The organism is Psychrobacter okhotskensis (assembly GCF_965638355.1).
GTDB classification, from domain to species: domain Bacteria; phylum Pseudomonadota; class Gammaproteobacteria; order Pseudomonadales; family Moraxellaceae; genus Psychrobacter; species Psychrobacter okhotskensis.
The window spans coordinates 692,057-1,153,429 of the sequence record NZ_OZ281822.1 but is presented as its reverse complement, the minus strand read 5'-3'; the positions used below and the strand labels follow the sequence as shown (position 1 = coordinate 1,153,429).

411 protein-coding genes, 10 tRNA genes, 3 rRNA genes, 1 other RNA gene and 7 pseudogenes (2 of these 432 only partly in view) are annotated in these 461,373 nt (G+C 42.9%); 176 read left to right on the top strand and 256 right to left on the bottom strand.

The genetic code is table 11. The features are described 5' to 3' along the window. A protein-coding gene (gene lipA, locus ACSUPM_RS05005; RefSeq protein ID WP_201566617.1) for a lipoyl synthase crosses the window boundary here: on the top strand, positions 1–751 show its 3' portion. It extends 293 nt beyond the left edge of the window; only the last 751 of its 1,044 coding nucleotides appear in the window; its start codon lies off the left edge, out of view; its stop codon occupies positions 749–751. Between the two features lie 127 nt (positions 752–878). Here the strand turns inward: lipA and ACSUPM_RS05000 are convergent, their stop codons facing one another. From ACSUPM_RS05000 to ACSUPM_RS04990, 3 genes are read right to left on the bottom strand one after another with little or no spacing between them, the layout of a single operon-like run. Then, positions 879–2,936, bottom strand: a complete 2,058-nt coding sequence (locus ACSUPM_RS05000; RefSeq protein WP_374190018.1) for a TRAP transporter permease — start codon at positions 2,934–2,936, stop codon at positions 879–881. A gap of 10 nt (positions 2,937–2,946) precedes the next feature. Then, the gene (locus ACSUPM_RS04995) at positions 2,947–3,504 is read right to left on the bottom strand and encodes a DUF1850 domain-containing protein (protein ID WP_025650976.1); all 558 of its coding nucleotides are present in this window, start codon (positions 3,502–3,504) and stop codon (positions 2,947–2,949) included. A 6-nt stretch (positions 3,505–3,510) separates the two neighbouring features. After that, positions 3,511–4,530, bottom strand: coding sequence for a TAXI family TRAP transporter solute-binding subunit (locus tag ACSUPM_RS04990; protein ID WP_025650975.1), 1,020 nt, complete (start codon positions 4,528–4,530; stop codon positions 3,511–3,513). A gap of 825 nt (positions 4,531–5,355) precedes the next feature. Here ACSUPM_RS04990 and ACSUPM_RS04985 point away from each other — a divergent pair. Together ACSUPM_RS04985 and mtnP are read left to right on the top strand one after the other, a co-directional pair. Further along, complete coding sequence (locus ACSUPM_RS04985; protein ID WP_025650974.1) at positions 5,356–5,829, top strand: GFA family protein; 474 nt, start codon at positions 5,356–5,358, stop codon at positions 5,827–5,829. An 83-nt stretch (positions 5,830–5,912) separates the two neighbouring features. Continuing rightward, a complete protein-coding gene (gene mtnP / locus ACSUPM_RS04980) occupies positions 5,913–6,806 on the top strand; it encodes an S-methyl-5'-thioadenosine phosphorylase (RefSeq protein ID WP_101211504.1) in 894 nt (297 codons plus the stop codon). A 114-nt stretch (positions 6,807–6,920) separates the two neighbouring features. On the opposite strand, the gene ACSUPM_RS04975 is transcribed toward mtnP, so the two are convergent. The 7 genes from ACSUPM_RS04975 to ACSUPM_RS04945 form a co-directional block, all read right to left on the bottom strand. Continuing rightward, positions 6,921–7,559, bottom strand: a complete 639-nt coding sequence (locus tag ACSUPM_RS04975) for a TIGR04282 family arsenosugar biosynthesis glycosyltransferase (RefSeq protein ID WP_201566619.1) — start codon at positions 7,557–7,559, stop codon at positions 6,921–6,923. Between the two features lie 15 nt (positions 7,560–7,574). Then, positions 7,575–8,294 (bottom strand): TIGR04283 family arsenosugar biosynthesis glycosyltransferase, encoded by a 720-nt coding sequence (locus tag ACSUPM_RS04970; protein WP_025650972.1) that lies wholly within the window; start codon positions 8,292–8,294, stop codon positions 7,575–7,577. A gap of 34 nt (positions 8,295–8,328) precedes the next feature. After that, positions 8,329–9,174, bottom strand: coding sequence for a DUF547 domain-containing protein (locus ACSUPM_RS04965; RefSeq protein WP_201566621.1), 846 nt, complete (start codon positions 9,172–9,174; stop codon positions 8,329–8,331). A gap of 12 nt (positions 9,175–9,186) precedes the next feature. Further along, the gene (gene arsS, locus ACSUPM_RS04960; protein WP_201566623.1) at positions 9,187–10,185 is read right to left on the bottom strand and encodes an arsenosugar biosynthesis radical SAM (seleno)protein ArsS; all 999 of its coding nucleotides are present in this window, start codon (positions 10,183–10,185) and stop codon (positions 9,187–9,189) included. Positions 10,186–10,509: 324 nt separating this feature from the next. Continuing rightward, the gene (locus ACSUPM_RS04955) at positions 10,510–10,683 is read right to left on the bottom strand and encodes a hypothetical protein (RefSeq protein ID WP_201566625.1); all 174 of its coding nucleotides are present in this window, start codon (positions 10,681–10,683) and stop codon (positions 10,510–10,512) included. 42 nt (positions 10,684–10,725) lie between these two features. Next, the gene (locus tag ACSUPM_RS04950) at positions 10,726–11,427 is read right to left on the bottom strand and encodes an IS1 family transposase (protein WP_201578331.1); all 702 of its coding nucleotides are present in this window, start codon (positions 11,425–11,427) and stop codon (positions 10,726–10,728) included. 49 nt (positions 11,428–11,476) lie between these two features. Next, entirely contained in the window at positions 11,477–12,499 is a 1,023-nt protein-coding gene (locus ACSUPM_RS04945; protein ID WP_201567820.1) for an FAD-dependent oxidoreductase, read from the bottom strand. Between the two features lie 352 nt (positions 12,500–12,851). On the opposite strand from ACSUPM_RS04945, the gene ACSUPM_RS04940 reads away from it, so the two are divergent. The 6 genes from ACSUPM_RS04940 to ACSUPM_RS04915 all read left to right on the top strand — a co-directional run bounded on the left by ACSUPM_RS04940 (position 12,852) and on the right by ACSUPM_RS04915 (position 18,694). Then, positions 12,852–13,793, top strand: coding sequence for an alpha/beta fold hydrolase (locus tag ACSUPM_RS04940; RefSeq protein ID WP_173240148.1), 942 nt, complete (start codon positions 12,852–12,854; stop codon positions 13,791–13,793). A gap of 161 nt (positions 13,794–13,954) precedes the next feature. Further along, positions 13,955–14,776, top strand: coding sequence for a 2,3,4,5-tetrahydropyridine-2,6-dicarboxylate N-succinyltransferase (gene dapD, locus ACSUPM_RS04935; RefSeq protein ID WP_025650967.1), 822 nt, complete (start codon positions 13,955–13,957; stop codon positions 14,774–14,776). 246 nt (positions 14,777–15,022) lie between these two features. Continuing rightward, positions 15,023–15,754: a 7-carboxy-7-deazaguanine synthase QueE gene (gene queE / locus ACSUPM_RS04930; protein ID WP_025650966.1), complete on the top strand. Its 732-nt coding sequence runs from the start codon at positions 15,023–15,025 to the stop codon at positions 15,752–15,754. 70 nt (positions 15,755–15,824) lie between these two features. Further along, a complete protein-coding gene (locus ACSUPM_RS04925) occupies positions 15,825–17,009 on the top strand; it encodes a multidrug resistance efflux transporter family protein (RefSeq protein ID WP_436880255.1) in 1,185 nt (394 codons plus the stop codon). 15 nt (positions 17,010–17,024) lie between these two features. Continuing rightward, entirely contained in the window at positions 17,025–17,660 is a 636-nt protein-coding gene (locus ACSUPM_RS04920) for a trimeric intracellular cation channel family protein (RefSeq protein ID WP_101211494.1), read from the top strand. A 368-nt stretch (positions 17,661–18,028) separates the two neighbouring features. Further along, positions 18,029–18,694 carry a trimeric intracellular cation channel family protein gene (locus ACSUPM_RS04915; protein ID WP_025650963.1) on the top strand — a complete coding sequence of 222 codons (666 nt, stop codon included), beginning with the start codon at positions 18,029–18,031 and terminating at the stop codon, positions 18,692–18,694. Between the two features lie 255 nt (positions 18,695–18,949). On the opposite strand, the gene recJ is transcribed toward ACSUPM_RS04915, so the two are convergent. Further along, positions 18,950–20,773: a single-stranded-DNA-specific exonuclease RecJ gene (gene recJ, locus ACSUPM_RS04910; RefSeq protein WP_436880254.1), complete on the bottom strand. Its 1,824-nt coding sequence runs from the start codon at positions 20,771–20,773 to the stop codon at positions 18,950–18,952. A 320-nt stretch (positions 20,774–21,093) separates the two neighbouring features. Between recJ and ACSUPM_RS04905 the strand changes: the two genes are divergently transcribed. Next, positions 21,094–21,609 carry a hypothetical protein gene (locus tag ACSUPM_RS04905; RefSeq protein ID WP_025650961.1) on the top strand — a complete coding sequence of 172 codons (516 nt, stop codon included), beginning with the start codon at positions 21,094–21,096 and terminating at the stop codon, positions 21,607–21,609. Positions 21,610–21,739: 130 nt separating this feature from the next. Here ACSUPM_RS04905 and ACSUPM_RS04900 read toward each other — a convergent pair whose 3' ends face one another. Continuing rightward, the gene (locus ACSUPM_RS04900; RefSeq protein ID WP_436880253.1) at positions 21,740–22,744 is read right to left on the bottom strand and encodes a hypothetical protein; all 1,005 of its coding nucleotides are present in this window, start codon (positions 22,742–22,744) and stop codon (positions 21,740–21,742) included. Positions 22,745–23,078: 334 nt separating this feature from the next. On the opposite strand from ACSUPM_RS04900, the gene ACSUPM_RS04895 reads away from it, so the two are divergent. Then, a complete protein-coding gene (locus tag ACSUPM_RS04895) occupies positions 23,079–23,468 on the top strand; it encodes a hypothetical protein (protein WP_025652103.1) in 390 nt (129 codons plus the stop codon). 224 nt (positions 23,469–23,692) lie between these two features. Beyond that, entirely contained in the window at positions 23,693–25,351 is a 1,659-nt protein-coding gene (locus tag ACSUPM_RS04890; protein WP_025652102.1) for an alkaline phosphatase D family protein, read from the top strand. A gap of 146 nt (positions 25,352–25,497) precedes the next feature. On the opposite strand, the gene ACSUPM_RS04885 is transcribed toward ACSUPM_RS04890, so the two are convergent. The 4 genes from ACSUPM_RS04885 to uvrB form a co-directional block, all read right to left on the bottom strand. Next, positions 25,498–25,875, bottom strand: coding sequence for a hypothetical protein (locus tag ACSUPM_RS04885; RefSeq protein WP_025652101.1), 378 nt, complete (start codon positions 25,873–25,875; stop codon positions 25,498–25,500). A 277-nt stretch (positions 25,876–26,152) separates the two neighbouring features. Beyond that, entirely contained in the window at positions 26,153–27,205 is a 1,053-nt protein-coding gene (locus ACSUPM_RS04880) for a pyridoxal phosphate-dependent aminotransferase (protein WP_173240142.1), read from the bottom strand. Positions 27,206–27,387: 182 nt separating this feature from the next. After that, entirely contained in the window at positions 27,388–28,440 is a 1,053-nt protein-coding gene (locus ACSUPM_RS04875) for a pyridoxal phosphate-dependent aminotransferase (RefSeq protein ID WP_025652099.1), read from the bottom strand. Positions 28,441–28,679: 239 nt separating this feature from the next. Further along, the gene (gene uvrB, locus ACSUPM_RS04870) at positions 28,680–30,791 is read right to left on the bottom strand and encodes an excinuclease ABC subunit UvrB (RefSeq protein ID WP_101211489.1); all 2,112 of its coding nucleotides are present in this window, start codon (positions 30,789–30,791) and stop codon (positions 28,680–28,682) included. A 513-nt stretch (positions 30,792–31,304) separates the two neighbouring features. Between uvrB and dps the strand changes: the two genes are divergently transcribed. Beyond that, the gene (gene dps, locus ACSUPM_RS04865; protein ID WP_025652096.1) at positions 31,305–31,787 is read left to right on the top strand and encodes a DNA starvation/stationary phase protection protein Dps; all 483 of its coding nucleotides are present in this window, start codon (positions 31,305–31,307) and stop codon (positions 31,785–31,787) included. Positions 31,788–31,929: 142 nt separating this feature from the next. On the opposite strand, the gene ACSUPM_RS04860 is transcribed toward dps, so the two are convergent. From ACSUPM_RS04860 to ACSUPM_RS04850, 3 genes are all read right to left on the bottom strand, one after another. Then, on the bottom strand, positions 31,930–32,619 hold the full coding sequence (locus tag ACSUPM_RS04860) for a DUF2059 domain-containing protein (protein ID WP_025652095.1): 690 nt from the start codon (positions 32,617–32,619) through the stop codon (positions 31,930–31,932). A gap of 11 nt (positions 32,620–32,630) precedes the next feature. Next, on the bottom strand, positions 32,631–33,755 hold the full coding sequence (locus ACSUPM_RS04855) for a cation diffusion facilitator family transporter (protein ID WP_025652094.1): 1,125 nt from the start codon (positions 33,753–33,755) through the stop codon (positions 32,631–32,633). Positions 33,756–33,986: 231 nt separating this feature from the next. Then, the gene (locus tag ACSUPM_RS04850) at positions 33,987–34,532 is read right to left on the bottom strand and encodes an acyl-CoA thioesterase (RefSeq protein WP_025652093.1); all 546 of its coding nucleotides are present in this window, start codon (positions 34,530–34,532) and stop codon (positions 33,987–33,989) included. A 353-nt stretch (positions 34,533–34,885) separates the two neighbouring features. On the opposite strand from ACSUPM_RS04850, the gene ampC reads away from it, so the two are divergent. After that, a complete protein-coding gene (gene ampC / locus ACSUPM_RS04845) occupies positions 34,886–36,061 on the top strand; it encodes a class C beta-lactamase (RefSeq protein WP_025652092.1) in 1,176 nt (391 codons plus the stop codon). Between the two features lie 159 nt (positions 36,062–36,220). On the opposite strand, the gene truC is transcribed toward ampC, so the two are convergent. The 6 genes from truC to ACSUPM_RS04815 all read right to left on the bottom strand — a co-directional run bounded on the left by truC (position 36,221) and on the right by ACSUPM_RS04815 (position 42,922). Then, entirely contained in the window at positions 36,221–37,021 is an 801-nt protein-coding gene (truC, locus tag ACSUPM_RS04840; RefSeq protein ID WP_436880252.1) for a tRNA pseudouridine(65) synthase TruC, read from the bottom strand. 135 nt (positions 37,022–37,156) lie between these two features. Then, positions 37,157–37,567 (bottom strand): DUF2177 family protein, encoded by a 411-nt coding sequence (locus ACSUPM_RS04835; protein ID WP_350642577.1) that lies wholly within the window; start codon positions 37,565–37,567, stop codon positions 37,157–37,159. 76 nt (positions 37,568–37,643) lie between these two features. Beyond that, positions 37,644–39,038: a class I SAM-dependent methyltransferase gene (locus ACSUPM_RS04830; RefSeq protein WP_436880251.1), complete on the bottom strand. Its 1,395-nt coding sequence runs from the start codon at positions 39,036–39,038 to the stop codon at positions 37,644–37,646. A 132-nt stretch (positions 39,039–39,170) separates the two neighbouring features. After that, the gene (locus ACSUPM_RS04825; RefSeq protein WP_436880250.1) at positions 39,171–40,229 is read right to left on the bottom strand and encodes a DUF1365 domain-containing protein; all 1,059 of its coding nucleotides are present in this window, start codon (positions 40,227–40,229) and stop codon (positions 39,171–39,173) included. 16 nt (positions 40,230–40,245) lie between these two features. Beyond that, positions 40,246–42,027 carry an NAD(P)/FAD-dependent oxidoreductase gene (locus ACSUPM_RS04820; RefSeq protein WP_025652087.1) on the bottom strand — a complete coding sequence of 594 codons (1,782 nt, stop codon included), beginning with the start codon at positions 42,025–42,027 and terminating at the stop codon, positions 40,246–40,248. Positions 42,028–42,184: 157 nt separating this feature from the next. After that, positions 42,185–42,922 (bottom strand): SDR family NAD(P)-dependent oxidoreductase, encoded by a 738-nt coding sequence (locus ACSUPM_RS04815; RefSeq protein ID WP_025652086.1) that lies wholly within the window; start codon positions 42,920–42,922, stop codon positions 42,185–42,187. Between the two features lie 520 nt (positions 42,923–43,442). Between ACSUPM_RS04815 and ACSUPM_RS04810 the strand changes: the two genes are divergently transcribed. Together ACSUPM_RS04810 and ACSUPM_RS04805 are read left to right on the top strand one after the other, a co-directional pair. After that, positions 43,443–44,645: a pyridoxal phosphate-dependent aminotransferase gene (locus ACSUPM_RS04810; RefSeq protein ID WP_010200026.1), complete on the top strand. Its 1,203-nt coding sequence runs from the start codon at positions 43,443–43,445 to the stop codon at positions 44,643–44,645. A gap of 289 nt (positions 44,646–44,934) precedes the next feature. Then, a tRNA-Asn gene (locus tag ACSUPM_RS04805) sits at positions 44,935–45,010 on the top strand. Positions 45,011–45,403: 393 nt separating this feature from the next. Here the strand turns inward: ACSUPM_RS04805 and icmH are convergent. The 4 genes from icmH to ACSUPM_RS04785 all read right to left on the bottom strand — a co-directional run bounded on the left by icmH (position 45,404) and on the right by ACSUPM_RS04785 (position 49,416). Continuing rightward, the gene (gene icmH, locus ACSUPM_RS04800) at positions 45,404–46,216 is read right to left on the bottom strand and encodes a type IVB secretion system protein IcmH/DotU (RefSeq protein WP_025652084.1); all 813 of its coding nucleotides are present in this window, start codon (positions 46,214–46,216) and stop codon (positions 45,404–45,406) included. A 145-nt stretch (positions 46,217–46,361) separates the two neighbouring features. Continuing rightward, positions 46,362–47,708 carry a type VI secretion system baseplate subunit TssK gene (gene tssK, locus ACSUPM_RS04795; protein ID WP_025652083.1) on the bottom strand — a complete coding sequence of 449 codons (1,347 nt, stop codon included), beginning with the start codon at positions 47,706–47,708 and terminating at the stop codon, positions 46,362–46,364. Positions 47,709–47,717: 9 nt separating this feature from the next. Further along, complete coding sequence (locus ACSUPM_RS04790; protein ID WP_201617370.1) at positions 47,718–48,416, bottom strand: hypothetical protein; 699 nt, start codon at positions 48,414–48,416, stop codon at positions 47,718–47,720. Between the two features lie 43 nt (positions 48,417–48,459). After that, positions 48,460–49,416 (bottom strand): M15 family metallopeptidase, encoded by a 957-nt coding sequence (locus ACSUPM_RS04785; RefSeq protein WP_227674862.1) that lies wholly within the window; start codon positions 49,414–49,416, stop codon positions 48,460–48,462. A 451-nt stretch (positions 49,417–49,867) separates the two neighbouring features. Here ACSUPM_RS04785 and ACSUPM_RS04780 point away from each other — a divergent pair, with 451 nt between their 5' ends. From ACSUPM_RS04780 to ACSUPM_RS04740, 9 genes are all read left to right on the top strand, one after another. Then, positions 49,868–51,454 carry a hypothetical protein gene (locus ACSUPM_RS04780; RefSeq protein WP_436880249.1) on the top strand — a complete coding sequence of 529 codons (1,587 nt, stop codon included), beginning with the start codon at positions 49,868–49,870 and terminating at the stop codon, positions 51,452–51,454. A gap of 106 nt (positions 51,455–51,560) precedes the next feature. Beyond that, positions 51,561–55,622, top strand: a complete 4,062-nt coding sequence (gene tssM, locus ACSUPM_RS04775; protein WP_436880248.1) for a type VI secretion system membrane subunit TssM — start codon at positions 51,561–51,563, stop codon at positions 55,620–55,622. Further along, positions 55,619–56,608 (top strand): type VI secretion system-associated protein TagF, encoded by a 990-nt coding sequence (gene tagF / locus ACSUPM_RS04770; protein ID WP_025652078.1) that lies wholly within the window; start codon positions 55,619–55,621, stop codon positions 56,606–56,608. Before tssM ends, tagF begins: the two co-directional genes overlap by 4 nt. A gap of 65 nt (positions 56,609–56,673) precedes the next feature. Continuing rightward, positions 56,674–57,507 (top strand): OmpA family protein, encoded by an 834-nt coding sequence (locus tag ACSUPM_RS04765; RefSeq protein WP_025652077.1) that lies wholly within the window; start codon positions 56,674–56,676, stop codon positions 57,505–57,507. A 78-nt stretch (positions 57,508–57,585) separates the two neighbouring features. Further along, positions 57,586–60,276, top strand: a complete 2,691-nt coding sequence (locus ACSUPM_RS04760) for a DUF2345 domain-containing protein (protein WP_025652076.1) — start codon at positions 57,586–57,588, stop codon at positions 60,274–60,276. Further along, positions 60,276–61,091 (top strand): hypothetical protein, encoded by an 816-nt coding sequence (locus tag ACSUPM_RS04755; RefSeq protein WP_025652075.1) that lies wholly within the window; start codon positions 60,276–60,278, stop codon positions 61,089–61,091. The genes ACSUPM_RS04760 and ACSUPM_RS04755 overlap by 1 nt, the downstream gene beginning before the upstream one ends. 67 nt (positions 61,092–61,158) lie before the next feature. Then, positions 61,159–61,743: a hypothetical protein gene (locus ACSUPM_RS04750; protein ID WP_156915640.1), complete on the top strand. Its 585-nt coding sequence runs from the start codon at positions 61,159–61,161 to the stop codon at positions 61,741–61,743. Positions 61,744–61,775: 32 nt separating this feature from the next. Further along, entirely contained in the window at positions 61,776–63,050 is a 1,275-nt protein-coding gene (locus tag ACSUPM_RS04745) for a DUF2345 domain-containing protein (protein WP_198015435.1), read from the top strand. A gap of 21 nt (positions 63,051–63,071) precedes the next feature. Further along, complete coding sequence (locus tag ACSUPM_RS04740) at positions 63,072–63,866, top strand: hypothetical protein (RefSeq protein ID WP_350588510.1); 795 nt, start codon at positions 63,072–63,074, stop codon at positions 63,864–63,866. Here the strand turns inward: ACSUPM_RS04740 and ACSUPM_RS04735 are convergent. Next, positions 63,867–65,032, bottom strand: a protein-coding gene (locus tag ACSUPM_RS04735; protein WP_156915624.1) for an IS3 family transposase whose coding sequence is annotated in 2 segments (ribosomal slippage) — positions 63,867–64,774 and positions 64,774–65,032 — 1,167 coding nt in all. Because the reading frame shifts where the segments join, the coding sequence is not laid out codon by codon here. It lies immediately after the preceding gene. Between the two features lie 138 nt (positions 65,033–65,170). On the opposite strand from ACSUPM_RS04735, the gene ACSUPM_RS04730 reads away from it, so the two are divergent. The 3 genes from ACSUPM_RS04730 to ACSUPM_RS04720 are packed head-to-tail and all read left to right on the top strand — an operon-like array spanning position 65,171 to position 67,692. Beyond that, positions 65,171–65,536, top strand: coding sequence for a DUF7079 family protein (locus tag ACSUPM_RS04730; protein WP_025652071.1), 366 nt, complete (start codon positions 65,171–65,173; stop codon positions 65,534–65,536). A 34-nt stretch (positions 65,537–65,570) separates the two neighbouring features. Next, positions 65,571–66,770, top strand: coding sequence for a hypothetical protein (locus ACSUPM_RS04725; protein WP_156915641.1), 1,200 nt, complete (start codon positions 65,571–65,573; stop codon positions 66,768–66,770). 28 nt (positions 66,771–66,798) lie between these two features. Beyond that, positions 66,799–67,692 (top strand): DUF2345 domain-containing protein, encoded by an 894-nt coding sequence (locus ACSUPM_RS04720; protein WP_436880247.1) that lies wholly within the window; start codon positions 66,799–66,801, stop codon positions 67,690–67,692. Between the two features lie 43 nt (positions 67,693–67,735). Here the strand turns inward: ACSUPM_RS04720 and ACSUPM_RS04715 are convergent. After that, a protein-coding gene (locus ACSUPM_RS04715) for an IS3 family transposase (protein WP_156915624.1) occupies positions 67,736–68,901 on the bottom strand; the annotation gives its coding sequence in 2 pieces (ribosomal slippage) (positions 67,736–68,643 and positions 68,643–68,901; 1,167 coding nt in all). An 11-nt stretch (positions 68,902–68,912) separates the two neighbouring features. Between ACSUPM_RS04715 and ACSUPM_RS04710 the strand changes: the two genes are divergently transcribed. From ACSUPM_RS04710 to ACSUPM_RS04665, 10 genes are all read left to right on the top strand, one after another. After that, complete coding sequence (locus ACSUPM_RS04710) at positions 68,913–69,179, top strand: hypothetical protein (RefSeq protein ID WP_436880246.1); 267 nt, start codon at positions 68,913–68,915, stop codon at positions 69,177–69,179. Between the two features lie 5 nt (positions 69,180–69,184). Further along, on the top strand, positions 69,185–69,700 hold the full coding sequence (locus ACSUPM_RS04705) for a hypothetical protein (RefSeq protein ID WP_025652068.1): 516 nt from the start codon (positions 69,185–69,187) through the stop codon (positions 69,698–69,700). Next, positions 69,697–70,221: a hypothetical protein gene (locus ACSUPM_RS04700; RefSeq protein ID WP_025652067.1), complete on the top strand. Its 525-nt coding sequence runs from the start codon at positions 69,697–69,699 to the stop codon at positions 70,219–70,221. Before ACSUPM_RS04705 ends, ACSUPM_RS04700 begins: the two co-directional genes overlap by 4 nt. 115 nt (positions 70,222–70,336) lie before the next feature. Next, on the top strand, positions 70,337–70,861 hold the full coding sequence (locus ACSUPM_RS04695) for a hypothetical protein (RefSeq protein ID WP_025652066.1): 525 nt from the start codon (positions 70,337–70,339) through the stop codon (positions 70,859–70,861). A gap of 150 nt (positions 70,862–71,011) precedes the next feature. Further along, positions 71,012–72,121: a hypothetical protein gene (locus ACSUPM_RS04690; RefSeq protein WP_201576482.1), complete on the top strand. Its 1,110-nt coding sequence runs from the start codon at positions 71,012–71,014 to the stop codon at positions 72,119–72,121. A gap of 275 nt (positions 72,122–72,396) precedes the next feature. Beyond that, the gene (locus ACSUPM_RS04685; RefSeq protein ID WP_025652863.1) at positions 72,397–73,095 is read left to right on the top strand and encodes a DUF2345 domain-containing protein; all 699 of its coding nucleotides are present in this window, start codon (positions 72,397–72,399) and stop codon (positions 73,093–73,095) included. Continuing rightward, positions 73,088–73,630, top strand: a complete 543-nt coding sequence (locus ACSUPM_RS04680) for a hypothetical protein (RefSeq protein ID WP_025652862.1) — start codon at positions 73,088–73,090, stop codon at positions 73,628–73,630. The genes ACSUPM_RS04685 and ACSUPM_RS04680 overlap by 8 nt, the downstream gene beginning before the upstream one ends. A gap of 62 nt (positions 73,631–73,692) precedes the next feature. Further along, positions 73,693–74,858 (top strand): IS3 family transposase gene (locus ACSUPM_RS04675; protein WP_101210724.1). Its coding sequence is split into 2 segments (ribosomal slippage): positions 73,693–73,951 and positions 73,951–74,858, totalling 1,167 coding nucleotides; the frame shifts between segments, so codons are not numbered across the junction. Between the two features lie 311 nt (positions 74,859–75,169). Beyond that, positions 75,170–75,814 (top strand): hypothetical protein, encoded by a 645-nt coding sequence (locus ACSUPM_RS04670; RefSeq protein WP_025652858.1) that lies wholly within the window; start codon positions 75,170–75,172, stop codon positions 75,812–75,814. 31 nt (positions 75,815–75,845) lie between these two features. Further along, positions 75,846–76,478 carry a hypothetical protein gene (locus ACSUPM_RS04665; RefSeq protein ID WP_436880245.1) on the top strand — a complete coding sequence of 211 codons (633 nt, stop codon included), beginning with the start codon at positions 75,846–75,848 and terminating at the stop codon, positions 76,476–76,478. Here ACSUPM_RS04665 and ACSUPM_RS04660 read toward each other — a convergent pair. Further along, a protein-coding gene (locus tag ACSUPM_RS04660; RefSeq protein WP_156915624.1) for an IS3 family transposase occupies positions 76,479–77,644 on the bottom strand; the annotation gives its coding sequence in 2 pieces (ribosomal slippage) (positions 76,479–77,386 and positions 77,386–77,644; 1,167 coding nt in all). It lies immediately after the preceding gene. A gap of 275 nt (positions 77,645–77,919) precedes the next feature. Between ACSUPM_RS04660 and ACSUPM_RS04655 the strand changes: the two genes are divergently transcribed. The 3 genes from ACSUPM_RS04655 to ACSUPM_RS04645 are packed head-to-tail and all read left to right on the top strand — an operon-like array spanning position 77,920 to position 80,922. After that, a complete protein-coding gene (locus ACSUPM_RS04655; RefSeq protein ID WP_025652856.1) occupies positions 77,920–78,873 on the top strand; it encodes a DUF2345 domain-containing protein in 954 nt (317 codons plus the stop codon). Continuing rightward, positions 78,870–80,186, top strand: coding sequence for a polymorphic toxin type 15 domain-containing protein (locus ACSUPM_RS04650; protein WP_025652855.1), 1,317 nt, complete (start codon positions 78,870–78,872; stop codon positions 80,184–80,186). Before ACSUPM_RS04655 ends, ACSUPM_RS04650 begins: the two co-directional genes overlap by 4 nt. Before the next feature lie 22 nt (positions 80,187–80,208). Then, a complete protein-coding gene (locus tag ACSUPM_RS04645; RefSeq protein ID WP_436880244.1) occupies positions 80,209–80,922 on the top strand; it encodes a GAD-like domain-containing protein in 714 nt (237 codons plus the stop codon). Between the two features lie 145 nt (positions 80,923–81,067). Here ACSUPM_RS04645 and ACSUPM_RS04640 read toward each other — a convergent pair. Beyond that, positions 81,068–81,196, bottom strand: a pseudogene (locus tag ACSUPM_RS04640) (IS3-like element ISPar1 family transposase); the annotation flags it as partial. A gap of 65 nt (positions 81,197–81,261) precedes the next feature. Here ACSUPM_RS04640 and ACSUPM_RS04635 point away from each other — a divergent pair. Next, a protein-coding gene (locus ACSUPM_RS04635) for an IS3 family transposase (RefSeq protein ID WP_156915624.1) occupies positions 81,262–82,427 on the top strand; the annotation gives its coding sequence in 2 pieces (ribosomal slippage) (positions 81,262–81,520 and positions 81,520–82,427; 1,167 coding nt in all). A gap of 43 nt (positions 82,428–82,470) precedes the next feature. Here the strand turns inward: ACSUPM_RS04635 and ACSUPM_RS04630 are convergent. Then, positions 82,471–83,583 (bottom strand): annotated as a pseudogene (locus ACSUPM_RS04630) (IS3 family transposase). Positions 83,584–83,894: 311 nt separating this feature from the next. Continuing rightward, positions 83,895–84,503, bottom strand: coding sequence for a DedA family protein (locus ACSUPM_RS04625; RefSeq protein WP_025652851.1), 609 nt, complete (start codon positions 84,501–84,503; stop codon positions 83,895–83,897). 245 nt (positions 84,504–84,748) lie between these two features. Between ACSUPM_RS04625 and ACSUPM_RS04620 the strand changes: the two genes are divergently transcribed. Continuing rightward, positions 84,749–86,317 (top strand): phosphatase PAP2 family protein, encoded by a 1,569-nt coding sequence (locus tag ACSUPM_RS04620; protein ID WP_350588258.1) that lies wholly within the window; start codon positions 84,749–84,751, stop codon positions 86,315–86,317. Between the two features lie 159 nt (positions 86,318–86,476). Here the strand turns inward: ACSUPM_RS04620 and ACSUPM_RS04615 are convergent. From ACSUPM_RS04615 to msrB, 4 genes are all read right to left on the bottom strand, one after another. After that, a tRNA-Asp gene (locus tag ACSUPM_RS04615) sits at positions 86,477–86,553 on the bottom strand. 52 nt (positions 86,554–86,605) lie between these two features. Beyond that, a tRNA-Val gene (locus tag ACSUPM_RS04610) sits at positions 86,606–86,681 on the bottom strand. Positions 86,682–87,075: 394 nt separating this feature from the next. Then, positions 87,076–87,558: a glutathione peroxidase gene (locus tag ACSUPM_RS04605; RefSeq protein WP_025652847.1), complete on the bottom strand. Its 483-nt coding sequence runs from the start codon at positions 87,556–87,558 to the stop codon at positions 87,076–87,078. A gap of 154 nt (positions 87,559–87,712) precedes the next feature. Then, the gene (msrB, locus tag ACSUPM_RS04600) at positions 87,713–88,138 is read right to left on the bottom strand and encodes a peptide-methionine (R)-S-oxide reductase MsrB (RefSeq protein WP_025652846.1); all 426 of its coding nucleotides are present in this window, start codon (positions 88,136–88,138) and stop codon (positions 87,713–87,715) included. A 622-nt stretch (positions 88,139–88,760) separates the two neighbouring features. Here msrB and ACSUPM_RS04595 point away from each other — a divergent pair. Then, entirely contained in the window at positions 88,761–90,380 is a 1,620-nt protein-coding gene (locus ACSUPM_RS04595; RefSeq protein ID WP_350588257.1) for an aminotransferase class I/II-fold pyridoxal phosphate-dependent enzyme, read from the top strand. 119 nt (positions 90,381–90,499) lie between these two features. On the opposite strand, the gene ACSUPM_RS04590 is transcribed toward ACSUPM_RS04595, so the two are convergent. Beyond that, on the bottom strand, positions 90,500–92,107 hold the full coding sequence (locus tag ACSUPM_RS04590) for an inorganic phosphate transporter (RefSeq protein WP_025652844.1): 1,608 nt from the start codon (positions 92,105–92,107) through the stop codon (positions 90,500–90,502). 564 nt (positions 92,108–92,671) lie between these two features. Beyond that, the gene (locus ACSUPM_RS04585; RefSeq protein ID WP_201567550.1) at positions 92,672–94,357 is read right to left on the bottom strand and encodes an ATPase; all 1,686 of its coding nucleotides are present in this window, start codon (positions 94,355–94,357) and stop codon (positions 92,672–92,674) included. A gap of 262 nt (positions 94,358–94,619) precedes the next feature. Between ACSUPM_RS04585 and ACSUPM_RS04580 the strand changes: the two genes are divergently transcribed. The 3 genes from ACSUPM_RS04580 to ACSUPM_RS04570 all read left to right on the top strand — a co-directional run bounded on the left by ACSUPM_RS04580 (position 94,620) and on the right by ACSUPM_RS04570 (position 97,429). Then, positions 94,620–95,333, top strand: a complete 714-nt coding sequence (locus tag ACSUPM_RS04580; protein WP_025652842.1) for an FFLEELY motif protein — start codon at positions 94,620–94,622, stop codon at positions 95,331–95,333. A 107-nt stretch (positions 95,334–95,440) separates the two neighbouring features. Then, a complete protein-coding gene (gene ubiE / locus ACSUPM_RS04575) occupies positions 95,441–96,592 on the top strand; it encodes a bifunctional demethylmenaquinone methyltransferase/2-methoxy-6-polyprenyl-1,4-benzoquinol methylase UbiE (RefSeq protein ID WP_201567548.1) in 1,152 nt (383 codons plus the stop codon). A gap of 141 nt (positions 96,593–96,733) precedes the next feature. Then, entirely contained in the window at positions 96,734–97,429 is a 696-nt protein-coding gene (locus ACSUPM_RS04570; protein WP_025652840.1) for a ubiquinone biosynthesis accessory factor UbiJ, read from the top strand. 26 nt (positions 97,430–97,455) lie between these two features. Here ACSUPM_RS04570 and ACSUPM_RS04565 read toward each other — a convergent pair whose 3' ends face one another. Further along, positions 97,456–98,379 carry a WG repeat-containing protein gene (locus tag ACSUPM_RS04565; RefSeq protein ID WP_025652839.1) on the bottom strand — a complete coding sequence of 308 codons (924 nt, stop codon included), beginning with the start codon at positions 98,377–98,379 and terminating at the stop codon, positions 97,456–97,458. Between the two features lie 157 nt (positions 98,380–98,536). On the opposite strand from ACSUPM_RS04565, the gene ACSUPM_RS04560 reads away from it, so the two are divergent. Then, the gene (locus ACSUPM_RS04560) at positions 98,537–100,195 is read left to right on the top strand and encodes an ABC1 kinase family protein (protein WP_025652838.1); all 1,659 of its coding nucleotides are present in this window, start codon (positions 98,537–98,539) and stop codon (positions 100,193–100,195) included. Between the two features lie 87 nt (positions 100,196–100,282). On the opposite strand, the gene ruvB is transcribed toward ACSUPM_RS04560, so the two are convergent. From ruvB to ACSUPM_RS04535, 5 genes are all read right to left on the bottom strand, one after another. Further along, positions 100,283–101,263, bottom strand: coding sequence for a Holliday junction branch migration DNA helicase RuvB (gene ruvB / locus ACSUPM_RS04555; protein ID WP_025652836.1), 981 nt, complete (start codon positions 101,261–101,263; stop codon positions 100,283–100,285). Between the two features lie 189 nt (positions 101,264–101,452). Next, positions 101,453–102,073 (bottom strand): Holliday junction branch migration protein RuvA, encoded by a 621-nt coding sequence (ruvA, locus tag ACSUPM_RS04550; RefSeq protein WP_025652835.1) that lies wholly within the window; start codon positions 102,071–102,073, stop codon positions 101,453–101,455. A 103-nt stretch (positions 102,074–102,176) separates the two neighbouring features. After that, positions 102,177–103,211 carry a class II fructose-bisphosphate aldolase gene (gene fba / locus ACSUPM_RS04545; RefSeq protein WP_025652834.1) on the bottom strand — a complete coding sequence of 345 codons (1,035 nt, stop codon included), beginning with the start codon at positions 103,209–103,211 and terminating at the stop codon, positions 102,177–102,179. A gap of 370 nt (positions 103,212–103,581) precedes the next feature. Further along, positions 103,582–103,968 (bottom strand): hypothetical protein, encoded by a 387-nt coding sequence (locus tag ACSUPM_RS04540; protein ID WP_025652833.1) that lies wholly within the window; start codon positions 103,966–103,968, stop codon positions 103,582–103,584. 293 nt (positions 103,969–104,261) lie between these two features. After that, positions 104,262–105,464, bottom strand: a complete 1,203-nt coding sequence (locus ACSUPM_RS04535) for a phosphoglycerate kinase (protein WP_025652832.1) — start codon at positions 105,462–105,464, stop codon at positions 104,262–104,264. 497 nt (positions 105,465–105,961) lie between these two features. On the opposite strand from ACSUPM_RS04535, the gene ACSUPM_RS04530 reads away from it, so the two are divergent. Then, a complete protein-coding gene (locus tag ACSUPM_RS04530; RefSeq protein WP_025652831.1) occupies positions 105,962–106,291 on the top strand; it encodes a TraR/DksA family transcriptional regulator in 330 nt (109 codons plus the stop codon). A 274-nt stretch (positions 106,292–106,565) separates the two neighbouring features. Here ACSUPM_RS04530 and ACSUPM_RS04525 read toward each other — a convergent pair whose 3' ends face one another. Further along, entirely contained in the window at positions 106,566–107,234 is a 669-nt protein-coding gene (locus ACSUPM_RS04525) for a thiamine phosphate synthase (protein ID WP_025652830.1), read from the bottom strand. A gap of 91 nt (positions 107,235–107,325) precedes the next feature. Beyond that, positions 107,326–108,420, bottom strand: coding sequence for a serine hydrolase (locus ACSUPM_RS04520; protein WP_025652829.1), 1,095 nt, complete (start codon positions 108,418–108,420; stop codon positions 107,326–107,328). 400 nt (positions 108,421–108,820) lie between these two features. Between ACSUPM_RS04520 and ACSUPM_RS04515 the strand changes: the two genes are divergently transcribed. The 3 genes from ACSUPM_RS04515 to ACSUPM_RS04505 are packed head-to-tail and all read left to right on the top strand — an operon-like array spanning position 108,821 to position 113,008. Then, complete coding sequence (locus tag ACSUPM_RS04515) at positions 108,821–109,456, top strand: response regulator (RefSeq protein ID WP_025652828.1); 636 nt, start codon at positions 108,821–108,823, stop codon at positions 109,454–109,456. Positions 109,457–109,489: 33 nt separating this feature from the next. Beyond that, positions 109,490–111,292 (top strand): sensor histidine kinase, encoded by a 1,803-nt coding sequence (locus tag ACSUPM_RS04510; RefSeq protein ID WP_025652827.1) that lies wholly within the window; start codon positions 109,490–109,492, stop codon positions 111,290–111,292. A gap of 3 nt (positions 111,293–111,295) precedes the next feature. Next, positions 111,296–113,008 carry a sigma-54-dependent transcriptional regulator gene (locus ACSUPM_RS04505; protein ID WP_025652826.1) on the top strand — a complete coding sequence of 571 codons (1,713 nt, stop codon included), beginning with the start codon at positions 111,296–111,298 and terminating at the stop codon, positions 113,006–113,008. Positions 113,009–113,195: 187 nt separating this feature from the next. Here ACSUPM_RS04505 and ACSUPM_RS04500 read toward each other — a convergent pair whose 3' ends face one another. After that, complete coding sequence (locus tag ACSUPM_RS04500; RefSeq protein WP_025652825.1) at positions 113,196–114,692, bottom strand: S41 family peptidase; 1,497 nt, start codon at positions 114,690–114,692, stop codon at positions 113,196–113,198. Between the two features lie 259 nt (positions 114,693–114,951). Beyond that, the gene (gpmI, locus tag ACSUPM_RS04495; RefSeq protein WP_025652824.1) at positions 114,952–116,607 is read right to left on the bottom strand and encodes a 2,3-bisphosphoglycerate-independent phosphoglycerate mutase; all 1,656 of its coding nucleotides are present in this window, start codon (positions 116,605–116,607) and stop codon (positions 114,952–114,954) included. A gap of 249 nt (positions 116,608–116,856) precedes the next feature. Here gpmI and ssrS point away from each other — a divergent pair. Next, positions 116,857–117,052, top strand: a non-coding RNA gene (gene ssrS, locus ACSUPM_RS04490) — 6S RNA. A 140-nt stretch (positions 117,053–117,192) separates the two neighbouring features. On the opposite strand, the gene ACSUPM_RS04485 is transcribed toward ssrS, so the two are convergent. Next, complete coding sequence (locus tag ACSUPM_RS04485) at positions 117,193–117,816, bottom strand: FxsA family protein (protein WP_025652823.1); 624 nt, start codon at positions 117,814–117,816, stop codon at positions 117,193–117,195. Positions 117,817–117,969: 153 nt separating this feature from the next. On the opposite strand from ACSUPM_RS04485, the gene ruvC reads away from it, so the two are divergent. Next, positions 117,970–118,554, top strand: a complete 585-nt coding sequence (gene ruvC / locus ACSUPM_RS04480) for a crossover junction endodeoxyribonuclease RuvC (RefSeq protein WP_010199263.1) — start codon at positions 117,970–117,972, stop codon at positions 118,552–118,554. Between the two features lie 137 nt (positions 118,555–118,691). On the opposite strand, the gene ACSUPM_RS04475 is transcribed toward ruvC, so the two are convergent. The 5 genes from ACSUPM_RS04475 to ACSUPM_RS04455 form a co-directional block, all read right to left on the bottom strand. After that, complete coding sequence (locus ACSUPM_RS04475; RefSeq protein ID WP_436880243.1) at positions 118,692–119,627, bottom strand: META domain-containing protein; 936 nt, start codon at positions 119,625–119,627, stop codon at positions 118,692–118,694. Between the two features lie 432 nt (positions 119,628–120,059). Next, positions 120,060–120,722, bottom strand: coding sequence for a glutathione S-transferase family protein (locus ACSUPM_RS04470; RefSeq protein ID WP_201566860.1), 663 nt, complete (start codon positions 120,720–120,722; stop codon positions 120,060–120,062). Positions 120,723–120,950: 228 nt separating this feature from the next. Continuing rightward, a complete protein-coding gene (locus ACSUPM_RS04465) occupies positions 120,951–121,589 on the bottom strand; it encodes a peroxiredoxin (protein ID WP_201566862.1) in 639 nt (212 codons plus the stop codon). A gap of 245 nt (positions 121,590–121,834) precedes the next feature. Continuing rightward, on the bottom strand, positions 121,835–122,647 hold the full coding sequence (locus ACSUPM_RS04460; RefSeq protein ID WP_173239851.1) for a phospholipase D family protein: 813 nt from the start codon (positions 122,645–122,647) through the stop codon (positions 121,835–121,837). Between the two features lie 250 nt (positions 122,648–122,897). Further along, complete coding sequence (locus ACSUPM_RS04455) at positions 122,898–124,637, bottom strand: glutamine--tRNA ligase/YqeY domain fusion protein (protein WP_201566864.1); 1,740 nt, start codon at positions 124,635–124,637, stop codon at positions 122,898–122,900. A 366-nt stretch (positions 124,638–125,003) separates the two neighbouring features. Between ACSUPM_RS04455 and ACSUPM_RS04450 the strand changes: the two genes are divergently transcribed. Next, complete coding sequence (locus tag ACSUPM_RS04450) at positions 125,004–125,519, top strand: peptidylprolyl isomerase (RefSeq protein ID WP_025652817.1); 516 nt, start codon at positions 125,004–125,006, stop codon at positions 125,517–125,519. A gap of 168 nt (positions 125,520–125,687) precedes the next feature. Next, complete coding sequence (locus tag ACSUPM_RS04445; protein ID WP_201566866.1) at positions 125,688–126,548, top strand: UDP-2,3-diacylglucosamine diphosphatase; 861 nt, start codon at positions 125,688–125,690, stop codon at positions 126,546–126,548. A gap of 122 nt (positions 126,549–126,670) precedes the next feature. Here the strand turns inward: ACSUPM_RS04445 and orn are convergent, their stop codons facing one another. Further along, positions 126,671–127,258, bottom strand: a complete 588-nt coding sequence (gene orn / locus ACSUPM_RS04440) for an oligoribonuclease (RefSeq protein WP_025652815.1) — start codon at positions 127,256–127,258, stop codon at positions 126,671–126,673. Between the two features lie 246 nt (positions 127,259–127,504). Here orn and rsgA point away from each other — a divergent pair, with 246 nt between their 5' ends. The 4 genes from rsgA (at position 127,505) to secB (ending at position 130,500) form a co-directional block, all read left to right on the top strand. Then, positions 127,505–128,608, top strand: a complete 1,104-nt coding sequence (rsgA, locus tag ACSUPM_RS04435) for a ribosome small subunit-dependent GTPase A (protein WP_025652814.1) — start codon at positions 127,505–127,507, stop codon at positions 128,606–128,608. A 157-nt stretch (positions 128,609–128,765) separates the two neighbouring features. Then, positions 128,766–129,221 carry a rhodanese-like domain-containing protein gene (locus tag ACSUPM_RS04430; protein WP_025652813.1) on the top strand — a complete coding sequence of 152 codons (456 nt, stop codon included), beginning with the start codon at positions 128,766–128,768 and terminating at the stop codon, positions 129,219–129,221. 309 nt (positions 129,222–129,530) lie between these two features. Continuing rightward, entirely contained in the window at positions 129,531–129,794 is a 264-nt protein-coding gene (gene grxC / locus ACSUPM_RS04425; protein ID WP_025652812.1) for a glutaredoxin 3, read from the top strand. 253 nt (positions 129,795–130,047) lie between these two features. Next, complete coding sequence (gene secB, locus ACSUPM_RS04420) at positions 130,048–130,500, top strand: protein-export chaperone SecB (RefSeq protein WP_025652811.1); 453 nt, start codon at positions 130,048–130,050, stop codon at positions 130,498–130,500. A gap of 102 nt (positions 130,501–130,602) precedes the next feature. On the opposite strand, the gene ACSUPM_RS04415 is transcribed toward secB, so the two are convergent. The 7 genes from ACSUPM_RS04415 to ACSUPM_RS04385 form a co-directional block, all read right to left on the bottom strand. Continuing rightward, positions 130,603–131,136: an alpha-ketoglutarate-dependent dioxygenase AlkB gene (locus ACSUPM_RS04415; RefSeq protein WP_025652810.1), complete on the bottom strand. Its 534-nt coding sequence runs from the start codon at positions 131,134–131,136 to the stop codon at positions 130,603–130,605. A gap of 173 nt (positions 131,137–131,309) precedes the next feature. Continuing rightward, positions 131,310–131,966 carry an adenylate kinase gene (gene adk / locus ACSUPM_RS04410; protein WP_025652809.1) on the bottom strand — a complete coding sequence of 219 codons (657 nt, stop codon included), beginning with the start codon at positions 131,964–131,966 and terminating at the stop codon, positions 131,310–131,312. A gap of 216 nt (positions 131,967–132,182) precedes the next feature. Further along, positions 132,183–133,463 (bottom strand): c-type cytochrome biogenesis protein CcmI, encoded by a 1,281-nt coding sequence (gene ccmI / locus ACSUPM_RS04405; protein ID WP_025652808.1) that lies wholly within the window; start codon positions 133,461–133,463, stop codon positions 132,183–132,185. Continuing rightward, positions 133,460–133,963 (bottom strand): cytochrome c-type biogenesis protein, encoded by a 504-nt coding sequence (locus ACSUPM_RS04400; protein WP_374190022.1) that lies wholly within the window; start codon positions 133,961–133,963, stop codon positions 133,460–133,462. Before ACSUPM_RS04400 ends, ccmI begins: the two co-directional genes overlap by 4 nt. A gap of 140 nt (positions 133,964–134,103) precedes the next feature. After that, positions 134,104–134,742, bottom strand: coding sequence for a DsbE family thiol:disulfide interchange protein (locus ACSUPM_RS04395; RefSeq protein WP_025652806.1), 639 nt, complete (start codon positions 134,740–134,742; stop codon positions 134,104–134,106). Between the two features lies 1 nt (position 134,743). Next, positions 134,744–136,774, bottom strand: a complete 2,031-nt coding sequence (locus tag ACSUPM_RS04390) for a heme lyase CcmF/NrfE family subunit (protein WP_025652805.1) — start codon at positions 136,772–136,774, stop codon at positions 134,744–134,746. Between the two features lie 257 nt (positions 136,775–137,031). Further along, positions 137,032–138,366, bottom strand: coding sequence for a membrane protein (locus ACSUPM_RS04385; protein ID WP_025652804.1), 1,335 nt, complete (start codon positions 138,364–138,366; stop codon positions 137,032–137,034). Between the two features lie 697 nt (positions 138,367–139,063). Here ACSUPM_RS04385 and mrdA point away from each other — a divergent pair. From mrdA to scpB, 8 genes are all read left to right on the top strand, one after another. Beyond that, on the top strand, positions 139,064–141,043 hold the full coding sequence (mrdA, locus tag ACSUPM_RS04380) for a penicillin-binding protein 2 (protein ID WP_025652803.1): 1,980 nt from the start codon (positions 139,064–139,066) through the stop codon (positions 141,041–141,043). Between the two features lie 28 nt (positions 141,044–141,071). After that, the gene (rsmD, locus tag ACSUPM_RS04375; protein WP_025652802.1) at positions 141,072–141,749 is read left to right on the top strand and encodes a 16S rRNA (guanine(966)-N(2))-methyltransferase RsmD; all 678 of its coding nucleotides are present in this window, start codon (positions 141,072–141,074) and stop codon (positions 141,747–141,749) included. A 211-nt stretch (positions 141,750–141,960) separates the two neighbouring features. Beyond that, positions 141,961–142,389, top strand: coding sequence for a 50S ribosomal protein L13 (gene rplM / locus ACSUPM_RS04370; RefSeq protein WP_010199223.1), 429 nt, complete (start codon positions 141,961–141,963; stop codon positions 142,387–142,389). Between the two features lie 10 nt (positions 142,390–142,399). Next, positions 142,400–142,786 carry a 30S ribosomal protein S9 gene (gene rpsI, locus ACSUPM_RS04365; protein ID WP_025652801.1) on the top strand — a complete coding sequence of 129 codons (387 nt, stop codon included), beginning with the start codon at positions 142,400–142,402 and terminating at the stop codon, positions 142,784–142,786. A 293-nt stretch (positions 142,787–143,079) separates the two neighbouring features. Further along, complete coding sequence (locus ACSUPM_RS04360; protein WP_037026150.1) at positions 143,080–144,177, top strand: LpxL/LpxP family acyltransferase; 1,098 nt, start codon at positions 143,080–143,082, stop codon at positions 144,175–144,177. A 163-nt stretch (positions 144,178–144,340) separates the two neighbouring features. Then, positions 144,341–145,441, top strand: a complete 1,101-nt coding sequence (gene trpS / locus ACSUPM_RS04355) for a tryptophan--tRNA ligase (protein WP_025652799.1) — start codon at positions 144,341–144,343, stop codon at positions 145,439–145,441. Positions 145,442–145,473: 32 nt separating this feature from the next. Then, positions 145,474–146,334, top strand: a complete 861-nt coding sequence (locus ACSUPM_RS04350) for a segregation and condensation protein A (protein ID WP_025652798.1) — start codon at positions 145,474–145,476, stop codon at positions 146,332–146,334. A gap of 25 nt (positions 146,335–146,359) precedes the next feature. After that, positions 146,360–146,905 carry an SMC-Scp complex subunit ScpB gene (gene scpB / locus ACSUPM_RS04345; protein ID WP_025652797.1) on the top strand — a complete coding sequence of 182 codons (546 nt, stop codon included), beginning with the start codon at positions 146,360–146,362 and terminating at the stop codon, positions 146,903–146,905. A gap of 159 nt (positions 146,906–147,064) precedes the next feature. Here the strand turns inward: scpB and lolA are convergent, their stop codons facing one another. From lolA to rplU, 3 genes are all read right to left on the bottom strand, one after another. Further along, complete coding sequence (gene lolA / locus ACSUPM_RS04340; protein WP_436880241.1) at positions 147,065–147,754, bottom strand: outer membrane lipoprotein chaperone LolA; 690 nt, start codon at positions 147,752–147,754, stop codon at positions 147,065–147,067. Between the two features lie 373 nt (positions 147,755–148,127). Then, a complete protein-coding gene (gene rpmA, locus ACSUPM_RS04335; RefSeq protein WP_010199200.1) occupies positions 148,128–148,385 on the bottom strand; it encodes a 50S ribosomal protein L27 in 258 nt (85 codons plus the stop codon). A 91-nt stretch (positions 148,386–148,476) separates the two neighbouring features. Continuing rightward, entirely contained in the window at positions 148,477–148,788 is a 312-nt protein-coding gene (gene rplU, locus ACSUPM_RS04330) for a 50S ribosomal protein L21 (RefSeq protein ID WP_025652795.1), read from the bottom strand. A 596-nt stretch (positions 148,789–149,384) separates the two neighbouring features. Between rplU and ACSUPM_RS04325 the strand changes: the two genes are divergently transcribed. The 5 genes from ACSUPM_RS04325 to hemB all read left to right on the top strand — a co-directional run bounded on the left by ACSUPM_RS04325 (position 149,385) and on the right by hemB (position 158,849). Next, positions 149,385–150,410, top strand: a complete 1,026-nt coding sequence (locus ACSUPM_RS04325; RefSeq protein ID WP_101206360.1) for a polyprenyl synthetase family protein — start codon at positions 149,385–149,387, stop codon at positions 150,408–150,410. Positions 150,411–151,055: 645 nt separating this feature from the next. Then, positions 151,056–152,462, top strand: a complete 1,407-nt coding sequence (locus tag ACSUPM_RS04320) for an efflux RND transporter periplasmic adaptor subunit (RefSeq protein ID WP_101211213.1) — start codon at positions 151,056–151,058, stop codon at positions 152,460–152,462. A 35-nt stretch (positions 152,463–152,497) separates the two neighbouring features. Continuing rightward, entirely contained in the window at positions 152,498–155,737 is a 3,240-nt protein-coding gene (locus tag ACSUPM_RS04315) for an efflux RND transporter permease subunit (RefSeq protein WP_436880240.1), read from the top strand. Next, the gene (locus tag ACSUPM_RS04310; protein ID WP_101211215.1) at positions 155,734–157,590 is read left to right on the top strand and encodes an efflux transporter outer membrane subunit; all 1,857 of its coding nucleotides are present in this window, start codon (positions 155,734–155,736) and stop codon (positions 157,588–157,590) included. The genes ACSUPM_RS04315 and ACSUPM_RS04310 overlap by 4 nt, the downstream gene beginning before the upstream one ends. Before the next feature lie 251 nt (positions 157,591–157,841). Next, positions 157,842–158,849, top strand: a complete 1,008-nt coding sequence (gene hemB, locus ACSUPM_RS04305; protein ID WP_025651763.1) for a porphobilinogen synthase — start codon at positions 157,842–157,844, stop codon at positions 158,847–158,849. 291 nt (positions 158,850–159,140) lie between these two features. Here hemB and ACSUPM_RS04300 read toward each other — a convergent pair whose 3' ends face one another. The 3 genes from ACSUPM_RS04300 to ACSUPM_RS04290 form a co-directional block, all read right to left on the bottom strand. Next, positions 159,141–160,121, bottom strand: coding sequence for a glutathione S-transferase family protein (locus ACSUPM_RS04300; protein ID WP_025651764.1), 981 nt, complete (start codon positions 160,119–160,121; stop codon positions 159,141–159,143). A gap of 260 nt (positions 160,122–160,381) precedes the next feature. Then, positions 160,382–161,275 carry an SMP-30/gluconolactonase/LRE family protein gene (locus tag ACSUPM_RS04295; protein WP_025651765.1) on the bottom strand — a complete coding sequence of 298 codons (894 nt, stop codon included), beginning with the start codon at positions 161,273–161,275 and terminating at the stop codon, positions 160,382–160,384. A 125-nt stretch (positions 161,276–161,400) separates the two neighbouring features. After that, positions 161,401–162,603 carry an iron-containing alcohol dehydrogenase gene (locus ACSUPM_RS04290; protein ID WP_436880239.1) on the bottom strand — a complete coding sequence of 401 codons (1,203 nt, stop codon included), beginning with the start codon at positions 162,601–162,603 and terminating at the stop codon, positions 161,401–161,403. A 344-nt stretch (positions 162,604–162,947) separates the two neighbouring features. On the opposite strand from ACSUPM_RS04290, the gene ACSUPM_RS04285 reads away from it, so the two are divergent. Together ACSUPM_RS04285 and ACSUPM_RS04280 are read left to right on the top strand one after the other, a co-directional pair. After that, positions 162,948–163,024 (top strand) — tRNA-Val (locus ACSUPM_RS04285). Between the two features lie 225 nt (positions 163,025–163,249). Next, positions 163,250–164,464 (top strand): IS256 family transposase, encoded by a 1,215-nt coding sequence (locus tag ACSUPM_RS04280; protein WP_436880238.1) that lies wholly within the window; start codon positions 163,250–163,252, stop codon positions 164,462–164,464. 177 nt (positions 164,465–164,641) lie between these two features. Here ACSUPM_RS04280 and ACSUPM_RS04275 read toward each other — a convergent pair whose 3' ends face one another. The 4 genes and pseudogenes from ACSUPM_RS04275 to ACSUPM_RS04260 all read right to left on the bottom strand — a co-directional run. Next, positions 164,642–165,763 (bottom strand): Fic family protein, encoded by a 1,122-nt coding sequence (locus ACSUPM_RS04275; protein ID WP_436880237.1) that lies wholly within the window; start codon positions 165,761–165,763, stop codon positions 164,642–164,644. A gap of 536 nt (positions 165,764–166,299) precedes the next feature. Beyond that, positions 166,300–166,614 (bottom strand): putative quinol monooxygenase, encoded by a 315-nt coding sequence (locus tag ACSUPM_RS04270; protein WP_173240488.1) that lies wholly within the window; start codon positions 166,612–166,614, stop codon positions 166,300–166,302. A gap of 146 nt (positions 166,615–166,760) precedes the next feature. Next, a pseudogene (locus tag ACSUPM_RS04265) lies at positions 166,761–166,880 on the bottom strand (metal-sensing transcriptional repressor); the annotation flags it as partial. A gap of 417 nt (positions 166,881–167,297) precedes the next feature. Then, positions 167,298–167,432 (bottom strand): annotated as a pseudogene (locus ACSUPM_RS04260) (IS1 family transposase); the annotation flags it as partial. Positions 167,433–167,530: 98 nt separating this feature from the next. Here ACSUPM_RS04260 and ACSUPM_RS04255 point away from each other — a divergent pair. The 3 genes and pseudogenes from ACSUPM_RS04255 to ACSUPM_RS04245 all read left to right on the top strand — a co-directional run bounded on the left by ACSUPM_RS04255 (position 167,531) and on the right by ACSUPM_RS04245 (position 171,549). After that, positions 167,531–169,344, top strand: a pseudogene (locus ACSUPM_RS04255) (monovalent cation:proton antiporter-2 (CPA2) family protein). 203 nt (positions 169,345–169,547) lie between these two features. Next, positions 169,548–170,543 (top strand): zinc-dependent alcohol dehydrogenase family protein, encoded by a 996-nt coding sequence (locus ACSUPM_RS04250; RefSeq protein ID WP_201584252.1) that lies wholly within the window; start codon positions 169,548–169,550, stop codon positions 170,541–170,543. Then, positions 170,533–171,549: a zinc-dependent alcohol dehydrogenase family protein gene (locus ACSUPM_RS04245; RefSeq protein ID WP_436880236.1), complete on the top strand. Its 1,017-nt coding sequence runs from the start codon at positions 170,533–170,535 to the stop codon at positions 171,547–171,549. The genes ACSUPM_RS04250 and ACSUPM_RS04245 overlap by 11 nt, the downstream gene beginning before the upstream one ends. 14 nt (positions 171,550–171,563) lie before the next feature. Here ACSUPM_RS04245 and ACSUPM_RS04240 read toward each other — a convergent pair whose 3' ends face one another. Next, complete coding sequence (locus ACSUPM_RS04240; protein WP_058024914.1) at positions 171,564–172,463, bottom strand: LysR family transcriptional regulator; 900 nt, start codon at positions 172,461–172,463, stop codon at positions 171,564–171,566. Between the two features lie 134 nt (positions 172,464–172,597). Between ACSUPM_RS04240 and ACSUPM_RS04235 the strand changes: the two genes are divergently transcribed. The 6 genes and pseudogenes from ACSUPM_RS04235 (at position 172,598) to ACSUPM_RS04210 (ending at position 175,988) form a co-directional block, all read left to right on the top strand. Beyond that, a complete protein-coding gene (locus ACSUPM_RS04235; RefSeq protein ID WP_436880235.1) occupies positions 172,598–173,338 on the top strand; it encodes an SDR family oxidoreductase in 741 nt (246 codons plus the stop codon). 339 nt (positions 173,339–173,677) lie between these two features. Next, the gene (locus tag ACSUPM_RS04230) at positions 173,678–174,676 is read left to right on the top strand and encodes a zinc-binding alcohol dehydrogenase family protein (RefSeq protein WP_201567802.1); all 999 of its coding nucleotides are present in this window, start codon (positions 173,678–173,680) and stop codon (positions 174,674–174,676) included. 20 nt (positions 174,677–174,696) lie between these two features. After that, positions 174,697–174,981, top strand: coding sequence for a putative quinol monooxygenase (locus tag ACSUPM_RS04225; protein ID WP_201578418.1), 285 nt, complete (start codon positions 174,697–174,699; stop codon positions 174,979–174,981). Further along, positions 174,980–175,147, top strand: a pseudogene (locus ACSUPM_RS04220) (IS256 family transposase); the annotation flags it as partial. The gene ACSUPM_RS04225 and the pseudogene ACSUPM_RS04220, both read left to right, overlap by 2 nt. A gap of 52 nt (positions 175,148–175,199) precedes the next feature. Further along, positions 175,200–175,547 (top strand): transposase, encoded by a 348-nt coding sequence (locus tag ACSUPM_RS04215; RefSeq protein ID WP_198015425.1) that lies wholly within the window; start codon positions 175,200–175,202, stop codon positions 175,545–175,547. Between the two features lie 33 nt (positions 175,548–175,580). Next, positions 175,581–175,988: an integrase core domain-containing protein gene (locus ACSUPM_RS04210; protein ID WP_156915653.1), complete on the top strand. Its 408-nt coding sequence runs from the start codon at positions 175,581–175,583 to the stop codon at positions 175,986–175,988. Positions 175,989–175,995: 7 nt separating this feature from the next. Here the strand turns inward: ACSUPM_RS04210 and ACSUPM_RS04205 are convergent, their stop codons facing one another. Then, positions 175,996–176,880 carry a LysR family transcriptional regulator gene (locus ACSUPM_RS04205; RefSeq protein ID WP_025651575.1) on the bottom strand — a complete coding sequence of 295 codons (885 nt, stop codon included), beginning with the start codon at positions 176,878–176,880 and terminating at the stop codon, positions 175,996–175,998. Between the two features lie 99 nt (positions 176,881–176,979). On the opposite strand from ACSUPM_RS04205, the gene ACSUPM_RS04200 reads away from it, so the two are divergent. Together ACSUPM_RS04200 and ACSUPM_RS04195 are read left to right on the top strand one after the other, a co-directional pair. Then, on the top strand, positions 176,980–177,735 hold the full coding sequence (locus ACSUPM_RS04200) for an SDR family oxidoreductase (RefSeq protein ID WP_025651574.1): 756 nt from the start codon (positions 176,980–176,982) through the stop codon (positions 177,733–177,735). Positions 177,736–177,819: 84 nt separating this feature from the next. Beyond that, a complete protein-coding gene (locus ACSUPM_RS04195; protein ID WP_227502384.1) occupies positions 177,820–178,875 on the top strand; it encodes an SDR family oxidoreductase in 1,056 nt (351 codons plus the stop codon). A 421-nt stretch (positions 178,876–179,296) separates the two neighbouring features. Here ACSUPM_RS04195 and ACSUPM_RS04190 read toward each other — a convergent pair whose 3' ends face one another. Beyond that, entirely contained in the window at positions 179,297–180,916 is a 1,620-nt protein-coding gene (locus tag ACSUPM_RS04190) for a potassium/proton antiporter (protein WP_025651572.1), read from the bottom strand. Between the two features lie 172 nt (positions 180,917–181,088). Here ACSUPM_RS04190 and ACSUPM_RS04185 point away from each other — a divergent pair, with 172 nt between their 5' ends. Next, positions 181,089–181,448, top strand: coding sequence for a hypothetical protein (locus ACSUPM_RS04185; RefSeq protein ID WP_025651571.1), 360 nt, complete (start codon positions 181,089–181,091; stop codon positions 181,446–181,448). A gap of 746 nt (positions 181,449–182,194) precedes the next feature. Here ACSUPM_RS04185 and ACSUPM_RS04180 read toward each other — a convergent pair. Beyond that, positions 182,195–182,653, bottom strand: a complete 459-nt coding sequence (locus ACSUPM_RS04180; protein ID WP_025651570.1) for a DIP1984 family protein — start codon at positions 182,651–182,653, stop codon at positions 182,195–182,197. Positions 182,654–182,680: 27 nt separating this feature from the next. Here ACSUPM_RS04180 and ACSUPM_RS04175 point away from each other — a divergent pair. Next, positions 182,681–182,864, top strand: a pseudogene (locus ACSUPM_RS04175) (DDE-type integrase/transposase/recombinase); the annotation flags it as partial. Positions 182,865–183,325: 461 nt separating this feature from the next. On the opposite strand, the gene ACSUPM_RS04170 reads toward ACSUPM_RS04175, so the two are convergent. Then, on the bottom strand, positions 183,326–183,766 hold the full coding sequence (locus ACSUPM_RS04170; protein WP_179798966.1) for a hypothetical protein: 441 nt from the start codon (positions 183,764–183,766) through the stop codon (positions 183,326–183,328). A 270-nt stretch (positions 183,767–184,036) separates the two neighbouring features. On the opposite strand from ACSUPM_RS04170, the gene ACSUPM_RS04165 reads away from it, so the two are divergent. Together ACSUPM_RS04165 and ACSUPM_RS04160 are read left to right on the top strand one after the other, a co-directional pair. Continuing rightward, positions 184,037–184,456, top strand: a complete 420-nt coding sequence (locus tag ACSUPM_RS04165) for a hypothetical protein (protein WP_025651567.1) — start codon at positions 184,037–184,039, stop codon at positions 184,454–184,456. A 480-nt stretch (positions 184,457–184,936) separates the two neighbouring features. Beyond that, complete coding sequence (locus ACSUPM_RS04160) at positions 184,937–186,517, top strand: Fic family protein (RefSeq protein ID WP_025650901.1); 1,581 nt, start codon at positions 184,937–184,939, stop codon at positions 186,515–186,517. A gap of 184 nt (positions 186,518–186,701) precedes the next feature. On the opposite strand, the gene ACSUPM_RS04155 is transcribed toward ACSUPM_RS04160, so the two are convergent. From ACSUPM_RS04155 to ACSUPM_RS04145, 3 genes are all read right to left on the bottom strand, one after another. Next, the gene (locus ACSUPM_RS04155; protein ID WP_436880234.1) at positions 186,702–187,235 is read right to left on the bottom strand and encodes a hypothetical protein; all 534 of its coding nucleotides are present in this window, start codon (positions 187,233–187,235) and stop codon (positions 186,702–186,704) included. A gap of 15 nt (positions 187,236–187,250) precedes the next feature. Further along, positions 187,251–187,385, bottom strand: a complete 135-nt coding sequence (locus ACSUPM_RS04150; protein WP_264298306.1) for a hypothetical protein — start codon at positions 187,383–187,385, stop codon at positions 187,251–187,253. A 93-nt stretch (positions 187,386–187,478) separates the two neighbouring features. Next, a complete protein-coding gene (locus ACSUPM_RS04145; protein WP_201617511.1) occupies positions 187,479–187,922 on the bottom strand; it encodes a hypothetical protein in 444 nt (147 codons plus the stop codon). Between the two features lie 148 nt (positions 187,923–188,070). Between ACSUPM_RS04145 and ACSUPM_RS04140 the strand changes: the two genes are divergently transcribed. Continuing rightward, positions 188,071–188,283 carry a transposase gene (locus tag ACSUPM_RS04140; protein WP_025650899.1) on the top strand — a complete coding sequence of 71 codons (213 nt, stop codon included), beginning with the start codon at positions 188,071–188,073 and terminating at the stop codon, positions 188,281–188,283. 154 nt (positions 188,284–188,437) lie between these two features. Here the strand turns inward: ACSUPM_RS04140 and ACSUPM_RS04135 are convergent, their stop codons facing one another. Continuing rightward, positions 188,438–189,328 carry a LysR substrate-binding domain-containing protein gene (locus ACSUPM_RS04135; protein ID WP_025650898.1) on the bottom strand — a complete coding sequence of 297 codons (891 nt, stop codon included), beginning with the start codon at positions 189,326–189,328 and terminating at the stop codon, positions 188,438–188,440. Between the two features lie 147 nt (positions 189,329–189,475). On the opposite strand from ACSUPM_RS04135, the gene ACSUPM_RS04130 reads away from it, so the two are divergent. Further along, positions 189,476–190,339, top strand: coding sequence for a DMT family transporter (locus ACSUPM_RS04130; protein ID WP_201617512.1), 864 nt, complete (start codon positions 189,476–189,478; stop codon positions 190,337–190,339). A gap of 253 nt (positions 190,340–190,592) precedes the next feature. Here the strand turns inward: ACSUPM_RS04130 and ACSUPM_RS04125 are convergent, their stop codons facing one another. From ACSUPM_RS04125 to ACSUPM_RS04105, 5 genes are all read right to left on the bottom strand, one after another. Next, positions 190,593–191,183 carry a recombinase family protein gene (locus ACSUPM_RS04125; RefSeq protein ID WP_144296423.1) on the bottom strand — a complete coding sequence of 197 codons (591 nt, stop codon included), beginning with the start codon at positions 191,181–191,183 and terminating at the stop codon, positions 190,593–190,595. Positions 191,184–191,727: 544 nt separating this feature from the next. Beyond that, positions 191,728–192,891, bottom strand: a complete 1,164-nt coding sequence (locus ACSUPM_RS04120; protein WP_025645663.1) for a zinc-dependent alcohol dehydrogenase — start codon at positions 192,889–192,891, stop codon at positions 191,728–191,730. A 329-nt stretch (positions 192,892–193,220) separates the two neighbouring features. After that, entirely contained in the window at positions 193,221–193,391 is a 171-nt protein-coding gene (locus ACSUPM_RS04115) for a hypothetical protein (protein ID WP_084212258.1), read from the bottom strand. A gap of 43 nt (positions 193,392–193,434) precedes the next feature. Then, positions 193,435–194,208 carry an IS3 family transposase gene (locus tag ACSUPM_RS04110; protein ID WP_436880233.1) on the bottom strand — a complete coding sequence of 258 codons (774 nt, stop codon included), beginning with the start codon at positions 194,206–194,208 and terminating at the stop codon, positions 193,435–193,437. Further along, positions 194,156–194,530, bottom strand: a complete 375-nt coding sequence (locus ACSUPM_RS04105) for a transposase (protein WP_025650489.1) — start codon at positions 194,528–194,530, stop codon at positions 194,156–194,158. The genes ACSUPM_RS04110 and ACSUPM_RS04105 overlap by 53 nt, the downstream gene beginning before the upstream one ends. Positions 194,531–194,890: 360 nt before the next feature. Here ACSUPM_RS04105 and ACSUPM_RS04100 point away from each other — a divergent pair, with 360 nt between their 5' ends. The 6 genes from ACSUPM_RS04100 to ACSUPM_RS04075 all read left to right on the top strand — a co-directional run bounded on the left by ACSUPM_RS04100 (position 194,891) and on the right by ACSUPM_RS04075 (position 201,976). Beyond that, positions 194,891–196,591, top strand: a complete 1,701-nt coding sequence (locus ACSUPM_RS04100) for a phosphoethanolamine transferase (protein WP_350588359.1) — start codon at positions 194,891–194,893, stop codon at positions 196,589–196,591. A gap of 44 nt (positions 196,592–196,635) precedes the next feature. Then, the gene (locus tag ACSUPM_RS04095) at positions 196,636–197,322 is read left to right on the top strand and encodes a response regulator transcription factor (protein ID WP_025653172.1); all 687 of its coding nucleotides are present in this window, start codon (positions 196,636–196,638) and stop codon (positions 197,320–197,322) included. 46 nt (positions 197,323–197,368) lie between these two features. Then, complete coding sequence (locus tag ACSUPM_RS04090) at positions 197,369–198,715, top strand: sensor histidine kinase (protein WP_352287798.1); 1,347 nt, start codon at positions 197,369–197,371, stop codon at positions 198,713–198,715. A gap of 861 nt (positions 198,716–199,576) precedes the next feature. Further along, positions 199,577–200,050 carry a diacylglycerol kinase gene (locus ACSUPM_RS04085; protein ID WP_173239454.1) on the top strand — a complete coding sequence of 158 codons (474 nt, stop codon included), beginning with the start codon at positions 199,577–199,579 and terminating at the stop codon, positions 200,048–200,050. 76 nt (positions 200,051–200,126) lie between these two features. Further along, entirely contained in the window at positions 200,127–200,894 is a 768-nt protein-coding gene (locus ACSUPM_RS04080) for a PAP2 family lipid A phosphatase (RefSeq protein WP_350588361.1), read from the top strand. A gap of 281 nt (positions 200,895–201,175) precedes the next feature. After that, a complete protein-coding gene (locus ACSUPM_RS04075; RefSeq protein ID WP_436880232.1) occupies positions 201,176–201,976 on the top strand; it encodes a COG4705 family protein in 801 nt (266 codons plus the stop codon). Positions 201,977–202,031: 55 nt separating this feature from the next. Here the strand turns inward: ACSUPM_RS04075 and ACSUPM_RS04070 are convergent, their stop codons facing one another. From ACSUPM_RS04070 to ACSUPM_RS04060, 3 genes are all read right to left on the bottom strand, one after another. Next, on the bottom strand, positions 202,032–203,042 hold the full coding sequence (locus ACSUPM_RS04070) for a sterol desaturase family protein (RefSeq protein ID WP_436880231.1): 1,011 nt from the start codon (positions 203,040–203,042) through the stop codon (positions 202,032–202,034). A gap of 474 nt (positions 203,043–203,516) precedes the next feature. Continuing rightward, positions 203,517–205,079, bottom strand: coding sequence for an ATP-binding protein (locus ACSUPM_RS04065; RefSeq protein ID WP_436880230.1), 1,563 nt, complete (start codon positions 205,077–205,079; stop codon positions 203,517–203,519). A 13-nt stretch (positions 205,080–205,092) separates the two neighbouring features. Next, positions 205,093–205,824, bottom strand: a complete 732-nt coding sequence (locus tag ACSUPM_RS04060; RefSeq protein ID WP_101210826.1) for a heavy metal response regulator transcription factor — start codon at positions 205,822–205,824, stop codon at positions 205,093–205,095. A 300-nt stretch (positions 205,825–206,124) separates the two neighbouring features. Between ACSUPM_RS04060 and ACSUPM_RS04055 the strand changes: the two genes are divergently transcribed. The 18 genes from ACSUPM_RS04055 (at position 206,125) to ACSUPM_RS03970 (ending at position 221,767) form a co-directional block, all read left to right on the top strand. Further along, positions 206,125–206,451: a hypothetical protein gene (locus ACSUPM_RS04055; RefSeq protein ID WP_025653165.1), complete on the top strand. Its 327-nt coding sequence runs from the start codon at positions 206,125–206,127 to the stop codon at positions 206,449–206,451. 139 nt (positions 206,452–206,590) lie between these two features. Next, the gene (locus ACSUPM_RS04050; protein ID WP_025653164.1) at positions 206,591–206,857 is read left to right on the top strand and encodes a hypothetical protein; all 267 of its coding nucleotides are present in this window, start codon (positions 206,591–206,593) and stop codon (positions 206,855–206,857) included. A 176-nt stretch (positions 206,858–207,033) separates the two neighbouring features. Next, positions 207,034–207,309: a hypothetical protein gene (locus tag ACSUPM_RS04045; RefSeq protein WP_025653163.1), complete on the top strand. Its 276-nt coding sequence runs from the start codon at positions 207,034–207,036 to the stop codon at positions 207,307–207,309. Between the two features lie 108 nt (positions 207,310–207,417). Further along, positions 207,418–208,038 carry a c-type cytochrome gene (locus ACSUPM_RS04040; RefSeq protein WP_025653162.1) on the top strand — a complete coding sequence of 207 codons (621 nt, stop codon included), beginning with the start codon at positions 207,418–207,420 and terminating at the stop codon, positions 208,036–208,038. 130 nt (positions 208,039–208,168) lie between these two features. Then, entirely contained in the window at positions 208,169–208,837 is a 669-nt protein-coding gene (locus ACSUPM_RS04035; protein ID WP_025653161.1) for a DUF411 domain-containing protein, read from the top strand. 108 nt (positions 208,838–208,945) lie between these two features. Then, entirely contained in the window at positions 208,946–210,649 is a 1,704-nt protein-coding gene (locus ACSUPM_RS04030) for a copper resistance system multicopper oxidase (RefSeq protein ID WP_101210825.1), read from the top strand. A 25-nt stretch (positions 210,650–210,674) separates the two neighbouring features. Further along, positions 210,675–211,709, top strand: coding sequence for a copper resistance protein B (locus tag ACSUPM_RS04025; RefSeq protein WP_201577592.1), 1,035 nt, complete (start codon positions 210,675–210,677; stop codon positions 211,707–211,709). Positions 211,710–211,789: 80 nt separating this feature from the next. Next, a complete protein-coding gene (locus ACSUPM_RS04020) occupies positions 211,790–212,254 on the top strand; it encodes a DUF305 domain-containing protein (RefSeq protein ID WP_227687631.1) in 465 nt (154 codons plus the stop codon). 135 nt (positions 212,255–212,389) lie between these two features. After that, positions 212,390–213,733, top strand: coding sequence for an APC family permease (locus ACSUPM_RS04015; protein WP_037026091.1), 1,344 nt, complete (start codon positions 212,390–212,392; stop codon positions 213,731–213,733). A gap of 129 nt (positions 213,734–213,862) precedes the next feature. Further along, positions 213,863–214,516 (top strand): methyltransferase family protein, encoded by a 654-nt coding sequence (locus ACSUPM_RS04010; RefSeq protein WP_025653156.1) that lies wholly within the window; start codon positions 213,863–213,865, stop codon positions 214,514–214,516. A gap of 115 nt (positions 214,517–214,631) precedes the next feature. After that, on the top strand, positions 214,632–214,910 hold the full coding sequence (locus ACSUPM_RS04005) for a DUF5676 family membrane protein (protein WP_227687630.1): 279 nt from the start codon (positions 214,632–214,634) through the stop codon (positions 214,908–214,910). A 98-nt stretch (positions 214,911–215,008) separates the two neighbouring features. Beyond that, positions 215,009–215,164: a hypothetical protein gene (locus ACSUPM_RS04000; RefSeq protein WP_156770962.1), complete on the top strand. Its 156-nt coding sequence runs from the start codon at positions 215,009–215,011 to the stop codon at positions 215,162–215,164. A 137-nt stretch (positions 215,165–215,301) separates the two neighbouring features. Continuing rightward, positions 215,302–217,920, top strand: coding sequence for a copper-transporting P-type ATPase (locus tag ACSUPM_RS03995; protein ID WP_436880229.1), 2,619 nt, complete (start codon positions 215,302–215,304; stop codon positions 217,918–217,920). Between the two features lie 78 nt (positions 217,921–217,998). Beyond that, complete coding sequence (tatA, locus tag ACSUPM_RS03990; RefSeq protein ID WP_025653153.1) at positions 217,999–218,280, top strand: Sec-independent protein translocase subunit TatA; 282 nt, start codon at positions 217,999–218,001, stop codon at positions 218,278–218,280. A gap of 56 nt (positions 218,281–218,336) precedes the next feature. Continuing rightward, positions 218,337–218,723, top strand: a complete 387-nt coding sequence (gene tatB / locus ACSUPM_RS03985) for a Sec-independent protein translocase protein TatB (RefSeq protein ID WP_025653152.1) — start codon at positions 218,337–218,339, stop codon at positions 218,721–218,723. Continuing rightward, on the top strand, positions 218,720–219,577 hold the full coding sequence (gene tatC, locus ACSUPM_RS03980; protein ID WP_350588372.1) for a twin-arginine translocase subunit TatC: 858 nt from the start codon (positions 218,720–218,722) through the stop codon (positions 219,575–219,577). The genes tatB and tatC overlap by 4 nt, the downstream gene beginning before the upstream one ends. A 294-nt stretch (positions 219,578–219,871) precedes the next feature. Beyond that, complete coding sequence (locus ACSUPM_RS03975) at positions 219,872–220,948, top strand: hypothetical protein (protein ID WP_436880228.1); 1,077 nt, start codon at positions 219,872–219,874, stop codon at positions 220,946–220,948. A 396-nt stretch (positions 220,949–221,344) separates the two neighbouring features. After that, a complete protein-coding gene (locus tag ACSUPM_RS03970) occupies positions 221,345–221,767 on the top strand; it encodes an ion channel (protein ID WP_436880227.1) in 423 nt (140 codons plus the stop codon). Positions 221,768–221,878: 111 nt separating this feature from the next. Here the strand turns inward: ACSUPM_RS03970 and ACSUPM_RS03965 are convergent, their stop codons facing one another. Continuing rightward, positions 221,879–222,376, bottom strand: a complete 498-nt coding sequence (locus ACSUPM_RS03965; protein WP_436880226.1) for a hypothetical protein — start codon at positions 222,374–222,376, stop codon at positions 221,879–221,881. A gap of 244 nt (positions 222,377–222,620) precedes the next feature. Here ACSUPM_RS03965 and ACSUPM_RS03960 point away from each other — a divergent pair, with 244 nt between their 5' ends. Beyond that, positions 222,621–223,013: a DUF6122 family protein gene (locus ACSUPM_RS03960; RefSeq protein ID WP_436880225.1), complete on the top strand. Its 393-nt coding sequence runs from the start codon at positions 222,621–222,623 to the stop codon at positions 223,011–223,013. 454 nt (positions 223,014–223,467) lie between these two features. Here the strand turns inward: ACSUPM_RS03960 and ACSUPM_RS03955 are convergent, their stop codons facing one another. Continuing rightward, a complete protein-coding gene (locus ACSUPM_RS03955; protein ID WP_350588378.1) occupies positions 223,468–223,881 on the bottom strand; it encodes a PaaI family thioesterase in 414 nt (137 codons plus the stop codon). A gap of 357 nt (positions 223,882–224,238) precedes the next feature. Here ACSUPM_RS03955 and ACSUPM_RS03950 point away from each other — a divergent pair, with 357 nt between their 5' ends. The 5 genes from ACSUPM_RS03950 (at position 224,239) to ACSUPM_RS03930 (ending at position 230,873) form a co-directional block, all read left to right on the top strand. Continuing rightward, positions 224,239–224,433 carry a hypothetical protein gene (locus ACSUPM_RS03950; RefSeq protein WP_201582219.1) on the top strand — a complete coding sequence of 65 codons (195 nt, stop codon included), beginning with the start codon at positions 224,239–224,241 and terminating at the stop codon, positions 224,431–224,433. Next, entirely contained in the window at positions 224,433–225,368 is a 936-nt protein-coding gene (locus tag ACSUPM_RS03945) for a siderophore-interacting protein (RefSeq protein WP_352287820.1), read from the top strand. The genes ACSUPM_RS03950 and ACSUPM_RS03945 overlap by 1 nt, the downstream gene beginning before the upstream one ends. 305 nt (positions 225,369–225,673) lie before the next feature. Continuing rightward, the gene (locus ACSUPM_RS03940; protein WP_436880224.1) at positions 225,674–227,974 is read left to right on the top strand and encodes a TonB-dependent receptor; all 2,301 of its coding nucleotides are present in this window, start codon (positions 225,674–225,676) and stop codon (positions 227,972–227,974) included. A gap of 174 nt (positions 227,975–228,148) precedes the next feature. After that, positions 228,149–229,111, top strand: coding sequence for an IS30 family transposase (locus ACSUPM_RS03935; RefSeq protein ID WP_201582222.1), 963 nt, complete (start codon positions 228,149–228,151; stop codon positions 229,109–229,111). A 49-nt stretch (positions 229,112–229,160) separates the two neighbouring features. Next, positions 229,161–230,873 (top strand): multidrug ABC transporter permease/ATP-binding protein, encoded by a 1,713-nt coding sequence (locus ACSUPM_RS03930; protein WP_201575426.1) that lies wholly within the window; start codon positions 229,161–229,163, stop codon positions 230,871–230,873. A 223-nt stretch (positions 230,874–231,096) separates the two neighbouring features. Here ACSUPM_RS03930 and ACSUPM_RS03925 read toward each other — a convergent pair whose 3' ends face one another. Further along, on the bottom strand, positions 231,097–232,614 hold the full coding sequence (locus tag ACSUPM_RS03925) for a PepSY-associated TM helix domain-containing protein (RefSeq protein ID WP_436880223.1): 1,518 nt from the start codon (positions 232,612–232,614) through the stop codon (positions 231,097–231,099). Between the two features lie 379 nt (positions 232,615–232,993). Between ACSUPM_RS03925 and ACSUPM_RS03920 the strand changes: the two genes are divergently transcribed. Then, positions 232,994–235,201, top strand: a complete 2,208-nt coding sequence (locus ACSUPM_RS03920; RefSeq protein ID WP_025653140.1) for a TonB-dependent siderophore receptor — start codon at positions 232,994–232,996, stop codon at positions 235,199–235,201. Positions 235,202–235,306: 105 nt separating this feature from the next. Continuing rightward, entirely contained in the window at positions 235,307–236,050 is a 744-nt protein-coding gene (locus tag ACSUPM_RS03915; RefSeq protein WP_025653139.1) for a siderophore-interacting protein, read from the top strand. A 56-nt stretch (positions 236,051–236,106) separates the two neighbouring features. On the opposite strand, the gene ACSUPM_RS03910 is transcribed toward ACSUPM_RS03915, so the two are convergent. The 26 genes from ACSUPM_RS03910 to ACSUPM_RS03785 form a co-directional block, all read right to left on the bottom strand. Further along, positions 236,107–237,732, bottom strand: coding sequence for a long-chain-fatty-acid--CoA ligase (locus ACSUPM_RS03910; RefSeq protein WP_201575430.1), 1,626 nt, complete (start codon positions 237,730–237,732; stop codon positions 236,107–236,109). Between the two features lie 547 nt (positions 237,733–238,279). Continuing rightward, entirely contained in the window at positions 238,280–239,722 is a 1,443-nt protein-coding gene (locus tag ACSUPM_RS03905; protein WP_436880222.1) for a capsule assembly Wzi family protein, read from the bottom strand. 129 nt (positions 239,723–239,851) lie between these two features. After that, on the bottom strand, positions 239,852–241,048 hold the full coding sequence (locus tag ACSUPM_RS03900) for a DegT/DnrJ/EryC1/StrS family aminotransferase (protein ID WP_436880221.1): 1,197 nt from the start codon (positions 241,046–241,048) through the stop codon (positions 239,852–239,854). A gap of 31 nt (positions 241,049–241,079) precedes the next feature. Beyond that, positions 241,080–241,505, bottom strand: a complete 426-nt coding sequence (locus ACSUPM_RS03895; RefSeq protein ID WP_436880220.1) for a MaoC family dehydratase — start codon at positions 241,503–241,505, stop codon at positions 241,080–241,082. Positions 241,506–241,524: 19 nt separating this feature from the next. Then, positions 241,525–242,058 (bottom strand): acyltransferase, encoded by a 534-nt coding sequence (locus ACSUPM_RS03890; protein WP_436880219.1) that lies wholly within the window; start codon positions 242,056–242,058, stop codon positions 241,525–241,527. After that, positions 242,048–242,650 (bottom strand): sugar transferase, encoded by a 603-nt coding sequence (locus ACSUPM_RS03885; RefSeq protein WP_436880218.1) that lies wholly within the window; start codon positions 242,648–242,650, stop codon positions 242,048–242,050. The genes ACSUPM_RS03890 and ACSUPM_RS03885 overlap by 11 nt, the downstream gene beginning before the upstream one ends. Further along, a complete protein-coding gene (locus ACSUPM_RS03880; RefSeq protein WP_436880217.1) occupies positions 242,643–243,371 on the bottom strand; it encodes a hypothetical protein in 729 nt (242 codons plus the stop codon). The genes ACSUPM_RS03885 and ACSUPM_RS03880 overlap by 8 nt, the downstream gene beginning before the upstream one ends. Then, positions 243,368–244,150, bottom strand: coding sequence for a TauD/TfdA family dioxygenase (locus ACSUPM_RS03875; RefSeq protein ID WP_436880216.1), 783 nt, complete (start codon positions 244,148–244,150; stop codon positions 243,368–243,370). The genes ACSUPM_RS03880 and ACSUPM_RS03875 overlap by 4 nt, the downstream gene beginning before the upstream one ends. Before the next feature lie 389 nt (positions 244,151–244,539). After that, on the bottom strand, positions 244,540–245,661 hold the full coding sequence (locus tag ACSUPM_RS03870) for a glycosyltransferase (RefSeq protein ID WP_436880215.1): 1,122 nt from the start codon (positions 245,659–245,661) through the stop codon (positions 244,540–244,542). Then, the gene (locus ACSUPM_RS03865) at positions 245,658–246,554 is read right to left on the bottom strand and encodes a glycosyltransferase family 2 protein (protein WP_436880214.1); all 897 of its coding nucleotides are present in this window, start codon (positions 246,552–246,554) and stop codon (positions 245,658–245,660) included. Before ACSUPM_RS03865 ends, ACSUPM_RS03870 begins: the two co-directional genes overlap by 4 nt. Beyond that, on the bottom strand, positions 246,554–247,594 hold the full coding sequence (locus ACSUPM_RS03860; protein ID WP_436880213.1) for an EpsG family protein: 1,041 nt from the start codon (positions 247,592–247,594) through the stop codon (positions 246,554–246,556). Before ACSUPM_RS03860 ends, ACSUPM_RS03865 begins: the two co-directional genes overlap by 1 nt. Positions 247,595–247,631: 37 nt before the next feature. Then, positions 247,632–248,726 carry a glycosyltransferase family 1 protein gene (locus ACSUPM_RS03855; protein WP_436880212.1) on the bottom strand — a complete coding sequence of 365 codons (1,095 nt, stop codon included), beginning with the start codon at positions 248,724–248,726 and terminating at the stop codon, positions 247,632–247,634. Then, on the bottom strand, positions 248,726–250,489 hold the full coding sequence (locus ACSUPM_RS03850; RefSeq protein ID WP_436880211.1) for a hypothetical protein: 1,764 nt from the start codon (positions 250,487–250,489) through the stop codon (positions 248,726–248,728). The genes ACSUPM_RS03855 and ACSUPM_RS03850 overlap by 1 nt, the downstream gene beginning before the upstream one ends. A gap of 51 nt (positions 250,490–250,540) precedes the next feature. Next, positions 250,541–251,530: a glycosyltransferase family 2 protein gene (locus tag ACSUPM_RS03845; protein WP_436880210.1), complete on the bottom strand. Its 990-nt coding sequence runs from the start codon at positions 251,528–251,530 to the stop codon at positions 250,541–250,543. Continuing rightward, a complete protein-coding gene (locus ACSUPM_RS03840; protein ID WP_436880209.1) occupies positions 251,527–252,666 on the bottom strand; it encodes a polysaccharide pyruvyl transferase family protein in 1,140 nt (379 codons plus the stop codon). Before ACSUPM_RS03840 ends, ACSUPM_RS03845 begins: the two co-directional genes overlap by 4 nt. Continuing rightward, positions 252,663–253,835, bottom strand: a complete 1,173-nt coding sequence (locus tag ACSUPM_RS03835; RefSeq protein ID WP_436880208.1) for a glycoside hydrolase family 88 protein — start codon at positions 253,833–253,835, stop codon at positions 252,663–252,665. Before ACSUPM_RS03835 ends, ACSUPM_RS03840 begins: the two co-directional genes overlap by 4 nt. 305 nt (positions 253,836–254,140) lie before the next feature. Next, positions 254,141–255,160, bottom strand: coding sequence for a glycosyltransferase family 2 protein (locus ACSUPM_RS03830; protein ID WP_436880207.1), 1,020 nt, complete (start codon positions 255,158–255,160; stop codon positions 254,141–254,143). 128 nt (positions 255,161–255,288) lie between these two features. Then, positions 255,289–256,101 (bottom strand): glycosyltransferase family 25 protein, encoded by an 813-nt coding sequence (locus ACSUPM_RS03825; RefSeq protein WP_436880206.1) that lies wholly within the window; start codon positions 256,099–256,101, stop codon positions 255,289–255,291. A gap of 1 nt (position 256,102) precedes the next feature. Continuing rightward, a complete protein-coding gene (locus ACSUPM_RS03820; protein ID WP_436880205.1) occupies positions 256,103–257,044 on the bottom strand; it encodes a polysaccharide pyruvyl transferase family protein in 942 nt (313 codons plus the stop codon). A 96-nt stretch (positions 257,045–257,140) separates the two neighbouring features. Next, a complete protein-coding gene (locus ACSUPM_RS03815; protein WP_436880204.1) occupies positions 257,141–258,940 on the bottom strand; it encodes an ABC transporter ATP-binding protein in 1,800 nt (599 codons plus the stop codon). Positions 258,941–258,950: 10 nt separating this feature from the next. Then, positions 258,951–259,982 carry an NAD-dependent epimerase/dehydratase family protein gene (locus ACSUPM_RS03810; RefSeq protein WP_436880314.1) on the bottom strand — a complete coding sequence of 344 codons (1,032 nt, stop codon included), beginning with the start codon at positions 259,980–259,982 and terminating at the stop codon, positions 258,951–258,953. A gap of 36 nt (positions 259,983–260,018) precedes the next feature. Continuing rightward, positions 260,019–261,296, bottom strand: a complete 1,278-nt coding sequence (gene tviB, locus ACSUPM_RS03805) for a Vi polysaccharide biosynthesis UDP-N-acetylglucosamine C-6 dehydrogenase TviB (protein WP_436880203.1) — start codon at positions 261,294–261,296, stop codon at positions 260,019–260,021. Between the two features lie 8 nt (positions 261,297–261,304). Beyond that, a complete protein-coding gene (locus ACSUPM_RS03800; protein ID WP_436880202.1) occupies positions 261,305–263,302 on the bottom strand; it encodes a polysaccharide biosynthesis protein in 1,998 nt (665 codons plus the stop codon). 50 nt (positions 263,303–263,352) lie between these two features. Next, on the bottom strand, positions 263,353–265,626 hold the full coding sequence (locus tag ACSUPM_RS03795) for a GNVR domain-containing protein (protein WP_436880313.1): 2,274 nt from the start codon (positions 265,624–265,626) through the stop codon (positions 263,353–263,355). A gap of 59 nt (positions 265,627–265,685) precedes the next feature. Beyond that, positions 265,686–266,117 carry a low molecular weight protein-tyrosine-phosphatase gene (locus tag ACSUPM_RS03790; protein ID WP_101211555.1) on the bottom strand — a complete coding sequence of 144 codons (432 nt, stop codon included), beginning with the start codon at positions 266,115–266,117 and terminating at the stop codon, positions 265,686–265,688. A gap of 26 nt (positions 266,118–266,143) precedes the next feature. Then, positions 266,144–267,244 (bottom strand): polysaccharide biosynthesis/export family protein, encoded by a 1,101-nt coding sequence (locus tag ACSUPM_RS03785; protein WP_436880201.1) that lies wholly within the window; start codon positions 267,242–267,244, stop codon positions 266,144–266,146. Between the two features lie 324 nt (positions 267,245–267,568). Between ACSUPM_RS03785 and rluB the strand changes: the two genes are divergently transcribed. Continuing rightward, positions 267,569–268,501: a 23S rRNA pseudouridine(2605) synthase RluB gene (gene rluB / locus ACSUPM_RS03780; protein WP_352287876.1), complete on the top strand. Its 933-nt coding sequence runs from the start codon at positions 267,569–267,571 to the stop codon at positions 268,499–268,501. 121 nt (positions 268,502–268,622) lie between these two features. On the opposite strand, the gene ACSUPM_RS03775 is transcribed toward rluB, so the two are convergent. The 3 genes from ACSUPM_RS03775 to ACSUPM_RS03765 form a co-directional block, all read right to left on the bottom strand. Further along, positions 268,623–269,222, bottom strand: a complete 600-nt coding sequence (locus ACSUPM_RS03775; protein ID WP_436880200.1) for a hypothetical protein — start codon at positions 269,220–269,222, stop codon at positions 268,623–268,625. Between the two features lie 44 nt (positions 269,223–269,266). Beyond that, positions 269,267–269,983, bottom strand: a complete 717-nt coding sequence (locus ACSUPM_RS03770; RefSeq protein ID WP_436880199.1) for a hypothetical protein — start codon at positions 269,981–269,983, stop codon at positions 269,267–269,269. A 172-nt stretch (positions 269,984–270,155) separates the two neighbouring features. Next, positions 270,156–270,896 carry a hypothetical protein gene (locus ACSUPM_RS03765; protein WP_436880312.1) on the bottom strand — a complete coding sequence of 247 codons (741 nt, stop codon included), beginning with the start codon at positions 270,894–270,896 and terminating at the stop codon, positions 270,156–270,158. A 552-nt stretch (positions 270,897–271,448) separates the two neighbouring features. Here ACSUPM_RS03765 and ACSUPM_RS03760 point away from each other — a divergent pair. After that, positions 271,449–272,051 (top strand): LysE/ArgO family amino acid transporter, encoded by a 603-nt coding sequence (locus ACSUPM_RS03760; protein WP_173239417.1) that lies wholly within the window; start codon positions 271,449–271,451, stop codon positions 272,049–272,051. Between the two features lie 158 nt (positions 272,052–272,209). Here the strand turns inward: ACSUPM_RS03760 and ACSUPM_RS03755 are convergent, their stop codons facing one another. The 4 genes from ACSUPM_RS03755 to ACSUPM_RS03740 all read right to left on the bottom strand — a co-directional run bounded on the left by ACSUPM_RS03755 (position 272,210) and on the right by ACSUPM_RS03740 (position 277,101). Further along, positions 272,210–273,592: an NAD(P)/FAD-dependent oxidoreductase gene (locus ACSUPM_RS03755; RefSeq protein WP_352287886.1), complete on the bottom strand. Its 1,383-nt coding sequence runs from the start codon at positions 273,590–273,592 to the stop codon at positions 272,210–272,212. Positions 273,593–274,059: 467 nt separating this feature from the next. Beyond that, on the bottom strand, positions 274,060–274,701 hold the full coding sequence (locus ACSUPM_RS03750; RefSeq protein ID WP_025653130.1) for a MarC family protein: 642 nt from the start codon (positions 274,699–274,701) through the stop codon (positions 274,060–274,062). A 267-nt stretch (positions 274,702–274,968) separates the two neighbouring features. Next, on the bottom strand, positions 274,969–275,829 hold the full coding sequence (gene nadC / locus ACSUPM_RS03745) for a carboxylating nicotinate-nucleotide diphosphorylase (protein ID WP_101211549.1): 861 nt from the start codon (positions 275,827–275,829) through the stop codon (positions 274,969–274,971). Between the two features lie 168 nt (positions 275,830–275,997). Further along, positions 275,998–277,101, bottom strand: coding sequence for an NUDIX hydrolase (locus ACSUPM_RS03740; RefSeq protein WP_201555375.1), 1,104 nt, complete (start codon positions 277,099–277,101; stop codon positions 275,998–276,000). Positions 277,102–277,610: 509 nt separating this feature from the next. Between ACSUPM_RS03740 and nadA the strand changes: the two genes are divergently transcribed. The 3 genes from nadA (at position 277,611) to ACSUPM_RS03725 (ending at position 280,963) form a co-directional block, all read left to right on the top strand. Beyond that, complete coding sequence (nadA, locus tag ACSUPM_RS03735; RefSeq protein ID WP_436880198.1) at positions 277,611–278,750, top strand: quinolinate synthase NadA; 1,140 nt, start codon at positions 277,611–277,613, stop codon at positions 278,748–278,750. Position 278,751: 1 nt separating this feature from the next. Then, on the top strand, positions 278,752–280,668 hold the full coding sequence (gene nadB / locus ACSUPM_RS03730; protein WP_436880197.1) for an L-aspartate oxidase: 1,917 nt from the start codon (positions 278,752–278,754) through the stop codon (positions 280,666–280,668). Positions 280,669–280,744: 76 nt separating this feature from the next. Beyond that, on the top strand, positions 280,745–280,963 hold the full coding sequence (locus ACSUPM_RS03725; RefSeq protein ID WP_436880196.1) for a hypothetical protein: 219 nt from the start codon (positions 280,745–280,747) through the stop codon (positions 280,961–280,963). Positions 280,964–281,296: 333 nt separating this feature from the next. Here the strand turns inward: ACSUPM_RS03725 and ACSUPM_RS03720 are convergent, their stop codons facing one another. Next, positions 281,297–282,040, bottom strand: a complete 744-nt coding sequence (locus ACSUPM_RS03720) for a TorF family putative porin (RefSeq protein WP_436880195.1) — start codon at positions 282,038–282,040, stop codon at positions 281,297–281,299. A 605-nt stretch (positions 282,041–282,645) separates the two neighbouring features. Between ACSUPM_RS03720 and ACSUPM_RS03715 the strand changes: the two genes are divergently transcribed. After that, positions 282,646–283,557, top strand: a complete 912-nt coding sequence (locus ACSUPM_RS03715; protein ID WP_436880194.1) for a lysine exporter LysO family protein — start codon at positions 282,646–282,648, stop codon at positions 283,555–283,557. A gap of 103 nt (positions 283,558–283,660) precedes the next feature. Here ACSUPM_RS03715 and ACSUPM_RS03710 read toward each other — a convergent pair whose 3' ends face one another. From ACSUPM_RS03710 to ACSUPM_RS03675, 8 genes are all read right to left on the bottom strand, one after another. Continuing rightward, entirely contained in the window at positions 283,661–284,608 is a 948-nt protein-coding gene (locus ACSUPM_RS03710; RefSeq protein ID WP_436880307.1) for an IS256 family transposase, variant Zn-binding type, read from the bottom strand. Beyond that, positions 284,524–285,345 carry an OmpA family protein gene (locus ACSUPM_RS03705; protein WP_436880193.1) on the bottom strand — a complete coding sequence of 274 codons (822 nt, stop codon included), beginning with the start codon at positions 285,343–285,345 and terminating at the stop codon, positions 284,524–284,526. The genes ACSUPM_RS03710 and ACSUPM_RS03705 overlap by 85 nt, the downstream gene beginning before the upstream one ends. Before the next feature lie 58 nt (positions 285,346–285,403). Continuing rightward, the gene (locus ACSUPM_RS03700; protein ID WP_436880192.1) at positions 285,404–286,600 is read right to left on the bottom strand and encodes a hypothetical protein; all 1,197 of its coding nucleotides are present in this window, start codon (positions 286,598–286,600) and stop codon (positions 285,404–285,406) included. 58 nt (positions 286,601–286,658) lie between these two features. Then, positions 286,659–287,318: an OmpA family protein gene (locus ACSUPM_RS03695; protein WP_201566359.1), complete on the bottom strand. Its 660-nt coding sequence runs from the start codon at positions 287,316–287,318 to the stop codon at positions 286,659–286,661. A gap of 12 nt (positions 287,319–287,330) precedes the next feature. Then, complete coding sequence (locus ACSUPM_RS03690; protein WP_227692044.1) at positions 287,331–287,987, bottom strand: OmpA family protein; 657 nt, start codon at positions 287,985–287,987, stop codon at positions 287,331–287,333. A gap of 17 nt (positions 287,988–288,004) precedes the next feature. After that, positions 288,005–288,703 carry an OmpA family protein gene (locus tag ACSUPM_RS03685; RefSeq protein WP_201616773.1) on the bottom strand — a complete coding sequence of 233 codons (699 nt, stop codon included), beginning with the start codon at positions 288,701–288,703 and terminating at the stop codon, positions 288,005–288,007. Positions 288,704–288,741: 38 nt separating this feature from the next. After that, positions 288,742–290,010, bottom strand: coding sequence for an FAD-dependent monooxygenase (locus ACSUPM_RS03680; RefSeq protein WP_436880191.1), 1,269 nt, complete (start codon positions 290,008–290,010; stop codon positions 288,742–288,744). Positions 290,011–290,089: 79 nt separating this feature from the next. After that, entirely contained in the window at positions 290,090–291,400 is a 1,311-nt protein-coding gene (locus ACSUPM_RS03675) for an FAD-dependent monooxygenase (RefSeq protein ID WP_407074185.1), read from the bottom strand. Positions 291,401–292,070: 670 nt separating this feature from the next. Here ACSUPM_RS03675 and ACSUPM_RS03670 point away from each other — a divergent pair. After that, entirely contained in the window at positions 292,071–293,159 is a 1,089-nt protein-coding gene (locus ACSUPM_RS03670) for a PhoH family protein (protein ID WP_101211534.1), read from the top strand. A gap of 144 nt (positions 293,160–293,303) precedes the next feature. Beyond that, positions 293,304–293,900 carry an rRNA maturation RNase YbeY gene (ybeY, locus tag ACSUPM_RS03665; protein ID WP_025653111.1) on the top strand — a complete coding sequence of 199 codons (597 nt, stop codon included), beginning with the start codon at positions 293,304–293,306 and terminating at the stop codon, positions 293,898–293,900. A 93-nt stretch (positions 293,901–293,993) separates the two neighbouring features. Here the strand turns inward: ybeY and ACSUPM_RS03660 are convergent, their stop codons facing one another. Further along, positions 293,994–294,869: a mechanosensitive ion channel family protein gene (locus tag ACSUPM_RS03660; protein ID WP_025653110.1), complete on the bottom strand. Its 876-nt coding sequence runs from the start codon at positions 294,867–294,869 to the stop codon at positions 293,994–293,996. A 161-nt stretch (positions 294,870–295,030) separates the two neighbouring features. Beyond that, a complete protein-coding gene (locus ACSUPM_RS03655) occupies positions 295,031–295,918 on the bottom strand; it encodes an energy transducer TonB (RefSeq protein ID WP_201566356.1) in 888 nt (295 codons plus the stop codon). Between the two features lie 766 nt (positions 295,919–296,684). Between ACSUPM_RS03655 and ACSUPM_RS03650 the strand changes: the two genes are divergently transcribed. Further along, a complete protein-coding gene (locus ACSUPM_RS03650; RefSeq protein WP_201566355.1) occupies positions 296,685–297,482 on the top strand; it encodes a hypothetical protein in 798 nt (265 codons plus the stop codon). A 185-nt stretch (positions 297,483–297,667) separates the two neighbouring features. Here the strand turns inward: ACSUPM_RS03650 and ACSUPM_RS03645 are convergent, their stop codons facing one another. The 14 genes from ACSUPM_RS03645 to ndhC all read right to left on the bottom strand — a co-directional run bounded on the left by ACSUPM_RS03645 (position 297,668) and on the right by ndhC (position 315,272). Continuing rightward, positions 297,668–298,498 carry a ferredoxin--NADP reductase gene (locus ACSUPM_RS03645; RefSeq protein ID WP_025653106.1) on the bottom strand — a complete coding sequence of 277 codons (831 nt, stop codon included), beginning with the start codon at positions 298,496–298,498 and terminating at the stop codon, positions 297,668–297,670. 171 nt (positions 298,499–298,669) lie between these two features. Continuing rightward, positions 298,670–300,148, bottom strand: coding sequence for an NADH-quinone oxidoreductase subunit NuoN (nuoN, locus tag ACSUPM_RS03640; protein ID WP_025653105.1), 1,479 nt, complete (start codon positions 300,146–300,148; stop codon positions 298,670–298,672). Between the two features lie 3 nt (positions 300,149–300,151). Continuing rightward, the gene (nuoM, locus tag ACSUPM_RS03635; protein WP_025653104.1) at positions 300,152–301,780 is read right to left on the bottom strand and encodes an NADH-quinone oxidoreductase subunit M; all 1,629 of its coding nucleotides are present in this window, start codon (positions 301,778–301,780) and stop codon (positions 300,152–300,154) included. 1 nt (position 301,781) lies between these two features. Beyond that, the gene (nuoL, locus tag ACSUPM_RS03630) at positions 301,782–303,656 is read right to left on the bottom strand and encodes an NADH-quinone oxidoreductase subunit L (protein ID WP_201616771.1); all 1,875 of its coding nucleotides are present in this window, start codon (positions 303,654–303,656) and stop codon (positions 301,782–301,784) included. A gap of 4 nt (positions 303,657–303,660) precedes the next feature. Then, the gene (nuoK, locus tag ACSUPM_RS03625) at positions 303,661–303,969 is read right to left on the bottom strand and encodes an NADH-quinone oxidoreductase subunit NuoK (protein WP_025653102.1); all 309 of its coding nucleotides are present in this window, start codon (positions 303,967–303,969) and stop codon (positions 303,661–303,663) included. Between the two features lie 98 nt (positions 303,970–304,067). After that, positions 304,068–304,799, bottom strand: a complete 732-nt coding sequence (gene nuoJ / locus ACSUPM_RS03620; protein ID WP_101211531.1) for an NADH-quinone oxidoreductase subunit J — start codon at positions 304,797–304,799, stop codon at positions 304,068–304,070. Continuing rightward, a complete protein-coding gene (nuoI, locus tag ACSUPM_RS03615) occupies positions 304,796–305,311 on the bottom strand; it encodes an NADH-quinone oxidoreductase subunit NuoI (protein WP_436880311.1) in 516 nt (171 codons plus the stop codon). Before nuoI ends, nuoJ begins: the two co-directional genes overlap by 4 nt. 238 nt (positions 305,312–305,549) lie before the next feature. Then, on the bottom strand, positions 305,550–306,536 hold the full coding sequence (gene nuoH, locus ACSUPM_RS03610) for an NADH-quinone oxidoreductase subunit NuoH (protein ID WP_037026128.1): 987 nt from the start codon (positions 306,534–306,536) through the stop codon (positions 305,550–305,552). Between the two features lie 52 nt (positions 306,537–306,588). Next, positions 306,589–309,666 (bottom strand): NADH-quinone oxidoreductase subunit NuoG, encoded by a 3,078-nt coding sequence (gene nuoG / locus ACSUPM_RS03605; RefSeq protein WP_352287924.1) that lies wholly within the window; start codon positions 309,664–309,666, stop codon positions 306,589–306,591. Between the two features lie 10 nt (positions 309,667–309,676). Continuing rightward, positions 309,677–311,101, bottom strand: a complete 1,425-nt coding sequence (nuoF, locus tag ACSUPM_RS03600) for an NADH-quinone oxidoreductase subunit NuoF (RefSeq protein ID WP_352287927.1) — start codon at positions 311,099–311,101, stop codon at positions 309,677–309,679. Next, positions 311,098–311,607, bottom strand: a complete 510-nt coding sequence (gene nuoE, locus ACSUPM_RS03595) for an NADH-quinone oxidoreductase subunit NuoE (protein WP_173239392.1) — start codon at positions 311,605–311,607, stop codon at positions 311,098–311,100. The genes nuoF and nuoE overlap by 4 nt, the downstream gene beginning before the upstream one ends. 183 nt (positions 311,608–311,790) lie before the next feature. Continuing rightward, positions 311,791–313,566 (bottom strand): NADH-quinone oxidoreductase subunit C/D, encoded by a 1,776-nt coding sequence (gene nuoC, locus ACSUPM_RS03590; RefSeq protein WP_436880190.1) that lies wholly within the window; start codon positions 313,564–313,566, stop codon positions 311,791–311,793. Between the two features lie 198 nt (positions 313,567–313,764). Continuing rightward, positions 313,765–314,433, bottom strand: coding sequence for a NuoB/complex I 20 kDa subunit family protein (locus ACSUPM_RS03585; protein WP_025653094.1), 669 nt, complete (start codon positions 314,431–314,433; stop codon positions 313,765–313,767). A 215-nt stretch (positions 314,434–314,648) separates the two neighbouring features. Beyond that, positions 314,649–315,272 carry an NADH-quinone oxidoreductase subunit A gene (gene ndhC, locus ACSUPM_RS03580; protein WP_025653093.1) on the bottom strand — a complete coding sequence of 208 codons (624 nt, stop codon included), beginning with the start codon at positions 315,270–315,272 and terminating at the stop codon, positions 314,649–314,651. An 848-nt stretch (positions 315,273–316,120) separates the two neighbouring features. Here ndhC and ACSUPM_RS03575 point away from each other — a divergent pair. From ACSUPM_RS03575 to argB, 5 genes are all read left to right on the top strand, one after another. Next, positions 316,121–318,154, top strand: coding sequence for a UvrD-helicase domain-containing protein (locus ACSUPM_RS03575; RefSeq protein WP_025653092.1), 2,034 nt, complete (start codon positions 316,121–316,123; stop codon positions 318,152–318,154). Positions 318,155–318,281: 127 nt separating this feature from the next. Beyond that, positions 318,282–319,685: a magnesium transporter gene (gene mgtE, locus ACSUPM_RS03570; protein WP_201576928.1), complete on the top strand. Its 1,404-nt coding sequence runs from the start codon at positions 318,282–318,284 to the stop codon at positions 319,683–319,685. A gap of 166 nt (positions 319,686–319,851) precedes the next feature. Next, on the top strand, positions 319,852–320,316 hold the full coding sequence (gene dut, locus ACSUPM_RS03565; RefSeq protein ID WP_436880189.1) for a dUTP diphosphatase: 465 nt from the start codon (positions 319,852–319,854) through the stop codon (positions 320,314–320,316). A 123-nt stretch (positions 320,317–320,439) separates the two neighbouring features. After that, positions 320,440–322,308, top strand: coding sequence for a phosphomannomutase (locus ACSUPM_RS03560; protein ID WP_436880188.1), 1,869 nt, complete (start codon positions 320,440–320,442; stop codon positions 322,306–322,308). A gap of 36 nt (positions 322,309–322,344) precedes the next feature. Further along, positions 322,345–323,256: an acetylglutamate kinase gene (argB, locus tag ACSUPM_RS03555; RefSeq protein ID WP_025653087.1), complete on the top strand. Its 912-nt coding sequence runs from the start codon at positions 322,345–322,347 to the stop codon at positions 323,254–323,256. 86 nt (positions 323,257–323,342) lie between these two features. Here argB and ACSUPM_RS03550 read toward each other — a convergent pair whose 3' ends face one another. Together ACSUPM_RS03550 and ACSUPM_RS03545 are read right to left on the bottom strand one after the other, a co-directional pair. Further along, positions 323,343–323,714: an arsenate reductase gene (locus ACSUPM_RS03550; protein WP_201582260.1), complete on the bottom strand. Its 372-nt coding sequence runs from the start codon at positions 323,712–323,714 to the stop codon at positions 323,343–323,345. A 36-nt stretch (positions 323,715–323,750) separates the two neighbouring features. Then, positions 323,751–324,368 carry a hypothetical protein gene (locus ACSUPM_RS03545; RefSeq protein WP_201616763.1) on the bottom strand — a complete coding sequence of 206 codons (618 nt, stop codon included), beginning with the start codon at positions 324,366–324,368 and terminating at the stop codon, positions 323,751–323,753. A gap of 143 nt (positions 324,369–324,511) precedes the next feature. On the opposite strand from ACSUPM_RS03545, the gene leuS reads away from it, so the two are divergent. The 7 genes from leuS (at position 324,512) to ACSUPM_RS03510 (ending at position 333,708) form a co-directional block, all read left to right on the top strand. Continuing rightward, the gene (gene leuS, locus ACSUPM_RS03540) at positions 324,512–327,199 is read left to right on the top strand and encodes a leucine--tRNA ligase (protein ID WP_201575503.1); all 2,688 of its coding nucleotides are present in this window, start codon (positions 324,512–324,514) and stop codon (positions 327,197–327,199) included. A 122-nt stretch (positions 327,200–327,321) separates the two neighbouring features. Then, positions 327,322–327,984 carry a hypothetical protein gene (locus tag ACSUPM_RS03535; protein ID WP_025653082.1) on the top strand — a complete coding sequence of 221 codons (663 nt, stop codon included), beginning with the start codon at positions 327,322–327,324 and terminating at the stop codon, positions 327,982–327,984. 58 nt (positions 327,985–328,042) lie between these two features. After that, positions 328,043–329,116: a DNA polymerase III subunit delta gene (gene holA, locus ACSUPM_RS03530; RefSeq protein WP_025653081.1), complete on the top strand. Its 1,074-nt coding sequence runs from the start codon at positions 328,043–328,045 to the stop codon at positions 329,114–329,116. A 266-nt stretch (positions 329,117–329,382) separates the two neighbouring features. Then, a complete protein-coding gene (locus ACSUPM_RS03525) occupies positions 329,383–330,708 on the top strand; it encodes an efflux RND transporter periplasmic adaptor subunit (RefSeq protein WP_436880187.1) in 1,326 nt (441 codons plus the stop codon). Between the two features lie 117 nt (positions 330,709–330,825). Beyond that, a complete protein-coding gene (locus tag ACSUPM_RS03520) occupies positions 330,826–332,820 on the top strand; it encodes a MacB family efflux pump subunit (RefSeq protein WP_436880186.1) in 1,995 nt (664 codons plus the stop codon). Positions 332,821–333,400: 580 nt separating this feature from the next. Beyond that, a tRNA-Lys gene (locus ACSUPM_RS03515) sits at positions 333,401–333,476 on the top strand. Between the two features lie 156 nt (positions 333,477–333,632). After that, positions 333,633–333,708, top strand: a tRNA-Lys gene (locus ACSUPM_RS03510). A 240-nt stretch (positions 333,709–333,948) separates the two neighbouring features. Here the strand turns inward: ACSUPM_RS03510 and ACSUPM_RS03505 are convergent. Together ACSUPM_RS03505 and ACSUPM_RS03500 are read right to left on the bottom strand one after the other, a co-directional pair. Further along, positions 333,949–334,716, bottom strand: a complete 768-nt coding sequence (locus tag ACSUPM_RS03505) for an MBL fold metallo-hydrolase (RefSeq protein WP_025653078.1) — start codon at positions 334,714–334,716, stop codon at positions 333,949–333,951. A 374-nt stretch (positions 334,717–335,090) separates the two neighbouring features. Next, positions 335,091–337,178, bottom strand: a complete 2,088-nt coding sequence (locus ACSUPM_RS03500) for a catalase (protein ID WP_201582266.1) — start codon at positions 337,176–337,178, stop codon at positions 335,091–335,093. Positions 337,179–337,617: 439 nt separating this feature from the next. Here ACSUPM_RS03500 and ACSUPM_RS03495 point away from each other — a divergent pair, with 439 nt between their 5' ends. Then, a complete protein-coding gene (locus tag ACSUPM_RS03495) occupies positions 337,618–338,412 on the top strand; it encodes a dienelactone hydrolase family protein (protein ID WP_436880185.1) in 795 nt (264 codons plus the stop codon). Positions 338,413–338,509: 97 nt separating this feature from the next. Here ACSUPM_RS03495 and ACSUPM_RS03490 read toward each other — a convergent pair whose 3' ends face one another. The 3 genes from ACSUPM_RS03490 to ACSUPM_RS03480 all read right to left on the bottom strand — a co-directional run bounded on the left by ACSUPM_RS03490 (position 338,510) and on the right by ACSUPM_RS03480 (position 340,199). After that, positions 338,510–339,190: a DUF938 domain-containing protein gene (locus tag ACSUPM_RS03490; RefSeq protein WP_436880184.1), complete on the bottom strand. Its 681-nt coding sequence runs from the start codon at positions 339,188–339,190 to the stop codon at positions 338,510–338,512. A gap of 33 nt (positions 339,191–339,223) precedes the next feature. Further along, positions 339,224–339,688 (bottom strand): flavodoxin family protein, encoded by a 465-nt coding sequence (locus tag ACSUPM_RS03485; RefSeq protein ID WP_436880183.1) that lies wholly within the window; start codon positions 339,686–339,688, stop codon positions 339,224–339,226. Positions 339,689–339,782: 94 nt separating this feature from the next. Then, positions 339,783–340,199 carry an OsmC family protein gene (locus tag ACSUPM_RS03480; protein ID WP_173239378.1) on the bottom strand — a complete coding sequence of 139 codons (417 nt, stop codon included), beginning with the start codon at positions 340,197–340,199 and terminating at the stop codon, positions 339,783–339,785. A 237-nt stretch (positions 340,200–340,436) separates the two neighbouring features. On the opposite strand from ACSUPM_RS03480, the gene ACSUPM_RS03475 reads away from it, so the two are divergent. Together ACSUPM_RS03475 and ACSUPM_RS03470 are read left to right on the top strand one after the other, a co-directional pair. After that, a complete protein-coding gene (locus ACSUPM_RS03475; protein ID WP_436880182.1) occupies positions 340,437–340,886 on the top strand; it encodes a hypothetical protein in 450 nt (149 codons plus the stop codon). Then, on the top strand, positions 340,871–342,187 hold the full coding sequence (locus ACSUPM_RS03470; protein ID WP_436880181.1) for a hypothetical protein: 1,317 nt from the start codon (positions 340,871–340,873) through the stop codon (positions 342,185–342,187). Before ACSUPM_RS03475 ends, ACSUPM_RS03470 begins: the two co-directional genes overlap by 16 nt. 181 nt (positions 342,188–342,368) lie before the next feature. On the opposite strand, the gene rrf is transcribed toward ACSUPM_RS03470, so the two are convergent. The 7 genes from rrf to ACSUPM_RS03435 all read right to left on the bottom strand — a co-directional run bounded on the left by rrf (position 342,369) and on the right by ACSUPM_RS03435 (position 350,322). Further along, a 5S ribosomal RNA gene (gene rrf / locus ACSUPM_RS03465) occupies positions 342,369–342,482 on the bottom strand. Positions 342,483–342,664: 182 nt separating this feature from the next. After that, a 23S ribosomal RNA gene (locus tag ACSUPM_RS03460) occupies positions 342,665–345,526 on the bottom strand. Between the two features lie 356 nt (positions 345,527–345,882). Beyond that, positions 345,883–345,958 (bottom strand) — tRNA-Ala (locus tag ACSUPM_RS03455). A gap of 96 nt (positions 345,959–346,054) precedes the next feature. After that, positions 346,055–346,131: transfer RNA gene (locus tag ACSUPM_RS03450), tRNA-Ile, on the bottom strand. A gap of 92 nt (positions 346,132–346,223) precedes the next feature. Further along, positions 346,224–347,762, bottom strand: a 16S ribosomal RNA gene (locus ACSUPM_RS03445). Together the 16S, 23S and 5S rRNA genes with 2 tRNA genes alongside form the textbook arrangement of a ribosomal RNA operon. 714 nt (positions 347,763–348,476) lie before the next feature. Continuing rightward, entirely contained in the window at positions 348,477–349,388 is a 912-nt protein-coding gene (pssA, locus tag ACSUPM_RS03440) for a CDP-diacylglycerol--serine O-phosphatidyltransferase (RefSeq protein WP_025652240.1), read from the bottom strand. Between the two features lie 58 nt (positions 349,389–349,446). Next, entirely contained in the window at positions 349,447–350,322 is an 876-nt protein-coding gene (locus tag ACSUPM_RS03435; RefSeq protein WP_025652239.1) for a 23S rRNA (adenine(2030)-N(6))-methyltransferase RlmJ, read from the bottom strand. A 129-nt stretch (positions 350,323–350,451) separates the two neighbouring features. On the opposite strand from ACSUPM_RS03435, the gene ACSUPM_RS03430 reads away from it, so the two are divergent. The 3 genes from ACSUPM_RS03430 to ACSUPM_RS03420 all read left to right on the top strand — a co-directional run bounded on the left by ACSUPM_RS03430 (position 350,452) and on the right by ACSUPM_RS03420 (position 354,974). Beyond that, a complete protein-coding gene (locus ACSUPM_RS03430) occupies positions 350,452–351,207 on the top strand; it encodes a 2OG-Fe(II) oxygenase (protein ID WP_436880180.1) in 756 nt (251 codons plus the stop codon). Positions 351,208–351,307: 100 nt separating this feature from the next. Beyond that, entirely contained in the window at positions 351,308–352,510 is a 1,203-nt protein-coding gene (gene dapE / locus ACSUPM_RS03425; protein WP_436880179.1) for a succinyl-diaminopimelate desuccinylase, read from the top strand. A 277-nt stretch (positions 352,511–352,787) separates the two neighbouring features. Further along, positions 352,788–354,974 carry a TonB-dependent receptor family protein gene (locus ACSUPM_RS03420; RefSeq protein WP_436880178.1) on the top strand — a complete coding sequence of 729 codons (2,187 nt, stop codon included), beginning with the start codon at positions 352,788–352,790 and terminating at the stop codon, positions 354,972–354,974. Between the two features lie 210 nt (positions 354,975–355,184). Here ACSUPM_RS03420 and ACSUPM_RS03415 read toward each other — a convergent pair whose 3' ends face one another. The 6 genes from ACSUPM_RS03415 to ACSUPM_RS03390 all read right to left on the bottom strand — a co-directional run bounded on the left by ACSUPM_RS03415 (position 355,185) and on the right by ACSUPM_RS03390 (position 359,837). Next, positions 355,185–355,667, bottom strand: coding sequence for a GyrI-like domain-containing protein (locus ACSUPM_RS03415; protein WP_436880177.1), 483 nt, complete (start codon positions 355,665–355,667; stop codon positions 355,185–355,187). 107 nt (positions 355,668–355,774) lie between these two features. Further along, positions 355,775–355,984 carry a Fe-S cluster assembly protein IscX gene (iscX, locus tag ACSUPM_RS03410; protein ID WP_010196865.1) on the bottom strand — a complete coding sequence of 70 codons (210 nt, stop codon included), beginning with the start codon at positions 355,982–355,984 and terminating at the stop codon, positions 355,775–355,777. A gap of 108 nt (positions 355,985–356,092) precedes the next feature. Next, on the bottom strand, positions 356,093–356,656 hold the full coding sequence (locus ACSUPM_RS03405) for an acyl-CoA thioesterase (protein ID WP_436880176.1): 564 nt from the start codon (positions 356,654–356,656) through the stop codon (positions 356,093–356,095). Positions 356,657–356,830: 174 nt separating this feature from the next. After that, positions 356,831–358,210, bottom strand: a complete 1,380-nt coding sequence (locus ACSUPM_RS03400; protein WP_025652232.1) for an NAD(P)(+) transhydrogenase (Re/Si-specific) subunit beta — start codon at positions 358,208–358,210, stop codon at positions 356,831–356,833. A 14-nt stretch (positions 358,211–358,224) separates the two neighbouring features. Next, positions 358,225–358,605 (bottom strand): proton-translocating transhydrogenase family protein, encoded by a 381-nt coding sequence (locus ACSUPM_RS03395; RefSeq protein ID WP_025652231.1) that lies wholly within the window; start codon positions 358,603–358,605, stop codon positions 358,225–358,227. A gap of 74 nt (positions 358,606–358,679) precedes the next feature. Continuing rightward, positions 358,680–359,837: an NAD(P) transhydrogenase subunit alpha gene (locus ACSUPM_RS03390; RefSeq protein ID WP_101212072.1), complete on the bottom strand. Its 1,158-nt coding sequence runs from the start codon at positions 359,835–359,837 to the stop codon at positions 358,680–358,682. A gap of 493 nt (positions 359,838–360,330) precedes the next feature. On the opposite strand from ACSUPM_RS03390, the gene yaaA reads away from it, so the two are divergent. Further along, positions 360,331–361,143: a peroxide stress protein YaaA gene (yaaA, locus tag ACSUPM_RS03385; RefSeq protein ID WP_201582276.1), complete on the top strand. Its 813-nt coding sequence runs from the start codon at positions 360,331–360,333 to the stop codon at positions 361,141–361,143. A 204-nt stretch (positions 361,144–361,347) separates the two neighbouring features. Here yaaA and groL read toward each other — a convergent pair whose 3' ends face one another. Beyond that, positions 361,348–362,994, bottom strand: a complete 1,647-nt coding sequence (gene groL, locus ACSUPM_RS03380) for a chaperonin GroEL (protein WP_436880175.1) — start codon at positions 362,992–362,994, stop codon at positions 361,348–361,350. A gap of 110 nt (positions 362,995–363,104) precedes the next feature. Then, positions 363,105–363,398, bottom strand: a complete 294-nt coding sequence (locus ACSUPM_RS03375) for a co-chaperone GroES (protein WP_025652227.1) — start codon at positions 363,396–363,398, stop codon at positions 363,105–363,107. 527 nt (positions 363,399–363,925) lie between these two features. On the opposite strand from ACSUPM_RS03375, the gene ACSUPM_RS03370 reads away from it, so the two are divergent. After that, entirely contained in the window at positions 363,926–364,696 is a 771-nt protein-coding gene (locus tag ACSUPM_RS03370; protein WP_101212075.1) for a DUF3108 domain-containing protein, read from the top strand. Positions 364,697–364,800: 104 nt separating this feature from the next. Here ACSUPM_RS03370 and ACSUPM_RS03365 read toward each other — a convergent pair whose 3' ends face one another. From ACSUPM_RS03365 to wrbA, 3 genes are read right to left on the bottom strand one after another with little or no spacing between them, the layout of a single operon-like run. Then, entirely contained in the window at positions 364,801–365,127 is a 327-nt protein-coding gene (locus ACSUPM_RS03365) for a hypothetical protein (RefSeq protein ID WP_436880174.1), read from the bottom strand. After that, on the bottom strand, positions 365,061–365,531 hold the full coding sequence (locus ACSUPM_RS03360) for a hypothetical protein (RefSeq protein WP_436880173.1): 471 nt from the start codon (positions 365,529–365,531) through the stop codon (positions 365,061–365,063). The genes ACSUPM_RS03365 and ACSUPM_RS03360 overlap by 67 nt, the downstream gene beginning before the upstream one ends. Before the next feature lie 39 nt (positions 365,532–365,570). Continuing rightward, the gene (gene wrbA / locus ACSUPM_RS03355; RefSeq protein ID WP_101212077.1) at positions 365,571–366,188 is read right to left on the bottom strand and encodes an NAD(P)H:quinone oxidoreductase; all 618 of its coding nucleotides are present in this window, start codon (positions 366,186–366,188) and stop codon (positions 365,571–365,573) included. Between the two features lie 328 nt (positions 366,189–366,516). Between wrbA and ACSUPM_RS03350 the strand changes: the two genes are divergently transcribed. The 3 genes from ACSUPM_RS03350 to ACSUPM_RS03340 all read left to right on the top strand — a co-directional run bounded on the left by ACSUPM_RS03350 (position 366,517) and on the right by ACSUPM_RS03340 (position 371,202). Further along, positions 366,517–368,070 carry a YihY/virulence factor BrkB family protein gene (locus ACSUPM_RS03350; protein WP_201582278.1) on the top strand — a complete coding sequence of 518 codons (1,554 nt, stop codon included), beginning with the start codon at positions 366,517–366,519 and terminating at the stop codon, positions 368,068–368,070. Between the two features lie 117 nt (positions 368,071–368,187). Next, complete coding sequence (locus ACSUPM_RS03345) at positions 368,188–369,810, top strand: DUF2254 domain-containing protein (RefSeq protein ID WP_101212079.1); 1,623 nt, start codon at positions 368,188–368,190, stop codon at positions 369,808–369,810. A gap of 117 nt (positions 369,811–369,927) precedes the next feature. Continuing rightward, positions 369,928–371,202 (top strand): cation:proton antiporter, encoded by a 1,275-nt coding sequence (locus ACSUPM_RS03340; protein ID WP_025652221.1) that lies wholly within the window; start codon positions 369,928–369,930, stop codon positions 371,200–371,202. A gap of 216 nt (positions 371,203–371,418) precedes the next feature. Here ACSUPM_RS03340 and ACSUPM_RS03335 read toward each other — a convergent pair whose 3' ends face one another. Genes ACSUPM_RS03335 through ACSUPM_RS03325 form a run of 3 tightly spaced genes read right to left on the bottom strand, consistent with a single transcriptional unit; the run spans position 371,419 to position 374,304 of the window. Next, positions 371,419–371,967 (bottom strand): DUF2127 domain-containing protein, encoded by a 549-nt coding sequence (locus ACSUPM_RS03335; protein ID WP_101212081.1) that lies wholly within the window; start codon positions 371,965–371,967, stop codon positions 371,419–371,421. Continuing rightward, positions 371,960–373,171, bottom strand: coding sequence for a dihydroorotase (locus ACSUPM_RS03330; protein ID WP_025652218.1), 1,212 nt, complete (start codon positions 373,169–373,171; stop codon positions 371,960–371,962). Before ACSUPM_RS03330 ends, ACSUPM_RS03335 begins: the two co-directional genes overlap by 8 nt. A 59-nt stretch (positions 373,172–373,230) precedes the next feature. Further along, on the bottom strand, positions 373,231–374,304 hold the full coding sequence (locus ACSUPM_RS03325; protein WP_025652217.1) for an aspartate carbamoyltransferase catalytic subunit: 1,074 nt from the start codon (positions 374,302–374,304) through the stop codon (positions 373,231–373,233). A gap of 390 nt (positions 374,305–374,694) precedes the next feature. On the opposite strand from ACSUPM_RS03325, the gene ACSUPM_RS03320 reads away from it, so the two are divergent. Beyond that, positions 374,695–375,678, top strand: coding sequence for a class 1 fructose-bisphosphatase (locus ACSUPM_RS03320; RefSeq protein ID WP_025652216.1), 984 nt, complete (start codon positions 374,695–374,697; stop codon positions 375,676–375,678). Between the two features lie 99 nt (positions 375,679–375,777). Continuing rightward, entirely contained in the window at positions 375,778–376,572 is a 795-nt protein-coding gene (locus tag ACSUPM_RS03315; protein WP_037025324.1) for a TrmH family RNA methyltransferase, read from the top strand. 151 nt (positions 376,573–376,723) lie between these two features. On the opposite strand, the gene ACSUPM_RS03310 is transcribed toward ACSUPM_RS03315, so the two are convergent. The 9 genes from ACSUPM_RS03310 to ACSUPM_RS03270 form a co-directional block, all read right to left on the bottom strand. Then, entirely contained in the window at positions 376,724–377,536 is an 813-nt protein-coding gene (locus tag ACSUPM_RS03310) for a 2OG-Fe(II) oxygenase (RefSeq protein WP_201576889.1), read from the bottom strand. Between the two features lie 344 nt (positions 377,537–377,880). Next, on the bottom strand, positions 377,881–378,813 hold the full coding sequence (locus tag ACSUPM_RS03305; RefSeq protein WP_173240536.1) for an electron transfer flavoprotein subunit alpha/FixB family protein: 933 nt from the start codon (positions 378,811–378,813) through the stop codon (positions 377,881–377,883). A gap of 132 nt (positions 378,814–378,945) precedes the next feature. After that, positions 378,946–379,695 carry an electron transfer flavoprotein subunit beta/FixA family protein gene (locus ACSUPM_RS03300; protein ID WP_010196801.1) on the bottom strand — a complete coding sequence of 250 codons (750 nt, stop codon included), beginning with the start codon at positions 379,693–379,695 and terminating at the stop codon, positions 378,946–378,948. Between the two features lie 450 nt (positions 379,696–380,145). Beyond that, positions 380,146–380,706, bottom strand: coding sequence for a DUF421 domain-containing protein (locus ACSUPM_RS03295; RefSeq protein ID WP_025652211.1), 561 nt, complete (start codon positions 380,704–380,706; stop codon positions 380,146–380,148). Between the two features lie 263 nt (positions 380,707–380,969). Further along, on the bottom strand, positions 380,970–381,182 hold the full coding sequence (locus ACSUPM_RS03290) for a cold-shock protein (RefSeq protein ID WP_010196799.1): 213 nt from the start codon (positions 381,180–381,182) through the stop codon (positions 380,970–380,972). 355 nt (positions 381,183–381,537) lie between these two features. Beyond that, on the bottom strand, positions 381,538–381,963 hold the full coding sequence (locus tag ACSUPM_RS03285) for a hypothetical protein (RefSeq protein WP_025652209.1): 426 nt from the start codon (positions 381,961–381,963) through the stop codon (positions 381,538–381,540). 238 nt (positions 381,964–382,201) lie between these two features. After that, entirely contained in the window at positions 382,202–383,218 is a 1,017-nt protein-coding gene (gene ilvC, locus ACSUPM_RS03280; protein ID WP_010196778.1) for a ketol-acid reductoisomerase, read from the bottom strand. A 164-nt stretch (positions 383,219–383,382) separates the two neighbouring features. After that, a complete protein-coding gene (gene ilvN, locus ACSUPM_RS03275; protein WP_025652207.1) occupies positions 383,383–383,880 on the bottom strand; it encodes an acetolactate synthase small subunit in 498 nt (165 codons plus the stop codon). After that, positions 383,880–385,592, bottom strand: a complete 1,713-nt coding sequence (locus ACSUPM_RS03270; protein WP_201567774.1) for an acetolactate synthase 3 large subunit — start codon at positions 385,590–385,592, stop codon at positions 383,880–383,882. The genes ilvN and ACSUPM_RS03270 overlap by 1 nt, the downstream gene beginning before the upstream one ends. A gap of 977 nt (positions 385,593–386,569) precedes the next feature. Here ACSUPM_RS03270 and ACSUPM_RS03265 point away from each other — a divergent pair. Further along, on the top strand, positions 386,570–387,073 hold the full coding sequence (locus ACSUPM_RS03265) for a DUF4124 domain-containing protein (protein WP_025652205.1): 504 nt from the start codon (positions 386,570–386,572) through the stop codon (positions 387,071–387,073). Between the two features lie 29 nt (positions 387,074–387,102). On the opposite strand, the gene ACSUPM_RS03260 is transcribed toward ACSUPM_RS03265, so the two are convergent. Next, the gene (locus ACSUPM_RS03260; protein WP_436880172.1) at positions 387,103–388,893 is read right to left on the bottom strand and encodes an NAD(P)H-hydrate dehydratase; all 1,791 of its coding nucleotides are present in this window, start codon (positions 388,891–388,893) and stop codon (positions 387,103–387,105) included. A gap of 190 nt (positions 388,894–389,083) precedes the next feature. Here ACSUPM_RS03260 and queG point away from each other — a divergent pair, with 190 nt between their 5' ends. Then, positions 389,084–390,310, top strand: a complete 1,227-nt coding sequence (gene queG / locus ACSUPM_RS03255; RefSeq protein ID WP_436880171.1) for a tRNA epoxyqueuosine(34) reductase QueG — start codon at positions 389,084–389,086, stop codon at positions 390,308–390,310. A 145-nt stretch (positions 390,311–390,455) separates the two neighbouring features. Here the strand turns inward: queG and lysM are convergent, their stop codons facing one another. From lysM to ACSUPM_RS03225, 6 genes are all read right to left on the bottom strand, one after another. Further along, positions 390,456–390,965: a peptidoglycan-binding protein LysM gene (gene lysM / locus ACSUPM_RS03250; RefSeq protein WP_025652202.1), complete on the bottom strand. Its 510-nt coding sequence runs from the start codon at positions 390,963–390,965 to the stop codon at positions 390,456–390,458. Between the two features lie 268 nt (positions 390,966–391,233). Next, complete coding sequence (gene acpP, locus ACSUPM_RS03245; RefSeq protein ID WP_021813394.1) at positions 391,234–391,470, bottom strand: acyl carrier protein; 237 nt, start codon at positions 391,468–391,470, stop codon at positions 391,234–391,236. 272 nt (positions 391,471–391,742) lie between these two features. Then, positions 391,743–392,477: a 3-oxoacyl-ACP reductase FabG gene (gene fabG / locus ACSUPM_RS03240; protein WP_240990841.1), complete on the bottom strand. Its 735-nt coding sequence runs from the start codon at positions 392,475–392,477 to the stop codon at positions 391,743–391,745. Further along, entirely contained in the window at positions 392,468–393,436 is a 969-nt protein-coding gene (fabD, locus tag ACSUPM_RS03235; RefSeq protein WP_025652199.1) for an ACP S-malonyltransferase, read from the bottom strand. The genes fabG and fabD overlap by 10 nt, the downstream gene beginning before the upstream one ends. A 423-nt stretch (positions 393,437–393,859) precedes the next feature. Beyond that, complete coding sequence (rpmF, locus tag ACSUPM_RS03230; protein ID WP_010196743.1) at positions 393,860–394,042, bottom strand: 50S ribosomal protein L32; 183 nt, start codon at positions 394,040–394,042, stop codon at positions 393,860–393,862. Positions 394,043–394,360: 318 nt separating this feature from the next. Then, positions 394,361–394,954 (bottom strand): YceD family protein, encoded by a 594-nt coding sequence (locus ACSUPM_RS03225; RefSeq protein ID WP_025652198.1) that lies wholly within the window; start codon positions 394,952–394,954, stop codon positions 394,361–394,363. 382 nt (positions 394,955–395,336) lie between these two features. Here ACSUPM_RS03225 and ACSUPM_RS03220 point away from each other — a divergent pair, with 382 nt between their 5' ends. Together ACSUPM_RS03220 and ACSUPM_RS03215 are read left to right on the top strand one after the other, a co-directional pair. Beyond that, positions 395,337–396,071 carry an elongation factor P hydroxylase gene (locus ACSUPM_RS03220; protein ID WP_201566329.1) on the top strand — a complete coding sequence of 245 codons (735 nt, stop codon included), beginning with the start codon at positions 395,337–395,339 and terminating at the stop codon, positions 396,069–396,071. Positions 396,072–396,324: 253 nt separating this feature from the next. Then, positions 396,325–396,945, top strand: a complete 621-nt coding sequence (locus ACSUPM_RS03215; RefSeq protein ID WP_025652196.1) for an L-threonylcarbamoyladenylate synthase — start codon at positions 396,325–396,327, stop codon at positions 396,943–396,945. Between the two features lie 90 nt (positions 396,946–397,035). Here ACSUPM_RS03215 and rplQ read toward each other — a convergent pair whose 3' ends face one another. The 33 genes from rplQ to ACSUPM_RS03050 all read right to left on the bottom strand — a co-directional run bounded on the left by rplQ (position 397,036) and on the right by ACSUPM_RS03050 (position 417,056). Then, positions 397,036–397,395 (bottom strand): 50S ribosomal protein L17, encoded by a 360-nt coding sequence (rplQ, locus tag ACSUPM_RS03210; RefSeq protein WP_025652195.1) that lies wholly within the window; start codon positions 397,393–397,395, stop codon positions 397,036–397,038. A 19-nt stretch (positions 397,396–397,414) separates the two neighbouring features. Next, positions 397,415–398,422 (bottom strand): DNA-directed RNA polymerase subunit alpha, encoded by a 1,008-nt coding sequence (locus ACSUPM_RS03205; RefSeq protein ID WP_201566328.1) that lies wholly within the window; start codon positions 398,420–398,422, stop codon positions 397,415–397,417. An 81-nt stretch (positions 398,423–398,503) separates the two neighbouring features. Next, the gene (rpsD, locus tag ACSUPM_RS03200) at positions 398,504–399,145 is read right to left on the bottom strand and encodes a 30S ribosomal protein S4 (RefSeq protein ID WP_010196731.1); all 642 of its coding nucleotides are present in this window, start codon (positions 399,143–399,145) and stop codon (positions 398,504–398,506) included. A gap of 48 nt (positions 399,146–399,193) precedes the next feature. Next, a complete protein-coding gene (gene rpsK / locus ACSUPM_RS03195; protein ID WP_010196728.1) occupies positions 399,194–399,583 on the bottom strand; it encodes a 30S ribosomal protein S11 in 390 nt (129 codons plus the stop codon). A gap of 20 nt (positions 399,584–399,603) precedes the next feature. After that, positions 399,604–399,960: a 30S ribosomal protein S13 gene (rpsM, locus tag ACSUPM_RS03190; protein WP_021813384.1), complete on the bottom strand. Its 357-nt coding sequence runs from the start codon at positions 399,958–399,960 to the stop codon at positions 399,604–399,606. Positions 399,961–400,214: 254 nt separating this feature from the next. After that, entirely contained in the window at positions 400,215–400,331 is a 117-nt protein-coding gene (gene rpmJ, locus ACSUPM_RS03185; protein ID WP_010196721.1) for a 50S ribosomal protein L36, read from the bottom strand. Between the two features lie 32 nt (positions 400,332–400,363). Beyond that, positions 400,364–401,695: a preprotein translocase subunit SecY gene (secY, locus tag ACSUPM_RS03180; RefSeq protein ID WP_198015437.1), complete on the bottom strand. Its 1,332-nt coding sequence runs from the start codon at positions 401,693–401,695 to the stop codon at positions 400,364–400,366. A gap of 19 nt (positions 401,696–401,714) precedes the next feature. Continuing rightward, positions 401,715–402,155 carry a 50S ribosomal protein L15 gene (gene rplO / locus ACSUPM_RS03175; protein WP_010196716.1) on the bottom strand — a complete coding sequence of 147 codons (441 nt, stop codon included), beginning with the start codon at positions 402,153–402,155 and terminating at the stop codon, positions 401,715–401,717. Further along, positions 402,155–402,334, bottom strand: a complete 180-nt coding sequence (gene rpmD / locus ACSUPM_RS03170; RefSeq protein ID WP_025652192.1) for a 50S ribosomal protein L30 — start codon at positions 402,332–402,334, stop codon at positions 402,155–402,157. Before rpmD ends, rplO begins: the two co-directional genes overlap by 1 nt. Before the next feature lie 20 nt (positions 402,335–402,354). Then, the gene (rpsE, locus tag ACSUPM_RS03165) at positions 402,355–402,870 is read right to left on the bottom strand and encodes a 30S ribosomal protein S5 (RefSeq protein WP_010196711.1); all 516 of its coding nucleotides are present in this window, start codon (positions 402,868–402,870) and stop codon (positions 402,355–402,357) included. Positions 402,871–402,872: 2 nt separating this feature from the next. Next, on the bottom strand, positions 402,873–403,223 hold the full coding sequence (rplR, locus tag ACSUPM_RS03160; RefSeq protein ID WP_025652191.1) for a 50S ribosomal protein L18: 351 nt from the start codon (positions 403,221–403,223) through the stop codon (positions 402,873–402,875). A gap of 11 nt (positions 403,224–403,234) precedes the next feature. Continuing rightward, a complete protein-coding gene (gene rplF, locus ACSUPM_RS03155; protein ID WP_025652190.1) occupies positions 403,235–403,768 on the bottom strand; it encodes a 50S ribosomal protein L6 in 534 nt (177 codons plus the stop codon). Between the two features lie 175 nt (positions 403,769–403,943). Next, on the bottom strand, positions 403,944–404,342 hold the full coding sequence (gene rpsH, locus ACSUPM_RS03150; RefSeq protein ID WP_010196706.1) for a 30S ribosomal protein S8: 399 nt from the start codon (positions 404,340–404,342) through the stop codon (positions 403,944–403,946). An 11-nt stretch (positions 404,343–404,353) separates the two neighbouring features. Continuing rightward, positions 404,354–404,659, bottom strand: a complete 306-nt coding sequence (gene rpsN / locus ACSUPM_RS03145; RefSeq protein WP_010196705.1) for a 30S ribosomal protein S14 — start codon at positions 404,657–404,659, stop codon at positions 404,354–404,356. A 12-nt stretch (positions 404,660–404,671) separates the two neighbouring features. Continuing rightward, positions 404,672–405,208 carry a 50S ribosomal protein L5 gene (rplE, locus tag ACSUPM_RS03140; protein WP_025652189.1) on the bottom strand — a complete coding sequence of 179 codons (537 nt, stop codon included), beginning with the start codon at positions 405,206–405,208 and terminating at the stop codon, positions 404,672–404,674. Between the two features lie 21 nt (positions 405,209–405,229). Continuing rightward, the gene (gene rplX, locus ACSUPM_RS03135) at positions 405,230–405,547 is read right to left on the bottom strand and encodes a 50S ribosomal protein L24 (protein WP_010196703.1); all 318 of its coding nucleotides are present in this window, start codon (positions 405,545–405,547) and stop codon (positions 405,230–405,232) included. A gap of 8 nt (positions 405,548–405,555) precedes the next feature. After that, positions 405,556–405,924, bottom strand: coding sequence for a 50S ribosomal protein L14 (gene rplN / locus ACSUPM_RS03130; protein WP_010196702.1), 369 nt, complete (start codon positions 405,922–405,924; stop codon positions 405,556–405,558). A 181-nt stretch (positions 405,925–406,105) separates the two neighbouring features. Next, entirely contained in the window at positions 406,106–406,378 is a 273-nt protein-coding gene (gene rpsQ, locus ACSUPM_RS03125; protein WP_010196699.1) for a 30S ribosomal protein S17, read from the bottom strand. Then, positions 406,375–406,572 (bottom strand): 50S ribosomal protein L29, encoded by a 198-nt coding sequence (gene rpmC, locus ACSUPM_RS03120; RefSeq protein ID WP_010196696.1) that lies wholly within the window; start codon positions 406,570–406,572, stop codon positions 406,375–406,377. The genes rpsQ and rpmC overlap by 4 nt, the downstream gene beginning before the upstream one ends. Next, entirely contained in the window at positions 406,572–406,985 is a 414-nt protein-coding gene (gene rplP / locus ACSUPM_RS03115) for a 50S ribosomal protein L16 (RefSeq protein ID WP_010196693.1), read from the bottom strand. Before rplP ends, rpmC begins: the two co-directional genes overlap by 1 nt. A gap of 3 nt (positions 406,986–406,988) precedes the next feature. Beyond that, the gene (rpsC, locus tag ACSUPM_RS03110) at positions 406,989–407,717 is read right to left on the bottom strand and encodes a 30S ribosomal protein S3 (protein WP_010196691.1); all 729 of its coding nucleotides are present in this window, start codon (positions 407,715–407,717) and stop codon (positions 406,989–406,991) included. Between the two features lie 3 nt (positions 407,718–407,720). Then, positions 407,721–408,050, bottom strand: coding sequence for a 50S ribosomal protein L22 (rplV, locus tag ACSUPM_RS03105; RefSeq protein ID WP_010196689.1), 330 nt, complete (start codon positions 408,048–408,050; stop codon positions 407,721–407,723). A 10-nt stretch (positions 408,051–408,060) separates the two neighbouring features. Further along, entirely contained in the window at positions 408,061–408,336 is a 276-nt protein-coding gene (rpsS, locus tag ACSUPM_RS03100) for a 30S ribosomal protein S19 (protein ID WP_021813372.1), read from the bottom strand. A gap of 12 nt (positions 408,337–408,348) precedes the next feature. Further along, the gene (rplB, locus tag ACSUPM_RS03095) at positions 408,349–409,176 is read right to left on the bottom strand and encodes a 50S ribosomal protein L2 (protein ID WP_025652187.1); all 828 of its coding nucleotides are present in this window, start codon (positions 409,174–409,176) and stop codon (positions 408,349–408,351) included. 11 nt (positions 409,177–409,187) lie between these two features. Next, the gene (gene rplW, locus ACSUPM_RS03090; RefSeq protein WP_025652186.1) at positions 409,188–409,538 is read right to left on the bottom strand and encodes a 50S ribosomal protein L23; all 351 of its coding nucleotides are present in this window, start codon (positions 409,536–409,538) and stop codon (positions 409,188–409,190) included. Next, positions 409,535–410,137, bottom strand: coding sequence for a 50S ribosomal protein L4 (rplD, locus tag ACSUPM_RS03085; protein WP_025652185.1), 603 nt, complete (start codon positions 410,135–410,137; stop codon positions 409,535–409,537). Before rplD ends, rplW begins: the two co-directional genes overlap by 4 nt. Before the next feature lie 14 nt (positions 410,138–410,151). Next, on the bottom strand, positions 410,152–410,790 hold the full coding sequence (gene rplC, locus ACSUPM_RS03080) for a 50S ribosomal protein L3 (protein WP_025652184.1): 639 nt from the start codon (positions 410,788–410,790) through the stop codon (positions 410,152–410,154). Positions 410,791–410,839: 49 nt separating this feature from the next. Next, the gene (rpsJ, locus tag ACSUPM_RS03075) at positions 410,840–411,151 is read right to left on the bottom strand and encodes a 30S ribosomal protein S10 (protein WP_010196670.1); all 312 of its coding nucleotides are present in this window, start codon (positions 411,149–411,151) and stop codon (positions 410,840–410,842) included. A 407-nt stretch (positions 411,152–411,558) separates the two neighbouring features. Then, complete coding sequence (locus tag ACSUPM_RS03070) at positions 411,559–413,169, bottom strand: Rne/Rng family ribonuclease (RefSeq protein ID WP_101212092.1); 1,611 nt, start codon at positions 413,167–413,169, stop codon at positions 411,559–411,561. A gap of 171 nt (positions 413,170–413,340) precedes the next feature. Continuing rightward, positions 413,341–414,015, bottom strand: coding sequence for a Maf family protein (locus tag ACSUPM_RS03065; RefSeq protein ID WP_025652182.1), 675 nt, complete (start codon positions 414,013–414,015; stop codon positions 413,341–413,343). Between the two features lie 238 nt (positions 414,016–414,253). Beyond that, positions 414,254–414,739, bottom strand: a complete 486-nt coding sequence (gene mreD / locus ACSUPM_RS03060) for a rod shape-determining protein MreD (protein ID WP_101212093.1) — start codon at positions 414,737–414,739, stop codon at positions 414,254–414,256. 141 nt (positions 414,740–414,880) lie between these two features. Continuing rightward, complete coding sequence (mreC, locus tag ACSUPM_RS03055) at positions 414,881–415,747, bottom strand: rod shape-determining protein MreC (RefSeq protein WP_025652180.1); 867 nt, start codon at positions 415,745–415,747, stop codon at positions 414,881–414,883. Between the two features lie 271 nt (positions 415,748–416,018). Continuing rightward, the gene (locus ACSUPM_RS03050; RefSeq protein ID WP_025652179.1) at positions 416,019–417,056 is read right to left on the bottom strand and encodes a rod shape-determining protein; all 1,038 of its coding nucleotides are present in this window, start codon (positions 417,054–417,056) and stop codon (positions 416,019–416,021) included. 831 nt (positions 417,057–417,887) lie between these two features. Between ACSUPM_RS03050 and gatC the strand changes: the two genes are divergently transcribed. The 7 genes from gatC (at position 417,888) to ACSUPM_RS03015 (ending at position 424,023) form a co-directional block, all read left to right on the top strand. Next, the gene (gatC, locus tag ACSUPM_RS03045; protein ID WP_025652178.1) at positions 417,888–418,202 is read left to right on the top strand and encodes an Asp-tRNA(Asn)/Glu-tRNA(Gln) amidotransferase subunit GatC; all 315 of its coding nucleotides are present in this window, start codon (positions 417,888–417,890) and stop codon (positions 418,200–418,202) included. Positions 418,203–418,272: 70 nt separating this feature from the next. Beyond that, complete coding sequence (gatA, locus tag ACSUPM_RS03040; protein WP_201607038.1) at positions 418,273–419,769, top strand: Asp-tRNA(Asn)/Glu-tRNA(Gln) amidotransferase subunit GatA; 1,497 nt, start codon at positions 418,273–418,275, stop codon at positions 419,767–419,769. Beyond that, positions 419,769–421,298 (top strand): Asp-tRNA(Asn)/Glu-tRNA(Gln) amidotransferase subunit GatB, encoded by a 1,530-nt coding sequence (gene gatB / locus ACSUPM_RS03035; RefSeq protein WP_201607036.1) that lies wholly within the window; start codon positions 419,769–419,771, stop codon positions 421,296–421,298. The genes gatA and gatB overlap by 1 nt, the downstream gene beginning before the upstream one ends. 114 nt (positions 421,299–421,412) lie before the next feature. Further along, a tRNA-Pro gene (locus ACSUPM_RS03030) sits at positions 421,413–421,489 on the top strand. Between the two features lie 163 nt (positions 421,490–421,652). Beyond that, positions 421,653–421,787 (top strand): DUF4102 domain-containing protein, encoded by a 135-nt coding sequence (locus ACSUPM_RS03025; RefSeq protein ID WP_201575517.1) that lies wholly within the window; start codon positions 421,653–421,655, stop codon positions 421,785–421,787. Positions 421,788–422,047: 260 nt separating this feature from the next. Next, complete coding sequence (locus tag ACSUPM_RS03020; protein WP_201575519.1) at positions 422,048–422,374, top strand: hypothetical protein; 327 nt, start codon at positions 422,048–422,050, stop codon at positions 422,372–422,374. A 698-nt stretch (positions 422,375–423,072) separates the two neighbouring features. After that, the gene (locus ACSUPM_RS03015) at positions 423,073–424,023 is read left to right on the top strand and encodes a DUF1853 family protein (protein ID WP_436880170.1); all 951 of its coding nucleotides are present in this window, start codon (positions 423,073–423,075) and stop codon (positions 424,021–424,023) included. 176 nt (positions 424,024–424,199) lie between these two features. On the opposite strand, the gene ACSUPM_RS03010 is transcribed toward ACSUPM_RS03015, so the two are convergent. The 8 genes from ACSUPM_RS03010 to ACSUPM_RS02975 form a co-directional block, all read right to left on the bottom strand. Next, positions 424,200–424,730, bottom strand: a complete 531-nt coding sequence (locus ACSUPM_RS03010) for a DUF2726 domain-containing protein (RefSeq protein ID WP_025652173.1) — start codon at positions 424,728–424,730, stop codon at positions 424,200–424,202. Positions 424,731–425,032: 302 nt separating this feature from the next. After that, on the bottom strand, positions 425,033–426,244 hold the full coding sequence (locus ACSUPM_RS03005) for an SPOR and LysM peptidoglycan-binding domain-containing protein (protein ID WP_436880169.1): 1,212 nt from the start codon (positions 426,242–426,244) through the stop codon (positions 425,033–425,035). Positions 426,245–426,658: 414 nt separating this feature from the next. Continuing rightward, entirely contained in the window at positions 426,659–428,014 is a 1,356-nt protein-coding gene (gene folC / locus ACSUPM_RS03000) for a bifunctional tetrahydrofolate synthase/dihydrofolate synthase (protein ID WP_436880168.1), read from the bottom strand. Between the two features lie 182 nt (positions 428,015–428,196). Then, the gene (gene accD, locus ACSUPM_RS02995) at positions 428,197–429,159 is read right to left on the bottom strand and encodes an acetyl-CoA carboxylase, carboxyltransferase subunit beta (protein WP_025652170.1); all 963 of its coding nucleotides are present in this window, start codon (positions 429,157–429,159) and stop codon (positions 428,197–428,199) included. A gap of 609 nt (positions 429,160–429,768) precedes the next feature. After that, positions 429,769–430,593: a tryptophan synthase subunit alpha gene (trpA, locus tag ACSUPM_RS02990; protein ID WP_201617452.1), complete on the bottom strand. Its 825-nt coding sequence runs from the start codon at positions 430,591–430,593 to the stop codon at positions 429,769–429,771. 53 nt (positions 430,594–430,646) lie between these two features. Continuing rightward, on the bottom strand, positions 430,647–431,399 hold the full coding sequence (locus ACSUPM_RS02985; protein WP_350587729.1) for a hypothetical protein: 753 nt from the start codon (positions 431,397–431,399) through the stop codon (positions 430,647–430,649). A 122-nt stretch (positions 431,400–431,521) separates the two neighbouring features. Beyond that, positions 431,522–432,724 (bottom strand): tryptophan synthase subunit beta, encoded by a 1,203-nt coding sequence (gene trpB, locus ACSUPM_RS02980; protein ID WP_436880310.1) that lies wholly within the window; start codon positions 432,722–432,724, stop codon positions 431,522–431,524. Positions 432,725–432,916: 192 nt separating this feature from the next. Continuing rightward, complete coding sequence (locus tag ACSUPM_RS02975; RefSeq protein WP_436880167.1) at positions 432,917–433,588, bottom strand: phosphoribosylanthranilate isomerase; 672 nt, start codon at positions 433,586–433,588, stop codon at positions 432,917–432,919. A gap of 173 nt (positions 433,589–433,761) precedes the next feature. Here ACSUPM_RS02975 and ACSUPM_RS02970 point away from each other — a divergent pair, with 173 nt between their 5' ends. Next, a complete protein-coding gene (locus tag ACSUPM_RS02970) occupies positions 433,762–435,396 on the top strand; it encodes a cryptochrome/photolyase family protein (protein ID WP_436880166.1) in 1,635 nt (544 codons plus the stop codon). 67 nt (positions 435,397–435,463) lie between these two features. Here ACSUPM_RS02970 and ACSUPM_RS02965 read toward each other — a convergent pair whose 3' ends face one another. Both ACSUPM_RS02965 and ACSUPM_RS02960 read right to left on the bottom strand, forming a co-directional pair. Beyond that, on the bottom strand, positions 435,464–435,718 hold the full coding sequence (locus tag ACSUPM_RS02965; protein WP_025652163.1) for a hypothetical protein: 255 nt from the start codon (positions 435,716–435,718) through the stop codon (positions 435,464–435,466). 221 nt (positions 435,719–435,939) lie between these two features. Continuing rightward, positions 435,940–436,689, bottom strand: coding sequence for a DUF4230 domain-containing protein (locus ACSUPM_RS02960; protein WP_201566315.1), 750 nt, complete (start codon positions 436,687–436,689; stop codon positions 435,940–435,942). A gap of 673 nt (positions 436,690–437,362) precedes the next feature. Here ACSUPM_RS02960 and ACSUPM_RS02955 point away from each other — a divergent pair. Continuing rightward, complete coding sequence (locus ACSUPM_RS02955; RefSeq protein ID WP_101211300.1) at positions 437,363–439,081, top strand: proline--tRNA ligase; 1,719 nt, start codon at positions 437,363–437,365, stop codon at positions 439,079–439,081. An 85-nt stretch (positions 439,082–439,166) separates the two neighbouring features. Here ACSUPM_RS02955 and ACSUPM_RS02950 read toward each other — a convergent pair whose 3' ends face one another. From ACSUPM_RS02950 to ACSUPM_RS02910, 9 genes are all read right to left on the bottom strand, one after another. Beyond that, the gene (locus ACSUPM_RS02950; RefSeq protein ID WP_201566314.1) at positions 439,167–439,568 is read right to left on the bottom strand and encodes a lysozyme inhibitor LprI family protein; all 402 of its coding nucleotides are present in this window, start codon (positions 439,566–439,568) and stop codon (positions 439,167–439,169) included. 84 nt (positions 439,569–439,652) lie between these two features. After that, a complete protein-coding gene (gene queF, locus ACSUPM_RS02945; protein ID WP_201575543.1) occupies positions 439,653–440,528 on the bottom strand; it encodes an NADPH-dependent 7-cyano-7-deazaguanine reductase QueF in 876 nt (291 codons plus the stop codon). Positions 440,529–440,591: 63 nt separating this feature from the next. Next, complete coding sequence (locus ACSUPM_RS02940; RefSeq protein WP_350587732.1) at positions 440,592–441,437, bottom strand: hypothetical protein; 846 nt, start codon at positions 441,435–441,437, stop codon at positions 440,592–440,594. A gap of 27 nt (positions 441,438–441,464) precedes the next feature. Continuing rightward, on the bottom strand, positions 441,465–441,758 hold the full coding sequence (locus ACSUPM_RS02935; protein WP_201582303.1) for a hypothetical protein: 294 nt from the start codon (positions 441,756–441,758) through the stop codon (positions 441,465–441,467). Beyond that, positions 441,743–441,886 carry a hypothetical protein gene (locus ACSUPM_RS02930; protein WP_156915615.1) on the bottom strand — a complete coding sequence of 48 codons (144 nt, stop codon included), beginning with the start codon at positions 441,884–441,886 and terminating at the stop codon, positions 441,743–441,745. The genes ACSUPM_RS02935 and ACSUPM_RS02930 overlap by 16 nt, the downstream gene beginning before the upstream one ends. After that, on the bottom strand, positions 441,887–442,738 hold the full coding sequence (locus tag ACSUPM_RS02925; protein WP_101211296.1) for a hypothetical protein: 852 nt from the start codon (positions 442,736–442,738) through the stop codon (positions 441,887–441,889). 80 nt (positions 442,739–442,818) lie between these two features. Next, positions 442,819–443,592 carry an ABC transporter permease gene (locus tag ACSUPM_RS02920; RefSeq protein WP_025652155.1) on the bottom strand — a complete coding sequence of 258 codons (774 nt, stop codon included), beginning with the start codon at positions 443,590–443,592 and terminating at the stop codon, positions 442,819–442,821. A gap of 32 nt (positions 443,593–443,624) precedes the next feature. Then, positions 443,625–444,587, bottom strand: a complete 963-nt coding sequence (locus ACSUPM_RS02915) for an ABC transporter ATP-binding protein (RefSeq protein ID WP_025652154.1) — start codon at positions 444,585–444,587, stop codon at positions 443,625–443,627. 251 nt (positions 444,588–444,838) lie between these two features. Then, positions 444,839–445,504: a c-type cytochrome gene (locus tag ACSUPM_RS02910; protein WP_227687539.1), complete on the bottom strand. Its 666-nt coding sequence runs from the start codon at positions 445,502–445,504 to the stop codon at positions 444,839–444,841. 381 nt (positions 445,505–445,885) lie between these two features. Here ACSUPM_RS02910 and ACSUPM_RS02905 point away from each other — a divergent pair. Then, positions 445,886–445,962: transfer RNA gene (locus tag ACSUPM_RS02905), tRNA-Arg, on the top strand. A gap of 260 nt (positions 445,963–446,222) precedes the next feature. On the opposite strand, the gene ACSUPM_RS02900 is transcribed toward ACSUPM_RS02905, so the two are convergent. Then, positions 446,223–446,591 carry a hypothetical protein gene (locus tag ACSUPM_RS02900; RefSeq protein ID WP_025652151.1) on the bottom strand — a complete coding sequence of 123 codons (369 nt, stop codon included), beginning with the start codon at positions 446,589–446,591 and terminating at the stop codon, positions 446,223–446,225. 35 nt (positions 446,592–446,626) lie between these two features. On the opposite strand from ACSUPM_RS02900, the gene ACSUPM_RS02895 reads away from it, so the two are divergent. Further along, positions 446,627–447,427 carry an NAD-dependent deacylase gene (locus tag ACSUPM_RS02895; RefSeq protein ID WP_350587733.1) on the top strand — a complete coding sequence of 267 codons (801 nt, stop codon included), beginning with the start codon at positions 446,627–446,629 and terminating at the stop codon, positions 447,425–447,427. Between the two features lie 97 nt (positions 447,428–447,524). Here the strand turns inward: ACSUPM_RS02895 and ACSUPM_RS02890 are convergent, their stop codons facing one another. The 4 genes from ACSUPM_RS02890 to ACSUPM_RS02875 form a co-directional block, all read right to left on the bottom strand. Then, entirely contained in the window at positions 447,525–448,523 is a 999-nt protein-coding gene (locus tag ACSUPM_RS02890) for an adenosine deaminase (protein ID WP_350587734.1), read from the bottom strand. Between the two features lie 173 nt (positions 448,524–448,696). Further along, positions 448,697–449,221, bottom strand: a complete 525-nt coding sequence (locus tag ACSUPM_RS02885) for a TPM domain-containing protein (protein WP_201582312.1) — start codon at positions 449,219–449,221, stop codon at positions 448,697–448,699. A 73-nt stretch (positions 449,222–449,294) separates the two neighbouring features. Beyond that, on the bottom strand, positions 449,295–450,488 hold the full coding sequence (locus ACSUPM_RS02880) for a TPM domain-containing protein (protein WP_350587736.1): 1,194 nt from the start codon (positions 450,486–450,488) through the stop codon (positions 449,295–449,297). A gap of 230 nt (positions 450,489–450,718) precedes the next feature. Next, complete coding sequence (locus ACSUPM_RS02875; protein ID WP_173240193.1) at positions 450,719–451,351, bottom strand: LemA family protein; 633 nt, start codon at positions 451,349–451,351, stop codon at positions 450,719–450,721. Between the two features lie 966 nt (positions 451,352–452,317). Between ACSUPM_RS02875 and ACSUPM_RS02870 the strand changes: the two genes are divergently transcribed. Further along, complete coding sequence (locus tag ACSUPM_RS02870) at positions 452,318–453,886, top strand: alanine/glycine:cation symporter family protein (protein ID WP_436880165.1); 1,569 nt, start codon at positions 452,318–452,320, stop codon at positions 453,884–453,886. 411 nt (positions 453,887–454,297) lie between these two features. On the opposite strand, the gene ACSUPM_RS02865 is transcribed toward ACSUPM_RS02870, so the two are convergent. Next, positions 454,298–454,912, bottom strand: a complete 615-nt coding sequence (locus tag ACSUPM_RS02865; protein ID WP_201632560.1) for a fasciclin domain-containing protein — start codon at positions 454,910–454,912, stop codon at positions 454,298–454,300. 464 nt (positions 454,913–455,376) lie between these two features. After that, positions 455,377–455,931, bottom strand: coding sequence for a fasciclin domain-containing protein (locus ACSUPM_RS02860; protein ID WP_201575551.1), 555 nt, complete (start codon positions 455,929–455,931; stop codon positions 455,377–455,379). 583 nt (positions 455,932–456,514) lie between these two features. Here ACSUPM_RS02860 and metH point away from each other — a divergent pair. Then, complete coding sequence (gene metH, locus ACSUPM_RS02855; RefSeq protein WP_436880164.1) at positions 456,515–460,312, top strand: methionine synthase; 3,798 nt, start codon at positions 456,515–456,517, stop codon at positions 460,310–460,312. 202 nt (positions 460,313–460,514) lie between these two features. Continuing rightward, positions 460,515–461,373, top strand: the 5' portion of a protein-coding gene (locus ACSUPM_RS02850) for a bile acid:sodium symporter family protein (protein ID WP_436880163.1). Its footprint extends 71 nt past the window's final position; the window shows 859 of its 930 coding nt (coding positions 1–859); the start codon lies at positions 460,515–460,517; its stop codon lies off the right edge, out of view.

Here is a 461,373-nt window from a genome sequence, read left to right as displayed (position 1 = left end):
TATGGGTGATATCTGTACCCGTCGCTGCCCGTTCTGTGACGTCGGCCATGGTCGTCCGAATGAGCTAGATGCAGATGAGCCGCGCCACACTGCCGAGACCATTTTAGGCTTGCAGCTTAAATATGCAGTAATCACCTCTGTGGATCGTGACGATTTAAAAGATGGCGGCGCGGCGCATTTCGTTGAAGTACTCAATGAGTCAAGAGCGCTTAGCCCGAATTGCCTCATTGAAATATTGGTGCCAGATTTCCGTGGGCGTATGGAAGTGGCTTTAGACCTACTGACAGAAACCCCACCAGATGTCTTTAACCACAACATTGAAACGGTTCCGCGTCTGTACAAAGCCTTCCGCCCAGGCTCTGACTATCAACATTCATTAGATTTGCTCAAGCTCTATAAAGAGCGTCGCCCTGATATCGCGACCAAGTGCGGTTTTATGGTTGGCCTTGGTGAGACGGAAGAAGAAATCTATGCACTGCTTGATGATCTAAAAGCACATAACGTCGATATGATTACGGTTGGCCAGTATCTACAACCTAGTAAAAACCACGCGCCAGTTGATCGTTATGTCCATCCAGACGAGTTCCAGCGTTATATGGACTACGGCAAAAAGATTGGTTTCTTTAACATTTGGGCAGGCCCGATGGTACGCTCAAGCTACTTTGCCGATCGTCAATACTATGGTGAAGATTGCCCAGCGCCTATCCGTAGCAAAAAAGCCTTAGAAGCCGAAGGCAAACTTGGTTGTTAAATGTCAGGCTTTAATGAGCTAAAGCTTAAACATTAAGCTAAGCATGTAAAAAGGGTGAATAACAATTTATGTTATTCACCCTTTTTTTTGACTTTAATGAACCTGTAAAGCCTCCAAACCCAACGCTTTACACGGTTAAAGTTGGCGTTGGCTTGCCAGCTGTTTTTATATTGAATATAGCAATACTAAGGACAATGACGCCGCCTAATAATCCCGTGGTAATCTCAGGATAAATCAGTAATAAAGCGCCAATAGCCAATATAATACGCGTCACCGAATTCATAGTACCTTTAAAATACCCCTCCAGCGCCGAGCTTAAGGCAATAACACCCGTGATCGAAGTGACTACGACCGTGATGATAGCGATAATAGGCGGCAATGGGAAATCTTTCGCTGTGACTGCCAGACCCGTAGGATCTATCATCAACATCGTCGGATTATAAATAAACATAAACGGCACGATAAATCCGGCAAGTGCCAGTTTGAGCGACAAAAACCCTGTTTTCATCGGATCACCGCCGGATATGCCTGCACCGGCAAAAGCAGCCAAACACACAGGCGGCGTAATATTGGCAAAAATACCAAAGTAAAAGACGAACATATGCGCTGACAAAATCGGAATATCAAACCCTGCTAAAGCTGGTGCTGCCATCGTTGCCGTAATGATATAAGCAGGAATAGACGGTAGTCCCATGCCCAATACCATCGAGGCAAGCATCGTTAAAATCAGCGTGAAAAATAGCGACCCTGCACCAAGTGTGACAATTGATGAGGTCATCACCGTTCCAAAGCTGGTCAAACTCACAACTCCGATGATGATACCGACGACCGCACAGGCAGCCATCACGGCGAGCGACTGACGAGCACCATCTTCTAGCGCACCCAAAATATCAGAAAAACCCATTCTGGTCTCTTTGCGCAGCATACTAACCACGACGGTAAAACCAATGGTATATGCCGCTGCATAGCCGACGGGCACGTTTTTGATTAATAAGAAGACCAAAAAGACAATCGGTAGCAGCATATGACCGCGTGCTTTTAAGACTTCTTTGACTGCTGGTAAGTTTTCTTTGGCAATGCCTTTTAAGTCACGACGACCAGCGCGAAAATGCACCTGCGCGATAACGCCAAGATAATATAATATCGCTGGTAATAATGCCGCTAGCGCAATCGTACTGTACGGTAACCCTGTCGTCTCTGCCATGATAAAGGCACTGGCACCCATAATCGGTGGCAATATCTGCCCACCCACAGAAGCGCTCGCCTCTACTGCACCAGCAAAGTCTTTATGATAGCCAACCTTTTTCATCAACGGAATGGTAAAGGCACCAGTGCTGACCACGTTCGATAAAGCAGAGCCATTAATACTACCCATAAAGCCACTGGAGATGACCGCCACTTTTGCCGGACCTCCTTTTTTATGACCTGCAATGGCCAATGCCAAATCATTAAATAGCTGTCCCATTCCAGAACGTGCTAAAAATGCACCAAAAAGAATGAATAAGAAGATAAAAGTGACCGATGCACCAATCGCAACAGAATATAAACCTTCGGTTTTTAGAAATAATTGACCAAAAATATCACCCATGTCATAAGGACGAGTCAGTAGCCGGTCTGGCATAAAATCCAAATGACTGACAAATGGATAGGCCAAAAATATCGATGCTAATATAGGCAAAATCCAACCAGTGATACGCCGACTGCCTTCAAGTACACAGATAACGGTGATAATAGAAAATATCACATCAACCTGATTGGCCATGCCACCACGCGAGGTCACAATGTCTTGGTACTCGTATATGAGATAGGCCATCCCAGATAAGGACAGCGCAAACCAAATCCAGTCATACCAAGCCACCCGCTGTCGGCTGCTTTTTTTACTGGCTGGAAAAATAAGAAATATTAAAGCAAATCCAACACCAACATGCACAGAGCGTTGTAACAGCGCAGGCATGGGATTAAAAGTGATATACAAATGAAAAAGAGAATAAAAAATGCAAATTGCAGCGATAAAATACTTCACTGGTCCTTGAGTGATATGGCGCGTGATGGACTCTCGGTCGTACTTTTCTAATATGGCTTTATTATGGGCTTGCGCCTCAAGCTCAGCGTCGACATTAGTCTCAACGTCAGGATGAGAATGTATAGGCGAGTCGCTATCGTTATTGATATGGTTATCTGACATCGTTGTCAAATTATCGTGATCCGTCACTTGGGAGTTCATGACACAAGTCCTTGTTAAATCTATCAATGAAACCATACGCTGTCGGCATGATCGTTACTTCAGAATAGTCTGGCACCCAGCGGTGAATGCGTATCCGATAGTTACCATAGTCAATCTCACCTTTGGTAAGCCGTGAGACCACCCAATTAAGCTTGGGCAGTTTCTCATTGATTTGATAACCCAGATAGCCAGGTTTTTGTATGGGAGCAAGCGCCTCAGTAGAGGGTGTACCTGCGCCAAAAGCTTCAAAATAAGTGGTGGTCAGCAGCAGTTCAGCGTCTTCTGTACTGCTGCCGTCTATACGCTGATACTGTTCTTCCCACCATTGTTTTTCTACAGAATGTATCCAGCGCAATTGAAAGTCAGGCTCGACGAAATAGCAAACCTTGTCATTAGCACCGTCAACACCTGCGACGCGAACTTCCACCACAGGCTGACGGACAAAGAGATGCCACAGCATAAAAAAAACCAGCGCAGCAATGAGCACTGCGCCAGCTATTAACCATAATGTCTTATTTTTAGTAACCATAACTGCTTATTTAGCGGCTTGTTCATCATAGTATTTTTTGGCGCCAGGATGGATAGGTGCAACCATGCCTTCACGAGCCGTCTCTAAGCTAATATCATTGGCCGCTTGGTGTGCTGTTTTTAGGCCGTCTAAATTATCAAATAACGCTTTGGTCAACTTGTAACCATCTGCTTCAGACAACTCAGAGCTTACCAATAGAGCATTCATAATCGCTGCGGTTGGAATCGCGGCGTCATTGCCATAAGTGCCAGCAGGAATCTCAAAGGTTTTAAAGTAAGGCTTACTTGCAATGATTTCTTTTAGCTTGTCTTGATTAATGGTGATTAACTGTAAGTCCAAGCCCTGCTCTAGCTCCATCAATGAAGAGTTCGGTAGACCACTACTAAAGAAAGCTGCTTCAATTTTACCCGCTTTCATGCCATCCGCCGCTTCAGAAAAACCCAAATAATCGACAGTGATATCATCGTACGTGATACCGAAACCTTCTAATAACGTTCGAGCATTGACTTCTGTGCCAGAGCCTTGATCGCCCACAGCGATACGCTTACCACGTAAGTCTTCAATATTTTTGATGCCAGATTTTTTGGTGGTGACGATTTGCACCACATTAGGGTACAAGACCGCAATTTGTTGGATGTTGGTAATTGGCTTATCAAAGTTGTTTTTGCCTTCGACCGCGTCGGTGACCACATCACTGAGCGCCAATACCATGTCGACTTTACCTTGGGTCAATAGATTGACGTTTTCGACTGAAGCGCCGGTGGTTTGCGTCTTTGAGTTCACCCCAAAGGTTTTGACATAGACTTCTGATAATGAAGTACCAATGATGTTGTAAGGGCCAGATGCTCCGCCAGTAGCGATGGTAAGAAACTTGGTATCCAGCTTGTCGGCGGCAGTGTCAGTAGCAGCGCTATCTGTTGCCGTACTGTCAGTATTTTCTGAACTTGGTGATGAGCATGCGGTTAGGCCTAAAGTGGCGCTTAGCATCGCTGATAAAAATAACGGAGATTTTAGAGAGTTGAACATTGCATTCATCCTTGAAATAATCGATTTAATACCTCTAACGGCATCACTATATAAATATTAATGCGTTACAGACCTGTAATAGTATAGCAATTCCCACCATAAATAAACCAAAGCCTTTTATGTCTCAAAACCTTGTAGATAAAGCAACTTGAGTTAAAAATAGCGATTCGGAGTATTGATATTTGTTTAGTAAAGTTCTGCTATGCGAAACAAAGTTTCATTATTCAAGCTATTTAAACAAAAATTAAGCACAGTGTAAACCTTTATCATCGTCTTAATAGCATCAAGGTTATTTATTACGGAGTCAAAAAATGCTTACCAAGAATGAATAGGGCGTGTCTTCAGTTCACTCGATAGTCATCTAAATGGGTTAAAAATGGCTAAATCTTGCCAAACATCGTCAAATAGCTAGTTAGTATCCCGATATTGTCTGCATTATTTTGCTTGTTTGACGGCAATTTATCTCATTTTTACTACCATTTTTGAAATGAAGACACGCTTTAAACTATATTTCTGCATTTATTTTGTGTCTGTAATAGATAGTCTCTTAGGATTAACTGTACCTTAGAAAAACATTCTAAATAACTGAAAATCAACGAATAATAATACTACCCTTATCGAAAGCGGCTACACTAGCAAGCTAGGATATGGTCAATACCATATAAGTTATATACGCTGTCAGGCTCGATTAATCTACTATTGCGAGTACTTTCACTCGTCTTAATAGTCTCCAAGTTATATAGAACTGACTATCGTGCTATATTTTGAAACCATAGTTTAGAATCGAAAATAATGATATCTCTCTTATAAAAAAAGGATTGACCGATGAGCACCGAATTTACGCCGCAAGAAGGCTCTTGCGCTTGTTATAGCAACACTTATACGATTAACCATACTCCGATAGCTCGCTTTATTTGTCACTGCACTATCTGTCAGGACTATACGGGTAAGGCTTATAACGATGTCACGGTTTTGTTTAAGTCAGATCTCAGCGAAATGGACATCAATAAAACGCGTTTTCGTCGTTGGAAAATGCCACCGAATATCAGCCGTGGACTGTGTAAGCGCTGTCATAAGCCCAGTATAGAGATGGCTGTGGGCGGTGCTCTGGTCTTCATTCCTACCGATAACTATCCTAATGCAGCCGCTCTACCTGAACCGACGATGCATCTGTTTTACAATCGCCGTGTTAAAGATGTGGATGATAATCTGCCTAAATATAACGGTGTTGTGCAAAGTCAGACAATGGCGGTTAAGGAGCTGGCTCAAGGAATGTATAAGAGAGTCACTAAGCGCTAGCAGTATCCGTTCAAAAGACTAGTTATCTTCCTTATTAAGTTTTTTTAGTTAAATACCTATTGTCAAACATCTGGAAACGTCCTATGACTTTAAAAGAAGAAGACACTGTAAAACACTCTGCTGACATCGCTATCATTGGCGGTAGCGGTCTGTATCAAATGGCAGACTTGACTAACCAGCGTAGCGTCAGCATCTCAACACCTTATGGCAAGCCGTCCGATGATATTATCTTAGGGGAATTGAATGGTGTGACCGTTGCTTTTTTGACCCGTCATGGTCAAGGGCATAAATTTACACCTTCTAAAGTACCTTATCGCGCCAATATTTATGCGCTAAAAACTCTAGGCGTGCGCTATATCATTTCAGTATCAGCGGTGGGTTCATTGCAAGAAGAGCTTAAACCGTTAGACATGGTCGTCCCTGATCAAATGATCGACATGACTAAACATCGTGCCAGCACATTTTTTGGTAAAGGTGCAGTTGCGCATGTCTCGATGGCGGATCCTTTATGCCCGAAAGTCGCTGATATTCTGAATCGCGCTTACACTCAAGCGAATATCAATGAAGGGCAATGTCATGCACAAGCGACTTATGTGTGTATCGAAGGCCCGCAATTCTCGACTCGTGCAGAGTCACACTGGTATCGCCAAATGAACGCTGACATCATCGGCATGACAAATATGCCAGAAGCCAAGCTGGCGCGGGAAGCTAGCATCGCTTACGCGACTTTAGCTTTGGTCACAGATTTTGATAGCTGGCATCCTACTGAAGAAGACGTCAGCGCCGATTATGCGATTCAAAACCTCATGAAAAATGCCGATAATGCTCAATCAGTCATTAAAGAAGCGGTTGCTTTGTTAGCCGTTGAACAACCTAAATCAATTGCTCATCATGCGCTTGCTCAAGCGTTAGTGACGCCTGTTGAATCCATGAGTATTGAGGTTAAAACTAAACTTGCAGCGCTGTTGCCCGAGTAAAATTAAAGGTAATATCAAAAATAATATAAAAAGTAGTATTAATTCTATTCGCATAAAAAAGCCATCAAACTGTTTGATGGCTTTTTTGGTTTAAGCAAGAGAAGGAAAAATAAGTCAAAAATTAGCAATTTCGTCACCATCAAGCCAGCCTTTAGGCAAATACTGCAAATCTTCAGGCTCATCAATATCAGGCAAAGAGTCTAAAAAGGCCAATGACCAGTTTAATTCTGCCAAGCGCTGTTGAGTAATCTTTGCTACGCTCGGCGTGCTCCATTGGATATCATTAAATAAACGAGCAGCAACTTGTTTAAAGCCAAACAGCACATAACCGCCATCAAAGGCAGGAATCATGACGCTATCCTTTGTAATTAACTGCTGTGCGGCCTGTTGGATTTTAATAGAGATGAGACTAGGGCAATCTGTTCCTATCAAAATCACTTGCTTAAAACGTGCTAATGCTTGTTGACTAGCCTTAAACATACGTGTGCCCAAATCGCCATCTATTTGCTTTGACCATGTCAATGAATTAGGCAGATTTAGTGTTTGCCAACACGGATCACTTGGCGCTGGACTGACACACAGCTCAACGTTAAGGCCAGTAGCCACAGCTTGCTCGATACTGTGTAGAAGTAATTGCCGTGCCATTTTTGCTGCACCGTCAATGCCAAGCGCAGGCTGCAAACGGGTCTTTGCCATGCCCTGTGCAGGGAATTTTGCAAAAAGAATAATGCAGGTTTTTTGATTTTGAGTCATATTGAAATTTTTCTATTATTTATAATAACGCGCGTTAATGTTATCAGCCGACACGCCACGCCAATAATCAAAACGTAGCTGCCACATTAAGACAATCGTCCGCCATGTGCCATACTGCTGCCAACGTCTTGCCGATGTGATGACTTTATTTTTCAGACAAGCAGGTTTAGCAATACCTTTTAGTTGCTTGCATAATTCAACATCTTCCATCAACGCTTGATTAGGATAGCCGCCCATTTGCGCAAATAAAGATTGACTGATAAAAATAGCTTGGTCGCCTGTAGCGATATGAGTTAAACGTGAGCGCCAATTAATCATGGCACTGACCACCCAAAGCATCGGCTGACGACTATTTAGCTGCACATCAAAACGTCCCCAGTTTGCTAGTGTCATCGCCCTAGAAATACTATCGATAGCGTCAATTGGCAACCGCGTATCGGCATGTAAAAATAGCAAAACATCGCCAGTGGCTAATGCTGCACCCGCATTCATTTGCCGCGCACGCCCTGCTTTGGACGTAATAACTTGCCAATCAATTTTACACTCACTGCCAAGCACTAACTCATTAATAAAACTTCGAACGATGCCAATAGAATCATCGTTTGAGCCCCCATCGACCAAGATAACTTGCTGTGGCATTGGCTTTAGACTGTTAATATTGGCAAACAAATGAGGCAAATTATTCGCCTCATTTATTACTGGAATAATAATAGAAACCGTAGCTATAGCGGTCATAATTGGCAGTGCTCGCTGTTATGTTTTATCAGTATTATTTCTTATTCAGATTCCAATTATAGCTAGTATAGTCGATCTTAGTTTTGCCACTTTTTAAATCAGCGCTTTGCGATTTATTAAGCCCTAAAGATGAGCTATAACGAGCTAAGAATCCTTCCAAATCTTTGGTACCGCGCCAATTCGACTCAAAGTCTTCTTTATACCATTTAAAAATGGGAGAAACCTCAAGCGTGCCGCCTTTAAGACGGTTACGACTACTATCTGCGAGGAATTTACTTGTGACTTGCTCTAATTGCTTATCCAGTTTGCTACCGGTAAAAGCATCATTTAATAGCGCAGGACAGCCGATGCTAGCACAATTCACCGCAAAGTGAATGCGCGGTTCATTATAGCGTTTAGAGCCACGGATTAGATTGTGCTCGATGTCATCAAGTGAACGCTTTTTGCCTAATAGCGTGACAAAATCTTGTTTCCATGGCGAGCCAAATATCCCACCGATATCTTTGATCGATTTGAGATTCGGATACTTAGTCAGTATCAACTCTACCGTGCCAGCATTGTAGACGTTAATCAAAAATGCCAACTGCTCATCTTTGCTCCAACCATTGAACTCTGATTGACTGACTTTGCTAGTTGCTGCCATGTAGCTATCAAGCTTGCTTTGATCCGCTTTCATACCGTTATAATTAACGACCGAGGCTTTACCACCATTGGTCATAGTGACATTTTTACTCAGCAAGCTATCCCAAGTACTATGATTAAAATCAGCATAACTTGCCATACTAGCCAATAGCACAGAAGTAGCTACTGCTGTCTTAATCAGTAAACGCTTGCTTGAAAAACTACCTGTACTCTTACTTATGTTATTAAAGATGTTCATAATTAACTCCGTTTAGATCGAGGATGTTTTTGCTATTGTCTGCCCTGCTGTCTCTTCTTCCAGCGCGCCACCGCAGCTACTTCCCTGTCCTGCTGTACAGCCATAGCAGTGATCTGCAATCGCAATATCATCGCCAGTAGGATTTTGCGTTAATAAATCGCTCAGATGCCGACGGGACTTGTTGGGTACTGGAATCTCTAACTGCTGGTTAAAGTCACAATCAAATAACTCTCCCAGCCAATTGACACTGATCGTCGAGCGGCACATGACTTCGGCTAAATTGCCAGCCACGTAATTGGCCTTAAGCAAGTCCATATAGGGATGGAATTGGTTTTTGGCCAATAGCACCGCACCAAAGCGCTGAATCGGCATATTGGTCAAAGCAAATAACTGATGAAATTCGATATCGAAATGTTCTTTTAGCTCACGTTTATAGTCCGCCTCTAGCTGTTGCTGATTGGGCGGTAGCGTGGCGCCTTGCGGGTTATAAACGAGGTTCAGCGTTAAGTTTGAGCCAGCTTTGCCATAACCTAAGGCATTGAGCTTATGCAGTCCCAATATACTGTCGTCAAACGCACCCTTGCCGCGCTGCTTATCGACGTTTTCTAATGAATAACAAGGCATTGATGCCACCACGTCGACTTCATTGTCTGCCAAAAACTGCGCCATATCCTCATAGCCTTCTGCCATCAGAATTGTTAAATTACAGCGATCAATCACTTTGACACCCAAAGCGCGCGCGGCGGTAACCAGATACTTAAAGTCTTCATGCATCTCAGGCGCGCCACCGGTTAAATCAAGCGTATCCATATCTTGTACTTTTAGTACGTCCAGTATCAGCTCGACCAGCTCACGCGACATCATCTCCGTACGATAAGGACTGGCTGCCACGTGGCAATGTACGCAGGACATATTGCACAAATAGCCCATGTTCACTTGTAGCGTAGTTAACTCACGACGTTTGATGGCTGGAAAGTCAGTAAATTCGAGTAGTTCAATGGTAGATTTCATAAAATTATAGAATCCGTGTTGTGATATTTACTCAACTGCTTAGGGTCTGTTTACTATTCTTCTAATCGATTTGCAGTTAAGATCAAGTTTATCTAATCAATGATACCCTATTATGTCACTAGCATTTTTAATCATTGTGTATTCAATAAATATATTCAATCTTTATAAGCTATCGAAAATATGTTGAGAGAATAGCTCGCAGTATTAGTGCCAGTCATAGTTGAATTCAAATTATTACGATACAAGGAAGCTGGGTGTAAGCGATACATGAGCACGCTTAGCGAGGATAACGGTGTGGCGGATTTATATGGATTTGACTATAGCTTAATTTGCATTGACGAAACGCTTATCAATATAGCGTTTAAGATACCAAACCCAGCGACCTTGCAAACTCACACTGCCCCAACTGGCAATGGCATACTTATCGCCACAAGATAATAAATACAAAGTGCGATTTTTGGGCTGATAGCTTTGTAAGGGTTTATTTTGATCTACCATAAAAGTTAATAAATTGGTGGTGTTCTAAAAAGTATGCTGGCATTAGACGTAGCCATAATTGACATAAAAGAACACCAAATCAAACACCTTAAAGTGATTATCAAGCTTCTTAGAGAAACAACAGGTTTTTCTAACCGCCCGACGCAATCGGTGTCTAAGACGGCAGTTATTACCTTCAATGCCTACCGTATGAGATTTGCCAACTCGTTTGTGATCAAGTTTAAAGGCGGTTATAAAACTGTCCCAGTTATCCATGCTAATCGAGTCATAGCTGACTGTAAGCTGCTTAAGACGCGCTCTTAACTTCTTAGCCGTTTTTAAGTCACGTCTGCCCCAAACATAAGCAACAATCTCATTGGTAGCACGGTCATAAGCATAAATAAGCCAAACTTTACGCTTTTTGCGATACACGTAAGTCCAGAATTCATCAACCTCTAAGCGTTCATAGTAGCGCTTCTTAGGCGCGATCTTATAAACAGATGAGCCTATGGTACTAAGCACTTTTCCAATACTGACTGAGGCCATAACCGCTATGTCTCTAACACCGCAACCATGAACCGTCATTAGCCGTATTTTATCTTCTATTTGGGAGTGACAACCTTGGTAGGTTAAAGCATGATCACCAATGAATTGACGTTTGCAGTCCTTACACTGGTAGTTTTGCTTACCATAGCTTTTTATGCCATTTTTCTTTAAACTGGGACTGTGACAGTCGGGGCAGCTGATATCTATTTGTGTCTTCATAACCTTAAATATATCATCTTGCTTTGGCTGTCACCCTCCTTTTATCTCCTCAGCATACTTTCTGACACACCACCAATAAATTATCTGCTGCGACTGCACCGCCATGTACGGCATGAACCCCTGAGTGCGCGACATCTTTATCCACGCGCGTTGCCACATCACCGACGGCGAATACATTATTATGAGAGACACTTTGCTGCAGCGCATTTACTGCGATAAAGCCGTTGTCAACTGTGGCAATATCCGTACTGGCTGTCCACGCTGCACCAGTCACGCCAGTGGCAGCGATAACCGCATCCATTAAAAAGGATTGCTGCAATGACGCTCTCTCAGTAATCAATGTCCCATTCTGATAGGCGATGGCGCGCTCGTAGATAACTTCAATACTCAGACGATTAAGCTGCTTGATAACACGATGTCTAAACTTTTGATTAAAACCAGCCAATAGCACATCACCGCAGATTAAAAACACTTGATGATTCGGGTGAATATGCTGCAAGGCGACTTGGGCAGCCATAACCAGCTCGATTGCCGCTGCGCCAGCCCCGATAATAGCCAATTGATAATGTGCTGAGCGCTGAGCGGTAGCAAGCACTTGCGACCACTGATTCACAAAGCTATGTAACGGACGAATCGCAATGACACTATTAGTGTCAGCATTATTAGTGTCAGCATTATTAGTGTCAGCATTATTTAACCAGTGCATATCCGTATCCGCGCCAGTGTTTAACGACACTACCTCATAGCTATGATCATAGTCGTCAGCGGTCATGACTCGCTGTGATTTGGCGTCTATCTTTACGATTGGCTGCTGAATGAAATGCACGCCAGCCTGCTTGCATTGTGCCGCAATATCTATACGGATATCATCTAGTATATAGTGCCCCGCCATCCAGCCAGGCAACATACCTGAATAGATCGACTGCGGTTGCTCGCTGATTAATGTGATATCCGCATTTATTAGAGGCGTCCCACGGAGTCGACGCAACAGACCAATATGCGCATGACCAGCACCTACCAAGAGCAACTTTTTTAAGGGCATTATTTTTATAGGTATATTTTTTATGGGCATTTTATCGCTCAATGTTTTTGATACTTTTAAATAGTTTTGACTGGTTTACTAGGGTGTACCAACGCTGGAAACTTAGGAAAGATAAAAACGCTATCGAAATTAAAACATAAGTTAAAAGCATTTAAAGCAAGACTATTGTACGATAACGACGCCGCAGTAAATAATATTGACCTGATAAGGCTTTATGATTAAATTGATGGTAGCAATCATTCATCCCAATTATAAAACCTGACTGGCTGCTTAATTTGTAAATAAGTCATATTGACCATGCATTTAGCACCCATCGCTCAATGCTTAAAAAATTTAGAAACAGTCTGTTTTCATTCTCTAACCATGCAAGGATTCTACGCTTATGAGTACCTCTGACCAGATCACCTCTTCTGACAATACCCACTATCTGAATCATACATTTTTTGAGCCGCGTGATAGTGATAAAAAAATTAAGGCCACTTTACTAATCGTCCACGGCATGTCAGAACACAGCGGTCGCTATGCGGACTTTGCTCAGTTTTTGGCTGATAATGGTATTGCAGTAGCAACCTACGATCAGCTCGGTCATGGTCAAACGGTAAAAACAAAGGCTGATTTGGGATTTTTTGGCAGTGAGCATCCAGTGCAGTCTTTATTACAAGACGTCATCGTTATGGCTGATAGCCTAAAATCGCGTCATCCTCATGTGCCGCACTTTGTTATGGGTCACTCTATGGGCTCGTTTATCGTCCGTAATGTACTCAAACATCACGCACAAGACTTTGCTGGGGCCATCTTAATGGGCACTGCAGACGCCAACCCATTGACCAAAGTACTATTACCTATTAATAAACTATTGGCCAAAGCGGCACCAAAAAAACCAAATACTGTATTTGCTAAAGTAATGAACAAAGTACTGAATAGCAAACTTGATAACCGTATTTCTGACTCGCAGTTTGCGTGGATCAGTGAAAATCCCGCCAATATCGCCGCTTATGAAGCCGATCCACTCACCGGTTTTGACTTTACTAACAATGGTTTTATGACGCTATTCACCTTGATGACAACAGGTCTCCATAAAGGCTGGGCTGCGACGATTGCAAAAGACTTTCCCCTGTTCTTTGTCAGTGGCAAAAGTGATCCCATCGGTGATATGGGCAGCGGCATTCGCAACATTGTCAGTCGCCTAAAGAAACAAAACTTCAATAATGTGGAAGTAAAGCTCTACCCAAACATGCGCCATGAGCCCCTTCACGAGCAGGCGAACAAGGTGGTGTATCACGATATCTTAGAATGGATAGAACGCAATAGCTCATCGTTCTAAATGGCATTACTTATTATCAATACAGACCTTTGCGCCCAACTTATTTGCTAAAAGTCGTCAAATTAGCGACAATGTGGCAGGCAATATTTTTAGTCGATTTTTGACGCTATCTTTAACTATAAGATTTATTTACTTTTCATTCATCTTAGGAATTTTTATCCATGTCATTACAACAAACCATCGAACAAGCCTTTGAAAACCGCAACGAATACAGCCCATCTACTATGCCACAAGATGTGCGTGATGCTATCGAGCAAGTGCTTGAGCAGTTAGATAACGGTACACTGCGAGTTGCAGAAAAAAAGGATGGCGAGTGGGTCGTCAATCAGTGGGCAAAAAAAGCCGTCTTACTATCGTTCCGCTTAAACGATAATTACGTGCAAGCCGCTGGTGAGCACATACAGTTTTATGACAAGGTGCCAACTAAGTTTGCCAACTGGACCGAAGCACAGTTCAAAGAAGCTGGCGTACGCGTAGTGCCACCAGCCGTGGCCCGTAAAGGCTCATACATCGCAGCCGGTGCGGTATTGATGCCGTCGTATGTTAATATTGGCGCGTATGTCGATCAAGGCGCGATGGTAGATACGTGGGCGACCGTAGGTTCATGTGCTCAAATCGGCAAAAACGTGCATCTGTCAGGTGGTGTTGGTATCGGCGGTGTATTAGAGCCATTACAAGCCAATCCAACGATTATTGAGGACAACTGCTTTATCGGTGCGCGTTCTGAAATCGTTGAAGGCGTTATTGTTGAAGAAGGCTCAGTCATCTCGATGGGTGTATTTATCGGTCAGTCAACGCGTATTTATGATCGCGAAACGGGCGAGATTCATCGTGGCCGTGTACCAGCAGGCTCAGTTGTCGTACCAGGTAGCCTACCATCAGAAGATGGCACACACAGCTTATATGCTGCTATCATCGTCAAAAAAGTCGATGCACAAACCCGTGCTAAAACATCAGTAAATGAGTTATTACGTTTAGCCTAAATATGTACAGCGTATAATCATTTAGCACGTACAATCATTTAGCACGTACAATCATTGTTTTACATAAAGATGCTGGAGTCATCCTCCAGCATCTTTTTTGCAGCTTAATATAGGCTGTTGCGTTATAATCCATTTTTTTGGTTTGGCTTTATCCAAACGCAAAACTCCCATACCAGAACCTGCCTTTTTATTACGATTGATAAATGCTTAATCTCATTATCAATCTTTAACTGTATTTGACATATTATGAGTGAATCACTATTACGCACCGCCGCCATTCCTGTCACTGATCCTGAAGCAGGTCTACGTTTGACAGAAATCTTTTATTCTTTGCAAGGTGAAGCACTGACCTCAGGCTTGCCGACGATATTCGTACGCTTGACCGGCTGCCCGCTGCGCTGTGTTTATTGTGATACCGAATATGCCTTTACGGGCGGCGAACGTCAGTCGCTAGAAGCCATTATAGAGACCATCAAAAGCTATCCTTGCAAGCGTATTTGTCTGACGGGTGGCGAACCATTAGCACAGCCGAATGCCATTGAACTGATGAAGCGCTTACTGAGTGATGATTATGAAATCTCGCTTGAAACTGCAGGCGCGCTCACGGTAGAAAACGTACCGCCAGCAGTCAGTAAAGTGATGGATCTCAAAACGCCAAGCTCAGGCGAAGTCGATAAAAACCTATGGTCAAATCTGGACTATCTGACTCAGCATGATCAGCTTAAGTTCGTCATCATGAACCATGCCGATTATGAGTGGGCAAAAGCCATGTTGATCGAGCATAAGCTAAATGAATTGGTCAGCACCGTTTGGTTTTCTCCGATGTTTAATGTCGCAGACGATATTGACGAAGAGGCCAGCCCCGATGTGCCAGTATTGGCGCGCGAGTTGGCTGAATGGATATTGGCCGATGCCCTGCCCGTGCGCTTTCAATTACAACTGCACAAAATCATCTGGGCAGATGCCAAAGGCAAATAGAAAAGCGCATAAAAAAGCAGGTAAAAACCGCTAAACGAACTGACATATAGCCGACGGTAAGGATTCAGGGATGGTCAAACTCATTTTACTCGGCTTGTTGGCGGGTGCGTTCTTTAGTTCCACTTTTATTTTAAACGAGCTGATGAGTGATGCAGGTGGTCACTGGTTTTGGTCAGCCAGTCTCCGCTATGTCTTTATGTGGCTGATTATCACCGCTATTATCGTTATGCAGCATGGTTTTAGTCGTATCAAAGAATTGGCGATTATCTTTCGTCAGCATTGGCGCTTTTGGTGTATCACTGGCAGTATTGGTTTTGGTATCTTTTACACGGGCATCTGTTATGCCGGTGATCATGTCGCCGGTTGGGTGGTGGCGGCGACATTTATGTTTACCGTGGTGACTAGCCTCCTCGTCCTACTGGCATTTGGGCAACGCTTTGACAAAAAATTCATTTTTTACGCCATACTGGTATTCATCGGAGTGATACTGGTCAATGTCAGCGAAGGTCTGCGCGCTGCTGCGCTCGGAGGTATAAATGCCACCCCAATGGCAGAGATGCTACTGTATGGTGCGCTGCCTGCACTGATAGCCGCTTTTAGCTATCCAATCGGCAATCAGTTGGTCTGGCAGGTGTCTCACAACGCTCGCAAGCATAGCGCTGCGCAGCGCAAGGTCAGAGAAAACAGCCTTCTGCAAAGTACTATTGACACTCATAACCAACCACTCGTCACAGAAGCCTACGCTTTACCTGTCGATAGCACTCACTCAGCGGATGCTGATAGTTCTAGTATCAAAACCGACACTGATATTGACCCTGAAAAGCTAAAAGCCAAAACGGCGGCTGAAACGCACTCACCCTTACAAACCTTGATTGCTCGTATCCCCGCTATCGAAACGGTGCTGCTGCAAAATGCCTTTAATAAAGTATGGCTAATGACTCTAGGTAGTTTGCCATTTTGGCTGGTTTTAGGCATTATAGTGCGTCCTGAGTTACCCGAAAGCACACAGCTGTTCAATACTTTGCTCGTGGCTCTGTTAGCAGGGGTAGCAGCAACCAGTATTTTTTTATATGCGCGCGAACAAGCCGTCACCTCCAGTGAAGTGGCGGGCGTTGATTCTACCCAAGCCAGCGAGGTGATATTTGCCTTGATTGGCGGTATATTATTACTCAATAACGAGATACCTTCGGCACTGGGGTTGGTAGGTATTGGATTGATTATGTTGGGATTGGTACTATTTGCCAAAGATGGATGAGACCAAAATAACGCTATGATGAATAATTTTATTTTTCCTGATATTCTGCTGTATTTGCTCGATATGGTTGGCGTGATTGCTTGTGCTATCGCCGGTACTTTGCTCGCTCAGCATAAAGGCTTTGATATTGCTGGCTGTATCTTAGTTTCAATGGTCAATGCCATTGGCGGTGGTACGCTACGTGATATGGCGCTAGATCGCCATCCGCTATTTTGGATGTCCGATCTCAACTATGTGATTGTCATCACTATCACCTCCCTTGTCCTGCAAATCTTTTTTCATCTCTATCATAAGATTGATAACGCCCTCAAACTCTTCGATGCCATTGGGCTAGCAGCCTTTAGCGTCATTGGTTTTAAGATAGCATTGACCCAAGGTATGTCACCAGTGATTGCCATTATGATGGGCGTTTGGACAGCCATTATTGGCGGTATGCTGCGTGATATTATTTGTAATGAGATACCGTTGGTGCTGCAGCGCGAGATTTATATCTCTGCCAGTATCGCAGGCTCGGTCACTTATCTGCTGCTTGACAGTTTGGGCATGGATGCTGGATTGAATGAATTTGTGATGCTAGGCGTTATCTTTGCGGTGCGTATGTTAGCGCTGCGCTTTGATTGGCATCTTCCTTCTATTCGCTTGGTTAAATAAGACCAGTTTATAGGGTTTAAAAAGTAAGCGCTGTTGTATTGGGGTCTGTTGAACATTCAAATGTGGCACTGGCAGTGGCTATTTTTTAGACAATACGCAGTGAAATTTTTGACGCCTAGTCATTCTAGGTTAGATAATTTCGCCATGTATTGGCAAAAAATAGCCCTGCCCTGAAAGGCTGATACTAAAATCACCCCAAACGTTGTTGTAAACCTAGCTAAGGTCTCGACATTATCGTCGGTTTACGCCTGATTTGATAAAAGGTTTGGGACGATTTTAGCAATCAGCAGTCCTAATATTTGAATGTTCAACAGACCCTGATTTACAATGATTATATAATTATCATAAAAACTTACTGAGACTCGCTCATGTTGACTATCGCATTGGATCCTACGGAACTGATCACGACGTTCGACCCGCGTTCTTTGCTCTACTTGTTTGACATGATTGGCATTGTGGCCTGTAGTATTTCAGGGACGATACTGGCAAAACATAAAAAGTTCGACGTCTTTGGCTGTTTATTGGTGTCGATCGTCACTGCTATCGGCGGCGGCACCGTCCGTGATGTGATTTTGGATCGTCATCCGCTGTTTTGGATGGTAGATATGAGCTATCTGACCGTCATTACCTTCTGCTCATTAGCAACGCAAATATTTTTTCATCCCAACTCAAGGCGCGTTGATAAGTTCCTCAAGCTCTCCGATACCATCGGTCTGTCTGCCTTTACCCTAATTGGTATCAAGGTTGCTGATAGCATGGGCACCAATGTACCCGTGGCATTATTACTTGGGGTGATTACGATTATTGTCGGCGGTATCATCCGCGATATGATCTGCAACGAGATTCCGCTGGTATTGCAGCAAGAGATTTATATCACGGCGGCTTTGACGGGCGGCATTCTCTACTTTGCCCTGCACAACCTAGGCGTGACTGATTGGGTTGCTGACATCTCTGCCATGATGACGATTTTTACGATAAGAATGCTCGCCATTCGCTACGATTGGCAATTTCCTGCTCTTGAATGGAAATACTAAACCCTAGGGTGTGTCTTCAATTCATTCGATAGTCATCTAAATGGGCTAAAAATGGCCAAATATCGTCGAATAGCTTGTTAATATCCCGATATTATCTACGCTATTTTTCTTGCTTGACGGCAATTTATCTCATTTTTATCGCCATTTCTGAAATGAAGACACGCCCTAGAATGCAAATATTAAAAAAGCGTCAACTTTAAACTCAGTTGACGCCTTATTATTGTCTGTTCGTGGTCTTATAATAAAGCAATATGCTTATTCACTGACCACAGCTAAATCCCTTACCATCAGCTGTAAGCTTTGTTTGCCGTTCCACTCGTTGATGTCTAGCTGAAACAATACGTGCACTTTTTCGGCACGATAATCCCATACCTCGCTATCGAAGTTAAAATAAATCGCTTCAATCGGATACTGCACATCAGGATAACGCAGTGATAATTTGAGGTGCTTGTCCTTTAGTATCTTAAAGCTCAATACTTCGAACACCCCATCAAATATCGGCGGTGCAAAGCCATGACCCCAAATACTGGCATTGGCCAAATGCTCAGCAAACCATAAGCTAAAGTCGCCTGCTTGCAAGGGACCATCGGTGAATTTTTGCTCGGCAAAAACCTCATCCTCCATCTCTGCCATAACAGCATCGAAAGCTGTCACGAAGGCGTCAAAGTTGCGACGCTTCAAGGTTAGCCCAGCAGCCATCGCATGACCACCGAAATGGCTGATTAGATCAGCATAGCGTTCAGCAACTTGCTCAATCGCATCACGAATATGCACGCCAGCGATAGACCGCGCCGAACCTTTAATGGCATCGTCGTCACCTGTACGCTCTGTATCTGCTGGTGCAAAAACGATACTGGGCAAATAATGACTTTCTTTCAAACGTCCAGCGACGATACCGATAACGCCTTGATGCCAGTCATCTTGATATAAAACAATGCTGCGGGTTTGATTATTCACAGTCTCTTTATCAGTTTTAGACTGAATAAGGATTTCATCGCTCTCGTCAGTAGCAGTATTCTCATCGTTTTCATTTGCAACAGTAGCTAATGCTTGCACAATATTATCTGCTTGCGCGCGCATCTCGCCTTCTACGTGACGACGGGTACGGTTTAGCTGCTCAAGCTCTTGCGCCAAGCGCTGCGCCGTACTCCAGTCTTCGGTCAATAAACACTCGATACCAATGCGCATATTGTCCATACGTCCGGCAGCATTGATACGAGGTCCTAACACAAAACCAAAATCTTGCGCCTGCATTTTTTTGGGATCACGGCCCGCTTGCTCAAGCAATGCCAAGATACCCAGACAGCAGCGCCCTTGGCGGATAGCCGTCAGTCCATGATGCACCAAGATGCGATTGTTCTTATCAAGCACTCCAACGTCCGCAATCGTTCCGAGCGCCACCAAATCCAAATATTGGCTGACTTGCACGGTAGATTTATTGGCTTCACGGCGCAGCTTGGCTAAACGTCCGAGCACATAAAAAGCCACACCGACCCCTACGAGCGCTTTACTAGTAAAACTGCAATCGAGTTGATTGGGATTGACCACCGCTTCTGCAGGTGGTGTCTCTTTGGTCGTCAGATGATGATCCGTAATGATGACAGTGATGCCGTCGGCCTGCGCACGCGCCACGCCTTCATGACTTGAGATACCATTATCTACTGTGACGATCAACTCTGGCTGATACGTCTTAATGCCTAATTCGACAATTTCTGGCGTCAAACCATAGCCGTACTTAAAGCGATCAGGTACTAAAAAATCGACGACTGCACCCATTTTCGTGAGTGCACGCATCATCAGCGCGGTACTGGTCGCGCCATCACAATCAAAATCACCAACGATTAGGATACGCTGACCCCTATCAATAGCGACATCTAATAGCCGCACCGCCTCAGTGACACCGTGCAACATCTCAGCGGGCAGAAGACCAGAAAGCCCAGTCTCAAGCTCATCAGGCTGGGTAATACCGCGAGCGGCATACAAGCGAGCGAGCGTTAATGATTGGGCGGCAAGTGGTTGCAACGCGGTGGGCAGCTCGTCAGTGCGAGTGCTGGTATAACGGGGGGTTAAATTTAGCATGGTGCTATTCTACTGGCTTTGGCAGAGGGTCACAATGATAAAATTTAGCGGCTTGGTTTATCATTTTTTATTGCATTACATTGCAATAAATCATACTCTACTGCCTGCATAAACCAAGTTATCCATGCTTACCTGTCTAGCGCACATAACTGCGCATTTACAAAAACGGTGCATAGTGACCGTATTTTTCTGCATTTTGCTACAAAGCAATGATTGTATGCCGCTTATAAATCCATAAAATAGTAACCAACTGAGAGACTTGTTATCTATTGAGACTTTTAATCTGATTTTTTTATTTTAACTATTTATAAGGATGCGTTATGAAAACCACACCACTGGCTGAAAAACTACCAAATACCATCGATCCTAGCTTAGACTTGGAAAAAGTAAAGAAAGACTGCCAAAAGCTGGTCAAAAAACGTGCCAAATATTCTGCTGGTGTCGCCATCGTTCCTGTACCCTTCTTTGATGTCGCTGTGGATGCAGGCATGCTTACTCAGCTATTGCCAGAAATCAGTGAACGCTTTGGTTTGATTGAAGGCCGTCAATCAGCAGTTGATCTAGAGTCGCGCGCGATTCACTGGGGCGCGCTGAAAGATCGTACTGTCGATTTTGCAGGCTTAATGGCGACACGCGGTATCGTCAAAAAGACGGTACAAGGTTTCGGTGGTCGTATCGCTGCCAAGCAAGTGACGAAGTTCATCCCGCTGGGTGGTCAAATGGTTGCAGCCACCATGGGCTATATGATTTTCAAAAAAATCGCCAATGACCATATCAATGAGTGCTACAAGCTTGCAAAAGACATTCAGCAAAAGCAACACGGTAAGAATGTCTAACGCTATTAAACAATAGAAAATAGCTTTATAAAATAAACCCGCTAAGACTTATTGCCTTAGCGGGTTTTTTGTATTTGTTGATACTGTTATAAATGCATTCGGTATTTTTTCACTTTAAACGACGATATCCCTAATCTTGTTCCGCTATGTTGATTATCACACTGGCATTCTCAAAACCGCGCTCGATATGTACCTGCCCCGACCAATTGTCTGACAAGCTCATTACCTCGCCAAATACAATTTGCGATTGTTGATCCATTTTTAATAATTCTCTAAGTGGCTTATGCTGAGACGTCACTGGAATCAAGGTTTGCAAAATATCTGCTAAAACTGGCAAGTTGTGTCCTGCACTCGGCTGAATGCTAAAGCGCACACTTTTGGTATCGCAGCCACCCAGTTCGGCGGACACTTGCATATTATTTATATGCAGTTTTTCTTCGACCAGCTGGGTATAGTCATGAATATCAATGGTAGCAATGCGCTTCACACTAGGTGCATTGGCAAATATCCGCTTATCCGTTTCTTCTGACAATTGGCAGTTGTCCCGATAATACGTGCTTATTGGAACGCCTTTTATCCAATTAATATCGAAACTTATCGTTGGCTCTATCAGCTCACCATTGTCATAAGCCTCAGGATGTGAGCGATAGTTAGGCACAGCTGCATAATGTATGCGATTGCCCTTCACCTCGTACTCGACGATATGTTCACTAAACGGCGCGTACAGTAGCACTTCATGTTCGTTAATAACGCGATTACTCTTATCTAAGAGCAGATAATGCACCGCACTATTGGTCGTCACACTGCCACCCAAAGGCCCAGAAGATTCAATCTCTAATACGATGTCCTTAATTCCATCACGATTAAAATCTTGCGTCATCAAAGGCAATAAACGCAGACTATAATCCATACTTTGCTCAGTGCCATCAGCATCGTCATACTTATCGGAGCAATCATACTCAAGGTCAAGACTTGCCTTAGTTGCCTTATTTACCTCAGGATTTGGTTGTGGGGACGAGCAATGCTGCTCTACTAAGTCCACAATCAATGAATCCGGCAATACCACATCAGCGGCATGAGTAAACGAGACCGCACTTATAGAGAGCATATATAATACAGATAGGCGTAATAACATAGGATTACCCGTAGCAGCCAATTATTGTCAATCATACCCAAAACTTCAGGACAAGATATAGTAATGAACGGTTATTTAAAAATAAAACCTATCCAGATTAGCTATTTAAACCATTTATTATTTTAAAGAATTGGTGAATATTTATAAAAACCACGCAAGTCAGAGGTAAGGTGAGGTTTAAGATAATGGTTGATGGTGTCATTGATAAGTTTTGCTGATAATATACGACCTGCTTGGACAAAACACGTTTCGCCTAGCGATTATCCCTTGCTACCAATGTCAGTTTTATCAAACAGACACTTTAAAATCAATCAAGACCTTAAAGGACTAACCCATGAAAAAAATCTTAATTTCAACGGCTATGCTTGCTACCTTCGCTCTAGCGGGTTGCACGGCGACTGACGGCATGAATACCAATACCGGTAATGCGATTGGTACAGCAAATAATATCGGTATGAACGTATTTAAAGCAGCAGTTGATAATCAGTGCCGTAGTCAGATCGAAAAACAAAGTGCCTGGCGCATTGCCAGTGTAGCCATGACTGAAACACAAGAAGAAGCGATAAAAAGCAATGTCTGTGGCTGTGTCAGTGAGCAAGCACCGCAGCAAGTGACCCTTGTTGAATTGGGTAATGCAGCGATAGACACCCAATACCGCACACAGTTGGTGACCAGAGTCGTCGCCAAATCTCTACAAACCTGTTATGCAAATTTCACCAAATAAATTAAAACGCTTTGTATTTTTGGAGCTAACATAAGCTGGGTTATCGATTGCTTAACTCAGCTTATCTATATAGATTATTAAAATATAGCCAGCCTTATATAAATCGGATAAATTGTCAAAATCAGTCGACTATTAGCAGTACTTTTAGCTGAATTGCTGTTATCCTAGTTATTTTAAGCTGACTTTAAATGGTCATTACTTTTAACAGATATCAAGGATGATAGATGAAAAGACGTGCGTTTATAAAACTAGGTAGTCAAGTAACGGTGGCGGGTACTTTGTTGACCCAGCTAAGTGCTTGCTCATCAGACGATGACTCCACCAATTCGAATACCTTGGATAAGGTAGACGACTTGGGCTATCAAGGCGCATCACCCTTTGTACATGGCATCGCCAGCGGTGACCCTTTACAAGATAGAGTAATACTCTGGACGCGCATCACCAATGACGGTAGCATCAATGCTACCAGTATTCCTGTCAGCTATACGGTGGCTACCGATCCTGAGCTAAAAAACATCGTCACTCAAGGCCGAGCGTTGGCTACTTCAGAGTCTGATTTTACCGTCAAAGTCGATGCCAAGTCCCTAAAATCCGACACCACCTACTATTATATTTTTGAAGCCTTAGGCTACCTCTCTCCTACTGGTCGCACACGCACTATTCCACAGCCAGACTTGCCTGCGAGCGCAATAGACCGCGTGCGCTTGGCAGTGGTATCCTGCTCCAATTATGGCTTTGGCTACTTTAATGGCTATGCAGATATCGCTAAGCAAGCAGATATATCAGCTGTCCTGCATTTGGGTGATTATATTTACGAGTATCCAGAGGGCTTTTATCGTGACCAGTCACTGATCGAAGAGCGTCCGATAGAGCCCAAAAACGAAATTATTAGCTTAGAAGATTATCGTCGTCGCTATGCCTGCTATCGTACTGATATTGACTTGCAAGAATGCCACCGTCAACACCCCTTTATCGCCGTTTGGGACGATCATGAGATTGCAGACAACTCATGGAAAGGTGGTGCTGGATTCCATACTGAAAGCAAAGGCAGCTATATAGAACGTAAAATGTCAGCGGTTCGCGCCTATCACGAGTGGATGCCCATTCGTGACGATAGCAGCAATGAACTGGATAGCCAGCTGAGGATTTATCGACGCTTTGAGTTTGGTAAGTTGTTTGATCTAAATATGCTAGACACGCGTATATTTGGTCGAGAAAAGCTCGATGCGAAAGCCAGCAATGAGCCTGAACGTCAACTGTTGGGACTTGAGCAAGAAAACTGGCTCTATCTAAATATGAAAGAAGGCAAACGCCGCAATGCGACATGGCAGATACTGGGACAACAAGTCATTCTAGCGCCCTTTAGAGGCACTTTTGCGACCAACTCTGGCGATATCTGGAATGGCTATGCGAGCGCACGTACTCGCTTGCTCGACTTTATCGAAGACAATCGTATCGACAATACCGTCGTATTAACTGGCGATTATCACGCCTCTTTTGCCTTTGATATATGCAAAGATCCGTTTGATGCAAGCCGTTATAATCCAACGACAGGCGAGGGCTCAATAGCGGTAGAGTTCGTCTGTCCGGCGCTGACCTCGTTACCTTTCCCTGAGACAGCAGGCATTGAGCTAAATCCACATCAGAAGTTCAACAATCAGACCGATCGTGGTTATATGCTACTCGATATCACTGAAGAGGCTTGTCAGTGTGAATGGTACTATACCGACACGCTGACTGAGCGTGATGACGGTACGCGCTTTGCCAAAGGGCTGTATACCCAGACGAAGACCAATCATTTGGTTGAGGGCAGTCAATCTCGTCCTATCGCCAATGTCGCGGCTTTAGCTGCTGTAAATAAAGCCTTCGGAGTGAAAATATAAGTATCGTTAAGTACTACAGATATTTAAAGCGTTAAAGTAATGTTCGTTGAGAATACAAAATAATAAAAAGGGTGCGTTATAAATAACGCACCCTTTTTGTTGCTGAGTCTTTGTATCGTTCACTCCTCTCAGCGTATTAGCTTGGCTTAGAACTTGTTTTTATCAACTGGACTCTGTGACAGCGCTGCTGTAAAGGGCAGTATTTTGCTGCGACTAAAATACTTAGAAGAGCCATCGATAATCTTGTCTACTTCTTTGATCAAATCATTAATAACGTCATCATAAACACCATGATATAGCTCAGTTTCGAATGCCGTAAAGGGGTGCTTACGTGATGCCGAGCTAACCTCTGTCACTCCTTGCTTACTATAAAAAATATCGACTCGACCATCACTGTTGAGTACACAATTTAATAATCCGCCCTCTAGCTCCATCTCTACTCGCTCAGGCATAAAAATATAATCGTCTACATTGATGAGTTTTTTTTCTACTTCTCTTTTAAAAAATGATTTGATATCAAACATGGATATATCCCTGACCTTAAAATTATAATATACGTTAGCACGCCTGATTTTATTGCCACTGTCCAGCATGTAATCTGCTGCTTGTTCGTTCGTGCTTTATGAGTCAATACTATAAGATGACGTGATATTTTTTAAGACCGGATATGTAAAACTGCGTTTGATGTTGGTAAAAATGAAATATTAGCTCTGGCTCCTCTATCCTATTGCAATAAAAAAGGGAGGCTGTACGTTAGGCAACTCCCCTTTTCTAATTATGAAACTATTCTATCTGGCTTAATCACACCCAACCCTTTTGACGAAACGACTTTAGTACTTTAATGAAGACAGCCATCTCATCAGGCGTGCCAAGCGTTAGCCGACTGAAACCCTCAATCGGTGGGAACTCGCGACCGACCACAATGCCATACTCGCGCATTCTGTCCATATAAATCTTCACCTCACCGTTGACCTCATGAAAAATAAAGTTAGCTTGTGAGGGCAGATAGCTCAGCCCCAACTCATCTAAAGTCGCTTCAACCATCTGCCGTGATTGATTGGTATTGTGCAAACTGCGGGCTAAAAAACCCTCATCGTCGAGGGTTGCTAGCACGGCAACGGCACCTGAAAGGTTGGTATTATCGATAGAAGTAAAGGCCTCGATAGCCGCAATCATAGATGGATTGGCAATGGCATAACCGACGCGCATGCCAGCCAGAGCACATAACTTCGAAAAGGTACGAACGACAATTAGATTGGCTGTTAGCTGCTGCTTTACCCACTCGACGCCACTCTCAAAGCTTTGGTCGTTGACGTACTCTGAGTAGGCTTCGTCTAATAAGAAATAGTGGTTTGCAGGAGCGTTTGCTACCCAATGTTTAAAAGGCGCGGTTGAGGTAATGGTGGCAGTTGGATTGTTAGGGTTGCAAAGATAAAACAGGCTGATGCCATCAAAATCGTCGGCAGCTTTTTGCAAACCTTGAAAGTCAAAATCGTAGCTTTCGGGCTTCAACGGTACTTTGATGACGGGCACGTCAAGCGAGCTGGCATACAACTCAGCGTAAGCAAAAGTAGGATCAGGCACAATCACTTGGAAGCGCTTGCCGGTCTTAAATGCAAGATTTAATAGCATCTGCACCACGGTTCGGATGTTTTCGCTAGAGCCGTTGCCAAGTGACACTTCGCTTTCGATCACGCCATTTATCTTGGCAATTCGACTAATAAGCGCAGCGCGTTGATCATCTGGATAACGAAAACCGATGCGCAAAGAGTCGAGGATAGCTTGTTTGGCAGAGTCTGCCATGCCCAGTGAGTTTTCGTTAGAGTTCAGCTCTAATAATTGCTTGGTAAGCACTATAGTAATACGCCTAATTTATATCAACACCAAAATTACGATGTGCAGTATCAAACTTACTGCTCTACTATTTTGCATTGGTATGTCAGATGAATGGTAAGCTTTATACCGATAAGTATTAATATGGTAAGGCGCATTCAATGTGAATACAAGTGCCCTACGCGCATCTTGCACGCCATGCATTAGACCCAGCCTTTTTCACGGAACAGCTTTAATACTTTAATAAATGCTGCCATCTCATCAGGCGTGCCAAGCGTTAGGCGGTTGAATCCGGTAACAGGGGGAAATTCACGCCCAACCTTTATGCCATTGTCTCGCATTCTATCGATGTATGTTTTTAAGTCACCCTTTATTTCATGAAAAATAAAATTGGTCTGTGAGGGTAAATAACGCAATCCCAGATCGTCTAACACGGTCTCAATCATCCGGCGCGATTGATTGGTATTGCGCAAGCTGAGTGCTAAAAATTCTGCATCATTTAACGTCGTAATGGCGGCGACCGCACCCGACAAGTTGGTATTGTCCATAGACATAAAGGCTTCGACAGTCTCAATAGCTTGCGGGTTAGAAACCGCGTAGCCCACTCGCATACCAGCTAAAGCACATAACTTTGAAAAAGTATGGATAACAATAAGATTGTCTGATAGCCCTTGTTTCACCCACTCAATCCCACTCTCAAAGCTTGGGTCTGACACATACTCCAAGTAAGCTTGATCTAATAAAAAGTAATGGTTATCTGGTGCATTACTTACCCAGGTTTTAAGCCTTGAAGTTGATGTAATGATGCCAGTTGGATTATTTGGATTGCAAATATAGAGCAGACTAATACCATCAAAATCGTCAGCTACTTTTTGTAATTCATCAAAATCATAATCATAGTTTTCAGTGGTTAACGGTATCTTGACCACAGGCACGCCAATGGAATTTGCATACATCTCTGCACAATCAAACGTTGGCACAGGAATCACCATTTGAAACTGCTTGCCCTCTTTTAGTGCTTTGTTTTGCAGCATCTGTAAGGTCGCTCGAATATTTTCAGTCGAGCCATTGCCTAAGGAGATTTGGTCTTTTGCCACACCATGGATGGTGGAAATTTTGCTAATGAGCGCCGCGCGTGGATTATCTGGATAACGAAAGCCCTCACCTAAAGACTCTATAATGGCTTGTTTGGCAGAATCTGCCATACCTAGTGAGTTTTCATTCGCATTTAATTCTAAGAATTTATTATTTTTCATGATGGATTATGTGCCTTAACGTCCGTTGTTATAAGTTCATATTGCTCATTGATATCATATTAAGTGGCATTTGGTATAAACACAAGTTTTGATATAACCAATTATTAGTTATAATTATATCGAAAAAAAATCGAGTTTGTTTTGCTGATAAGAAAACCATAAAAAAGGTGAGCTGCACCGTTGGCAACTCACCTTTTTATTAGATACAAACTGATATTAACGACAGTTCAAATAACCTATTAGATCAAATGCGCTTTTAACTCTAGCACTTTATCACGCGTTTTCGCGGCATCCTCAAATTTCAAGTCACGTGACATTTGCTTCATGAGCTTCTCAAGACGGTTGATTTCTTTCGCCAGCAAATCAGGACTGCGTAAAATGCTGATATCGACATCAGGCAGATTGCTCTTGATAGGAATCACTTGATTGTCATTGGCATTCTGATCGTCACCCGTATCGATTTTATCGGTGATACTGCGACGTGCCCCTTTTGGCGTAATGTTATGCTCAAGGTTAAATGCTACCTGTTTTTCACGGCGACGGTCGGTCTCGTCTATCGCCTTTTGCATACTGTTGGTAATGCGATCAGCATAAAGGATAGCCTTACCATTGATGTGACGCGCAGCACGACCAATGGTCTGAATCAAGGCACGCTCAGAACGCAAGAAGCCTTCTTTGTCCGCATCAAATATTGCGACCAATGACACTTCTGGCATATCTAAACCTTCACGCAATAGGTTAATACCGACCAGTACATCATGCACGCCAGTCCGCAACTCATGAATGATTTGCATACGCTCGACAGTATCAATATCCGAATGCAGATAAGCAACTTTGACGTCGTATTCTTTTAGATAACTGGTCAAATCTTCTGACATGCGCTTGGTCAAGGTAGTTATCAGCACGCGCTCATCTTTTTCTCGACGCTTAGTAATCTCTGATAACACATCATCGACCTGCGTCAATACAGGGCGAATCTCAATCTCAGGATCAATCAAACCCGTTGGACGGACGACTTGTTCAACGACTTGCTCGCTGTGTTCAAGCTCATACAATGCAGGCGTAGCACTGACATAAATAGTCTTAGGCTTGATACGCTCCCACTCTTCAAACTTCATCGGGCGGTTGTTCATCGCGCTTGGCAGACGGAAACCATAATTGACCAAGTTTTCTTTACGTGATCTATCGCCTTTATACATTGCACCGATTTGCGAAACGGTGACGTGCGATTCATCAAGGAACAGCAGTGCGTCTTCTGGAATATAGTCAAACAACGTCGGCGGCGCTTCCCCTGATGGACGACCAGAGAGATGCTGCGAATAGTTTTCGATACCGTTGCAATAGCCGAGCTGTTGAATCATCTCAAGATCATACTGGGTACGCTCTTTGAGACGCTGTGCTTCAATCAGCTTGTTATTTTCACGGAAATATTCTAAACGTGGCTCAAGCTCAGCGCGAATGGTATGACTGGCAGCTTCTAACTTGTTGCGCGGCGTCACATAATGCGATTTTGGATAGATAGTAATACGTGGCACGCTACGTACCGTCTTACCCGTCAAGGGATCAAACCACGTGATTTTCTCCACTTCATTGTCAAATAAATGCACACGTACCGCCAGCTGCTCAGACTCAGCAGGATAAATATCTAGCAGCTCGCCACGCAAGCGATACGTACCACGGCCAAAGTCTAACTCATTGCGCGTATATTGCATTTCAACGAGGCGTTTAATGGTAGCAGTACGATCGATTTTGTCACCGACGACGACGTGCAGCAGCATTTTTAGATAACTTTCTGGATCACCCAAACCATAAATGCACGATACTGAGGCGACGATAATCGCATCACGGCGCTCTAGGAGTGCTCGTGTCGCTGACAGGCGCATCTGATCGATGTGATCGTTAATGGCACTGTCTTTTTCAATGAAAGTATCACTGGCAGCGACATAAGCTTCCGGTTGGTAATAATCATAATAGCTGACAAAGTACTCAACGGCATTGTTGGGGAAAAATGACTTGAACTCACCATATAACTGCGCGGCAAGCGTCTTGTTATGTGCCATGATAATGGTTGGGCGCTGCGTCTCAGAGATGACCTTGGCCATGGTATAGGTCTTGCCAGAACCCGTCACCCCCAGCAGTAACTGCTCATCCATACCAGAATTGATACCCTTGACCAGCTTTTCAATCGCTTGCGGTTGATCCCCTGCTGGCTCAAACTCTGTGACCATCTCAAAAGCACGACTTGATATTTGCGTCCCAGACGCATTAACACCACTAATTTCAGCTTCGCCTTGGAGCTGAGTGGCCAATTGGTTTAACTGACGCGATGAGCGCGGTTCGGGCATACGCATAATGGCTTTCTTCTTCTTTAGGTTTATAACAATATGGGGTCTGACGAGCAGTTTTTAAAGGACAATCGTGAGTCTAGTCATTAGGCTAGGCTCGTATAGCCCGTCATAGAACAGCGCTGATAGAGATAGAATTTATGATGAGAAAAATTGCAAATTGTCATAAAAACCGCACACAGACTCTGATAAATTTACAAAGCTTTTCATGGTTAACAAAGTCATTACACGACCACCTAACAAAGCCTAACGCTTGAGGCTACCAACAGTGCCATGAGCTGCTATTATCGTTTATGAAATAACTCGTTAAGAACAAGCACTGTTGAAAATAAGTACAGCCCATAGACAAACTTTATTTATAGCAATCTGTCTTTTTTAACAATATGTCTTTTATAGTAATTGGACTATGGTTACTTTGAATCAACCAATCTAAACAGATGAATTAAACGGTGCTTGGATACCTTTCTAACAAAAAGAAAAGTAAACCCAATAAAATAAATCTAAATAATGGAGTAAAATATGAGAGAACGTTACGCAAGTGGAATAGACGACGCAACCGCAAAAAAAATGATCGACTTATTGAATGCTAATTTAGCAAATCTCATTGATTTGAGTATGGACAGTAAGCAATGTCACTGGAATCTTCAAGGTACTGGCTTTATCGGCGTGCATCAGCTACTTGATGATACCTATAGCCGCTTGACTGAAGCTTATGATACGGTCGCTGAACGTATTGTTATCCTAGGCGGTAAGGCCAATGGTATCTCTAAGCGTGTGGTTGAAGACTCTATCTTAGAGACTTACCCTACTGATATCAGCGAAGTTGATCAGCATGTACGTGAGCTGACCAATCGTTATAAAACCATTGCAGCATCATTACGTGAAGGCATCGATACTGCAGGTGATGCAGGCGATGAAGATACTGCCGATCTACTAACAGAAGTTAGCCGTACTGTTGATAAAGATGCATGGTTCATTGGCGCTAATGCACCAAAAAAATAAATATTTTATAGTGTTGATTAATCTCAATACCGATTAGTCGAATCGCTATAGATAAAGTAAAAAAGAAAAGGTCACTCCATTGGGTGACCTTTTTTTATGCGTGACAAAATTAAGATTGGCGCTAAAATAGCTAAACTATCAATTAAAATACACCTTTGATAATCTCTTGCATTTGCGGTAATAACTCACCCAATTGCGCTTCTGTCTCACTGGTATCATCAGGCAAAGATTGCTTTAAAAAGGCTGCTGTAATTTGTGGCTGTTTAGCCAAGATACTTTGACCAATTACTGTGTCATAAAAGCCAATTTGAGCATCAACTTCCACTTGCGTATAGTAATTTTTTGCTGCGTTAATATACGCTTGGGTCAACGTCTGCTTGTCAGTGGCGTTGCCTATACCATTGGTCATTATCTTGGCATATTGACCCAATACACTTTGAATTTGCTCTTGTAGCTCACGTTGGCGTTTGTTCAGTTTGCCATTGTCTCTTTGTTGAGTGCGCGTCTGTTGCGTATTAATAGCATCGATAGCCGCTTGTTGCCCGTTAACGATAGATTCTATTTGCTCATCAATATGCATCACTTGCATCAACTTAACAATAGACGTATCTGTTGGGAAGATATCATTATTCATGAAAGCGGTATTGTTAATAGAATCGCTATTGGCACTTACTATCTGCTGTTGAGCAGGCTCATTGTGAATAACTAACTCAGCGTTGGCCTGAGTCAGACTGACTACTGTAGTAATCATCATAACCGCCACACTTAATGAACGAACCATGATGGAACAGCCGACTTTACTTTCTACAATAGATTGCAGACTTAGTTTCATATTACTTCTCATTATGAGGCAACTTTATCGTTACTTTTGGGCAAACTGAGCACCTCAGCATTAGGCACTGACAATGTCAAAATGGCTTCTTGGAATAAGGGATCGGCACGGAACTGGCTTTCAATGTCTTCAAATTTTTGCGCGATTTCTTTTTCTTTTTGATTACCAGCGATATCTACTGCCGCCACCATAAATATTTTTTTTGGCCCTACCCACTCTAGATGCAAGTAAGACACACTATCAATATCTGGATGATTGAGCAGCTCGCTCAACGCATAGGAATGCATCCTATCGGATACTTTATAGCCGACCAAAAAGTCGCGGTTACGGCTGATTAAAAAGATAGCAACCACACCCAATAATAGGCCGACGACGATAGAACCTAGCGCATCCCAAAAGGGCTGTCCGGTATAAGCATGCATACCCATCGCAGCCGCAGCGACAAGCAAGCCAATCACAGCCGCTAAATCTTCAAAAAACACACCGCGCAAAGTGGGGTTAGACGTATCGACCACATAGCCGATGGCGCTGACATTGATCGCTTCACCATGCTTTTTGCTTTGCAAGTAAGCCTGTCCTAACGAAAAGCCTTCGAGTACAAAAGCTACTGCTAATATAATAAACCCAATCGTATAGTCGGTCTCACTCTCAGCCGCGTTCCACTCGGTAATACCGGTATAAATGGAGACAATAGAGCCTGCCATAAAAACACCAAAAGCGGCAATCATCGACCAGACATACGACTCTTTACCGTAGCCAAGCGGATGGCTTTTATCAGCAGGTTTGATGGCCTTTTTTTCGGCGACAATTAATAAAGTCCCATTACCTGCATCTGCCCAAGAATGCGCAGACTCTGCGATCATAGAGGCAGAACCCGTCATAAAGGCGGCTATGGTTTTGGCAATCGCAATGATGAGGTTGGCCCCAACAGCAATCAATACCGTCGTCAATGAGGCAGAATGTTGCTCATCTTTATCGGCTGCTGGCTTAGACACATCATCGAAGCCAGAACGAGAACTACCATCAGAATGGGTCTTATTAATGAGCGTACCAGTACCGCGAGCACGATTATGATGCGGTGCTGGCTGATCAGTAGTAGGACTATGTGAATTGGTTTTTGATGGCTTCAAACTCATAATAGTCTCAGTAAAATAGCGAATGGGTAACCATTGTCTCTATCCTAGTTTTTGCTTACAGTAAATGCTGTTCTAGTAAATACTTATGAAGCAACCGCAATGGCTAGCATAAAAGATAGCGCAGTCTTAGATAAACTATCAGTAACTTTTTAGTGAATCGCTGTTTACTTTAGATGACCAACACTATCTTAGCTCTTAATTTACAACCCTTGGCTAAGCGTTCTATTTGGCTTAATCTTCACGACTACTTGACAGCTCACCAATCATATCTTCTATATCACAGCTAGGACGGTGTGAGCTTTGCATACGTAGATTTTTACGCTCTAAGCCTGCATCAAAACGACACTGCTGCATCACATTTTTGATATCAAGCGGTGGCGCTGGCGTTGGCTTGCCATTGTCATCAATGGCGACCATCGTAAAGTAGCAGCTATTGGTATGACGAACCGTGCGCGCCCGTACATCTTCTGCTTCGACACGTATGCCTACTTCCATCGACGTTCTACCCACGTAGTTGACGCTCGCAGCAAAGGTCACTAGCTCACCCACATAGATTGGCTCACGAAACATCACTTGATCAACTGATAGGGTCACCACATAGTTACCGCTATAGCGACTGGCACAGGCATAAGCGACCTGATCGAGCATTTTGAGCAAATCACCACCATGGACATTGCCGATGAAATTTGCCATATCAGGGGTCATTAGCACCGTCATATATAGCTCATGATTTAAAGGGGCTTTTTTGGCAGTTGAGGTAGTATTGTACTGGGGCATAACATTCCTTACGGTTTTCTAAAATTTATTGGTCTTAAGTGACCAAACGGGTTTTGAGCACATGCCTTAAGTATTTTTTTATAAAGATAACGATTCTCACAATCTATTATAATAGGTTGCATTATAGCAGTCTATTTTGAGTGTTTTATAAATAGGATTTAGGGATGCAAATAGCTGGTTATATTGGTGAGTACTTCAGAGGAATCAATCCATTGTACTGGACAGCTCTATATTGTCAGAGGTTAAGTATCATGAAATAATACTCCTAAAATTAAAGTAAGAGTTGTTCCCATAATCATTGAAGCATCAAACGATCGTTAATAAATCTATCAGAATAAACGAGCAACTCTATAATGAAACAGCACTTTCAAACCCTTTTAAATCAAGTGGGACTTACCGCTTTAGTGACAGCATCATTACTATCTGGAACCGTACAAGCAGCAGATAATAATGGCCAACTAAAGAGCGCCGTTGATCAACAAGCTAAATTACTAATGAATGAGCATAATATTTCAGGAATGGCTTTTGGCGTTATTATCGATGGTAAATCACATTTATATTATTATGGTTTGGCTGATAAGAAAGCCAAAATACCTGTCTCAGAAAACACTGTTTTTGAGCTAGGCTCAATCAGTAAGACGTTTGCTGCTACCTTAGCCAGTTATTCAGAATTAAATGACACACTTAAATTAGAAGATACGGCTGATAAATATATTCCCTACCTAAAAAACAGCACCATTGGCAATACTAAGCTTATAAACCTAGCCACCTATTCCGCTGGTGGTCTACCGCTACAAGTACCTGATGAGGTTAAAAATAATAAAGAGTTGCTCCGTTATTATAAATCTTGGCAGCCAGTCTTTCCGGTCAACTCAAAGCGTTTATATTCCAATGCCAGTATCGGTCTGTTTGGCTATATATCGGCATTGAGCATGGACGCTGATTACACACAATTGATGGAAGAAAAAATACTACCGTCACTCAATATGCCCAACACCTTTATCAATGTGCCTAGTGACAAAATGGCGGATTATGCATTTGGTTATAACGCTGCTGGCGATGCTATCCGAGTCAATGCTGGCATGTTAGACGCTGAAGCCTATGGCATTAAATCCACCATTAAAGATATGACGCATTTTATGGCTGCTAATATGGGTCTTGTGCCGTTGGATAAAGATATTCAGCAAGCGTTAGACAATAATAGAAAGGGTTACTATCAGGCGAGCACTTTTACACAAGGGTTAGGATGGGAGATGTACCCTTATCCTACTCAGCTAGATACCTTACTCGAAGGTAACTCAATGGATGTGGTGCTAAAGCCTCAAGCCATTAAAATAGACAACCATCCAACGCCTATTTTAAACAATGTCTGGGTCAACAAAACAGGCGCTACTAATGGGTTTGGTGGCTATATCGCTTATATTCCTGCCGAAAAATCAGGCATTATCATTCTGGCAAATAAAAATTATCCCAATGCAGATAGGGTCAAAGCAGCGTATATGATTTTAGAGAATGCAATAACTCATTGAGCATGAGCCACCAGCTAAGTACGCTGATATTGTATCAACAGCTTGACCTATTAGCACATATAGACCGGATATCAAGCTTCAAGTCCTCACTCAGGATTTAAGCCTTCATCTGTAGTGACTGTATTTCAACTACTTTGATATGACCTTCTAAGACAGAACCTAAACTTTATCCTGCTTAATATATAGCGCATTTACCCAAGAGAACTCTTCCAAGACGTTCATCCATTGATCGTCTAGTCCTGCTTTTAGCAACAATGGCTCACCGGTGACTGGATGGCTAAACGCTAAAGTTTGGGCATGCAGCAGCATGCGCTCGCAGCCATATTGAGTACGAAAAAATCTGTTGTGCCGTCCGTCGCCGTGGCTAGTATCACCCACTATGTGATGAAATAAATGTCTCATGTGTCGACGCAGCTGATGCTTGCGACCAGTCTCAGGGGTTAAGCGCACTAGGCTGTAGCGGCTCGTATCATGCTTTTTTGATACCGCAAATGGCAGCTCAATTTGAGCCAAACTCTGCCAGTGGGTCACCGCATCTTGAGCGGGTTTGTCCAAATTGGCAAATTTATCGGCAATGGCGTCGGGCTTAAAACTCAACGCATAATCAACAGTACCCTGCTCTGGCATAAAACCGCGCACCACGGCTAAGTATTGCTTAGAAACCTTATGCGCAGTAAAAGCCTCGGTAAGGCTGCGCGCGACGCTTGGGCTCTTGGCAAACAACAATACGCCTGATGTCGGCTTATCTAACCGATGCACCGGAAATACATGGCAACCTACTGCATCACGAGTGAGTTGCATGGCAAAGCGGGTCTCGCCTTTGTCCAGCCAACTGCGATGTACGAGTAAACCCGCCTCTTTATTAATCGCCACCAAAAACTCATCTTCATAGATAATCTCTATTAGATTAGCGGTTTGATTGACGGTGCTACCTTCGATATCTATGTTTTCGATGCTCATACTTTAGTTACTATTATTTTAAATAATGTAATTATATATCTACTGTCTTTTATATATACCCTTTTTATTTTATTGCCCTTGTAGTGACATAATAAATTCGGACTGTGTTTCAGAGAAATAGGCGGTATATGCTGGTTAGCTCAACCAATGAAAACGGTACGCCAGCCAAGCGACGATCGCACTCACTGAGCCAGTTAAAATTCCGCCCCACGCAAAATCTACTAACGCGGTATCTAAGGTAAAGCCTTTATACAAAGCTAAGTTAGTAAAGTCATAAGTTCCGTATGCCATAAGCCCTATCAGAGCACCCAATAAGAAAATATGCCCAACCGAGGCCTGTGCTTTGATTTGCGGATACAGAACCAATATACAGAGTGCCAATATATAAAACATATAAAACACGCCAGCCGCCATCATATTTGGCTCATCGGCTAATAGATGACCGATACGTGACTCATAAAAAGCCCCTTTCATGGTCGTAAGCCAAACAGCATCAACACCCAAAAATATGACAACAGCAGCCAGATAGATAAACACGTAACCCATAATAATATCCTTTTATAAGGGTCGCTCAGTATTAGGCGTTTTTGCACCAATACGCAACCTTATCTCAAATAATGCGTTAAGCGGATACCTTGTCTGCCGCTGGTAAATCAGAAAAATGTAGCGTGTCGATGTTATTTGGTTTGACCGCTGTTACTTGTACCACACCGATGGTACGCTCCAAAAAGCCGCCTTCACAGTAGCAGAAATAAAACTCCCACAAGCGAATAAAGGCTTCATCATAACCGAGTGCTTTGATTTCATTGCGCTGCGCCATAAAAGCTGTGCGCCAATCGCGTAATGTATAGGCATAATCAAAGCCATAATCATGCAACTGTTTGATGACCATATCGGTCTGCTCAGTAAACTGGGTATTGAGCTCTTGGTTTGAGAGCAGACAGCCACCAGGGAAAATATGGGTCTGGATAAAGTCGACCGAATCGATATAGTCTTGATAGTTCTGATCATTAAAGGTAATCGCTTGCAGCACCATCAACCCTGTTGGCTTAAGCAAGCTATTACACTTGGCAAAAAACGTCGGCAAGAATTCATGTCCGACCGCTTCAATCATCTCAATACTGACCAGCTTGTCATACTGCCCAGTCAGCTCACGATAATCCTGCTTGAGAAGAGTGATTTTATCAGACAGTCCGGCAGCTTCGACCCGCTGCTGTGCCTCGTTATACTGCGCATCTGAGATGGTCGTTGTCGTTATATGACAGCCGTAATGCTTGGCGGCATAAATAGCAAAGCCGCCCCAGCCAGTACCGATTTCAATGACATGATCGTCAGCGCTCAGTTGTAGACGCTGACAGATAAGCGCTAGCTTATGCTGCTGGGCATCGCTCAGTGTCGTATCAGGCAACTGATATACTGCCGATGAGTACATCATGGTATCGTCCAAAAACCGCTCATACATATCATTGCCCAAATCATAATGCGCTAAGATATTGGATTTTGAGCCAGATTTATCATTACTACGCAGTCGGTGCTTGGCTTTTTCAAAAGTTTTGCTGACCGCAGCGAAGCGGTTTTCTAACTGGTTAAGCACGGCTAAGTTGCGCGCTGCCAGTCGAACCAAGCCTGTCAGATCATCCGTATCCCACTCGCCATTGATATAACTATCTGCTAGGGCAATCGAACCACCAAATAACAATTGGCGATAGACGGCACTGTCATGAATCATCAATGTGACGTTTAAGGGATGGCGACCCACTGCTGAGCTGCTCATCTCCTCAGATGCCTTGGTACCAAAGCTCTGGGTCTTAGGCGCTTGCTCATCGAATGCTTCGATCAATGTGAGGCTGCCAAACTGCACATGCTCCAACGCGCGAAAGATCAACTTTCGTGCCAAATTATTAATACGGTCATTGACTGGTCGCAATACGGTGCTGTCATTGACGGTTTTATTGATACGTGCGGTAAATCTTCCTAATGTCGAAGCTGGATTTCTATTGGTCGGTCGTGCTGACATCGTCTACTTATCCTTATCTAAAGGCCTTATGTTTGGACATTAGGCTCTTGAAGTCGCGTGGCTTAATTCTGAAACTTGATTTCAATTCTGTACTGAGTTTTACATTTATACCGAATGTTAACTTTGCACTGGCTAAATGATGTCTTTTTTATTAGCCGCTTGCTGCTGTTTGCTATCGGCTAGCTTTTCATCATAATTAATATAAGGCACTTTTTTAATCGCATAAAGCTTAAACGCATGCCAATAAATACGCGTTAGCGAGGTCATATTCATCAGCGGATTTTTGCGTAAGCTATCGCGAACCGTTGCCTCGGTCATCGGCACCCCAGACACCTTGATACCAGTCTTTAGCACCTCTCCCCGCTCGTCGCTAATATCGATGGCAATACGCACTTGTAAGCAGTTATCTGGCTGTTTTTTAACTTTAACCTGCCAGCGATAGAGCTGGTCGATAGGATTAAATGGTGAGACATGAAAGTCTTTATCATGGCAGAATTCGGTGTCCGTCCCATCTAATAAAAATACGTAATAGTGACGTTTATTCCACGGCGTATTAGAGACCTCAGCCAGTAAATGCGTTGGCTGTTGCTGCTCATCAAAACCCAGATAAAAATTCACGGGGCTAAAATATATACCAGCATTGCGGCAGACAACCAAGCCCAGCATGTCACCACTTGGCGCGCTACCAGCATGGGTCATAAAAGCCTGACGCAGTCTTTGCTCAAGTTTTTGATAGCTACTGACGTTAGCTAATTTATTGTTGGCTACTCTATTATTAGCTTCTTCACCGTTTTTAGCATTTATATCAAGCGATTTTCTGGCATCATTTGGATTATTACTTTCACTTAGGCTATTTGGCTCTTGCGACCTTAATCTTTGTGATATGCCTTGTAAATAATCATCAGGATAAAACTGCTGTAATGCCTTTTTTCCTGTGGAAAATAGTGGCAGCCCTTTTAGGCGCTGACGTTTGCCATAGCCTGCTGTATCGACTTCAGGGAGCGCCTGCCCTGCTGCTAACGCGCTAATATTGACACCCCAATAGCGATACGGGTACACAAACTTATGCACATTTGGCAGTAGCCGACTGTGCCACGTATTCCCATGAAATAACTGGTGCGGCAAGCTGTCAGAGGTACAAGGTAACTCATGAGTTGACATTGCGTGAGACGGATGCACTGGGGTCATCATAATGCTCTCTTTTATTTCACTCATTACTATGCTGCTTGGTACTATGTTGCTCGGCTTTACGCCGACCAAATAAGCCACGTTTTTTCTTTTGCGGCGAGTCAGTAGCGGCAGACTGTAAACGGTGAACGTAATCAACCAATTCTTGATTGGTCGTTGCCGTCACTACCTGACGCTTTGTCAGTGTGCGCGACTGTTTATCGGCTTTTACTGGCAAGTCTTTATAACGAAACGGCGTGTGTGCGCTATCACTATCCGGCAAGTGACTTGGGTCGACTTCGTCTTTTATGTCAATATCATACCCAAGCGCTTGGCAAACTCTTAGACCACTGCGTACACCATCTTCATGAAAGCCATTGAACCAATACGCACCGCAAAAATGCGTATGCAAACCACTGCCAGAGATGCGTGACCATTGTGTCTGCGCCTCAATCATCGCCTTGTCGAAGATAGGATGGCTATAGTCAATACGCTTAATAACTTGTCTGTCATCAATACCTTTATCAACGGTTGCTGGATTGAGGGTGACCAAATAATTATGCTTTTTGGTCAGCCGCTGCAAGATATTCATATGATAAGTCAGTACTGGCTTTGAGGCAGCCTGCTTGCCAGCATCAATCACGTCATTTTTTAAAGCATCCTTTGCATCTGTCTCATTACCAATAAGATAGTTCCAGCTTGCCCATGCTAGAGGCTTGTTGGGCAACACCTGAGTATCAGTATGCAGGACAGCGGTATTTTTGCTAAAGCGGAAATGACTCAACACCTCAGCTTCATCGGTACTGGCATCTGCTAGAATCTTGAGCGCGGTATCTGCATGACAAGCAAAGATAACGTCATCAAACACAAGGTGTTCAACCTTATCATCAGTGCGGCTCTTATCTTGAATGGTCAACGTCACCTTGTCGCCATCATCAGCACCCATACGAGTAACAGACTGCACCGGGCAATTTACCCTTACCTGGCCGCCTGCCTTGACAAAGCGTGGCAGCAATTTATTGACATATTGTTTAGAGCCGCCTTTGATGGTGAACCATTGCGGACGATTGACTACATCGAGCAGTCCATGATTATCAAAAAACTGGGCAAAAAATACCAATGGGAAATCTTGTACGTCATCCAGACTGGCTGACCAAATAGCAGACACCATAGGCAGCAGATAATTATCGGTAAATAGCGACCCATAGCGTTTTTGCGCTAGATAATCGCCCAATGTTTGCGCAGTAAAACCGCTGACATCTTGCCCCTGTGCACGCGCCGCATCATAATCTTGGCGCAGCTGCTTGATATGCTTATTAAACTGTAGGATATCTTTGATAAATTGCCAAAACTTAGGATTGAGGACATTCTTGCGCTGCGATAATAAGGTATTGAGCGTGTGACCGTTATACTCAAAATGACGCGCGATATTTTTTACTGAAAAGCTCATATCCGTTGCTTGAAACGGCACTTGTAACTCATGGAGTAAGCGAAAAAAGTTGGGATAGGTACGCTCATTAAAGACAATAAAACCGGTGTCTATTGCGCTGTTTTCTACTTTACTGCTCTTTGCTTTTTTGCCATCTTGTAGCGCCACATCAATGGTATTTACATGCCCGCCAATATAATCACTGGCTTCAAATATCGTCACCTCATGCTCTGCGACCAAATAATGAGCACAAGTCAGTCCTGAGACCCCCGATCCGATGATAGCGATACGCTTTTTCGCGGGCGCATTAGCTGAATCTTTAAAGGCGTTGGGCTGTTTTTTATTGGTTGACACTGTATTCGTACTGGCACGCTTACGACGGTTAAACAGCATAAAAGCATTCCTTTCTATATTTTTGTTTTTGCTATTATTTGGACGAGCGATATTTTATAAACACAAGGGCATTTCATTCATTTAATCGTTAGAGCATATCCTCTATCCAACTGAAACTCATCTCAAAGGGCTAACAATGAAGACATGCCCTAGGCTGTTATTTTTTACTCAGCTTACTACCCACTTGTTGCCAGACCAAATCTGGCAATGTACCCAGCACTTTTAATGGCAAGGTGAGTTTTTTAGGGAATTCGATAACATCATGGCCACTGGCAATACCATCGCGTATCGCTTGGCTTGCCTGTTTTGGTGTTTGGATAAATGGCATGGGAAAATCATTTTGTTTGGTCATCGGCGTTTCGACAAAGCCGGGAACGACTAAGCTCACCGAGATATCCTGCGGAGCAAGACTAATCTGTAAGGTTTTCATAAGATAATGGATAGCGGCTTTTGAGCTACCATAGGCTTCGGCACGAGCAAAAGGCACGTAAGCAGAGGCTGAGCCGATACCGACCAAGCGACCTTTTGAAGCAATCAGCTTTGGCAACACCCCTTCGATGGCGTGCGATAACGTGCCCATATTGACTGACATGACTTTCATAAACACACTACTGTCAAAGTTTGGCATGTCTAAATACTCACACATGCCAGCACCGCAAATGGCCACATCAATCTGGCTAACCTTATCAAAGGCGGCAATGACTTTTTCTCGATCCATAAGATCCAAATCAATCGTCTCTGCCCCTAATGCTTTCAGCTCAGCCAGTGCTTCATCATCTCGTCCAACGGCATAGACATGATGACCGTCTAGCAGATAGTCTTTGGCCAGTTGCTTGCCAATACCTGAGGTCGCGCCAGTGATAAGTATGTGTTGTTTTTCGGGAGCGTTTGTCATCGTTAATATCCTTGTTAACCATTTTTATCATATAGAAATTGTGACGGGTATAAAGCACTTATAATTCGTTTTTTGTTTTTATTGAGAGTGAGTATTAGTAACATTTACATTAACTAAGTACATCACTTATTTATCAAATCTAAATAATTATAGTATAAGGCTGCGGCGCTATTGTTGTGACTTCGCAATCAATGACGTACAAGTCATGCTAGCAATATGACATATATTTGATCAAATAAAGGCTAAAACCCTCTGCAAAAGCGTCATTTTCTGTTACTGCCTCTATGAGACAGCGTAATAGCAGCATGCTACAATGCCAAAACTGGCAAGCTTTATACTGAGCGCTAACGACTTATTATTCAGTAATAGCCATGTATTATTCGGCGATGCCTGATATGAATAATAAAATGATGCTAAAAAACGCTTAAACTACCTTATAACGTGTCCTGATAATGCTTAAAACGTTATATAATTACCAGCAGATTTTCACCAACCCACTCCCATACGAAAAGGAGCTCTCATGAGCGAATTGCAATTGTCTGACCGTGTCAACAACATCAAACCATCCCCTACCTTAGCAATCACCAATAAAGCCAAAGAGCTAAAAGCCTCAGGCAAAGATATCATTGGTCTAGGTGCTGGCGAACCTGATTTTGATACGCCAGAACATGTCAAAAAAGCAGCAATCGATGCCATCAATGACGGCTTCACCAAGTACACTGCTGTCGATGGCACCCCAGAGCTCAAAAAAGCCATCATTGAGAAATTCAAGCGTGATAACGACATCAGCTATGAGCCAAATGAAATCTTGGTATCGGTCGGTGGTAAGCAATCCTTCTTTAACCTTGCCCAAGCTTTTATCAATCCTGGTGATGAAGTCATCATTCCAGCACCGTACTGGGTCAGCTATCCTGACATGGTCATCATCGCAGAAGGCGTGCCAGTCATTGTTAAATGCCCAGCTGAGCAGGACTTCAAAATTACTCCAGAGCAATTAGAAGCTGCCATCACTGACAAAACCAAAATGCTGGTATTGAACAGTCCTTCTAACCCAACGGGCATGATTTATACGCTAGATGAGCTAAAAGCTATCGCTGAAGTGCTGAAAAAGCACCCACAAGTCTATGTGGCCTCTGACGACATGTACGAGCACATTCGCTGGACGGGTGATAAGTTCTACAATATCTTGAATGCTGCGCCTGAGCTTAAAGACCGCGCTATCATCCTAAATGGCGTATCAAAAGCCTATGCGATGACCGGCTGGCGTATCGGCTATGCTGGTGGCCCTGCTAAATTAATTGGTGCGATGAAGAAAGTACAATCGCAATCAACCTCATGCCCGACCTCTATCAGTCAAGTCGCTGCCGAAGCTGCTATCAGTGGTGACCAAAGCGTACTAGAGCCTATGGTCGCGGCATTTGAAAAGCGTTGTGATTTGGTCGTTGACGGTCTAAACGCCATTAAAGGCATCACATGTCTACGTCCTGATGGCGCATTTTATGTCTATCCTGATATCAAACCGCTCATCAAAGCCGCTGGTCTATCGTCATGTACTGAGTTTTCAGCATGGTTGTTAGAGAAAGTTGGCGTTGCGGTCGTTCCTGGCGATGCCTTCGGTCTGGGCGGTTATATGCGTATCTCTTACGCCACTGATGAAGCGACACTAAAAGATGCGTTATCACGTATCGAAAAAGCGGTTGCTGATTTAGACGTTGCTGAATAACGATTATATTTAATCTACTATAAACAGTAATAAGCATTAGAAATATGTAAATAAAAAAGACGCCCACATATCCTTTATGTGAGCGTCTTTTTTATTGTGGTTTTAACAACTACCGATAATGAAAAACGTCTTAAAAACCGTCATCATCCTATTAAAAACCATTAATGTTGTTAATTATGCAAAAAAAGCTTGACGTATTTTTTATCTTTGCTAGAATACGCCCCACTTAGCAAGAACTCGTTAGAGACTTTCTAAGCTCGTTGTAAGCCATGAAACACTTACAGCTTATTCTCCAATAGCTCAGTTGGTAGAGCAACGGACTGTTAATCCGTGTGTCCCTGGTTCGAGCCCAGGTTGGAGAGCCATATTTTAGTAGTAAATTTTTTGAGTCATCTTTGATTCGATTATGGCATTTGCCAAGACCCTCATCACTTTGATGGGGGTTTTTTTATGGGTGCTATTTATTGCTTTATGTTTTAGATATTACTGAAAATATTTTACTACCGACTCATGAAAACGACCGTCAGTACTTATAGTCAGTCCAATATTAAAAAGATACAGCTGGACTGGGATGAATTTTTTGCAGCCTCTGTCGGCATAGGCACAGCAAGCCAGAAAAATTCATCCCAGTTCCGCGTTATTAAACAACGTATCCATTTATTTAATATTAACTATAACTAACGGCCGTATTTTAAATTATTATCGGTAACTATCTCTCGGTAAATATAAGGTAAATATCTCTCGGTAAATACAAGCAGTTACGGTAAGAAAATTGAAATATGCGCTTGCTCTTTATTTTCTTGGATGACGTTATCATAAGCTGAGAGTTGATGATCCGTGAAGCTATTGGTCAGATACCACATAGTTGTAAATATCGCCGTCAATAGCACTGCCATTACGGCAACGATGATCCATAGCGGTGTCTCACTGGTCAGTGTGTGCTTAATCTGATCAGGAATCGCCCAAAATGGCGAAAACTCGTTTTTATTACCACGCAAATGCTCAATCTCATCACCCAAACGCGAGATAAGATAGCGTATCTTTTCTGGCGCCTCTAAACGATACTTTCCTTGAAAGCCAAGCAACATCGCATAATGATAGACTTCTAACGCTGGCAGACGCCTCTCCCCTTGTTCGCGCAGACCATCTAAGCGCTCAAAGAACTCATTGCCAGCGATTTGCGAGCCAAACAAATCTAACTGTAAAGGGTTTAGCTCCCAAGCATCCTTTAACGTTTGAAACTCTGGCTCTTGCGACGTCATGATTGTCTCATCAATCAGCGCACAATAAGCGTACTTGGCTTCGTGAATATCTTCTGACAAAAAGCCCTTTTTACGAGCGTTCATTTCGAACTTATCTAAAAACTCGTATATTTTTTGACGGAACTTACGCGGTTCGGTACTAAAATAATGATTACGCAATAAGAAAACCAAGTAAAAGCCGTCATACATGATATCAACCAGCGACTGGCTGCTGATGCGTCTATCAAGGCCATTCGCTGATACTTTTGATGCCACCTCGCCTGAATCTAGCAATGAAGGCGCAGAACCCGTTGAATTGTTTGCTGACATGATCGTTCCTAATACTAATTATTTGAAATACAACTGAATAAAAGGGTTTGGTTAAAGATTATCCATAAGCAAAAATTGAGTGAGATATTTTAGATATAAACATCAATTTCTCATAAACCCTTATTCATAACATTTCTCAGAAAAACTACTGCACGATGGCCATCAGCTCTATTTTTAAGTCATCAAAGCCGTTCGGTACATAAATACAGATAGACTCAGACTTAATCATCTCATCATACAGCTCACCGACCGGTTCGATAGTGAAGTAGCTAAAGCCTGGTCTTACCGGTATCGCACTAGGTACTTGGGTGACATGCGAGACTGGTGACCCCGGTAGTGCTGATAGTACCCGCTTCTCTACCGCGTCTGGCGTTGCCACTTTAAAGCGTCTTGGCACGATATCAATGAGCTCATGCATCGGTAGCGATGAGCTAACCGACAGATACAGCTGTGAGCTGCGAGTAATCTTGTCACTGCTCAGCTCCCCTGTGTAGTAAGACGGTTTATTTTGACGCAAAGGAATAGAGATAAAGTTGCTAGCAATCACCGTATTGAGCAGTTCGCGAATGATCAAAATGATACTGATAAAAGACTCATTGGCATTGTTATGCTGATAAGAGGGCAAATCACCTACTTTATATAATGAGCTAAAGGTCGCCAATTGACTGGCAACATTCAATAGCGCCTCATAAAGCCGTTCTGGATGTAGCTTGGCATTATTGTATAAATGGCTGAGCTGAGAGTATGCGGTATTTAGCGTATGCAAAAGCCAAAAAGACGCAATGTCTGATGAGCGAAACTCTAGCAAATCATTGTTAGATTGACGATGATGGTCATAGAGAGAGGTGGACTTGGTATTAATCATCGTCATCAAGCGATAGACTTGGTTGACCAATGCAGGATTACTGGTGATATGGACGCTAGGCACAATATAATCCTCGTCCACTTGGTAGACACCTTGGGTGGTACGCAGCAACTTAGCAACTAGCAAAGAGACGGTATCTTGACTGGGCGCTTGAGCAGAATGGCTCAGCTGCAAGCTTGGTGACAGTTGAATAACATCGATCATCGCTTCGGCAGCTTGACTGTACAGATCTTGTGCCTCGACCGTATTTCTCACATAGCGTGCTGGGTTATCGCTTTGCTCTGTCTGTATATTGCTACCGCCACTATGAACAATCTCAAGGCTCAAAAACACGAATATCTCATCGTCGTTACGGTGAGTATCAAGCGTGATTGGCTTTGGCAGCGCATCGGTACGTGGCGCTTGATAGATAGTACCGTCTGGTAGCACACCGTAGATGCTTTGGAAGCTTAATAAATTGCTCTCTAGTAATTGTTTATCAATTTGCACGTCTGCTATGCCATAAGCATAAGGGTGCATCAGTGTCATACTTAGTGCACGTTGCGAGTTATGATAGCTGTCTTGAATCTGAAAATGCTGGGGTCTTAAAAACAGTCCCTCTCCCCATAATACTCTATGTTTACTCAAGGCTATCTCCTACAAGCAGCTAACCAGCGGTTGCTGATAATATTTAAGTTTGGTGGTAAAGTCAGGCACTAACTCTGGATTGACGCCTTCTTTGATATTGATATCACAAGCGCCGATATTTAAAACCAGCGCTCGGTCAAAATCGATACTATCAAGTGGTATCAATACCTGCGAGCGTTTCTGCGTATGTCTCAGTCCAACTTTGATGGCAATAAACTGTGCATCCTGTGGAATACTTAGCTTAAGACTGGTGGCACGATTGGGAATGACGCTAACTTCTTTAGCAGCCCGCTCCTCTACCTCAGCGAATTGATTCTCTTCTTCTAAAAATCCAATATAAGCCGTACTCGCGGTGCCTTGTTTGGCACGTCCAGCATTGGCATTAGCCGCAGGCAGGATTTGCAGAGTAATACTTTGACGTTTTAGCTGTTCTTGCAAGGCTTTTTGCTCGTCATTCATTGACTCAAGCCGCTGTTGCTGTTGCTCTAGTTGCGCTTTTAGGTTTTGTAAATCTTCATTCATTGCCGTGCTTTTATGGCTAATAACGTCTTTCATGCTATCGATGACGGAGGCTTCGTTATTGGTGTCTGACTTGCCAGCCAGTACAGACGCATTACTATCAGACTTACTAGCGCCACTGAGGCTACATCCTGATAGCGTGGTCGTTAATACCCAACCAAGAGCCACTGCCGCTATAGATAATTTCATACATTTGTCCATATTATTTCTGTATTTTGCTTTGTTATTGTCGTTATTGACTGGTCAAAATCTCTGCCATTTGCGGGCGACCAAGCACGCCTTTTTTGCGCAGCTCAACATGGCCCAAATCCATCATACGCCAGTCGCCGCCCCACACTAGTCCAGCCGATTTTGCTACTTTACCATATAACTGGTAGCCCTGCATCGCCCATGGATCCTTTTCAGTAATCACAATTTTACCATTTCTAATAAAGGCGCTATCGCCTGCTAGACCAAACTGATGATAGCTCTTATAAGATCCTGCCTTGGTGACATTTGGGCCTTTTTTGAGCAAGCGTGCTTGCCTTCCCGGACTACGATAGCCCTCTAGCAGCACCATGTCATAACCATATTGATCACTCATAACCTTATAGACAGTCAACAGCCGTTGGACAAACTCAGAGTTCATCTTATTCCAATTACGGTCAGCATTTCTGATGTTAATGTGCCCATTGCTGATATGCGATGCCAAAATATCACCCGAGTAGCCCGTACTGTGGTCTTGGGTATTTAAATCAGACAGGTCAGGTTCAGGGAGCATTAAAGGCCTTTGTACTGGTGACGCGTCCGTCGCCACCTCCGGCCAATAGCCCTCGTCGGTTTGCGTGGCTTGATAGCTGGCAATCTCTGCTTCTAGCTCAGCGAAAAGCTCAGCAGGCGGCGCAGGCGGTGGTCGCAATCGCTCCCCGACCAGTAATTGACTGATTTGCGAGTTGGCAGTATTCAACGAGTCATCTTGAGCATGATAAACCTCAAGAGAGTTATGCATAATCAGAAAATAACACCCCACTGTCGTCGTGAGAATGGCTAAAACAGATAAAGCAGGAACAATAGGAATGCTGTTAGGCGAGATACGTGGCAGAACTGGTAGCTTGAGCGTGGGGCGTTGAAGTTTGATCACCGAGACGCCTTGCCAAACAGTGCTCACCTTATCAAACAGTCGCTCATACAGCTGACGATCAAAAAGCATGATAATCACTGTAATGGAGACAAGCGTAAAAAGGATAACGACCAAATAAATCATAAGGAAAACAATGGCACAGTGAGGCATAAAGAAAAATAGCGGGCAAAGTATTGGAAAATACTAATGTTCAGCCATCAGCATGTCGTAGCTGGCTATTATATAGACAGATGAGATATTTTTTTATAAAAAACCCAACTTAATTGTATTTTTTATTAACTGGCTATATTGACTAATGATATAGCATGGCGATGAGCAAAAATCGAGAAGAAAAACTATTTTATACTAATTAACCAAGCAAAGTAATGATACATGGTAGCGAGAAATCTTCAAATACCATAAACTACCTCTAATAAAATTATGTAGATAAGGGGTATGGCAAGTGGGCGTAAAAAAGCTAATAACTTACGGGCGCTATGCTCTTGCACTTTTTTTAGTCATTTATCTGTTATTGGTTTGGATGTACTTTAAAGATAATACGCTGCAACTTACCTCTGCAAGACTGCTGCTATGGTTTGTGATTATTCCAATAATTTTGTTTGGCTTTATCGTGTTTATTAGATGGCGACAAAAAAAATCAGAAGCAGAAGAACTAGCGCCAGCTCAGAAAATAAGCAAAAAAATAAAGGCGCCACCTATCGATTCTTATCAATTGTTTATAAATAGTAGTATCTGTCTACCCGAAGGGATTGATTGGCCTGAAATCATAGACAATGATAACGATCTCACGGTATTGAGTGAAGCGCTATCAGACTTTGACGGCTTACCAATATTAACCAAGCCGATTGAGGGTGTCATCACCGAACGAGCAGCGCTCTACGCTTACGATAATGAGCTAGATAACGAGACATATCCTGAAGACGCGGCTGAAAGCCTAAATGAGCTAACCTTGCGTCTATGGGCATTGATTGATAATCAACTTACCGCAAGTGATGATGCACTAAGTGTACTGGCTCAGCATTTTGAGCGCATTATGCAACAAAATATCCATGAGCCAAACTCAGCGCTGAATATCCATCCAGAATGGCAGCAACACTACATCGCGAGCACACCAGAAGACTCCTCTGCAGAGGATAGCCTTCCCGTTATCTCATTGTCTACGCTGTCTGTTTATTTGTCTATTCCTGAGCTGGCTGATGCTAATTATCTGGTTGAAAGGCTAAAACAGCAATTGGCAACCTATGGTATTCCCGAGCAGCTACTCACTATTCAAACCATCATCGCTGATAAAAATCCTCGTCATACAGACTCTTTTCATAATAGCCATGACGGTGCTGATAGCGAGACCTATCAGCCGCTGCAATTTATTCACGGGCAACTTATTGCTCTGACCAAAGCTGCGACCCCCGAGATTTGTCTTTTTATCACCGTCGACTCACAGATTAATGAGCAATGGCTTGAAGCAAACTTATACGTAGACAACGCCTCCAATCTCTTGCCTACCGAAGCCGGTATATTGCTGATTTTCTATAACAAAGCCGCCAAAGACCTTCTCGATCTAGATCACAAGGTACGTTTTTCCATGACTGAAATTGGCGAGGCGCTACCCAATGATGCCAGTAGTATGGCCGCTGAGGTGCCGCAGCAGGCTTATAGCAATACTCGCCAGCATTATTTAGCAAATTTGAAAACGATAAAACAGCTGTTACTAGATAATTCATTTGCTCTATTAGATCGCCATGACGACAAAACCAAGGCAGAAGAAAAAAAGTCAGCGCAGGCCATTGACAATAAAACAACAATGACAGATACGTTAAGCGAAAATAGCATCACCCTCTTGTCAGACATTAATCCATCAACACAACCTTACGACTTATCCCTACTTATGACATTTATCGATGAATTTATAGCGCAAGGGGCGCTAGTAAATGACCACCATTTAGGGCATTATATGCCTCTGAACTCATGGTTACAGCCTTTTTTATGTCTCGCACTGTTGGTCAGCGCTGCCAAAGAACAGCCACAGGAGTCTGACATTAAACTCCTTATTACCCAACATAAGCACCGCTGTATGTTGTGGCTTGCAGAGTCCAACCAAACACTTTAGCCACTTTTAGTTCAGTTAATATTGCTCGTTTTATCGCTTATATCAGTCATTGTTTATGATGAAATGATGACTCTCTATTATTTCAAGATCACATTAGGTAGCAGGCATGTTCTCAAGGTTTTTTCATCTCATCTACAATCCAAGAGTGTTATTGGTCTTAGCTATCATAGTCGCTCTGGTCTTACTCTATGATTATGTCGCGCTACAAACCTTCTTCGTCATTATCGGTGTCTCCATAACCTGTCTGCTACTAGCGTGGTTTGGCTACTACTGGTGGAAAAAGCGTAAAAAGGCGGCCGCTGAGCTCGCAGATTTAGTAGAAGACAATAACGATGAAGGCGCTAATAGTGCCAATAGTAGTGCTGCTAAAGACGAGAATGCACAAGAAGTACAGGCCTTACGTCAGCAAATGCAAGACGCTATTAAGACCATTCGCAAGTCTAAAATTGGCGATCAAACTGGCAAAGCTGCACTGTACGAGTTGCCATGGTATATGGTCATTGGTAACCCAGCAGCGGGTAAAAGCTCGGCGGTACTTCACTCTGGGCTAAAATTCCCGTTTATGGAAAAAACCAACAAGCTGTCGGTACAAGGTGTCGGCGGTACTCGTAACTGTGATTGGTTTTTTTCTACTGAAGGCATCCTACTCGATACCGCAGGACGCTACTCTGCCTACGAAGATGACCGCTCAGAATGGCTGTCGTTTTTAAACCTATTGAAGAAGAACCGCCCCAAAGCGCCTATCAACGGTATTATTATCGCCGTTAGTATCGCTGAGCTTACCAAAAATGACCCCAGTTACGCGCTGGACTTGGCTAAAAACCTGCGTAGCCGTGTGCAAGACTTAACAGAGCAATTAGAAGTTTATGCCCCCGTTTATGTGGTATTCACAAAAATGGATTTGGTGTCAGGTTTCCGTGACTTTTTTCATGATTACGAGCAAGAAGAGCGCGGGCAAGTATGGGGCGCGACGATTCCCTATCCCGAAGACCCTGATAGCATCAATATCAGCGATGTGTTTGAAGAGCATTTTGGCGTGCTGGTTAACGGTCTAAAAGATCTTAGCACCACTAAGTTGTCTCTGCGTCACCAACGTACGGTATCTCCGAGTCTGATGACTTTTCCCATGGAGTTCCAATCATTACGGCCGATGATTAGAACGCTGATGCACGCCTTATTCGAAGACAACCCTTTTCAGTTTAAGCCCATACTACGTGGATTTTACTTCACCAGTGCCTTACAAGAAGGGCAAGTCAGCAGTCAAATGACCTTACAAATGGTGCAAAATTACGACTTGCAACCACCTGCAGTGCCTTTAAGTGCTCAGCAAGAAGCCGCCGACAAGCCTTACTTCTTGCATGATTTATTTTCTAAAGTCATCTTAAAAGACAAGCATTTGGTCAAACAACATAAAAACCGCAACAAGCGTAGCCATCGCGCGCTGGCCACCCTCGCCTCTGTGGTGGTGCTATGTACAGCGGTTGGTTTATGGACTTGGTCTTATGCCAATAACAAGCAATTGACTGAACGTGTAGAAGCTGACTTGCAGCAAGTCGCACTAATGCAAAAAAATGCTAATGGTGATTTGCAGTCACAACTTGAGTCACTCACTATCCTGCAAAGTCGAATAGAGCAACTCGAAGGCTACGACGAGAATCGTCCGTTGTCGCTGAGCTTTGGGTTATATCAAGGAGATAAGCTCAAAGAAAAACTGCTATCTGAATATTATAATGGTGTAGGCATTATCGTGTTAGCGCCTACCAAACAAAACATTGAAAGGTTTTTGACCGACGTCAATACGAATGCGGCAGACCTGAAAGTGCAGGAGGCAGAAACGTCAGCAGCTGAATCCGAAACCGTGAGCAACGACGCTTATATACAATCTGACCCTACCGACGTAGAGGATGCTTATAATGCGCTGAAAGCTTATCTGATGCTGGGCAATCATGAGCACTTAGAAACCAGCCATTTGAGCGATCAAATGACACGTTTTTGGCGCACTTGGCTTGAGTCCAACCGTGCTGATATGCCGCGTGACAAGATGATTCGTCAGGCTGAGCGCATCTTAAGCTTTACGCTTGCTCATGTCGACGACCCCGCCTTTCCATTGATTCAAAATGACTTGGGACTGGTGGATAAAACCCGTACGACGTTGTCTAAAGCCAGTAAAGGCCAACCTGCCCGTGAGCGTGTCTATTCTGAGATTAAAATGCGCTCCTCTGCTCGCTTTCCATCGGTGACTGTCGCACAAATTACCCAAGACAGTGCCAATGAAGTACTGCTAGGCAGTTATGTGATCTCCGGCACCTTTACCAAGCAAGCATGGGAATCGTTCGTGAGTGATGAGATTGATAGAGCTGCTACCAATAGAGTGGTTGCCGACGATTGGGTACTTGCGACCAGTAGCAAAGATGATTTGACGCTGACAGGCAGCCCTGAACAAATACGTCAATATCTGGTCAATCGCTACAAACAAGAGTACATCATTGAGTGGAAGCGCTTTTTATCACAGGTCTACATCCGTGATAGTAAAGGCTTCGACGATCATGCGCTCTTATTAAATCAGCTGTCTAACGCCACCGAATCACCGCTAAAAACACTATTTGAGACGGTAGATCGTCAGACCCAGTGGGACAATAAAGCCGCAAACCAACCCGCAGCGAATGGCTCCAACTCTCGGCGCTCATTTGTCAATTGGTTCAAGCAAACGATCCTGCGTCAAAGCCCAGCTGAGCTTCGTCAAGCAGAAGCGGCGATGAATAATGGCAGTAATAACAGTACTAATGAAGCGGCAGCCGTCCCTGCCAGCACCGGCATGGTAGCGCAGGAGTTCTCCTCAATACACAACCTAGTCACCCCAAGAGAAGACAATCAAGACTTATCGCTATTGGATAACTATTTGGCAAGCTTAGGAGATATTAGAACGCGGTTCAATAACATAGCCCGTAGCGATGATATCGGTCCTGATGCCTTGTTATTTGCTTCGCAAACGCTCAGCACTGAAGGTTCAGAGATGACCAAGTCCTTGCAGATCTTAGATGAGCAAATACTTAGCCAAGCCAACTCTGAAATAAAACAGCTGGTACGTCCATTGCTAAGCGAGCCGCTAACTCGCTCATTTACGATGCTCCTCACCCCGACTAAGGCTGAGATTAATAAAGTCTGGCAAGCACAAGTATACAAGCCCTTTTTGGATAACTTGGGCAATAAATATCCATTTACCGCCAATGCTAACTTGGAGGCAACCCCTGCTGAGATTGGACAGTTCTTTGGGGAAGATGGCTATGTCGCCAAGTTTGTTAACGAAACCTTATCGCCTTTTATCATCCGCCGAGGCGATCAAATCTCAAGTAAAATTTGGAATGGTGCAGGCTTAGGTCTGAATCCTAAGTTCGTCGCTGATTTTGGCAGATATTTTGTCAACTATACTGGTGGCAATGCTGGAAGCGCGTCAGGCGCGAGTGGTGGCAGTGCCACTGCCAATCAAACCACATTCCAAATCATGCCTTTACCGGTAAGCGGTTTGACCGAATATACGATCGTCGTTGATGGACAGCAGCTGCGTTATCGTATGGGTACGCAAGCATGGACGACGTTTGTATGGCCAAATCCAAGTAGCCAACCAGGAGCCAGCATCAGAGCCAAAAACTACGATGGCAGGGATTACACCATATTTGAGGAAGCTGGTAGCTTTGGCGTTGAAAGGCTGATTAATAGCGCCCGCCGCACTGAGCTTGGCGACAATATCTTTGAGATGGCATGGTCAGGTGATGGCATCACTATTCCGGTACGTTTTAGAATCATCAGTGGTAGCAGTAGCACAGCCAGTCAAGGGCGCTCTAACAACCCCTTTACTGGTATGAAACTCCCTAACGAGGTGATTGCCCTTGGGGTCACACGTACGGCAAGACCTGTTACGGATAATAGCGCAGCGGCTAATAGCAATAATGCTCGTGAATCAACCGGTCAAAATACTGAGCAAACGAGTACAGCCCCTCCAGTAGCAGGCGTGTTGAACTTGGCTCCTAGTACAGACGCCAATACAGATGCTAATACCAGTGCTACCACGAGTAACGTTCAGAACACCGAGGACAATAGTGGCAATGGCGCACAAACTGCCTCGTCTCCAACTACGGCTACCTCTGAACCGCGGGAGCCAACGCCATGACTCCTGAATCACTACCCCTAGTTTATTTTGGCAAATTACCAGCTCGTGGAGACTTTATCAGGGCGCGCGCTCATATCGCTGAGACCAATGCAATTGATCAATGGGTCAGTCAAGCCTTGGCGATATCAGAAAACTTATTCAGTGACGCGAGTGACTCGTTGATAGACAGCCCACCGACGAACAACATTGCTTTTTTGAACTTTAGTCACGTAGATACGGTATCTAACGAGATTATTACCGGCGTCCTGCTTCCTAGTCATGACAGTAGCCATAGAAACTATCCGCTTATCGGTTTTGGTGTGCTTCATCTCGATAAACCAAAAAGCTGGATGAACTACCTGCCCGTTAAGTCATTAACGCTGTGGAATGAGACTTATGAAGTCCTAAGCGTGGCTAAATCTAAAACCGATAGCGCTGAGGTTATGGCGGGTCTGAACGACGGTCAGCTTACCGTCAATAAAAACGCCAGTACCCACTATTACGATTTTATCAATACCACCACATTGCACGACATCGCGATATTGATGAACATCAGTAAATCACAACTGATACAACAAATCATAGCCACAGGCTTGTTATTCTTACCGACTTATAGCAAAGGCTTTAGCGGTCTGAATAAAGCCATATATTGGACCCTGACCTCTGACAGAGAAAATGCCATACATATGGCGACTTTTTGGCATGATCTTATTAGCGGTTTTTATCAGCCACACCAGCTCTATCTGAATACGTATCTGTACCGAGTTTCAAACTGCTACCGCCTGCTATTGAGCTTTACCAAGCCGGACGGTTGCATGCTTAGCCAGCTGGCAAGTAGTGAGGACAGTCATCCCGATGATTGGGTAATCATTGCTCATAGTGACTGGACACAAAGCTATATCGATGAAGATATCGGCTTAACTCGGTTTAACAAAATATTGTTGCAAGATGACCTTTATCTGTACGATACTAGACAACTGTTTAAAAAAACCTTCTTGGCACAGTAGCTATTCGATAATTGGTCGTTAACAAGCATGCTCTCAATAACAGTAAGATTAGAAAAGGTATTTTTATGCTAGCCCAAGTCTCAACCACAATACCTAAATTAACACGTCGTAAAAAAAGCCTATTATTCGCTGCTGTTACTTTGTCTATGAGTGCTGCGGTGTTTGCGGCTCATAATGATGCTCATATTAATAATAGCCCTGAAGATGTGCCTGTGGTCATTAAAGGTGTCGTAGCTACCAGCTCGGATAAGCAGCAACTCCTTGAAAAGCTAAAGGCGCAATACCCTAACAAGCCCGTCAGAGATGAGATCGAAGTGCGTTCTAACATTAGCATACCGACCAACTGGCAACAGGTAGCGACCGCTATTATCGATAGTGATATCTCCAATATCCGTCAGGGTCGTATTGATATTCATGGGACTACCATTAGCTTGCATGGCAAGGTGAGCAGCATTGAGCAAAAGCAAGCCATCCAAAACCGGATACACACGCGCCTCACCGATCTTTACCAATTAGAAAATCAATTGGTCGTCGTAGAAGGTGAGCAGCGACTTATCGATGACACCTTGGGCAACCGTATTGTCGAGTTTGAATCCGGCAGCGCGAAGTTGACCTCAATGGGACTGGGTATTCTAGACGATATGGCTGGCGTCCTGCAGCGTGTTGGCGATAAGCCAGTGACCATCATTGGACATACTGATAATGTGGGCAACCCAAGCGCCAATCTGGTCTTATCTAACAAGCGTGCCGAAGCAGTTAAGCAATACCTCATCGGTCGTAACATTGATGCGGCCCGTCTAAGTACCGCTGGTAAAGGTGACGCTGATCCTATCGCGAGTAATGACAATGAAGAAGGACGCACTCGTAACCGCCGGATCGAATTCAATCTTGGTGAATAACGCTGCTATATACGTTGATCATGGCAGCTAAGCACTGATGCTTATGATGCCGTCTCTGACACAAGAGGGACTACCCCTATGTTACGCTTGACCAACACCGTGCTTCCGATGCACCCTGATAGGCTGTATGCGATTGAAAGCAATAGCCAAGCCCCTTACGCCAGTGCTCGACAAGATATGGCGGCTCACCGAGCGTGGCTACAGAAACTGACTCATGCTCATGAGGAAGCACACATCATCGCTCAGCTGAACCCGAACGGCTGTCACCAGCAAGAGCAGCACGGTATTGATACCTATCTATTACACGTCTATATCCATGAGCGCCATCATCCCCCTTTCACACCGTTGACGGCTTTAATCGGTAGTGCATTAACCTTGAGCTTTGATACGCCGAGCGGATTGACCTATCGTCATCTCTATATCACAGCCATTCGTCAATTGGATCATGATGGCAGTTATGGCTATTACCGTCTGCTGGCACAGCCGATTACCTATCGCTTGCATCAGCATCTACACAGTCAAATAGACACCAATTTATCTGTTCTCACTATGGTCTCAGAGCGCCTCAGCACACTAGATGTGGACGTGGTCGATGACAGCAGCAACGGTGAAAATGATACGAACTGGATACCCGCTCGTATGACTCAGTGGCAAATGAGTCACTGGTCACATATTTGTGAGCGCCTCGCGCGTCAAGGGCTGACGGCTTATCTGCGCCATGAGCAAACAGACGATCACAGCCTGCCAAAGCTCATTATCACCTCCGCCCATCCCAGCGATAGCGATGGCGTCAGCCTAAATATTGGCGCATTACGCTATCAACAAATATTACACGACCGTGTCCATGCGCCTGTCTTGGCCATCAGTGAGCAGGTCATCACCCAACCAAACTCAGTAACGATGCAGCGCTTCAATGCAGCAAATGTCGCACACCCAACCCAGTCAGCCGATATTGCGACGAGCAATAATGGGGATAAAGAAAACAATCAAACGAGTAGTCATTCACTCACTTTAGACAGCCCAGCCGCCTTTGCACCAGTAACCGATACTGAAACTATAGATGAGGCAAGCATAGTCGCTCACAGCCATCAAAGCAGATATAGCGTCTATCACGCCCTCGCCCATGCCACGGATTTGAATGTTGCTGATACTTTTATGCTTGTCGATCACAGTGCGCTCAATCAACACTACCGTGCTACCCATATCGTTCATTTGGCACGCAATAGTCTGGCACATGTGACTGGACTCACCATAAGCCGCCGCCATCATCAGCGCCATGCCTCCTCTTTGGAAGCTGGCATTCACTTAACCCAGCTGAGCCTCATTACCGCTGATACCCCGTGGGTCGGTCCTCTATACAGCAGACAGGCTCTACCGCCGATGACAGGCATTACAGACAGTCAAAGCGATACAGACAGTCGCAACCATATGACCCCGACCAAAAGCTACTTACTGGATAGTCCAGCCCAACCTATCAATCGCCTTGAAGCACAAGCTGGCGCTAACTATGGCACACACTTCACCCATCGAGCGGACGACCAAACTCTCCTGCAGTCTATCGGTGATAGCGAGCATCTAATCAATACTGGCAGTCTATTGTCGTCTACGCGCCCAAGCCTATTTGCCACGGATAATGAACAAGCGGTCGAAAGTGGTTATCGCAACACGGGTAACGGTTTATCGGAATGGATCACTGATCACCGTACAGAAAAAGCGTACTCTCAGCTAAAAGTAGACAGTGCTGGGATATCTGCCAGTCTAAAAATGGGGGTCATCAATCCATCAGACACCGCCAAACGCGAAGGCATCAATGCGACTACTAACGCTCAAATCAATATAAAATCAGGCGAAGCCCTCGTCCTTTCCACTCAACCGCAAACTCATACGCAATCTGGACAGCATAACTACCAGCAGCACACCCCGACTCTGACTCAAACTGGTCTTGGAGGTCAGCACTTAACTGAGCGGTTAACGCAACTGGCAACAGGGCTTGGACGTCATGTCAATGACCACAAAGCGATTAAAACCCAACTTGAAACTATCGCAGAAGAACAGCAAACCAAAACCCATCAAACGATGCCCTACACGCTAATCGATAGCGCAGCATACAGTGCTTATGCCAGTGACGATACGCTGATTCACAGAAGTATGGGTGAGATGATAACCACCACTCAGCAAGACATGAATATCAGTAGTGGCGATAGTCATAACCAAGTCAGTAGCGAGTCTCTAAATATCATAGCCGATGGTCAATTTAGCATGACCAATGCCAAAGAGAATATTACCCTCTCCGCCCATACGGGTAAGCTTGAAGCCACGGCTAAGCAAGATGTGAATATTGCCTCCTCGACTAAAGAGGTTGAGATAGTAGCGACGAATAAAATTACGCTGACGGCTGGTGGTGCGAGTATCACTTTAGATGGTGGTGATATTACGATTACGGCAAAGCAGTTTACGGAGAAGGCTGGTAAGCATAGTAGGGCTGGAGGCGGTGTAGATGGGTTGGGATTGGCAGGGTTGCCTAACATTATTCCTGATAAAAAGACGTTGATGGATGGGGTTTATAACTTAGCGTATCAGTTTGTTGATGATGATGAGGAACCTTATGCTAATACGCCTTACACCGCTATTAATAAAGTAACAGGAGAAGAGTTTAAAGGTAATACAGATAAAGACGGTTGGTCAGAAAGGTTTCAATCTAATAGTGAAGACGATATTGAGGTGGTTTTGAAACTTGATTGGCAGAGTGATAATGAAAGGAGTAAGTAATGTCTTCATCTACAGGTACTACAAAATCTACACCCAATAATAATAAAAAAGTAAAAATTTCTCCTCCTATCGAGTTATTTTTACTATTTTGGGTTGATGAATGGGATAGTGGAACAAAAATGTTTTCTGAGTCAGCACAAACGAGACTAAAAAATATTAAAAAATCAAGCTGGTACAAGTCTAGTATTCATAAGGTTCACTGTCCTCCAATACAAGCCTTACAAGAAATACAAGTCATAATAAATAATTATATAAAAAAATACGGAGGCAAAAGTAAAGTTAGAACTAGAGAAGTAAGTATATTTTCTCATTCTGGAACTGATGGGCCTATCACTTATGATACACCTAACGACCCTCCGCTTAATGACAAAAAAAAGCAAATGCATATAGATGGCTGGTCAAGTATAGATTTTAACTGGGCTACATACAAAGGTGTAACTACAACTAGATGTGTTTTCTTTGGATGTAGATCTGCCTTAAAAACTAATTCTTTTGCTAAAAGAATTTCAGCATTACCGAACTATTCTACTGTTGAAGTTATAGGTCAAAGCACATCATCCTTCCCTTCTGTATTTCCTGATTACCGAGTAACGACAGGCGCTCGAAGTATTCCTATATTTGGAGGAGCAGGCTGGGATATTGCCAATACCTACATGGTAGGTAGCTTAGGCGGCAAGGGTCTTGATTCTATAACTTGGCAGGGAGTAGAAAAACCCAATCTTAAAGATTTTCCAAAAGCGGAAGTTATGAGGTTCTATAAAAATAACACTATTACTAATAATTCTCATCAAGGTATATTCAATGATCATAGGTAAGAAATACTATTGCATACCTTTTATTGTAATTATTCTATTATTAACTATATATTTAGTGAGTAAAGTTATGTCTATTAACGCAGAAAAAAACCTTTATATAGATATAGATGTCGACAAACATTTACAGGATAATATTGTGGTAAATATTGAGTTATTAAGGAATAGTCATGAATATAGTGAGTATGTTGAAACTAAGCTAATTAGTATTCATAATCAAGAAAAATACAGTAACTCGACGAGAAAAATTGATCTTGATAACTCCTTCGTTTATGAACTATTCGTCAACTATAAAAACAGAAAATTTTTTAGTATAAGTAAAGATCAAATATATGATCATTACAATACAGATGTAAAGAATAAATTCAAAATACTAGAAATAGACAATCAAATCTATCTGCTAGATTACGGTTTATATAAAAAAAATGAAAACTATGGTACTACTTTCGATACTTATCTGTTAGAAGAAAAAAAAATATCAGAATTACCTGATTCTAGAAAATTCACTTATTCTTCAGACCATGACCGATTTATAATTCAGCCGATGGATATGGACTCAATAAATTACTTTTCAAAACTTTCATATCCTGAATTGGAAGAATTTAAATTTATTCTTAGTGATCAAAAAAAGATTGAAGAGCTGAAAGCGCAGTAAAGTATATTAATAGACTGCACTAACAAATGATGGTGAGCACTCATAGAGCCGATGATCAAACGCTAGTTCAGTCTATTGGCGATGGTGAGCATTTGATTAATACGGGTAGTCTGCTATCGAATACCCGTCCTAGTCTGTTTACCACTGAGAACGAACAAGCGATAGAGAGTGGTTATCGCAATACCGACAATGGCTTATCAGAGTGGGTCACTGATCATCGTAGCGCGCAAGCGTACTCGCAGCTCAAGGTCGAAGACGGACAAGTGGGCGCAACGTTTAAGATGGGGGTTATTAATCCATCGGACACTGCTAAACGCGAAGGTATTAGCGCTACCACCAACGCGCAAATCAATATAAAATCAGGCGAAGCGCTCGTTCTCTCCACCCAAGCACAAACCCACGCTCAATCTGGACAGCATAACTATCAACAGCATACCCCGACGCTGACGCAAACAGCATTGGGTGGTCAACACTTAGCTGAGCGACTCACGCAATTGGCAACGGGACTAGGCAGAAACGTCAAAGACCATGCCAATATTAAAACTCAGTTAGAGAGTATCGCCAAGGAACAAGACACTAAAACCCATCAGCAAACACCTTACACGCTAATCGACAGCGCAGCAGACACAAGTTATGTCAGTGACGATATACTGATTCATAGAACTATGGGTGAGATGATTAATACCACTCAGCAAGATATGATGATCAGTAGTGGCGATAGTCATCATCAAGTCAGTAGCGAGTCTCTAAATATCATAGCCGATGGTCAATTTAGTATGACCAATGCCAAAGAGAACATCACCCTTTCTGCCCATACGGGGAAACTTGAAGCGACCGCTAAGCAAGATATCAACATCGCCTCCTCGACCAAAGAGGTTGAGATAGTCGCAACGAACAAGATCACGCTGACGGCTGGTGGTGCGAGTATTGTCTTAGAAGGCGCTAATATCACTATCGCCGCTAAGCAGTTTACGGAGAAAGCTGGGAAGCATAGTAAGGCTGGAGGCGGTATGGATGGGTTAGGATTGGCGGGGTTACCACAACATATCGTTAAACTAAAAAATTCAGTACTACGAAAACCAGATTGGGTTGCTTTTGAAGAAAATACTCTTGATTTAGCTGGAATGAAATGTCGCTTGACTCTAACCAATGGAGATTCTATAGATTCAATATTTGACGAAAACAGTTATGTAGAGTTTAAAGATATATACGGCGAAGAAGTAAGAATATTTGAAATTTTATTTGATGAAAAGACTAAATCTAAAAATAGCTTAGTTGACGATATATTAAAATTAATGTCCGAGTAATATTAAATAAAGGAGGTTTCTATGAGCGGTTACACAGGAGTTAGTGATTATAACTCTGCCACTAGAGCTTGGAAAGATAGAGTTTATCTTGAAGAACAAGCTAAAATTAATAATATAAATTATGTTGATGGGACGGAAGTCCTTAACCATTCTATCAAAGGATTTGAAGGTGCAGCCTCTAAATTCGCTAAAGATTTCATAAAAGATGCAAATGCTAGAATTAACTATACTAAAAAAATAAAAGAGATTTCTAATGAGACTTTAAAGGCAGTAGATAGTGGAAAGATTACTGTTGTAGAAGGTTTAGAGTACAGTAGTAAAATGCGTAACGTAATTATGGAAGAAACAAGAAGTATAACATCAGTACAAAGTCAGGCTGGGGCAATTAAAATGAAGAAAGTTGGAGTTAGTACAGAAGATCTAATGGATAAGTATTCAGAAAAACTTTTTTCCAAAAAATTTAATAAACTAAGTCCAATAGAAAAACAAAAAGTACAATACCATATTATAGAGGCTTCTGGTAGGAACCGTAAAAGTGTAACAATAAAAGTAAAACGTTTAAAGGTATTAGGTAAGGTTCTTTGGGTAGTTACTGCTGCCTTAGCAATCTATTATATTGCTACAGCAGAAAATAAAGTTAAAGAGTCATTTGTTCAAGGTGGCACTATTGGTGGTGGCCTAGCTGGAGGTACGCTTGCAGGAATGGGAGCATCAATAATCTGTGGGCCTGGTGCTCCTATATGTTTCGTTGCCGTAATACTAGTTGGTAGTGACCCCTGCCGTCAAATCCGTACAGTTAAACTTGGGAGATTTTAGTTACGCAGCCTGACGATAATAGTCAAACCACACCTGTCTTGGCGATTTATAGCCTAAACCCTTTTGAATTCTCGTTTGGTTGTAGTACAACTCGATATATCTAATGATATCGGTAATGGCGGCAAATCTGGTCTTATAGTCCTGATGATATATTAACTCATTCTTTAATACGCCCCAGAAGCTCTCTATAGGTGCGTTATCAAAGCAGTTACCTTTAGCGCTCATTGAGCCTGTAAGCTGATGCTGCTTGATGATCTTATGGTAGGCATGACTACAGTACTGACTGCCTCTATCAGAGTGAACGACTAGCCCTTTACTGGGTCGTTTGTTCTTAATCGCTATGTTGAGTGCACGGCATACTAAATCTGCGGTCATACGCTTGTTAATAGCGTAACCGACAAGCTCTTTAGTGTATAAGTCTTTAACGCCTGCTAAATACAGCCAACCCTCAAGTGTCCAAATATAGGTGATGTCACTGACCCACGCTTGGTTAGGGCGACTGGCATCAAACTTCTGATCCAGTACGTTTGGATAGATCAGCTTGTTGTGATTGGAGTCGGTAGTGACTTTAAAGCGCTTGTGGCGACGGCATTTGATGCCATGTTCCTCTTTAATGCTTCTAACCATGTATAGGCTAATGTCATGGCCTTGCTCGGTGAGCGTTGCATGCAAACGTTCATAACCATAACGTTCTTTACTTTCACTGTGAGCGGCTTTAACGAGTAGCTCGCAATGGTTGCGATGTATCTGCTGCTCGCTGATATCGCGACTCAGCCAGTCGTAGTAACTTGAATGCTTAATCTTTAGCACACGGCACATAGTGGTGATGCTAAAGAAGTGCTGGTTATCTTTGATAAAGGCGTACCTGACTAGCTGTGCTTTGCAAAGTACGCCGTCGCCTTTTTTAATATCTCTCGTTCCTCTTCGGCTACTTTAAGCTGTCGTTTGAGGCGCTTGTTCTCTTCAATCACGGCTATGAGCTGTGGATCGTACTGCTCTGTTCCTACAAGCTTGCCTTGGTTGGCTTTGTTATGCCAATTAGATAAGGTCTGCATGGCGATGCCAAGCTGCTTTGCGGTCGCTGAGATATTGCCATTATTGTTTGCTATCTTCTTAACGGCTTCTGCTTTAAATTCTGTGCTGTAAGTTCTGATTTTCTTGGTCATGGTAAACTCCTGTGAATACGCTTAGTTTACCAAGTTTAGTTGTACGGTTTCTTCAGCATAGCTCAGTAGTGTGTTAGGAGGACTAATAGGTTCGGAAGTAGGTGAAGCTCTATATGAAGAGGCGGAGGAGTTTACTACATGGAAGGTATTGTGAAAAAAAGAGAATTATGGTCAGCATTATCTGAATTATTTGTTGATAATGAAATAAATTACGATGCTATTGCGAAGAAAGTTCAAAGTTATTCTTTAGATACAATTGAATATTCATTGTTTTATGAAGTAGCCCCTATTTGTTCACTAAATTTTTCAAGCGTTATACCTGCTGTGTGGTCTTTTTTTGAGATTGACACTATTGCACCATTAATTGAACAACATATCTCAAGATATAATAATGAAAAATTATATAAATTAAAAGCTGACTTTTTAGTAAAGTATTATAAGTTTCACTATAAATCAGAATGGTTGGAATTACAAAAAGAGATTATTTTTTTGAAAAACAATTGAAATACTTAGAGGTTAACCAATAACAGGGATGGTTATGTTTAAATATAAACTTCTAAAAGTAACCTTAATATTAGCATCACTATCTTTTTCAACTACTGCCTGCCAAGCAGAAAAAGAGAGCACTATGCCTGATAAACCTTTAGAAATTTCATTAAACATGACAGCTAAAGAGTTATACGATGCCAACCCTGAGTATAAAGCGTTTCAAGAAGGAGACGCTCAACCTATGGGAGCCACTTTCCAAGGTTACGACTTTCCAAGATATAAAGAGCCTACTGTCATTATCAAATATCCTAATGGTGAATTTGCTATCGATGGTGTTATGTCAGTCTTAGCTTATGAGGATAATAAACAAGAAAGTTATAAACTCTCTAAAATCAATCTTAGTTTTTTATTCAACCATAAAGTAAGCGGTATATCAGATAAAGATGCTTATAAAAAAATGATATCTTTCTTTAAAGAGCTACAGAATAAAGGTTGGACACATGCTAAAACTTTAAGTGAACCTCGTTTAAGCCCCAAAGATAGCTTTACATTTGCTACTAAAGAAGATGGATATGCCTTCAGTCTTAACTATACTTATCCATTAAGTTTTGAACAGTGGTTGCAGCTCGATGATCTACAAACATGGCAACTGCGACATGGTACAGATGTATTTATGAATATTAGAATGAATAGACAAACAGATTCATCCACAGGTAAGCGTCATTACCTGATTAGTTTAGAGGTTTTCAATGAAGTAGAGCTACTACTACAAATCGTTCCGAATGATTATGATGAGCCTTTGACTAAAGAATACAGTAAGCTTTATGACAAACTACCTGAAGCTAGACTCTTTATTGAAACTGAAGCTATTAAAATGGGATTAAAGATTCAGCAGAACCAACCTGACTATACCCTACCACTCGTACTTAAAGAGACAGGTATCGATACCAGCAAATCTGTATCAATTGACCCTTATAAAATTACCTACGAGGATTTTATTAAGCGTCAAGAGGCGGGCGAAGACATGACGCCGTACTATGAAAATAAAACCAAACCCAATAAACCTGAAATTACTAGTCAAGCTCGAGGCCGTTGCCTAGCTGGTCAGCCCTGCCCTAAGTCAGGCTACTGGTTCACGCAAGCAAAATCTGACAGTCGTGCTTACTTTAAGCAAGGCGACATCATGCCAGACTATCCAAACAATAACTGGGGTGAGGTGATTTGGCAATTTGACGCTGAAAAAGGGTAATTAATATATTATTTTATTCAAGCCACCCTTGGGTGGCTTTTTATATTTATTAATCTCTACTCAACCGCAAACTCACGCACAGTCTGGACAACATAACTATCAACAGCACACCCCGACTCTCACCCAAACTGGTCTTGGCGGTCAGCATCTAGCAGAACGTTTAACACAGTTGGCAACGGGCTTGGGTAGATCGGTTAATGATCACAGTGTCATCAAAACACAGTTAGAGAATATCAGCAACGAGCAGCAAACCAAAACCCATCAAACAACGCCCTACACCCTTATCGATAGCGCAGCAGATAGTAGTTACGTCAGTGAAGACCTGCTGATCCAACGGTCGATGGGTGAGATGATCAGCACTACCCAGCAAGATATGAGTATCAGTAGTGGCGATAGTCATCAACAAGTCAGTAGCGAGTCTCTAAATATCATAGCAGATGGTCAGTTTAGTATGACCAATGCCAAAGACAATATCATGCTGTCTGCGCACACGGGTAAGCTTGAAGCGACCGCTAAGCAAGATGTCAACATTGCCTCCTCGACCAAAGAGGTTGAGGTCGTAGCCACCAATAAGATTACGCTGACGGCTGGTGGTGCCAGGATCACGCTTGATGGTGCTGACATTACGATTGCAGCGAAACAGTTTACGGAGAAAGGTGGCAAGCACAGTAAGGCTGGAGGTGGAAATGATGGGCTTGGGTTGGCGGGGTTGCCTAGTTTGATAGCTGGTGCGATGTATAAAGCAAAGTTCAAATTTGCAGACGATGATGACATTGCTTATGCCAATACTCCTTATATTGCTATTAATGAGGATACGCAAGAGACCTTTGAAGGTATAACTGATGCTGAGGGAAGTACAGAGAATTTCTATAGTTCTGACTCCAATAAGATTAAAGTGCATCTAAGAAATGAAGACCCTTGACCCCTGCCGTCAAATCCGTACAGTTAAACTTGGGAGATTTTAGTTACGCAGCCTGACGATAATAGTCAAACCACACCTGTCTTGGCGATTTATAGCCTAAACCCTTTTGAATTCTCGTTTGGTTGTAGTACAACTCGATATATCTAATGATATCGGTAATGGCGGCAAATCTGGTCTTATAGTCCTGATGATATATTAACTCATTCTTTAATACGCCCCAGAAGCTCTCTATAGGTGCGTTATCAAAGCAGTTACCTTTAGCGCTCATTGAGCCTGTAAGCTGATGCTGCTTGATGATCTTATGGTAGGCATGACTACAGTACTGACTGCCTCTATCAGAGTGAACGACTAGCCCTTTACTGGGTCGTTTGTTCTTAATCGCTATGTTGAGTGCACGGCATACTAAATCTGCGGTCATACGCTTGTTAATAGCGTAACCGACAAGCTCTTTAGTGTATAAGTCTTTAACGCCTGCTAAATACAGCCAACCCTCAAGTGTCCAAATATAGGTGATGTCACTGACCCACGCTTGGTTAGGGCGACTGGCATCAAACTTCTGATCCAGTACGTTTGGATAGATCAGCTTGTTGTGATTGGAGTCGGTAGTGACTTTAAAGCGCTTGTGGCGACGGCATTTGATGCCATGTTCCTCTTTAATGCTTCTAACCATGTATAGGCTAATGTCATGGCCTTGCTCGGTGAGCGTTGCATGCAAACGTTCATAACCATAACGTTCTTTACTTTCACTGTGAGCGGCTTTAACGAGTAGCTCGCAATGGTTGCGATGTATCTGCTGCTCGCTGATATCGCGACTCAGCCAGTCGTAGTAACTTGAATGCTTAATCTTTAGCACACGGCACATAGTGGTGATGCTAAAGAAGTGCTGGTTATCTTTGATAAAGGCGTACCTGACTAGCTGTGCTTTGCAAAGTACGCCGTCGCCTTTTTTAATATCTCTCGTTCCTCTTCGGCTACTTTAAGCTGTCGTTTGAGGCGCTTGTTCTCTTCAATCACGGCTATGAGCTGTGGATCGTACTGCTCTGTTCCTACAAGCTTGCCTTGGTTGGCTTTGTTATGCCAATTAGATAAGGTCTGCATGGCGATGCCAAGCTGCTTTGCGGTCGCTGAGATATTGCCATTATTGTTTGCTATCTTCTTAACGGCTTCTGCTTTAAATTCTGTGCTGTAAGTTCTGATTTTCTTGGTCATGGTAAACTCCTGTGAATACGCTTAGTTTACCAAGTTTAGTTGTACGGTTTCTTCAGCATAGCTCACCTTGGGGATCTATTGAACTTTATAAAGTTAAATTTAAGTTTACTGATGATGATGGTAACCCGTATAGTCATGTTCATTATCGTGCAGTATCTGAGGTAAAAGAGTTAATTTATTTTGGAACTACTAATGCTGAGGGTGAAACTGCAAACCTTGTATCATCAATTGAAGAAAACTTTAATGTTCATCTTTATCTATCAACGATTGGAGATTAGTAGTTATGCAGATTATGCGTAAAGAGTCGAGTGGCAAAACAACTGCTGACGGCAATAATATAGATGTAAAAATAACCAGAAGAAACTCAAACTTAAAGGTTTGTCCTATTATTAATAATTTAGTGTTTAGTGACATAAGTTTGAGGTGGCTTGAAAGTATAGACTCACGTATAGAATCAGCTAGCTGGTTAAGTAAAATTTTACCTGCCGCATTTGCAGGACTCTTATTTACAAAAAGACCTGCTGGCGGGAGGACATCATCTGGAATACCAATTAACTCAATTTGGGGTATATCGGCAAAAGCAGAGTTAGAAGCAGCCATAAAACCTGCCCCTCGAAAAATAGACGGAGCTAACTGGGTATTATTTGCAGAAGCAATGGGTAGTGTTGATCAAATAAAAAGGAACATGGTTGAAAAGGATGCTTATCGGGCTATTTTAGAATTAGAATCTGATGGCTATTCTAAACACAATAATGAAATAAAATTCTTTAAAGCTATTGCTGAAGGATGTATGCCATGAAATATATTAAATTATCATTAATATGGAGTATGACATTGTTATGCATCTCGTGTTCACAGTTCATAGGTGCTAGTGAACATTCTTTAGCTCTAGATAGAGCAGTTCAAACTATGAATGATGCAGTAGATTTGTGTGAAGAAGATAAAAACTCTATTAAAGATCCTGAACTAGATGATTTAAAAGCTATGAGCAAATTTTCTGAAAATACTATCAATGCTTATATAATATATCGTAGTAATATAAATGACCAAATTTGTCTGATACAAAATGGTGCTACACCCAGAGAATACATTTTGGCTGTAGCTTTAGATAGTAATATAGATTATTTTACTCGCAGGGAAGCCGAACACTTATTTAAAACTCTAATGCCTTATGACTTTATAGGTAATGTTAATTATATTAACAACCTACCTGAAGAAGAAAGAAATAAACTTCATCAAATAGACTACTTAAACAGTAGTTTTGATTTGTTGGTTACAACAAGGGCATTGCGAGCATATAAAGAGAATATTTCAAAGTAATTTTGTTATTCAAAGTTTTAACTTCTGCAAGCTATTCAAAGTTGTATCTCAATTTCAGCATAAAAGATCATTACAAAAAATTATTATTTCAAGCTATTGAAGATGGATGTATACCATGAAAAAAACTATATTCTTTTCATTAATATTAATTATATTTTCAGTACCAGCTTGTGCTAAAACAGAGAAAAAATTAGAAGATGAAATTACTCTAGAATCAGCAATAGAACAGTACGAGAGCACTATAGATCTATGCACTGCTGAAGAAAAAAGCAGAACTTTACCTGATGAAAGTACTTTAGAGAAGATAAGTGAAATTGACATAAAAAAAGTTCAAGATTACATATTATATCGTTCAGATATCAACTATAAGATCTGTATGCTTAAAAATGGTGCAGCTCCACTTGAATATTTTGTAGCTTTATCAACAGATAAGGCAAAAAGCTCCGCAGTACGAAAGAGAGCACGTTTAATTTCTGAAGAAATAGTCAGCAGTCATATAATAGACAAAGTAAATAACATTTCAAGTTTAACATCAGAAGAAATGTTACAACTAAAGTCAATCAGTTATTTAAACACAAGCTTTGATGCGGTTAAAACATATGATACTTTACAATCTTATAACAGCCAAAAAATCGATTGACTTAATGATAAAAATTAGAATAGTAAGAAGCAGTGCACTTTGATGTTTGATCTGAATGAGTAGATAGATATGTTGAAGCGATTAAGGTTCATTACTTCTTTTTTTATCATATTAATAGCTACTTCTTGCCAAGCTAAAACAAAGGTTGTTATGCCTGATAAACCTTTAGAAATTTCATTAAACATGACTGCTAAAGATTTATACGGTGCTAACCCTGAGTATAAAGCTTTCCAAGAAGCAGACGCTCAGCCTATGGGGGTTACTTTTCAAGGTTATGATTTTCCAAGATATAAAGAACCTACTGTCATTATTAAATATCCTAATGGTGAGTTAAGTATTGACGGTGTTATGTCAGTCTTGGCTTATGACGATAACAAACAAGCAAATTACAAACTCTCGAAAGTCAATCTTGGCTTTTTATTCAACCATAAAGTAAGCGGTATATCAGACGAAGATGCCTATCAGAAAATGATGGCTTTCTTTAAAGAACTGCAAGGTAAGGGTTGGACTTATGCTAAAAGTTTAAGTGAGCCTCGTTTAAGCCCTAAAGACAGCTTTATATTTGCCACAAAAGAAGGTGGAAGTGACTTTAATCTTGATTACACCTACCCTTTGAACTTTGAGCAATGGATGCAGCTCAGTGATTTACAAATATGGCAACTGCGACATGGTACAGATGTATTTATGAATATTAGAATAAATAGGCAAAGTGACCCTGAAACAGGCAACCGTCATTACCTGATTAGCTTAGATATTTTCGATGAGTTAGAGTTAATAAGACAAATAATCCCTAATAACTATGATGAATCTTTGACCAAAGAATATAGTAAGCTTTATGGCGGATTACCTGAAGCTAGACTTTTTTTCGAGACTAAAGCCATTAAAATGGGATTGAAGATTCAGCAAAATCAACCTGACTATACGCTACCACTCGTACTTAAAGAGACAGGTATCGACACCAGTAAATTTATCTCTATTGACCCTTACAAAATAACTTATGAAGAGTTTATTAAGCTTCAAGAGGCTGGAGAAGACATGACGCCCTATTATGAAAATAAAACCAAGCCTAATAAACCCGAAATCACCAGTCAAGCGAAAGGCCGCTGCCTAGCTGGTCAGCCCTGCCCTAAATCAGGCTACTGGTTCACGCAAGCAAAATCTGACAGTCGTGCTTACTTTAAGCAAGGCGACATCATGCCAGATTATCCTAATAACCAATGGGGTCAGGTTATTTGGCAGTTTGAGGGTGAAAAAGGTTAGTTTGTTATTATTTTACTTAAGCCACCTTCGGGTGGTTTTTTATATTTACTACTCTCCACTCAGCCGCAAACCCACGCACCCACGCACAATCTGGACAGCATAACTATCAGCAGCATACACCGACTCTGACTCAAACTGCTCTTGGTGGTCAGCACTTAACTGAACGTTTAACGCAACTGGCAACAGGTCTTGGACATAACGTCAAAGATCATAACGCGATTAAGACGCAACTTGAGACTATCGCAGAAGAACAACAAACCAATACCCATCAAACAATGCCATTCGCGCTGATAGATAGCGCAGCTGACATAAGCTATGTGAGCGACGATACCATTATTCATAGAACTATGGGCGAGATGATTAGCACTACTCAGCAAGATATGAGTATTAGTAGTGGCGATAGTCATCATCAAGTCAGTAGCGAATCACTCAATATCATAGCCGATGGTCAGTTTAGTATGACCAATGCCAAAGAAAATATCACCCTATCCGCCCATACAGGGAAACTGGAAGCAACCGCCAAGCAAGATGTGAACATCGCCTCCTCCACCAAAGAGGTTGAGATAGTAGCGACGAATAAAATTACGCTGACGGCTGGTGGTGCCAGGATCACGCTTGATGGTGCTGACATTACGATTGCAGCGAAACAGTTTACGGAGAAAGCTGGGAAGCACAGTAAGGCTGGAGGTGGAAGGGATGGGTTGGGATTGGCGGGGTTGCCTAGCATAATTCCTGATAAAAAGACGCTGATGGATGGTGTTTATAATTTGGTACAGCAGTTTGTAGATGAAGACAATGTACCTTATGCTAATATGCCTTATAGAGCTATTAATAAAACAACTGGCGAAACGTTTGAGGGTACTACCGATGAAAAGGGTTGGACTGAACGTTTTCAGTCTAATAGTGAAGAGGAGATTAATATTCATATAGACCTCAATTGGCAGGATGACTATGGGAGTGAAGCTAATGAGTAAATATAATAAAAATACTCTTAATCGTACTCTACCTATGATTTCTAACAACCAAGTTCAAGTAATTTCGAATCAGTATTACTTAGTAGTTGGTTTTGAAGTCAATCATATAGCTACTGCTTTTCGTAATAATACTCAAAATCTCAATGTTGATTATGGGCATGCATTCTTTTTCACAGTGAAAAATGGAAAGATCATAACAGTATATAGTTTTGGTCCAAAGGGTGCCGCAACACCAACAAAGCGAGAGTTAGCAGCAGGAATTGATGAGTTTAGTGGAAGACGTCCCGCTACTATAAACTACCCCATTACTGAAGTTTCAAGACTCTACAAATTTAGAATAAGCAAAAAACAGTTAATAGCAATTAAAAAGCAAGCTGACCAATTTAAGAAGAAGGTTATATCAGGTGAAGAAAAATATACAGCATATATGAATGATACTTGTGCAGAAGCGGCAAAAGATGTTTTAGACGACGCAAACATTGATACGCCTAGTGGTAAGGGTTATATTACTACACCTAGTGGAACAGCTAACTGAGCTATGCTGAAGAAACCGTACAATTAAACTTGGTAAACTAACGACTCAAAGAGGAGTTTACCATGGTCAAGAAAGTAAGAACCTACAGCGATGAATTTAAAGCCGAAGCTATTAAGAAGATAGCAGACAATAAGGGTAATATTTCAGCGACTGCAAAGCAGCTTGGCATAGCCATGCAAACGCTATCTAACTGGCAAAACAAAGCCACTCAAGGCAAGCTTGCAGGGACTGAGCAATATGACCCACAGCTAATGGCCGTGCTAGAAGAGAATAAGCGCCTCAAGCGACAGCTGAAAGTTGCCGAAGAGGAGCGCGAAATTCTAAAAAAGGCGACGGCGTACTTCGCCAAACACAGCTAGTAAAGTACGCCTTTGTTAAAGACAACCAGCAACTCTTTCGCATCAGTAGCATGTGCCGTGTACTACATATTAGACCCTCAAGTTACTACGACTGGCTGGGTCGTGACATCAGCGCTCAGCAGATACATCGTAACCAGTCTGAGCTACTAATCAAAGCGGCACACAGTGAAACAAAGGAGCGCTACGGCTTTGAGCGTCTGCATGCGCATCTAAATGAGCAAGGATATGATATCAGCCCATACATGGTCAGAAGCATCAAGGAAGAACACGGTATCAAATGCCGTCGTCATAAGCGTTTTAAAGTTACTACCGACTCAAACCACAACAAGCTGGTCTATGACAACGTGCTCGATCAGCAGTTTGACGTCAACCGCCCTAACGAAGCATGGGTCAGTGATATCACCTATATCTGGACAACCGAGGGGTGGCTGTACTTAGCAGGCGTTAAAGACTTGTATACCAAAGAGCTGGTTGGCTATGCCATCAACAAACGTATGACCGCTGACTTAGTTTGCAAAGCATTGAACATGGCAATTAAGAATAAGAGACCAAGCAAGGGACTAATTGTTCACTCTGACAGAGGCAGTCAGTATTGTAGCCATGCGTATCATAAGATTATTAAACAGCATCAGTTTATAGGCTCAATGAGTGGCAAAGGTAATTGTTATGACAACGCACCCATAGAGAGCTTCTGGGGTGTATTAAAGAATGAGCTGGTATATCATCAGGACTATAAGACCAGATTTGCCGCTATTACCGATATCATTAGATATATCGAGTTGTACTACAACCAAACGAGAATTCAAAAGGGTTTAGGCTATAAATCGCCAAGACAGGTGTGGTTTGACTATTATCGTCAAGCGGCGTAACTAAAATCTCCCAAGTTTAACTGTACGGATTTGACGGCAGGGGTCAAACTTCTTATTTGAACCTTCATATATCGATGGACGGAAAGTACCTTTTACAGGAGCAATGTTTGTAAACCCGTATTCTTGGTATGATCAGTTTAGAACAAAATATGGTCAACCGTTTTTATACAAACACAATGGAGTTGATTTGTTTGATCCTATATATCTTGAAGACAAGTGGAAACCCATGGAAGGTACTACCGTACCTAGCGCTATTGCCAAACATTCTTATCATTCTAATCTGTGAAGATAATAAATAGTGAGAATTTAAAATGATCAAGGTCGCTCTAGTTATTTCAGCTCTTTTCTTATTCGTAAGTTGTGAAACTTCGGAAAACACGCAAATTGGAGACTCTGTGATGCAAGGTGGACTATCACTAAACAACGCACTAATAAAAGCAAATGACACACAATCAATCGCTCATTCTAATGGTAAAAACATGACAGAAATAACAAAGGCTGCTATTAGATTGACTGCCAATGAAACAGATCTAGTTTCAGAATCAAATGTTCTTGGTATCTATAAACCTTTTTATCCCAAAGCCGACAAATGGATCAGATACAGTTTTGAAACAGTAGATATTCATACTACTGTATTTACTTATCTAAATGATAGCAAAGCCAGAAATATTTATATCAAAAATGCTGACAATCAATTCATTACACCTGAATTTCAATTAGATTTAAAAGACCTTAATATCACTTATTTAGATTATCACTCAAGAAAGTCTGAAACTAATACTGATTTATACGATGCCGATTTTGCCTATAGATCAAATGATCATGAAGATATACTAGTCGGATTTCGAGCTATTGATTTAACAGAGAGTGCAATAAGTAAATACGATAAATTTGAGTCTTTACCAAAGAATATTACTTCTATCAGAGTTTATTCTTCACTAGAAAATGAAAAATAATTAAAATGATGAAATGAGAGATAAGAATATTATGTCAATGAAAATTAACGACTTACTACTACTTAGTAGTATTGTTCTTTTAACGTCATGCCGTTATGACTCAAATTTAGCTGAACCTAAAAAAGTTTCATTAATAGACTATATCGACAAATCTGATTTAGAGAAATATGGTTTTTCAGCTAATGATATTGAGAACTTCGATACTAAAATCAAGGATAATGGTGTATTTGCAAACGACTATAAGAGCTATGAGGTTAATGGATTTACAATCTTATCAAGTACTGAAAATACTGAACATATATTCATACTAAAAAATAATAAGTTTATTGCTACTTTTGATGACCAATCAAGAAGCTTATACTCTACACAAACTAATATTCCTACACGATTAGATGCTATTGTTACTTATATACCTGAAATTCCTTCTTTGAGCTATAGCACTAATAAACTAAACCATTACGACCTTAATCTGGATGGTATTGATATTATTAGTGAGATCATACCGAGTGATGATAAAGGATTAGATTATTTCTCTGCAGAGCTTTTAGGTGCACCAAATCTTAATATCGTTGAAGCAAGTATAAATGGTAAAGAGTGCAAAGCCTTAGCAGGCTCTTTTGACCCCTGCCGTCAAATCCGTACAGTTAAACTTGGGAGATTTTAGTTACGCAGCCTGACGATAATAGTCAAACCACACCTGTCTTGGCGATTTATAGCCTAAACCCTTTTGAATTCTCGTTTGGTTGTAGTACAACTCGATATATCTAATGATATCGGTAATGGCGGCAAATCTGGTCTTATAGTCCTGATGATATATTAACTCATTCTTTAATACGCCCCAGAAGCTCTCTATAGGTGCGTTATCAAAGCAGTTACCTTTAGCGCTCATTGAGCCTGTAAGCTGATGCTGCTTGATGATCTTATGGTAGGCATGACTACAGTACTGACTGCCTCTATCAGAGTGAACGACTAGCCCTTTACTGGGTCGTTTGTTCTTAATCGCTATGTTGAGTGCACGGCATACTAAATCTGCGGTCATACGCTTGTTAATAGCGTAACCGACAAGCTCTTTAGTGTATAAGTCTTTAACGCCTGCTAAATACAGCCAACCCTCAAGTGTCCAAATATAGGTGATGTCACTGACCCACGCTTGGTTAGGGCGACTGGCATCAAACTTCTGATCCAGTACGTTTGGATAGATCAGCTTGTTGTGATTGGAGTCGGTAGTGACTTTAAAGCGCTTGTGGCGACGGCATTTGATGCCATGTTCCTCTTTAATGCTTCTAACCATGTATAGGCTAATGTCATGGCCTTGCTCGGTGAGCGTTGCATGCAAACGTTCATAACCATAACGTTCTTTACTTTCACTGTGAGCGGCTTTAACGAGTAGCTCGCAATGGTTGCGATGTATCTGCTGCTCGCTGATATCGCGACTCAGCCAGTCGTAGTAACTTGAATGCTTAATCTTTAGCACACGGCACATAGTGGTGATGCTAAAGAAGTGCTGGTTATCTTTGATAAAGGCGTACCTGACTAGCTGTGCTTTGCAAAGTACGCCGTCGCCTTTTTTAATATCTCTCGTTCCTCTTCGGCTACTTTAAGCTGTCGTTTGAGGCGCTTGTTCTCTTCAATCACGGCTATGAGCTGTGGATCGTACTGCTCTGTTCCTACAAGCTTGCCTTGGTTGGCTTTGTTATGCCAATTAGATAAGGTCTGCATGGCGATGCCAAGCTGCTTTGCGGTCGCTGAGATATTGCCATTATTGTTTGCTATCTTCTTAACGGCTTCTGCTTTAAATTCTGTGCTGTAAGTTCTGATTTTCTTGGTCATGGTAAACTCCTGTGAATACGCTTAGTTTACCAAGTTTAGTTGTACGGTTTCTTCAGCATAGCTCACTTTTGCCTGTTGTCTTTCATCTCAGGAAAGTTATGATGCATATAAATTCAGCTATCAAGATGGTTGGATTAGTCTTCCCACTAATAAAAAATTAAATACAATATGCAATGCTGAGGATTTCGAAACTTCTAAACATGAACTTAAAAACAAGCTTTTCTTAAAATGACAAGTACGAAATTTACCAATTCTTATTAATGATCTAAAAGTTCTTGCTCACTAGTAATAGTCACATCAACATCAAATATGCCAACACCCTCGTCCTCTCCACCCAGCCGCAAACCCACCTCCAAGCACAGCAACATAACTATCAGCACCATACCCCTACTCTGACCCAAACGGCATTGGGTGGTCAGCACTTGACTGAGCGGTTAACGCAACTTGCCTCTGGGCTTGGACGGTCAGTTAATGATCATGCCAACATTAAAACTCAGTTAGAGAGTATCGCCAAGGAACAAGACACTAAAACCCATCAGCAAACACCTTACACGCTAATCGACAGCGCAGCAGACACAAGTTATGTCAGTGACGATATACTGATTCACAGAAGTATGGGTGAGATAATTAGTACTACGCAAACGGACATGATGATTAGTAGTGGCGATAGTCATCATCAAGTCAGTAGCGAATCACTCAATATCATAGCCGATGGTCAGTTTAGTATGACCAATGCCAAAGAAAATATCACCCTATCCGCCCATACAGGGAAACTGGAAGCAACCGCCAAGCAAGATGTGAACATCGCCTCCTCCACCAAAGAGGTAGAAGTCGTGGCAACCAATAAAGTGACGATAACGGCAGGCGGTGCGAGTATTACTTTGGATGGTAGCAATATCACTATCGCCGCCAAAGAGGTGACGGAAAAAGCAGGTAAGCACAGTAAGGCTGGGGGCGGAGTTGATGGTCAATTTGTATCAGGCTTACCTTCTAATATCTTGGACGAACCACCAACCTTTATCGAGCTTAATTATCTACACGATGATGAGACTCCAGTAAGCAGTGCGCCCTACCGTGTCGAGTTCGCAGATGGCTCTGTCAGAGAAGGCATTTTAGATAAAAATGGCTTTGCTCGTTTAGAAGGTGTGCCTAAGGGTCAAGCTCATGTTTATTATGGTGAAGACCCTGCTGACTTCAAGCCTGATATAGATATGGAGGATGGTATATGAGTAGTAATGGCTTTGGCGGCGGCGCACTAGGGATTAGTAACATAGGGAAGGATTACACTCCTCAAAAATATAAAAAAGCCAAACAAGAAAAACCCACAGGCTGGTTTGAAGCATTAAAAGAAGAGACAGGTTCGTTTCTAGCAGGTGAAAACACCTCGTCTTGGGCACTATTTGCTGAAATTGTGATCGGTGCAGTTCCTATTGCAGGACAGCTTATTGATGCGCGAGACATCATCAAGGCAGTCATGAGCCTTAAAGATAAACCCTCCGATATTACATTATGGTTCTTACTCATAGCAGCATTAATAGGGCTGATACCAGTCTTTGGTGATGCAGTTAAAAGTGCTATTAAAGCTATCAAGATTGGCGGTAAAAACCCTGCTGATCTATTTGCCTTTATCAGAAAATTTGGTAAAGGTAATGCAGAGCAAGCTTTAAAAAAAGCGTTAGATGTCAGTAAACTAAAAGGCTTACTTAACAGTATCTTGACCCCTAAGTTTCTCAATAGTTTAAGTAAGTCTAATAAGCAAAAGTTAATTCAAATTCAAAAAGACTTTGATCGTTTCGCTCAGCAAATTATTAATGAGATAAATGGCTGGTCGAAAATGACACCGGCTACAGCGAGTGTTAATCATGCAGGCGTTGGTAAAGCTGCTGGCACAAAACCCAGCACAGCCTTAGCTTCAACCAACAGGAACGCTTCTGGTGAAACGGTTAATCATAATAGTAGTATCACGTCGAGACCTGCTAGAAAAGGAGTTATGAAGCAGCATAAGCCGAAGTGCTTTAAGCCAAGCAAAGACTTAAAAAGCAGATTTTCTAAAGACAGTAAAGCAAATGCAAAATTTGAGAAAGACTATTATAAACAACTTAAAGGTCAACAAGATGGCATCAATAATTTAACTGTAGATGAGTATCTAGCTGGCCGCGCCTCCTACAATAAAAACCAGCGTAAAGGAACAGGAAGTGAGCAGACTAAAGCTAGAAATAAATACGAAAACGATATTTCTGAATCATTACAGAGAAGCTATCGCAAGCAAGGCAAGACGGCTTCTGAAGCTAAAATAGCGAACAAACGCACTCCTGAAATAATGAAAGACCTGAATGCTCTACATGATCCTGATATGATTGCAGGTGGTAAAGATAAAATTAATCGACTGGGTCGTGCTGATGTGAATAAGTCCATAGGTGGACAATGGTCTAATAAAGTTGAAGCAAATAGTAGAGTTGCACAGATGGATAAAGCCGCTAAAGAAGCTTTAAAACAAGGCGGGCAAACCAAAATGAACGTTGAACTAAATAGATGTAAATAAAATATGACTAAAGGACATTTAAATGAGTACATTTATTATAGATGAAGACTTTGATCTTTTCATGGAAGACTTTGGACAACCTGATTGGCAGCAGCCAGTTGCACAAGCTATTTTTAATCGTTATCGTGGTAGATTGCCTGATAAACTACTATTCTATTGGGAGCGTTTAGGGTTTTGTCGCTTTAAAAAAGGCTTATTTTGGATAGTTAATCCAGCTGACTACGAAGAAGATCTGACTACATGGCTCGGCGATGAGGTTATGAGGCAAGATAACTATTATGTGATCGCTCGAAGTGGCTTTGGCGAATTATACGTTTGGGGTGAAAAATCAGGATTCACATTTGAAATCACTCCTACTCTAGGTTGGATATACCAAAAGAAAGGTAATGCAAAAGAAATAGCGTATGGAAAATCCAATCAAGAATTAGCTATGTTTTTTGGGTTTAAACAGATTAAATATACAGATATGGAAGACAATAACGGTAAACCCCTATTCAAGCGTTGTGTGAAAAAGTTTGGTGCGCTCGACTATGACGAGATGTTTGGCTTCGTTCCTGCCCTTGCCATAAGTGACAATGCGTCTATCAAAAATGTCGATAAAATGAATATCTTTGTGCATCTTAGTCTCTTACCTGACTTGATTGAAATCCAATACATCGACTTTAAGAAATTAGGACAAATGGCATTCGGTGTTGAAGATTCATCAAATCCACCTGATTTAGATGACTTAGTATAATTAATTATTTAAGCCACCTTCGGGTGGTTTTTTATTAGCGATCAGCTGATTGGCTCCACTACTTTCATCCTCAAACAGGTATGAGAGGAATTGACGATATGACCCCTGCCGTCAAATCCGTACAGTTAAACTTGGGAGATTTGAATCAAGCAGCTTTACGATAATAGTCAAACCACACCTGTCTTGGCGACTTATAGCCTAAACTCTTTTGAATCCTCGCTTGGTTGTAGTACAGCTCGATATAGCCGATGATATCATTGATTGCTACAAACCTTGAGCTATGCTGAAGAAACCGTACAACTAAACTTGGTAAACTAAGCGTATTCACAGGAGTTTACCATGACCAAGAAAATCAGAACTTACAGCACAGAATTTAAAGCAGAAGCCGTTAAGAAGATAGCAAACAATAATGGCAATATCTCAGCGACCGCAAAGCAGCTTGGCATCGCCATGCAGACCTTATCTAATTGGCATAACAAAGCCAACCAAGGCAAGCTTGTAGGAACAGAGCAGTACGATCCACAGCTCATAGCCGTGATTGAAGAGAACAAGCGCCTCAAACGACAGCTTAAAGTAGCCGAAGAGGAACGAGAGATATTAAAAAAGGCGACGGCGTACTTTGCAAAGCACAGCTAGTCAGGTACGCCTTTATCAAAGATAACCAGCACTTCTTTAGCATCACCACTATGTGCCGTGTGCTAAAGATTAAGCATTCAAGTTACTACGACTGGCTGAGTCGCGATATCAGCGAGCAGCAGATACATCGCAACCATTGCGAGCTACTCGTTAAAGCCGCTCACAGTGAAAGTAAAGAACGTTATGGTTATGAACGTTTGCATGCAACGCTCACCGAGCAAGGCCATGACATTAGCCTATACATGGTTAGAAGCATTAAAGAGGAACATGGCATCAAATGCCGTCGCCACAAGCGCTTTAAAGTCACTACCGACTCCAATCACAACAAGCTGATCTATCCAAACGTACTGGATCAGAAGTTTGATGCCAGTCGCCCTAACCAAGCGTGGGTCAGTGACATCACCTATATTTGGACACTTGAGGGTTGGCTGTATTTAGCAGGCGTTAAAGACTTATACACTAAAGAGCTTGTCGGTTACGCTATTAACAAGCGTATGACCGCAGATTTAGTATGCCGTGCACTCAACATAGCGATTAAGAACAAACGACCCAGTAAAGGGCTAGTCGTTCACTCTGATAGAGGCAGTCAGTACTGTAGTCATGCCTACCATAAGATCATCAAGCAGCATCAGCTTACAGGCTCAATGAGCGCTAAAGGTAACTGCTTTGATAACGCACCTATAGAGAGCTTCTGGGGCGTATTAAAGAATGAGTTAATATATCATCAGGACTATAAGACCAGATTTGCCGCCATTACCGATATCATTAGATATATCGAGTTGTACTACAACCAAACGAGAATTCAAAAGGGTTTAGGCTATAAATCGCCAAGACAGGTGTGGTTTGACTATTATCGTCAGGCTGCGTAACTAAAATCTCCCAAGTTTAACTGTACGGATTTGACGGCAGGGGTCACCTTGTTTTATAGTCTTGGTGATACACTAGCTCATTCTTTAATGTGCCCCAAAAGCTTTCTATGGGTGCGTTGTCGAAACAATTGCCTTTACCACTCATTGAGCCTTTGAAATTATGCTACTTGATGATTTTGTGATAGGCATGACTACAATACTGGCTGCCTCTGTTAGAGTGCACAATCAATCCTTGGCTTGGACGTTTATTTTTGATTGCCATATTGAGTGCACGACATACTAAATCTGCGGTCATTCGCTTATTGATAGCATACCCGACCAGCTCTTTGGTGTATAAATCTTTGACTCCAGCTAAATACAACCAACCCTCATTGGTCCAGATATAAGTAATATCACTGACCCACGATTCATTAGGATGCTTAGCATCAAATTGCTGATTTAGTATGTTTGGATAGACAAGCTTGTTATGGTTGGAATCAGTGGTGATTTTAAAGCGTTTGTGACGACGGCATTTGATTTCATGTTCTTCTTTAATGCTTCTGACCATATATAGGCTAATATCGTGCCCTTGCTCTATCAGCTTTGCGTGCAGTCGATCAGCACCATAACATGCTTTTGTTTCACTATGTGCCGCTCTGACAAGTAGCTCAGACTGGTTACGGTGTATCTGTTGCTCACTGATATCACGACTCAGCCAGTCATAATAGTAGCTAGAATGCTTAACCTTTAGTACACGACACATAGTAGTGATACTAAAGAAGAGATCGTTGTTTTTGATAAAGGCCTACTTCACTAACTGTCACTGCGGGCATAGCCCTACGTCTTGCGTCACTAAAACAGTCTACTAGACTGTTTCTTAAAGTTCCTCATTGGCAAAGTACGCCGTCGCCTTTTTTAATATCTCTCGTTCCTCTTCGGCTACTTTAAGCTGTCGTTTGAGCTGCTTTATTTCCTGAAGAGCCGTCATAAGATCAGGATCATATTGTTCTGTGCCGATAAGCTTGCCTTGATTGGCTTTATTATGCCAATTAGATAAGGTCTGCATGGCGATGCCAAGCTGCTTTGCGGTCGCTGAGATATTGCCATTATTGTCTGCTATCTTCTTGACGGCCTCGGCTTTAAATTCGTCACTGTAGCTTCTTATTTTCTTGGTCATGATAAACTCCGATTAATACGCTTAGTTTACCAAGTTTAGGTGTACGGTTTTTTCAGCATAGCTCACATGATGCTATTGAGCTTTGACCATATAATAAAAATAGCGGCTACTAGAGCGTGTCCTCAATCTGAAAATGGTGATAAAAATAAGATAAATGGTAGCCAAACAAGGAAAATAGTGCAGATAATATCGAGATATTGACTAGCTATTTGACGTAGTTTGGCAAGAGTTAGCTATTTTTAGCCCATTTAGTCGCTTTTGTTCAGGTTGAGGACACGCCCTAAATATGTCTCGAATAAAACGGACATCATTTACGGTTGCCGACGGCGCTTAATAAGCCAACCGATAATAATTACAACGATCAGTATGCCAAACCCTTTAGAGTAAGGGGCTAATATCCCTTCGACGACCTCATAGTTCTGTCCGAGATAATATCCCGCCAACGTCAACGCCGCTGTCCATATACTCGAGCCTAAAGCCGTCAATGCTAAAAAAGGCAGCAGCGGCATATTGTTCATGCCAGCAGGGATAGAAATGAGCGAACGAACGCCAGGCACCATACGGCCAAAGAACACGGCTGTTTTACCATGTTTATCGAACCACTCATTTGCAGAGGCAACGTCATCAGGTTTAACGAGCACGTATTTACCATATTTTTCGGTAACCGCGATCAAACGTTCTTTATCGAATATACGACCTAAATAATATAACGGTAACGCACCAAGTGAAGCACCTAACGTGCCAGCAAGGATGACTAAGATTAAATTTAAATCACCTCTCGACGCGGCGAAACCAGCTGCTGGCATAATGACTTCAGAAGGGATAGGTGGAAAAACGTTTTCGGCAAACATGGCAAATACAATACCAAAGTAGCCAAACTTTGCCATAATACTGAGTACCCATTCGCTGATTTGATTCATAATTATTACTTTCCTTCATTACCATCGTGACGGTCGTATTTTTTCAATTTTTGAGCACATCTAACCATGAAAATATCCAAACATTGCGATTAGTCTAAACCTACTTTGTGTCAAAATCTGCTGTTTTATGCTATTTATAGCACTTGCATTATGGCAATGATTAGACAAACCCTATGACCAGTAATTCACCTCTTTCCATGATATCTAGATGGATCTCCTTAGCCTGCGCTTTTGGCGTCTTTGCTATGCTGTACTCTTTGACTAATCTCTATGCGCAAGCGCTGTTTTATGATATCCAATTTTCTGAATTAAGTAGCATTAACTCTGTATGGCCTAAGAAAGTTTATAACCTCGCCACACCGATTGATGTAGCGATTCCTTTTATCCCACCGATGATTGTGCCTTATAGCTGGTCAATCATGCTGTTTTGTGCCGGCTTTTTTATGGTAAAAACACCAGCACAACTTTCCTTATTAACAGGAAAATTAATCTTAGCCACGCTTTTCGCCTGTTTTATCTTTTATATATTCCCCGCCAAATTTACTTTTGAGCGCCCTACTGTATTAGGCTGGGCGCATTATGGCTATCAGTTTTTGCATATAACCGACAAACCTTTTAACCAGTTTCCTTCCCTGCATGTGGCATATGCTGTATTACTGGGGACGTCTTTATGGCAACTTTCAAAATCCGCTCTATATCGCCTAGCACTTTGTTGTATCTGTAGTCTCATCATCGTCTCCACCGTCCTGACTTATCAACATCATCTTTTAGATATTGCCGGTGGCTTATTACTGGCGGCGCTTGTACTGATCATGATCAATAAGCTGCGTAATAATTTAGTTTTAAAGTATTTAGTGGTGGCGATATCAGGATTTTTAATTCTATCGATAGCAGGATTCATGCTCAATAGAAGCGTTGCCTCTGGCACTTTTGCAGGGTTGTATTCTGTAGTCGCCACGTACTGGGCGTTAAGTTTTTTGGGTTTGGCATGGGCGTATCAACACCCCAACCAAACTCGTGATAAACGTTGGTTTGCAAAGGATAAGCAAGGGCGCTTACGACTGTCTACTTGGTTGATATTTGCGCCATTATTATTGGGCTACCGACTGATGTGGTATGTCGGACAACGCTATCAATTCACTCAACATAAACAGTCAAATTCTGGCTTATTGAGTCATACTGATATGGGCTCGAACTATAAAATAGCGGACTCTATATATGCGATCGCTACGCCAAAATTATTTGGCTTGTCGCAAATGAATAATAGACACTATTTGTATTTTTCAAAATTTTCGACAATTATTGTGATTGACTCCGCTGTTGAAACCAATAGCCATAATTTGAGCTTAAAAAAAGCGCTAAATACTCAGGCGGAAGTACACAAATTAGACGTTAATAATAACAGCTCATCACTCTGCAATACTTACCTATCATTTACCGCTATTAAAATTAAATATCTTTATTTTCCACTGTTGGATTTACAGTCTTTAAGAGAGGTTGCTGCTCAGGATTTTATTCATCTGTTTAAACAGATAGATACCTTAGCAAACGATGCCTTAGCAAACATTGGTATAGCGACTAATATCACGCATAAACAGCTGCCTGACAATATGGTACTGATTAACTTCCAATGCGTGATGGGATTATCCCGTAGCGTCGCCCTGCACGCTTTGTATCTGATATATCAAGGACAGTTGACTGCTGATAATTACGTCACTTGGATCAACGAGCAATATCCAAAAGCGCACCTCAATGACTATTACCTGCCCAAGTTACTCGTTAATAAGATAGAAATTTTCGCTAAAAAGAATTGAACCATTATTTTAAAATAGTGATCAATACGTCCTCGTTAATAATAGCTATGCCGTTTTGCGTCTAAACCAGATACTTACATCAGAATTCAGACACAAAAAAACCTCAAACAATCTAATGTTTGAGGTTGAAACTTTTGTATTAAAACTAAGTTTTAAATATGGCGCAGCGGACGGGACTCGAACCCGCGACCCCCGGCGTGACAGGCCGGTATTCTAACCAACTGAACTACCGCTGCTTAGGTCGTTTTTAGCATCTTCTCTTATTACAGAGACACTCGCTAAAAAGAGTGGTGGGTGATGACGGATTCGAACCGCCGACATTCTGCGTGTAAGGCAGACGCTCTACCAACTGAGCTAATCACCCTGAGCGAGGATATAACGAAGCACTGCTTCGTCCGAGCGCAAGAGAATTTACATTGTCGTAAATTCTAAAAACTCAGCACCTACATAAAGTAGGTATTTATCCGCAAGAGAAAATTCTTTAAATAGAATTTTCTAAAGCTTTGATTAACTAAAGTAGTCACTCTCTAGTTAATACTGAAATATCTTGACGATAATTTCAACAACATAGAACTTAATTAAAGCCCCTTGCTGTGGGTGTGTATTATATAGATTTACACCTGCCTGTCAAATATTATTTGCCTTTTTATTCGCTATTTTTTAACGATTTTATAAGCATAATGACAATCCCATGTTTTTATTGGCTTTATATTTAACGATAAAGCCAATATTCTTTTATTTTATTAAGAAATAACGGATTATTTGGCCAAAGCTTTTTCAATATCAGCGGTCATGGCTTCAGGTTTGGTCGTTGGCGCATAACGATCGATCACCTGACCATCACTACCAACTAAGAACTTGGTGAAATTCCACTTAATACCGTCTGTCAGTAAGCCGCCTTTTTGTTCTTTAAGCCAATCAAAAATAGGATGAGCATCTTTGCCGTTGACGTCGACCTTTGCCATCATTGGAAAGCTTACGCCGTAATTCTTTTGACAAAACGCCCCGATCTCTTCATTACTACCAGGGTCTTGGCTACCGAATTGATTGCAAGGGAAGCCCACAACGACCAAACCTTTATCTTTATATTGTTCATGTAGCGCCTCTAACCCCTCAAACTGCGGGGTAAAGCCGCATTTGCTCGCAGTATTGACAATCAATAACACCTTGTCTTGATAGTCAGAAAAGGCTTGCGGGCTGCCGTCCATACGCTCTGCAGTAAAGTCGTAAACAGTACTCATCATCTATCCTTAAATTGATTGATTTTTTTGATATTTTTGGGTGCGCCTGCCTTTTTAATAATATTAATATACAGCGCCAATAATTAAAAAGGAAGCAACACGTGCTTCCTTTTTATACCTTTAGAGAAAAATAATCTAATGGTTATATCTGAAACTACTTTTCAGATTTGTCTAAATCAATAGAGACTGAATTGATGCAATAGCGCATACCTGTCGTCTCACTTGGCCCATCTGGGAATACGTGGCCCAAATGTGCACCGCAGTTGCTACAGGTGACTTCTGTTCGAGTCATGCCCAGCGAATTATCCACATGCTCTTCGATAGCACTGTTATCGATGCCTTGGTCAAAACTCGGCCAACCGCAACTGGCATCAAACTTACTAGCAGAATCGAATAAGCTGGCGCCGCAACCTTTACAGCGGTAAACACCGTCATCAGTTGCATCATTATAAACGCCAGTAAATGGACGCTCTGTACCCTTTTCACGCATTACATGATATTCATCAGCACTAAGGCGCTCTTTCCAATCTGCTTCGGTCAGTTGGCTGATTTCTTCTTTGCTAAGTTGATTGTCTTGCATGATTGATCCTTACTTGAGTATGTATAGTCAGTCTTATATAAATCGGCTACGGTTAAAGCTCGCTTAGTCTACTATTTGTCGTAGTTCTACTTGTCTGCTTTGTAGCCAAATCACCTTAAGCTGATTGTATTATATAATCGATTACTAGGGATTTATCATCACCTTATTAGGATAACGATAGCCTTTATCTGCTGCTAGTCAGCATGATATTCAAGGGGTATATGATGACAAGCTTGATAGAGATGAGTAATAATTATCTATCGCATCATAGACCTTGTATAGCGTCACAGACAATGATGCTGTAATCAGCCACTTTAATCACATCGGTAGCAGCTGTCTATTTTTACCAACGTTATACACAATTATTTTATTAAAATTTTACTGGTAAATTTATGCTAACGCCCATGAGTAGTGAGGATGGAGCATTATCAAACGATTAGTGCAAGTTATTCTTGCATTCGTGTATTAAAAAATACTTGCATCAGCCTACCTTATGCAATAATATCTTGCATTAGCACTGGATTAAGTGGTTTTGGATTAAGTAGAAGTTCATTCGATAACACTAAATTTAACCAACTTCTTACTTTTACTCTTTATGACAAATCGATTAATAAAGGCTTAGATGATTATGGCTGATGATAAGAGCAAAGGCACACAAGCCGAACGGTTGGTACAGCTACGCCGCGACAAGGGACTCACTGCTGAGCAATTGTCACAAGCTATGACAGCAGCGGGTGCAAAGGTCAGTCGCGGTGCTATCTCGAACTGGGAGCGTGGTACCAACGGTATTGTGTCGTCTAAGCTACCAACATTGGCACGAATACTGGGCTGCAGCGAAGGGTATCTGTTGCGCGGTGAGTTGCCTCATGAGACAGCCACTGAGGCAGACTCACCTAATCGTGTTCACACCAAGGACGAGAGGCTTGATGTTCGTGACAATGTCCAAACTGATACAACAACCCCTAATGCCCGTAAAAACTCACAAAACAACCCTATGAGTGGTCACTCTATGAATCCAATAAAAAAATCCGATAAATTGCAAAACGTCTGTTATGACATTCGTGGTCCCCTACTACAAACAGCCAATAAAATGGAAGCCGAAGGCAAGCGTATACTAAAGCTAAACGTCGGTAATCCAGCGCCTTTTGGTCTGGAAGCACCGCATGAGATTTTGCGCGATGTGGCCATGAATTTGCCAGACGCGACAGGGTATTCCGACTCGCAAGGGATTTTTTCTGCTCGTAAAGCTGTCTTGCAGTACTATCAAGCAAAGGGATTACTATCAGCAGTCGATGTTCGTGATGTCTATTTGGGCAATGGGGTCTCTGAGCTGATTGTGATGACTATGCAGGCGTTAATGAACGACGGTGATGAAGTGCTTATCCCGATGCCAGACTACCCGCTTTGGACAGCGGCGGCGAACTTGGCTGGTGGCACAGCGGTACATTATCGCTGTAATGAAGAAGATAACTGGCACCCTGACATTGAAGACATTAAGTCTAAGATTACGAGCAAGACCAAGGGCATTGTGGTTATTAATCCCAATAACCCAACGGGTTCACTTTATAGTGATGACCTGCTGAAACAAATTATCCAAGTCGCTAAAGAGCATGACTTAATCATCATGGCCGACGAGATTTACGACCGTATTCTTTATGATGATATGGTACACACCCCAGTAAGCACCCTGACGGACGAGGTGCTGGTCTTATCATATAATGGCTTATCAAAATCGCACCGTATCGCAGGATTTCGTGCTGGCTGGATGATGGTTTCTGGTAAAAAACACCACGCGGCAGACTTCATCGAAGGGTTAGACATGCTGGCGTCTATGCGCCTATGCTCTAATGTCCAAGGGCAGTATGCGATTCAGACAGCGATGGGCGGCTATCAGAGTATGAAAGATCTGACCTCAAAAAAAGGCCGTCTCTATAAGCAGCGCGAAATGGCGGTGTCACGACTTAATGCGATTAAAGGCATCTCTTGCACTATGCCGCAAGGCGCGTTCTATTGCTTTCCTAAAATGGATCCTGAGATTTATCCTATCAAAGATGATATGGAGTTTATGATGGACTTATTGGTTGAAGAAAATGTCTTAATGGTTCAAGGTACTGGCTTTAACTGGGACACCCCCGATCATTTCCGTCTGGTATTTTTGCCTAATTTGCACGACTTAGAAGATGCCATGGATCGCTTAGATCGCTTCTTTGCCAAAAAACGTAAGCAATTTGGTACGGATTAAAGAGTCAATAACTATTAGAAAGATTAGAAAGGTACAAAAAAACGCTTATCGGCATGATGTCGATAAGCGTTTTTTTGTTGTTACTTTATGAGTAAAATCTAAGCTATGACGTTTCTATTTTAGAAAACGTACATCAAAATGACAAAGCTCAAGGCTGACATTGAAGCAGCGGCTGGTAAGGTGATAATCCATGCCAAACCAATGGGCTTCATTAATGCCCAATTGGTGTCTCTATTCACGACACCGATGCCAAGTACTGCCCCAACTAAGGTATGCGTACTAGAAACTGGTAGCCCCATGGTTGACGCACCCATAACGACAGCAGCAGCAGCCAGTTCAGCTGAAAAACCAGAAGCAGGATGCATTTTTGCCAAATTGGTACCGACGGTTTGAATAACTTCTTTACCGATAAACCAGAGGCCAACAATAAGCGCCACACCAAAGGTCAACATTACCGCAGGTGGTACTGCCGCTTCGGTAGCAATACTATTGGTGCGGATAACATCCATAATGGCCGCAAAAGGACCGACGGCGTTGGCAATATCGTTTGAGCCATGACTAAAGGCAAAGGCCGATGCCGTAAAGACTTGCATCCAGCTAAACATAATAAACGTTGCCTTGGTCAAATCCTCTTTATGCTTACCACGGATACTCTTGGTATATATATAGGTCGCAAGCCACACCAGCGCCGCTATCATACCCATGATTAAGAAGCCTTGCAGCGTCGTCATGCCATTATTGACATTCTTTAGACCCTTAAAGATGACCAAAGAGGCCATGACTGCCCCGCCTGCAGCAGCAATGATAGGTACCCATTGTTTCAAAGCTTTTAGGGTATCAAGGTTGCTGCGCTCGTTCTCAATTTCATAAAGCTGTTTGTAATAGTCAGTCTCTAAATCTTCAACGTCACAATCATCATCTTTATAGATTTCTTGATCACGCAACATCGCTGAGGTATAAGCCAGTTGTTCCGACTCTGAGAGCGCCTCTAAAAACTCTTTATGATTTTGTTTTAAGGTTTTCTTATTGCCTTTCAAAGTCGCGATGTGCGCCTCTGTTTTATCATTATACTCAATGATATTTTTCTTAATCTGTCCGTATAAAAGGTAGGAGAAAACGCCGCCTAGTAGCGGTGATATTACCCAAGAGATCGCAATCGTTCCAATCGTTCCCCAATTCACGGTTGATAATGCCATTTCGGTACCACCTAACGTGATACCCAATACAATGGAGCTACCAACAACACCGCCGATAATGGCGTGAGTGGTCGAAACGGGTAACCCTTTTTTGGTGGCAAACAACAGCCAAAATGCGGCAGCGATAAGCGCTGACAGCATGACATAGATGAACTGGTTAGGCGTTACTGAAAGACCATCCAGATCGACAATGCCGCTGCGAATGGTATCGGTGACTTCACCACCTGCCAGCACAGCTCCAGACACTTCAAATATCGCTGCGATACCCAGCGCTTGTGGAATGGTCAACGTCCCCGCACCCACCGAGGTACCAAAGGAGTTGGCGACATCGTTACCACCAATATTGAATGCCATAAAGACACCAAAAGCGGTAGCTACGATAAATAGCGTCGTCTGCTGACGCATGGTGTAATCTAGACCCCACCACAAAAAGTAGGCGGTCATCGCAATCAGTAAAATGCCAAAAAATAGATTTATTCTCATAGAGCCAACTGATTTGGCTGGCTCAGTAGAACTGTTGGTAATACCCATACGTTGATACGCCCTGCGTAAGGTGATTGAAATTATCTGCGGTTATTAACATTGCGACGCCAATAATGATACCGTTTCCAGTATGCAAAACTTAAGAGCGTATGCGCAATGTGCTGGTCAAATTACAGCTTCGATCTACTGCCCTAGCGCACGTATTTACCTTAACCCTTAGCTATCATTAATTTAGCTATCATTAATACAGGGCGTCAGTACCATGCAATATCAAGGACCATAGATACATCATTCAACATGTCACAAAGCCGCAAGTGATAATGCCAAATCATTTGATTAAAGCATCTTGCGGCTTATAGCTTCCATTGTAATCGACTTCATCAAAATATTTAAAATATTTATATTAAATAAAACGAATGCTTTGTCCACACATCTCATTTAGTAGAAGGCAGAAATCATTACGTGCCTATTATATTAAATCTAGGCACATAATGCATGATGATATTGCAAGATTTGTAACTGCCAGTGTGCGAACCTGCTAACCTCTTTATTTAGTTATATATTATTAGGCATTTGAGAAATAACCAACCTTACTATGGCTGGTTATAACCGTTAACTGTCTGAGAGCGCGAACAGCTGTTTAATAGCGTGATCTAACACATCCAAACGCGCCTGACGCTTCTCATTGGTGGCGATGACGCACCAAGGTGCATACGCTGTGTCGGTATGTGCCAGCATATCAGCCGCAGATTGCACATAATCTGACCACTTATCGCGATTACGCCAATCATCATCGGTTAATTTAAACTGCTTATGCGGCGTCTCTTCACGCGCTTCAAAACGCTTAAGCTGTTCTTTTTTATCAATAGCCAACCAGTATTTGATGACCAACGTCCCTGCGGTGGCCAAGTCCGCCTCGAAGCGATTAATTTCATCATATGCACGCTGCCATTCATCATCTGTGGCAAATCCTTCAATACGCTCAACCAAGACGCGACCATACCAAGTACGATCAAAGATGGCGATACGACTAATACGATCCGTTTGCTCGTTTGGCAGTTTGGTCCAAAATCGCCATAGATAAGGGTGTTGTAACTCATACAGCATTGGCGCGCCGATATTATAAATTTGATACTCGCGTGGGTCGAGGGGTGCCACCAATCTTTTGATCGCCCCGCCTTTACCAGCAGCGTCCATCCCTTCAAAGGCGAAAACGATATGCCGACCTTTGCGCGCACGTAGCAACTCAGCAAGACGTGCTTGTTTTTCTGCCAACGCATCACGGTAGTCAGACTTATCGATATCGGCATCATCGATGTCTTCTAAAAATTTAGGGATTTTTACAGGTTTAAATTTCGCTGATTTAATTGCTTGCTGAGCTTGCTTGTCAGTCTCTGAGGTTGTTGCCGTATTTATTTTGCTGCTTACTAGCGCGGTTTGCATCGCTTGTAGTACTTCATGACAGAAGCGATCGGCGGCATCTGACTTATCATCACCATCAATAATGATCCAATCATCTTGCTGGCGGAGCAGTGTCGCGGCTACCTCATTAAACTGCGCAACTATCTCTGTACTATTCCAATCAATTTGATACAAAAACTGCGGGTCGGCTTCAGCGTCATTTAATCGCTCTTGTAACGTTTCGATATTGACATGGAACCAACATTTAAGCAGTCGGGTTTGATTGGCGGCTAAATCTTGTTCGAACGCTTGCAGCTTAATAAGTTGCTGCTGTAGATACGCTTGCCATTGCGCAATCGGTAACGCCTTTTCATTGTCAGATTTGTCATTGTCAGACTTGGCACCTTCTGGTTTTTGATTTTTCGATGGTTTATCATCATGGTCTGATGTTGCCATACGCATAACGTTATAGAGCAAATCGGCATACCAATTACCAAAATAAACCATCACATCGCCATGACGCGGCAGCGCTTTGGTATGTGCTTGCCAAATCGGCTGATACGCTAAGGGACAATCACCGATGGTTGCCTCAACCTTGAGTAGCCGAGGATCTACCCACTGGCGCAATTGCTTAACAGCAGTGCCTTTGCCTGCCTGCTCCATACCATTGACCAACACCAAAAGCCCTGTTGGTTTGTTGAGGGTTGGCGGCGTCTGTTGCCGCGTTGCTCGTAGGGCATATTGAGCGGTGACCAGTGCCAACCGTAGTGCATCTTTATCCATAGAAAACTGATTCAGTGGATTAGGGGTTAAGCGCTCCTCTATCACTTGCTCACTAAATTGGGCACTGACCGCTTGTGCTGCGTTGGGTTCAGTCGTATTGTCATTTTTGCTCATAATGGTCATCGTCCTATGATTGAAAGCACATCTGCTTAATCATAGCATTTGACCAATTCGGTAAATAACGCTGCTATGTAACAGTTTGACATTTGTATTCTGCTTTATTTTCTTTTAAGGTGAACACAATCTTGAGAGCATGCTTTAATAGGATCATAAAATAATAAAAAAAGGCTCAAAATAGGCATCAAAACTCAGCATAACTTTGACCACTTCATTCTCAACCTACACATAATTTTTACCTTTATATAGGATTTTTACTATGTCTGCCTTAACCGATTTACAACAGCACCTCACACATTTTTGGGCGCTACCACATCATCAAGATGCTGAATTAAACACCAAACTCAATGAAGTGCAAGTATGGCAACAAGCGCGACTCCAACGTACGCATAGTGAACTATTCGAACAGCCAAAAAACCAACTGATGGCAGACTATTTTCTGACGCAACTATACGGCGGTGATGAGTTTAAGTTATTGGCCAAGCAGTTAGAGCGGATTTTGCCAAAAGCCAAAAAGCTTGAACGCCTTGCAAAAGAATCAGCTTTAGAAGCTGGCAGTATGGGTATCCAAGCAGCAATTCTAGCGATTGAGCTAGATTTACATTTGGCTCAGTGGCTACTTGCCCAAGACTTACCAATTACCGAAGACAATATGCTAGCCGCCTATCGTACTGTCGATGAAGCGAATAAGCGCCGCATTCAGATTACCAATCTTAAGGATGTTTGCTACCGCACTGACAAGCATTTGAACTCATTTATGCTCAAACAAGCGTTCGCGTTAGCAAAAGGCACCGCCTATCGCTACAACTTTCAACCACTGTATGACTTTATCGATACCGGTTTTAAAGCCATGAAACCCCTTAAAAGCGTAAGCAGCTTTATCGAACCGTTTTGTGAACGTGAGCTTGAAATTATTGACGAAGTTCATGATACGGATAATGGCAATAAGCCCTTGGCGTTTGGTGTATCATAGGGCTAATTAGAGACTCAGTTAACTGGTGAAATTCGTTAACAGAAACAATATATAATCGAAAAAGTATCTCAAAAAATAATCATAAAAGTGAATAACAGGATAATGCTATGACCGATAATACCAATGATAACACTACTCCCTCTGACCAAAAGCCAGCGCTCAACACCACGATTAATGGTCAGCTGCAAGATAAATTGGTCAGAGACAGCATCACTCACAGTCAAAACATCACCGCTCAAGTAAAAGCACGTCAAAGTCCTGTGCCTAATGCAACGACTGATACGAGTATTGATGCTAGCGTCAAAAAAAGTAAAAGTAATGACTTTACGCAAGTGCAAAACTTACCAACCGGAACCCCACAAGGTCAACAAACGACTATGCCAAACCATACCACCAACGCTAATAATACGTTGAATGACAGCGCAAGCAACACTTCAGCGCAAGCACAAACTGCCAAACAAACACTTTTTAACCAGCGTGATGACATCAATAATCCGCATACGCCTGATACTGATGGTAATGAGCAAACGCATTTTGGTTATAAAACGGTCAATAAAGCAGAAAAGCAAGCGCGCGTTGCTGATGTCTTTACCTCAGTCGCCAAAAAATACGACATTATGAATGACTTAATGTCATTTGGTATTCATCGCTTATGGAAACGTTATGCGATTAGCTTGTCAGGCGTACGTGCGGGTCAGCATGTACTCGATATCGCTGGTGGTACGGGTGATTTGGCCAAAGTATTTAGTCGTGAAGTCGGTCGCAACGGTAAAGTCGTGTTATCTGATATCAATGCTGCGATGTTAGAAGTTGGTCGTGAGCGCTTGATTAATGCTGGCTGCAATAACGTCGATTTTGTCTTAGCAAACGCTGAAACATTAGCGCCATTTGACGATAATAGCTTTGATCTGCTAACTATCAGCTTTGGTCTGCGTAATGTCACGGACAAAGATGCTGCTCTAAAATCTATGTACCGCGTGCTAAAGCCAGGCGGTCGTTTATTGATTTTGGAATTCTCAAAACCTGTGTTTGAGCCATTATCAAAAGCCTATGATTTATACTCATTTACGGCTTTGCCGATTATGGGCAAGCTGATTGCCAATGATGCTGAGAGCTATCAATACTTGGCTGAATCTATTCGTATGCACCCTGATCAGCAGACGCTAAAGCAAATGATGCAGCAAGCAGGCTTTGAGAATTGTGATTATCATAACTTGACGGCTGGTATCGTTGCGGTCCATCGCGGCTTTAAAGCATAGTTTTAAAAGCTGCTTATACAAACAAGCTTCTTCATAATGTAAAAACGTCTGTCATTAGGCAGGCGTTTAATCCTAGTCATAACAGCCAATATTGAAATATGCGCCAGGCTTATGGCGCTCAACCAAACATGCGAGAGCCTTATGCTGACTGTTCTACTTTTGGCAGGTGCCGAAAAGCTGATTAACCTTGCCATTGCGAGTGATGAGATTACCAAATCAGGATTGGCACCGCTTGCTGGCAAAGTATTGCGACTGAATATAGCAATGCCTGAAATTCGTTTGGATATTCTATTCACCCATGAGCGTTTGCGTTTTGAGCCGGTGACGACGGACAGCGTGTTTGAGCCGAGCGGCCGTATGAACGAGCGCCAACAAGCCAGTATGGAGCGCGCCCGGATCGGTCATAGTCGTCCAGACTGTACCATTACCGTAGACAATCCAGCGCAATTGCTCAATCTGATGCGCGGCACTGAGGGCAACTTGCCAATCGCTGGTGACTATAAAGTGCTGATGCAGCTAAAGCAGTTGGTCGCAGGCTTTGACCCAGATGTGGCAGGACAGCTTGAGCCATTTATCGGTAAGCCAATGGCCAGTCAGTTGCATCTACTCATATCCCAACTCAAAGGCAGCTGGCGTCATAGTGCCAAACGTGCTTTTAATGATGTCAGCGATTGGGCCAATGATGTGGCGGGCAATAGTGTGCCTGATCCAGTTGAAGCGGCAGAAGTCAACGACCTTAAACAGCAGCTTTTAAAGCTGCGGGCTGATGTCGAACGTGAAGAGGCCAAACTTGCTGCCATTAGAATAGAGCAGGAAAAGCTTAAGGGCAACGAGTAGTCTTTTATTATTTTATAACGAATTTACTATTTATTGTCTTTTTCTATAATCTTGCCCATTTTATCAATTATAAATTTTTGTTCATTTACAGTAACCGTAGCTAATCCATTTTTGAAGTCGGTGGCATAATCATACTTAAAAGGTATTATTATGTCGTCCAACTTATTAATATAACCCCATTTATCATCTATACTTGCTCTCGCTAAGCTCTCTGAAAATCTGAAAGCATATTGATATTTCGGAGAGATTACAACGTCTCCTTTTGTATCAACAAACCCAAACTTGTTGTTGGTTAATAAAGCGACATAACCTTCTTGAAAATCACCTAGTCCTTCAAATTTTATGGGGATTACTACTTTGCCTACTCTATCAATAAAGCCCCACTTATCATTCAGCTTGACTGACCCAAAGCCTTCTGAGAACTTATCTGTTTGGTCATAAGTAAAAGGGATTACTATATTATTCATTGAATCAATATACCCCATTTTCTTACCCTTTTTCGCCCCAGCTAATCTTTCTGAAAAAGGAGCGATATAATCATACTCAAAGGGAACAACAATCTCTCCCAAATTATTGATTATACCGGCTTTCCCTTTAAAATAAATGGATGCAAACCCTTCTGAAAAAAGAGTAATACGATCATACTTAAATGGGACAACGACTTCTCCTAAAGTATTGATTACACCAACTCTTCCTTTCAAATAGACAGAGGCTAGGCCTTCTGAAAATCTATGTCCATCATCGTAAATAAGCGGGATCGCTACCTCTCCCTTTTCATCTACAAATCCAACTTTTTGCGTTTTATCATCCATAACTATGGCACGCCCGGAATATAGACAATCTGTAGTCTCAAAAATCTCTTTTTCAGGTGAATCACACTCAAACGCAAAAGCAGCGTGATTAATGAAAATCACTGTCAAGAGTGGCAACCATAGTTTATTTATTTTCACTTTAAATCCTTATAGAAATTTTTGACAGACCCAATCTGCCCTAAATGAATAATATAAGGCTCAGCCATTCTTAAAATATCTTTACCATGATAGTATTACCTCTAAAATTTATCTAGTTTGATCATATCTTTTAAATTTACTTAGAGTAATTTTGCCCATGCTATTATCCCATCGCGCCCGTTTACTTGAGCTTTGGCGTATCGCCGCAATATATCGCATTGATACGCACTTTTCTATTGAAGAGGCGCCACAGCTGCAACCTTTAGCACGTTTAATTCGCTTGCATCCAGCCGCTTGGGGTAAAAAGCATCAGCCAAACGCGATTAAATATGCGCTTGAGGACATGGGTACGCTGTTTTTAAAATTAGGCCAACTACTGTCAACACGTCGTGATTTGGTGCTGCCTGAGATCATCGCTCAACTGGTTCAGCTACAAGACAAGGTTAAACCATTTAACTCTGATGTGGCCATTACCCAAATCCAAGACCCTAAGCATGGTCTTGGGCAGTCTATTGGCACATTGTTCGCACGCTTTGATGTCAAACCGCTAGCGGCTGCTTCTATCGCCCAAGTACACACTGCCGCCCTGCATGATGGTCGTGAAGTCGTCATAAAGGTGGTTCGTCCCGATATCCGCACCACGATTATTTCTGACTTTGAGCTACTACGTGAATTGGCAAGCTGGGCATCCGCTCGTATTGAAGCGGCGCGTGCCGTACATATCATCGATATTGTTGAGGATTATCGTCAAGTCATGCTTAACGAGCTAGACTTGACGTTAGAGGCAGATAATACCACCCAAATGCGCAATAACTTCTTGGGTTCAGCATTAATGTATGTGCCTGAAGTTTATGATGCTGCCAAAAATGTGATGGTGATGGAGCGTATTCAAGGCGTCCCTATCTCGCAAGTTGAGGTGTTTGATAAGCTTGGTTATGACCGAGCAGCATTGGCAAAGAAAGGCTTAACGATATTTTTTACCCAAGTATTTCGCGATAACTTTTTTCATGCCGATATGCATCCGGGTAATGTCTTTGTAGAAACGCCGCCAGTCAAAACACTCACTGCAGATATGGCAGCGGTGGATTTGGGTCATGAGCCACGCTATATTGGTCTTGATTGCGCCATAATGGGTACGCTATCAAAAGACGATCAGCTTATCGTCGCGCGTATGCTGTTGGCGGTAATGAATAACAACTTTACGGCGATGGTTGATATCGTCAGCCGTGCTGGTTGGATACCGCCCAATACCGATAAGCATGCTTTAATGCGCGATATGAAACGTACTGTCGGCCCGATGCTGCAAAAATCTATTAATGATATCGACTTTGCTGGTGTGTTAATGCAGATTTTAGATATCGCCCGTCGCCACCATATGAGTATTCCGCCGCAATTAATGCTGCTACTTAAAACCTTGGTGCATGTCGAAGGACTTGGTCGTGATTTATATCCTGACCTTGATATCTGGTCGCTCGCCAAGCCCATTTTAAGTAGCTGGATTAAAGAGCAGCTCGATCCGATGCGTAACTTGCAACACTTACGCCAGCAGTTGCCAGAGATTTTATTATCAACGACTGATATTCCTAAGCTACTAGATCAAGGTCTACAAAGCCTTGCCTCACAAGGGTCGCGCCAAGACAGTCAGCTGCGAGAAATACAGCAGATACGCGCTGACATGCTTAATGATCGTCGCCGTGATTGGCTAGCGCTGTCAGGTTTTGCCGTGTTTATTGCCATCGCTACACAAGTCGGTTGGTTTGCGCCTATCTTTTATTTATTGGCTATGATTGTCGTTATTTGGCGGGTTCTAGCTTAAGCATATTTTTGAGCTTTATATCCTTCATAAAAAATGCGCCTACTTTTAATGATTTAAATTAAAAGTAGGCGCATTTTGTTTTCATTATTAAAGCATTTGATCAATCGCCATCTGCGTTAATACCCGACCACGCGCCGTACGTAATACATAACCTTGCTGAATGAGGTATGGCTCAATCACATCCTCGAGCGTACCGCGATCCTCAGCCATAGCCGCTGCGACTGCTTCAACGCCAGCTGGACCACCATCAAAACGCTCGTGTAATATCTCAATATAACGTCTGTCCAGATGGTCAAGACCACGTCTATCAACGGCCAGCATATCGAGTGCACTACCCGCAATCGCACCATTGATACTACCGTCGCCTCTCACTTCAGCATAATCACGCACACGGCGCAGTAAACGATTGGCAATCCTTGGCGTCCCACGTGCACGGCGCGCGATCTCTACCGCCCCGTCTTCACTCATCGGTACACGCATCAAGCGGGCGGCACGACTCACAATCGTCGTCAAGTCAGCTATATTGTAAAACTCTAAGCGCTGCACAATCCCAAAACGATCACGCAATGGCGACGTCAGCAGACCTGCTCGGGTGGTTGCCGCAACTAGAGTAAAGGGCGGCAAATCAAGCTTGATAGAACGCGCCGCCGGCCCTTCGCCAATCATAATATCTAGCTGAAAATCTTCCATCGCTGGATACAGTATCTCTTCAATGACCGAACTCAAACGATGGATTTCATCGATAAATAGGACATCACCTTCTTCTAAATTGGTCAGCATCGCTGCCAAATCACCTGGACGCTCAAGCACTGGCCCTGAGGTAGAACGCAGATTACCACCCATCTCACGAGCAATAATATTGGCAAGCGTGGTTTTACCCAAACCTGGTGGACCAAAAATCAGTGTATGATCCAATGGCTCACCACGACCACGTGCCGCACCAATAAAAACTTCCATCTGCTCACGCACCACCGGCTGACCAATGTATTCAGCCAATAATGCCGGTCGAATATTGGAGTCAGGCGCATCACCTGCCCCCTCGAATGGATTAATCAAACGATCTTGCATCATATGTTTTATCATTATATTAAAAAATTAGGTATAAATAGCATAACCAAACGCTACGCATAAGTCATGCAAAACATCTTAAAGCAGCCACTAAATAAAGCACAGCCTAAAACAAAAATAAGCGACAATGAATGTCGCTTATCTATTTAAGAGTTATTTATAGTTAATAATAGTAGTGAGCTAAATGAATTAAAAGCCTGACAACTGTTGCAACGTGGCTTTTAGCAAACCTTGGGTATCGGCAAAGGTATCGCCATTACTTTTAGCAGCTTTAATCGCTTGCTGAGCTTCTCTTTCTTTATAGCCAAGACTGATCAAAGCGCCTTCAACCTCAGCGATGATGTTGCCCTCGTGAGACACCTCAGCAGGTTGCATAGCAAACTCTAAATGACCGCTATCGACTTCAATATTTTTCAGCTTATCTTTTAGCTCAATCAATAGGCGCTGTGCTGTCTTTTTACCAATACCCGGGATACGGGTTAATGCCGTCTCTGACTCTTGCTCGACGTGCATTTTTAGCTCAGCAGCTGACATTGCCGATAGCATGGCTAATGCCATTTTTGCGCCAACGCCATTTATTTTAATCAATTGACGAAAGACATCGCGCTCTTTACGATCGATAAAACCATAAAGCAGCTGCGCATCTTCACGCACATGAAAATGCGTCCAAATGCTCGCCTGCTCGTTGAGACGCAACTGGCAAAATGACGGTAGCGGTAGCTCAATATCATAGCCGACACCAGAGGTGGTCATGACACAGGCAGTCGGTGCCATCAAATACTGCACTTGTCCGCTAATCAATCCAATCATAACCCACTACCTCTTATAAGAATTATCATAAAATTCAGCCAGCTGCAGAACGAAATATCTCAATAATCATTTATTCGATAAGTACTTTTTAACGTCAAATCTACTAATAAAAATCGACCATACCTTCAAGACTAATAGGGCGAATCTTATGTGCTTGACCAGCAGAACCAAAAGCTTCAAAACGATTGGTACAGATATCTGACATCGCAACCATAGACGCTTTAAAGTATTTACGGGGATCAAATTCGCTTGGGTTTTCTACTAAGAATTTACGGATTGCACCTGTTGATGCCAAACGTAAATCGGTATCGATATTGACTTTACGGACACCATGCTTAATCGCTTCAACGATTTGCTCAACCGGTACACCATAAGTCTCACCAATATCACCGCCATTTTCATTGATGACTTTAAGCCACTCTTGCGGCACTGACGACGAACCATGCATGACCAAATGGGTGTTAGGGATACGGGCATGAATCTCTTTTACGCGCTCAATGGATAAGATATCGCCCGTCGGTGGACGCGTGAATTTATACGCACCGTGACTGGTACCAATGGCAATGGCTAGCGCATCAACGTTGGTGTCTTTAACGAACTGCTCAGCTTCATCAGCACTAGTCAATAGCTGCTCGTGATCTAATATACCTTCTGCTCCAGAGCCGTCTTCTTCGCCTGCCATACCGGTCTCAAGGCTACCTAAGCAACCAATTTCGCCTTCTACCGACACGCCACATGCGTGTGCCATCTTGACGACTTCGCGAGTCACGCTGGCATTATAATCATAGTCCATTGGCGTTTTGCCATCTTCACCGAGCGAGCCGTCCATCATCACTGATGAGAAGCCAAGCTGAATTGAGCGCTGGCAAATAGCAGGTGACATACCATGATCCTGATGCATCACTACTGGGATATGTGGCCACTCTTCGATAGCTGCGATAATCAAATGACGTAAAAACGCCGACCCTGCATAACTACGTGCTCCAGCACTGGCTTGGACGATGACAGGTGAGTCACAGGCGTCGGCCGCCATCATAATTGCACGCATCTGCTCTAAGTTGTTGACGTTAAAAGCAGGAACACCATAGTTGTGTTCAGCGGCATGATCTAGAAGTTGACGTAACGATATTAAGGCCATAAAACGCTCTCTGATTAGATTTTAAAATAAATACTTGTAACTATGTGGTGATTACAAGTGTTCTATCCTCGCTGCAAGGTCGTTAAATCGACAAGCAGCACTATAGAACGGGTGGGAAAAAATGCAGGATTTTGATTAGCAATTAGCACGCGCCGATTATAGCAAATTTTGATCGTGCTTCGTAGCGGTTGCACGACTATTTATTGAGATGACAGGTTTGGGTTCACGAATTATTCACGGTATTGGATGTTTAAATTTATTAATCGATACAACGCAAAAAGCCTTGGCGATTACCAAAGCTTTCTAAATATTTTGAGGGCTTATATAGCAACTGGTATTTATAACCAATGCTTAAAATCAAAACTACTAATTAGTACTGTTGTTCTGCTTCTACGGCATTTTCACTGGCTTTATCTTCAACAGCAGCTGCACCATCAGCAACCGCGCCAGCAGTAGCGGATACGGCTTCATTTGCGCCTACCACAACCGCTTCACCAGTATTTGCTAGTGCATCAGTAGCAGCGGCACCAGCATTATCAGCGCCTTCGGCGACTTCAGCACCAGCATTTTGTGCAGCAGCTTCAGCTTCAGCAGCAGCGGCTTCTGTTTCGGCAGCGGCAGCGTCAGTGTTAGCAGCAGCGTCATCACCCGCTGACTCAGCAGCAGCTTCAGTTTTGTCTTGCGTTTCTTGGCTACATGCAGTGATTGCAAAAGTACCAGCAAGTACGCTAGCAAGTAATAAATGGCGTTTTAACATAATAAACCTCTCGTAAATAAAGCATGTCAAATACATGATTTGCGCTATTTTATAGAGTGCAAATTAGACATGCAATAATAATTTTCAGTATAGAAACAAATAATTACTACTTAATAATAATCCGTGCCTGTTCGTACTTAGTGCTTTCATACTAGCAAGTTAAACAAGAATGATAAGACAAATACCACAGTCACCCTATTATTTTTATAGCCTAACTTTTTATAGAGTAACTTAGATGCTCATCATAGGTTGTACATCTAATGTTACTCAATTGCTGAAGTATCGTTAAGCAGTTATGCTCTAATTTGTAATGCAGCAACGGCAGGTAATACCTTGCCTTCTACGAACTCTAAGAAGGCACCACCACCCGTTGACATATAGCTCACGCCATCGGCTACTTGATATTTATCGATAGCAGCTAAAGTATCACCACCGCCAGCGATTGAAAAACCTTGACTATTTTTGACTGCATCTGCCACTATTTGCGTCCCATGACCGAAAGCATCCACCTCAAAAACCCCCACTGGACCATTCCACAAAATGGTCTTTGCATTAGTAATAGCCTCAGCCAATTGCTTGGCGCTTTCTGGAGCGATATCTAATATCATATCATTGTCGCCAATCGCATCAACTGACTTGATGGTAGCAGTGGCTTGTTGTAATGAGCCAGTAAAGTCAGCAAAATCGATCTCATTTTTATCAGCGACAACAACATACTCAGGCAATAAAATCTCAGTTTTAGTCATAATGTCACGAGCGGTATCGAGCAAATCTGCTTCATATAAAGACGCACCAACACTATGACCTTGTGCTGCTAAGAAAGTATTGGCAATACCGCCACCAACGATAATTTGGGCGCACACTTCTGCCAAGCTGTGTAGTACTTCTAGCTTGGTAGATACTTTTGAGCCACCAACAATGGCTAGCATCGGTTGCGCTGGCGTTTCAAGCGCTAAGCTCAAGGCATCAAGCTCAGCGGCCAATAATGGTCCTGCACAGACTGTCTTGTCGGCTTGATGCATCGCTTGGGTCACACCCTCCGTTGACGCTTGTGCACGGTGAGCAGTACCAAAAGCATCCATCACAAACACATCGCACAAATCTGCATAAGTGTGCGCCAAATCGGCATCGTTTTTCTTCTCGCCTTTATTAAAGCGCACGTTTTCTAGTAGTACCACTTCACCTGCTTTGATTGAAACACCCTGAGTCAGATAGTCGGTGTTTAAACTAACGGGCGCGGCCAATTTGTCGCTTAAATAGTCAGCAACAGGTGCTAGAGAGTAGATCGATTCAAAACTTCCTTCGGTTGGCCGACCGAGATGTGAGCAGACAATCACCGCCGCGCCTTTTTCTAACGCCATTTTAATCGTAGGTAAACTTGCTTGCAAGCGAGCTGCACTCGTAACCTTGCCGTCTTTAATAGGCACATTGAGATCCTCTCGAATCAATACAACCTTCTCTTTTAAATCAAGCTCACTCATACGCAAAAAATTCATTACCTGCTCCTATGCATCAGTCTGTCTGTTAATCAATCGTTTTATGGCTTTATTCAATGGTTTTTCATTCAATGATTTTTCGAAAAGGGGTATGACCAGCCATTTCTTATAATCGTATCTCTTCTATCGGCTGGCTTTGCTCATGTTAGTTTATAAAATAGGTCTGACAATCTTCAAAAGCGGTGTATTCTACCAGTTTTCTAACGATTGCTCACAAGGAACTGCCATAAATTTTGGCGACTGTAGCGACATAAAAACTGTGAAAACCTAAAGATTGCGATAGTGCTTACCTTAACTGGATACTGCGGCAGCCATATCGCGCGCTTGCTACCTGAAGTTCGTTTTAAGTACTTTAAAAGTCAGTAACATTTCGTGGTGGTACTTAATAGTCAGGCTGTTTATGATAGAAAGACGCTTTATAATAAAGTGCCTATTTATAACAATTTTATAATAATTGCGCTCGACAATAACAATAACAATAACCTCAGGAGAATAAAATGACTATTGATGTCAATAATGCCAAGCAAAACTTGTTAAAGCTTAAAAAAGAATATGAAACAAGGATTGATAAAATAGAAGATCATATCCAAAACCCACAAGATGACCTTAACGAGCATTGGGAAGATCAAGCCATCTCCTATCGTCAGAACGATATGCGCCAAAGTCTGAGAGATGAAGCGCGCCAAAATTTAGTCTATGTCGAAAATGCCTTGAGCCGTATCGAAAATGGCACTTATGGTGAGTGTGAGGTATGTGGCAAACTGATTGAAGAGCAACGCTTGGAAGCACTGCCCTACGCTACTTTATGTATGGATCATGCCAAATAACGTCTTTTTTTAGCGATATTCCTAGGGCGTGTCCTCAATTCAACCGATAGCAATCTAAATGGGCTAAAAATGGTTAAATCTTGCCAAACATCGTCAAATAGCTAGGTAATATCTCGATATTATCTGCACTATTTTCCTTGTTTGACTGCAATTTACCTCATTTTTATCACCATTTTTAAAATGAGGACACGCCCTAGCTTAAAAGCTAATGAACAATGAAACTATTTAAGAAACCTTTAAGCACTCACTCGGTAATTATACCCACCACCTGTTACTAAGCAGGCGCACTCCAGACGTTGAGCGCCTGCTGCCACTGTTGACAACGCTCAGCTATTTTATGCTCTGGCAAATCCATAATATCCCCTACTACTGCCACATAAGCAATCGGCAAACCTGCCAGCTCAACGATATTTTCTGCAGTCAAGCCGCCTATGACGCATAGTGCAATACCCTGCTGACATCCATCGACCAGCTGCTGACGCGAAATAACGTCTGCCTTAGGTTTGGTCGTAGAGGCAAATACTGCACCCATTGCAGCATAACTGGCGCCAGCAGCGTGCGCTCCTTTTACCAGCTCTACATTGCCATGACAGGTGCGACCAATAATTTGATCTGCTAATAGATCTTGCTTGGCATCTTTAATTTCACCATCTTCTTGCCCTAAGTGAACCCCAACGCCAAGCTTGGCAGCCAGCTTGATATCATCATTGATGACGACTGGCACATTGTATGCTTTAGCCAACTCAGCTATCTGTCTAGCCTCTTCGTATAAATGTGCGTCACCATCAGGCAATGACAGGACTTGCTTACGACGAATTTGTAACAGCCCGATAAACCCTGTCGCTAATGCTGCTTTTAATTTGCGATACAGCAGCGCAAACTCATCATCATTGGTCAATAAGTATAGCTTTGGTGCTGGTGTGATAATCGATGCTTGAGTCATATAATTTTCCTAGGACACGTCCTAAATTCAACACAATAAAAAGGCCGTTACATTACATAACAGCCTCTTTATACCCACTAAACCAATCCGCTTACACTGTACGGCGAGTCGCCAAACTGTTTAGGATATTTTTGGCATCACCCCAACGCGTCGCTGAGCTGTTTGCGCCCAAAATGACAATAATAGCAGGACGGTTATTCACACGGGTTTCCATTACCACACAACGACCTGCCTCATTAATAAAGCCGGTTTTTGAGATACCAATTGGATAATCGCCTGAACGGACTAGAGAGCTGGTATTGTTGGCTTTATAAGTACGGTTACCATTTGAGTAATTGGCCACGTAAAAGTCATAACTCTTAGTCGTAGAGAAGCGACGGATTACATCATAGTTACCAGCAGCACGTACCATTTTTACCAAGTCATTTGACGAAGCCACATTACGTTTATCGAGACCCGTTGGATCACCAAAATAAGCCGTCGTCATGCCAAGCTCTTGCGCTTTACGGTTCATCGCTCGTATAAAGGCATCATAGCCGCCTGGATAGTTACGCGAGAGACTTTTGGCAGCAGGGTTTTCTGATTTCATCAATGCCATTAATAGCATTTCAGCACGATTCAAACGATCGCCAGATTTAAGGTTTGAGCTGGCGCGTTTTGGACCGACGAAATCTTCAGGATCTAGGGTAATCTCTTCACGCATATCAAGACCAGCATCTAACACCACCATCGCCGTCATTAGCTTGGTGATACTCGCCATAGGGCGGGCGACGTCGGCATTTTTTTCGTAAATAGATTCACCAGTTTCGGCATCGATCACCGCCACACTGCGCGAGTCAGTGCTAATCGGAATCATACTGCTGCTGCCAAAGCTACCGCGATAAGTGGTGTTATAGCTATTGGCGTTATTATAGCTGTTGTTGCTGCTACCGAAACTACTGGTCTTACTGTTCGTAATATTGGTCGTGCCATAGCCATTATCGACTTTTTTAATGGTCGAATCATTAGACTTATACATGATATTACGTGCTTCAGACAAGCTATCAGCACCGCCCCAACTCATACGAGCACTAGAGCCAGTATCAGCGCTACCATTAATCGTAAGTGCAGCTTGCGCAATACTGCCCAGACTCAATGAAATCATAGCAACAACTAGCTGCTGTTTGGTTAATGGTAAGAGCTTCATTCTTCCCCCTGCTGTCGCGCTGCTATTCAATAGATAATCAGTTACAGACTAACTAATAGCAACAACGTACGTAGCGTTTGTGGTTATGTTTGTAGGTACTCACATAGAGTTTTTGTATTTTTAGTGTATCATGGTTTGCATTTAAGTTTAATCTACTAAATCAATTAGATGAGTATTTTTTAACCTGCTTGAAATTTTGCTACATTTAAATTAGATTCTAGCAATATTAATTAACACTAGAGCAATATATGATGATAGTAGAGGATAGAAATAATTGCTCTGCCAATCCTATTATAAAATAATAAAAATCTCGATTGTTCTTACAGATATACAGATTGCTTCAGATGGTTTAACGTTCACCATGCAACCTTCATTTTGATAGACAGCAAAGAGTACAACTATGATACGAGTATTAGTAGTAGATGATCATGATTTAGTGCGGATGGGTATTAGCCGTATGCTAGCAGACAGTGCTGATATCGAGGTCGTTGGTGAAGCTGACAGCGGTGATATGGCGATTAAACTGGCCAAACAGCTGCACCCCGATGTAATTTTGCTCGACGTTAATATGCCCAATATCGGCGGGCTTGAAGCAACTAAGCGCTTAATTCAGCTGGATTTGGGCATCAAGATTTTGGCCGTTAGTAGTATGTCGGCGCAACCATATCCATCTATGTTGATTAAAGCGGGCGTCAATGGTTACATCACTAAAGGCACACCGCTTGATGAGATGATACGCGCGGTCAAAAAAATATATCAAGGCGGGCGTTATTTTAGCCAAGATGTCGCCGAACAGTTGGCTGACGTTCTATTATCAGATAATGCCAACTCACCTTTTGACTTGTTGAGTGACCGCGAAAAACAAGTGGCGATGATGGTGGTTAATTGCCAAAGTCCTCAGCAAATTGCCGACCAGTTGTTTGTGAGTGTCAAAACCATCAATACCTATCGCTATCGCATTTATGAAAAAGTCGGCGTTGATAGTGATGTGAAGTTGACCCATCTCGCTATTCGTCATGGTCTCATTCAACCGTAGACCCCTTAATACTCTTTTTATTACGGCCAATTTATGAAATTTGCGCTCAGAGCCGTTTCTGTCATTACCCATTATCTTCAGCAAGATGAAACGCTGCCGCTACCGCAGTTACGTCGATTGGGACTGATCTATAGCAGTTATCGATTTATCGTTAGCCTGTTTTTTATGCTGATGGTGTATGTGACGGTCAAAGCTGATAATGGCTTATTACTGCCAAGTCTATTGCAGCAAACGGCGCTGAGTTTTTATGTCATTATTAGTCTGATTTTGCTTGGCTTATTTTATGTAGTCACCAAGCATTTACGGCGTCAGCTGGGTTTTGGACTGGTATTAGACGTCATTATTTTGAGCCTTTTGCTGTATACCAATGGCGCTCCTGATTTACAGCTCACCATGCTTTATATGGTCGTTGTTGCCGCCAGCTTCATGCTACTGCATGGCTCGCAAGCGCTCATCATTACCTTACTCGCCATTATTTTTGTTATTTACCAGCAGTTTTTTTATGCCATTGCCAATAGCATGAGCTTGGAAAATTTGGGCGATGCCTTGCTGATGTCAGCAAGCTTTTTGGCAGTAGGAATTTTGAGCTGGTCTATTTCCCAGCGCTTGGTACAAGTCGAACAAGTCGCCGCGCATCATGCCAAAGAGGTCGAACGACTGAATGTAATCAATCAAGAAGTCATCACCCAAATGGTCAATGGGGTCATAGTGATTGATAGACAGCAGATTGTATTGGCAAACCTAGCCGCCCATCAGCTACTCAGTATCCCCAATCCTCCGCTGGCGTCTCTGATTGATACGCCTAGTCATTTAAGTTATGAGCAAAACAACCTCGAAGCCGCCCTTCTTGCTGACTTTCAGCAGCAGCTCAGAGAACAGCATCTGCAACTTCTTGATGCTTGTTTATCGGTCGCTGAAGGGCAATCACGTAGCTTTGTTTATGAATTGCCTGCCGTCGCAAATGCCTCTGTCGTCGGCAAGCTACGCGTACAGATTATCCCGCTAAAAGATAACAGCAAGCTTATCCTGCTAGAAGACTTGCGCCGTGAGCAAGCCAGCGCTCAACAGTTAAAGCTTGCCTCGCTTGGGCAACTGACTGCCAGTATCGCTCATGAAATCAGAAACCCGCTCGCCGCTATTTCACAGGCCAGTCAGCTACTGATGGAAGATGTCGAAGAAGGTGAGAAGAAGGCCGCCGATCATAATAACAATACTATCAGCTCTACTCTTGAGCCCTTAGTAGCGCCGACAGCTGCTACCGACAGCGATATAACAGGCAATCACGAGCTTTATAAAATGATCTTTGCGCAAACCAAACGCGTCAACCGTATTATTGAAGACATCTTAAAACTGTCGCGCCAACAGACCGCTAATCAGCAATCGATTCTACTGGCTGAGTGGTTGCCGGTGTTTTTGGACAATTATTTTCGAGATCATGACGTGTTTTTGCGTGTCCATAGTCAATCCACTATCTCATTCGATACGCACCAGTTAGAACAAGTATTAATTAATTTAATCAACAACGGTCTACGTCACAGTAGCTACGCTCACCCTCATGCTTTTGTGGAAATCGAAATTTATTGTGCCGATAACGATGTTATAATCGATATTTTAGATGGTGGTATGGGCGTTAATGCCAGTGATTTACAGCATTTATTCAATCCGTTTTTCACTACTGACAAAGCCGGAACAGGTTTGGGATTGTATTTATCGCAGGCGTTCTGTGAAGCCAATCAGGCTCGTTTACTCTATATTCCTGAACTCCAAAAAACCTGCTTTCGCTTGATTGCCCCTGCTATCGATGTCGATAATGATGCCGATAATAAAATGAGATGAAGTATGACAGTAACCGCGCTAGTCGTTGATGATGAAGTGGATTTGTGCCGCTTGATGCAAATCACCTTAACCAAGATGGGGATCAAAAGCGATGTGGCTTATACCTTATCGCAGGCACGCGCCTACTGGCAGCAAAACAACTATGACTTTTGTTTGACCGATCTCAAATTACCGGATGGCTCAGGACTAGAGTTGGTCAAGGACATCAGCAATAACTCTAGTACACCAATAGCCGTGATTACTGCCCATGGTAGTATGGATTTGGCTATAGAAGCGTTGAAGTTAGGGGCTTTTGATTTCGTCAATAAACCGCTTGAGCTGCCACGCTTACGCCAGTTGGTCGAAAATGCGCTCAAGGTCATTCACCAAAATAACGAAGCAGAAACCACACCTGAATGCTCACCCGAGCAGCAAATGTTGGATAGCCGTTTGATCGGTGACTCTGCTGTCATGCACCCACTCAAAAACACTATTTTAAAATTGGCACGCTCACAAGCGCCAGTATTTTTATCGGGAGCTTCGGGCACAGGCAAAGAAGTGGTTGCCAAACTGATCCATGATTTAAGCCCACGTCGAGATGGCAGTTTTGTACCCGTAAACTGCGGTGCGATTCCTTCAGAGCTCATGGAGTCAGAGTTTTTTGGTCATAAAAAAGGCAGCTTTACCGGAGCCGTTGCTGATAAGCAAGGCCTGTTCCAACAAGCAAATGGTGGCACGTTATTTTTAGATGAAGTGGCAGATTTGCCCTTAGCAATGCAAGTCAAACTACTACGCGCCATCCAAGAAAAAACCGTGCGCGCCATCGGTGATACCAAAGAAGTACCCGTCGATATCCGTATCTTATCTGCGACCCATAAAGACTTGAACCAACTGGTACAAGATGGACTGTTTCGGCAAGACTTGTACTACCGTATCAATGTGATTGAACTAAAGCTGCCCACGCTTAATGCGCGCCGTGATGATATTCCCGTCTTAGCCAAGCATTTTTTGGCAATGATCGCAGAAGAATGGCAATTAGACACCCCGCCCTCATTGACAGCGGCCGCTTGCGAGCGCTTGCAGCACCATGATTTCGCTGGTAATGTCCGTGAGCTACGCAATTTACTTGAGCGCGCTGTGACATTGGCAGAAACCTGCACCATTGACGTCAGCCATTTGGGTCTAGCGGAACTTGATACTCATCAAGAGATTCATACTCAGCAAAGTCAAAATACCAATGCAGTTGATAATACAACGCCAACATCTAACCATAAATCAGCTGACCAGCCAACAATGACATCTGTCAGCAGTAAAGAAGAAGTCAGCCAAGCCTCAACAGCGCATAGTGCTGAGCAAACAAAGACCAATCTACATCCTTATCGCACCATTACTCAGCATTATCCCTCAACCATTCAGCGTTCGAGGGCTAATAACGCAGAACCTAATCGTAGTGTCGCCAATTCTACAGAGCAGCAATTAACGAGCAATCACGCGGCGCTTGATGAACAAGACAGTTTGCAAAATGGCTTAAAGGAAGTTAAAGACGGTTTTGAAGGTCAGTTACCTGCCAAAGGGCTAGAGCATTACCTGCAAGAACAAGAGAAAAATCTGATTATTACTGCTCTTAAGCAGACAGGCTGGAACAAGACGCAAGCCGCAGAACTGTTAGGAACGACGTTTCGCTCTTTACGCTATCGTATGAAAAAGCTCGATATTGATGAAGATCAGTCCGATTAACTTTTGCAGATAATAAGCAGCTTTGAGCGTAACGATATGATGGTCAACAAGTAATATCAAACGTCAAAAATACGATTGGCCGTGTCAAAATCGCTTAGCATGCAATGCATAGTACTTGCACCCTTTCCCTTTGCTGCTGTAATTTTTTTGAGTGGTATCAATTATATTTAGAGCTATCGTTAGCTACTTATTTTTTATTTGTCCGATCTTCGAGCGTATTATCCTCTACAGCTGAATTTCTCACAAAGCGAATACCCGACGCCAGTGCTTGTGCCCTGAGTAAATCCAGAGCCTGCTGCTCCCAAGTATTCTCATTGCCTAATAAAGCGACATCAGGCTCGACCCCGATACCGTCTATCTTATTGCCTGCCGCCGTCACATAATTGGCCACGGTTAGCTTAACAGCCTGCTCGTCATTCAAAGGTATCACCGACTGTACCGAACCTTTGCCATAGCTCACCTCACCAACAATAGTGGCGCGTTTTTGTGCTTGTAAGCTGCTTGCTAATACTTCTGCAGCGGAGGCAGAATAGCGGTTTTGTAACACCACTACGGGCAATGGCTTGAGTATCGCAGCGCCTTGTGTCGATAAAACCCGAGAATCATCTTGGCGACCTCTCACTTGTACCACATCGGTGTCCACCATAAATAAGCTGGCCACACTCACCGCAGAGGTTAGAACACCACCCGGATTATCACGCATGTCTAATAAAATGCCAGAGACCGGAGACTCTAGGCTAATGAGACCTTGCAGCAACTTTTCACGACTGTTGTTCTGAAAAGCAGGCAGTTTAATCACCGCCAGACCGTCTACAAAACGTGTCTCAATCACTTGCGGATGATTATTGTTACGCTGTAACGTCGTAGTATGCTTACGGCGACCCGCTTTAGACGTGACAATATCCACTTGTGTGCCTGCAATGCCGGTCAAAAGCTGCTCGACATCATTGCTTTGTCTGTCGTCATCCAGCTTAAACTCATCAACCTGATGCAAGTAATCACCGACTGCTATGCCTTTTTTATCTGCGGGTGAGTCATTAAGCACCTCGGTGACCACCCAATAGCCAGCCTTTGGTCGATACATCACTTTGATGCCGACGTCGCCGACATCCCCTTCGGTAAAAGCGCGCAGGTTTTCGTAGGCCTCAGCATCCAAAAATTCAGCGTGGCTGTCTAGTTTGGTCAACATACCACTCATCGCATTGTTAAATAACTCTTCGTCATTGACGGTATCCACATATTCACGGCGTACCAAATCTACGACCGCCACAAACGTCTTTAAAGTCTCAGGAGAGATGGCATTCAGTGACACTTGTTCCACTTCAGCGGGGATATCCGTGTTGATATCGTCTGCTTCATCAGTCAAAGCGCTTTCATCTGCAACGCTATCTATTGCATCATCAGACGCGTCAGCAGCATCTAACATATCGGCAATATCAGACAAATCATCTGCATCATTTTCTACCGATAACTCATCAGCATTGAGACTGATAAGCTGCAGACTGGCCGTCGGGCTGCTCTCGTCATCTATAGCAGCCTGTGCTTGCATGCCAGCGATATTCAACCCTATGAAACTGGCTATGAGTACGGGTTTCAAGACGGTCGACGTTATCAATGCGGTCATCATTGATGATTTTTTTAGTCGTTCAGACGCTGATGAGCGCTTAAGGCAGATAGAATGCATAAAAAACTCACCTAAATAAAAAGAAAATATGCAACGTTATTATATGGCAATTGATGAATAATATCTTGTAATGTAGCATTAAGAAGGCAGCGAAGATTAGAGCAAATAGATTAAAAATCTATCCTAAAAAAGGGAAGGATCGTAGATACCCTTCCCCTTTCCTTCCTTGCTCTTTATCCTTTTTCTTCATGCACTAACCGCTTCATCTGCCCTGATAACATCATAGTAGTTAACAGACGAAAAGCTCAGAAGGACTGAATCACGATACTGGAATCAATAGGTTTTCACCCGTCATTTCTTCTGGCGCAGTGATATTCATCAATGACAAGATGGTCGGTGCGATATCGCTAAGCTTACCGCCACTACGTACTTGTACTTTTTGCTCACCAATATAAATCAGAGGCACATGCTCGGTGGTATGTTGGGTATGCACCTGCCCACTTTCGTAGTCTTGCATTTGCTCAACATTGCCATGGTCAGCGGTAATGAGCATATCGCCGCCAGCTGCTCGTACTGCTGACTCAATACGGCCAACACAGACATCTAACGCCTCTACCGCTTGCACGGCTGCTTCAAAGATACCGGTATGCCCTACCATATCACCATTGGCATAATTGACAATCAATACATCATATTTGCCCGACTCAATTGCTGCTACCAACTTATCGGTCACTTCAGGAGCGCTCATTTCTGGCTGCAAGTCATAAGTGGCGACATCTGGCGACGGCACAAGAATACGTGTCTCGCCTTTATACTCTGCTTCGCGACCACCACTAAAGAAAAACGTCACGTGCGCGTATTTTTCAGTTTCGGCTATGCGCAGTTGCGTTTTACCTTGCTCTTGCAAATATTCACCCAGCGTATTGGTCAGAGAGGTTGGGTAATAAGCAATACTGGTCTTCGGGCTATCAGCTAAAATGTCTGAGTACTTGGTCAACATGACAAACGCCGCCAACTTTGGTTGCTTATGACGGGCAAAACCTGAAAACTCATGATCTGGCAGCACAAACGCTTGCGCTAGCTCACGGGCGCGGTCAGCACGGAAATTCATAAAGATAAGTGCATCATTATCATCGACAGTATAAGGCGTGTCGCCGCTCTCGATCACGGTAGTCGGATTGATAAACTCATCAGTTTCGCGGGCTTTGTAGGCAGCTTGGACAGCACCATCAGCACGGGTAGATAGACGATCAGCTTTACCTTCCGTAATAAGCTCATAGGCCTTCTGTACTCGATCCCAGCGATTGTCACGATCCATCGCATAGTAGCGACCGATGATACTGGCAATCTGTACGCGACCTTCATAATGGGCATTGAGCTTGTTCAAATACTCACGCAGACGATTGATATACTTATCAGCAGACTTAGGCGGCGTATCACGACCATCTAAAAAACAATGGACAAACACGTTTTTGGCACCGTGTACCAACGCCGAATGACACATTCCTTCGATATGGTCTTGATGCGAATGCACGCCACCATCAGACAGTAAGCCCATGATATGCACATTGCCGCCAAGCTCGTTCGCCGCTTTTACGGCATCGACCAAGGCTTCGTTTTTATAGAACTCGCGATTGGCAAGCTCACTTGAGATACGCGTTGAGTCTTGATATAGCACACGACCAGCACCTAGGTTCATATGTCCCACTTCAGAGTTACCAAACTGACCATCTGGCAAACCAACATCTTCACCTGACGCCGAAATCAATCCATGCGGATATTTCTGATAGATCTTATCTAGATTCGGCATATTAGCCGCAGCAATGGCGTTATCCTTGTCTTCTTCACGATGACCAAAGCCGTCCAATATCATTAAGACATGCGGTGTTTTTTTATGCTGTGCGCTTTCTTGCTTGCTATCAAGCTGCGCCTGATTGTCGTCAATAGATTCAGATTGTTGCTGGGTACTGGTCATAGATTACCGCTCCTCAAGTGAATGAACGCCTATACTGCTATATTAGGATGTCGAAAGTTGTCTATATTAGCATACATCTTGAAATTGCTGAAAAACTGCGCGTTTATCCTGCTGTTTCAACGCTTTCAAGCCTTTTCTTCTATTAGTTATTGTATAAAATACCGCTGCTATGATTGCTGCGCATTTCTAAAGAGACGTATAAATCTGTAAACCGCGCTTGCAATCAGCTATGCCATTGGTTAAGATAAATCTATTCTGAAGTGTTGGCTAGTAGATGTTTATTCCCTGAGCCGATAATGCTTTACCAGGATGTGGTACCTATTGCTTCATTGTGTATGCCTGCACCGCTTGCGGTGTATCAGGAAACCTGCAGAGGCAATGACGCATCCGCCCTGAACTTCACGGTTCATGGGTCACCATCTTACGGCGGCACTTCGGTTGTTATATTCGGTTAGTTGTCTCTCTATTTATATTCACTAGGTTTATTAATACCTATAAGTTTGTAAAAAGCTGATAACAACCACCAAAAAGCCCCTCTCGTCACTGACGTAAGGGGCTTTTTTATGTTCGATTTTTCACTAACTTTTATTCATCATTAGCAGATTTGGTAATCTTTTTGACATCTTTAGGTATATTTTTTGCCGTGCCGTCAACAGTTGTATGCTGCTTGAACACATCCCCAAACGGATTTTGTTGTTGTTGACCGAATGGGTTTTGACCATTAATACCGCCACCAGCGCCACCAAATGGATTTTGTCCACCCATACCACCTGCACCACCGAACGGGTTTTGACCGCCGCCCATCTGTTTGGCCATCATCTCCATCATTTTTTGTTGGTTGTTCATGACGTAATTATTAGCAAAGTCTTTGAGCTTCTTTTGCACCGGCGGTAGTACCACCAATAACGCGAGCAAATCACTAAGCACACCTGGAATAAGTAGCAAAATGCCAGCCGCTGCCATGGCCACACTTTTAAGCATGGTTGATTCTTGTGGACGCATCGCTGGGTTCATCATGCCGCCCGCTTTCATTTGCTGAGCCATCGGATTTAGCGCTGCCATACCTTTACGAATAAAGGTGATACCGATGACAGCGGCGATAATGAACCACATGAATACCCACCAACCGCTCATAAACTGAGCAATTAAATACCACAGTAGCATCTCGATAATAAACCAAACGATGGCAATACCAACTATCTGACCCATAAAGTGTCGTCCTATAAAATAAAAACCAATAAATTGAGCGCCATGCAAATTAAGATGGCTAACATATGATGTATATGGGGATTGATTGCTATACTATCAAACTTAAGGCCTATTTTTAAGCCATTAAACAAAATGAAAGCAAGACGGAAGACTATGGCAATTATTATCGGGATTGACCCAGGCTCACGTATGACGGGTTATGGTATCGTGCAACAAACGGGCGATAAGCTGACGTATATTGATGCGGGTACTATTCGTACGGATACCAAAGAGATGCCTGAACGCCTAAAGCGTATTTTTAATGGCTTGACGCGTATTACTCAGCATCATTTAAAATATGCAGAAGAGCCTATCTATACGGCAATTGAACAAGTATTCATGGCAGAAAACCCAGACTCTGCGCTGAAACTTGGGCAAGCAAGAGGCGCAGCCATCGCCGCGATGGTGGCACTGGATTTGGAAGTATCAGAGTATACCGCACGCCAGATTAAACAGGCGGTTTGCGGTTATGGTGCCGCAGCCAAAGAACAAGTACAGGAGATGGTCTGCCGCATACTGTCTTTAGATGTCGTGCCACAACAAGATGCCGCTGATGGTCTTGCCTGCGCCATTTGTCATGCGCACTCAAGCCATTCAATGAACAAATTGCTCCTAAATAGCGCCATGCGTGGACGCGGGGCCTCTAAGAAAAAAGGACGCTGGCGTTTAACCGAAGAAGACTTAGGTAACTTACGATAAGATAAGAAGCCAAAATATAATAAAATAAAGAAAATCTCCATAAAAAAACACGCGATCAAATGATGCGTGTTTTTGGTTTAAACCAATGCTGTTAATAGTTTTTGAAAACCAGCATCTAAATAAAGCTGTTGACCAACTTACTCTACCACAGAACTTTCAATCACCGCATCCAATACATAGGCGTACGCTTCGGTTGACTCATTATCAGGATTTTCGATGTCATTGACTTGATAGCGTTGTAGGCGTAGTACTTCTTCGTGCATGCCGTCGTGCTGGTAGCCATCAATATCACCGTTGAATGCCGTCCACTCACCTTCGCTGGTTTTCAGGCCTTGATCATCATAAGTGACAGGCTTGACTTGCAGGCACATACTCGAATCACCATCGCCACAAGCCACTTTTTCACTATTCACGGCCCAAAATACGGTCTTGCCTTTACCACTGTACTTTGCTTGTGCCGTAAGCCTACCCGTCCAAACCAAAGTCATCGAATCATTGGTCACTTGCGTCAATAGTGGAGGCTCACCTGCAGACACAGACAGCTCACTATTACCTTGCATCAACGTATTCAACAGATTTTCTGCACTATCAAGATCGCCACAAGACATCTTGGTACTCATACTGTCTTCGGTCGTCAGTGTCTGGGCTTGTAACTCGTAGCCAGCACTCATCGTATTGCAACCAACGCTATAACTTAAGGTGTTTTGACCTTGATGTTGATTGAATAATAGCGTCACCTGGTCGTTAATATTCATTAGTGGTGCTAATGCTTGAGCGCTCGCATCCTTGGCAGTCAAGAGTGTCCAACGATAGCGAGCGAGGTTGGCAATCATTTGTTGTTCTGGGCTAAGTTCGGCGACCTTAGACGCGTCTACTGTCTCGTCAATATCAGACTCATTAATATCAGCGCCATTCTCAATCTCCGCTGCACTACCGATGACCTCTGCACTTTGCGTAGTGTCTGACGCCTCATTTTCGGCAGGTGGCGCGTTCTTCTGACACGCTCCCAATGTCAGGATTACTGCCAATACACTGGGCAATAACAGTAATTTTGTGGTGGGTTGTGTCTTCATACCTACCATATTACATCCCTCTTACTAAGCTTATAGTCAATCTTATATAAATTGGATACGCTGTCCGCCTTGCTTAGCCTACTAGCTGTAGTACTTTGGCTCGCTTTCCTTGTCTCCAAACTATATATTGATCGACTATATCTAATATCTACTTTTACTGTATTAACTTATAAAGATTTTTATCTTTATTTATATCGATAAAACTAATAGCAGCAATCCGGTACAATTTAACTACTATAACCTCGATCCTATTGTCTTATGTAATGAAACGTTTCGTTTTATTAATTGTTTTTTAAGTCCGCCTTCTAAATGGACATAGTAAGTCCAAAAAAAATAGGGATAATCAACAGATTTTGTTAACCATCCCTATTTGGACGTTCAGTACACAGCACAAAATATTTAGGGCTTTAGCAGATAAGGATTAAATGTTCTCTATTCATTAGCTTCCGTAGGCTTCGCTTTTGCCATTTTTTTAATGCTAAAGCGCTCATGCATTCTCGCATAAAACTGCGCAAGGTTTTCGCCATGGGCAGTAGGATCTACTTTTAATGCTTTGCCAAAGTCCAAGCCTAGATATAGCACGATATCTGCAAAGCTCAGTTGATCCCCGATCAAATAGTCATGACCTTCTAGGCTGGTTTCAAAGTATGCCAAAGCTTTGACCGCACGAGCGATGGATGGTGCTACAAATTCAGGGACTTGCTCAACACGTTGTGCCTTTGATGGATGGCTGTGTTGAAAGGCCAACATCAAGTTATAAAGCACTTCAAACTCCGCAATACGGCGCATCGAACAGACTTGTGCACGCTGAACCACATCATTGCCCATCACTGAGCGCTCACCATAAACGCGGTCAAGGTATTCACAAACCGCCTGCGAATCATTGAGCACTGTGCCATCATCTAGGGTTAAAACTGGCACTGTCTGCATGGGATTTATCTTAGTAAAAGCCTCTGACATCTGTTCCTTGGCAGCAAAATCAATGTCGACCACATCGATATCATCCATATCATCGACATCGATACCTTTTGAGGCAAGTAATATAAGGGCTTTTCGAGGGTTGGGTGCAGTACGAGTTATATATAGTTTTTTCATGGTAAATTCCTTTTAAGTATTATTTCCGAAAAGAACGATAACGGTAAATTTTTATGACTATCGTTGTATCATCAAAGCGCAGAAGCTTGTTATTGCTCGCTTAGCACAGTGACTATTGGTTTTTATCATAGCAAAACCTTGTCGCTGCTTGTGATATGAATGGTAAAAAACCCCATAACAGTAAGTTATAGGGTTTTTATTTTTTAAGCAATTGCAAAAACGCTCACTTTATTTATTAGGTGCTGGCGTGGTGCGCAAATAAGGCTTAATTTCTGTATGACCTTTAGGATAATTGGCTGCGATGTCTTCATTCTTTACGCTTGGTGGAATGATAACATCATCGCCGTCCTTCCAATCGACCGGCGTAGCGACGTTATATTTATCAGACAACTGCATGGCGTCAATGACTCGTACAATCTCGTCAAAGTTACGGCCACAGCTGGCTGGATAGGTTAAGGTCAAGCGTACCTTTTTGTTAGGGTCGATGATAAAGACACTTCTAACCGTCGCTGTATTATCCGCATTGGGGTGAATCATGTCATAAAGATTGGCTACTGTGCGATCAGAGTCTGCAATGATAGGAAAGTTGACAGCAGTTCCTTGAGTCTCTTCAATATCGCTAACCCAGCCTTTGTGATCTTCTAAGCCATCAACTGATAAAGCGATCGCCTTTACATTGCGCTTTTGAAACTCGCCGCCTAATGCCGCAGTACGACCAAGCTCAGTGGTACATACTGGCGTATAGTCTGCAGGATGCGAAAAGAAAACGACCCAGCTGTCGCCTGCCCAATCGTAAAAATTGATATCGCCTTCTGTGGTTGTGGCGTCAAAATTCGGTGCGCTGTCACCTAAACGTAAATGTGCCATGCTTAATTCCTTAACTATCGTTAGTGATGAGCGCTAGTATCTAAAAGCTAATATTAAAAGGTTAGCATCTAAAGAAGGTCATGCGCTCTATTATTATCATTGACGTGTAGCGCTATAAAAATAACGGAGTACCCGTCAGGAAATCCTATTTCATCTTAACAAACTGGTTATGAATGTCTTGTGACGGATTGTAATGCGCTTATGCCATTTAGGTCTAAACGCATAAGCTCCGATGAAACCTGCATCTATACCACCATCCCAGAGTCCCATAAACAAAACTCGCCAAATTTACCACGTTTGCTGGTACCACCAGCCGCACGGCCAGTATCCGTCAATACCAACTCGCCTTCTTGCTCTATTAGATAGCCTGCGGCAAGGAGCTTATCGTTTAACTCTTGCGTCTTAAAGCCCAACTCTTTCGCCAGCTTCGCCGTCGTCAGCTTAGAATAATTAGGCGTTGCCGCTTCTGTAGCGTTACTGGCAACTGAGTCTGTGCTTACCTTGCCAGCACTAGATAGCATACTGGACGTATTTCTCGACCCATTCTTAGAATCTTTATTAGCGCCATTATTAGAGCCGTTGTTAAGGGCGCTCTTGTTATCGCTATCATGTACTTTTTCAAGGGACATGCGCACTTCATCACTGATACGAATAATGCGCTGCGCTTCCTCATAAGTATCAGCATATAATTTGGCATCTTCATTACGATAAATAAGCACCCCCATCTCATTATTATTCACTTGGCTAAACTCATAGAGATTGAGGCTGGTAATGATGCATTCATTTTCATTAAGGTAGCATTTGGCATGCAAGTTTTTGCAAAAGCTAGTACGAATAAAGGTCAGGTTTTTTAGCCAATTAATCTCTTCTGGATGTAAATCATTTTTGCCATAGACAATACGGATATCGATTTTGAGACGATTACGGTCTTCTAACAGCTCTTTAATACGCTCATTTAACTTTAAGTAGGGGCTAATAATAATCAATCTGTCAGACGCATTTTTAATCAATTCTTCTAGATGATACGTCGTCCCGCTGCTATTTAAAAATTTTGCCATGATTGCACCCTCACACCTTACGATTAAAATTTACACTTATACCATTCACAAAAACTTGAGTAGTAAGGAAAACGCATGCCAGTACTACATTTATTAGACTAAGCAAGTTTGACAAAACTAATCGTATTTTTTGGGTTTGGTATTATCCACAAAAAAGCCCATCCCTAGCGTACTAGAAATGGGCCAGCTTGCAAACTACTTTTGTTTAGTATTGTCTCAAATAAACGCTAGTAGCGCTAATCGCAATAAATTAAGCCGGTTTATAGCTGTCACGTAAGCTGACGATTTGATTAAAGACAGGCTGGTCACTGCTGTGCTCTTCGCTATCAGAGATAAAATAGCCTTCACGCTCAAACTGAAAGCGTGTGCCAGCATCCGCATTGACCAATGATGGCTCAACCACGGCATTTAGCTTGGTCAACGAGTTAGGATTCAATGCTTGATGCACGTCAGCGACGCTACTCGGATCTTCGACACTGAATAGCTGCTCGTATAAGCGCACGGTGGCTGGAACCCCTTGGCTGGCCGATACCCAATGAATCACACCTTTGACCTTACGACCTTCAGGGTTATTGCCTAGCGTTGCCGGATCAATCGTTGCTTTTAGCTCAACGACATTGCCTGCATCATCTAGCACATGCTCAGTCACAGCCAAGACATAGGTATTACGCAGACGGATTTCTGGTTTTTCCGGTGATAGACGCTTATAACCTGCTGGCGGCTCAATCTCGTAGTCGCCTTGATCGATATAAAGCGTCTCGGTAAACGGAATCTCACGCTCACCCATATCAACATTAGGATGGTTTGGCTGCGTCAGCCATAAGGTTTGCGTCTCAGCGTCAAAACGCGCATTGACGCTATCTGCTTTGAGCGTTTCCCACTGACTGACCGCATCGCTAAAGTTGGTTATCGTCACTTTTAATGGCTTAAGCACCGCCATACCGCGTGCTGTCGTATTGTCTAATGACTGACGAATACTAAACTCTAGCAGACGCATATCGGTCACACCATCCGCTTTGGAGATACCAACGCGATCACAGAAATCACGCAAGCCCTCAGGCGTATAGCCACGGCGACGCATACCAGCGACGGTCGGCATACGCGGATCATCCCAGCCATCGACGATACCTTCATCGACCAATTGCTTGAGCTTACGTTTACTGGTCAACGTATGGTCGACATTGAGGCGTGAGAACTCATACTGATGCGGTGGTTGCTCGAAGCCGATTTTATTGACGATCCAATCATAAAACGGACGATGATCTTCAAACTCTAGCGTACATAACGAATGGGTAATGCCTTCTAGCGCATCTGACAACGGATGGGCAAAATCATACATAGGATAGATGCACCATTTATCACCGGTCTGATGATGTTCTTGATGCATCACACGATAGATAATGGGGTCGCGCATGTTCATATTGGCATCAGACATGTCAATTTTGGCACGCAATACCGCTTTGCCGTCTTCGAACTTACCGTGTTTCATGTCTTCGAACAACTTTAAGTTGTCTGCGACACTGGCATCACGCTGTGGTGACGGTTTGCCGGCTTCATTAAATGAGCCACGATTATCGCGGATTTGCTCTGGAGTTTGTAAGTCGACATACGCATCACCCTGCTCAATCAATTGTACCGCCCACGCATACAACTGGTCAAAGTAGCTAGAAGCATGTAGCGCCTCGCCTGCCCAGTCAAAGCCCAACCACTGCACATCGTTTTTGATATTGTCGATGTAATCTTGTTTTTCTGCGGTTGGATTGGTGTCGTCGTAGCGCAAATGACAGATGCCACCAAACTCTTTAGCGACGCCAAAGTTTAGACAGATAGATTTAACGTGACCCAAGTGCAAGTAGCCGTTTGGCTCAGGCGGAAAACGGGTTACAATCTGCTGGTATTTTTGCGCATTGACATCGTCACGAATGATATTACGAATAAAGTCGTTTTTTTGTTCATCTTTCTGTACATTGTTGTTTGAGTGCTCACTCATCGGGCATTGCTCCTAACGCAAATTGTCCATTCATGCCGCGTGCCATCACGCCCCATGAAAAATTAAACCAAGCTGTTAAGACTAACCAATAAAATCAAATAGTTAGCATTAAGGTATTAAAAATAAATGGTCAAAAACTCAGTTATTAAAATTGGGGTGTCAAAATTAACGTATTGACACTGGCGTTCAAAAACCATTAAAAAGGGAAAGTTGCGTTATTCTATCAGCTTTTGCAAATGCATTAACAGCCTGATACATGACAGACGACAAAAAAGCCGTTAGACTAACGCTAACTTTTAACCACCAACTTTTTATCCACCACTTAACAGCGTCATTTTAGGCGCTGCAATCAAAAAGGATTATCCCATGGTAGACATGCCACCAGTAGTAGAACTTGACACCAGTATGGGTGCGATCGTTATCGAACTCAACGAAGAAAAAGCACCAAAAACGGTAGAGAACTTTTTAAACTATGTAAAGTCTGGTCATTATGACGGCACGATTTTTCATCGCATTATTGATGGCTTTATGATTCAAGGCGGCGGAATGGACGCCGAAATGAATGAAAAAGCAACCAACGCACCCGTTGAAAACGAAGCGGACAATGGTCTAAAAAACGACAAAGGTACGATTGCGATGGCGCGTACGCAAGATCCGCATTCAGCAACCAGCCAGTTTTTCGTTAACGTAAAAGACAACGATTTCCTAAACCACTCTGGCAAAAACATGCAAGGTTGGGGCTATACCGTATTTGGTAAAGTAACCAGTGGTATGGACGTCATCGAAAAAATGCGCGGCGTACCAACGGGTCGTTTCGGCATGCATGCTGACGTACCAAAAGAGCCAGTCATTATCAATTCAGCGACTATTGTCTCTGAATAAGTTGTTTCTGAATAAGCAACTTGAATGAGTACATTTTTAATAATCTATAGTGAAACAAATATGAATCTAGTACAAGGAAGACAAGCGAAAATTGTACGACTAGTACAGTAAGCGAGTCTGACGCCATAATAGGTTTATATTTGGTTTACTACATTAGGATAAGGATAAATGCAAAGTTTTGACCACCTAATTACCACCCGCCCTCATAGCGTGCGGCAAGTATTGATTAGCGATTTGCATTTATCACCGGAAGAGCCTGCCTTAGTGCAGGCTTTTTTGGCGCTGCTCGATGATTGCCTTGCTCTGCCTGCGTTAAAACGTTTGTTTATCTTAGGCGATTGGTTTGAGGTTTGGCTGGGTGATGATGTTTATTTGTCCTTATCAGAAGATGAGCGTCAAACCCATTGGCTCACACCATTAATTGTCAAATTAAAAAAACTACGGATCGCAGGTTGCGAGATTTTAGTCATGCATGGTAATCGTGATTTTTTATTGGGTCAGCCGTTTTGTAATTTATTTGGCGGTGAGCTGATTAACGAGCCTTATCTTTTAACGGTTGGGCAACAAAGTTACCGATTAGAGCATGGCGACGCGCTATGTACTGATGATAAGAAATATCAGTTTTTTCGCAAAGTGATGCGTAACCCGTTAATCCAGTGGTATTTGCTGAATAAACCGCTAAAAAAACGCTTGGCTATCGCCGAGAACATGCGTAAAAAAAGTCAAAAAAATAACGCCAATAAAGCGGCGCGTATTATGGACGTTAATGAAAAATCAGTGGCACTAGCAGTTAATAATCATGATGCGCTATTACACGGACATACTCATCGTCCAGATATTCATCAGACGGCTAATGACAAAATCCGTTACGTTCTTGGTGATTGGCGCTTGCTCGACGAAGACAAACGTCAACCCAAAGTCGTGGTGGTCGTTGGCGCAATTACGACAGAAGGTGAAGATTCAGCAAGCAACCATTCTAAAGGTAACAATACTGAATTTGGCTTGTTTGAATTTAAATATTCAGTGTAGAGTTCGCCTCATTAAGTACCTTTCATTTAAAAGAAAAAGGGTCTGTTGCATAAGTAACAGACCCTTTTTTATAGCTTTTCACATTTCACATTCTGCGAACCGTTATTCTGCTCACCATTATCCTAAGGCATGAGTTTAAAGAAATGCTGACGATAATGTTTTAGCTCACGGATAGAATCGCGAATATCGTCTAAGGCTAAATGACTGCCACCTTTTTCAAAATTTCTGAGAATATCAGGACGCCAGCGAAAGCACAGCTCTTTAATCGATGAGACATCCAGGTTGCGATAGTGGAAAAATCGCTCAAGCTCTGGCATTTGACGCGCCATAAAGCGGCGATCTTGGCAGATTGAGTTACCACACATGGGCGACTTACCACTATCGACCCATTTATTAAGGAACTTAATGGTTTCAGCTTCTGCTTCTGCCAAGGTCACGGTACTACGGCGTACACGGTCAACCAAGCCTGATTGGCCATGTTGCTTGGTATTCCAGTCATCCATTTTATTTAACACTTGATCCGATACCTTGATCGCAAACACAGGCCCTTCGGCAAGGACATTGAGATCCTCATCCGTCACCACGGTAGCAATCTCGATGATTTCATCGTTGATGGTATCAAGTCCGGTCATTTCTAGGTCAATCCATACCAACCCTTTTTTACCTTGATTTTTGATTTTGATTTTATTGGGATGGTCGCCGGTAGTCATAAAATATCCTATGGTCAATAAAGTTTGAGACAGTTTTGCAGCTGAGACAATTTTGTAGCAATGTTACTTAAATAAATCATCAATAGCTGGCAATGTGCAAATGACATGGCGATGCGCCTATTAGCTCGTAACGCCTAAAAAAACTCAAACATTACAAAACCACTGTCTGGCGCAAGCGCTTTAGGCTGTATGTTAGCAAATTTTCACGCTACACTTAGCAATATTTTTTTAATAGGTCACACTCCCATGGCATTAATCCGGCAACGCAAGCTGACTAAACAACAGATTCGTCGCATCGACAAACAACAGCTGGACAGTCAAGACAGCATCGATGACAGTTTGATGGATGGCGTGGTCATGGCGCATTATGGTAAGCAATTAGAAGTACAAGTGACCAGCTTGCCCGCTGTCATTCCAGTGCAGCCGGAGGTTGCGCCTGACGACCCTGAGCCGTTTTGGCAGGAGCTGGGGCTAGGCGATATTTGGCGTTGTCACGTACGTACCAACTTGCCGATGTTGGCCGCTGGTGACCAAGTACGCTGGAACGCCGACCCTAACACTGGCTTTGGACGTATCGAATCCGTCAAACCGCGCACCTCGCTGGTTTCGCGTCCTGACCGTTATCATAAGCTCAAACCCGTCGCTGCCAATGTCGATATTCTCGCCATTGTATTTGCGCCGCTACCTGCTGCTGCACCGACCCTCATTGATCGCTATTTGGTCGTTTGTCATCATGCGGGTGTAAGACCTCTACTCGTCCTTAATAAAGCTGATTTACTGGCGCAAGAAAACGGCGTCGATACTAGTGAATTATTGGCGCAATATGCGGCGCTTGGTTATGAAAGTGTATTGACCTCTGTTGACTGCCCAGAAAATATTGCTGATAGCGATGAGCAAGAAGGGTTAGATGAGCTAAAGCGCTACATCGATAAAAAATTGGTGATTTTTGCGGGTCAGTCTGGTGTCGGTAAAAGCAGCTTAATCAATGCGCTATTACCAGCCTCTGGGCAAATCGTCAATATCATCTCGGAGAACTCAAAGCTTGGTCAACATACCACCACTACGAGCCGCTTGTTACCCTTCCAGCCCGAAGATTTAACCCAAGGCGGAATCGTTGATACCCCAGGTATTCGCGAATATGGCATTTGGCATTTGACGCCAGATGATATCATTTCAGGCTTTGTGGAGCTTGCGCCACTGGCAGGTGATTGCCAGTTCCGTGATTGTCGGCACACTCACAACAGCAAAGGCTGCGCGTTATGGCAAGCGGTCGCTGATGGCGTGGTATTACAGCGCCGCGTTGAGAACTTGGTCACGTTAAGAGAAGAAGCGGACACTAAGCCTTATTAAGCATTGTCTTACTCATACATTGTCTTATTAAGCGCTGAACCCTAGGTTGAGCATCACACGTTTACTATAGATGGCCTTATCGGTATAATAGCGCCTTGTTCGCAATCGTTAGGCTGTCTTCTCAGCTTAATAGAACACTTATTTTTGGAGGTATGTTTTGGATCGTGCGCTAGAATTTGTGGGCAACCACCCGTTTTTATTTGGCATATTGGCCGTACTTGCCGTACTGTTCTTTGCCATCGAAAACAAACGTAGCGGTAAGAAAATATCGCCCAATAGCCTTGGGATGATGGTGAACTCGCAAAACGCGCAGCTTATCGATATTCGCGCCAAAAAGAAGTTTGAGACCGGTTATATCCAAGGCAGCCGCAACATACCTTTTACTGACCTCAAAGACCGCATCGAAGAGATTCGTGCAATTGAGCAGCCAGTCATCATCATTTGCGATATGGGCGTGCAAGCAGGCGCAGCCATCCAAATGATTGGCAAAGACAGTGTTTACCGCTTAGAAGGCGGTGTGGGCGGTTGGCAAAGTGCTGGCATGCCATTGGTCGGTGTAAAAGATGCCAAGTCTAAAAATAAAGGCAAGGCAAAACCGAGCTTGCATAAGTAGTTTGCATAACTTGCTTAAAATTACTGAATTAAATAGCTTGTTTAGCCTACGCGCTCGTTCTCACTGCTAGTAGCGCAAAATTCGAAAAAAGACACTTCTTTATTGGGTGTCTTTTTTTGTGTGGCATTTATGCTACTGTCACAGCTTTTGGACTGGATTGGCTTGAATTTATCCTACCCATCCCCACTTTATAATGAGCATACGCAATTACATTTGCCATTTACTCGTTGGTGACGGATTATAATATTTTTTATAACATGAGTGTTTATAATAAAACTGTCGCCAAAAACCAATAAATAAGGATTTACCATGACTGTATCTGTTAAAGTTTATACCACCCCTATCTGCCCTTACTGCTCAAACGCCAAACAACTACTAAAATCTAAAGGCGTTGATTACGAAGAAGTCGGCATGCATGACATCAGCAGCGAAGAACGCCAAGCGCTAATGAAAAAAACCAATAACTACCGCACTGTGCCACAGATTTTCGTCGGTGACACTTTCGTCGGTGGGTTTGATGAGCTGAATCAAATGAATCAACAGGGCAAACTTGACGAGCTATTAGCAGGTTAATCTGCTAACTTTGCTGACGGTCTCTCTTTACCTGTGCTATCTTTACGTTGGTGAAAACCACCTGTGTCAGAATCGCAGGTGCAAATACCGCATGTATAACGTGCATAAAGAGAGACAATGGCAAATAAAAAATATTGGTAAAAAACATCGAGATCATATCGAAATAACTTCAAAATAACTTCGAAACATAGTCTCGATTTATATTACAATTATTGTTTGCCCACTCATTTGATTAACTTTTAGAGGAATTATCATGGCTGAAGAACAAGCACAACCACAATTGGCACTAGAGCGCATCTATGTCAAAGACATGTCACTTGAAGTACCAGGCGCAGGCGTATTCACCAAAGAGTGGAACCCTGAGCTTGATATCAATCTATCAAGCAATGCTGAAAAGCTAGACGACGATCATTATCAAGTGATTTTGACCGTTAGCGTTACTGCAAAAAATGCAGAAGAAGCGGCATTTATCGCTGAGGTGCATCAAGCGGGTATTTTCTTGCTAAAAGACATTCCAGAAGATCAAATCGGTCAAATCCTAGGTGCTTATTGCCCGAACGTTTTGTTCCCGTATGCTCGTGAAGTCATCAGTGACATCGTTACCCGTGGTAGCTTCCCACAGTTATTGCTAGCGCCTGTTAACTTTGATCAAGCCTATGCGCAAAGCCAACAGCAAGCGCAAATCGATGCTGAAGGTAACGCATAAGTTTTAGCTTGATGACGTATTGATATAGCAGTATCTAAAAGTCGTTTACTTATAATGAGTAAGCGGCTTTTTTATGTTTAAGATATAATTAGTTTTTAGTCATCACTTTATTAATTTTCTAAAGGTAAGACTGATTCTGCCGGACTGAGTGTCACTTTTAGGAATCGAGTGTAACCACTCTTTTTGAATACTATCATTCATATATATTAACGTTCCATTCGTAAGATGAAAAGACTCCGTAATATTTTCAAAATATTTGTGCTTAAAGAGCATATCTCGAGCCACCCCCAACGACAAAATAGCGACACCTGTTCCATCAGCTAACTGACTCGTATCGTCTGAATGAAAGCCCATCTTGCTACTACCATCTAGGTAATAATTTACTAAGCAATTATTCGGTAAATAACCAACTACCCCTGCTATGATCAAAGCTATCTCTTGAATAATCTTTGGCATTTTTTTCTCATCATAACTCATTCCTGAATAATGATAAGAAAGACCAAAGCTTTCTGTATACCTAGAAGTCATTTGCTTATTCCAAATTACGGTCTCTTTTAATATTAAAAAGACTTCAGATGCAAAGGATGGCTTTATGAGATCAGGATGAAATATGATATTTAGTGTTGGTTTATCCATGTCACATCTGTTCCATTAACAATAGCTTGACGATTTATATTTAACTATACACTGGTTATTTTATCTCGCGCTACGCAAATATTGACTAAAAGCTATGACTTTCAAATAAAAAAACCCCGACTATTCAAAGTCGAGGTCTCTTTTATATAAATAGACTACATATCGAGGATATTTTAGCCTTTTAGCGCAGACAAAATCTGCTGCTTCACATCATCAATGCCTTGAGTACCATCAAACTTATCATACTTAGGCGCATCAGCGCCTTTGCTGGCTTTGTCTTGATAGAAACCAACGAGCGCTGATGTCTGCTCATGATACGTCGCTAAGCGATCACGAATGGTCGACTCTTTGTCATCTTCACGCTGGATAAGCGCTTCGCCAGTCACGTCGTCGATACCCTCGACCTTTGGTGGATTGTGATCGACATGATAGACGCGACCTGAGCCTGGATGTTGGCGGCGACCAGATAGGCGCTTGACGATTTCGTCATCAGGGACACTGATTTCGATCACATGATCAATCGCGACGTCTGCATCAGCAAGCGCTTGCGCCTGTGGAATCGTACGCGGGAAACCGTCAAAAATACAACCATTGACACAATCAGGCTTAGCGATACGTTCTTTCACTAGGTTAATGATGAGATCGTCAGAAACCAAACCACCAGCATTCATAATGTCTTTGGCTTGTTTGCCAAGCTCACTACCTTCTTTGATTGCTGCACGCAGCATATCACCCGTTGAGATCTGCGGAATATCATATTCTTTAGAGATAAACTGGGCTTGGGTACCTTTACCGGCGCCTGGTGGACCTAGCAAAATAATACGCATCATTACACGATTCTCCTTAATAATTGGGATTTTGGGACAAATAAAACTCAGGGATTGGTTGATTGCAAAGCTACCTTACCTTGTGGCTTTACAAAGCTCAAGTATTTTCAGTATTACAGCGATAAGTTGCCATGACTTAGCTGTTCAAATAATGCTATTGCGCGCTGCTCGGATGGGCAACAGCGCTGGTATCAAAAGTAAAAAACATAGAAATAAAGATTAAGGAACCTGTTGATTAATGTCGACATTGACCTGATTTTGCTCAGCGCTAATCACCACAGGATTACCTGATAAATCGCCGGACTCGGCGACTGCATTACCGCTGTGACTAATACGGGCAATGACGGCCAGCTGTACCTTGTCCGCACGGGCAGATTTTAGTGTCCGTGTCGGCATCATGGCATCGAGATCGCTTAGACTGATATTAACCTCACCTTGCTTAATCACGCTAATTGGCAAACGCTTAGCAGCAAACGGCGGACCACCTTTGACATCGCGTATCGCTACAAACAAGACATCATCGGCTTTGACCAACGGTAACAAGCTAGTATTGATGGTTATTGTAACGTCAATACCTTCAGACGCTTGTTGTTGCTGAGCGCTCACATTGGCACTCAGCTCATCCAAGCTGGCCAGCGCTTGCGTATGATCCCCTGGCTTTGCTGAAATGCTAGCGCGCAGACGCGTAATCCAGCCTTGTGCTTGATCAAAGTTACTACTGCGTGCCTCACCCATTGCCATGAGCATTTGCGCGCCTTCATGCTGTGGATTTTTGGCCAGCACTCCTTCTAGAACGCGGCGGCTATTAGCATCTAATTGCCCTTTATTAGCAAAAAAGCTAATCTGCGCATAGGTCGTCGCAATCTCTTCATTATCGGGCGCTAAGCGATAGGCACGCGACAAAGCCTCTAGTGCAGAATCTGTCGCTTCTAGTGATAAGAACAGCTCGGACAAGCGCATCCAGCGATTATAATCATCAGCATGGCGATAGACGTTGGTCTGCATAGCGCTAATCAACTGTTGACCATCTTCGATGGCCCAAGCTGGCGGCTGGTCAATCCTACCTGCCAATAAATCATCAGCAACTTGACCGACTTTATCCTCGGCCGCCCACAGCTCAAATACAGGCGTGCGATCACCGACCATCAGATACGCCATCGCTGCCAACACTGGCACCCAGACTACAATGATTAACCGGCTTTTGATACCGGGCGCAATCATCGGCGTCACTACGCGCTGCGCATCTAAAAGCTGACGTTCAAGCTCAAGCTTTTGGGATTGATAATGACTATCATCAATCGTGCCAGCATCCTTATCAGTTTTTAGCTCTGCTAGACGAGCGCGAAAGACAGCGATATTAATATCGAGTAGCTGATTGTCCACGGGCTTATCTGTTGCGCGTGAGGCTCTTAACCACGGCATTATGGTGATAAAACCAAGAACTAAAGCGATAAGTAAGCTTAGGGCAATAAATAAGCCAACAGTAGAAAATAGGTTCATTTTTTGTCCTCGATGCTGGTGATGTCATGATCTGTTCTGTTGACGCTATCTTTGCTATCAGCACGTGATAACAGGCGATCAAGTTCAGCTTGTTCTGCTACCGTCAATGCAGCAGCGCCATTATTTACCGTCACGCCGCTTTGACCACTAGCAACACGCTGATGGCGCTTGCTTCGCCAAAACCAACCAACTATTAAAAGCACGAGTAATAATGGTGGAAAAAACCATAGTATCCACGTTGAGGGACGGACAGGCGGTTTATAACTGATGAAGTCGCCATAACGCTCCTGCATATAACTGCGAATCTCGGTATCACTCCGACCATCTTTGACCATATTGTAGGTTTTTTGCTTTAAATCTTGGGCAATAGGCGCATCAGAACCTGCAAGGTTTTGATTTTGGCATTTTGGACAACGAAACTCTTCAATGAGACCTCGATACTGAGCTTCTTGTTGTATAGAGTCAAAGTCGTAAACATCGATGGCGGCATAAGCGCTCATACTTATGCCCATGTTTATAGTTATACCAAGGCTTATACTTAGCAAACACGCAAATATGAAGCTAGCCAATGCTGTGGTCAGAGTTTTCATGTGCTTTGTCGGCATAGTCATTGTCTTCATAGTCATTATAGGCATCGTTATCATTTGCACGCCTCCTTGACCTGATTGGGGTCGGGACTGACATTGCGTTTATTGGCTTCGTTGAGTACCATGAGACAAGGCGTGATACGACTTTGCCAATTACTCTCATTAATCTCACCGATAATATGCTGACGAATAACCCCTTCACCATCGACCACGAAAGTCTCAGGTGCTCCCGTCAAACCTAAATCTAACGCAAACTGACCCGACAAATCCTGAATAGACATCGAGAAGGGATCGCCGCCGCGGTTAAGATATCCTAGCGCATCCCCGATGTCATCTTTGTAATTGACGCCAACCAAATTGACGCCGCGCTCTTCTAACTGCATTAAAAAAGGATGCTCGATAATACAAGTGGGACACCAAGAGCCCCAAATATTCATCAAAAACGGCCGATCAGGCAGATTGTCGTTGGTCATAATACGACTGGTATCTGACAATAACGGCAGCTCAAATGCAGGCACCGGACGCTCAAGAGCAGTATTGGTGACGATTTCAGTCGGCTGGCCCAAACGCATATAGAGCATAACCACAAAGCCTGCAAAAACGATGAGCGGAATCAGAAACCATATCTTTAGCTGCTTTTTATTGATGGTCTTATTAGCATTTTGGTTAGAGGTGTTGTTTGACGTACTCATACTAATTGTCCCCCATCTTTACTGCCGGTGCTTCCACATCTGCTACAGTCACAAAGCCTGCTGAATCCATCGCATTTTGGCTGACAGTCTTAGGCTTTTTGATGCGATAACGCTTGTCTAGCATACTTAGCAATCCACCTAGAGCCATGATAATAGCACCAAGCCATATCCAACGAATCAACGGCTTCACATAGATACGTACCGCCCATTGGTTGCTGTCTTCAGCAATTGGTTCGCCAAGTGCGACATAGACATCACGCATGAGACTGGCATCAATTGCCGCCTCAGTCATCGGCATCATACTCACCACGTAAGTACGCTTTTCAGGATACAAGGTAGTCACTGCGCGACCGTCTTTGGTCACCTCCACTTCCGCTTGCATACCATCGAAGTTACTGCCTCTGACTTCATGAAAATCCTTTACAGTAAAGTCATAACCTTGCACATGCACGCTATCATTTTCGCCCAATGCCACATCACGCTCGATGCTTAGGCTACTAGTGAAGGCGATGCCGATAACCGCTATCAACACACCAATATGTGCCGTTTGCTGACCCCAGTAGCTCAAACGCAATTGACCCAAGCCTTTAAAAAAGCTCGGTGCATTTTTGGTTTTGTCTTTAAAGTCGACGACCATCCAGAACAATACCCAAAAACTAACGGCCAAAGTGACACCAATATTGAGCATAGAAGACGGGTGGACAAAGTAAGCAATAATCGCTGCCAATACTAAGCTGCTAACAGCTATGACCATACCAACGCCAAGTAATGGGCGCTTGTCTTTTTTCCAGCGGATATTAGAGCCCATACCCATCGCAATCAATAACAACCACGTTAAGGGGACAAATAGCGCATTAAAGTAAGGAGGGCCTACCGATACTTGACCCAAATTAAAGGAATCAGCAATGATAGGATATAGCGTACCCAGCAAGACCACTAAGGTAGCAATCAGAATAATGACGTTATTGATGACTAAGAATGACTCACGCGAGATAAGCTGGTACTGACTCTCGACCGTCAAACGCCAACCGCGCACTGCGAACATCAACAGGCCGCCACCAATAATAACCCCTAAGATAGCTAAGATGACTAAGCCACGAGTTGGATCAGCGGCGAACGAATGCACCGAAGTGATAACGCCAGAGCGTACTAGGAACGTGCCAAGTAAGCTCAGCGCAAAGGCAAAAATCGCCAGCATAATCGTCCATGCCTTAAAGACACCACGCTTTTCAGTCACTGCCAACGAATGTAGTAATGCCAAACCGGCAAGCCATGGCATCAGTGACGCGTTCTCTACTGGATCCCAAAACCACCAACCGCCCCAGCCAAGCTCGTAATAGGCCCACCAAGAACCCAGCGCGATACCAATGGTTAAGAAACCCCAAGCAGCGAGTGCCCATGGACGCGACCAACGCGTCCAAACGGCATCCAAGCGCCCTTCCCATAATGCTGCCATACAAAACGCAAACGGCACGACCATGCCCACATAGCCCATATATAGCATCGGCGGATGAATAATCAGACCGAAATCTTGTAGAACAGGGTTCAGATCCGCGCCATCGACAGGCAGGTTTGGCAAAGTACGATCAAACGGCGACGAGGTAAAGATTAACATCGCCAGCATCATCATCTGTACGCCAGCCAATATCACCAATACCCGCGCACGCATCGACAGCGGCAGACCACGGCTAAAATATGACACCAAGGCACACCAAGTGGCCATGATGGTCATCCATAACAATAACGAACCTTCATGCCCGCCCCACGTTGCTGATAGCTTATAGTACCAAGGCAACAAGGTATTAGAATGCTGGGTGACGTAGACCAAGCTAAAGTCATTGTAATAAAAGCCGGCCATCAAAGCGCCAAATGAGGTAATCATGGCAGCAAACTGTGCCCATGCCAAACTTGGTGCCAAACGCTGCCAAGCAACGTGATCACGCATGATGCCAATAGTTGGCAACACCACTTGCAAAATCGCCAATATAAAGGCGGCCAGCAAGGCAAAATAACCCAATTCTGTGATTAACATATGGTCTAACCTTGTTTACCTTGGATACTATCTAAGAGTCGCCGATGGCATTTATTAGCCACTGGCGAACGCTATATAGTCCTTAATGCGGTCATAGTTTACGGTTACAAACAGAGGTTTTAATCGCTATAGAAGCCCATAAAACCCGCTACTATTATCGTGATGTACTAATACGATTTATTAATACAAAGAAGCTGTCTTACACTGGTTGTGCTTTTATTAAGTCTGTAAAAAAAGTTACTTACTGCCCTACTGCCCTACTGCATCGCTGGGAAAAACACCAACACCAGATGCAACCAACCTGCCAAAAACCCAGTCAGTCCACCCAAGACGATAAGCGTCATCTCATCTTCCCGAAACGCCGGACGTAATAAGTTCTGAAACTCATTTGGCGATAATGCGCGAATACGATCTCGGAACAGCCCAAATATCTTACTGGCACGGCTTTCATTCAACTCAGGATCACGTAGTGGCACCATGGTCGCGACGATGGATTTATCAATAATAGTATTTTTTAACTGCCCATACTCACGGCGACCCAGCCCTACTCTTAACGTCGTACTAATGACCGGCGATTCTAACACCTTATATAAGTGCGACTTCATGAGCTCACGCGTTTGTGCAGCACGGTCACCATACATCATCTCATTCATGATGTTCTCAAGCGTCACCAAATCTTTTACCACAATCTCAGCGAAAACCTCAGAGACTTCTTCTTGACGCTTCATAAAGCCGCCCTGAAAACGATACTGGCCAATATGCGGCAGCTGCGGCCTAATGAACGGGAAGCGACTTTGTAGCGCAAAAAACTTCACATACGGTATAAAGTGCGGCTCTATTGGATTAAACACCATCCAAATGGCGATCCAGTTGGTGAGAAACCCCCAAATAGCGGCAAAGAAAGGTACGGTCCAATGCTGCGGCACCACCAAAAAAATGAACATTTGCACAATACCGAAAACCAATCCAATCAGCGCACTGATATGCCAAATAAAGTTAATCTCTTTTTGGCCTACCTTCAAAAACATATCGACCATTAAGCGCCGATCGTTTTCCATGGTATTAACAATCATTTTACGCATATCGACCAAGTCTTCGACATGATAAGTCAAATCCGTCACCAGCGACTGCATGATACTGGGCAACTCTTTGTGTGCTTGGGCGTAGACGCGACGCTTTAAGGCATAGGGCAAGTTGCCCCAGAGGGCTGGCGAATGGTCGAGCATAATCTCATCAATCAGTGGCTCAAGGTTTTTATCCACGGTATCAGTGATAAAAACTGCCATTTGATCCGGCTCCATCGCCTTAAAAAACTCATCAAGCGAACCGAGCTTAGAGAGCGTTTGATCTACAATTACCCCAGATATCTTGCCCGCTTTTCGCGGCACGATACCTTGCCAGCCGATACCCGGTAGGCCAAAAAACGGAAAGTTCGGAATACGAATACCCCAAAACTTAACAGGATAAAACAGCATTTTGAGCGCCATCCACACGTGTATCCAAGTGACGAATGCCGTCACGGGTGGGATGGTTAGCATGGCAAAAAACTCTGGGTGCTCAGCTATCGTTTGCCACAATGAAGTTGCGTCCATGACTTTGGTTGTCCCTGACATGATGATTGTCGTTGCTAATAAAATATGCTTAGCAAATTAAGAACGCTCAAAAGACGTTCCCCCAAAATAACTACTAATAACCAACCGGTTCAAGACCCTGTTAATTCGTTCAAGGTACCTTTAATTGGTTTAAAATATTTTTAATTGATTTAATATTTTTGAATATAAGACAGATAAGTGCAAGTCCTATCAATGCAAGTAATACTCTATAATAGCCTGCGCGACTCTGACAGCGCGTCAATGCTATATAGAATTGACGATATAAAATAAATCGCCTGATTTTAGCATACTTGCTATTCATTAGCACACGTCGACCCTAGCCAAGTTGTGACTAGAGATGACAAGTTCTGTTGCCTCACTGGTATTGTGAAAGTAATCGTAAAAGAATCATCCTCATAATCGTAAATATCTCAAACCCATTTATCTCAATCACTCATGATGCCAACGATAAAATAAATCGCAGAGTACTGCGCCCTCGCATTTGTTCTGTTATAATTTGTGATTAATTTGCAGCGAAATTCAACACACCAGTCATTGCAAGTTAATGATTGCGCATAGCACTGTATCTGATTGAAATCATTAATCTTATCCTTTATATTCATCGCGCTTAGACTGACTATCCCACCGTTTTATCCCGCTTCTGATGTTTCGCCGACCGCCTGAGTACTGATTTTATATGAATAAACCGCTAGCTTCCGACACCGAACAGGTCAACCGTATTTTTGCGCACCGGATCATTATCTTTGGGCTACTAATATTTTTGGGTCTGAGTGGTTTGCTACTACGCTATGGTTATTTGCAAGTCTATGCTCATGATAAATATACGACACAGGCAGACAACAATCGCATTAAGCTGATATCTGCACCGCCAAGCCGTGGTTATATTTATGATCGTAATGGGGTGATACTGGCGGACAATCAGCCTGTATTTACGGCGATGCTCAGCCCTGATGAGGTCGAAAACCCAGAACGTACCTTAAATTTGCTCGCGCCCATCTTTGAGCTTACCGATAAAGACATCACGGATATTTTGGCACGTCTGAGCAAAAGTAAAAACGATCCAGTGACCATTAAAATCGATTTAACCGAAGCACAATTGGCGCAGTTCAGCGAGCGCAAGCCTTTCTTTCGCGGTGTTACTATCCAGAGCAAGTTGACACGCTCATACCCTTACGACGAGCTGTTCGCCCACGTCATTGGTTACGTCGGCCGTATCAACGACAAAGAAAGCAAGCGCATTGACAAAGATCGCTATGCGGGCACGGATCTCATTGGCAAAATCGGTATTGAAGATTTTTATGAAGATATTTTACTTGGACAACCGGGCTACCAATCGGTAGAGACAGACGCTCACGGCAATATTATTCGCCAACTAGACACCAAACCGCCGATTGCAGGTAATGATATTACCCTGAGCTTAGATTACGGTTTACAAACCGTCGCTCAGCAGCAGCTCGATGGTCGTCGCGGCGCTATTGTGGCGATAGACCCGCAAAACGGTGACGTACTGGCCTTTGTCAGTAATCCAAGCTATGACCCCAACCCTTTTATCTCTGGCATCTCGTTTAGAGACTATGGCTCACTACGGGACGATCTGGATCAGCCACTATATAATCGGGCATTACAGGGCACTTACCCGCCCGGCTCTACTATCAAGCCTTTTGAAGGTTTGGGCGGGATTCATTACGGTCTGCGTGATTGGGACACCACTATTTATGATCCTGGTTATTTCAGTCTGCCCGGAGATACCCACCGTTTTCGCGATTGGAAACGTGGTGGTCACGGCACAGTCGATCTCAAAAAGTCTATCGTGATGTCGGTTGATACCTACTATTATAAGCTGGCCTATGAGATGGGCATTCAGCGTCTGCATGATTGGATGGTACGTTTTGGCTTTGGCGAGGAGACTGGCATTGACCTGCCCAATGAAAAGTCAGGCATTATGCCATCGCCAAAATGGAAAAAAGACACGTACGATAAAGGCTGGCTACCGGGTGAGACGATCTCAGTCAGCATCGGTCAAGGGTATTTCTTAGCCACGCCGCTACAGATCGCCAATGCGACAGCGATGACTGCCAACAAGGGCTATCACATTACCCCGCATCTGCTGAAAAGCAGCGATGGGGCAGCAGAGGTCAAGGTCATCACCAAACCCGATGGCAAAATCGACTATAACGGCAAACCCTCTGATTGGCTACGCATGCATGATGCGATGGAAAGTGTGGTGAAAGGTGGCACGGGACGTGGTATCTATACGCCGCGCTATCGTATCGCGGGTAAGACTGGTACGGCACAGGTAAAATCCATCGCTCAAGGCAAACGTTATGATAAGTCTGCGATAGACAAGCGCCACTGGGATCATGCGTGGTTCAACGGTTTTGCGCCAGTAGAAGACCCACAAATCGCCCTTGCCGTGTTGGTCGAAAACGGTGGCGGCGGTAGTGCCGTGGCAGCACCTATTGGTCGCGCGCTATTTGACTATTGGGTATTACAACGCAAAAATGATCCTATCTTGCCACCAACAGCTGACCAACTAAAAGTCATCAAACGTCAAAAAGCCTTTGAAAAAGTCATGCGTGATGCCCTGCGCGACAAAGAAGCAGCGTTAGCAGAGCAGGCAGCCGCGCAAGCAGCACCCACGACAGCGAGCGAATAAAGACCCATAAAGAATAAGAACGGTGACCATGAAAAAATTAGCAACATCGCATAGCACTAAGCGTAAAACGTCTCATCAAGCAAAATCGTCGGCTGCCGGTCAGGTACGTATTATCGGTGGACAGTTTAAACGGCGCAGCGTCAGCTTCATCGATGCCGAAGGTTTACGTCCGACCCCTGATCGCCTGCGGGAGACCCTATTTAATTGGTTACTTGCTGATATTCATGGTGCATACGTGCTCGACAGCTGTGCCGGTAGTGGCGTCTTAGGCTTTGAGGCACTGTCTCGTGGTGCGGCACACTGCACCTTTATCGAGATGAATCGAGCACAAAGCGACATGCTGCAGCAAAGCGCTGAGCAGTTGCGCCTCGACGCTGATACCTATCAGATTATCAATGGCACCGCAGAGCAAGTATTGATGCAAAGTCACCTTGTCTCGCGCCCTTTTGATATTGTCTTTATCGATCCGCCCTATGCTGAAGATTTGTGGCAGCCGATTTTAACGACGCTTATCAGCCAGTCGCTCATTAGCCCCACGACCCTTATTTATTTAGAGGCCGATAAAGACTTAGCAGCACAATTGAATCAGCTAGCGAATATATTCAATGAAACATCAATGATACAAGCGCCAATCAGCTTTGATTGCCTCAAACAAACCAAAGTGGGACAAGTTGTCGCTGGACTTTATCAGCTATCATCGTCATAATTGTTTGGTTAATAAAAACGATTAACAAACGTTACAAATGTTTAGAACCGCTAAAAAACTGGCCAACGCTGCAGTTTAATGTATATAAGGCGAAAATAAACCCCAATGCAGCTTGCAAGCGTAGGCGCTACTGCTTATAATGTGCAGTCTGTTTTTTGAGAGCCCCGTTCCCAGCTAAACTCTCAACGAATTCTAATTTTAAGGTTTTATCATGAAAACACTTAGTGCAAAACCAGCTGAAGTGACCCATGACTGGTATGTCGTAGATGCTGACGGCAAAACCCTTGGTCGCTTAGCCACTCAAATCGCTACTCGCTTACGTGGCAAGCATAAGCCGTCTTTTACGCCGCACGTTGACACTGGTGACTTTATTGTTGTCATCAATGCTGACAAAATCACGGTAACGGGTAAAAAAGCGCAAGATAAAAAATACTATCGTCACAGTGGCTATCCAGGTGGTATCAAAGAAACCAACTTCAGTAAACTGCTTGCACATAAGCCTGAAGATGTTCTACACAAAGCGGTTAAGGGTATGCTTCCAAAAGGTCCTCTTGGCTATGCGATGATCAAGAAGCTGAAACTATATGCGGGTACTGAACATCCACATGAAGCACAGCAACCTAAAGCACTAGACATCTAAGGATACACTTATGGAACGCAATTACGGAACTGGTCGCCGCAAAACTTCTACTGCTCGTGTCTTTTTAGCTAAAGGTACTGGTAGCATTGTTGTTAACGGCAAGCCACTTGATGAATATTTCAGCCGCGAAACCTCACGCATGGTTGTTCGTCAGCCTCTAGAATTACTTGACTCACCTACTGCTTATGATCTTTTCATTACGGTTAAAGGCGGCGGTATCAGTGGTCAAGCGGGCGCTATTCGCCACGGCATCACGCGTGCATTGATCGAGCTTGACGAAGCCAACAAACCTGCTCTAAAAGCAGCTGGTTTTGTGACTCGTGATTCACGTCAAGTTGAACGTAAGAAATTGGGCCTACGTAAAGCACGTAAACGTCCACAATTCTCGAAACGTTAATCAAAACTACTTCTTTGCTTTTTGTGGTTATCGTCTTTTTCTCAGAGTCGATTTAACCGTATTAAGCAAAAGAATAGATTTGCAAAACCCCATAAGCTGGTCACAGCTTATGGGGTTTTTTTATGCCCACTCATCTCTTTATTGACAAGCGATGTATGGCGTAAGCGGTTGCGTTGCACACCGCTCTTATTGCCGCACTTTGCGAAAATGTTGCTTGCAAAGCGCCTAACGCTACCCCATCATATTACCTATCTATTTATGATACGCCGTTATTTATAGCGCAGAAGGATATTATGAAAGCGCCCGAACAATACGATCCAAGCAAGTCATCAAAGACCGATATGCCAGCGCCAACTGCCGCGCAGCATGGGAAAGCAGCGAAGTCACCCGCTATTCCTATCGGCACGCCAACGATTACTCAAACCCATAAACGTACGGCACAAGCAGATAAAAAGCCTTTTCAATGGCAGTTTTTATTGCCTAAATATTGGGCGATTTGGCTACTACTGGTTATTTTTCTACCGATGATTTATCTGCCACTACGTTGGCAGTTTTGGCTTGGGCGTAAAGTAGGTATTTTAACCTATAAAGTAGCAGGATCGCGGCGACGTGATACGCTGATTAACTTAAGGCTGGCCTTTCCAGAGAAGCCAGAAGTCGAACGTGAGCTGATGGCTAAGCAAGTCTTTGTCAACCAAGGTATTGGTGTGTTCGAAACCTTATGTGCATGGTTCCGACCAAATGTCTTTACCCGCACCGTTTCTATCTCTGGATTACAGCATCTCGTTAATGCCCAAAACGAAGGTCGTCCAGTCATTCTACTAGGCGCTCACTATACCATGCTCGATTTGGGCGGCTTACTTTGTGCACAATTTTTCCCTGTAGACTGTATGTATCGCACGCAGAATAATCCATTACTTGATTGGTTTATTTATAATGGCCGCACCAATATATTCGGTACACAGATTTCTAGTCGAGACATGCGCAGTTTGGTCAACTCTATCAAAGCCGGACATGTTATCTGGTACTCTCCTGACCAAGATTATGGTCTTAAGCAAGGAGTAATGGCACCATTTTTTGGTGTGCCAGCAGCGACTATCACCGCTTCAAGACGCATGGCAAAGCTAGGTAGCAAAGACAAGCCACCTGCGGTCATGGCATTGCATACCTATCGGCAGACGCCTGATAATCTGCCGAGTGGCAAACGCCCGCATTATCATTTAACCATTACCCCAGCATTAGATCATTATCCCAGTAACGACGAGGTTGGTGATGCTAGCCGTGTCAATGAAATCTTAGAAGGGTTGATTCGTATTGATCCGACTCAGTGGATGTGGTTCCATCGCCGCTTCAAAAATGGGCCTGATGGTCGGACTGGTATTTATAAGTAGACTCCTATTCTTAAGAAAATTGCTGGGAAAATTTGCTATACTTTGCAGCTAATATTTTATCTTGTCATCAATACATAAATAACCACATAAATAGCGTTTCAATAACCACGCAATTATAATAATTCGATAAATAAAACCTTTATAAATAAATAACGGATTTTCCATGAATAATAACCGCACTTCTGATAATCAAACTTCTGACAGCCAAATCTCTGATAACTCGACACAAGCCAAACGCATTTTAACTGGCATTACCACTTCAGGCATTCCACACTTAGGCAACTATGTAGGCGCCATTCGCCCAGCGATTCAATCTATTCAGAACAGTAATGATGAAGCTTTTTTCTTTTTAGCCGATTATCATGGCATTATTAAATGCCATGACCCTGCTATTATTCATGAGTCTACTAAAGCGATTGCTGCAACTTGGATTGCCTGCGGTCTTGACCCTGAGCGTGTGACCTTTTATCGTCAATCAGATGTTCCCGAAATACCAGAATTGGCTTGGGTTTTAAATTGTTCATGTGCCAAGGGTTTAATGAATCGTGCTCATGCTTACAAAGCATCGGTAGATGCCAACATGAATAAAGAAGATGTTGATCCCGACCAAGGTATCACGATGGGTCTGTTTGGCTATCCGGTATTAATGGCTGCGGATATCTTAATGTTTAATGCTACTCACGTACCAGTAGGACGTGATCAAATTCAACATATTGAAATGGCGCGTGATATTGCGGGTACTTTTAATCATAAATATAAGCCGCTATTTACGCTACCCTCTGCGGTGGTCGATGATGAGATGCCGCTATTGACGGGTCTTGATGGACGTAAGATGAGTAAGAGCTATGGCAATACTATTCCGCTATTTGGTGAGCTAAATCCACAAGTTAGCGCTGAAAAGCAGATGCATAAAGCGATCATGAAAATTGTGACCAACTCACAATTGCCAGAAGAGCCAAAAGATCCTGACGATTCTGCTATTTTTGAGATTTATAAAGCCTTTGCCACACCTGCAGAAATTGCTGATATGCGTACGCAATTCGCTGCAGGTATAGGTTGGGGTGATGCCAAGCAAGCGCTGTTTGATAAAATCAACGATGAAATTGCGCCATTCCGCGCACGCTATGAAGAACTGATGGCTAATCCAAAAGAGTTGGAGGAAATCTTGCAAATGGGCGCTGCTAAAGCCCGTCGTCACAGCCAAAAACAGTTGGATAAAACGCGCCGTGCGATTGGTATCCGTCCGCTTGCTAAACTTAAATAAATTATCATTGATTACGATACTAGACTACCGACATGCAGAGTGAACGATTAATTGAGTCTAGCGTAGAAATTCATGATATGTCACTGCGTATCTATCAAACGCCAGTGCAGCATCTGCCAGAAGATCTCTATGTGCCGCCGCAAGCATTTGCCATTTGGCTCGAGCAATTTGCTGGGCCCTTAGATTTTTTGTTATATTTAGTCAAAAAAAATAACGTTGATCTGACCCAAATGCCAATATTGCCCATCACTGAGCAGTATTTGGCTTATATTAGTGAGTTGGACACCGAGCATTTTGAATTGGCCGGTGACTATCTTCTAATGGCGTCGACATTAATTGCAATCAAAACGGAGCTTTTGTTACCAAAGCCAGAAACCCCTACCGATGAGCGCGATCCAAAGGCTGAACTGATTGAGCGCCTTGAGGAATACGCCCAAATCAAAGCCGCCAGTCAGCGTTTGGACAGTCTTGTGCGTCTTGAACGCGATGTGTTTTTGGCGATGGCTAGTATGCCCAGTCAAGATATTATGAATGCCGAGCTGCCCAATTACTCGCCAAATCTGTTGATTGATAGCTTATTTAAAATGCAGTTACAGCCCGACTATCAGATGCATACCATTAAAGTCGATGCCGTTCCTCTTGCTGACCGTATCGCCAGTATTAGCCGTCAATTAAGTATGAATGGCGCGCGCTCGTTTTATGGGCTATTAGATAAAACTCAAGGCAAGATAGGTGTGGTGGTTAGCTTCGTTGCCGTGCTCGAGCTGATGAAACGCCAGCTAGTTGGTGTTATAAACGCTGATTTAGAGAGTCACCCTAACGATACTGCTACTGGTAATGAATCTGCTGAAGACAGCCACCTAGGGTCATTAACGTTACAATGGTTGGCTTAATGGTTTTTAATAGAGAATATGTAAAATGACAGATACGCAGCATCTACATTTAGCAGAGATGAGCAAACATATTGAAGTGCTGCTGCATGCATCCGAAGCACCACTCACCGCTCATGATTTAAAGAAGCACTTGTCTGTGTCTAGCAAAGATCTCAAACAAGCTTTGGCATTATTACAGCAGCGCTTGGATACGGGTGTACTAAGCTTGCATGAGACGGCCAGTGGTTATCGCCTACAAATTGCGGATAGCTACAGTGGCTTGATTCAGCGTGTATTCCCGCAGCGTCAAGAGCGCCTTAGCCAAGCCTTACTTGAGACACTGAGTGTGATTGCTTATAAGCAGCCAGTGACCCGCAGTGACATCGAGCACGTGCGCGGTGTCACGCTATCGAGCAATATATTGCGTCAGCTGTTCGATAAAGGCTGGATTGAAGAGAAGGGTTATAAGGAAACCTTGGGTCGACCAGCATTGCTACATACCACGCCACAATTCTTAGATGCCTTTGGATTGAATCATTTAGATGAGTTACCACCGATGCCAGATATGGCAGCCATTAAAGCGCTCTCTTAGCCTCAAAGTACGCTCTTAAACAGCTTGCAATAAGAACTGTATACTATTTTTAAGACCATAAAAAAGGACAAACTTAATAAGCTTGTCCTTTTTTTGAATCAAATTTTTAAACCAGTTTTTCTAAATCACTACAGTTAGATTAACAGTACTGATTATTAATTATTGGTTAATAATATCAACGCCCTTTGGCGGGGTAAATTTAAACTGGCTGCTGCTGATGCTTGGGTTCAGTTTGATGCCACTAAACTTGATAGAGGTCGTTTGACCTAAGGTATCATTTAGCACCATCATGACTGGCTTACCACCACTAAAGCTCATTGATAAACTCTTAAAGCTGGCACTATCCGACTTTGGATAAAGCACATAGTAGTTTTTATTATCATACGGCTGGGTGATTTTAAAGTTTTTATCGATTTTGCTTGGATCACCTGATAATAAGAGTGCTGGGGTATTACCCACTTGGCTATCGACGTTTTGCTTAGTCGCTTGCTCTAAATCTTTGTCATAAACCCACATCGAGCTGCCATTAGCAATGATTAGCTGCTGTGAAGGTGACTTTGTCTCCCAGCGAAAGTTGTTTGGACGCTGCACACTCATAGAGCCAGAAAACGTGCCACTATTAGCGCCTTTGGTTGTTTGACTAAAATTGGCTGTCATACTCTTGGTATTGGCTAACAGTGTATTTAAACGCTTAGCAGCCGTCAAGTTATCCGCAGGGGCAGCCGTCGCTGATTGTGTGAGTGCCATCATCGGCGCTGCGACACCAAGTGAGGTCATCAACACACCTGCTAAAGCACCGCTCCTCATTTTTTGTTTTAGGCTCGTGGTTTGTTTATTTAGTAAAGTCATTATTAATCCTCTCTCAAAATGCGTAATCGCTAAAAAATAAATGTTGTTATTAAAATTTTTGTTTTCAATACTGTTTAATAGCCTAGATAAAACCAGCCTTATTAAGCAATGCGCACAGTGTGCCAGTTTTTTCATTACGCGCCTAGTCATGATTTGCAATCATTACTACGCCTGCCATACGCGCTTGTAACCAACTCTGTTACACACTATATCAAGATATTTATATAAAACCTTATAGGGTCGATTGGTTCACAAGCTTAGACTTGCTCTGGCTTACAGACATAAAAAATCCTCTACTACCAAACGGTAATAGAGGATTTTTTAGTCATCAGATTGTTTTACTCAAAAAGAATAAAACAACCTAGATGGGCAATTATGCGCTTTCAACCATAACATAACGACGGTTGAATTTACCTTTGGTCGCAAACTTTACCACACCGTCATTCAGTGCAAATAAAGTATGGTCACGACCCATGCCAACGCCTTCGCCTGCGTGGAATTCTGTACCACGTTGACGAACGATGATGTTACCGGCAACGATGGCTTGACCGCCAAAGATTTTTACGCCGAGCATTTTTGGGTTTGAATCACGACCGTTACGGCTTGAACCGGCAGCTTTTTTATGTGCCATGAGAAAATCTCCTTGTTAATGTGACTTATCGCTAATGCGACAACTCTTAAGCATTTAGTGCGCTATTTAGCAGTAATTGCTAAGTGGATAATTAGGCATTAATCGCTTTGATTTTTAACAAGGTGTACCATTGGCGGTGACCTTGCTCTTTGTGATAATGCTTACGACGGTTGTGCTTGATGATACGGATTTTTTCGCCGCGACCATGTTCAACCACTTCTACTTCTACGCTAGCACCTTCAACGATAGGCTGACCGATTTTGACAGTTTCACCGTCAACAACCATCAACACATCTTCAAATTTGATTGTTTCGCCTTTTTCTGCTTTTAGTAATTCAACTTTTAAAAGCTCATCGACGACTACACGGTGCTGTTTACCACCAGTTTTGATTACTGCGTACATTGTCTGACTCCGTTTAACCCGTGTGCCGTGGATGATATTATACCAACGCTTTTACGACGAACACGACAGGGAAAAATTAAAGGCAAGATTTTACGGCTTTTTGCTCATAAAAGCAAGCCGCGCCTCTTGTTTTTGTAAGGTGGTTACACTAAACCAGCGCTAATACTACTACATCTATTAATATAGAGGGAATGGCAGTGTGACTGATGGTTAAGTCGATCGAATCTGCCACTCAAGCAAAATGCTTACTAATAGTAATAAATACTGACTTACATCTAACAGCGGCCATTATAACGCATATAATCAGTTGCTTACAGTCTTTTATCAATCGCTTTTGCTTAAGCAGCCATTGTTGATAATGCCCCATAAAACTATTTATAATTCTTTTTTGTTTTTATCATTTTTATTTGGTATTTAATAGAGAGATACAGGCAGTTTTAGAGTCGATACTCTGCGTCATGTCTTACTTTATTCAACAATTGAGACGCCTAGCTATGCTATTATAAGCCAGACAATAACCCTAGGTAGGTAGCTATCCTAGCTATAGATTAGGGCTATTACCCACCCTTTTATTTTCATTAATATGACTATTTATTATGACCAGTACCCTTTTAGATAACATCTCTCCTACTTCTCAATCTACGCTGACCTATGCTGATATCCAAAATATCGTGGCGGATGATTTTGAAATTATGGACAAGCAAGTATTCGGTAGTCTGAACTCAAAAGTCCAATTGGTGATGAGCGTCTCACAGCATGTGATTAATGCAGGTGGTAAGCGGATGCGCCCGTTGATTACCTTGTTATGTGCGCGCATGCTCAATGATGCACCATCACAGCAGGCCATGCATTTGGCAGCCATTACTGAGATGCTGCATACGGCAACTTTAGTGCATGACGATGTGATTGATGAGTCAGGGCAGCGCCGTGGTAAGCCAACGGCGAATGCCACTTGGGACAATGCCACAGCAGTACTGGTCGGTGACTATCTGATTGCCCGCGCCTTTAACTTGTTGGTTGGTTTTCAAAGCTTGCCACTACTGCAGGTATTCTCAGACGGGACTTGTGATATTGCCGAAGGTGAAGTATTGCAGCTGCAACATCAGCATAACCCTGCCGCGACTGAAACCGATTATCTCAATATTATCGATGGCAAAACCTCTCGTCTGTTTATGATGGCGACCCAAGGCGCAGCTATCTTGCAAGACAAAACAGAATATATGACCGCGCTGGGCGATTTTGGTCAGCACTTCGGTAATGCCTTCCAGATTATCGACGATGTACTCGATTACAGCGGTGATAGTGAGCTAATGGGTAAAAACTTGGGTGATGATTTAGCCGAAGGCAAACCGACCCTACCGACTATTAAAGCGCTTGAATTATTAAAAGACAGTGATAAAGCAGGCTATGAGCAATTACGTGTCGCTGTACAAACGGGCAAAACACCCAATGCAGAGCAGCTTATCGAATTGGTACGCACCTCTGGCTCATTAGACTATTGTAAGCTGCGCGCTTTGGAAGAAACGAAGCTGGCACAACAAGCGCTAAGTACCTTGCCTGACAATCGTTATCGCCAAGGGCTGCACCAATTAACAGAGCTTGCCAGCGCACGTTTATTATAGTCTGACTGCTAACATTTACGCTGTGCCCATATCTGTGTCTATAAAAGTCGTCTTCGATACAGGTTTTGGCTCATTTATTTAATGGTCACATTTAACGGTTGCTAAAATAAAGGTTTTGGTTGCACATGGGATTTTTGAGGTCAAACAGGTAGGAATAACCGTCTCATATGACTTTTATAACAAAAGTTAACATTTTTTGTCATCGAAGCCTCTAGATGACTTTTTTGGTTATTCGTTGGTGTGTCGCTTGTAACCACGGCACTTAGCGCAAGATTCACAACTAAAGTCGCTGTTTTTTTTGGCAAACCCTATTCTAAAGTACTTGACTATGGGGTAACCCCATTAGTTTATAATAACTGATTAAATTTACTAATCAACTTTATGGTTTGCCTACATCTATGACGCTAAAAATCTTGCCTCATTATTGCGCATACAACCTTAGCGACCGAATATTTTGGTCATAATCCGCTACTAAAATTGGTGCTATTAAAACTGATTTTATTAACAATGCGATGAGCAAAATATGCCGAGGCACATAGCCTCAAGACTACCCATATATTTACTCTTTAAAGAATTTAATACGTTAAGATTTATTTATAAACTTTTTATACTGTCATTATTTATTTTATATTGCCGAGGACATTGATGAAGCACTCTTATCTTGCGCTTGTAATAGCATCTGTACTATCTGGAGCTGTACTGGTTGGCTGTGACAAAAACGAGGACGCCGCTGGCGCTGATGCCGCTGCACAGCAGCAGATGCCGCCTGCCGTCGTCAACGTCCAAACTGTCACTTTCGATACGGTACCTCAAGTACAAACATTTTCTGGACGTACAGCGGCTTATCAAACCGCTGACGTTCGTCCACAGGTCAACGGCGTCATTGACGAAGTACTGTTCCGTGAGGGCGGTAATGTCAAAAAAGACCAACCGATGTATCGTATCAATACGGACAACTACGCTACCTCTATTACTAGTGGAGAAGCAGCGGTCGCTCAAGCACAAGCCAATTATCAGACAGCACTGGCTAATAATGCCAATGCCAAAGCTGAATTGGGCAGTCGCCAAGCGTCATTAGCTCAAGCGGTTAATGACTTCCAGCGCCTACAAGGGCTTGTGGAGATTGATGCTATCTCGAAGCAACAATACGATCAAGCACAAACGCAAGTCCGTACTGCACAAGCTGCATTAGACAGTGCACGGGCGACTGTCGGTCAAACGCAAGCAGGTATCGAAAGCGCAAAAGCGGGCATTCAAACCGCGAAAGCAGGTTTAGAGTCCAGTACCCTTGATCTGAACCGTACCATCGTACGGGCACCAATCTCAGGGCGCACAGAGCGCTCAAATGTGACGGCTGGTACTTTGGTTAGTGCCAGTCAAGCCAATCCGTTGGTGACTATCTCGCGCTTAGATCCTATCTATGTCGACATCAGTCAGTCTTCGTCTGAGCTGTTGAAATTGCGCCAGCAAATATCGGAAGGCAAAGCGCAGCCCGGTATGAACTCGGTTGAATTGGTACTAGAGGATGGCTCGGTCTATCCGGTACGCGGTAAGCTTGCACTATCTGAAGCAAAAGTGGATGAGTCAACTGGCGCGGTTACCTTACGTGCCATCTTCCCAAACAGCAACAACATCTTGCTGCCAGGTATGTATGTGACTGCCCGCTTGACCCAAAGTGTCATTACCAATGCGGCATTAGTCCCGCAAAGCGCAGTGACACGTACATCTAAGAGTGAGACGCAAGTCTATATCGTCGATGAAAACAACAAAATCCAAGTACGTCCAGTTACTATTAATGGTACTTACAACGGACAGTGGGTTGTCACTGACGGTCTAAAAGCAGGTGATAAAGTGGTGGTGATTGGCGGCTCAAAAGTCAAACCTGAACAAGAGGTAGTCGCTAAGCCACTCGAAAACGCCAATCCAGCACCATCTGCAAAAGGACAAGGCACGCCAAACGCCAAAACGCCTCAGCAAGCTGCAAAAACGGTGGATAAGCCAGCTGGTAACGAAACTTCTGCTAAGAAACCTACAGAAACCGCTGCTAACTAATTCCATTCAAAGATAGGAAGACTTAGGGATATACTATGTCACGTTTTTTTATTAATCGCCCTATTTTTGCATGGGTTATGGCTATTTTGGTCATGCTCATCGGGGTGATATCGGTTATTAATCTACCGATCGAACAGTATCCACGTATTGCACCGCCGACTATTTCGGTCAGTGCAAGCTATCCTGGTGCTAACGCACAAACCGTCGAAAACTCAGTCGTACAGATCATTGAGCAACGTATGAAAGGCCTCGATGGTCTGATGTATATGTCGTCATCGAGCTCGTCAAATGGTAGCGCTTCAGTGACGCTTACCTTTGAAAACGGCACAGATCCTGACACAGCTCAAGTACAAGTACAGAACAAACTGCAAGCAGCGATGAGCTCCTTGCCTGAGTCTGTTCAGCGTCAAGGTGTCAACGTCAATAAATCGTCTAGCAGCTTTTTGATGGTGCAAGCATTTATTTCTGAAGATGGCACCATGGATCGGGCAGATATTGCCGATTATATTAACTCTAATGTCGTCGATTCGATCAGTCGTGTAGAGGGTGTGGGTGAAGTTCAAGTCTTTGGCTCTACCTATGCGATGCGTGTATGGCTTGACCCTTCACGCCTACGTAGCTATAACATGGTGCCTTCTGATGTGGTCAATGCGATACGAGCGCAGAACGCGCAAGTATCTGCCGGTCAGTTAGGTCAAGCACCTGCTGATACTGACCAACAGGTTATCAATGCTACGGTCACGGTGCAAAGCTATCTTCAAACGCCTGAAGAATTCCGAAACATTCTACTAAAAACAGATACCTCAGGCGCACAAGTGCGCTTAGGCGATGTGGCAGATGTCGAGATTGGCAGTGAAAACTATAGCGTTGTGTCTTTATACAATGGTCAAGAAGCAGCCGGTTTAGGTATTTCACTTGCTGGTGGCGCAAACGCCCTTGAGACTCGTGAAGCCGTCGGCGCACGTATGGCTGAGCTGGAGCAAAACTTCCCAATTGGTCTAGCCTCAGTCGTTCCGTATGACACCACACCCTTTGTACGCTTGTCTATCGAACAAGTCGTTATGACCCTCATTGAAGCGATTGTGTTGGTATTTATCGTTATGTTCATTTTCTTACAGAACTGGCGTGCCACCATTATCCCGACCCTTGCTGTCCCTGTCGTACTCTTGGGTACCTTTGCAGTGTTGTATATTGCAGGCTTTAGTATCAACGTATTGACCATGTTTGCTATGGTACTCTCCATCGGTCTACTGGTCGATGATGCGATTGTCGTGGTAGAGAACGTTGAGCGTATCTTGGAGGAAGACCCCGATATCTCCATCAAAGACGCGACCACTCAATCGATGGGGGAAATCAGTAAGATCGTTATTGGTATCGCCCTGATTTTATCAGCGGTATTCGTACCGATGGCGTTCTTTGGTGGCTCAACAGGTGTGATTTATCGCCAGTTCTCTATCACCTTGATCACGAGCATGGTGCTATCAGCCATGGTCGCGCTTATTTTTACGCCTGCGCTATGTGTTACTTTACTCAAACGCGGTAAGAGCCATGAAAAGGGCAAGGACGAAAAGCAAAAAGGCTTCTTTGGCTGGTTTAACCGCTCGTTCTTTAAGCTTAGTCGTTCATACGAGGGCTTTGTTGGTAAAAGCATTCGTTTCAAATGGCTATATTTGATTGGTTATGCGGCCATTATCGGCGTCATGGTGGTGGTATTCTTACGTATTCCCGGCTCGTTTTTACCAGAAGAAGATCAGGGTATTATGTTTACCTTGGTTCAGCTTCCTGCCGGTTCGACATTAGATGAAACGCAAGAAGTGCTCGATAAAGTTAGAAACTATTACGACACTCAAGAAACCGATAACATTGCCTCTGTCTTTACCATTGCAGGCTTCAGCTTTGCTGGTCAAGGCCAAAACATGGGACTCGCATTCGTTCGCTTGTCAGATTGGGACAAGCGTTCCGGTGATGAAAATACGGCCCAAGCCGTTGCTGGTCGGGCAATGGGTTATTTCTTTACTCAGATAAATGAAGCACAAGTATTTGCCATTGTACCACCAGCCATTACTGAGCTTGGTAATGCCAGTGGTTTTGATTTAATGATTCAAGATAATGGTAACCTTGGTCACGATGGCCTACTTGAAGCACGTAATATGCTCTTAGGTATGGCAGGACAGAATGATCAAGTCGCTGGTGTACGTCCAAACGGTCAAGAAGACTCACCGCAGCTCAAGGTCAATATCAACCAAGAGCAAGCAGCCGCTTATGGCTTGTCGCTAGGTAATATCAATAGCGTCATCTCGACTGCATGGGGCTCAAGCTACGTCAACGACTTTATCGATCGTGGCCGTATCAAACGTGTCTATGTACAAGGTGAAGCCAGCAGCCGTACCAACCCTGATGACATTGGTAAGTGGTATGTACGAAACGAGACGAATGATATGATTTCATTTGATGCCTTTTCGACCAGTGAATGGCAGTCAGGCTCACCGCGTCTGACCCGCTATAACAGCTTACCATCAATGAATATCCAAGGTAGTGCAGCCCCAGGTTTGAGTACTGGTGAAGCCATGAGCTCAATGGAAGCCATGATAGACAAATTACCTGAAGGCATCAGTTACGAGTGGACGGGTATGTCATTGGAAGAGCAAAAATCAGGTGCCCAGGCGCCGATGCTTTACGCGCTTTCAATCTTAGTCGTATTCTTGTGCTTGGCGGCACTATATGAGAGCTGGTCTATCCCCTTCTCTGTCCTATTGGTTATTCCACTTGGGGTATTGGGTGCGGTGATATTTACGTGGTTACGAGGCTTCGCCAACGATATCTACTTGCAAGTAGGTCTACTGACGGTGGTTGGTCTATCGGCTAAAAACGCCATCTTGATTATCGAGTTTGCTAAAGACCATCAAGAGGAAGGCTATAGTCTAAAAGATGCGGTCATGACGGCGGCACGCCAACGTCTGCGTCCAATTATCATGACCTCACTTGCCTTTGGTCTGGGTGTTGTGCCATTATTCTTGGCGACTGGTCCAGGTTCAGGCAGTCAAAATGCTATTGGTACCAGTGTGGTTGGCGGTGTCGTAACGGCAACCTTGTTAGGCATCTTCTTTATCCCGATGTTCTACATTTGGGTACGCAGTGCGTTCCCGTACAAATATGCCAACAACAAGCCAAATGATAAAGGCGATGGCGGCGATGACAATGGTACGCCTGGTCCGCAGAACCCAACTCCCTCTGAGAGTTATCAGCCTGCAAGCTTTGGAGATAATACACAATGAGTTCACAACCTTTTACTACTAACTCAGCAGCGGTAGTCACAACTACTGCTCATGTGCGCCCAATGTCAGGCGAACAGGCAGCGCTGGTTGCTAGATTTGCGAGCCCAACTATTGCACGAGTGCGCAGAAATAGTGTTCGCTTAATCAGCTTAACGGCTTTAGCGATGAGCATGGCGGCTTGTAATACCATTCCAAAAGCCGATAGCCGTCCTGTACTTGCCGAGCCTAACATCCCTATCGAACAAAGCTACGGTGCCTTTGATAAGGAAACGGCCAGTAACGCAGCCCAGCCTAGTATTGCGGGACAACGCTGGCAGAACTTCTATAGTGATGAGCGCCTAAAAGGGCTAATTGCATTAGGATTAGAGAACAATAAAGACTTTGAGAGCGCACGCCTAGCTATCGAAAAAGCACGAGCGCAATATCAAATCACCGATATTAACGATCTGCCGACCATCAATGGTAGTGGTGGTTACACGCGCCAAGCACAGAACAGAACGGACAAAAACCCCAATAGTAGTTATAACGTCAACCTAGGGTTGGCCAATTATGAGCTGGATTTTTGGGGTAAGATTGCTAGTCTAAAAGACCAAGCTTTGCAAAATTTCTTGGCGACCACCGCAGCCAAAGATTCGACGCAGATCAGTCTGATCAGTAACATTGCCCAAAGCTATGCCAATCTAAGCTATAGCTTAGCGCAGCTTAAGTTGGCAGAAGCCACGGTTGAGAGTCGTGAACGATCGTTATTCATTGCGACCAAACGGTTTGAGGCAGGGATTGATCCTAGACTGCCTTCGTTGCAAGCCAGTGCTTCTTTAGAGAATGCTAAACTTGCCGTATTGCGGGCGCAGAGCAGTATCTTGACCTCGCGTAATGCCCTGCAATATTTGATTGGTGCTCCGATTCCTAACGAGCTGATTCCAACGCCTGCCGTTAGCAATATCACTAGCCAGAAAATCTTTAATGCTGGCCTACCAAGTGAGTTGTTGCGCTATCGTCCTGACGTCCTGCAAGCGGAATACAACCTAAAAGCCGCTGGTGCCAATATAGAAGTGGCACGTGCCTCTTACTTCCCCTCTATTAGCCTAGCGAGTAGTATTGGTGTCAGTAGCGGTAGCTTAGATGACTTATTCAAGAGCGGCGCTGTCGGCTGGTCATTCGGCCCAAGTATTAGTGTCCCAATCTTTGATGCAGGTCGTTTAGATGCAGAATATGATGTGGCCAGAATTGAACGTGAGCAAACGCTTGCCAACTATGAAGGCTCTATTCAAACGGCATTCCGTGAAGTCTCGGATGTACTAGCGACACGCGCCACCTTGGGTGAGCAGCTAGAAGCACAGTATCGTCTACAAGATAACTTTGAGCAGACTTATCAAATTGCCGATGCACGCTTTAAAGCCGGTATCTCAAACTATCTAGATGTACTCGATGCCCAGCGTTCGCTATTCTCGACCCAACAAGGAATTTTGGATCTAGAACTACAAAAACTCGTCAGCCAAATTGAGTTATACCAAGCGCTCGGTGGCGGTGCCAACCTTGATGTGCCAACGGTGATTCCTGTGCCGCAACACACCAACTTGGTGCAAGCGGTCAATTTCCCTGCGTATAGCAACAAAACCAAAGCAGCCAACGCGATTGATGCAGCTAGCTCTGCACGAGTGGCTTCTGTGCAAGAAGCTCAAGCGATTAAGCAGTCACAACCATCAGAAATCACTACCTTTAACCCCACGGCTGTCGTTGATGTCAATAACGATGGCAAAACAGACGCGGCAGTGGGTGTGATTACTGAGGAGACGACTTTTAAAGAAGCTGGCGTTGAACAAGTTCCTGTGACTCAGATTAATGAGCCTTAGGCTATTCTGAAACCTTTGTTTGATGACGTTGCTTACGCATTACGTTGACAGTCGATAAATACAATCAGCCCTGCCGACTTGGTAGGGCTTTTTGCTTTCGCCAGCTGTCTTTGGTTATAGTAGTGGCACGATATGAGCAGCAAATATAGTCAGTGAAAAGTAATATCAATACATCACGCACTATATAACAAAATCTATTTTTAGTGATTTACAACAATAATGAGTAAAACAACCATAAGTAAGGAATGATTATGAGCTATACCTTTAACCGCCAATACCCTGCCACTCGCTTGCGCCGCTTGCGTTATAACGATAATGTGCGAGCGATGATTCGCGAAGTAGAGTTACATCCCAAGCATTTTATTGCCCCTGTGTTTGTACTAGAAGGCAACAACCAGCGCGAGACGATCGCCAGTATGCCGGGTGTCGAACGCTTGTCAATTGATTTGCTAATTGATTATGCCAAAGAGCTGTTAGCAGAAGGGGTCACGACCCTTGATATCTTCCCTGTCATTGATAACGCCTTAAAAACACCTGATGGCAAATCAGCCTATGATGAAAATGGCCTCGCTGCGCGCGCAGTAACAGCCATCAAAGATGCATTGCCAGAAATGGTGGTGATGACCGATGTGGCCTTAGACCCTTACACCTCACACGGTCAAGATGGTCTGCTCGATGACAGCGGCTATGTCATGAACGATTCGACCATCGAAGTATTGGTCAAGCAAGCGCTTGTCCACGCTCGTGCTGGCGCTGATATTATCTCACCCAGCGATATGATGGATGGCCGTATCAAAGTCATGCGTGAGGCGCTTGAGTCAGAAGGCTTTGTCAATACAGCCATCATGGCTTACTCAGCCAAATACGCCTCCGCCTATTACGGCCCGTTCCGTGATGCCGTTGGTAGTGCTGGCAACTTAAAAGGTGGTCATAAAAAGCAATATCAAATGGACTTCGGCAATCGCGCTGAAGCTTTACATGAAGTCGCCATGGACATCAATGAAGGCGCTGATATGGTGATGATTAAACCCGGTCAGCCGTATTTAGACCTTATTCGTGAAGTCAAAGATACCTTTGGTGTACCGACATTTGCTTATCAGGTCTCTGGCGAATATGCCATGCACATGGCCGCCATTCAAAATGGCTGGTTAAGTGATGATGTTATCCTAGAATCTCTGATTGGCTTCCGCCGTGCTGGTGCTGATGGTATCTTGACTTATTTTGCGCTAGAGGCAGCACGCCAGCTAAACAACGCTTAAGCGCTGTTAGGTACCATTATGTAGGCTTAGACATTTTTAGCTCAAGCTCAAGCTCAAGCTCAAGCTCAAGCTCAAGCTCAAGCTCAAGAAAAATGATAAGCCGATTCAATGCCTTTCAACACAAAATCGCCCCAGCTGGCTTAAGTCAGCTGGGGCGATTTTTTTATGACCTTTCCGTAGCGGGTAAATGGCTTTTGCTCACGTTACTTGCTACTTAACGCAACAGTCAGCTATAGGCAAAATATCCTAAAAACGCGACAGTATTGCTGATATATCTGTATTACTTTTCAGTCACGATAGATGCTCACGATTGTGTGGTGTATTAAAATTAATAATAGGACCCACTGGTACGATACCAGTCGGGTTAATATTGGCATGACTGGTGTAATAATGCTGCTTAATATGCGTCATATTGACCGTTTCAGCAATACCTGGTACTTGGTATAAATCACGCAGATAGCCCCAGAGATTTGGGTAATCAACGATGCGGTGCAGATTACATTTGAAATGCCCAACATACACGGCATCAAAACGTATCAAAGTCGTGAACAAGCGCCAGTCCGCCTCGGTTATCGTACTTCCTACCAAATAACGTTGATTTGCCAAACGCGCCTCTAAGGTATCTAGCGCAGCAAACAGCTCAGTCACCGCTTCTTCATAAGCCTCTTGCGTGCTTGCAAATCCTGATTTGTAGACACCATTATTAACGGTAGAATAAACAAAGGCATTAATCTCATCAATCTCTGCTAATAATTCTGACGGTAGAAAATTACCTGCTAGTGCGCCAACCTCATCGAAGGCTGAATTGAGCATACGAATGATTTCAGACGATTCATTGCTAACGATCGTTTTGGTTTTTTTATCCCATAATATTGGCACTGTCACGCGCCCGGTGTAGTCGGACTTTGCCGCGACATAGATCTCATAAGCATGGGTTGCATTGTTCAATGGATCGGCAATCACGCCCTCACCCTCAGCAAACGTCCAGCCCTCCTCACCCATAAACGGATGAACGACAGACAGTGAAATCATGTCTTCTAAACCTTTGAGCTTGCGATAAATCGTGGTGCGATGCGCCCATGGGCAAGCCAAAGAGACATAGAGATGGTAACGATCAGGCTCAGCTTCAAAGCCACCTACAGCAGATGGACCTGCACGACCATCTGCCGTTATCCAATTCCTAAATCTAGCATCTTCGCGCTGAAAGCGACCACCGCTAGCTTTGGTGTCATACCATTGATCTTGCCATTGACCATCGACTAACAAGCCCATATCAAACTCCTAATTACCTGTATTTTTATGACTATGCTCATTTAAAAACTATCCCAATAACTACCGCTTATACCGACTTCATTATGGGATAAACATTTTTAACGTAAATCAGTCTATTCATAGTAAAGCATCACTCCTATTGAGGCACAACAAAAAATGATGCAAGTTATATTGCATCACTCTAGTCTGTTTTAATTTTAGTAGTTCTGACAGCAAAAAGCTGTTGTAGCATAGTACATGCGCCAACAGCTCAGCAGATATTAGGCTGCACCAACCGCTACTTTAGTCATCCAAATCTCTCCCTCACGCGCTTGAGTACGTTTATGCTCTTCAAAATCTGGTGCCACACATAAGAACAAGGTCTTGCCATCTACGCCGCCCAATTCACAAGCGAACGTACCTACATTAAAGGGTGATAAATCAATGGTCTCTACGATTTTGTTATCTTTGACTCGCACTGCTTGCTGACCCAAGCAGTCTGATATCCATACCGCTCCTTCAGCATCGATACACGCGCCATCTGGAGCAACCACTGAAGCCTGCGCATAATCACCGAAGTTAGGTCCGGTAGCAAGGGGGCCAAATACCGCCCAGTCTTTGCGCTCGCCAAGGGTACCATCGTCTTGAATAGCAAAGGCGGACACTCTATTACCGAAAGATTCGTTGATGATTAAGGTGCGTTTATCCGGCGTTCTGACCGTGCCATTAGGAAAGTATAATTCATCTGCGACGACTTTTAGCGTGCTATCGATATCAATCATAATCAGACAAGCAGTATCCATATCGCCGCCGTTCATCAAGTTAAAACCAAAGTTGCCCACATAACAGCGACCGTGGTCATCGACGTACATATCGTTGCAATAGCCTTTGGCAATACTAGATAAGTCTGCGTACTCTTCTAGACTGCCATCTTCTTTAATTTTCATGACTTTTTTGTCTTTCATAGACACCACCAACAAGGTATCATTTGGTAGCCAGCCCAAGCCAGAGGGTTGATTGGGTACTTCGGCAATGGTCGTTACCGTGCCATCCAAATCTATTGAGTATACGCACTTGGTATAAAAATCTGATATCCAAAGCTTACCATCCCGCCATCGTGGGGCCTCGGTATAGGTAAAACCTGTGGCTAGCGTAGTGAATTCACGTTGACTCATAAAGAGTACTCCTTGTGGTTGATGAGGCTAATAAGGTAAGCGGCCTTGCTTACTCAAAGGTCTAACTGATCAAAAGTGTCATTAATCAAAGGTATATCGGTTTAAGGGTTGAAATAGATAAGAAGCTATAGGACACTCTGGTACATCTGCCGTACCTCTTCTATGCTCATATCACGCGGGTTTGTAGCGATCAGCCGAGCAATTTTTTCTACCACTTCGGTCGCCATCGGCAATAAATCAGCTTCCGTCACTCCCACTTCACTTAGCCTCGTAGGCAAGCCACTTTTGTTTAAATAGCCTTCTATCTCATCGACGAACGCATGCGCCGCTGCTTGCTCATCTGCGAACTGACGCTGCGGCATAATGACACTGGCAAGCTCAGCATAATGGCGACTTGCGGCCTCGATATTAAAACGAAAGACTGGCCCCATCACTAAGGCATTAGAATGACCATGGGGCACATGAAACTTGGCACCCAACGGATAAGATAAGCCATGCACCGCTGCGACCGACGCATTGACAAAGGCCATGCCCGCTAAGGTTGAGCCTAACAACATGTTTTCCCGCGCTGTTATATCGTTGCCGTCCTCTAGCACCGTCATAAAGTTTTGCGTTAAAAGCTGTAGACCTTTGACTGCGAGGGCATCAGATATGGGGTTTTTCTTGGTACGGCTGGTATAGGCTTCGATACAATGCACCATCGCATCCAATGCTGGGGCAGCCGTTACATGTCTTGGCATGCCCAAGGTAAGCGCAGCATCGAGCAGTGCTATATCAGGCAACAATTTAGAAGAATAAATGGCTTTTTTGTCGCCTTTATCACCAGTCAACACCGAGACAAAGGTCATCTCTGAGCCAGTACCTGCCGTGGTCGGAATAGCAATAAGGGGCAATCGAGTGCCTGTTGCTTGCTCGTTACCCACCATGTCATCTAACGACTGGGTCGAATGAATAGCGAGCGCAACGATTTTTGCAGTATCCATCGAGCTGCCACCCCCAAGCCCTATCACCACAGTTGCGTCCGACTCTTTGCCAATTTTGGCGGCTTGCCGAACAACTTCGTAAGGAGGGTCTGCCTGCACACCATCAAATACAGTGACTTGAAAACCTGCTTGCTCTAATGACGCACAAGCTTGCTTGGCATAGCCGAACTGGACGATGCCAGGGTCTGTCACCAATAGTGCCATCGGTAGATTGCCATTCATACTTGCGGCATCGTCAGTTAAGTTATCACCCAATAATGATTTTGCTAACTGACCGAGCTCACTCGTTAATCCGCCTGACTTACAAACGATTTTCGGAGTGGTTAAAAACGTTAAATCTACCATTGAACATTCCTTGTTCTATTACGAAATTTTATGCAGTCATTAAAATAAGTACGGCGCATATCACCACAGTCTATCGGCTGTGGTTGTACAACAAAAACCTCAAAAATAGAGCGCTTCAGTGCAACGCATAGAAAATACTGCTGAGTTGATAATGCCACATATCATAGGAAATGACTGCTTATTTTGTGCTCATTTACTCAATAAAACTGGCTAATATCATTCAAATAAAGCTATATTGGACTAAGTCACGACAGACAATAGCTCGCTATTAAAATAATAACTTAACATTGTTATAAAAAAGGCTTGCAAAGTCTGTAAAACTTGCTAAAATGCTCAACCTAAATAGGCGTATAGCTCAGTTGGTTAGAGCGCTACCTTGACATGGTAGAGGTCAGCAGTTCGAGTCTGCTTATGCCTACCAAATATTTAGAAAGCCCCAATCTCACGATTGGGGCTTTTTTTGTCTGTAATATATGGGCTGTAGGGGAAAATTCTTGCTTACATCGACTCGTAATCATGATTATTTAATCAGCTTTAAATCATTTGAAAAAGCGACGGTGACCAAATGGTGACCAAAACGTGACCGACCCGGGAGTTTCCCAAACTTTGTGTAACTGCTTATAATCCAATAACAGGAGAATAAGCAATGACTACTCAATCTGACATTAAAAAACTAGCCGAGCAAATGGCTGGTAGCATGAAAAGCTTTGATGACATCAAAGACTTCCAAAAGCAGCTCATGCAATCCTTTATTGATACTGCCTTAGAGGCTGAGATGGAAGACCATCTCGGCTACCCCAAGCATGAAAAGGCAGACAAGCCCAATAAGCGCAACGGGCACACTAAAAAGACCGTCCGCAGTGATAGCGGCGCGCTTGAGATCTCCACCCCAAGAGACCGTGATGGTGACTTTGAACCTGCGTTAGTGCGTAAGCATCAAACCCGTATCAGTGGCCTTGATGATAAAATAATCATGTTTTATGCCAAGGGTCAAACCACCACTGAAATTGTCGAAACCATCAAAGACATCTACGACGTTGATATATCAAGCTCTCTTGTCTCAAGAGTCACCGATAACATATTAGAGGACATCACCGCTTGGCAGAACAGGCCATTGAATAGTGTTTATCCTATCGTCTATTTGGACTGCATCGTCGTGAAGATACGTCAAGACAAGCAGATCATCAACAAGGCTATCTATCTGGCGCTAGGCGTGGGGCTTAACGGTAAAAAAGAGCTGCTTGGTATGTGGTTATCAGAGAATGAGGGCGCTAAGTTCTGGCTAGGGGTTCTCACTGAACTACAAAACCGCGGGGTGCAAGACATCTTAATCGCTTGTGTCGACGGCTTAAAGGGCTTCCCTGATGCCATCAATACGGTTTATCCCAACGCTCAGGTTCAGCTGTGTATCGTGCATATGGTGCGTTACTCCATGAAGTTTGTACCATGGACGGATAAAAAGGCCGTAGCGGCTGATTTAAAAGCCATCTACGGCGCTGATACGCTTGAGATGGCAGAGGCTAACCTTGAACACTTTGATGAGACTTGGGGCACAGAGTACCCGCACGTGGTCAAGTCTTGGCGCAATAACTGGGAGGGCTTAACGGTGTTCTTTAATTACCCTAAAGACATCAGAAAAGCCATCTATACCACCAATGCTATTGAGTCATTGAACAGTGTGATTCGGACGGCAGTGAATAAGCGTAAGGTGTTCCCCTCTGATCAGGCAGCATTTAAAGTGGTCTATTTAGCAACTCAGCAGGCATCCAAAAAGTGGTCTATGCCCATTCGTAACTGGACGTCTGCTTTAAATCGCTTTATGATAATGTTTGATGATCGTATTAGTAAGCATTTAATCTAAATGGCAGTTACACAGAATTTGGGATGGTCTCTTACTTATAGCACTATATTTTCTCAAAATTTGACGCTAATTGGATAGTAGTTCATAAGTATCTTCTAACCTCTATATAAGCATAATTTGTGCTAGCACATTAAATTGCAACACGGTACAAAAGTGCTCTAAAGCTCATACTTTTTATTATAAAACCAACTCATAACTCGTACTGCGCCCTGATGCTACAGATTTTTGCATCATATCCTTCTCTATTAAATCATTAATATCTCTTAGTGCCGTGTCTATAGAACACTTAGTCATGGTCGCCCATTTTTTAGTGGTGAGTTTGCCATAAAAATCAGTCAGCAAAATATTTAACATCTTCACTTGCCTATCATTTAAAGCATGCTGTCGATGCATCTGCCAAAAGCCTGCCTTATTGACAATTTTATCCGTGGTTTCTTGAGCTATAATGAGGGATTGCTCTAGCGTTTGCAAAAACCACACCAGCCAATCCGTGATATCTTTATCACCTTTTTGCGTACGTTCTAGTATTTTGTAATAGTCGTTGCGCTGTTTAAGAATTTGCGCTGACATACTATAAAAGCGTTGGGCACTGTTATCGCTTTTTGCCAGCATTCGTTCTGTGAGTGCTCGTGTTAGTCGTCCGTTTCCATCATCAAATGGATGCAGAGTCACAAACCATAAATGAGCAACACCTGCTTTTATGACCAAATCTATATCGTCTTGCTTATTTGACGAAGTATTAAACCATAATAAAAATTTGTCTAGCTCATCTGGCAACCTATCTGCACTGGGGGCAACAAAATGAACCTGCTCACGACCATACCCACCAGACACTACTTGCATTGGTCCTTTACTATCATCACGGATACTGCCTGTTTCAATGCGATAAAGCCCACTATATCCATCTGGAAATAATGCTCGATGCCATCCGAGTAGATCATCTAATAATAACGGCTGTTGATAATGATAGGTAGCACTTAGCATCATCTCTACCACTGCATCGATCTCACGAGTATTGGTTGGCATACTGGCATTATTCAGCCCTAAATGCCGCGCAACTGAAGAACGAACCTGCTCATCATTTAGTGTCTCACCTTCTATCTCAGAAGTTTTGATAATCTCTAAGGTCACCGCATCTAATTGTGCCTCAACATTCAGATCGAACCCTAGTGTTAGCAGCTTTCCTAGTAAATGGCCTTGTAATATCCGCACACGACTAACAAGTGGCAATAGCTTTTTGTCCGACCATTGCCATTCAGTCCAATTTGAGTGCTCATGAATATAAGTAGTATGCTTCATACGTTCCCCAGAGATATGCAGAGATTAGAACAGCAATCTCCTTATATTATGCAGAGAATAAGCAGTAGAAACAATACGTAGAAATTCAAAAACGACAATAGCAGACGTAATAAGAATAGATTCTCAACGAACAAACATAGTTTTTTTGTTCTGAGAAGGGCTTGAGTAGAGGTAAAAACACTATAAAAATACAGTGCCCAAATACGAGTTAGATTTTCTTGCATTATAACTTACATTGTGATTATTCAATTTTATAATATTTATAGGCTAATAATATCAACGTGTGTAAGATATTGTCAGGATATATACTTTGGTTGACCTACCTTGACATGGTAGAGGTTAGATATATTGGTTCAATATAAAGCATGTACATAGGTGCATTCGTTTATTTACCCTGTTTTGGATCTTGACACATGTAAATGATGAGATTAAGCCATTAAATAAAGTAGCCCAACTTGAATAAAAAGCCTCTGACAAACCTCACAGGGTTGAAGTGCTGCCTTTCATTCAAAATTTCAGGCAGCACCCTCATACATTTAAGCGTCGGTATGAGCTGGTAGTTTACTAGCCAAAACATCTACTTTTTCAATAGACGGTGGCTCTGAAAATAGCTCATCGGCCTGATCCATCAAAGCAGCTGCAACCTTGCCAGATAAATGTGCTTGGCGACCCGCCTCATCAGGAAATGCATCAAAAATACCAAATGTTGTAGGTCCAAGACGTAGGCCAAACCACGCAACTGTCGCAGGTTCTTCCATTACAATAGGTAAACCGCCTTTAAGGAAAGCTTCCACTTCATCTTCTTTACCCGGTTTAGCTTCAAGACGGACATATAAAGCTGTTTTAAGCATGACTAAAACTCCATAATTATTAGAATGAAAACTGATTCTGACATTTCTAATGTATGCATGTCAGACAGTTTTGTCGTATAAAAGTTAAAAAAAATTTCCCATAGCTGAGCCAAAATCTGGGTTTTTATTTTGACATAATGCTATGGTTGCAGAATTGCACCACATTCCACATTGTCTTCTAACGCTTTTTCAATCGCTTGCGTCTGACCTTTGATCTTTCTGACACGTAGAAGAATCTTTTTTTTGACTTCAACCTGATTAGGCATCAGACCTCCTTATTTCTAGCATTAATACTATAGTGCCCCTAGTAAAAAAAAAGCAATATTTTTTATAAACCTTAAAAATTTAGGTCGTGTTTCAAAAAGTATGCTGAGATTAAATGAAGTCACTATTGGCTCTGCAACTGGATGCCATAATTAACTTTCCGAATCTTTACAATAACTTATAAAATTAAACTTCTGACATACTCCCCCCCCACTTTCGACTAACTCTTTACGAAACATGTTTCTCAGGGATTTTAAAAGCAAAACCTCACGGATTTAGGCATGCTTTCTGCTTCACAGAGCGACCTTTACTGCATCTTTCCTCCACAGACAAAGTGGTATGTCCTACCGCTAGAATATTGCGAGAAGCATTAATATCCGTATTCTTGCTAAAGCCACACTCAATACTGAACTAACACATCTAATTCGATGCCTTATTTTGCAATTATTTCCCTCAACACCTATAGTGAAAAACTTACCAATACTTTGCTAACAGTCTTTAAATGCAGTGATAAAATTATCCCATTGATTACTTGAAATTCGGGTATAGTGAATAACTGTTTCAACTAACTACAAACCTGTTGCACTTGTGTTTTGAATCTACTTTCTATACTTGAAGTGTCAACAGACTCTATACAAAATCCGAGAAATATATCAGTGCAGAAGCCACATCTATCAACCTTCTATCCCCTGTCATACTGCTCACAGCGGCAGTGATTTCAGTCCCCTTAATCAAGCGCCTAGGATTAAGCTCGGTATTGGGATATTTAATCGCAGGATTAATTATTGGTCCATTTGGACTAGCGTTTTTCTACGATTCTGCGTCTATTCTGCATATTGCTGAGCTTGGTATTGTGATGTATCTGTTTGTGATTGGACTAGAAATGCGTCCATCGTATTTATGGAGTTTAAGAAAAGAAATTTTTGGATTAGGCACATTACAGATTAGTGCCTGTTCATTGGGGTTAATGGCGGTAGGCTTGGTCTATGGCTATTCTTGGCAAGTGAGTTTTGTATGTGCTGCAGGCTTTGTACTCACCTCGACTGCAATTGTGATGCAACTTTTGGGAGATCGTGGAGACATTGCTCAACCACGAGGACAAAAAATTGTCTCGATCCTGCTGTTTGAAGATTTATTGATTGTCCCTTTATTGGCAATTGTCGCTTTTATCGCACCGAATCATGTTGTTGAAAGTACTTCTGCGCGTTTGCAGAGCATTGGGATTGGTTTAATATCAATTGCAGGTTTAATCGCTGCAGGCTATTGGTTGCTTAACCCTTTATTTCGCTTATTAGCCGCAGCCAAAGCCCGTGAAGTCATGACTGCAGCAGCACTCTTAGTGGTACTCGGCGCAGCATTACTGATGCAAGTCAGTGGCTTATCGATGGCAATGGGGGCATTCCTTGCAGGGGTATTACTCTCCGAATCCACTTTTCGCCATGAGATTGAAGCAGATATTGAACCGTTTCGTGGCATATTGCTCGGATTATTTTTTCTAGCCGTCGGCATGTCATTAGACCTTGACGTCATAAAAAATAACTGGATGTTAATTTTAAGTGCTGTACTTGTGCTGATGTTTGTCAAAGCATCCATCATTTATCTGATTGCACGCCTGACCAAAAGTTCACACTCTGAAGCACTCGATCGCGCATTACTAATGGCTCAAGGGGGGGGGAGTTTGCTTTTGTACTCTTTGCTGCCGCCATGAGTGCTCAAATCATTAGTGCTGATGAAAGCTCAAACCTGACTGCGATTGTAGTCTTGTCGATGATTTTGACCCCCATCATAGGCATTCTGTTTAAACGTTTTACCCAAACTACAGAACAAACTTCTTTAGAAAATATCCGTATTGCTGAAGGACTTTCTGGAAAAGTCCTGATGATTGGTTTCGGTCGTTTTGGACAAGTCTCAAGTCAATTATTGCTTGCTCGAGGTATTGATGTGTCCATCATTGATAATGATATCGACATGATTCAAAACGCTGAAAGATTTGGATTTAAAATTTATTATGGCGATGGTTCTCGTTTAGATATTTTACATGCCTCTGGAGCAGATACGGCTGAAGCAATTGTTGTTTGCGTAGACCACAAAGAAACGACGAATAAAATTGTAGAGTTGGTGCAACATGAATTTCCTATGGCCAAGTTACTGGTTCGCTCTTATGACCGTGAGCATGCGCTGCATTTAGCAAAACAAAATGTGGATTACATGATACGCGAAACCTTCGAGTCGGCAATGCTATTTGGCGGTGCAATTTTAGAAGAACTGGGTGTTGACCAGAGTGATGTTGAAGACATTAGCCAAGAAATCCGAGAACTAGACAAAGAACGTTTTGGAACTGAAACTGCAGCAGATGATGTCTATGCTGGTATCGGCTTGCAATATACAGGACCGCGTCCGACTGCACCTTTAATTACACCAAAGCACACAGGGCAAATTCTGAATGAAGATGGCACTCAACAATAATTTCACGTATTAAACCCAAATAAAAAAGAGGTCTGTGTAGATCTCTTTTTCGGTAAGCATCTGCTGAACCCCACCTCTTTAGTGAGCGGATGATATTTATTATTCATTATTTAGGAATTATTAAATCCTATAAATATCATTTATTGGATTAATTTATTTTGGTACTGTGCATATCATCCCTCAGTTAAGAATAAGGAACAACTATGAATAAGATGATGAATGCGCTTATCCTAGAAAATTTTGGTGATCATGAATTTAAACGTGTAGAACTCCCTATACCTCAACCAGAGGCTGGGCAAGTTCTAGTACGTATTCATGCTAGTGGTGTAAACCCTATTGATTATAAAATTCGTCTTGGTGAAGCAACATATGCTATGCCAGAGCTTCCTGCCGTGTTGGGAACGGATATGGCTGGGGTTGTAACTGCTGTTGGTGAAGGTGTCACCCACTTCAACGTCGGAGATGAAGTTTACGGTCTGATTGGTGGCGTCCGTGGTCTTCAAGGATCTTTAGCAGAATATGTTGTAGCAGATGCTGATCTGATCGCATTAAAGCCACGGAATATCTCTATGCGCGAGGCAGCAGTACTACCATTGACGTTCCTCACCGCTTGGGAAGGTTTAGTGGATAATGCGAAGGTCCAACCAGGGCAAACTGTACTGGTTCAAGGTGGTGCTGGTGGCGTTGGTTATATGGTGGTTCAGCTTGCAAAAGCACTTGATGCAAATGTTTGGGCGACTGCTCGTACAGCTGATCAATCACTGATTTCAGAACTCGGTGCAACACCTCTCGATTACACAACAGCATCTTCCGATGACATTATTGCTGCAAGCCCTGAGGGTCAAGGTTTTAACATTGTTTACGACACTGTGGGTGGTCCAGTACTCGAAGCTTCACTTTCCATGACGACTCACTATGGCCACATCACCAGCTGTGCTGCATTTGGCAATCATAATTTAGCGAATTCATCTCTACGGTGTGCCACACTGTCTGGCGTATTCGTCCTAATGCCGACGTTAACAGGCAATCGCCGTTCTCATCATGGTGATGTCCTTAAGACCGCGACTCGTCTCGTTGAGGAAGGTAAACTGCGTGCTATTGTTGATCCTCGTCATTTTACTCTAGACCAAGCGATTGAGGCTCATGATGCTGTTCAAGATCGCTCTGCTAATATTAAGGTAGTTATCGATGTCATTTAACGCACTTCAGGCCAAGACTTGGCGCTTCAATTGTATTGGAGATACAGATGTTCTGACATTAGAAACACTTCCTGTTGCTTTACCAGCCGCAGGAGAAGTTCTAATACAGATGAAAACGATCGGACTCAACCGGGCCGATGTAATGTTTCGGCGTGGCACTTATATTCAAAAGGCAGTATTCCCTTCTCGTCTGGGATATGAGGGAGCAGGCATAGTTCTTGCGATAGGTGAAGGTGTACGCCAATTTTCTCCAGGAGATGCAGTATCGATTCTTCCGACTGACAATCTAGCCAAATATGGGACATATGCGGACAAGCTTCTGATTCCAGAAACTTTTTTAGTTCACAAACCCGATAATTTAAGCTGGGAAGAAGCTTCTTCAATCTGGATGCAGTATTTGACGGCTTGGGGTGGTGTAATCCATGCTGGTGGATTATCGAAAGGAAAAACGATCTTGATCACAGCAGCTTCAAGTAGCGTAGGACTAGCTGCGATACAGATAGCTGAAGCAGCGGGTGCTAAGGTCATTGCAAGTACACAGACGATAGAGAAAAAGCAACGTTTACTGGATCTTGGTGTTAAAGATGTTATAGCCAGTGAAGATGAACCAGATTTGTATGAGGCGCTTGTTTTACGTTTAGGTGGAGAACATCTTGATGTCGCCTTTGATGCTGTAGGAGGGCCACATATTGAACAGATTGCAAAAGCGATGTCTGTGGGAGGAACTATGGTTATGCATGGTGCGCTTAGCCCGGAGAATACACCATTTCCCCTTAAAATTGCATTACGCAAGAGCTTAACCATGCGAGGTTTTTTGTTCCTTGAGGTTCTCCATGACCCTGTTCTAAGGGAGCAAGCCAGACGATTTATTCTTAGCAGTATAGGTGCAGGATATCTTCGTCCAGTGATCGACTGTTGCTTTAACTTTGAGGACATGCATGACGCTCAGCGCTATCTTGAATCAAATCAGCAAATAGGAAAAATTGTAGTTACTCTAAATACATGATGGTCTTATCTAATTCAGGTTTCTATATGGCCCAGCACTTCCACTAAGTAATCAAACAATGCTCGGATTCGCAAAGGTGTCGGGCCCCGCTGTGGACGATATAAATACAGGCGCCAAACGGGAGAGGTTTCCTCATGAAGTATCTGAATGAGCTTACCACTCCTAAGCCACGGCAAAACTAGAAATCCAGGCATGTGTCCGAATCCAACTCCAGCGAGAATAGCTTGAAATTCAGCTTCTAGATCATCTGTAATAAAACGGGGCTTTGATGGCGTAAAGCTTCGACTTTCGGTGAATGTCCATGGCCAGTAACGCCCTGTTTTATGATCGACTAGTGCTGTTAGAGGGTATTTATCAAGGTCAATAATTTTTTTGGGCATTCCAACCTTATCAATTAACTCTGGCGTACCCACAGAATAAAATTTCACTTTAGCCAATTCCCTTGCCACATATCGATTGTCCGGCAAAAATCCAAATCTGATCCCGATATCTATCCGCTCATCGATCACATCCGAGTGTGAATCTGTTAGCACACAATCCACGACAATATCTGGATAACGTGTGGCAAATTCTGCTAGTGCAGGTACTACCACTTTACGCCCTAACACAGACGACACAGTAATACGGACAGTCCCACGCATTTCATCTCGTTTTTCCTTGGTGTCTTTTACAAGCAAAGCATCGATCGATTCCACCGCAAGACGTGCTTGCTTTGCCAGACGCTCACCATCAGCGGTAATTTTAATTTGTCGAGTACTCCTGTAAAACAAAATCTCTCCGCGCTGCTCTTCTAGCTCTTTTATTGCCCGTGTCACTACCTGTGGGGAAATACCCAGTTGAGTTGCTGCCTCTTTAAAATTTCGAGACTCTGCTGCGACACAAAAGATACGCATCATTTCCAATTTGTTCTGCATGTCCAATCCTGTGTTATAGTAATTATTCCGTAAATAGGAATTCTGAAAGATAATATTATTCATTTATTATACCTAGCAAGGCTGTAATACTTAACCCTCAAATATGATTGACAGATAGGTTGAAGGTTACTTGTATGAATAATATAGAAAATAAAGTTATTGTTATCACTGGTGCAAGTAGTGGTTTAGGTGAAGCTACTGCTCGCTTACTTGCTAAAAAAGGTGCAAAGGTTGTAATTGGTGCTAGACGTACTGAAAAATTAGAGGCTATTGTTCACGACATTCGTGCTGAAGGTGGTCAAGCTGAATTTATTGGTACGGATATAACCAAACCACATGAAGTGCAAGCACTTATTGAAAAGGCATTAAGCGCATTTGGTCAAATCGATGTATTGGTAAACAATGCTGGATTAATGTCTATTGCACCATTAAGTGAGCTAAAAGTTGATGAATGGGATCGTATGATCGACATTAATATTAAAGGTGTTCTTTATGGTATAGCAGCTACCCTACCTGTTTTCCAAAAACAAAACTTTGGACACTTTATTAATCTCTCATCTGTTGCAGGGGTAAAAGTATTTAGTCCAGGAGGTACTGTTTATAGCGGTACTAAGTTTGCTGTAAGAGCCATCTCTGAAGGCCTTCGTCATGAAGTTGGGGAAACAATTAGAACGACTACTATTGAGCCTGGTGCAATTGAGTCAGAACTAAAATTCGGTTCTTCTCATAAAGAAAGTTCAGAGTTTGTTACTGATTTCTACAAACAAGCCATACCAGCTGACTCAGTCGCTCGAGCAATTGCTTATGCAATTGAACAGCCTGCGGATGTAGATATTAATGAAATTGTTTTGCGCCCAACGAGCCAAGAGTTTTAATTATTGAATAACATAAAATGGGAGCACTTCGCTCCCATTTTTACTAGGGCGTGTTGAACATTCAAATGTGGCACTGGCGGCGGCTATTTTACAGGCAATACGCAGTGAAATTTTCGAAGCCTAGTCATTCTAGGATAGACAATTTCGCCATGTATTGGCAAAAAAGAGCCCCGCCCCAAAGGGCTGATGCTAAAATCACCCCAAACGGTGTTGTAAACCTAGCTAAGGCCTCGACATTATCGTCGGTTTACGCCTAGTTTGGTGCGATTTTATCTATCAGCAGTCCTAATATTTGAATGTTCAACACGCCCTATATTTTTTAAAGTTGAGGACAAATCTATGAAAGCCGTATCGTATGTTATAAATAACCATGATGATTTTAAAAATTCATTGGTAGATATTGAAAAAGCGAAGCCTACGCTTAAGGAGCGTGATGTACTGGTAAAAGTTCAGGCAATCTCTGTGAATCCAGTTGATACCAAAGTGAGAAAAAATTTGTCTGAAGCAAATAATCGTATTTTAGGTTGGGATGCCGTTGGGGAAATTATTGAAATTGGCTCAAAAGTTACCTCGTTTAAAGTAGGAGATTCTGTTTGGTATGCTGGCGATTTAACCCGAGATGGTAGTAATGCTGAGTATCAAGCAGTCGATGAACGAATTATCAGTCTTAAACCAATTACAGTATCTAATGCAGAAGCAGCAGCATTGCCATTAACTGCAATAACGGCATGGGAAATGCTGTTTGATCGGTTTCAAATTTCAGAAACAGAAGTTGGCAGTATTTTAATTATTGGTGGTGCAGGTGGTGTAGGATCAATCGCTATCCAACTCCTAAAAGCAAAAACAAATCTGACCGTTATAGCAACAGCGTCACGTGAAGAAACGAAATCTTGGGTGGAATCACTTGGTGCCGACCATGTTATTGATCATAGCAAAGATTTAAATGCACAAATCGAGACACTAGGCATTGCAAAACCAAAATACGTATTCTCTACAAATCATACAGACACCTATATCGAGCAGATAGTTTCTCTGATTGCACCACAAGGCAAGCTTGGATTGATCGATGATCCACAAACCTTTGATATTATGCCGTTTAAGACTAAATCTATTTCTATCCATTGGGAGTTGATGTTCACCCGTTCAATGTATGAAACCGATGATATTGAAAAGCAAGGTGATCTGTTGCAACAGGTTGCCCAATTAGTTGACCAGCAAAAAATTAGAAGTACCCTCAACCAAAATCTAGGCAAAATTAACGCTTCAAACTTGGAGAAGGCGCATAAGTTACTTGAATCAGGCAAGTCAAAAGGCAAAATTGTACTAGAAAACTTCTAAAACAAATTCAAGGTGAAATAATGACTATTTCAATAATTGCGAACTTTAAGGCAAAATCAGATCAAAAAGAGACGTTAGAAACGCTTTTAAAAAGTGTAATAGAGCCTACGCTTCAAGAAGAAGGGTGCTTGAAATATGAGCTTTATATTAGCGAAAATGACTCGAGTAGATATTTCTTCTTAGAAGAATGGCGTAGCAGGGAGGATTTAGATATCCATATGGCCACTGATTATATTCAAAGTTTATTTGGTAATATCCAATCACTCATTGAATCAAGTGATATTGTAGAAATCAAAAAAATATAGCTGTATTCGGACAGCGGTGAATAAGCGTAAAGTATTCCCCTCTGATCAAGCTGCATTTAAAGTGGTGTATTTAGCCACCCAGCAGGCATCTTCGAGGTGGTCGATGCCGAGTCAACACTGGACGTCTGCTTTGAGTCGCTTTATGATTATGTTTGTAGTGGCATAATTAAGTCGGACCATGTTTAAGAGGTTATACTACCCCGAAGAGAATAATTAGTATGACTACCAAACGCCAAAAATACACCCGAGAATTCAAGTTAGAAGCCATTAGCTTAGTCGTTGAGCACAAACGCAAAGTTGCTGAGGTTTCCCAGTCGCTAGGCATTGGTACTTCCACCTTAGACAATAGGTTGACGCGCTACCTAGCGTCTAAGTTTATGAAAGGCATGGGACTAATGAGCTGTCAGCTCAAGACGCATAAATACCAGCAAGCTGATCAAGAACACAAAGCCCATGACAATCTCTTAGATCGCAACTTTAGCCCAGAAGCGCCTAATCAAGTGTGGACAGGTGATGTAACCTATGTCCGTATCAAAGGTGGCTTTAGTTATCTAGCCGTTGTTTGAGATTTGTATGCCCAGCGTGTGGTCGGCTTTTCTATGCCAGACTCACCTGACAGTGCTCTGCCCGCTAAAGCGCTGCAGATAGCGTATCAAACCAGACTTAAACCTAGTGGCGTCCTGTTTCATTCCGATCAAGGTACCCATTACACCAGCAAGAAGTTTGCTGATTCAGTCGCTGGTTGTGACGGTATGATACAAAGTATGAGCCGTCGTGGTAATTGTTGGGACAATGCCCCAACTGAAAGGTTCCTCAGGAGTTTTAAAACGGAGTGGATGCCAAAGAGCGGTTACGAGGATATGGATGCAGCATCGGCCGCCATTATTGATTATATCTGGGGCTACTATCAAACCGTGAGACCGCACCGTTTCAATGATTATTTATCACCAGCAGAAAAAGAGAGACGTTACTTTAACCAAAATCTCTTATCAGCTGTCCTAAATTAGTTGACCACTAAACTTTTAGCCTGTCAACGATAAAATCTATCATCGCCAGTACTCGGTTTGGCGATGGGCGATGTCCGGGGTAGACCGCATAGAGATTGATCAGCTGATGTGTAAAAGAAGTAAGCACACACTCTAAACGTCCTGCTTTAAGGTCTTCCTCAATGTCGAATTCACCTTTTACAACCACACCTGCACCATTAATAGCCCATTGGCGTAGTACACCTCCATCATTGGCCAATCTGTTGCCGGATATTTTAACTGCAAATGATTTTCCTTGTTCGATAAAGTGCCATTCCGATTGCGAAGCGTTGGGACGAGCTAAAACCAGACAGTTATGCTGTAAGAGCTCTCTAGGATGCGTGGGCTTCCCGTTGTTTGCCCAATAAATCGGGGCTGCACATACGTAGCGCTTTTGACTCATTAATCGGCGTGCTTTGAACTCTGAATCGACCAGAGGTCCGGTTCGAATGGCGAAATCAAAGCGTTCACCGATCAGATCCACGACACCATCCGATAGATGAAGATCCACTTTTATTTGTGGGTGTAACTCTAGAAATTCATCAATGATCAATGGTAATCGAGTACGACCAAAATCATTGGTTGCTGTAAAACGAATGGTTCCTCGTAGTGGTCCATTTTGATTAACATGATCAAGCGCTTCTTTTATTTTTCCGAGTATGGAGCGGCAGTGATGCAGAAACTGCTCTCCCTCCGGTGTAAAGTACATGCGCCGAGTAGTACGCATAATCAGTGTTACGCCTACGTACTGCTCTAATTTTTGTAATGCTTGCGTGACTGCTGAGGGAGCGATGTTCCTTTGTCTGGCTACTCCAGCCATGGAGCCGATATCGTGAATATCCACATATATCTGCATTAAGTCAAGTCTGTCCATTATTCAATATTCCTGAATAAATTATTCTTTATATGGTTAATTATTAGTTGATTTAAATATTGTATCATAAAGACCAATTAACGATTTAGGCAGAATAAAATGACAACACCACTGATACAGAGCAATGATGGTCAAGGCTCACTGAAAGGCAGAAAAATTTTTATTGTTGGTGCAGGCTCAGGAATGGGGGCGTCGCTTGCAACGATGGCGGTCGCTCGTGGCGCCAAAGTGGCCTTAGCTGGGCGAAAGCAAGATAAGTTGGATAAGGTTGCAGCAGAACTGGGTGACAGTGTATTAGGTACTTATGCGCTAGATATTAGTGATGCGAAGCAAGTTGATGTAGCACTTGCAGAGCAGGCGCCATACGATCATATTGTATCGACCGCTGCTGATCTGGTGTTTAAGCCATTTTTAGAGTTGTCGGATATGGAGATTCAAAGTATGGTTGCCAGCAAGCTTTACGGTCCGATCAACTTAGCGCGTAGCGCTGATAAGCACCTGACAAATTCAGGCTCTGTGTTATTTTATTCAGGCCTTGCCGCTTATCGACAAGGAGTAGGCTCGTCTATTGTTGGTGTTGTAAACATCGCATTAGAAAGCCTTGTGGCTAATTTAGCCATTGAAATGAAACCAAAACGTTTTAATGTTATTTCTCCCGGAGTCGTCGATAGCGCAACTTGGGATATGCTCAATGATGAAGATAAAGCTGCTCTCTTTAATGATGTCGCTCAATCGCTTCCTGTTGGACGAGTTGGTCAAACGAAAGACCTCTCTCACGCAGCATTGGCTATTCTTGAAAATGGCTTTATTAATGGCACCGTGGTCAATGTTGACGGCGGTGGTCGTATCGCCTAACCTGTAAGACAATTAATTTTTGATACCAGCCACTGCTAGTGGCTGGTTTCTATCAAAAAAGTTGACGTTACCTAAGGAGATATAATGCAACCTCATATGCTTGTCGTAGGTGGTTCAGGTGTGACCGGAAACGGGGCTGTTGTCGCATTACAAGATGCTGAGTGGAAGGTAACAACTCTTTCAAGAGCGATTGAGCCTCCCCATGAGACAGCACATTTATCTGCTGATTTACTTAATAGAGCTTCACTACAGAAGCATTCAGACAGTCTGGCCCATGTGACTCATATTTTTTATGCAGCAATCAAACCCTCCGATGATGCAAAGACAGAAGCGGAAGAAAATAGCTTGATGTTTAAGAATATCATCGAAAGTGTGATAGCCGCTGGGGCGGATTTGAAGCGGGTGATATTCCTGCAAGGGGGCAAGGTTTATGGTGCTCATCTTGGTGTGTATAAAACGCCAGCTCGAGAGGATGATAGCCGTCATTATCCACCAAACCTATATTTTGAACACGAAGACTATGCTCGCACGTTAGAGAGTAAAGGTATCAGGTGGACCGCTTTGCGACCGGATATCATGATTGGTCATTCGCTTGGTTCTGCTATGAATATGGGGAACTTGATTGGTCTCTATGGTACGTTGTGTAAACACTTTGGCGTTGCTATGCAATTTCCGGGTTCTGCAGCGGCTTATAGTGTATTGATCAACTTTACGACTGCGAGTTTATTGGGTGAGGCGGTCGTGTGGGCGGCCGACAACGAAAAGGATGGTGCTTATAACGTTACCAACGGTGATGTATGTCGCTGGAAGTATCTCTGGCCAAAAGTGGCGGAATGGTTCGGACTGGATGTCGGCGAGCCACAGCCAATTAATCTTCAGCAACGTTTGAATCAGGCGTCAGATTCCGAATGGAAGAATATTGCAACTCGATATGACTTGCGAGAGCCTGATATTAATCGTATTGCTCAAGGCAGTTTTGGTGACTTCCTTTTTCATGTCGAAACCGATGGGATATTTGATGTGACGAAAGCTCGTCAGGCTGGATTCAATGAAATGAGTTTGCGTACAGATAATGAAATCATTGAGCATTTAGACAATATGGTAAAAGATGGATTAATTCCCAATCCCCAAACTATGTAATGATTGTTTTTCTCAAATTTTTTTGAAAGTCATCATTAGATTAAAAAAGTTGCTGGGTATCAAGAAGCTGGTGTCGTCACGGACGAGACGTTTAATAACAAGCTGAATGAGATTATCAGTACGCTTTAAGCTTTGATGTAACTGAAAGAGATGAATAAAAAAACACTCAACTTGGTTGGGTGTTTTTTGTTAAATAAATCTCTAGACAATAAGTAAAGGTTAGTACTCTGCTTCACTAACTATTGTGCTATCTTTAGAGTTGTTGCCAAATAACTAAAAGTAGTTTGTTAAAAGGAATTTGAAAGTGGCCGAAAACTCTAAAAAAGAGCAGAAACCACCCTCGATGTTAGAAATGAGTGAAATGCTTGATAGGGTTCGGAGTCAAATGTACCCGTTATCTTACTGTAGTGGTCAAATATTTTTAGACAGTACTTAAGAGGTTTTTGTTGAAATAAAGTCTCTCTTTCTCGCTCGGTGTTAAATACTCATTAAAGCTGTGTGGTCTTACACTTTGATAATAGCCCCAAATATAATCATTTACTGCCTGCTGAGCCTCATCAATATTGTCATAGCCGTTTTTTGGCATCCACTCTGTCTTAAAGCTTCTAAAGAACCTCTCTGTAGGTGCATTGTCCCAACAGTTGCCTCGTCGGCTCATACTATGCGACATACCATTGCACTTGGCTACGCATTTAGCATACTCTTCACTGGTATAATGACCACCTTGATCTGAATGAAACAGCACGCCTTTAGGCTCAAGTCTTATGTGATATGCCATTTTTAGTGCAGATGTGGTCAGCTGGGTATTCGGGCTATCTGACACCCACACTTCATGCTCTTCTTTTGGGCCCTTATTGTTAGGAATACGCACCTTAAACAGATTGGCCATAAAAGGAATGGTCGTCCCTTGTAACACCAACGATAAGACCACCACCCCAAAAGCGATATCAAACAGCATAAAGGCATTGTCCACCCCTGCAATCACTGGCAACATGGCAAGGGTAATGGGCACCGCACCACGTAAGCCGACCCAAGAGATAAAGCCGATCTCTCTATTTTTAAATTTAAACGGTAAAACACTGGTATAGACTGCAATAGGACGAGCCACTAAAATCATAAAGGCAGCAATGGCCACTGAATAAGGCCAAACTTCAAGAACGTTCGATGGCGTGACCAATAGGCCCAATACCACAAATAACACCGCTTGCGACAACCACGCAAAGCTGTCCATCACGCGCATGACATGCTCAGTTGAGCGTACCTTATGGTTGCCAATCATAATACCAGCGATAAAGACCGCGAGAAACCCACTACCGCCCAGTAAGTTAGTGGCAGAAAACACTGCTAAACCCGCCGACATTATTAAAATGGCATACATACCTTCTGCCAAGTGTATTTTGGGTAATAATCGAGATAGGAAATAGCCAAAGAACAAGCCCATTCCTAAACCAAAACTAAGCTGTTGTAATAGTAGGCCTAAGAAGCCTAGCGCTGTCTGTCCGGCAGGATCAACATTTAAAGCAATCAATCCTGTGACTAATAAAATCGCTAACGGGTCGTTGGCGCCCGACTCTAATTCAAGCGTGGCTTGGACACGATCATTTAATTTAACACCGCCATTACGCAGCAGTGAAAACACCGCTGCCGCATCAGTAGAACCAACGATTGCCGCTAGCAATAGCCCAAAGCGCCAATCGACATCCAGCAGCCATGTGACGAATACACCCAGTATCATGACTGTCGCAAGTACGCCCCAAGTAGCCAGTGTGATGGCTGGTTTTAAGCCAACTCGGAATGATTTAACAGAGGTGCGCAACCCGCCATCTAACAAAATACAGGCTAAGGCTGCTTGCCCGACAAAATTGGCTATTGCATATTGAGAAAACTCAATACCCAAGATACCTTCTTCACCAGCGAGCATCCCGACGACTAAAAACAATAGCAAAAGTGGAACACCCAAACGTGCTGATAAAGTGCTCGCCATAATACTGGCAAAAATTAACACTGCTCCTACGAGATACACGATATTTAAGGTATCCATCTTTTATTAAGCCCTATTTTATAATACTAAGCTGAACTAACCAGAACGGGAGTAACATTTACCCATTGCTTTCAACGGTTAATTATTGTTTTAACATGCTCCTTAAGAATAACTGAGCTATGCTTGTATGTTAGTAAATATCTTATTCTATTATTGCTAAACGAGTCATATTATGAAAAAAGAGACACTTACAGGACTATCTATTATTACATTTGCAGCATTTTATATTTGGATTCAAAATGGCAGTAACCCATTTGATGAAAAAAGAAATACTGAACTCGAACAAGCTCAAAAAACATCAAAGATTGCATTGCTAACGAAGTGCCAGAAAGCAGTACAGCCCATGCTTAAAGGCTTTAAGTCTATGGACATTAAACGAAAAAACACAGACTACAGACGATTAAATAATGGTAACTTTGAAGTCATAACACATTACTACGCTGAAGATAGTTTGGATGCGGCTCCGCTCATTATCGTCGACTGCTTATTCGATAAAGATGGCAGTTTATTAGAAACAGCGCAGGTTAAATAACTTCCAGTATAGCTATGGAGCTGTAGTAGATAAGACTTTAAATAACACACCTTTTTCTCAAACTTTTAAGCTGCTCATGCTGCTGGCCATTTGCTCAGCCAGTTTTTTAATGTCAGATTGAGTAGTCATTGCTTATTCTCCTGCTATTGGATTATAAGCAGTTACACAGTTTTTAGGAAAAGCTTCTCAATCTGGCATTAAATTACTGATTCATTTCGGGTATACCCGAGTGGAAACAGCTATATCACCCTTTAAGCCCATTGATAGACCGTTTAAAATAGACTAATGCAGTAAAACCACTTCAAGCGTACTATTATTACGCCTATAATCTATTGTAAGTATGCCTATGATAAACCGATTTCACTGGTTCGGTACCCTAGTGAGGACTTGAATGGAGTCGTGGATTAGAGAGGTTTAACACGGGGTGTTGAGTTTGGTAAATGCGTAGTACTCGTAGATGACGCTCTTGATAATCGGCGTATCAAGAGGCATTAAACGTAAAGTTGAAACCGACTGTCAGTATCTGGTAGTAAGGTCTAAGTAGTACCTTGTGAGCTGTGACGTGTTCGGGGCATAAGTAGTAAAAAAAGCGTCTACCCGCAACGCATGACAAACACTACAGTATGTTTTCAACCCCCTGTTGTGTAGGTAAGGGGTCTGACACTCGCCCAATCGGTTCCAATAGGTGGTTCTATTCATTTATGACTATAAGAATAGAAAATTATAAATTTAGTAGTCTACAAATCTTATTCAACAAGGTTAATTTGCCAGTTATTTGCTTGAATGACAATATTAATTTTGCGTAGTTTCATCGCCAGGTCATCGGCTTGCTTTTGTAACCCAGCTACTGAGACCATAATATTCCATTTAATTTCACGATGACTATAACGATCTGCCTCAGTGTCGGTCGCTTCAATTGCTTCAATTAATAGTTTGTGGCGCATCTCCAACGCCTCGCGTTCAACCAATAGCGTCAGCATTGATTGATCTTTATCCGTCTTAGCAACTGCATTGGTACGGTGAATACGTTCAATCAAAGTAGATAGCTCAGTAATGACTTGACTAGCCTCAATCATTAGATGACTTGGATCTTCATTTGGCGTATCGCCTTCTTGAACTTTAGCATTACTACGAATACGTCCTTTAATTTGAGCAAGTTTTTTTTGCATATCGCTACGAATAAGTAGGGCTTCTGCGAGTTTCATTTTTAGCTCCTTTTAACACCTTATTAGTATACTGCGTTTATTATAGATGTGTTTGTCCGTAGTATTGTTGGCTGGAAGGTGTCTAATCGTATGAACATCGATATGATGATGGCAGCGTTAAATCAAGCCATTGCAGACAGAAACAACCCAAAAGACGTTATTCATCGTAGTGATAGAGGCGTTCAGTATTTATCTATTCGTTATACTGATCAGATGGCTGATTCTGGCGTTATTACCTTTGTTGGAACGCGGGTAATTCATATGATAATGCATAGTACGATTGGTTATGTATCACCTTTTGAGTTTGAAAAGCAATATTATGATAGTCTTAATGAGTCAGGCAAAGTTGCCTGACTCAAATAAAACGCTCTCCGATATAGTCGGGGCGGTTCAGATAGCCAACTGGTTTAATATTATTCCGGTATATATGGGGTTAAAAAACGCACTAAGGCAGTGATTATTAAGAGTATTAGAAGAAGGAGTTGATATTTTATAAATCGTTCTGGGATAAATAAACACAGCACAGATACTATAAAAATTCCTATAATTTCAATCAAATTAGATAGACTTTGAGAGCCAAATCCTAGCCCAGTTAATACGACCCACAAAAATGATGGTAAGAATACTAGGCTAAATTTTTTCAATGGTTTATTCATAGGTTAGGCTTATCTGCTATGTGGGCGCAATTTCTATTGCACCGGCAACGGCACAACCCTGATATACTTTGCCTGCGTAAGTTAATATTGCAGTAAATTCATTTTGATAGCCATTGTCATCGATACAAAGGTTATTTTTTATATTCACAACAATAGGCTGTCCATTGACAGTACTCGCGTATTCGACACCTTCAGTATTGACAGAACCAGAACCCACCACGGTAACTGTTGCTGTCGTTGGCTTTAAGAAATTCGCCTCTATACTTAGCTCATTTCCTTCAATCACTATTCGCCAAATTTTCCCTTTGTTTCCAAAAGCAGTAAATGCCCCTGACGCTACCGGCGCTTCTATTGTAGGCTGCTTACTCAGATCCGTGGTGTCGGCACGATGGTTACTACAAGCCACTAGAGCTAAGCTGCCCGTTAAGCACATTGTCGTTAGAAGCAAAGAACGCATAATTTTTCCTTTAATATAATAAGAGAACACTACTATTTAGCAGTGTTCTCTTTGTTTACGTGATGAAATTCAGGTTTTTACTACCATAGGTAGGTTTGCGGTAGAACTAGAAGCTAGGGCATTAATTAATACTATCCATTACGGGCAGCCTTATTCAGTAACTTACCAACGCACTCTCTATATTAGTAATACTAATATAACATATCTATAAAATTTAATAGCGTGAAGTAAGTTAAAATCGGTATTTTTTACTGCTCGGGGATTTAAAATATGAAAAACTTAACGGCTGCTATTCTAATTGCGCTTCCTGTTCTAATGGTAAGTCCTACAGTAATGGCCGCATCTTCAGATGCAGTGGCTAAAACTGTTGATGTTCAATTTAAAAAAGGCGCTAGTTCAGCTAACTATTATGGGAAATTAAAGGGTAGTAAGTACGATTCCTATACATTTTATGCCAAAAAGAACCAAAAGCTTTCTGTTAAAACAACGGCAGGGAATGTGGATTCTTATTTATTTAATAAGAATTTATCAGATTCTGTCAATGTAGGAGAATATTCCTCTGAACTAGATAACCAAGGTTATTACAAGCTTCCATATTCAGGTAAATATGAATTGCGTATTCTTCAGCCACGTTCTCAAGCTTCTAAAGGAAAAACACCTCCATATTGGCTAGAACTATCTATTCTATAGGTATATAAGCTTAATAATGGAGAGCATCCTAAATTTTGTGTAAGTATTTAATCTAAACGTCAGTTACACAGAATCTGGGATGGTCTCAATTATGGATGATAAAAAATTTCTCTTACAATCATTATGGATAATCGGTCTAATTCTGTTATTAGCAATCCTTCTTTCGATTAGGTTTGCCAAAATGTTGTAATGCTTATAATTGCTGTATTTTTTTGATAAGTATTGATGTGGGGGATTACCGCATTATTTACAGAAATGGGTACTCTATTACTACGTAGCTATGTTAAGAACGGTGTATTTACCTCATTCAATTTGAACTCATTATATCCACTCAATACGCCTTTTGATCTTTATTTACAGGTATCACAACGTCATATAAAAATCGATTTAATGCAGTAAGGCTTGATAATAACCATTATCTTGCATTCATAATCGCTTTTCTGCAAAATGGCTTATCTATAATCGCTTGAGCCACTCATAATGAATACCCCTATCTCAGATCCTATTGGCGCAGCATGGCTTATCCGTTATGCCAGCATCGAGCTGGTTTCCCCTTTATATGTCAGCAGCAGTATCGGTGGACGCAGACAAACCTATAAAGACGGTGACGTCATTCATAACACTTATCAGGAAACCGCGCGTCCACTGGACACAATCATTGCGCACTTACAGTTTCACATGCGTCATGAAGTACTGAGTTTAGAGTTACTGACTCGTTTGTTTAAGCAGATAGGGGCAAATGACGTGCAAGCATGGGTAAACGCTGAGCCGACAGGCAGCTATGCCCGTAGAATGGCTTTCTTATATGAATGGCTTATGGATAAGCGTTTAGAGGTACCGAGTAATATAGGCGGTAACTATGTGGATGCTTTGGATACCAAGAAATTGGTTACTTCAAGTCCTTCGCAGGTTATCAAGAACGCCCGCTGGCGTATCAATGACAACCTAGCAGGAACCCGTCATTTCTGTCCGATGCTGGTGAAAACAGAGGCTTTTACACAAGCAGCTGCACTCGATATTGCCATGATGGTTGACAAACTTAACGATGAATTTGGGCAAGACTTACTGATGCGCGCCTCCGTATGGATGACATTACGAGAGAGTAAAGCCAGTTTTACTATAGAAGGTGAAGGGAAAGAGTTAAAACGTATTGAACGTTTCGCCGATGTAATGGCAAGGCGTACCGGCAAGGGCGATATCCCGCTTGATCCTGAATCACTAGCAGAGCTGCAACAAGAGATACTCGGCAGCAAAACGGTTATCCAGCAGTATGGTGTCCGTCAATCACCAGTTTTTGTGTCGCATACTCAGGTCAATGGCTTTAAAGAGATTGTGCACTATATCGCGCCACCTGCTGATGACATTGCTGAAAAGCTCAAAGGGTTACAGGCATTTATGGAAAAGACCGAGGGACAATCGGCACTGATACGTAGTGCGGTTGCTTCCTTTGCTTTTGTGTATATTCATCCGCTGGCTGATGGCAATGGCCGAGTACATCGCTTCTTAATTAACGATGTACTCAGACGCGACCAGGTCATTCATGAGCCGATTATCCTACCTATATCGCAAGCCATCGCTGAGCATCCCTCAGACCGTCATGCGTATGATAAAATTTTAGACCGTGTATCCGTGCCACTTATGGAGCAAATCCGTGATCATTACAGCTTTGATAAAAAGGCAGTTACCTACCCTGATGGTATTCGCTCAAACTTAAATTTTGAAAACACTCACCTCATTCAACCTGCATGGCGCTTTATGGATCTAACGCCTCACGTTCAGTACTTATCAGGACTCATTGCTCACGTTATTGAAAAAGAGATGCATAACGAGTCACAGTACCTAAGAAAGCATGACTATGCACGATTGGCGATAAAAGAGATTGTTGAGATGCCCAACAGCTATGCCGATAGAATCATTCGCAGTATGCTACAAAATAAAGGCACTAAGAGTAATAAGCTACTTAAGGACTATCCTTTTTTAGCAAATGAGGCAGTTTGGGATGACATTTTCTCTATCGTTGTAGAGACCTTTAAAGATGAAGCAAATGGTTTGAATAGTTAGAACAAATCCTGCTATACGCAGGAAAATCTGCCTTGATAATCAAGCTCAAGCTAGTATTAGTATCATCGTTGCGATAATGATTGGTTTATAAAAGATTCGGCTAAAATACTGCAACCTGAAACGTAATCAATATTTTTCTTACTTAAACAGAATATATCAGAGGAACTCTAATAACAGACCATTTTTATTTGACAAGGTTATTACAGATCCTCAAAATAATTTTGAGTATTTGAGTATTTGAGTATTTGAGTATTTGAGTATTTGAGTATTTGAGTATTTGAGTATTTGAGTATTTGAGTATTTGAGTATTTGAGTATTTGAGTATTTGAGTATTTGAGTATTTGAGTATTTGAGTATTTGAGTATCGACCCATTTTTATAGCTACAACAGCTATCAGTTGACGAAAACACTTAGCCGTAGCTTGCATTTCAGTATAGCTATGTCCAGATTTTAGGAGGTTAGCGATAATCTTACGTTTCTCGGAATCTTTCATACGTCCTGAATACTTATCTTCTGTATTAGCACGAGCAATACCTTGCATCTGACGGTTACGCCGATCTTCATAGTCCTTTCTAATAGCAGCGAGCATATCAAGTAACATTGAATTGATGGCTTGCAACACGCTACTCATAAATTCAGTGCTATTCTCAGATTGAAGCGCCATATGTGAGGTCGGCAGCTCTTTTGATACGACTGCCAACTTTTTCTCTGATAGCATTCTTTTGAGAGTAACCTAATCAGCTTGTTTCAAACGTGCTAAGCGGTCAAACTGCTCAACCAAAATCACATCGCCTTCGTGGGTTTGAAAAATGAGATAGTGTATCGCCAAGATAGGTGTAGTTTGATTTTTACTGTCAGGCTGCGTCACTAAAATCCGCGAAGTTTGTTACTACGGATTTGATAGTAGAGATCAGATGGATTGACCATCAGTTCGTCATACACAAAGAGTTGTGCCACAAGTCTACAACCCTCCATTATTATTTTCAGAGTGAAGACTTACCTGAGAGCTACCTTCTTGATGCTCATCTTTATTCTCTTTAAGGTTGGTCCGGCTCTCGTTATTTTGTTTTGTTCTAATACCATTCAATTCAAGGGTCGCTGCAAAAGCATGCTTATCAGGCATACTAATATGGTTTTCATTTTCTAATGGCCTATCTCTTTCAGATAAATGAGCAACTGATAACAGTTGATCGTTTTTTTTCTGGTCTTTAGTATTGAAAGTATCTACTAGAAGATATAAAGAGACTGGAATTAAAAAAATTGCTATTATTATTCTTTTGGTGAGCGCCTTGTTAGGACGAGACTTCCATTTATACAGTGGTGCCAATAACATGAGTACGCAAATAATGGCTAGTAAAAAATTAAAGAAGGAGTCTGCGATGGAATTAAATACATTAGCAATCATAATCTAATCCTTATGCATTACTTAACTTTTTTATTTGTATTGTTTCTAGGTTTAGTCTAAAAGTCAGTTCTAAAGTGGGCTGATAGATAACATATAGTTAAGTCTTTATAACGTTATTCCAAAGCTTGGTCACAAATGTGTCATCGTCATGGATAATGCCAGATTTCATAAGAACAAACGTATCAAAAAGCTATTAAACCGACACGGTCACCGTATACTCTGGCTACCGCCTTACAGTCCTGATCTAAATCCTATTGAACACAAATGGGCTGAGGTAAAAAAGCTCAGGCAGGGCTGGGGTGAGAATGATCTAAATCATTTATTCAGCAATGTCTGCTGTTACAACTTTAAGTTGGATTGACTATATCTTATTTAAGATCAGATAAAATAAATGACTATTTATTGAGGATATGAGTCTTTATGAATTGTTGATCGGGATTTTCTAAATCATCATTTTAAACCCCTATAACAAATCATAATTTGATCTTTTGATAACAAATAAGGTAAAGATTTTTTTAATTACATTGGGATTTCAGCCATTCGCTTAATTTAATAATATCATCCTGATTATTCTTTAATTCCTTGCAAACGAAGTAAAATTGGTCCCCTGTTAGAAATTCGTGCATTGGAATTCTAACGATATTTTGTTTATAAGCGTCATCCTGCATCATATAATTATTGGTAAGAGTAATGCCCAGATTGTACCTTGCGGCTTCTATCGCTAGTAGTACATGACTAAAATGATTTATCTTTATATCGCTTGGCAATTCAAATCCGCCTGCCTTACACCACCGCAGCCAATCCTCTGCTGTATTCACGCTTGTATCTGCATATCTCACAGACAATATTGGATGCCGCCACAATGCGTCAGGAAGGGGTTTATCTCTTATTTTCTCCCAAAGCTTTTGACCACACACAGGATATAAAGTTTCAGTAAATAAAAACTTACTGATGAAAGCATGTGGAGGAGGATCGACGGTGATATAACAATCGGCCCTTTGCTCATTATAATCAGAGGGATGATTAACCATATCTAAAGTGAGTTCTATTTCTGGATACTGTCTATAGAAGTCTTCTAGTCGAGGAATCAACCAATTCACTGCGACTGAACTGTACAGAGCTAAGCGTATATGCCCAGGTTTTCCATGTTTAATAATCTGACTACTATCTGAAAGTAGACCCAATGCGCCACTCACATCTGTGAAATAACGCTCACCAACCTCTGTCAACGAAAAGGTCCGGCCTTGCCTGTAAAACATTGCTTCCCCAAGATACTCTTCAAGGATGCGTATTTGGTGACTCACGGCACTTTGTGTCACATTGAGGCTCTCTGCTGCTTTTGAAAAGCTGTTAAGCCGTGCAACGGACTCGAAGCACTGTATTGCACGCAGCGGTGGTAAATCCATTATTACCTCAGGTAATACTAAATATGTTTTATATCATTATACATCATACCGTTACTTGAATATACTGCCTGACAGATCGTTAAATCAGCATGAACCCATTGGGGCTTTAACAGTTTCTGAATTTAGAGTAGGGCGAGGAGGCTAAGAATGCCAAAGATGAGTGTTGCATTTGCCATGACGCTATTGGTACTAGGAAATATCATTGCGGTCTTCTCAGACGCCTTGATAAAGGCCTTGCCCTCTGAGACGGCGGTATATCAATTTATCCTGTTTCGTCAATGCACAGCGGTTTTAATGCTGTTGCCATTTTGCTTAATTAATAAAAAGAACAAGTTATTCAGTAATATAAAATGGCACTTTGTTCGTAGTCACGTGTGGTTGTTAGGTGTGATATTCATGGTACTGTCTCTTCAAGCACTGCCTCTCGCGACTGCGAACGCCATTTTTTATGCCGCCCCTTTATTTGTATTACCACTAGGTTTTTTATTTTATAAAGACAGATTAACCTTTCCAATTATAGCGGTATCTATGTTAGGTTTTGCTGGTATCCTCGTTATCGTACAACCAAAACAGATTAATTCAGGGGCAGTTTTTGCGCTTATAGTAGCGGTAACCATGGCGATAAACAATCTCTTAGTTCGTAAACTTCCACAAAATCATTCTGTCTATCAAACGCTACTTTTGACTAATTTATTAGGAATCCCGTTCGCGCTTGGGTTGGCTATTTGGGAGGGACAGCCATTTGACTGGCACTCATTGATTACGGCCGCCAGTTCAAATGTATTTATTTTGATTTATGCGGGTATATGCGTACAGGTGTACCGACACATTGAAGCGTACAAAGTCTCTAGTGCGGAATACTCAGGTTTACTAGGAGCGGTGGTGGTCGGAATCATATGGTTTAACGAAGTACCAAATATGACTTTGTTAATAGGTTCTGCGCTGATTATCCTACCTTTGATATGGCTTGCTACTCTTGAATCTATGAGGTTTAGACAAAAAACTGGGTAGGATAATAGCTTTTAAAACCTAATCAAGCTGATGTGCCATAAATAATAAGAAATAATAAAAGTTATGAATAAGACTAAAATGTTATTTAACGTTTACATCGGTTCATGCTTGACGAAACTGTAGATTACTTGTTAAGCACTATAATAAGTCGGTTGCATGATTAAAAACTTCCAAGTTGGTTCTTATGTATCTAATAGTATCGTGTCTATAAAAAAGACAAACTGTTATTTAAAATACCTCAACTATTCAGCTGTTAGCCCTGCTTTAACACCCGATAAACCGTAGCCACCCCAACACCAACCGCCTTAGCAATCTCCTCTTTCGTCATATTGTTTTGACTGGCCAACTCTCTAATACGATTATGTTTCACTGTATTGGCTTTCTTACCTGTGGGCTTATAACCACTATTCGCTAACCCCTGCTTAATACGCTCTCTACGCTTATCGTTATCAAGCTTTGCCATCGTTGCTAACAAGTCGATCAGCATATGGTTAATCACTGCTAGGATCTCACCTGTCATGCCCTTACTTACCGTATGTGTGGTTGGTAGATCGGCCACCACCAATCGCAAGCCTTTGTCTTTGATGCGCTGCTTTAGAATTGCAAAATCATCTTGAGATAGCCTGCTTAATCTGTCCACGCTTTCAACCAGCAGAATATCGCCTTGATCAGCGTCCTTTAATAGCTTAGCTAATACTGGCCTATCGAGCTTTGTACCACTGAAATGCTCAACGTACTCAACATGGTTATCGTTATAGCTTTGGCTAAAGCTAATCAAGTCAGACAAGGCTCTCTTAGCGTCTTGATCCTTAGTGCTGGCTCTCACATAAATACGAACGGTCATAACGCCACCTATATTATTTAGACTTAATAACCAATGTTCATTGATAATAATAAGATATTACTATCATTTAACATTAATAACAAGCCTAATGATAGATATATTATCGTTTAGAGGTTTTATTTTTTAGGTATAGTGCAATGGGAAGATAGAACTAAGACAATTAAAGAGCTGATTAAAGAACTCCAAAGTTTTGGGGATCAAAACTTGATTGTTATGATAACTAATGATGAAGGTGAAACATTTAACTCGGTAAAGTTGGTTAGCAAAGGGTTTGTAGCTAATAAAGATGATCCTGATAAATATAAGAAAGTTTATTGTGCTTTACACTTCTAAGCTTTAAGACCATCTAAGACAGTTAGTTAGTTTTTTAATCCCTAAACCCATAAAAATCGGTTGGGGGGTGATTTTTTGCCGTGTGCAGAGAAAAGTAAGTCAAAGATTTTTTTACTAGCTGCTTTAGCGATAACCCTTATTTAAGATAATCTCGTTAAAGCAGCTATGACCTAACCTTTAAATGTTAAAAGTAAAGGGTAAATTTGAAAAATTAAGGAGTTAAAATGACTTTACGACATTCTTCTTCACGCTTTTCGAAAATTTCATAACCTTTAGCAGCGTCAGACAAATTCATACGGTGAGTAATAATAGCTTCAGGTGATAAATCACCATTTTCAATATACTCTAATAATTGTGGTAAATACTTGTGTACATGGGTTTGGCCCATTTTGAAAGTAAGCCCTTTATCAAAAGCGTCACCAAATAAGAAACCATGAATGGGTCCTGCATACACACCAGGAACACTAACGACCCCGCCACGACGCACAGCTGCAATACATTGACGTAAAGCTGCACCACTTGACCCTTCAATTTTCAAATTGGTCATTATTGTTTCTAGCATACTGCCTTTGGCTTCAAAGCCAATCGCATCAATAACGCCGTCAACGCCGCGATGTCCTTTGGTCTGTTCAATGATGAATTCAGCAGCATCTACCTTATCGAAATTAACCGGAATAGCCCCGTACGTATCTTTGGCATACTGCAAACGGTAGTCATTATGATCTACCACGAAGATCTGCTCAGCGCCTAACATTTTAGCACAAGCTGCTGATAACAACCCCACAGGACCCGCACCATAAATAGCTACGGTTGAACCTTTAGTAATATTGGCATTAGTCACGGCCTGCCAAGCAGTTGGTAAAATATCTGATAAAAATAAAACCTTCTCATCTGACAGTGAGCCATTTACTTTGAACGGATTAAAATTACCTTTAGGAACCCGTACAAATTCTGCTTGTCCACCAGGAATCCCACCATATAAATGGCTAAAACCAAATAAAGCAGCCGGTGGCGGAATTATTTTTTTATTAATAGCAGCGCCTGGGCCTGTATTTGTAGTCTCACAAGCGGACATTAGGTCATGCTGACAGAAAAAGCAGTTACCACATGCAATAACAAAAGGAATAACAACTCTATCGCCTTTTTTAACAGCAGTGACTTCAGAGCCTACTTCTTCAACCACACCCATAAACTCATGACCGAAGATATCGCCTTCCTCGGTTGCAGGCATTTTGCCACGATATAAGTGTAAATCTGAGCCACAAATTGCAGTTGCAGTCACACGTAAAATAACATCATCTTTTTCTTGCAGTTTAGGTTCTGGGACATTGTCCACTCGCACATCTTTAGCACCGTGGTAAGTTAAAGCACGCATAATTTATCCAATTAAGTAAAGCTTGCAAAATCGCGATAAACCAATAATCTGTGATAATACAAGATGAAAGTTATTAGAAACAGTGGTTTATGTTATCTAAGTTAAGTATTACTCAATTATATTAGCACCTTGAAAAAAAGATTTATAATCAACGTGTGTTAAAAAGGTTGCGTGTTGTAAGTAAAAAATTGTAGTGGTCAACTAATTTAGGACACTAATAAAATTCAAACCTACATTGCCATTCCTTATAACCCTGAGTCGAGAACGGATAATAATTATAAGCGTTGGGGCAACTTTTATGACCGCCAAGATCTGTTTATAGTGGTCAACTAATTTAGGACACCTTCTAAGAGGTTTTTATTAAAGTAACGTTTTTCTGTTTCTACTGGTGTTAAATAATTGTTGAAACTATGCGGTCTCACGGTTTGATAGTAGCCCCAGATATAATCACTAATGGCGCTCGATGCTTCAGCGATATCCTCATAACCGCCCTTTGGCATCCACTCGGTTTTAAAGCTCCTAAAGAAGCGTTCAGTTGGCGCGTTATCCCATGAGCGAGGATTGGCAAAGCACTGCTTTGCCCGAGTGCAAGGCGGAGGGCTGTGCCCGTAGTGGGTTTCCTTTGCGGCTCATACTCTGCTTCATATCCTTACAGTCAGCTATCGCGTCAGCGAACTCTTTACTGGTGTAATGCGTGCCTTGGTCAGAGTGGAACAGCACACCGCTTGGTTTAAGGCGAGTCTGATACGCCATCTTTAGCGCTGATGCGGTCAAGGTGCTATTAGGTGAATCGGATACGCTAAAGCCAACCACACGGCGAGCAAACAAGTCTAAAACAACCGCTAAGTAGCACCAGCCACCTTTGATACGGATGTAGGTCACATCGCCTGTCCAGACTTGATTAGGCGCATCTGGGTTAAAGTTTCGGTCTAAAAGGTTGTCATAGGTTATATGCGCCTCGTCAGCGTGTTTGTATTTGTGGGTCTTGAGCTGGCAGCTGACTAAACCCATTCGCTCCATAAGCTTAGTCGCTAAGTAACGCATTAGCTTAATGCCATACTCGTTAGCTAAAATGGCAACTATAGTCCGAGCCCCTGCTGATTGCTTTGAGTCGTTGAATATTTGGCGTATTAAAGACTGGAGTTTGACTCGCTCAACATCAATAGGCTTAGTCTTAATACCATAGTAGTAACTACTTCTAACCACATCAAACAAGTCACACAGCTTCTTCTTACTTAATCTTTTGTCCTGCTCTGCCAGCTTTTTAATCAACGATAGACGTTGAGGTTGTCCGATGCCAGCAGAGCTGAAGCCCACTCGAGCATAGCTCTCCCCTTGCGTCGGGGCGAAGCAGTGCTTCGCTTAATCCCTCCTCATTTAGAATGTCTTTCTCTATCTTAAGCTGTCTGACTTCTCGCTCAAGCTCTTGTATGCGACGCTGATCATCAGTTAATGCTAGACCTTTAGTTGGACGAACGCCTTGCTGCTCTTTTTTATACTTGCGTACCCAGTTGTCTAAGGTTGAGATGCCGATGCCTAAAGACTCGGCTACTTCTGCAACTTTGCGATTGTGATCAACCACTAAGCTAATGGCTTCTAATTTGAATTCTCGGGTATATTCTCTACGTTTGGTAGTCATACTGTATTCCTTCTTTGGGGTAGTATAACCTCTTATAAGCTGTCCAATTTTATTATGCCACTACAGTCTGTTGAACATTCAAATATTAGGACTGCGCATTGTCTAAAAAATAGCCACTGCCAGTGCCACATTTGAATGTTCAACAGACCCTAAGCAAACTGTGAATACTTAGAGTTAATACTATCGATAGAATTGCCTAAATCAGAAATGTAACCAACACTACTATCTCATTGTTCAGTCTAATGAATCCTGATACCCACTCAAACTATCCCTTAATCCAACTGTCTTAACGTCTTCTTAACAGAGCACTTGTTATCGTAAGGAATTGCATTCCTTATCATTCTGTTGAGAAGCCCCACTATGTCAACCTCTCAAGCACTTAGCACCGATATTACCGAAGCCAGTACTAAAAAAAGCTATCTACGCAATCTCTTTAATCGTGAGATCAATCTCAGTTATTTGATTATCATCGTGGCTCTTTATATAGTCGCTACTGCGAATTTTGGTTTTTTTACACAAGTGCTAAGTATCTATCCTGTTAGCACTAATATTGGTTTTATCATTTCGATCATAGCCTTGTTGTTAGGCTTGATGTGGCTGATCTTTCAGTTGTTGTGCTATCGACCCATTGCAAAGCCAGTGCTCATCGCTATGGTATTGATAGCGGCTGTATGTGGTTATTTTACAGACGCTTACGGTACGATATTTGATCGTAGTATGCTGATCAACAGTATGCAGACCGATCGAGCAGAAGCGATGGAGCTGATGTCGCTAAGTTTTTTTATTCGGGTATTTCTGCTAGGTGTTGTACCCGCTGTTCTTATTGCAAAGATTCGTATCAAACGAGTGCCTTTACGTCGAGCATTATTGCAAAGGAGCGCGACTTTAATCTTGTCTGTCGCTTTAATAGCCGTCGCTCTACTACCTTTTGGGGATCAATACGCGACCTTTTTTCGCCAACATAAAATGGTTCGTAGCTACGCCAATCCCATTACTCCTATTTACTCTGTCATCAAATTGGGTACCGATTACGTCGATGAATTACGTCGTCCTGACACCTTGATAGCACATGCGACAGATGCCAAACGTCTCACTGCTACTGCGGGAACTAACGCTGCAAAACCTAAACTCATGGTCTTTGTCGTCGGTGAAACCGTTCGCGCCGATCACATTGGTCTTAATGGCTATAAGCGCGATACGATGCCTCTTTTAGCTAACCAGCCAGACATTTATAGCTTCAAAAATGCCACCTCTTGCGGCACTTCTACCGCTTATTCTGTACCTTGTATGTTCAGTTATGCCAATCGAGAAAACTATAATGATAATAATTCGGACTACAACGAGAACGTATTAGATACGCTATACAAGCAAGGCGTCAATGTTGTGTGGCGAGACAATAATTCGAGCTCTAAAGGGGTGGCTGATAGAGTGACCTTTGAAAATTACAGGACAGCTGATATCAATCCAAATTGTGATGTTGAGTGTCGTGACATTGGTATGTTAAATGGTTTTGATACTTTAGTTAAGTCAGATACAAGGGTAAAATCGGACGTACCAGCTAAAGACACGCTTATTTTATTGCATCAAATGGGCAACCATGGTCCTGCGTACTACAAACGTTATCCTAAAGAATTTGAAGTGTATCAGCCAGTATGTATGACTAACGAGCTGTCCAAGTGCGATGATCAGTCCGTCATCAACGGTTATGACAATGCCATTCGTTATACTGATTACTTTTTAAATAACGTTATTGATACGCTAAAAACTTATGAGCAGGATTATGATGTGACGATGGTATATATCAGCGATCATGGAGAAAGCTTGGGTGAAAATAACATCTACTTGCATGGTTTACCCTATGCCATAGCGCCCGATGCTCAAAAGCAGGTACCCGTCATTATCTGGTCGCCTACTAGCAACAATATTGATAAAAGCAGCCTTGCTAGTATGATTGATCAGCCGGTATCACACGATTTTATTACCCCGACTTTACTTAATTTTTTCGGTATTACGACTGACGAAGTAGCAGCAGCACCGACATTTTTTAAGTCTGTCTATTAAGATTTTAGCGCTAAGCACTGCTGACATTTATGCATGAGATAACTATGTACAAAATACTTATTATTGAAGACAACCCAGATATCGTGGCCAATATTTATGCTTTTTTTGAGCCTAAAGGCTTTGCATTAGACAATGCGCATAACGGCATTAGTGGCTTAACACTGGCTTCGAACAATCGCTACGACGTTATCTTATTGGATGTCATGCTACCGGGTATGGATGGTACAAAACTGTGCAAAAAACTCAGAGAAGACTTCCACAACAAAACCCCTGTATTGATGCTAACTGCTCGCGATACGATTTTGGATAAAGTTGCAGGCTTCGATAGTGGCGCTGATGATTATCTGGTCAAGCCTTTCTCACTCATTGAGCTAGAATCTCGCATCAAAGCGCTTATACGTCGCCATCAAGACGACCATTTTCATCACAGTATCAATATCGGCAAATTGTCCTTGAATACAGAGGAACACACGATTACCCGAGAAGGCAAAGCGTTAAAACTGACACCAACAGGGTTTAAAATATTAGAAGCTTTGATGAATGCGTCGCCCCGAGTCGTCAGTAAAAGCGAATTGGAGGAAAAGGTATGGGGTGAGGATATTCCTAGTAGCGATGCACTGCGTACCCATATGCACAGTGTGCGTGCCCAAGTCGATAAGCCGTTTGCTGACATTATGATAGTGACGGTGCCTGGTGTTGGTTATCAGATTATTGACCCAGATAAAGTGTAAAATCTGTTTACTACCTTTACTACCTTTGCCACTACGAAGTGATGCTATGTTCAGAATTGACTCTATCGTTAACAAGTTTCGAATATCATACTTTTTATTTGCCGTACTACTGTGCGCGACTTTCGTCAGCATTTTTGTGTATGCAGAGACGAGGATGGAGAAAGAGCTGGTAAAGGCACGCCTGCTACAGCAGCTAGAGCTGAGTCAAGAAAAAGAAGGCGAGCTGGCTGTCTATGTGGCAGATCCAGGTATCAAAATTTACCGCTATGATACTGCGCCTGAAGATTTGAAAACTATGGCCGATGATAAAGTGCAAGAAACCTCTGTCACGGTTAACACTAAAACAGGTACGACCAGAACCAACCTGCACTTCTTTGCTTATCAGCAAAATAAACAGAAATTTATTTTGACTTACTTAGAAGACAGAGAAATGGTATTGGCAAACTACCCTGTTTTAGCCATCTTTGAACATTTAGAAGACATCTTTGCCAATGCCTTGAGAGTGGCTGTTATTTTAAGCTTGCTGATTGCCATCATATTCTCTCAGCTATCCTCAAAGCAGATTACTAAGCCGCTACTAGATCTAAAACAAGCGGTAGAAAACGATCACCAAAATTTAACCGAATTGACTCATTTGCCGTCGGAGGTTGACGTCTTAGCACGAGCGATTGATCAGAAAAATCATAAGTTAGAGCAGTACCTCAAACGTGAGCAGCTATTTACCGGCGATGTAAGCCACGAATTGCGCACGCCTTTAACGATTATTATGGGTGCGTCAGAAGTACTGGCCTCCCAATTAGCAAGCGATCACTATTTGAGTGAATTTACTGAGCGCATTAGTACGACTGCTAAAGAAACCTCCGAGATTATCAGCGCGTTGTTGCTACTCTCGCGCGCCCCTGAAAAACTGGACGCACCGCAAACCTCTATTAATACGATTGTATTAAGTGAGATGAAGCGCTTAAAGTATCTGCTGCGTTATAAAACGGTGACTTATACCGTAGTCGCTGAACAAGAGTATTCTGCTAATGTGCGCCCTGAACTGTTAAAAATGGCGCTGGGTAATCTGATTAAGAATGCCTTTCAATACACAGATGATGGTGAAGTCAAAGTCACTATTGATGCAGAAAAAATAACGGTCACCGATACAGGCCTAGGCATTCCCGAGTCTATGATGCCGTTGCTGTATGAGAGATTTGAGCGTTTAGATCAGCAGAATGATAGCACTCCATTATCTACAGATTTGCTGGCTGACGATTATGCGAGCTATAAAGTTGAGGGTACAGGACTGGGTCTTAGCATCGTGCAGCGCATCATGACGCATATGGGCTGGCAACTGACCCATCAAGCCAATACCACAGGCGGCAGTACCTTTAGTATTTATTATAAATAACGATGACAGTGGCATAATTTTCATTAAAAAATGAGTGTACCCATAATGGCACTTACCTTAAATGTCCTCTTCAACCTTGATAGAAAGCAACGGCTGATACCATCATAAAACTAGAAAATTTTGAATTTCAGATTATTATTACCCCGCTAAAATAATGCTTAGTAATCTAGAGCGTGTCTTCAATTCACTCGATAGTCATCTAAATGGGCTAAAAATGGCTAAATCTTGCCAAACATCGTCAAATAGCTTGTTAATATCCCGATATTATCTACGCTATTTTTCTTGTTTGACGGCAATTTATCTCATTTTTATCGCCATCTTTGAAATGAAGACACGCCCTAATTAAAAGTATTTTATCTTAACGCTTTCTTAACAGCGCTAAGCACATACTGATACCCAAGTGCTAACCAGTGCCCTCCTACACTGGGATCATCACAACAATAATTATATCGGTGATTGCACTTTTATTATATTTTCGCTTTTATTGTATTTTCACTTCAACCTCAATAAGCAGCAGTAGCTGATACCACAGCAAAATCAGGTATCAACTACTGCTTTTTAGTATGTGCAATCTACAGGCAAAATATCCTAAAGACGCGACGGTATTGCTGATGTATGGGTCATACTTTAAGCGAGGGTAACGCTGCTACTCTTTTGTAGTATAGTTGATTCAATTTAAAAGTAGTACAAGGCAACCGAGTGTAGATGTATATTTAATACTTCAAGCGAGGTTAACGCAGTAATACTTTTATAGTGGAATGACTATAGATGGGCGATGCCTTAACGCTTTCTTAACGTGCCTTGTCATATACTTAAGATTCTGCCAGCCACTCTAATCTAAATGACCAGTAAGCAACTAATATGAATAACCTCAAACCTATTACTCTCGATCATGATGCCGCACATCCTGATTATAAAAATCAGCCAGTATCTGGTGATTTTCTTGTAGTAGATAGCTTTGCGAGTAATGCTAAAGGTAAAACAGGTTTGGCGCGTATTTTAAAAGCCACAGGATATTCTATAGATGGTTTTAAAGCGGCTTATCAGTTTGAAGCAGCGTTTAGGCAAGTTTTTTGGCTCAATCTCGTATTATTCATAGCCATTATATTTATGCCTTTTAATATCGGTATAAAAATGATGCTGGTGGTTGCTTCCTTTTTATCCCTCATTGTTGAGTTGATTAATACAGGTATTGAAGCCAGTGTCGATCATACCTCAACCGAGCAACATCCCTTAGCAAAAATAGCCAAAGATGTCGGCTCTGCTGCCCAGTTTTTAGCGTTATTACTGCTGTTTGTGTTGTGGACAATGGCCTTAATAAACCTGTTATTTTGAATAAAACATCAGTTTTATAGCTTAAGCGTTTGCAACTTAATAAACGACAACTTAATAAATTGAGTAAGGCGCCTCAATGACTCTAAAAAATAACCTGACCGATTGGATGTGGCTGAAGCTCCTTTGCTTGACCATTATTGCCGCTCTAACCTTTGAGCACAGCCAGTTTGATATTCGTATTAGTGAGCTTTTCTATACCAACGGTCAATGGCTCCTCCAAAAAGGTGCTCAGCCTTACGCTTTTATCTTTTATGATGGACCTAAAGCGCTATTAATCTTCTCAGCTATCTACTTAATCACGATTTTAATTATCAAATACAGACAACCTTCGAGCACTACTTCTACCATCCATTATGGCAAGCTCGACAGATTTATTATTCCTTTATCGGTTCGTGAAATAAGTTATCTGCTGACTATTCTTATCGTCGTACCTTCTAGCATTGCACTCTTAAAAGGAGTCACCCATGTCAGTTGTCCCAATCATTTGACACTGTTTGGTGGCGAGCTTCCTTATCTAAATATTTGGCAAAATATAGTCGCGAATACGCCTGCCAAGTGCTTCCCAGCCGCTCACGCTAGCGCAGGATTTTCTTTGTATGGTTTAGCATTCTTACCCACTTTGCATAAGTACCGCTATAGAATATTTGAAATAGTGACTGTCTTAGGCTGGACAATGGGGATGTATAAAATGCTGTTTGGCGATCATTTTTTTAGCCACACATTGGTATCAATGCTGCTTTCACTAACAATTACCTGTGCGCTTGCCAGCGTATTTTTTAAACGAACGGCCCGTCTCAAAGCTCACAACCTTACTTTAAGCAGCACAGTTGATTCAGTCAAATAGCTATTATAGTCATTCCACTATAAAAGTATTACAGCGTTAACCTCGCTTGAAGTATCACATATACATCTACACTTGGTTGCCTTGTACTACTTTTACATTGAATCGACTATAGCACAAACTCGCTCAAGCCTTCTGCCCTATAATTTATAGGGTTTTTTTGTCAAAAAATTTCAATGAATTTAGAAGGCCCTATCTTGACACTTTCTTAACACCTCTATTGATAATTTAGTCATGTCAACAATATGACATTAAATTTGCTTATCGACAGAGTGAATCCACACATGAATACAACCTTAAATACTCAATACCCATCCACCGCTGCAGATAATGATTCCCTATTAAATGCTTTGTCCAAAGTTCCAGAGGTTACCCTGCTTTTTTGGATAATCAAAGTGGCTGCTACGACACTTGGTGAGACGGCAGGCGACGCCTTATCCATGTCGCTCAACCTAGGCTACATCGTCAGTACTGGTATATTCGCTGTGCTATTTGGCATAGCGGTTGCCACTCAAATTAAAGCCAATTCGTTTAATAAATGGTTGTATTGGACGACGATTATTGCGACAACGACATTAGGCACAACGATAGCAGATTACGTGACGAGATCACTAGGAATTGGCTACGCTGGCAGCTCAGCGTTACTGGTAGCGCTACTTGGGGTATGTTTAGTCATATGGCAAAAAACGATGGGCAGCATTGCCATCGATAGTATTAGCAAGCCCAAAGCAGAGGTGTTTTACTGGACGACCATTATGTTTTCGCAGACGCTTGGTACAGCACTTGGTGACTGGGTCGCAGATACCAAAGGCATGGGCTATACAACGAGTGCCATCATCTTTGGCTCTTTATTAGCACTTATTGCTGTGATGCATTTCGGTACGAAAATATCAAAAACGCTGCTATTTTGGAGTGCTTTCGTTTTAACTCGGCCTTTAGGAGCTGTACTAGGTGACTTTTTAGACAAGCCTATCGATCATGGTGGTCTGGCATTGAGTCGCTTTGGCGCTTCGGCAGCGCTGTTAGGATTTATCATTGTCTGTTTATTAATCTTTAAACAACGGGCTAGTACAAAGGCTCATTGATATAAAGAAACCTACCTGAAAATGTGAGATGCCAGTAGATACTGCATGCTTATAGTCAAGGAATTTTAGAATCGCTACAAGGCGACCGACCGCAGATAGTACACTGAGTACCTCTAGAGCGGGTAACACCGTAGCGGTTTAAAAGTGCTCTGACTATATTATGAATCAGGCCGTATCGTGCTTTCAAATGAGTGCTTATACTTTGAGGCTTACTAGCACCTAACGATGTTGCTGTCTTTTTGTTCTTTTGTGCCTGCAACTCACCTTGCTCTATTTCTAACGGCGTTAAGCCCTGCTTTTTCGCTTTTAAATACCGTAAATAGGCAGGGATATGCGTTTTACCTAAATATTTATCCAAATAAGGTAAAAAGCCAGCATAGTTGCCTTTGAATTTGGCATGATGAAAGTCGTGATAGATAGGCCCTTGATACATAGGCAACAAATGCACAGGATTCCAAGGAATATCATAACCAATGTGTCCATCCGCCCCTTCGACCTGACGTAGAATGACCCACATCCAAACCACATAGATATGCGCGCCTAGCAAGATAGGCCCAACCAAGGTGAGCATCGCGGTCAATGAATACTCAATCCAGTGCATGTAATTGCCATTGATACCGCAGGTATTACGAATACGATGATGGACGCTATGAATATGCCGCAACAACCATTTATTCTCATGCATATAGTGATGCATCCAGTAGTATAAAAAATCATCAAGTAGCACAAAAAATATCAATTGCGCGATGATAATATACCAAACAGGCAGTGTGCCTTTGTGGACGCCAGTCAACTGCAATAGTGGCCAACTAACCACTAATAACGCCGCCAAAATGAGGTTGTTGACCACGATACGACCAATCGAAGGCAACAGGAATTTCTTCATCTCGAACGGTTTTTGTTGAATCTTGTATTTGCGCAAAGACAGCGGATCTAACCAAGCCACCACCGTCCATGGAATGGCTACCACCAAAAAAGCTGCCATACTAATGGCAAGAGTCGCCATAGGAAATTGCCAAAACCAAAGGTTGTTGTAAAACCCTTGCCAATACGAAAACACATCCATATGTCACCTATTGTCTTAAAGTAGCCGAGCTGTTGCTCACTATCAATTGCTGTACTGTTTTAATAGCTATAGTCAAAATATCCTAAAAACGCGACGCTATTGCTGATATCAGTTTTTTGTCGCCTCTGTCTGCGCAGGCACAGCAAGCAAGAAAAATGGATATCAGCAGTGCCTGATGGTTCAATATTACTTTTCACTGACTATACACTGTTTTAATAGTAGCAGTGGTCAAGCAAGACACCCTAAACCGAGAATGGCTAATAAGTATGTTACCTTAAAACACGATAACATTTGTTGATTATATAAGCGGTCATTTAGGCTGTTGCTAAGCTTATCAGCGCCGACTAAAACGATTTTTTGACTGGTAAAACCCTCAACACGTCAAGCCTCTAACGTGTTTTTAAGACAGCGTTTCACTTCCATCACTTCCATTGCTGCGATTTTAAACATCAATCTCGTTTTTTAGAATAACCATCAGGCAAGCAACAGTTCTACCGCAATCTCAAAAGTATACTCATCTCTGATGGTGATACTCACCCTACCTTTATGAGCATTGGCGATAGCCTGCACTATAGACAACCCTAAACCTGTCCCTGAATGCTGGCTGCTGCTTTTGTCGTGACGATAGAATCTCTCAAATAATTTATCGGCATCACTTTGACTTAACGGTTTTTCTAAGTGATTCGTCAAGGTGATTTTTAACCAAGATTGCTTTGAGATTTGATTATGGTTCTTTGCCATATTGAGAGTGTCAGCTGTATAAAAAGCATCAGCCGTATTAAGAGCAAGAGTATCGGAGGCAGCACTCAAGGGAACGCTGGTGGCTGATATAGCGATAACACTGTCACTGGCCGCATAATAAATGGCATTTGACATGAGATTGGCAAACAGCCGTTGCAATAAGCCTTCATCCCCTAATACCGTTTTAAAATCTCCTGATTTCGAAAAAGTTATGTCACGATCTTCGGCAATCATTTCATAGTAGTCTGTGAGCTTGGTGATTAAGTTTTCGGTATCTACTCGACTCACTTGCGAGTCACTCAGCCCTTTTTGGGTTTTTGCCAGTAGCAACATATTATTGATCATGGCTGATAACTGCTCAAGCGTATCGTGCTGATGATGCAATTGCTCAATGTATTCCTCATCCTTTCGCGGCTTATTTAACATCACTTGCGTCTGCGTACTGAGCGTCGCTATTGGTGTGCGTAGCTCATGAGCGATATTATCTGAAAACCGTGATAATGACTCAAAATTACTTTCGAGTTTGACCATCATTGAGTTATAAGACTCCGCTAGCGGCCTTAGCTCCAATGGCATATCACTCACGATGACGCGCTCGTCCAACTTTTCAGGATTGATGCTTTTCATCTTTTGAATGATGGTTGCTAAAGGCGCAAAGCCCCAATAGACGCTCAATGCCGCTATGGAAACCAGCAGTAAGGTAATCGCAAATAAAATCATACTCAGCTGGCGATTAAACTGTAATAAATACTGATGATGTACGTCGATCGGCAAGGCGATAAGTGCGAGCATGCTACTGTCTTCAATAATCATAACTCGATAGCGTCTGCCATTGATACTCATGACAAACTGTTGCTCGTCATTATCTTGCTGCAATGACCATAAGTTAAAATCTGCACTGAGCTCATTGGTAAAGCTGTCAGGGATACTCGATAGCGGGCGTCCTTCTTTGTCAGCAATGACGGTCTTTAAATCATAATCTAGCTGAGAAGAATGTAGATGACTGGCATTTTCTGTTGCTGTTGTAGAAGGTGCATTTGAAGAGGATGAATTTGAAGAAGATGGCGAGCTTAGCAAGCTTTGAGACGTTTTCAGATTATCAGAATCAGTGGCTCGCTTACGTAAATTAAACGCCGCGTGGGTAATGATCTCCGCGTCCATTTGCTCAAAATGCCCTTTAACAGAGTGCTGTACCCAGATGTAGATAATGACTTGTGAGACGACCACGAATATCGTGAGTAAAAACACCGTACGCCATAAAAGCGGTAAGCGGCGGTTATCAAATTTATATCTCATGTTACTTGGCTTCTTACTTAGCGGCAGAATGTTGCGCTTCAATACTATGGTGCGCAGTGGTATCGCTATCGACCGCATCCAATCGGTAGCCCATGCCCCGTACAGTGTGTATCAACTTTATAGTGTAGCTATCATCTATTTTTATTCGCAGACGTCTTATCGCTACATCGATCACATTGGTATCATTATCGAAGTTCATGTCCCACACTTGCGAGGCGATGACCGAACGTGGCAGCACTTCCCCTCTGCGCTCCAGCATGAATTGTAATAAGGAAAATTCTTTCGCAGTCAGTTTAATAGGAGTACCTCCTCTATGCACAGTGCGCTTGGCAATGTCCATCTTAAGGTCTGCTATTTGCATGAGCGTACTTTTATAATCCGATTGATTGGCGCGTCTTAATAAGCTTTTTATGCGAACGATTAATTCTGCAAAAGCAAAAGGCTTGGTCAGATAATCATCACCACCAATCTCAATCCCTTTTATTTTGTCACTTAGATCATCTTTCGCCGTTAGAAACAGTACGGGCGTATGCTTGCCTGCAGCTCGGTAATTACGTACCAGCTCAAAGCCACTGACGTCAGGCAGCATGACATCCATGAGTATCACACTAAATTCTTCAGTCATTAAGGCATGATAGCCATCCAAGCCTGTCAGGTGATGGTCAACAATAAACCCCGCTTCCGTTAGCCCTTTCTTTATATACTCTCCAAGTTTTTTCTCATCTTCTATCAATAGCACTTTCATAGTTTTTCCACCTAATGTCATTATAGTTATCAATAAAGTCTATCAAGCCCTTTGTCATAAACGATTGCTTTGGATAAAAGTATATTCTGACGCCTAATATTAAGAGAAGAAAGATGACAAAGTTGTATTGTTTATGACAAACATGTCATGTCTCAGTCATCAAGCTGTCAGTCACCATTTAGTATTATAAATCAACGCTACATAGAAGCTCTTCTATAATACAGATAGATTCTATAAATTCAGCGGTTATTTTAATTAGACATTCTATTACTCATCTACTCATCTTTAAAAGGACTTCACATGAAAAATTATAGTTCACTCAAAAAAGCGGTACTACTATCAGCATCGATGCTTATCGGTGTAACAGCGGCTAATGCGCATACGACCAATCTAAGCACTTCAATTATCGATAGCTGCGATAACGTTACCAAGTTTGCTAAAAACCTAGATCACAATAATGCAAATGTATCGGATGCTGAAATGAAAAGCTATATCGATGCTAGAGTTGCTTGTGAAGTTCAGCATCAAGATCAGCACTTGCAGTCTGAAAAGGATTTCGTGAACAAATATGGTCGCGATCGCGATAGAAGCCCTCAAGTCATACTAAAGGATTCTATTAAGAATTAAAATCTAGAAACGTTAAGATGACAATATTGTAATCTTATTGTCATCTACCAGTCAGAAAGAATAAGGTATCATCTAAACCAATTTAACAGTCTTGACATTAAACAGACTCAGGCGTTAATAAAATAAATAGGAATTAATTATGTCATTATCTAAATCAATCGCTGCCACTGCTGTAGCTCTAATCCTTTCAACCTCAGCTATGGCGCATTCTCCAGAGATGCATGCGAAAAAAGATAGTATGAGTTGTGAAAAGATGGAGAAAAACATGCAAATGATGGAAAAAATGCAAAAAATGGATCATAGCAAGATGGACATGAACGACCCTGCCATGAAAGCTATGATGGCGAATATGGGCAAAATGAAGCAAATGCATGAAAAGAATTGCGCTACCAAGGACCAAGGATAATAACTCTGATAGTCACAGCGCTTCTAAGTAAATCTAGCTTCGATAAATGACGAGTCAAGTTCAACCACAAGCTTTGTTGGGCTTGACCTCATTAAATACTAAACTAATTTTAACAGCAGTAGACTTTAAACAGATTCAGGCGTTAACAACTTTCAATAAATAAATAGGAATTAATTATGTTGCAATTTAAATTACTGTCTAAATCAATCGCTGCCACTGCTGTAGCTCTAATCGTTTCAACTTCAGCTATGGCGCATTCTCCAGAGATGCATGCACAAAAAGATAACATGAACTGTGAAAAGATGGAAAAAAACATGAAAATGATGGAAAAAATGGATCATAGCAAAATGAATATGGATGATCCTGCCATGAAGTCAATGATGGCGAACGTAGGTAAAATGAAGCAAATGTACCAAAAGCATTGTGTCACTAGTGACAATGATTCTAAGTAAATCTGACAGCGCTAGATAAAGAGTCAGGGTCAACTATTAAAACTCGTAGACCCTGACTCTATCAAATACTAAACTAATTTTAACAGCAATAGACTTTAGGACAGACATATGAAATTTTTATGGGGTGCGCTTTTTACCGTGTTTGTGGCAATCGTTGGGGTCTTTGCAGTTGTTAGCAGTGGTATTGTGAATATCGGTGCAGATCAAGGGCATACCCCACTGGTTTATAATTTTTTAGAGACGGCTCGCACGCGCTCTATAGCAAATGCTAGTAAAGATATTGTAGTGCCAGATCTAAAACAAGTGGATATGATCAGCTCTGGTGGTGCAGACTACAAAGATATGTGTGCAGGTTGTCACTTGGCTCCTGATGTAGAAAAAACAGATCTAAGCGAGTATCTGTATCCGCGTCCGCCTAATTTTACTAAGGCTGAAGTTGTCGCGCGTTATGATAATAAAGCGGGGGCACAACAGAACTTTTGGGCGATCAAACACGGTATCATGGCCTCTGGTATGCCAGCATGGGGCGCAACCCATGATGACGATAGAATGTGGGCGATGGTGGCTTTTATTAGAACGCTACCTGAACTAAATGCCGACCAATATACAATGCTCACCACAAGATTTAATAGCGATATGATGGACATGGATATGAATGATATGGACATGGAGATGATGGACGCAGATATGATGGATATGTCGGGTGAAGGTGCTGAGATGCAGCATTAATTGTTGAATAAAAAACGCAGTGCTAGGTAGTACTGCTTTTTAGGCTTTAAAGCTTGCTCGTATTACTTCATTTAGTGGTCGGGCGTGATTTTCTAAAATACTCAATAATCAAACGCTCAGGAGTGGTTTTATGGGACGCTATACTAATATATTCACTAGTGGACATAACCGGGTATCAGGTCGTGTCCTTTTATTGTTAACGGCATCCTCACTATCGTTAACACTAGCTGCTTGCAGCCAAGCTAATACTAGCGCCTCTGATTCAGAGACAGCACAACCAAAAGAGGCTGTTGTTGCTACGCAAACAGCACAAGAAGCTGAAGTTGCTACGCAAGAAGTAGAAAAAGCTGAAGTTGCACCGATTATGACCCCCGTAACCACTCAGTCCACGTTACTCAAAAATGTCTCAGCAACGGTTTATAAAGATCCAAACTGTGGCTGTTGTAAAGACTGGGTAAGCTATGCAAAAGATAATGGTCTAAGTGCAACCACGCAGCACCCTAAAGACTTGTCCTTATTTAAAGATCGTTACGGCGTACCAAAGGAAATGCGCGCTTGTCATACCACAGTGACAACCGATGGCTATGTGTTTGAAGGTCACGTTCCTGCCAAATATATGGCACAGTTCTTAGAAAACCCACCGGTACAAGCGATTGGACTTGCCGTACCCGGTATGCCAGTGGGTAGCCCTGGCATGAAATATCAGGATAAATTCATGCCGTATAAAGTCATGCAATTGAACAAAGATGGCAGCACAGAAATATATGCTACTATTGAGTCTCCAGCTCAGCAACTGTAAATTTAGTTTTACTTAAATAGTGTTTTAGTTAACTTACTGGTAAGTTATTGATGTATTATTAAAATACAGGCTTAAATACCATCTCGTAAAATAAATTAGGTCAACATTATGAATAATAAGAACATGTTTAACCGCAGGCGTTTCTTGACAGGGTCATCCACCTTGCTTGGAGCGTCAATGCTATCCACGCTGCCATCCATTGCTAATAGTGCGCTAAGCAAAGGTCAGCAAAACGTTGTCGTCAATAGTGATAAAGCCGATCATGTCGTCCCTATCTTGACGGGTAATGAGTTTGACCTTTACGTCAGCGAAAAGATGATTACGGTTAATGGTAAGTCAAGTATGGCGACGCTCATTAATGACTCATTGCCAGCGCCGACGCTTAAGATGCAAGAAGGCGATACGGTCATCATCCGTGTCCATAATCAACTGAATGAGTCGACCTCTATTCATTGGCACGGCTTGCTCGTTCCGTTCGAGATGGACGGCGTGCCTGGCATCAGCTTCGATGGTATTCCTGCCAATAGTACGTTTACTTATAAATTCAAACTCAAGCAATCGGGTACTTATTGGTATCACTCGCACACGGGCTTTCAAGAACAGACCGGTATGCGCGGTGCTATCGTCGTTGAGGCTAAAGGACGAGAACGTCACCCTATCGCAGAAGACCATGTCATTTTACTTAGTGATTGGACGCACCGTGATCCGCATAATTTATTGAAACTACTAAAGCAGCGTTCTGACTTTGATAACTATCATCTGCCAGACTTCAAAAAGCTGTTGTCCGATATTGCCGCCACAGATATGAAAACTGCTTTTGATAAGCGTAAAATGTGGAACAAGATGCGCATGATGCCGACAGACTTTACGGATCTGTCTGGTGAAAACACCTTTACCTACCTTATGAATGGCAAAACGACAGCCGCTAATTGGTCGCAACTGGTCAAAGCTGGACAGCCGGTCAAACTACGCTTCATTAATGGCTCGGCACAGACGATATTTGATGTGCGTATACCGGGTCTCAAAATGACCATCGTCTCAACGGATGGTAATGATGTCGCGCCTGTCGATGTTGATGATTTTCGTATTGGTGTTGCCGAGACTTATGATGTCATCGTTACGCCTACCAAAGATGCGCATACGATATTTGCTCAAAACATAGATCGTTCAGGTTTTGTTGCCACTACGCTTGCTACCAAAAAAGGGGCTCGTGCTGCGATACCAGCGATGGATAAAATCGAGTGGCTCACCATGGCAGATATGATGGGAGCTATGGGTGCGAATGGCTATGACGCCAAGCACGCCAAAACAGAATATGACTTTAAGTCCGATATGCGCGTAGATAGTCCGCGTACGAATATCGATGATCCAGGCATTAACCTGCGTAAGATTAATAGAAAAGTTTTGACTTATAGTCAATTGAACTCTGTCGGCGATGAAATAATGGCTGAACAGCGCAAACCTACCAGAGAGATTGAAATACATTTAACGGGTGCTATGGAACGCTATATTTGGGCCATGGATGGTGTTATGTTCAAGGACGCACCGCCAGTCAATATCAAGCCAAACGAGCGAGTGCGTATTACCTTAGTCAATGACACTATGATGAACCATCCTATGCACTTACATGGTATGTGGAGTGATGTGCGTGCGCCTAATGGTGATTTTCAGGTACGCAAGCATACCTTTGTGATGCAACCGGCACAGAAAATTAGCTTTGATGTGACAGGAGAGGCTGGTCGATGGGCATGGCATTGCCATCTGCTCTATCACATGGAAGCCGGTATGTTTAGAGAAGTTGCTGTTGTTTAATAAACCTTTGAATATGAGCCTTATTATGAAAAAATATAAAGTAGGTCTATCGTTTATTGGCATGTCATCTTTGCTACTACTAATGTCACCTTTAGCAAACGCTGCTGAGATGTCGAATATGGATCACAGTAGCATGGACATGTCCGGAATGGATATGTCAGGTATGGACATGTCGGGTGATATGTCAGGTATGGACATGTCGGGTGATATGTCAGAGATGGATCATAGCAAAATGGACATGTCGAATATGGATCACAGTGGTATGGATATGTCAGGCGATATGTCGGGCATGGACATGGCAGGTATGGATCATGGAAGTATGAGTATGGATACGGCTAGTATGCAAGGTGGCGATGCTCCAGCCGATGCTCGTAGTTCAGATTACTCTAATGGTGTTACCTATGGACAATATGATAAGCCGGTAATGATGGGTAGTGCACCATTATGGGGCGTGTCAGTAGAAACCTTAGGCTATCAGTTTGAGGACGATCAAATCGATTTTGAAGCTGAAGGATGGTATGGCACTGATAGCAATCGTGTCACTCTACGCAGTGAGGGTAGTGCCCAAACTGAAGGTGATAAAGAAATCGATAGTCTGACCTCGCTCGCTTACTGGAAGCCTCTCGGTATCTATTGGAACGGAGAAGCAGGTGTCGCTTATAATACTGAAAACGATAAGTCCGCAATCATGGCTGGCATTGTCGGTACAGCGCCGTACTTTGTTGAGACTGACGCTAGAGCCTACGTATATACTGATGGACAAGTCCAGCTTGATCTTGGTACAGCGTACGAGTGGCGCTTAGCTCAGCGTTGGATTGTCAGACCAGAAGTGCAGTTGACTGCTTTCAGTAAAGATGATACTGACAACGGTATTACTAAAGGTTTTAATGAGCTTGAAACTGAAGTTCGGTTAGCTTATGAAACCCTAAGTCGTCAATTATCACCCTACGTTGGTTTTAGTTATGCATCAGCCTTAGGGGATGCACGAGATCTACGACGTCAACAAAACCAAGCGGTTGATTCTAGTAGTGTGACCGCTGGTCTGATGTTTTGGTTTTAAAGATAGATTGCTTTTGAGACTGTAGATGGTAAGTGTATAAAATGGCTATTAGGATACTTTTATTTTTATAAGGAATAAATATGAATAATAATCAGCATCAGATGAATCCATATATAAAGTTTACGTTGATGATTTTAACCTCTACCGTCGTGATGTTTATCATGATGTATTTTAATACGTATCAATGGGATCATATCTACTTTAGTGAGACCCGTGCTTACATGGCGTTGTATATGGGTGCGATAATGGCCATTATTATGCTGGCATTTATGACCAATATGTATAAAAAAACCAAGATAAACTTGATGGTCTATGGGGTTAGTGTGGTGTTATTTGCCTTTGGTCTATGGGGTGTGCGCTCGCAGCAAACTGTCGACCAAGTAGATTGGATGCAAGCCATGATTCCGCATCACTCTATTGCTATTTTGACCAGTGAGCGTGCCGATATAGAAGACCCACGGGTAAGAGAGTTGGCGGATGGCATTATCGAAGCACAAAAGCGTGAAATCGCTGAGATGCAGCAACTTATTGATGATTTAGAATGATAATAATAAGTAAGTTCTTTTTTAAAGACTATTTATTAAGTCGTGACTTTTAATTCTAATTATACCTACTCCTTACTTCAAAAATAACCTGTAAAACTGAAGTTCTACGAAGAAATAGATTAAGGTCGAATAAGTATGAAGCAAGATAGAACGACTCGCTATCAGAAGGATAGTTTGACATTATCAGGAACAGTTATGCTAGGTACCGGTGTCATGATCGGCGCTGGTATTTTTGCTCTGACTGGTCAAATGGCTCAGATGACAGGTTCGCTTTTCCCCTTGGCGTTTTTAGCCGCTGCAATCGTTGTTTCTTTTAGTGCCTATTCCTATATCAAAATCTCTAATGCCTACCCATCAGCTGGTGGTGTCGCGATGTACCTACACCAAGCGTACGGAGATCGTTTACCGACTGGCTTTAATGCCCTGCTGATGTATTTCTCCATGGTTATAGCGCAGAGCTTTTTGGCTCGGACGTTCGGGTCATATACCATGCAGTTATTTGGTGGCGATGACAGCGGTCGCATGGTATCCGTTCTTGGCGCAGCGCTTATTCTTGCTGCATTTTTGATTAATTTGCTTAGCAATCGTTGGATCCAAGGGGTCGCATCGGTTATCGGTATTATAAAAATTGTTGGGATTCTCATCTTCGGGCTGGTTGGTGTCTGGCTGGCTGATAGCTTTGCAATTGATTCTTCTACATTAGGTGACACTAATACTGTTGGTAACTTTCTTGGCGCAACGGCGCTAGGCATACTGGCCTTTAAAGGCTTTACCACGATCGCCAACAGTGGCTCGGAGGTAAAAGACCCTCATCGTAACGTCGGCCGTGCCATTATAATTTCAATCGCAATCTGCGTAGTAATTTACACCCTAGTCGGTTTCGCGGTGTCTAGTAATCTATCTCTTGCTGAAATTATTGAAACCAAAGATTACTCTTTGGCTGCCGCCGCACGCCCAGCACTTGGCGACTATGGTCTATGGTTCACAGTAGCAATCGCAATGGTAGCTACCGCTGGTGGTCTCCTTGCTAGTATCTTTGCAGTCTCTCGTATGCTCGCTATGCTAACCGAAATGAAGCTGGTACCCCACCGTCATTTGGGGATGCCAGGCAGCGTTCAAAAACACACACTGGTCTATACCGTGGTGTTGGGTTTGGCTTTCACAACGTTATTTGATCTTTCACGAATTGCAGCGCTTGGCATTGTTTTCTATCTGATCATGGATATCGCTATCCACTGGGGTGTTCTAAGATACCTCCGTCAAGACATAAAAGCGGTGATGTGGGTACCTGTAGTGGCCATACTTCTTGATATCTTAGTCCTCGGTGGTTTTATCTGGATCAAACTACACTCAGATCCATTCGTGCTTGGCGTAGCAGTCGTTACTATCGTAGTGATTGCTGTGGCTGAGCAGGTTTATCTCAAGTCGTCAGCGAGGAGAAAGGCTATCGAAAAAGATGCACTTACACACCAACATTGACAATAACATTAAAGGATTTATAAAAAACTGTTTGGTTTAAAATTGCGTAGATTTAAGCGTCTACTTACTATCTTCAACAAGTGATTTCATGCAATACGATATTCATAAAGAGAACGGGGAAAGTAAGCCATGAATGAGTCATTTAATCACGCTGGAACTTGGGGTCTCGCACTAATTGTTATTGTGCTCATTTCTTGGTTCTTTTACCGTTATTTCGCACCAAAGAACTGGCGTGAATGGGCGGGTGCTGGTGTAGTTCAGGCTTTCATCATTGCACTTTACGCAGAAATGTATGGCTTTCCGCTCACTATATATTTATTAGTACGGTTTTTTGGTTTAGACAGCCAATATATCAGCGCCAGCTTATGGTCGACCCTTGTTGGTTTAGGTGAGACAGGCATGATGATCTCAATGCTACTCGGCTATGCTATTGCATTTTTAGGAGTCGGACTTTTTGCTCAAGGTTGGCGTCAAGTCCATAAAGCACGGGGTGAGAACCGCTTGATGACGGAGGGGCTTTATGCCTACGTGCGTCATCCTCAGTACACGGGGTTGTTTATTGCGCTGTTCGGGGAAGGCGTAGTGCATTGGCCAACACTATTCTCAATCGTTCTGTTTCCAATTATTGTACTAGTTTATACATGGCTCGCTCGACGTGAGGAACAACAGATGCTCAAAACATTTGGAGAAGATTACCTTGCCTATAAACGGCAAGTGCCAATGTTTATTCCTCGTTGGGGTAGATGGCGTCAACTCGCTGCCGCCTCACGAATCAAGAAGTAATATTAGTACAGCATAAAGCTTTTACTCACACTGCTTTCTTAGGCTTAAAACGGACAGATGGACGGTTGATGGGTTTAAGCTTGAACGACATCATGTAATAACAAGAAGTATTAAGATGGCTAAATCAAACTTAACAACAAGTACTTTGAGGATTGCTCCTGTTGGCAACAGTGTATCGCTGTTTCTACTCATTAGTTACCTGTTATGCATAGGCTTTGGCTTACTCGCACCCGAACAGATAGCGATGCACGAAGCTTGGGCACCTCTACTACCTGGCTTTGAGTGGTTAACATGGACAGGTTTTCTAATTGGGTTTGTCGAATCGTATCTTTACGGTTGGTATTTCGCCATCTTGTTCGTGCCACTATATCGTTGGTTCGCCAAAGTGCGCTAAAGATATTGATATATTAACAGTCAGTAAACCTCTTCGGTTCGAGTAAAAATTAATTGAAGAGTTGGAGTGATCACAGTTTAGACTGAGGAGAAATCATAATGAATGGGTCAATGCATGGCATGATGAACGGCTCAATGATGTATGGCATGGGCTGGGTTATGATGCTTATCTGTTTGTTATTCACCCTACTATTTTTCGCAGTACTAGTACTAACAATCATGGCACTGCTCAAGTATTTGCGTGATAAAAACTAAATTCCAATTAAAAAGTATAAAAAATAATTTTAGAGACTTTTAGATTAATAATTAGATGAATAGCAATCGAGGATTGATGATAGTGCTTTAAGAGTTGTATTTATTATCAATATTTATTGTCTTCAAGGAGTGAGTTTATGAAACATATTGCCGATGAAAAATCTATCAAAGGTGGTCAGTACGATAAAGTACCAGAAAATTATAGTGGTACGGTTTACACCTGTCCTATGCATCCAGAAGTAAGAGATGTCGAAAAAAGTGACTGCCCAATATGCGGGATGTTTCTTAAGCCTGAAGACGAGGTTGCTGAATCCGACAACAATAAAGATAGTCATGCGCATTGTCATGGAGCGGATGCTAATAATAGTAATGAGGCAAAACCTATCGAAGACGGCAAGTACGACAAAGTACCAGAAAATTATAGCGGAACCGTTTATATCTGCCCGATGCATCCTGAGGTTAGGGATACTGAAAAGAGCGATTGTCCGATATGCGGCATGTTCCTTAAACCTGAAGACGAGGTTGTTGATGAAGACAGTCATGCAAGTTGTCATGGTCATGGAGCGGATACTACTAACAGCACTGATGTAAAATCTATCAAAGGCGGTAAATACGACAAAGTTCCTGCTGATTATGATGGCACGGTCTACACTTGCCCTATGCACCCTGAAGTTAGAGATATTGAGAATAGCGGCTGTCCAATATGCGGCATGGCACTTGAGCCAGAAACGATCACCATTGGTGAAGAGGATACCTCAGAGCTTGACGATATGACTCGTCGCTTTTGGATCTGTACGGTACTCACTATACCGCTATTGATATATGTTATGAGCGGTATGTTTGGAGTTGACTTTAGTCAGTATGGTATACCTTCACAGGTTTTACAGTGGGCTGAGTTAGTGCTTGCGACCCCTGTAGTGCTTTGGGGCGCCGCCCCGTTTTTTGTGCGCGGTTGGCAGTCAATAAAAAGCCGCAATCTCAATATGTTTACTTTGATTGCGATAGGCGTAGGCGCGGCTTTTGGTTTCAGTCTGGTAGCAACCTTTCTGCCCGGTATTTTTCCAGACAGCTTTAGAGATGCTAACGGACAAGTCGGTGTCTACTATGAAGCAGCAGCTGTCATTGTAACCTTGGTATTACTGGGTCAAGTATTAGAGCTCAAAGCTAGAAGTCAAACTTCAGGTGCGATTCGAGCGTTACTTGAGCTAGCACCACCAACCGCAAGACGTGTGGAAGAAAATGGTGAAGAGATCGAAGTCTCGCTTGATGAGGTCGTCACTGGCGATAAGCTACGGGTTAAACCAGGTGAGAAGTTACCCGTAGATGGTACAGTGATCGACGGTAATAGTAATGTCGATGAATCAATGGTAACGGGTGAACCAATCCCTGTATCAAAAGTAGCAGGAGATACCGTGACTGGTGGTACGGTAAACGGCACCGGAACGCTATTGGTCGAAGCGGTCAATGTTGGAGCAGATTCGGTATTATCTAAAATTGTACAAATGGTTGCTGAAGCCCAGCGTAGCCGCGCACCTATACAGAAATTGGTAGATAAGGTGGCTGGGTGGTTCGTACCGATTGTGCTTATCTCCTCCGTCATTACCTTTATTGTCTGGGCGATATTCGGCCCTGAGCCCGCTATGGCCTATGCTTTGGTTAACGCGATTGCGGTACTGATTATTGCCTGTCCTTGCGCCCTTGGTTTGGCAACGCCGATGTCCATTATGGTTGGTACTGGCAAAGGCGCGCAAAACGGTGTGCTTATCAAGAACGCTGAAGCGTTAGAGAGTATGGAAAAAGTCGATACCATTGTCGTCGATAAGACCGGAACACTGACCGCAGGTAAGCCTGAGCTTACCGCAATTGATGCGCAGGTAGGTCAAGATGAAGACGAGTTTTTAGCCTTAGTAGCCGCAGTAGAAAGTGCAAGCGAGCATCCTTTAGCAGAAGCTATCGTGAGAGCGGCTCAAGAAAGATCACTCATTATTCCTAAAGCTACTGACTTTAATTCGACTACTGGCGAAGGCGTACAAGCCGTGGTCGATGGTAAGAAAGTCGCTATTGGTAACTCTAAGCTTATGGAAAGCCTAAATAGTTTTGATAGTGAGCTGTCCACCAAAGCTGATGTTCGTAGAAAAGACGGTGAAACGGTCATGTTTGTGGCTATAGATGGTAAAGCTGCTGGTATTATTTCAGTTGCTGACCCTATTAAACCAAGCACCAAAGAGGCTATCTCATTGCTTCATGGCGCGGGACTAAAAGTTGTCATGCTAACCGGTGACAACGAAAAAACTGCACAGGCAGTCGCTAATAAATTAGGTATTGATGAAGTTCATGCGGATGTCTCACCAGAGGATAAAAACCGTATCGTTAAAGAGATGCAAGACAGCGGTAAACTGGTAGCGATGGCGGGTGATGGGATCAACGACGCGCCTGCACTAGCACAAGCTAATGTTGGTATCGCTATGGGAACGGGTACCGATGTGGCGATGGAGAGTGCGGGTATTACCCTGCTAAAAGGTGATTTAATGGGCATTGCTAAAGCTTATAAGCTTAGCCACGCCACCATGCGCAATATCAGACAGAACCTGTTCTTTGCTTTTATCTACAATGCACTTGGTGTTCCTATTGCCGCAGGTGTGCTCTATCCCATATTTGGGCTTCTGCTCAGTCCAATGATAGCAGCGGCAGCTATGAGCTTGTCATCATTCTCGGTGATTGTTAACGCGCTTAGACTACGTCGGTTGGACTTGTAATGTGAATGTTAGGAGAAAATTGTCAAAACGTAATACCCAATACGGGTTTTATTAGAATTTAAAAATAAGGATATCGTTATGGGTAGTTTCTCTATTACACATTGGCTGATTTTGTTAGTAGTCGTAGTCGTTGTATTTGGTACTGCCAAGCTTAAAAACGCAGGTAAAGATTTAGGCGGTGCGGTAAAGGGTTTTAAAGAAGCGGTCAAAGATGAAGAAACCGAACACGCGCGTAAGAATCGGATGCTTGATCATGAAAAGAGTACGCCAACTTCAGATATCGACTTAAATACGCGTGTAGGTAATCAGGCTGATGATGTGGAAATCAGCCCTACCACTGAGGATAAGCATAAAGTGTAAAAAGTGTCATTAGCTGACGATACTCACTCGCCTATTAACTATTACATTTGACTGTTATGTTTGATATCGGATTTTCCGAGTTACTCTTATTCGGCATCATTGCCTTGATCGTATTGGGTCCAGAAAAACTGCCACAGGCTGCACGTACCGCTGGGCAATGGTATGCCAAATTGCGTCGTATGATATCCACCCTACAATCTGAAATAGAGTCTGAGCTTGATCTGACTGAAACACGAAAACAAATGCAAGATGAGCTAGCAAACATCCGTCAGACTGAGACAGATATGAAGCGTGAGCTGGCAAAGATGCGTGGTAATATACAAAAATTTGAAGACTCACAGAATCAACACTCAGATGAGCCACATCAGCCAGTCGCTCTTGATGAGCAAGATCATCAGCCCAATAGCGCCTCCTCCTTAACCAAACAGGAGGCAGATAAATGAATCTATTTAAACGACAAAAAAGCCGACAACAAAAGATAGCGGATACAGAACTTGAGGCGACAATAAACACGGCTGATAGTCATAAGTCTGATGATGTGCTGAGTGCACTTGGTGACATGCCTATTACGGCACACTTGATAGAGTTACGCGCCCATTTAATCAAGATATGCGTAGCAGTTTTAATTATATTTTTAGCGCTGGTAGGGTTTTCACGTGAGCTCTATACTCTTTTATCAGATCCTTTGGTTGCTCAGTTGCCTGCTAATTCGACTATGATTGCGACCGATATCACCTCGAACTTTATGGCACCTATTCGTTTGACAATTTTTGTCGCTGCATTTTTAGCGATGCCTTATATTTTGTATCAAATTTGGTCATTCGTTGCGTCTGGTCTTTATAAAAAAGAGAAAAAAATAGCCATTCCAGTATTACTGTCTTCAATATTTCTATTTTATACGGGTGTTGCCTTTGCCTACTTTATTGTACTCAAAAGCGTATTGAAGTTTTTTATCCTATTTGCGCCACAAAATGTCATACCTATGACCGATATTGATAGTTATTTGAGCTTCGCTCTCAAGTTATTTATGGTATTTGGCCTCACCTTTGAGATTCCAGTAGTTACTTTGTTATTGATATTAGTTGGGATCGTTTCTACTCAGAGTCTTGAGGATAAGCGTCGTTATATCATAGTCGGTTGTTTTGGGGTTGCAGCAGTAGTGACACCACCCGACGGGGTATCTATGCTATTGCTGGCAATTCCAATGTGGCTATTATTTGAGCTGGGTTTGTTTTTAGCAAAAGTATTGATTAAAGAGGAACCAAGTATTGATTTAACCTCAAAAAATGAAACATAAAAAAGTTACTAACCTCAAACGCCTCTGTTTTTACTATTCACTAAATATGTCAATGTGAGCACTCTACTTAGCGATGGAATTTAAATGGAAGAAATAATCGATAACAACAAAAATGACAGTCTTGCAAATCGACTTAACAAAGAATGTTACTGCATTACCCTCGATCGTAAAGCCCTCAATACAAGCCTTCACGATCAATTGGTAGAGACTAGAAACAATCCAATAGGAGCGAACGAGCTTAATAAGCTTTTTTCAGCAACACCAGTGTTCGTTCCCAAAACAGAGATAGAGGCGATGGAACGAATCGTCAGGGCTATCGAGTCAGCTGCCGAACTGCCATTGTATCAAGAGCAAGTGCTGTCGTGGGCACCAGAAATAGCTGCTTTCGACCCAGGTCCAATAGGGGCTCTCATGGGTTATGACTTTCACTTGGGTAGCGATGGACCTCAGCTCATCGAGGTCAATACCAATGCCGGCGGCGCATTTCTGAATGTGTTGCTCGCTCGCGCACAAAAACGCTGTTGCAACCCCTCAGAGCAAAGCGCTGCAACCAATCAAATGCTAGATAGGTTCGAGGAAGCCGTATTTGATATGTTCAAACAGGAATGGCAGCGACAATCCACTGTTGCTATGCCCAATCGGATAGCTATTGTAGATAATAATCCCAAGAGTCAGTTCATGTTCTTAGAGTTCCAATTGGCCTGTCAGCTGCTCCAAGCTAAAGGGATTGATACTGTAATACTAGACCCCTCTGAACTCGATTATGTCGACGGTGCGCTGATGGCCCATGGACAGAAAATCGATATGGTCTACAATCGGTTGGTCGACTTTACGTTTGAGAAGCCTGACCATGCGCTGCTTAAGCGTGCGTATCTAGAAGGCGCTGTGGTGGTAACGCCTAACCCTCATGTACATGCTATGTTGGCCAATAAGCGCAACCTGACCTTACTATCTGATTCGCAAACACTGCGCGCTTGGGGGCTGAATGAGACTGCAGTGGGATATCTCGAAAGGTCTATACCAAAGACTCGGATAGTTTCAAGAGACGATGCAGCAGAGTTGTGGCGTACTCGACGAGACTTATTTTTTAAGCCAGTTTCTGGTTATGGAAGCAAAGGCGTCTATCGCGGCAGTAAGCTGACTCGACGCGTCTTCGAAAACATATTGGATGAAGATTACATTGCACAAACTTTTGTGCCTGCAACAGAGCGCTCGATGAAAGTTGATGATACCGTCACAACAAGAAAGATAGACATACGTCTTTATACGTATGGAGGACAGCTGTTACTACCTGCTGCCCGTATTTATCAAGGCCAAGCGACTAACTTCCGCACGGCAGGGGGTGGATTCGCGCCTGTCTTTCAGGTGTGATTATTTGGGTTTGGCTTTTTAAGTAACTTTGAGCAACATTTACTATATGAATTGTTCTGTATGCTAATGTAACAATCAAAACATCATGCTGAACTGGGAAAATGATGATCCAAACCGTTATTTATTACTTCTTGCATTGAAATAATTACTATAGCCGATTATCCCATCCTAGAATGAGTTAACACATTTAGGACGGGACAGATACTAAATAAAGGGATACGTTATCTTATGACGCGAAACGGACATAAATTTTTCTGACTTATTGTGCTTACGTTGTACTTACGCCGAGAGAAAGAAAAAACTACTGTTGATAGTTAGAGCGTGATAATCTGTGCTGTTCCTTCGACTATAACATAGCTTCCTTGAAGAGGGTGAAAAGTGGTTCTGGCAATTATAATGGCAGCGATTTTGATTGCTGTCTGTACAGCAATACATTACGGCGTATTAAAATTTTCGTCACAGTTTGTGACGCCGTCGCGTCATCCGGGACACTGCCTTGAGGTCACAGTTGCTTCAATCGTACTGGCTCATATCCTTGAGGCACTGCTTTATGCGGCTGGGTTCTGGGTTGCTGTGCATAACTTTCAGGTTGGCGACCTGGTCTCGTCCTCACCCAACGGCAGTGCCCCCCTTAACTTTATGGACTACTTTTACTTCTCGCTAGTTAACTACACAACGCTTGGGCGAGGTGACCTCATGCCTGACGGTCATCTTCGATTTATGACGGCGATGGAGGCCTTTCATGGTTTCCTATTGATTACAGTGTCCGGAACCTTTGTGTTTCAGATCATGAGTGGTAAAAAACCCCTTTCAAATTAGCCAAGCGCCCTCTCAACAATATATTGCGCAGGGTTTCATACATTATGCAGGACATGGATGTTGACTACTCCAGAAGAGCTTTGAGAGAATGTGGTTGTCGCTTTACTCGATCTACTCGCGTTCGGTACCCTTCGAAACCAGCCACCCAAGAAACATCCATTTGACAGCGTAAATCAACCCTATCGGAATGATGACCCACTGAGCTAGCGGCAACGCACCTGTACCAAGTAGCGGAATTCTAGGCATAAGATCACTATAGTTCCACCTCTGACCGGTTCCAGTCGCCCAATACTCAAAGATTATGGTCACAATCAGGCCAACGGCAAAGTACATTAATAAAGTCGATAGACGCCATGGCTTTGTGATCCAGAACCAGTCTCTTGTAAACAGTGCCGCAAGCGCGTAAGCACTAAAAGCAATATTAGCATCACCGACAGTTGCCCGTGTACAAAGCTCGATTACCTGCCAATGGCTCGCATCAGGCATGTCAGCAAAGAAGGGGACTTGTGCCATTTCCCAAAAAAAATGTAGAAAGAAGCTTACCCCCCAAATCATTAAAGTAAGCACAGCTGACGCTACTACTCGATGCGATTGGCTTACTAAAATCATAATACCTCCAAAAATATCCATAGCAATAAATACAGCTCTATGCTCAATTGACTGTCGTTACCAGACCGAGATACTATTTATTAGTGTCTCCCAATGCTAAATTAGCATGTTACTTGATGCGCATATTTATCACAGTTAGGTGACTAATTCCCATATATTAGACGATGGGTTCGCGCATTTTTTCAGGTGTGATTGTCCTTTGCCACCAGCGCACTGTTTAAAACATTATCTTGAATTGGAAAAAATGATGATTCAGACCATTATCCATTATTTTCTACATTTTGGCATGCCGCTGATTATCGCTTATCTATTTTTTCGTGACGACTATAAGCGCGTCTACCTCATACTACTGGCAACCATGCTAGTAGATGTAGATCATCTGCTAGCCACGCCTATTTTCTCGCCCAATCGTTGTAGTATTAACTTCCATCCGTTGCATACTTATTATGCGATGGCAGTATATGTGGCTATGCTATTTTTACCTAAGCCTTATAAAATCATTGGTTTAGGATTATTATTACATATGCTAACCGATTTAAATGATTGCGTGATGACCTATCTTAATTGTCCGCAGTGCTTGATTGAGGCGCCTGCCCGTGAGTTGGTAGCAAGGTTTGTCAGAGCTTCTAAGTTTTAAAGCTACTAAGTCTTGAAGCTACTTTAGACTGTGTTGTTTAACTCCTTTCTTATGAATCAGTCTCCTTAGAAGTTTGCGGAGAAGGCATACATACCTCGCTATTCAAACCTTAATTTTCTAGCACTCATCTCAAAAATTTAACTATTCTGATGTAAATGGCTACATTATAGCGGTCTGCTATAAGTAACTTATAAGAGCTGTCCTGTCTGGCATCAATGCAGCGGTCGTCGGTTTACTACTAGCAGCGCTTTATCAGCCTGTATGGACAAGCGCTGTTCTTGAAGCTATAAAATATAGAGACTGTTTAGCATTCACAAATAGGCGGGGCTGATGCGGACTCAGTTACCGCTAGCATGCTCAATAGTATTGAGCCAAACATCCTTTGTGTTAAGTAAATGACTTTGTTTTAAGTAAATGACCTTGTCTTAAGCGAATAACCTTGTCTTAAAATCGTCTATCTAGATTTTGGTGGTACAGAATAAGTGCCAACCACGTGAGCCACCAAGTCGCTAGAGCCTTCTGAATAAAGAGAAACCTCGCCTACGATTAGTGTGCGCCCTACTTTCATCAACGTGCAGTCGGCGATGATACGGGCTTCTGCTGAGGGTTTGCGCAAAAAGTTGATGGTCAGGTTCGTTGTCACTGTCAACGGTACAATACCAATTTTTCCCAGTATCGCCACATAGATGGCGACATCAGCAATACTCATTAACACTGGCCCCGAGACTGTGCCACCAGGTCGCAGCTCATTGATACCTATTTCATGCGACAAGGTCGAACCCTTATCATCTACTGCCTCAACCCTACATTTGGTTTGTGGAAACTCTGCCGTCATAAAGGCGACGATTTCTTCTTTGCTTGCAGACATACCTATCCCTCGGTTTTGATTATTTTCACTGTCGACACCAGCCCTTTGCTTGAGTAAGCGCTGTCATAAACAGTGATAGCATAACTGATATTATCAGCCGCATCTATAGTCATTCCACTATAAAAGTATTACAGCGTTAACCTCGCTTGAAGTATCACATATACATCTACACTCGGTTGCCTTGTACTACTTCTAAATTGAATCGACTATATGCCAACTCCTTTCATTTATGAGCCACTTTCACTGACAATCAATCGATAAACAGGATTATTAGCGTAATATATATGTTAATGATTATCATTAACATATATAATGTCGTTCAACGATTATTTGAATTTTTGGCTTGGATGACATGTTATGGCTCAACCACTTGCTCAGTACGATATTGATAAAACACCGTTAGACATGGCTGACAAAGACCAGTTTATAAATCATGTCAATGAAGAGCATCAAGATGAACTCGCTATGTTTATCAATGCCTTTACTAGCACGACAGTGAGTGAGCATGATATCGCCTCGATAAAAGAGCTATATACGGATGTGGGATATTAATGGATGTCACAACCACCAATCATAACAACGGTGCTTTAGCAAATACCACTACTCTCAGCAGTCAATATTTTATCAATTTTACGGCGCCGATTAGTGAGTCGATGACGCTACAAGAGCAATATATAACGCTATTGCAAACCTCTGCCAATAAGCTTGGTAAGCGTACGATCAAGCTTCAAGAGCAGCACTTTACTATCCTCAACAGCTACTACGCCAGCCCCAACATGTATCGACTGCTGGTAACCGCACCTGATAGTACGCCACTCACTCATCCGGGCTACGCGTATCTGTTTGAGCTAGATGCGGACGGTCTATCTGCTACAAAACACCAGTCAAAAGATAGCAACAAACCTTTGCAGCGCTACTATACCTTGCGAAAAGCATGGCGAGATTCGAGCAGCTCGTCTGTCCAAGCGTGGATAGACGTTTATACTCATGGCGACACGGCAGGAGGCAATTGGGCACGCGCACTTAACTGTGGCAGTCAAATCAAAACAGTACGTGAATATCCAGAGAAAATAGAGCATCTCAGCACTGGTCAGTGCTTACTTATCTGTGATGAAACCTCCTTGCCTACGGTGGCCAATCTATTGGAAAACTGGCAGAATCCATTGCCGCCCCTCGTCATTGCCATCACTAATGATCCAGACGATATCCGTTATCTACATACCCTAACGCTCAGTAATCCACTACGCCATGAGGCGCATTTTTTGCAAGATAATGTGTGCCAGCTGATTAATACCCCAATAACTGATATTACTGAGCAAATAGTGGCATTATTAAATACACAATTTGCGCGACTGCCTATCAAAATTGAAAAAGTATGGGGTGCTCTGGAAGCAGCGGATATCAAATCATTACGACAGCAATTAAAATCAACACTGGGTCTATCACGCCAAGACATGGTTATCAAAGTCTATTGGCGTGCGCAGTAATCATTATCTTTTTTATAAGTAGCATGTTTCTATAAAAAGCGCCTTTTTACGAATGGCAGATGTTTAATTATGAACAGAAGGCATCTAGCCACTTGTCAACTATTTGTGATGGCTCATAAATTTAGCAATCAATCATCATTGAAACTAAAGTAATATTTTTTATCAACTTTTGCCAGCTAGCTATACTGCTTGGCAAAAATTCCACTTAACACGATAAAAATATATTGAGATTTAATCCAGTAATACATTGTAATGAAAATGATTATCATTATAATAAGCATTTAACCTATATGCTGGAAATATTCATGCAACTGTCTCGCTTATATTCTGCTTTATTTCGCCCTAATCTCTTGAGTATCTCTCGCCATCCATTTTCACTAAAATCACTGTGCTCATCTTGTCTGTCCACATCGGTAATATTACTGGGTGCGAGTCAAGCTGCGTGGGCACAAACAGAGGCAAGTACTGATGCCCAAGCAGATACCCAGGCAGATACCCCAAGTGTGGTACTCGATACGATTGTCGTGACCAGTAGCGCCGATGCGTCAGCCGATGGCTTACCAGGTGCCTATGAAGGGGGTCAAGTAGCGACAGGAAGCCGCGTCGGAATCTTGGGCAATCAAGACATCATGGATACGCCGTTCTCCACTACCTCATATACCAATGAATATATCAGCAATCAACAAGCGCAAAGTGTGGGCGACTTGCTCAAAAAAGACCCGACTGTTCGTGTCGCCAGAGGCTTTGGCAACTTTCAAGAAGCCTACTTTATGCGCGGCTTTATCACAACCTCTGATGACACCATGTATAACGGTCTATACGGCATATTACCAAGACAGTATATCGCTACTGAATTATTCGAGCGTGTTGAGGTTCAGCGCGGGGCATCCACCATGCTCAATGGCGCAGCACCCAGTGGTGGTAACGCCGGTGGTACGATTAACCTGCTGCCCAAACGAGCTGGCAATGACCCGCTACGTAAGGTGACACTCGGTTATGGTCAGGGCGATCAAGGCAAAGTTGCCGTAGACGTCAGTGATCGCTTTGGTACTAATGATGCGTTTGGCATGCGCTTTAATGCCGCTTATCAAGATGGCGACAGCGCGATTGATGATGAATCTTCAACACTGGGTCTGGCAGCGTTAGGATTAGATTATAGAGGCGATCAGTATCGACTATCAGCAGATTTGGGCTGGCAAGACAATAAGCTTAAAGAGACCCGTCCTAGTGTCACACTTGCTGGTGTTTCTAGAGTACCAAAAGCACCAGACGGCTCAAAGAATTGGGCGCAGCCTTGGACGTATTCAGATGAAGAAGATGTCTTTGGTACCATTCGAGGAGAATATGATTTTACTGATAATATTACCGCTTATGGTGCTTACGGTGTGCGAAGTGGTGAGGAAGAAAACTCACTGGCCAATCTAACCGTCAACAATGTTGATGGTGCAGGTACGTTTTATCGCTTTGATAATTCTAGAAAAGATTTGGTACAAAGTGCTGAGCTCGGTCTGCGTGGTAAATGGCAAACAGGTGAAGTGGCTCATAATTGGGTACTAGCAGCGGATCTCTATGACCAAGAAGAAAAAGGCGCGTTCGCCTATGATTTTGGTAATCAACCCGCGACCAATTTATATCGCCCTACCGACTACGCTGAGGTCCCTTTTACAAGCACAGCAATCTTCGGTGGTAACTTAGACGATCCAAAACTAACCAACGAGAAGCAATTCCAAAGCTTTGCGCTAGCCGATACCATATCACTGTTCGATGACAAACTAAAAACCACTTTAGGCGTGCGTCATCAGAATTTAAAAACCACCAGCTATGATCCTAACACTCAGGCTAAAACGGCTGATTACGATAAAAGCGAGTGGACACCAAGCGTTGGAATTGTCTATCAACCAAGCATGGACTGGTCTGTTTATAGTAACTATATCGAAAGCCTAGCGCCAGGTGCAAGGGCACCTCTGACTAATAATGGTGGTGCTGTCACCAATGGCGGTCAAAATTTAGACCCTTATGTGAGTGAGCAAACTGAGGTTGGCGTTAAGTATGACAATGGTTTGATTGGCAGTAGTTTAGCAATATTCCGCACTGATGAGCCACGTGCTTATGTCAATGACTCAAACACCTTTACCGCTGCTGGAGAAAATCGCCATCAAGGGGTAGAATTGACTGTATTTGGTAGCCCGAGCGAAAACATGCGCTTCAATGCTGGTGTTACTTACTTAAATGCTGAGCAAAAAAACACGGGCGATGTGACGTTCGACGGCAACCGAGTCATCGGACTGCCCACGCTACAAAGCAACGTCAACCTAGAATATGATTTAGCAGCAGTTGAAGGATTGACGGTGACCGGTGATATCATTCACACAGGCGCACGTTATGCCGATGCCGCCAATAGCTTAAAAGTCGACGGTTATACCACGCTAGATCTAGGTGCTCGCTACAAAACCATGCTTGCTGGACAAGACGTGACGCTAAAAGGCGTGGTTACTAACGTGACAGGAGAGGACTATTGGCAATCAGTGGGTGGTTATGCGGGTGCTGGGTATTTAAATGCCAGTGAGCCTACTGCCCTAAAAGTATCAGCGACTTTCGACTTTTAAGACCTGCCCATTAAACCATGTTTATAAGACTTAGATAAAAGGGATTAGGCACAACCTACTCCCTTTTATACTACCTAGATTCAAATAAGAAGTGCAACGTTTTAAAAGAATGAGTTGAAGAGTAAGATGTGCCGTGTTGCATTTCAAACTTCAACTCCTACATATCAGAACGTTATGAAACACTATACACATCTTACCCAAGAGCAAAGATATCAAATATCAGCGCTATTGCAAGCTAAAAAAGGCATGAGTGAAATAGCTAGAATTATTGGCTGTCATAAATCAACGGTGAGTCGAGAGATAAGGCGAAACATGGGACAAAGGGGTTATCGCCCCAAACAAGCCCATCGATTGGCAAACGCGCGCAAAGTTGTGAATAGCTCACAGATCAGCCGCTTTGGCTGGTGCTATATTGATCATCTACTCAGCAAGCACTACTCACCTGAGCAAATCACAGGGCGACTGAGAATGCTGGGTTGGCAAGAGGTCCCAAGCCATGAATCGATATATCAACACATCTATACTGACAAAAAGGCAGGGGGTAACTTACATAGCGCCCTTAGATGTCAAAAGCGCTATAGGAAACGCCGTCTGCAAGGTTATGATAGGCGCGGAAAGATAGCGAACCGCTGTGATATCACTGAGCGTCCCAGTATCATTGAAGCGCGCAGTCGTATGGGCGATTATGAAGGGGATACGGTGGTTGGTCGTGGACATCAAGGTGTGCTTGTCACTCTAGTGGATAGAACAACTCGAGAGACTAAGATCAAAGCGCTACCCAATCGCAAGGCAGTAGCCGTCACACAAGCTTGTATTGGCATGCTAAAAGGTGAACAGGCGTTAAGTATCACCTTTGATAACGGTAAAGAGTTTGCTGATCATGAAACGATGGCAACAGCGTTGAAGGCTGATATTTACTTTGCTCAGCCTTATCATTCTTGGGAGCGTGGAACGAATGAGAATACCAATGGGTTAATTCGTCAGTTTCTACCGAAGTCAATGCGTCTGGATAACCTATGCATGCACTTAGTTCAGTCGATTGAAGACAGTTTAAATAATCGACCTAGAAAGGTGCTAGGGTTTAGAACACCTCTTGAGGTAAAATCTAGCTTCGGGTGCGTTGCACTTCAATGTTGAATCCAAGCTATCAAAAATACGCAAAAAACCATTTTATTATTGAGCCATTATGTCCTCTCGCACCACCGTTTCTTTATACCATATGATTTGGGCACACTATCGTCTGCCCTTTCTTAAAGTTATCTTTCTTAATTTGGTTAATGCGGCTGTCAGTGTGGGCATCATCGCTTTCATCAATCACACCTTCATCAGTCAGCCTGTTTTTAATACCTTATCGTGGGCAAGTTTGGGTCAATTCTCAGCCTTGGTTGTCCTGCTATTGGTCACTACTTTTTTATCACAATATGCCTTAACCCGTCTCGGTCACAAGTTTGTCTATGAGCTCAGAACCAAGCTGGTCAAACAAATCATCGATACCAACGTTCCGCAAGTAGACCATTTGGGTAGCGCACGATTACTCGCCAGCCTGTCTTCAGACATTCAATCAATTACCGTTGCCTTTGTCCGCATGCCAGAATTGGTACAAGGGGTGATTTTATCTACTGGTGTTGCTCTTTATTTGGGCTGGCTGTCATTGCCACTATTACTGATTATCATGGTTTGGATTGTGATGACCATTTGGATAAGTACTATTCTGGTCAAACATGTCTATCACCATCTCACCGCCATCAGAGAGATCAATGATGAGTTATATGCAGATTATCAATCGATAATAGAGGGCCGTAAAGAGCTCGCGTTGAACCATCACCGCGCCGAAAAACTCTACAAACATGATTTTTTAAATCATGCCCAGTCTTATCAAGAGCGAATTATTAAAGCGGATACGTATCATTTATCGGCAGTGAACTGGTCGAACATCATGATGTTTGCAGCGATTGGTGTGGTGTTTGCCGTATCCAACTATCTTGATATACCCATGGGCGTAGCGACCACTTTTTCTTTAACCATTCTATTTATGCAGTCACCTCTGCTCCATGCGGTTGGTGCTTATCCAACCATGCAAACAGCGCAAGTTGCCTTGGACAAAATACAATCATTGGAGCTAGCGGATTATCATTCAGCGTTTGCCACTGACACCGCCGCAACAGACTGGCACTCTATTTCTTTGACCGATATTCACTACCGTTACGACAACAGTGATGCTGATACGTCTGCCTTAGTAACAGAAAAAACCGCTCACTCAAATGATATATTACAAGACGTCAATCTCACTTTAAGACGTGGCGATGTGGTCTTTTTGATTGGTGCGAATGGTAGCGGTAAATCCACCCTTGCAAAGATTATTACAGGCATTTTTACCCCTACCACTGGCTCTGTACATATAGACAATCAGCTTATTGACTCCAAAAATAATACCGATTATCGACAGCTTTTTTCTGCCATTTTTAGCGATCAGCATCTTTTTAAACAATTGATTGGCAGTCATGGCAGCGATCCTGATATGACGCTAGTAACCACTTGGCTGCATAAATTAAATTTGCAAGATAAAGTCAGTGTGACGGATCATCGCTTATCTACGGACAAATTATCGCAGGGACAACGTAAACGATTGGCTATGTTAATCTCTGTTGCTGAACATAAGGACATACTGTTACTTGACGAATGGGCTGCTGACCAAGACCCTGCTTTTCGTCGCGTATTCTATCAATCATTGATTCCTGAGCTAAAAGCGCTGGGTAAAACCCTTTTTATTATCAGTCATGATGACAGCTACTTTGAGCATGCGGATCGATTGCTGCTGATGAAAGAGGGGAAATTGATCGAGCTGAATGCTGAAGAACGTCAACGCGCCAGTACCGATGCCATCTCAATGTTGAAGTAATACCAATGCCAAAAAATATGATTAGCAGTGTCAAATTTGCTTAGTCTATAAAATATAGTACTTACACTCATCTTCCTTGCGACTCAAGTTTTTGAAAATGGTATAAATACGGCCTGAAGAACAAAATACTTGAGAATAAAACAATGAGCATAAAAAAGAGAGGCGTCTTTTAGAAAGCTGCCCCGCTTTTATTTAGATAAGAATGAATTTTTGAACTTCTCTTTTATTTTAATAGCTTCTGTAAAAATCCAACACGCGATATTAATAGAAAATCTAATAATCCGATGACGATAATAGCAATAATTGCGGTTGGAAAAATAATAGACACAAGCAGTAAGGGAATTGCAAACGGCCACCAGATAGAAAAACTTTGACTGCGTGCTGGTGGGTTTAGCCCCACTTTTTCACTGGAATGACGTGGACGGCGTTGCCACCACATAACATAACCGCTCACAGAAATAGCAATGACCGATAGGCAAAATAAAACGTTGGCAAGCACGCTCCATAATCCCAGCGTACCCATATGAATAGCGGCACCTGCTGCCATGAATTTGCCAAAGGGATTGTAATCATTAAAGCGAATGTCTGCTAAAACCTTACCCGAATAACGATCGATATGTACGGTACGATCCGCGGTTGGGCTCTTCATATCGTAGCTCATGGAATCTTGGCTAATCGTCCATACCCCAGTCGAGCCTTGAGGTAGATTCATCTGATAACGTCCTTCAAAACCAATTTCACGGACAAAGCGATCCACCGTATCAATCATAATAGGTATATTTGGCGCGATACCATTCTTACCCATGGTCGTCCCTGATACGGGCATCGGTGTCAACTCAAGCACCCAAGGTACATCTTTGGTACTGCCCGTGTTTAATACATCACCATGTGTGGGAGCCACGGCTGGCGTGGCACCATGAACGTGCGGCGCGGCGTTAGTCATATCCATACCAGCATGGTGTTTATGGCTGGGGTCAATTGAAAGCGGTATGGGCGCAACGCCCCACTTACCTGCGGGAAATTGGCTCCATGCCTGCACGACTCGCTCGCCCCAAATACCAGCCCACGCCATGCCTGAAATGCAGAAAAATAACAACACAATAGATATCCAACTGCCTAGCGTCGCATGGATGGTTCGAAAAAATGGGCGTTTTTTCTTCAGCGTGGTATTGTCATCAGGAACCAACATGGCTTTGAAAGATTTACGTTTTTTCCACCACAGATACCATCCCGTTAAAATCATTAAAATAGTCAAGGAGGCCGTGGTTTCTTGGATATAGTCACCGACTTTACCCAATAGCAAATCACTATGAATAGCATCAAAAGTGTTATACAAACTACTATTAGTAGGTATGCTGTCAACAATATCGGCCGTGTAAGGATTCACCGACACCATATTGTCATGCCCTTCTGACACCACCTGAAACAAGGCCACCGTATTGTTCTCACGAGGAGCAATGTATTTTACCAATGTGCTATCGGGCAGCGTGTTGAGCGCGTTCTTAGCTTGAGTGGAGATAGGGGCTTGGGTAGCGACAGGTGCTTGCACCATCGACTCTGGGGTAGGCACAGTCACACGGTCATTGTCTCGCCCTGAGGTGTTAGACATGAGTATCATCCCAAGCCCTGTACACGCCAAAATAACTAAAAAAGGAGCGACAAACATGCCTGCATAAAAATGCCAGCGCCATACCGTAAAATAGCGTTGATTGTTAGTTGGTTGATGGGTGCCTCTGTTCATAAATATGACCTTTAACAATCTCTGGTTGCTCAATGAATAACCTAAATCTATCAAGAATTTTAATAAATCCTGTCCACTTATTGATCTCAAAGTTGATTTCAAATAGACGGCTGTATCATACGAGGAAACCGATTTAAACACCATCGTTTATAGTAAGAAATTATCATCATATTAGATATTTTTAGTCTATATAAATCTGTTTGACTCACACCAATTTAGAGCATACATACAATACATTTTGACGATGTATGCATCGCTCTATTGCATACAATATCTCCAAAAACTCTTTATTTGTAAATTTTTTATGATAATGATAATCATTAATGTTATTATTCCTTTTTTAATTTTTAGTATTTCATAATAATTTATAGGAGCTATGATGCGTTTTATCTCAACGTCTACATCCATTCGTCAAAAACGTTTAACACTCGCCGTGCAACTGGGATTGGCAATGGGTCTGAGTCACGCCGCTTACGCTGAGACGATACCGAATAACATCGAAAATAGTGTAGAGAACGACGTTGATAATGATGTTGATGAGACTGCGACACCATCAGCCATCTTAGATAGCATTACTGTCTATGCCGACAGCTATCGCAGTACAGGTACAAAAACTGCATTAGATCCCAATGATGCGCCCATGAGCTATACAAGAATCGATCAAGCATTACTGCAAAAACGCCAAGCAGACAGTGTCAATGCTGCATTACGTTATGAGCCAGGGGTGAGTGCTGAAAGTCGCGGTACCGTATCGATCTTTGACGAATACAACATTCGCGGTTTTAAAACTTACTCCAATTTTTATGATGGCTTAAGACTGCCCTACGATGGTGCTTGGAACCTGATGCCACAAGTCGATATTTACGCAACAGAAGCAGTCGAAATGGTAAAAGGACCAGCATCCTCGCTTTATGGTTATGCATCCCCAGGTGGCATGGTCAATCAAGTCGCTAAAACCCCCAAAAGCACCCAAGCGTCTGAAGTGCAGCTGCGACTCGGCAATCAAGACTTAAAAGAAGTGGCTGTCGATACCACAGGACCTATCTCAGACACGCTAAATTATCGTCTAGTGGCATTAAAACGCAAAAAAGATGGGCAGATGCAGACCACAGAAGAAGAACGCACGCTGATCAATCCGTCATTGGACTGGCAACCTACAGAGGATGTGTCCGTCCTTGCCAATCTGTTTTATCAAGATGATCCAGAGATGGTGCCCTCCACTCCGCTACCTGCCGTTGGCACTGTCTATAATGCCAGCTATGGAAAACTGAGCAGTGATGCTTATGCGGGTGACAAATGGAATCGCTTTAGCAAAGAAGTATTCATGCCCAGTGTCACAGTGAACTGGGACATCAATGATAAGTTGACGTTCAAGCACATTCTGCGCTATACCGATGCCGACGCGCAGCAGCGTAATATGTACAACAGCGGGTTTGTAAGCGGCAGTGACAAAATACTAAACCGTGTGGCCTACACCACTGATGAAAGTATGAACAACTGGACCACTGACAATCAGCTTGCTTATCAGCTGGATACTACCAATACCTCCCATAACCTGTTATTTGGTATTGAGTATCAAGAAACAGACAGCACCGCCACCTATTATGATGCTGGCGCGGACGGCACGCCAAACCTTGATTTGTCTAACCCAGATTTTTCGAAAATCAATGCCGATATGTTGCCTTTAGACGCTTATCGTCAAGATGAAGACATCGAACAAAGCCAGCTTGGGTTTTATGTACAGGATGAGATGAAATGGCAAGATTTGACGATAGTAGCCGGCTTACGTCACGATAATTTTGATAGTATCACTAAGCAGACAAAGGCTTCTGAAGGTGCCATCTATAGTGATCAAACTATTGACAATGATGCCTCGAAAACCAGTGGTCGTCTCGCAGCTATCTATGACTTTGATAATGGACTATCGCCTTATGCCAGCTATTCTCAGTCTTTTCAGCCAGTCGTTGGCAGTAATTTCATTACCAATGAAGCCTTCAGACCCACCACCGCCGATCAACTAGAAGCTGGTGTCAAATATCTCTCCGCCGATCGCGCCACACAAGGGACATTAGCAGTATTTGATATCACCCAAAAAAATGTAGTGGTGGCTGACGAAATCAACTATAGAAGTCAAACACAAACGGGTGAAATTACGTCCAAAGGGTTTGAAGTTTCAGGCAGCCACATGCTCAATGACTGGGTAGATATCAATGCAAGCTACAGCTATACCGATGCTGAGATTACAGAGGATGAATTCAACCCTGATGTGATCGGCAACACCCCAGCACAAACGGCAAAGCATAAAGCCACACTTTGGACAGACTATTACGCCACAGACAAACTGACACTCAATGCTGGCGTGCGCTATGAAGGCGGTATGCAACTTGACAAACAAAATTCAGATGCGCTGCCAAGCGTGACTTTGGTAGATATCGGCGGCAATTATCAAATCAATCCGATGCTCACTGTCGGCGCGAGTATCAACAATCTGTTTGATAAGACCTACGTCGGCGCTTGTTATGATATTAATAACTGCTGGATGGGGTCTGAACGCCAAATGTCCGTCAGCCTAAAAGCCCATTTTTAGGCAATGTAGGACTTACAATTACCAGAGAATGTCAGTCTTATAGATTGGCTTTCTCTCGAATGATGCATTATGGTATTAAACAATGGAATGAAAGGAAGTATTAAAATGGCAAAACCCAATCCAAGATTGCTTGAAGTCATTCAGACCAAATACATCACGCCACATATGTGCCGCGTCACATTTGGCGGTGCTGAACTGACTGATTTTCCAGCAGATCAAGAAAGTGCTTATATCAAGCTGATGTTTTCTCAAGGCGATGACACTCGACCATTGATGCGCACCTATACTGTCAGCGCCCAGCGTGATAATGAGATAGATGTCGATTTTGCGCTGCATGAGACAGAAGGCCCTGCTTCAACATGGGCACGTAACGCCCAAGTGGGTGAGCAAATATGGGTAGGCGGCCCTGGACCAAAGAAGCTGATTAATAATGAGGCAGAGTGGTTTTTATTGATCGGTGACATGACAGCGCTGCCGGCGATTACCGTCAATCTTGCCCAACTACCTGCGGACGCACGCGGCTATGCAGTCCTTGAGGTGAGCACTGAAGCAGATAAGCAACTACTTAAAAAACCAGACAACGTTGACATTCATTGGGTAATAAACGCACATCCAAATGCAGAAAGCAGCCCATTACTTGAACATACTAAAACGCTTACTTGGCTAGCAGGGCAACCTGCGGTCTGGGCGGCATGTGAATTCCATAGTATGCGCGCCCTACGTCAATACTTTAAAGTAGAGCGTCCAATACCAAAAACGCATTTATACATATCCAGCTACTGGAAAGTCGATAGCACAGAAGATCAGCATAAAATTGTGAAACGCAATGATGCCGAAAGTCTAGAATAAAGCACGTTAAATAAAAAAAGTCCGCTTATTTGCGGACTTTTTCATAAAAAATATGATTAAGCAAGCAAGACATCACCATGCTCATCACGTAAGTTATTTTTCATCATTTTCCCTGCGCCGTTGAGCACGATATTATCGACAAAGACGACTTTGTCAGGTATTTGCCAACTGGCCACTTTACCTTGGTAGAACTCAAGAATTTGCGCTTCATCGACTGCCGAATCCGCTTCTTTGACGACAATCAACACTGGACGCTCGCCCCATTGCTTATGGGTCGCTGCAATCGCTGCGGCCATCTTAACCTCTGGGTGCTCCACAGCGATGTTTTCTAGTTCCACAGAAGATATCCACTCGCCTCCTGATTTGATCAAATCTTTTGAGCGGTCACGGATATTCATATAACCATCGCCATCAATCGTAGCGATATCACCGGTATCAAACCAGCCATCGGCAGTGATGGCATCTTTATTTTCAGTGAAATAATCATCAATGACCCAATGCCCGCGAATCTGCAAGCGCCCTTGTGACTCACCATCTTCAGCAACTGGCTGGTCTTTTTGTTCCGTATCCATCAGACGTATCTTGACACCATAAGGAGGGCGACCTTGCGATTTACGCAGCTCGTTAATCTCTTCTTTACTGAGTGATTTGTGCTTGGCTTTTATCTGATTCATCGTGCCAAGTGGACTGGTCTCGGTCATGCCCCAACCATGTATCGCATCACAATTAAAGTCTTCTCTAAAGGTTTTGATAACTGATGGCGGACATGCTGCACCGCCGACGATCGTACGCGTCATACTGTCCAGCTTACTGCCTCTGTTTTTGGCAGCGGTTAGCAAACTTTGCCAAATAGTTGGCACGCCCAAAGCCACCGTCACTTTATAGTCATCAATCACAGACACCAAGCTGTCTCCATCAAGATTGGGGCCAGGCAGTATCAAAGAGCAGCCCGTCAGAGCAGCGGCATAAGGTGTGCCCCACGCGTTGACATGGAACATCGGCACGACTGGTAGCAAGACATCTTGGGCAGATAACGAGGACACATCCGGCATACACAAAGCCATCGCATGCAGGACTGAGGAGCGATGAGAGTACAAGATGCCTTTGGGATTGCCTGTCGTCCCTGAGGTATAACAGAGTGAGCTTGCCAGCTTTTCATCAAACTGCGGCCAGTCAAAATCAGGGCTATTATCTGCCAACAATTCATCAAAGAACAGAGCATTCGGCAACTGCTCTAAGACTTTTTCGTCCCTATCGCCCAAGTAAATAAAATGCTTAATGCCTTTGATATGCTCTTTAATGGCGCTAATCAGCGGCAAAAAAGTAATGTCGAAGAACAAAGTCTGATCATCCGCATCGTTAATGATATAGGCAAGCTGCTCGGGGAATAGACGGGGATTGATAGTATGGCAAATCATACCGCTACCCGATATTGCGTACCACGCTTCTAGGTGACGGCGATTGTTCCATGCCAAGGTTGCGATGCGCTCTGATGGCTTCAGCCCCAGTGCTTGTAGTGCATTTGCCAAGCGTTTTGAGTTGTTGGAGACAGTCAGCCAATCACTCTTGGTCATCTCGCCGTTGACTTCTTTTGACAAGATAGCGGTATCACCATGATATTGGGCGGCGTGCTCAATGAGGCTGCTAATCAGCAGCGGCTGATACATCATTTTTCCTAACATCTGAATATCCTTATATTGATTTTAGTGCTCATCCTTGGGCATATTTTATATATGGAGCATTTTCAGTATACGTGACTCTAGACGGTTAAGAAGATTTTAATTTTACTTAATAGCAATAACAAATATTTACTACTTTCTCACTAAAGTAGCCGTTGTAAACGTTCTTAATCAATCAGTTATCGACCCTCTTAATAGTGCTTACTAAGTGAGCACTGATCGAATACAAACACTTTTTATTTCCTTCTGCCTTATATAGCCAATAATAAATAAAATGGGTGTATGACATTATGTTGCATGACTGATATCAATTTTTCTTGCTTGCTGTGCCTGCGCAGACAGAGGCCACAAAAAATTGATATCAGCAATACCGTCGCGTTTTTAGGTTATTTTGACTATATCTATTATTGTAATAGCGCTGTATCTAAACCAAAAAATCGGTCTACTAGCAGACCGATTTTTTATTACTGAATCTTATTGTTTTTAATAATTAGGGTGTATTTTCAATCTGAACGAAAGCGGCAAAATAGGCTAAAAATGACGACACAGCCTAATAGGTTGTCAGCTCTATGCCCACGGCCACACCAATATCACTTGACTGGGTATCAGAATCTACTGCCCACAGTCTGCTGGTTATCAGCGCTTGCGGCTGTAGCTGATGCTCCCATGCGACATCAATCACCTTTAGCGTATCAGACGTTGGAAACGCCTGATTAATCGCTTCATCCGCTTGGTTTACCTTGGCATACTGTAGCTTTGTATTAACGAAATTGCGATTGTCCAGCCACAATCGACCCCCTATCGCTATGCTTTCTGCATCGCCGCCCAAAGCATGCCCGAGCGGATAACCTTGCTGATAATAGCCGTCGGTATAGTTGACATGATCGTAAGATATGCCTCTTGATTCGCCACTTGTACGGGTATCAGCATACTCAGCATAGAGCTGATAAGGCTTGCCGTACATATCAGCAGCGTAATCAGCACCAGCAAGATACATGTTCTTAGCTGGCAACCCTCCTGCTTCATCTTCACCAATATACTGTGCATAGACAGTGGCGGGTATGCCTACCAATGAAGACAGTTTTACTTGAGCATCAAAACCACCCAACTGATTGGCAGGATCTCCGCCGTCGTTCCCACCATTATCTTTGGTGCCTAATATCGCATCAGTAAAGGAGCCAAAACTCTCTGGTCGGCCGTCTCCGCCCCACATAAAGGTTCGTGAAGCGCCCACTTCCAGCCACTGCCATGGGCTAGCAGTCAGACGCGCACCAAAAAGCTTGGCATCTGGTACCGCGTCATAATCCTCTAGCTGACCGGCGAATAGCTGATACTGCCAAGGGCCTACCCAAGATAGATAGTCCGATGTAGGCGCTGTTTGCTGATCACGCTGCATGGTAATACCAGCGACGGGCAAACTGGCATCACCTCGGATCAGACTACCGTCTTGTCCAGGTCCCCACCATGTCGGTATCTTGCCCGCTATCAGCCACTGATTGGCGGCATTACCCGCCAGATAGGTTCCATCAAAGCTAACATCGGAGCTATCATCGATCAGCTCATCGTTCTTTAAATTGGCCTGTAGGTTAAACTCCCACTGCGCTTCGCTGAGCGATACGCCTACTGTCGCTTGTTGACCAGCAAGTTGATCGTCTGCAAACGTTTGCGGCAGCTGCTTACGATCTGTCTGTAGGTATAATCCAGCAGAGGCTTTGACGAGCGAGTCGCGGTTTTGCTTAAGCCTATTTTGTATCGATAGCAGTACTTGCTGCTGCGCTGCTGTCTGCGCATTGGCAGACGCTAACCCACGTTTAATCTCATTGGCGGTCAATGGCCAAGTACTGGTACTGATCTGGGTAACGCCTTGCGTATTTAGCCAATCGAGATCCGCTTTAAGCTTTAGATCATTGACATACAGATTCTGCGCTGACGCCAGCATTGATGCGGTTGATAACACGCCAAAAACCAGTAGAACGTTTAGCTTCTTATACATAATTAGTCACTCTTAGATTATGGGGGTTAGACTATAAAGATTAGATTAGCCATGCTATTTGACGATGTTTGGCAAAATTTAGTTATTTTTGGCCCATTTAGATACAAGCGCTTGGATCGAGGACACACCCTAAGCTATTGCGCCAAACACATTATCGATAGCCTGCACGGTTTGTTCAATCTCAGCAGCTGTAAGCGTAGGATGAACCAAAAACATCAAGCTGGTCTCACCCAATTGCTTTGCGACTGGCAATCTAGACGCTGGGCGTAACCCTGTATGATCAAAGGCTTTTTCTAAATAGACCTCTGAGGCTGAGCCGGAGAAGCAAGGCACACCTTGATCATTGATCTCTTGAATAATACGGTCGCGTGACCAACCATCAGGTAGATTATCTGGCTGTACATAGACGTAGAGTTTATAGTAGGCGTGTTTAGAATCTGAAAACTCAGGCGTCTCCTCTAACCTTGGTACCGACAGATAGCCTTTTGCTTCCCAACCAGCGCATGCATCTAATATCGCTTGGGCATTGGCAGTGCGCTTGGCAGTCCAATCGCTCATTCTCTCTAATTGAATACGCCCGATCACGCCTTGCATCTCTGTCATACGCCAGTTAGTACCGAAGCTCTCATGCAACCAACGATAACCGGGTGGATGCTCTGTTTCATAGACCGCTGCGTAGCTCTTGCCATGATCTTTGTATGCCCACATCTTGCGCCATAGCTGCTCGTCATTGGTAGTGACCATGCCACCCTCACCGCCCGTGGTCATGATCTTGTCTTGGCAAAAGCTCCACGCCCCGATATGACCAATACTACCGACACTCCGACCTTTGTAGGTCGCGCCATGTGCCTGCGCGCAGTCCTCTATCACGTATAGATTATGCTTATTTGCCAGTGCCATGATGCCATCCATATCACAAGGCCAGCCTGCCAAATGTACGCACACAATACCTTTGGTCTTATCCGTCAATACCGCCGCGATCGACTCAGGTGTGATATTACCCGTTGCTTCATCAACGTCGGCAAAGACAGGCGTCGCTCCAGCATTAATGACCGATGAGATACTGGCAATAAAGGTGCGCGGGGTGACGATGACTTCATCGCCTGCGCCAATATCAAATGCTTGCAACGCAACATCTAATGCTAAGGTACCATTGCCCATTGCTATCGCATACTCACTGTCTGACCAGTCCGCAAACTCTTGCTCAAACTGGCGGCACTCTTGCCCTGTCCAGTAGTTGACTTTGTTCGATAACAATACTTGACTGACGGCATCGGCTTCTGCTTGAGTGAAGCTCGGCCACGGTGAAAATGGGGTGTTGAGCATAGGTATCTCGCTGATTAGATCTAAATTACTACTAATTATTAACTCGGGAAATATAGATTTCCGCTTTACCATTTAAAACACAGATTTCATTCACATAACAACTTGTCAAAAAGTAAACTCTTTTTCTATCTACATCTATATCCATAACTTCAATTTCAACAAATACTGTATCATTGATAAAAACCGGTTTTTTAAATTGAGTGGTTTGGGAAACGTAAATAGATCCTGGTCCAGGTAGGTTCGTCGCAAATAAGGCAGAAAAAAAACTGGTAATCATAGCTCCATGAGCTATACGCCTACCGAACTTGCTATTTTTTGCATACTCTTCATCTAAGTGAATTGGATTGTAATCCTCTGATATTGTAGCAAATGCTCTAATCTTTTCATCTGTAATTAAATGAGAATTACTAACTTTCATTCCGACAGTAATGTCGTTTATATACTTATATTCAGACATAAGAGGTTACCTAGTGTTATTATTGAATAGACTCTAGATCAATCCCTAAATCAGCTAGAAGCTGCTTCTCTAATGAGAGCATTTTATCAGAAGGTCTAGCTTTTAGAGGTTTACAATCTAATCCCACATAGATTATCCAAGGCTCTAAGTCTTTACGTACCAAAGCTCCTGCTCCAACGGCTGCACCTTCTCCAATTGTTACACCTGGTAGTACCGTAACGTTCGCACCTAAAATAACATGCTTACCAATTCTCACAGTAGATTTTTTAACGTTAGTATATTTATCTGGTACTGTCGGGTTCGTAAGACCTCCACCTAAAAAATCATCGCTTCCGGTGATAATTCTACAACCAGCACTTAAGCCAGAAAAATCATCCATATAAAGCTTACCACCACCGATAATACTGCAAAATGAAGCAATATGTACGAAACTACCTAAAACACTTTCTTCACCGCAATTAAAAAACACAAAATCATCAATTTGAGAGTTGTGACCTATGGTTAAATTGTCTCTATTTATTATTTTCGCACCATCATATATTTTATAGCTCATTACTACTTCCTTTAAACGGAGTTGCAGTTGCTTGACCAGCTTCATTAATATCATCACGAGATACTACTTTACCTACTGTTTTAAGCAATATTTTAATATCTAACCATAATGATTGGTTATCGACATACCACGTATCGAGCTTAAATTTCTTGTCCCAACCAATAGTATTACGCCCATTAACTTGCGCATATCCTGTAACGCCTGGGCGTACATTATGACGTCGAGCCTGCTCGTTACTATATAATGGCAAATACTCTTCAAGCAAAGGACGAGGTCCGACCAGGCTCATATCACCTTTTAATACATTGATAAGGCTGGGTAACTCGTCGAGGCTAAGTTTCCTAAACAAGTTACCGATTCTAGTAATACGATATTCATCCTCAAGCAATTTTCCGTCTTTGTCCTTTTCGTCGGTCATCGTCTTTAGTTTATAGACAGTAATCACTTTACCGTCCTTACCCCCTCTTTTTTGAAAGAAAAAAGGTGAAGATTTTAGGTCGAGCCAAGCGACAAAGGAGGCTACTATAAGTATGCAAGACCAAATAGGTAGAGTCCCCAAAACTAGTACAAGATCAAAAACTCTTTTAAACATTTAAAAACCCTTTGATTTCATTAAGTTGAGATAAAGAAGATATAGACAGAATAGTATTACTAATAGCAGAATCTGCAAAATTATAGTCTAGTAAATGAATGGGACCCTCAGAGCTTATTAGCCTTTTGTCAGCGGCAAAAGGCCTAATACTGATGACAGTCTGTCTATCACATTCCTTGAGAATATCATCATACTCTAACTCTTTCGGATTTCTGTAGACACAAAACCCATCAAATACTTGAAGCCTTAGAGCTTCTTTCATAAATTCAACTGAATAAGGGAAACACAGCGCGCTACTAATCAGGTTTTCTTGCTTTAAAATTTCAAGGTCAAGACGTATTTTTTTATGATGATCTAAAAAACTTTCTATTCTTTTTGAATCTGGCAAATTACTACGCCACATCCACTGAATTGCCTCTAACCTCTCTACCTGCAATTTAGTAAGATAATCATTTAGTTTTTCTTTTAATCTTTCACTACTGTACTCTGAATCAGAAAAGTGAGGCTCAGCTAGCTTCACGACATGCTTAAACTTCACTTTTTTGTCTATCAAAGCGAGCTTTTTCAATGTCTTTATCAGCAAAGGAAAAGACTCATATTCTGAAGAGGAGTGTACGGTGTCTATACCAGCATAGTATGCTGCATAGAGCAGTTCAGCCCAATAATCCTCATTCCCTTTACTTTCATCCATTCTCATTGAGCCGAAAATAACTGGACTCATGAAAAGTTCCCTACATCAAAAGCACACTTCCATATAAACCTTTCGCTTTCCATAGTGGCAGAAAATGAATTTCGTCCATGGAGTACTTCATTATCTTTCCATAATATCGCTTGACCAGGCTTTAGTTTAACTTCGAGCAAGCTTTCTAGGATAATAGGGCTTTGTTTTAAAAAGTTATGAAAACCCTCTACAACCTCTTTAGCCTGTTGACTTGCCTTTTCATCTACGCAGTAATAATTCCAATTGACCTTCCAAATATTACCTTCTTTATGAATAACTTTATCGAATCTACTGTCACCTGAGCGTGCATGTGGCATTACATTGGAAGTTAAATAAGCAAGCAGTTCTGGTGCTTCTTTTTCTAATGCTTTGACAACATCACTACCATTTATAAAAACAGTCTCACCACCTTCACCTGCGTTGGTAACGCAGCATAGTAGGCTTGAATTTGGAAAGTCTGGTATATAACTGCCATCGGTATGTAGTGGCTGAGCTTCCGAAGAGTGACGATAAGCATTCTTTATTTTTGGGTCATAACGAATCTCCATCCACGCCTCGCCTGTGCGCTGTGAGCTTCTATCACCAATAGTAGCATCTTCAGCAAATGGGGCTACGGTTCCAATCTGCGGAAAAAGAGAGTCATAAAACTCTCTGACATCTGAAACTGGAGATATTGGATCTAAAACCACTACTTTGGTAGTCTCTTCATTCCAAGCTGATAGTAAGTCTCTACAACCTTGGCTTGGGCTATGTGGGTCAATAGATATATTTTTAAACATAATATTAGCTCCTGAATGCATGGGTTATACAAGATAAGAGAATCTGAATTAGTTTTATAATAATCTTGTTTGCATAGATATACCTTTAAAGCTGTATCTTATATAAAGTTAAAAGTATGGAAATATTATTACGAACTCATTTCTGAATATATTAGACAGTCTTGGCTATTCTCGTAACTTAGTAGCCGTAGCCTATGGCAATGGTGGCTTGTTGCTATGGTTTTATTCATGCCAAATAAGCTTGTTGATGTTGTAGCTGTAAAACCTGAAAAACAACCTAATCAAACCAATCTACTTGTACTAACTTAGCTTACTCTTTCTCACTACGCTATCCTAAATAGTTACAAATAATATTTATTATAGAGATAGTAAAAAGTCACTTTATCATCCTAGTCTGCTAGTATCGAGTGATAATAACCTAATAGAAGCTCAGAAGACAATCCATCTGAAAACTCTTCCTGTACTCTCTGCATTCCATATTTAGATACTTCCTGTAACTTTTTAGTATTTTCAATACTAAATATCATCTTTTCTGCTAAGTCCTCAACGCTACCAACCGTAAATAAATAGCCACTTTTTCCATCCTCAATTGCATCACTCAGTCCATATATTCTAGATCCAATGCTTGGCGTACCACACGCTGAAGCTTCAATAATTACAGTGCCAAAACCTTCTCTATAAGATGGTAAACACAGCACATCAGCCATTGCCATGAAGTCTTGAGGCTGTGGGGTGGCTTCGTGATAGAAAATACTTTTATTATAGAGGGCGTGGTTTTGAATAAAGGGCAGTATATTTTCCTCATCTGAGCCTACAATTAATAGGGCAGCTTGAGGATGCCTACTATGAACGATCTCGAAGCTTTCTATTAAATCAAAAATACCTTTATCTTTATTTAAACGACCAATAAATAGAAAAATAAAAACTTTATCTTTTAAATTTAGATTACCCTTCAAATCATTAGAATCTTTCGGAGTAAATTTATTTAGATCAACGCCAGAAATCGAACCATTTCCCAAAACTTTAATTTTGGATTTTACAGGTATAGATTCTTTGATGAGAAACTCTACTTGACTCTCGCTATCAGCTAGTAAATGAGTTGCTAGAGAGGCGATAGCAACATCTACTTTTTTTAAGGCTTGACGTTTAAGACCAGACTGACTGGCCCAAACTTGACCTGTAAATATATGTAGACGAAACTTAGTGCCTGTTAAAAAGCCTGCAATTTGTGTAATAAATCCAGCTTTGGGAGTAGTAGAGTGTACGAGGATGAATTTTTCCGTTCTAAAAATTTTAATCATTTCTTTTAATGATTTAAGGTCACTAAACACGGAAGGCTTTCTTTCAAGATTTAAAGCTATCTGCTTTACTCCATCAAATATTGGCTCAGGCTGCTCAAAGTTAGCAATTAAAGTTACATCATACTTCTCTTGTAGCTTCTCTATATGATTTTTATAAAAAGCTTTAAATGTCATTGGAGAAGATACTATCAATGCTATTTTTTTCTTCATATCCGCTTCTCACCGTTAATTAAACTCAACTCATTATTAAGTAGAGTCTCCAACTCTTCTATATTTTCTGTTTGAACTCTACGCTTATGCAATAGACTATCCAAACTGAAGAGGAACAATCCTTTAGCAACAATAGATTTAGCTTTTATTTTGGAAATATATTTTAGTTTTTCAGATAGCGAAAGAAAGTTATTAGAAAGATGATTAATAGTTTTTATCTGAGTATTATGAGCTTTCAAAATTTTTTCCAAAGTAATATTCTGTTCTTCACGATAATAATAAAGTTGTTCTTCGATGAATCCTGCTTTTAAATCGTTATTGATAAATGCATTTAGCCACAATTCATAATCTTGTGCTAAAAAACTATTTTCATTATAGCGGTTCCTTTCATACCATGACTTTCTAGCTAGTATTGAAGCGTGTATAATACCCGTTGATCCCACAATAGCATCAACTTTAGTGATTATTTTGTTAGAAGGTGTGTTGCGATAACCTACTAGTGTCAGGTTATTATCCAAAGATAAGACACCGGTACTCACCAAATCTATATTTAGATTTTGATGCAAATAATGGATTTGTTTTTGTAAGCGACTAGAACTCATGAGATCATCAGCGTCCATACGCGCAATGAAATCATATTTAGCTTCATCAATAATTTGATTTAGTCTGCTAGCTAATTTCTTATTCCTATCATCAGACAAAACTTTAATTCGATTTTCTTTTTTGGCATATGCTTTTGCAATCTCTAAAGACTGATCCGTTGAGCCATCATCTACTAATATTAACTCCCAAGAAGTATGGGTTTGAGCTAGAACAGAACATATAGCCCCTTCTAGATATTTTTCAGCATTATAAAAAGGTATTCCAATTGTTACATAAGTAGATTCATTCATTAAAAAATCTCGAAAATGGGGTTGATAATGTAAGGAGTCAAGTTGGAAAACCTTGAGGTTGTTAATACAAAATAAATTAAGAATAAAACAATGGCAACAATATAAGCGTATGCATTGTTCAACCTCTTAAAAATGAAAGGCAATATTAGAACCAATGTCCATGTAAAGTAACTCAAAAGGCGCTGCGGCCCTGAAGGGGTAGTACCTAAGAGTGTTAAAGGGATTACAAATAAGACCCCTGCAGCATAAAAAGTAAATAATTTTAAAAACTGCTTATCTTTTATTTTATAAATATAAATAATGGAGTAAACAAATAGTACTAGGATTACTTGAAATCCTAGTGTCAAATAACCACCCGCAGACTCAGATACTTGGGTATAACCTTCATATCTTTCGTTAGTTTCTGCAACATAAGAAACCGCAAACCTACTTGTAAGTAGCGAGCCTAAGAAAGTACCTACTATCTTGTAAGATGGCTTTATTCTTAGATTTATTATAAAGTAAAAAGGAATCATAAATAAAGCTGAAATATGAAATAAAGAGGCAATAAAACATACTATTAAATATAGAAAAATCTTTTTTTCAAGCAAGAAAGGTAAAGCGATTGTAAATATCGCCATCGCTATACCTTGACGCAAACCATTAAAGAAAAAGGTGTAATACCCTAAAGTTACAAACAGAAAAACAGAGAACCAGTAATTAACACTGTATTTTTTAATGACTCTTAGATAGCAAAAAACGACAATCAATGCAGTAACAAAAAATAGCCAAAAATAGTTTTTAGTTACGCTTAACAGAGCATATTCTAATGTTTGATATCCAATTTCAACGCTCTCATTAAATTGAAAATAATAGACGTTTAGCTCGTTCCTAAATTTACTCGCATAGTTACCTGAGTCTGTGCCCACACGATAGCTACGTACTCCAGCAAACAAAGATAATGACAGTAAGGGAATCCAAAAAGCTCGACGATGAAGAGCTCTATGTTCTATAGCTATCCAAAACATCACGAAAGTAAGAAGTATCAGATAGGGTAACATTTATCTCTCTGTAAAATAGGCGCAAAAATCAACTGTATTATAGACTTAAATACTTTTGAGTTAGTTCCTGTGCATTAGTTGCAGCATCAAAACCATGTCGCTTTAAAGCATTTGATACTTGTTGTTCAATAGGTTTTATTTTTCTTGATTTCAATAAATAATCCACCCAAATATCAACCGACTCTAAAGATAAAAAGTCAACCAAACCCAGTCCCAAATCAACCTCTGATGAAACTTGATCCGATACAATAGCGTTTAAACCAGTTGCCTGGCTCTCAACCAATACGACAGGAAAACCTTCATGTAATGATGGCATTATCATATAATCTGCGCTAGCCATCAACTCTGTAATATCTGTACGTATACCTAAGAATTTAATATTGTCTACTAATATTTTATCTTTTACTTGTTGCTTTAATTTATCTTCTAATGGACCCTGACCAATAATATATAAGGTAAATTCTACCTCACGATTTTTCAGTTCTTCCGCAATTTCTAAAGAAAAATTATGATTTTTTACTTCATTCAGTCGGCCAACCTGAATAATTTTTAGACCATTATCATCAAACTTTTGACTAATATAGTTTCTTGACTTATCAGCGACTTCTATTATTTTTCGTACATCAACAGCGTTTGATAATAGCCACACATTTTCTTTAGTCCCAAATAGATACTTGGCAGCCAATTCACCGCATGCAATTTTATAAGTAGCTACTTTGCGATTGGTAATTGATGCCCACTGTTCATATAGCTTCTTAGCAAAGCTAGCTTGACTATTACTAGTATTATGTGAATGCGATATGCGATTCTTTACACCAGCACCCTTAGCAGCCAGAAGATGAAAAGCATTACTTAATAGCATATGTGCATGAACAATCTGATATTCAGAGTGTTGGACTAAAAACTGTCTGAGTTTTAGCATACGTTTAATAGGATTGTTAGCCAGTATAGGTATTATTTTGCCGCCTAGCTCAACGATCTCAGCGTCATAATCACCCTCTTCATCAGTGAATGTAACGAAATCAAACTGGATCTGACTACGATCTATATGACGATAGAGATTCATCAGCATAGTTTCAGCGCCTGCTCTATCCATTCTTCCTACTACATGTAAAACTCGTTTTGGAGCCATTAAACATTCCCTTCAATACTGTTAGCATCGGATTCATACAATGAAACAATTCTGTCTATCAAAACAATACGATATGCAAGAGTGGTGACTGAGAGGTTCTTGGGACTTTTAGATTTTAGATAAGCTTTTGTGAAAGCTGGCAAATAATTAGATAACAATACTTTAATTTTGGAAGTCAACTCAATAGACTTTGATTTTGGCAAGCTCTTTTCTTGAGATAATAGTAAAAGGCTATCATAAATAGACTGCACTAACCCCTCATGAAGAACTGCTTTCTTCTTAACAGTATTTAAATTTTTCAACAGGTACTCTTGTCCTTGAGTATTCTCGAAATACGAATTCATAGAGTTTAATGAGCTAGTAGCTTTAGAAGATATACCGCTACAGTCATACTTTTTCCAAAGTTTATAAATATGATATTTATTGCTTTTATCTTTATCAGGTAAACCAACATATAATTTATATAAAGACCAATTAAACATAGGAGTTCGATTTTCTGTGAAGCCGCTTATTTGATTAGAAAAAGCTGCAAGTACAGTAGGCACACGGATTTTTGTAAAATTTTCATCTCTCCACTTTATTAAAGACTCGTCTTCAGAGCGCTCAATGGCATAGCTATGTTGTTTATCAGAGTAATATTGCACATCAAAACTACTAATATTTGAATAGTCAGTAAACATCTCAAGACCTATTATTTCTCTAATTTGAGATTTATTAATGCATAGCCCTGCAGGAAAGGGGATATCACCTCTGACAATCATTCGGTAACCTTGTTGAAAAACACTATTCCACATATCAAAACTATCTGCAAATGCATTAAAGTGATCTATGCGTCCTTCACTTAACGCTACAAATATTCTAAGCATCTTATCGTAATCATTAAGCTCAGTAGGCAAAGAGATATCTAACAAGCTTTTATCATAAAAATTAGCCACACTATGTGCAGCTTTTTTATCATCAAAAATATCTTTTGGTTTCAGCACACCCCAGTTTATAAGCTTTAAACTATCAATGATATTTGCTTTTTTGCTAAGAGCAAGCAATAGACGACTGTCTAATCCACCAGATATTGGCATTAAAACTTGGCCTTTAGGGTATTCATTAACTACTTGTTTTAGTGATTGAGTAACTTGTTTCTGATAAAGGTTAAGATAATCTCTAAATTTTGTACTTCCTGATACTGGCAGCTGCATATTAGGTTTCTGAACCAATTCCAAGCCCCACTCAGTACTTAGCTTATATTCCAAGTTAGGTAATACTTGCTTGATTTCTTGATCCCAAGATAGAAATGGCCCTTGACAGCCTGAAGAAAGATACCATGCAACGGCTTCTTCATTGAGTATAAACGATTTTTTTAAAGCTACTATGGCACGCTGAGATGTAGAGATTATCAGGCTATCTTGGTCATGATAGTACCATAATGTCCGAGAACCAAACTGATCTGAAAAAAAAGAAACTTCTTGTCCCAAGACATGTATTACAGCATACGAGCCATCAGCCTCAGTGCTAATCGATTCTAAAATATTGTTTTCTTGTTGTTGTATCCAACCTATGACTAAGGTTTTGTCTGTAGGTTCAGTTACACCATCACTATTCTGAATAGCGTAATATGAGTTATACTGTTCAGACCACTGCTTAGCGGTATTTTGGCTATCATTTCTGATAGACTCTGGCGTTAGTAAAGATACTACATCATTAAGATCCTTAAGCACCCGCTGGGCATTAGCCTTATGGCGAGTCTTAACAAAAATATATTGAGCCATATTAAAATTACTTCCATGTTTTTTATTGAAAACCATCTAACTTATATGTCATTAAAGATTGTTTCTTACCTTTAAATAAAATTGAGGTAAATACCTAATCTTTCTAACTGAAAATATTGCTAATGGTAAGGGGATATTACTTAAAGCACGAACTAGCTTGCCTTTTTTCGTATTCGGATATAAGAATCCACGTGTTTTAAGCTCAGACTGAAAATCTAAAGACTTAACAACAGCCTCATCTAGATAATCAATACCAACGTTGCGGAGAACAAAGTATATACTTTCATATGCAGTATTTGAAAAAGAGCTTCTTATTTCATAGTTATTTGTATTTTCATTTAGAAAATTAGCAATATATATATTTGCCTTAAAAATATCTAGAACCTTTTCATTACTAGAGTTTGTTACAGATTCTTGATGTTGCCAGTAGGTATAAACTGCTGAATCCAAAAAACTAACACTTGGTTTATATTTCAGCATTATCATAGTTAAAGCAACTTTATCTTCTAAAAAGACTATATTTTTAGGGAATCGAATTCCAGAAAATAGATTGCGTTTGAATAACTTATTCCAAAGGCCACTGTGGTTCTTTCCAGATAATATGGAACATAGAAAATCATTCGAACTCTGTGTAGCAATGGGAGTAACTTTAGTCTTTTTTGAGGCGTTAGCCACATAGTATTCTGCAACTATAATATCTGCAAAACTATCTCTCGCTTTATTCATTAAATCTTTAATACTATCCTGCAATACATAATCATCAGCATCTGCAAAATATATATAATCTCCTGTTGCTATATCTAAACCTATGTTACGAGCAGCAGAAACTCCCTCGTTATCTTTATGTATAGCTTTTATTCTATGATCGTTATGTGAGTAATTCTTACATATAGTTTTAGTGTCATCAGTTGAACCATCATCTATGACAATAATTTCAATATTTTTATACGATTGATTCGTTATGCTTGACAGACATCTATCTAGGAACTGTTCTCCATTAAAGACTGGAATTATAACTGAAACTTTAGGGCAGTTAATCATTTTGGGCCTATATCAAGTGAATTCATTAAAAACTGAAAACCTTTCTTCTTTTCATTTTCTCGGATTTCATTTATTTTTTTCCAGTCTAAAGGCTTATTGAGAACCTCTGGGTCAATATCTGCAACGCTATCAAAGAGTCTATCGTCTAAACCAAATAACTTAAAGAGAGATTCAAAACGGGTGCGCCCCCTAACCGTGTTAGCAATAGCTATAAATGGCTTATTGAATATTATTGAAAAAACACAGCCATGAAACGAGTCTGTTATAATAAAATCGCTTTCTTGTAACGCTTTTATCCAGTCTTCGACAGCAGGAAAAACATACTCATCAGATGATTTAGAGTAGTCTTTATCAAATACTTTAGGCATGATAAAAAACAGCTCATAGTTGAGCTTTGAAGCAATTTTTGGGAGGCCTTGCATACGTGGTTCTTTGGGATCTAGGATATAGCAAAAGACACCTCGCCCACCTGGCGGAGCTGTCGGCTGTATATCTGCGACATTTAGATAGTCCTGAGCGTTGAAAAGCAAAGTAGGGTCGCATGACTGAACAGCTTCAACGTCCATATTCTGTCTTATTAAACCAATAGCACTTTCCTCTCTAACGGAGACAGCTTGGAATTGGTGCAAAAGACTACCACAACGCGCTGTTTCTTTAGTATTAAATCGCCAATCATCAGTGCCTAACGAAGCTGCATAGCTAATTTTTTTTAAGCGCTTCTTTGCAAAGCCTAAAAAATAAAGCTCTAAATCAGGACAGTATTCTGGCCTCCATACTTGGTCACTACCTACTATAATAGCATCTAGACGTTTTGCGAATTTAGGGATAGCAGAAAGTACTATATGACCACTAGAAGGCTTGATTTTCTCTTCAACAAATTTCCTGGTAGTAAAGGATATATCTTCGACTTCTTTCTTATTAGGGTAGTAAGGCCTATCTAACGTAGGTAAAAACTTAGTTTTCATCCAACGTTTAGCTTCGCTTATTCCTCTTTTTTTCAAACTAGCTGTATCTCTTTTTACATCGATAAATATCGCTTCATGACCTAACTCTTCAACGGCTAGTCTCAATGCGTAGGCCTGTAATATACCACCGTAATTATGCCAAAGCGGTAGAGTTAGTATTCCGACTTTCATAAGCTTACCTCTGATATTAATGACAGCATTAGGCCTTGCGTTAACTCAGAGGCCCCTTTAACTCTCGAATATTTATTGATGTATATAGTATCCCCAGAAGCTTTTAACACCCTACCTGAGGAGTCTACGCAGTGTCCGATCACTGAAAGAAACTCTTGTGACTCTATATGCCTAATTCCTGCTTTCTGGGTCGCTAAAAGAAACATCAAGGTCGCCGAAGAATCAATCGTATTGTCATTGGTATGACCAATAAACTGTGGCCAATACTCATTATCTAAACGAGCGCGCTCTAAAAAATCCATTACTTTTTGTAGTGTCAGCAGGTATTTGTTGGGTTCATCTTTAGTTGACCTTGCTGCTAAAGGTGCTAGCCCAAGAACCCACCAACCGATTCCTCTACCCCAATTTATTGAACCAAGTGGAGCATTAAGATTAAGATCTATCGCATGAAATGGAAGAATACCGTTTTTCTCAAGCCCAATATTCATTACATTCTCTATCTGCTTTTCTGCTAGAACTAAAGCCTGCTCACAGTCATTAATATCTGAATACATAATCAAAAACGGACATACCAAGCCTATTGTATCTATAAACGCGACATTTACTCCTTTACGATAACGTACGATATCATCATCGCCAACGTAAGAAAGAACATTCTTATAGATCTCATCAGAAGCTTTAAGATACTTCTTAGCTTCTGTAATCGTATAAAGACGTAAAAATACTAATCCAAACATAGCTTGATCTACTTTATCAAAAGTAAAAACTAACTCGCCATTGTCTGAGATCAGCTCTTTACACTTTTCTTCTATTTTATTTAAAAGCTTGGCTTCACCTGAGATTTCGTATGTGTCTAAAAGCCCTAAAAGAAGAAAAGCTAGTGGAAAATTAAAATAAGCGTAGTTCTTCTGCCGATTATCTCTTTTCAACCAAGCTTTCAGTCTAGCAAGTTTTACATATAAGCTATCTTCGTCGTTAAAAGACATGATAGTACGCTTATTCATAAGCATTTTAAGACTAGCATTCACGATTTTTTTACTAGCGACCGCAACAGTGGAATAATTTCCTGTATCTACAGGCTTACCTCTGTTCTTGAGCAGCAATAAATAAAAAAATACTAGACTTAAGATAAATGTAATAATCAGTGTAATAACAAAGAGCCAAAACATAGTTGATCCAAAAATTATAAATTGAGATTAGCTTTTTCTATTGATCACCTTCAAAAGGACAAACAATAAAAGACTGGCATAACCAATAGTATTAATTATTGAAAAACAAGCAATCGCAACAATATCGCTATCTTTCGAATAACCAATATAGAGTACACTGATACGGCCAAACGTAATTATAAACTCATAAATGAGCAAAGTTCCCTGCATCTTTAACGCAGGCATCGCTGCAACTGCAGGCGGAACAGCCGAACCTTGAATGATAAAGGTAATAACCTAAAAGTCTTCCTCAATATTCTCACAACTTACCCCTTTTTCGGTTTATTTTTTTTACTATCTATACCAGTAAGATAACGCTGTAAAAGACGAAATTGTTTTGTTCTAAACAAAACCTGCATTAACGCCATTCGTGGACGTTTACCAACTTTAGAACTTTGAGCATAGCACTGAGTCACAAACTCTGAATTTCTTATTTTTTTTAATTCTTTCAACTGCTCACTTTTATTTAAATGTCTAGAATTAGATAACATCCATGGCAAGATATGGAAGATATAATAATCATATATATCTTCCCATGTTTTGTCATCGAGTCCACGTGTTGTTTTTTTATTAAAACTTACCCTTGAGGAAAAGTGGGTTTCCATATTTCCCAGAAGGTTTCTTTTATAGCTGTTACTTGAAAGAGAGCCATTAACTTCATAATGGAAATAAAGAACAGAGTCAATTCTTAATATTTTTCTGGAGTTTAGAACGGCTTGTAAGTTAAAGATTGTATCCTCACCAAGTCTCATATTTTCATCGAAACGGATGTTTGAAATCAAGGTTGCTTTAAACAGCTTTGTTGAAGGCAACCAAAATAACTCACGATCAGTGTTCACATTACAGAGTAGTATTTCTAAATCTTCACTATGTGATTTTTTTTCTGGGCTGTGAGTTTGCCTATTGTTATTTAAAAGTATTCTTTCATAACCAAACACCACAATATCTGGTTTATCAATACATGCATTAAGTAGGTCTGAGAAATAATTTTCAGAAATGCAGTCATCACAATCTACAAAGCTTATATACTCACCTTGAGCAAAGTCCAGACCAGTATTACGAGCTGAAGATGGTCCTTGATTATCTTGTTGAATCGTTTTAATCCATGAGAATTTATTACTATATTTTTTAGAAATTTCTAAAGATTTATCAGTAGAACCGTCATCAACTAAGATTAATTCAATCTTTTGGTTATTGGCTGCTTTTACTATGCTTTCTATGCAACGAGATAAATAAATTTCCCCGTTATAAACTGGGACTATAATAGTAATATCAGGTTCTAACATAAAGTCTTAATCCTTCTAAACACAATTGAGTTATATAACCTAAAAAATACTATCCTAATAACAAAACTATAAAATCTAACATGTAATAAAGATTACTAAAATAATAGCAGGCAAAAGCCTTATGAAATTCATTCACTTTTATGTTTTTTTTCTATAAACCTATAGCTTTTCAATGCTAACAACCTTAAACGAGGTTGTAAAAAATTTCTGGTAGTAGTTAAGATTCTTTTCTTTTGACTACTAGGGTTTGAGGTTCTAGACAAGACTGCTTTCTCTCTTTCTTTTTGTAGAATACTCAAAGATAAATCTTTAGGATGATCAACAAATTTCGATATATATATATTATTAATATTTTTATTTTTTACTAAATAATTCCAGTCATCAGCAAGTATAAATTCATTTTTAGATATTCTTAAAATTTCCTTTGCTAGACTTGAGCTTATTAAATAACAACATGTCCTATAAATAAATTGCTCACTTCTAATAGTTTTGCTAAAATTTTGAGATCCTACTAATTTAGTATTTTTAATACTTTCAATTATTTGACGTTCGTCCAAACCATTTTGACCTCCGAGTATATAAAGATCTTTTGGGTTTAGTGCTGCACTTTGAAAACTATCAATAAATGTTTTAAATCTTTCATCTAGAATAGCATCATCCTCTAATATACAGGCCCATTTTAATTTTCTGTCAATTATCTCTTGATAGGCTTTTAGATGACTCAAAGTACATCCAATTTCACCCGGTGTTGCCGAGAACCCTCTACTAATAATCTTTCCTGTGCTTTTATTTCTATATAGGTTTAAGTCGCTTTCTGATAGAGCTTTTCCGTAAACAGCGTCAATAAAACTAAATTCAAGACCGAAATCTTCTAAAGTTTTACTGATAACTTCTCTCTTCTCAATATCTTGCTTTAATGAAACTATGTAAATATGTAGCATATCATTCTTCCCAAATAGATGTTATTTCCAAATCTTTTGTCCACAAGTCATAATATGACGTATTCTTACCATAACTATTATCTATAATCGAAGAAGGTACATCAACTAAGCAGGATAGAATGTGTCCATGTAAACGTGAGGTCACTATTTTCTCATAACTCGAAAATTTCTTTGACATTTTAGAGGCCAAAAGCTGTGAGTGGATACTCCATAATTTAAATATTGCTCTATCTATTTTACTAGATTTCAGTTTTTTATTTAATCTAACCATCCTATGAATCGCATATGCTACTCTATGATCTTTTTTAGTTAGTAAATCGCTCCAGTCAACACAATCATAAACCTCTATTCTTTCTTTTAATGCTGATTGTATAGGATTCTTTTCAACATCATTACGAAGAAAGTATAAAATAGATTTGTTCTTTTTAGATTTAGGTAGCTCACTATAGAGCTCATGTGCCATATCTGGCATCAAATAGCTATGACTCGAAAAATCTTTGAAAATATTATAAGTAGCTTTATCTCGAGCGAACATAATTACATTATTATGAGCCCGAAAAATTTTTTCTGATTTTTTCTGATTTTCAATATTCTCATAATAAGCAGTTTGTGGCAAAATAATTATTTTATTGTGAGGGAACGATTTTATAAGTTGTTCTCTTAGGTTTTGATGTGCAGGATATAAATCACCAAAATTACCTCCACCCTGACATATTATTGTCGTTTTTTTGGTGATGTCCTTTTTCAGCTGATCTATATTAGTATTAAGAGTACTAAAATACGATCTTGGTTTAACTCTGTTATTTTTGAAGAAACTAAAAGTTCCTAATATAATTAATAGGTCACCTACATTATGATAAAGAGGGTAGTCTAAAAAGATAATGTCTTCCTTATCTTCAATAAAATCTAATATTTTTAATAATTTTGCCTTTAAGTCATACATATTTATCAAATCGTTATCTCCAAATGAGTATTGTTATTCTAATAAATCAAAATAGTTATAATTATATAGATGAACTAACTATGTTTAGCCGTTTTATTACGAGTGATCGGCCATTTCTTTAAATTTCAAGTTTTTTTCTACAAGAGATTTATAGCTACCTTGATCAATAACTCTACCTCTTTCCATTAGATAAATAGTATCGCATTTTTGTACGGTTTTTAGACGATGAGCAATCATAACGATGGTTTTTTGACCACTGAATTCATGAATAGCATCCATAATAATTTTTTCGGTAATTCCGTCTAGCGCACTAGTGGCCTCATCAAATACTAGAACATCGGCTTCATTATATAATGCTCGCGCAATACCTATACGTTGACGTTGACCACCAGAAAGCTGTACTCCACGCTCACCTACTTTGGTATGAACTCCTTTAGGCAATTCTTCGACCAATTCAGTTAGATGTGCTAAATCGATAGCTTTTAGCACTTGATTATAGTCGATCTCATCAGCGGGTATGCCAAAAGCGATATTTTCAGCAATACTACCTTCACTTAAGAATATACTTTGCGGTACAAACCCTACATTATTTTGCCAGCCTCGAACATTATCTTTGGTAATAAGCGTATCATCAATATATATATGACCAGATTGAAGTGGTATTAGGCCTAGGATAATATCGATTAAAGTAGACTTCCCCGAGCCAGAAGATCCCACGATGCCTATTACATGGTTAATAGGAATAGAGATGCTGACATTATTGAGAGCGTAATTCTCTTTGTTGGGATAAGCAAAACTGATATCGTTGAGTTTAATTTGCTGCTCAAATTTTAGCTTTGGAAATGCTATTTTTTTATTCAGCTCATTTGCAGTTAGTTTTGACTGCTGTAAATCCTCTTTGACAGCTTCAAAAGCTGCGGAGTTTCCTTTGATCTGTGTGATACTAGAGTAGATTTGTTGTAAAGCTGGTAATAGCTTAAAACAAGCCAAAGCATAAATAGCTAATACCGGAAGTACTTGCCCTAAGTTTCCATCATAACTTTTTATTAAAACGAGCACTAAGCTAATCATAGCTCCGAAAGCTAGTAACTCAACAAAGAACCTAGGCACTAAGCTAATAGTATTATTAGTTCCCTGTGCGTGAGCTTGTAGTCCACCCTGCTCTGTAAATCTATCTATAAAGTCATATTTACGGTCCAGTAGTAAAACATCCTTAATACCACCAAAGCCTTCATTCATTAATCTAAATCTTTGCGTAGAAACCGCTGATAATCTATGACCATTGACTATCAGAGACTTACGCACGAGCTTGTACATAAGCATGTAAGATAAAACAAATGCGGATATGCCTACTAGAGCAATAATAGGGTTGTAAATAAAGATACTTATTGAGATAAATAAGGCTAATACTAACTTGGCATTAAGACTCATTAGAGGTTGAATAATACCTCCACTGATTCTATTAGCCTCGGTAGAGACTTGCTTGGTAAGCTGAGCGCTACTACCACTAGCATGAAATAACCAAGACTGCTGCATGTAGTAAGAGTATAGTCGGTCCGCTAACTCTGTACCTACACTTGCTCCATATACCGCTAAACGCCAAGTAGTGAGCATAGATACTATAGTAGATAATGTAAGCATTAAAAGTACTACACAACCTGCAAAAAACAAAAAGTCGACAGGATTACCTATTCCTGAAAGCTGATAGAGCTTGGAATAAATACCTTCCTGTTGCAGTAAGCTCATATCACCTACTAATGCCATAAAGGGAGCAATAGATGCAATCCCTAATAGCTCCGTAAAAGCCATAAGGATGACTAAAAACTGTAATATGTAAAAATGCTTACGTTGCTTGTCAGAAATTAGAGAAAATAGCTCTTTTATTACGCTTAACATAAAGTTTCAACTACAGTTTATTTTTGAGTGATGTGACATACCAAGGCATCGCTTTCTCAATACCTTGAATAATATCGAACTGTGGCGCATAGCCTAACCCATTTTGTATTTTGGTAATATCAGCCTGACTATGACGCACATCCCCTGCTCTAAAATCTCGATAGACTGCTGCTTGAGTGTAGCTAACGCCATTAGCACCCAAATGCTCTTTGAGTGCTGAAAACAGCATATTAAGCGTAGTACGACCACCCACTGCTACATTATAGACTTGGTTTTTGGCATCTTCATTAGCAGTCGCTGCTAGAATATTAGCTTGTACTGCATTTTCAATAAAGTTAAAATCACGGCTGGTATCGCCATCACCATTGATGAATACCTCATCCCCTGCGATCATAGCAGCTGTCCATTTAGGAATCACCGCTGCGTAAGCACCATCAGGGGTTTGGCGTTTACCAAAGATATTAAAATAGCGTAGGCCAATGGTATTGAAACCGTAAGTGCGAGCGAATACCTCAGCATACAGCTCATTGACATACTTGGTCACCGCATAGGGTGATAAAGGCTTGCCGATAGCATCTTCGACTTTTGGTAATGCTGGATGATCGCCATACGTTGAGCTACTCGCTGCATAAGTGAAGCTAGCTACCTTAGCATCACGAGCTGCTACGAGCATATTCAAGTAGCCTGAGATATTCGTATCATTGGTATTAATAGGGTCAGCAATAGAGCGCGGCACTGAGCCTAATGCCGCTTGGTGTAATACATAATCTACGCCTGTACATGCTGCCTGACAGTCTGCTAAATTGCGTATATCGCCTTCTATAAAGGTAAAGCACTGCCATTGCTCGGCAGTGACCAGCGATTGAACTTCATCTAAATTATGCTGAAAACCCGTGGCGAAGTTATCTAAACCCACGACTTTTTGATTAAGTAATAGTAGGGTTTCAAGTAAATTTGAGCCGATGAATCCTGCGACCCCTGTGATGAGCCAGGTCTTTGGTTCATTGACTAATATATCTGTCACTTGTTGATAGGAGGTCACTGTCATAACGATTACTTTCCGTATTGTTTTGCAGATTTAAAGGCGAATGTCAGTTTCATCTTTAGTAAAAATATACTTTAGATCGTAGAGAACATGATTATCTTTACCAAACGCTCTAATGCTCTCTATACCCATCTCTACAAACTGCTGATGAGCAACTGCTAAAATAATACCGTCGTATTGATGTGATGATGGTTGAGAGATAGGCGTGATATCGTATTCTCGCTGAGCCTCATTCGCATCTATCCAAGGATCATAAACATCGACCTCGATGTTATATTCCTGTAGCTCATGAACGATATCGATGACTTTGGTATTGCGTACGTCGGGGCAGTTTTCTTTGAAACTTAATCCCAAGATTAAAACCTTGGCTCCCTCAACTTGAATGCGCTTTTTAATCATGGTCTTGACCAATTGGGTGACGACATACTCACCCATACTGTCATTTAAACGTCGACCCGCTAATATAATCTCAGGGTTGTAGCCGATAGCCTGTGCCTTATGAGTTAAGTAATAAGGATCGACACCGATACAATGACCACCGACTAAACCCGGACGGAACGGTAAAAAGTTCCACTTAGTACCTGCGGCTGTAAGTACCGCTTCGGTATCTATATTCATTTTATTGAAAATAACTGCTAATTCATTAATCAAGGCAATATTGACATCTCGTTGGGTATTCTCGATTACTTTTGCCGCTTCTGCGACTTTAATGCTTGGTGCTTTATGGGTGCCGGCGGTGATGATTAAGTTATACACCTCATCGACGAAGCTAGCGACTTCAGGGGTAGAGCCTGCCGTGACCTTTAAAATATTGGTCACGCGATGTTCTTTATCACCCGGATTGATACGCTCAGGACTGTAGCCCGCATAGAAGTCTTGGTTGAAGATTAATCCAGATACTTTTTCTAATACTGGGATACAGACTTCTTCGGTCGCGCCAGGATAGACTGTCGACTCATAAACGACGATGTCGTCTTTTTTTAGTAATGTACCAATCGCCTTTGAGGCATTGATCAATGGTGTCAAATCAGGCTGCTTAAAGTCATCGATGGGTGTGGGTACTGTTACGATAAAGAAATTACAGTCTGTCAGCGCTTGAATGTCTGAGCTATAGCTCAGATGCGTTGCTTGAGCTAATTCTTCAGCACTAACCTCTAAAGTGTGATCGGTGCCTGCTGTTAGCGCAGTAATACGGCTGTTATTAATATCAAAGCCGACAACTGAATGCTGCTTGCCAAACTCAACCGCTAGAGGCAATCCTACATACCCTAAACCAATCACTGCGATTCTTATATTATTGATGTCCATCATCTTTCCTATTAAACAATCTTTTCAGTGAGTTTTGTCTTAGACTCTAAAGTCTCAGTATTAGGGCTTTCTTGATACCCTGCTACAAAATGCTTAAATTGCTTTTTTAGCCATATCACGTCATGCTTTTTGGCTCTATGATTTAACTCGCACAATGTATCTTCTATATCATCTAATGGGAAGCTGTGCTCCATGGCCTGCATGATGAGCGGGTGTTCTGTCTTTTCAACATTATCCTCACCGATGATAAGCTCTTCATAGAGCTTCTCTCCTGCCCTTAGCCCCGTAAAGACAATCTCTATATCACCATTAGGGTTAGCAGCTGTTTTGGTATCATGACCACTGAGATGAATCATTCGACGCGCCAAATCGACGATTTTTACCGGTTCACCCATATCAAGGACGAATACCTCACCACCAGTTGCCATTGCCCCAGCTTGTATGACCAAATTCGACGCCTCTGGAATGGTCATAAAATAACGAGTGACATCAGGATGAGTAACCGTGATTGGCTTACCTTCTTCTATTTGCTTGGTAAATACTGGCACGACTGAGCCAGACGAGCCTAATACATTGCCAAAACGCACCATACTAATACGGGTGCTACCGCTAGTCTTACTCAACCCTTGGCAGACCAGCTCAGCCAACCGCTTGGTCGCCCCCATGACATTGGTAGGTCTGACTGCCTTGTCGGTAGAAATGAGTACAAAGGTCTCTACATCCGCTGCAATCGCCGCACGCGCGCAGTGATAAGTACCTTTAGTATTATTAATAACACCTTCAAAGGGATTGTGCTCAACTAAAGGCACATGCTTGTAGGCAGCAGCATGATAGACCGTCTTTATGTGATATTGATCGAATATCCTAACAAGATTGTCCTCATTGGTGACATTGCCAATGACTGCAACAATTTTAATATCCTGATAGCTGCTGTGCATCGCTTGTAAAGCTATGAGCTCCTGATGGATACTATAAAGCGCGAATTCAGACAACTCATACAGCACAAGACACTTTGGTTCGTTCTTTATCACTTGACGGCACAGCTCACTACCGATAGAGCCGCCTGCACCAGTTACCAGCACACATTTACCGGTGATATTCTTCTGCAGAAGGTAAGCATCTGGCTCAACCGTCTGCCGATCTAACACGTCTAAAATATCAACTTTACGCATGCTACTAACAGTTACCTTGCCATCTGCAAGCTCCTGTAAACTCGGAAGATCTTGGATTTTTATAGAGATGCTCGATAGCTTATCTATGATTTGTCTTCTACGAGTACGACTAAGAGAGGGAATGGCCAAAAACACCTGTGCTACTTCTAGTCTCTCTACTATATCCTCAAGTTCATGAGCAGCGTAAATTTTTCTTCCTAGTAAATACGCACCTGTCAGTTGCCTATCGTCATCAATATAGGCCACGACATTATATTTATTGGAGTGTCTCAAACCCTCTAGCAAGTCTCTACCAGCTTCCCCCGCGCCATAAATAATGACATTATCGCAATTATCTTCTAAACGATGCGGTTGACGCCCTCCCTGCCAACGAGTTAATAACTCGCGAATGGTCAGCCTACTATTCCATAGCCAAGCAAAAAAGAAGAATAAAAATATAATCGGTACTGAGCGTGGTAGGTTCTGAGAAAGACTTAAAGAAATAATAATTTCATAAACGACAATAAGTAGTATAAATAATAGAGATACTCTACCCATTTCCGCATCAAAAAAGCCTCTAGCGATACCTTTATAAAACCCAATCACATATAAGGCAATGATAGGAATAAGCGCATATAAGCATAAGGCAACTGGACTAATATGATGAGCAATATAACCATGTCGCAATGCTAGAGCCAAGAATAAGCAGATGACTGCTACTACAAAATCGGCAGTTAATAAAATGGCACGCTTAACATGACGCGGTAGTGATAATAAATACTGAGCCGTAAGCTGTAACCATTTTTTTAGGTTACTGCCTGACTGATAAGGATCCATAGACTCTGATTTTATAGACATAACATCCAACTACCTGAAGTGTACTTTTGGAGTCGATAATGACGAGCTAGTTATTGATTATTGCCATAAGCATAATTATAGTGATAACTGTATTTACTCATCAGACCTTGCTGTACATCGTTAAGAATAATGCCATCTACTTGTATATCAGATTTATTCATCTGCTTGACGGCATAAACCAACTGTCCCTCTATTGAATCATCATACCTTGTTACCATTAGCACCTTGTCCGCGTATTGACCTAGCACCATGGCATCTGAGGCTGCCAGTACTGGTGGTGAGTCGATAATAATATAATCGTACTGAGACTTTAGCTCTGCCATCAGCTGACCAAAATTATCATTCATCAGTAGCGATGCCGGATTGTGTGGATGCTTGCCTCGCGGTATAAAATCAATATGATCCATAGCTGTAGGATGAATAAAGTCAGCAATGCCTAGGTTAGAGACTGCATTATCTTTTTGGATATTATCTTTTTGAATATTATCGATTTGAGTCAATCGACTGTTGTCTTGCATCAAATAATCAGCGAGGCCATTATATTGACTCATATTGAACATCTTATGCAGCTCACCTAAGCGCATATCTGCATCGATGACCAATATCTTTTTATTCAACTGGGCAAATACCTCTGAAAGGTTAGCCGCGATAAAAGACTTACCAACCCCTGGGCTTTCTCCAGTAATTAGTATCACTTTGGCAGATCGAGCCGTTAAACCTTCTTTTGGCATTCCGAACATCAAGTTCGTTCTGAGACTTTTGATCGCTTCATAGCTCAAACTATTGTGGTCGACATGAGCCAGCATCCGATCGGCAGATTTTTTACTTTTACTTAATCTTGATAATAAGGGTGAGCGCGGAATGGTCGCAATCACTGGAATGCCAGTCTTGGCTTCTAAACGCTCGGGGTCTTTGACCACATTTCTTAGCAAGCTTCTTAATAACACCAGTATCGCACCTAGCATCGCACCTAAAAGCAATGCTAGTGTCATAATCTGCAGCTTCTTGGGCGCTATCGCGTTGAAGGTGCTGATCGGTAAATCAATAATACGAGCAAAGCCACCTTGGCCAGCTTTAACAATTTTCAATTGTTCATAGTTTTTGAGCAGTGTCAGATAGATTTCTCTATTGATCGCCGTATCTTCTGATAACTTTAAGAATTCTCGTTGGATTTCAGGCAAACCAGCAATGGTATTGTCAATCTCCTGCTTTCTATTATTAAGCACGGCAAGTTGTTCATTGATTTGAATGACCAATGGATGCTCTTCAGTATAATAAGTCGTCAAATCCGCTTTTTTAAGTTTAAGCTCATTCAGTTGCGCGTCGATTTGAGCATTTTCACCAAGCAATATGCCTGCCTCTTGACCAACATCGATCGTGCCGTACTCTTTACGGAACTCATTAAATACGGCTTCAGAGTCTTCTAGTTTTTGTTTCAACAATGGAATTTGCGTTTCCATAAAAGCAAGCGTTTTCGTGGTTTCTTCAGTGCCACGAGATTGGTTTTGGTTCACATAAGAGATCACTATTTGGTTTAGTATCGCAGTGACTTGCTGCTGATTAGTACCCGTCATAGACAACTGGATAATGCCTGTCTTTTGACCTCTTTCTGAAACTGATAGTGCAGTATTAATAGCATCTGTGGTGGCCTTTACTGACTGCTTGCTAATATTGATAGGATAGCTTTCAGTCGGTAGCTCATTCACCGTAATATGGATCTGACCGTCCACACCTTTGAACTTATGCGGCTGACCAATCTGACCTTTAAACTCATCAAAACCATTGGTTAATACAAACCCCGTAGCAGATCTCGTCAACGTAAAAGGCTGGTTTAGATAGGCTTGTGATACATCGAACTGGCTGACTTGTACCTGACCATCTTCCATCTTTAACAACACCCCTTCAGGTGTATTAAGCTGCGTGTCAATACTACTGCTTTTAATCTTATCAATAGCGCTGATATTAGGATCAGTGAGACGAATGCGCAAATGTAATAAGTTGACGACGGGTTCTAATATCATCCGTGATCTGATGAGCTCTGCTTCTGTCTCAGCCTTACTGGTTTCTGAGCCAACCAGCTCTGAGATACTCTCACCAAGTGCGGCAATGCCTTGAGAGTTCTCCTCAATCTGTATCAGCGCATCTGACTTATAGGTGGGGTTAACATAACGGCTATACAGTATTCCTATCAACAGCCCCAATACAGCAAAAAAAACCACGACTTTCCAGCCACGTAGCAACACTAGTAAAAGTGCCATTAAATCAATGTCATCACCCTCTTTGTCACCGTTAGACTTTGATAGGTTCTTTGAATCTGTATTTATCACTATGTATTCACCACTTCGTATTGGTTGCTTAATAGCAGTCGCTTAATTTTAATCGCTCAGCTAATTTTGTCATTCCATTGCTTAAGGCTTTCGACAATATCTTTCTTTACTGTCTCAAATACGGATTTTTCATGCTGATAAGGATCCATAATATCTTTGTCAATCCAGTGTCCAATCCGAAAGGTCTTACCACGGCAGTGTGGCCAGCGACTTTCAATCCATTTGGTTTGGTTGGTCGACATAGTCAAAATCAGATCAGCAGTTACCACTAGCGCTTCATCAATCTGTTTGGCTATATGGTCAGACATATCTAAACCATCTGCTTTCATAACTTCTTGCGCTTTTGCATCAGCAGAATGTCCAACGACGGCAGACAGGCCAGCAGAATCAATATTTTTCTGCGGAAATTTATCTATCAATAGGGCGGCAGCAATAGGGCTGCGACAGATATTGCCCACACAAACGACCAAAATATTTTCAAACGTCATAATGTTTCGTACCTATAACCTATAACCTATAACCGTGAAAGTGTATTGATTGCAGAGGTTGATGGTAATAAGGCACTAATAATACGATTCCAACGCGTTAAACCAGTCGGATCAACATAAAGAATATCATTAGGCTGCATCTCAAAGCGATTGGCCAAGGCTAAGCTGGTGATGGTCTGCATATCGACGTAATAAATATTGGTATACTTGTATTCTGGGTTATCACGGACAACATATACTTTGGCAGCATTGGCTGTGTTGGCATTCAACCCACTCGACTCACCCAGTACGTGCGCTAAGCTCAGCCCTTGTTCAGGGATGGCAACTGGTGCAATTTTGCCAAATTCACCCAACACATAAACTTTGTTACGGCTTTGGCTATTAACATGGATAGAGTCTCCATCTTGTAGGTAAATCTGATTGGCAGACAGACCCATTTGACGTAATGACCGCAATCCTAGGTTATAGTTCTTACCTTGGCGATTTAAGACAATATTATTGGAGTCACCAGCTTCTGTAGCACCGCCCGCCATAGAAATTGCGCCATATAAGGAAACCGGTACATCAGCAATAGCAAACTCCCCAGATTGATTGACGTCGCCATCGACAAAAAATTTACTGCCCCGATAGTTAACAATTTTGACCTGTGGATCTGAGTATTTCAGATAGCGCTGTAGCTTACTTTGCAACGTCGCCGTGAACTGCGGCACACTCATACCGCTTGCTTTAATACGTCCGATTAAAGGAAACTGAATAAAGCCTTGTTGATCAACCGGAAAGCCCGAAGTATAAGGATTACCACTACTAGCAGCGGCAGAAGGCGTTATATCAGGATAGCCGGTCAGGACGATACTTAGAATATCGCCTTCAGAAATACGATAATCTATCCGTCCCGATGCTTTGACTAGGTTATATAAGTCGCTATCGAGCACTGTGGCTTGCTTAGGCGGTAATGTCGCTACGTTTAATGGCTGAACATTAAAGGTAATACCGTTTTCGGCCACAAAGGCCCCATTAGGCGGCAAATCACCCGCTTGAAGTCCAGAATTGATACTGGTACAGGCTGATAACATACTGACAAGTAGGAAACACGCTACTCTTAATAGACTGTATGACTTGCGACGCATAGAAGAACCTTATAAAACATAGTGATAAATATCATCTATTAACGATTGAGCAACTTTTGTAATACTACATTAGCAAGAACACACTAAACCATCGTAGTAGAAACAAAAATAAACACCGTTATAATAACACATGAAGTTAGTTATTAGACAGTTGTTACCTAATTTTCTAAAATATATTCAAATATTTGAATATATTTTGTTTTAATAACTAAAGCAATTTTTTAATGACAATCAAGTGCTGCATATATAACACAAATAGCGTAGAATATGCCCTTCAAATTTATACATTGAGAAATGTAAACCCACCGACTCAAGGAATTGATTATGAAAGATGAAAAATTACAGAAAGCCCTCGCCCGTATGGGACTTGGTTCACGTCGTCAGATGGAAGAAGTCATTAAGTCTGGGCGCGTCACGGTCAATAATGGCCCAGCAACCATCGGTGATCGCGTCGAACCAGGCGATGAGATCCGTGTTGATGGTCGTCAAATTAAATATACGGCTGAAAATGAGAAGCGTCGCCGCGTATTGGCATATTATAAGCCTGAAGGCGAAGTCTGCTCTGCCAACGATCCAGAAGGTCGTCCAACGGTTTTTGAACGTCTGCCAAAGCTAACTCATGATCGCTGGGTCATGGTCGGACGCTTGGACATTAACTCAACTGGCCTATTGTTGTTTACCAATGATGGCGAGATGGCGCACCGTTTGATGCACCCATCTAGCGAAGTAACACGCGAATATGCGGTACGTGTATTGGGCGAAGTTACCCCTGATATCGCCCGTGCGCTGACTTCTGGCGTTATGTTAGAAGATGGCATGGCACAGTTTGAAGACATCAAAGAAGGTGGCGGTGAAGGCGTCAACAAGTGGTATCACGTCAAACTAAAAGAAGGCCGTAATCGTGAAGTACGTCGCCTATTTGAGTCACAAGGTCTCAAAGTCAGCCGTCTATTGCGTACGCGCTACGGCACGATTGTGTTACCAAAAGAGCTACGCACAGGTCGCTTTTTAGAGCTGGATAAAAAAGACATCAATACTCTAACAGACTTAGTCAGCTTACGCCCACGCCACGGTACTGGTCTGCATGGCGCCGCGAAAGAAAAGCAAGAACGTATCAAGAATAAGCCACTTAAAGCGCGTCGCACCGATACTCGTAGCGATAGTCGCAATAGTAGTGGCAATGCGAAACCAAAAAGTAGCGGTAGCCCTGCCAGTCGCGGTTCGCGCAATACCCGTGATCGCAACGATAAGCGTTAATCGAAATTTATGTTAAGTCGTTGCTAGATTTAACGTAAACCATAAAAAAGCTGCCCATCATGAATATTCATGATGGGCAGCTTTTTTATGCGTTTTTATAAGCACTTTACCAACTCAGGATTTAGCTACGATGACTATCCATATAACGTGTCATCACTCGTAAGTCTTGTAAATGCTGCGTCTCCTCCTGCGCTAATAATATATCTAGGCGACTCTCAATATTGTTGAATACCTGCTGTAATAACTCATTGGCTTCCGCTTTTTTGCCATTACTCACATTGTTAGTGCTTATATTGTTAGTGCTTATATCGGCCTTCGTTAGATAATAATAACTGGCAAGCGTCTCAGGCAAGCGAGTATGCAAGAGTTTGTGCAGCACAAACTGCGACTCTGTGAATTCAGGCGTTTTATGTTGCGCTTGCTGCTCTTTTTGGTAATTATGATAGCTGTTTACTTTTTCGTCGATACCTTTTAATTGACGCAACTGTGGCTCGGATAAAACTTTTAGATGTTCTGTATTCAATGTTAGCTGTTGCCAATGTATGGTAGATAACAACGCAGATGGTGACAACGTAGATAGTGATAACGGTGCATCATAATCTTGATAAGTGGGCACCCCTGGGGTGATACCGACGGCTTTATGCAACGCTTGCCAGCCTTTTTTACCTAAATAGAAGGTGGTCACCGTCGTCACAATGCCAATGCCTATTAAGATGCTCATATACGCTTACTCTTCATCTTTTAACCATACGACTTTGCCTTTATTTACAGTTTGATATCCTCAGCACTCACCTGTCTGTCATTGGCGCCAGTTGGACTTTCAATTGCTTGGCTTTTTCCCTTAGTATCAGCATCACTGACACTATTAACCCTATTAACCCTATTAACCCTATTAACATCGTTATTGAGCTTTTGAATATCGGTAGTAATAGCAGGATTATTAAAACGTTGTTGTAAATATCGATTGGTCGCCAGTAGCTTTTGGCCGTCTTGATGGTAGGAGGCATTTAATAAATCGTCAAATTGCGTATTGATGGTGCGCAATACGTCTAGCAACGCTTCTTTTCCAGTGACGTTAGAGTGCTTAATCTTAGTGCTATCGGCAAGCGCGCCGTCCCCAACATCTAAATCATGCAAGCGGCGATAGTCAGTCACTGCTTGTGGTACATGCCTGTCCATCAAATTTTGAATCATGATATAGGTTTCATTGACCGTATCTTTATCGTCTATCTTGCCATCATTGTTGGTATCACCATAAATGACCCGCAGCTTCTCCCCTTTTTCATTGATGTGCTCAAGGGCTGTTTTAACCTCAACGGGCAAGCTTTTTTCGGGGATATAACCTAGCTGCGGCATTGCTTTGTATTCCAGCATTTTAGGCGCGGTCACTTTTTTGAGACCACGATACCCAAGATATAACCCAGCTACTGGTAACACCCCATATAAAATGAACATGACAAGCATCGCAGTTACTTGGGTCATGAGACTGTCCTTATTATTTAGCAGAATTATTGGATAAATTTATTATTGTTTTAGATAGAAGTTGTTATATCACTCTTATTATTAAACAAAAAAATAAGGCTTTATTAAAGCCCTATATTGTTATGTATTTAACGATTCACAGCTAATAGTAATAATTTAAAATAAATGCAAACTAACTTTGTGTACGGCTTTTGACATAACGATGGGTAGAAGCGAGTTTGTTCATAACCGTTTGGTGTAGCTCATCTAATAATTCATCAAGCTCATAATCAATCTCTAAAAACAAATCGGTCAACATATCACCTGCGGTCATCTTTCCTTGCACCATGGTATTTTTGGTACGATGCGGGCTAAAGCGCTGTAGCTGTTCATAATGGTGTAGCGCTTCTGGAATGCTCTCGGATATGAGTTTATCAATGACAAACTGACGCTCGTTATGTTGCTGCTGTTGCTGCTCGTTCAGCTCACTGCTCCACTCACGGTAGCGCTTGAGCTTGCCGTTAATGCGGTCTAGTATCGCAACGGCTTCAATAGGCATGGCATTTAGGGTGGCTTCATCGACCACATCAACAAGCTCAGTCATAATCGGACAGCGTCCATGTTTGAGATACCACAAGGTATCGGGGTCAAAAGGTGGTCTATTGGTCGGTCGCATCGCAGCGCGATTGGACAAATAGCGGTCGGTCAGTGGCGTGGGCGAGCGAATGTCATTGACTTGCGATAACGCTTCACAAATACGATCGGCACGCTCAGGAGGCGTCAGCACAGAACGCTGACTGACCGCTTGATTGTTTTTATCATTGTTATCATCGTTATCAGTCACCTCTATATCTTGACTGATAGCCGTTGCCTGAGCATTTTTGGCAGCTATGGCTGGCAGGTCATCTTGAGCTTGCCCAAATGACTGTAGCATTCTTGTCAAACTTACGACCATGTTTTACTCTGCCCCTCACCCATTCATTACTCACGCCTACCTACCATACAGCGACGTCTATACAAACAATAAAATATCAGCCGCACTCTCAGTAGTACTTATCGCTCTATACTCAGTTTTTTAATTTTACTACTGCTATTGTGAGTTGATGCTATTGCATTCAATAACTCGATGACTTATCTTAACAGTTTTTTAGCCTGCTGCCAGTAAGCAAACGTCAACGTTTTGGTCTTTAATATTAGGGTCTGTTGTACATTCAAATGTGGCACTGGCAGTGGCTATTTTTTAGACAATATGCAGGGAAATTTTGGACACTTAGTCATTCTAAGTTAGAAAATTTCACAATATATTGGCAAAAAATAGTCCTGCCCTGAAAGGCTGATGCTAAAATCGCCCCAAACGTCGTTGTAAACCTCGCTAAGGTCTAGACATTAACGTCGGTATACGCCTGATTTGATAAAAGGTTTGGAACCATTTTAGCGATCAGCAGTCCTAATATTTGAATATTTAACAGACCCCAAGTAAATAACTATGAATGCGACCGACTACACCTCTGGATTTTTGCTAGGGCTTTCGCTCATCATCGCGATTGGTTCACAGAATGCCTTTGTCCTTAAACAAGGACTCAAACGCGAGCACATATTTTTTATCTGTCTATTCTGCGCAGTGAGCGATGCGTTTTTAATCTCTGCTGGCGTCGCGGGCTTTGGCGCAGTCACGGCTCAGTACCCGCAGGCCGTCAATATTGCCAAAATTGCTGGCGTCATATTTTTGCTGGCCTATGGCATCCAAAGTCTGTATGCCAGTGTGCGCTTATCACACGCGCTCACTGTCGATGGACAAGTTGTTACCAGCTTAAAAAAAGCCTTATTACTCTGTTTTGGTTTTACTTGGCTCAATCCACACGTCTATCTAGATACCTTGGTACTCGTCGGCATGGTTTCAACAGGCGCAAGTAGCAAACTGGCCTTTGCCGTTGGTGCTGTCAGCGCCTCGTTCTTTTTCTTCTTCGCGCTAGGCTATAGTGCACGCTTACTCAGACCCCTATTTGCCAAGCCAAAAGCTTGGAACATACTCGATGCCTTGGTAGGGTTATTGATGTTGTATTTGGCTTGGCATTTATACCAGAGCTAATATATTAAAACCAATATGTCAAAGCCAATATGTCAAAGCCGTAAAATAGCTACACAAATACAGATTTTTAGCTTAAGAGGTGACACTGATTCTTTAAAAGCAAAAAAGCCAAACACATTGTATAAACGTGTTTGGCTTTTTTAGTTCGCACTTGTTATTTATGAAGCTTTTTTACGCTTTTTAGGTTTCACAAAGGTTAGGTTCAAAAAGTGCTCTAGGGAATCATCAAGGACATCCAGCCAAGGCTCTGGTAGCTCAGGCGATAACGTACCTGTCAACGTAGAACGATAGGCCTTTTCTCTAAAGGTCATGATATTGTCGGCTTTGTCTTTTTGCCATTCCTTTAAGATTTCGCCCTGCTTCTCTACCGCAAACTCTGGGTAATCGGTCGCATTGGTTAAGTCACGAATATAAGCGGCTTGAAAGTCGATCGAATCACTGACTGTCGCACACTTCGCATAAGTTGCCAACCACTCTTGCTCATCTGCTTCACGAGTCGCCAAATCAGGCAATTCGATATCACCCACCATCACATCGCGGGCATACCACGCTTGCGCATCGAACATATTAAAGGTGAAATACTGATCCTGCATACCCAGATAAATAAGCTTTGGATTGGGCTGCCAAAAGATACCTTTATACAAATTGGCTGGATATAAGCAGTTGTGCGTTTGCAAACGTAACTCATCTGGCATAAAGGGGAAGTGAAACAAATAGCCTGTGCACATAATGATGGCGTCGAATTTTTGACTAGTACCATCAGCAAAGTGTGCCACATCATCTTCAAAATGGGTGACTAAAGGCACTTCTTTAATACCTTCTGGCCAGTCATAGCCGAGTGCTTGCCTGCGATAGCTGATAGTAACTGACTTGGTGCCATACTTATAGCACTGGGTGCCAATGTCTTCAGCAGAATAACTGCTGCCAATCAGTAAGATATCTTCGTCTTTAAACTCTAAGGCATCGCGGAAGTCATGGGCGTGCAAGATACGACCGGGGAACGCTTCTAATCCTTCGAAGTAAGGCATATTCGGCGTTGAGAAGTGACCGGTCGCTACTACGACGTAATCAAACTCTTCAACTTCTTGCTCACCGCTTTTATGATTCATCACCGTCACGGTGAATTTTTGTGTCTCATCATCGAATGATACCCAACGTACTGGGCATTCAAAACGGATGTACTTTTGAATGTCTTGCTTATCGATGCGTCCCATGATGTAGTCTTTTAAAACTTCACGTGGCGGGTATGAGGGGATCGCTTCACCAAAATGCTCATCAAACGAATAATCGGCAAACTCTAAGCATTCTTTTGGCCCATTCGACCATAAGTAGCGGTACATACTGCCGTGAACGGGTTCACCGTTTCTATCTAATCCAGTACGCCAACTGTAATTCCACATGCCACCGATAGCATTTTGCTTTTCATAACAGATGATCTCAGGTAAATCTGTCGCACCAGCTAAACGAGCCGCTTCAAAGGCTCGTAATTGCGCCAAACCACTTGGACCTGCTCCTAAAATAGCAATTCTTTTGTTACTCAAGATTAACTCCCATAAGAATAATGTATATCTATTATAACATATTTTCATTAATGGCGTTTTTGACAGTACTTTTGGTAATTAATAATGATTATTGAAGACACAACTACCATTTATAGTGAGTACAAAGTGATATCGAACCAGCACGTACTACTGATATCTAATTTTGTTGCTTGCTGTGCCTGCGCAGACAAAGACTACAAAAAATTGATATCAGCAATACCATCGCTTTTTTAAGATATTTTGACTATAAAAGATAGACTCCATTCAAAGTTTAGTCTTGTAACATTAAGGTGTTCAGTAAATATCGGTTTATCTGAATTGATACTGTTGGAGGGGTTTGCTAAGCGAAGATAGACTGTATATGTGTTACACAGCCTAGAGCGTGTGCTCAATCTGAACGCAAGAGCCTAAATGGCCTGAGAATGATAGTTGGAATGTTGGAAATGAAATGTCGAAAAAATAAGTAATTAGACTAAATCGGGAAATAAGGTGCGCAGTCCACTGACAATAATTTCGATAGAGACCGCAGCCAGTAGCATCCCCATGATTCGGCTCATAATATTAAGCCCAGTATCACCCAATAGACGGCTGATACGACCTGCTGCCATCAATGCCAAATAACAAAAGAGACTGATTAATAAGCCGGCGATTAATACCGCTGATACCCGCAAAATACCAGAAACTTGTGAAGAATAAATAATAACTGTGGAGATACCACCCGGTCCAATCATCATAGGGATCGCCAATGGCACTACTGCAGCAGCCATCGTCGGTGGCGAGTCTTGTACATGATCGACATCGAAGTTTTCTTGGTCCGGCTTAACGGGATTCCCGTCGCCATTCATCATATTCAAGGCAATCAAAAATACCAATATACCACCCGCCAGCTGGAACGAGCCGATAGAGATACCCAAAGCTTTTAGTAGCGTTTCACCTGCTATCGTAAAAAAGCTGATGGTAATAAAAATAGTCAAGCAAGCAACGCGTGCCACTTTGCGGCGATTATTCATTGAATAACCACGAGTCAAGTCCAAAAATAACGTCAAGGCGCTAAACGGATTGATCAACACCACAAAAGCTAAGATAATTTTGATGATTTCAGTATTCACTGAGCGCTCGCTTGTCTATCGATAAAACTTGGGCAAAAAGATAAGGCCATCGTGCGAGTGCAACGATGACCCAATAGGCGGTTAGCAGTGGCATTGTAGCATAGGCAGATAAGCTAATTAAATCATTAACTTTGCTTACCTTTCTGACACTAGTATATCAGCGAAAATAGTGGCTGACCCCCGATCGCTCAGCAGTCATTTGGTGGGTGGATAATCTGATGAAGACTAATGGTTAAACAAGTCGTGTTAAGACAGGCGTATTGAAAACTACGCGCTAAAATCCAGACCAATATCTAGCGCAGTAGTGCTATGCGTTAAATAGCCCATAGCAATAAAATCAACGCCCGTTTTTGCGGCTGCTTGCACCGTTTCAGGGGTGATGCCGCCAGAGGCTTCTGTTCTGGCACGACCTTTACACATGGCCACCGCCTGCGACAATATCTCAGGGGACATATTGTCTAATAGCACCAAACTCACACCAGCGTCTAGTGCTTGCGCTAATTGCTCTAGCGTATCCACCTCTACTTCAATGGGAATCAAATGGCCAGCGAAATTTTGCGCTTGTTGAATAGCGGTCTTGATATCACCAGCGATAGCAATATGATTGTCTTTAATTAAAATGGCGTCATCTAAGCCCAAGCGATGATTGCGACCACCGCCGCAGCGTACCGCGTACTTTTGGAGGATACGCAGGCCAGGAATGGTCTTGCGCGTACAAGTAATTTGCGCCGGATACTCTGCTACACTGTCAACAATCTGCCGTGTTGCCGTCGCAATGCCACTCAGATGGGTCATAAAGTTCAATGCAGTACGCTCTGCCGTCAATAGATGACGCGCATTACCACGCACGATAGCCAATACCGTATCTGCTTCAACTCTCTCACCATCGGTAACTTGAGCGATGAACGCTATCTGTGCATCAACCAAGGCAAACGATAAACGCGCCAAGTCCATACCACATATCACGCCGGCTTGCCGCGCTTTAATCTGGAGCTGCGCCTGCATATCGGCGGGAATGGTGGCTTGTGATGTGACATCTCCGCGTCGACCCAAGTCTTCGGTTAGGGCAGCCTCAACCAAGGGTTTAAGCAATACTTCATCCAACGCTGGCTCTCGTGCAACTGTCATCTTTAACCCTTATATAAATTTTAATGATTTAAACTCAAAATGAGCATAAATATAGCGCAAAGTGAGCAAGCTCGCAAGCAAAGGTAAGCATTTTATAGCTCTTTGTACCTGTGCTTAAAGTTTATAGAAATAGCATGCGGCAAGAATATCGCAGGAATAAGGTGGCGACTATTTGTTTCGTTTGGGTAATTTACTGTCCATTAACAAGCTTTGTAGCTCGATATCATGACGGAAACGGTAAAGCTTGGCAGGGCGACCGCGCTGAGCGCTACTACTCTGACCGGTTTCCATGACAAGGTTTTGCGCATCGAGCAGACGGCGGAAGTTTTGCTTGTGCAGGCGCACCCCTGATAAGGCTTCAACGCTTTGTTGTAATTGTGACAAGGTAAAAACGTCTGGCATTAAGCCAAAGATAAGCGGTCGGTATTCAATCTTTGCGCGCAATCTAGAGATGGCCGTCGCAATCACGCGGCGATGATCATAATACATGGGCACGCCAATCAGCTGCGACCAATCGGTAGGCAGCTTAGGTTGATGAGAAGTAGATTGATAAGAAGCAAGCTGCTGAGAGGTTTGCTCATTAAGTTGATAATTGAGCTGATAACTGGGTGGATATGTCGGTGCTTCAGGTATCAGTCCTGCTTCGTACAGCATCTCATAGCGTAGCAGTACATGCTCAGCGACCCACTCTCTACTCTCATAAGCCTTGTCATGACTTGCTGCGCTGGCATTCTCAATATCTGTATCGTCAGCGATAGATGCTGCCGTTAAGCCCCAGCATAAGCCAATACGCTGACGGCGACGCTGCTGAATGACCTCATCAGACCCAGCGTTTGCCCAGTCCAATAACGCCGGCACGATGTAATCCAGAATGATGCTAGGCGTCCCATCCAAGTGATTTTCCCATGGAAAATAATCATACCAATCTCGCCATAGCGCCTGACTTTGGCGTGCTTGCATTTGTGTCTCTTGCACCAGACCCAGATAGCTCACATACACCAGTGCATGACCATCAACATTGCGTCTATTGGTATCGACAAAGGTATATAACTGCTCTAGATAACCAAGCGGCTGCTGCGTTTGCTCTTCCACCCATTGCCGTACACCTGCTTGCAAGGAGCGATGCAACGGCATCAAAGGGCCATTGGGCAAGAGTTTGCCTTGATCCACTGTTAAGACCCGGGCGCTGTGGTCGGTAATCGCAACTAACACCGCGACCACCTCAGTGGTACCACTTCCCTGTTGATGTGCATGTGAATAAGACAACGTCATGACTTTAGCAACGATCCTTTGATTATATGAATGGAATGATGAGCTCGTCATATGCAACTCTGACAATAGTGCTCAGTATAACGTGAATCTAAAACTATCATAGCCTGCGGTTGTAATTATAAGGGGTTGAAAGAGTTGGATACCAACAATCATTAGGGCGTGTCCTCAATTCAACCGATAGCAATCTAAATGAGCTAAAAATGGTTAAATCTTGCCAAACATCGTCAAATAGCTAGGTAATATCTCGATATTGTCTGCACTATTTTCCTTGTTTGACTACAATTCACCTCATTTTTATCACCATTTTTAAAATGAGGACACGCCCTAGGAAATTCTGTAAAAATAAATATTATTTTGAAATCAAGTTATAAAAAACACTTGTATTTATGCTCAAAATGAGCATAATTAAAACACTCTATTTTATTCGCTATTTTAATCTGTTTTATTTTTCTTATTTATAACAGTTAGCGGCGAAATTATTATCGTTATCGTATTGAAGGCTAGTATTTATGAAGACTTATCCTTATGACGCGCCCTTATTAAGTACTGATAAAAGCAGTGCTATCAAGCTTAATATCGAATATGCCAAAGCCAAGATGCCAGCTGATTTACCGCGTAGTGAGCGCCTCAAAGTTGAAGAAAATATTAAACAGCTATTAAGACAACATAACGCTGTGCTAGTCGCGCATTATTACGTTGATCCTTTTATCCAAGATTTAGCCTTGGCTACAGGCGGTTGTGTCGGTGATTCGTTAGAGATGGCGCGCTTTGGACAAGCGCATAGTGCGCAAACCCTAGTGGTCGCAGGCGTCCGCTTTATGGGTGAATCAGCCAAAATCTTAAGTATGGAAAAAACCGTATTGATGCCAGATTTAGAAGCAGAATGCTCGCTTGATTTGGGCTGCCCTGCTGATGAGTTTTCTGCCTTTTGTGATGCGCATCCTGAACGTACGGTAGTGGTTTATGCCAATACCAGCGCGGCAGTGAAAGCGCGTGCTGATTGGGTGGTGACCTCATCGGTGGGCATTGATATTATTCGTCATTTGCATGCTAATGGGGAAAAAATCATTTGGGGGCCTGATCGCCATTTGGGTAAATACATTGCTCGTGAAACTGGCGCAGATATGCTGCTTTGGCAAGGCTCATGTATGGTACATAATGAGTTTAAAGCAACTGAGCTTGAGCAATTAAAGGCTGAATATCCCACAGCGAAAGTATTAGTGCATCCTGAATCTCCTGATAGCGTCGTACAATTGGCAGATGTGGTTGGCTCGACCAGTAAGCTGTTGCAATCGACTTATGAGATGGATGCCGATACCTTTATTGTTGCCACCGATTTGGGCATCTTGCACGAGATGCAAAAGCGCTCGCCAAACAAGCGCTTTTTAGCGGCACCGACTGCGGGTGAAAGTGCCAGCTGTAAAAGCTGTGCTTTTTGTCCATGGATGGCGATGAATGGTCTACAAGGCATTGAGCAATGCTTGACCAATAATTCAGGTGAGATATTGATGACGCCTGAGCTAGCGATAGCCGCTAAAAAACCATTACAACGCATGCTTGATTTTGCCGAATCACAAAAACAGCGAGTAGCGGCAAGCGGTGATATCGTTAAAGACCGTGCGTTGTTTGCTAATGTCGGGGCCGCCTAATATGAGCACGATATGGGCGAACGCTAAAGCCAGTTCTAAAGCGGCTAATGACTCTGATAAAATTATACAAACAGATGTGCTTATCATTGGTGCAGGACTTGCAGGATTAAGTACGGCGTTGGCCTTGCCAAGATCGCTAAGCATTACCATTTTAAGTAAAGCAGCACTTGAAACCTGCTCTAGCCATTATGCCCAAGGCGGTATCGCTGCCAGTTTGGATAAAGATGATTCTATTACCGACCATATCGCCGACACTTTGGTCGCTGGGGCAGGATTATGTGCCGCTGACAATACCAGCAGTATTCTAAGCGCTGGGCAACAAGCCGTACAATGGTTATGCGAGCAAGGCGTGCCCTTTACTCGGAATTTACCCCAAGCTGCTAAGCAAAAAATATTAACTGAGTTCAATACTAGCGATTTGCAAACCAGTGACTTACATCTAACCAAAGAAGGGGGACACGGTTGTAGACGAGTCGCTCACGCTGACGATGCTACTGGCCGACATGTGATGGAAGCCATAACTGCGAAAGTGACGGCTGCCGCCAATATTACGGTATTACCGTTTCATGAAGCGCTGAGCCTTTTAAAAAACAATGATAACCAGTGCCAAGGGGCGCTTGCTTTTGATCATAACAACCAACGCCAACTCACTTTTTATAGTCACGCAGTCGTCTTAGCAAGTGGCGGTTTAGGACAACTGTTTCAACGTGCCAGTGCGCCAAATGTCTGCGTTGGTGATGGCGTTATGATGGCATGGCAAGCGGGCTGTCGCTTAGCAAATTTAGAATTTATCCAGTTTCATCCAACTGGTTTAGCATTGGATGACAGTAGCTTTTTGATATCCGAAACCTTGCGCGGTGAAGGTGGCAGACTATATTGCCCAAAAACTGGCACACGCTTTATGCTAGATATTGATGTGCGGGCTGAGCTGGCACCGCGAGATATCGTTGCCCGTGCGATTGCTGAGCAGATTAACAATAACGGTTTAGGCTACGTGCATCTCGATGTCAGTCACTTACCAGCGGCATTTTTACAGCAGCATTTTCCGCAAATTTATCAAACGCTATTAGACCTTGGCATCGATATCACTACCGACCCTATTCCGGTTGCCCCGACCGCGCATTATAGTTGTGGCGGCGTGGTCACTGATGCCAATGGCGTAACCGATGTGGCAGGGCTTTATGCGGCTGGCGAAGTTGCTTACACGGGGTTGCATGGTGCTAATCGGTTAGCGAGTAATTCATTATTAGAATGTGTGGTGGTCGGGCGTAATATTGCCGCCCATTTACCTCGCTATTTAACAGCGATGGAAAAACCAGCGACAACTTCCTATGATGATAATGGACAGCAGCCAGCTATTGATATATGGACACCGCCAATACTAAAAGAAACCCAGCCCGTTATATTATCTACCGCCACTCTGCCTTTATTTTCTACTTATAAGCATAACGAATTAGAGAACGAATTAAAGGATGAGTTAAACACTGATAATGAGCTTCTTGAAATAACCGCCCAGCTCAAAGTGTTAATGACCAATAACATGGGTATCAGCCGCAGTGCTGAGCAGTTAGAGCAAGCACTTAGGCAAATTCAGCAGTGGCAGCAACAGACAGTTAACGCTAAAGCCAATCAGTCCACTATAAGTAGTGCAGATAATTTTACTAACTCGAATCAGCTAATCCGCTTTCAGTTAGCGCGGCAACTACAATTAGCGACTTTAATCGTTCAGTCTGCTTATCAACGTCTTGAGAGTCGCGGTGGTCATTATCGCAGGGATTATCCAAATTTAGCGGTCACACCTAAAACAAGTATTATTGAGCCATTATCAAATGTGCAAGAAGATAGCATTGCTTGGTTGGTTCAGCCTATAATCGAGCACACAGAGGCTAGAGCAGCACCAGCAGTTGCTAATATCTAATAGTGATGTAAGATTATTGTTCTAGCCATTCCAAACGCGGTTCATTACCGTTTCTATCTTTTAAAGTGCTGAATATATGGCCACTGATACGCTATTTGTTATTGATCTTATGATGGTGGTCAGTTTGACGTGGGGCACACTGGCGATACCGCATTTTCGCAAGCGTCTGCCAACCATTTATCTGATTGCGCGCTCTTGGTGGCTGATGTTAGCCGCACTCTGTATTTGTTATATGATTGCTAAAATAACTAATGATGCTCAATACGCTCAACTTCAGCCGCAATCTCAAACCTAAACACTGTCTTATTCTTATCAATAGCTGCTCATCACATTTTTTATACTGATCGATCTGCGCGGCATTTATGAGATCAAACGTTTATGGTATATAGATAGCAAGTCACGGTTTATTCGCAAACTGCAAACGCACGGCTTACAACCAAAAGCGATAGCTGATGAGAAAGTTTACAGTCAATCTATTCTTATGCTCGGCTAAACTTATTAGACCTGCTCTTTAGTTTTATCTTCATTTGTTAATCTAAGATTTAATAACGGCAGTGACCAATTTGATATTAGCGTACTCCATGTTTGGGAGATGGCTGCCTCGAGAGGCAACCGGAAAACAGTGGGATTAGAAGGATTTGGAGGCGGTGACTACGAAGGAGCCGTCGATGTTTAGGCCACCAGCATCTTTCTCGTTTAGGTCAGTGCCGATATAAGCCAACTCAAAGCCGATGTCTTTAACTTCTTTACTAACAGCGACTTTATAATCGATATAAGCATCATCAGTGATAGCTGGATTTCCTAGGAACGCTCCTAGACCTTCACCTGCCGCATTATTGTCATCAAAGAAATAGTTATAGCCAACAGATGCCGATACACCGACGCCTGAAACCTCAGTACCGTATGAGGCAAAAACATAACCAAACTTGCCGGTTTCGGCAAAATAGTCATCGGAATACGCCAAGCCAACTTTCGTGCCGCGAGCAGCTACAGAGCCATAAACTTCATTGTAATCAGGCTCAGCACCACCAGCATTGCCACTATTAGCACCCGGGTAGGCATAACGCATTACACCGACATCGTAAGAAATATCGCCCGATTCGCCAGCATAACCGAGCATAAAGTCCATTTCTGAACCACCGACTAAGCTATCTACGCTTGAGCCCCACACCGTTGCGTAAGCACCGCTATCATGAGATGCAGTCAAGCTGCCTTGTATAGCTGCATTATTAGATGTTTGTGTAATACCGCGGAACTTGTAGTCGCTAGTTAATGCCACCGAACCCGAAGTAGTAATTTCAGCGTGAGCCATTGCGCCGACAGTCATTGAAGAAGCAGCGATAACAGCATGTGATAATTTGGTCAGTTTCATGGTCAAACTCCATTTACTCTATTTAGGATGACTCGCGGTATTGATTCCACGATGTGCACGATAAACATTGCACACGATACACATAGCAGCTGCCGTGCCAACTTCACAAACCACATCTCAACGTGCTTAGTTTACACCGCTGAAGCGGCATAAATACTGAGGTCGTAGCCACTAAGTAGCCATAAATACTTGTCATATCTACCACTTCATGGCTAGCACCAAATTAGTGCGATAATGTGGCTACTCCTATTAGTTGCACCGCTGCGCATCAAAATGATGCACGGCCATACGCTCGTCAGCACACCTAGTTTTAAATGATGCAAAGCTAAAGCCAATCCGATACCGCTAGTACCACCGAAAACTGCCAAGTGAATTTTAGTTAAAGGTTCTAAATCATTTTTATTATTAGTATTTTTGGATGTTGAATTGTTTGGCATAAATAAAAATCTCAATAACTTGCTTAATTAACGTCTACGTCATCAATATAGCAGCTTTAATAGCCAGATTTTAACCTCTGATATGATACAATTGCCCGCTTATAAAAAGGCCATGATTCCACTATTCAAAGTCTCACCTTTCGAGTCCAATATTTCGAGCCTATCACCATGCAAAGCCTAGTTACTCTTGTCTTGGTATTAATGCCAATGTTTATTGGCTTTGCCATTCCATCTAATCCAACCTTGACCAAAATTGCCGATAAAGGCTTGTCTTATTTGGTCTTTATTATTTTAGGCTTGATTGGTATTGAGCTGGCACAAGTTGAAGGGCTAGGCAGTCAAATAGGCGAAATCGCACTTTATGTGACGATACTATCAATACTGACAATTGGGTCGGGCTTGTTTGGGCTTATGCTATTTGACCGTCTGCGCCCATGGCATGCCAAAAAACTCAGCGTAAAATCTAAAGAACATCGCGTTAGTATTCGCGGCAGCCTCGCCCAAGTTATCTGTGTGGTCATTGGGATGGTGATTGGCTATTTTTTACCGGCCGATTATATGCCGCCTGAAAACACCATGACGGTGATGCTAATGATACTAATCTTGCTAGTGGGTATAGGACTTAAAGGCTCAGGTATTACGTTAAAAGAAGTGCTGCTCAATAGACGCGGCGTTGAGATGAGTATTATCTTTACGCTAGCCGTGCTGGTTGGCGGGCTTATTTTTGCGCTAATATTTAGTGATGTCTCTTGGACTAAAGGCTTGGCGCTGGCGTCAGGGTTTGGTTGGTATTCGCTATCAGCGATTGTGATGACCGATGCTTATGGGGCAATTTGGGGCAGTGTGGCGTTATTTAATGACTTGATACGTGAATTCTTTGCGTTGATATTTATTCCCGTCTTTATGCGTAAATATCCGTCGGCAGCGGTTGGATTGGGTGGTGCGACCAGCTTAGACTTTACTTTACCAATCATTCAGCAATCGGGTGGTTTAAAAGTCGTGCCATTGGCGATTAGCTTTGGCTTTATTATCAATATTGTCGCGCCAGTACTGATGGTGGTATTTTCGGCGTTGGGGTGAATAAAAATTTTGATGGCATTTAAACCCTTATTCAAATATTTGGTGTAATGGACAAAATTCATGCTAAAAAGTAGAAGGTAGTCGCTAATGGACATAATTCATGCTATTTGAGAGACTTTGACCCTAAAAAGTCTTTAATAAACCGCAACTTACGCTGCTCATTTAGACCATGATGACTGTGTAATTGTCGCTTGAGCTCGCTGAATAATCCTTCAAGAGAATTGGTGGTATTTGGTATATCTAAATGCTTATATTCTTGATAAATGAATAACCAATCACTATTGGTTCTGAGGCTACGATAAGCACTTCTAAGGCGCTTATGCGTGTACCACGTTCTACTGTTATCGTCATTGGTACTACGTTCATTGAGATAGGCTTCATGAGTCACATACCAGTGATCTAAGCGCTGTATGAACGCCTCTTTATCAAGCAGTTTTATTTCTAAAGTAAGTCGTCTAAGCTCGATACTGGCACTGTTCTTAGGTCGACGAGTGAGGTAGCGGGTCACTATTTGCACCTGATGAAACTGGCACATCTGGCAAGGGGTGCGGGTGAATAACGTACGCAGTCCTCGTCTACCATCACAGGTGATGCTTTGTATATCAACGCCTAACGATGCTAGATGATCAATTCCTTGTTTGTAGGCACTGTTGGTTTCATGACTGACTATCGCGTAGTAAAGAACGGCTTTAGTGGTATTGTCCATAAAAACCATTAAACCGAACTTACGACCGAAGTAAGTGGTGTCCATGATGATGTTAGCAGTATTCGGTCGCTTAACTTGATAGTCAATACTGACTGTGTCTAAGCGTCTTTGAATGGTTTTAAGACTACAGCTATACTTGTCAGCCAGTTGTTTGTAGGTCTGTTTGCCCTGAGTGTATTCCGTCCAAAGGGTTTGGTTATTGAGTCTTTTGCCACCTAAAAACTGCCGTTTGCAAGCTAGACATTGATACTGTTGTTTGCCTAGCTTGCGTCCGTTCTTTTTAGTGTGTTTATCACGACAAAAAGGGCAGTTTTTTGATTCATGGCTTTGATTCCTTGCAAATATAGACAGTATATAGCGTTAGACCCTACGCCAGCATGAATAATGTCCATTACACCAAATATTTCGCAGTGCTTTGAGTATCTTTCGTAATTTTCTCGATCACTTGCGGCTTCCAGATTTGCTAAATCATCTACTTGCGTACTTGCTTTAACAGATACCCTTCTATTTTTAGACTCCATATTTTCAAAATCACTTTTCCTAAAGTCTGTATCTATAAACGGATATCTATCTGAGCAATCGTAAGTAGAGATGCGATCAGAGGCAATGTGATGCCTTTCTACTAACCTATTTTCAACATTAATGGCGCGGTTGCGCGATAAATTATTTTTATTGTGCGTTAACTCAAGCTCATTAGATGCCATATGACCAAAAATAAAAACCTTAGCGTCTGGATGCTCGTTAAGACTTTCTTCAATTATTGCAAATCCTTTATCATATTTGTCAAATAGTTGACTGCTCATCGGTTCAAAAAATCCTCGAAATTCTATTTCTAACGATCCTGTATAAACCACTACTGGACAACCTGCACTATCTACAACGATGTTAGGTGGCGTTTCAGGGCACTCGTCGATAGCATCAAGGACGCCGTCGCCATCTAAATCGCTATCTGCTTGCATCGTTCTGATTTTTTCATACTGAGAGGTATTTTTGGACGGCGTAGTTGTAGTAGTTTGGCAGCCTGCTAGTGTTATAGATGCGGTTAATAATAAAGCGCTGTAGCATTTTAGTTTAATAGTCATAGTGATTTTTCCTTGAAATGGTCAAAAGCTCATTTTTATGTATAAAATAAAATCCGAGTCAAGCCAACGGTAACTCTTTATCTACTTGACAAGCCTTGTCATGCCACTGGATAAACTCATCAATAGTAGCTTGTGCTGTACTGGCGCTTATATTGGCAACCTCTCTACCAGTAATACTCTCGATATAACGGCAAGCTCGATAGCTTTTAGCATACTGATCATAGTCGGTAATCCATTGCTGGCGTGCCGCAAGCGCTTTGTGGTGTTGTGAGTCCGTATCATCAGTATTACTATCATCAGCGAACCAAAAGTTTTTCGCAGGGATATCTTTAGCCAAGTTGTTATCCTCGACCTCATTCATACGCCACGGCTTGGCAGTGAGGCGCGCTCGAAAACATTGCTGCGCTTGACAAAGGCGCACATAGTTGGCATCCGCATGGAAATACTCAAACCATTCTTCGACTAATTTATCACTTGGCGAAATGGTATCGTGTGTGGCGATAATACGAAAACCTGCAGGCGTCTGATATAAACGAAAGGACTCGTTGGGATAATTGGCGACGCGATTTATGATTAAATCTGTCATATAAGGCAGTAACGAGGCGGCGTCATCGGCATATTTTTGCGTGCGGGTCTTGTCTCTGGCACTGGCTTGTTGCCACAAATAAGCAGTCACACCAAACATAACGACTAACAGCCATAACCATGACAATCCTAGCCAAGCGATGACACTGGCGATGAGTATAAAGGCAATAACAAAAAACCAAATTTTAATTTTGCTGGTGGGATTACTTTGATTAACGAGAAAGGCAGGCATAAAGCCATGATGGGTATAATCATCAGGATAGATATGACGCAATAAATCGTCATTATCAACATCAATGATGGCGATGTTATCAACGTTGGCGACTTGTGCACCATAGCTGTTACGCGTAACGATAAGCTGGGTCTCTGCTGCGATATTATTGGATAATTCATTTTCTGGAAAATCATGCCCAGAAATAATCTCTTCACGAATGGGAATACCGTTGCTTGCGTTATATTCTTCCCTGCGCTCACGACGTAAGATATCTTCACCTGCCAGCCAACAGTTATGCGCCTCACTCACGCGAGATTTAGCATGGCTTAGCGCTTCTGCTTGACTGACATCTGACCAACCATAACGTTTAATAGTGGCTTGCTTGGAAGGGTTACTAGACGTTTCTAGCGATTCAAAGCGCTGTTTGTGTTGCGCCCAGTACTTCGGGATGAGCATAGGATTTGCCTTGGTATAGTTGTTTTAAATCAAAATCTGCTGATTGACCATTAAATAATTAATCTTCAGGCTCCATAGTTATACTAGTAACTCGGCGGTGCATAGACATCTCCTCTTCGGTATCGAAATCTGCAGTAGCTACCCCATAAACTCGGCGATTCATAGACTTACCTTCTTCAGTATCAGAGGATGCAATAGGCTGTTCAGCACCAAAACCAAAGGCACTTAAACGATTAGGATCAATTTGATGCTGCATTATCAGATAGTTTTTGACGATAAGCGCCCTATTCCTTGCTAAAGAATTAGGTTGCAGGGCTGTATCAGTAGCGGATATTTCATTTGTGGTGGCATGCCCTTCAATACGCATAGTTGCCGTATAGTACTCTTGCAGCTTTGCTGCTACTTTATCAAGCTCAAGCTGATACTCTGGCGATAGCTCACTGCTACCCTTGGCAAAAAAGGCACGATATTCCATTTTTAGACCTATCCCCATGCCAGTAAAGGGACAACCCCTTTCATCTGTTACTATGTTCATTGGAGTACCTGGGCACATGTCTATATCATCAGAATATCCGTCGCCATCGCTATCTAAAATAGCTTCAACAACTGGTATATCAATAATTTGAGTTGCTTGATTAGACAGATCGGCGGTTTGACAGCCTGTTAATACCAAAGCGCTTACCCAAACTAGAATTGTATTTCTTAATTTAATTTTCATTGTATTTTACCTTTAGAACTCGATACATCTGTTTGAGACTAGGTCATTTTGATAATAATCAGCTTTGTGGTTTTTTGAATCGCTTACTAAGCTATAAACTCTACGATTCATAGATCTGCCCTCCTCGGTATCAGAAGGTGCAATAGGACCTCTAATACCGCAATCGAGAGTAGTCAGACGACTAGACTCAATTTTGTGGTTTAAAATTAGGTAATTTTTAACAACGAGCGCTCTATTCTTAGCCAGTGAGTTTGATTGCAAAGTTGAGGTAGAAGCTTCATTGACCTCGTCCTCTGAGACATGAGCTTCAATTCTTATAGTAGCCGTCTCATAGTTATTCATCTGTGCTGCTACTCTATCAAGCTCATCATGATACGGTGGCAATAGCTCACTGCTATCTTTGGTAAAAAAAGCACGATACTCCATCATTGGAGGCATACCAATAAGACTTATAACCTCAGGACAGCCTCTTTCGTCTATTACCACGTTTTCTGTCGTATTTGGACACTGATCTAGCTCATCAGGAACGCCATCACTGTCACTATCCAAATTAACGACAACCGTTGGCATGTTGATGGTTTGACTTGTTTGCTTAGACAAATCGGCGGTTTGACATGCGGATAGCGTTAAGACGCTGATTAAAACAACAAGCGTACTTCTTAATAGCATGGTTATGTCTTCTACCTTTAAAATTGCTGACAAAATTCTTTATAGTACGTGAGTGAGTGCTCATTACCACTGCCCGTATAAAAATCATCTGCCTTTAACGCTTTGCCATAAATACGCTGGTTCATTGAAGCGCCTTCCTCATTATCGTTAGGTGCAATCGGCATACTATCAGCGCAATCAAACGTATAAATTTTATCAGCAGCTATATTTCTGTTAATCAAAGCAGTTTTTATTACCTGTGCCCGCTCACGTCCTAATGGACGTTTATCAGCTTTTACTTGATTCATTTTTCCGTCTATATCTACTGATTTTTGCGCAGCTTCAGGCTCCGAGATGTGACCAGATAAGACTACCACCAGCTCAGGATCACTATGCATTTTTTCCGTTACTTTTTCTACTTCTGGTAAGTACTTCGTTTGCAACTCATTACTATTTTGCTCAAAGAAAACTCGTAGCTCCATCGTAAGATAATCGATCAAGCTCACCGCTACTGGACAGCCATACTCATCTACCACTACCCCTTTAGGAGTGTTTGGACACTGATCTAGCTCATCGGGCATGCCATCATTGTCTGTATCTGCAAGTGGCTCTATCAGGACTTTAGGTGTGTTGTCTGCCTTTTCATCGATTATGGTTTTTTTGGGTACGGATTGGCAGGAAGTTAAAGTAAAACCAGCTATTACCACGGCTATCGTCATCCATGACTTATTTTTCATACGCCATCCTTAGTGTAGTTAATAACTTCAATAAAACGCTAAACCCCACTCGCCTGCTTAGCAAACAACCGCATCAACGGCTTGATTTTGCCGACACGATACATACCTTCGCTGCGGATTTGTTGAATAGGACGCATCTGTGCAAGCGACCCTGCAAATAGCCAGTTAAGCGCCGAGAAGCTATGCATCATTAGACTGTTATGTGGACGGCGCAAACGCTCGTAGCTACGCAACGTTTGATTGCTGCCCCAACTAGTCCCACCACTACGTTCAAAATCATTAGCCAATTGCTCGCTTAACGTCTGCACATCGAGCATGCCTAAATTCAATCCTTGACCCGCCAGCGGATGGACGCCATGTGCCGCGTCACCGATTAATACTAAATTATCCGAAACATAGCTTTTCGCTTGTTGAGCAGTCAGTGGAAAACTGGCGATTGATTCAATCTGCCTGATAGCGCCCAGCTCGTAGTTACTCGCAGCAGCCAATTTATCAGCAATGACGCGCGCGTCCTCCTCTATCAACGCCAGCGCTTGATTGCGTGGCAATGTCCATACAATCGATTGCCAGTGCTGTGGATTGGCTTTATCCTCATCCGTAATATCGGCTAAGGGCAATAATGCCAGCGTACCCGTGGGCAACATCGCTTGGCGTGCAGTCGCTCGATGCGGTTTTTTAGTTTGAATCGCACAGCAAATTGCGGTTTGATTATAATCGAGTGTATCCAGTCCAATCCCTGCTTGCTGGCGCACAAACGAGCCACGACCATCAGCACCAACCAATAGTGCCGCATCGATAGCAGTATTATTGTTTAAAGTGACACGGTAGCCTTGCTCGGCACCTCGCCAGTCCATATCGATAACTTTTTGACCCGCGATGACAGTCAGATAATCACTGATATCGTCCTCAAATAAGCGTTTCCATAACGCATGTTCAATGATGGCGGGCTCAACCATGCTGCCAAGCATTTGCGGCAGCGTACTGTTAGGATGATTGTCGCTGCTATCGCCAAATAACAGCTCGCCCATACCGTTGAGTTGCCATACCTGCATTTGTGAGTAGTCCGCTTTACGCTCAGAGGCAGCAATCTTTTGCCACGCGCCGACATCGCTCAGCAAGTTAATACTGGCCACGCTCAGTGCATAAACGCGAGCGTCGCGAGCGCTCAATACTTCTTGCCAATCCGACTCATCACGCGCAGGACGTGCATCAATCAACGTCACGGGCATTTTTGCTTGCGCCAGTTTTAACGCCAATGTCGCCCCAACAATACCGCTACCGATAATCAGCGTATGATTATTTTTCATAAGTTATTCCTACATTTAAGTGCCATCGTATAGAACATTGGTATAGACAATTGATATAACGTGCTCGTGCTATGACAAACTACGACTTCAAGCCCATCGCATAGTTAGCGATTAGCGGCTTAATATTTGGCAGTTTATCAAAGGCAACCAAAGCCACGTTACGTGCCAGCTTCACCGCTGGATTTGGATGCGTAAAGCCATGTACGACGGCATCACAAAAGCGAATGACGCGTTTTTGATCCGTTTGACGTGCCTTCTCATAGCGTTTTAACAGTTGCGTATCACCGATATCTGCGCCCTTTAACACTTGCCTACTCATCATTTGCGCCAGTACATGAGCGTCACGCATACACAGGTTAAAGCCTTGTCCAGCGACTGGATGCAAGGTGTGCGCTGCATTACCCATGATGACGCAGCGACCCTCGACTTGTTTGTCAGCGAGCACTCGCGTTAAAGGATAAGCGCCGCGACGACCAGCCGCTATAAAGGTGCCAGCGCGCGCGCCAAAAGCCTGCTGCAAGGTTGCCAAGAAATGCGCATCATCTTCTAGATACTGCGTTTCCTCACCCGTTGGACAAACCCAAACGACTGAACGTCTATAGCCTTTTTGATAGTCATCATTACCATCACCTTCTGGATCGGTCAATGGCAATACCGCCAGTGGCCCTGCTGGGCTAAAACGCTCAATCGCCACATGCTCATGTGGCTTGTCAGTCTCTACCACGCCGACGATAGCAGTTTGCTGATAATCATAAGTTGTCGTGCCGATATTCAATAGCTGACGTACGGTAGAGTCACGACCATCACAAGCGACCAACACGCTGCCCTGCAATTGCTGCTCATCGTCCTTTTCACTATGGCGGCTAAAGCTCAGCGTCACCATATCGTTTTGCTGCGCAACTGCCGTGACATTGGCATTATCAATCAAAGTGATCAGCGGTTCTTGTTGCGCAGCTAATAACAGCTTGCGTCCGAGCCACGCATTTTCCATTACTTGGCCGAATGACTCGACCCGCTCTTCCGCTTTGTTTAATTGCGCGCGCCCAAAGCTGCCCTGCTCGCTAATTTGCACCGCATCAATACGGCAAGCGTGACTTTGCAGCTCATCCCAAAGGCCAATCTCTTGATAGATCTGTACCGTGCGCCGCGATAAAGCAGTATTACGGCTATCCAAATAATGGCGGCGCTTAGCATCATCACTGGGACTAATGGTTGGATAGCTCATCTTCTCAAGCAAGGTGCTACCAATACCATGATGTGCGAGTAACAGCGCAAAAGACAAGCCTACATGACCACCGCCGGCGATAAGGACTTGCTGCTCAGTCATTGCCTTTGTATTTTTAGACTGGTTTGTAGCATCCGATAAATTTGAACCTTTCTGTTGTGTCATTATTATTCCTTATGTGATCTCTTTAGCATGCTGGCTGGCTATCCATCATTAGCAAAAACGAGTTATTGATGAACCTTCAAGAACGTTATTATCGTAGACGTTATATTGTTCTATCTAAAAACGTCATCGTTCTATTAAGACGTGAATTTTTCTGTTAAGTTAGCTATTTAGATATAGTCAAAATATCCTAAAAACGTGACGGTATGGCTGATATTATTTTTCACCTCTATAACTAATTAAATTGTGATGATATGGCTGATAGATTACCACAAATTGTCTACTATTCTGTGCTCTCGACGGTATAGACAGCGTGTACAAAAACTATTGAAATATCTAAAACAGCAGTGATAGTGTGCTTGAGACACAAAGTTGTATAGCTTAAGCATCAGCGCTTGTAAAATCTTGGCGCAGCGGTTGCAATCGTCATACAAAAACAAGGCCTTTCACGCCATCTATTGCTTGAATTTTAAAATCTATCTACCATAATGAAGGCAGGCCATTCACTTATTATCATCCACAAACCCCACAATAATTTTACCGTCATTGTTGTCGCTACTCTCTAAAAGCAATAAAGCATTACTGACTATTTTATCTATTATGCCCCTGCCTCTATCAATAAATAGCAATAGCATCGGGCTACCAATATAAGGATAATCGATTGACTGACTCCATGAGCCGCCGTATAAAGTTCGAATCATTGACTCCAGCACAGCTAAAAACCGTGCTTGGTGAATACAATAACCACATGAAATATATCCAAGAACGCCTCGATATCAAAATTAGCCAACGCCAAGGCGATTTTTGTTTGAGTGGCGATATCACTGGCGTTGAGCGCGGCGAACGTATCATTTATAAAATGGTCGATGAAGCTCAAAATTCAAAAGATATTAGCGCAGAAGAGCTGCACCTCATTATCCAGTCAAGCATCTCGCGCGATCAAGACAATGAGGAAGATGAGCAAGCAGCTGCTGAGGAGAATAAGGACGACTTAGCTACTGCTAGTGAGTTTACCCCGATCAGCTTGCGTACTCGTAATGGTAAAATAATTCCGCGCGGTGGCAATCAGCAGCGTTATGTGAGAGATATTTTATCGTCTGATGTGTCGTTCGGGATTGGGCCTGCCGGTACCGGTAAGACTTATTTGGCAGTCGCTTGTGCCGTCGATATGATAGAGCGTAATGAGATTGAGCGTATTTTATTAGTGCGCCCTGCGGTAGAAGCAGGCGAAAAGTTAGGCTTTTTACCCGGTGACTTGTCACAAAAAATCGATCCCTACTTACGCCCTTTATACGATGCGTTGTACGAGATGCTTGGCTTTGAAAAAGTCGGCAAAATGATTGAGAAGCAAATCATTGAAGTTGCCCCGCTGGCCTATATGCGTGGTCGTACTTTGAACAATTCGTTTGTCATTTTGGATGAAGCGCAGAACACCACGCCTGAGCAAATGAAAATGTTTTTGACACGCTTAGGCTTTGGCTCACGTGCAGTCATCACGGGTGACATTACTCAGGTCGATTTGCCTCGCGGTACCAAATCAGGACTGACGCAGGCGCTCGAAATCCTAAGCGGTATCGAAGAGATTCATATCACTAAGTTTGATTCAAAAGACGTGGTCCGCCATCAGTTGGTGCAACAAATCGTTGAAGCTTATGATGTGTTTGATAATGAGCAGTTGATACTAGAAGAAAAACGCAAACAAGAACGCTTAGCTGAGCAAGAGCGCAGACAAGCGATAAGTAACGCGGCGGCTAAACTATAGGTGAAAAGCTATAGCTGTTGAATTGTAGCTATAATGAAACGTTTAGCTTTAAAACGTTTAGCTTCAAACTAATCAAAACCGGATTACTAAAGACAGTAGTTCGGTTTTTTATTAGGCCGTGCTATTTGTTAATAGGATAGAAAAATGAACCAATCTAATGATAATAATATGAATGAAACAGATGCAAACAATCTCACCAGTGCTGAGCTCAATGTCAGCGCTATTGACAGTATTAATGATGATTTGATTGAGCGCTTTTATAGTGAAGATAGTCTGTTGTCAGTCATAATGGCGACTTTAAATTATATCGATAAACGTATTAACACTGGCATGACGCTGCCTTATTTTGCAGATATCAGTCATGAGCAATGGCAACAGAAGCCAAAAGCACTCGATATATATATTACGGATGAGGCGGAGGGACGCGAGTTAAATCTGGAAGCGCGTGGCAAAAATTATGCGACCAATATTCTGTCCTACCCCAGTGAGATGCCAGCCAACATTATTGAGCTGATGCCAACGCTGCCGCTGGGTGAGCTAATTATTTGTCATGAAGTCATGGTACGTGAGGCCGCCGAGCAAAACAAAACCGTCGCGCAGCATATTAGTCACCTATTGATACACGGTATGCTGCACTTATTAGGGTTTGATCATGAGCTCGGACAGACCGAGCAAGATGAGATGGAAAGTTTTGAGATTGAGATTTTGGCAGGTTTAAACCTACCAAATCCTTATATTTAATTTAATGGCTGTTTAACTTAATAACCGTTAAGTTAATAACGGTTATTAAGCGATAAGTTAATAAACAGTTAAATTTATGCGGCCAATCTTTGGTTAGTCTTTAGTCATGGTTAGCTTTTGTGCCTCACCCATTTGGTTAATCATTTGATCTAGACCTTTGACATGGACACTGCGCTGCGGGAATGGAATCTCAATTTTCTCATCATCAAGCGCATGTTTAAACTGTTCAAGCAAGTCACATTGCATTGACCACCAGTCGGCGTTAGTCGTCCAGACATTTAAAGTCAGATCAACCGAGTTATCACCTAGGTTGGTCACCCGTACGATGGGCTCAGGGTCCGTAAAGGCCATTGCATTATTTCTAGCCAAACTTAGCATGACCTCTTTTGCCGTTTTAATATCGGCATCATAGCCGATACCTACTGTGATATCGACACGGCGATTGGGCAGCGCCGTATAGTTGATGACCGCTGAGGTAGTGATATTGCTATTAGGAATAATAATATCGTGATTGTTGGTCGTCGTAATATGCGTATTGACTAGCGTAATCTCAGTGACGGTGCCAGTGTAACTGCTGATCTGCACAAAATCACCGCGTACGAAGGGACGAAAAGTCACAATCATGATACCAGCCGCGAAGTTTGACAGCTGATCTTTGAGGGACAGACCAATCGCAACCGCAGCACCACCTAATATAGCGACAACCGAGGTAGTCTGTACGCCAACTTTACTTAGCGCAGCCAAAGATACCACGACCAGCAGTACCCCATAAATTAACCGACCTAAAAAGCTTGCAACGGTGTCATCTAAGTGGCTACGTAGCATAATTCGATGCGCGACGGTGACAGCTTTTTTTGCCAGCCAGCGCCCTACGACGAATATGAGTATGGCTAAGGCCACTTTAATAACTAAGCCTAAAGCGTTACTGGTTAAGCTGGCAACATCTACGGTAAAACCTAAAAATTCCATACTGACTCTTTACTCTATTACTGTGTTTTATGAATGTGGGTAGTTGCTATAAAAGACACGATTATTAAAAAACGGCCATTAAAGACTATCATTAAAAAATTGTCGTTAAATCTATACCGTTATAGACGTCATTTTGAAAAATAGAATGGGCTTTTAACAGTTTAATAAGTCACGTCTACTTTGTCACTATAACGATAGGTACGTATCAAACGCAACTCGACGATATCATGCATGTCTTCAGTGAATTTGCCAAAGGGCGCTGCTTGCCGTACTGATTGCTTGGCAGCTTCATCGAGTATCGTGGAGTTTGAGCTTTCAAGCAGACGAATGGCTTTAATATTGCCATCATGATTGATAATAACCATGAGGCGCACCTCGCCCGTAATACCTTGCGCACGCGCTTGGGCAGGATACTGTAAGTTGCCAACGCGCTCGACGTGCTCACGAAAAGTATTGATATAATCGGCAGCTGCACCACGCGTCGTTGAATTACTGTCAACGGTCACCACTTTCGACTTGGTCGCGTAGAGCTGCTGACGCTGAGACAGTTGCGCCTCTAACGTGGCAATCTCTTTACGCAGCCGCTCTTCTTGCGCCATGAGATCATCTTTTGCTTGCTTACTGTCATTATCAGACTCTACCGTAGCCTGCCGCCAGCTCAGCGTGGTACGCAGATAGCTCTCTTGATAGCGCTGCTGGCGCACTTGGCGCTGCAAACTGATCACATCTTGCGTTTCGCTCATTTGCTCAGCAGAGAGCGGACTGCTCTGATCGCTCTCTTGCCGCAACGGTTCACGCACTGTGCCACCGCCCTCTTGGGAGGCATTGGCAATAAAATGCGCATCTTCATTCGGCTGCATATTATCGGTGAGTGCCTTGGCCACGTCTTGCATCATCGCGGCAGGGTCTTTGCCCATCGAAAAACTGATACCAAAAATAATCACCGCATGGACGGCAACGGCGATGACAATAGCAACAGGCAAGCTAATATCACGCTTAGGGGTTTGCGCTGAAAAGTGGTAGCTTTGCGAGTCTTTGATATAGGCCACAATTGGTCTCAGCTTTTAGGTATGAGCTTATAGTTATTTATAAATATAAGGGTGCAGACAATATGCTTATAATGTTGGCGCGCTATTTAAAGCACATGAGCATATGTTGGCGCTATCATAACATGACACATAATTATGTCGCTAGCATAACTGTTGCTAGCACACATTGCATCATCTTGGCCTTTTTTGGCAAAGTCATAACCTAGCGAGGGTGAGACAGTTTTATGACGAATATCCGTTAACAGGGGTACATTATTAGTTTATTAACCTGCAATAGGTTTAAATGAATAGCGACAAAACGCATGTGTTCATTTTGCATGCTGCTGATTTGTTATATACTGTTTCTAATGATGACAATAATAAATAGTAGGTATTACCCTAACAATCGTGAATTTCTATTGTATATGACATAGCGCTGCTCTAAGCTTAGGGCGTGTCCTCCTTTGAAAAATGGAGATAAAAATGAAATAAATTGCAGTCAATCAAGGAAAACAGCGCCGATAATATCGGGATATTGCCCAGCTCTTTGACGACGTTTGACAAAATTTAGCCATTTTTAGCTCATTTAGAGGTTCATCGCTTGAATTGAGGACACGCCCTAGTATCCATATATGTCATTTAAACCCGTTTTATAGTGACCATTTTTTGAGCCAAAACTACTTTGAACTCATGTAGCATGTCTGACTTTTACAAGACGTTTTCTATTTTATAGACGCTATTTTTCATAAACGCTACTTTGCGTCGCCTCTGATGTTGCTGCCCGATAATGATAAGGATAATAAGTTTGAGTGATTTTGATAACATGAATAATTCAGACAGCTTCGATGACTTCTTCGATAGTATCGGCTATCGTTTTGACGAGTCATTCAGCGATGGTTGGGAGCGCCTGACCCAGACTATTAAGAATATATATAACAGAACGACTGACAAGTTTGAGGACGAGCTATCGCTGCCAGTGGCACAAATCTATGTCAATGATGCCCTGCAAAAGTTCGTGACCGACAATGTCAAAGCCATCTTAGAGCTGCGTGTTGAGATGCATGACGATTGGTTCCGCTTATACTGCACGATAAATGCAGCCGGTATTTATGCGGAAGTTGCCAGTAATTTTAGCTTGGTTCATGTGCAGCTTGATCGCAATGTACAGCGCTTTGTATTTGGGCAGCAGACTTATACCGATGTGCTCAACCTACGCTGCGAGTCGTTTATCAAGCGCCAAGGCATTAAGCTCTTTATCTGGTTCTATCACCGCATCTTGAAAAAAGACCCGTTGGGTTTTATTTTGTCCTATATCAATATCGCTCGCGCAAAAGACGAAGTCATCTATCTTGATATCAATCGCTGGCTGAAGAAGAACAAAAAAATCATGAGCACTTTGCATAAGGTGCAAGTAAATTATGGCGAAATTGAAGAAGAGCAAATGATTTTGAAAACGCAAATCAATTATCGAGATCTATTGGCAGCGAGCAGCAACGAAGACATCATTGGTGACGATGATGAGCCTGAGCTGATGCAAGGCCCAATCAATCCAATTGCTGATGCCACTGAGCCGAGTCAAGTTTAGACATTATTACTCTTAGCTCATAAAAAAACGCTGATTCTTGGAGACTATGGTCTTTTAAGAGTCAGCGTTTTTTTATTGATACCAATTTTTTGTAGCTTCTGTCTGCGCAGGCACAGCAAGCAAGGAAAATTGATATCAGCAGTGCGTCATGTATCGATATTACTTTTTACTAACTATAGCGAGCGTTACCAGTAGTTTTCTACCGCAATATTGCCCTCACCGCGACGATTCATCACCAAACCTAACGACTTTAGCGTTTCTTTAGTGTCTTCTACCATATCTGGATTGCCACATAACATAACATGCGTGCTCTCAGTGTCTAACGCTATGCCCGCGCGTTCTTGTAACGTACCATCTAATAACAGTTTTGGTAGCCGCTCTGTCAGTGCGCCCTCAACTGGCTCACGAGTAACAATAGGAATGAAGATTAATTTGGCTGGATTATCGACCAGCGAGCCAAAGTCTTCTTGCAAGCGTTCAATCTGCTCGACATAGGCCAGCTCCTCTATCGAGCGCGCACTATACGCCAAGACAATATGATCGTAATCCTGCCACGTTTGCAAGTCTTGTAGCATCGACAAGAACGGTGCCAAGCCCGTACCTGTCGCCAGCAGCCATAAGTCTTTTGGCAACGGCTTTTGATAACGTGCTAAGGTTAAAAAACCAAACGGCATGGTATTGAGCAATAGCTCATCGCCCACTTGTAAGTGCTGCAGCTGCGAGGTGAACGCGCCATCAGGAATCACGATAGAGAAAAACTCTAATACCTCATCAAAAGGAGATGAGACGATAGAATAGGCACGAAAGATATCTTCATTCAATGCAGCATTAGGTGCATCTTTGGCAGACTCGCCTTGCTGCTGATAATATTTTAATTGACTCGGGTTGACACCCAAACGTACAAATTGCCCCGCCGTAAATTTAAAACTATCTGGACGGCTGACGGTAAAGCTAAACAAATTCGGGGTCCAAGTGGTTTTACTCAGTACCGTCACGCTTTGGATATTGTCACTCATAATCATTCGTCACTCATATTTTATTAAGATTTATACTTATAAGAATTTAAAAAGTACAAAAAAAGATGCGCCAAGCTTATCATAAAGCGGGCGCATCTTGTTTTTCTAACCGTAACAGCAGATAAGCAGCTCCATAAGAATGCAGCGACTTACCTTACATTTATAATAGTATTACCAAATACGAGCCAGACTTGCCCACTCAATTAAGGTGTTTGGCAAGATACCGAAGAAGACAATCAGCGCAGTCGCGGCAATCACCATGATACCACCGGTACGAATACCCCATTGTCCAGCGACGTCAAACTCGATAAATTGCTTAGGACGTTTAAATAAGGTAAGCATCACGCGCAAGTAATAGAACAAGCCAATGGCACTACCCAAGATAATCATAGCCGCCAAGAACCAATGTGTGCCTTGTACCGCAGCCAATATCGCAAACAACTTAGTGATAAAGCCTGCCGTCAGTGGAATACCAGCCAATGACAACATCATAATTGTCATAACAGCGGTCAGCACCGGACGACGCCAAAACAGCCCTTGATAATGGGTCAGCTCATCCGCTTCACCAGCCAATCGATACGGGCTCGACATCAAGGTCACCACACCAAAAGCACCGATAGAGGTAAACGCATAAACGGCCATATACATGCTAGAAATACTATCTGCTGCCGTACCAATGCTGACGATGACAATAAGCACGTAACCCATATGCGCAATGGATGAATAACCCAATAAGCGTTTTAGGCTAGTCTGACGGACTGCCAACAAGTTACCCGCCAAAATCGATAAGGTCGCCATAACCATCAGTAACATCTGTACCGACGGTAATGCCAATAAAGACGTATCGATTAAGAACCGTACTGCAAGCGCCATCATAGCGACCTTTGATACCGATGCTAAAAACGTGGCAATCGGTGCCGGTGCGCCTTCGTAAACATCGGGCGTCCACATATGAAAGGGTGCAGCCGACAGTTTAAACGCAATACCGAACATCATCATTGCCGCGCCGAGTATTAATAGTGGCGACTCAAACACGTCACCCAACATAATACTAATCGGTTTAAAGGCCAACGTGCCGACTTGCGCATAGATAAAGGCCATGCCCATTAGCAAGGTTGCCGATGCCGTCGCTGACAGCACCAGATATTTAAGCCCTGATTCAAGCGAGCGATTGCGCATGTAAGTATAAGACAACAGACCATAGAGTGGCACTGAGAGCAGCTCTAAGCTCATAAAGAACGATGCCATATGCTGAGCACAGACCATGAGCAGCGCGCCAGTGGTCGATAGCAGCATGAGCAAGTACAGCTCATCTTTATTGTCTTTGAAATCAGCCAAATAAGCATAAGACAACGTACAGCAAGCCAGCGCACAGATCAGTATCACTACCATGTTGAACTGCGCAAAGTTATCAATCACAAAAAGCTGTTCGGCGACTGGTAACTGCGACCCACTAGTAATGATGCCTGCCATTTGCCCAATTAACGTAAACAGACCAATATTAAGACCAACGACTGTAATAGTGCCGGTTATCATATGTGAGCGTTTAATAGTGATGGCGATCATTACCAGCAATACCGTAATGACGACGGCAATGATCGGTGCATAAGGCATCAGTCCCATCAAATCATTCATCGTAAATTCATTCATGACTTAACGTGCCTCCATTGCATCAAGCAGCTGCGATGCGTCTACTTGTGTCACTTGACTATATATATAGGCATTATTAATCCACTGCATCGCGTGGCTTGAGGTATCAAGGAACGGCTGTGGATACAGTCCGAGCCAGACCAAGCCTGCGGCGAGCATCAGTAATAATGACAGCTCACGTTTGCCCAAATCTTTTAATTTGCGGCTCGGTAAACCGTGTGATTTGGTCTCGCGCATGGCCAATTCTTTAACATTATTGGTACCAAACAACGCGCTATGAATCAAGATAAGGGAGTACAACCCTGCCAATACCAAGCTAAAGGTGGCCAATATCACAAACACGGGATACTGAGCAAATGCGCCTAATAAGATCATGAACTCGCCGATGAAGTTACCAGTACCTGGAATACCTAACAAAGCGGCACAGAAGAACATCAGTATCGGTGCATAGTAGCGGAATTGTCCCCACATACCGCCCATTAAGGTTAAATCGCGGGTATGCAGACGCTCGTACAACTGCCCTGCCATAATAAATAGAGCCGCTGAGCTTAAGCCATGGGCCAGCATTTGAATCATCAAACCTTGCAAGCTGAGCAACGTACCTGCATAGATTGCCAATACCACAAAACCCATGTGCGAGATACTGGTATAAGCCAGCAGGCGCTTCATATCGGTCTGCATAAAGGCTAGCCATGCGCCATAAAAGATACCAATCGTACCCAAGGTCATGGCTATTGGCGCAAAATCTTGTGATGCGGCTGGGAACAGTGGTAAGACAAAACGAATCAAACCATAAGCGGCGGTCTTGATCAGTACCCCTGCCAAATCCACTGAACCGGCGGTTGGTGCCTGCGCATGGGCGTCAGGTAGCCAGCCGTGAAAGGGAACAATCGGTAGCTTGACCGCAAAGCCAATAAAGAAGCATAGCATGATGGGATATTCCCAACCGCCAAGCGAGGTACCAAGCAAGTCATTATAATTAAAGCTGACCACGCCTTTTTGTGCGTAGCTAATGATGACCAGTACCAAGATACCGACCAACATGATGAGGCCAGACGCTTGGGTATAGATAAAGAACTTGGTTGCCGCGTATTCTTTGGTCTTGCCACCGACCACATCATGACCCCAAATAGCAATCAAGAAGTAGATAGGAACCAGCATCATCTCCCAAAAGAAGAAGAATAAAAACAAGTCAATTGCTAAGAAAACACCGATAACGCCGCCCAAACTCCACAGCAAGTTTAGATGAAAGAAACCAACGCGGCGCTGAATCTCATTCCACGAACAGGCCACTGCTGCGATACCCAGTAGCCCTGTAAGAGCCACCATCATGAGCGACAAACCATCCATCGCTAAATGAAAACTAATACCAAAAGTCGGTATCCAAGGCACCATAAATTCAGCGACCCAAGGCACAGCAGCATCTGGTGCAATCACCTGCTTGCTCATACCACCAAAATCACCGTATTGCCACAGTACCAGTGACAAAGCAAAAGTCAACGTCATACCAATTAAAGCAATCCAGCGCGGCAGACGTTTATTAAAGCGCTCTACCAGCCAACACAGCAATCCAGCAATAAACGGAATCGCAATCAATGCTGGTAGCATCCACGTTTGTTGTAACTCAATCATCTTATACCACCGTCATCATTACCAGCACCAGCAATACAGCCATGCCCAAGCCAAAGCTTGTAGCGTAACCTCGAAGTGACCCTGTTTGCGTCGCAGACAATACCCTATTACCAGCCGATGCCAGCTTAGGTAATAGGAGCCACGATTTATCGACAGGATCGGCTTTAAATAAGCGGCCGATGAACAAAAAGGGTTTTACAAAAATTATATCGTATAGCGCATCAAAGCCCAGACCGTGGTAGCACCAATGATATAACGCACCGCCGATACGTGAGCGCTTAAAGCGTGTGAGTGTACGACCTTTATCCACCACATATAATAGTGCTGCTAAGACAAGCCCTGCGAGCATCGCACCCATCGCGATATACTCTGCGGTGTGCTTGGCATGCGCTTGACCAGCAACTTCTAATAAGTGTCCAACGCTCTCTGGCAGCACCCCTTGCAATGGCGGAGTAATCAATGCGCCAACCGCAGTTGATAACACCAGCAATACAGTCAGTGGCAACCAATATGACACCCCTGACAACTTGTGCGCATGGGTTTTTTCTTCGCCAAAAAACACAATCCAAATCATACGGAAAGTATAAAGCGCGGTTAAGAAAGCACCGAATACACCCATATAGAATAAAACTTGATGACCAGTGGCATAGGTTTCCCACAGAATGGCTTCTTTAGAATAAAAGCCAACGGTGACCCAAGGTATCGCAGCCAGCGCACCGCCACCGATGATATAACACCAAAACACCAATGGAATCTTTTTGCGTAAGCCACCCATCTTAAAGATATCTTGCTCGTGGTGTACCGCCAAAATGACCGCGCCTGATGACAAAAATAGCAACGCTTTAAAGAAAGCATGGCTCATCAAATGGAAAATCGCTCCTTGCCATGCGCCCACACCAAGTGCTAAGAACATATAGCCAATTTGGCTCATAGTCGAATAAGCAAGGATACGTTTGATGTCAGTTTGCGCCAGTGCACAAAAGCCAGCAACGACCAACGTCAGTGCTCCAACGCCGCCGACCCAATATAATAAAATACCAGGCGTCAGCAGGAACAGTGGATGCAGACGGGCGATTAAATAAACCCCTGCCGTGACCATCGTTGCCGCGTGAATCAATGCCGAAACTGGCGTCGGACCTGCCATCGCATCGGCAAGCCACGTATGTAATGGTAGCTGCGCTGATTTACCCATCGCGCCACCAACGAGCATCATGGTCGTTAGAATCATCGTTGGATTGTTAATATCAAACACTTCCGGAGCGCGCGTAATAATCTCTTGAATATTAAGCGTGCCAAATTCGCGGAATAATAAAAACAAACCAAAGGCTAAGAACACATCACCCACACGGGTGACGGTAAAGGCTTTCATCGCCGCCCGACCATTGGCTCTGTCATGATAATAAAAACCAATGAGTAAGTATGAACAGATACCGACGCCTTCCCAACCGAGATAGAGCAAGAATAAATTGTCCGCCAATACCAACAACAGCATGCTGGCAACGAACAAGTTCATATAGCTAAAGAAACGAGCGAAACCTGTGTCGCCTTTCATATACCAAGCGGCAAATAGATGGATTAAAAAGCCAATGCCAGTAATAACACCCGTCATCGTTAATGCTAAACCATCAAAGCTCAAGCCAAAGCTTGGTGCAAAGTCTCCCACTTGGAACCAAGTCCATAGCGGAACCTCAATGACCGTGCCCGCAGGATGCGTCGTTAAAAAAGTATAACTGACCACCAGTGTGCATAACGCTGATAGCAGCATACTGCCAACACCGACAACTGCAGCCACTTGCTCTGATAATTTGTCACGCATAAAGGCTAAAATCAAGAAGCCAACGAGCGGGAATATAAAGGTTAATGGTAATAAACTCATGACATCATCCTTTCATCTCATTGGCGCTATCGACATCGAGATGCCCACGCTGATGATAAAAACGTAATAATATTGCCAGACCAATAGAGGCTTCAGCGGCTGCCAATGTCAAAATAAAGATAAACATAATTTGTCCATCCGGATCGACCCAGCGACTGCCTGCGACCACAAACGCTAAGGCTGCCGCGTTCATCATGATCTCAAGGCTCATTAGCATAAATAAAAAGTTACGCCGTACCATGACACCGCACAGACCAATGGCGAATAAAATTCCCGCCAAAATTAGTCCGTGGCTCATGGGTATCATACCCAGTACATTCTGCGCCGCGGCAGCGGGCTGTACTAAGCCTGCCACCTCATGGGCAAACGGCACGTTCGACACGTCTCGTGCCACGCTTGCTGCTAGTACCATCAGTCAGACTCCTTGCGCGTGACTTTCTTCATACCCACCTGCATACTTACCTTCTTACCAACGTAGTCATGTGGATCGACATCTTTATATTCGTAGGGTTTAGCCATTTTTACCGCATCATGTTCAGTATGAGTGCTATCGTTATCGTATTGGGTGATACTGCCCACACTGGGCTTAAAGTCCTGACTGTCATTGCCGACAATTTCATCATCACTCGACTCTTTGCCCACATGATACGCAGCCACTAGCGCCGCTAATAATAACAAAGCAGCGACTTCTACCAACATAATATACTTACTAAATAAGGCAGTACCCACTGCTTTAGCAGGAACACTCATACCACCAATAACGGCTGCTTCGTCGTGATTAAGACCAATCAGCGCATAGAGCACAACGGCGATAACGATCGTCAACCCTGTCGGTATTGCCCAAGTGCCTGCATCGAGCCAGCGCTCTTCACGCTCATCATTACTCATACCCAAGTTGAGCATCATAATAACAAAGACGAAGAGCACTAGAATTGCGCCAGCGTAAACAACAATTTCTAACGCCCCAGCAAATGGCGCACCCAGCACAAAAAATATGCCAGCGACCGCCAATAAAGACACAATCATCGACAAAATAGCGTGTACAGGATTGGCATGGGTAACTACCCGTAGACTGGCAAAGATAGCCACCGCGGCAAGCGCATAAAAACCTGCCAGTTCAGGATTGTTCAAGATATTCATCATGGCAGCAAGCTCCTTAGATCAATCGGTGCTGCTTCATTTTGAGCAGCGCCTTTTGGTTTGTCCGCTACCGCCATACCCGTCACACGATAATAGTTATAATCGGGATATTTACCCGGTCCTGAAATCAGCAAATGCTCTTTTTCATAGACCAAATCTTGGCGCTTATATTCACCGAGCTCAAAGTCGGGGGTCATTTGAATCGCGGTCGTCGGACAGGCTTCTTCGCATAGGCCACAAAAAATACAGCGCGAGAAGTTGATACGGAAAAACTCCGGATACCAACGACCATCTTCACGCTCCGCTTTTTGTAAGGAGATACAGCCGACTGGACAGGCCACGGCACATAAGTTACAAGCAACACAGCGCTCATCACCATCAGGGTCGCGAGACAATATAATACGTCCACGAAAGCGCGGCGGTACCAGTACCGGCTCTTCAGGATAAAGGATGGTGTCACGTGGCCTAAGGGCATGACTGTTAACCATCCACATACTGCGTACAATGGTAAACATACCAATGACGATCTTTTTTATGGCCGTAAAAAAAGTTGCTAACATGGAACTTTCCTTTGCATATTTGCAATGCTAAATGATTAGGTTTATCCCAAATATGGATAAAGTTGCTCAACAATACGAGCAATCACCTCATTTCTATCCGAAAAATCACGGATGTATCTACCACAAACAAACTTATAAAATAAGATACGTGTTCTTCATTCCAAACTACCGCAATGATATTACGTCAATGCCTTTAATCCATCATCAGCAATATGACTGCCGCAGTAGCCAATAAATTAATTAGCGTGACGGGCAGGCAGACTTTCCAGCCAAAGTTCATCACCTGATCATAGCGCGGACGCATGAGTGAGCCTCGAGCCAGAATAAACATGGTCATAAAGAATAGCGTCTTAATCATGAACCAAAAAGCGGGTGGAATGAATGGAATATCTAGGTTAAAAGGCGCAAGCCAACCACCGAAGAATAAACATGTCATTAATGCAGAAATCAAAACGACGTTGACATATTCGCCGATAAAGAACATCCCAAACTTCATGCCTGAATATTCAACATGATACCCTTCGGCCAGCTCTTGCTCTGCTTCTGGCTGATCAAATGGATGTCTGTGCGTAACAGCCACACCAGCCACGACAAAGGTCAAAAATCCGAAAAACTGTGGAATGATATACCAGCCATCAATTTGTGACTCGACAATCTCGCGTAAGTTAAATGAGCCGGTCAAGGCGACGACACCCATCAACGATAAACCCAAGAATACTTCATAACTGATGGTTTGTGCCGCAGACCGTAAGCCACCGAGTAACGAAAATTTATTAGCCGATGCCCAGCCACCAAACATAACGGCATAAACAGCGATACCTGCCATCGCAAAGAAAAACAGGATACCGATATCCCAATCAGCCACACCCAGTGTTGGTGAGATAGGAATAACTGCGAACGATGCCAATGCAGTAAACATGGCCACTGCAGGTGCTAGAGTAAATATAAATTTGTCGGTAAAATTGGGCGTCCAATCTTCTTTAAAGAAGATTTTGAGCATATCCGCGACCAGTTGCAAAGAGCCAAAAGGTCCCACACGGTTTGGACCATAACGGTCTTGCCAAAGCGCCAACATACGACGCTCATAGACAATCATCAACGCTGCAACAATGACTACCACTAAAAAGATAACCAAAGATTGTACGACCAAAAAAAGTATCGACCAAGTATCAAAGCTCATGCTACTCGCTAAGAAGCTTGGCACATCAGGGATAATACGGGTAACTTGCATATTACACCTCCTGTGTAGTGGTCGGCGCGTTATCTACTGGCGCTGTATCGTTAGTATTCGCAGTTAAAGAGCTGTCATTAGCCATACTGCCCATCATCGTTACTGGCGCATCAACCTTACGTACTGATGCTGGCATGGATGGATGAATAATACTCACCTGCCCAACCGGATAACCAATACAACCTTCTGCTAGATAACCGACAATCTGTACTGGCAAGGTGATTTGCTGCTTATCAATCTCAATGGCTAAGTAATCACCAGCTGCAATATTCCAGTCTTTGGCATCGTCCATACCAATACGCCATGTCGCGATAGGCAGTTGCTCAGCTACGATTGGGCTACGTGATGCCATCATTGAGCTGGCATAAATATTATAAATAGGCACAAGCTTAGCCTGTCCCTGCTGCATGTCGGTCGTGGTTGCAGACATCGCTTCTGGTGCAACATATTGACGCATGGCTAAACGCTCTAATTGATCAAATAAGCGTACACCGGGATCACCATTTTTTAGACTGCCGCCCACTTTGTCTTGATACTTATTCCACGCTTGCGGTGAGTTCCAACCTGCCGCATTGGCAAAAGGAATCATCGAGCTTGGTGTTTGTTTGCCACTATAGCCTTCCATTGAAAAGGTTAAACCAGTATCCAAATCTTTTGGCTGCATTGGCTCATGGACTGAGATTGGGGCCCGCATGGCGGTACGGCCTGAATAGCGACGCGGCTGACGGGCAATCTTTAGACCCGTCATACGGTAATCAGCATCAGGCGCAGCATTCTTGATACCAGCAAGCTTAGGATGCGTAGCGATTAGTGCATTAATAACATCATCAAGCTGTGTCCAATCGACGTCGCGACCTTCAATACTGCTATGTACCGCGTGCAGCCAGCGCCAGCCTTCTTTGATGCTACTCATCGGATGATAATATTCGTTATCATAAACTTGGAAGAAGCGCTGGGCACGACCCTCAGCAGATATCAATGTGCCGTCCGCTTCTGCAAAACTAGCCGCTGGCAATACGATATCGACATCTTTGTGCCAATCAAGTAGCTGATGATCCAGTGCAATGACGGTCTTATCAGATAATAGCTGCGTTAATTTATTGGCATCGATGGCATCAGTTAGCTGGTTTTCAGCGACGATGACGACATCAAAATCAGTCGCTAACAATTCTTCGACTGACTGACCGCCGAGCATGCAGACACCCATGCTGTTGGCATCAGGAACCGTTAGATAGATACCGGCTTGCGCATGATAGCTATCATTCACTTCTTTTAGCTCAAGCTTGGTTGCAGGCTCACGCTCGACATCGTCTTGTGCTTCTGTATCAACGCCCGTTTCCGGTTTGTTGGGTTTAGCAGACAAGTCTTTGTCTTCGCTTTGCTGAGCAGTTGCTGTTTGTGCTTCAGCGGCGCGAACCTGCTCATTATGTGCCTCAACTTGCTGCTGTTCCGTTGCTTTAATCGCAGCACGTTTTTGTGTTAATGCTTGAGTAATCTGTGCCGCCGCTTCTATTAATGCGGTAGACGACAGGCTAGTACCAGAGATGATTAATGGCTTATCCGCTTGAACCAAATCATAAGCGATCTGCTGAGCCAATGCTTGCATCGCATCCACATTAGCGTCTTGTTCAGCCGCTTGTGGGTCCGCTACTTCTGCTAAATCATCAGCGAAGTTAGCAATTTCATCAGCGACTTTAAAACCAAGTTTAGTGATGTCTTCAGGTGTCGCGACTACGCTCACTTTACTGATGTCTTCTAGCTTGGTTTGGGTCACATCAATGACATAAACTGGGCTTAATGCATCTTGCGCGATACGCTTAACTGGTTCAGCAAGCCAAGGCTGCGTTTGCAGCGCCGCCGCCATTTTTAGGCCTTCGTTCTTTGCGGCTTGGCGTACTGATAGCGCCACTCGTGATGAGGTTTGCGTGATGTCCTCACCTAATACGAGCACTGCATCATGCGTTTCGATATCGGTCATGCTAGGGTTATAAATGCCTTCCGTGCTAAGCACTTCGATGCATTTATTGACCAGTGCTTGTTGCTGATGATTCAGACCTGTTGAGAAGTTATCAAAGCCAACGAGGTTTTTTAGGGCAAAGTTAGTCTCAAGGCTGGCGCGCGGCGAGCCAATACCAATGACTTTTTTATCTTTGATACGTTTGATGGTTTCATCAAGAGCATAGTCGATATTGATTTTGACATGTTTATCATTGATGCGCTCAAGCGCTTGGGTTGGACGATCAGCGCGGTTGACATAACCGTAACCAAAGCGACCACGGTCACATAAGAAGTAACGGTTTACTTCGCCGTTATAGCGGTTTTCGATGCGGCGCAATTCACCATATCTCTCACCCGGTGAGATATTACAACCTGCTGAGCAACCATGACAGATGCTTGGTGCGTACTGCATATCCCATTTGCGGTTATAGCGTTCAGAATGCGTTTTATCGGTAAATACACCCGTTGGGCATACTTCGGTTAAGTTGCCTGAGAACTCGCTTTCAAACTGACCATCTTTATCACGGCCAAAGTAGACGCGATTGTTTGAGCCATAAACACCCAAATCTTCGCCGCCTGCGTAGTCTTTATAAAAACGGACACAACGATAGCAAGCGATGCAACGGTTCATCTCATGGGCGATAAATGGCCCAAGCTCTTGGTTATGATGGGTGCGTTTGGTAAAGCGATAGCGACGACGGCTATGACCTGACATATAGGTCATGTCCTGCAAATGACAATGTCCACCCTCTTCACAAGTTGGACAGTCATGTGGATGGTTGGTCATGAGTAACTCAACCATCGACTTGCGGAATGCTTTGGCTTCATCGTCAGTCACAGAGATGTACATATCATCGCCAGGAGCGACCATACATGACATCACGAGGCGACCGCGACCCGCTTCCATATCTTCTTTATTTTGGAATTGCTTGACCGCGCACTGACGGCACGATCCTACTGAGCCAAGGGCTGGATGATAACAAAAATACGGCACATCAATGCCGAGTGATAAGCAGGCTTGTAGTAAGTTGTCGCTGCTATCTACTTCGACAGTGGTTCCATCAATATGTATGACTGCCATGCCGCTCTCCTTATTTCACTGCTGGCTGTTGGTTGGCTGCCGCATCAATCACATCGACACCAACCGCCTGCGCGATTTTTTGATCAAACTCTGGACGGAAATATTTAATCGCACTCATTAGTGGTTCCATCGCACCTGGTGCATGGGCACAAAACGTCTTGCCAATCCATAAATCACGCGTCAGGCCCTCTAGTTTTTCGACATCGCCCACTTGTCCCTCACCGTTATTGATAGCGGTCAGCAATTTGACGCCCCACGGTAAGCCATCACGACACGGTGTACACCAGCCGCACGACTCGCGTTGAAAGAAAATCTCAAGGTTACGAAGTAACGGCACCATATCTTGCGACTCATCGACGACCATGATAAGCCCAGTACCCATACGGCTACCCGCTTCTTGAATGGTGTCAAAATCTACGACCACGTCCAAATGTTCTGCAGTCAAAAAGTCAGTCGAGGCGCCGCCCGGTAACCAAGCCTTCAGCGTTTTACCATCTTTCATACCACCGGCTAAATCTTCAATGATTTCGCGAGCCGTATAACCAAAGGGTAACTCCCAGAGGCCTGGATCATTGACCAAGCCTGAACAGCCAAATAATTTGGTGCCTGGCGTTTTACTTTTGCCTTTTATTTCAGATAACGACTGATACCACTCAACGCCGTGATTCAAAATCGCTGGCATATTACATAGAGTTTCAACGTTATTGACAACCGTTGGACGACCCCATGCACCAGAGATTTGTGGAAACGGCGGTTTGGTACGTGGGTTAGCACGGCGACCTTCTAAGCTGTTAATCAATGCGGTTTCTTCACCGCAGATATAACGCCCAGCGCCAGTATGCACATGCAGATTGAAGCTAAAGTCTGAGCCAAGAATATTGTCGCCCATTAGATTATTGGCCAGACATTCTTCAATAGCCGCAACCAAACGCTCAGCAGCCAATATATATTCACCGCGGATAAAGATATAACCGTCAGTGGCGCCAATCGCATAAGCGGTGATTAGCATACCTTCGATAAGCTGAAACGGTAGACGCTCCATGAGCAGACGGTCTTTAAACGTGCCCGGCTCCATTTCATCAGCATTACAGATGAGATAACGCGGCAAACCGTCCGGCGGCGACATAAATGACCATTTAAGACCAGCGTTAAAACCTGCACCGCCGCGACCTCGAACATTGGCCGCTTTAATCATATTGCCAACGTCTTTAGGCGACTTAGATAACGCTTCTTTTAGACCTGTAAAGCCTTTTAGAGACTCATAAGTGGCTAAATCAAGCACCGCATCATGATGGGCTAAACGCCAAGTCAAAGGCTTGGTTTCGCTAGTGGCGGTTGCTTTATCGCCATAGATTGGAACACGCTGTGCATTTAGCTGGCTTGGCGCTTGGCCTTGACCGCGACGAGCAATTTGCTCTGAAATCGTTAAACTCATGCGTATAGCTCCAATAATTGCGCGACCTCGGAGGGCTGGACAGGGCCGTAAGTGTCTTCATCAATCAGTACCGCTGGTCCCTTATCACAGTTGCCCAAGCAGCAAATCGGTAATAGCGTAAAACGACCATCAGCAGTCGTCTGGCCGTACTCAATATTTAATTGCGATCTGATTTCAGCCGATAACGCCTCATAACCGGTCAAATAACAAGCCACTGAATCACAAATGAGAATGACGTGACGACCGACAGGCTGACGATAAATACGGTTAAAAAACGTGGCAACACCGTCCATATCTGACATCGGAATATCTAAGATATTAGCAATAGCATTCACTTGCGCATCATCGACCCAACCGTTGCGCTTTTGCACGATTTTTAGCGCGTCTAACGAGGCAGCACGTGCTTGTGGGTAATGGTGCATAAACTCATGAATGGCAGCAATTTCCTCAGCAGTGAGGATACTTGCCACATCTACTTTTGGCATTTTATCGGAAACAATTTTCATAATCTTTTATCTTTCCTCACTCATCACGCTTTATCACACTACAACGACTGTCTAAACATTGACTATCATTGCACTGAAATATTACAGCATTTTGGTGTGCCATTTGGCAGTAATATATTGATTAACTTATCTTTTTTTAAAACTATAATTCTTTGAGCAAAGCTCTATTCTTAGGTGAAAGCACTAGCGATCACAATCCGCCATCACAATATCAATCGATGCCAAATACATAATGGCATCGGATACCAATGAGCCATTAATCACCGATGGCATCTGCTGCAGGTGCGCAAATGTCGGCGTACGGATACGAGTACGATAGCTCATCGTCGCTTTATCGGAGGTGATGTAATAACTGTTTAGACCTTTGGTGGCTTCAACAATCGTGGTGCACTCACCCGCTGGCATCACAGGACCCCAAGAGACGGAGATAAAGTGGTTAATCAAGGTTTCGATGTCATTCAAGGTACGGTCTTTTGGCGGTGGTACTGCCAATGGATGATCCGCTTTATAAGGGCCTTGTGGCATATTGTCCATACATTGACGGATAATACGCAACGACTGACGCATCTCTTCGACTTTTACCATACAGCGATCATAAGCATCACCGTTGTAGCCGACTGGTATCTCAAAATCGTAGTTTTCATAGCCCATATACGGACGTGCTTTACGTAGATCAAAATCTACGCCAGTGGCACGCAAGCCAGCACCAGTAACGCCCCAAGCTAGCGCTTGCTTAGCATTATATTGCGCGACGCCTTGGGTACGACCTTTAAGCACACTGTTTTGCAATGCCGCTTTAACATACTCATCCAAACGTTTTGGCATCCAGTCTAAGAACTCACGAACCAGACGCTGCCAACCACGTGGCAAATCAGCAGCAGTGCCGCCGATGCGGAACCAAGCGGGATGCATGCGATAGCCAGTGACCGCTTCGATGACATCATAGGCTTTTTGGCGATCGGTAAACATATAGAATACTGGCGTCATACCGCCCGCATCCTGAATAAAAGTACCGACAAACAGCAAGTTATTGGTAATACGGAAAAACTCACTCATCATCACGCGGATGGTTTCAGCGCGTGGTGGAATGGTAATCCCAGCGAGCTTTTCAACCGACATGATGTACGGCAGCTCATTCATTACTCCGCCGAGATAATCAATACGGTCGGTATAAGGAATAAATGAGTGCCATGTTTGACGCTCCGCCATCTTTTCGGCGCCGCGATGGTGATAGCCGATATCAGGGATGCAATCGACGACTTCTTCGCCGTCAAGCTGAAGTACCAAACGGAACGCACCATGAGCAGAAGGATGGTTAGGACCGATGTTCAAGAACATAAAGTCTTCATCACGACCTGAGCGCTTCATGCCCCACTCTTCTGGGACAAAACGTAGGTTTTCTTGCTCATATTGCTGCTTGGCGGTATTCAAGAAGTACGGGGTAAATTCCGTCGCGCGTGCATGATATTCTTTACGCAGTGGATGTCCTTCCCAGTATTTTGGTAATAAGATGCGAGTCAGATGCGGATGACCTGTAAAGACGATACCGAACATGTCCCACACTTCGCGCTCGTACCAGTTGGCATTTGGCCAAATATTGGTGGCGCTCGGTACATTGACATCGTCTTCGCTCAGCGCGACCTTGATACGCACATCACTATTACGCTCAAGCGACATTAGGTGATAAAACACCGTAAAGTCACTGTCAGGCAAACCCGCGCGATGCTGGCGTAAACGCTCATCTATCGCTGACAAGTCAAATAGCATGACGTACGGCTTAGGCAGTTTGCGCAAAAATAAGAGAACATCTAATAAATCAGCACGCGCTACCCAAACCGTTGGAATCTCATCAACAGTGTGCTGTACCACGAATTTGCCAGCATATTTATGCTCTAGCTCTTTGATAACTGCTGGAACAGGCTTAATCTTAGGATCTGTGTTTTCGACTACCGTGACCATGAATGATGCATTCCTTCATTAATCATAACTGAACTATGTTAGTCATAACTGAGCTGTATTAGTCATAATTTAGCTATGTTAAACATAACTAAATTATGATGCACGTACGCGTACTTGGCATTGCTACGAATTATTAACGATCAAGCCAACTTAACGAGAGTTGCCAAACCAAATATTCATTAAATAAAAGCTGGTTGGCTAAATACTATCTGGACTACGCAAGTTTTTCACCGCGATACGATCCGCTTGCTTGCGGTCACGCTCAGGCGTCATTTGTGGCTGGTAGATACCCTGATCATTGACATGAATGCCCAGCGGACGACGCTCTTTGGTGATAGATTCTTGTAGTAACATCAAGCCTTGAATCAACGCTTCTGGACGCGGCGGACAGCCTGGCACATAGACGTCTACTGGAATAATCTTATCCACGCCTTGCACAACAGAATAGATATCGTACATGCCGCCCGAGTTAGCACAAGCACCCATTGAGATAACCCATTTTGGCTCAAGCATTTGCTCATAAAGGCGCTGGATAACCGGTGCCATTTTAACAAAGCAAGTACCAGCAACAATCATGACATCTGCCTGACGGGGCGAGGCACGAATAACTTCTGCCCCAAAACGTGACAAATCATGAACGGCTGTTAAAGTAGTGGCGTATTCGACATAACAGCAAGAAGTACCAAAGTTAAATGGCCATAGTGAGTGCTTGCGCCCCCAGTTTGCTGTTGAATGAACAAGGTCTTCTAGACGACCCATAAAGACGTTTTTATTGACTTCGTCTTCGATAGGATCGTTGACCGTTTGACTGGTCTGTGCAGGATAGACATCTGCATCAGGGTTGGCTTTTGTTAATGTGTATTTCATAACATACAACCTTTATATTAGGCGCAGCGTGACAATTAACTTGCCCTCACTATCACCTTAACTTCTATTATTAATAAGTGACCATTAATATAAATCGACTGCCATCTTCTTTACAGTATTATCATTATCATATCGTTGCCACCAGCGTTGACTCTTATAATCTTTTGTAAAACCTAAGTATAAGTTTTAAAAGCCGATAGGTATAAGGAAAATAGTTATCGCTTAGTATTATCCTGATGCGCGGACGTCGCAAAGTCCACAGAGGTAACATTACCTGTGGTATTAATATGATCGATATTTTGTAGATGACGACGATTGGTCTCAATATTGTTTGAGACATTAATCTGTCCTGAAGACTGCGCGGGTATTTTGCCGGTCGGGTCAACCATCAGCTCATCGACACCATCGAACTTGGTGATATCTGCCAAGTTAAAGCCCGCAGGCGCAGTATAGAGACGTACTTTTTTACGCAGTTTGTCAGCAGGTGCCCAGTTTAGCGCGCCCAAACTCAAAGCGTATACCAGACCAATTAACAAATCAATGATAAAGGTCGCTGCTGCAATAAACCCAGCCCAGCCAGTTTCGCGTACTGAAACAGCATAAGCGTATAAATACAGCGCCTCTAAATCAAAGATAACAAAGAAGATTGCCACCAAATAGAATTTGGCAGACAAACGAATGCGGGCGTTGCCAGCTCCGACAACACCCGCTTCAAATACTTCTTCTTTTTGTGAGCCCTGAGAGCGACCGCCAAGTAAGCGCGGAACGACCAGCATAAAGACAACTAGCCCAATGGCGGCTAAAATAAAAGCAACTGCTGACCAATTAAAAGCAGACATGATAATACGTGCTCCTCACCCAATCGAGTGTTAAGCGCAGCGCAGATACACCAGTTAAGGCAGTCGTGCGACAGGCGTAACGCAGACGAAAACACAAAGTAACTGTCAATGAGTCACTCACATAAGCAACTCATTAACTATTATAGGTACTGTGCTGGTAATAACCAATTATCAAGCTTATTGACGACGGTGTCAGACGTGACCAACTATAGAATTTCCGGCACGCATGCGGAGAAAGCTGGTCGCCTAACGCATCTTCTAACAACGTAAGATCAACGTATTAAATCAATATCATATTTGATGTTTTATTTAATTGATTTAATAGCTCATTACACGTGGTCAATAATGACGTGACAACTGGCATAAATTATTTACGTACTATACGCATATCATGGCTCAAAAGCTAGTTTTTAACTGTATTGTACGGTCACTTTATAGGCAAAAAAAACATATTTTTTTTATTATAAATTATGCTATAGACGTTACCTTATATTGAGCACAAATCCACATTTCTAAAAAAGCGCTGGTATATATAATGTAAGTCACCAGATCCAAACGATTTTTTACTAGGCACTCATCATTGAACTCCTCACCCAAAGATAGGGTTTTTGCTTTATAATAACCCACCGAATTTCATGGTTATGTAAGTGGCTGTTTTAATGACGGCTCTCATGATTAATTGTCACAAAATATTAATGATCATGAGCTTGATGAGCAGACTGCATGATTAACCCTATCGATGCCATATGACACTATCAATTTGCTTAGTATGGGCATTTTTCATTTAGCTAAATCGCTTTCAATATCAGCTCTGTTCTCTTTTTCGCTTTTGTCTTACAGGTCACCTTATGAGTCAACTTAATCCCAAACAACAAGAAGCGATGCTCTACGTATCCGGTCCATTGCTTGTGCTAGCAGGTGCAGGCTCCGGTAAGACGTCAGTGATTACTCGCAAAATTGCTTACCTTATCGAAGAATGCAACATGCCAGCTGAGCGCATCACGGCGGTGACCTTTACCAATAAAGCCGCGCGCGAGATGAAAGCTCGTGTCAGTAAATTGCTGCCAAGCGAAAAAATGCGCGGTTTAACGGTATCTACCTTTCACCAATTCGGTCTGCAATTTTTGCGTTATGAGCTGATTCATACGCCGTTAAAGGGCAACTTCTCCATCATGGACAGCGACGATAGTAAGCGTTTGCTGATGGAGCTGATGATGCGTGACAACTTAAGCGGTGCGGAAAGTCGCGAACTGGTTGGTAAAGCCATTAAATTCATATCTGACTGGAAGAACGATTTGGTTGAGCCGGATAAGGCGATGGAAACCTTAGACGATCCAGAAGATATGATTTTTGCCACTTTATATGCCCTATATGAGCGTAATCTACGTGCTTATAATGCCGTCGATTTTGACGACTTGATTGTACTACCAACCAAGATACTGCGTGAAAATCGAGAACTACGTGACAAATGGCAAAACCGTATTCGTTATTTGCTCGTCGATGAGTATCAAGACACCAATACCGCCCAGTACGAAATGATTAAATATCTGGTCGGACCGCAAGGGCGCTTTACCGTGGTTGGTGACGATGATCAGTCTATCTATGCGTGGCGCGGGGCTAAGCCTGAAAACATGGCGCTGCTAAAAGAAGACTTTCCAAAGTTGAAAATCGTCATGCTTGAGCAAAATTATCGCTCGACTACCCGTATTTTGACCTCAGCCAACGCCGTTATTATGAATAACGAGCATTTATTCGAAAAGAAACTGTGGTCAGATAAAGGGCAAGGCGAAAAGATTCGCATTATTAATTGCCGTAATGACGACGATGAGTCTGAGCGCGTGGCAAAAGAGATTGTCACGCATAAGCTACGTTTCGGTAATGAGTGGGAGCAGTATGCCGTTCTGTATCGCAGTAACTTTCAGGCGCGCATGCTGGAGGCGCAATTGCGCCAGTTGCAAGTGCCTTATAAACTATCGGGTGGTCAGTCGTTCTTTGCCCGTAGTGAAATCAAAGACATCATGGGTTATCTGCGTCTTATCCTAAACCCAGAAGACGACAGTGCATTTTTACGTATTATCAATACGCCCAAACGCGGCATGGGACCGGCAACGCTGGAAAAATTAGGCTTGTTTTCGCAAGAGCATAGCATCTCATTATTAGCCTCTTGCACGCACGCCGGTCTTGCTCATGTCTTGCCGTCTAAAGCGTATGGCACGATAAAAGAGTTTGGTGAGTTCATTGAGCATTATACTCGCGAGCTGGATCAACACCCTGACCCTGTGCCAATCGTGCGCCAGATGATTGATGAGACCGGTTATATTGACTTCGTGCGTAGCGACGCCAAAACGCCGCAACAAGAAAAGAACCGTATCGATAATATCGATATGCTTTATACCAGTATCCAATCGTTGATTAATCGCGCGGAAGAAGATGAAGACCGGACGATTGATACCATTATTCGCAAGCTGGTGTTACTCGACATGCTTGAGCAACAGCAAGAAGAAGAAAACACCAACAAGGTCAACCTAATGACCTTGCATGCGGCAAAAGGTCTGGAGTTTGATTTTGTTTATATCATGGGCCTTGAGGAAGAGATGCTGCCACATCGCAACTCTATCATGAGCGAGACGGTCGAAGAAGAACGGCGTTTGATGTATGTGGGTATTACCCGAGCCCGTCGTGAGCTGACGTTGACTTTAGCGACTCAGCGCCGCGCCGGTGGGCAGATGCGCGTGACCTCTGAATCACGCTTTTTAGATGAATTACCAGAAGATCATATCGACTGGCCAGCCAAAGCGAAAAAGAAAAAAGCGACCAAAGATCCAGAAGCCGTCGCTGATGAATATTTGGCCAATATTCGTGCCTTACTGGGTAAACGCTAGACCGATAAAAATCGTAACATGGCTAGTGGCTAGAACATGCATTAGCCATGTTACATTGAGCGCCACACCATTAGCATGAGGTTAATGGTTGGCAAAAAAACTATTCACTCACTACTCTGGAACGATTATGCCTGCTCCCACGCCTACTCCTGATCGTCAGCCAACCTTGCAGGCAGATTATAATCCGTTAGAATATAGTGCCGAATATAAGCTGTTATATCTACAGGAACTGGTCGCTAAAGACTCGCATAGCGACATCGCTGAGTTCTTAATCAAGCAGTCAGAGTATGAGATTGCCAACCTACTCGAATCTTTCCCGACCCAAGCGCGGCGCATTATCTGGGCACAAGTCCCTGACAACTTAAGAGGTGAAGTCCTCGCTGAGCTGGACGTAGATACGCGCCAGCCTTTGATGGAAAACATCTCTTCAAAAGAGATATCGCTTTTTACCCAAGACCTTGATGCGCAAGATATCTCTGAGATTCTAGACACCGTTACTGAGAGCGTGCGTACCTCAGTCATGGCGACTTTAGATGAAGATATTAGGATTCAGGTTAATAAGCTCGATACCTATGCCGACTGGGAAGTTGGTAGCTATATGGATCCCGACCTCATCCAAGTGAAGGATGATATTAGTCTGGCGCAAGTACAGCAATGGCTGCGCGAAAACGACGACTTACTTGATGATCAAAGCCAAGAGCTACTGGTCGTCGATCAAGGTCAGCAGTTACTTGGGCTACTCAGTCTGGTCGACTTGATCAAGCATGATCAAAACACCTTGGTCTCCGCGCTGATTGATAATGCGATTACCATTAACGACCGCTTAGACATTCAAGATGCTGCCGCGATTTTTCGTTCAGAAGACATTCGTTTTGCGCCAGTGATTAATAATCATGGCGAGCTGGTTGGTCAATTAAATGGCGAAGACATCATGGAAATTATCCAAGATGATGTCGACAGCACCATGAAAAATCTTGCTGGTGTCAGCCAAGATGAAGAGCTGTTTGCGCCTATTTTAACCAGTGCCAAAAGCCGTAGTATTTGGCTTGGCATCAACTTGTGTACCGCGCTTTTAGCCGCAGCGGTGATTGGTCAGTTCGAGGAAGTACTGGCGCAAGTGGTGGCGCTGGCGATATTGATGCCCGTGGTTGCTAGTATGGGCGGCATCGCTGGCTCGCAGACGCTGACTGTGGTCATTCGCGGTATGGCGATGGGTCAAATCGGTGGTTCTAACCGTCTGTGGTTACTCAATAAAGAGCTGTGGGTCGGTGCGATAAACGGTATCATCTGGGCGATAATTATGGCGTTTATCGCGCAACTGTGGTTTCATGATATTAAAATTAGCTCGGTGATCGGTTTTGCTATTGCCATTAATATGACCGCTGCCAATGTATCGGGCATTAGTATTCCATTGGCATTGAAACGCATGAATATCGATCCTGCGCTGTCCGCTTCGGTTATCTTAACCACCGTGACTGATATCGTCGGCTTTATGTCATTCTTGGGCTTGGCAAGCGTGCTGATTCTTTAGTAAAACCGTTATTAGAAGTTAAATACCAAAAGTTAAAAATCAGCAGCTATTTATAATAATAGTTGCTGTTAAGTATATTTAAAATACTCAAAGTTAAAAATGTGATTCGTTCTATTTATAAAACATAAAATCAACTTAAATCAAAACATCGTTAAGTGAGTGCGTTATGCAAGCTGTACAAGTCAAAGTATTAAACCCTAAAATCACTGAAGATAAAGCATTTTCTCTACCAACGCGCGCCACCAATGGCAGTGCCGGTATTGACTTACGTGCTTGCATTGACGAGCCTTTAACGATTAAAGCAGGTGCCACGCATTTAATAGGTACTGGCCTCGCCGTTTATATTCAAGATCCCAATTTTGCGGGGATGATTTTACCGCGTTCAGGTCTGGGTCATAAGCATGGTATCGTTTTGGGTAACTTGGTCGGCTTGATTGATGCCGATTATCAAGGTGAGCTGATGGTCAGTATTTGGAATCGCAGCAATGAGGACTTTGTACTCAACCCAGCAGAACGTATGGCGCAGTATGTGGTCGTACCCGTTGCCCGTCCTGAGTTTGAAGTGGTGTCTGAATTTAGTGACGAAAGCGCGCGCGGTGCGGGTGGTTTTGGACATTCTGGTCGTCAGTAGCATTGAATATAAGCATTAAGCATTATTGGATTTTCATTTAGCATCAATCGCAGCAATAAAAATAATCAGCGATTTTTTGTTTCACCACTAGCCCATTTATTACGACTATAAGGAGAGTAAGCGATGCCGTCTTTTGCTGCGCAGCACTCCTTATTTCGTGCTTATGATATTCGCGGCGACGAGCAGTACTTTACGCCAGATTTTATAAAGGCTTTGGGCAGCGCCTTTGTACGACTTTATAAAAGCTACCATGCTGCCAAACATGGCAAGCTCATTGCTAATGGCGATACTGCTAACAGCGATATTTGTAAAAGCCATGCTAAACCGCATCATACACCAAAAGAAACCACGATCATCATCGGCTATGATGTACGCTGCGATAGCGATAGCATGGCTCAGGCATTAGCGACCAGCCTGCAAGAGCAAGGCCTGCAAGTGATTAATTTAGGCTTGGTCACTACACCGATGATGGCATTTTGGACTGAGCAATACGACGGTCATGGCATCATGGTCACCGCCAGTCACTCTGCCAAAGGCATTTTGGGTATCAAGTGGCTGGTTGGCAACGCCTCTCCTAGTGCCGAAGATATTCAGTTGCTTTATCAAGATTTGACAGCGTTTGCGGCTAACCAACGCAACAATCAAAATGACAATAACAGTGACAATGGCAATGACAGCCCTAAATTCTCAAGTGTATGCCACAGTAATGACGCTCCAGCAACTTCGATATTATCCGTTATATGCTTGCCGACTGATATTGTGTCAGCACCTTATATTAATGCCATTGCCGATGTATTTATCAGTATTTATCCCGCTCAAAGCCTATCTGCTAGCAACAAGCGAACCTTTAAAAAACTTGATCTCACCATCGTTATTGATTGTATGCATGGGGCGACCAGTAGAATCGCCCTGCCGTTATTCACTACCTTCTGTCAGCGCGTTATCATCATCAATGACACGCCCGATGGTAGCTTTCCCATGGGCAACCCTGACCCTACTGAGCCGAATCGATTGGCCGAACTGCAACAAACCGTCATCGTAAATACTGCCGATATTGGTCTGGCATTCGATGGCGATGGCGATCGATTAATGATTGTCGACAACAGCGGTAAAGTGATTATGCCTGACCATCTACTGTATTTGCTCGCCTCAGTTGCCATTAGCGAGCGTCCAGAACCGTGGCAGGCTGATACCGTGAGCCCGCAAGTACTGTTTGATATTAAATGCTCACACCATCTGCCTATGCTCTTAAGCGACTTGGGGGCGACTCCCATTCTAAGCAAAACCGGCAGTAGCTTAATGCGGCAACAGCTGCGGGTCGATGACAGTCAAATCCTATTCGCAGGCGAGTTATCTGGACATTTTATTTTTAACGACGGTTATTTTACTGCTTATGATGATGCGATGTACGCAGGCTTACGGCTGCTGCATTGGCTGGTATATACAGCGGCGCTTGCTGATAACGCATCAGCCGCCGTTGGTCTATGGGGCGAAGCCATTGAGACCTCCCGCCCTCCTCGGTTGACTGATATCACCCGTCAATTACCGACGTTGGTCAGTACAGCGGATCATTATTTACCTTTACCCAATAGCGCGTCTCTACAATGCCCAATCGTGCAACAGTTAGCAGAATTTTGTTATTATCTACAACGTTTGGTTACGCCGCCTTTTGATGACGTCGACAATACCTTGGCTGCGGCTCATGGCTCATCATCATGCTCTTGTGTGTCGAGTGTCGAGCATACGACCTTAGCCCAAGCCAAGCAATTGTTACCGAGTGGCACTCGGCTGACCTGTATTGATGGCGTGCGCTTAGATTTCGCTCATGGTTTTGGCGTATTGCGCCAATCAAACACCAGTCATCATTTGACCGTGCGCTTTGCTGGCGACAGCTTAGCGGATTTAAAAGACATACAAGCACGCTTCGTCGCGCTCTGCCGTCCCTTTGATAAAAATTTGGCAGCGCAGATTGCAGACCTTATTTCTGAATAACCAGCCTTTTAAACCCATATCTTTTAGGAGTTAGTCATGACGCTTAATCTGGATGAAGCCAAAATCACCGCTGAAGTATTGACCACAGCGCTGCCCTATATCCAACGCTACGTCGGCAAACTAATCGTCGTCAAATACGGTGGTAATGCGATGACTGATCCTGAGCTTGAGAGCTCTTTTGCACGTGATATTGTGCTACTAAAGACAGTAGGTATGCATCCGGTAGTGGTGCACGGCGGTGGACCGCAAGTAGATAATTTGTTAAAGGAGCTCGGACGCAAATCTGAGCGTATCGATGGTATGCGAGTCACTGACAAAAGCACCATGGATATTGTCGAGATGGTACTAGGCGGCGGCGTCAATAAATCTATCGTCAGCTTAATCAACAAGCATGGTGGCCGCGCCATTGGTCTGACGGGTAAAGACGCCAACTTAATCTTAGCCAAAAAGCTAATGATGGAAAAAATTGGTGCAGATGGTGTTGCGGTGCCCGTTGATTTAGGTTTTGTTGGTGATGTGGTCAGCGTCAATAAAGACGTGATTAATATGCTTATCTCCTCCAACTTTATCCCTGTTATCGCGCCGCTTGGTGTTGATAGCGAAGGCAATACCTACAATATCAACGCTGATTTGGTCGCGGGAAAAGTCGCTGAATTTTTGCAAGCTGAAAAGCTCATGCTCCTAACCAATATCAAAGGGGTATTGGGACGCGACGGTGAAGTCGTGACTGGACTTACGCCAAAGAAAGTCGATGGTCTTATTGAAGATGGCATTATCTCAGGTGGTATGATTCCTAAGATTCAATGCGCGCTTGACGCAGTACGTAGCGGCGTAAAAAGCGCGGTTATCGTCGATGGCCGTGTGCCTCATGCTACTTTGCTTGAGATTTTCACCAATGAAGGGGTTGGTACGCTCATCAGTCGTGAAATCGATGCTGCCATGAGCTAGCGATAAGCTCTCAAATTCAAATATGAAAAATCCCGAACCTAGTCATTGCTAAGTTCGGGATTTTTTGCACTTGACCAAAATTTCCTTTACGAAAAGTTCATATCGAATGCTTCTTCATCAAAACCGCACAATAAGACCGCCTGATCCTTATTCTTAAGCTGACCTTCGACGATGGGACGTTTAATCATGCTGGTATTTTCGACAAGTAAATCAATGGCATTAGTTACATTAGTATCAGCGGCTTGCTTTTGCTCATCGGTGAGCTTACGCCATGTGGTGCCGCGCTTGTTTAATACTTTATCAATGCCAAACTCGTTGACCCAACGCTGAAGCGTTTCTTTATCGATGCCTTGTTTTTTATAATCATGAAAATCATAGCTGATGCCTAGCTCATCCAGCTTAGTAAAAGCCTTTTTCATCGTGCTACAAGATTTAATACCGTAAATAGTGATGGTCATAATTAATCCTTAAAGGGTTATATTTAGCGTGTACTTTTACTTAATCATAAAAAATAGATAGAAAACTATACAAAGAAAAATCAAGGCTAACAATAACCACTGCACTCTTGGAGTGATCAGTTTAATTCTTTCCATTTCTATAGGCTCATAATGTATAGCGGAACGGCCTTCAGAGGCAAGTTGCACTAAATGCACCACTTCCACTTCATTCAAGATGGCATCTTTATATCTCATAGACCTTATGGGGTATTGTATAATTTTGCCTTGTTTAGGTTGAATCATTAATAGCCAAATTTCGTGGCGCTTGATGACTCGACAATCGATACCTATACACTCAATATCCTGCCACAACAAATATCTCTGTTGTGGTCGGCGCAAGACTTGTAAAATCGTTATCCCTTTATCTGTAATTTGAAAAACGGGCTTACCAGTAATAAAGGCAAATAATACCGTGAATACCGCAACAGCTATCAAAATTATTGATAACCACATCACTATAATGAAAAACCAACCTTCATCTTTTGCGATGGGTAGCCCATAATAATACAGCGGAAAAATTAACAAACCTAAAGCCAAAATCGACAGCATGTGTTTGTTCGATAAATACAAATCAATAGGATACTTTAGTACCTGACCTTTCTTTAGTTTTTGCATGCCGAGCCTTACTGTGGATTCATAAGTTGTTATATACTTCTTAATACTGCTCTATTATTACGTTGCCCCATCGCATTTTTTGCCGATTTGCGCTATTCTAGCGTATCTAATTTCTTATCAAAATATTCAATCTAGAGCCGACTATGAGCAATACTGTGACATCTGACCAATCAGAAAATAATTATTATAACCCACAAGCTATTGAAGCCGCACAACAAGCCAAATGGGCAGCGGATAAGCGTTATGAAGTGGGCAACGAGCCTAGCGATAAGCCAAGTCGCTATATGCTGTCGATGTTCCCTTACCCAAGCGGCAAGCTACACATGGGTCACGTGCGCAACTATACCATCTCGGATGTGCTGAGCCGTTACTATCGCCTTAAGGGCTATGAAGTCATGCAGCCAATGGGCTGGGATGGTTTTGGCCTGCCCGCTGAAAACGCTGCGATTGCCAATCAGACGCCACCTGCTAAATGGACGTTTGCTAATATTGACAGCATGCGCGCGCAGCTCAAATTGCTAGGTTTATCTATTGATTGGTCACGTGAATTTGCCACTTGTAGCCCCGAATATTATCAGTGGGAGCAATGGTTGTTTTTACAGTTATACAAAAAAGGCTTGGTCTATAAAAAGCTTGCCACCGTGAACTGGGATCCGATTGATAATACGGTGTTAGCCAATGAGCAAGTCATTGACGGTAAAGGTTGGCGTAGTGGCGCGGCGGTCGAAAAGCGCGACATTCCGATGTATTACTTTAATATCACTGATTATGCTGACGAATTGCTTGACGATTTGGATCAATTAGAAGGTCACTGGCCATCAGAAGTATTGACCATGCAGCGCAATTGGATTGGTCGTAGTGCCGGTATGGAAGTGCATTTCCCTTATGAGCTTGCTGGCGAAACCAATACCCTAGATGTATTCACGACGCGTCCTGACACCTTGATGGGCGTCACTTATGTGGCGGTTGCCGCAGAGCATCCATTGGCACAATATGCCGCTGAGCATGATGAGGCGATTGCCCAGTTTAATGCGCTGTGTAAAAAAGGCTCAGTGGCAGAAGCCGATCTAGCCAAAGCTGAAAAGATCGGTATGGATACCGGTCTTACCGTGACGCATCCACTGACCGGCGAAGAAGTACCCGTATGGGTCGCCAACTATGTGCTCATGAGCTACGGCTCTGGCGCAGTTATGGCAGTACCGGCACATGACGAGCGCGATTATGAATTTGCCGTTAAGTACAAGCTACCAATTAAACAAGTTATCGATATCCCTGCTGGGTATTTTGATGAGTTAGAAGCAGACGCAAAGGCGAACGATGCTGAGATTAATCTTGCCTATACTGAGCGCAATATTTTGGTCAATTCAGGTGAATTTGATGGCTTAGACTTTGAGCAAGCGTTTGAGGCTATGTTAGCCAAACTTGAGCCACAAGAACTGGCTAAGAAAAAAATCCAATACCGTCTCCGTGATTGGGGTGTTTCTCGCCAGCGTTATTGGGGCTGCCCTATTCCAATGGTCAACTGTGAGCATTGCGGTACCGTACCTGTTGAAGAGCAAGATTTGCCCGTTGTCTTGCCGACTGACGTCGTTCCTGATGGTCGCGGTAATCCACTCAAAAACATTCCAGAGTTTGTGAATACCACTTGCCCGAAATGTGGCAACCCTGCTGAACGTGAGACTGACACCTTTGATACCTTTGTAGAGTCAAGCTGGTACTATGCGCGTTTTGCCAGTCCGAATGATGCACAGAACATGGTCAACAAGTCTGCCGCCAATAAATGGCTACCTGTCGATCAATATGTTGGCGGTGTAGAGCACGCCGTCATGCATCTGCTTTATGCACGCTTCTTCCATAAGCTTATGCGCGATGAGTCACTGGTGTCAGGCGATGAACCATTTGCCAATCTTATGACCCAAGGTATGGTGCTTGCCGGTACTTTTTACCGTCTTAATGCCGATGGCAGCACGACGTATTACTTCGCAGAAGACATCGATATCGACTACAACGAGCGTGGTCAACCGATTAAAGCGATTTTAAAAGCTGATGGACAGCCAGTCACGATTGGCAAAATCGAAAAAATGTCTAAGTCCAAAAACAACGGTGTCGATCCACAAATCACTATTGATAAATACGGCGCTGATACCGTTCGTCTCTATACCCTATTTACCGCGCCTGCCGATCAGACGCTAGAATGGTCGGATGACGCGCTAAAAGGCCCTTATAATTTTGTTAAAAAAGTATGGCGTATTGCTACTGAGCATATGCAAGCGCTCACTGAAGCAAACCTAAGCCTTGAGACACTCAATAATGTCGCCTTGAAAACTGATGGCTTAAGCAAAGAAGCGAAAAATTTACGCCGTAAAACTCATGAGACCATTGCCAAGATCGATAGTGACTTGGGTGATCGTCTGGCGCTAAACACGCCTGTATCAAGTTTGATGGAGCTTGCCAACGAGCTGACTGGCTTTAAAGCAAATAGTGAGCAAGACCTACAAGTGCAGCATGAAGCGTTGATTGATCTGCTTATTATGCTATCAGTCTACGCGCCACACGCGGGCGAGCACTTACTTGAGCAGTTAGGGCTGGATACCCTTACCCTGAGCTACCCAGCCGTCGATGAAAGTGCCTTAGTACAAGACATGATCACGATGGTGGTACAGGTCAACGGCAAAATGCGCGGTAAGATGGATGTCGCGCCGAACAGCGACCCTGAACAGCTAAAGGCGCAAGCGCGTGCGATAGAAAGCGTGGCGAAATTCCTAACGGGTGACATCAAAAAAGAAATCGTCGTGCCGAATAAACTGGTCAATATCGTGGTGGCAGGCTAAACTTTTTTAAACGTAGTGTTTTAAGCCTTTTTATCAACATAAGGATAGCGATTATGTCTTGTAAGCAGCGAGCTGTGCAGTCATCTCAAACGAAATTAAGCAAGCCAAGTGGACAATGCAATATGGCAAAAAAGTCTAATGCACAGAAGCTAGCGACAGCATTACTCGCAAGCTTGCCACTGCTTTCTGTACTGGGAGCCACAGCGGCTCTTAGTGGCTGCGGCTTTCAGCTAAGAGGTTATGGCACACCGATGCTATTTGATGTGGCCAAAACAGCCATCATCATCGAAGACAATCGCACCTCCTTTCCACTAAAGTTACCGTTGTCACGACGCCTAGAAGCCTTGGGCGTCGATGTAATCGATAATATGACCTTGGTCGATATTACCAATAACAATAAAAACGCGACGGCGGAACCCATTGCTGCGATTAGCGTCAAAAATATGCGCTTTAAGCGTTATGAATTGGTCGGTGTTTTAACAGAAATCCGCTTAGTATTGTCAGCAGATGTCAGCTACCAAACCCTACAAAATGGCAAAGTGGTGACACTAACCAACCCTATCCAAGTCGAGCGCAGTTACCAGTATAATGAGGCATCGGTCAGTACCGATGACCAACAAGGCGATCAAATTCGTGACTGGCTCTATGACAGTTTGGCACGCCGTATCACTGATCAATATGTTGCCATTGCATTGCCTAGAGTCACCCCTGCCAATGCCAATAAAACGGCACAAACAGGCTCAGCGTCTACGGCTGTTATCGTTCCAAGCACACCAACCCCTTAATGGTTAGCGTAAGGTATTCTGTCCATCCATTCTCATAAACCTGTGTCCTCATTAGTCTATGCAAGAGTCTTTTATACAAGCCTATCCCAAACTACTACAGTCATCCGTGGCCGTAGCTGGTTTGTGGCTGGCACATGGAGATGAGACGTTATTGAGTCAGTGGCTGATCGATGCCTTGCGTCCGCATTGGCGTGCGCAGAATTACGCGATTAAACGTATAGAGCTGGTGTCGGTTAAGAGCTGGCAAGAAGTACTCTCAGAGCTTGGTAGCCAGTCTTTATTTGATGATGCCAGCGCCTTGATCGTAACCGGTAATCATAAACCGGATAAAGCCGTTATCGCTGAGCTTGAGCGCTTTGCTGTCGAGGCACAAACAGGGGCGCACAGTCATAGCTTATTATGGTTAACGCCCAAGCAAGACAAACGCGCGCAAAGCAGCAAGTGGTTTGCGCCATTTGCGCAATACGGTCACATCATTGACTGCAATTTATACAACGAACAGCAACGTCAGCAGCTGTTGCAGATTCAAGCCCAGCAATTTGGACTCAGGCTGTCACAAGAAGCGTGGCAACTGCTCATGTCGCACACCGAGCATCACCTGCTAAGTGCTTATCAAACCTTGTGGCGGCTGTCTTATCTATTTGCACCGCAGTTGGATGCTAGTAGTCATGACGCAACTCACGAAGGCAATAATCAGTCTACAACGACCGCGCCAAACGTAGCATTAGACATCAAAGATCTTCAGGCCGCCTTGGTCAGCGACGCTCAATTCAGCGTCTTTGATTTATCTGATGCAATGCTGGCAGGCAATAGCGCACAAGTGGCGAAAATCATTTTTCAGCTGAAAGCCACTGATGAGCCGACGACCTTGGTACTGTGGGCAATCAGCAAAGACATGCGCCAAATTATACAATTAATGGATGGGCAAGATCCGCAAGCATTGGGTATTTGGCGTAGCAAACAAGGTCTATATCAACAAGCGTGCCGCCGCCCAGCGCAAACGGCTGAATGGCCTGCCCTGCTATATCGTTGTGACCAAGCGATTAAAGGTCTCATTCGTCAGCCAGCGTGGGAGTTGTTATTGCAGGCCGCGCTTGAATTAACAGGTAAGCGCTTGTTTGCTGCACGATAAATTTCAGTCACTATTGTTATTGATGTGATGCAGCCATTCCCTGTCAAAAACAGCGTCAGTAATGACTTCTCACAAATCTTCGATACCCTCTGATGCCCTCTATAGTTTTCAGATATATCTACTTTTGCAATTCCCCTCCTATTTTTTCTCTATTCCCACCATGTTCAAAAACTACCTTAACCTTTCTTAAACTAATTCCCATTCCATTTTGACCATGAAGTCTCTACTATAGCTACACTTGATTTAATTGTAATTGGATTGTTGTCATGCGCAAAATAAGCAAAAAGTCTGCTATCAAATGGGGTGTTATTGCCTTAATTATCATCGCATTGGGAGCTTTGGCCTATAGCTTTTTTAAACCGAAAGAAACCACCCCCAACTATTTAACTGCAATCGCTGAGGTGGGCGATATTGAGAATAACGTCATGGCCTCCGGTAAGGTCAAAGCACTTAATACCGTCGATGTAGGGGCACAGGTATCTGGTGAGATCACTCGACTGTTCGTTGAAGTCGGTGGCGAGGTAAAAAAAGGTGATTTGATTGCACAGATTAATCAAGTAACGCAAAAAAATAATCTGAGTAATGAACAAGCCAGCCTTGAGCAAAGTGAAGCAGCCTTGCAAAGTGCGCGGGCAGAATCTTTGAGTCGGCAGGCGGGCTTAAAAAGTGCCTATGCGGATCTTGCCAGCCGTCAGTCGGAATTAAAACAAGCACAATCAGATTTTATGCGCTTGCAATCGTTGGTCGCTATCGATGCCATTTCACAGCAAGAATATGATACGCAAGCCACCAGTATCGAGACAGCAAAAGCGGCCGTGACTAATGCTCGCGCTGCTATCGATACGGCCAAAGCTGAGATTGCTACTTCCGAAGCCAACATCAATAGCCAACAGGCGGCACTACGCAAGTCTCAAACCAACGTCAGCACCGCGCAAGAGGATTTAAGTTATACCACCATCCGTGCACCAATGGCAGGTACAGTGGTATCGGTCACTACCGAGCAAGGTACGACCGTTAATGCCAATCAAACCGCACCGACGATTGTGACTTTAGCGGATTTATCCACGGTCCGTATTAACGCGCAAATCTCTGAAGCAGACGTCATCAACGTTCAAGCAGGTTTGCCCGTCTACTTTAATATTATTGGCAACCCCGATCAAAAGTTTGACTCTATCCTGAAAGCAATTGAGCCTGCCCCTGAGAGCATCAGTGACACCAGCTCAACGGACGCGGCTATTTATTATGTCGGTTATATTGAAGTGCCCAATACCGATCGCCGTTTCCGTATCGACATGACCGCGCAGGTTTATATCGTTATTGATCAAGCAAAAAATACGCTACTTATCCCCTCTGCGGCCCTGCAACCTGCTGGCGATACTAAAAATACCAAAAGCAGAAATGAGGATCCGAACGTAAAAACAGCCAAAGTTCGCGTGCTAAAAGCAGATGGTCAAGTCGTCGAGAAAATAGTGAAAACTGGTATTAATAACCGTGTAAATGTTCAGATTTTAAGCGGTCTTAATAAAGGTGATGAGGTGATATTAAGTGAAGAAGGTCCCACAAAAGGCGGTAGAGGTGGTAGACCGTTTTAGATCATAAATATATAAAAATTGCATGTCTCTTACTTGCATGCTTCTTGATAGTCAAGCATTTCAACGCTTTTGATGACAGTAATTATATAAGCAGTATTGATATAGGCAGCAGCACAAATGAAGACCAAAGAACCTAATATCGCAACAGACTTCCCGTTGATGCAGGTCAAAGGGCTGATAAAAGAGTTTAAAGCGGGTGAACAGACCATTCGTGTGCTTCATGATATCGATCTAACCATCCATCAAGGTGAGATGGTTGCTATCATTGGTCAGTCAGGATCGGGCAAGTCGACCTTGATGAATATCTTAGGCTGTTTGGATCAAGCCAGTGCTGGCGAATATAAAATCTTTGGCAAATCAGTAGATCGTCTGGAAGCTGATGAGCTGGCCAAACTGCGCCGCGAGCACTTTGGTTTTATTTTTCAACGTTATCATCTACTCGGTGATATCAGCGCGCGCGATAATGTCTCGGTACCTGCGGTATATGCAGGGATGGATGGGCAAGCCCGTAACGAGCGAGCCGAAAAACTGCTATCAGACTTAGGGTTGGCAGATAAGGTTAATAATCGACCCAATCAGCTATCAGGTGGACAGCAGCAGCGTGTTTCAATTGCCCGTGCATTGATGAATGGTGGCGACATTATTCTAGCAGATGAACCAACGGGCGCACTCGACAGCAAGTCTGGCGACGATGTGATGCAAATACTATATGACTTAAACGCTCAAGGCCATACTATTATTATGGTCACGCATGATCCCAACCTTGCGGCACAAGCCGAGCGAGTCATTGAGCTCAAAGATGGCTATGTAATTGCTGATTATAAAAATGAGCGCTATCAGCAAACAGAAGTAAAACCTGAGCCCATTTTAGACAAGCATCGAAAGAGTGCCTTTAGCAGCTTTATTGACCGTATATTTGAAGCGTTTAAGATGTCATTACTGGCCATGCGTGCTCATAAAATGCGTACCTTGCTGACCATGCTAGGCATTATTATTGGTATCGCATCAGTCGTCTCGGTCGTCGGTCTCGGTAAAGGCTCTCAGGCGCAGATCCTCTCCAATATTAGCTCTCTTGGCACCAATACTATCACCGTCTCTGACGGCTATCCTTATGGCGACCCCAGACGGCAATACAATGATGACAATTTAACGCCAGAAGACGCCCAAGCAGTCTCTGATCAGCCCTATGTCGTTAGTGTGAGTCCGCAGCTCGATACCAATATCAATGTGCGTTATCGCAGCGTCCAGGAGGCTGCTAGCGTTAGTGGTGTGGGTAAAGACTATCTTGATGTCAGTGGCGAAACACTGGTTCAGGGTCAAGGTTTTGATGAGGACAGCATCTTACGCCGTACTCAAGACATTATCATCGACAACAACGCCAAAAATACCTTTTTTCCGGACAACCCCAACCCCATCGGTGAAGTCATGCTGATAGGTAGCGTACCAGGGCGAGTCATTGGCGTCTTAGCCCCCAACTCTAGCGGCTTCGGCAGAGGTTCTGTCGATACGCCTACGCTATATATGCCCTATACCACGATGATGTCGCGACTTATCGGTAGTGCCTATATTGAAAATTTTGTCGCCCTCATTGATGATAATATCTCATCGGCCGCTGCAGAATCAGCCATTTCCGAATTGATGGAAAGTCGCCATGGTACCGATGACTTTCGCATACGCAACTCAGACTCGATTCGCCAAACCATCGAATCGACCACCACTGCCATGACCTTACTGATTTCATCAATCGCTATTATTTCACTAGTTGTTGGTGGCATCGGGGTGATGAATATCATGCTGGTGTCGGTCACTGAACGCACCAATGAGATTGGGGTACGTATGGCGGTCGGTGCTCGTCAAAACGACATTATGCAGCAGTTTTTAATCGAGGCCGTACTGGTCTGTATTCTAGGCGGACTACTTGGTATTGGGCTGGCATTTGCGATTGGTGAGGTCATTAACCGCGTTGGTGGCGATAGCTTTAAAGTCATTTATTCATCCACCTCTATCATTGCCGCCTTTTTGTGCTCGACGCTGATTGGTGTTATCTTCGGTTTCTTGCCTGCACGCAATGCGGCCAGACTGGATCCTGTAGAAGCACTGTCTAGAGATTAAACCAATAATTAAATCAAACACTAAGTTATAGTCGATCTACTATAGAATACACACAGTGCTACTGGGATGGATTTTTCGTCGCCTCTGTCTTCGCAGGCGCAGCAAGCAAAGAAAATTTATACCAGTAGCACGTTATAATACTTGTACTCATCTTATTTGGGACTAACTGTATTTATTCAGTCAGTTATCTTAGCTAACTGACCTTCTAAAACTGACCTTCTAAAATTGCATTTACTCGTGAATATAATAAAAATACCCATTGTTTTGCCTCAATTACACTTTTTTTGTTCTACGGGGTTGTAATTGTCTTAATAATATATATAATGTGCTCTCACGTTTAGAGATACAAATAATCTAAACGAGTAAACGAGCTTATTGTCTCTTTTGATATTGATTCAAGAATAGATAAAGAAGTTAAGCTTATAGATATTTTTAATGTCTAGTTTTAATAAATATCCCTTTAAGGGAATTTATCTTGCAGTGAATGCAAACCTAGTTTGGATACTGAGTTTTTAGAACTTACGAAAATGTAAATTCTCTTGCGCTCAGACGAAGCAGTGTTTCGTGTTATCCTCGCTCAGGGCCGATAGCTCAGTTGGTAGAGCAGTTGACTTTTAATCAATTGGTCCCGCGTTCGAGTCGCGGTCGGCCCACCATCTTTAGTATGATTCTTATCATGTATGCTACCCTATTCGGTAGTAGCGTTATAAGTTTAAAGACATTGTTTTTGATGTCTAGTTTTAATAAATTTCCCTTTAAGGAAATTTATCTTGCGAAGCTAAAATTGTCATGCAATTTTTTAACGCTTCTCAGGGCCGATAGCTCAGTTGGTAGAGCAGTTGACTTTTAATCAATTGGTCCCGCGTTCGAGTCGCGGTCGGCCCACCATATTCTAAAAGCCCAGCCATTATTTATAATGGCTGGGCTTTTTTTGTCTTAAATTTGGTTTTAATAAAGAATAGTGTATATAACTGAAATATCCTAAAAACGCGACGATATTACTTTTACTGACTATATCAATATAATTTGGATATAGGGAAAGCGAATGAGAGTACTGCAAATAGTAGACTAAGCGAGCCTGACATCGTATCTGATTTATAGAGGACTACCTATAGAAGCTATTCTACTTTAGTAATCCTTGACCTTTGTTTTTCCACCTTTTAATTTATGCTTAATGGTATCGGTTATAGTACGAGGCTTTTTGGGAGCTTGTGCGATAAGCATGTCAAAAGTTGCCGCGTCAATAGGCAGCTCGCAGCCATGCGCCATCATAACGTTAGAAGGACGTAAGTCTTTTATTTTTTGAAGAGATTGAACATAAGCTTTTGGATAATGAACCGGAAAAGGAGCGACAAACTTATGGCGTAGCTTTATAATTAAGTCAGCCGTATATACTTGCCTAGTTGAAAGGTGAAACAAAGACAAATCCCGATCGGTATGACCCGGTGTTTCAAGTACCTGCCACTCCTCAAAGCTAGGAATACAATCACCCTCCTTAACGGTAATATCAGGGCGCAGATGTGTTGGGTACCATAGGTTTGCATAAGGACGTTGTGTACGACGAGCAACATAATGAGCCAGCGCAATATCCGTTAAATACATAGCTTTTCCACTAATACCTGCATACCACGGCTTCGGTTTATCTGCGGAAACAATAAGGCAGCCTGTCGCTTTTCTGAGCGCACTAGCACCTCCTGCATGATCTGGATGCATATGCGTCACGACAACGACCTTCAAGTCTGTTATAGGACGTTGCAGCGTTTTTTGAATGTAACTAAGAACCATAGAGACGTCAGCACGGCAACAGCCATCTAGCAACATCAATTTATCGGGATATACTGCTAAATAGGTGCTTTGTATATAACCATCAAGACGTACAATCTCACATAAACTCATTATCTAACCCTAAGCCTGATCGTATCAGACTACTTTTATTAGGGTCTGTTGAACATTCAAATGTGGCACTGGCAGTGGCTAAAACCACCCAAAACGTCGTTATAAACCTAGCTAAGGTCTCGACATTATCGTCGGTTTACGCCTGATTTAATAAAAGGTTTGGTGCAATTTTAGCGATCAGCAGTCCTAATATTTGAATGTTCAACAGACCTTAATTAATATAATTTTCTTTATTATAACCTTCGTTATCTAATAGTCAGTGACATTCAGTGAACGCTTGTGGCTATCTTTCTAAGTGAATAATAATTGTAGGGTTATAAAAGCAAAAAACCCAGCACTTAGGCTGGATTCTTTGTATAGTAAAACAGGTTTAATTAAGCAAGGTCACGTACCTTTGGTTCACGCTCCCACAGACGAGATTTTGCATTATCAATAAAGATATCCAAATCAGCCAATGGCGTGACAAAAGCATCTTTTTGGACGGGCAGTTTACTTAATATAAACTCATCCGTCGCCCCGCAATATGCAATAGCTTTACAGTGATTGTAAGCATCATTGAACCAATCTAACGCAGAGCTATCCATGGCTAGCTTCTTAGCTTGGTCAGGCATAATGATACTCACTACCGCATCAAACAATACTGAGGGTCCACCAGCAAGACGCTCATCAGCTTGAACACGGGTACCATCGTCTAAAGTCACTTCTTTATTCGGCGAGACAATCTTCACACTCGCGCCTTCCGCTTTTGCCGCATCTTCGAATTTCTTAATTTCACTATGCTTAGAACCTTCTGCGACTAAGATGCCTAGCAGACGGCCTTTTAAGCTCTTAGGCGTCAAACCAATAGTTTGTACTGCTTTAGAGGTACCTAAGTCTTGCACAGGTGCTGCTGCTTCAGCAGGCTCTGGCAATTGCATACCTAGCGCCGTTGCCACACGATTGGCCAAATCTTCATCGATGTGAATCAAGTGACTAAGGACACGGGTACGTACATACCCTGTATCTACCTTGCCAAGCTCAAATGCAAAAGCCGTTGCAATATGCGCTTGCTCAGTAGCTGTCTGACTACGATAGAACATACGTGGCTGGCTATAATGATCTGCAAAGCTCTCAGCACGGATACGGCCTTTAACACCATCATCCAACTGCTCATGGAATGACTCAAAACCGTGCTTAACACTTTCGCGAGGACGGCTTTGATCCAAGCTTTGTGGCTCATACAATACTCTAGTCTTAGGTACCCGCATTTGCATATGACCATCCTGCTGATTGTTAGCAAACGGACACTTTGGTGCGTTGATAGGAATCTGTGCAAAGTTTGGCGAACCTAGGCGCGATAGCTGGGTGTCTAGATAGCTAAACAGGCGACCTTGTAATAATGGGTCGTTACTGAAGTCGACACCAGGCGGCAAATGCGATGGGCAAAAGGCCACTTGTTCTGTTTCAGCGAAGAAGTTGTCTGGATTGCGATTCAAGACCATTTTACCGACTATCTTAACTGGTACTAATTCTTCTGGAATCAGCTTAGTAGCGTCTAAATGGTCAAACGGGAATTCATTAGCTTCTTCTTCGGTAAATAACTGAACGCCAAACTCCCACTCAAAGAACATACCATTTTCGATAGCTTCATACATATCACGGCGATTATAATCAGGATCTGCGCCTGAGATTTTTACTGCTTCATCCCAAATTAAAGACTGTACGCCTAATACTGGCTTCCAATGAAAGCGTACAAAGGTACTCTTCCCTTCTTTATTAAGAAAACGGAAAGAGTGAATACCAAAGCCTTCCATCATACTAAAGCTACGTGGTAACGCACGATCACTCATCAACCACATAACATTATGCATGGTCTCAGGACTTAACGAGACAAAATCCCAGAACGTATCATGGGCAGACGCTGCTTGTGGGAATCCGCGATCAGGCTCTGGTTTCACCGCATGAATCAAATCTGGAAATTTAATGGCATCTTGAATAAAGAAAATCGGCATATTGTTACCGACAATATCCCAATTACCCTCTTCAGTATAAATTTTTACAGAAAACCCTCGGACATCACGTGGCGTATCCTTGGAGCCTTTATTACCAGCAACCGTAGAAAAACGCGTAAATAAAGGTGTCTGCTTACCTGTTTCAGTCAGAATTTTAGCGGTGGTGTATTCTTCTAACGACTCTGTTAGCTCAAAATAACCATGCGCCGCACTACCACGAGCATGGACGATACGCTCTGGAATGCGCTCATGGTCGAAGTGATTGATTTTTTCGCGTAAGACGAAATCTTCTAACAAGGCCGGACCACGTGCGCCAGCTTTTAACGAGTTTTGGTTGTCTGAAATTGCGACGCCTTGTTGCGTGGTTAACACCTTGCCATCGTCACTAGCACGCTGATGAGTCTCGCCACCATTACCACGCGCAGGGTTCATATCTTTGGCGGGGTCGTTATGATCAATATTCTTTTTCATAAAATATCCTAGCTTATAAGTGAAATGGACTCTAATGAGAACAAAAAAAGCACCTACACAGTTCTAATATCCGTAGAGATAATAATGACTTCAACTGTCGTTTAATTGTCTGTGTTTTAGCGATGCTGATTGTTAAAAAGATAAAGAAATTATAGGCTTGCGACTTATCTTAGCGAAAAATTCAAAGTTACACGTCATATAAATAGTTAAGCTTGTTGATATTTGGTTAATAATACTGCGAATTGACAGTAAAAATGAGGTGCATTTTATTATTGATAGCCATGCTTGTTATTAGCAGGTTTTATAAGGTACTCTCTAAAGTATGCCTTGCTAAAATATGCTTCATCAAACTATTGCTTGCTTGCGGGGCGTATCTTATGAATAAAAAGAGAGAGCAGCCAAGCATTCATCCTGATCATTCATAAATAAAGGACTACTTATGTTATCGAACGTCACTCACCCCGGTAAGCGTTTGTGCCAATCTCTGCTCTTCAACACGTCATTAAGCGTAATGGCATTGACTCTTAGTCAAACAGCAGCAGCTATTACGACCAAAAGTATCAGCTATACAGTAGACAATCAGAATTATGAAGGCTATTACGCCAAAGCGGACAAAGCCAATGCGCCTTTTATTTTGCTCATTCATGATTGGGATGGGTTGACTGATTACGAAAAAAAACGAGCTGATATGCTGGCGACTGAGGGCTATAATGTCCTGGCTGCTGATATGTTTGGCGCGGGTATTCGCCCAACTGAGTTAGCAGACAAAAAACGTCTGACTTCTGAGCTTTATGAGAATCGCAGTAAGATGCGCCGTATTTTGACTGCGGCGTTAAATACTGGACAAGCCCAAGGTAATAATGTCCGCGAAGGTGTGACGATGGGTTATTGCTTTGGTGGTGGTGTCGCGCTAGAGCTGGCACGTTCAGGATTTGAGCAAAAAGCCTTTGTCCCTTTTCACGGTGGCTTGGAGACGCCAACAGGTCAAAGCTATAGCAATACTAAAGGCGAGATATTGGTGTTTCATGGCTCAGCCGATGAAGCCGTACCGTTCGAAGATTTTGCCGCGCTTAACAAAACGCTAGAAGCAGCTAAAGTACCGCATGAAATGATTACTTATAGTGGTGCAGTACATGCTTTTACGGACTTCAATAATAAAGATAGATATGATGCTCGCGCAGATGAACGCTCTTGGAATCGTTATCTAAACTTTTTAGAGAATACTTACAAATGAGTTGCTACTCAAGTTGTTAAATGACATTTTTATGAATGGTATTATTTTGCACCACTTTAGCTATCAGCAGTGCTTTCTTGTGAATGTTCAACACGCACTAAACTGACTCTATCTTTTTGAAAACAAGTAGCTGATTGTTGGCTGGCATCGGATACACTTTAACCAATGTCAGCCAATTTTTTTCAGCCAACGCTACAACATCTTCTTTATCGCGTATACCGCTATTAGCATCACGTTGTCGTAGTGCTTTATCAAACTGACGATTGCTGTTACTCGTATAAAGCCCATTGTCATTGAAAGGGCCATACACTATAAATTTACCACTATCAGGTAACATCTCTCCCACTGACTCAAAAAGTCTTTCGACCAAAGACCACGAAATAATATGTAAAGTGTTGGCCGTAAATACTGCATCATAAGGCTTGTCGTTAGCACTTATAGAAGACTCATTGTTAAGGCTTCTAGGTAGCGTGTCAGTCGTTAAGTCAAAAGCCAAAGGTTTATATAAATTAGAGGCAGGGTGAGCATCATGCCAAGCTTTTATAGCAGCGTGATTGGCGACAATATCGCTAGTTTGCCAATTGAGATGAGTTAGGTTTGGTGCAAAGTACACGCTGTGCTGACCCGTTCCTGATCCTACTTCTAATACTTGCGAATATCCTACTAACTCTTTTTGCAAAACAGACAGAATGGGTCGCTTATTGTTCTCACAAGCTTGCGAAAACGGTAGCTTACTTTGATTATTGATACCGGTGTTGCCTAATTTTTTATTATTCATAACAACCTTTTAAACCCAATTCAGAATTAGAAACTAGTAAATACCCGCTTCTACTCCAGCCGCCAGCGTCATTGCTAATTCTTCAACTTGCTCAGTGAATTCCTCTTGCCAATCACCTTGCAAAATCAGCGCCTCTTGAATCCATGACCAACGCAATCCGGTAGTAATGGTCTGCATCGCACGATGAGTACCTGTACCATCTTGTCCAGCACGAATATAAAGCGCAAATGGCATACCCTGCTTTCCCTCTAACACAGGATAATAGCAACGATCAAAGAAGTCTTTGGTGAGCCCAGCCATATACGCTAAATTCTCTGTCGTTCCAAGAAGAAGTGCGTCCGCCGCGAGTACATCTTGAGGCTGCGTGTCTTGTGGTGATTTCAGAATGACATTAATATCTATATCAGGATGGTTCGCACCATCGTAGGCCGCTTGTGCTAATTTTTTAGTATTCGGCGATGGTGCATGCGCAACAATAAGTAAGGTTTTGCTAGCCATATTAATCACCCTTGTAGAGGTCATTAGTTCTTGGAATTAGTCGTTCTTGGAATCAGCAACTTTTAGAATTAATAGCTCTTAGAATGAATAGTTCTTAGAATGAATAGCTCTTAGAATCAATAGTCACTTTTTGAATGATATCAGGATGCAAGCTATTAGCCACTGGGCAAGTTAAGGCGGTGTTATAGAATATTTTTTGCGTTTTATCATCTAACTGTTGATTAAAAGTAATTACGATATGTACTTCGCTAACACGTCTTGGGTCAGCTGCCATTACTTTGGTCACTTCAGCCATAGTGCCTGCAATATCGATATCCATATCACGAGCTTTAATCCCGATAATCGTCAACATACAACTGGCTAAGCTAGTGGCTAGTAAATCAGTCGGTGAAAACGCCTCGCCCTTACCTTGGTTGTCAGTCGGTGCATCGGTAATTATTTCATCTTTTGATTGCAGATGTATGGCAGTGGTACGCAAATCGCCTTGATAGGTTACTTTTGAAGTTGTCATATTATTATCCTATTTTTTAGATCATTTTTTTATAATTGATTTAGTTGAAATTTTTAGTACGATTCATGACTCATCTCTTAATCCATTCTAATATATGTATGATAAGTAATGATTATAGAGAAATATCACACTTATTTGTGCGAATTCGAAAGTAATAACTTGATATCCTACATTTGCCCACTATAATTACTAAGTTAATATATTTTGATATAGTGAAACCTTAAAGGGACAAATTTAATGAATATTCATGACCTATCTGAATATCAGTTATATAAACTAAAATCTATAGATCCTACTCTCAGTTCAGACTGGTCTGACGTTGTAAACAGTATCCTTCCAAAACTGAATCAGCAAGGTCAAGATACGGTCTATGAAAATATATTAAAACCGCGAGGTATTTTTCTTAATGATGAAGACAATCTGATTCATAAAAGTCCTAATACGTTGAGACAAACTGTTGAAAACTTACATACGAATAATCAAGAATTAAGCGCTATCTCATGGCATATGTTAAAAATTATCGACCCAAACATTAACGCTTACAATGCCATAAAGTTGGCTGATGAGGTCGAAGCGATTCTTAGCTACCTTGATAGTGTAGACACAAATAATAGCATCTCTGATCAGAAATATAGGCAAATGATACGGACAGCATTTCTATATGATTTGATTTGGCTATATGGATAGAGAGTATTACTCTAGAGATTAAAACGGGCTTACGGAGACTAGATACCGACACCATCAAATCCTACTTCAAAGAAGTTTTTATCAAACAACAAATACAAGGACGCGACTTTCGTAATTGGGACTCGTCAGACCTCAGCTTTCAAGAACTTACACATCTGCCCTCCTTTATCAAAAAAGAAGGTAAAGATAGAAAATTCTTTATTGTGGAAGGACAAAGTTATTGGTTTTTAATTGGTAGTGCGAATAAAGTTGACAAAAATGCTTACTCTTTCCGTCGATTTCTGTACGAAGATGAAAGTGGTAATAATGTTAAAAAGTATATCTACTTAACTCATATAGTGCTTAGAAAAGACCAAATGCATGATCCTCAATATATGGAACATGCCGCCTACTGTATGACAAGACTATATACACTCGACGTAGGTGTATCGGACACACTGCTGAGATCTGTGCATGAGATTCAACAGTTATATCAAAACTATCTACAACCTTTACTAAGAGCACCTCTTGAACAAGATGGCAGCAACCCAGAGATTGTCATTAGAGAGCGTTTGATTAAATTTGAAAAGCAGTTATCGATATTGATACTTCAAAAACTACCTGGAATGATCGAAGTAGCGCTTCATGATGTAAATGACCAAGACTACTTATTTTATCATCTAGATCAGTTGATAAAAAAAATGAATGAAAATATTGAAGATTTTCGATTACAGCCTTTTTCTATGTATTCAACCAGTAGTGAAATAATGGCTGTAAAGTTAACTTCTATGGCGCAATTATTAAATAAATCACGTAGCCTACTTTGCTCTCAAGAGAAAGCCATCGGTGATCATACTGAAACTATGAAAGCAACATTAGAAATCATAAAAGCAAATCTTGAAGAAACTGAGGATTCTATAGAAAACTTAAAGTCTTTCAAAGATAGTATAGATGACTATAAATACATAAAAGAGAATGGTAGCTTCTGGCAAAAACTGAAATCCCGAACAGCTCCTGAGTACTCATTAGAAGATATCTCTCAAATGGAGCAAAGCTTACAAGAAGACTTTTTTATGTCAACCGTTCGTTTGGCTAAAATACAAAACGAAAGTATGATTTACGTCGAATTTGAATGTAATAGCATTATCAATGAACAATATAGGCATTATGCCATTGCTGACGGTAAGCTAGGAATAAGTCGTTTGCCACGGATATTACGCTTAAATGAGGATAAAAGTAAATTCAATATACAATCTATAAGAGATGTAATATATCAGGATATTTTTAAATCTAACCAACAATGGAACCCACACAACGCTTAGAAAAAGATGGAAATGTAAGATTTAAAAAGACTTTTATCTAAATGATAAAGGTCTTTTTTTACAAGCACATAAATAATTCAGCTGAAAGAAAATGTCCATTGAATTCAGAAACTTCATAAAATCCCGCACACGAAGAAAAGCCCCTTAACAATTAAGTTAAGGGGCTTTATCTAGAATAGAGAGCTGACGATGACCTACTCTCACATGGGCGAACCACACTACCATTGGCGCTACGATGTTTCACTTCTGAGTTCGGGAAGGGATCAGGTGGGGCCATCGCGCTATTGTCGTCAGCAAAGGGGGTTAGATATGAGTCTGATGTTGTTATTATGACGTCAAGATATTATCTATTGGTCGACCAACTTGTAACCTAACTGAATCAAGGTTAAAGGTGATATCGAAATTATATATATTCTAAAGCTTTCGCTTTACAAGATAGATTAATTAGAGCTTTGATACAAACCACTTGGGTGTTGTATGGTCAAGCCAAACGAGCAATTAGTACAGGTTAGCTACACACATCGCTGTGCTTCCACACCCTGCCTATCAACGTCGTAGTCTTCAACGGCTCTTTAGGGAAATCTAATCTTGAGGTGGGCTTCCCGCTTAGATGCTTTCAGCGGTTATCCCATCCGAACGTAGCTACCGGGCAATGCCACTGGCGTGACAACCCGAACACCAGAGGTTCGTCCACTCTGGTCCTCTCGTACTAGGAGCAGATCCTCTCAAATTTCCAACGCCCACGGTAGATAGGGACCGAACTGTCTCACGACGTTCTAAACCCAGCTCGCGTACCTCTTTAAATGGCGAACAGCCATACCCTTAGGACCTGCTTCAGCCCTAGGATGAGATGAGCCGACATCGAGGTGCCAAACACCGCCGTCGATATGAACTCTTGGGCGGTATCAGCCTGTTATCCCCAGAGTACCTTTTATCCGTTGAGCGATGGCCCTTCCATACAGAACCACCGGATCACTAAGACCTACTTTCGTACCTGCTCGACTTGTGGGTCTCGCAGTTAAGCGCGCTTTTGCCTTTATACTCTACGACCGATTTCCGACCGGTCTGAGCGCACCTTCGTACTCCTCCGTTACTCTTTAGGAGGAGACCGCCCCAGTCAAACTACCCACCATACATTGTCCTCGGTATTGTTATACCTGAGTTAGAACCCCAACATGACCAGGGTGGTATTTCAAGATTGGCTCCACCAAGACTAGCGTCTCGGCTTCAAAGCCTCCCACCTATCCTGCACAAGTCAGGTCAAAGTTCAATGTAAAGCTGTAGTAAAGGTTCACGGGGTCTTTCCGTCTAGCCGCGGGTACACAGCATCTTCACTGCGATTTCGATTTCACTGAGTCTCTGCTGGAGACAGCGCTGCCATCATTATGCCATTCGTGCAGGTCGGAACTTACCCGACAAGGAATTTCGCTACCTTAGGACCGTTATAGTTACGGCCGCCGTTTACTGGGGCTTCGATCAAGAGCTTCGCTTACGCTAACCCCATCAATTAACCTTCCAGCACCGGGCAGGCATCACACCCTATACGTCCACTTTCGTGTTTGCAGAGTGCTGTGTTTTTAATAAACAGTTGCAGCAGCCTGGTATCTGCGACTGTCAACAGCTCAAGGAGCAAGTCCTATCACCATCAACAGCGTACCTTCTCCCGAAGTTACGGTACCATTTTGCCTAGTTCCTTCAGCAGAGTTCTCTCAAGCGCCTTGGTATTCTCTACCTGATCACCTGTGTCGGTTTAGGGTACGATTCGTTTATAACTATTGCTTAGAAGCTTTTCCTGGAAGCATGGTATTTGCCACTTCGCTGTACAAGTACAGCTTGCTATCAGATCTCAGCCATATAACAACCCGGATTTACCTAAGTTGTAAGCCTACATCCTTTCACCTGGACAACCAACGCCAGGCTGACATAACCTTCTCCGTCCCTCCATCGCATTATAAACAAGTATCGGAATATTAACCGATTTCCCATCGACTACGCCTTTCGGCCTCGCCTTAGGGGTCGACTCACCCAGCCCCGATTAACGTTGGACTGGAACCCTTGATCTTCCGGCGTGCGAGCTTTTCACTCGCATTATCGTTACTCACGTCAGCATTCGCTCTTGTGATACCTCCAGCATGCCTTACGACACACCTTCACAGGCTTACACAACGCTCCCCTACCACTTGAAAACAAATTCAAATCCGCAGCTTCGGCTCCTAGTTTGAGCCCCGTTACATCTTCCGCGCGGGCCGACTCGACTAGTGAGCTATTACGCTTTCTTTAAAGGATGGCTGCTTCTAAGCCAACCTCCTAGCTGTCTATGCCTTCCCACCTCGTTTCCCACTTAACTAGGAATTTGGGGCCTTAGCTGGCGGTCTGGGTTGTTTCCCTCTCCACAATGGACGTTAGCACCCACTGTGTGTCTCCCGGATATCACTCATCGGTATTCGGAGTTTGCATCGGTTTGGTAAGTCGGTATGACCCCCTAGCCGAAACAGTGCTCTACCCCCAATGGTGTTCGTCCGAGGCGCTACCTAAATAGCTTTCGGGGAGAACCAGCTATCACCGAGTTTGATTAGCCTTTCACCCCTATCCACAAGTCATCCCCTGGCTTTTCAACGACAGTGGGTTCGGTCCTCCGGTGCCTGTTACGGCACTTTCAACCTGCTCATGGATAGATCACTCGGTTTCGGGTCTATGCCCTGCAACTAAACGCCCTATTAAGACTCGGTTTCCCTACGGCTCCCCTAAACGGTTAACCTTGCTACAGAACATAAGTCGCTGACCCATTATACAAAAGGTACGCGGTCACCCTAATAAATTAAGGCTCCCACTGCTTGTACGCACACGGTTTCAGGTTCTATTTCACTCCCCTCACAGGGGTTCTTTTCGCCTTTCCCTCACGGTACTGGTTCACTATCGGTCAGTCAGGAGTATTTAGCCTTGGAGGATGGTCCCCCCATCTTCAAACAGGATTTCTCGTGCCCCGCTCTACTTAATATGTTAACGCTAATGTTTCGAATACAGGACTATCACCTACTACGGTCAGCTTTCCCACGCTGTTCTTCTACATTAGCACTAATCGGCTTCTCCCCGTTCGCTCGCCGCTACTTGGGGAATCTCATTTGATGTCTATTCCTAAGGGTACTGAGATGTTTCACTTCCCCTCGTTCGCTTCTTGTACAAGTACAAGATACCTACCTTATGGTAAGTGGGTTTCCCCATTCAGAAATCTCCGGATCACAGGATATTGCCGCCTCCCCGAAGCTTATCGCAGGCTGTCACGTCTTTCATCGCCTCTGACTGCCAAGGCATCCACCATGTGCGCTTCATTACTTGACCATACAACCCCAAGTAGTCTTAACTTATAAATAAGTTTTAACTTCAAAGTGTCATAAAGTCTAATTATGATAACGATATCACCTATGTTTATACGCTTGATTCAGTTCTCTTTACTTTTTTAATAACTCACTACTGGGATAACAACTGATGTCGTTAAGTAGTGAGTTATTAAGGTTAGGAACAACGCGTGAACACGTGTTCCTAACCCAGACTCATATCTATGTTTTTAAATAGTTCTTACGCTCTCGTCGAGTCATAAGTTCTGTATAAAACAGAAAGAAATAATCGTATGATGTAATATCTGAATTATTTGTTTCTGTTTATGCTTGTTTATATATCTACTATCGTATTTATTATGGTGGAGCCAAACGGAGTCGAACCGTTGACCTCCTGCGTGCAAGGCAGGCGCTCTACCAACTGAGCTATGGCCCCTGAGCGAGGATGCAATCAAAGCATCGCTTTGATCCGAGCGCAAGAGGAAATCCCTTAAAGGGGATTTACTTAGGGCTCTTTCACCTACATTAATAATGGTAGGCCTGGGCAGACTTGAACTGCCGACCCCCGCGTTATCAACACGGTGCTCTAACCAGCTGAGCTACAGGCCTGTGTCTGCCTGTCAAGGCAAAGCGCTAATAATAAATACTAGCTAAACTAAAGAACAACTTGTTGTGAATTCTTGCTGACCGAATGCCATCTATAAGGAGGTGATCCAGCCGCAGGTTCCCCTACGGCTACCTTGTTACGACTTCACCCCAGTCATCAACCACACCGTGGTGAACGCTCCCCCGAAGGTTAAGCTATCCACTTCTGGTGCAATCAACTCCCATGGTGTGACGGGCGGTGTGTACAAGGCCCGGGAACGTATTCACCGCGGCATTCTGATCCGCGATTACTAGCGATTCCTACTTCATGGAGTCGAGTTGCAGACTCCAATCTGGACTACGATAGGCTTTTTGAGATTCGCATCACATCGCTGTGTAGCTGCCCTCTGTACCTACCATTGTAGCACGTGTGTAGCCCTGGTCGTAAGGGCCATGATGACTTGACGTCGTCCCCGCCTTCCTCCAGTTTGTCACTGGCAGTATCCTTAGAGTTCCCGGCTTAACCCGCTGGTAACTAAGGACAAGGGTTGCGCTCGTTGCGGGACTTAACCCAACATCTCACGACACGAGCTGACGACAGCCATGCAGCACCTGTATTCTAATTCCCGAAGGCACTCCCGCATCTCTGCAGGATTCTAGATATGTCAAGACCAGGTAAGGTTCTTCGCGTTGCATCGAATTAAACCACATGCTCCACCGCTTGTGCGGGCCCCCGTCAATTCATTTGAGTTTTAACCTTGCGGCCGTACTCCCCAGGCGGTCTACTTATTGCGTTAGCTGCGTCACTAAGTCCTCAAGGGACCCAACGACTAGTAGACATCGTTTACGGCGTGGACTACCAGGGTATCTAATCCTGTTTGCTACCCACGCTTTCGAGCCTCAGTGTCAGTATTATGCCAGAAGGCTGCCTTCGCCATCGGTATTCCTCCAGATCTCTACGCATTTCACCGCTACACCTGGAATTCTACCTTCCTCTCACATACTCTAGCTCAACAGTATCAGATGCAGTTCCCAGGTTGAGCCCGGGGATTTCACATCTGACTTATCGAGCCACCTACGCTCCCTTTACGCCCAGTAATTCCGATTAACGCTTGCACCCTCTGTATTACCGCGGCTGCTGGCACAGAGTTAGCCGGTGCTTATTCTGCAGCTAATGTCATCGTCCGTGGGTATTAACCACGGAGTCTTCTTCACTGCTTAAAGTGCTTTACAACCAAAAGGCCTTCTTCACACACGCGGCATGGCTGGATCAGGGTTTCCCCCATTGTCCAATATTCCCCACTGCTGCCTCCCGTAGGAGTCCGGGCCGTGTCTCAGTCCCGGTGTGGCTGATCATCCTCTCAGACCAGCTACAGATCGTCGCCATGGTAGGCCTTTACCCCACCATCTAGCTAATCCGACTTAGGCTCATCTAATAGCGAGAGCAGTAAACTGCCCCCTTTCTCCCGTAGGTCGTATGCGGTATTAATTCGAGTTTCCCCGAGCTATCCCCCACTACTAGGTAGATTCCTAAGTATTACTCACCCGTCCGCCGCTCGACGCCTGGTAGCAAGCTACCATCGTTTCCGCTCGACTTGCATGTGTTAAGCCTGCCGCCAGCGTTCAATCTGAGCCATGATCAAACTCTTCAGTTTAATCTTGCTATGTAACCCTTTAAAGAGGCTACTAAACTTGGCTCATCTAATCTGGCAAAATCGCTAAAAATTATGTTCGTAATGAATTAACTTTGAGTTTTTCTGCTGTCTTAAATGATAATTTTTATAGTTAATAATCTCTCCGAAAAGAAAAGATAGTCAACTTTATTTTTTAGCATTCTGATTCAGCAAAAATCCACACAAGTTGTTCTTTAGTTATGCTTTTAAATAGTGTTCATCTACTGTCGTCCAGTAGGTGATTATATAGGGTGTCTCTTTCACCATTTAGCTCTAATCCCTTGCGGGTTAAGCTATCTAGCGAGCCGACTATCTTATCATAGTGATTGGAATTGTCAAGCTTTTTTATAATTTGTTTCATCAGGTTAGTCAGGTTATTTATATGTAATTTACATATAAGCTTTCCTGCTTTGCCTTAATGAGGTGCGTATTATAGACGCTTTATTTATGAAGTCAAGAGGTTATTTTATTTAGTTTGAAAGTCTTGTCTAACTACCTAAGTAGTCGCTTTGAATCTTTAGACTAATCGCTAGCTCTTCTAAGTGGTAAACCACTTATCCAAACTGCCTTCCCTTTCGACTGGGTGGCATTATACGTGGTTTGAAGTGTGGGTCAAGGGGGTTTGGAGATTTAAATTAATATATATCCTAACCCCTTGATTACTTACGATTTAACGCTTCCACTTCAACTTTGCTCTTACATTTTACTTTTTAACGTAGTAAAAATACCTGATAGCGCATAAATGATACCAATGGCTAGAATACCTACAGGTATGTCATATAGCACGATGCTCATGACCAATACACCGATAATCAAGACTACAAACGGTACTTTCTTCTTGTCGAACTCTTTAAAGCTATAGTATTTAACGTTACTAACCATGAGCAAGCCGCAAATAACTACCCAAGCCGCGAATAAGAACATCACTAGTGTGTCGTATTCGCCTATCCACTGATTGTGATCGATGGCTACCATAACAGCCGCAGTGACCAGAATTGCAGCCAGTGGACTGGCTAAACCAACAAAGTATTTTTTGTCAACGATACCAACCTGCACGTTAAAGCGCGCCAAGCGAAATGCACCACAAGCCGTAAACACAAAAGCACAGGCCAGACCGACGCGACCCAGAGGTTGCAGCGCAAAACTATAAATCAAAATAGCTGGAGCCACACCAAATGCCAACATGTCAGCTAACGAGTCGTACTGCTCACCAAAGGGGCTTTGCGCATTAAGCATACGCGCAACCCGCCCATCTGCACCATCTAGGATGGCAGATAAGAAAATGGCTAGCGAGGCTTTATAAAACTCGCCTTGGGTACTGGCCAAAATCGAATAAAAACCGGATAGCAACGACAAGGTGGTAATCAGATTGGGCGCTAGATATACGCCGCGACTGACCACGCGCTTGCCTTCGGCAACTTCTGCTTCAATCACCTCAAAAGTCAGACCATCATAATTATCATTGTCCGCTAAGCGAATGTTAAATTCATGCTCATCAACAAAAGGCGGCGACGTTGCCGCATTGTCCTGTAACAGTGGCTCTTTTACCAAACCATCATTCAGATGCTCGCTATTTGATTGACCTTTAGGTGGTTGCTCAGTAGTCATCTTAATACCCTCATTCACCGACATTGCTATTCATTGACACCGCTATCTACTGACGTCACTATTCGCCGACTAGCCAGCGAACGTTGGTGGCACTATCAGGCGTTAGGTCTGGCGCATCAGCCACTTTTAGTACTGGCTGTAAGAAACGTAGAATTTCACGAGCATGGTTATCGAACTGCCACGGCGGATTAATAACCAGCATTCCCGTGCCATTAAGACCCACGGCGATATCATTTGGATAGATATTCAGCTCACAAACCAACTGACGTCTCATTTCAGTACGTTTTAGCTTCTTATAGAACAGCTCTACCGCCTCGATATTTTTAATCGGAAACCACAACGCATAAGTACCCTGTGGCCACTTATTATAAGAGTGCACCAATAGATCAATCAGACGGGTAAAGTCTTTGTGTTCTTGCTCGTAGGGAGGGTCTAAGAATATCAGACCGCGACGTTCTTGTGGTGGAATAACCGCACGAATACCTTCAAAGGCGTCACGATGATGAATACCGATTGGCAATTTATGCAGCTGATAGTTCAGAGCATCGTACTCACTGGCTTTGGCTTCAAAAGCTTCACCGCGTACGCCCGCATCAGGGTTCTTTTCGACATGATGGGCGATCCACCACGGTGAGCCAGGATAGACTTTTTTGTCGTAAGTGAAACGGGCTTGCTTGATCCCTTCCATATACTCTTTGACAGCAGGTGGCGCTTTTGCGACATCGGCGTTTACTAACGCTTGGATGCCACCTTTAGCTTCCCCTGTTTTGCGAGCCTCTTCACTGGCAAGTGAATACAGGCCACGACCGCCATAAGCATCAAGCACATAAAAAGGTTTGTTTTTTTGCCCCAGTTGATTGAGCAATTGTACCAATAAAATGTGTTTAACCACATCAGCAAAGTTACCAGCGTGGTAGGCGTGTTTATAGTTCATAAGCTCAAAAGTTTAAATAAGAAAAATTGCATCTATGGTAGCATAGGCGGAGTAAAATATAACGATGGTTTTGGTAAAAAGGCATTGATTGACGGTGTATTGACCACCGAACGACAATAACGAGACGAAATGACGAAGATTATTAGCAATCTTGAGGTTACGAAGCTGGTCGTCGATCACTCGATCGGTCATGATAATCCGCCCATGCTGTTTGTGCCGACTCATAACAATGGCTCGATGCCACCAAGTCAGCATATTTTGAAAACGTCTGACTTTGATGTAAATTGGGAGGATAAGCTAACAGATACGCAGCTTGATCAGTTTGTAGATGATGGCTGGCTAATCATTGATGACATCTTTGACAGTACTGCATTATTGGCGCTGCAAGCAGAGAGTGGTTTTATCGACTATCGTGATGCCGAGTTGACTGCTGGTATTCGTGTAAGCGATATTCGTGGTGATAAAATTCGCTGGATCACCGAAAACTTCTTTGCCGGCTATTTTTATCTGCAAAGCATCAACGCGCTTGCTGCATTGTTCAATCGTGGTTTGTTCGCTGGTATTCGTCATAGTGAAGCGCATTATGCCTGCTATCCAGTGGGCTTTGGCTATCAATGGCATAGTGACAATCCCGCTGGTCGTGACGAACGCGTTATTTCGGCTGTGTTTTATCTCAATGATGAATGGGCAACCAGCGATGGTGGCGCGTTAGAAATCGTTGATAAACATGGTCTCCATCATAATGTCATGCCAGTTGCCAACAGATTGATAATCTTTGACAGTGACTTACAACATCGAGTGCAAATCGCTCATCGCCAACGCTACTCTATCGCCACTTGGATGCGCCGAGATGGTTTAGTACCATTTGTTGAAGATAATATTTGAAGCCCTTAGTCTGACGCCCTTAGAAAGCAAAAATCAACAACAGATTCTATTTTGGCGTTTAGTCTTATCATCTTAATTTATAATAAAAAAAGGTTTACCCATGTCTGACTCTAATACGCAAAACCCTACTCATCAACAAGCCACCCTAGATTTAAGTATCGCCCTACTTGAGCGCCCTTCGGTCACCCCAGATGATGATGGTTGCCAAGATATATTATCGTCTCGACTAACACAGGCGGGATTTGATTGCGAGTTTATGTATTTTGGTGATAAACAAAAAAGCGGTGAGCATGCGGAAGTCAAAAACTTATGGGCACGCCGTGGCACAGCCGATCCGGTTATTTGCTTCGCGGGTCATACCGATGTCGTTCCAACTGGCGATATAAATAATTGGACTTACCCGCCATTTACACCAACCATCGCTGACGGTTACTTATGGGCTCGCGGTTCTGCTGATATGAAAACAGGGATTGCCGCCTTTACTATCGCCGCTGAACGCTTCGTTGCGAATCATCCTGAGCACAAGGGTTCAATTGCCTTTTTAATCACATCAGATGAAGAAGGGCCATCAATCAACGGTACAGTCAAAGTCATCGAAACCTTAGAAGCACGTCAAGAAAAAATTACTTATTGCTTAGTCGGTGAACCCTCAAGCACGGATACGCTTGGTGATATTATCAAAAATGGTCGCCGTGGATCATTAGGTGCGGTACTCACCGTCACTGGTAAGCAAGGTCATGTCGCTTATCCACATCTGGCGTCCAATCCTATCCATGCCGCCATGTCAGCATTAGCAGAATTGACAAACGCCACTTGGGATAACGGCAATGATTACTTCCCTGCGACTTCCTTGCAAATCTCTAATATTAATAGTGGTACTGGTGCGACGAACGTTATACCTGAAACATTAGAGGCTATATTTAATTTCCGCTTTTCAACGGAAACCACCGAAGATGAGTTAAAAGCAAAAACTCATGCGATATTTGACAAATATTTTAAAGATAGCAAAGCCAATTATGATATCCATTGGAAATTGTCTGGTCAGCCATTTTTAACGCCAGAAGGTAAATTGGTCTCAGCGTGTCAACAAGCGATTAAAGCAGTCACTGATATTGATGCGACCTTATCCACCTCTGGCGGTACCTCTGACGGACGTTTTATTGCCCCGACTGGCGCGCAAGTCGTCGAATTGGGTGTACGTAATGCGACGATTCATCAAGTCGATGAAAAAGTCGAAATCGATGATTTGGGCAAATTGGCGCAGATTTATGAAGGGATTTTAGAGCATTTATTGCTTAATTAGGCTCTACAGTATCAATGATGTTAATAAAAAAACAACAATAAAGGCAGTGCTTAAATGTTTAGCGCTGCCTTTATTTGTTTTAAGTATTATTACAACATATAAATAACCCTGTATTAACAGTCACTTAAGGTGACCACCACTAAAATTTTTGTAGATCCATTGAAAGCAGAATACATAAATGTTGCTTATTACTTGCAAACGATAATCATTATTGTTAATATTCACTTTTATAAAAATGCAGTATTAATTTTTATGCTTCCCTTTTGGAGTCCGTGAGATGTCTCATCCTTATAAGTCTGTTACTGTATTTTTATTGTCCACTTTAGCCTTGTCCATGCAGGCAGTTTATGCACAAAGTGTTGATACCCAGCAAGGCAATCCCGAAGAATCAGCAATCTCGGTAACCTTAGACGAAATTACTGTTATCGGCAGTAAAGACAATGTACCGTTAATGACGGGTTCTGGTTATTACGTTGATAACGAACAGTTAGAAAATGAGCAAATTACAGATATTAACCAAGTTTTAAAGACCGTGCCAGGGGTTTACGTCTCTGAAGAAGATGGGTTGGGCTTACGTCCTAATATCAGTATTCGTGCTGGTATCGGTGGACGTAGTAGTAAGGTGCATTTAATGGAGGACGGTATTCCTATCGCGCCCGCTCCTTATGCTGCCCCTGCCGCTTATTACCATCCAACAGCGCTGCGTATGTCAGGAGTTGAGATTCTGAAAGGCGCGCCGCTACTGCGTTATGGGCCGCAAACGACCGGCGGCGTTATTAACTATCTATCAACCCCTATCCCTGCCACTAATGGCGGCCAAGCGATGACCTCAATCAACGACCGTGGCGGTGTGGATGTTCATGCTTATGCTGGTGGACGCGAAGGCGACTTTGCAGGCTCGATTGAAACTGTGCAACAACGAGGCAAAGGCTTTAAAGAGATTGATGGTAAAGACATTGGCGACTATGACAATCAAGATTATGTCCTAAAAGGTCGTTATCAGATCAATCCTGCGCATAGTTTATTTGCTAAAGCGCAGTATTCTGATAGATCTAGTGATGAGACTTACTTAGGTTTAACAGATGCTGACTTCAACAAAAATCCTAACAGACGCTACCCGATGTCTGCGCTTGATAATATACAAGACGAACATACCGGACTTAACTTGACGCACAACTGGATCACGGATAATAATAGCGAGCTACGTACGACCGCTTATTATAATAAAACCCATCGTAATTGGTATAAACTTAGCGGTAATAAAATCAATGATTTTTATGAAGGTGATGTCACCCAAGGGCAGTTAGATGGTACCGAGGATTTAGCAGGTATTAGTATCCAAGCCAATGATCGCACTTATTATAGTACCGGTGTTCAGACGAACTTCAACACTGACATTTTAAGTGCCTATGGCGATCACAACATTGATGTGGGCGCACGCTATCACCGTGACAAAGTTGAGCGTTATCAGCCAATCGATACTTTTAATCAGGTTGACGGTGATTTAATTTATCAAAGTACGAAAGCCCCTAGCGCTAGCAATAACCGTGAAGAAAGAGCCAATGCAACTAGTCTTTGGCTGACTGATAAGTGGCAAGTGACTGACCCCTTAGTTCTAAATCTAGCCATGCGTTACGAGTATATTGATACTGAAGAGACACGCGGTGTTGATACTGATACTCAAGCACGCGTGAGCAATAATCAGTCTATATTTTTGCCCGGTTTATCCGCAAGCTACCAGCTCAATGATGAAGTACAGCTGATAGGGGGTGTCCACAAAGGCTTCAGCCCACTAGGCGCTGGGGTGTCCGAAGATGACAACACGGATCCTGAACAGAGCATCAACTACGAAATTGGTACACGCTATCGTGCTGGTAGTAATTATATGGAAGCGGTTGGCTTTTATAGTGACTTTGATTCTGTGATCAGAAACTGCTCAGAAAATGTACCTTGCGGTAGTAGCTCAAATCCCATAACATCAGGTAACGAAAAAGAGAGTGGTTCTGCGGTAATCGCAGGGCTTGAGTTAATGGCTGGCACTCGCTTTGATGGAGATGGATTCAGTATTCCACTGCATGCCACTTACACTTACACCCAAGCTGAGCTTGCCGAGGACTACAAAGACACGTTAGATGGCGATCGCTTAACGCTAGTGCCCAAAAATCAAGCCAGTGTGCGCGCCGGAATCGAGATGGATTCAGGTTGGGATACTTACTTGACTGCTAAATATGCTGGCGGCATTTGTGAATCAGTGGGCTGTAATCGTACCAATGAGCCGCGTAGCGAGACTGATTCGTTATTCACTTTTGATGCTATTACCCACTACCCTATCGGTTATGATGCTAAAATCTTTGGTAAGGTTGAAAACATCGCTGACAAACAAGTTATTGTGAGCCGTACGCCATACGGTGCTAGACCAAACCTACCACGTACCTTTACCATTGGTGTGACTAAAGCTTTTTAACTAGCATTGAATAAATAATTTTGATGAATTACTCATAATAAAAAACCCCACAGCTATAATAAAATAGATGTGGGGTTTTTTATAACTGCATTATGGTTTGTTAGACAATAAGCTACGCCTAAGTATTTTAAAAACCATCCATCTAAAGCTCACTTGATGCCGCGTCACAGATTACTATAGTCAAGTCGACTTCTTATAGTGTTGACAGCCTTACTCAATACCAATATAAAGATCCACTTGCCCAAACTCTAAATTACCACCGACATACTGCTCAAAATCGACATTATAAGTTCTGGTATGCTCACAGCTTGGATCATTAAAATAGGTCCATGCCTTCTCCCAAGCATTCATTACTGTATTAGGCATTCGACCTTGTTCAGAGAATACCAAATACTTTCCAGCCGGAATATTGACTGTTACTAAATTACCAGCGCTTTGCTGCTCTTGCTCGCTGTCTACTTTCCAGCTCGCCACGACATCAAAAGCGCCTACCAAATCATCACTCTCATAGTTGTGAAAGATACCGTAAATGTCTTCACCTTCAGAAAGCTGCTTTACATGGTTTTGATAGAACTTTTGCCATAATCGACCCAATTTGGCCGTGTCATGGCTGATTTCAGCGTTATTAGTGGTACGAGCACTGATGCCTTTGCAGACTATCGCTTCGGACAGCTCTTTAACTTGTGAAGTCATTATATGTCGCCTATTCTGTATACTTATTCGATTTTTATTTGAGATAAAGTTAAAACTCTACTATTTAAAGCCATACTTAAATCAATGCTTAACGTTACAGCGTTAGTCTAGTCCGCTTCATCAATCCAGTTCATCTGAATCGCTTCTAAAATACCTTCGTTAGATTTTTGTGGATCATCATCAAAGCCTTCAAGCTCAGTCACCCAACGATGCAAATCAGTAAAACGTATGTACTGTGGATCGGTCTCTGGAAATTTTTCATAAAGCTCGATAGCAATATCTAAACTGTCGGTCCATTTTAGTTTCTGCGGGATCATAAGGTGTCCTTAACTTTTAACATTTTAAGAAAAAACGTAATCGACGTAATGGTCGATTTAATAGCACCTATCCTACCAAAATTCGTCCTATGATTATAGATAAGTTCGTTAAGCTGTCTCTGTTGTTTTATACGACTCAGAAGATTTAGTAGACTTAATCGCCACTTGATGCTTATTCCACGTCGTAATCACCTCGGTCATCCGCTCCCCTGTCATATCCAATACCTCAGGCGCACATTTCCCTTTTTTATTGGTCAATACAAACTTAGTCATACCAACGCCCATCAACTGGTTTTTTACAAAGAAACGCGTTTCAAAATAGATATATTTTTTATCCCAACCGACCAGCACGCTATTGACTGTCAACTTACTAAGAAACTTAATCTCTTTAAGATAGACCATCTCTTGCATGGCGATGACCCAAGCTAAATTTTTAATACCTTTTTGATGACAGCATGCCATTAGCCAATGGGTAACGTTCAGCTCAATAAAAGACAAGTAGCGATAATTGGGTAGATGATCCCGAAAGCCCATGTCATGTGGCAATACTCGATAATGCCGAATCGTCGGTGCAGTCAAGGATTCAATACTCAGCCGCTCACTCACTGATTGCTGCTTGAGTTGCTGTTTTAGCAAACTGACCATAATAAAAAAGCGTATCAACATATTCATAAATAACCCTCTTAACTTTTATTTTGTACAAACCTATTTTGTATAAATGTACTTGGTATAAACAATGATTGAGTATAAATGCTGCCTACCTTAACGCAAAAAAAGCCACCTCAGTGACTTTTTTATTTGAAATCTTATATTTGAAAGCTCGTATTCAAAAACCGATTCTAGCGATTAATGAGCACCATTGATACTACGTACCATCTCTTCTACCATTTTCTTGGCATCACCAAAGATCATCATAGTTTTGTCCATGTAGAACAAGCTGTTATCAAGCCCTGCATAACCCGTGCTCATCGAACGTTTGATAACCATCACTGTTTGAGCTTTGGTCACTTCCAAGATGGGCATACCAAAGATAGGTGAGGTTGGATCCTCTTTTGCAGAAGGGTTGACCACGTCATTGGCACCGATGACCAAGACCACATCCGTACTGGCGAAGTCTGAGTTGATCTCATCCATCTCAAGGATGTCATCGTACGGCACATCCGCTTCAGCCAATAGCACGTTCATGTGTCCTGGCATACGACCAGCGACCGGATGAATCGCAAAGCGAACATTGACACCTTCTTCTTTTAATAGCTCATATAGCTCTTTTACCGCATTCTGTGCACGGCCTTGCGCCATACCATAACCCGGTACGATCACCACGTTGCTGGCATTGGCCATCAAGAAGCCAGCATCTTCTGCTGAACCAGCTTTATAATTCTTTGGTGCACCATCATCGCCACCTGCTGCCACAGCTGCCGTACCCATTCCACCGAACAATACGTTAAGTAATGAGCGGTTCATGGCTCTACACATGATATAAGACAAGATTGCACCTGACGAACCAACGAGCGAACCGGCGATAATGAGCATCGAGTTGCCAAGGGTAAAACCAATACCGGCCGCCGCCCAACCAGAGAACGAGTTCAGTAAAGACACAACGACTGGCATGTCGCCGCCGCCGATTGGGGCAATCCACATCCAACCGAATACCACCGCCAGTACTGCCATCGCGTAGAAAGCAGGCAATGAATCAGTCATAAAGTAGACGATACCAAAGCCAATCATCGCAATGAACAAGATAGCTTGCACGGGTTTGACCCAACCGCCGACCAATGTTTTGGCCCAACTCTTCGCTGCCAATTTACCAAAGGCGAAGACAGACGCTGAGAAAGTAATCGCACCAATAAAGCAACCGATGAACAATTCTAAACGGGCAACCGTACCATGTTGTTGTTCAGTATGAAGTACCGTTGCTAGAGCAATGGCAACAGCTGCCAAACCAACGAATGAATGCATTAAAGCAACCGTTTCTGGCATCTGAGTCATTGCGACCGTTTTTGCCTTCCACATACCGACGATAGCACCTAACACCATGGCACCAACAATCAACCAAAGCACAGGGCCTTCCGCTAAGAAGAATGTCGTTGCAACGGCAATCGCCATGGCCACCATACCAAAACGGTTACCACGAATGGCGGTTTTTGGGCTAGATAGACCACGTAAGGTCAAGACAAAAAGAATGGCACCGATTAGATAAAACCAGTCAGCATTGGCTGCAATCATACTTGTTAAATCACTCATGCGTCGCCTCCGCTTTCAGTCGTTACCACTGGGGCTTTTTTTGCTTTGGGTTTAAACATTGCAAGCATACGCTCAGTCACGGCAAAACCACCAAATATGTTAATGCTGGCTAAAAATACGGCAAACGCACCTAGCAAACTGGTTGGGGTAAACATAGCGCCGTCAATATTGACAGTCTGTAGCATCGCACCAACGATGACAATACTAGATAAAGCATTGGTCACTGCCATTAATGGCGTGTGCAATGCAGGCGTGACGCCCCAAACGACGTAATATCCGACAAAAATAGCGAGCACAAATACGGTAAAAATCGCTACAAATGGTGTGCTACTCATGGCCGCACCGGCTGGCGCTGCAGCTAAAACAGTGGCAATCATCTAATCCTCCTAAAAATTTATTCGTGTCTGGCAAATGTATGGTGACAAATAGTGAAGTGACAGGCGGTTAAAACCTAGCGCTTAGCGAGGCGTACCTGACTCTCATGCGTCACTGCCAGTGCGCCCTGAATCTCATCTTCCATATCTAAGTTCAGTGCCAGTTTAGTTGCTGGAGCGTCATCTGTAGCGGCAGGAGCAATTAAGGTTGTGATAAAGTTAACAAGGTTATTGGCATATAAATCTGAAGACTGTGCTGCCAGTTGCGATGGGATGTTGGCCGCCCCAACAATACGCACGCCATTGGCCGTGGTGATGGTTTCATCAGGCACACTGCCTTCGACGTTGCCGCCCGTGCCAGCTGCCATATCGATCAGCACTGAACCGGCTTTCATTTTGGCAAGCGTGGCTCCGTGCACCAAGCGTGGTGCGTTACGACCAGGAATTTGCGCAGTCGTGATGACAATATCAGCATTGCTTAATGCTTTGTCAACCACTGCTGCTTGGTCTTTGACATATTGCTCCGATGGTGTCCAAGCATAACCACCTGTGGACTTAGCTGTCTCAGCTTCTTCTGCACTCATCGGCACATCAAGCCACTTACCACCTAATGACTCTACTTGCTCACGAGCAGTCGGACGTAAATCACTGGCTTCAACGACGGCGCCTAAACGCTTCGCCGTTGCAATGGCTTGCAAACCTGCAACACCGACACCTAAAATGACGACTTTGGCAGGTTTAACCGTACCGGCTGAGGTCATAAACATCGGGAACGGACGCGAATATTCGTTGGCAGCTAGTAGTACTGCTTTATAACCAGCAAGGTTGGCTTGTGAAGACAATACATCCATATTTTGTGCGCGCGACAAGGTGCGTGGTAATAGCTCCATGGCAAAGGTAGTAACGCCTTTAGCCGCATAAGTATCTAGCTGGCTATTACGATAGGGGTCGAGCATACCAACGACGATCTGACCCGTTGTTAGGCTCTCTGTCACCGCAGCAGGCAAGTCATTCACCGTGGTAATAATCTGAGACTGGGTGACTACCTCGGCGCTGCTATTGGCAATATCGGCACCAGCAGCCTGATACAACTCATCAGCATAATACGCTGCTTGACCTGCACCTGACTGTATGACGACTTCAAACCCAAGCTTACGCAATTTTTTGACCGCGTCTGGGGTTAGCGCTACGCGACTCTCGCTCGCGATATCTGCACTGATTACACCGATTTTCATACCGTCTCCTTACTTACGTCTTAATGACTACCTTTAATACCCTCAACGCACATTTAAAAAGCACAGGGGACAAAAAAACCTTTGGTCACTATTGGTTTAACATTAACCACCAAAGATTATCAATTTAATAAATGATAGCGAATTTGCCATCATGCCTTTTTATTATAGAGATAACGTCCGCTAACTTTCATTGCCTAATGATGACCCACAAGTAAAATAAAAAGTTAGGCATTTACACCATCTGCATAACTTTTATTGTTATATTAAAAAATTTTACTTTTTAAAGAACTCGTTAGACCTTATGATATATAGGCTGAGGGAACTAACTGCGACCTATAGAATACTTGCGAGCTGCCAGTATAGCTTAAAAAACACAAAACTGTGCCGAGTAAGTCAAGTTAAACCTGTGTATATCGTATAATGAGAAAGCTTGACACCTTAATAGGTTGGTCATCATAGATTGATCATGGATTCACTATAATAAGGAATAACTATGTATTTTGTACTCTCCCCTGCCAAATCTCTCAATGAGAAAGACGCGGTGCCAGTCAACTTAGGTAACTACCATAGTCAGCCTGAGCTGATTGAACACTCACAGGCGCTAATGAAAACATTAAAATCGAAAGAGCCGATTGATTTGCAAGAGCTGATGAGCATCTCCGACGATTTGGCCCAGCTAAATGCTGAGCGCAACCAACAATGGAGTTGGAGCAAAGACAAGCCCTTTACCGATGACGCGTCTGGTAATACCGCTAAACCGGCTGGTTATTTATTTGATGGCGATGTCTATACGGGCCTTGATATGTATCACATGGATAAAGACACCGCCATTTATGTCAATGAACATCTAGGTATTTTGTCGGGGCTTTATGGGGTATTGAAACCTCTCGATTTGATTCAACCATATCGCTTAGAGATGGGCACCAAACTAAAAAACGAGCGCGGTGATAATTTATATGAGTTTTGGGGCGAGGAAGTTACTGATACCATCAATGCGCGTATGGCTGATAGCGATGACAAAGTATTGATTAATTTGGCTTCCAATGAGTATTTTAAAGCGGTGAAAAAAAAGGCTCTAAATGCTGAGACTATAACACCACGATTTGAAGACGAAAAAAATGGTCGCTATAAAGTGATTAGCTTTTATGCCAAAAAAGCCCGTGGTCTGATGGTGAAGTATGCGGCAGATAACAAACTGACCAATGCTGAGCAGCTTAAGCAATTTGATTTGGCGGGCTATTATTATGTCGATGAGCTGTCTGACGATAAGACTTGGACGTTTAGACGAGATGAAGTAAGTCAATAGTTTTTAAAAGCCCTCCAATTTGCATAAAAAAACCCCGATAAGCCAAAGCCTATCGGGGTTTTATTTGAATTAGGTTAAATAGACTTTATGACAAAGTCATACTTCTGGCGAAAAGCGCTTTGTCGCAGATGACGCACGAAAATAGTACCTATTGTAAATTAAGCGCGTCTAACAAAGAGAAATCGCTTTGTAGCAGAAGTAGAGTTACATCATGCCGCCCATTCCACCCATACCGCCCATTCCACCAGCGCCCATGCCAGCCATACCATCATCACCTTGAGCAAGTTCAGTAATCATGACTTCAGTCGTAAGCATAAGACCGGCAACAGACGCAGCGTTTTCTAGTGCTGAACGAGCAACTTTAGCTGGGTCAAGGATACCCATCTCTAGCATATCGCCATACTCGCCAGTCGCTGCGTTGTAACCATAGTTACCGCTACCACTTTTGACTTCGTTAACCACTACTGAGGCTTCTTCGCCTGAGTTGGTCACGATTTGACGTAATGGTGCTTCCATGGCGCGACGTAGGATATTGATACCCGCGTTTTGGTCATCGTTGTCGCCACGTAGCTCAGACAATGCATTCATTGCACGAACTAAGGCAACGCCGCCGCCAGGAACTACGCCTTCTTCAACCGCAGCGCGAGTCGCATGTAGCGCATCATCAACGCGATCTTTCTTCTCTTTCATTTCAGTTTCAGTCGCAGCGCCCACTTTGATAACGGCAACGCCGCCAGCAAGTTTTGCCATACGCTCTTGTAGCTTTTCTTTGTCGTAGTCAGACGTTGATTCTTCTACTTGACGTTTGATAGACTCCACACGGTTTTCGATGTCAGCTTTGTTACCAGCGCCATCAACGATAACGGTGTTTTCTTTACCGACAGTGACTTTCTTAGCCGTGCCCAATTGCTCTAGAGTAGCAGTCTCAAGGCTCAGACCAATCTCTTCAGAGATAACCGTACCGCCAGTTAGCGTGGCGATATCTTCTAGCATAGCTTTACGACGATCGCCAAAACCTGGTGCTTTAACCGCACAAGTTTTTAAGCCGCCACGCATGTTGTTCACAACCAATGTTGCCAATGCTTCATTTTCTACGTCTTCAGCAATGATTAGCAATGGCTTGCTTTGCTGCATGACTTGCTCAAGTAATGGCACGATCTCACGGATATTGCTGATTTTTTTATCAACAAGCAAGATGTATGGGTTTTCAAACTCAGCGGTTAAGCTGTCTTGCTTATTCGCAAAGTACGGGCTGATATAGCCACGGTCAAACTGCATACCTTCCACAACTTCTAAGGTATCTTCAAAGCTTGAACCTTCTTCAACAGTGATGACGCCTTGCTTACCGACTTTTTCCATCGCTTGAGCAATCAGTTCGCCAATTTTAGTGTCTGAGTTGGCAGAAATAGAGCCCACTTGAGCAATTGCTTTTGAATCGTCAGCTGGGGTTGATAGCAAATGGATTTGCTCAACAGCAGCGCGAACCGCTTTATCGATACCGCGCTTAAGATCCATTGGATTCATGCCGGCAGCAACAGACTTCATGCCTTCTTGCAAGATTGACTGAGCCAATACGGTCGCAGTCGTTGTACCATCACCAGCGACATCGTTGGTGCGGCTAGCGACTTCACGGACTAATTGAGCGCCCATGTTTTCAAATTTGTTTTCAAGCTCGATTTCTTTGGCAACCGATACACCATCTTTAGTGATAGTAGGTGCGCCGAAAGATTTATCGATCACCACATTACGACCTTTAGGGCCTAAGGTTACACGTACTGCGTTTGCTAGGACGTTTACGCCGTCCATCATTTGTTTACGGGCATCTATGCCGAATTTTACGTCTTTAGCCATGTTAAATTACTCCATTATTATAAGTATAGAAATACAATTGAATGAGTCGATACAGTATTGTTAAGAACAATTGTCTTAAATGCGCTGAGTATAAACATACTCAAAAAGGACTAGCCTTCTAGCACACCCAATACATCAGATTCTTTCATAATAAGTAGTTCTTCGCCGTCAACTTTCACGGTTTGACCAGCATATTGACCGAACAAGACTTTGTCGCCAGCTTTTACATCTAACGCGCGAGTTTCACCGTTGTCACGAATCTGACCGTTACCAGTGGCTAGTACTTCACCTTGTGAAGGCTTTTCTTGAGCAGAACCAGGTAATAAGATACCACCGGCCGTTTTGGTTTCTTCTTCTATGCGGCGGACAACAATACGATCATGTAAAGGACGAATATTCATCAATATGTCTCCAATAAGTTGGTTGTTTGAATTAAAAGTTTATTTGGTTTGAGTGTCTCAATACTTATATCTTCAAACGCTATTTTTTTAAACAGCATAATAAGGATAAGTGTTGAGCTTGTTTCAAAAAGTGGGGGCAAGGTGAGTTCGGTTCAAGTGTAAACGCCAAAAATTTACAAGAATTTTTGAGTTAGTAGCGCATTTATCTACGAATAACCAAGAATCGCTCAAAGCGCCCTAAAATAAAGACCTCAATATAAAAACGATAACCCGTCATAAAAGCTTTAACGAGTTGCCATAATAAGCAAAGTCAGAGCCGTTTTTGCCTATTCTAAAGTGGTTTATAGTAAGGTGCTCACAGTAAGTTACTGTTAGTAATAGGGTCATGACTGTCAGTAACATCGGCTACAAGAGCCACACGTCTGACTCTGCGGTGACCCTTGAAAATGTAACAGAGTATGACCATTATAGTGCTTAATAACATAATAATAGTTATAAACCATCCTACAGATAGAAATTAAGGAATATCCATGAGTTTTTTATCAATCAATCAAAAACCATCAATCGTTAACGCTAATAATACAACGCGCAGTAAATCTAAATTCTTAACCGCCTTAACCACGGGCGCTAGTATTGCTGCCATCGGAGCTTTGAGTATGACTGCCCCTACCCTTGCCAGCGCAAAAACCATTCAACCATCAAGCGCCAATTATAGCTTTACAGTAGAAGACAAATACAAAGGCACGGCTACTCGCACGCTTAATAAATCAGGCAATACGTGGAAATATAATGTCAATGCACGGGTAGCCGGTGTCGCAAGCGCCGCACAAAATAGTACCTTTACCATCAATGGTAATAATGTCATTCCAACTCAAGCCAGTACCACTTATAAACTTTTAGGAATTGGGCGTACGCATAAATTAGACTTTAACCCAAGCAGTAAAAAAGTCGTCAGTAACTATAAAGGCAAATCAACAACCCTAAATATGGCGCAGCAAGCTTTTGATGATTTAAGCCTTGAGGTGCAAATTCGCCAAGACTTATTAAACGGTAAGTTCTCGGGCAATTACTATATGGCAAAGAAAGATAAAATTGAGAAAACACCCTTTAAAAAATCTGGCAATACCAAAATCACCGTGCCAGCCGGTACCTTTGATACCGTGCGTGTCGATCGCATCCATGATGACAACAGCCGCTCTACCAGTTTTTGGCTCGCACCAAGCTTAGATTATCTACCAGTAAAAGTAAGCCAAATCAACGATGGTAAAAAGATGGACTTAGAGTTGACCAAAGCTAACTAATTACTTATTTCACAATAAATAATTAACACAAAAAAAGCGGCGCTCTGCATGGAGCACCGCTTTTTTATGGGATTAAATGGATGTCTCAAATTGATAAAGAACGACTAGCGAGAACGAGGCTGCTTAACCACGTTATTCATCGAAGGCAGACGTTTGAGCAGTAAAAACAACCAAGTATTAATCAAGAACAACAGCACGAAATCAAGCAAATAAACCATAATTTCAATCATACTGCTGCCATAGACGCGGGTGAATAACACGACTCCACTCGCCCCTAAATATACTAGGGTCAGCATACTGCCAATCAATAACATATAGGGCGAGCGACCACGTAATATCACTGGTGTCAGGATAAAGGCAGGAATCAACCACAGCGCTTGCCAAGCGATACCACCATCGAAGGCAGACGTTTGAGCAGTAAAAACAACCAAGTATTAATCAAGAACAACAGCACGAAATCAAGCAAATAAACCATAATTTCAATCATACTGCTGCCATAGACGCGGGTGAATAACACGACTCCACTCGCCCCTAAATATACTAGGGTCAGCATACTGCCAATCAATAACATATAGGGCGAGCGACCACGTAATATCACTGGTGTCAGGATAAAGGCAGGAATCAACCACAGCGCTTGCCAAGCGATACCACCAATGATATCGGGGCTAGTCGGATTAAAAACACTGATCATAATCGGCAAAGCCAGCAACCGATATGCCACCCAAACCAACCACGTTAGCAGCAAGCGTTGGCGCATCGGTGCAATAGGCTTGCCAGTGTCAGCAGTATTCTCTACTGGGGCATTGGCCTTGTTCTTAGAGCGGTTAGTAGCCATTAGAAAGGTTTTTCCTTATCAGCAATATATCAATGCAGCTTAGCGACCAAAGTTAGCCTGTGCTAAAGCCGTCGCTGTGATAGCCAGTCTACGACCTTGGGCGATCGCCAATTCACGCTCATCAGCAGATACCGGTTGATCATGCAACGCGCCGCTGACATGACTCACGCCATAAGGCGTACCACCGCGATTAGTACGATTGAGGGCGGGCTCTGCATACGGTATACCTACGATCATCATGCCATGATGCATCAACGGTAACATCATGGTCAGCAGTGTCGTCTCTTGGCCGCCATGCATCGAGCCGGTCGCCGTAAATACCGAAGCTGGTTTGTTTTGTAGATTGCCTGCCAGCCAAAGGGTGACCGTATTGTCCCAAAAGTATTTCATGGGCGCGGCCATATTGCCAAAGTGCGTCGGGCTACCAAGCGCCAGACCGCTACAGTCCTTTAGATCATCCATGGTGCAATACAGATCACCATCATCTGGTATCGCAGGCTTGCTTGCCGTGGTTTCGGGGGCAACGGTAGGCACAGTGCGGATACGCGCGCTTATGCCAGCATCTTCAATTCCTTGGGCAATCGCATATGCTAATGTCTTAGTCGTACCATAACTAGAATAATAGAGTACCAAAACATAAGGGGCGGTCTGACTCATTAGCAAAACTTCCTCATAAAATCATCGACGTTATTGTCTTCAATTATTATCTTTAATAGCATTGGCAGTGTACCAGCGTTTTAATATGCCAGCAGGTTGTTCATTTTTACACAGCCATTGCGATACATTTTGCAGAATTTATCAGCAAAATGTATGTGCACATTATGCCCGAGTCATTGACTGACATGCAAACAAACCCTGCTTGACATTATAGCGAGCCAAACACGGTAACGGTTGCTGCTGTGCATTTTGACACAATTATTTGGCAGATGCCTGCGACTCATTTTTGTTACACTATTGTCACTCTCATCGCTGCTAAATGGTCGACATGGAAAACCTATTAAAAAAACTCCCGTTCTTACACCAACGCTGGTTTCAGTTCTTACGATTTTTAACCCGGCACTTTTTTGAAGACAATTGCCAGCAAAAAGCAGCATCGCTTACCTATACCACCATGTTATCTATTGTACCGATACTGACGGTGCTATTGATGATTCTGTCCTCGGTACCAGCATTGGCTTCGGTCAGAGCACAGATTTATGAGGTGATTTATAGTAACTTACTGCCGCAATCGAGCATGCAAGTCAGTGAGTACATTAATAGCTTCGCTGAAAAATCATCTAATCTGACTATCATTGGTGCGATGGTGTTGTTTTTTACCACCATCATGACCTTGACGACCATTGAGCGTGCTTTTAACCAAATTTGGCGGGTAGAAAATCGTTCAGGTGGCATCAAAAGCATGCTGCGCTATTGGACCATCGTTACTATGGGGCCGCTGGTTTTGGGTACAGCCTTTATCGCCTCAAGTGCCGTGCAAAGCCTGAGCTTCTTAAACCGCCAAATTGCAGGTTATGGTATTGATTGGTCTTTTTGGGTACAAGCCGTCTCAATTGGCATAACCATTGCTGGCTTTATAGGAATGTATTGGTTTATCCCAAAAGCCCGCGTGCCAGCGAAAAATGCAGCGATTGCTGGTATCTTTGTCGCCATTGTTTTTGAGCTGATGAAACATCTTTTTGGTACGGTAATGGCCAACTTTACCAGCTACGAGGCTATTTATGGTGCCTTTGCCGCGCTACCTATCTTTTTATTATGGATCTATTTGTCTTGGAACTTAATTTTATTAGGGGTCGAGATTAGCTATACCTTGACGATTTTTGAAACTGAGGAAGTCTACCCGCGCCATCCACTACTTAGCTTGCTGGACATGTTGAATCTCGTGTATATCCATCACTTAGAGGGTGAAGCGGTCAGCGAACAAGCGCTGCGTAATGTGCTAGGTCGCAAAGAGCTACCGAAATGGTATACCTACATTAATTATCTGCAGGACTGCAATCTCATTACCATGACCGAAGATGATGACTATGTACTCAAAAGAGACTTGAGCAACATGACGTTATGGGATTTTTATCGCACGCTGCCTTATCCGCTACCCATCAAGGATGAGCTGGATGAGATGAATCAAGAAGATCAAAAGCCTTGGCTAAGCTTATTGGTGGCTCGCTTTGAGAATACTGAAGCGTTTGCCAAACAGCAGCTGAACTTGCCATTGGGCACTATCTTTACCAACAGTGAGCCGCGCAAAAAGTCAGCAAATGACAAAGCCAGCGCTCACTCGCAGAATAAAAACAAACTGTTTAGAAAAACGATGACTACTTCAACTCAGCAATTAGCCAAAGACGACTCAGGCATTCATCATGATGCCCCGCGTTTTGACCCTGCGGCTTACGATAAGGACAGCGATCTAGACTGCGACAATCATAACCACGAAATTGTGATTCCTAAAGATACCGACGAACAACCAGCAGCCCTTGACACTGATAGACGTGGCGGTAAAAGCGCTATCATTACTGAAGCAGACAACCCAAAAGCAATATAAATAAACTAATAAATAAGTAGTAAAAATTATTAGTGAGCGTGATGGCGGTTAATGTGCCTTAGCTAATAAATATCTATTAATTGTCGAATAACTATTATTTTGGATACCTTAAGACTTATGGCAGCCGACAACCATACTAAAAATACTCTTTTTACCCGCGCGGTCGATACAGGGCAGAACGGCTTAAAAAACCTCGCACAGTTATGGTCGCTAAAGACGCTAACCGATTTGCCTGATCGCTTGAAAAACCTGTGGGAGCAATTAATTGGCTCTTATTGGTTTATCCCAACCGCTTGTGTGCTTGCGGGTATTTTACTTGCCCCTATCTTAGTCACGATTGATGAGCACTTTGACCGTGAAACCGTTAGGGAGCTGAGTTTTGCCTTTACTGGTGATGATGATGCGGCGCGCGCAATTATGACTGCGATTGCAGGTGCAGTACTTGGCGTCGCAGGTACTACATTTTCGATTACTATTGCCGTACTGTCGATGGCCTCCTCACAATTTGGCCCTCGATTATTACGTAACTTTTTGACAGATACGCCGAATCAGTTTGTCTTAGGCGCGTTTATCGGTACTTTTAGCTATAGCTTATTGGTTTTAAAGTCGATTCATAAGTATGACGTTGACTTTGGTGTGCCGCAGTTGGCGGTGACCTTTGCCATTATTATGGCGATTATCTGTGCCTTATTGTTGGTATACTTCGTGCAACATATGGTGCATGCCATTCAAGCATCGCATGTCATTGAAAATGCCAGCAACGATGCGCTTAAAAACATTCACTATTGGTATGGCGACCATTGCGATATCGAGCATCAGCGTGATATCGAGCATCATGATGTTGAGCAGTTTCACACTTGGTTAGCGACACCCATCTACTCACCAAGCTGCGGCTACCTGCAACAAATTTATTTAGAATCTCTGATTACTTTGACACAAGACTACGGTGGCGTGGTACAACTCCATACCAATCTGGGCCATTTTGTCACTGATAAAAATGTCATCGGCTATTTCTATCAGCGCCCAGCAGACCATCCAAACAACCTGAAAAAGACTAAGATAAACCATCTTGCGGTGATACCGCGTGCACCCGACGGCATATTTTGGCAGCGCTTTGCCACTTGCATACGCCTTGAGCAACGGGTGACGCACTCTAATGACATCGCGTATAGCCTAGGACAAATGACTGAGATAGCGGTACGGGCGCTGTCTCCTGGTATCAACGATCCTAAAACGGCTGTCAATTGCGTGCAATCATTGACTACTTGCATAAGTACCATGATGCGCCGTCAGCCACCAAGTCCATACCATTTTTACTCACCAACGCAAGATAACGACGAAACCTCTGAAAATTTTGTGCCGCAGCAGCGAGTGTCTATCTTGGCTGTTGTCACTCATACACCCAAGATATCGGACTTTATTGATACTTCGCTTGGCGAGATACGCCGTTACGCGACGGCTGACCTGATGGTATTAAAAGCACTCTGTCAGGCGATGGTCGACCTTAACTACGCGCGCGTGAATGGCGCACAGCAACAAACCTTACTGCATGAGCTGAGCTTGGTGGCGCGTGCAGGCGAGGAAAATCTGAGCTATAGCGAGTTGGTCAACGATTTAAAAGCCATGTGTCAGCAGGCAAAGCAATTTATTCTTAATGACGATGCTACCCATCAATATTTTGCATACATGAGTGAGTTTGCCGCCCACATCGATAAAGCGTTACAGACAGAATCAAGCTAGCGATCTGAGTTATTAGCAATACCAAATATTAGTAAAATAAGAACAAACCTCCTATTTATAACACGCTCATAAGCTTTTGGCTTAGAGATACTTTTATATTCACCTGAGACTTCTTTCATGGCATCTACTACCAGTCTGACCATCCTTGAAATCAGCGCGATTTTTTTATCAATTACTGCTTTGTTGACCTATGTCAATCATCGCTTCGTCGGGTTACCCACCACCATTGGCGTCATGGTCATCTCCATTCTTTTGTCTATCGGCGCGATATTTTTGGGGTTTTTAGGCTTTGATCAGCTCATTGATTATGAAGTCAGCCTCTTAGAGCAGCTTGATTTTACGGAAGTATTGCTCGATGGCATGCTCTCTATGCTGCTGTTTGCAGGGGCGCTGCACGTCAATATTAGTGATTTAAAACGTTACAAGCTACCTATTGGTATCCTTGCCGGTCTTGGCACGATAGTGTCAGCATTGCTTATTGCTACTGCCCTCTACTTTATGCTGCCGCTATTTGATTTTGGTTTGCCTTTTCTGTGGTGTTTATTATTTGGTGCTTTGATATCGCCGACTGATCCGATTGCCGTGATGGGTATTCTGGCATCAGCTGGCGCGCCAAAAAGCATCGAAACGGTCATCGCTGGCGAGTCCTTATTCAACGATGGTATCGGCGTTGTTATTTTTGTCTTGTTGCTTGGCATTTTATCTAGCGGTGATATTCCAACGGTCAATTATGTGGCACATACCTTGGCTGTCGAGGCTGGTGGCGGTGTTGTCTTTGGCTTGGTGCTAGGTGCTATTTTGTATTATTTACTAAAAAGCATTGATAGCTATCAAGAAGAGGTTTTGTTAACGTTAGCGGGCGTCATAGGCGGCTACGCGCTGGCCAGCCATTGGCATCTATCAGGACCACTCGCTATGGTAATGATGGGCTTAATGGTCGGCAACCGTGGGCGTGAGCTGGCAATGAGTGATAAGACTCGCCATTATATTGATTTATTTTGGGAGTTAATAGACGAGATTCTCAACGCCATTTTATTTGTTTTGATTGGTCTTGAAGTAGTGATAATCGCTTATTCGGGTAACTTATTTATCGCAGGCGGTCTGACTATTATCATCGCCCTACTAGCAAGATTGATCGTGGTTGGTATGACAACCAAGACGTTCAGTCGTCAACTTAACTTGCCAACGGGTGCGTGGAAGGTGCTGACATGGGGCGGATTACGCGGTGGTATCTCAGTCGCCCTAGTACTGCAATTGCCTATGGGCACAGAGCGCGACATTTTATTGGCGCTTACTTATGCAGTCGTAATTTTCTCTATTTTAGTGCAAGGCCTGAGCGTCGGTAAAGTCGCTAGAAGCATTCGCACTGAAGAGAAAACAGTTGAGCTATAAAAAGTAAAACTATAAACAATAAAGCTATCAATTATAAAAGCTTGCGGATAACAAAAACCCAGCACAAGCGATTAACTTTATGCTGGGTTTTTTAATCAGTATCTATAGTCAAGGAATTTCAGAATCGCTACAAGGCGACCGACCGCAGATAGTACACTAAGTACATCTAGGACGGGTAACACTGTAGAGGTTTAAAAGTGCTCTGACTATAAAACTTTATATTAGACCTTTTTGCTTCATATTACGGTATACCACAATAACGATGATAATATTTAAAACAAAAATAGCCAGTTTAAACCAATCAAACGGACGAGCAAGCAGATAATATAACTCTATGGGAATAAATATTCCATAACCGATGACACTAAACCAATACGCCCATGTTTTATCTTGCCACAAGCCATAAGCCTCAATAAAGCGTATCGCTGCATAAATAAATATCAGTAATAAAAATAGAGGCCAGTTTTTACTGGCTTGTTGGGCAATTCGTACCGTACTCTCTACTTGCGGTGCAAGAAGATGACCAAAGTTCTGCTGCCAGGTTGCTGTGGCGGTGGCAAGCCAACGCTCAAGGTCGGTATGCCATAGCCATAACGCGCCTGCCCCGAGTAGCGCGCCAATGCCTTTAGCCACTTCATAGACGGCCACCGCTTTGATCGACTCGCTAGATTCACCGCGTAGCCTATTATCCCGACCGAGCCTTGCATGACGGCTACCCTTCGAGGATGGCTCTAAAGGCTCATCCCGTTGGGGCAAATTAGCCAAAGAACGTCTCCACGACGCGCCCGTGCAGTTGCTGGTTAAAGAATGGCGTGTTTTTACCATTGGATAGCATTGATTGCGCCGTGACTTGCCACTCAATATTCGGATCGACCAAAACGGCACCGCCTGCATTTTCGTATTGCGTATTAATACCAGCGATTTTTGCAGGGTTCAGACAGATTTTATCGACTAGCTGCACTAAAGTAAGTACGTCATCATTGACCAGTTGACATGCCAGCGCCATAAAAGTATCAAAGTTTGAGATGCCAGGCGTACAATCGGCAAACGGTGCTTTTTTAGCAGTACTATTCAAAGGTTCATGATGACTACAAATAGCATCAATAGTGCCATCTTTGAGCCCGCGACGGATAGCTTGCTGATCGGTATTACTGCGTAGTGGCGGTAACACGTAGGCTTGAGCATTAAAACCTTCTAAATTGTCATCGGTTAAATACAACTGATGCATAGCTACATCACAAGTCACTGGCAAGCCTTTGTCTTTCGCCCAGCGCATCAGCTCTATCGAAGACTTGCAAGACAATTGACTAAAATGCGCAGCAATCCCCGTTTCTTCTACCATCAATAGCTGTGTAGACAAGGCAACGGTTTCAGCAATCCACGGTATACCTTGTAGTCCGTGATAAGAGGCAATATAACCCTCATGCGCTACCCCATCTCCCGAGAGACTTGGTTCATCAGGATAAAAGAATACCTTCATCCCAAAAGTCGCGGCATATTCTAAGGTACGCAGTAATACCAAATCATTGGCAAAAGGTCGGCGCGCATTAGAGACGGCAATACAGCCCCCTTTTTTGAGTCCCGCAATATTGGACGGACGCTCTCCTTCCAAACCTGCGGTTAATGCACCCAAGATATGTAAATAAATACCGCCATCTTCAAGCGCGCGCTCACGCAAACCTTTCAAGAGCGAGCCATTTTCTAAAATAGGATTGGTATCGGGTGGGATAACCACATGCAAAAACCCATTGGCACGGGCTGCACGCCCTTCTGACTCTAACGTGCCGTGTTGCTGTTGTCCTGGTTCACGTAGACGGGCGCACAAGTCAACCAACGGTGGCAGCAACCACATCTCGCGTCCAGCTTCAAGACTGGCCAGTTTGGCTTTCACAGTATTTGAAAGTGATGCCTTAAAGGTATCAGGAAGATGATCGATTAGCGGGGCATCAGTATTAAGCATAGTGGACATGAGCGTTATTACCGTATCAATAAAATGAAATAAGCGAGAATAAGACAGTGCAGCAGCTATTATTTACCAGCTGCTTGATGAGCGCGTTGACCTTCCATCGCGAGTGACAATACTGCCATACGAATCGCAATACCGTTATTAACCTGCTTTAGAATCACAGATTGGGCACCATCAGCAACGCTAGAGGCAATCTCAACACCGCGATTCATCGGACCTGGGTGCATCACCAACGCATCAGGCTTGGCTAAAGCTACACGCTCTGGGGTAATACCATAGTGCTTATAGTATTCATTCGATGATGCTAGCAGCGGCGAGCCGATACGCTCGTTTTGTATTCTCAAACCCATAATGACATCGCAGTCGGTCACGCATTCATTCATATTTTCATAAACTTGTACGCCAAAACGCTCAATGCCTTTAGGCAACAAAGTACGTGGCGCACAGACACGAATATCTTTGACACCTAACGTTTGCAAGGCACTGATATCTGAGCGCGCGACGCGTGAGTGCTTAATGTCCCCAACAATCGCAACCGACAGCGCTTCAAAGGGGCGCGGCGCTTCGCGGTGAATGGTGAGCATATCAAGCATCCCTTGGGTTGGATGCGCGTGCCAGCCATCGCCACCATTGATGATAGCGATATCAGGTGTGACTTCCGTCGCCATAAAATGGGCAGCGCCTGAGGCAGAGTGGCGTACGACAAAGATATCCGCCGTCATGGCTTGCAGATTCCACAAGGTATCGCGCAGGCTCTCGCCTTTTTTGGTACTAGAGCGCTCGATATCGATATTCAGCACATTGGCACCCAGACGTTTTTCAGCCACTTCAAAGGTCGTACGCGTACGAGTGGAAGGCTCAAAAAACAGATTCATCACCGTGTAGCCTTCCAGCTCAGGACGATTGATCAATTGTCCATTATCATCAAAAAATGTCTCAGCTTTGGCAATAATTGCCTGTAACTGTGCTTTATTTAACCCTTCCACGCCCAAAAAATGCCGGATACCACCATCTACATTAAGCTGTGGACGACTCAATGAGGTATTCAATTTTTGATGAATGGTATCGGGATCGAATTTGGCATAATCTGTCGGTGAAATGCTATGGGCTGCACTGCTATCAGTAGAATTTGACATAATGGCAAGTCTTTATCGTTGGTTTATAGAGTCAATAATAACGGGTTTATTCATCTTTGTTTGTTGATTTATAGCGGATACGCACAGATACGGGGACATTTAGACGCTTATTTGCTACAATTTACTGTAATCATATAAGCGATATAAAACTCACTCAGCTACCCTATTAAATAATAGGCATAGACCGGTACCCACCACAATAGAAAACCAGCATTGTAAAACTATCAATAAATAATAATAGCGATAGTGTAGCTGATTTTGTGGTCAGGACAAAGACGCTATGCCACCTATTTGAAGATTTACTTGTTCAGAGAGTAGCTCGTACTACCTGTTAAATTCCTTTAACGCTTATCTTTTCTCAATTTTTCATGCCATTTATTAGGAAGCCTCATGACGACCTTAGCACATTATTTAAACACCAATGCGAACAGTCCTGCACTGAACGACGTCATTACGACGGTCACAGGCGTTGGCAAAACCATTTCGCAGTTACTTAGAAAAGGGGCGTTAGCAGATATTTTGGGTGAAGCCGGCAATCAAAACGTCCAAGGCGAAGAGCAAAAGAAGCTAGACGTATTGGCCAATGATTTATTGTTAGATGCTTTGGCAAAAAATACTCATTGCGCAGGGGTTGCTTCAGAGGAGCTTGATGATGCGACTCCCGCCAATGCCGATGGCAGCCTCTTGGTCTTGTTCGATCCTCTAGATGGTTCATCAAATATCGATATTAATATGGCGGTTGGCACTATTTTCTCTATTCTCCCCTACCAGCGCCAAGGTCAACTCAGTGAAAATAGCGACTTCTTACAAGCGGGCAATCAGCAGCTAGCAGCTGGCTATTTATTATATGGCACCTCCACTGTACTAGCGCTGACCATCGCAAATAACGTCGTTATGTTTAGCTTAGATCCCGATACTAATGACTATATACTGATTGAAGACAATGTCCAAATCAATGCCGATACCAGTGAGTATGCTATCAATGCCTCAAACTATCGCTATTGGCGCGCACCGATGCAGCAGTATATCGATGAATTAATCGCTGGCGAAGCTGGTGTGCGTGGTCGCGACTTCAATACCCGCTGGGTTGCCGCCATGGTTGGTGACGTGCACCGTATCTTATGTCGCGGTGGGCTCTTCACTTATCCATTTGACACCAAGTATGCCAATAAAGCAGGCAAATTGCGCTTAATGTACGAAGCTAACCCGATGAGTTTATTGATTGAGCGGGCGGGTGGCGGTGCAACGGATGCGGTTAATCGCATTCTGGATATTGAACCGACAGATATTCATCAGCGTGTCCCAGTGGTACTTGGTAGCAAAAACGAAGTGGCCTACATTAAAGACTTACATGTAAAGCATGCTGGTCAATAAATTAGCCGAATCAATCTGATAGCCATCAGTACAAACTTTATTAATTATATGGTTTTATACTGATGGTTCAAATTCTCTATATTTTTTAAGCGATCCATTATGGTAGCAAATCCCACCGAGCTGATTACCTCAGATAAGAATACGACGGTCAAGCTGGTAAAGGCACTATTGGCGCAGGCACGCCAGCGTAAAAAACAAGGTCAGACTGTCATTGAAGGGATTCATCTCATTGATGCGGCTCTGCGTAGTGACTACCCGTTTACCCAAATTTTGCTAGCCGAATCTGCCCATAATAACTCTGAGGTTCAGCAGGTTTTAACTCGTCTGCCGACTTATACGCCTATCTTAACGTTATCAGACTCGCTATATGAGAGTATTCGTAGCTTGGGTACGGGTATCGACATCATGGCGCTTATCAATATACCAATCCATGGCTTAACGATAATTAATGATGATTGCCTGATCCTTAATGATGTCCAGGATAGTGGTAATGTTGGTACTTTACTACGCACTGCAGCAGCAGTTGGCATCAAGAACATACTCTGTACCGATGCCACAGCACAAGCATGGTCTCCTAAGACGCTAAGAGCAGGTATGGGTGCGCAGTTTGCCCTAACTATCTATGAAGGTCTCAGCGTGCAAGATATATTAGATTATGTCCAAGTACCCCTATTAGCAACCAGCTCACATACCGATACAGTAATTTACCAACATGACTTAAAAGAACCAATCGCTTGGATTCTGGGTCATGAGGGACAAGGCGTTTGTGATGAACTGATGCAGTGTGCCACCCCTATTGCTCTACCACAGCCTAATGGTCAAGAAAGCCTCAATGTCGCCATTGCAGGCTCATTATGTCTATATGAGACGTTGCGTCAAAGGAAGTACTGTTAACCTTAATTTTGATTGTATGAAGAAATATTAACCAAAAAATAGCTGAATAACTACATATGGTTATCCAGCTATTTTTTTGGTTTTAGAACAATATTCTATCCCTTTTACCGATAGAACTGTCCGTTGATGCTGTTCTTGATACGAATACAAACTAGCCTATATAAGGGTTAGTACGTAACCACTTAGTAGCCAAGTACTTTGTACCTTTTATCACTGGCATACCAGCGTGCAGACTTAAAGGTTCAACACTACCATCAAACTTAGTGTTAGCAAAATATAAAGCCATGCCCTTTTTGGGTCGCACCTCAAGATTTACTTTAGGAAAACTGGTACCACCCCCAGCTTCTACATCAGATAGGTACATCAGTAAAGTACCTACTCGTTGCCCTCCTTTACCTACATTTCTTTGAAAATTTTCATTATTAGGGTCAAAAAAATCATAATGTGGACGATATTCAGCGCCTTTCCCATACTGTAAAACTTGCAAACCTTCACCGCGAATGGCTGGCCAATGTAATAAAGCCTCTATTCTATTCTCAATTGTCGTTATCAGAGGCGTAGCGCTGCGTTGAAAGCCGCAGCTTAGACTGGTTCTGGCATGATGCGCGGCAAAAGTGCCATCAGTAGGACTGACGACTCTGGATTCCTTCATTTTACCTTCAGTGCTTTTTATAAGTTGGTCACATTCTTGATGACTCAAAAAACTCTCTATGACAGCCACAAAAGGGGGATGAAAAGTTGATGCCAACTTGACCGTCTTATCTGGCAATTCTATCGAATTGTGAGTCATGTCTATGTAGGGAATATTGATAACATCCGACTGTTGTGACATTAACTCGTAAGCAGCACTGTAAAACCCTCTTTCAAAGAGAGTACTGATAATCTTATTAGGGGGTACGCCGCGCTCGATGTTTTCTGCAATCCACTGTTGCCAAGTGGGTTCTAGCTGTAAAATTGCGTTCATGTTTACTCATTGTAATCTTATCCCTGAAAGTTTTAGACAAATAATAGTATCGCACATTCGTTTGTTTAACTAAACCAATCTCCTAATAGAACGTGCCCTCATTTTAAAAATGCTGAGAAAAATGAAAAAAATAGCAACCAAACAAGGAAAATAGCGCAGATGATATCGAGATATTGGCCATAGATTGATAAGTTTAGATAAGATTTTTAGACTTTAACGCAGTTATAAAAAAAGCCCTCGAACCAAACTGGTCGAGGGCTTTATAAATCAGTGTATATTAGTAGCGTAGCGAACCATCAATAATAGTTTGAAACGCTCTATTATCGGCTGTTCAGCAAAAATCATTAAACCTTGCTGGTCAGCTCAGGCAACGCTGTAAACAAATCAGCTTCTAAGAAGTAATCAGCAACGCTTGCGATAGGCGCTTCTGGGTCATTGTTGATAGCAACGATGATTTTAGAGTCTTTCATACCAGCCAAATGCTGAATAGCACCTGAGATACCAGCAGCGATATATAAATCTGGTGCAACGATTTTACCCGTTTGACCGACCTGCATATCGTTTGGTACATAGCCTGCATCAACAGCAGCACGTGATGCACCAACCGCTGCGCCTAACTTGTCCGCTAATGGCTCAATGTACTTGGTGAAGTTTTCGCCATTGGCCAATGCACGGCCACCAGAAACAACGATGCTTGCTGAGGTCAATTCAGGACGGTCAGATTTCGCCATTTCTTCATTCACAAAGCTTGCTTTACCAGACTCTTGCACGTTGTCAATCGTTTCGACGGTGGCTGAACCACCTTCGCTCGCGACTGGATCAAACGCGGTCGTACGTACCGTCAATACCACTTTATCTTCTGATGTTTTAACAGTCGCTGTTGCGTTGCCTGCATAGATAGGACGCTCAAAAGTTTGCGCATCTACGACAGCAGAGATTTCTGACAACATGCTCACATCAAGTAATGCTGCAACACGTGGCATGAAGTTTTTGCCAGTCGTTGTAGCAGGTGCAATGATATGGCTGTAATCACCAGCAATATCAGCAACCAATAGCGCTATGTTACCAGCCAATTGATGCTCATAAGCTGCATTGTCAGCCAATAGTACTTTAGCCACGCCTTCAGCTTTTGCTGCTTCATCAGCCACTGCTTGCGCACCACTACCGGCGACCAATACATGGACATCACTACCCATTTGTTTAGCAGCAGCGATAGTGTTTAAAGTTGCCTTTTTTAGACTGGCATTGTCATGTTCTGCATATACCAAAATTGCCATTGTTTTTATCCTTTATTTGTTCGTATCATCTATTCATGTGGTCATCTGTTCATAAAATTATGCATACGCTTAGCTTTTAAATACGTGAGCCGCGTTATGATAGTTTTACGCAGAATACGCTATAACAAAGTACTAGATTACTTTTGCTTCGTTTCTTAGCTTATCGACCAATTCATCAACTGACTTCACTGTAATACCAGCTTTACGTTCAGCAGGTGGCACAACTTTAATAATTTCTTGCTTAGAAGCCATATCAACACCAAAATCAGCTGGCGTTTTTTCATCAAGTGGCTTTTTCTTCGCTTTCATGATGTTAGGCAGTTTGGCATAACGTGGCTCATTCAAGCGCAAATCAGTCGTAATCACCGCTGGCAAGTCAAGTGCAAGCGTTTGTAAACCACCATCGATTTCACGTGTGACGTTGACTTTATCGCCTTCAACTTTCACTTCTGAGGCAAACGTACCCTGACCAATACCCATCAATGCGGCTAGCATCTGACCAGTTTGGTTGTTGTCGTCATCAATCGCTTGCTTACCCAATAGGATAATATCTGTAGATTCAGACTCAGCAATGCTTTTCAGAATCTTAGCGATTTGCAGTGGATAAGGCTTGGCGTCAGTCAATACTAAAACACCACGATCAGCACCCAATGCTAGCGCTGCACGGATTTGCTCTTGTGACTCTTTTGGACCAATAGACGCAACAATGATTTCGTCAATCACACCCGCTTCTTTTAGACGAACGGCTTCTTCTACTGCAATTTCATCAAAAGGGTTGATTGACATCTTGGTGTTAGATAGATCCACGCCAGAGTTATCAGCTTTTACACGAACTTTTACGTTATAATCAATGACACGCTTGACCGCTACTAATGCTTTCATACGTTCCTCGTTTATTAATGTTATGAATTAAAAAATTGTCAGTTAAGAACCAAAGGTTCATCTTTTAAACTGTGGTTCAAATCGTCGTTCAAAATGCTACTTAAGGTCGTTACTGCCTCAACAGCAAATTAATATTCAAGAATGCCAAAACAATACCAAAGGGTATCGGTCTGCTATTCTCTACTCATCAAATCTGTTAAAGCTAAGCCAACCGTTATTATCAGACCTATCTATCTTGCGCGAGCAGCGCCTTAAGGTCAAGGAAGTGCCGTGAATAATGCGTCATAAATTTGTCACTATTATTAAAAAAATAGTTTATAGACCTATTATTTCACGGTTTTATCCTAATAAGGTGCTTAACCTTTTGCCCTTTATAGCATTATCAACGCCTTATTTATTTAACGTTTTGTTATTATTACTCACGTTAAAGCTTTTTACGTCCAAAATATCTTATGAAAGGCTGTTATCAGGCTTAATTAATAAATGACTGTCACGAATATCATCAAACAGCGACCAGTCAGGAGGGGTGTTATCATTTTTAATGACACTCATGTCCCCTGTTGTTTCCATAATTACTGCAAAGACTTCGCTCTTAGATTTGAGTCCATTTTTGCGTAGTACTTCTTGCACATCACTGGTGCTCAGGTTTGCTTCTTTTAAATTATCCGAAAAATATTCCCCATGCGCCATTAATATGATGGCCTGATTGTCAATCAAGGATTTCAACGGTTTGACTTTACGTCTGATAATTGAGATAACCCCTTGAATCACAAATAGCACAGCAACGGCGAACAAGCCTTGTAACAAAGACGGACTATCAGACAATACTGTTGAGGCCAGTATGCTACCAATACCAACTGTCATGGCAAAATCATGGCTCGAGAGCTTAGAAAAACTTCGTAGCCCCATTAATCGTGTAAATAGCATTAAGCCTAAATAAAACCCAAGCGCTGATAATGAAATACCCAATACTTGCTGCCATTCAATTGAAAACCATGTCTGCCACTTCATAAAATACCCTCTTTCCTGCATTTTTATTACGTAAATACGTTACATTATCTGGAATCATCGACTGCTTAAACTGCTAATATTTAACGACTATTATTTTCGATGTGAAATAAATGGTATAAAAAAAGCAACCTGATGAGAGGTTGCTTTTTTTTAAAGTCTAAACAGTATTTTTATTTTTTTAACAAACAAAGAAATCTGTACATCTTATTAAGATTAACATTGCCGAGAATACTGTTAACAGTGATACTCAACAGCCGTTAAAATTAGATGGCTTCGATTTGCTCAGCTTGTGGGCCTTTTTTGCCATCACCTAAGATGAAAGATACTTTTTGGCCTTCAGCTAGGGTTTTGAAACCGCCACCTTGGATAGCGCTGTAGTGAGCGAATACGTCTTGTCCGCCATTGTCTTGAGCGATAAAACCAAAACCTTTAGCTTCATTAAACCACTTTACAGTGCCTTCAACTTTATCTGACATAAATTTTCCTGACTCTTTAACTGTTGGCGAGACGTGTGTCATCACCGATTAATTGATATATACTCTAGATCTTTTGCTGAATGCGGCGGCTCAAACTCATAATATATCAAGAAGATAGCTTATGTTTTTTGCCTCAAATCCATTGAGTACAGCTTGATTATAACAGTTTTTTTTGACTGCAACATATTAAATTGCAGAGTTTTGTAAACAATATAAGAACCCTTCAATAACCTTTTGTCACCATATTTTGATGGCTTGTTATCTCATATAGACCCTGTTTATTACTGTCAACTTTAATATTCTTTTGACATCTATTTAATAATAAAAATTAAGTCTCCCTATCTTTTGCGCACATTTATTGGGTCAAGGGTAGCCAAGGCGAGGTTAGCACCAGTAAGCAAAGGGCAAAAAATATTAAAGAAAACGATTGGCTATACGCGATATATTTAGTTGGTATGACCAAATCTTTGGGTGAGTCTGGGATACCTTTACGCTTTAACAATCTGGTGCCATAGACCCAGCCAAACACCGTATAAATCCCGTATGCGGCAGGCACTGCAACCGCCAAAGGCGTTAGATCGATCACATATAACATTACCACAGAGATAAAAAACCATGAAGTGTCTAGCAGTGAGCTGATTTGAAAAAACTTAGATTGTGGCAGCTTGCCATCGGTGCCTTTGAGCATCTCACCTTCGATCCAAATTAAAACAGCCACGACAGCACTAAGAGTAATATACACGAATTGCGGCGTTAGCCAGTCTGGAAAAGATATTTGCACAACATACAACCTGTAATCTATGGAAAAAATAAGAAGAGAAATAGTCACCGACATAGTCATGTAACTGAACCGACGCTTGCCTACATTGGGTGTGGGTTACTGGTTTTCAACCGCTATAATGAGTGAAAGGTAATATCGAACCATCACGCACTACTGATAGCAATAAAAACCCCGTGCTATCACTTGATAACACGGGGTCTGTTAAGACTTATTAAGCCTTACCATCATAAGTATTGACTTAGTTTTTGTCTTTATCGATGATTTTGTTGCCGCCAATCCAAGGCATCATGCCGCGCAGTTTAGCACCAGTCACTTCGATTTGATGCTCAGCGTTGTTACGACGACGAGCCGTCATTGATGGATAGTTGGTTGCGCCTTCACTGATGAACATTTTTGCGTATTCGCCAGATTGGATGCGTTTTAGCGCATTACGCATAGCTTCACGTGATTGCTCATTGATGACTTCAGGACCAGTCACATATTCGCCATATTCAGCGTTGTTACTGATTGAGTAGTTCATGTCAGCGATACCGCCTTCATACATGAGGTCTACGATAAGCTTAAGCTCGTGCAAACACTCAAAGTAAGCCATTTCTGGCGCATAGCCCGCTTCTGTTAGCGTTTCAAAACCCATTTTTACTAGTTCAACAGCACCACCACAAAGAACGGCCTGCTCGCCAAATAGATCGGTTTCAGTTTCATCTTTGAACGTGGTTTCGATGATACCTGAACGACCACCACCAACACCAGCTGCGTAAGACAAAGCTAATTGCTTGGCTTGACCTGAAGCATCTTGATAGATAGCGATCAAATCTGGAATACCGCCGCCTTTGGTGAATTCGTTACGAACGGTGTGACCAGGTGCTTTAGGCGCAACCATGATAACGTTAAGATCGCTGCGAGGAACGACTTGGTTATAATGAATCGCGAAACCATGAGCAAAAGCTAACGTAGCCCCTTCTTTGATGTTAGGCTCAATCTCGTTGTTATAAAGCTCTTTTTGGAACTCATCAGGGGTCAAAATCATAACCACGTCAGCAGCTTTAACTGCATCAGCCACTTCAGCAACTTTTAGACCAGCGTTTTCCGCCTTTTTCCATGAGCTTGAGTTCGCGCGTAGACCAACAGTCACATCGACGTCTGAATCTTGTAGGTTAAGTGCGTGTGCATGGCCTTGTGAACCGTAACCAATAATCGCAACTTTTTTGCCTTGGATAATCGATAGATCGCAATCTTTATCATAATAAACGTTCATAAATAGAGTCCTTTTCCTCAATCATGGCGTGCCATGGATAGTAAACGCTTATGCAGTAGCCATTATCGTAAAATGGTCACTAACATAAGCGTTATGTTAATGGTAGATAGATTATAACTAAAATGATTTTGATTAACTATTCAGTTGCTCAGCCACTAAGCGTATTAAATACTCAGTGTTTTTTCTCCACGTGCAATACCAATCACACCCGAACGTACCACTTCTAAGACACGTTCTCGGCCGATAGTATCGATAAAACCATCCAGCTTAGCCGTATCGCCAACGATCTGAATCGTATAGAGATTGGCATTGACGTCAACAATTTGTGCACGGAAAATATCTGCGCTGCGTTTGATCTCTTCACGTACGCTACCCGTTGCGCGAACTTTGACTAGCATTAACTCACGCTCAACGTGAACGGTGTCTGATAGATTAAGCACTTTAACCACTTCAATCAATTTATGCAATTGCTTGGTGATCTGCTCAATTCTTTCAGGGGAAGTAATGGTGGTTAACGTCAGACGCGAAATACTCGGATCTTCCGTTGGGGCGACGTTTAAGGTTTCGATATTATAGCCACGTTGTGAGAACAAGCCGACTAACCGCGACAACGAACCCGCTTCGTTTTCCATCAATACCGAAATCAGATGTTGTTGTTGCATTAGGTACGCTCCCCTTTGGTTAACCACATATCACGCATCGTCTGTCCAGCGATTTGCATTGGATATACATGCTCATTACGATCGACATAAACGTCAATAAATACCAGCTTGTCTTTCATTGCCATGGCTTCTGCAATCTGTGCTTCCATGGTGGCAGGATCAGTAATCTTGATACCAACATGACCATAACTTTCAGCTAGCTTGACAAAGTCTGGTAATGAATTCATATAAGATGACGCATGACGACCCTCATACAGCATGTCTTGCCACTGTTTTACCATACCCAACTGCGCGTTATTTAGGTTCAAGATTTTGACCGGTAGATTGTACTGTAAGCACGTCGATAGCTCTTGGATATTCATCTGAATAGAGCCTTCGCCAGTAATACAAACCACATCGCGATCTGGATTGGCAAGTTTGGCTGCCATCGCATACGGTAAGCCAACACCCATCGTACCTAAACCACCCGAATTGAGCCATTGACCCGGCTCTAAATAGGTGTAGTAAAGCGCGGCAAACATTTGATGCTGACCAACGTCACTGGTGATAATAGCGTTGCTGTTGGTCACTTTATCTAGTGCTTGAACGACCGCTTGGGGCTTGATGCCATTGTCAGTGCTGGTGTCATAACGCAGACCATGACGCTTACGCCATTCATTAATCTGTGCCCACCAGTCTAGTAAGGCATGCTGCTCCAACTCTTTATCTTCGCCGATAATTTCCAACATATCTGTAAGTACTGATTTTACGTCACCAACGATAGGAATATGGGCAAAAATAGTCTTGGAGATAGAAGCTGGATCGATATCGATATGAATGATGGTCGCATTCGGGCAGAATTTTTTGACATTATTAGTGACACGGTCATCAAAACGCGCACCCACTGCCAAAATAACATCTGCATGATGCATGCTCATGTTGGCTTCATAAGTACCATGCATACCAAGCATGCCCAAGAACTGACGATCAGAGCCAGGGAATGTTCCCAAACCCATTAGCGTATTGGTCACTGGCAAGTTTAGACGATGTGCAAGTTCGGTCAGCTCTTTGTGGGCTTTACTCCAAATCACGCCACCGCCCGCATAGATAACAGGACGCTGCGCTGATAATAAGGTCTCAACCGCTTTTTTAATTTGGCCGCCATGCCCTTTCACTGAAGGCTGGTACGAACGTATAAACACCTCATCTGGGTACTCGTAGGCATATTTTTCGCTAGGCGCGGTCATATCTTTTGGTACGTCAATGACGACAGGACCTGGACGACCAGACTGCGCAATAAAAAAGGCTTTTTTGACAATCATTGGGATTTCGCTAGCATGGCGTACTTGAAAGCTATGCTTCACGATAGGACGAGAGACCCCGATCATATCGGTTTCTTGGAACGCATCTTCACCGATTAAACTGCTTGGCACCTGACCTGAAATTACGACCATCGGCACTGAGTCCATGAAGGCGGTGGCAATAGCGGTTACTGTATTGGTAGCACCAGGACCTGACGTGGCCAGCACGACACCTGTGTTGCCGGTCACTCGCGAATAAGCATCAGCCATATGGCCAGCTGCTTGCTCATGACGCACTAAAATATGTTCGATGTTGTCTTGCTGAAACAACGCGTCATAAATGTGCAGCACTGCGCCGCCTGGATAGCCAAAAATATATTTGACACCCTCATCCGTCAGCGATTGCACCAGCATCTCAGCACCAGATAGCATCACAGGCTGCTTGCTACCTTCGGCAAGACGTTGTTGCTTTTCTTCAAAATTTTTGGCGGCATTACCTGTTTGGGTATGTCCCGTCATATTCGGACTTTGCGTGGTTTGCGTCACTGTCATCACCTTTTTTTGCGGCGAGAATTTGCGTTATTTTATAAAAGAAAACAACCACGTTTGGGCGTTATTTTAAGTCTTATAAAAATGATTGCCAATCCTTGTCCATATCAAGAATGTGTGCCCACTATATTTAAGTAATTGCATTGTACAACGCAAGAGAATACTCAAACATAGCAATGTATTTGGGGTCAGTTTTGTGACAGGAGTTTATCGATATACTATGACAAGATGCGAGTGCATCTATAAAAGAGGCTTATTACTTATGAGCGATAGTGTTTATAAAAGAGGCGCTGCTATAGCTAAAGTCATGAAATAATTCTAATAGCCAATACTATTTCATAAGATCATCCGATCTTATAATAAGCTAATAAAAAATATCATAACCGAATATTGTCTTGCATTTAATGCAAGCAATACAACCGCAAAAATCCACACTTAGCGTATTTCAAATAATAAGTTTATCTTAGTCATTGTAGACAGATAAGTCCGGAGACAACATATACAGTTATTAATAATAATCGCTATGATCATCATTTTTGCCATATCATTATCACAAAGAAAATAAAACGACGTAAGCTACCGATAAGTAACCCGTAGTTCTCATTCTCAAGTGCCACGGCAATATCATAAAAGCCGCTCACTGACCAATCAACTGCTATTATATTCAATGGTTTGAGTCCTATTGTCAAGAAAAACTTCTAAAACCCACCCCTAACTATTAGTTATTAAATAATGTACATTCATAAGCATTATTTGCTAAAATCAAACGCTACTGTATTCATATTGTTATTTATCAATGTAAATACTACCCTTAAATAAATGTCTACCTTCATTTTTTACCCCTTAAGAGGATTGCTACTATGGCATACACGTCTACCATACATACCCCTGCCAAGCTGCTTATCAGTATCAGTACTGCGTGTATGATAATGCTGTCAATGAATGCCAGTCATGCTATCCAAGTGTATAAATCGATTGGTACGCATGGCGAAGTGAAGTACAGCCAGCACTCGCCGCAAGAGGGCAGAAATATTGAAGTCATCGAGTTTCGTAGTGACGGTAGACAGAATAATGCAGGCCAGTTAGCAGGAAAGACAGAGGCTAACCAAAACACGCCTACTCAAAGTGCAGAAGAACAGCGGGTGGCCCAACTAGAAGCACGTATCAAGGATCAAGAAGCGCAAGCCAATGCGCAGCGTTGCCAATCACTACGCAATAACTTGACCAATCTAAACGTTGGCGGGCGTATCTATGAGATGGATAGTGATGGCAAACGTGAATACTTAGATGGTCGCGAAATCGAGCTTAAGCGTGAGCGCGTGCAACAAGCCATCACTCAGTATTGTAATGGCTCTACGACCTAGTTTTTATTTAATACGGCACACTACCCTACTTAATTTTTATTGGTAATCAATTGCATGACATGACGAACGGCTGCTGGCATATCTTGCGCTTGTAGCCCGCGCTGTCCAATCAGTAGTGAGCTATTATGCTGGTAATGGTCAGTATCATTCACCAAAGCGTCTCCTGCTAGCCCGTGTAGCAGAACCGCTTGGTGCAAGCAGCGCGCTTCGTCTTCTAGATCTTGTTGTGCCAACATCCCAGCAATCACCCCAGACAATACATCGCCCATGCCAGCGCTTGCCATACCTGCATTACCCAAGCCGCAAACATAAACATGCGCTTGCGAACCCTTCTGCTCTAATATGCTTTGCTCCAGTACCAATGAACCTGCGCCCTTTAGCACCCAATCACCGCCATAAGTGTTAGCACATTGTTTTATAGCTGCCAATCGATCATCTTCTACAATACTAACTTTCTTATCAAGCAATCTAGCCGCTTCACCGCTATGCGGTGTCAAACAAACCTGATGATCTATACTGTGTTGTCGCAGCTGAGCGATGAGTTCGTGCTCCTGACTCTCCATCTGTAACGATGCCAGATGATAAAGGCCGTCCGCATCAATGACCAGTGGCTTCTTCTCTGTTATGGCAGCCTGAACATAATGAATGAAAAGTGCTTGTGCCTTTTCATCACGTCCCAGTCCCATACCAATGGTAACGACGCTAGCTTCCTTAATTAATTTCCTCACCCCTTCTTTATCATGCAAATCGATTGTCATTGCATCTGGTAATGATGTTAATAGGGCGCCATGAAAGGCGTCGTGACAAGCCACAGTAATTTTGCCCGCACCGGTCGCCATGACACTGCTAGCAGATAGAATGGCTGCGCCGCCCATACCTTGTGAGCCATTAATTCGATTACCACCAATGACCAAGACGTGACCATAGCTACCTTTGTAGCTGTTCTGTCGACGAGTATTTAAAGCATGAGCCACAGTTACCAGTGTGGCGGCTGAGTTGCTGAGCTGAGTCGGTATTAACGGTATATCAATCACTTTTCCGCTATAGTCCATACCATCTTTGGTATGTAAGCCAAATTTACGAGCAATCAAACACAACGTTACGTCAGCATGTATAGCAATACGCTCAAATACTTGACCAGTAGAAGCCACTAAGCCACTCGGGATATCAACGGCAATTGCTAAAGCATCATTTAGTTGCGTTATCTTGTTAAAGGCGCTAATAGCCTGCTCATAAACACCTTCAGGTGCACGGTCAAGTCCAATACCAAACAATGCATCGATATAAATATCAGCTGGCGAGTCCGTTTCTCTTATCTCACTTTGACTGGCCCTACTATCCTCAAAGCGTTGGTAAGGCACCTTGGCAGATAGGGCTATTTGTTGCGCTTGCTTAGCATCAGATACAACGTCGTGCTTGTCTGCTTTGTTAAAGGCATTCATTAGATTGTCTGTTTCCAGATCATCGGCAGTATAACCGACTGTGAGGAGTTGTACTTGCCAGCCTGCCTGTTGCAGATAGTAGGCAATAAGCCAACCATCACCGCCATTGTTGCCCTTTCCTACCCAGATACTCGCTCGTTGCTGACAACTATTACGTCGATAAACTTTATGATTAGCTGAGGCACGAGCTTGTAGACATTTTTGCCCATAGAGCTGCTCGATATGCTGCGCCATTTGCCAAGCTGCTTGCTTCATCAGTCCTAAGCTATCATAACCCTCTGCAAACCAAGCTTGCTCCATAGCGTAGACCTGCTCGCTGCTATAGAGCGCTATCGGTCTGGTTGTGTCTGCTAAGAATACTTTAGATTGAGCTTTCATAATGTCCTCTATTATTTTTATTGGTGTTTGATCATATTAAAACTTGCTGGTTACTCGCTTATCTCAGCTTAGCAAAAGCTCACTTTGACGTATGTATCAATATGAAATGTGAGTTTATTTGCTTTTATGCTTGCGCTCCTAGCTCACTGGCTTATCATATCGGTATTTACTCTATCACCTGCTATCACACATGAATAATCCTTCTAAAGCAAACTTGCCTATCTCTTCAACTCAGCAGATATCAGCTCAGCCTAACCCTGCGCCCGAAAAAAAAATTAATGTGAATAATAGCCCAACGTTTGCCACTACCGCAGAGGTAAAGCAATGGATTAAGGCCCAAGCACAGTCTTTAGGATTTGCCGACTGTGGCTTCTTATCCGTACATCATCCTTTATTTACTCAACAAATTGAACAATTGCAACGGTGGCTGGATAAAGGTTATGAAGGCCAATTGCAGTTTATGCATAACAATCACCACCTACGTGCGCATCCTGCCCAACTGGTAGAAGGGGCAAAAACCATCATCAGCGTGCGTATGGATTATCTCACTCAGACACCCACTCCGCGGGCAGTCACTGATAACGATCATCCCAACCAAGGTATCATTGCGCGCTATGCCAGAGGTCGCGATTACCATAAAACCATGCGCAGCCGTTTAAAGCAATTGGCTTTAAAGATAGAAGCGATGCTTGCCGAATGGCAGCATCTGGATATTGGGGCTGACTCGGAATTTATTTTTAGACCTTTTAGTGACTCTGCCCCTATCTTTGAGCGTCCTATTGCAGATGCAGCAGGGCTTGGCTGGACGGGCAAGCATACGCTACTGCTAAACAAACAAGCGGGCTCGTTCTTTGTGCTGGGTGAGTTGTTTATGAGTCTTGAGCTGCCAGATGATGAGCCAGTAAAAGAGCACTGCGGCAGTTGCAGCGCCTGTATTGATATCTGTCCAACCCAAGCGATTGTCGCCCCCTATGAGCTCAATGCTTCTGCCTGTATCTCTTATTTAACGATTGAGCATGATGGGGTGATTGATACCAAATATCGACGCGCAATTGGCAACCGTGTCTTTGGCTGTGATGACTGTCAGCTTATTTGTCCGTGGAATCGCTACGCCAACCTTACAACCGTAGAAGACTTCACACCACGGCATCAGCTTGATAACAGCAGTTTGCTTGAGCTATGGCAATGGCAAGAAGCAGAGTTTATGAAAAAAACTGAAGGCAGTCCCCTCAGGCGTACAGGCTATGTGAACTTTATGCGCAATATCGCCATTGGACTTGGCAATGCTAACCCCAGTATAGAAATCGTCACTCACCTACGATCGAAGTTAGGCTTGCATAACGACATGCTGGATGAACATATTGATTGGGCACTTAGCGAACAAACTGAGAAATTGAATACTAGAGCGTGTCCTTAATTCAATAGATAAACCTCTAAATGGGCTAAATTTGCTCATGCTAGACACAAAAATGCCTCTTTAATAAGAGGCATTTTTATGTCTATTAAATATGCTAATGCTAATTAAACTTAAGCATTATGGATTAGGAGCTTTAACTGCATCATTACGGCTTAGGAATACGCAATACTTGACCAGGATAGATTTTGTCTGGGTCAGAAAGCATAGGCTTATTGGCTTCAAAGATTTTTGTATAATCACCCGCTGAACCATAAACTTCTTTAGCAATTTTAGAGAGGCTGTCACCAGATTTTACGGTATACATCGTAGATTCAGGGGCATCCTCTTCGATATCGATATTATCAATCACTTTAGCGACGTTCTGAACGTTACCAATAGCGATAATGGCTTTTTCACGGTCAGCCTGAGTTTTAGCATTACCACTGATTTCGGCAGTATCCGTCGAACCATTATATTTAATTTTTAGGTTACTGATATTGAGATTCTGCTGCTGAATGCGACGCAGCAAAATGTTGGCAACCGATTGTGCTGAAGGCTCGCCACTGGCGACTGGTGTACTAGCATCTGCTTTGGTTTCTGATTTAGCATCATGCTTGTCATCATCACGGTTAAAAATCTTATCACCGATGTCTTTTGCAAAACTAAACATACCCATATAATTGCTCCTTGAAGTATTGTTATTCATTATTCGTCATTATTATTTTAACGATAATTTTTTAATTATTACCATCATTTGCTATTGCTAGCGTTCTGAGTATAGCAAAGATGTTCCATTTGAATAGTAAGAGTATGTTGAGTAATGTTAAATGAGCCAAGCTTATGTTAATGGTATATTGGCTTTGTTATACTAAATGACAGCCATAAAAAAACCGCCTATCTATCAAGATAAACGGTATTGTAAAACTTGCTAAGTGAATAGCGAATTATAGCTGAGCTTGTACGTAGTCGATTGCTTTTTGAACCGTCGTCAATTCAGCTGAATCTTCATCAGGAATAGTAATGCCAAAATCGCTTTCGAATGACATAACCAACTCAACGAGATCCAATGAATCAGCGCCTAAATCTTCCATAAACGAAGCATCGTTACTGATGTCTTCAACGTTCATACCCAGTTGCTCAGCTACTGCCGCTTTTACTCTTAGCTCGGTATCATTACTCATATAGATTACTCCTTTATCATCTATTATTTTTAATAAACTGCGCTAGCGTGATAATTAAACGCTAGCGCCTAGTATATAAAATGGAATTTGCCAGATCAGCATTGCCGTCTGAGTACTCTATGACACGTTATACGTTCTGTCTAATGTCTAGTAAAGCCCTGCTATCATACAGGGCTTTGACGTAAAAGTATTCGTCATTATAACACCCTTTATTATAGTTTACACTCGTTCACACAGTTTTTTATTATAAGTATGTAACGCAGTTTAGCAAACTACATATACATGCCGCCGTTGACAGGAATAACCGCACCAGTGATATAGCTGGCTTCGTCACTGGCTAAGAAATGTACAGCAGCTGCGATGTCTTCTGGCTGACCGAGACGGCTAATTGGCACTGCGTCTAACATCGAGTTTAGTAGGCGCTCATCCAACTCATCAGTCATATCGGTCTCAATCAAACCGGGCGCCACACAGTTGATCGTGACTTGGCGTGAGCCAATCTCACGTGCCAGCGTACGGCTAAAACCTTCGACGCCCGCTTTAGTAGCAGCATAGTTAGATTGACCCGCATTACCCATCTGTGCGACCACAGAGGTGATATTAATAATACGACCACGGCGCGCTTTCATCATACCGCGTACCGCACGTTTACTCATGCGATAAACTGATGTCAAATTGGTATCAATCACATTTTCCCAATCTTCATCTTTCATACGCATTAACAAACCATCTTGGGTAATACCAGCATTATTGACCAATACTTGCACTGCACCATAGACGCTTTCGATCTCTTCAAATAGCTTATCAACCTGTGCGGTATCACGCACATCTAACACACGGCCAATACCACCACTATCATGTAGATAACCGTCAATGAGTTCAGCGCCTTTTTCAGTGGTCGCTGTGCCAATAACAAAATGTCCTTCTTTTGCAAAACGTTTGGCGACGGCCTTGCCAATACCACGACTGGCGCCAGTCACTAGAGTGATCGTACGGCTCATGATAATACCTCCATTAATTTATCAAGACGGGCGGGTTTGTCAGTAGGATAGCTGGTAATCGGTTGCGCTTGACGCTTGGCCAAATTACTCAGTACATTACCGCTGCCACACTCGATTAAAATATTAATTTGTTTATCAGCCAGCTCTTGCATGGTTTTCGACCACAGTACTGGCTCACTTAGCTGCTCGGTTAATGCCTGCTTGATACCCACGGCACTGCTTTCAACGCGCGCATGACGGTTTTGAATGACCGGAATCGTCGCTTGATCAAACTTAATGGCAGCTAAAGCTTCCGCTAAGGCACTACTCGCTGGTTCCATCAATGCACAATGCGATGGCACGCTTACTTTTAGCGGAATGGCTTTTTTGCCAGTATTTTGTACTTTATCAATAACAGCCGTAACGCCTGCCGCATTTCCTGAAACCACAACCTGTCCTGGGCTATTGAAATTTGCCGCGCCAACAACCGCCCCATCAACATGCTCGGTTGCCTGCTCACACAAGTTTTCCACGCGATGATCTTCTAGTCCCAACACTGCTGCCATCGCTGTATCGATACCTACTACGGCCTCTTGCATTAGTTGACCACGCGTATGTACCAATTTCACCGCATCAGCAAGCGATATCACTCCAGCGGCACAAAGGGCGCTGTACTCACCTAAAGAATGACCCGCCAGGTAGCAAGGCGCTTTTTTGAATTTTGGTTGTAGAATGCGCCAAATAGCAATACTAGCTGTCAATAAGGCTGGCTGAGTATATTGCGTTTGGTTGAGCTTTTCTTCATCCTGACAAATTGCCCATAAGTCTTCACCAAGCGCAGCACTAGCTTCAGCGAAAGTATCACGAATCTCTGGATAAATTTCAGCAAGCTCGCTGGTCATCCCGAGGGCTTGTGAGCCTTGTCCGGGGAAAAGTATCGCAATGCGGGCTGGCTGTTTTTTTATCATATCGGGTACAGAGGCCATAACCAATATTCCTTATGTAATTGGAAACATCCCTAAAGAAAATGGGGAGTATTGTAGAATTAGAGGCAGTCTAGAGTTATATTTTTGATTGGAGCACTCAGACAGCTCAATATAAGTAAACTATACACTGACCACTACTATTATCATAGCTGATGGAAAAATGAGGCGTTGAAGTAAGATATCTTTTGGCGTTTAACTTTCGATAGTTTTTAGGCATACCAATTTATAAAAACCACTTATAAAAACGACAGGATAAAAATTTAATAGCAAAAAGCCAAGTTATCCCAACACCTAATAAAGGGTAGCGGAATAACTTGGCTTTCGTTAGCTCAAAATGTATTGCCTAATAATAGCAGTGCAAAAAATCGTAGAGTGCCATCAGCACTATCGTATCGTTGCATCACTGATTAAATAGTCAATCAATTAAGCGTCTTGACTGACCTTGAACAGCTGACGGCCACGGTAAAAACCATCTTTAGTCATGTGATGACGACGATGTTTTTCACCGGTGGTAGCATCTACGCTCAGCTCAGCCACTTCCATACGATGGTGTGAACGGCGCATGTCACGACGAGAACGGCTTTTACGACTTTTTTGAACAGCCATGATATAGCTCCTATACTTAAAAGGGATAAGCTTAAAATTCAGCTTTAGTCGATACTGACAGAGGCTATATAATCACAACAACCTAAGTCTTACGCATCATTAGTTAAATAGATTGCCACGTGCATTAAAATGCTAACTACGTCTAAAATCTATAGTCAATTTGCCTAGTCAGTTTTTATCTGCAAGTAACGTGTTGCTAGAATGCAATAAACGGGACATTATACGCATGTTTCATCGATTAATAAAGCCCTGCTTGCCACTCTTCTGCACAAAGCCGATAAAAGGTGTCCTAAATCCGCTAAATGCAGAACTTTACACTTATAGTTTGCCTTTTAACGACGCTAAAGCAGCAAAAGGATTCTCATTTTCTTCCTCTTCTGGTATTTCACCAAACTGCTCAACAGTCATTTCACAGTCATCATGCTTCGGCGCCATGGGTGTTTTAAGCAAAATCTCATCTTCAATCAGTTTCTTCAAAGGCAATAAACGCTCAGGCGATTGCTCAGTGACCACTTCATCAAGCAATAGATAATCTTGCTCTTCGTTAATTAGACGCACTTGGCTCTCATCATCGAGTAGAGCGATATCATAATCATCGGTCAAATTAATATCTACCGGCTGCAAGCAACGCTGACAAGTCAGCCATACATCACCTACTAATTTGAACGATAGGTGTAAGACATTGCTACGACGATATAGATTAATACTAAGCTGAATGTTTGCCTGTTCATGCTCGGTCGTCAATATAGCGGAAAGACGCTCAAAAGTAGCAGGGGCTATCTCCCCTTCCCATTCAAAGCCAGTGTCTTCCCATTTATTGAGGGAGATGTGTTCGGGCATGCTGGTCGATATCGGCGTTTGTATATTGTCAGCGTTAACCACTGACGGCTTACTATCTGGGGTGCTTGACATACGCGGCCTCATTCATCAAAAACGGTGTATAATATTGCCTGCCATACTAACGGAAAGCACCGAATAGCGCTAGCGCTAGTATGTTAAGATTTTTGGTACTAATTTTAGTGCTAGGGCATATCTTCATTTCAGAAATGGTGGTAAAAATGAGATAAATTGCAGTCAAACAAGAAAAATAGCGCAGATAATATCAGGATATTAACCAGCTATTTGATGATGTTTGGCAAGATTTAACCATTTTTAACCCATTTAAATGACTATCGAGTGAATTGAAGACACGCTTTAGTTCTCAGTTTACATCTATCTTTATATTGCCTATTACTCGCTTATATCTATAGAGCCCTAGTACTCTCTTTTGTCTTATTTGGTCACCCTTTTATTTATGATATCGCCTGCTACTAATCCTAATTTTTCTGAATTATGGTCGTCTATTGACAAAGATCTTCTGCTCCAGTGTCTGATGAATTTAGAAGATGAAGCGTTAAAATCCTGTTGTAGTACGTCAAAACCTAGCATACCCAATGATAAGACAAACGAAAACCTAAAAGAGTTGGCAGTGCAATGGCAAAATATCTCTAAGAGAGTTGACTCTACAGAAGATAGCGAACAAGCAGCGACTAGCTGGCTTATTGATCTATTTAATACCTTATTTGCCGAACAGCAAGTGATATTAGCTCGCGGTGATGGTGAACCAGAATACTTCCCTGCTCAAGACCAGCAGCCAGCACGAATTGAATTCGCGCATGGATTTTTTGCCAGTGCGCTGCATGAGTGCAGCCATTGGTGTGTCGCTGGTAAAGAACGTAGAGGCTTAAGCGACTTTGGCTACTGGTATGCACCTGATGGACGTACGGCCGCTCAGCAGCAAGCGTTTGAGCGTGTAGAGATTAAACCACAAGCCCTTGAATGCTTATTCACTCTTGTCTGTGGCCGCCGCTTTCAAGTCTCTCAAGATAATTTGTTTGCCGACTTCGATACCAGCGGTAGCACTTTTGCTCGGGACGTTTATCTACAAGTTGAAGCTTATATTACTGACCCTCATACACTACCGCGGGATGCTAAAACTTTACTGTGCATATTACTGCAAGTTTGTAACGATAAATCAACCAGTACCTAGCCACTATAAATTTCTATACCTTCCCTTACGGGCATAATTCTAATCCGTTAACGATTTCCTACCCATCGTAACGCCTTGCCAATAAACTTATATGGGCTTTAGGCTATACTGTTAGATAAAGAGTTTCTATTTCAGTCTCAACAGTATGTTAAGTTGATAAAATTTTAATTTATTACTAAAGATATTTTAATAAAAATAATTGATCGACCATTCTAAAAGCCTATAACTCATAATTATAAAATAAGGAATTGTTATGCAAGTACTCTATATCCATCCAGAAAATCCGCAGCCACGTCTTATTGAGCAAGCCGCTGACTTATTGCGTAAGGATCAGTTGATTATCTATCCAACCGATACCAGCTATGCTTTTGGGTGTCGTCTAGGTGCCAAAGATGCGCTAGAAAAGCTCAAGCAAATACGCGCGCTTGATGAAAAGCATCAATTTACCTTGCTATGTCGTGACCTAAGTGAGATTGCCAATTACGCTGCTGTAGACAATGTACAATTCAAACAGCTCAAGGCACACACCCCTGCCCCTATCACATTCATTTTAAATGCCACCAAAGATGTGCCGAAGAAGTTAGCACACGCGAAGAAAAAAACCATTGGTATCCGCGTACCGAGCAACCCTATCGCTCAAGCGCTTTTAGAAGCCATGGATGAGCCTATTTTAACCAGCTCATTAATATTACCGAATCGTGATGACATACTTGATGATCCATTCGAGATAGAAGATTTGTTAGGCAACCAAATAGATGGTCTCATTAATGCTGGTATCAAAACGACCAAACTTACCACTATCGTTGATATGACTAGCGGCAAACCTGAAGTTATCAGACAAGGCGCTGCCAACGTCGATTCATTACTGCTCTAATAAATGAATAATGTGATTAACCAAATTTAAGACATAAAAAAAAGCTCCAATTAATTGGAGCTTTTTTTATCTTACGAGTAGCGTATAAAATTAGTCGCGATCAACCAATTCTACATAAGCCATTGGCGCATTATCACCATCACGGTGACCGCATTTTACGATACGCAAATAACCACCTGGACGCGCTTGGTAACGAGGACCTAACGTGCCAAATAATTTGCCTACCATAGCTTTGCTACGCATACGGCTAAACGCTAAACGACGATTAGCAACGCTGTCTTCTTTAGCCATAGTGATTAATGGCTCGGCAACGCGACGTAACTCTTTTGCTTTTGGTAAAGTTGTTTTGATCAGTTCATGCTCAAATAATGAGTTGGTCATGTTCTGAAACATTGCCTTACGATGACTGCCGGTACGACCCAGCTTGACTCCACTCTTACGATGGCGCATAGTCAAAAATCCTTAAAGTTTAACGGCTACGATAAGAAAAGCGATCATCAACACGTAAATCAGCTGGTGGCCAGTTATCTAGGCGCATACCAAGCTCCAAATCTTTAGACGCTAACACGTCCTTGATTTCCGTTAATGATTTCTTACCAAGATTTGGGGTTTTAAGTAGTTCAGTCTCTGAACGCTGTACCAAATCACCGATATAGTAAATGTTTTCAGCTTTCAAGCAGTTGGCTGAGCGAACCGTTAGTTCAAGATCGTCCACAGGGCGTAATAGCACCGGATCAACCTCTTCTTTTTCTTTCACAGGCTCAGGCGCTTCTTCAGCTTCTAGGTCAACAAAGATAGAAATCTGTTGTTGTAAAATAGTGGCTGCTTTACGAATTGCTTCTTCTGGATCTATAGTGCCATTAGTTTCAAGCTCAATGATAAGACGATCAAGATCAGTACGTTGTTCTACACGTGCGTTCTCAACCTGATAAGCAACACGAAGCACAGGACTAAAACTTGCATCAAGTTTCAAGCGGCCAATTGCTTTCGTATCACCATCTTCACGGCGCTGGTTTGCTGGCTCATATCCACGACCCATTACTACACGCAAACGCATCTTAAGATGACCACGGTCGCTTAATGTACCTAATACCAATTCTGGATTGATAATATCTACATTATGCGGTAACGCGATGTCTGCGGCAGTAATAGTGCCTGGACCTTGTTTATCCAAGGTCAAAGATACTTCATTTTGGTCATGAAGCGTGATGGCCAAGCCTTTTAAGTTCAAAAGCAGGTCAAGCACGTCTTCTTGCAATCCTTCAAGCGTTGAGTATTCATGGTCAACACCATCAATCTCAGCTTCAATGACTGCAGCACCAGGTAATGAAGATAACAAGATGCGACGTAAGGCATTACCTAGGGTATGCCCAAAGCCGCGTTCTAACGGTTCGAGCGTGACTTTCGCAATCGTTTCGTTAACCGTGTCCACGTTAATGGCATTCGGCGTTAGAAACTCAGTTGCATTTAGCATCATGATGTCACCTCGATTTATTTAACTGGTTTAATTAACGCTATTTAATCAATGTTATTATTATAACATTGATTAATACGTCAGTTATTTAGAGTATAGCTCAACGATCAAGCTTTCGTTGATTTCAGCAGGTAGATCAATACGATCAGGTGCTTGTTTAAAAGTACCTTGTAGTTTGCTGTGATCAACATCTAGCCATTCTGGAATACCACGTTGTGTCGCCAGTTCAATAGCGTTTTTGATACGTAGTTGTTCGCGAGACTTCTCTTGGATAGCGATGACATCACCATCTTGTAGCTGAATTGATGGAATGTTCACACGAACAAACTCATCACGGCCAGCTTTTTTTACCATAACAGTACGATGACTGACTAGCTGACGTGCTTCAGCGCGCGTTGAGCCAAAGCCCATGCGATATACCACGTTATCTAGACGACTCTCAAGCATTGCTAGTAGGTTTTCACCTGTAGCGCCACGCTTACGAGCAGCTTCTTTATAGTAGTTAGCGAACTGACGCTCAAGTACACCATAGATACGCTTAACTTTCTGCTTTTCACGCAGCTGTAGAGCATATTCTGAGGTCTTGTTACGGCTTACACCATGTTGACCTGGTGGACGACCAGCTTTCTTAGTTTTAACGTCGTATGGTTTAACGCCAGACTTAAGACCTAAGTCCGTACCTTCACGACGTGATAATTTTAGTTTTGGTCCAATATAGCGGGCCATTGTTATGTCTCCTATAAGCTTTTGGGATAAAAAGCTTCGTCTTTAATATTAGACGCGGCGCTTTTTCGGCGCACGGCAACCATTGTGTGGGATTGGGGTTACATCAGAGATGCTGTTGACTTTATAACCCAATGCACCTAGTGCTCTTACCGCAGACTCACGACCCGGTCCTGGTCCTTTGACCAAAACGTCGATATTCTTAACACCATATTCTTGAGCCGCTTTACCAGCGACTTCAGCTGCAACCTGCGCTGCAAATGGTGTAGATTTACGTGAACCACGGAAGCCTTGTCCACCTGAAGTGGCCCAAGCCAATGCATTACCCTGACGATCGGTAATCGTAACAATGGTGTTATTAAAAGACGCATGGATATGGGCTATGCCCTCCGATACTGAACGACGAGCCACCTTTTTGCGACTGCGAGTGTCTTTTGCCATCTTTTAGCTTCCTAAGTTAATTATCTTTTGAGAGGGCGTGTCGGACCCTTACGAGTACGAGCGTTGTTTTTGGTGTTCTGACCTCTAACTGGTAGGTTACGACGATGGCGGATGCCACGGTAACAACCGAGATCAACTAAACGCTTGATATTCATTGACACTTCACGACGAAGATCACCTTCCGTCATGTAATTTGCAACTTGTGCACGGATAGCATCTAACTGTGTATCATCTAACTGACTGACTTTAGTAGTAGGGGCAATGCCAACTGCTTCTAAGATTTTCTGAGCAGTGGTACGGCCTACACCAAAGATGTAAGTTAATGAAATAACAGCATGCTTATTATCCGGAATGTTTACGCCGGCAATACGAGCCATTGATTTCTCTCCATTAAAGAAAAATAAGCTTTATTTATCAATAAGGCTTTAATTTTCAGATTTTTTGCTGTCAATACTAAAGCTTCTATAATTATTATCGCTGTTTTGACTTGTGAACAAGTCCGTTCATTGACGCTATTATAAAAGTTTTTGCATAAACTACGGCAAGTGGCGGATGATATCGCATCCGCCGTTGTTTTTCAAGTATTAATTTAACTAGTAGGTTGAGCGTGTTGCTTTACCCTACTCAAATATTAACCTTGACGTTGCTTGTGGCGCGGTTCTGCTGTACAAATAATATGTACACGGCCTTTACGGCGTACAACTTTACAGCTACCACAAATCTTTTTAACTGATGCTTGAACTTTCATAGCATACTCCTTTGAGATATCGTACCGCTCATTTAAGGTTGAGTGGGCGATTGAATTAACGTCTGATCATGATATTGATGGGTCATCAAATGCGCTTGAATTTGCGAGATGAAGTCCATTACCACAACCACCATAATCAGTAGCGACGTACCACCAAGTTGAAACGGTACACCAAACGATGACTGGACGACCATTGGCATTAAACAAATAACCGTAATATACATCGCGCCAATAAAGGTCAGTCGGTTTAATACATGATCGAGATAACGCTGAGTTTGTTGTCCTGGGCGAATACCTGGGATATACGCACCACTACGTTTAAGGTTTTCTGCCACTTCACGCGGACTAAATACCAAAGCCGTGTAGAAATAACAGAAGAAAATAATCATTGCACCGAACAGTACTAAATATAGCGGTTGCCCTGGGGACAATACCAATGCCATATTTTGCAATATTTTTTGTACAAAGGTAGGATCAGTTGATTGACCAACCCACTGCCCTAAACTTGCTGGAAATAACAATAGCGAACTGGCAAAAATGGCTGGGATAACCCCTGCCATGTTAAGCTTCAACGGCAAATGTGATTGCTGCTGCGCATAGATCTTACGACCTTGCTGTTGCTTCTGTGCATAGTTTACTGGTACACGACGCTGGGCACGTTCAATATAGACGATACCCGCGGTAACCGCGATACCTAGCAGTACAAAAATAAAGAGCACAATCAAGTTCATTTGACCTTGATTGACCTGTTCAATAGATTGCGAAATCATACCTGGCGTACCAGCCACAATACTGGCAAAAATCAGCATTGAAATACCATTACCTACACCACGCTCTGTAATCTGCTCACCAAGCCACATCAAGAACATAGCGCCTGCGACCAATGAAGTCACGGCTGGAATATAAAAAGTCAAACCAGAAGATAGGGTAAGATTTTGGCTGATTAAGCCAGCACACATTCCTAATGACTGTACTAGGGCTAAAGCAAGTGTCCCTTGACGGGTATACTTATTTAGCTTGCGTCGTCCTGCTTCACCTTCTTTTTTGAGGGCTTCAAGCGATGGCAACACTGCAGACATCATCTGTACGATAATAGATGCAGAGATATATGGCATGATGCCAAGTGCCATGATGGACATACGCTCTAGCGCACCACCTGAGAACATGTTAAACATGCTCAGAATGGTATTTTCGTTGCGCGAAAACAGATCAGCCAAATTAACGGGGTTAATACCCGGTACCGGAATGTGTGACCCTAAACGATAAACAATCAATGCGCCGATTAAGAATAATAAACGCGTCCATAGCTCATCATACTTACGTATAAAAGCAAATGGATTGAGCGGTATACCAGCCGATGACATTGATTGTTTTGACACGTTACTACTCCTCGATGCTACCACCAGCAGCTTCGATTGCTTGCTTAGCGCCTTTAGTCACTTTGATACCTTTAAAGGTATAAGCTTTGGTCACTTCGCCTGATAACATTACACGAGCACGCTTCATATCATGACGGATAAGGTTGGCAGCTTTAAGTGTTTCAATGCTGACAACATCGCCTTCAATTTTGTTCAATTCAGACAGACGAACTTCAGCAGTCGTCATTGCCATTCTACTGGTAAAACCAAATTTTGGTAGACGGCGATATAAAGGCATTTGACCACCTTCAAATCCTGAGCGTATGCTAGAACCTGAACGAGATTTCTGACCTTTTACACCACGACCACCAGTCTTACCAAGACCTGAACCGATACCACGACCACGACGTTGGGCAGTTTTCTTTGCGCCAACACCTGGTGATAATTCATTTAATCTAAGACCCATTACGCTTCCTCCACTTTTACCAAGTAGTTAACGCGATTGACCATACCACGAGTTGAAGGAGTATCTTCTACTACAACAGAATGATTAATACGGCGTAAACCCAATCCTTTCAAGCATGCTTTGTGGCTCTTTAGGCGATGGGCACCCGATTTCAATTGAGTGACTTTCATTTTTTTCATCGTAACTCACCTAGTCTAAGTTAACCCAAGATTTCGTCTACAGATTTACCACGTTTCGCTGCCATCTTCTCTGGAGTTGACATATCACGTAAACCGTTAAACGTAGCGCGAACCACGTTAGCAGTATTGGTAGAACCATAACATTTAGTCAAAACATCTTTGACACCAGCAACTTCTAACACAGCACGCATTGCGCCACCAGCGATTACGCCAGTACCTTCAGATGCAGGCTGCATGTAGACTTTACTAGCACCATGACGTGCTTTGATCGGATGATACAAAGTTGCATCGTTGAGCTCAACAGTAATCATATTGCGTTTAGCAGCTTCTAGTGCTTTTTGAATAGCAGCTGGCACTTCACGTGCTTTACCACGACCAAAGCCAACGCGGCCATTGCCATCGCCCACTACGGTTAACGCAGTGAAAGAGAAAATACGACCACCTTTAACTACTTTTGCAACGCGATCAACGGTAACTAAGCGTTCTACTAGACCGTCAGTCTGTTCATTTTTATCATTTTTATCATTTCTAGCCATGATTAAAACTCCAATCCGTTTTCGCGAGCCGCTTCAGCTAAAGCTTTTACTCGACCATGATATTTAAAACCACTACGGTCAAAGGCAACTTTAGTAATACCAGCTGCTTTTGCGCGTTCTGCGATTAATTGGCCTACAGACGTCGCTGCATCAGCATTACCAGTCGCGCCTGAACGCAAGCTGCTGTCTAAGGTAGATGCCTGAGCAATCACTTCACCACCGTTCGGAGAGATAATCTGGGCATAAATATGTTTCGGCGTACGGTTAACCGTTAGACGATGTGCGCCTAAATGACGGATATGTGCGCGGGTTTTCTTTGCTCGACGTAGACGAGCTGCTTTTTTATCAAACATTTCAACTCACCTTATTTTTTCTTGGCTTCTTTGCGAATCACATGCTCGTCACTATAACGAATACCTTTACCTTTATAAGGCTCTGGTGGACGGAAAGCGCGGATATTAGCCGCTGCTTGACCAAGCTGCTGTTTATTGTTTGATTTCAAAACAATTTCAGTTTGCGTTGGGGTTTCAGCCGACACACCTTCAGGTAGCGTATATTCTACTGGATGTGAGTAACCAACGTTTAGCGTTACTTTATTACCAGTAGCTTGAGCACGATAACCAACACCAATTAGTTGAAGACGTCTTTCAAAGCCTTCATTCACGCCTGTAACATAGTTGTTAAGCAAAGCGCGCATGGTGCCAGTGTGCATCATGGCTTCTTTTGAATCGACTGTAGGTGAGAAAATGATTGCATCATCTTCCTGTTTCAGCTCGACCAATTCATGCAGGCGTAAAGACAAATTGCCGTTCTTGCCTTTAACTTCGACCTGCCGATCGTTCAAAGTAACACTTACGCCGTTAGGCAGTGCTACTGGGGCTTTAGCCACACGAGACATAGGAATATTCCTTAAAAAATTAACTTACTTCTATTAGCGAAAAAACTAACAGGCTAAAAAGCGTGTTAGTTTAGCATAATTGATGGCGTTAGACACCTATCAATTTGAAATAATTTATAATTACTCAATTGATAGAAGTCTAACAAGCATCAAATAGACTTTATCGTCGTGTAGCTTACGCTACAAATGCAACGATTTCACCACCGATACCAGCAGCGCGTGCAGCACGATCGCTCATGATACCTTGACTGGTTGATACGATAGCAACACCCATACCTTGTTTAACAGTAGGGATAGCGTCTTTACCGCGATGCTGGCGTAAACCAGGACGGCTGAAACGTTGAATCGTTTCGATAACAGCTTTACCTTCGAAGTATTTTAGTTCGATAGTTAGTGTGGCTTTATTGTTGTCTTGTTCAGTGACAACAGCGTTCGCTACATAACCTTCGCTAACCAGTAAATCAGCAATTGATTTACGTAGTTTAGAGCTCGGCATTGCTACCGATACTTTGTTAGCCATTTGTGCGTTACGAATACGGGTTAGCATATCCCCAACGGTATCTTGCATACTCATATAGTTACTCCTTACCAGCTTGCTTTACGAACACCAGGCACATCGCCTTGCATGACACGCTCACGCAGCATATTGCGTGATAAGCCAAACTTGCGGAAGTAACCGTGAGGACGACCGGTGATAGCACAACGATTGCGCAGACGTACTGGTGATGAGTTACGTGGAAGAGCTTGTAGCTCTAGCATCGCTTCCATACGAGTTTCGTCACTTGCAGTCATATCACTGATAGTTTCTTTTAGCTTGATACGCTTTTCAGCATATTTAGCAACCATTTTTTCGCGCTTCAATTCGCGGTTAATCATGCTCTTCTTTGCCATAACGTCTTTACCTTATTTAAATGGGAAGCCGAATGCTTTAAGCAACGCGCGACCTTCTTCATCAGATTGAGCTGACGTGGTGATTGTTACATCCATACCGCGGATACGATCAATCTTGTCAAAGTCTACTTCTGGGAATACGATTTGTTCTTTGATACCCAATGAGTAGTTACCACGTCCGTCAAAGGCTTTAGGTGAAAAACCACGGAAATCACGAATACGAGGAATTGCAATGGCAATGAGACGATCTAAAAATTCGTACATTTGCTCACCGCGTAGCGTTACTTTACAGCCAATTGGCCATTCTTCACGAATCTTAAAGCCAGCAACTGATTTACGCGCTTTAGTGACCACAGGTTTTTGACCAGCAATAGCGGTCATGTCGGCTACTGCACCTTCAAGCAATTTCTTGTCTTGAGACGCGCCGCCTACACCCATGTTAAGTGTGATTTTAGTGATTTTAGGCACTTGCATCACGTTCGCTAAACCAAGGTCTTCTTTGATTTGCTGCTTTAGTTCATCGTTATATAAAGATTTTAATCTTGCCATTACCATTACACCCTTAGTGTCTTACGCAGTCGCCACTACTTCACCGTTCGAACGATAGACGCGTTGTTTATTGCCGTCTTCGCCGAACTGATAAGTAATACGATCAGCTTTTTGGGTTTGCGCATTTAATATTGCGACATTTGAAATATGCAGAAAAGCTTCTTGCTTAAGAATGCCACCTTCAACGCCAGTCGCCTGATTTGGCTTCTGATGTTTAGTAACAATATTAATGCCTTCTACTTTAATACGATCATTTTTTACAGCTTGTACAGTACCTTGTTTGCCTTTATCTTTACCAGCAATCACGATAACTGTATCGCCTTTACGTAATTTTGACATGGATTACCTCACAATACTTCTGGTGCTAGGGATACAATTTTCATAAACTGATCACCACGTAGTTCACGAGTTACCGGTCCAAAAATACGAGTTGCAATCGGTGCTTTGTTTTGGTTCAACAATACCGCAGCATTGTCATCAAAACGCAGAACAGAACCATCAGGACGACGAACGCCTTTTTTGGTACGTACAACTACCGCATTCATCACGTCGCCTTTTTTAACACGACCGCGAGGAATGGCTTCTTTAACCGTTACTTTAATAATGTCGCCAACTGATGCATAACGACGATGAGAGCCACCCAGTACTTTAATGCACTGAACTCGCCTTGCACCGCTATTGTCTGCAACTTCCAGCATTGACTCAACCTGAATCATAGCGTTACTCCACACGTATGAGCAATAAAAACCAGTTGCTGCCGCTAGCACAGTATGAGTAGTCGGCATTTTAATATAAATAACCGCTGCTACTCTTAATGTGAGTGATATACGCTCGGCGCAATCAGCATCCTTAAAAAGGCGGCTATTTTAACAGCTTCTGGCTTTTAATGCAATTTACTTAGATTTTTTCTACTTTTTCAACCACATCAACTAAAGTCCAAGACTTAGTTTTTGAGATTGGACGCGTTTCTTTGATGCGGACAAGGTCGCCTTGTTGGCAAACGTTATTCTCATCATGAGCTTTGATTTTTGTAGAACGACGAAGCTGCTTGCCATACAAAGGATGACGAACCAGACGTTCAATCAAAACTGTGATGGACTTGTCCATCTTGTCGCTGACAACTCTTCCTGTCAATACGCTAGCATTAGCTGTTTGATTGTTATCGCTCATGAGTCGCCTCGTTGTTTCTCGTTAATCAAAGTCTGAATCTGAGCAATCGTGCGACGATTGCCTCTGACTTCATGGGTATTACCCAACTGACCAGTTGCTTTAGCCATACGAATACGGAAAGCATCAAGTTGCTTTTCATCAAGTAACTGGGTCAGTTCTTCTAATGATTTATCACGTAATTCACTGATCTTCATTACATTATCGTCCGCTTAACAATGGTAGTTTTAAAGGGCAGTTTTGCTGCAGCAAGCGTGAAAGCTTCACGTGCAAGCTCTTCTGGTACCCCTTCAATTTCATATAGCACTTTACCAGGTTTGATTTCGCATACCCAATACTCTACAGGACCTTTACCTTTACCCATACGTACTTCTAATGGTTTATTAGTAATTGGTTTGTCTGGGAATACACGAATCCAAATCTTACCACCACGCTTAATCTTACGAGTAATGGTACGACGTGCCGCTTCAATTTGACGGGCTGTCATACGACCGCGCGTCAATGATTTTAGACCAATTTGTCCGAATGCAACGGTGCTTCCACGATGAGCTAGCCCAGTGTTACGACCTTTGTGCATTTTACGAAACTTGGTACGTTTTGGCTGTAACATAGTTTAACCTCTGTCTGAGTTTCGACGGTTTCCGTTTCCACGACCACGGCGTTTTGGCGCACGAGTCTGCTCTTCTTTGACCGGATTATAAACACTGTTCATACCGTCAAGGATTTCTCCGCGGAAGATCCAAACTTTTACACCGATGGTGCCGTAAGTTGTTTCTGCACGTACTGACGCATAGTCAATATCAGCGCGAAGTGTATGTAATGGCACACGGCCTTCACGATACCATTCACTACGAGCAATCTCAGCACCACCAAGACGGCCAGACAGCTCAACTTTAATGCCTTTAGCACCAGAACGCATGCTGTTCTGTACGGCGCGTTTCATCGCACGGCGGAACATAACACGACGCTCAAGCTGACTTCCGATACCATCTGCTACCAAACGTGCATCAAGATCAGGTGACGTGATTTCTTCAATGTTGACCTGAGCAGGTACGCCCATAATTTTGGTCAATTCTTTTTGAAGTCTTTCGATATCTTCGCCTTTTTTGCCGATAACAATACCAGGACGCGCAGTGGCGATGGTAATCTTAGCGGCGCCAGTAGGACGCTCGATCATGATGTTGCTGATCATAGCGTTGTCTAGCTTTTTGCGTAGATACTCACGAACTTGAATGTCGTTGATGAGGTATTCTGAGTATTGTTTAGGGTTAGCATACCAGTTTGCGTTATGCTTTTTGACAACACCAAGACGAATTCCGATTGGATGTACTTTTTGACCCATAACTTATTCTCCTACCTTTATAGTGATGTGACAGGTACGCTTACTGATACGATCAGCGCGACCTTTAGCACGTGGTAGGATACGTTTTAGCGTAATGCCTTCATCAACGTATATAGTTGATACTTTAAGCGTATCAATGTCTAAACCGTTGTTGTTTTCGGCATTGGCGATGGCTGAGTTAAGACATTTCTTAACAAACACAGCACCTTTTTTATTACTATACGTTAGGATATCCAAAGCACGCTCGATAGATTTGCCACGAACTTCATCAGCAACGAGTCTAACTTTTTGTGCCGATATGGCGGCACCGCGTAATTTTGCAGTTACTTCCATGGTAAGCACCTTATTTCTTAGCTTTTCTGTCAATGCCATGACCACGATACGTACGAGTCGGGGCAAATTCACCTAGTTTATGACCAACCATCTGTTCGCTCACGATAACCGGTACATGAGTACGGCCGTTGTGAACAGATAAAGTTAGGCCAACCATTTGTGGCAGAATCATCGAGCGGCGCGACCAAGTCTTAATTGGCTTGCGTGAGTTGGTGTCTAATGCATTCTCAACTTTAGCAAACAAGTGCGCGTCTATGAATGGACCTTTTTTCAATGAACGAGGCATGAAATTCTTCCTTTATTTCTTCTTGGCGCGACGGCGGATGATCATGTTGTCAGTACGCTTATTATGACGCGTTTTAAGTCCTTTAGACTTCTGACCCCAAGGGCTGGTTGGATGGCGACCTTTGTTACGACCTTCACCACCACCGTGTGGGTGATCAACCGGGTTCATAGCGACACCACGAACAGAAGGACGAATACCGCGCCAACGTGAAGCACCGGCTTTACCAAGTGATTTCAAGTTGTTTTCAGTGTTCGATACTTCACCAATAACAGCACGGCAATTCACATGAACGCGGCGAGTTTCGCCAGAACGCATACGTAGAATAGCATAAATACCGTCACGACCTAGTAATTGAACACTAGCACCCGCAGAACGAGCCATCTGTGCACCTTTACCGATTTTAAGCTCGATATTGTGAATCACAGTACCCAATGGGATGTTTTTCAACGGTAAACAGTTACCTGGACGGATAGGTGAAGTTTCACCTGACATCACGGTATCACCAACTGCTTGTTTTTTAGCAGCAATGATATAGCGACGCTCACCATCAGCATACTTAAGTAAGGCAATATGTGCAGTACGGTTAGGATCGTATTCAATACGCTCTACAGTAGCTGGGATATTGTCTTTGGTGCGTTTAAAATCGATAATACGATAATGTTGCTTATGACCACCACCGATGTGACGAGTCGTTATGCGACCATTATTGTTACGACCACCTGACTTACTTTTTGATTCGAGAAGCGCTGCATAAGGACGACCTTTATAAAGGTGTGGATGCACCACTTTTTCAACAAAACGACGGCCTGGTGATGTTGGCTTTGCTCTTACGATAGGCATGAGTGTAATCCTTATTCGTTATTCGCTGTTTCACTAGTAGAAGCAGTCGTATTCGCGACCTCTTCACCAGCATCAGCCATTTGTACATCTTGACCAGCTTTTAAGGTAACATAGGCTTTTTTGTAGTCATTACGACGGCCGATGCTTTTACCAAAACGCTTTGTCTTACCTTTAACGTTCAAAGTGTTTACTTTTAAAACTTCAACACCTTCAAACATCATCTCAACTGCTTTTTTAACTTCAAGCTTAGTAGCGTTAGAGTCAATTTTAAATACTTGCACACCAAATGAGTCGCCAAGCATTTGAGATTTCTCTGAGAATACAGGTCCTCTTAGGATCTGATAAAGTCTTGCGTTATTCATGCTAGTGCTTCCTCAAATTGTTTCGCAGCTTCAACTGACATGATCACTTTATCAAAAGCGATCAAACTCACTGGGTCCACTTCGTTTGTACCAAGTACATTGACGTGTGGAATGTTGCGAGCGGCTAAGTATAAGTTTTCGTCAACGTCTTTGGTAACGATTAGTGCACGAGGTGCGCCCAAATCATTTAACTTGGCGATAAGCTCTTTGGTCTTAGGCCCAGAAACGCTCAACTCTTCAACCAAAATCAGACGCTCTTGGCGAATCAATTCGGCTAGGATACACTGCATAGCACCGCGATACATCTTACGGTTAACTTTCTGTGACCAATCTTGTGGTTTGGCCGCAAATGCACGACCGCCCCCACGCCAGATAGGGCTACGAATAGAGCCTGCACGAGCGCGACCAGTACCTTTTTGGCGCCATGGCTTGATGCCACCGCCAGAAACTTCGGCACGGGTTTTTTGTGCACGTGTACCCTGGCGAGCACCAGCAAGATATGCGGTGACGACTTGATGCACTAATGCTTCGTTGAATTCACGACCAAAAGCCGTATCAGAAAGCTCAACCGCCGCACCTGTAACTGTTTTTAAATCCACGTTAATCCCCTTGCTTAGGCTTTGACTGACGGACGTACGATGACATCGCCACCGGTGGCACCAGGGATAGCACCCTTGATGACAATTAACCCATTTTCAACATCAACCGATATCACTTCTAGGCCTTGAACGGTAACGCGTTTGTTACCCATCTGACCTGGCATTTTTTTGCCTTTGAAGACTTTACCTGGTGACTGGTTTTGACCAGTTGAACCGATAGCACGATGTGATACTGAGTTACCGTGAGTGGCATCTTGCATGCTAAAGTTGTGACGCTTTACGCCGCCTTGAAAGCCTTTACCTTTACTCTGTCCTGTGACATCAACCATCTGACCTTGTTCGAACAAGTCAGCTAGGATCTCACCGCCAATCTCACGACCTTCAAGATCGCTGTCATTGGCACGAAATTCCCAAACACCACGACCAGCTGCAACACCAGCTTTAGCGAAGTGACCTTTTTGTGCAGCGGTTACGCGGCTGTCACGACGGGTACCTGTGGTGATTTGGATGGCTTGATAGCCATCTACATCAGTATTTTTTACTTGAGTAATGCGGTTTGCATTGACCTCAACCACTGTTACAGGGATAGATGCGCCTGTTTCAGTGAAGACACGGGTCATGCCGCATTTTTTACCGACTAAACCGATCGCCATTTTAGACCTCTTTATATCTTATATTAATGGGTTGGGTGTGTAGTGTGCATTAACCCAAAGCAATTTGAACGTCAACACCCGCCGCTAAATCTAACTTCATTAGCGCATCCACAGTTTTGTCAGTAGGTTGAACGATATCAACCATACGCTTATGAGTACGGATTTCGTACTGATCACGAGCGTCTTTGTTAACGTGTGGTGAGGTTAGAACGTTGAAGCGCTCAATGCGAGTCGGCAACGGTACAGGACCACAAACTTGCGCACCGGTGCGCTTTGCAGTATCAACAATCTCTTGTGCAGATTGATCAATCAGACGATGATCAAAAGACTTAAGACGGATACGGATTCTCTGGTTAGCCATGCCAGCAAGCTCCTAATATGTGCTTTCGTCATTCTTGCTTTGCAAAGATATGACCAAAAGCCGTTTGGTTAAATATTCACTTAAAGCGGCCTTCTGTTCTTAACCAGAATGAGTTCTTTATCCGAACTTATAGCATGCCAAAAGTAAAATAGTTTAAAGCCCCGCCGACCCTTCCATAATAGGATGTCAGCAAAGGCATAATGAAATAGTGCTAGAAACGATGCTCTAGCTGTCATAGCGCCAGCTTTATTATTGGCTGCGCATATATAATTCAGTGGTGTATATTATACATAGTATTTCGTTCATTGCAAGAGCAATATCCACGGCATTTAAAGATATTACGCTTTATAAACAACACCATTCATACTCAATAATAGGTGTTAAATCCCCTACTGATGTACAAATTATCAGTCTAAAACAATATCGTACTGCTCTTGTGTATAGAGGTTTTCTACATCAAAAGTAATAACTCTACCTAACAGATACTCTAAATCCGCCACCGTGTCCGACTCTGAAGTGAGTAGTAAATCAATGACTGCGGCATGAGCAACTACTGTAAACTTCTTCGGTGAATTATAGGTGCGCGCGCAGCGCATGATTTCGCGGAATATCTCAAAGCAAACGGTCTCAGCAGTTTTGACAAAGCCACGCCCTTGACAGGTTGAACACGGCTCACACAGTTGCTGCCCTAATGATTCACGGGTACGCTTACGGGTCATCTCTACCAAGCCAAGCTCACTAACCTGAGTAATCTTAGTCTTGGCATAGTCTTGTGCCAGTTGTGACTGTAAACTCTCCAGCACGTCATCTTTATGCTGCTGCTCCAGCATATCAATAAAGTCTAAGATAATAATGCCGCCCAGATTGCGCAAACGCAGCTGCCGAGCGATGGCATGCGTGGCTTCTAAGTTGGTCTTATACACGGTATCTTCTAATGAACGTCCCCCAACAAAAGAGCCCGTATTAACATCAATCGTGGTCATCGCTTCGGTCTGATCAATAATCAGATAACCACCTGACTTTAAATCAACGCGACGTTTTAAGGCATCTCGTAAATCGTCTTCAACACGATGGACGTCAAATAAGGATTGCTCAGCGGTATAATGCACGATCCTATCGTAAACGAAAGGCACGAACTCTTTGGCGAAATGCCTGACCTGCTCATAGATTTGTGCATTATCGATAATGACCTTTTCAGTATCGGTATGTACCAAGTCACGAATCGAGCGTAGTGGCAGAGCCAGCTCTTGGTAAATAAGCTCTGAGCTTTGATGATGGTTGATCTCTTGACGCCGCGCGCAGATAGTCCGCCAAAGCTGTAATAAATAATAAATGTCTTCTTCCAGCTTATCGACAGGCACGCGCTCGGCAGCCGTACGGGCAATCAGCCCACCTTTTAGGTTGACGGTTTGCATCAAACTATTCAGCTCAGTCTTGAGACGGTTGCGCTCTTCTTCGCCATCGATACGCTGCGAGATACCGATATGATCGCTCGATGGCAGATACACAAGATAGCGTGATGGCAGAGAAACATTGGTGGTTAAGCGTGCGCCCTTACTACCCAGCTGGTCTTTGGTCACTTGTACCAAGATACGTTGGCTTTCGTGCAAGCGGTGTTGGATAAGGGTTTTAGAGACAGGAGAGACATCAGCACTTTGCACACTGACCACTGGTGGGCTGACTTCTAGGCCATCAATGCCATTTTCTACCACAGTGTTGTCTGTACCGGTATCAGGGTTCTTATTGCGCTCTTCATCTGTCTTATTCTTATTTTCGGCGACTGGACGCGGTTCACGCTGCATATCATTGACGTGTAAAAACGCTGTCCGTGACTGACCGATATCGACAAAGGCCGCTTGCATACCCGGCAGGACACGCACGACGGTACCCAAATAGATATTGCCGACCAGACCCAATTTATGATGGCGCTCAATATAGATTTCGCCTAGGACACCGTTGTCTAACACGGCGACACGTGACTCCATTGGACTAATATTAATCAGCAGCTCTTCGGACATAATTTTTTCTCTTATCTTTCAGCTTTCTTATTGGGCGTTCATCGCCTACTGGCTTCATAGTGTAACAAATGCGACTTGCTCTTGCCCATTACCCTAGCGTGTCGTTATGTGCAGACAAGCAGTTAAGGGCTTGTAGCGTATTAATAAAATTGTCCCTGCCCTTCTGACTATCTAATGAATGCCACTCTCGGTGATATTTTTAATCAATGCCAGCGTTTGCGGCAGTGGCAAGCCCACGACATTGGTATAGCTGCCGTTAATACGGCTCACCCAAGCCGCGCCCAACCCTTGAATACCATAGCCACCTGCTTTATCAGCAGGTTCGCCACTTTCCCAATAACGGCTCATCATCTCCATCGTCAGCGGGATAAAGGTGACTGCTGTGCGCTCGGTGATTTGCTGTTGTTTGATGATTTGGAATACTGTCTCATGGTCTGCTGTATTGGCACCCTTGGAAGCTAAAGGCACACGAGATACGTGAGTAGCTTGTACCGCTGTCCATACTTCATGGGTATTATCTGACATTTGCTGCCACATGCGATAGGCGTGCTCACGGTCAGTTGGTTTTACCAGTACCGTCTGACCATCTGGCAGTACACCAATGGTGTCTGAGGTCAAAATGATAAGCTGCTCAGCGAGATTGGCCTTGCTCGTTTTAAGTGTGTCGTTTAGCTGTTGTACTGCGGCGGCAGCTTTGGTAGCGACCATGCGCTCGATATACTCTGTAGGCGACTCATTACTTTGTGGCGTTTCATCGATATCGACGCTCATAATCGTAAAATCTAGCTGCGCTTTGGCTAGCAGCTCACGACGACGCGGCGAACCAGATGCTAAAATAATATCCATCGCTATTCTCTTATTTTATGATTGCTATAGTCGATACTAAATAAAATAGATACACAACCTTATGATGCGTGACTGGTACAAATTTTTCTTGCTTGCTGTATCTACGCAGACAGAGGCGGCAAAAAATCTATATCAGTCATGCTGTATCTTTTTTATATTCAACTGACTGTATCATCTTGCTGATAAAGACATAACGGAAAGGCACTCCACACTAATTATCGAATGGAGGCTTAATTGGTTAACGCACAAATTTGCGTAACGCTAATAGCACTAGCGGCCAGCTGACTATGCTCATCAATAAAGACAAGGCGGACTGCGCCACAAAGATATCTTGAATAAACATCTGTAGCATCCACAAGCTCAGCTGAAACAGTAGCAAGCTTAATGAGGCGATAAGCCATGCATTGACAGTATTTAATTGTCTGACATAGATACTACTGATTTTGATGACCAGTGCCACCATGACCGCCGCAAAGGCTTGCTGACCTAAATGGGTGTCCATCAAGAGATCTGCGACTAAACCAATAGTAAACGCGGTAAAGATACCAACGTAACGCGGTTGAAACAGCAACCAAAAAATCAGCACCATGATCATTACCATGGGACGCAAGGTAGCCATACTAGGACTTAATGGATAGACATTGAGCGATGAGGCAACGATGAAGCTTGCAACAATGGCAAAGAGCAAGAGCCCAATTGGGTGCTTAGAGTCAGAATACGCCATGGATACTTACCTTTAGGAATGTTTGGCGGCGGCTATTTAGCAGAGAATAGGGCTAAAAAGGTATGGGTATACATGATGCTATTGGTACAGCAAGGCCAAGTGGCTAAGTGCATAAATGGCTCACTAGGTATGATGTGAGTGTCAGCTGCCATTGCCATTAGTACCGAGGTTGTTTTTGCCTATTAGTTTGTCTTGTAGCACTAATACGTACGCATTATCGATAAAGTTGGCTGCTGGCGTGACTTCAATACTTCTAAAATTATCAGCTTGGGTATCTTTGATATGAGCGATACGACCAACTCGATAGCCTGCTGGAATACGCCCGCCTAGACCTGAAGAAACCAGCTCGTCACCCACGCGCACGTCTGAGGTTTTGAATACATAATTAAGACTTAACGAGGTGGGTATGCCTTGACCGGTCACAATCGCCCGCTGACCCGTACGCTTGACCGTGACCGCTACCGATTGCTGCTCATCAGTAATGAGCAGTAAGCGACTGGTATTGGGATAGACATTGATAATCTGTCCCAATATACCGTCTTCGTCGATGACTGTCTGTCCGACTTGCACGCCATCTTGCGCACCTTTATTAAGCACGACGATTTGGCGGAGTAAGTTGGTGTCGGTACCGATAACCTGTGCCAAATTTAGCTCAAACTGTTCAGGCTTGGTGGTCGACAAGATACCCTGTAAGCGCGCATTTTGTGCCAAGATATAGTCTTGCTGCTGAAGCTTGGCTTGCGCGTGGATCAATTGTGACTTTAACTGCATGTTTTCGCGGCGTAGCGCTTCTTTTGATTGTAAGCTGCCACTTGCCCAATGTTTGGCATAGCTGGGCAATAAGGACAACTCATAGATAGGCTGCATAGCGGCGTGGCTGGTGTTGCGCACTGGATTGAACCATTCTGGATTTTTGCTATCGAACCACATCAGTATTAACGCTACTATCAATACAATAGCAGCCTTACGAAGTGCAAGTGGCTGGCGTGCAAAAATACTTGGCGTCATAAGTCATCTAATTAAGGGTTTCTAATGTGAGCAGTAGCCAGCGCTAGTGATAACAATCACATTGTTATCAGCATTTACGGACAATGCTTGTAGCTGGCATTCATTAATGCGATTAAAGGCAGCACAACTGGCTACCTTTAATTTATCGTTTTTTACTTTTATCGTTGCAGCGACTGTTCACTGCTAGTTTTAATGGTCATTGGAACATCAATATAGTCAGTGAAAAGTAATATCGACACAATCAACAACGAACATCAACAATAAAAACTGTTTAAACAAAAATCATGTTTAAGCTTTTATTATTGATAAAGTCGAGAGCGATACCACCACCACGACTGACACAAGTCAATGGGTCTTCAGCGACCGTCACTGGCAAACCAGTTTCTCTTGAAATAAGTTTGTCTAAATCACGCAATAGCGCACCGCCACCAGTCAAAACAATACCACGCTCAGCAATATCTGATGATAGCTCAGGTGGTGTTTGCTCAAGTGCTGCTTTTACCGCGCTAACGATACCGCTTAGTGGATCGCTCAGGGCTTTTTGCACTTCTTCTGAATTGACAGTAAAGGTTTTTGGTACGCCTTCTGCCATGCTACGTCCGCGTACTTCAACTTCTAGCTGGCTGTCTTCGTTCAGCGCTGAGCCTACTTCTTGCTTGATACGCTCAGCCGTCGTTTCACCAATCACACAACCATGCGTACGGCGTACGTGAGTGATAATGGCTTCATCAAATATGTCGCCACCGATACGAATCGACTCGGCGTAAACGCAGCCTGATAGCGCAATAACGGCGATCTCAGTCGTACCACCACCGATATCAACCACCATTGAGCCACTCGCTTCGTGCACTGGCATGCCGGCACCAATCGCAGCTGCCATCGGCTCTTCTAGCAAGAGCACTTTGCTCGCGCCCGCTGATGATACCGCTTCACGGATGGCTTTGCGCTCAACGAGGGTTGATTTGCAAGGCACACAAACCACGACGTTAGGCTGTGCCATAAAACGCTTCGCCTTTACCTTGCCGATAAAGTGCTTAAGCATTTTTTGGGTCACTTCAAAGTCAGCAATCACGCCGTCTTTTAGCGGGCGAATCGCCGTGATATTGGCAGGGGTACGACCCAGCATCTGCTTGGCATCGAGGCCAACTGCAGCGACGGTAGGGTTATGGGTACGATTGCTTCGTAGCGCGACCACCGTAGGCTCATCGAGCACCACGCCTTTACCAGGAATGAAAATAAGAGTGTTCGCAGTACCAAGGTCGATTGCGATATTATTTGATAAAAATCCAAACAGGTTCATGACTAATATATCCAGCGCTTTACAAATAAGGCAAATGAGGCGAATGAGATTGACTGAGGGGTTACTCGTCAGTGTTGAGCAGGTCGTCGTTAGACATTACTTACGGCGAAAGTGAGGCACCGCGACAAGTCAAACCTAAGCAATAATGATGCAATGACAAAACTGAGCTAAATTATACCGATTTAGCTCAAAAAAAACACAGATATTTGCATCAGTGAGTCAGGATTTTAGTCTTAAGCGCTAAAAGTTGTTACAAAGTTTGAAATAGTGGCAGATAGCTATCCATTTAATGAAACACCGTCTAATTCAATAACAAGGCTCGACAGGCATATAGTAATTTTGCTCAGCAGCGAGTGCCTACTGTAACGTATTTCTGACTGTAACGGGTGAGCGATTGCCAATGATTGCATAACTATACGGTCAATTTTACCATGATTGTCTGGGCTATCATCATGCTGTCTGTACAAATGCCCGCGACTTGGTTGAGATTGTGCAGCAATCAAGCGTCAAGCTCTGTAAACTTGGGTCAGATGCTTTATAATAAGCTCATAATCACACTCTTGTTTTAGTAACCAATTTCAGTAACCAATGTTAGTAGCTAGTTATAACCGTTACTTTTCATAGCTATTTTATTTTAATAATTGGTATTACTAGCGGCTTTATTAATTGTTCGTTTTAACCGCTACTTTTGAACCTATTTACTCTATAGTCAAGGAATTTTAGAATCGCTACAAGGCGACCGACCGCAGATAGTACATTGAGTACATCTAGGGCGTGTAACACCCTAGCGGTTTAAAAGTGCTCTGACTATAACAAAAACTGTCCTGCACTGGAGAAACTATGTCACAGCAACCAGCAACGTCTGACAGCAACGTCAGCCGTGAAGAAATCCTAGAAGTTGCCAGCCTTGCGCGCTTAGGTGTCGATGAGACGACAGCCAATAGCTATGCCGATGAAATCAGTAAAGTCTTAAAGCTGATGCATACTCTTAGCAACGTTGATACGACTGATGTCAAACCACTATCAAATATTCATGAAGTTTGCCAAGACTTACGTGCCGATATCGCCAAACACGATATCAACCGCGCGCGCAACCAATCGGTCGCCCCCGCTGTTGAAGACGGCTTGTATCTGGTACCACAAGTGATTGAATAATTTATTCTATTTACTTCTGCCTTTATTTTATTCTATTTAATGCTATTAACATTTTGACGGACGACACCTTATGTCTGAACTTCATCTATTGAGTACCCAGCAGCTTATTACGGGCTTGCAAGACAAACAATTTAGCAGCGCGGAATTAACCGAACACTATATCAAGCGCATCAACGCCTTAGATAGCAAGATCAACAGCTTTATCACTAATACTTCTGAAACTGCCCGCGCACAGGCGCAAGCAGCTGACGAGATGCGTGCTCAAGGCGACAAGCGTCCTCTGCTTGGTGTACCGATGGCGCACAAAGATATCTTTTGTACCCAAGGGGTGCTGACCACTTGTGGTTCAAAGATGCTACATAACTTTGTCTCACCTTATGACGCCACTATCGTGTCAAACATCGATAAAGCGGGGATGATTAGCTTGGGCAAGCTCAATATGGATGAGTTTGCGATGGGCTCGGATAATGAGAGCTCATATTATGGCGCGGTGCACAACCCTTGGAACCTTAACCATGTCCCTGGTGGCTCATCGGGTGGTAGTGCTGCCGCTGTTGCCGCTGGCTTCGTCCCTGTCGCAACCGGTAGTGATACGGGTGGCTCTATTCGTCAACCTGCCTCATTTTGCGGCTTAACCGGTATCAAGCCCACTTATGGTCGCGTCTCGCGCTTTGGTATGATTGCCTACGCTTCAAGCCTTGACCAAGCTGGTAGCATGGGTCGTAGCGCTAAAGATTGTGCCTATCTATTACAACCAATGATTGGTCACGATCCACGCGATGCAACTTCTATCAAGCATGATATGCCGAACTACGTGCAAGACCTTAATGACGCAGAAGCTGCTGCTGGTGATAAGCCATTTGCTGGTCTACGCATTGGTATCGCTAAAGAATACTTTAGCAAAGGGCTTGACGCTGAAGTAGAAACCACCGTACGTGCTGCGCTAAAGAAATATGAAGAGTTGGGCGCGACGATTGTGGAAGTGAATATCACTGACCCTGATATCACGCTGGCGACTTATTATATGCTCGCCCCTGCTGAAGCCTCTTCGAACCTGTCACGCTTCGATGGTGTACGTTTTGGCTATCGCTGTGAAAACCCAACCGATCTCATCGATCTGTATACGCGCTCACGCTCTGAAGGCTTTGGCCCTGAAGTACAGCGCCGTATCTTGACCGGTACTTACGCGCTATCTGCTGGTTATTTTGATGCTTATTATACTAAAGCACAAAAAATACGTCGCTTAATCGTCAAAGACTTCGAAGACGCCTTTGCCAACTGTGATGTCATCGCCAGCCCAACGGCACCAACCGCTGCTTATAAGCTCGCTGAAGATCTTGACCCTGCAACGATGTATTTGGGCGATGTCTATACCATCGGTGTTAACTTAGCCGGTCTACCAGCGCTCAGTCAGCCTGTTGGTCTGACGTCTGAAGGCTTGCCTGTTGGCTTACAATTGATCGGTCAGTATTGGCAAGAAAGCAAGCTGTTGGCCACTGCGCATCTATTCCAGCAGCACACCGACCATCATTTGCAACACTCTACCATCGCGAAGGAGACGGTATAATGAACACAGCAACTACTACTGATAATAATGCCGCCCGCGAACATGAGGTTCGTAAAGAGCTGTTCGTCGATGGTTATGAAGTGGTCATCGGTATTGAAATTCACTGCCAGTTGAATACGGAAAGTAAGATATTTTCTAGCGCACCGACTGACTTTGGTCATGAGCCAAACAGCCAAGCCAGTATCGTAGATTTAGGCTTGCCCGGTGTCCTACCAGTTCTAAATGCTGGCGTGGTCGATCGTGCGCTAAAATTCGGTATCGGCGTCAACGCTGAGCTGGGTTTATTTAATACCTTTGACCGCAAAAACTACTTTTATCCTGACTTACCGAAAGGCTATCAAATCACCCAAATGGCCAATCCTATCGTTGGCGAAGGCTATATCGATGTCGTGGTCAATGAAGGTGAGAAAAACGAATATCCGAAACGTATGGGCATCACCCGTGCGCATTTAGAAGAAGACGCTGGTAAGTCAGTACACGATGCCGTCGATGGCATGACGGGCGTGGATTTGAACCGTGCTGGTACACCATTAATCGAAATCGTCTCTGAGCCTGATATGCGCTCGGCTCATGAAGCACTGGCCTATATTAAAGCCATTCACCAGCTGGTCACGTGGCTCGGTATCTCAGACGCGGTCATGGCAGAAGGTTCATTCCGCTGTGACTGTAACGTCTCTATTCGTAAGCCGGGTGCAGAATTGGGCACGCGTACTGAGCTCAAAAACTTAAACTCGTTCCGCTTTATCGAACGCGCCATCAATCGTGAAATCGAGCGTCAAATCGACATCATTGAGGACGGTGGTAAAGTTGTGCAAGCAACGATGCTCTATGACCCAGAGCGCGACGAAACCCGTACCATGCGTACCAAAGAAGATGCCAACGACTATCGCTACTTCCCTGATCCTGACCTGCTACCAGTGCGTATCGAGCAACATACTGTCGATAGCATTCGTGCGGCAATGCCGGAGCTACCAGTTGCCCGTCGTGCACGCTTTGAGGAAGCGCTTGGTCTATCAGAATATGATGCCCGTATTTTGACGGGTAGTCGTCAGCTTGCCGATTACTTCGAAGATGTTGTCGCTGAGATTGGTGAGAAAGATGCCAAAATGGCTGGTAACTGGGTCATGGGCGACCTACTCGGTGCGCTAAATAAAGACGACAAAGACATCATCGACTCCCCTATCAGCGCCAAGCAATTGGCAGGTATGCTAGCGCGTATCAAAGACGATACACTATCTGGCAAATTGGCTAAGAAAGTCTTTAGCGCGCTCTATGAGCGTGAAGCCGGCGATGCTGATGATGCAGCTGACAAAATCATCGAAGAAAAAGGGCTTAAGCAAGAAACCGATACAGGCGCTATTAAAGCCATCGTTGAAGAAGTCATTGCAAAAAATCAAGCCATGGTGGATGAGTATCGTGGCGGTAAAGAAAAGGCCTTTAACGGTCTGGTCGGACAAGTCATGAAAGCCAGTCGCGGTAGTGCCAACCCACAGCAAGTCAACCAAATCTTAAAAGAGCTACTCGGTTAAGGATAATTGCTGATTGGTTATGCTGACTGTGATACGTAAATTAAGGTTATAGAGTTTGACTAAAATAAATAGCTCTTGCAATATGCATAATTTTGCGTAAAATAGTCAGTCATTCGGGGCGTAGCGCAGTCTGGTAGCGCACTACACTGGGGGTGTAGTGGTCGCAGGTTCAAATCCTGCCGTTCCGACCAAACACAATATTAGGGCAGACCGTCATTGACCGTCTGCCCTTTATTTTGGGCGTTTTTCAGGTTTTCACTGTCTTATAGGTGTATGGCGTTCCATATAGAATGTTGGTATTATTGTTGGTATCGAGCAGTACCAACAGCGACAATACCAACAAAGGATGACCCCATGCCCCTAACCCACACAGGTATTAATAAGCTACAGCCTAGCCCCACTGCTATTGACACAAAACGACCTGATAAGCACAGTGACGGTAACGGGCTGCAATTATGGGTGCGTTATACGGGCGTTATGCGTGGATAAACTAGGCTGGCATGAGAAACAATACATATTACCTGACAGAGCAATAGGCAGTGATGGTAAGCAGGGATTGCTCATGGCATGCGTGAACGACCCAAAAGAATGCACCGAACCACGTACAATAAGATAATTTGTGAATATATGAACCTGATGGATAGATTATTAGGGGCACATCGTAAAATGCTTAACTTTTAAACTTGCCTAATGATTTAGATAGATTATATAGTGATCGTGTTTGAACCAACTTTAAGGTAATAGGTATTATGAGAGTATTAAACCAATTATTAACATTCCTATCAGGTGTAATAATTTTAACGGCTTTTACTTTTGGAGTAGCAAATGCCAATAATAGATATGCTATTGCACAAGAAGCCAGCGCAAAACCTAGTGCAGAAGCAATTAAAGCAGAAGCAGAAGCAACTGTAGAAGATATGATAAAAGATATAACAAAAGATATGACAAAAGAAAAAGCAGCTAGAGCAGAAGCGTACGCAAAAGCACGTGCAGCTTGGGCAAAATCCAATGCAGAAGAAAAAGCAGATAGGGCAAAATCAGAAAAGAGGATTGAGCTGAAAGAATGGAGGAAATAATAGCCATTAAGAAGGAGTAAGTGCGAATTGCGGACGCACAAAAATCACTTAGGCAGCGGTCACTACTGGTGAAGCTGTGAACAATTACACCGCCCTACCGTGTTGAGAAATGTTGAAACGGCAAACAGTGAAAATAATTACAAAATAATAGTAAGTGAAGCAGTAAACAGCCAAAAAAGGTCATTATTAAAAACGATTGTTGGTATTATTGTTGGTATCGTTAATATATTAAATAACCAAACCTATGTATTACAGTGCATACAGCCTTTACTTTACTTCCTGCCGTTCCGACCAAACATAGTAGTAATAGAGAAAAGCCAATCATTGTTTTCAATGGTTGGCTCTTTTTTGGGTTTACTATAATGGATAATTACGATTTAAATCGTATCAACCAAGTCACTTGGTCTAGCAAGATGAACACTAAGAGAAATCTGAAGTTCCAACCATCACAAAATCATCAGTCCAAAAAATATTCAACAAACTACCAAAATGGTCGTTTGGTGTATTAAGGTTTTTAATCGTTATTCTGATACCTTTATTATCAAATACACCAAATATTCAGCTTAATTTTTATATTATTAATATCATGATTTAGTAATCGGACAATCAAGCACTACCCTAACCGATACTTGTCATCTATAGACTTTTGGCAAGCGAGCAGCTAGGGTAAATGCTACACCGTTATGATGACTTATCATATGTCCAAAATTATAGCCCAGCCCTTATCTACTCATGTCACAAATAACGCACCTTGGGAAATGTACCAGCGGCCTTATGTACGTGATTTAGCGTATGTGCTTGCCTGCCCTAACGTCTTAACCGAATGGCTGGACTTTGCACCACATCAGAATACACATACCATATCGGTACATAGCACACGTTTTTGGCAAGCGCAGTTTGCGGCCTATCGACCGCGTTTAGACGAGCTTGATACCACCAATGCTTATCAAGCGCTGACGCGCTACTTAGTGACGCGACCGAGTCCCAGTCGCTTAGGTTTTCACTTTGAGGGATTATTGTCTTTTTGGTTAGAGGATGGTTTTCAGCGCGGCTTACATTCCTACGAGACGCTAGCCAGTAATGTGCAGCTGTATAACGGTAAGCAGACGACTGGCGAGCTAGATTTGATTCTGTACAATCATGCAGACAATCTGGTTGAGCATTGGGAGTTGACCATTAAGTTTTTTATGGGATCAGCGCCTTTTGAGCCGATGAACTGGGTTGGTATCAATTCAAATGACAATTTGCAGCGTAAGATGACCCATATGCAAACCAAGCAGTTTCGCACCGTATGGGTAGATACCGAAAATCATGGGCAAGTCAAAATTGATAAGCGTTATGGTATTATAAAAGGACGGTTCTTTTTACCAAAGAACATCACTAATTTCGTCTATCCATCTTGGCTAGCACCAAGCTTTCCCATGCACGAATGGTGCGATAAGTACGACACGAGCACTCTCGCGACGCTTGATATCAGAGAGTTGCGCGCTGCTCATTATATTGAATGGTTTAGCAAACGCGACTTTTATGATGGACGTCCGTCGGCACTTATTCATTCTGAAAACGGTATCTTAAAAACAGGATTATACTTTGAAGGTGATAGACCCATCGTCATTTATCCGAAGCAGCACGATGAGAAAAGCGACTGATTAAGCATTTCTCGTAAAGGTTTTATCTATAGTCAAAATATCCTAAAGACCTGATGGTATTGCTGATATCCATTCTTTGTCGTCTCTGTCTAGGTAAGCACAGCAACCAAGCAAGAAAAATGAATATCAGCTGTACGTGATGGTTCGATATTACTTTTCACTGACTATATTAACGCTCAATAAGTCTCAAGCACCTGCATCAGCTCATATCTGAGCATATCGGCACTGGGCATACGCTCAGCGTGAAAGCGCACGATAGCAATGCCAGCACTGGCTAAAGCTTTGTCCTTTTTATCGTCCGCCTTTTGCCGTGCCTTACTACTATGCGTCCAATCATCCAGCTCGATTGCCAGCAATGTGGTCTGGGCATCAACATCAACGATCACATAATCCACACTTTGACGGCAAATACGATTGAACCAAAAGCTACGCTCAGAGGTCTCATCACTATTGGCTTCAATGATGCGTGACAGCTGAACTTGCACAAAGATATGATATTCTGGTAGCGCATTTTTTAACTTATTAAAAAATATTACCTCGGTATCGGTCATAATGGGCATTGGGGCAAATGGCCAAATAGCCAGCTCATCGCCGCGTACTGGCTTTGGATCAGGCTCGGCGCTTTCACGTCTTGCTAACAGCTTTGGTAACGTAATCAGCCCTAAGAATCCAACGGCCAACATTAAAAATATAACGCCAAATGACATGGTTTTACCTTATACAGTAGGAGCGTGAGAGGCGGTATAGCGTGACTATTATGAGCTTTAGGAAGTCAGTATTTGCCTATCACAACAGGGCAACCCTTATAGGTTGACAGGTTATACAGAAAGAAATAATAAACGGTATGCATGGTAGCTAAGCCTACCTCAATGGGCAAACACTAAAACAAAAAACACGACAATAGATGTCGTGTTTGAATAAAATTAGCTAGAACGAAAAAGAACCTAATTAAGAGAGTGTTGATTATTGAGCAATAATGATCAGTTACAGCAAGATGGACGCTAGTATTTTAACGCCAGTAAAGTACCCAAGCGCTCGTCGTATTTACCTTGGGATCACTATTGATTTTGTCTTTTAGTGCCAAGGCAGCGACTTTACCACGTTCAGGACCGACGACGACTCGGACGCCACGACTGGTAGCGCTAGTCTTCACTTGATAGCCTGCTGACTTGAATTTTTTGGCCAATTCATCGGCTTTGGCTTGGTCATTCGCCAGGGCAACTTGTACCCCAAAGCTACCTTTAGCGTCTGTCTCTTTGACTTCTTTACGGGCTTCACTGAGTTTCTGCTGCGCTTCACGTTTGGCATCAGCCGACTTCTTGGCGAGCGCCTCTTCTTTTTGACGCTTCTCTTCACGAGCCTGTTCGGCTGCTGCTGCTTCACGTGCTAAACGATCTACCTGCTTACGCGATGGAATAGTAATACTCTGACCCAGTTGTAACGATGTCGATGGCGAAAGATTATTCGCTTGTGCTAAGACTTCTACAGGCATGTTGTATTGCCGCGCCAGTTTTATCAGCCCATCACCTCTTTTTACTTGATATTCAGAAGGCGATTTTGGTGGTTCATTCTTGGCAGCTTCTGCTGCTTGTTCAACCGCTTGTTTCTTTTTCTCAGCCATAGTCTGAGCCTCAGCTTGCTTTTTTGCTTCCGCTTGGCGTTTGGCTTCAGCCTGTCGCTTTGCTTCCGCTTCTTTTTTGGCAGCGGCTTGTTCTTTTAGCGCGGCCTGTCTTTTGGCTTCTTGTTGCTGGGCTTGAGCGGCCTGTTGCTTGTCATTGTCGCTCGTAGCGACAGTTGCTTCATTATTGATACTAGGCTGTGCGCTTGAGGGTTGAACCACATTTTGAGCAGCTGCTGAACTGTTGTCATCTTCGGCAGCAGGCGCGCTATTGGCTATATACTGCTGATTTTCCGCCCGCGATTTTGCCAAGGCTTGCGCCTCCGCAGTCTCTTGCTCCGTCAAAAACTGCTGCGCCCGCTTTTCTTGCTCAGCTACCCGCGCCGCCCGTTCTTTTTGCTTTTGCGCTAGGATACGTTTTTCAGTGTCGATGTCAGTGGTGAGTGGCTGCGGTGCCGCTTGTTCGGTACTGGGCTTATCGACCATCGCGGTCACGGGCTCAGGTTTATTACCGTCACCAATTTGTTGCACCATGGCATATAGCATTACGCTACCGCCGATAATCATCCCAATGCCCAATAAGGCTTGTCTCGAAAAGTTCATCCGTTTACGTCTCTTAGTTGGTAATAAGGTTGATTGGTCGGCACGGTTATTTTTTAAAACCCTATCAGCTAATATCCTACCAGTGGTTTTGATAAGTGGTTTTGATAAGTGGTTTTGATAATTAGCCGCTGCCGCCCGTTACTGCCATCATCTCTCAAAGATTATGTCATATTTATAACAGTACGTTTTTATGAAAGCGCTTTTTTATGAAAATACCTTTTATAAAGCACCTTATAATAAATCTATTTGTTTGCAAAAGCTCTTTGATTATAAAGTATATTTTTCATGCTGTCTGCTCTCACGCTGCTGTTAAGATAAGGGTCTATTGAACATTCAAATGTGGCACTGGCAGTCCTAATACTTGAATGTTCAATAAACCCTAACATTAAACTGGTCATATCTTCACTTGATTTCTCATTCTTCAAACGCTGCCAATACCTCACCAATGGTATGGAACGAACCACAAACGACAATGAGGTCTTGCGCCTGACTGCCATTTATAACGGCATCGGTCGCTTCTGATAAACGTTTAAATTCATGTATTTGTGCACTATCCACATAGTTGCTCAAGATACGTTGCAGCTGCTCGGTGCTCGCGGCACGCGGATAGTCAATCTCAGCGATGAACCAGTCGCTAATCGGCAAGCTTGATTCGGTCAAACGTTGAACGACCTTGTCGATATCTTTATCCGCCAGCATAGAAAAGAGCATTTTGATAGTTGCAGGTGCGCTATTGGTTTGTTCATCACTATTTTGCTTCGCCACATGCTGCTGCCAGAGCGGTAGTAATTGCGCTAATAAAAACTCAACGCCTTGCTCATTATGTGCCACATCAAACAACCAGTGACGATTCTCTAACTCTCGATAGTCAAAGCGACCTGCAAGCTTAACGGTCTGTAGCGCCTGCTCAATAGCAGCGATATCGACAGCCAATGAACTGGCCAACACTGCTGATAAGGCATTGGCAGTATTGGTTAATGACAGTGCTGGTCGTGGCAACTGTAGAGTAACAGCAGCATTACTATATTGCCAAGTAATTGCATCGATCTCGCGATAATGGAAGTCTTTGCCAACTTGATAACAAGTCGCCTGATTCTTATCGATAGCCTGCTGCACACTGGTTGGCATGTCGGTAGCGCCGTAAATCAGAGGCATATCATTGCGTAAGATACCTGCTTTTTCGCGGCCAATATCTTCGACATTGTCACCAAGCCAATCGACATGATCGATGCCAATATTGGTAATGACTGCCATATCAGGGTCAATAATATTGACGACATCTAAGCGACCACCGAGTCCCACTTCTAGCACCCATACATCACAGTCGGCTTCGGCAAATATCAATAATGCAGCCAATGTGGTCATCTCAAAAAACGACAACGTCAAAGCGCACTGTAATCGCGCCGCTTCTACTTTGCAAAAAGCGTTGATTAATATCTCATCGCTGACCATTTCGCCATTGATACGTACCCGCTCGTTAAAAGCACTCAGATGCGGTGATTGATAGAGAGCTGTCTTGTAACCCGCTGCTTGGCACATCTGTGCAATCACTGCCGTCGTTGAGCCTTTACCGTTGGTACCTGCCACAGTAAATACATAAGCATCATCCTGCGCGGACTTTACCACACCCAATGCTTCAGCGACTGGCAATACTCGTGATAAACCCATATCTATCGCCGAGACGTGTATCTGATGCATGTAATCTAGCCATTCCGTTAGGCTGGCTTTGTCATTAGGGCTATCAGGATTAGGGGCTAGAGAATCAGACATGGCGCAAACCTATATATAATTTTATGAAAATAAAGACCGTATATTTGCTAACTAAAACCAAAAATAGCATTTACCGTTATATGACGATAAATGCTATTAAGGAGTTTTGCATATTTTAGAGATATTAGCACGCTGCTAGCCAGTTATAAACTGAATCAGCTGCTCATGTTTATTATTCTGTGCTAAGCATCAACATTAGGAACACCACATAATTTCGCTAGCAAGCGATAAATAGTATCGATAAGCTGATGACGATGTACCACTTCATCGACCACGCCATGCTCTAACAAGAATTCGGCACGCTGGAATGGCTCTTCTAGCGTCTCACGAACCGTTTGCTCAATCACGCGCTTGCCAGCAAAGCCAATCATGGCTTTTGGTTCTGCCAGATGAATATCACCGAGCATCGCGAGCGATGCCGTCACACCGCCATAAACGGGATTGGTCAGTACCACGATATACGGCACGCCAGCAATTCTTAAGCGTTCAATCGCCGCTGCGGTACGAGCCATTTGCATCAAAGACAATAGCCCTTCCTGCATACGCGCACCACCGGAAGCTGCAAAGCAAAGTAACGGCTTTTTCTCTTCAAGCGCTTTTTCCGCCGCTTGAACAAATCGATCGCCAACGACTGAGCCCATCGAGCCACCCATAAAGCGGAAATCAAAAGCACAAGCCACGACGTCAAGATTGCGCAGCTTACCATACATAGCAATCAGCGCTTCAGATTCGCCTGTTTTTTCTTGCGCTTCACTCATGCGCTTTGGATATGGCTTACTATCGACGAATCTTAGCGGATCTTTTGCCGTAAACTCTTGCCCAAGCTCACCATCTACTTGATCCAATATCCAATGCAGACGCTCACGAGCACTCATCGGTAAATGATGATCGCAGTGCGGGCACACATAACAGTTAAAAATAAGCGCCGTGTTAGTAATCATCGAATGACAATTACTGCACTTGGTTGACGGCTCAGTCTCTACTGCTGTCAAAGGCGCTGTCAATTGCTGCTTGATACCCGGTATCGGGCGATTAAACCACGATTGCCCAGCGGTGTTCCCGTTCGGCTCGGCATTGGTTTTTTCAGTATTGTTCGGCGTAGTCATGTCAGGTTTTGTTATTGTATCAGTCATATTATTTGCCATCATCAAAGGCTTATCGACAAGTTGGCTCATTTCCTTGTCCTTGAGAGTTTAATGGTTGTCTAGACCAAACGTCAAATACCAGCATAACATGAGCCGTTATGCGACACGTTTACGTACCTATCTTTACGTATCTATCTTTACGTATCTATCTTTAGGTACATATATGACAGTCTATTGTACTTATTGATACCTATTATGCTTATCGATATCAAGCAATCTATAGAACGATCAATAAATGCTATTTTAACAACCACTATTATAATTATATTAGTTTACACTCGTAAACTAAATTTAGCAAAGTCATTTAACTTTGTGTTTATAAATACTAAGTGCTTATAAATACTAAGTGCTTATAAATACTAAGCGCTCATAAATACTAAGCGCTCATAAATACTAAGTCTTTATAAACCGTAAATTAAGGTGGCTACGCTATTGACCATTTCTCAAGTTAAGACCATAAAACCCATACAGTATTGATGGCAGATGTTAAATGATAGATATTGGATGGATAGCGACGCTAAATACGTTCATTCCGCGAATCAAGTCCACGACTCACTCTACTGATAATTTTTATAAGCGATCGGTATATCAGGCAATCACTATATAAATCTAAGCGCTCAAGCTATCCAACGCGCCGCGTAGTTCATCCATTTTACTCATGATTTTTTGCTGAGCAGCAGCAACAGCAGTCGCATCACTTGCATCTATATCAGCAAAGTTTTGCACCAACGCACTACCGACAATAATACCATCGGCATGCTCACCAATCGCTTTGGCAGATGCCGCATCACGAATACCAAAACCCACGCATACTGGCAAATCGGTCTCGGCTTTAATCGCTTGCACTTGAGTCGCTACATCATTTGTATCGAGCGTTGCTGAACCGGTGACGCCTTTTAGCGAAACGTAATAAATATAGCCGCCACAATGGGTTAATACTTGCTTACGGCGCTCAGGCAAAGTGGTCGGTGATAATAAGAAAATCTCATTTATCGAGTTGTCAGTCAAATGCTGGGTAAAGCTGCCCGCCTCTGCTGGCGGCAAATCAACCATCAATATGCCATCGACGCCTGACTGCTCACACAGCGCAACGAAGTTATCATAACCAATGATTTCAACTGGATTGAGATAGCCCATTAAAATAATTGGTGTTTGCGTGTCTTGCTGACGAAATTCTTCGACCATTTTTAGCGCATCACGAGTACTAGTGCCTGCGGCTAAAGCGCGCTCGCCAGCCAAGGCAACTGTTGGGCCATCTGCCATCGGATCAGAGAATGGTAAACCGACTTCGATCATATCGGCGCCGTGTTTCACTAAGTCGTGCAACAGACCTACCGTAGTGGTCGGATTAGGATCGCCTGCCATAACATAAGGAATCAGGGCTTTTTTATTTTGTGATTTTAAGGTTTCAAAGGTACTTTCAATTCGGGTCATAGTGATCTCTTATAATTTTGTTAAATAAATTTTTAGCTTATATAAGTGTATTCTTACCAGCCAATATCCATTAAATTATCAGGATTGTCCTGCGACAAATATTTAATATCATCAGTTCTTTGCTTATGAAAAGTATTCATAATATTTAGAATTTCACGCTGCTCTATGTAGTATAGACCGTTTAAAACATTGTACCTCTCGCACAGTGGAATATTTTTATTAAATATTAGACCTTGCACCCTGTTCCCTCGGTTTTTCATCTTTCTACTATATATTTCTGTGTAATCTATCCAAAAACCAATAGTGCTTCCTTGAATTCGGTTAAGATAAAATGCTTTAACGTCATCATAATTTATGACTTTATCGTGCTGAAAATTTTTATTAGCTATATAAAACTGAGACGTCAATTGGATATTGTCTTTATCGATTATAAGTATGGGGATATGCTTCCAAGTCCATTTTTTAGCAATCCATGGATTTGGCACAGCGGAATTCTTAGTGATCCTATATATCCAGTAAGATAGTAAAAACAAACCTAAACAACACATTATCCATACAACCTTAATGTCTTGTATTGATTCATATAGACTCATTGTCTCAAAACTAGCCCACCAACTCATAAAAAATAAAATAATAGTAACTTGTATTATTACAAACATCATTAAGTAGAGAATATAGCTCTGCCAAAAACTGACACTTTCAGTAGGCACACCCACACTTATTGTGACTGGCGCTGTTAGTACTGCTTGGTCTGGATACTTGCCCAACTGGCTAGGCTTACTAGGTATTAAGCGGTTCAAATTCATGAAGGCATACTATCGATAATTAAAAAATAGTTATCAATTAGCGTATTGAGATTTATGATACCTAATCGAATCAATACGCTGCTAAACTTTCTTATACAACCATCTAAACCACTCTATTCTTCCTACATCTCAATCCCTTCTGCCTTCATCACCGAATGCAAATCTTTGTCACCGCGACCTGACATATTAACGATAATCGTCTGATCAGGCGTCATGGTTTTAGCCAGTTTCAATGCATAGGCGACCGCATGAGCAGTTTCAAGCGCAGGGATAATACCTTCTTTGCGGGTGACTTCATGGAAGCCTTCTAGCGACTCTTTATCGGTACAGCCCACATATTCAACACGCTTCATGTCTTTTAAGAAACTGTGTTCAGGACCAACGCCCGGATAGTCAAGACCAGCAGAGATAGAATGCGTCTCTTGAATCTGTCCGTCATCATCTGCCATTAGGTAAGTACGATTGCCGTGCAATACACCAATACGACCAGCTGCTAGTGGCGCTGAATGACGACCCGTTTCGATACCATCACCTGTCGCTTCGACACCATACATTTTGACATCAGTATCATTTAAGAAATCAAAGAACAAACCAATCGCATTTGAGCCACCGCCGACACAAGCGACTAGGGCATCTGGTAATTTACCAGTCATTTGCAAATGCTGAATACGTGCTTCTTTACCGATAATCGCTTGAAAATCACGTACTAACAGCGGATAAGGATGCGGACCAGCGACCGTACCGATAATGTAATAAGTGCTATCGACATTGGTAACCCAATCACGCATCGCTTCATTCATCGCATCTTTAAGGGTACGTGAGCCAGAAGTGACTGGCACCACCGTCGCACCCAATAAACGCATACGGTAGACGTTCATCTTTTGGCGTTCGACATCATCAGCACCCATATAGACGATACATTCTAACCCTAAACGTGCGGCAATCGTCGCCGTCGCTACGCCATGTTGCCCTGCGCCCGTCTCAGCGATGATACGTTGTTTGCCGCTCATCTTGGCAAGCAGTGCCTGACCAATAGTGTTATTTACCTTATGCGCACCAGTATGGTTAAGGTCTTCACGCTTAAAGTAAATTTGCGCACCACCAATCTCATCACTGAGACGTTTGGCATGATAAAGCGGTGTTGGGCGACCGACGTAATTGACCAAATCGTTATGGTACTCTTCCCAGAATGCAGGATCGGCTTTGACTTTGGTATATAACGCTTCTAGCTCTTCTAGTGCTGCCATCAATGTTTCAGAAACAAAACGACCGCCATGCACACCAAAGTGCCCACGAGCATCGGGATACTGATTGAAGTCTTGCACATCAGCTGGATTGGTAAAAGTATTGACGGCTTGTGCCGTGGCTGATAAATCTTTGTTAGCGACATGACTCATGATAATTCCTACTGTAATAAGTGGTATTTTTTAATATAAATAGTGGATAACGAAAAAATAAGATTTAATCAGAAAATCGGAATAACGACCAAACAAGGATAGATGTGCTTTATAAATCGCTTAGGTGTCGTCAGTGACCGTCACGCTTTGCCATCGATCCCGCTTTACCGCTTTCATAAAGGCGCGCATCTTAGCAGCATCTTTTTTACCCTTAGCCGCCTCGATACCACCGCTGACATCGACGGCGTAAATAGGCAGCTCTAAAGTCGTAGCGACATTGTCGGCATCAAGCCCGCCCGCTAAGATAATCGGTAGCGAACTATGCTGAGGAATAAGGCTCCAATCAAAGCGCGCGCCAGTACCGCCATATTTATGCTGATGATAAGCATCAAGCAAAATACTACTCGCACCTGCTCTCGCAAAGCTCTCAATTTGTGCGCTAACGCTGTCAGGCGTATCGTGCTCAGTATTGATACGTAAGGCTTTAATCCAGCGTTTATTGACCGCAGCGGCCAATTGCTGACACTGCTCAGGACTTTCATCACCGTGAAATTGAATAATATCAAATGCGACATTATCCGCCAGTTCAATCAGCGCTTCGCGTTGCATATTGACGACCAAGGCGACTACGCTGACAAAGGCAGGAACAGCGGCGCTCAATGTTTTTGCCTGTTCAATGGTCACAGCACGTGGACTGGGTGGATAAAATACCAAGCCGACTGCATCTACACCCAATTGGGCGGCAGTTTTAATATCACTAAGCTGGGTAAACCCGCAAAACTTAACGTGCATGATATGACCTTAAAATACAGCCGCAATAGATTGGCTGTCATAGCGATTAAGCATTAATAATGATGAGGATTTGTTACTCAGTGAGTAAATCAATTGCATCCAAAAACTTATCCTAGCATACTTTTATTCATAGTTTTGTTTATGATTGCGATTGATTAATATGAGGATACTTAATGTCTAACACTGCGCCAGCAACAACTAATACCACTGATAGCGAAGATGATAGCAACAAGAATAATACCAACCTTAGCCCCGCCCATTATTTGATATGGTTTCGCCGTGATCTACGCCTACATGACAACACCGCTTTAGCAGCGCTTTGTGAGCGTGCTTGTGATAATGACGCATCAGTAAGCGCTGTATTTTTCCTCACGCCTGAGCAATGGCAAACGCACGATATGTCATTGGTTCAACTCGATCATATCGCTCGTACCTTGCCAATATTGGCAAATGACTTGCACAAACAATTAAACATCACGTTGAATGTGCAGATTTGCGATAGTTTCCTTGATTGTGTGGAGTCATTAAACGCCTTATGTGTCGCAAATAATATTAGCTGCGTGATGGCGAACCATGAATATGAAGGCAATGAGATTGAGCGCGATGCACAAGTGAACCAACTGCTAGCAAAAAACGATATCGAGTTTATACGCTGGCACGACCAATGCATTTTACCACCGAAAAGCATCACTACCAATGACGATAGCATGTATCAGGTATTTACCCCTTTTTATAAAAAATGGCGACATACTCTGGAAGTTAGCAGCCTACAACTGCATAAAGCTTCAGCAATCGATAGCAACATCGATAGCAACAAAGCTGCTTTAAAAATCTCAAAAAAGGCAGCAAACACCGTTGAAGCCATAGAAGCATTAAGCCAAAAAGTGGTTAAGGATTATCAACAGTCATTAGCAAATAATACCCAGCTCAGTCATATTGATAGCGAGGCACAGCTTACTCACGCACGTGACGCTTATCCTGCTGGAGAAGTCGCCGCTTGTCACCGCTTGGATCAATTCGTTGCGGATGACATTCATAACTATGATGTGAGCCGCGATGTGCCAAGCTTGCACGCCACTAGTCAATTATCAGCGTATCTGACAATTGGGGTCATCAGTCCCAGACTTTGCTACCTACAAGCGGCTAAAGCACAAGAACAATTGCATGGTAATGATGGCGACAATGAAGACATTAATCGCTGGATCAGTGAGCTGGCGTGGCGAGACTTTTATCGCCATGTATTAGCGGATAAACCAAAGCTTATTCAGCATCAGGCTTATAAACACGAGACCGATATTAAGATTAATTGGTCATACAATGAGGATGATTTTGATGCGTGGTGTACAGGTAGGACTGGCGTGCCTTTAGTCGATGCCGCGATGCGTTGCTTAAATGCGACGGGCTTTATGCACAATCGCTTACGCATGGTCACCGCGATGTTTTTGACCAAGGACTTACTGATTGATTGGCGCTTAGGCGAGCTTTATTTTATGCAGCAGCTAATAGACGGTGACTTTGCCTCAAATAATGGTGGCTGGCAATGGAGCGCCTCGACCGGTACGGACTCTGCGCCCTACTTCCGTATTATGAATCCCTTTAGCCAAGCCAAAACTCATGACCCTGATGGGGAATTCATAAAGGAATGGTTACCTGAATTAAAGGATATGCCTGCCAGCATTTTGCATAGCGAAGACAAGATACGTAAAGCTATCAACACAGACGATAGGTTTAGGCGGTTAGATTACCCCGCCCCAATGGTCGAACACAAAGCGGCACGGCAACTGGCGATTACTGAATTTAAAAAATAAGTATTGAATTAAAAAACAGTCATGAGTTTAAAAAAGTCGTAAAGCTGATATGTTTGAGAAGAAAGCGTTAGCTGTTTACTTTGGCTTTATTTTGCGGCGCACTGCCAGTTTGTACCAAACTACTTTGTGCCGCCTTAGCGTTACCAGTATCGATAGCTGGCTTTACTATTCGCGTCTGAATCGTATAAATGGCATACGCTAGACAAGTAAAGCTTATAATGAGCAGCACCCAAGTCGCAAAAGATAGCGACTCCGTTTCTTTGCGGTGTTTGGTTAATTTGCGCTTCTCATGAGCAGACGGCTGATTATTAGGAGTTGTCATATATGCCACCTCTTACATTATATAAGCTTAGTATTAACGACAGCATTTATAAAGCTATCGTTAATAATAAATAAGTCCTGCTATATAATATAGTAACCTTATTACCAATAATTTCAAGCAACATCTGCTAATCGGCGTAGCAATTCATTAAAGCGTTTTCATTTAACTACCCGTACTAAAACATTCTCTCTCCAAAACCTTTTATTAATAAAACCTAAGCATTAAGCCGTTGGCAATTGGCACGCCCCTGCGCCCTGCGTGGTGACCGTGACCACAGCTCCTGTCAACGCAAACAGCTGTTGTAGTTGGGTCTGGGCGTTTTTTAGTGCCATGTTCATGACATCGCCGCGACAAGCACGCTCAAGCACTTCTTTTTTTGCCATACTTTGCGCTTGCTCCCAGATTTTAGGATCCACTTGCATCATGCCAAAGGCGCCTGTTTGCCAATCATAAATCTCGATGTCGTCTAGATAGACAGAAAATATCTCTGACGGTGGCAAAGTAATATTAATCTTCGGCATCATTGAGACTGGCGTGTTCGCGTCGCCTTCCTCTGTCTCACCTACATTAGCATTAGACTGAATATCAGGTTGTACCACTTGCACCATCTCAGGCGTCAAGGCACTCAAATCAATCCCTGCTTCTACGCGGCCGCGGGCGATAAACAACCCTTTTTGTTCATCTTGCCAAAGTTTCATCCAACTCCCTGGGCGCTCGCTTGTGATAACGGTATCTACACTAAAGGCGACCGTTTGTAGCCGATTGAGCTGCTGGATTTGCGTGACCACACCCTCACGAGTAATGGTCTCTATTGGCGCCTCTTTATTCAGATTTTGCACAGTATAAATCGCAAAAACGATGGCGGCCAGACCAATAAGTAATACCAGCCACGACATCAGAGCAATGGGCTTTTTTACTGGCTGAGCAGTGGTGTTATTGCTGGCAGAAGAACGTTTATCAGGATTGATCATTTAAGCCACCTTAAGGTTTCATCGTTTATTGTTAGAGTTTTATCATGTGTTTATCAAAAGCTTTATTTATGGACACGTCTTATATAAAAGCCTCTTCTAGAAACTGTGTTTGATCATTCGCTTAATCAGCTTTTTATGAATAGAGTCCGTAAATATGGTGTGATTTAGATGATGTTTTTGAACCATTACTTCAAGTAATAACTACCAATCCTCTACATAATTGTTGACAAATATCCCTACATAAAAAGAGTAGAGATCTTTATACAAATGTCTTTAAAATCAGTAAATCATCAGATGATTGAGGTGAGACTGAGCTGTTTCTACGATGTTCGCTCTGAAAAAACAAAAAGTCATTGCGTCTTAGGCAAACTTTACCTAACATAGTCAGATTGCATGAACAAAATGCCAGCATATATTTATTCTTCAGGCTTTTAGTCTGAATATTTGTGTTTGCATAGCCCGATATATTGATGCATCAACTACAACTACGCCCTGCTGTGTGCAGGATGTGGTTACTAAAGTGCTTTTTGTAAAAGCCTTCTTTCGCTAGGCAATGTCCTAGCCTATTACCAAGTAATAAAGGTAAGCTTGCGGCGGTTCTGAGACTTTCAGCAACATGCTCAACATCCTACTACTTCTTATTTTTTATCGTTGATAAGGTTACGCTTTATTTATGAAAGCCAGTCAATTTTTGTTTGCTACTCTAAAAGAAACCCCAAGTGATGCCGATATCGCTTCAAGCCAATTAATGGTGCGCGCCGGTCTTATTCGTAAAATCGCTTCTGGGTTATATATTTGGTTGCCCATGGGGCTACGCGTCTTGCAAAAAGTCGAACGTATTGTTCGTGAAGAGATGCAGAATATTGGCGGGCAAGAAGTGCTCATGCCAATGACTCAGCCAGCAGAACTCTGGCAAACGACCGGTCGTTTTAATGATTACGGCCCTGAGCTATTGCGCTTTAAAGACCGCCATGATCGCGACTTTGTGCTTGGTCCGACCCATGAAGAAGTCATCACTAATCTTGCGCAAGGCGAGCTACGTAGTTATAAACAGCTACCGATTACTTTCTTTCAAATTCAAAACAAATTCCGTGATGAGATTCGTCCACGCTTTGGTGTGATGCGCGCACGCGAATTTACTATGAAAGATGCCTATTCATTTCATGTTGATCAGGCCTCATTGGCCAAGACCTATCATGATATGTATGACGCTTACACGCGCATCTTTACCCGTTTGGGTTTAGATTTTCGCGCGGTACAAGCAGACACTGGCTCTATCGGTGGTTTTGCGTCGCACGAGTTTCATGTCTTAGCAGATAGCGGTGAAGATGATATCGCCTTTTCAGATTCTTCTGATTATGCAGCGAACGTTGAGCTGGCAGAATCGGTGAGCACTGCTGAGCGGCAGCCACCCAAAATGGAACGCGAAGACGTGTTAACTGAAGAGATGACCAGTTGTAAAATGGTTGCTGAACATTTGGATGTTCCATTAGCCACTACGGTTAAAACCTTAATCGTCCATGGTCATAATGAGAATGATGAGCCACAGCTTATAGCGATCGTACTGCGCGGTGATCATCAATTAAATACGATTAAAGCGGAGAAAATCGAAGAAGCCAACGTCCCTTTGACTATGGCCTCTGATGAAGAGCTAAAAGCCGCAGGTTTGCATAAAGGCTATATCGGTGTTGACTTAGATATGCCGGTGTTTGTCGATCGTTCAGCAGCAGCACTATCAGATTTTGTCTGCGGTGCGAATGAAGTCAATAAACATACCATCGGTATGAACTGGGCACGTGATACTCGCATCACACGTATTGTTGATGTGCGTAACGTGCAAGAAGGCGACCCTTCTCCTGATGGTAAAGGCAGTCTAAAAATCAAACGCGGTATCGAAGTGGGTCATATCTTCCAGCTCGGTGATAAGTACTCGCAAGCGATGAATGCGACCGTATCTGGTGAAGATGGCAAGCCAGTCACTCTAATGATGGGTTGCTACGGTATTGGTGTCAGCCGTATTATCGCTGCTGCTATCGAACAGAATAACGATGAAAACGGTATCATGTGGCCAAAAACGCCGACCGTTGACGATTCGATTGCACCTTTTGAAGTCGCTATCATACCGATGAAGTCAAAAGAAGAGACCGTCATGCAGACCGCTACTGCCCTGTATGACGAGTTAAAGGCTCAAGGTATCAACGTGCTACTCGATGACCGTAACGAGCGTCCTGGCGTTAAGTTTGCTGATCTTGAATTGATTGGTATTCCGCACCGTATCGTCGTCTCTGATCGCAATCTTGCAGAGGACAAATACGAGTACGTCAATCGCCGTGAGACAGAAAAGCAGATGCTAAGCCGTGAAGAAGTAATAGCAAAAGTAAGCGGCAAATAGTTTTACTCGTAAAAACTGTGCCATAAAAAGCGCCTATCTCATTTAATGAGATAGGCGCTTTTTTACTTCTAAAAAATGAAAATTGTTATTTGATATTATATTTTTTAGCAATCACCTTACTACGTTTCTGACTCTCATTAGCGGTGCAAACATTAGCGCCAATCTGGGCGTACACCACAGAATTATTCATTGGACCGTCGTATTCAAAGTCACACTTATCGCTGCGACTCTTTAACCATATACGTTGTTCTTTGTCCAACTGCTGTTGTTGTGTCGTATTCAAAGTACGATAAGCACTCATATAAATTTTATTAAGGCGATTTTTTTCGACTATAATCGCATCATTACCACAATCATAAGCCACTTCCATATAAGCATCTTCACAGTTATATTGATTTTCAATAAACTCCGCTTGTGCCGATTGCATGAGAGAGATAGACAAAGCAGCTGCCGCTAGCGCCGTCAAAAAACCAGTTGCCCATTTCATCTTGACCTCCCAAGCAAAGCAAAATAATATCTGCCTAAATAAGTATATAAACGCATTTGATGAGTATTAGCAAGTACTCTTAGTCTACTGACGAATCAAGCGGCTTGGCTGTGGTAATAAGCGGATATCACTCACACGGCAAGGATTGATATCGATACCGCCGCGGCGCGTATACCACGCACGAACCATCAACTCGCTTGGCTCATACTGTTTGCTTAAATCAGCAAATATCTGCTCGACACACTGCTCATGAAAACCATTATGCTGGCGGAAACTTAAGATATAACGCAGCATGCCAGCGTCGTCGACTGTCTTATCACTGGTCATCGAAACCGCCAATGTACCCCAATCTGGCTGATTGGTCACCGGACAATTACTACGCAGTAAATTAGAATAAAAAGTATAAGGCTGAGCACTGGCAATTTCTGAATGAGCATTCGTTCTAGCATCGCTCAATAAAGATGCATCAGGATGCTCGCATAATGCAATCTTTTCGCTAGTATTGGCAAGCGCGTCATCAATACACGCACCCTCAGGCTGAGCAATCAATAACTCTGATGTCTTATCATAAAGATTATCATCTAAGCCAAACAGCTCAACTTGCACTTCTGCTTGTACGCATGCCGATAAGTCTTTAGCAATCAGCGTTTGCACAGCTTCCCAACTAGGGAATTCGGTAAAGTTGATACTGTTCAAATACAGCTTAAGTGATTTTGACTCGACGATAAATGGCGAGCTAGCAGGAATACCAAAACGTGCGATAGCCACTTGCGAGAGTCCTTGCGGATTCAACCAAGACATCTCAAATGCCTGCCACCAATCGATGCCAACCATCAACTTATCATCTTGCCAGCCAATGGCATCACGCCCCATACTGCGGGCAATAGGATATAAGGTTTCTGGACTATACTCAGTTGGATAGTCAGTAGTTTGCTCACCCAAGATACCGTGAATACTCATAAGTTACTTACCTTTCATGCTTAAATATAATGAAATAACAACCAGTCATTTTACAGCAATGGGCTATTTTATGGGAATCATTTGCCAGTCTGATGCAGAATCTGTCTTTACATAGTTAAAGCGTACTCGGTAAGCAGCAGTATCGCTATCGTTCATTTTGAAATAGAAATCTACCAATAAGCTCTCATTGGTAATCCATTCAACCTCTACCTTGTGAACCATTGGATTATCTTTGCTACCATTATAAAATTTTAAATGTTGTCGGAATTTATCGTAATCCCTGTTATTTTTTTCGTCATACTGGTAAGCACCGCTCTTATCTTTTTTCCAGATCATGACATTTTCTTCTCCTGGAAACTCAACTTTAACTGTAGCTGCATAAGTCATACCTGGTGAAAACGTCAAATGAGATCCTTCAAACTCTTGCTTGAAGCCTGAATTTAAATCAATCAATACTGTATTGTTAATCTCATAGATTTGCCCAGATAGATAAAGCCAGTTCTTATCTGCATCATAATGGTCTAAAAGATAAACATATCTAAGCTCTTTTTCTCCTTCTGCAAAATCGTCCGTCAATACTATAGGACTTGTATGATTGGGCAGTGTGATAATAGTTTTATTTAACTGACGAGAAACATATTTTGATAAGTGCCATTTCTTAATGAGTTTCTGATTATAAATCATCAAGCTTTTATCTAAGCAATCTTGATAAATCCGCTCATCCTTACTATTGCAATCCTTACCCCAGTTAGGATAAATGGGCTTGTCTAGTGCTTTCCAAACATAGTCATCCATTGTCGCTTTGGGCAGTTCTGCTTGCGCTGGCATTGATAGCATTGATAGCATTAGCAGTATTGCACTCATCATACAGATGCGAATTGAATGGGCTACTGGTAGAGTTACTTGCATATGAGAGTTAAACCTTTTTATTATTTTTTAATCGTTGGTATTAGCATCAGCTGAAACTCTCTGCCATTTACCTTCTTTATTGTCAGCCGCATAAATATAGCGCACGCGAAATGCTACCGTGTCAGTGGGATTGACTCTGTAATAAAAATCAACGTTGATTTTATTATCGCTTGTCCAACTGATATCTCGCGCTTCGTACACCTCATGTTTTTTGTCCTCATTATCATTTTGCTCATATAATTCATTACTACCAAATACCATTGTATAGCGTCCGTCATTGTTAGCTTTTTGACGATCCCATAACATTATATCTTTAGCCATACCTCCTCACTTGTCGATGGCTCTAAAGCTAAAGGCGCTGCCTGTGCATCTAAGGCTGCTATTGTGGTCAATATAAATAGTCCTGCGACAGTCAATGCTGTTTTTATATAACGAGAAATAGCGATCATTTATATATCACCTGCATGTAGCTGCCACTTATCCGTTGAGGCATTCTTAATAAAGGTATAACGCACTCGAAAAGCTGCGGAATCCTTTTCATTTAGCTTATAAAAATAATCTGCATAAAATTTACTATCATTCAACCAAGTAAGGGTTTCGGCATCATAAACCAGCTTGGCTTTGTCCGCTTGATAAAAATTTTTATGACTGTCGTAGTTTTTTGAATCGTCACTACTGCTATAGACTTGTTTATAGTAGCCTTCATAGTAACCACTATCTTGCAGTGCCCAAATATTAATGTTTTCAGTAGCGCCCATCTCGCTTTCAAACCCTACGATATATCTCATATCAGGCGAAACACTTAGCTTCCTAAAATCAAAATCTTGCCAAAACCCAGTCTTCAAATTGACCACTGTCAGAGTTTCTGATTCATAAAAGCTTTGATGTATGGTCAGTAATTGCCGCGATTTATCATAATATTTTAATGAATAATAAGCATTGAAATCGGTCTCAAAAGGACTGGAATAATCAACCAATACTAGTGGGTGTTTACGATTAGGCACGTCAATATAAATCGCATTTCTTTCTCGAATAACTCTGTCGTCAATCCCCCACTGCTTACTAAACGCATTATCAACATCTTCTCGCAAGTTATAAAGGCAATTTTGTAGAGCCGCATGAGTCTCATATTTGTAATCATGATTACAGTCATATTTATAAGATGCAGGATCTAGAGGCTTCTCCATAACCACCCAATCATAATCATCGGTAGTCGCGAACGATGCCGCGATAGCAGTAATGGAAAAGCTACTTAATGCAGCTAGTATAAAAAACTTGTGTATTAGTGAAGTTTTAAACATAAAAAAAAGCCCAACAATGTTAGGCTTTTATAATAAGACTATCGGTATACTGATGACAAGTTACCGAGGTGATAAATTAACTACAAGCGCACACGCGAGCCATCGCTTAGTAAACGATAAGAGATGACATAAAACACCACGCAAAATACAAAAATCGCTGCCATTGAATACCAGACGTTGACATCAGAATAGCCCAAAATTCCGTAGCGGAACGAATTCACCATATAGACAATGGGATTGAGTAACGAGACGTTTTGCCAAAATGTTGATAACCCTTCCATTGAGTAAAAGACGCCGCCCAAAAAGGTAAGAGGCGTTAATACAAAGCTCGGAATAATAGAGATATCATCAAATGAGCGGGCAAAAACGGCATTAATAAAGCCGCCCAGCGAAAACAGTATCGAAGTACCAAGCACGGTAAATATCGTCACAAATAAATGTTCAATACCAAGATCGGTAAAGAACAGCGCGACGATAGAGACAATAATAGCAATGGCCAAACCACGGAAGATACCACCGCTGACGTAACCCATTAAGATAGCATGCTTGGAGACAGGAGAGACTAACAGCTCTTCAATACTCGCGGTAAACTTGGCACTAAAAAAACTAGAGACCACATTAGAGTAACTGTTGGTAATCACGGCCATCATAATAAGACCAGGGACGATGAACTGCATATAAGGTACACCGCCCATCTCGCCTACTCTATCGCCTATCATTTTACCAAAGATAACGAAGTAGAGCGTCATAGTAATGACGGGTGGCAACAAAGTCTGTGGCCAAATACGCAAAATTCGGCGTACTTCTTTTAGCAATATCGTCCGAAAAGCAATCCATTTTTTGGACCATGACATACTGTCATTAGGGTCTACTACTATTTTCTGATTCATAGTCCTGACTCCTTCATACTGTCTTGATTCTGAATATTTTGGTCGACAAGGCGCATAAACAGCTCTTCTAAACGGTTAGACTTATTACGCATACTGGCAATAGTAATACCTTGCTCGGACAATTGCGTAAACACGCCATTCAATGACTCACCTTCTGTTAAGGTTACCTCAAGCGTGAGATCATCTGGTTGCACCACTTCAGTCACGCCCGTCAGTTGCAAGGGATGCTCAAGCGGCGCCGAGACGTCAAAGACAAAGGTCTCGACCGACAACTGCGCCAGCAAATCCTTCATATCTGTATTGATTCGAATCTCACCATGATCCAAGATAGCGATGCGCTTACACAGCTGCTCAGCCTCTTCAAGATAATGGGTCGTCAGAATAATCGTGGTGTTCTCTTCGACATTAATCTGCTGCATAAACTCCCACATAGAACGGCGCAGCTCAATATCGACCCCTGCGGTTGGCTCATCGAGAATCAATAGCTTAGGCTTATGAATCAGCGCTCGGGCAATCATTAAACGACGTTTCATACCGCCTGACAGCTCCCGCGACTTACTATCACGTTTATCCCAGAGACCCAATGCTTTTAGCAAGCGCTCAGCGCGTGGCTTTGCCTCTTTGGCAGAAATACCAAAATAACCTGCTTGGGTTATCAGAATATCTTCTACTTTTTCAAACATGTTAAAGTTAAATTCTTGTGGGACGACGCCAAGATACTGTTTAGCCACCGAAGGATTGGCTAATAAGTCGACACCAAAAATATTTACACTGCCGCTGGTTGGCTTAAATAATGAACTAATAATGCCAATCATCGTCGATTTACCAGCACCGTTCGGTCCTAGTAGCGCAAAAAAACCACCTTGTGGCACCGTTAAACTGACATCTTTTAATGCCGAAAACCCGTTATCATAAGTTTTGGATAAGTTCTGAATAGATAGCGCTGGTACTTCAGACATGAATACCTCTTTATTTGTTATAAAATTTACATCAAAACTGCTTTGTAGAATATTTTAGCAGGTACGATTTAATGTCTTAAAGTGAGGCTATCAACACCACATTTCAACTGCATTATGTGAGAAGTACCATATTAATAATACTCATCATCAAAAAAAACGCCTACCTCATTAAATGAAATAGGCGTTTAATCAATGAGTATCTTAAAAATTCAATAGGCTATGTATCACCGCCCATAATGGCTTGGTAATGATTAGCTGGCTTCACCAACCATATAGTCTACTGCATTTTGAACTTCTTCATCAGGAATATCCGCACCACCTTTAGCAGGCATCGCGTTGAAGCCGTTGATCGCATGGGTATATAGAGTATCTTTACCTTTTGCTATACGTGGTCCCCAAGCCCCTGCGTCCCCTAACATAGGTGAACCAAGCAAACCTGAAGCATGACAAGTCTGACAAACAGCGTTATAAACAGCAGCACCATCACGAGGGCCATCCCCTGCCGAAGGACCTGATGAGCGTGCGGTTACATCACAAACTTCATCGTCTTCGAAACATACTGTAGCAACAGGCTGAATACGCGCAATCAAATTAGGATATAGGGCAATGAGCTTTTGTACTTGCGGCGTATCTTGCGGAATAGGCTCTTCATCAGCCGCAGGCGCTGCAGCGGCCATCTCTTCCGTTGCCGCAGCGTCATCTGTGGTGCCGTCTGCTGTCACGCTCGCATCAGCTGCAGCAGTGTCATCTGTAGTATCGGCAGCAGCTTGGGTATCATCACCGAGCTGTTGTGGCGCATTTTCGACCACCTCTTGCGCTTCTGCTACATCAGAGACAGTTACAGGGGTATCTGCAACATCTTCCGCTTGGCTCACCGCGATACTAGCAATTCCTAGAATGGCAGCTGCCGATAACATCACTACTTTTCTCATTCGTCACGTTCTCTTATTACAGATACAAGGACTCGCATGACTTGGACATTCTGTTTATCCTCTTTTGACGACACCTCGTCATCAATAGCAAACAGCCATCCCGCCTGCAAGCGCACTTGTAATCGGTGATTATAAATATGAATTGTCCCTGACATTATAAGGGAAAAGGCAGGTAAATTGCCATGCCTGTTTAATGACTATCTTGTTTTTTCTTAAAAAGCGTCAATAGCAGCCTTCGCTCATTGGCTTTCTGGCTTTTATTTGTTAGACTAGGCGGTCTTTATTTTTCGACAGACTGCCCTGTCAATAATACTCAATTAAACGTAGTATGCAGTATTGAGCAACCTAGCAGTCAACTCGTATTATGCGCTCGTAGCTCAGTTGGATAGAGTATCGGTCTCCGAAGCCGAGGGTCGTGGGTTCGATTCCCGCCGAGCGCACCACTTCTTATGAATGATATTTCATCTCTCCCTAGCATTACCTCCTAATACTTCTAGCACCCTACCTACTAACACTTCCAAAAACCTTTAACAGCAACGCTCTGCGTCTTTAGCTGTTATTAACTATGATGTATTAACACCTATAAAATGTTGTACATATCGTTGTCAACCTCTATTCAATATATGTCATCTTCTAATTGAGCCGCAATTTGCCTTCCTACTTGCCTGCCTGATTGCCTATTTATAAAACTGTATGACTGACACTACTCTGCATCCTGTAAGTTTGCAGTTAATTGGGCACGGTTGGGGACTCGGTGGTAATTAATCACGGGTACGTCGCCTAGACGCCGTTGACCAGCAGCCACTTTTTTATCAATAGTAATCATCGCAATCTTTTTGTTTTGCTCGCTGATAACTAAATGATTGGCCTTACGATTAACGCGATAGTCAGGAAAATAGTTATTAATTAATACCGCTGTTTTTTGTAGGTCATCATTACTAGGTTTTTTCGCGCCTTTGGGTGATTTATTATCAAAGGTCTCATCCGCTTTTGCGCCTCGCGTCTTTGCGACCAGCCAAAGGGCTGCGACCACGGCTAGCAACATGACAAGCCACCAAATTCCATCTATCATATAAATATGCATCCATTGTAAGCAGGGGTTATGCCATGTTAGCAGAATTACCACCAGCGTTAATAGCTGAAGTAGCGCTTGCCGCCAAACTATTGGACTCAAAACAACGCATCTGCATTTTAACTGGCGCAGGGATTTCAGCAGAAAGCGGTATTCCCACTTTTCGAGATAAACAAACAGGATTGTGGGAGAACTACGGCGTTGAGGATTTGGCGACACCCGAGGCGTTCACTCGCAACCCAAAGCTGGTATGGTCGTGGTATCAGTGGCGCAGACAATTGGTCGCGGACAAAAAACCGAATCCTGCTCATGAGGCTTTAGCGCAGTGGCAATACCATAGCCAATCAACCGACCAGCAGGTAACACTCATCACCCAAAATGTCGATGACTTACATGAGCAGGCTGGTAGTAGCGTGACTCATTTGCATGGTAATCTGTGGGCCAATCGTTGTAGTCAATGCGATGCACCCTATAAAAAGCAGTCTAGAGGCTCATATAGCAGCGCTGACACTATGGATTATAGTGAGACGCTAATTAACTGCCCACATTGCGAGGGCTATATCAGACCAGATATCGTTTGGTTTGGCGAAGCACTGCCAGTCCAAGCATGGCAAACCGCTGAAGAGGTGGCGGCGAATTGTGAGGTATTTATCAGTATTGGCACATCGAGCTTGGTCTACCCTGCGGCAGGGCTTGCACAATTGGCCAAGCAAAATGGTGCTAACGTTATCGAAATAAATCTTGACCCAACGCCGAACGCCATCGTTGATATTACCTTGGTAGAAAAAGCCGGTGTGATTATGCCGTTGTTAATCAAAAAAATCACAGCGCTGTAATCGCTTGACCCTAGAAGCATCTCGTATAAAAAGAAAAGGCTTAACGATTGATATCAACCGTTAAGCCTGAGCGAATAAAAACTTCTTCAATCATTGCTTATTGCAAAGCAAGATCCACCTTTGCTAAATATTCCTTTTTTAACTCATCACTGATAAACGAAGAATGAAAGGCGTTCTTTACCAAAGTAACCACATCGTCTTCTGTCAGCGGTAAGTTTTCGCATATATTTATAAAGTTCTGATTCATGTAGCCTTTGAAATACGCTGGATCGTCAGAATTTATGCTGACATTTAGACCGTAATCTAGCAGTTCTTTGATATTGTGCTCTTGATAGGTTTCAAACACCTTGAGTTCGATATTAGAGTTCGGACAAACCGTCAGCGGTATTTGCTCGTCTTTTAAGCGTTGCATCAGCTCTGGGCTTTTGATCGATTGCACGCCATGATCAATTCTATTTATCTCTAATAAATCCAAGGCTTCATAGATATAAGTAAAGTCTGCCTCTTCACCAGCGTGGGCAACCAATTTAAAGCCCGCTTCTTTGGCTTTTTGGAAAACGTCCTTAAACTTGGCAGGCGGATTGCCCAATTCTGCAGAATCAAGACCAACCCCAATGATGTCATCTTTAAACGCCAGCGCCTCCTCTAAGGTCTCAAACGCCTCTGCTTGCGATAAATGTCGTAAAAAACACATGATGATGCAAGAAGTGATGCCATATTGTGCTTTGGCATCGGCAAGCGCTTCTTTGATGCCAGTAATAACGGTTGCAAAAGGTACGCCCCTTGCCGTATGCGTTTGTGGATCAAAAAATATCTCCGTATGAATGACGTTGTCTTCAACACACTTAAGAATATATTCCCACGTTAAATCATAAAAATCATCTTGAGTGATGAGAACATTGGCACCCGCATAGTAGATATCTAAAAAGGTTTGTAGATTGGTGAAGTTGTAGGCGCGGCGTACGTCTTCTATGTCTGTGTAAGAAATCTCTATTTGATTCTTTTTCGCCAATCTAAACATCAGCTCCGGCTCAAGTGAGCCTTCGATATGTAAGTGCAGCTCCGCTTTTGGCAGTTTCTTTATTAACTCAATCATAGTGTTCCAGTAGTGGTTTTTTATCGAGATGCCTCTTGGTCAGCACCCGCTGTTTTAGAGTCAGTATTATATTTCAATTTACCGTAAAACCCTATGGACAAACGCTAAGCTGTTTTTGCCACTAATAAGAACTATTTTATAAAGACTGATTTATAAATGCCAGTTCATAAAAACTATTTCAAAAATACTACCGTATCAGACAGCTCATTACCTGCGGGGTCATGCTCAAGATGATAGTACTGACGCAGGACTTGTCCAACTTCGTCTAACAATTCAGCCAAGCTCTCTTCAGTGTTTTTATTAGCGATGCCAGACACGGCTTTTTCACACATTGCCCGCCAGACTGTGGGGCTCACGTGAGTGCTGATACCACGATCCGCGACTATCTCTAATTGGTGCTCGCAGATATTGACATAAACCAAGACGCCGGTGTTCTCTTCGGTGTCCCACACTCGATACTCGCTAAATAAATCCACCGCCCGCTCGCGACAGTCGATATGGAAAGCCTCCTGAATCGGTAAATGATTTTCTATAATTAAAAACACCTCACCGCGATGTCCACGCTCAGCGCTAGTCACCTTATCTGTCAGACGAGCTTTGGCTGCGGCTGTCAGCCATTTGCTATGTAGCAAAGGGACAAACAGTACTTGACGCCACCAGCGCGCAAAGCTTGTCTGTGACGAGTTGTTTTGTGCCATTATATTATTTCCTCAAGTAAATCATTACTGACGGTCATTTAGTGTGTTTTTCTATTTAGCACCTACTAGCGATTTACCACGAACCGCCTGCGCCGCCGCCACCGAATCCACCACCGCCGCCGCCAAAGCCGCCGCCACCGAATCCACCACCGCTACCGCCGCCCATGCCGGGCAAGAAAATCATGCCGCCCCCTCTACGACCGCCACCACCGCGTCCGCCACGACCACCGCCGGAGCCACGCGAGATTAAGAATAGCCATATAAATATCGCCATGATTAAGGTCATAAAGAAGCCGCCGCCCAGTGCCAGCGAGCCAGCAAAGAAACCACCAGCAGTCAAGATAGAGCCAAAGATGCGACCAAAAATACTGGTGATAAAGCTACCAAATATCATCGCCATGACGAATAAAAAAACAGGCGATGGGCTGTCACCAACATCGTTTTGACTTTGACTGCGTTCAGCCGCTTGTGCATCAGCGCGCGCCAACACTTCAGGATCAGCACCAAGACGCGCTTCAAGCGCCCCAACGCCTGCTAATATCCCAGCACCATAGTCGTTTTGCTTAAACAGGGGCGTGATGTCTTCACGAATAATACGATTGACGGCGGCATCTGGTAGCACTCCTTCTAATCCATAGCCGGTTAAGATATACATGTCACGATCATTGACCGCCACAACCATTAGCAAACCATCATCGATGTCTTTATTGCCAAGTTCCCACTTCTCTGCAACTTGTAAGGCATAGTCAAATATTGGCACGCCATTGGTTGTTGGCACAATGACCACAGCTGCTTGCGCCAAGCCTTGCTGATAAATCGACCGTAGCTGCGCCTCTAATCGTTGTTTTTCTTGCGGGTTCAAGATATTGGCTTGGTCAACGACAGGACTATTTAATATCAGCTTATCCGCATCGACGTTTTCAGCGCTTGATTGGACAGCTGGCTTAGCAGGCGCTCGTGTTGCTGGATTTTCACTATTAGCCGTGTCACTGTTAGCCGCATTAGGATTGATTGCATCATTGCCAAGTAGGGCGCCATTAATCGCTTCGTTACCTAAAACCGCCTCGTTAATCGCTTCGTTAGACTCGCCTGCTTTGGCTATCGCCACCAAATCCTCGACGCTGCGATTTTGTTGGATACTCGAGGTGCTATTTGAGCCACTATCACTAGCCACTGCCGTATCATTGGGTGCCGCATACAGCACTGGCGCACTACTGATGCTCAGCGTAAATAGTAATACTGATAAGAGTGCTTTTGAATGATTCATCTAATCTATACCACCTCAAGTGCCGTTTTTGCTGAATGCATAGTTGCTACGTTAATTAATACTACATTAATGGTTGCTACGTTAATGACTACTAAACTTCTCTGCTGACTCATCTGCTATGTTTTAAGCATTAACGCCAAAAGCAAAGCGGCAAACACCGCTTTACCTCAATCATCACTTATCTTTATGCTGCAAATGTCTTTTATGCTACCAATATTATGCGTCTTACTTTACTGAGCAGTTGCTGCATCGTCGTCGCCAAAATCAACACTGGGTGCTGTTGAAATGGCGTCTTCGTTGGCTACCGTAAAGTTTGGCTTAGCATCTAGACCAAATACTTTGGCGGTGATGTTGGTTGGGAACTGACGCACTGTTGTATTATAGCTTTGCACTTCTTGAATATAGCGGTTACGAGCCACAGCGATACGGTTTTCCGTGCCTTCTAGCTGTGCTTGCAAATCTTGGAACAAGGCATCTGACTTTAGCTCAGGATAACGCTCAGAGACCGCCATTAGACGTGACAAGGCACCGGTCATCTGCTCTTGTGCAGCCGCATAACGCTCCATCGCTTCAGGATCATTGAGCACCTCAGGGGTCACGGTAATACCACCCGCACGTGAGCGCGCTTCAGCAACTTGGGTAAACACCTCTTGCTCTTGCTCTGCGTATTGCTGTACGACCTTGACCAAGTTTGGCACTAAGTCTGAGCGGCGTTGGTATTGGTTGACCACTTCTGACCACGAAGCCGTTACCTGCTCATCTTGAGCTTGCAGATTGTTATAACCACAACCCGTCAAACCAACGGTAGAAGTCGCTAATACTACTGATAGCAACATGGGTTTTACAATGGATTTACGCGTCATCGTTGTCTCTCCTAATAGTGATAAATAACAAATACCTAGTAACACGTTTTTTTATAACGGATATAACCGTTTATTTAACCATCTTGTGCCGCTACTTATCCAGTCTATCAACTGCTGGCCACCTTTAAAATATAGATAATGCTAGCAATGAGTGACGGTTAATACTAATAGCCTACAAGATATCCTGCCAATAATGGCGATATAAGCCACCTTTTACAATTCATCGTTACCAAAACACAACCGCAAAGCATGTTTGCCCAATGCTTCACATTGATAATACCCTCGATTCATAATGATAGTCATTATTACTCAGTTGATAGCCATTATTACTCAATAAGCCCACACAGCATTTGTCTACTGCTAATATCTTATTATTCCTTAAACTTTGCTATAGCAAATAAAATATGAATATATCCTTAATAATATGAAGAAATTTCTAGTAATTGCGCCAAAAATATGGCAAATTGCAGTTACGTAGCCGTACGGTTTGAATACATTTGGTAGTGGACTTATCGTTCGTTTAGTATTAAAGGATTATGAACGTCTCATTAACTCTGTTAACGGCCTGCCACAATCTTAGATGACAAGTTGATAGATCTTTACCAGTGTAGCCAATCGATACGACTCATAGCAAGTTGAATGCTATCACTTTAACGATAAGTATTTAATTACACAACCGACTGTTTTATCCGCTGGTCCATTGATAACAGCTCTTACGTCGATGATGTAATGACAAGATGTACCGCATAATAAATACAGCAAAGGATTGCAACTGCAGCTCATTTTAAAATTGACTCCAATGAGCGGTATACACATGGTCAGTGTTGCGAATAGGCCAAGCGGATAAATATAGACAACTGATATCCATACTCGTTGGTTAATTTAGTAAAAGTTGCAATTGCTTTATTTAACATACGCCACTTTTACTGACTATTACCATGTAGAGAACGTTTGAGGAATATAGATATGGAAGATATTTTTGGAAGTATCAATAATTATATTTGGAGTATCCCTTTAGTAGTTTTGTGCTTAGGTGCAGGCTTATTTTACTCCATCATGACGCGCTTTGTGCAAGTACGTCTATTTGGTGAAATGATCAAACTACTATTTACTGGTAAATCAAGTGCCGATGGTATTTCGTCATTTCAGGCACTGGCAGTATCACTTGCTGGTCGAGTAGGATTGGGTAACATCGCTGGGGTAGCCGCTGCTATCGGTTTCGGTGGTCCAGGTGCGGTATTTTGGATGTGGATTGTGGCGTTTTTAGGCGCATCTACTGCTTATGTCGAATCGACACTGGCACAGATTTATAAAGAAAAAGATGTAATCACTGGCGAATACCGTGGTGGTCCCGCTTATTACTTTGAGCGCGCCTTAGGTCAAAAATGGTACGGCATTTTATTTGCTATTTCCGCTATCATTTCTTGCGGTATCTTTTTGCCGGGTGTTCAAGCTAATGGCGTTGTTAATGCATTTGCTCAAGTAATGGGCGAAGGTACCGTGATGAACATCGGAGCCTTAGAAGTAGGCTCTATGCGTTTGATTGCATTGGCTATTATTCTAGTGGTTTTAGGTGTCATCATCTTTGGTGGTATTAAACGTATTGCAACCTTTACTGAGTATGCCGTTCCATTCATGGCTTTAGGCTATATTATTCTAGCTTTGATTATCATGTTTAGCAATTTCAGTTTGATTCCAGAAGTATTTGGTTTAATTATTAGTGATGCCTTTACGGCTCAAGCAGGCTTAGGTGCTGCTATTTATTTAGGTGTTAAACGCGGTATTTACTCTAACGAAGCCGGTCAAGGTACGGGCCCTCACGCTGCTGCTGCTGCTGAAGTTGAGCATCCCTCACAGCAAGGTCTAGTACAAGCGTTCTCAGTCTACGTTGATACGTTGCTGGTTTGTTCTGCTACGGCCTTTATGATTTTATCTACTGGCATGTATAACATTCAGTGTACTGTGGCAAATAAGTGTACAACTGCAGCTGATGGAGAATTTATTGTCAGCAATATAGATACAGCTACAGAAATTAGCTCTCCAGCATTTACGCAAATGGCTATGGAATCAGTATATGGGGTTTATGGTAACTCGTTTATCGCTCTTGCGGTATTCTTCTTCGCCTTTACGACTATCCTAGCGTACTACTATATCGCTGAAGTCAACGTCACTTATTTGACACGCTTTATCGGTCGTGGTGCTCATAAAACGGGCCTATTATTGGTCAAAATTTTAATCATGGTTATGGTCGCCTACGGTGGTCTTAATTCTGCCGGTTATGTTTGGGTATTGGGTGATATCGGTGTAGGTCTTATGGCTTGGTTGAATATCGTGGGTATTCTTATGATTTTCATTGTGGCTCGTCCAACCCTAACGATGCTTAAAGACTACGAAGCACAGCGTAAAGCTGGCGTGAAACGCTATAGTTTTGATCCTGCTAAATTCGGTATCAAAAACGCCCCTTATTGGGAAGAGCGTCATCTTAAAGAGCAACAAAGAATGGCAGCAGATCCACTACGTAAAGAGCATAAATAACGTTCTTTGATGTGCCTACTGTTCATTCTTATTAAGCAAAAATAAAAAAGCCCGAGACCATTGTCTCGGGCTTTTTAGTTTATAAGTTTGGAGTGATTAAAGTAAAAAACAGCAAAGGCAAACATAGCTTTAATAACGGCTTTGAGCGTATTTTCTTATGAGTGTAAGCATCTATAGTTAGTGAAAAGTAATATCGAACCATGAGACACTGCTGATAGCGTCGCGCTTTTAGGGTATTTTGACTATATGGTTAAATGACAGAAGCATCATGGCATTATGCATGGACAAAAAAATGCATGCACAAAAAAAGCCCAGCGCAGCGGCTAGGCTTTTTAGGTATTGCTAGTAGCTTATGTTAGTCGGCGTATAAAAGTACTTATACTTACCTAAACATAAGCCAGATAGTACAACTTACTCAGGCATTAATACGGCATCGATGGTATGTACCACACCGTTAGTCGCCATTATATCAGTACCAGTGATGTTGGCCGTTCCGCCGGTCGCATCAGTAATGACATTAGCATCGCTGATAGAAATCGTTGCGCCGTTAGCGGTTTTGATATCAGTACCATAAGGGATATCAGCAGCTTTAACTTCCATAGCTACTACGTGGTAAGGAAGTACTTTTTTGAGTAGATCGGTGTTAGCGAGTAACTCTTCTTTAGTCACGCCTAACTTCTCTAGTACTGGAGCAAAAGCGTCGTCAGTTGGAGCAAATACGGTGTATTTGGTGTCTTCCATCAACATAGTATCAAGGCCAGCGGCTTGAAGCGCTGCGGTCAAGATAGTTAGGTTCTCATTGCCCGCTGCTATTTCAGCAATCGTTTGAGTCGCCATGGTATCTGCCATTGGGTCAGCCATAGGCTCTGCTTCTACAGCTGGATCAACCATGACTTCAGGCTCAGCCATTGTTTCAGTCGTGGCTTCAGGCTCTACCGGTTCAGTAACAGCTTCTTTGTCATTACAAGCGGCTAGTGACATTGCTGCGGTAACGACGGCGATAGATAGTAAATTCTTCTTTAACATGGGTATATCCTTGTAGATGTTAATTAGTTTATGGGCTTAGTTAATAAAGCGGCTTATTAAAGTGACTTGTGCATTAATGAAGATAACAGTCAGCGATTAATAAGTCTCAGTAATCAACTGGCCAACTCTAAACATGTATTAAAATTAGTTCTGCTATATCAATAAATACGATTTTAACTATTAATCTGCAATTCATGCTTATTTAGGTAGCAACACTGTATTGATCACGTGTACTACCCCATTATTGATAAAATAACGTTTATAAAGTAACGTTTAAACAAAAATTGAAGTAAAGATTAGCGTTAAAAATATCTTTAATAATCAGCTTGCACAAACGATGGCTGGTACGAGTACCAGCGTCATCATATAAAAAGACAAAAAGTGAGCACTGCTTTTAATAAGTACTGATTTCAATAAGCACTGCTTTTAATAAACATTGCTGTCAACAATCATGACATCAAAAGTTATTTTGGCATCAATACTCTATCAACCACGTGCACCACACCGTTGGTAGCGGCGATATCTGTTTTGACGATATTAGTTGTACGACCCATCTCATCCATTAGTTGGCCTTTCGGGGTCACCATCAAGGTATCATTGCTCAAGGTCATGACATTGCCAGGCTTCACATCTTTGGCATACATCGCCATATTGCCGTTGATCACGTGATAGCCTAAGATTTTGGTTAACAGTGGCTTATTAGCAAATAACTGAGCCTTGGTCATTTTGGTTTCGGCCAATGCTTGCATAAACGCGGCATTGGTTGGAGCAAATACCGTATAGTTGGCATTAGGATCAGACAAGGCACTCGCGAGGCCTGCCGCTTGTACTGCTTCAACTAATAGCGAGAAGTCTGGGTTGCTTTGGGCAATTTGTACCACATTCATTTTTGCCATAGATTGACTATGCATGGGTGCTTTAATCTCTGCGCTTTTAGTAGGCATCATATTATTACAAGCCGTTAAACCCGCGATCGAAAGCGCTAATGTACCGATAGTAGCAATTTTGGTAATTTTCATAACATTGTCCTTAATGATTGAATCATTCTTGATTATTGTATTACTAATTTACGAGTAGATAATTAACTCTTAAAATTCGCTGGCACTGGCATAGGTAAGTATTAATAATGATTACTAAATAAAAATAATTAACATTTGCTTGTAAGCAGTTCTTACTAAAAGTCAATACTTCTGAAATCAAATTAACATATAGAGCATCCTTATTAGTTCACTTTTACGCTATTTTTGTCATGAGTATGTAATTTATGTCAGTCTTTTAGGTGGCTTAATAGACTTTAATTTTAAAAACAAAGCTTTATGTAATCTTTAAGCGAAATGATATTCATTTGTCCCCTAGTATTTTATGTCATACACTTTAGTCCATGTCGTAGTAGCATGAGCAAGCGAATGCTGAGGAGACAACATCACGCTGTGGTATCGCCAAAACAGCAATCGCTACAATCCCTCGAGACGACGAATTTTCATGCTAAAATAACGTATATTTCTCTCTTTTTAAGCGTGTAATTTTTATTTATTACTTTGAATGGCTCCCAACGCTTTTCTTCTTCCCTATCATAATATTGACGATATAAGCAGTCCTTCTATGACACTACAAACCGCTACTCAAGCAGATAATACCTCAGCTGACGATAACACCACTCCGAACGATTTTGTCCTAACGCCGCCTGAGGTATTTCCTTACAAGGCACAGCAGCTCACCGCTCGCGAGCGTATTACCAAGCAAATGGCTTTACGGATTTTGATGCTCGATGGCGCGATGGGCACGCATATCCAGAATTATAAGCTGGAAGAAGCTGATTATCGCGGGGCGCGCTTCGCTAATATTGAGCAGGACGTACGCGGTAATAACGATCTGTTGGTACTCACGCAGCCGCAGATGATCAAAGAGATTCATAGCGACCACCTGACCGCTGGCGCAGACATTATCGAGACCAATACCTTTAATGGTACGCGGCTGTCGATGGCCGACTACGATATGCAGTATCTGGTGCCAGAATTGAACAAGACGGCTGCCAAGATTGCCCGTGAAGCGGCTGACGAATACACTGCCAAGACGCCTGACAAGCCACGCTTCGTCGCTGGAGTCATAGGGCCAACGTCACGAACTTGCTCGCTATCTCCTGATGTCAACGACCCTGCTTTTCGTAACATTACCTTTGATGAGTTGGTGCTTAATTATCGTGAAGCCACACTGGCGCTCATGGAAGGCGGTGTCGACCTCATCCTAATCGAGACTATTTTTGATACGCTCAATGCCAAAGCTGCCATCTTTGCAGTGACAGGGGTGTTTGATGATATCGGTTTTGAATTACCGATTATGATTTCGGGGACGATTACTGATGCGTCAGGTCGTACACTATCTGGTCAAACGGCAGAAGCCTTTTATAACTCGATTCGCCATGCTAAGCCCTTAACCGTCGGTTTTAACTGTGCACTTGGTGCTGATGCCCTGCGTCCGCATATTCAAACGCTGTCTAATATCGCCAATACCTATGTCTCCGCGCATCCGAACGCCGGTCTGCCGAATGAGTTTGGTGAGTATGATGAAACAGCCGAGGAAACCACGGCCCTGCTAGAGGGCTTTGCCAAAGCAGGTATCTTAAACATCGTCGGTGGCTGCTGTGGTACGACGCCTGAGCATATCCGCCAAATCGCTAATATGGTGGCAAAATATCCACCGCGCGAAATTCCTGAGATTGCGCCTGCCTGCCGCTTATCTGGACTTGAGCCCTTTACCATCACGCCTGAGAGCTTATTCGTCAACGTCGGTGAGCGTACCAACGTCACCGGTTCGAAGAAGTTCTTACGTTTGATTAAAACCGAAGCCTACACGGAAGCACTTGATGTTGCCCGCGATCAAGTCGAAGGCGGCGCGCAAATCGTCGATATCAACATGGATGAAGGCATGCTCGACTCCAAGCAGGCGATGATTCACTTCGTCAACTTGGTCTCAGGCGAGCCGGATATCAGCCGTGTACCCTTAATGATTGACTCGTCTAAATGGGACATCATCGAAGAAGGTCTCAAGCGCACACAGGGCAAATCTGTCGTCAACTCTATCTCCTTAAAAGAAGGTCATGCTGAGTTCGTTGAACGCGCCAAACTGTGTATGCGCTACGGCGCCGCTATTATCGTCATGGCCTTTGATGAAGACGGACAAGCCGATACTTATGAGCGTAAAACTGAGATTTGTCAGCGCAGCTATGATGTCTTGGTCAATGAAGTCGGCTTTCCATCAGAAGATATCATCTTTGACCCGAATATTTTTGCGGTCGCCACCGGTATCACTGAGCACAACAATTATGGCGCAGACTTTATCAATGCGACCAAATGGATTACCGATAACCTGCCCAATGCCATGGTATCGGGCGGCGTCTCTAACGTCTCGTTTAGCTTCCGTGGTAATCCGATTCGTGAAGCCATCAACTCCGTATTCCTTTATCATGCAATTCAAAATGGCTTAACCATGGGTATCGTTAACCCTGCCATGCTTCAGCTGTATGATGACATCCCTAAAGAAGCACGCGATGCCATCGAAGACGTGATGCTCAACCGCAATCAAGGCGAAACCGGTCAAGATGCCACTGAGCGCCTGATGACGGTCGCTGAAAACTACCAAGACGGTGGTAAGAAAAAAGACAGCACTGTCGACATGAGCTGGCGCGAAGGCACGGTAGAAGCCCGTATCGCGCACGCATTGGTCAAAGGCATTACTACCTTTATCGAAGCCGATACCAAAGAAGCGTGGGAGAAGTACCCCAAACCCCTCGATGTCATCGAAGGGCCACTCATGGACGGCATGAATATCGTCGGTGATTTATTTGGCTCGGGTAAAATGTTCTTACCGCAAGTGGTCAAGTCGGCACGGGTGATGAAACAATCGGTAGCGTGGCTGAACCCGTACATCGAAGCGGAAAAAGTCGAAGGCGAGGTCAAAGGTAAAATCCTTATGGCGACCGTCAAAGGCGACGTCCATGATATCGGCAAAAACATCGTCGGCGTGGTACTCGGCTGTAATGGCTATGACATCGTCGATCTAGGCGTGATGGTGCCGTGTGATAAGATCCTCGATACCGCTATTGCCGAAAAAGTCGATATCATCGGGCTATCGGGTCTGATTACCCCAAGCCTCGATGAGATGGTCTATGTCGCCAAGCAAATGCAAGAACGCGGCATGACCCTACCGCTGATGATTGGCGGGGCAACGACGTCTAAAGCGCATACTGCGGTCAAAGTCGAGCCGCAATATCAAAACGATGCCGTCATCTATGTATCCGACGCCTCACGTGCAGTCGGCGTGGTCACCAAGCTGCTCTCTAAAGAGAACCGTGTACAGTTAATTGATGATACTCGCGCCGAATACATTAAAGTGCGTGAGCGTCTGGCCAAGCGCCAGCCCAAAGCCGCTAAGATATCGTACGCTGAGTCGGTTAAGATTGGCTTTCAATACGATTGGGAAAACTATACGCCGCCTGTCCCTAATAAGTTAGGGCAAGTAATATTTGACGACTACCCCATCACTAACCTGTTGTCTTATATTGACTGGACACCGTTCTTTATCTCTTGGGGACTCACAGGTAAATATCCCCAAATTTTGCAAGATGATGTGGTTGGTGAAGCGGCTCGTGATCTGTTTGGTAATGCCGAGGACATCCTACAAAAGCTAATTGATGAAAAGTTAGTCGTGGCAAAGGGCGTGTTTAAATTGATGCCAGCCCGTCGCACGGCTGCCGACACTATCACCGTCTATGATCAAGCGCCGACTGAGGGCGGCACAGCAGAATATCAGTTTGAACACTTACGTCAACAAAGCGACAAAGCCAGTGGCAAGCCAAACTTTAGCTTGGCAGACTTTATCTCGCCATCAGAGACGCACACCGATTACTTGGGCGGCTTTACGGTATCGATGGTAGGTACAGAAGCACTCGCTGAAAAGTATAAAGCGGCTGGTGATGACTATAACGCCATCATGGTGCAGGCTTTGTCAGACCGTTTGGCAGAAGCTTTTGCTGAGCATTTGCACGAGCTGATCCGTAAAGACTATTGGGGCTATCAGGCTGATGAAAACCTAACCAATGATGAGATGATCAAAGAAAAATACGTCGGTATCCGTCCAGCACCTGGCTACCCTGCCTGTCCGGAACACACGGAAAAAGGTAAGCTATTCGAATGGTTAGGTACTACCGATGCGATCGGTACGACATTAACGGAAAGCTATGCAATGTGGCCGGGCTCATCGGTCAGCGGCTTTTATTACTCGCATCCTGATAGTGAATACTTCAACGTCGGAAAAATCGGCCGTGATCAGTTAGAGAGTTATGCTGAGCGTAAAGGCTGGGATGTGAAAACGGCTGAGAAGTGGTTGAATCCGAATTTGTAGGGATGAAATTTAGTCAATCCCTAAACATCTGATAGTTATTTTTGGCTTACTTATTTAATATGAGTAAGCCATTTTTTTATAAAATAATAGCCTGCTCCACGTCAGCAAACTTATCGCTACCTTGATAGCAAAATACTTTTATCATTTCCTGACTACATACGTGCTAAGTTATTGCCTACTATGATTTTCAGGAAGAAAGGTTATGAATCAAATTGCTCTACTGTCCAGTTGGATTGGCAAAACTTTTGCAATTTGGGCATTGGTCAGTGCTGTCTTAGGATTTATTTTTCCTGCATTCTTTGCCTCGTTGGCGTTTTTGATTGTGCCTATCTTAGGTATTATCATGTTTGGCATGGGCATGACTTTGAAGACGGAAGACTTCGTAGAAATCATTAAGCGACCAAAGCCCGTATTGGTTGGGCTGTTGGCACAATTTACCTTAATGCCTTTGATTGCTTACTTGCTAACCGTCATCTTTAATCTTGATCCTTTGATCGCTGTTGGGGTTATTTTGGTTGGCTGTTGTCCTGGTGGTACTTCTAGTAACGTGATTACGTTCTTAGCGAAAGGAGATGTGGCGTTGAGTGTCGCGATTACGTCTATCTCTACCCTACTTGCACCTTTTCTAACCCCTATTCTGCTCAGTATTTTTGCGGGGCAGCTGATTGATATCGATTTGGCCAGTATGATGATAACCATTACAAAAATCGTAATCTTGCCCATATTACTGGGTGTTATTTTCCACAAATTTTTGGGTAAAAAGATCGAGTTCGTCACCGAGGTATTACCGATGGTGTCGGTATTGGGTATTTCCATCATTATAGCGGCAGTGGTTGCCGTGTCTAAAGCGACTATCTTAGATAGTGGTGCAATCGTCTTTATCGTGGTAGCATTACATAATATGCTGGGTTACACCTTGGGATATGTAATCGCTCGCTTGTCTGGCTTTACGGAGAGACAACGCCGCGCGATTATGATAGAAGTGGGCATGCAAAACTCGGGTCTGGGCGCTGCCCTTGCCGCGACTTATTTTAATCCTGTCGCTGCTCTGCCTAGCGCGA

What these genes read in the sequence shown, in the direction of transcription:
- ACSUPM_RS02875 (WP_173240193.1), bottom strand. Translation starts at nt 451,351, where the DNA reads ATGACGCGTAAATCCATTGTAAAACCCATGTTGCTATCAGTAGTATTA.
- ACSUPM_RS03260 (WP_436880172.1), bottom strand. Translation starts at nt 388,893, where the DNA reads ATGAAAGCTCAATCTAAAGTATTCTTAGCAGACACAACCAGACCGATA.
- ACSUPM_RS03010 (WP_025652173.1), bottom strand. Translation starts at nt 424,730, where the DNA reads ATGTCATTTGGCGTTATATTTTTAATGTTGGCCGTTGGATTCTTAGGG.
- truC (WP_436880252.1), bottom strand. Translation starts at nt 37,021, where the DNA reads ATGAGCATCGAAAACATAGATATCGAAGGTAGCACCGTCAATCAAACC.
- ACSUPM_RS03660 (WP_025653110.1), bottom strand. Translation starts at nt 294,869, where the DNA reads ATGGAATTTTTAGGTTTTACCGTAGATGTTGCCAGCTTAACCAGTAAC.
- ACSUPM_RS03785 (WP_436880201.1), bottom strand. Translation starts at nt 267,244, where the DNA reads ATGCGTCGCAAGTCATACAGTCTATTAAGAGTAGCGTGTTTCCTACTT.
- ACSUPM_RS04970 (WP_025650972.1), bottom strand. Translation starts at nt 8,294, where the DNA reads ATGACCGCTATAGCTACGGTTTCTATTATTATTCCAGTAATAAATGAG.
- ACSUPM_RS04975 (WP_201566619.1), bottom strand. Translation starts at nt 7,559, where the DNA reads ATGACTCAAAATCAAAAAACCTGCATTATTCTTTTTGCAAAATTCCCT.
- rpsI (WP_025652801.1), top strand. Translation starts at nt 142,400, where the DNA reads ATGGAACGCAATTACGGAACTGGTCGCCGCAAAACTTCTACTGCTCGT.
- secB (WP_025652811.1), top strand. Translation starts at nt 130,048, where the DNA reads ATGGCTGAAGAACAAGCACAACCACAATTGGCACTAGAGCGCATCTAT.
- ACSUPM_RS04790 (WP_201617370.1), bottom strand. Translation starts at nt 48,416, where the DNA reads ATGAAATTATCTATAGCGGCAGTGGCTCTTGGTTGGGTATTAACGACC.
- ACSUPM_RS04995 (WP_025650976.1), bottom strand. Translation starts at nt 3,504, where the DNA reads ATGGTTACTAAAAATAAGACATTATGGTTAATAGCTGGCGCAGTGCTC.
- ACSUPM_RS04685 (WP_025652863.1), top strand. Translation starts at nt 72,397, where the DNA reads ATGCCATTCGCGCTGATAGATAGCGCAGCTGACATAAGCTATGTGAGC.
- rpsH (WP_010196706.1), bottom strand. Translation starts at nt 404,342, where the DNA reads ATGAGTATGCAAGATACCGTTGGGGATATGCTAACCCGTATTCGTAAC.
- rpsQ (WP_010196699.1), bottom strand. Translation starts at nt 406,378, where the DNA reads ATGAGCGATAACAATCAAACAGCTAATGCTAGCGTATTGACAGGAAGA.
- ACSUPM_RS04485 (WP_025652823.1), bottom strand. Translation starts at nt 117,816, where the DNA reads ATGGGTCAGATAGTTGGTATTGCCATCGTTTGGTTTATTATCGAGATG.
- ACSUPM_RS04025 (WP_201577592.1), top strand. Translation starts at nt 210,675, where the DNA reads ATGAAAAAATATAAAGTAGGTCTATCGTTTATTGGCATGTCATCTTTG.
- ACSUPM_RS04570 (WP_025652840.1), top strand. Translation starts at nt 96,734, where the DNA reads ATGCTGACTGTTCTACTTTTGGCAGGTGCCGAAAAGCTGATTAACCTT.
- ACSUPM_RS04670 (WP_025652858.1), top strand. Translation starts at nt 75,170, where the DNA reads ATGATCAAGGTCGCTCTAGTTATTTCAGCTCTTTTCTTATTCGTAAGT.
- ACSUPM_RS03490 (WP_436880184.1), bottom strand. Translation starts at nt 339,190, where the DNA reads ATGAATAATAAAAAATTAGGCAACACCGGTATCAATAATCAAAGTAAG.
- ACSUPM_RS03885 (WP_436880218.1), bottom strand. Translation starts at nt 242,650, where the DNA reads ATGTTTAAAAGAGTTTTTGATCTTGTACTAGTTTTGGGGACTCTACCT.
- ACSUPM_RS04855 (WP_025652094.1), bottom strand. Translation starts at nt 33,755, where the DNA reads ATGAGTTTGAAGCCATCAAAAACCAATTCACATAGTCCTACTACTGAT.
- tatB (WP_025653152.1), top strand. Translation starts at nt 218,337, where the DNA reads ATGTTTGATATCGGATTTTCCGAGTTACTCTTATTCGGCATCATTGCC.
- ACSUPM_RS04905 (WP_025650961.1), top strand. Translation starts at nt 21,094, where the DNA reads ATGAAAACCACACCACTGGCTGAAAAACTACCAAATACCATCGATCCT.
- ACSUPM_RS03720 (WP_436880195.1), bottom strand. Translation starts at nt 282,040, where the DNA reads ATGAAACTGACCAAATTATCACATGCTGTTATCGCTGCTTCTTCAATG.
- rpsN (WP_010196705.1), bottom strand. Translation starts at nt 404,659, where the DNA reads ATGGCAAAGAAGAGCATGATTAACCGCGAATTGAAGCGCGAAAAAATG.
- ACSUPM_RS03435 (WP_025652239.1), bottom strand. Translation starts at nt 350,322, where the DNA reads ATGAACTATAAACACGCCTACCACGCTGGTAACTTTGCTGATGTGGTT.
- mrdA (WP_025652803.1), top strand. Translation starts at nt 139,064, where the DNA reads ATGAATAAACCGCTAGCTTCCGACACCGAACAGGTCAACCGTATTTTT.
- ACSUPM_RS03905 (WP_436880222.1), bottom strand. Translation starts at nt 239,722, where the DNA reads ATGTATAAGAAGCTAAACGTTCTACTGGTTTTTGGCGTGTTATCAACC.
- ACSUPM_RS02985 (WP_350587729.1), bottom strand. Translation starts at nt 431,399, where the DNA reads ATGAATTTGAACCGCTTAATACCTAGTAAGCCTAGCCAGTTGGGCAAG.
- ACSUPM_RS04000 (WP_156770962.1), top strand. Translation starts at nt 215,009, where the DNA reads ATGAATGGGTCAATGCATGGCATGATGAACGGCTCAATGATGTATGGC.
- ACSUPM_RS04390 (WP_025652805.1), bottom strand. Translation starts at nt 136,774, where the DNA reads ATGTTAATCACAGAATTGGGTTATTTTGCCTTGCTGGCCGCCTTTATA.
- ACSUPM_RS04225 (WP_201578418.1), top strand. Translation starts at nt 174,697, where the DNA reads ATGACTATTTCAATAATTGCGAACTTTAAGGCAAAATCAGATCAAAAA.
- ACSUPM_RS02910 (WP_227687539.1), bottom strand. Translation starts at nt 445,504, where the DNA reads ATGTTATCGGCAGCTGCCATTCTAGGAATTGCTAGTATCGCGGTGAGC.
- ACSUPM_RS04190 (WP_025651572.1), bottom strand. Translation starts at nt 180,916, where the DNA reads ATGGATACCTTAAATATCGTGTATCTCGTAGGAGCAGTGTTAATTTTT.
- ACSUPM_RS03900 (WP_436880221.1), bottom strand. Translation starts at nt 241,048, where the DNA reads ATGCTCAACACCCCATTTTCACCGTGGCCGAGCTTCACTCAAGCAGAA.
- ACSUPM_RS04900 (WP_436880253.1), bottom strand. Translation starts at nt 22,744, where the DNA reads ATGTTATTACGCCTATCTGTATTATATATGCTCTCTATAAGTGCGGTC.
- ACSUPM_RS03855 (WP_436880212.1), bottom strand. Translation starts at nt 248,726, where the DNA reads ATGGCTCCAAAACGAGTTTTACATGTAGTAGGAAGAATGGATAGAGCA.
- ACSUPM_RS03790 (WP_101211555.1), bottom strand. Translation starts at nt 266,117, where the DNA reads ATGACGTTTGAAAATATTTTGGTCGTTTGTGTGGGCAATATCTGTCGC.
- ACSUPM_RS04830 (WP_436880251.1), bottom strand. Translation starts at nt 39,038, where the DNA reads ATGTCAGCACGACCGACCAATAGAAATCCAGCTTCGACATTAGGAAGA.
- ACSUPM_RS03535 (WP_025653082.1), top strand. Translation starts at nt 327,322, where the DNA reads ATGGCAAAAAAGTCTAATGCACAGAAGCTAGCGACAGCATTACTCGCA.
- scpB (WP_025652797.1), top strand. Translation starts at nt 146,360, where the DNA reads ATGACAGATACGCAGCATCTACATTTAGCAGAGATGAGCAAACATATT.
- ACSUPM_RS04580 (WP_025652842.1), top strand. Translation starts at nt 94,620, where the DNA reads ATGTCTGCCTTAACCGATTTACAACAGCACCTCACACATTTTTGGGCG.
- nuoC (WP_436880190.1), bottom strand. Translation starts at nt 313,566, where the DNA reads ATGGTCACGGTAGTCGAAAACACAGATCCTAAGATTAAGCCTGTTCCA.
- hemB (WP_025651763.1), top strand. Translation starts at nt 157,842, where the DNA reads ATGAGCTATACCTTTAACCGCCAATACCCTGCCACTCGCTTGCGCCGC.
- ACSUPM_RS03390 (WP_101212072.1), bottom strand. Translation starts at nt 359,837, where the DNA reads ATGAAAATCGGTGTAATCAGTGCAGATATCGCGAGCGAGAGTCGCGTA.
- rplP (WP_010196693.1), bottom strand. Translation starts at nt 406,985, where the DNA reads ATGTTACAGCCAAAACGTACCAAGTTTCGTAAAATGCACAAAGGTCGT.
- dapE (WP_436880179.1), top strand. Translation starts at nt 351,308, where the DNA reads ATGTCTGACTCTAATACGCAAAACCCTACTCATCAACAAGCCACCCTA.
- ACSUPM_RS04070 (WP_436880231.1), bottom strand. Translation starts at nt 203,042, where the DNA reads ATGGATGTGTTTTCGTATTGGCAAGGGTTTTACAACAACCTTTGGTTT.
- ACSUPM_RS04740 (WP_350588510.1), top strand. Translation starts at nt 63,072, where the DNA reads ATGAGCGGTTACACAGGAGTTAGTGATTATAACTCTGCCACTAGAGCT.
- ACSUPM_RS03845 (WP_436880210.1), bottom strand. Translation starts at nt 251,530, where the DNA reads ATGATTAACTGCCCTAAAGTTTCAGTTATAATTCCAGTCTTTAATGGA.
- nuoG (WP_352287924.1), bottom strand. Translation starts at nt 309,666, where the DNA reads ATGGCAGTCATACATATTGATGGAACCACTGTCGAAGTAGATAGCAGC.
- ACSUPM_RS02935 (WP_201582303.1), bottom strand. Translation starts at nt 441,758, where the DNA reads ATGGCTAAAGATATAATGTTATGGGATCGTCAAAAAGCTAACAATGAC.
- rpsM (WP_021813384.1), bottom strand. Translation starts at nt 399,960, where the DNA reads ATGGCTCGTATTGCCGGCGTAAACATTCCGGATAATAAGCATGCTGTT.
- rplO (WP_010196716.1), bottom strand. Translation starts at nt 402,155, where the DNA reads ATGGGTCTTAGATTAAATGAATTATCACCAGGTGTTGGCGCAAAGAAA.
- ACSUPM_RS04090 (WP_352287798.1), top strand. Translation starts at nt 197,369, where the DNA reads ATGTTCAGAATTGACTCTATCGTTAACAAGTTTCGAATATCATACTTT.
- ACSUPM_RS03960 (WP_436880225.1), top strand. Translation starts at nt 222,621, where the DNA reads ATGATGATTCAGACCATTATCCATTATTTTCTACATTTTGGCATGCCG.
- ACSUPM_RS03645 (WP_025653106.1), bottom strand. Translation starts at nt 298,498, where the DNA reads ATGAGTGACAATATCCAAAGCGTGACGGTACTGAGTAAAACCACTTGG.
- fabD (WP_025652199.1), bottom strand. Translation starts at nt 393,436, where the DNA reads ATGGCCTCTGTACCCGATATGATAAAAAAACAGCCAGCCCGCATTGCG.
- ACSUPM_RS04075 (WP_436880232.1), top strand. Translation starts at nt 201,176, where the DNA reads ATGAATACAACCTTAAATACTCAATACCCATCCACCGCTGCAGATAAT.
- ACSUPM_RS04475 (WP_436880243.1), bottom strand. Translation starts at nt 119,627, where the DNA reads ATGAAGACACAACCCACCACAAAATTACTGTTATTGCCCAGTGTATTG.
- nuoI (WP_436880311.1), bottom strand. Translation starts at nt 305,311, where the DNA reads ATGTTTACCATTGTACGCAGTATGTGGATGGTTAACAGTCATGCCCTT.
- rpsC (WP_010196691.1), bottom strand. Translation starts at nt 407,717, where the DNA reads ATGGGTCAAAAAGTACATCCAATCGGAATTCGTCTTGGTGTTGTCAAA.
- nuoE (WP_173239392.1), bottom strand. Translation starts at nt 311,607, where the DNA reads ATGAAAATTGTTTCCGATAAAATGCCAAAAGTAGATGTGGCAAGTATC.
- ACSUPM_RS04730 (WP_025652071.1), top strand. Translation starts at nt 65,171, where the DNA reads ATGGAAGGTATTGTGAAAAAAAGAGAATTATGGTCAGCATTATCTGAA.
- ACSUPM_RS04505 (WP_025652826.1), top strand. Translation starts at nt 111,296, where the DNA reads ATGACAGTAACCGCGCTAGTCGTTGATGATGAAGTGGATTTGTGCCGC.
- rplN (WP_010196702.1), bottom strand. Translation starts at nt 405,924, where the DNA reads ATGATTCAGGTTGAGTCAATGCTGGAAGTTGCAGACAATAGCGGTGCA.
- ACSUPM_RS03295 (WP_025652211.1), bottom strand. Translation starts at nt 380,706, where the DNA reads ATGAAGTGGCAGACATGGTTTTCAATTGAATGGCAGCAAGTATTGGGT.
- ACSUPM_RS02860 (WP_201575551.1), bottom strand. Translation starts at nt 455,931, where the DNA reads ATGAAAATTACCAAAATTGCTACTATCGGTACATTAGCGCTTTCGATC.
- mtnP (WP_101211504.1), top strand. Translation starts at nt 5,913, where the DNA reads ATGACTTTAAAAGAAGAAGACACTGTAAAACACTCTGCTGACATCGCT.
- ACSUPM_RS04705 (WP_025652068.1), top strand. Translation starts at nt 69,185, where the DNA reads ATGCAGATTATGCGTAAAGAGTCGAGTGGCAAAACAACTGCTGACGGC.
- metH (WP_436880164.1), top strand. Translation starts at nt 456,515, where the DNA reads ATGACACTACAAACCGCTACTCAAGCAGATAATACCTCAGCTGACGAT.
- tssM (WP_436880248.1), top strand. Translation starts at nt 51,561, where the DNA reads ATGTTCTCAAGGTTTTTTCATCTCATCTACAATCCAAGAGTGTTATTG.
- groL (WP_436880175.1), bottom strand. Translation starts at nt 362,994, where the DNA reads ATGGCTAAAGACGTAAAATTCGGCATAGATGCCCGTAAACAAATGATG.
- rplW (WP_025652186.1), bottom strand. Translation starts at nt 409,538, where the DNA reads ATGAATAACGCAAGACTTTATCAGATCCTAAGAGGACCTGTATTCTCA.
- ACSUPM_RS03705 (WP_436880193.1), bottom strand. Translation starts at nt 285,345, where the DNA reads ATGACTATTAAACTAAAATGCTACAGCGCTTTATTATTAACCGCATCT.
- rsmD (WP_025652802.1), top strand. Translation starts at nt 141,072, where the DNA reads ATGAAAAAATTAGCAACATCGCATAGCACTAAGCGTAAAACGTCTCAT.
- ACSUPM_RS03220 (WP_201566329.1), top strand. Translation starts at nt 395,337, where the DNA reads ATGATATCGCCTGCTACTAATCCTAATTTTTCTGAATTATGGTCGTCT.
- ACSUPM_RS02915 (WP_025652154.1), bottom strand. Translation starts at nt 444,587, where the DNA reads ATGTCTGAAGTACCAGCGCTATCTATTCAGAACTTATCCAAAACTTAT.
- ACSUPM_RS04665 (WP_436880245.1), top strand. Translation starts at nt 75,846, where the DNA reads ATGTCAATGAAAATTAACGACTTACTACTACTTAGTAGTATTGTTCTT.
- ACSUPM_RS04015 (WP_037026091.1), top strand. Translation starts at nt 212,390, where the DNA reads ATGAAGCAAGATAGAACGACTCGCTATCAGAAGGATAGTTTGACATTA.
- ACSUPM_RS04465 (WP_201566862.1), bottom strand. Translation starts at nt 121,589, where the DNA reads ATGGCACATTTACGTTTAGGTGACAGCGCACCGAATTTTGACGCCACA.
- ACSUPM_RS04780 (WP_436880249.1), top strand. Translation starts at nt 49,868, where the DNA reads ATGTACTTTAAAGATAATACGCTGCAACTTACCTCTGCAAGACTGCTG.
- ACSUPM_RS04725 (WP_156915641.1), top strand. Translation starts at nt 65,571, where the DNA reads ATGTTTAAATATAAACTTCTAAAAGTAACCTTAATATTAGCATCACTA.
- acpP (WP_021813394.1), bottom strand. Translation starts at nt 391,470, where the DNA reads ATGAGTAATGATACCGAGCTAAGAGTAAAAGCGGCAGTAGCTGAGCAA.
- ACSUPM_RS04270 (WP_173240488.1), bottom strand. Translation starts at nt 166,614, where the DNA reads ATGCTTAAAACAGCTTTATATGTCCGTCTTGAAGCTAAACCGGGTAAA.
- ACSUPM_RS04510 (WP_025652827.1), top strand. Translation starts at nt 109,490, where the DNA reads ATGAAATTTGCGCTCAGAGCCGTTTCTGTCATTACCCATTATCTTCAG.
- ACSUPM_RS04235 (WP_436880235.1), top strand. Translation starts at nt 172,598, where the DNA reads ATGAATAATATAGAAAATAAAGTTATTGTTATCACTGGTGCAAGTAGT.
- ACSUPM_RS03835 (WP_436880208.1), bottom strand. Translation starts at nt 253,835, where the DNA reads ATGTTTTGGCTCTTTGTTATTACACTGATTATTACATTTATCTTAAGT.
- ACSUPM_RS03300 (WP_010196801.1), bottom strand. Translation starts at nt 379,695, where the DNA reads ATGAAAGCATTAGTAGCGGTCAAGCGTGTCATTGATTATAACGTAAAA.
- ACSUPM_RS03270 (WP_201567774.1), bottom strand. Translation starts at nt 385,592, where the DNA reads ATGCTATCTGGTGCTGAGATGCTGGTGCAATCGCTGACGGATGAGGGT.
- ACSUPM_RS04785 (WP_227674862.1), bottom strand. Translation starts at nt 49,416, where the DNA reads ATGCTTTTTGATCGTCAGCTGTATGAGCGACTGTTTGATAAGGTGAGC.
- ACSUPM_RS03350 (WP_201582278.1), top strand. Translation starts at nt 366,517, where the DNA reads ATGGAAAACCTATTAAAAAAACTCCCGTTCTTACACCAACGCTGGTTT.
- argB (WP_025653087.1), top strand. Translation starts at nt 322,345, where the DNA reads ATGACGCTTAATCTGGATGAAGCCAAAATCACCGCTGAAGTATTGACC.
- ACSUPM_RS04895 (WP_025652103.1), top strand. Translation starts at nt 23,079, where the DNA reads ATGAAAAAAATCTTAATTTCAACGGCTATGCTTGCTACCTTCGCTCTA.
- trpA (WP_201617452.1), bottom strand. Translation starts at nt 430,593, where the DNA reads ATGACCCGAATTGAAAGTACCTTTGAAACCTTAAAATCACAAAATAAA.
- ACSUPM_RS04940 (WP_173240148.1), top strand. Translation starts at nt 12,852, where the DNA reads ATGAGTACCTCTGACCAGATCACCTCTTCTGACAATACCCACTATCTG.
- pssA (WP_025652240.1), bottom strand. Translation starts at nt 349,388, where the DNA reads ATGACTACTGAGCAACCACCTAAAGGTCAATCAAATAGCGAGCATCTG.
- ACSUPM_RS04230 (WP_201567802.1), top strand. Translation starts at nt 173,678, where the DNA reads ATGAAAGCCGTATCGTATGTTATAAATAACCATGATGATTTTAAAAAT.
- rsgA (WP_025652814.1), top strand. Translation starts at nt 127,505, where the DNA reads ATGGCATTAATCCGGCAACGCAAGCTGACTAAACAACAGATTCGTCGC.
- recJ (WP_436880254.1), bottom strand. Translation starts at nt 20,773, where the DNA reads ATGCTAAATTTAACCCCCCGTTATACCAGCACTCGCACTGACGAGCTG.
- rplR (WP_025652191.1), bottom strand. Translation starts at nt 403,223, where the DNA reads ATGTTTGATAAAAAAGCAGCTCGTCTACGTCGAGCAAAGAAAACCCGC.
- ACSUPM_RS04280 (WP_436880238.1), top strand. Translation starts at nt 163,250, where the DNA reads ATGACTACTCAATCTGACATTAAAAAACTAGCCGAGCAAATGGCTGGT.
- ACSUPM_RS04250 (WP_201584252.1), top strand. Translation starts at nt 169,548, where the DNA reads ATGAATAAGATGATGAATGCGCTTATCCTAGAAAATTTTGGTGATCAT.
- ACSUPM_RS03370 (WP_101212075.1), top strand. Translation starts at nt 363,926, where the DNA reads ATGAGTTTTTTATCAATCAATCAAAAACCATCAATCGTTAACGCTAAT.
- ACSUPM_RS03800 (WP_436880202.1), bottom strand. Translation starts at nt 263,302, where the DNA reads ATGTCTATAAAATCAGAGTCTATGGATCCTTATCAGTCAGGCAGTAAC.
- ruvC (WP_010199263.1), top strand. Translation starts at nt 117,970, where the DNA reads ATGGCAATTATTATCGGGATTGACCCAGGCTCACGTATGACGGGTTAT.
- ACSUPM_RS04100 (WP_350588359.1), top strand. Translation starts at nt 194,891, where the DNA reads ATGTCAACCTCTCAAGCACTTAGCACCGATATTACCGAAGCCAGTACT.
- ACSUPM_RS04095 (WP_025653172.1), top strand. Translation starts at nt 196,636, where the DNA reads ATGTACAAAATACTTATTATTGAAGACAACCCAGATATCGTGGCCAAT.
- ACSUPM_RS03995 (WP_436880229.1), top strand. Translation starts at nt 215,302, where the DNA reads ATGAAACATATTGCCGATGAAAAATCTATCAAAGGTGGTCAGTACGAT.
- ACSUPM_RS04515 (WP_025652828.1), top strand. Translation starts at nt 108,821, where the DNA reads ATGATACGAGTATTAGTAGTAGATGATCATGATTTAGTGCGGATGGGT.
- ACSUPM_RS03480 (WP_173239378.1), bottom strand. Translation starts at nt 340,199, where the DNA reads ATGACAACTTCAAAAGTAACCTATCAAGGCGATTTGCGTACCACTGCC.
- secY (WP_198015437.1), bottom strand. Translation starts at nt 401,695, where the DNA reads ATGTCATCGGCTGGTATACCGCTCAATCCATTTGCTTTTATACGTAAG.
- ACSUPM_RS03225 (WP_025652198.1), bottom strand. Translation starts at nt 394,954, where the DNA reads ATGTCAAGCACCCCAGATAGTAAGCCGTCAGTGGTTAACGCTGACAAT.
- ACSUPM_RS03205 (WP_201566328.1), bottom strand. Translation starts at nt 398,422, where the DNA reads ATGATGCTAAATGCAACTGAGTTTCTAACGCCGAATGCCATTAACGTG.
- ACSUPM_RS03070 (WP_101212092.1), bottom strand. Translation starts at nt 413,169, where the DNA reads ATGTCCGAAGAGCTGCTGATTAATATTAGTCCAATGGAGTCACGTGTC.
- ACSUPM_RS04815 (WP_025652086.1), bottom strand. Translation starts at nt 42,922, where the DNA reads ATGACAAACGCTCCCGAAAAACAACACATACTTATCACTGGCGCGACC.
- ACSUPM_RS03850 (WP_436880211.1), bottom strand. Translation starts at nt 250,489, where the DNA reads ATGGCTCAATATATTTTTGTTAAGACTCGCCATAAGGCTAATGCCCAG.
- ACSUPM_RS04455 (WP_201566864.1), bottom strand. Translation starts at nt 124,637, where the DNA reads ATGAGTGAGCACTCAAACAACAATGTACAGAAAGATGAACAAAAAAAC.
- ACSUPM_RS03575 (WP_025653092.1), top strand. Translation starts at nt 316,121, where the DNA reads ATGAGTCAACTTAATCCCAAACAACAAGAAGCGATGCTCTACGTATCC.
- ACSUPM_RS02925 (WP_101211296.1), bottom strand. Translation starts at nt 442,738, where the DNA reads ATGTTTAAAACTTCACTAATACACAAGTTTTTTATACTAGCTGCATTA.
- ACSUPM_RS03265 (WP_025652205.1), top strand. Translation starts at nt 386,570, where the DNA reads ATGGCATACACGTCTACCATACATACCCCTGCCAAGCTGCTTATCAGT.
- ACSUPM_RS04140 (WP_025650899.1), top strand. Translation starts at nt 188,071, where the DNA reads ATGGATAATGCCAGATTTCATAAGAACAAACGTATCAAAAAGCTATTA.
- ACSUPM_RS04835 (WP_350642577.1), bottom strand. Translation starts at nt 37,567, where the DNA reads ATGGGTTACGTGTTTATCTATCTGGCTGCTGTTGTCATATTTTTGGGT.
- nuoN (WP_025653105.1), bottom strand. Translation starts at nt 300,148, where the DNA reads ATGAATGAATTTACGATGAATGATTTGATGGGACTGATGCCTTATGCA.
- ilvN (WP_025652207.1), bottom strand. Translation starts at nt 383,880, where the DNA reads ATGCAACAACAACATCTGATTTCGGTATTGATGGAAAACGAAGCGGGT.
- ACSUPM_RS04535 (WP_025652832.1), bottom strand. Translation starts at nt 105,464, where the DNA reads ATGAATTTTTTGCGTATGAGTGAGCTTGATTTAAAAGAGAAGGTTGTA.
- ACSUPM_RS04155 (WP_436880234.1), bottom strand. Translation starts at nt 187,235, where the DNA reads ATGCTATCAGAGAAAAAGTTGGCAGTCGTATCAAAAGAGCTGCCGACC.
- ACSUPM_RS03815 (WP_436880204.1), bottom strand. Translation starts at nt 258,940, where the DNA reads ATGTTAAGCGTAATAAAAGAGCTATTTTCTCTAATTTCTGACAAGCAA.
- ACSUPM_RS03430 (WP_436880180.1), top strand. Translation starts at nt 350,452, where the DNA reads ATGACGAAGATTATTAGCAATCTTGAGGTTACGAAGCTGGTCGTCGAT.
- ACSUPM_RS04500 (WP_025652825.1), bottom strand. Translation starts at nt 114,692, where the DNA reads ATGCATTCTATCTGCCTTAAGCGCTCATCAGCGTCTGAACGACTAAAA.
- ACSUPM_RS03310 (WP_201576889.1), bottom strand. Translation starts at nt 377,536, where the DNA reads ATGAACGCAATTTTACAGCTAGAACCCACTTGGCAACAGTGGATTGCA.
- rpsK (WP_010196728.1), bottom strand. Translation starts at nt 399,583, where the DNA reads ATGGCAAAAGACACTCGCAGTCGCAAAAAGGTGGCTCGTCGTTCAGTA.
- ACSUPM_RS03500 (WP_201582266.1), bottom strand. Translation starts at nt 337,178, where the DNA reads ATGAAAAAGAATATTGATCATAACGACCCCGCCAAAGATATGAACCCT.
- queG (WP_436880171.1), top strand. Translation starts at nt 389,084, where the DNA reads ATGAATAATCCTTCTAAAGCAAACTTGCCTATCTCTTCAACTCAGCAG.
- ACSUPM_RS04065 (WP_436880230.1), bottom strand. Translation starts at nt 205,079, where the DNA reads ATGAGATATAAATTTGATAACCGCCGCTTACCGCTTTTATGGCGTACG.
- ACSUPM_RS03895 (WP_436880220.1), bottom strand. Translation starts at nt 241,505, where the DNA reads ATGTCTGAATATAAGTATATAAACGACATTACTGTCGGAATGAAAGTT.
- ACSUPM_RS04350 (WP_025652798.1), top strand. Translation starts at nt 145,474, where the DNA reads ATGCAGAGTGAACGATTAATTGAGTCTAGCGTAGAAATTCATGATATG.
- ACSUPM_RS04210 (WP_156915653.1), top strand. Translation starts at nt 175,581, where the DNA reads ATGCCAGACTCACCTGACAGTGCTCTGCCCGCTAAAGCGCTGCAGATA.
- nuoM (WP_025653104.1), bottom strand. Translation starts at nt 301,780, where the DNA reads ATGATTGAGTTACAACAAACGTGGATGCTACCAGCATTGATTGCGATT.
- ACSUPM_RS03935 (WP_201582222.1), top strand. Translation starts at nt 228,149, where the DNA reads ATGAAACACTATACACATCTTACCCAAGAGCAAAGATATCAAATATCA.
- rpmJ (WP_010196721.1), bottom strand. Translation starts at nt 400,331, where the DNA reads ATGAAAGTTCAAGCATCAGTTAAAAAGATTTGTGGTAGCTGTAAAGTT.
- tatC (WP_350588372.1), top strand. Translation starts at nt 218,720, where the DNA reads ATGAATCTATTTAAACGACAAAAAAGCCGACAACAAAAGATAGCGGAT.
- ACSUPM_RS02960 (WP_201566315.1), bottom strand. Translation starts at nt 436,689, where the DNA reads ATGATCAATCCTGATAAACGTTCTTCTGCCAGCAATAACACCACTGCT.
- ACSUPM_RS03930 (WP_201575426.1), top strand. Translation starts at nt 229,161, where the DNA reads ATGTCCTCTCGCACCACCGTTTCTTTATACCATATGATTTGGGCACAC.
- ACSUPM_RS04180 (WP_025651570.1), bottom strand. Translation starts at nt 182,653, where the DNA reads ATGAAACTCGCAGAAGCCCTACTTATTCGTAGCGATATGCAAAAAAAA.
- accD (WP_025652170.1), bottom strand. Translation starts at nt 429,159, where the DNA reads ATGGCAAATAATATGACTGATACAATAACAAAACCTGACATGACTACG.
- nadC (WP_101211549.1), bottom strand. Translation starts at nt 275,829, where the DNA reads ATGACAGTTGCACGAGAGCCAGCGTTGGATGAAGTATTGCTTAAACCC.
- ACSUPM_RS04990 (WP_025650975.1), bottom strand. Translation starts at nt 4,530, where the DNA reads ATGTTCAACTCTCTAAAATCTCCGTTATTTTTATCAGCGATGCTAAGC.
- ACSUPM_RS04290 (WP_436880239.1), bottom strand. Translation starts at nt 162,603, where the DNA reads ATGGTAGATTTAACGTTTTTAACCACTCCGAAAATCGTTTGTAAGTCA.
- holA (WP_025653081.1), top strand. Translation starts at nt 328,043, where the DNA reads ATGCAAGAGTCTTTTATACAAGCCTATCCCAAACTACTACAGTCATCC.
- ACSUPM_RS04030 (WP_101210825.1), top strand. Translation starts at nt 208,946, where the DNA reads ATGAATAATAAGAACATGTTTAACCGCAGGCGTTTCTTGACAGGGTCA.
- arsS (WP_201566623.1), bottom strand. Translation starts at nt 10,185, where the DNA reads ATGAAATCTACCATTGAACTACTCGAATTTACTGACTTTCCAGCCATC.
- ACSUPM_RS04200 (WP_025651574.1), top strand. Translation starts at nt 176,980, where the DNA reads ATGACAACACCACTGATACAGAGCAATGATGGTCAAGGCTCACTGAAA.
- ACSUPM_RS04605 (WP_025652847.1), bottom strand. Translation starts at nt 87,558, where the DNA reads ATGAGTACTGTTTACGACTTTACTGCAGAGCGTATGGACGGCAGCCCG.
- ACSUPM_RS03475 (WP_436880182.1), top strand. Translation starts at nt 340,437, where the DNA reads ATGAATATTCATGACCTATCTGAATATCAGTTATATAAACTAAAATCT.
- ACSUPM_RS03975 (WP_436880228.1), top strand. Translation starts at nt 219,872, where the DNA reads ATGGAACGAATCGTCAGGGCTATCGAGTCAGCTGCCGAACTGCCATTG.
- ACSUPM_RS02950 (WP_201566314.1), bottom strand. Translation starts at nt 439,568, where the DNA reads ATGAAATGGGCAACTGGTTTTTTGACGGCGCTAGCGGCAGCTGCTTTG.
- ACSUPM_RS03345 (WP_101212079.1), top strand. Translation starts at nt 368,188, where the DNA reads ATGGCAGCCGACAACCATACTAAAAATACTCTTTTTACCCGCGCGGTC.
- ACSUPM_RS03950 (WP_201582219.1), top strand. Translation starts at nt 224,239, where the DNA reads ATGGCTCAACCACTTGCTCAGTACGATATTGATAAAACACCGTTAGAC.
- ACSUPM_RS04950 (WP_201578331.1), bottom strand. Translation starts at nt 11,427, where the DNA reads ATGAAGACACAAATAGATATCAGCTGCCCCGACTGTCACAGTCCCAGT.
- ACSUPM_RS04240 (WP_058024914.1), bottom strand. Translation starts at nt 172,463, where the DNA reads ATGCAGAACAAATTGGAAATGATGCGTATCTTTTGTGTCGCAGCAGAG.
- ACSUPM_RS03415 (WP_436880177.1), bottom strand. Translation starts at nt 355,667, where the DNA reads ATGACTTCACAAGTTAAAGAGCTGTCCGAAGCGATAGTCTGCAAAGGC.
- rplC (WP_025652184.1), bottom strand. Translation starts at nt 410,790, where the DNA reads ATGGCGATCGGTTTAGTCGGTAAAAAATGCGGCATGACCCGTGTCTTC.
- ACSUPM_RS03860 (WP_436880213.1), bottom strand. Translation starts at nt 247,594, where the DNA reads ATGTTACCCTATCTGATACTTCTTACTTTCGTGATGTTTTGGATAGCT.
- ACSUPM_RS04920 (WP_101211494.1), top strand. Translation starts at nt 17,025, where the DNA reads ATGATGAATAATTTTATTTTTCCTGATATTCTGCTGTATTTGCTCGAT.
- ACSUPM_RS03740 (WP_201555375.1), bottom strand. Translation starts at nt 277,101, where the DNA reads ATGACGTTGTCTTATTCACATGCACATCAACAGGGAAGTGGTACCACT.
- orn (WP_025652815.1), bottom strand. Translation starts at nt 127,258, where the DNA reads ATGACTACCGGCGACCATCCCAATAAAATCAAAATCAAAAATCAAGGT.
- ACSUPM_RS04620 (WP_350588258.1), top strand. Translation starts at nt 84,749, where the DNA reads ATGCTGTACTCTTTGACTAATCTCTATGCGCAAGCGCTGTTTTATGAT.
- ACSUPM_RS03830 (WP_436880207.1), bottom strand. Translation starts at nt 255,160, where the DNA reads ATGTTAGAACCTGATATTACTATTATAGTCCCAGTTTATAACGGGGAA.
- rplQ (WP_025652195.1), bottom strand. Translation starts at nt 397,395, where the DNA reads ATGCGCCATCGTAAGAGTGGAGTCAAGCTGGGTCGTACCGGCAGTCAT.
- rplE (WP_025652189.1), bottom strand. Translation starts at nt 405,208, where the DNA reads ATGGCAAGATTAAAATCTTTATATAACGATGAACTAAAGCAGCAAATC.
- ACSUPM_RS04115 (WP_084212258.1), bottom strand. Translation starts at nt 193,391, where the DNA reads ATGCCAAAGGGCGGTTATGAGGATATCGCTGAAGCATCGAGCGCCATT.
- adk (WP_025652809.1), bottom strand. Translation starts at nt 131,966, where the DNA reads ATGATGCGTATTATTTTGCTAGGTCCACCAGGCGCCGGTAAAGGTACC.
- nuoL (WP_201616771.1), bottom strand. Translation starts at nt 303,656, where the DNA reads ATGAGTTTATTACCATTAACCTTTATATTCCCGCTCGTTGGCTTCTTG.
- ACSUPM_RS04170 (WP_179798966.1), bottom strand. Translation starts at nt 183,766, where the DNA reads ATGCGTTCTTTGCTTCTAACGACAATGTGCTTAACGGGCAGCTTAGCT.
- ACSUPM_RS04765 (WP_025652077.1), top strand. Translation starts at nt 56,674, where the DNA reads ATGCTAGCCCAAGTCTCAACCACAATACCTAAATTAACACGTCGTAAA.
- ACSUPM_RS03650 (WP_201566355.1), top strand. Translation starts at nt 296,685, where the DNA reads ATGATAAGGATAATAAGTTTGAGTGATTTTGATAACATGAATAATTCA.
- ACSUPM_RS03715 (WP_436880194.1), top strand. Translation starts at nt 282,646, where the DNA reads ATGCAAAGCCTAGTTACTCTTGTCTTGGTATTAATGCCAATGTTTATT.
- ACSUPM_RS04165 (WP_025651567.1), top strand. Translation starts at nt 184,037, where the DNA reads ATGAAAAACTTAACGGCTGCTATTCTAATTGCGCTTCCTGTTCTAATG.
- rplX (WP_010196703.1), bottom strand. Translation starts at nt 405,547, where the DNA reads ATGTCAAAATTACGTAAAGGCGATACAGTTATCGTGATTGCTGGTAAA.
- ACSUPM_RS04415 (WP_025652810.1), bottom strand. Translation starts at nt 131,136, where the DNA reads ATGGATAAACCAACACTAAATATCATATTTCATCCTGATCTCATAAAG.
- ACSUPM_RS02885 (WP_201582312.1), bottom strand. Translation starts at nt 449,221, where the DNA reads ATGGCACAAAACAACTCGTCACAGACAAGCTTTGCGCGCTGGTGGCGT.
- rpmA (WP_010199200.1), bottom strand. Translation starts at nt 148,385, where the DNA reads ATGGCACATAAAAAAGCTGCCGGTTCAAGCCGTAACGGTCGTGATTCA.
- ACSUPM_RS03065 (WP_025652182.1), bottom strand. Translation starts at nt 414,015, where the DNA reads ATGGATATTATTTTAGCATCTGGTTCGCCGCGTCGTCGTGAGCTGCTA.
- ACSUPM_RS04245 (WP_436880236.1), top strand. Translation starts at nt 170,533, where the DNA reads ATGTCATTTAACGCACTTCAGGCCAAGACTTGGCGCTTCAATTGTATT.
- nuoJ (WP_101211531.1), bottom strand. Translation starts at nt 304,799, where the DNA reads ATGATGAATATCTTGAACAATCCTGAACTGGCAGGTTTTTATGCGCTT.
- ACSUPM_RS03870 (WP_436880215.1), bottom strand. Translation starts at nt 245,661, where the DNA reads ATGAAGAAAAAAATAGCATTGATAGTATCTTCTCCAATGACATTTAAA.
- mreD (WP_101212093.1), bottom strand. Translation starts at nt 414,739, where the DNA reads ATGGCGTATTCTGACTCTAAGCACCCAATTGGGCTCTTGCTCTTTGCC.
- ACSUPM_RS03585 (WP_025653094.1), bottom strand. Translation starts at nt 314,433, where the DNA reads ATGAAATACACATTAACAAAAGCCAACCCTGATGCAGATGTCTATCCT.
- ACSUPM_RS03700 (WP_436880192.1), bottom strand. Translation starts at nt 286,600, where the DNA reads ATGCTCATCCCGAAGTACTGGGCGCAACACAAACAGCGCTTTGAATCG.
- ACSUPM_RS02940 (WP_350587732.1), bottom strand. Translation starts at nt 441,437, where the DNA reads ATGCAAGTAACTCTACCAGTAGCCCATTCAATTCGCATCTGTATGATG.
- ACSUPM_RS02865 (WP_201632560.1), bottom strand. Translation starts at nt 454,912, where the DNA reads ATGTTAAAGAAGAATTTACTATCTATCGCCGTCGTTACCGCAGCAATG.
- ruvB (WP_025652836.1), bottom strand. Translation starts at nt 101,263, where the DNA reads ATGCAAGATCGTTTGATTAATCCATTCGAGGGGGCAGGTGATGCGCCT.
- ACSUPM_RS04585 (WP_201567550.1), bottom strand. Translation starts at nt 94,357, where the DNA reads ATGAGCAAAAATGACAATACGACTGAACCCAACGCAGCACAAGCGGTC.
- ACSUPM_RS04275 (WP_436880237.1), bottom strand. Translation starts at nt 165,763, where the DNA reads ATGAAGCATACTACTTATATTCATGAGCACTCAAATTGGACTGAATGG.
- ACSUPM_RS02900 (WP_025652151.1), bottom strand. Translation starts at nt 446,591, where the DNA reads ATGATAGATGGAATTTGGTGGCTTGTCATGTTGCTAGCCGTGGTCGCA.
- rpmD (WP_025652192.1), bottom strand. Translation starts at nt 402,334, where the DNA reads ATGAAAAAAATGAAAGTCACTCAATTGAAATCGGGTGCCCATCGCCTA.
- ACSUPM_RS03940 (WP_436880224.1), top strand. Translation starts at nt 225,674, where the DNA reads ATGCAACTGTCTCGCTTATATTCTGCTTTATTTCGCCCTAATCTCTTG.
- lysM (WP_025652202.1), bottom strand. Translation starts at nt 390,965, where the DNA reads ATGGGTATGTTTAGTTTTGCAAAAGACATCGGTGATAAGATTTTTAAC.
- ACSUPM_RS03025 (WP_201575517.1), top strand. Translation starts at nt 421,653, where the DNA reads ATGCCCCTAACCCACACAGGTATTAATAAGCTACAGCCTAGCCCCACT.
- ACSUPM_RS04645 (WP_436880244.1), top strand. Translation starts at nt 80,209, where the DNA reads ATGAGTACATTTATTATAGATGAAGACTTTGATCTTTTCATGGAAGAC.
- ACSUPM_RS03770 (WP_436880199.1), bottom strand. Translation starts at nt 269,983, where the DNA reads ATGACCCAAGTAACTGCGATGCTTGTCATGTTCATTTTATATGGGGTG.
- ACSUPM_RS04160 (WP_025650901.1), top strand. Translation starts at nt 184,937, where the DNA reads ATGAATACCCCTATCTCAGATCCTATTGGCGCAGCATGGCTTATCCGT.
- ACSUPM_RS04205 (WP_025651575.1), bottom strand. Translation starts at nt 176,880, where the DNA reads ATGGACAGACTTGACTTAATGCAGATATATGTGGATATTCACGATATC.
- ACSUPM_RS03520 (WP_436880186.1), top strand. Translation starts at nt 330,826, where the DNA reads ATGAAGACCAAAGAACCTAATATCGCAACAGACTTCCCGTTGATGCAG.
- fba (WP_025652834.1), bottom strand. Translation starts at nt 103,211, where the DNA reads ATGGCCTTAATATCGTTACGTCAACTTCTAGATCATGCCGCTGAACAC.
- ACSUPM_RS04650 (WP_025652855.1), top strand. Translation starts at nt 78,870, where the DNA reads ATGAGTAGTAATGGCTTTGGCGGCGGCGCACTAGGGATTAGTAACATA.
- ACSUPM_RS03545 (WP_201616763.1), bottom strand. Translation starts at nt 324,368, where the DNA reads ATGCAAAAACTAAAGAAAGGTCAGGTACTAAAGTATCCTATTGATTTG.
- wrbA (WP_101212077.1), bottom strand. Translation starts at nt 366,188, where the DNA reads ATGAGTCAGACCGCCCCTTATGTTTTGGTACTCTATTATTCTAGTTAT.
- ACSUPM_RS04295 (WP_025651765.1), bottom strand. Translation starts at nt 161,275, where the DNA reads ATGAGTCAACGTGAATTCACTACGCTAGCCACAGGTTTTACCTATACC.
- dut (WP_436880189.1), top strand. Translation starts at nt 319,852, where the DNA reads ATGCAAGCTGTACAAGTCAAAGTATTAAACCCTAAAATCACTGAAGAT.
- ACSUPM_RS03550 (WP_201582260.1), bottom strand. Translation starts at nt 323,714, where the DNA reads ATGACCATCACTATTTACGGTATTAAATCTTGTAGCACGATGAAAAAG.
- ACSUPM_RS03760 (WP_173239417.1), top strand. Translation starts at nt 271,449, where the DNA reads ATGAATGCGACCGACTACACCTCTGGATTTTTGCTAGGGCTTTCGCTC.
- ACSUPM_RS04850 (WP_025652093.1), bottom strand. Translation starts at nt 34,532, where the DNA reads ATGCCCCAGTACAATACTACCTCAACTGCCAAAAAAGCCCCTTTAAAT.
- rpmC (WP_010196696.1), bottom strand. Translation starts at nt 406,572, where the DNA reads ATGAAGATCAGTGAATTACGTGATAAATCATTAGAAGAACTGACCCAG.
- leuS (WP_201575503.1), top strand. Translation starts at nt 324,512, where the DNA reads ATGAGCAATACTGTGACATCTGACCAATCAGAAAATAATTATTATAAC.
- ACSUPM_RS04885 (WP_025652101.1), bottom strand. Translation starts at nt 25,875, where the DNA reads ATGTTTGATATCAAATCATTTTTTAAAAGAGAAGTAGAAAAAAAACTC.
- ACSUPM_RS04890 (WP_025652102.1), top strand. Translation starts at nt 23,693, where the DNA reads ATGAAAAGACGTGCGTTTATAAAACTAGGTAGTCAAGTAACGGTGGCG.
- ACSUPM_RS03215 (WP_025652196.1), top strand. Translation starts at nt 396,325, where the DNA reads ATGCAAGTACTCTATATCCATCCAGAAAATCCGCAGCCACGTCTTATT.
- ACSUPM_RS04460 (WP_173239851.1), bottom strand. Translation starts at nt 122,647, where the DNA reads ATGGCAAAATTTTTAAATAGCAGCGGGACGACGTATCATCTAGAAGAA.
- nadB (WP_436880197.1), top strand. Translation starts at nt 278,752, where the DNA reads ATGAGCACGATATGGGCGAACGCTAAAGCCAGTTCTAAAGCGGCTAAT.
- ACSUPM_RS03325 (WP_025652217.1), bottom strand. Translation starts at nt 374,304, where the DNA reads ATGTCAAATTCTACTGATAGCAGTGCAGCCCATAGCATTTCACCGACA.
- ybeY (WP_025653111.1), top strand. Translation starts at nt 293,304, where the DNA reads ATGAACCAATCTAATGATAATAATATGAATGAAACAGATGCAAACAAT.
- ACSUPM_RS03725 (WP_436880196.1), top strand. Translation starts at nt 280,745, where the DNA reads ATGGCCACTGATACGCTATTTGTTATTGATCTTATGATGGTGGTCAGT.
- ACSUPM_RS03965 (WP_436880226.1), bottom strand. Translation starts at nt 222,376, where the DNA reads ATGATTTTAGTAAGCCAATCGCATCGAGTAGTAGCGTCAGCTGTGCTT.
- ACSUPM_RS04125 (WP_144296423.1), bottom strand. Translation starts at nt 191,183, where the DNA reads ATGACCGTTCGTATTTATGTGAGAGCCAGCACTAAGGATCAAGACGCT.
- ACSUPM_RS04680 (WP_025652862.1), top strand. Translation starts at nt 73,088, where the DNA reads ATGAGTAAATATAATAAAAATACTCTTAATCGTACTCTACCTATGATT.
- ACSUPM_RS04185 (WP_025651571.1), top strand. Translation starts at nt 181,089, where the DNA reads ATGAAAAAAGAGACACTTACAGGACTATCTATTATTACATTTGCAGCA.
- ACSUPM_RS04045 (WP_025653163.1), top strand. Translation starts at nt 207,034, where the DNA reads ATGTTGCAATTTAAATTACTGTCTAAATCAATCGCTGCCACTGCTGTA.
- ampC (WP_025652092.1), top strand. Translation starts at nt 34,886, where the DNA reads ATGAAACAGCACTTTCAAACCCTTTTAAATCAAGTGGGACTTACCGCT.
- ruvA (WP_025652835.1), bottom strand. Translation starts at nt 102,073, where the DNA reads ATGATTGGATTGATTAGCGGACAAGTGCAGTATTTGATGGCACCGACT.
- ACSUPM_RS04060 (WP_101210826.1), bottom strand. Translation starts at nt 205,824, where the DNA reads ATGAAAGTGCTATTGATAGAAGATGAGAAAAAACTTGGAGAGTATATA.
- ACSUPM_RS04945 (WP_201567820.1), bottom strand. Translation starts at nt 12,499, where the DNA reads ATGCCCATAAAAAATATACCTATAAAAATAATGCCCTTAAAAAAGTTG.
- ACSUPM_RS02870 (WP_436880165.1), top strand. Translation starts at nt 452,318, where the DNA reads ATGGAAGATATTTTTGGAAGTATCAATAATTATATTTGGAGTATCCCT.
- ACSUPM_RS03925 (WP_436880223.1), bottom strand. Translation starts at nt 232,614, where the DNA reads ATGAACAGAGGCACCCATCAACCAACTAACAATCAACGCTATTTTACG.
- ACSUPM_RS03675 (WP_407074185.1), bottom strand. Translation starts at nt 291,400, where the DNA reads ATGACACAACAGAAAGGTTCAAATTTATCGGATGCTACAAACCAGTCT.
- ACSUPM_RS03825 (WP_436880206.1), bottom strand. Translation starts at nt 256,101, where the DNA reads ATGCTACATATTTACATAGTTTCATTAAAGCAAGATATTGAGAAGAGA.
- ACSUPM_RS04755 (WP_025652075.1), top strand. Translation starts at nt 60,276, where the DNA reads ATGTCTTCATCTACAGGTACTACAAAATCTACACCCAATAATAATAAA.
- ACSUPM_RS04825 (WP_436880250.1), bottom strand. Translation starts at nt 40,229, where the DNA reads ATGATGACCCCAGTGCATCCGTCTCACGCAATGTCAACTCATGAGTTA.
- ACSUPM_RS04560 (WP_025652838.1), top strand. Translation starts at nt 98,537, where the DNA reads ATGCTATTATCCCATCGCGCCCGTTTACTTGAGCTTTGGCGTATCGCC.
- ACSUPM_RS04700 (WP_025652067.1), top strand. Translation starts at nt 69,697, where the DNA reads ATGAAATATATTAAATTATCATTAATATGGAGTATGACATTGTTATGC.
- ACSUPM_RS04010 (WP_025653156.1), top strand. Translation starts at nt 213,863, where the DNA reads ATGAATGAGTCATTTAATCACGCTGGAACTTGGGGTCTCGCACTAATT.
- ACSUPM_RS04760 (WP_025652076.1), top strand. Translation starts at nt 57,586, where the DNA reads ATGTTACGCTTGACCAACACCGTGCTTCCGATGCACCCTGATAGGCTG.
- queE (WP_025650966.1), top strand. Translation starts at nt 15,023, where the DNA reads ATGAGTGAATCACTATTACGCACCGCCGCCATTCCTGTCACTGATCCT.
- ACSUPM_RS03315 (WP_037025324.1), top strand. Translation starts at nt 375,778, where the DNA reads ATGGTAGCAAATCCCACCGAGCTGATTACCTCAGATAAGAATACGACG.
- ACSUPM_RS04395 (WP_025652806.1), bottom strand. Translation starts at nt 134,742, where the DNA reads ATGAGTACGTCAAACAACACCTCTAACCAAAATGCTAATAAGACCATC.
- ubiE (WP_201567548.1), top strand. Translation starts at nt 95,441, where the DNA reads ATGACCGATAATACCAATGATAACACTACTCCCTCTGACCAAAAGCCA.
- ACSUPM_RS03395 (WP_025652231.1), bottom strand. Translation starts at nt 358,605, where the DNA reads ATGATTGCCACTGTTTTAGCTGCAGCGCCAGCCGGTGCGGCCATGAGT.
- ACSUPM_RS02880 (WP_350587736.1), bottom strand. Translation starts at nt 450,488, where the DNA reads ATGAATCATTCAAAAGCACTCTTATCAGTATTACTATTTACGCTGAGC.
- ACSUPM_RS03890 (WP_436880219.1), bottom strand. Translation starts at nt 242,058, where the DNA reads ATGAGCTATAAAATATATGATGGTGCGAAAATAATAAATAGAGACAAT.
- ACSUPM_RS03775 (WP_436880200.1), bottom strand. Translation starts at nt 269,222, where the DNA reads ATGAGCATCTTAATAGGCATTGGCATTGTGACGACGGTGACCACCTTC.
- icmH (WP_025652084.1), bottom strand. Translation starts at nt 46,216, where the DNA reads ATGTCAGCAAACAATTCAACGGGTTCTGCGCCTTCATTGCTAGATTCA.
- ACSUPM_RS04315 (WP_436880240.1), top strand. Translation starts at nt 152,498, where the DNA reads ATGTCACGTTTTTTTATTAATCGCCCTATTTTTGCATGGGTTATGGCT.
- rluB (WP_352287876.1), top strand. Translation starts at nt 267,569, where the DNA reads ATGAAAGATGAAAAATTACAGAAAGCCCTCGCCCGTATGGGACTTGGT.
- ACSUPM_RS02920 (WP_025652155.1), bottom strand. Translation starts at nt 443,592, where the DNA reads ATGTCATGGTCCAAAAAATGGATTGCTTTTCGGACGATATTGCTAAAA.
- ACSUPM_RS04055 (WP_025653165.1), top strand. Translation starts at nt 206,125, where the DNA reads ATGAAAAATTATAGTTCACTCAAAAAAGCGGTACTACTATCAGCATCG.
- ACSUPM_RS04625 (WP_025652851.1), bottom strand. Translation starts at nt 84,503, where the DNA reads ATGAATCAAATCAGCGAATGGGTACTCAGTATTATGGCAAAGTTTGGC.
- ACSUPM_RS04860 (WP_025652095.1), bottom strand. Translation starts at nt 32,619, where the DNA reads ATGAAACTAAGTCTGCAATCTATTGTAGAAAGTAAAGTCGGCTGTTCC.
- ACSUPM_RS04310 (WP_101211215.1), top strand. Translation starts at nt 155,734, where the DNA reads ATGAGTTCACAACCTTTTACTACTAACTCAGCAGCGGTAGTCACAACT.
- ACSUPM_RS03920 (WP_025653140.1), top strand. Translation starts at nt 232,994, where the DNA reads ATGCGTTTTATCTCAACGTCTACATCCATTCGTCAAAAACGTTTAACA.
- ACSUPM_RS02970 (WP_436880166.1), top strand. Translation starts at nt 433,762, where the DNA reads ATGTCTAACACTGCGCCAGCAACAACTAATACCACTGATAGCGAAGAT.
- ACSUPM_RS02930 (WP_156915615.1), bottom strand. Translation starts at nt 441,886, where the DNA reads ATGATCGCTATTTCTCGTTATATAAAAACAGCATTGACTGTCGCAGGA.
- ACSUPM_RS03020 (WP_201575519.1), top strand. Translation starts at nt 422,048, where the DNA reads ATGAGAGTATTAAACCAATTATTAACATTCCTATCAGGTGTAATAATT.
- ACSUPM_RS03880 (WP_436880217.1), bottom strand. Translation starts at nt 243,371, where the DNA reads ATGAGTCCAGTTATTTTCGGCTCAATGAGAATGGATGAAAGTAAAGGG.
- ACSUPM_RS03910 (WP_201575430.1), bottom strand. Translation starts at nt 237,732, where the DNA reads ATGTTAGGAAAAATGATGTATCAGCCGCTGCTGATTAGCAGCCTCATT.
- ACSUPM_RS03485 (WP_436880183.1), bottom strand. Translation starts at nt 339,688, where the DNA reads ATGGCTAGCAAAACCTTACTTATTGTTGCGCATGCACCATCGCCGAAT.
- ACSUPM_RS04385 (WP_025652804.1), bottom strand. Translation starts at nt 138,366, where the DNA reads ATGGACGCAACTTCATTGTGGCAAACGATAGCTGAGCACCCAGAGTTT.
- ACSUPM_RS04085 (WP_173239454.1), top strand. Translation starts at nt 199,577, where the DNA reads ATGAATAACCTCAAACCTATTACTCTCGATCATGATGCCGCACATCCT.
- ACSUPM_RS04300 (WP_025651764.1), bottom strand. Translation starts at nt 160,121, where the DNA reads ATGGGCTTGTTAGTCGATGGTCAATGGCAAGATCAATGGTATGACACC.
- rplB (WP_025652187.1), bottom strand. Translation starts at nt 409,176, where the DNA reads ATGCCTATCGTAAGAGCAAAGCCAACATCACCAGGCCGTCGTTTTGTT.
- ACSUPM_RS04820 (WP_025652087.1), bottom strand. Translation starts at nt 42,027, where the DNA reads ATGCTGTTTAACCGTCGTAAGCGTGCCAGTACGAATACAGTGTCAACC.
- ACSUPM_RS03420 (WP_436880178.1), top strand. Translation starts at nt 352,788, where the DNA reads ATGTCTCATCCTTATAAGTCTGTTACTGTATTTTTATTGTCCACTTTA.
- ACSUPM_RS04105 (WP_025650489.1), bottom strand. Translation starts at nt 194,530, where the DNA reads ATGACTACCAAACGTAGAGAATATACCCGAGAATTCAAATTAGAAGCC.
- ACSUPM_RS04520 (WP_025652829.1), bottom strand. Translation starts at nt 108,420, where the DNA reads ATGAAGCTCTTACCATTAACCAAACAGCAGCTAGTTGTTGCTATGATT.
- nadA (WP_436880198.1), top strand. Translation starts at nt 277,611, where the DNA reads ATGAAGACTTATCCTTATGACGCGCCCTTATTAAGTACTGATAAAAGC.
- ccmI (WP_025652808.1), bottom strand. Translation starts at nt 133,463, where the DNA reads ATGAACCTATTTTCTACTGTTGGCTTATTTATTGCCCTAAGCTTACTT.
- rplF (WP_025652190.1), bottom strand. Translation starts at nt 403,768, where the DNA reads ATGTCTCGTGTGGCTAAAGCCCCAGTAGCACTGCCTAACGGCGTAAGT.
- ACSUPM_RS03340 (WP_025652221.1), top strand. Translation starts at nt 369,928, where the DNA reads ATGGCATCTACTACCAGTCTGACCATCCTTGAAATCAGCGCGATTTTT.
- ACSUPM_RS04445 (WP_201566866.1), top strand. Translation starts at nt 125,688, where the DNA reads ATGCAAAGTTTTGACCACCTAATTACCACCCGCCCTCATAGCGTGCGG.
- ACSUPM_RS02965 (WP_025652163.1), bottom strand. Translation starts at nt 435,718, where the DNA reads ATGACAACTCCTAATAATCAGCCGTCTGCTCATGAGAAGCGCAAATTA.
- ACSUPM_RS04215 (WP_198015425.1), top strand. Translation starts at nt 175,200, where the DNA reads ATGACTACCAAACGCCAAAAATACACCCGAGAATTCAAGTTAGAAGCC.
- ACSUPM_RS03005 (WP_436880169.1), bottom strand. Translation starts at nt 426,244, where the DNA reads ATGAACTTTTCGAGACAAGCCTTATTGGGCATTGGGATGATTATCGGC.
- ACSUPM_RS03865 (WP_436880214.1), bottom strand. Translation starts at nt 246,554, where the DNA reads ATGAATGAATCTACTTATGTAACAATTGGAATACCTTTTTATAATGCT.
- ACSUPM_RS03680 (WP_436880191.1), bottom strand. Translation starts at nt 290,010, where the DNA reads ATGAAAAATAATCATACGCTGATTATCGGTAGCGGTATTGTTGGGGCG.
- ACSUPM_RS04810 (WP_010200026.1), top strand. Translation starts at nt 43,443, where the DNA reads ATGAGCGAATTGCAATTGTCTGACCGTGTCAACAACATCAAACCATCC.
- ACSUPM_RS04020 (WP_227687631.1), top strand. Translation starts at nt 211,790, where the DNA reads ATGAATAATAATCAGCATCAGATGAATCCATATATAAAGTTTACGTTG.
- ilvC (WP_010196778.1), bottom strand. Translation starts at nt 383,218, where the DNA reads ATGAACGTTTATTATGATAAAGATTGCGATCTATCGATTATCCAAGGC.
- ACSUPM_RS04595 (WP_350588257.1), top strand. Translation starts at nt 88,761, where the DNA reads ATGATTATGGCTGATGATAAGAGCAAAGGCACACAAGCCGAACGGTTG.
- ACSUPM_RS04195 (WP_227502384.1), top strand. Translation starts at nt 177,820, where the DNA reads ATGCAACCTCATATGCTTGTCGTAGGTGGTTCAGGTGTGACCGGAAAC.
- ACSUPM_RS04690 (WP_201576482.1), top strand. Translation starts at nt 71,012, where the DNA reads ATGCCTGATAAACCTTTAGAAATTTCATTAAACATGACTGCTAAAGAT.
- ACSUPM_RS04525 (WP_025652830.1), bottom strand. Translation starts at nt 107,234, where the DNA reads ATGACTCAAGCATCGATTATCACACCAGCACCAAAGCTATACTTATTG.
- folC (WP_436880168.1), bottom strand. Translation starts at nt 428,014, where the DNA reads ATGTCTGATTCTCTAGCCCCTAATCCTGATAGCCCTAATGACAAAGCC.
- mreC (WP_025652180.1), bottom strand. Translation starts at nt 415,747, where the DNA reads ATGACGCCAAGTATTTTTGCACGCCAGCCACTTGCACTTCGTAAGGCT.
- mgtE (WP_201576928.1), top strand. Translation starts at nt 318,282, where the DNA reads ATGCCTGCTCCCACGCCTACTCCTGATCGTCAGCCAACCTTGCAGGCA.
- tatA (WP_025653153.1), top strand. Translation starts at nt 217,999, where the DNA reads ATGGGTAGTTTCTCTATTACACATTGGCTGATTTTGTTAGTAGTCGTA.
- ACSUPM_RS03685 (WP_201616773.1), bottom strand. Translation starts at nt 288,703, where the DNA reads ATGAAAAATAAGTCATGGATGACGATAGCCGTGGTAATAGCTGGTTTT.
- iscX (WP_010196865.1), bottom strand. Translation starts at nt 355,984, where the DNA reads ATGATCCCGCAGAAACTAAAATGGACCGACAGTTTAGATATTGCTATC.
- uvrB (WP_101211489.1), bottom strand. Translation starts at nt 30,791, where the DNA reads ATGCGTATGCCCGAACCGCGCTCATCGCGTCAGTTAAACCAATTGGCC.
- ACSUPM_RS04035 (WP_025653161.1), top strand. Translation starts at nt 208,169, where the DNA reads ATGGGACGCTATACTAATATATTCACTAGTGGACATAACCGGGTATCA.
- ACSUPM_RS04145 (WP_201617511.1), bottom strand. Translation starts at nt 187,922, where the DNA reads ATGATTGCTAATGTATTTAATTCCATCGCAGACTCCTTCTTTAATTTT.
- ACSUPM_RS03955 (WP_350588378.1), bottom strand. Translation starts at nt 223,881, where the DNA reads ATGTCTGCAAGCAAAGAAGAAATCGTCGCCTTTATGACGGCAGAGTTT.
- ACSUPM_RS04080 (WP_350588361.1), top strand. Translation starts at nt 200,127, where the DNA reads ATGACTCTAAAAAATAACCTGACCGATTGGATGTGGCTGAAGCTCCTT.
- ACSUPM_RS04040 (WP_025653162.1), top strand. Translation starts at nt 207,418, where the DNA reads ATGAAATTTTTATGGGGTGCGCTTTTTACCGTGTTTGTGGCAATCGTT.
- ACSUPM_RS04005 (WP_227687630.1), top strand. Translation starts at nt 214,632, where the DNA reads ATGGCTAAATCAAACTTAACAACAAGTACTTTGAGGATTGCTCCTGTT.
- ACSUPM_RS03670 (WP_101211534.1), top strand. Translation starts at nt 292,071, where the DNA reads ATGAGCCGCCGTATAAAGTTCGAATCATTGACTCCAGCACAGCTAAAA.
- rplV (WP_010196689.1), bottom strand. Translation starts at nt 408,050, where the DNA reads ATGGAAGTAACTGCAAAATTACGCGGTGCCGCCATATCGGCACAAAAA.
- ACSUPM_RS04530 (WP_025652831.1), top strand. Translation starts at nt 105,962, where the DNA reads ATGACTATTGATGTCAATAATGCCAAGCAAAACTTGTTAAAGCTTAAA.
- ACSUPM_RS03820 (WP_436880205.1), bottom strand. Translation starts at nt 257,044, where the DNA reads ATGTATGACTTAAAGGCAAAATTATTAAAAATATTAGATTTTATTGAA.
- ACSUPM_RS04925 (WP_436880255.1), top strand. Translation starts at nt 15,825, where the DNA reads ATGGTCAAACTCATTTTACTCGGCTTGTTGGCGGGTGCGTTCTTTAGT.
- ACSUPM_RS04590 (WP_025652844.1), bottom strand. Translation starts at nt 92,107, where the DNA reads ATGGGTATTACCAACAGTTCTACTGAGCCAGCCAAATCAGTTGGCTCT.
- ACSUPM_RS03330 (WP_025652218.1), bottom strand. Translation starts at nt 373,171, where the DNA reads ATGTCCACTATGCTTAATACTGATGCCCCGCTAATCGATCATCTTCCT.
- gatB (WP_201607036.1), top strand. Translation starts at nt 419,769, where the DNA reads ATGAACACAGCAACTACTACTGATAATAATGCCGCCCGCGAACATGAG.
- grxC (WP_025652812.1), top strand. Translation starts at nt 129,531, where the DNA reads ATGACTGTATCTGTTAAAGTTTATACCACCCCTATCTGCCCTTACTGC.
- ACSUPM_RS03505 (WP_025653078.1), bottom strand. Translation starts at nt 334,716, where the DNA reads ATGAGTTTATGTGAGATTGTACGTCTTGATGGTTATATACAAAGCACC.
- ACSUPM_RS03305 (WP_173240536.1), bottom strand. Translation starts at nt 378,813, where the DNA reads ATGGCAATTTTGGTATATGCAGAACATGACAATGCCAGTCTAAAAAAG.
- ACSUPM_RS03320 (WP_025652216.1), top strand. Translation starts at nt 374,695, where the DNA reads ATGACGACCTTAGCACATTATTTAAACACCAATGCGAACAGTCCTGCA.
- ACSUPM_RS03945 (WP_352287820.1), top strand. Translation starts at nt 224,433, where the DNA reads ATGGATGTCACAACCACCAATCATAACAACGGTGCTTTAGCAAATACC.
- rplM (WP_010199223.1), top strand. Translation starts at nt 141,961, where the DNA reads ATGAAAACACTTAGTGCAAAACCAGCTGAAGTGACCCATGACTGGTAT.
- msrB (WP_025652846.1), bottom strand. Translation starts at nt 88,138, where the DNA reads ATGCAAGACAATCAACTTAGCAAAGAAGAAATCAGCCAACTGACCGAA.
- ACSUPM_RS04360 (WP_037026150.1), top strand. Translation starts at nt 143,080, where the DNA reads ATGAAAGCGCCCGAACAATACGATCCAAGCAAGTCATCAAAGACCGAT.
- ACSUPM_RS02890 (WP_350587734.1), bottom strand. Translation starts at nt 448,523, where the DNA reads ATGATTGAGTTAATAAAGAAACTGCCAAAAGCGGAGCTGCACTTACAT.
- ACSUPM_RS04985 (WP_025650974.1), top strand. Translation starts at nt 5,356, where the DNA reads ATGAGCACCGAATTTACGCCGCAAGAAGGCTCTTGCGCTTGTTATAGC.
- ACSUPM_RS04050 (WP_025653164.1), top strand. Translation starts at nt 206,591, where the DNA reads ATGTCATTATCTAAATCAATCGCTGCCACTGCTGTAGCTCTAATCCTT.
- ACSUPM_RS04915 (WP_025650963.1), top strand. Translation starts at nt 18,029, where the DNA reads ATGTTGACTATCGCATTGGATCCTACGGAACTGATCACGACGTTCGAC.
- lolA (WP_436880241.1), bottom strand. Translation starts at nt 147,754, where the DNA reads ATGACTTTACTAAATAAACAAACCACGAGCCTAAAACAAAAAATGAGG.
- rpsE (WP_010196711.1), bottom strand. Translation starts at nt 402,870, where the DNA reads ATGGCTAGAAATGATAAAAATGATAAAAATGAACAGACTGACGGTCTA.
- ACSUPM_RS03765 (WP_436880312.1), bottom strand. Translation starts at nt 270,896, where the DNA reads ATGCTACAGTCATTTGGGCAAGCTCAAGATGACCTGCCAGCCATAGCT.
- ACSUPM_RS04695 (WP_025652066.1), top strand. Translation starts at nt 70,337, where the DNA reads ATGAAAAAAACTATATTCTTTTCATTAATATTAATTATATTTTCAGTA.
- ACSUPM_RS02955 (WP_101211300.1), top strand. Translation starts at nt 437,363, where the DNA reads ATGAAAGCCAGTCAATTTTTGTTTGCTACTCTAAAAGAAACCCCAAGT.
- ACSUPM_RS03400 (WP_025652232.1), bottom strand. Translation starts at nt 358,210, where the DNA reads ATGATTGCAGCCAATGCTGACTGGTTTTATCTAATCGGTGCCATTCTT.
- ACSUPM_RS04400 (WP_374190022.1), bottom strand. Translation starts at nt 133,963, where the DNA reads ATGAGCGCTTATGCCGCCATCGATGTTTACGACTTTGACTCTATACAA.
- gatA (WP_201607038.1), top strand. Translation starts at nt 418,273, where the DNA reads ATGTCTGAACTTCATCTATTGAGTACCCAGCAGCTTATTACGGGCTTG.
- ACSUPM_RS04875 (WP_025652099.1), bottom strand. Translation starts at nt 28,440, where the DNA reads ATGAAAAATAATAAATTCTTAGAATTAAATGCGAATGAAAACTCACTA.
- ACSUPM_RS04325 (WP_101206360.1), top strand. Translation starts at nt 149,385, where the DNA reads ATGACCAGTACCCTTTTAGATAACATCTCTCCTACTTCTCAATCTACG.
- ACSUPM_RS04750 (WP_156915640.1), top strand. Translation starts at nt 61,159, where the DNA reads ATGTCTATTAACGCAGAAAAAAACCTTTATATAGATATAGATGTCGAC.
- ACSUPM_RS03525 (WP_436880187.1), top strand. Translation starts at nt 329,383, where the DNA reads ATGCGCAAAATAAGCAAAAAGTCTGCTATCAAATGGGGTGTTATTGCC.
- ACSUPM_RS03690 (WP_227692044.1), bottom strand. Translation starts at nt 287,987, where the DNA reads ATGCTATTAAGAAGTACGCTTGTTGTTTTAATCAGCGTCTTAACGCTA.
- trpS (WP_025652799.1), top strand. Translation starts at nt 144,341, where the DNA reads ATGAATAATAACCGCACTTCTGATAATCAAACTTCTGACAGCCAAATC.
- ACSUPM_RS03915 (WP_025653139.1), top strand. Translation starts at nt 235,307, where the DNA reads ATGGCAAAACCCAATCCAAGATTGCTTGAAGTCATTCAGACCAAATAC.
- yaaA (WP_201582276.1), top strand. Translation starts at nt 360,331, where the DNA reads ATGTATTTTGTACTCTCCCCTGCCAAATCTCTCAATGAGAAAGACGCG.
- gpmI (WP_025652824.1), bottom strand. Translation starts at nt 116,607, where the DNA reads ATGACCAGTACCCAGCAACAATCTGAATCTATTGACGACAATCAGGCG.
- ACSUPM_RS03840 (WP_436880209.1), bottom strand. Translation starts at nt 252,666, where the DNA reads ATGAAAGTCGGAATACTAACTCTACCGCTTTGGCATAATTACGGTGGT.
- ACSUPM_RS04965 (WP_201566621.1), bottom strand. Translation starts at nt 9,174, where the DNA reads ATGAACATCTTTAATAACATAAGTAAGAGTACAGGTAGTTTTTCAAGC.
- ACSUPM_RS03290 (WP_010196799.1), bottom strand. Translation starts at nt 381,182, where the DNA reads ATGTCAGATAAAGTTGAAGGCACTGTAAAGTGGTTTAATGAAGCTAAA.
- ACSUPM_RS03875 (WP_436880216.1), bottom strand. Translation starts at nt 244,150, where the DNA reads ATGTTTAAAAATATATCTATTGACCCACATAGCCCAAGCCAAGGTTGT.
- ndhC (WP_025653093.1), bottom strand. Translation starts at nt 315,272, where the DNA reads ATGTCTGCTTTTAATTGGTCAGCAGTTGCTTTTATTTTAGCCGCCATT.
- ACSUPM_RS03015 (WP_436880170.1), top strand. Translation starts at nt 423,073, where the DNA reads ATGTCCAAAATTATAGCCCAGCCCTTATCTACTCATGTCACAAATAAC.
- ACSUPM_RS04130 (WP_201617512.1), top strand. Translation starts at nt 189,476, where the DNA reads ATGCCAAAGATGAGTGTTGCATTTGCCATGACGCTATTGGTACTAGGA.
- ACSUPM_RS04135 (WP_025650898.1), bottom strand. Translation starts at nt 189,328, where the DNA reads ATGGATTTACCACCGCTGCGTGCAATACAGTGCTTCGAGTCCGTTGCA.
- gatC (WP_025652178.1), top strand. Translation starts at nt 417,888, where the DNA reads ATGTCACAGCAACCAGCAACGTCTGACAGCAACGTCAGCCGTGAAGAA.
- ACSUPM_RS03360 (WP_436880173.1), bottom strand. Translation starts at nt 365,531, where the DNA reads ATGGCTACTAACCGCTCTAAGAACAAGGCCAATGCCCCAGTAGAGAAT.
- tagF (WP_025652078.1), top strand. Translation starts at nt 55,619, where the DNA reads ATGACTCCTGAATCACTACCCCTAGTTTATTTTGGCAAATTACCAGCT.
- rpmF (WP_010196743.1), bottom strand. Translation starts at nt 394,042, where the DNA reads ATGGCTGTTCAAAAAAGTCGTAAAAGCCGTTCTCGTCGTGACATGCGC.
- ACSUPM_RS04955 (WP_201566625.1), bottom strand. Translation starts at nt 10,683, where the DNA reads ATGGTAGATCAAAATAAACCCTTACAAAGCTATCAGCCCAAAAATCGC.
- dps (WP_025652096.1), top strand. Translation starts at nt 31,305, where the DNA reads ATGAGAGAACGTTACGCAAGTGGAATAGACGACGCAACCGCAAAAAAA.
- nuoH (WP_037026128.1), bottom strand. Translation starts at nt 306,536, where the DNA reads ATGAGCTTTGATACTTGGTCGATACTTTTTTTGGTCGTACAATCTTTG.
- rplU (WP_025652795.1), bottom strand. Translation starts at nt 148,788, where the DNA reads ATGTACGCAGTAATCAAAACTGGTGGTAAACAGCACCGTGTAGTCGTC.
- ACSUPM_RS04320 (WP_101211213.1), top strand. Translation starts at nt 151,056, where the DNA reads ATGAAGCACTCTTATCTTGCGCTTGTAATAGCATCTGTACTATCTGGA.
- ACSUPM_RS04120 (WP_025645663.1), bottom strand. Translation starts at nt 192,891, where the DNA reads ATGCGTGCTTTAACTTACCACGGTGCTAAAGATGTGCGAGTGGACAAT.
- ACSUPM_RS03405 (WP_436880176.1), bottom strand. Translation starts at nt 356,656, where the DNA reads ATGAATATGTTGATACGCTTTTTTATTATGGTCAGTTTGCTAAAACAG.
- ACSUPM_RS03495 (WP_436880185.1), top strand. Translation starts at nt 337,618, where the DNA reads ATGTTATCGAACGTCACTCACCCCGGTAAGCGTTTGTGCCAATCTCTG.
- ACSUPM_RS03560 (WP_436880188.1), top strand. Translation starts at nt 320,440, where the DNA reads ATGCCGTCTTTTGCTGCGCAGCACTCCTTATTTCGTGCTTATGATATT.
- rpsJ (WP_010196670.1), bottom strand. Translation starts at nt 411,151, where the DNA reads ATGGCTAACCAGAGAATCCGTATCCGTCTTAAGTCTTTTGATCATCGT.
- ACSUPM_RS03695 (WP_201566359.1), bottom strand. Translation starts at nt 287,318, where the DNA reads ATGAAAATTAAATTAAGAAATACAATTCTAGTTTGGGTAAGCGCTTTG.
- ACSUPM_RS05000 (WP_374190018.1), bottom strand. Translation starts at nt 2,936, where the DNA reads ATGTCAGATAACCATATCAATAACGATAGCGACTCGCCTATACATTCT.
- ACSUPM_RS04470 (WP_201566860.1), bottom strand. Translation starts at nt 120,722, where the DNA reads ATGAAAAAACTATATATAACTCGTACTGCACCCAACCCTCGAAAAGCC.
- tviB (WP_436880203.1), bottom strand. Translation starts at nt 261,296, where the DNA reads ATGATGGACATCAATAATATAAGAATCGCAGTGATTGGTTTAGGGTAT.
- ACSUPM_RS02975 (WP_436880167.1), bottom strand. Translation starts at nt 433,588, where the DNA reads ATGCACGTTAAGTTTTGCGGGTTTACCCAGCTTAGTGATATTAAAACT.
- ACSUPM_RS04540 (WP_025652833.1), bottom strand. Translation starts at nt 103,968, where the DNA reads ATGTTAAAACGCCATTTATTACTTGCTAGCGTACTTGCTGGTACTTTT.
- rpsS (WP_021813372.1), bottom strand. Translation starts at nt 408,336, where the DNA reads ATGCCTCGTTCATTGAAAAAAGGTCCATTCATAGACGCGCACTTGTTT.
- nuoF (WP_352287927.1), bottom strand. Translation starts at nt 311,101, where the DNA reads ATGAGTTTAACGATTTCAGAGCAAATTGCTCGTCGCGGTCAAGGCCAA.
- ACSUPM_RS04450 (WP_025652817.1), top strand. Translation starts at nt 125,004, where the DNA reads ATGGTAGACATGCCACCAGTAGTAGAACTTGACACCAGTATGGGTGCG.
- ACSUPM_RS03970 (WP_436880227.1), top strand. Translation starts at nt 221,345, where the DNA reads ATGGCAGCGATTTTGATTGCTGTCTGTACAGCAATACATTACGGCGTA.
- ACSUPM_RS02895 (WP_350587733.1), top strand. Translation starts at nt 446,627, where the DNA reads ATGTTAGCAGAATTACCACCAGCGTTAATAGCTGAAGTAGCGCTTGCC.
- dapD (WP_025650967.1), top strand. Translation starts at nt 13,955, where the DNA reads ATGTCATTACAACAAACCATCGAACAAGCCTTTGAAAACCGCAACGAA.
- queF (WP_201575543.1), bottom strand. Translation starts at nt 440,528, where the DNA reads ATGAGTATTCACGGTATCTTGGGTGAGCAAACTACTGACTATCCAACT.
- rpsD (WP_010196731.1), bottom strand. Translation starts at nt 399,145, where the DNA reads ATGGCCCGCTATATTGGACCAAAACTAAAATTATCACGTCGTGAAGGT.